We start from the raw sequence: 459,807 nt of genomic DNA, 5'->3' as shown, positions 1-459,807 counted from the left end.
GTGCGGGAGGACTCCCTCACGCTGTACGGGTTCCCCTCCGCCGACGAGCTGGCCGTCTTCGAACTCCTGGTCGGCGTCACCGGCGTCGGACCCAAATCGGCCCTCGGCGTACTCGCTGTCCTCAGCCCCAACCAGATCGCGCAGGCCGTGTCCGCCGAAGACGACTCGGTCTTCCGCAAGGTGAGCGGGATCGGCCCCAAGACCGCCAAGCTCATCGTGCTGTCCCTGGCCGGCAAGCTCGTCGTCACCGCCGCATCCCCCGCGCCCGGCCGCCCGAGTGCCACGGCCGCTGTGGGCACGAGCGTGCAGACCGCCCTGATCGGCCTCGGCTGGTCCGAGAAAGTCGCCGCCCAGGCCGTCGAGGAGATCCTGGCCGGCAGCAGCGCCGAGTTCGACGCCGAAGAAGCCGGCGTCGCCGCCGTCCTGCGGCTGGCCCTTGCCCGCCTCGGTCCGGCCCAACACGCGGGAGCCGCAGACGGGAGCCACCGCTGATGACGACGGATCCCGGAGTCGAACTGGCCAACCCGGCCCTCGCCGGCGATGCCGAACTCGCCTTCGAAGGCGCCCTGCGCCCGAAGAGCCTCACCGAATTCGTGGGCCAGCAGAAGGTACGCGGCCAGTTGCAGCTTCTGCTCACCGCAGCCTCCATGCAGCAGCGCACCCCCGACCACATTCTCCTGGCCGGTCCTCCAGGCCTCGGCAAGACCACCCTCGCCATGATCATCGCCTACGAGGGCAACCGCCCCTTGCGCATGTCGAGCGGCCCGGCCATCCAGCATGCCGGTGACCTCGCAGCGGTGCTCTCGTCGCTGGTTCCCGGTGAGGTGCTCTTCATCGACGAGATCCACCGCATGGCACGGTCCGCCGAGGAGATGCTCTACCTGGCGATGGAGGACTTCCGCATCGACATCATGGTCGGCAAGGGCGCCGGAGCCACCTCGGTGCCGCTCGACCTGGCCCCGTTCACTCTCGTGGGCGCCACCACCCGCTCGGGCATGCTGCCCAATCCGCTGCGCGACCGGTTCGGGTTCACCGCGCACCTGGAGTTCTACGCCGACGCCGAACTCGAACAGGTGCTCACCCGGGCAGCGAAACTGCTGGGCCTCGTCATCGACAGGGAAGCCATCGCCGAGATCGCCGGCCGCTGCCGCGGAACGCCCCGGATCGCGAACCGGCTGCTGCGGCGGGTGCGCGACTACGCCCTGGTACACGGCGGCGACGCCGACCTGGCCGCCGTTCACGCCGCGTTGGAGCTGTACGACGTCGATGAGATCGGCCTCGACAGGCTCGACCGGGAGGTCATGAACATCGTCCTGACCCGTTTTGGGGGTGGCCCGGTCGGCCTCAACACCCTCGCCGTCTCGGTGGGGGAGGAGCCGGACACCATCGAATCGGTCGTCGAGCCCTTCCTGGTGCGGATAGGCTTCCTCACGCGTACCCCGCGAGGGCGGGTTGCCACTCCCGCAGCGTGGCGGCACTTCGGACTGAGCGATCCTCAGGCTGCGCTCACCTTGGATGTTCTATAATTCAAGCTGGTCAGGCACGCCACGCGCGCGTTGAAAACTCTGCCCAACACAAACTCTGCACATCAAACAACTCTGCACACTTCACGACATGGCTCTGGCATGTCGTCCAGTGCGGGAAGGTCTCACAGTTCTATGGATCCGTTGACTCTTGTCATGCTCGCCGTTTTGGCGTTGCTCGTGTTCTTCATGTTTCGCAACGGCCGTAAGCGCCAGAAGGACACCTTGGCGCTGCAGTCGAAGATGGTGGCCGGCGCGGACGTCATGACCAACTTCGGTCTCTACGGCACCATCGTGTCCATCGACGAAGAAGAGAACAAGGTCGCTCTCGAGATCGCACCCGGCACCATCGTGCAGATCCACCGTCAGACCATCGCTCGTGTCGTCGAGCCCACCGTCGTGGGCGATGACGTCGTCCTCGACGACACCGTCGACGAGACCGCCGGCACGCCGGCCATCGTGGGCGAGCCGGAATACGGCCAGCGCACCGAGACGGAGCCGACCGATGACGCCGCTTCCGACAGCACGTCCGTAACCGACACAAACACCGAACCCAAAAAGGGCGACGCGTAACACATCCCTTCTCCGTGCCCACGCCCTCCGGCGTGGGCACGAGCAAAGAAAGCTGAGTTCAATAGGTGGCTAAGTCGTCTCCGACCAAGAAGGCCTGGCGCTCGCTGACCTGGCTTGGCGTGATCATCGTCGGTCTCATCGCTCTCAACGGGGCCGGAGTGCTCAGTGGTGGAGGGTCCTGGACCCCCAAACTGGCACTCGACCTCGAGGGCGGCACGCAGATCATCCTGGCCCCCAAGCTCGAGTCGGGCCAGACGGTCTCGTCCGAACAGCTCAACCAGGCTGTCTCGATCATCCGCCAGCGCATCGACTCCGCCGGTGTCTCCGAGTCGGAGATCAACACCCAGGGCGGGCAGAACATCGTCGTGTCGATCCCCGGCACACCCGACGACGCCACCCTGAACCGCATCGAATCCTCGGCCAAGCTCGAGTTCCGCCCGGTCCTCATCGCTTCTGCGCCGTCGGCCGACAGCGTCGGCACCGATGGCTCGACAGCCACCCCCGGCGCCACGGATGGCGCGACCGATGCTGCGACGGATGCGGCCACCCCCGCACCGGAGACGACACCGTCCGTTGCTCCGACCGACGCCAGCGACCTCAACAACATCACGCCTGCCCTGCAGGCGCAGTTCGACACCTTCCAGTGCGGCGACATCGACACCACCAACGTCGCGCCGGCGGATCAGCCCCTGATCACCTGTGAGACTGACGGTTCGGTCAAGTACATCCTCGGCCCGGTCGAGGTCAGTGGCGAGAACATCTCCGACGCCACCAACGGCCAGGTCACCACGCAGAGCGGCGCGACGACCGGCGAGTGGGCCGTGAACATCGTCTTCGACGGCACGGGGACCCAGGCCTTCGCCGACGTCACGACCCGCCTGAGCGGCCTGCAAGGCGCGCAGAACCAGTTCGCCATCGTCCTCGACGGCAAGGTCATCTCCGCTCCTCGCACCCTTGCGGTCATCACCGACGGCAAGCCGCAGATCACCGGGTCCTTCGATCAGGACACCTCGAAGGCCCTCGCCGACCAGCTCAAGTTCGGCGCCCTGCCGATCAGCTTCACGGTGCAGAGCCAGGACACCATCTCGGCGACCCTCGGATCCACCCAGCTCCAGAGCGGTCTGATCGCCGGCCTGATCGGCTTGATCCTGGTCGTGCTGTACTCCCTGGCGCAATACCGCCTGCTCGGCCTGGTCACCATCGCGTCCCTGGCCGTCGCCGCCGTGATCACCTACTTCCTCATCACGCTGCTGTCCTGGCGCGAGGGCTACCGGCTTTCGCTCGCCGGCGTCGCGGGCCTCATCGTCGCGATCGGTATCACCGCGGACTCCTTCATCGTCTACTTCGAGCGCGTGCGCGACGAGTTGCGCGACGGGAGGGGACTCGTGTCAGCGGTCGAGTCCGGCTGGCGCCGCGCCATCCGCACCATCATCGCGTCCGACACGGTCAACTTCCTCGCCGCAGCCGTGCTCTTCATCCTCGCCGTCGGCAACGTCCGCGGCTTCGCCCTCACCCTGGGGCTGACGACCCTCGTCGACCTGCTCGTCGTGGCCATGTTCACCCATCCCACGTTGCAGCTCCTGGCCCGCACCAAGTTCTTCGGCGAGGGCCACCGCTTCAGCGGGCTGGACCCCCGGGCGCTGGGCGCCGTGTATCGTGGCCGGGCGCAATTCGCTCCCGCCGCCGTGCCGGGAGCGTCGCGCAAGGGTGCTTCCGCCAGCAAGGAAGCCGTCAAACGTCAGACCATCGCCGAACGCAAGGCGGCTGAGCTCATCGGATCCGGCTCGAGTAAGCCGACCGACGGGAAGGATTCCTAATGGCCAGCTTCAGCCAGTTCGGCAACGACCTCCACACGGGCAAGCGCTCGTACAACATCGTCGGCCGTCGGAAGCTGTGGTACTCGATCGCCGCCGTGATGATCCTCGTCGCGATCCTGGGTCCGGTGCTGCGCGGTGGATTCACCTTCGGCATCGAGTTCACCGGTGGTTCCGAGTTCGTCCTCTCCGACACGAGCACGCTCGACCAGGGCCCGGCAGCCGCGGCCGTGGCCGACGTCGTGCCGGCTGCCGTACCCAAGATCTCTGCCGTCGGCAGCGATGGTATCCGGGTGCAGACCGACCAGCTCACCGACACCGAGAGCCGAGAGGTTCGTGCAGCTCTCGCCTCGGCGTACAGCATCGAACCTGCCCAGGTGACGTCGTCCTTCATCGGCCCGTCCTGGGGCCAGGACATCACCGGCTCCGCCATCCGCGCCCTGCTGACCTTCCTCGTCCTTGCCGGCGCCGTCATGGCCCTGTACTTCCGCACCTGGAAGATGGCGGTCGCGGCCATGGTGGCCCTGCTGCACGACCTCGTGATCACCGCCGGTTTCTACGGCATCACGGGCTTCGAGATCACCCCGGCGGCCGTGATCGGCTTCCTCACCATCCTGGGGTACTCGCTGTACGACACCGTGGTGGTGTTCGACAAGATCCGTGAGAACACCAGCGAGGACGGACCGGAGTCCCGGCGCACCTTTGCCGAGTCGGTCAACCTCGCGGTCAACCAGACCCTGGTCCGGTCGATCAACACCTCGATCGTGGCCGTGCTCCCGGTGGCTTCCATCCTCGTGATCGGCGCCTTCGTTCTCGGCGCGGGTACTTTGCGGGACATCTCGCTCGCCCTACTGATCGGCATGCTCGTGGGTACCTACTCCACGATCTTCATCGCGTCGCCGCTCTACGCCCAGCTGCGTGAGAACGAGCCGGAGATCCGCAAGCGCGACAAGAAGGCGCTCGCGCTCAAGGCCAAGGCCGCCGCAACGTCGACGAACGCCACGGTGTCGGGCGGGGCTGCCTCGAACACCCACGCGGACGCCTCCGCGTGAGCCGCGGCGAGGTGCGGGAATATCCGGTGTCGTTGCCCGGTTTACCGTTTATCCGCTAGTACAGGGATAATTGGCGCCAGGGAATGAGGTAACGAGATGACTGAGACAACAACGCCATCGCCTGCGTCCCTGCGCCGCCTGGTCCCGCGGATCTTCTCCCGGGCTCAGCCGGCAGGTGCCGTGGACACCCTGCTTCGGACGGTGCGCACGCACCACCCGAAGGTGGACCTGTCCATCATCGAACGCGCCTACACCGCCGCCGAGCGCGCGCACGAGGGCCAGAAACGACGCAGCGGCGAGCCGTACATCACCCATCCCGTCGCCGTCGCCCAGATCCTGGCGGACCTCGGCATCGGGCCCAAGACCGTGGCCGCTGCGCTGCTGCACGACACGGTCGAGGACACCGACTACACGCTCGACCAGTTGCGCGCCGACTTCGGCGACGAGATCACCATGCTCGTCGACGGGGTCACCAAGCTCGACAAGGTCAAGTACGGCGACAGCACCCAGGCCGAGACCGTGCGCAAGATGATCGTCGCGATGTCCAAAGACATCCGGGTGCTCATCATCAAGCTGGCCGACCGGCTGCACAACGCCCGCACCTGGGGCTTCGTCCCGGCCGAGTCGGCGATCCGCAAGGCCACCGAGACCCTCGAGATCTACGCTCCGCTCGCGCACCGGCTTGGTATCCAGACCATCAAATGGGAACTTGAAGACCTGTCCTTCGGTGTGCTCTACCCCAAGCTGTACGCCGAGATCGAAAGCCTCGTCAAACAGCGCACCCCGCAGCGCGAAGAGTTCGTGCAGTACGTCATCGACGCGATCAACGACGATCTCAAGGCCGCACGCATCCGCGGCAAGGTGGCTGGCCGCCCCAAGCAGTATTACTCGATCTATCAGAAGATGGTCGTACGCGGCCGGGAATTCGACGAGATCTACGACCTCGTCGGCATTCGAGTGCTGGTCAACTCGGTACGCGACTGTTACGCCGTGCTCGGCGCCATCCATGCCCGCTGGACGCCGCTGCCCGGCCGGTTCAAGGACTATATCGCCACCCCCAAGTTCAACCTCTACCAGTCGTTGCACACGACCGTGCTCGGCCCGAGCGGTCGCCCGGTCGAGATCCAGATCCGTACGCAGGAGATGCACGAACGCGCCGAATACGGTGTGGCCTCGCACTGGAAGTATAAGGAACAGGTCAACGGCAAGAGTTCCGGACCTGGTCCGCAGAGCGACACCGACATGGCCTGGCTCGCGCACATCTCCGACTGGCAGGCCGAAACCGCCGACCCGAACGAGTTCCTCGACTCCCTGCGTTACGAGATCGGCGCCAAGGAGGTCTACGTCTTCACCCCCAAGGGGCGCGTGATCGGGCTCCCGGCCGACGCCACCCCGGTGGACTTCGCGTACGCCGTGCACACCGAGGTCGGTCACCGCACCATGGGCGCCAAGGTCAACGGCCGTCTGGTGCCCCTGGAGAGTTCGCTCACCACGGGCGATGTCGTCGAGGTGTTCACCTCGAAGAACCCCGACTCCGGCCCAAGCCAGGACTGGCTCAACTTCGTCAAGAGCCCTCGAGCGCGCAACAAGATCCGGCAATGGTTCACCAAGGAACGCCGCGACGAGGCGATCGAACAGGGCCGTGACGCCATCGCCAGGGCCATGCGCAAGCAGAACCTGCCGCTGCAGAAGCTTATGAACCAGGACTCGTTCGCCGAGGTCGCCGCGGTCATGCGCTACGAAGACGTGTCCGCTCTCTACGCCGCCGTCGGCGAGGGGCACGTCTCCACGCAGTCCGTGCTGGAGAAGGTCGTCGCCACGCTGCAGAGCGTGGAGGAGAGTGACGCGACGGACCTGCCGTTCACCCCGAACGGGCGTACGCAGACCCTACGCAACAACGACTCCGGCATCCTGGTGCGCGGTGCGCCCGACATCCTGGTCAAGCTCGCCCGCTGCTGCACCCCGGTGCCGGGCGACAAGATTGTGGGCTTCATCACGCGCGGTTCCGGGGTCTCGGTGCACCAGTCCGACTGCCACAATGTGCAGGCGCTGCTCAAGGAACCCGAGCGGATGATCGAAGTGGATTGGGCGCCCACCTCCAAGAGCCTCTTCCTGGTGCAGATCCAGATCGAGGCCCTCGACCGGTCAGGGCTGCTGTCGGATGTGACCCGGGTGCTGTCCGAGCACCACGTGAACATCCTGTCCGCCACGGTCAACACCTCCAGTGATCGGCTGGCCATCAGCCGGTTCGTCTTCGAGATGGGTGACACCACCCACCTGGACCGGGTGCTGAACGCCGTGCGGCGTATCGACGCCGTCTACGACGTGTACCGCGTCAGCGACGGCTGAGACGCGTCTGAGGCGCGTCCGTCCGTCCGTCACCCGGTCATCCGGAGGCGCGCCCGGTCCAATTGAGCGGCGGCGACACGGCTGAACGAGATTCCCCGCCGAAAGGCGGGCAGTCCGTCGCCGGCGTCCCGCGCGTCGACGTCATAGGCCAGGAGCGCCGCCAGCAGTTCGGTGTCGGCCCGGACAGCGGGGGAGGAACCCCAGCGGGCCAGGTCCACCGCGGTGCGCCGGGGCACCGTGACAAGCATCCTGCCCACGACCCGGATATCGCCCGGCCTCAGCCGCACTTCGCGCAGCAGGGCGTTCGGCGTGTCGGGCTTCCGGGTGCGCGCCGTCACGTCCACGCAGAACTGGTGTTGTGCCGGCTCCGGGGCGAGACCGTAGATCCAGGCGGCGGTCATCCGCTCGGCGACGAGACGGTCGGAGGCCGGTCCAGCCGGTCCGGCCGGTCCAGACGATCCGGCAAGCCCAGCGAGTGCCGCCGCCCGCGTGGCCGGTTCGTCGAGGATGTCGACCGGGCACCACGATCCAGCGAGGGAGAAGAGCTCGCCGTCCAGGCGGGCAACAGAGAGTTCGGCGATCGGCAGGTCGGCGCCGGTCAAGGCGACGGGAACGAGGGGAGTCATCTCCTCAGGCTGCCGGTTCCGGGGCTGCAACAGGAAACGGGACCGGGAATCTGTGGACAGATCCCCGGCCCCGTGACCGATGTGCAGAGGTGTCGGCTACTGGCCGATGGCCTTCAGCCACGCCTTGCGGGTCTCGAGCGCCTCGGTGGCGTCCTTGATCTTGCGGGCGTCCTTGGTCTCCTGTGCGGCGGCCAGTTCGGCCTCGAGCTTGGCGATCGCGTCGTGCAGCTGACCGGCCAGGCCCTCGGCGCGGGCCTTGGTCTCGGGGTTGTTGCGCTTCCAGTGGTCGTCGTCGAGCTTGCGCACGGCGGCTTCGACCTTGCGCATGCGCTCTTCGACGGGCTTGACCTGGTCGCGGGGGACCTTGCCGGCTGCGTCCCAACGACGCTGGATGGAGCTGAGCAGCTCGCGGGCCTTGACCCGGTCCGTCTCGGTGAGGAGGGTCTCCGCCTCGGTGAGCAGTTCGAGCTTGACGACCAGGTTCGCGGAGAACTCCTCGTTGTCGGCGGCGTCGATCTCGCTCTTCACGGAGTAGAGCACGTCTCCGGCTGCCTTGAACTTCGCCCACATGGCGTCGTCCTGCTTCTTGCCGGAGCGACCGGCGGCCTTCCAGTCCTCGAGCAGGTTGCGGTAGGCGGGAATGCCGTCTGCGCCCTGAGGAGCAAGGGCCTCAGCCTTCTCGATGAGCTGCTGCTTGCGGTTGCGGACGTCCTTGTGGGCACTGTCCAGCTCGGCGAAGAAAGCCTTGCGGTTCTGCTCGATGGTCGTGCGCGCGGCACGGAACCGCTTCCACAGCTCATTGGCCTCGCCCTTGGGGATCCGCGGAGCATCGTGCTGGTGTGCCTGCCACTTGGCGAAGAGAGCGTCGAGGGCGGCGCTGGTCTGCTTCCACTGGGTCTTGGCGGGGTCCTCGGCGGCGAGGCGTTCGGCCTCCTCGACGATGGCGGCCCGCTCGGCCAGCGCTGCGGCACCGGCGGCCTTGGCCTCCACGCCCTGCTGTTCGGTGAGCTCACTGACGGTTCCGCCGAGGGCGCCGAGGCGCTCGGCGAGGGCCGCGAGGTTGCCGACGGCGTTGGCCGTGGCGACCGACTTCGACAGGTTCGCCACCGACTTGGCGATGTCCGCGGCGGGGGCGCCGCCCTTCGCACGCTGTTCGAGCAGGGTGACCTGCCCGTTCAACTCCACATACTTGCGCTCGAAGTAGGCGAGCGCCTCTTCCGGCGTCGCGTCGGGGTACTGCCCGACGGCACGCTCGCCGTCGGCTTCGCGCACGTAAACCGTGCCGGTTTCGTCTACGCGACCCCATGGTTGCTGATCTGTCGTAGTCAAGAGCCTCACCTTAATGATTTGGTTGATTCGCCGTGCAATGACGTACCCCAGTGGAGTACTGCAGCGGAAGAATCCCTGAACGAGCCAGTACGGGCTGAAGCCAATACGGGCACAAGCCTATTGCAAGGCTGCCCGTGGTTCAGCGGAATCGACCGAACTGTTATGACGGAAGGTGCGTACTACACCGATTATCAGTGCACCGCGAAGGTTGTTACTGCACCGTGAACGAGGTGATCGTGGTGGGCACCACTGGAGCACCATCGGTCGACCCGTCGGCCACGCCGGCGCCGGCGATCTGGCTGACGACCTGGTCGAGGCCACTGGTGACCGTGCCGATGACCGAGTAGCCGCCGGCTTCATTGGCCGGAATCGTCGTGTCGCCGTAGACGATGAAGAACTGGCTGCCCATGCTGTAGCCGTCAGTGGACCTGGCCATCGCAATAGTGCCGGCCGGGTAGACGTTGTCGGCGGGAGCGTTCTCGACGGGACCGTAGGTGTAGCCGGGGCCGCCCGTGCCGTCGCCGTTCGGGTCGCCGCACTGCAGCACGGAGAAGCCGTCACCCGTGGTGAGCCGGTGGCAGCTGAGCCCGTCATAGAAGCCGGAGTTCGCCAGGCTGATGGTGGAGGACACCGCCTGCGGGGCCAGCGCACCGTCCAGCTCGACCCCGAGGGGGATGCCGTTGAGCGTGAGGGTGCCGGTCCAGGTGCGTCCCTCGGCCAGGTCGCTGGAGGGGACGTCGCCGGAGTTGGCGCCCGGAGTCGCCGAGGCGGTGGGGGTGGGCTCTGCCGTGGACGAGGCCGAGGGCTCCGGAGTGCCTGGCCCTCCGCCGAAGTAGAACAGCTGGGCGCCCACGAGCACGGCCAGCACGACGACCAGGATGCTTCCGGCCAGGACGTTGTCGCGCACCCGGCGCTTGCCCTGCAGCGTGTGCACGGTCTGCCTGGCCTGATACGCGCGAACGCGGCCACGTGCTTCGCGGGCTTCGCGATCCTGTTTACTGCTCGGTGCCACGGGAATCCTCCAGGTGCCGCCTGCGGCGGAATCAAAGCGTGCGGGCGACGGGGCCCGGGTCACTGTGAACTCTACGCATCCCGTGGCGGCGGGAACAATTGAGCCGCTCAGCGCACGCTTACGGAGCGTGCAGCGGGGCCGTGGGCGCCATCCGGTGTCGGCGGCACAAACTACGCTGGGACCATGTCTTCCGTTCAACCTGGCCTGCGCACGGGCGCGACGCCGCTTGCCGTTCGGATGCGCCCGAAGAGCCTGGCCGAGGTCGCGGGGCAACGCCACCTGCTCACCCCGGGGTCGCCCCTGGTGAGCCTCGCCAACGACAAGACGGGGGAGCAGGGGTCGGTGTCGGTCATCCTCTGGGGCCCACCGGGAACCGGCAAGACCACGCTGGCCCAGACCATCGCACACAGCTCAGGCCGCCGGTTCGTCGAGCTGTCCGCTGTGTCAGCGGGTGTGCGCGATGTGCGCCAGGTGATGGAGGATGCCCGCACCAGCCGGGACCTGTACGGCCTGTCCACGGTGCTGTTCCTGGATGAGATCCACCGCTTCAGCAAGGCCCAGCAGGACGCCCTTCTGCCCGGCGTGGAGAACGGCATCATCATCCTCGTCGCGGCGACCACCGAGAACCCGTCGTTCTCGGTGATCTCACCGTTGCTGTCGCGGTCCCTCCTGCTGACGCTGGAGACCCTGAGCGACGACGACCTCGGCATCGTGGTGGACCGTGCCGTCACCGACCCCCGGGGACTCGCCGACAGGTTCGTGCTCGACCCGGAGGCCCGCGGCGCGATCATCCGCCTGGCCTCCGGCGACGCCCGGCGGGCACTGACCGCCCTGGAGGCGGCCTCGGTCTCGGCCGCGACGACCGAGACGGTAGACGGCGACAAGCCCGTCATCACCACCGAGATCGTCTCCCTCGCGGTGGACCGGGCTCTGCTGCGCTACGACCGGAACGGCGACGAGCACTACGACGTGATCAGCGCCTTCATCAAGTCCGTGCGCGGATCGGACGTCGACGCCTCCCTGCACTACCTCGCCCGCATGATCGAGGCCGGCGAGGACCCGAGGTTCATCTGCCGGCGCATCATCGTGCTCGCCTCGGAGGACATCGGCATGGCCGACCCGCAGTCGCTCGTGATCGCGATCGCGGCCGCCGACGCCGTGCAGTACATCGGCATGCCCGAGGGACGCATCCCGCTGGCCCAGGCCGTGGTGCACCTGGCCTGCGCCCCCAAGTCCAATGCCGCCTACACGGCCCTCGACGCGGCCATCGCCGACGTGCGGGCCGGCAACACCGGCCGGGTGCCCAAGCACCTGCGGGACGCCCACTACCCGGGCGCCAAACGGCTCGGCCACGGCAAGGGCTACAGGTACCCGCACGACGACGCGCTCGGCGTGCTCGCGCAGGACTACCTGCCCACCGAATTACGGCGTACGCAGTACTACCAGCCCACCGAACACGGCAACGAGCGGGATGTGTCGGCCCGGCTGGCCAAACTGCGCCGGATCATCCACGGCGAGTAGCGGCACCGGCCCCTGAATCAGCGCTGAATCGGAGCCCCGCTGTGCTAGCCTTGACCTCGCCTACAACTGGTTTCGTCATGCGGCTGCGTCGCGAAACGTGTGTTGGAGTGGATTCGCCCTGTAGCCGGGCGGCCCGTGGCACCCACCCCTCTGATCTCCCATGACGTGTTGCGCCTGCCCTCACCGGCCGGCCCCACGCCCTGGTATCCATTTTTCAGTTCCATCCGAAAGGACACTGTGTCTACCAAGTCACGTACCCGCAGTAAGACCCGCCTCTCGCGGGCCCTGGGCATCGCCCTGACCCCGAAGGCCGCCAAGTACCTCGAGAAGCGTCCCTACGCTCCGGGCGAGCACGGCCGCACCAAGCGCAAGACCGACTCGGACTACGCCGTGCGCCTCCGCGAAAAGCAGCGCTTACGCGCCCAGTACGGCATCCGCGAAGCCCAGCTCAAGATCGCCTTCGAAGAAGCGCGTCGCCGCCAGGGCCTGACCGGTGAGAACCTGGTCGAGATCCTCGAGACCCGTCTCGACGCCCTCCTCGTGCGTTCGGCCATCGCCCGCACCACCGCCCAGGCCCGTCAGATGGTTGTGCACCGTCACATCCTGGTCGACGGCCAGCTGGTCGACCGCCCCTCCTTCCGCGTGAAGCCGGGTCAGCTCATCCACGTCAAGGCGCGCAGCGAGGGCACCGAGCCCTTCCAGGTTGCCGCGGCCGGCGGTCACGTCGACCTGCTGCCCAAGCTCCCGCCGTACCTCGAGGTCGAACTCGACAAGCTGCAGGCCCGCCTCGTGCGCGCCCCGAAGCGCATCGAGATCCCCGTGACCTGTGAAGTCCAGCTCGTCGTGGAGTACTACGCAGCACGCTAGTCATCTCCCGCGCGACTCTCGCGTGCGGAACTGAACTACGCTGGAGGGCGGATCACCTAGGTGATCCGCCCTTTTCTCGTACCCGAGACCCGAATGGAAGTGTCGAATGACTGGTGGAGATATTGCCGGGCTGATTGCCGCCGGCGTGTTCGCCGTCCTGGTGGCGTTCCTCGCCATCCCGCTGATCAAGCTGGGCCGGGTGTTCGACGAGACCACCCACGCCATCCGAGATCTCAGCCAGAACGTCACTCCGCTGCTCGAGGAGACCACGAGCACGATCGCGCAGACCAACCACCAGTTGGCCACGATCGACACCATCACCACCAACGTGGCCGAGGTGACGGGCAATGTCTCCGCCCTCATCGCCCTCGTGGCCGCCACCGTGGGTGGTCCGCTCATCAAGATCGCCGGTTTCTCGGCGGGTGTGACCGCGGCCTTCCGCGCAGCCCGTCCCAGGCGCACCCGGAAGTAGTCCACTACGCTGGGAACCAGACTGTCCGCTTCTCGCGCACCGGTTTCCCCGCGCACACAGTTTCTCAACACACACCAGCTTCACCGAATTCAGGGAGCACATGCCATGAAGAACTTCATCTGGTTGGTCGTCGGAGTCGGCGTCGGCTTCGTCGTCGCCCACGAGGTCAACAAGACCCAGCAGGGCAAGCGTTTCTTCACCGATCTGGACGCGAAGACCCGTGAGTTCGGCGAGGCAATCTCGGAGGGCTACCGCAAGCGCGAAGCCGAGCTCCACGCCGCCCTCGGCGACGCTGAAGACACCATCGAAGAGCTCTCCAAGCCCTGAGCCTCGTTCCACCGCTCGCTCCGGCGGCGTCACGTTTGATCGCGTCGCCTCCCCCCACTCATTCCCTCCCACCGCATCCCCGATCGGACCTCGTCCGATCCCCAGCAACAGTACGGACCCCATGCAGACTGCCGACATCCGCGGGCGCTGGCTCGACTTCTTCGCCGACCGTGGACACACCGTTGTCCCGTCGGCGTCGCTCGTGAGCGATGACCCCACCCTCCTCTTCACCGTCGCCGGCATGGTGCCGTTCGTGCCGTACCTCACCGGTCTGGTACCCGCACCGTACCCGCGCGCCACGAGCGTGCAGAAGTGCATCCGCACCAACGACATCGAGGAAGTCGGCAAGACGCCGCGGCACGGCACCTTCTTCCAGATGAACGGCAACTTCTCCTTCGGCGACTACTTCAAGGAACAGGCGATCAGCTACGCCTGGGAGCTGCTCACCTCCAGCGAGGCCGACGGCGGCTACGGGTTCGCCGAGAAGGACCTCTGGGTCACGGTCTACGAGAACGACGACGAGGCCTTCGGCTACTGGCGCGCGCTCGGACTGCCCGAGCACCGCATCCAGCGCCTGGGCATGGACACGAACTACTGGTCAACCGGCCAGCCCGGCCCGGCCGGACCCTGCAGCGAGATCTTCTTCGACCGCGGTCCCGCCTACGGTATCGACGGTGGTCCGGCCACCGACGACGACCGCTACGTGGAGATCTGGAACCTGGTCTTCATGCAGTACCTCCGCGGCGAGGGCACCGGGAAGAACGACTTCCAGATCCTCGGTGACCTGCCCAAGAAGAACATCGACACCGGTATGGGCCTGGAGCGCGTCGCGTTCCTCAAGCAGGGCGTCGAGAACATGTACGAGATCGACCAGGTGCGCCCGGTCCTCGACCGTGCCGCGGCGCTCTCCGGCCGCCGATACGGCGCCGTGCACGACGACGACGTGCGGATGCGCATCGTCGCCGACCACGTGCGGTCCTCCCTCATGCTCATGAGCGACGGCGTGATGCCGTCCAACGAGGGCCGCGGCTACATCCTGCGCCGCCTGATGCGCCGGAGCGTGCGCGCGATGCGACTGCTCGGCGTCGACACCGCGTCGTTCACGGAGCTGTTCCCCGCCTCCCGCGACGCCATGAGCGCCGCCTACCCCGAGGTCGCCACCGACTTCGACCGGATCAGCCAGGCCGCGTACGCCGAGGAAGAGACCTTCCTGCGCACCCTCGCCAGCGGATCGAGCGTGCTCGACCTCGCCGTGGCGAAGACCAAGAGCGCACAGAAGGCGGAGCTGCCCGGAGACACCGCGTTCCTGCTGCACGACACCTACGGTTTCCCCATCGAGATCACCCTCGAGATGGCCGAAGAGGCCGGCCTCAGCGTCAACCGCGAAGCGTTCGACACCCTCATGGCCAAGCAGCGCGCCATGGCCAAGGCCGACGCCAAGGCGAAGAAGACCCACCTGGCGGACCTCTCGGTCTACAGCGCCTTCCGTGCTCACGGCGAGACCGTGTTCACCGGGTACGACATGCTGCAGACCGAGTCCAGCATCCTGGGCCTGATCGTCGACGGCGCCTCCGTCAACCGGGCTGTCGCCGGTGACATCGCCGAGGTCATCCTCGCCGAGACAGCGCTGTACGCCGAGTCTGGTGGCCAGGAGGCCGACGCCGGCCTCATCGTGGGCCCGGGCTACGAGCTCGAGGTGCTCGACGTGCAGAAGCCCGTCAAGGGACTGATCAGCCACAAGGTGCAGGTCACCAGCGGCGAGGTCGGCGTGGGCGACTCCGCCACGAGCGTCGTCGACCCCGATTGGCGCCGCGGCGCCCGGCAGGCGCACTCGGGCACGCACATCCTGCACGCGGCCCTGCGCCAGGTGCTCGGCCCGAACGCGCACCAGTCCGGTTCGTACAACAAGGCCGGCTTCTTCCGCCTCGACTTCTCCTGGAACCAGGCGCTGTCCCCGGCCACCCGCAGTGAGATCGAGGAGATCTCCAACAACGCCATCCGCGACAACCTGCAGGTCACCACCCGCGAGCTGCCGCTGGCCGAGGCCAAGGCTCTCGGGGCGATGGCACTGTTCGGCGAGAAGTACGGCGACCGGGTGCGTGTCGTCGACATCGGCGGCCCCTGGTCGCGTGAGCTCTGCGCCGGCACCCACGTGTCCACCAGCTCCGAGATCGGCATGATCAACCTGGTCAGCGAGGCGTCCGTCGGGTCCACCAACCGCCGGGTCGAGTCCCTGGTCGGGCTCGAGGCGTTCCGCGATCTGGCCGCCGAGCGCGCCATCGTGTCGCAGCTCACCAGCAACCTCAAGACCCCGCGCGAGCAGCTGCCGGCCAAGATCATGGACCTGATGCAGAGCCTCAAGGCGGCCGAGAAGAAGATCGCCGGCTTCGAAGCCCGCGCGCTCAGCGACCGGGTGCCCGCTCTCGTCGCAGCGGCGACCCGGATCGGCGACCTCACCGTGGTGGCCGAGGATCTGGGCGTGCTCCACTCGGCCGATGACGTGCGGATGCTCGTCACCGGCACCCGGGAACGCCTCGGCTCCGCGCCGGCTGTCGTGGCCCTGGCCGCCACCGTGGCGGACAAGCCCGTCGTGATCGTCGCAACCAATGCCGCGGCCCGCGACGCCGGTGCGAAGGCCGGCGCGCTGGCCAAGCAGCTGGCCGGCATCCTCGGTGGTGGCGGCGGCGGCAAGGACGACCTGGCGCAGGGCGGCGGAACGAACGTGGCCGCGATCCCCGAGGCGCTCAGCACGCTCCGCACGCTGGTGGCCCGCTAAGCCATGCGAACGGGTGTGCGGGTGGGAGTCGATGTCGGAACCGTGCGGATCGGCGTTGCCCGCAGCGACTTCCACGGCATGCTCGCCACCCCCGTCGAGACCGTGCCGCGGCAACGCGGCACGGCAGCGCCGGACGACCTCGCTCGCCTCACCGCGATCGTGACCGAGCTGGACGCCGTCGAAGTCATCGTGGGGCTGCCGCTGGGGCTGTCCGGGCGTCACACCGCCTCCACCGAGGACGCCGTCGCCTTTGCCGCTGCGCTGGCCGGGGCGCTGACGGTCCCCGTGCGCCTCGTCGACGAGCGACTGTCCACGGTGTCCGCCCAGGCCGCGCTCCGCACGAGCGGCCGCAGCACCCGCACCCAGCGTCCAGTCGTCGATCAGGTCGCCGCGACTATCATTTTGCAGCACGCTCTTGATACGGAACGGGCCTCGGGCAAACCAGCCGGCGCGCCTGTCGACACCACCGGAAGGCCGTAATCGTGGCAGTTAGTCCGCCGGAATCACCCGACAGCAATCTGTCGGGCGCCCAGGGCGACCGCCCGCCGACCAGCAGGCGCGCACTGCGTGAGGCTCAGGCGGCCCGGGACGCGCAGGCGGCCCGAGAGGCTCAGCCCGGTATGTCTGACGGCGCGGATGCCGCTTCAGCGGCCGGCGCGCAGGCGCCTGCAGACCCAGCGCCTGCAGACTCAGCGCCTGCAGACTCAGCGCCTGCAGACCCAGCGCCCGTCGCGCAGGCGCCTGAAGACCCAGCTCCTGCAGACCCAGCGCCTGCCGACACCTCATCCGCCGCGTGGGCGGCGGAGAACAACCCGTTCGCCGGTCTCGGCTTCGGCGTCCCGGCCGGCGCTGCTGACATGCCCCCCACCCCTGCATCCGGCACTGCCGCGGCGGGGCCTAGCACGGCTCCTCCCGCAGACCCGGCCGCCGGGCGGACCGGGCGCGAGAGCCGCGCGAACCGCCGGGCACAGCTGTCCGGCCTTCCCGCCGAGAAGAAGCCCCGGCGCAAGGGTGCCTGGGGCTGCCTGATCGTCCTCGTCGTGCTCCTCGCCCTGATGGGCGCGGCCGCCTTCGCCCTGCAGGGGCCCATCAGCCAGCTGATCGCGGCGACGCAGGGCCCGGAGGACTACGAGGGATCGGGTTCCGGTGAAGTGCTCGTCATGATCCACGACGGCGACACCGGCTCCGATATCGCCAACACCCTGGTGGACCAGGACGTCGTCAAGAGCTACGACGCCTTCTACAACCTTCTCCTCGCCCAGGCGACAGACCCGGTCTTCCAGCCCGGCGCCTACCAGCTCGCGTCGCAGATGAGCGCCCAGGCCGCACTCACGGCCCTGCAGGACCCGGAGTCCCGTCAGGAGCTCACTGTGGTCATCCCCGAGGGCACAGCGGCAGTTGATGTGCTCACCTCGATGTCCGAGGGCACCGATATTCCTCTGGCCGACCTGCAGGCGGCCGCGGCCGACCTGTCCGGGTTCGGACTCCCCGCCGAGGCCACGAGCCTGGAGGGATTCCTCTTCCCCGCCACGTACACGTTCCAGCCGGGAACGACCGCTCATGATGCGATCAAGACGCTCGTCGACCGCCAGTTCCAGGCCCTCGATACGGCCGGTGTCGCGCCGGCCGACCGGTGGAAGACCATCGTGATGGCGTCGCTGATCCAGCGTGAGGCGGGCCTGAAGGACGACTACTTCAAGGTGTCGCGGGTGTTCTACAACCGTCTCGACCCGGCCCAGTGGGAGAGCGGGCTGCTGCAGTCCGACGCCACCGTGGCCTACGGCACCGGGAACACCCACCTGGTCACCACGACGGATGCCGAACGCGCCGACGCCAACAACGCGTACAACACCTACGTGCACCCGGGCCCGCCGGTCGGGCCGATCAGCAACCCCGGCGACCTCGCCATCGATGCGGCCCTGCACCCCGCGGACGGAACCTGGCTATTCTTCGTGACGTGGAACCTGGACACCGGCGAGACCATCTTCTCCACCACCGTGGAAGAGCACGACGCCGGCGTCGCCAAGTGGCTGGCCTGGATGGATGAACACCCCGAATATGGCTGATCAGAGCGGAACCGACCCTGACACGACGAGGCCGAGCGGCCGGCGCCGGCTGGCCGTGCTCGGCTCGCCGATCGGTCATTCGCTCTCGCCGGCCCTGCACCAGGCGGCCTACCGGGCTCTCGGGCTGGACTGGGAGTACACCGCGATTGAGGTCGGTGCTTTGGAGGTCGGTGCCGCCGAGGTCGGTGCGCGCGAGCTCGACACATTCCTGGACGGCCTCGGCCCGGACTGGCTGGGCCTGTCCCTCACGATGCCGCTCAAGCACGAGATCCAGCACCGCCTCAGCGACCTCGACCGGGTCGCCGCCCTGACCGGAGCGGTCAACACCGTTCGTTTCAGTGACACGCCCGGGCAGGGCCGCACCCTGTCCGGGTACAACACGGATGTGCCCGGCCTCGTGCGTGCCCTGGCCGAGGCCGGAGTCGACCGGGCCAACCGGGTCACCCTGCTCGGAGCCGGCGCCACCGCGGCATCCGCTCTGGTCGCCGCCGCCGAGCTCGGCGCCGAATTCGTGGACGTGATCGCCCGTACCCCGGGCAAGGCCGAAACCCTGGAGACCCTGGGTCGTGGACTCGGACTCGTCGTGACGGTCACCGGCCTCGACGCCGTCGACGCGGCCGACCGGGAGAGCGACCTCGTGATCAGCACCCTGCCCGGCGGAACGGCGCTGCCCACCGAATTCCCCTCGCGCCTGCGGGCGGGCACCCCGTTGTTCGACGTGGGCTACGCCCCCTGGCCGAGCGCCCTGGCCTCCTCCTGGGCGGCGGCCGGCGGAACGGCGTACTCCGGACTGGCCATGCTGCTGCACCAGGCCCTGATCCAGGTGCGCATCTTCGTGGCAAACGACCCGTTCCAGCCGCTCCCCGACGAAGACAGCGTGCTGAGCGCCATGCGCGCGGCCCTGGCCGCCGCTTCGCCAGCCCCGGCTGTGGAAGGATAGTACCCATGCTTCGTTGGCTCACCGCCGGAGAGTCCCACGGCCCCGAACTCCTCGCCATTGTCGAGGGTTTGCCCGCTGGGATCCCGGTCACACTAGATGAGATCCGCCTCGACCTTGCGCGCCGCAAACTCGGCTACGGCCGGGGTGCCCGCATGAAGTTCGAGCAGGACGAACTGAACATTTCCGGCGGCGTGCGCCACGGACTCACCCTCGGCGGCCCTGTGGCCCTGCGGATCGGCAACACCGAATGGCCCAAGTGGGCCGACGTGATGAGCCCAGAGCCCGTTGACCCCGCCCTGCTCACCCGCGGCCGCGGCGCGCCCCTGGTGCGCCCGCGCCCCGGCCACGCCGACCTCGTCGGCATGCAGAAATACGACTTCGACGAGGCCCGGCCGGTCTTGGAGCGCGCGAGCGCCCGCGAAACCGCCGCCCGCGTCGCGCTCGGCGCCGTCGCCCGCGCCTTCCTGGCCGGTCTCGGCATCGAGCTGGTCAGCCACACCCTGTCGATCGGGCCCGTGCGCGTGCCAGAGGGCTCGCCACTGCCGCATCCGAGCGATGTCGACACCCTCGACGCCGACCCGCTGCGCTGCTTCGACCCCGCCACCAGCGCACTGATGGTGGCCGAGGTGGATGCCGCCCACAAGGACGGCGACACCCTCGGCGGCATCGTCGAGGTGCTCGCGTACAACCTCCCGCCCGGGCTCGGTTCGTTCGTGCACTGGGACCGGCGGCTGGACTCCCAGCTCGCCGCCGCCCTGATGGGCATCCAGGCGATCAAGGGCGTCGAGGTGGGCGACGGCTTCCTCACCACCACCCGTCGCGGCTCAGAGGCCCACGATGAGCTCGTGCAGGTGGACGACGAGATCGTGCGCGCCAGCGACAAGGCCGGCGGCACCGAGGGCGGCATGAGCACGGGAACGGTCCTGCGTGTGCGGGCCGGGATGAAGCCCATCGCGACGATTCCCCGCGCCCTGCGCACGGTCGACGTCACGACCAGCGAGGCCGCACCCGCACACCACCAGCGGTCCGATGTCTGTGCCGTTCCGGCGGCCGGCGTCGTCGCCGAAGCCATGGTCGCGCTCGTGCTCGCCAATTCGGTGCTGGAGAAGTTCGGTGGCGACTCGCTCACCGAGACCAAGCGCAACCTGGACTCCTACCTGGCCAGCATCCCGGCCAATCTGCGCACCGGGGCGTCCAGCGACGCGACCGTCTAGCGTGCTGTTCCTGAGCCCGGAGGCCTCCCGGCCGCCGGAGGGATGGCCGGCAGCGGTTCGGAGGGAGCCGGTTCGGAATGAGCCGGCAGAGGTGCCTCAAACGGCGCGGACGAGGCTGCCCGCCGGCAGTTCGTCCGAGGACGGTGCCCAGCACGGCGCCGCCTCTCCCGTGCGGGAGCCGGAGCGGGATTCGGACGCCCCCCTGTTTCCGCTCGTCTTCATCGGGCCGATGGCGTCGGGCAAGTCCAAGATCGGCCGCCGGGTCGCCCGACTGCTCCGCGTGCCGTTCATCGACACTGACAAGACCATCGTTGCCGCGCACGGGCCGATCACCGAGATCTTCGCCAGGCACGGCGAGCCGCACTTCCGGGCGCTCGAGCGCGACGCGGTGGCCGACGCCCTCGGGCGCGGGCGCGCCGTGGTGTCGCTCGGCGGGGGAGCCGTGCTCGACCCCGCCACCAGGGAACGCCTCCGCGGCACCACGGTGGTGTCGCTGAGCACCACAGCCGAGGCCGTGCGCTCGCGCACCAGGAACGCCAAACGGCCGCTGCTTGCGGCCGGCCCCGACGCCTGGCAGCGCATCTACGACGAGCGGCGCCCGCTCTACGACGCGCTGGCCAGCATCCACTTCGACACGTCGACCAGACCGGTCGACGCCATCGCCGACGACATCGTGAAATGGGTACGACGACACCATGACTGACCTGCATCCCGAAGACCCCACTGCCGAATCCGGCACCGAGAACGGGTCCACCACGACCATCACCGTGAGCGGGGTGGACAGCTACCCCGTCTACATCGGGCGCGGCATCGTTGCCGACGTCGCCGAGCAGCTGGGTGACACCGTCAAGAAGGTGCTCATCGTGCACACCTCGCACCTGGGCGCCCGTGCGGTGGCGCTGCGTGAGAGCCTGCTCGACCGCTATGAGGTCCTCATCGCCGAGGTGCCCGACGCCGAGCCCGCCAAACGCGTGGAGGTGGCCGCGTTCTGCTGGCAGGTGATGGGGCAGGCCGACTTCACCCGCACGGATGCCGTGATCGGCTTCGGCGGCGGCGCGGTGACGGATCTGGCCGGGTTCGTCGCCGCCACCTGGCTGCGCGGCGTGAAACTCGTGCAGATCCCCACCAGCGTGCTCGGGATGGTCGACGCGGCAGTTGGCGGCAAGAACGGCATCAACACCGCCGAGGGCAAGAACCTTGTCGGAACCTTCTACGCCCCGGCTGCCGTGGTCTGCGACCTGGACATCCTGGCCGACCTGCCCCGCAACGAGATCCTGGCGGGCTTCGCCGAGATCGTCAAGGCGGGCTTCATCCAGGTCCCCGAGATCCTCGACATCGTCGAAGCCGACGTCGCCGCGGTGACCGACCCGACCACCCCGCAGTTCCGCCGGGTGCTCGAGCTGGCGATCGCCATGAAGGCTCGCGTGGTGGGCGCCGACTTCAAGGAGGCGGGCCTGCGCGAGATCCTCAATTACGGGCACACGCTCGGCCACGCCGTCGAGCACGCCGAACGCTACGGCTGGCGCCACGGGGCCGCCGTGGCCGTTGGCATGATGTTCGCCGCCGAACTCGCCCGTCTCAGCGGTCGGCTCTCGGACGAGGCCGTCGACCGGCACCGCCGCATCCTGGAATCGCTCACGTTGCCGATCAGCTACCCGGTGGGCCGCTGGCCTACGCTGCTGGCGACCATGCAGCGCGATAAGAAGACCCGCAGCGGCATGCTGCGTTTCATCGTGCTCGACGACATCGGCAAGCCCACGGTTCTCGAAGCGCCCGATGCGTCCCTCCTGTTCGCCGCGTACCAGGAGATCGGGTCCTAAGCCGGTCGAACACCGACCAGCAGATCTCGTTCCGCAGCCGCTGATCGTCGAGCACAGGCCCGCGTGCCGAGCTCCACGCTTTCTCGCAGACTGTGCCTAGAATGAAGCACCCGACCGGCCGCTGGCGCAGGTCGCCTACGACCAGCGTTGATCGGAGGTGTTGTGAGCAGCCCGTGGACCGTGACGCCTGCCGTTTCAACCGTGCGCGCGTCGACTCTGCGCTCGTTCGCCGCGCAGGAGCGCCTGCACGAGGCCACCATCGGTGACCGAAGCAACCTCGGCGCGGACGCCATGCAGGGGGGAATGCGCGCGCTCGTGCGGGAGTCCTGGCAGCGCTCCATCTCGCTGAGGCTCGACCCGCTCACCGCCCAGGCGGACCCGACGCTGAGCAGCGACGAGGTGGCCCGCTTACGGGCCCGAAACCCTCTGGCCGGCGTGCTGCCGGTGATCAACACCCTGCTCGTGCGACATGCCACCGAGTTCGGTTTGATCGTGGCCGTCGCGGACGAGGCGGGGCGGCTGCTCTGGATCGACGGCGACAGCGCGGTTCGCACGAGCGCCGAGGAGATGCGCTTCGTGGTGGGTGCCGACTGGTCGGAGGCCCGGGTGGGCACGAGCGCCCCTGGCACGGCGTTGAAGCTCGATCACGGCATCCAGATCCAGCGCGCCGAGCATTTCAGCCAGCTTGCCCACCAGTTCAGTTGCACGGCCGTTCCCATTCACGACCCGGTCACCGGGGCCGTGCTCGGGGTCATCGATATCACCGGGGGAGACCAGGCGGTGGCCCCGCAGACATTGCCCCTGGTGGAGGCGGCGGTGGCGGCGCTCGAAGCCGAGCTGCGCATCCAGAGCCTCAGCGCGCCTCGACGGCCGGCCCCTCGGCCGTCCGGTTTCACCGCACCGGGGATGCTGCTCAGCGTGCTCGGCACCGAGAACGGCAGCCTGCGCGGCCACTCCGGCAGCGCCCCGCTCAGCCCGCGCCATGCCGAAATACTCCTGCTGCTCGCCTGGCACCGGCAGGGTCTGTCCGCCGAACGCCTCGCAGCGGCCCTGAGCGAGGACCAGCCGCACGCGGTGGAGAACCTGCGCGCGGAACTGGTGCGGTTGCGCAGGGTCCTGGCCGTCGACCATCCGCGGCTGCGCATCGGGTCACGCCCGTACCGGCTCGAGACCGACATCGACACGGATGCCGGGCGCCTTCTGGCGCTGCTGCGGCGCGGCGCGCACCGGATGGCCCTGGCCGCGTACCGAGGGCCGGTGCTCCCGGGCTCGGTGGCCCCTGGCGTCGTGGAAATCCGCACCGAGGTGACTCGCCGGCTGAGGGAGACCCTGCTCAGTGACGCATCCGTGGAGGTGCTGCTCGACTATGCAGCGACAGACGAGGCGGCCTGGGACAGCGAGGTCTGGCGTGCGTGCCGGGAGCTGCTGCCGGCCCGGTCACCGCAACGGGCCGCGGTGCTCGCCCGGCTCGTCCGTATCGAGCAGGAGGTCGGAACCGCTTCCGTGCGGTGAGCTGCGCTGTCAGCTCAGGATGCCGACGATCACGCCGATGTAGGCCAGGGTTCCCACCAGCCATACGCACACCACCACCGGGATCACCCGCGGCTCGAGGCGGCAGCGGAGGACCGCCGCCAGCAGGAAGACCACCGACAGCACGATCTCCAGCGACCAGTACACCGGGCTGGTGGTGTCGGCGACGGTGGTGAGCGCCCAGAGGCCCTCGCCCAGGAGGACTGCGCAGAGCGGAGTGACCGCGAGGGCCCGCCAGAGCGGTGGAGCATGGCGAACCAGGCCGGCGGTGGCACCGAGGAGCGGACCGCCGCCAGACCGGCCACGGTCCACACCGACGTGAACGGATCACCGTCGTCGAAGCCGCGCCACTCGCTCACAACACTGTAGGACTCGACCAGCAGCTGGAACACGAGCACGCCCAGAACCGCGGCGAAGACCGCGCGGGCACTACCCAGCCAGACGATCAGGAAGCAGAACATCGTCCAGCCGCCCACCGAGTTGCTCAGGGAATTCACCCACTCCGGGAGGTGCCCCTGGCCGAAACTGGTCAGACCGCCGATCAGTGCACCGCCGATCACCGCGATCAGGATGGCGTACAGCGATGACCTGAGGCTCTCGCGGTACCACCAGCCGGGCTCTCGTCTGTCCGCTGTGACGGTGCGGGAGGCTTCGAGGGTGACCATTCTCCCGACGTTAGACGGGGCATCCTCGGGTGTCGTCCTCCCTGCGGATGACGGGGTTGGGCCGGCCGGGTGACTTCCGCAACGTTTCGCAACCCTCACGTCCCTAGGCTCACAGCACGGTCCGCGCAGACGCGGACAGCCATCGACAGAGTCGTCGAACAAGGAGCGAAATGACCGTTTACGCCGCCCCCGGCACGCCGGGCGCCAAAGTCACCTTCAAGTCCCGCTACGAGAACTGGATCGGAGGCGAATGGGTGCCGCCGGTCAGGGGCCAGTATTTCGAAGACATCTCCCCGGTCAACGGCAAGCCCTTCACCGAAGTCGCCCGCAGCACGCACGAGGACATCGACCTCGCCCTCGACGCGGCGCACAAGGCCGCTCCGGCCTGGGGCAAGACGACGGCCACCCAGCGGGCCGCAGTGCTCAACAAGATGGCGGATGTCATCGACAAGAATCTCGAACTGCTGGCCGTGGCCGAGAGCTGGGACAACGGCAAGCCCATCCGGGAGCCGCTGAACGCCGACCTGCCGCTGGCTGCGGACCACTTCCGTTACTTCGCCGCCGCCATCCGCGCACAGGACGGCGACCACGCCGAACTCGACAACGACACCGTCTCGTATCAGTTCCACGAGCCGCTCGGCGTGGTCGGGCAGATCATCCCGTGGAACTTCCCGATCCTGATGGCAGTGTGGAAGCTGGCCCCGGCCCTCGCCGCCGGCAACGCGGTGGTGCTCAAGCCCGCCGAGCAGACCCCCGCGTCGATCCTGGTGCTCATCGAGCTGATCGGCGACATCCTGCCGCCCGGCGTGCTGAACATCGTCAACGGCTTCGGCATCGAGGCCGGCAAGCCGCTGGCGTCGTCGAACCGTATCCGCAAGATCGCGTTCACCGGGGAGACCACCACGGGCCGGCTGATCCTGCAGTACGCCAGCGCCAACATCATCCCCTCCACCGTGGAGCTGGGTGGCAAGAGCGCGAACATCTTCTTCGACGACGTGGCCCAGAAGGACGACAGCTACTACGACAAGGCCCAGGAGGGCTTCGTGCTGTTCGCCTTCAACCAGGGCGAGGTGTGCACCTGCCCGAGCCGGGCCCTCCTGCACAAGCCCATCTACGACAGCTTCCTCGGCGGCGCCATCGAGCGCACCAAGCTCGCGATCCAGGGCAACCCGCTGGACACCGACACGCAGGTGGGAGCGCAGGCCAGCAACGACCAGCTCGAGAAGATCCTCTCCTACATCGACATCGGCAAGAAGGAGGGCGCCAAGCTGCTGCTCGGTGGCGAACAGCTCGATCTGGGCGGTGACCTGGCCGGCGGCTACTACGTGCAGCCGACGATCTTCGAGGGCCAGAACAAGATGCGCATCTTCCAGGAGGAGATCTTCGGCCCGGTCGTGGCCGTGACCAGCTTCGAGGACTACGACGACGCCATCTCCATCGCCAACGACACCCTGTACGGTCTCGGTGCCGGCGTGTGGTCGCGCAACGGGAACATCGCCTACCGGGCCGGCCGCGACCTGCATGCCGGCCGGGTCTGGGTGAACAACTACCACAACTACCCGGCTGGAGCCGCTTTCGGCGGATACAAGAGCTCCGGTATCGGCCGAGAGAACAACAAGCTCGCCCTGGGGCACTACCAGCAGACGAAGAACCTGCTCGTGTCCTACTCCGAAGACGCCCTGGGCTTCTTCTAAGCCGTACCCCGGTGCCGGCCGGGACGGCCACCCGAAGGCCATCCCGGTCGGCACCACCACCCGCACACCCACCCGCAGCACACACCACCTCCGGAGGGACCCCTGATGACCGACCTCATCACGCCCGAACCCGATGCGCCGACCACGCCCGCCAGCGCCGTCGACGCCACCATCACCATCCCGGGGGAGACCCGGTCACGGGTGGCGCTCACCCAGGCCACGGTCGACCTGCTGCGCAGCCTCTGGGAGGAGCACGGACCGCTCATGTTCCACCAGTCCGGCGGATGTTGCGACGGGAGCTCACCCATGTGCTTCCCGGCGGGGGAGTTCATCACCTCAGATCAGGACGTCCTGCTCGGCCGGTTGGACATCGCACCGGCCGGTGACCCCGAGCAGGTCATCGACTTCTGGATCTCGGCCGAACAGTTCGAGTACTGGAGCCACACCGCTCTGCTGATCGACACCGTGCCCGGTCGCGGCGGGGGATTCTCGGCCGAGGCTCCGCGCGGGGTGCGTTTCATCATCCGTTCGGAGCTGATGGAGTCCTTCGCCGATTGACCCTGCAACAGGCCGGGCCGCACGCCGGGCCTAGGCTGGGTGCATGCGCACAGTCCTCGTCCTGAACGGTCCCAACCTCGGCCGCCTCGGCAGCCGTGAACCGGATGTCTACGGATCCGCCAACCTCGACGACCTGCGTGCGCTGCTCACCGCGGCCACCCCTGACGACGTCACCGTGGACCTCCGGCAGACCGACGACGAGGCCGAACTCATCCACTGGCTCTACGAGGCCGTGGACACCGGCACCCCCGTGGTGCTGAACCCCGCCGCGTTCACGCACTACAGCTACGCGCTGCGCGACGCCGCGGCCCTGGTCACCAAGGCGGGGATCCCGCTCGTCGAGGTGCACATCTCCAACCCGCACGCCCGCGAAACCTTCCGGCACACGAGCGTGGTCAGCGCCGTGGCCACCGGTGTCATCGCCGGCTTCGGCTTCGATTCCTACCGTCTGGCCGTGGACTACATCGTCCGGCTCGGCTGAGCCTGAAGCCACCGGCCGGTTTCGAATCGGCCATTCCCGGCGTGTCGGCTACACTCGTCTGAGGCCTTTGGCCATGCACCTTCCCAATTGAATCGAACGGAACACCTCTTCATGGCATCTACCGCCGACATTCGAAATGGCGTCGTCCTCAACATCGACAAGCAGCTGTGGGCCGTCATCGAGTTCCAGCACGTCAAGCCCGGCAAGGGTGGCGCCTTCGTGCGCACCAAGCTGAAGAACGTCGTCACCGGCAAGACGGTCGACCGTACCTTCAACGCCGGCGCGAAAATCGAGACCGAGAACGTCGACCGCCGCGACTTCCAGTACCTCTACGCGGATGGCGACTCCTACGTCTTCATGGACGTCGCGGACTACGACCAGCTCACCGTCTCCTCCACCGTGGTCGGCGACGCCGCCAACTTCATGCTGGAGAACCAGGCCGTGACTGTCGCGCTGCACGACGGCAACCCGCTCTACGTCGAGCTGCCTGCTTCCGTGACCCTCGAGATCACCTACACCGAGCCGGGCCTGCAGGGCGACCGCTCCACCGGCGGCACCAAGCCTGCCACCGTCGAAACCGGTTACCAGATCCAGGTGCCGCTGTTCCTCGAGCAGGGCACCAAGGTCAAGGTCGACACCCGCACCGGTGACTACCTCGGCCGCGTCAACTAGTGAGCGCCCGAACCAAAGCGCGCAAGCGCGCGATCGACATCCTGTACGCCGCGGACATCCGCCAGTCGACGATTCAGCAGTCGCTGGCGATGGAAGCCGAACGTGCCGCGAGCGAACCCGCCCGCATGGCGTCGTGGCTGTACGCCCGGGACATCGTGGACGGCGTGGTCGACCACCGCGACGAGATCGACGAACTGATCGAGACGTATTCGCAGGGCTGGACGCTCTCGCGGATGCCCACGATCGACCGGGCCATCCTGCGTATCGGCATCTGGGAGATCCTGTACAACGACGCCGTGCCGCACGCCGTCGCGATCGACGAAGCCGTCGAGGCTGCCAAGGTGCTCTCGACGGATGACTCCGCCGGGTTCGTCAACGGACTGCTCGGCCGGATCGCCCAGACGGCTCCGTCCGTTTAGAGCCGTCCGTTTAGAGCCGTCCGTTTAGAATTCTCGATCGCCCGTACCGGGCGTCGTGGATGCCGGGTGGGTGACGGCAGGTCACGTGAAGCGCACTGCCGGACCGGCCGCCATCGCGGCCGGTCCGGACATACGAGGGGGAGACCATGACCGAGCACACTGATCCTGAACAGATTGGCGTTGAACCGACTGGGGTTGAGCGCACTGCCCAGACAGGTACCGGAGCCGGGTACACCGGCGGCGCCAACCAACCGGTGACCTACCCCGGTGCCCCCCACGTGCCGGCCATCCCGCCCCGCACCAACACCCTCGCCATCGTCTCGCTGGTCACCGGGTTCTGCTGCTCTCTCGCTGCCGTGATCACCGGGCACATCGCCCTGGCGCAGGTGAAGCGCACGGGCGAGGCGGGCCGCAATCTGGCCATCGCCGGCCTGGTCCTCGGCTACATCGGAATCGGGATCACGACCCTGATCCTGGTCCTGGCCCTGACCTTCGCCGCAGCCTTCAGCACGCTGTTCGGGGTCCTCGGCGGGATCAACGGGAACAACGGCTCCTCGTCGAGCATCGTCGCCGGACAGGTCGGTGCCGCCTACCTCGATGACGGCTACCTCCTGGTGGGTACCGGCAACACCGTGGTGGACCTCTACATCGACCCGATGTGCCCCTACTGCGGCCAGTTCGACGCCGCGAACGGAGCCACCCTCGCCGCTCTCGTGGACAACGGCGCCATCACGCTGCGCCTGCACGCTCTCACCTTCCTCGACCAGGCATCCGCGGGCAGCGAGTACTCGTCGCGGGCGTCAGCCGCTCTCACGTGTGTGGCCGCGACCAACCCGGATTCGACGCTGGACTACCTCACCGCCCTGTTCGGCGACCAGCCCATCGAGGGAACCACCGGGCTCACCGACGACGAGCTGATCGCCCTGTCCGTGGGCGCGGACTCAATCAGCGATTGCGTCACGAGCGGGCGCTACCTGGCCTGGTCGCAGCAGAACACCGACAACGCCCTGAACGGCCCGATCCCCGGGTCCGACCTTCCCTCGCTGCAGGGCACGCCGACCGCCCTCGTCGACGGGCGTCAGTACCTGGGAGCCATCGACGACCCGCAGGCGTTCGCCGACTTCGTTCTCGGCGTCACGTCCTGACCAGGCCGGTCGGACATCAGGTGTCCAGGGTGATGCTGGGCACAAAGCCCGCGATGGATGCCCACAGCTTCACGTCATCGCCGGCCTGACGCACGTACGCGGCACCGGATCGATCCCGGCATTCGAACGAGATCTGCGCCTCCAGCGCCACGCCGATGGCGTAGGTGTGCCCACCCCGCAACTGCAGCGTGGTGCTGAGGTCGGTGAACGCGTGGCGCTGTGAGCTGATCGGGGACCCGCCCCGCCCGCTTTCGTCGAAAGCGAAGAGGGTGCGTGACCCGAACGGGCTGAGCAGGTCCCAGGCGCCCGTCACCGGATCGATCTCCCACCCGCCGATATAGGCCGTGCCCCGGTAGGAGAAGGCCGCGTAACCGATCGGTCCGGCCGGAAGGAACCACCACCGGCTTTCCGCCACCAACTCGACCGCAGCCGTGGCGGTGACCGACGACAGGCTCGCCCGCGGAACGAGCGTCACCCCGGTGCCGGCGAAGCCGATATAGCCGACGTCCATCGGCGAGGCGTTGACCCAGCTGAAGAGCTGGCCGGTCTTCTCGGATGCGTCACTGCCGTCGGGCGCGCCGTCCCGACCGTTCGCCCAGCGGTACCGATAGCGGTGGTCGTCGGGTGGCGGAGAGCTCCAATAGGAGCGATAGTCGGCCGCCGCGGGAATGTAGAGGTCTTCCGGCCAGGACACGACGAACGGGGCCCGGGGACGGAAGTAGTGGTCGAAGAGGGCCTGTCGATACTGTTTCACTCCGGTCAGGGTGCGGTCGAGGTCGCCGGAATCGACCTCGATCTCCCGGTGGATCGCCTCGATCTCCCGACGCCGCACAAAACTGATGGGCCCCGCGGGCGCGCTCACTTCCGACTCGACGGCGGATGGCCGGCGGGGCTCGGTCTGCCCGGTCGCGGCCGTCTCGGTGGGCTCCCGCCGGTTCTGCCGGTGGGTTCCCGCGGGTTCGCCTGGAGCGCTGCCTGGATTGGCTCGCTCTGGGTCCGGATCCACGACATCACCTTCCTCTGTCGCCCTCGCCCCTCTGTCGCCCTCATCGGAGCGGGAGGCGTTCGCCCAGCAGCGTAATCGGGCAGCCGCCATCGCGCGAGGTGCCCTCGGGCCGGCCCGGGCGAAGTGGCCGCTCTCGTCGGTCGACCTGCTCGTCGGTCGGGTCGTCGAGACCCGGTGACTCGTCCTGCGGAAGGTTCCCGCCTCGTCGGTCGAGCCTGTCGAGACCCGGTTAGCGGATCTCGAGGCACGTCACGAGGTCTCCTCAGGAAGCGCGGGTCGGGCGGAAGCGGGGGCAGTGTGGCGGGATGCTAGGGTCGTAGGGTACTAAGACCTACTTTAAGAGCCGTCCTGTGAGACGGGAAAGGAGGTTGGTTTGACGGAGCGCACTGTGCTCACCCAGGCTGACATCACCCGTGCGTTGACTCGGATCTCTCACGAGATCCTGGAGTCCAATCGAGGAGCGGAGAACCTGGTCATTCTGGGCATCCCCACCAGGGGAGTCGCCCTGGCCCGGCGCATCGCCGAAATCATCCAGCGCATCGAGCCCACCTCGGCCGCCGTGCGGGTCGGTTCGCTCGACGTGACGATGTACCGCGACGACCTCGCCCACACCCGCACCCGCACGCCCTCGCCCACGCAGGTTCCCGGCAGCATCGACGGCGCCACTGTGGTGCTCGTCGACGACGTGCTCTACTCCGGCCGCACCATCCGCGCCGCACTCGACGCCCTCGGCGACCACGGCCGGCCCAGTGTGGTGCGCCTCGCGGTGCTCGTCGACCGCGGCCACCGCGAACTTCCGATCCGCGCCGACTTCGTGGGCAAGAACCTGCCCAGCGCCAGCCACGAACGCATCAACGTGCACGTCACCGAGATCGACGGTGACGAGTTCGTGAGCATCGACGGCGGCAGCGACGACGGCGACGGTAGCCACGGCGACAGCGACAGCACCGACACCCGCGCAGCAACCGACGGGGGCACCCAGTGAAGCACCTGCTCTCCACCAAGGCCCTGAGCCGCGACGAGGCCGTCGGCCTGCTCGACATCGCCGAAGACATGGCGGATGTGGCCAACCGCGAGGTGAAAAAGCTCCCGACCCTGCGCGGCAAGACGGTGGTGAACCTGTTCTTCGAGGACTCCACCCGCACCCGTATCTCGTTCGAGGCCGCCGCCAAGCGTCTCAGCGCCGACGTGATCAACTTCAGCGCCAAGGGCTCCAGCGTCTCCAAAGGCGAAAGCCTCAAGGACACCGCGCAGACCCTGGCCGCGATGGGCGCCGACGGCGTCGTCATCCGCCACCCCGCCTCCGGCGCCCCGCAGGTGCTGGCCGGCAGCGGCTGGATCGACGCCGGCATCATCAACGCGGGCGACGGCACCCACGAGCACCCCACCCAGGCGCTGCTCGACGCCTTCACCATCCGCCGTCGCCTGCACGGCAGTGCGTCCCGCGGCCGTGGCCTCGACGGCGTCACCGTCACCATCGTCGGCGACATCCTGCACTCCCGTGTCGCCCGCTCCAACCTGTGGCTGCTCGACACCCTGGGCGCCCAGGTCACCTTCGTCGCCCCGCCCACGCTGGTGCCGGCCGACACATCCGCCTGGCCCGCCACCATCGGCTACGACCTGGACGCCGCCATCGACGCCGGCCCCGATGTCGTGATGATGCTGCGCATCCAGGCCGAACGGATGAACGCCGCGTTCTTCCCGAACAGCCGCGAATACTCCCGCCGCTGGGGCCTGGACGACGAGCGCTTCGCCCGGCTGTCGTCGCATAGCATTGTCATGCACCCCGGACCGATGAACCGCGGCCTGGAGATCTCCTCCGCCGCGGCAGACTCTGAACGGTCCACCGTGCGCGAACAGGTCGCAAACGGGGTCTCCGTGCGCATGGCGGCGTTGTACTTGCTGTTATCGGGCGACCGAGAGGATCACTGAATGTCGAGCGAACGAATGTCCAGCGAACGTTACCTCCTGCGCGGAGCCCAGCTCAGCGACGGAACCAGCACCGACCTGCTGCTGGCCGACGGTGTCATCACCGAAACCGGCCTGGGACTCTCGGATGTCGGTGCGACCGTGATCGACGCCGACGGCCTGATCGCCCTCCCCGGCCTGGTCGACCTGCACACCCACCTCCGTGAACCCGGTTACGAGCAGAGCGAAACCGTGCTCACCGGAAGCCACGCGGCGGCCATCGGCGGCTTCACGACGGTGTTCGCCATGGCCAACACCTCGCCGGTGCAGGACACCGCCGGCGTCGTCGAGCAGGTCCTCGCGCTCGGCGAGCGGGCCGGCTACGTCACCGTGCAGCCCATCGGAGCCGTCACCGTGGGTCTGGCCGGTGAACGACTCGCCGAACTCGGCGCCATGGCCGCCAGCCGCGCCCAGGTGCGCGTCTTCTCCGACGACGGCTTCTGCGTCTCCGACCCCCTGCTCATGCGCAGGGCCCTCGAGTACGTCAAGGCCTTCGACGGCGTCGTCGCCCAGCACTCCCAAGAACCGCGCCTCACCGTCGGCGCCCAGATGAACGAGGGCGCCCTGTCCGGCGAGCTCGGACTCACGGGCTGGCCGGCCGTGGCCGAGGAATCGATCATCGCCCGCGACGTGCTGCTGGCCGAACACGTCGGCTCGCGGCTGCACGTCTGCCACGTCTCCACGGCCGGCGCCGTCGACGTGGTGCGCTGGGCCAAGGCCCGGGGCATCAACGTCACCGCCGAGGTCACCCCGCACCACCTGCTGCTCACCGAGGAACTGGTCGCCGGTTACGACGCCCGGTACAAGGTCAACCCGCCGCTCCGCCGCCGGGAAGACGTGGACGCGCTGCGCCAGGGCCTGGCCGACGGCACCATCGACATCATCGCCACCGACCACGCACCCCACCCCACCGAGTCCAAGGACTGCGAATGGGATGCCGCCGCCAACGGGATGGTCGGCCTCGAATCCGCCCTCTCCGTGGCCCACGCCTCCGTGGTCGAGTCCGGCTACCTGAACTGGGCCGACCTGGTGCGGGTGTTCTCCACCACGCCGGCGCGCATCGGCCGCATCTCGGGTCACACCGGTCAGCTCACGGTCGGCTCCGCCGCCGAGATCACCCTGTACGACCCGAACGCCCGCCGGGTCTTCGGTCGCGAGAACCTCGTGGGCAAGGGCATCAACTCGCCCTACCTCGAGATGACCCTGCCCGGACAGGTCATGGCGACCTTCCACAACGGTTACGCCACCGTCCTGGACGGTGTGCTCCGCAGCCCGGCCGAGGTCCTCTCCGCACGGGGCACCGCAGCACGGAGCGCGCATGAGTAGCCGCACCGTCGCGACGCTCATCACCGCGCTGGTCCTGGTCGTCGTGCTGCTGCTGATGCTGCGCTCCTGGCGCCGCCGCAGCCGCCGGGATGCCGCTCTGCCCGCCGGCTACCCGCAGCCGGCCACCGGCAGCCACGAACTCGCCTCGGCCGCGGCCCTCTATGTGGCCACGACGCCCAGGGACCAACCGCTTGAGCGCCTCAACATCCCCGGGCTCGGCTTCCGCGCGCGCGGGGGAGTGTCCGTCACCGAACAGGGTGTGCTCCTCGAGCTCGCGGGCTCTGCGGCACTCTTCATCCCCGCGGATGCCGTCGAGCTCGTCACCCATGCCACCTGGGCCATCGACCGCGCCGTCGAACCCGGCGGGCTGCTGCTGCTCGGCTGGCGGTTGAACCGGACGGACGGCCAGGACGGTCCGGCCGGCACCGCAGACCCTGACGCCCCCGCGAGCGTCGACAGCTACTTCCGTTTCAGCGACCCCGCCGATCGCACAGCGATCAGCGAGGCCATCACCACTCTCACCGGGCGTGCCACTGGCACCCCCGGCAGTACAGCATTCGGCACCGAAGAAAGTGAGGTGTAGCCCGTGAGCTACCCAACAAACACACCGGCCCCGGCCGTGCTCGTCCTCGAAGACGGCAGCCGCTACGTGGGACGCGCCTACGGCAGCCGTGGCCAGACCCTCGGTGAGATCGTCTTCGCCACCGGCATGACCGGTTACCAGGAGACCCTCACCGACCCGTCCTACGCCGGCCAGATCGTCCTCATGACGGCCCCGCACATCGGCAACACCGGTGCGAACGACGAAGACATGGAATCATCCAGAATCTGGGTCTCCGGCTTCGTGGTGCGCGAGCCCGCCCGCACGCCCTCCAACTTCCGGTCCCAGCGCAGCCTCGACACCGACCTCGAGTCGAACGGCGTCGTGGGCATCAGCGGCATCGACACCCGCGCGATCACCCGGCACATCAGGTCGCTCGGCGCCATGCGCAGCGGCATCTTCTCGGGCGACCGCTACGACATCTCCGAGGGCGAACAGCTCGAACTCGTCCGCGGCGGCGCGAGCATGCGCGGCCGCAACCTCTCCGACGAGGTCTCCACCGTCGAGCCCTACTCCCTGCCCGCGCAGGGCGAGCGCATCGGCTCCGTCGCCGTGCTCGACCTCGGCGTGAAGACCTCCACCCTCAACTACCTCGCCGCTCAAGGCTTCGAGGTGTTCGTGCTGCCCCAGTCGGTCACCGCCGAGCACGTTCTCTCGCTCAACCCGTCCGCCCTGTTCTTCTCGAACGGACCCGGCGACCCCGCCGCCAGCGACGCCCACGTCACGCTCCTGCAGGAGGTGCTGCGCGCCGGGGTGCCGTACTTCGGCATCTGCTTCGGCAACCAGCTGCTCGGCCGGGCCCTCGGCTTCAGCACCTACAAGCTGCCCTTCGGCCACCGCGGCATCAACCAGCCGGTGCTCGACAAGGCCACCGGCCGGGTGGAGATCACCTCGCAGAACCACGGTTTCGCCGTGGACATGCCCATCGAGGGCATCAGCGAGTCCCGCACCGGCTTCGGCCGGGTGGAAGTGAGCCATTACAGCCTCAACGACCAGGTCGTCGAGGGCATCCGGTGCCTGGACATCCCGGCATTCTCGGTGCAGTACCACCCGGAGTCCGCGGCCGGCCCGCACGACGCCAACTATCTTTTCGACAGGTTCAGGGATGTGGTTGTCGCGCACGCGGCGGCCGGAGCAGGAGACGCCAAGTAATGCCCAAGCGCGACGATATCAACAGCGTCCTCGTCATCGGAAGCGGCCCGATCGTCATCGGTCAGGCCTGCGAGTTCGACTACTCGGGCACCCAGGCCTGCCGGGTCCTGCGCGAGGAAGGCGTCCGCGTCATCCTGGTCAACTCCAACCCCGCAACCATCATGACCGACCCCGACTTCGCCGACGCGACGTACATCGAGCCGATCACCCCGGAGATCCTCGAGACCATCATCGCCAAGGAACGCCCGGATGCGATCCTGCCGACACTGGGCGGCCAGACCGCCCTCAACGCGGCCATCGCCCTGCACGAGCGCGGCATCCTGGAGAAGTACAACGTCGAACTGATCGGCGCCAAGTTCGAGGCCATCCAGAAGGGTGAGGACCGCCAGATCTTCAAGCAGCTGGTCCTCGACGCCGGCGCGGATGTGGCCAAGTCCTACATCGCCCACACCGTGGAAGAGGCCGTCGGCTTCGCCGAAGACCTCGGCTACCCGCTTGTGGTGCGCCCGTCCTTCACCATGGGCGGCCTCGGCTCCGGCTTCGCGTACACCGAGGAGGAGCTCCGCCGCATCGTCGGCGACGGCCTGCACCAAAGCCCGACCACCGAGGTGCTCCTCGAGGAGTCCATCCTGGGCTGGAAGGAATACGAGCTCGAGATGATGCGCGACACCGCCGACAACACGGTGGTCGTCTGCTCGATCGAGAACGTCGACCCCGTCGGCGTGCACACCGGCGACTCGATCACCGTCGCCCCCGCGCTCACCCTCACCGACCGCGAGTACCAGAAGCTGCGCGACATCGGCATCGACATCATCCGCGCCGTCGGCGTCGACACCGGTGGCTGCAACATCCAGTTCGCCATCGACCCGGCCAACGGCCGCATCATCGTCATCGAGATGAACCCGCGGGTCTCCCGCTCGTCCGCCCTGGCCAGCAAGGCCACCGGCTTCCCGATCGCCAAGATCGCCGCGAAGCTGGCCCTCGGCTACCGGCTCGACGAGATCCCCAACGACATCACCGGCGTCACCCCGGCCAGCTTCGAGCCCACGCTCGACTACGTCGTCGTCAAGGTGCCCCGGTTCGCGTTCGAGAAGTTCCCCAAGGCGGACCCGCGCCTGACCACCACCATGAAGTCGGTCGGCGAGGCCATGGCCATCGGCCGCAACTACGCCTCCGCCCTGCAGAAGGCGCTCCGCTCGCTCGAGAAGCGCGGCTCCTCGTTCCACTGGGGCGTGGAGAACCGCTCGGTCGAGGAGCTCCTCGAGATCGCCGAGGTGCCCACCGACGGGCGCATCGTCACCGTGCAGCAGGCGCTCCGCAAGGGCGCCACCATCGAGCAGCTCTTCGAAGCCACCAAGATCGACCCGTGGTTCCTCGACCAGATCGTGCTCATCAACGAGATCGCCGACGCCGTCGCCTCCTCGGACACCCTCGACACCGAGATCCTGCGCACCGCCAAGGACCACGGTTTCTCCGACGCTCAGATCGGCGAACTCCGCGGTTTCGGCGAAGCGGATGTGCGCAAGGTCCGGCACATCCTCGGGGTGCGCCCGGTCTTCAAGACCGTGGACACCTGCGCGGGCGAATTCCCCGCCCTCACCCCGTACCACTACTCGAGCTACGACCAGGAGACCGAGGTGATCCCGAGCGACCGCCGCAAGGTGGTCATCCTCGGATCCGGACCGAACCGCATCGGCCAGGGCGTCGAATTCGACTACTCCTGCGTGCACGCGTCCTTCGCCCTCTCCGAGGCCGGCTACGAGACAATCATGATCAACTGCAACCCGGAGACGGTCTCGACCGACTACGACACCAGCGACAGGCTCTACTTCGAGCCGCTCACCCTGGAGGACGTGCTGGAGATCATCCACGCCGAGAGCCAGAGCGGCGAGCTCGTGGGCGTCGTCGTGCAGCTCGGCGGCCAGACCGCGCTGGGCCTGGCCAAGGGCCTCGAGGCCGAGGGCATCCCGATCCTGGGCACCTCGCCGACCGCGATCGACCTGGCGGAGGAGCGCGGCCTGTTCAGCGGCATCCTCGCCGACGCGGGCCTGCTCGCTCCCCGCAACGGCACCGCCACCGACTACTCGGGTGCCGTCGTGGTGGCCGAGGAGATCGGCTACCCGGTGCTCGTGCGCCCCAGCTACGTGCTCGGCGGCCGCGGCATGGAGATCATCTACGACAGCGCCAGCCTGGCCGACTACTTCACCCGCATGCAGGGCCAGGGCATCATCGGCCCGTCGCACCCGCTGCTGGTGGACCGCTTCCTCGACGACGCCATCGAGATCGATGTGGACGCCATCTACGACGGTCACGAGCTCTACATCGGCGGCGTGATGGAGCACATCGAAGAGGCCGGCGTGCACTCCGGTGACTCCAGCTGCACCCTGCCGCCCGTCACCCTCGGCCGCGCCGAGATCGACCGGGTCCGCGACGCGACCCTGGCCATCGCCCAGGGCATCGGGGTGCGCGGCCTGCTCAACGTGCAGTTCGCCATCGGCGCCGGTGTGCTCTACGTGCTCGAGGCCAACCCGCGTGCCTCCCGCACCGTGCCGTTCGTCGCCAAGGCGCTCGGCATCACGCTGGCCAAGGCCGCGTCGCTCATCATGGTGGGCACCACGATCGCCGAGCTCAAGGCCAGCGGCCAGCTGCCGTTGATCGACGGTTCCCGGGTGCCGATGGACTCACCCGTCGCCGTCAAGGAAGCCGTGCTCCCGTTCAACCGGTTCCGCACCCGCGAAGGCCTGATCGTCGACTCCGTGCTCGGCCCGGAGATGCGTTCGACGGGCGAGGTCATGGGCATCGACCGCGACTTCCCGCGGGCCTTCGCCAAGAGCCAGCTCGCCGCGTACGGCGGAATCCCGCTCACCGGCACCGTCTTCGTCTCGGTCTCCGACCGCGACAAGCGCGCCGTGATCCTGCCGATGCTGCGCCTGTCGCAGCTCGGCTACACGATCATGGCCACCGAGGGAACCGCCGAAGTTTTGCAGCGAAACGGAATCGGGGCCACAGTGGTGGCAAAGTTCAGCGAAAAGGCCGATGAGTCCGTGGACACCGTCGTCGACCTGATCCGGCGCGAGGAGGTGCAGATCGTGATCAACACACCCAACGGTCGCACCGCACGCGCCGACGGCTACGAGATCCGGGCGGCCGCCGTGGCCGGCGACCTGCCGCTGTTCACCACGATCGCCGAGCTGAGTGCCGCTGTCGCCTCGATCGATTCCATCCGCACGGGCTTCGAAGTCACCAGCCTGCAGGAGTACCACACGAAACGGATGGCTGCCCTGTGACCCCAGCCGACGCCGTGAGCCAGACCGAACCGGTCGTATCCGCCGGTTCCTTCGGCGAACGCCTGAACGGGGCGTTCGGCCGGTTCGGCAGGCTCTGCGTCGGGATCGACCCGCACTCCTGGTTGCTCACCGAGTGGGGCCTGCCCGACACCGCCGCCGGAGCCGAGCGCTTCGGCCGGCTGGTCGTTGAGGCATCCGCCGGCCTGGTGGGCATTGTCAAGCCACAGGTGGCGTTCTACGAGCGGTTCGGCTCCGCCGGCTACCTCGCCCTCGAACGAGTGCTCGGCGACGCACGCGCCGCCGGGCTGCTGGTCATCGCCGATGTCAAACGCGGCGATCTGGGCACCAGCGTCGAGGCCTACGGGCAGGCCTGGCTCAGCCCTGGCTCACCGCTCGAGGCCGACGCGATCACCCTCAACCCGTACATGGGTGTGGGGTCGCTCGCGAGCACCATCGCCCTGGCCGCGGATGCGAACAAGGGACTTTTCCTGCTCGCGGCGACCTCCAACCCGGAGGCCGCCGCCCTGCAGCAGGCGGTGCTCGCCGGGGGAGCGCAGGCCGGACGCACCGTGGCCGCCTCGGTGCTCGACCAGGTGCAGGACATCAACTCGGCCGCGACCGGCCACGCGGGAATGGGCTCCGTCGGTGTGGTGCTCGGCGCCACCGTCGCCCTGGCCGATTTCGGCATCGACATCCACGCCCCGTCCACCGCCGTCACCACTCCGGTGCTCGCTCCGGGCTTCGGCCATCAGGGGGCGAATTCCGCCGATGTGGCGAGTTTGTTTGGCGGATACGCTCAAGGCGTTATCGTGAGTGAATCGCGCAGCGTGTTATCGGCAGGTCCACACCATGTTGCCGACGAGATAACACGCCGAGTAACCGAAGCTGGAGCGACCCGTGGCTGACAATCGCCCTACCCCACCCGACGTCGATCGCGTCGCGGCCTCCCGCGCCGCCGTTGCCGCCCGACGAGCCCGAGCTTTCGTGAAGGCCCAGGTCGCAGCCGGTGAGCGCACCGCGCTCGACGTGCTCGCCGCCGCCGTCAAGGACCCCAACGGGGTCGAGGGCCGACTGCGCGTCACCGAGCTGCTCGTGAGCATCCCGGCCATCGGGGTGACCAAGATGCAGCGCATCATGACGCGGCTGGAGATCTCGCCGTCCAAGCGCCTGGGCGGCCTCGGCAAGCACCAGCGCGACCGGCTCCGCGACTTCCTCGCCGCCCGGCCCACCAACCGCCGCGGCGCCCCGGACTCCCACCTCATCGTCCTCGCCGGCCCCACTGCCGTCGGCAAGGGAACCGTCGCCGCGTACATCCGCGAACACCGCCCCGAGGTGCACCTCTCTGTCTCGGCCACCACCCGTGCGCCCCGCGCGGGCGAGGTGGAGGGCGTGAGCTACTTCTTCGTGTCGGATGCCGAATTCGACCGCATGATCGCCGCCGGCGAGCTGCTCGAGTACGCGACCGTGCACAACGCCTACCGGTACGGAACCCCCCGCGGCCCCGTCGAAGCGGCGATCAAGGACGGCAACAGCGTTTTGCTGGAGATCGACATCCAGGGCGCCCGTGCCGTGCGCCGGGCCATGCCGGAGGCCCGACTGGTCTTCCTGCTGCCGCCCAGCTGGGACGAGCTGGTGCGCCGTCTGATCGGCCGGGGCACCGAGGATTCGGCCGAACAGAGCCGCCGGCTCGAGACCGCGAAGCTTGAATTGGCCGCTCAGGGCGAGTTCGATTACCGTGTCGTGAACACCGACGTGGCCGAAGCAGCCGAAGAAGTCGTAGACTTGATGAAGATTCGCACGTCAGCGACGCCGTCGTAGCGCCCACTGCACGTGAATTTCCCGCGTCGACTCGGCGCATCATCGTGGCGAACGCAGGGATTTCCGGCCACGGAACATCCCGCGTGACACCGCGCAGCCCGTACATTTTGCTTGAACTGCATGAAGGAGTGTGACAGCGTGCCCAACAAGCCCACTGGCATCATTGACCCGCCCATCGACGACCTGCTGACCAAGGTCGATTCCAAGTACGCACTGGTGATCTTCGCGTCCAAGCGCGCCCGCCAGATCAACGACTACTACGCGGACCTGCACGAAGGCAGCCTGTTCGACAACGTCGGACCGCTCGTCGACTCCACCGTTGACGACAAGCCGCTGTCCGTGGCACTGCGCGAAATCAACGAGGACAAGCTCACCTCGAAGCCCATCGTCGAGTAACTCGACGCAGCCCTTCATAAGCGCGCAGGATGTCGACTGGTCGCAGGATCGTCGTCGGGATAACCGGCGGCATCGCTGCCTATAAGGCCGTCAACGTCGTGCGCGCTTTTGTGCTGCTCGGGGACGACGTGCACGTCGTCGCGACCGAGGCGGCGCTGCGCTTCGTCGGCAAGCCGACCCTCGAGGCCATCTCTCGCAACACCGTGCACACCGACCTCTACGAGGGGGTCGCCGAGGTGCGCCACGTGGCCATCGGACAGTCGGCCGACCTCATCGTGATCGCGCCGGCCACGGCCCACAGCATCGCCAAGATCGCGCTGGGCCTGGCCGACGACCTGCTCGGCAACACCATCCTGGCCAGCACCGCCCCGCTCGTGATCGCGCCGGCCATGCACACCGAGATGTGGAACAATCCCGCCACCGTAGCCAACGTGCAGACCCTGCGGGAACGCGGCGTCACCATCGTCGGTCCGGGCACCGGCCGGCTCACCGGCTCCGATTCCGGCCCCGGCCGGATGGAGGAACCAGACACCATCGTTGCCGCAGCCCTCGCCGCGCTCGAGGCCCGGACCTCGTCCCGGTCCACAGGGTCGGCGGTGGATCTCCCGGCGCAGGACCTCGCCGGCCGCCGCGTGCTGATCAGCGCCGGCGGCACTCGCGAACCGCTCGACCCGGTACGGTTCCTCGGCAACCGCTCCAGCGGCCGCCAGGGCATCGCCCTGGCGCAGGCCGCCCAGTCCCGCGGTGCCACCGTCACGCTGGTCGCCGCCCACCTCGAGGTCGTCGTGCCCGAGGGCATCCGGGTGCTCACCGTCAGCAGCACCCTCGACCTGCAGCGGACGATGCAGGAGGCCGCCGCCTCCGCCGACTTGATCGTGATGGCCGCCGCCGTGGCCGACTACCGGCCCGCCGAGGTGCGGGCCGACAAGATCAAGAAGGACACCACGGGGGAGCGTTTGTCACTGGACCTCGTGCGCAACCCCGATGTGCTCGCCGGCCTCGTCGCCGAACGCCGTCCGGGCCAGGTCATCGTGGGGTTCGCAGCCGAGACCGAACCTGACGACGCGCTGCGCCGGGAGCTCGGCCGCAGCAAGATCCAACGGAAGGGCGCGGATCTGCTCGTGCTCAACCGGGTGGGCTGGACCGAGGGTTTCGCCACGGAGGGTAACGCTATCGAGGTGCTCAACGGCGCCGGAGATATAGTGATGGAGGCCTCCGGGACGAAGTTGTCGGTGGCCCACCGTATCCTCGATAGCATCCTGCAGGCCCGCGGCGTCTGAGCCGCCGACCCGCAGGTCACGGCCTGTTTTCTTAGAACCGCAGCACCTTACTCACAGAATTGAGAATCACCCCGATGAGCGATCTTCGCCTCTTCACCTCGGAGTCGGTCACCGAAGGCCACCCGGACAAGATCTGCGACCAGATCTCCGACAGCATCCTCGACGCCCTGCTCACGGAGGACCCGCAGAGCCGGGTCGCCGTTGAGACCCTCGTCACCACGGGCCTCGTGCACGTCGCCGGTGAGGTCACCACGGCCGGATACGTCGAGATCCCGTCGATCGTGCGCAAGTGCATCACCGACATCGGATACGACTCGTCCGACGTCTGGTTCGACGGCCGCTCCTGCGGCGTGGAGATCTCCATCGGCGGACAGTCCCCGGACATCGCCCAGGGCGTCGACGACGCCTACGAGAGCCGCGAGCAGGACAGCCTCGACGACTACGACCGCCAGGGCGCCGGCGACCAGGGCATCATGTTCGGGTACGCCACTCGCGAGACCCCCGAGCTCATGCCCATCCCGATCTGGATCGCCCACCGCATGGCGGAGCGCCTTGCCGAGGTGCGGAAGTCCGGCGAACTGGACTACCTGCGCCCGGACGGCAAGACCCAGGTGACCATCGGCTACGACGGCATCGTTCCCCGCACTGTCGAAACCGTCGTGCTCTCCACCCAGCACTCGCCGGCCGTGACCACCGAGAAGCTGCGCGCGGACATCGCCGAGCTCGTCATCAAGCCGGTCCTCGAGCGCGTCGACCTGGATGCAGGGAGCCTGCGCACCCTGGTGAACCCCACCGGGCGGTTCGAGATCGGTGGCCCGCAGGGCGACGCCGGCCTCACCGGACGCAAGATCATCATTGACACGTACGGCGGATCCAGCCGGCACGGCGGTGGCGCCTTCAGCGGCAAGGACCCGTCCAAGGTCGACCGCTCAGCCGCCTACGCCATGCGCTGGGTGGCCAAGAACGCTGTGGCGGCCGGCCTGGCCGAACGCCTCGAGATCCAGGTGGCCTACGCAATCGGCACGGCGTCTCCCGTCGGCCTGTACGTCGAGTCGTTCGGCACCGGCGCCCTACCGGACAAGGAGATCACCGCGGCCATCCGCGAGGTCTTCGACCTCCGCCCGGCCGCCATCATCCACGACCTCGACCTGCTCCGCCCGATCTACGCCCAGACGGCAGCTTACGGCCACTTCGGGCGCGAACTGCCCGACTTCACCTGGGAGCGGCTCGACAGAGTCGACGACCTGAGAAGCGCAGCCGGACTCTGAACCGCAGAGTACGCACTAGCCGAGAACCGAACACGGGAGGCCGCAGATGACTCGCACCGGCCTCATTGCACGGGTGCTGATCGATTCGCCCCTCCCGCAGCTCGACCATCTGTTCGATTACGCGATCCCCGACGAACTCGCCCACCTCGCGCAGCCCGGCGTGCGGGTGCGGGTTCCGTTGCGCTCGGCGAACCGGGTGGCCGACGGGTATGTCATCGACCTGATCGACCCGCAGGCCGCGCCGCGGACGGCTCAGCCCGGGCCGGCCGCCTCTGCGTCCACCCTGGACGGCCTGGCGGCTGACGGGGGATACAGCGGCAAACTCAGCCCGGTCGAATCGATCGTGTCCGCGGTTCCGGTGCTCAGCATGCCGGTCTGGCAACTCGCTCGCCGGCTGGCCGACCGCGCCGCCGGCAATGCCAGTGACATCGTGCGGCTCGGCGTCCCGCCGCGTGCCGTGCGAGTGGAGAAGGCCTGGCTGGCGGCGCGTGCGAGCGAGGCGGGTGCCGGGTCATCCGGAGCGCCGGAAACCGCCGAGCTGGCCGAGCCCGGCTTCGCCGAATACCCGCCCGGAACGCTGGGCACCATCGTCGCCGAACGTTTGCGGGTGGCCATCGCCGCCGTCCCCAGCCTGGTGCGGCTGCCCGGTGCCGAGGCGGACGCCGCCGGGGCGGCGGACGTGGCGACAGTCGTGGCGACGGATGTGAAATCGAGCTCGAAGAAGGGCGCAGACTCCGGCAGCACCGTGGGCACCTGGGCCATCACCATGGCCGAACTGGCCGTGTCGGCTCTCCGGCAGGGCAAGAGCAGCATTCTCGTGACCCCGGACTTCCGCGACCAGGACCAGCTGCAGGCTGCCCTGGCGATGCTGGCGCCCGCGGCGGACGTCGTGCGGGTCGACGCCCGGCAGGCCAATCCCGACCGCTACCGGGGCTTCCTCAGCCTGCTCGAGGGCACTCCGCGCATCATCGTGGGCAACCGGTCGGCGGTGTACGCCCCCGCTCACGACCTCGGCCTGATCGTGATCTGGGACGACGGCGACCCGCTCTACGGCGAACAGCTCAGCCCGTACGTGCACGCGAGGGACGCGGCCCTGATCCGCCGGGAGGCGGCCGACTGCGCGCTGGTCTTCCTCGGGCACTCCCGCAGCGTGGAGACCGAGCGTCTGATCGAGATCGGCTGGTTGCGTGCCGTGCACCCCGCCAAGGACGTCCATCCCCGGGTGATCCCCACCACCTTCCAGTCCGAGCCCGACGCCCAGGCCAGGGCCGCGCGCATCCCCTCGGCCGCCTGGCTGGCCGCGAAGGAGGCCGTGCGCACCGGACCGGTACTGGTGCAGGTCGCGAGCCCCGGCTACGCGCCCATGCTGGCCTGCCGCTCCTGCGGGCAGTCCGCCCGGTGCACCCAGTGCCAGGGCCCGCTGGCGCAGTCCAGCGCCAACGCCACCCCGGCCTGCCGCTGGTGCGGTCACCTGGCCGCCGGCTGGCACTGCTCACACTGCGAGGGAACCCAACTGCGGGTGGTCACCGTGGGCACCGGCCGCACCGCCGAAGAACTCGGCCGGGCCTTCCCCGGCTCCCGGGTCATCGTCGCCGACGGCGAGCACACCGTGCAGACGATCGGGCCGGAGCCGGCCCTGGTGATCGCCACCCGCGGCGCAGAACCGATTCCCCGCAACGGCTACAGCGCGATCCTCATCCTCGACGGCGAACGGATGCTCGCGCGCGAGTCCCTGCGTGTGGGGGAGGACTGCCTGCGCTGGTGGGCCAACGCCGCCGCCCTGGCCGCCCCCGGCGCCTCGGTCATGCTGGCCGGGGTGGGCGGTTCTCTGGCCCGAGCCCTGAACACCTGGCAGCCCGGCCCGTACGCCGCCGCGGAACTGGCCGACCGCCGGCAGTTGCGTTTCCCGCCCGCCGTGCGGGTGGCCTCCGTCACCGGGACCAGCGCGGAGGTGGCGGCAGCCCTCGAATCCCTCGACGACCTGCCCGGACTGGACGTGCTCGGGCCGGTGGCGCACGAACCCGGAGGCACCGGCCCGAGCGGGAGCGGGCCCAATCGTGCCACCGGTGGGACACCTTCGGTGCGCGCGATCGTGCGTTTCGGCTACCCGCTGGGCGACGAGGTCGCCCGCACGCTCAAGGCCGCAATCGTGCGCAACGCCGCCAGCCGCCGCAAGCCCAAGGGCGCGGCCTTCCGCCCTGCGCCTACACTCAGAGTACGATTCGACGACCCGGAGCTGCTGTAAATGAAACTCGTCTTCGCCGGGACCCCGCAGGTCGCCGTGCCCAGCCTGACCCTCCTGGCCTCGTCAGGTCATGAGATCGCGGCCGTCGTGACCCGCACGGATGCCGCACTGGGCCGCAAGCGTGTGCTCACGCCATCCCCGGTCGCCGCCGCCGCCGACAACCTCGGCCTGCCCGTGATCAAGGCCAACCGGCTCGACGCTGCCGCCACGGACGCCATCACCGCGCTGGACGCCGACCTGGGCGTGATCGTGGCCTACGGCGGTCTCGTACGCGAACCACTGCTCTCGGCTCCCCGTCTGGGCTGGATCAACCTGCACTTCTCCCTGCTGCCGCGCTGGCGCGGCGCGGCGCCCGTGCAGCGCGCGATCATGGCCGGCGACGCCGAAACCGGTGCTGCCGTGTTCCAGCTCGTCGCCGAACTCGACGCCGGCGCCGTGTTCGCCGAGCTCACGACTCCGATCGGCCGGCACGCGACGGCGGGCACCCTGCTGGAGAGCCTGAGCCGCAGCGGCGCCGAGCTCCTCTGCGGCGTTGTCGACGGCCTCGCGGCAGGCACCATCCAGGCCGTCGAACAGGTGGGCGAGGTGACCCTCGCCCCCAAGCTCACCCTGGACGACGCCAGGATCGACTGGACCCTCGACTCCGACCGGATCCACGCGATCATCCGCGGGGTGACCCCTGAGCCCGGTGCCTTCACGGAGATCGGCGGCGCCCGCCTCAAACTCCACGATGTGGCCCCGGCGCACGGCCCGACCCGGCTCGTGCCCGGACACCTCAGCGAAATCGACAAACGAGTCCTCATCGGCACCGGCACGGATCCGCTTGAGCTCATCACCGTTCAACCGGCAGGAAAAACCCCAATGAAAGCAATCGACTGGTGGCGCGGAGTGGCAGCAACCGAGGTGGTCGCCTCATGAGCGCCCAGCGGGACAGCACCCGGCCCAACTTCGTCGTCCAGCCGGCCCGCCGGGTCGCGTACGAGGTCATCGCCGCCGTGCGCGAGGACGACGCCTATGCCAACCTGCTGTTGCCCACCCGCATCCAGCGCGCCGCCCTCAACACGGCGGATGCCGCCCTGGCCACCGAGCTCACCTACGGCACCCTGCGCATGCAGGGTTTCTACGACCGGGTCATCGCGGAAGCCGCCGGACGGCCCGTGAGCGCCATCGACCCCGCCATCCTCGATGTGCTCCGACTGGGCGCCCACCAGCTGCTGGCCACGCGCGTGGCCACCCACGCCGCCGTCAACGAGTCCGTCGAACTGGCCCGCCAGGTGGGCTCCCGCTCCGCCACCGGCTTCACCAACGGCGTGCTGCGCGCCATCGCCCGGGTCAGCGCCGACGAATGGCGGGAACGCATCCTCGCCGACGCCGGATCTGGCGACGACGCCCTGGCCACGCTGTACTCGCACCCGGTCTGGGTCGTACGCGCCTTCCGCCAGGCGCTCAAGCAGGAGGGTCGTGAGCAGGAACTCGAAGAGCTGCTGGCCGCCGACAACGCCGCCCCCCGGGTGAACATGGTGGCCCTGCCCGGACTCGCCGGAGCGACTGACGAACTCGGCGACGCCGACCTGTACTCGCCCACCGGCTTCGTACTGGCCGGGGGAGACCCCCACCACCTGATGAAGGAGAGCCAGGGGCGACTGCGGGTACAGGACGAGGGATCGCAGCTGGCCGCGCTCGCGCTCAGCCGGGCCCGCCCGATCGTGGCGGGGGAGCGCTGGCTCGACCTGTGCGCCGGCCCCGGCGGCAAGGCCGCCCTGCTGGCCGCCGAAGCCCTCAACGGCGGCGCCAGCCTCGTCGCCAACGAGGTCGTCCCAGCGCGCGCGCAGCTCGTGCGCGCCGCGCTGGCCGCCGTCCCCGCGGACGTCCCCGTCTGGGAGATGGACGGCACCTGGGTGGGCGAGGACCAGCCGGAGGTCTTCGACCGGATCCTGCTTGACGCCCCCTGCACGGGCCTCGGCGCCCTGCGGCGGCGCCCTGAGGCCCGGTGGCGGAAGCTCCCCAAGGACGTCGCCGAACTCTCCGACCTGCAGTCCGCCCTGCTCCACGCGGCCCTCGGCGCGCTCAAGCCCGGCGGCATCCTCGCCTACGTCACCTGCTCGCCGCACGTCGCCGAGACCCGCGGCATCGTGGCCACCGCACGGAAGGCCTGGGGCGACAAGATCGAGCCCCTCGACACCGCCGCGGTGCTGCAGAGCCTGTCCGAGCATCCGCTCGACCTCGCCGGCGACCCCGGCAGCGTGCAGCTCTGGCCGCACCGCCACGGCACGGACGCCATGTTCATCACCCTGCTGCAGCGCACCGAGGCGTAGGCCGGGCCGCTGCGGACGATTCGCTAGGGTGAGTGGATGGTTACCCGGATCAACCCCAGCATTCTGGCCGCAGACTTCGCGAATCTGGAGAGCGAGTTCGGCCGCATCAGCAGCGCGGACCTCGCCCATGTGGACGTGATGGACAACCATTTCGTGCCCAACCTGACCCTCGGGCTGCCCATCGTGGAACGCCTGCTGCAGGTGTCGGCGATCCCGTTGGACATCCACCTCATGATCGAGGACCCGGACCGCTGGGCTCCCGCCTACGCCGAAGCCGGCGCCTACTCGGTCACGTTCCACGCCGAAGCCGCGGCGGATGCCGTCGGCCTGGCCCGCCGGCTGCGTCAGATCGGTGCCAGGGCGGGCATCGCCCTCAAGCCGGGCACACCGGTCGAGCCGTACCTGGACCTGCTCGCCGAGTTCGACCAGGTGCTCGTCATGACCGTCGAACCCGGCTTCGGCGGGCAGAGTTTCCTGGCCTCCACCATGCCCAAGCTCAGCGTGCTTGCCGACGCCGTCAGGGCCAGCGGCCTCGACGTCTGGCTGCAGGTCGACGGCGGCATCACCGAGGACACCATCGTGCAGGCCGCAGAGGCCGGCGCAGACACCTTCGTGGCCGGCTCCAGCGTCTTCAACGGCAACCCCGCCGACCGCATCGCCGCCCTCCGCGCGGCCGCCGAGGCGCACCCGCACCGTCACGGCTGAACCGCGAGACGACCGGGCGCGCCCGGTCGCCCTGCGGGACCGGTAACCTGTACGAGTGAAAACATTCGACGCCCTGTTCGCTGAGTTGAGCCAGAAGGCCATCGACCGCCCTGAGGGCTCCGGCACCGTCCGCGAGCTCGACGCCGGCGTGCACGCCATCGGCAAGAAGATCGTCGAAGAGGCAGCCGAAGTGTGGATGGCCGCCGAGTACCAGAGCGACACCGAGACTGCCGAAGAGATTTCGCAGCTCATCTACCACCTGCAGGTGTTGATGGTGGCGAAGGGTCTTTCCCCCGAGGACGTCTACCGACATCTCTGATGTCGACGCCCTCACGGAAAACCACCCCCAGCGCGTGTACTCAGCGTGAGTACCGCCCACCATCAGAAAGATTGACATGTTGAGAATCGCCGTGCCCAATAAGGGCTCGCTCGCCGAGACCGCCGCCCAGATGCTGTCGGAGGCCGGGTACAACGGTCGCCGCGACCCGCGCGACCTCGTCGTCGCCGACCCGCGCAACGACGTGGAGTTCTTCTACCTGCGTCCCCGTGACATCGCCACCTACGTCGGCAGCGGCGCACTGGACGTGGGCATCACCGGCCGTGACCTGCTGCTGGACTCCGGTTCGAGCGCCGCGGAGATCGCCAGCCTCGACTTCGGCGGCTCCACCTTCCGCTTCGCCGGGCCCGCCGGCCGCTTCACCGACCTCGCCGACCTCGAGGGACTCCGCGTCGCCACGAGCTACCCCGGCCTCGTGGGCACCTTCCTGGCCGGCCACGGCGTCAACGTGCACCTGGTCACCCTCGACGGCGCCGTCGAGTCCGCCGTGCAGCTGGGCGTGGCGGATGCCGTCGCCGACGTGGTCTCCACCGGCTCCACGCTGCGGAAGGCCGGCCTGCAGATCTTCGGCCCGGTCATCCTCGAATCGACCGCTGTGCTGATCACCTCCGAAAACGTGAACCCGGGCATCAACACTCTGCTGCGCCGCCTGCAGGGCGTTCTCGTGGCCCGCCAGTACGTCCTGGTGGACTACGACGTGCACGTCGACAACCTCGACGCCGCCTGCCAGGCCGCGTCAGGCATCGAGTCGCCCACGATCTCCTCGCTCCGCGACCCGAACTGGGTCGCCGTGCGGGTGATGATCCCCCGGCTGGACACCAACAGCGTCATGGACCGGTTGTACGAACTCGGTGCCCGCGCCATCCTCGTCACGTCCATCCACAACGCCCGGTTGTAAACCAGGCCCTTGTCAACCAGGTCGTAGACCAGAAAGCGCACCCGCACCCATGAGCCTCGCCGTCAGAGTGATCCCGTGCCTCGACGTGGCCAACGGCCGCGTGGTGAAGGGCGTCAACTTCCAGAACCTGCGCGATGCCGGTGACCCCGTCGAACTCGCCAAGCGCTACTACGAGCAGGGCGCGGACGAGCTCACCTTCCTCGACGTCACCGCCACGGTCGACGACAGGTCCACCACCTACGACGTCGTGCGCGCCACGGCCGAGCAGGTCTTCATCCCGCTCACGGTGGGCGGCGGCATCCGCAGCGTCGACGACGTCTCCCGGTTGCAGGCCAGCGGCGCCGACAAGGTGGGCGTCAACAGCGCCGCGATCGCCCGGCCGGCGTTGATCTCCGAGATCGCCGACCGGTACGGCGCCCAGGTGCTCGTACTCTCGCTCGACGTCAAGCGCAGCGGGCGCACCGCATCCGGCTTCGTCGTCACCACCCACGGCGGCCGCACCGAGACGGACCTGGATGCGCTGGCGTGGGCCAGCCAGGCCATCGAGCTCGGCGCGGGCGAGCTTCTCGTCAACAGCATCGACGCCGACGGGACCAAGGCCGGCTTCGACCTCGAACTCATCACGATCATGCGCGAACTCAGCTCGGTGCCCGTGATCGCCTCCGGCGGCGCGGGCCTGGTCGAGCACTTCCCGCCCGCCATCGCGGCCGGCGCGGACGCCGTACTGGCCGCCTCCGTCTTCCACAGCGGAGACCTGACGATTGGCGACGTCAAGCGAGAGCTTGCCGCCGCCGGAATGGTGGTGCGCCGATGAACGTCGACGCCGCTCTGGACTCCGCTCTCTTCTCGCCCGAGGGGCTGCTGCCTGCCGTCATCCAGCAGTGGGACACCCGCGAGGTGCTCATGCTCGGCTGGATGGACCGGGAGGCCCTCCGCCGCACCCTCACCGAGGGACGCGTGACCTTCTGGTCGCGCAGCCGCCAGGAATACTGGCGCAAGGGCGACACCTCCGGCCACGCCCAGTTCGTGCGCTCCGCCGCCCTCGACTGCGACGCCGACACTCTCGTCGTGCAGGTCGAGCAGATCGGCGCGGCCTGCCACACCGGCACCCGCACCTGCTTCGACGGACGCGACATCGACGTGGCCGGCCTGATCCCGGAGGACGAACGATGAGCGCCGGCTCGACCACACACGAAGCATTCACCGAACTCCTCGGCGCCCACCGGGTGATCCCGGTCATCCGTGAGCTCTTCGCCGACGGCGAGACACCCGTCGGCATCTACCGCAAGCTCGCCCACGGCACCGCCGGCAGCTTCCTGCTGGAGTCCGCCGAACAGGGCGGAATCTGGTCACGCTTCTCCTTCGTCGGGGTCTCCTCGTTCGGCGTACTCACCCAGACCGGCGACGACACGGCCTGGCTCGACTACGGCATCTCCGCCGAGCGGGCCTTCGGCGGCGCCACCGACCTGGCCCCGCTGGCGGCGCTCGGCTACCTGTACGAGCGCTGGCAGACCCCGCGCCTGGCCGGGCATCCGCCGCTGACCGGCGGACTCGTCGGGTTCATCGGCTGGGAGGCCATCCGCCAGATCGAGCGTCTGCCGAACCGACCCCCGGCGGACTATGACGTGCCGGGCCAGGCGTTCAGCTTCGTGGCCGACCTCGTCGTGATCGACCACAAGTACGGCACCGTCCAGCTCATCGCCAACGTGCTCAACGACGGCGTCGACCCCACTGATGCGCTGTGGGGCGCCGCCCAGGCCCGCCTCGACGCCCTGCAGGCCCGGCTCACCCAGCCGGCGGAAGCCTTCGTCTCCGAGGTCGACCTCTCGACGCCGGCGGACCCGTTCTACCGCACCGAACGCGCCGACTTCCTCGCCGCCGTCGACACGTCCAAACAGCACATCGTCGACGGCGACATCTTCCAGGTCGTCATCTCCCAGCGTTTCGACCAGGAGTGCACCGCCGACCCGATCGACGTCTACCGGGTGCTCCGCAGCCTCAACCCGAGCCCCTACATGTACCTGCTCAGCCTCGAGTCCACGACGGCCGAGCCGTACTGGATCGTCGGCTCCTCACCGGAGGCGCTCGTGAAGGTCGCCGACACCCGGGTGTTCACGCACCCGATCGCCGGGTCGAAGCCGCGCGGCGCGACCCCCGAGGCGGATGCCGACTACGAGACCGAACTCGCGGGAGACCCCAAGGAACGCGCGGAGCATCTCATGCTCGTCGACCTCGCCCGCAACGATCTGCTCAAGGTCTGCCGCGCCGGTTCGGTCGAGGTGACCGAGTTCATGCGCATCGAGCGCTTCAGCCACATCATGCACCTGGTGTCCTCCGTCGAGGGGGACCTGCTGCCCGAGATGAGCCCCATCGACGTGTTCCGCGCCACGTTCCCGGCCGGAACGCTCTCCGGCGCCCCCAAGCCGCGCGCCCTCGAGATCATCGACTCCCTGGAGCCCGCCCAGCGCGGCGTGTACGGCGGAGTCGTGGGGTACTTCGGTTTTGCCGGCGACGCGGACCTCGCGATCGCCATCCGCACCGCGACGATCATGAACGGCGTCGCCCACGTTCAGGCCGGCGGCGGCCTGGTGGCCGACTCCGACCCGGCCTCTGAATACCAGGAATCCCAGAACAAGGCGGCCGCCCCGTTGCGGGCCGTCGCCGTGGCCAACGCCATGACCCGGGTGTCCTAGGTGTCCGCCGACCACGAGCCCGGCACGCCGGTGCCGCCCGCGCCGAAGCCGACCACCCGGCGGATCAAGCCGCTGCTGATCCTGGCCGTCATCGCCGCCAGCGGTCTGGCCCTGCTCGCCTGGACTCAGACCTGGGCCACCCTGCAGGTCACGCTGGACGGCGCGAGCGCCCAGGCCCTCGAGGTCACCGGTTCCATCGCCGCCCCCGGGCTCACCGCCCTGGCGCTGGCCGGCCTGGCCCTGGCGGGGGCGCTCACCATCGCCGGACCGGTGATCCGCATCATCCTGGGCCTCCTGGAGATGCTCCTCGGCGTCAGCGTGATCCTCTCCGCCGGGCTTGCCATCGGCGACCCGGTCGGAGCGGGCTCAGCAGCCGTCACGGCTGCCACCGGCATCGCCGGGTCCGAATCCACCCGGGCCGGAGTCAGTCAGGCGCAGCTCACCGGCTGGCCGTACCTCGCCCTGGCGGCGGGCGTCTTCATGCTGATCATCGGCCTGGCCGTCTGCGTCACCGCCCGGCGGTGGCCCGGCCCGACCAAGCGCTACGAGACCACCCGGTTCGCACCGGCCGACGGTGCGGGGGAGACCACTCCCGGTACGGCTGCCGGAACACCGGGCGCGCAGACCCGGCCGCGCGACGCCGTGGACGACTGGGACGGCCTGACCCGCGGGGACGACCCGACCGCGCCGGAACGCTAGAGCACCCCGGCAAGCCGGACCGCACCGGCAAGCTAGAATTGATCCGTACGCCCCTTGACCTTAGGAGAACCATGAGCTTCGAGTCGGCAGACCCCGGCCACGGCCACTCGACGGCGGCCTGGACCGCAGTCACCATCATGCTGATCGCTTTCAGCATCGGCACCGTCGCCTTCTTCTTCGAGGTCGCCTGGCTCGTCTGGGCCTCCGCCGCCCTGCTCCTGCTCGGCCTCGTCGCCGGCTGGGTCATGGCCAAGGCCGGCTATGGCGCTGCGTCGGTCGACGGAAGTCACTGACTACGTGAGCAGCGACCTCCTCGCAGAACTGCTCGCCGGCTCGCTGGCTGACGCCGAGACGCGCCGCATCGACAAGCCGTTCGCGGCTGTCGAGGCGGACGCCCTCGCCCAGGCTGCCGCCCTCGACGCGCTGCACGCGCTCGCACCGGCCGACCGGGTGAAGATCATCGCCGAGGTCAAGCGCGCCAGCCCGTCCCGCGGAGCCCTCGCCGAGATCAGCGACCCGGCCGCACTGGCCGTGTCCTACGAATTCGGCGGCGCCAGCGCCATCAGCGTGCTCACCGAGGGGCGCAAGTTCCTCGGTTCCCTGGACGACCTCGAGCAGGTCAAGTCCGCCGTGGCGCTCCCGGTGCTGCGCAAGGACTTCATCGGCAACCCGTACCAGGTGCTCGAGGCCCGGGCCGCCGGAGCGGACCTCGTGCTGCTCATCGTGGCCGCGCTCGACCAGGCCACCCTGACCTCGTTGCACACCCTCGTCCTCGAACTGGGCATGACCCCGCTCGTGGAGACGCACAGTGCCGACGAAGTGGACCGGGCGCTCGACGTTGGCGCCAACCTGGTGGGCGTGAACGCCCGGAACCTGAGCACCTTCGAGCTCGACCAGAACCTGTTCGCCAGCCTCGCCGACCGCATCCCGGCCGGCGTCATCCGGGTGGCGGAGTCTGCGGTGAAGACTGCCGCCGATGTCGCCCACTACCGCGCCGCAGGAGCCGACGTCGTCCTCGTCGGCGAAGCCCTTGTGACACGCGATCCGATCCTCACCCTCAGCGAATTCTTGGCGGTCTGAATGTCCCTCGAAACAGAATCCCTCCGCGCCCAGGCCGGCCCGTACTTCGGCGACTTCGGCGGCCGGTTCGTCCCGGAATCCCTGGTGGCCGCTCTCGACGAGCTCTCGGCCGAGTACGCCCTGGCCAAGGCCGACCCGGCCTTCGCCGCGGAACTCGCCGAACTGCACCGCAGCTACACCGGGCGCCCCTCCCTCATCACCGAGGTTCCCCGCTTCGCCGAGCACGGCGGTGGGGCCCGCATCATCCTCAAGCGCGAGGACCTCAACCACACCGGCTCGCACAAGCTCAACAACGTCCTCGGCCAGGTTCTGCTCACCAAGCGCATCGGCAAGAAGCGCGTCATCGCCGAGACCGGGGCCGGCCAGCACGGCGTTGCCACGGCCACGGCCGCCGCCCTGTTCGGCCTGGACTGCGTCGTGTACATGGGCGAGGTCGACACCGAACGCCAGGCGCTCAACGTCGCCCGGATGCGCCTGCTCGGGGCCGAAGTCGTCTCGGTGAAAACCGGCTCCCGCACGCTCAAGGACGCGATCAACGACGCCATGCGCGACTGGGTCACCAACGTGGAGACCACCAACTACGTGTTCGGGACCGTCGCCGGACCGCACCCGTTCCCGGCCATGGTGCGCGACTTCCAGAAGATCATCGGCGAGGAGGCCCGCCAGCAGGTCCTCGACCTCACGGGCCGGCTGCCCGACGCGGTCACCGCCTGCGTCGGCGGCGGTTCCAACGCAATGGGCATCTTCCACGCCTTCCTCGACGACCCCGGTGTGGCCCTCTACGGCTACGAAGCGGGAGGCGAGGGAATCTCCGGCCTGCGCCACGCCGCCACCCTCACCAAGGGCCGTCCGGGCATCCTGCACGGCGCCCGCAGCATGATGCTGCAGGACGAAGACGGCCAGACCGTCGAGTCCCACTCCATCTCGGCCGGACTGGACTATCCGGGGGTCGGACCCGAGCACGCGTGGTTGGCGAGCATCGGCCGGGCCACGTACCTGCCGGTGACGGACGCCGAAGCCATGGACTCGCTGCGCCTGCTCAGCCGCACCGAGGGCATCATCCCCGCCATCGAATCCGCGCACGCCCTCGCCGGAACACTCGAACTGGGCAAGCAGCTCGGACCCGACTCCATCATCCTGGTCAATCTCAGTGGCCGCGGCGACAAGGACATGGAAACCGCCGGTCGGTACTTCGACCTCCTCGACGCTGGAGCGCAGCAACTGTGACGACTTCTCCCATCCGAACCGGACGCACCGGCGCCGGCACGAGCACTGTCGAGGCGACAATCGCCGCGCGGCGCGCAGCCGGTGGCGGCGCCCTGGTCGGCTACCTCCCGGTCGGGTTCCCCACCCTCACGGACAGCATCGACGCTGCGGTCGCGATCGCCTCCAACGGCGTGGACGTCCTCGAGCTCGGCCTGCCGTACTCCGACCCGGTCATGGACGGCCCGGTCATCCAGGCCGCCACGCAACAGGCGCTGGCCAACGGCTTCCGCCTGCGGCACGGCTTCGAGGCCGTCGCCGCGATCACCGCGCAGGTGGACACCCCGGTGCTCATCATGACCTACTGGAACCCCGTGTTGCAGTACGGCGTGGACCGGTTCGCCGACGACCTGGCCGCCGCAGGGGGAGCCGGGCTGATCACGCCCGACCTCATCCCCGACGACGCGCAGGCCTGGCTCGACGCCAGCGAGCGGGCCGGCCTCGACCGGGTGTTCCTCGCCGCGCCGTCGTCCTCAGACGAACGCCTCGTGCAGGCCGTCACCCGCAGCCGCGGCTTCGTCTACGCCGTGTCCACCATGGGCATCACGGGCGCCCGCTCCGACGTGGACTCGGCCGCGCGCGTGCTCGTCTCCCGGCTGCGTGAGGCCGGCTCGACCAGCGCCTGCGTGGGCCTGGGCATTTCCACGCCCGCCCAGGTACGCGAGGTGCTGCAGTACGCGGACGGCGCCATCGTCGGCTCCGCCCTCGTCAAGGCGCTCTCCGACGGAGGAGTAGCCGCCGTCGCGACGCTCGCCGCCGAACTCGCCGCCGGCGCCCGCGACATCCGGGCCGCCGTCTAACCCGTCCCACCACTCTCCACTCTCCACCGCACGATGATCGCCTCACGATCATCCGCAGCGGCGTTCTAGGGTAAATTGTCCGAGGCGGTCATCCGACCGGCTCCCAGTGACCGATGGGTCACGATGAAAGGTTGTTGTCGTGTCTATGCCCCTGAGCATTCCGAGCCCCGAGTGGAGCTACTTCGACCTGGGGCCGCTCCGCATCCACGCCTATGCGATCTGCATCCTGATCGGCATCTTCGCGGCCACCGCGCTGACCAGCCGTCGACTGACGAAGCGCGGCGGCGAGCCGGGCGTCGTGCTCGACATCATCCTGTGGGCCGTTCCGCTCGGCATCGTGGGGGCTCGCATCTTCCACGTCCTCACGCACCCCAATGACTACTTCTACGACGGCGCGAACCTCTGGGACGTCTTCGCGGTCTGGAAGGGCGGCATCGCCATCTTCGGAGCCCTGCTCGGTGGAGCGGTCGGAGCCTACATCGGCTGCCGCCGCTCGGGCATCCGGTTCTGGTCCTTCGCCGACGCCCTGGCTCCGGGCATGCTGCTCGCCCAGGCCATGGGACGCCTCGGCAACTGGTTCAACCACGAGCTGTTCGGTTTGCCGACCACGCTGCCCTGGGGCCTCGAGATCGAGCCCACCAACGCCGCGTACCCGGTCGGCCTGCCCGCCGGCACCCTGTTCCACCCGACCTTCCTGTACGAGATCGTCTGGAACCTGGTCGGCGTCGCCGTCATCCTCATCCTCGAGCGTCGCTTCCGCCTGCGTTGGGGGAGCGCCTTCGGTGTCTACCTGATCTGGTATGGCGTCGGCCGCAGCGTCTTCGAGTCGATCCGGGTCGACCCCAGCGAGATCTTCTTCGGCCTCCGCACCAATGTGTGGGCCGCGCTGTTCGCCATCGTGATCGGCCTGGTCATCATCCTGGTGCAGAGCCGCCGGCACACCGGCATCGAACTCAGCCCCTACCGGCCCGGCCGCGAGTGGAAGCCGGTGAACCCTGAGGTAGAATCTGGTGAATCCGATTCCGACATCGAGGATCACGGCAATGAGGCTGCTGAACCCGTTGAATCACGCGAGGTCGACGCCACAAGCACCACCGACTCACGCCCCTAACCGCGGTCATCCCACCCGGTCCACGGTTTTTCGCCCCACATACCGGGCGGCCGGTATCTCCTCTTCCAGCGGGCCAACGGCGTCCCCACCTGCCAGTCATTTCGTGAGGACGGTCTAATGACGCAGCAACCTCTCTTCTCGCGGTTCAGTAGTGTTCCCCCAGCCCAGGGGCTCTACAACCCGCACGACGAACGCGACGCCTGTGGTCTCGCCATGGTCGCCACCCTCCGGGGTACGGCCGGGCACGACATCATCACGCGAGCCCTCGACGCGCTTCGCAACCTCGAGCACCGTGGTGCGGTCGGGTCCGACGCCGGTACCGGTGACGGCGCCGGAATCGTCACCCAGATTCCCGACGACTTCTTCCGCGCCGTGTCGACGTTCGCGCTGCCCGACGCGGGACAGTACGCCGTCGGGAACGTCTTCCTGCCCACCGAGCCCACCGCGCGGAGCGCCGTCAAGGGCGCCATCGAGGCCATCGCCCGCCAGGAGAGCCTGAGCATCCTCGGCTGGCGCGAGGTCCCAGTGCGTCCCGACGAGGTCGGCAACCTGGCCCGGGCGGCCATGCCCGCCATTCAGCAGCTTTATGTGGCCAGCACCCGCACCACCGAGGACGGCTCGCTGCGCTCCGGGATCGACCTCGACCGCCAGGCCGTGCGGCTGCGGAAGCGTGCCGAACGGGAACTCGAGACCTACTTCGCGTCGCTGTCCTGCCGCACCATCGTCTACAAGGGCATGGTCACGACGCTGCAGCTCGAACCGTTCTACCCGGACCTCTCCGACGAGCGCTTCACCTCGAAGCTCGCCCTGGTGCACTCCCGGTACTCCACCAACACGTTCCCGTCCTGGCCGCTGGCCCAGCCGTTCCGCATGATCGCGCACAACGGTGAGATCAACACGGTCCAGGGCAACCGCAACTGGATGCGCGCACGCCAGTCCCAGCTCGAATCCGAACTGCTCGGCGACCTCAACCCGCTCTTCCCGATCGTGACCCCGGGCGCCAGCGACTCGGCCTCCTTCGACGAGGTCGTTGAGCTGCTCAGCCTGTCCGGCCGGTCCCTGCCGCACGCCGTCATGATGATGGTCCCCGAGGCGTGGGAGAACCAGCCCGACCTCGACCGTGACCGTCGCGCCTTCTACGAGTACCACTCCATGCTCATGGAGCCGTGGGACGGCCCGGCCGCCATTGTCTTCACCGACGGCACGCTCGTCGGCGCCACCCTGGACCGCAACGGCCTGCGCCCGGGCCGGTACGTCATCACCGACGACGGCCTCGTCGTGCTCGCCAGCGAGATCGGCGTCCTCGACGTCGACCCCGCGCGCGTGGTGCGGAAGGGTCGGCTGCAGCCCGGCAAGATGTTCCTCGTCGACACCGAGGCAGGTCGCCTCATCGAAGACGAGGAGATCAAGGGCGAGCTCGCCGCGAGCGAGCCCTGGGGCTCCTGGCTCGACGCCGGCCGGATCAACCTCAAGGACCTGCCCGACCGGGAGCACATCGTGCACCCGCCGGCATCCGTCGTGCGCCGCCAGCGCACCTTCGGTTACACCGAAGAAGAGGTGCGCATCCTGCTCGCCCCGATGGCACGGACCGGTGCGGAGCCTCTCGGCGCCATGGGCAGCGACACGCCCATCGCCGTGCTCAGCGAGCGTCCCCGGCTGCTCTTCGACTACTTCACCCAGCAGTTCGCCCAGGTCACCAACCCGCCCCTGGACTCGATCCGCGAAGAGGTCGTCACGAGCCTGAAGCTCGGTCTCGGCCCGGAGCTCAACCTGCTCTCTGCCGGTCCTGAGCACGCCCGCCAGGTCGTGCTCGACTTCCCCGTGATCGACAACGACGAGCTGGCCAAGATCCAGCACATCGACACTTCACCGGGAAGTCGCACGACCACCACCATCCGCGGCCTCTACCGGTTCGACGACGGCCCCAGCGCCCTCTCCACCCGCATCGAGGAGATGTGCCACGAGGTCGACGCGGCCATCGAGGCCGGTGCGCTGTTCATCGTGCTGTCCGACCGGGACAGCACCAAGGACCTGGCGCCCATCCCGTCGCTCCTGATGATCGCGGCCGTGCACCACCACCTCATCCGCACCGAGAACCGCCTCAAGGTGGGCATCGTCGTCGAAGCCGGCGACGTGCGCGAGGTGCACCACGTGGCCCTGCTGATCGGGTACGGCGCCAGCGCCGTCAACCCGTACCTGGCGATGGAGACCTGCGAGGACCTCGTGCGCAGCGGCTTCATCACCACCGTCACGCCGGAGAAGGCCGTCAAGAACGTGATCAAGGCGCTCGGCAAGGGCGTGCTCAAGATCATGTCCAAGATGGGCATCTCCACGGTGTCGTCCTACGCCGGCGCGCAGACCTTCGAAGCCGTGGGCCTCAGCCAGGAGTTCATCGACCAGTACTTCACCGGCACCACGAGCAAACTCGGCGGGGTGGGCATCGACGTGATCGCCGCGGAAAACCTCGAACGGCACGTGGGCGCCTACCCGCAGGATGCGGCCGTCACGGTGCACGAGCGCCTCGCGACCGGCGGCGAGTACCAGTGGCGCCGCGACGGTTCGCCGCACCTGTTCAACCCGGAGACCATCTTCCGGTTGCAGCATTCGACGCGCACCCGCCGCTACGACATCTTCAAGGAGTACACCAAGCTCGTCGACGATCAGGCCGAGAGCCTGATGACGCTGCGCGGCATGTTCACCTTCAACGTGGGGCAGCGCAAGGCCGTACCCATCGACGAGGTCGAATCCGTGGCGTCGATCGTGAAGAAGTTCTCCACCGGCGCGATGAGCTATGGCTCCATCTCGCAGGAGGCGCACGAGACCCTGGCCATCGCCATGAACCGGCTGGGCGGCAAGTCCAACACCGGTGAGGGCGGCGAGGACCTCGACAGGCTGCTCGACCCCGAGCGTCGCAGCGCCGTCAAGCAGGTGGCTTCCGGCCGGTTCGGCGTGACAAGCATGTACCTCACCCACGCCGACGACATCCAGATCAAGCTCGCCCAGGGCGCCAAGCCGGGGGAGGGCGGCCAGCTGCCGCCCACCAAGGTCTACCCGTGGGTGGCCCGCACCCGGCACGCCACCGCCGGCGTCGGCCTGATCTCGCCGCCCCCGCACCACGACATCTACTCGATCGAAGACCTCAAGCAGCTCATCTTCGACCTCAAGCGGGCCAACCCGACCGCGCGCATCCACACCAAACTGGTCAGCCAGTCCGGTATCGGTGCCGTCGCGGCCGGCGTCGCCAAGGCGCTCTCCGACGTGATCCTGGTCTCCGGGCATGACGGCGGCACCGGCGCGAGCCCGCTCAACTCGCTCAAGCACGCGGGCACGCCCTGGGAACTCGGCCTGGCCGAGACCCAGCAGACCCTGATGCTCAACGGCATGCGCGACCGGGTCGTGCTGCAGGTCGACGGCCAGCTCAAGACCGGCCGGGACGTCGTCATCGGCGCCCTGCTCGGAGCCGAAGAGTTCGGTTTCGCCACCGCTCCGCTCATCGTGGAGGGCTGCATCATGATGCGGGTCTGCCACCTGGACACCTGCCCGGTCGGTGTCGCCACCCAGAACCCCGAGCTGCGCAAGCGGTTCAGCGGCAAGGCCGACTACGTGGTGAACTTCTTCGAGTTCATTGCGCAGGAGGTGCGCGAGTACCTGGCCGAGCTCGGCTTCCGCAGCCTCGAGGAGGCCACCGGGCGCAAGGAACTGCTCAACGTCAACGGCGCCCTGAACCACTGGAAGGCGTCCGGTCTCAACCTGGCGCCGATCCTCGTGGGTCCGGACTTCTCCGCCGGCGAGCCCCGGCAGTCCGGCCGCGCCCAGGAACACGAGCTCGACAAGCACTTCGACGTGGAACTCATCCGCCAGAGCGCCAGTGTGCTCGAACACGGCCGGGAGCACGGCGGAACTGTGAAGATCGCCCTGCCGATCCGCAACACCGAACGCGCCGTCGGCACGATGCTCGGTCACGAGGTCACCCTCCGGCACGGCGAGAACGGCCTGCCCGCAGGCTCGATCGACGTGACGCTGACCGGTTCGGCCGGACAGTCCTTCGGGGCCTTCCTGCCGAGCGGGATCACCCTGCGCCTCGAGGGAGACTCCAACGACTATGTCGGCAAGGGTCTCTCCGGCGGACAGATCATCGTGCGCCCCGACCGCGGCAGCGTCTTCGCCGCCGAGGACAACGTGATCGCCGGCAACGTCATCGGCTACGGCGCCACCCTGGGCAGCATGTTCATCCGCGGCATCGTCGGTGAACGCTTCCTGGTGCGCAACTCCGGCGCGACCGCCGTCGTGGAGGGCGTGGGCGACCACGCCCTGGAATACATGACCGGTGGACTCGCCGTGATCCTGGGCAACACCGGCCGGAACCTCGGCGCCGGCATGTCCGGCGGAACCGCGTACGTGTACGGCCTGCGCACCGAACAGGTCAACCGCGACTCGCTCGAATCCGGCGAACTGTCCCTGCTGCCCCTCGGCAGCGCCGACATCGAGATCGTCACCGACCTGCTCGAACAGCACCTCGCGCAGACCGACTCCGATCTGGCCGCACGGCTCCTCGCCGACCGCGCCACCACACTGAAGAACTTCGTCAAGGTACTGCCGCGGGACTACGCGGCCGTCCTGGCAACCAGGCAGAGCGCCGTCGCCGAGGGTCTCGACCCCGACGGCGACGTGGTCTGGAACCGCATCTTGGAGGTAACCAATGGCTGACCCGAAGGGATTCCTGAAGACCACGGATCGGGAACTTCCCGCCCGTCGTCCGGTATCCATCCGCTTGATGGACTGGAAAGAGGTCTATGAGGCCGGCGACTCGGCCGTGCTCAAGCGCCAGGCCGGCCGCTGCATGGACTGCGGCGTGCCGTTCTGTCACCAGGGCTGCCCGCTGGGCAACCTGATCCCCGAGTGGAACGACCTCACCTGGCGCGACGAGGGCCGGCAGGCCATCGAACGTCTGCACGCCACGAACAACTTCCCCGAGTTCACCGGCCGGCTCTGCCCCGCGCCCTGCGAATCCGCCTGCGTGCTGGGCATCAACCAGCCCGCGGTCACGATCAAGCAGGTCGAGGTGTCGATCATCGACCAGGCCTTCGCGGAGGGCTGGGTCGTCCCGCAGCCTCCCGGGCGCCTGACCGGCAAGACTGTCGCGGTCGTCGGCTCCGGCCCGGCCGGTCTCGCCGCCGCACAGCAGCTCACCCGGGCCGGTCACACCGTGGCCGTGTTCGAGCGTGACGACCGCATCGGCGGCCTGCTGCGCTACGGCATCCCCGACTTCAAGATGGAGAAGAAGCACCTCGACGGGCGCCTCGCGCAGATGACCGCCGAGGGCACCCGGTTCCGCGCCGGAGTCAACATCGGCGTGGACATCACCTGGGCCGACCTGCGCGCCCGCTATGACGCCGTGGTCGTCGCCACCGGTGCCATGGTGCCGCGCGACCTGCCGATCCCCGGGCGCGACCTGCCCGGCGTGCACTTCGCGATGGAATACCTCGTGCAGCAGAACAAAGTGGGCGCCGGCGACACCGTCGACAACCAGATCACCGCGGAGGGCAAGCACGTCGTCGTCCTCGGCGGCGGCGACACCGGTGCGGACTGCATCGGCACCGCGCACCGCCAGCTCGCGGCATCCGTCACCAACCTCGCCATCGGCAAGCAGCCCGGCGACAGCCGCCCGGAGCACCAGCCCTGGCCGATGTCACCCACCCTGTTCGAGGTCTCCAGTGCCCACGAAGAGGGCGGCACCCGCCAGTACCTCGCCTCCACCATCGAATTCCTGTCCAACGACGCCGGCGAAGTGCGGGCGATCCGGGTTGCCGAGACCGAATATCTCGATGGCCGCCGGGTTCCCAAAGCCGGTACGGAGCGCGAGATTCCGGCTGACTTGGTGCTGCTGGCGCTGGGCTTCACCGGCCCCGACAGCACCGAATTGACCCATGAGCTGCACTTACCGCTCGACGACCGGAGTAATGTCGTGCGTGATAGTGATTACCAGACCAGCCACGAGGGTGTTTTCGTTGCCGGAGATGCAGGCCGAGGTCAGTCGCTCATCGTATGGGCGATCGCCGAAGGGCGCGCTGCCGCGGCAGCCGTCGATCGGTTTCTCGAAGGCGAGACTCAACTGCCCGCCCCGGTGAAGCCGACGGATCATTCGTTTGCCATCTGAGCGAACGACGTGAATTCCGCTGCCCATTTCTCCACTCAACCGAACGCACCAATGCGCCAGACCGGCGCGGAAACCGGAGATCCACCAGAATGAGACGCGCGAAAATCGTCGCCACCCTCGGGCCGGCAGCATCCAGCTACGAACAGATCCGCGCCATTATCGACGCCGGCGTGGACGTCTGCCGCATGAACCTGAGCCACGGCGACTACACCGTGCACGAGGGCGTCTACGCCAATGTGCGTAAGGCAGCCAACGACTCCGGACGTGCCGTCGCCGTCATGGTCGACCTGCAGGGCCCGAAGATCCGCCTCGGCAAGTTCGAGGGCGGCCCGTACGACCTGGCCGTCGGAGACATCTTCAAGATCACCACCGAAGACATCCTCGGCACCAAGGAACTGTCCGGCACGACCTACAAGGGCCTGCCGAACGACGTCAAGCCGGGCGACTTCCTGCTCATCGACGACGGCAAGGTCAAGGTCGAGGTCGTCGAAACCGACGGCACCGTCGTGACCACCAAGGTCATCGTCGCCGGCCCGGTGTCGAACAACAAGGGCATCAACCTGCCCGGCGTTGCCGTCAACGTGCCCGCCCTGAGCGAAAAGGACGAGGCAGACCTGCGTTGGGGCCTGCGCCTCGGCACCGACCTCATCGCTTTGTCCTTCGTGCGGAACGCCGCCGACATCGACCGGGTGCACGAGATCATGGCAGAGGAGGGCCGCAAGGTTCCCGTCATCGCCAAGATCGAGAAGCCCCAGGCCGTCGAGGCCCTCGAGGGCATCGTCGACGCCTTCGACGCGATCATGGTCGCCCGTGGTGACCTCGGTGTCGAGCTTCCGCTCGAGGCCGTGCCGATCGTGCAGAAGCACGCCGTCGAGCTGGCCCGCCGCATGGCAAAGCCCGTCATCGTCGCGACACAGATGCTCGAATCGATGATCCACAGCCCCGTTCCGACGCGCGCGGAGACGTCCGACGTCGCCAACGCCGTTCTCGACGGTGCGGACGCGGTCATGCTCAGTGGCGAGACCAGTGTCGGCGAGTACCCCGTGGTCACCGTGCAGACGATGGCCCGGATCGTGTCCTCGACCGAGGAGCACGGCCTGGAGCGGATCGCTCCGCTCACCAACAAGCCGCGCACCCAGGGCGGCGCCATCACGCTGGCCGCCATCGAGGTCGCCGAGTTCGTGGAGGCCAAGTACCTCTGCATCTTCACCGAGTCCGGCGACTCGGCGCGCCGTATGTCGCGGCTGCGCTCGAGCATCCCGATGCTGGCCTTCACCCCGGACGCCGGCATCCGTCGCCGTCTGGCCCTGACCTGGGGCGTGCAGACGTACCTCGTCGAGCCGGTCACCCACACCGACTCGATGTTCGGTCAGGTCGACGACATCCTGCTCGGCCAGGGCCTGGCCGAGATCGGCGACAAGGTCGTTGTGATCTCCGGTTCCCCTCCCGGAATCGCGGGCTCCACGAACGACATCCGGGTCCACCGCATCGGTGACGCCCACAACGGTGTCGCGCCGGCGTACGCCCAGCAGTAACCAGCACCACAGATAGCCAGCAGAACGACAACAGCCCCGCGGAGGAATCCGCGGGGCTGTTGTCTTTCCCCCGGGACGATGGGCCGACTGACGACCCCTGAGCGGCCGTGCACGCCCGGTGGACGCCTGTGCAGGCCGCAGACGGACAGGGAGCGGGAGGGGCCTGACCTGACCCTCAGTCGGGCGCGCAGCGGCTCGGCGGGTTAAACACCGCATGCCCGCCGCCGGGGTTCAACCGGGGACGGGCATGCGGTGATGTGGTACCGGTGGTGGGACTCGAACCCACACGTCCTTTCGAACAAAGCATTTTGAGTGCTCCGCGTCTGCCATTCCGCCACACCGGCTCACAACACCTGCACCAGAATACCGTAGGCTTTTGCCTGTGACCGACCAAGAGACAACTCCAGTACCCCCCCGCCGCGTCGTCGTAGCGGAGGATGAATCCCTCATCAGGCTCGACATCGTCGAGATCCTCCGTGACAACGGATTCGAAGTCGTGGGTGAAGCCGGTGACGGCGAGACCGCCGTGGCCCTGGCCACCGAGTTGCGCCCAGACCTGGTGATCATGGACGTCAAGATGCCCCACCTCGACGGGATCTCGGCCGCGGAGCGCATCACCAAGGCCCACATCGCGCCCGTCGTGCTGCTCACCGCCTTCAGCCAGAAGGAGCTCGTGGAGCGCGCCAGCGAGGCCGGCGCCCTGGCGTACGTCGTCAAGCCGTTCACCCCCAACGACCTGTTGCCCGCGATCGAGATCGCCCTCTCGCGCTACAGCCAGATCATCACCCTCGAGGCCGAGGTCGCCGACCTGGTCGAGCGCTTCGAGACCCGCAAGCTCGTCGACCGCGCCAAGGGCCTGCTCAACGAGAAGATGGGCCTCACCGAACCCGAGGCGTTCCGCTGGATCCAGAAGGCATCCATGGACCGCCGGCTGACCATGCACGACGTGGCCCAGGCCATCATCGAACAGCTCAGCGCCAAGAAGTAACCCGGACCACGACGCACCAACCCCCGTCACGAAAAAAGCGGGTCCCTCGGTGAGGGACCCGCTTTTTCGTACCCGCCCGCGGTTCGCAGATCAGGTCAGGCCCCGGCGGGACGGTCCATGATCAGGTTGGTGATGCGGATGGTGGAGCAGCGGCGGCCGCGGTCGTCGGTGACCACGATCTCGTGCGTCGTGAGCGTGCGGCCGAGGTGGATGGGCGTGCACACAGCCGTGACCCACCCTGAGGTGGCGGAGCCGGTGTGGCTGGCGTTGATCTCGATACCCACCGCGATCTTGCCGGCCCCGGCGTGCAGATTCGCGGACATCGACCCGAGCGACTCGCCCATCACCACATACGCGCCGCCGTGCAGCAGCATGGCCGGTTGGGTGTTGCCCTCGACGGGCATCCGGGCCACCGCGCGGTCGATCGAGAACTCGGTGAACTCGATGCCCATCTTGTCGGCGAGGTCGCCGGCGCCGCGGGCCTTCGTCCAGGCGAGGTAGTCGGCGCCGCTGTCGGGCATGTCGTGTTCGGTCATAACCACCCTCTGAGTGCTGGCTCAGCCACGCCGGGATACGGCTTGTAGGCTGGGTCCGTGTCGGAATCCAAAAAGCCTACCCTGATGATCATCGACGGCCACTCGCTGGCCTACCGGGCATTTCATGCCCTCCCCGTCGACAGCTTCCAGACCAGGGACGGGCAGCACACGAATGCCATCCACGGCTTCCTGTCGATGCTGCTGAGCCTGCTGCGCAATGAGAAGCCCACCCATATCGCCGTGGCCTTCGACATCTCCCGCTTCTCATTCCGTACCAGGGACTACCCCGAATACAAGGGCACCAGGGCCATCACTCCCTCCGAGTTCAAGGGCCAGGTGCCGCTCCTGCAGGAGGCCCTCAAGGCCATGAACATCACCACGCTCACCAAGGACGACTACGAGGCCGACGACATCCTCGCAACCCTGTCGGTACGCGGAACGGCAGAGGGCTACGACGTGTACGTCGTGTCCGGAGACCGCGACACCATCCAGCTGGTCAACGAGAACGTGACCCTGCTCTACCCGGCGAGCCAGGGTGTCTCGGCTCTGACCCGGTACGACCCGGCGAAGGTGCGCGAGAAATACGGCATCGCCCCCGAGCAGTACCCCGACATCGCCGCACTGGTGGGGGAGACCAGCGACAACCTGATCGGCATCAGCAAGGTCGGTGAGAAGACCGCCGTGAAGTGGCTCGACCGATTCGGCAGTCTCGACGCGATCCTCGAGCACGCCGACGAGATCACCGGCGTTGTCGGCGCCAACCTGCGCGAGCAGAAGGACAACGCGATCCGCAACCGACGTCTCAACCGGCTCGTGACCGATCTGGACCTGCCCGTCGAGCTGGACGACCTGGCGCGCGGCCCCATCGACGAGGACGCCGTGCGCGACGTGTTCGGACGCCTTGAGTTCCGCACCCTGCTCGACCGGGTGATCAAGATCGAGGCCGGCAACGGCAACGGCGTCGACGCCACTCCGGCTGCCGCCGTTGCCGCCCCCGAGGCTCCCGCCGCGGCCCGCGCACCCGTTGAGCGCGAACTGCTGGACGAGGAACTGGCCACCTGGCTGGACCGGGTGACCCGCGCGGGCACCGCGATCTCCGTCACCGTCGACGTGCAGGACGGCCTGCCGATTGGATTCGGCCTGGCGACGGCCACCGAGATCGCGACGGTGGCCTGGCAGCCTCACCGTGCCGACTACCTTCCCCTCGAGGAATGGCTGGCCGGCCCGAGCCCCAAGGTCATGCACGATGCCAAACCGCAGGTGAAGGCGCTCACGCGAGCCGGCCTGCCGATGGACGGACTGGCCATCGACACCCTCGTGGCCGGCTGGCTGCTACGGCCCGGCGGCCCGGACAAGACCCTGGCCGACCTCGTCAAGCGTTACCTCGACGAGACCCTGCCCGTAGTCGACCCCAACCAGCTCGTGCCGGACGAGAGCGTCGCCGGCGGCATCGCCGTGGACTCCTGGTACACCGTGCGCCTCGCCGCGACCCTGGTCGCCCTGCTCGACGCGGGCTCCCGCTCGGTGCTGACCGACATCGAGATGCCCACCCTGATGACCCTGGCCGACATGGAACTGGCCGGTGTGGCCGTCTCCCACGACGAACTCGCTGCCCTGTCCACCCAGCTCGGCGACACGGCCGCGGCCCTCGCCGCCGGCGCCTACGCCCAGATCGGCCGGGAGGTGAACCTCGGCTCGCCCAAGCAGCTGCAGGAGGTCCTGTTCGACCAGCTCGGCATGCCGCGCACCCGGGCGAACAAGACCGGTTTCACCACGGACGCCGGCGCCCTGGCCGACCTGCAGGCCAGCAACCCGCATCCGTTCCTCGACCTGCTGCTCAAGCACCGTGACGCGACAAAGCTCCGCCAGATCGTGGAAACCCTCGACAAGGCCATCGACGACACCGGGCGCATCCACACCACCTACGTGCAGATCGGCACCGCCACCGGGCGCATCTCCTCGACGGACCCGAACCTGCAGAACATCCCTGTTCGTACGGAGGAGGGCCGCCGTATCCGCGCCGCGTTCCAGGCCGGGCCCGGCAGCGAGAGCCTGCTCACCGCCGACTACTCCCAGATCGAGATGCGGATCATGGCCCACCTCTCGGAGGACGCCGGTCTGATCGAGGCGTTCAACGCCGGGGAGGACCTGCACAGGTTCGTCGGCGCCCGGGTCTTCGGCGTCGCGCCGGAGGATGTGACGGGGGAGATGCGCAACAAGGTCAAGGCCATGTCGTACGGCCTCGCCTACGGGCTCAGCGCTTTCGGCCTGTCCCGCCAGCTGCGGATCGAATCCCGGGAGGCCAAGCAGCTCATCGCCGACTACTTCGCCCGGTTCGGCGCCGTGCGCGACTACCTCCGCCGCGTCGTGGAGCAGGCCAAGATCGACGGCCACACCACCACGATCTTCGGCCGGCGCAGGCCGTTCCCCGAGCTGAACAGCCCCAACCGGGTGCTGCGCGACAACGCCGAACGCGCCGCGCTCAACGCCCCGATCCAGGGTTCGGCGGCCGACCTGATGAAGATCGCGATGAACCGGATCGCCGCTGACCTGCGCGACCAGGATCTGGCCAGCCGCATGATGCTGCAGGTGCACGACGAGCTGATCTTCGAGGTCGCCCCGGGGGAGTGGGACGCCCTGCGCGCCGTTGTCACGCACCGGATGGAGACCGCCGCTGAGCTGCTGGTGCCGTTGGACGTGCAGGTCGGGCGCGGGGCCAACTGGGACGCCGCCGCACACTGACGGCGGCGTCACGGCCGTGTCCTGGGGTCGGTGCGTGTTCTAGGCTCTGTGCATGACTGTCAACGATTACCGGACTCCCACGCCCGTCGACCAGATCGCCGAGCAGTGGGTGGACACCCTCGTCGCCCTCGATCCGACCGTTGGCACCTACATCGGCCGGGCTGCGGACGGGTCGGGATTTGCGGACTACTCGCCCGACGGGCACGCCAGGTACGTGCAGGCGGCCACCGAGGTCATCGCGGCCCTGGACGCCGCGAACCCGGTCGACGCCGTCGACGACGTCACCCGCACGGACCTCGGCAGCACTCTCGCGCTCGACCTGGAGAGCTCCGCGGCCGGGCTGCACCTGCGCGACCTCAACGTGATCGCCTCCCCGGTGCAGGAGATCCGGGAGGTCTTCGACCTGATGCCCACCGGCACCGTGGCCGACTGGCAGAACATCTCCGCGCGGCTGCAGGCCGTGCCCGCGGCCATCGACGGCTACATCCAGACCCTGCGTCTGGGTATCGAACAGGGCATCACCCCGGCCAGGCGCCAGGTGGTCGAGGTGCTCGGGCAGGTACGGCGCACGGCCGCCAACGACGGGTTCTTCAATCATTTCGTCGCCGAGGCCGGCCTGGAGACCGGCTCGCTTCCGGCCACCCTGGCCACCGACCTTGGCGTACGGGCCAGTCGGGCGGCCTCGGCCTACGACAAGCTCGCGGCGTTCCTCGCCGACGACCTCGCGCCGCGGGCCACCGAGGTCGACGCCATCGGCCGCGACCTCTATGCGCTCAGTTCCCGCCGGTTCCTCGGCGCCACCGTCGACCTCGACGAGACCTACGAGTGGGGCATAGAGGAACTCGGTCGCATGGTGGCCGAGCAGGAGAGCGTGGCCAGGCAGATCAAACCGGGCGCCACGGTCCTGGAGGCCATCGAGTTCCTCGACACCGATCCGGCCCGCAAGCTGCACGGCACCGACGCCCTGCAGCGCTGGATGCAGGAGACCAGCGACCGTGCCGTCGCAGAGCTGGGCGAGACCCAGTTCGACATCCCGGAGGAGATCCGCCGTCTGGAGTGCATGATCGCACCCACCCAGGAGGGCGGGATCTACTACACAGGCCCGACCGACGACTTCTCCCGGCCCGGCCGGATGTGGTGGTCCGTGCCCGTCGGCGTGACCGAATTCGACACCTGGCGCGAACTCACCACGGTCTATCACGAGGGCATTCCCGGCCACCACCTGCAGATCGGCCAGGCGGTGTACAACCGGGCCAAGCTGAACACCTGGCGCCGGCAGCTCGCCGGCACCTCCGGCCACGCCGAGGGCTGGGCCCTGTACGCGGAACGCCTGATGGAGCAGCTGGGCTACCTCGACGACCCCGCCGACAGGCTCGGCATGCTGGACGGGCAGCGGATGCGCGCGGCGCGGGTGGTGCTGGACATCGGCGTGCACCTGGGCAAGACCGTTCCGGACGGCTCAGGGGTGTGGACGGCCGACTACGCCTTCGACTTCCTCGCCCGGAACGTCAACATGAACGAGGGATTCGTCAGGTTCGAGGTGAACCGCTACCTGGGCTGGCCGGGCCAGGCACCGTCGTACAAGATCGGCCAGCGGATCTGGGAACAGCTGCGCGACGAGGCCCAGGCCAGGGATGGTGCGGCGTTCAACATCAAGGAATTCCACCGCCGCGCGCTCGACCTCGGCGGCGTCGGCCTTGACACCCTCCGCTCCGCCCTGCAGCCCTGACCCGAGCCTGGCCGGCGGCCCCGCGGGACCGCCGGCCGACCCGCGGGTCGCGACCTCACGTTGGTCGAGCCCGTCGAGACCCCGCCGGCCGATCTGCGGGTCTGACGCATCCACGGACCGCGCACCGGGTCACCGGGTCTCGACAGGCTCGACCACCGGGATGGGGACGTCTCCGAGATCCCTCGCGACAGGCGACAGGGTCCGTCGCAGGACAACCTGCAGATCGCGACCACACGTTGGTCGAGCCTGTCGAGACCCCGCCGGCCAACCGGCGGGTCGCGACCACACGTTGGTCGAGCCTGTCGAGACCCCGCCGGCCAACCCGCGGATCTGAGGCCCACGGACCGCGGATCGCGGATCGGGTCACCGGGTCTCGACAGGCTCGACCAGCGGATGGGGAAGTTCCCGAGTTCTGTCGCGACGGGCGAGGAATCGAAAGGCCTGGCGCGCGTTCTCGAGTCGGGGGAGATACGTCGTTGGGCGGGTTGCCCGGGCCGCCCCGAAACAGCTAAGCTTTACTGTCACGCTTGTGACGAATTAGCCGCTGCCAGTCGCGGAAACATCATAGTAAATCGCACTAACCTCCCTTCTGGCCCGAATATGTCCATCCTGGAGCAACTACTACATGACAATCGCAACGACCGAACGGGCACCCAAGCAGGTCGCCATCAACGACATCGGATCTGCTGAAGACTTCCTTGCCGCGGTCGAAAAGACTCTGAAATTCTTCAACGACGGAGACCTCATCGAGGGCACCGTTGTGAAGATCGACCGCGACGAGGTCCTCCTCGACGTCGGCTACAAGACCGAGGGTGTCATCCCCTCCCGCGAACTTTCCATCAAGCACGACGTTGACCCTTCCGAGGTTGTCAAGGTCGGCGACCTGGTCGAGGCCCTCGTTCTTCAGAAGGAAGACAAAGAAGGCCGTCTCATCCTGTCGAAGAAGCGCGCTCAGTACGAGCGTGCATGGGGCGACGTCGAGAAGATCAAGGAATCCGACGGAGTTGTCACCGGATCGGTCATCGAGGTCGTCAAGGGCGGTCTCATCGTCGACATCGGCCTGCGTGGCTTCCTGCCCGCGTCGCTCATCGAGCTTCGCCGTGTCCGCGACCTGACCCCGTACCTGGGCCAGGAGATCGAGGCCAAGATCCTCGAACTCGACAAGAACCGCAACAACGTGGTCCTGTCGCGTCGCGCACTGCTCGAGCAGACCCAGTCCGAGAGCCGCACCACCTTCCTCAACAACCTCCAGAAGGGACAGGTCCGCAAGGGCGTCGTCTCGTCGATCGTCAACTTCGGTGCGTTCGTCGACCTGGGTGGCGTTGACGGTCTGGTTCACGTCTCCGAGCTCAGCTGGAAGCACATCGAGCACGCCAGCGAGGTCGTCGAGGTCGGTCAGGAAGTCACCGTCGAGATCCTCGAGGTCGACCTGGACCGCGAGCGCGTGTCCCTGTCGCTCAAGGCCACGCAGGAAGACCCGTGGCAGGTCTTCGCCCGCACCCACGCCATCGGCCAGGTTGCACCGGGTAAGGTCACCAAGCTCGTTCCCTTCGGTGCGTTCGTTCGCGTCGCAGAGGGCATCGAGGGCCTCGTGCACATCTCCGAGCTGTCCGGCAAGCACGTTGAGCTCGCCGAGCAGGTTGTCTCGGTCGGCGACGAGGTGTTCGTCAAGGTCATCGACATCGACCTGGAGCGTCGCCGCATCTCGCTGAGCCTCAAGCAGGCCAACGATGGTGTCGACCCCGAGGGCACAGAGTTCGACCCGGCACTCTACGGAATGCTCACCGAGTACGACGACCAGGGCAACTACAAGTACCCCGAGGGCTTCGACCCGGAGACCAACGAGTGGCGCGAAGGCTTCGAGACCCAGCGCGAGAAGTGGGAGCAGGACTACGCTGCAGCCCAGGCTCGCTGGGAAGCTCACAAGAAGCAGGTCGCATCCGCGAACGACGAGATCATCGCTCCCGGCGATGTCGCGTCCGCAGCTGGCAACTCGTTCTCCAGCGAGACCGCCGGAGCCGGCACCCTCGCCGACGACGAGGCGCTTGCCGCCCTGCGCGAGAAGCTCAGCAGCAACAACTAGCAGCATCCCTCCGGCTCTGGCCGGAGCCGCACAGGCCGGACCCTTCGGGGTCCGGCCTGTGCCGGTTAACCGTCGTGTCCGTTTCAGATTCCGGGCCCGCCGCTGTGCACGTTCACCCACTGCGGCGGGCCCCGGGGCTGACGTTCCGTGCGTTCGTTAGCATGGGGCCGTGTACTTGATTGGGTTGACCGGCGGGATCGCATCGGGGAAGAGCACCGTGGCCAAGCGCTTCGGCGAGCACGGCGCAGTGGTGATCGACGCCGACCAGCTGGCCAGAGCGGCCGTCGCACCGGGCACGGATGCGCTGGCGCACGTGATCGAGGTCTTCGGAGACGAGGTCGCCAACGCCGACGGCAGCCTCAACCGGGCGGCCCTCGGCGCCATCGTCTTCGGCAACCCGGCGGCGCTCAACCTGCTCAACCAGATCGTGCACCCCGCCGTAAGAGCCCTGTCCGCGCAGGCCATCGACGCGGCCGAGCGGGCCAACCCGCATGTCGTCGTGGTCTACGACGTGCCCCTGCTGGTCGAGGCCTCCGTCGGCCACCCCTTCGACCTCATCGTCGTCGTGCACGCCGATGCCGAAACCCGGGTGCGCCGCATGGTGGAGCTGCGCGGCATGAACGAAGCCGACGCGCGCAGCCGCATCGCCGCGCAGGCCGGGGACGACGAGCGCCTGGCCGTGGCCGACGCCGTCATCGACTCGACCGGGTCCCTCGACGCCACCCTCAGCCAGGTGGACAGGCTGTGGAAACGCAAGCTGCGTTCCCAACACGACGCCCACCCGGAGGCGACCGAGGCGGCCGCCGACCCGAGTGTCGGTGGGGCTCCTTAGACTGGAAGCATGGAAGCTACCCGTTCCGTTCACCCCTTCGAGGTCGTGAGCGAATACACCCCCAGTGGTGACCAGCCCGGTGCCATCGCCGAGCTGGCCGGCCGCATCAACGCCGGTGAGACCGACATCGTGCTGCTCGGCGCCACCGGCACCGGCAAGTCCGCGACCACGGCGTGGTTGATCGAGCAGGTGCAGCGTCCGACGCTGGTCCTTGCGCACAACAAGACCCTGGCCGCCCAACTCGTCAACGAATTCCGCGAGCTGATGCCCAACAACGCGGTCGAATACTTCGTCTCCTACTACGACTACTACCAGCCTGAGGCCTACGTTCCGCAGACGGACACCTTCATCGAGAAGGACTCCTCGATCAACGAAGAGGTGGAGCGGCTCCGGCACTCCACGACCAACTCACTGCTGAGCCGTCGCGACGTCATCGTCGTCTCCACGGTGTCGTGCATCTACGGCCTCGGCACCCCGGAGGGGTACCTCGAGGCCATGGTGGCCCTGCAGGTGGGCCAGAAGGTCGACCGGGACTGGCTGATCCGCAAGTTCGTGGCCATGCAGTACCAGCGCAACGACATCGACTTCTCCCGCGGTCACTTCAGGGTGCGCGGCGACACCATCGAGATCATCCCGATGTATGAAGAGCTCGCCATCCGAATCGAGATGTTCGGCGACGAGATCGAGGCGCTGTACAGCCTGCATCCGCTCACGGGCGATGTCGTCAAGAAACTCGATGCCGTCTCGGTCTTCCCCGGGTCGCACTATGTCGCCAGCACTGATGTCATGCAGCGGGCGATGGGCACCATCCAGGAGGAACTGGCCGAACGACTGGGTCAGCTGGAACGCGAGGGCAAGCTGCTGGAGGCTCAACGCCTGCGGATGCGCACCTCGTTCGACCTGGAGATGATGGAGCAGATCGGGTTCTGCTCCGGCATCGAGAACTACTCACGCCACATCGACGGGCGGAGCGCGGGGGAGCCCGGGCACTGCCTGCTGGATTACTTCCCCGACGACTTCCTCGTCGTCATCGACGAATCCCATGTCACCGTGCCGCAGATCGGCGCCATGTACGAGGGCGACTCGTCCCGGAAGCGCACTCTCGTCGAGCACGGCTTCCGCCTGCCCAGCGCGCTGGACAACCGGCCGCTCAAATGGAACGAGTTCAAGGACCGGGTCGGCCAGACCGTGTACCTCTCGGCTACGCCGGGCAAGTACGAGATGGGCATCGCCGACGGCATCGTCGAGCAGATCATCCGCCCGACCGGCCTCGTCGACCCGCAGATCATCGTCAAGCCCTCCGCCGGTCAGATCGACGACCTGCTCGAACAGATCCGGGTGCGCGTCGGGCTCAACGAGCGGGTGCTCGTCACCACGCTGACCAAGAAGATGGCCGAGGAACTCACCGACTTCCTCACCGAAGCCGGCGTGCGCGTGCGATACCTGCACTCCGACGTCGACACCCTGCGCCGGGTGGAGTTGCTCACCGAACTGCGCCAGGGCGTCTACGACGTGCTCGTAGGCATCAACCTGCTCCGCGAGGGCCTCGACCTGCCCGAGGTGTCCCTGGTGGCCATCCTCGACGCCGACAAGGAAGGCTTCCTGCGGTCGTCGACCTCACTGATCCAGACCATCGGCCGTGCCGCCCGGAACGTGTCCGGTGAGGTGCACATGTACGCCGACCGGATCACCGACTCGATGGCCAGGGCCATCGACGAGACCGACCGCAGGCGCGAGAAGCAGGTGGAGTACAACACCCTGCACGGGATCGACCCCACGCCGCTCCGCAAGCGCATCGCCGACATCACGGATGTCCTCGCCCGCGAGGAGGCCGACACCGCAGAGCTCCTGGCCGGTCGCGACGCCCGGCGTCGCAGCCCCACTCCCTCGATGCGTAAGGGCTTGGCCGCGAACGGCGCCAACGACCTCGAGTCGATCATCGCCGACCTCAACGCCCAGATGCTCGAGGCCGCCGGCGAACTCAAGTTCGAGTTGGCCGGACGACTTCGCGACGAGGTGTCCGAACTCAAGCGCGAACTCCGCCAGATGGAGAAGGCCGGGCACCTGGCCTGATCGGGCCCCACCCGGGCCGCCCGGGCCCTGCAGGAGCCCCGGCGGGGCCCGGCAGGAGCGCGGGTGGCACTGGAGTGTCGGTGGCACTGCATAGACTCGAATGGTGTCAATTTCAGAGGTAGAGCACGGCTCTCAACTCAGCGTCCGTGGTGCTCGCGTGCACAATCTGCACAACGTCAACCTGGACATCCCGCGCGATTCGCTCGTGGTGTTCACAGGTCTATCGGGGTCGGGCAAGTCTTCGCTCGCCTTCGATACAATTTTCGCGGAGGGGCAACGACGGTACGTCGAGTCGCTGTCGGCGTACGCCCGCCAGTTCCTCGGTCAGGTCGACCGGCCCGACGTCGACTTCATCGAGGGCCTCAGCCCCGCGGTGTCCATCGACCAGAAGTCCACCAACCGCAACCCGCGGTCCACGGTGGGCACCATCACCGAGATCTACGACTACATGCGTCTGCTCTGGGCGCGCATCGGCGTGCCGCACTGCGCCGTCTGCGGCGAGGTCATCCAGTCACAGACCGTGCAGCAGATCGCCGACCAGCTCATGGAGCTGGAGACCGGGGTGCGGTACCAGATCCTCAGTCCCGTCGTCTCGCAGAAGAAGGGCGAGTTCGTCGACCTGTTCAAGGAGCTCGCCGCCGGCGGGTACTCCCGCGCCATGGTCGACGGCACCCAGATCCAGCTCAACGAACCGCCGATCCTCAAGAAGCAGCTCAAGCACGACATCTCCGTCGTCGTCGACCGCCTGGTCGCCGGCCCCGACCTGCTCAGCCGGCTCACCGACTCGCTGGAGACGGCTCTCAAGCTCACCGACGGGCTCGTGCAGATCAACTTCGTCGACCTCACCGGCGACGAGGCCTGGCAGAGCTACTCCGAGAAGCTCTCCTGCCCGAACAACCACCCGGTGCAGCTGACCGAGATCGAACCTCGCACCTTCTCCTTCAACGCCCCGTTCGGCGCCTGCCCCGAGTGCTCCGGCCTGGGCACGCGCATGTCGGTCGACGAGGACCTGCTGCTGGGCGACCCCGATCTCAGCATCGCTGAGGGCGTCGTTCTGCCCTGGACCACCCAGGGCAAGGGCCTGTTCCAGTACTACGAGAAGCTTCTCGACGGCCTGGCCCGCGACCTCAAGTTCAAGCTCACCACCCCCTGGAAGAAGCTGAGCGACGAGGTGCGCACCGCCGTCATGCGCGGCGACAACTTCGAGGTCAAGGTCAAGTGGAAGAACCGCTACGGCCGGGAGATGAGCTACACCTCCGGCTTCGAGGGCGTCGTTCCTTACATCGAACGGCAGTTCCTCCAGGCCGAGACCGACTCCCAGCGCCAGCGGTGGGGCGAATACCTGCGCGAGGTCGCCTGCCCGGTCTGCGACGGAACCCGACTCAAGCCCGAGGTCCTCGCCGTGCTCGTGCACGACATGAGCATCGCCGACATCTGCAGCCTCAGCCTCAGCGAGGCCCGTGACTTCATGGACAAGCTCGAATTGACCGACCGTGAGAAGACCATCGCCGCGCAGGTGCTGCGCGAGATCAAGGTGCGCCTGGACTTCCTGCTCCGGGTGGGCCTGAACTACCTGAGCCTGGCCCGTGCCGCCGGAACGCTGTCCGGCGGCGAGGCGCAGCGGATCCGCCTCGCGACCCAGATCGGGTCGGGCCTCACAGGCGTGCTCTACGTGCTCGACGAGCCCAGCATCGGCCTGCACCAGCGTGACAACCGGCGTCTGATCGAGACGCTGGTGGCGCTGCGCGACCTCGGCAACACCCTCATCGTCGTCGAACACGACGAGGACACCATCAAGACGGCCGACTGGGTCGTGGACATCGGACCGGGCGCCGGCGTCAACGGCGGCCATGTGGTGCACTCCGGCTCGTATGCGGACCTGCTCACCAACACCAAGTCGCTCACCGCCGACTACCTGTCCGGCCGCAAGTCGATCGCCACGCCCGCGACCCGTCGCCCGCTCGACCCCGAGCGGGAGATCACGGTCGTCGGCGCCGAGGCGAACAACCTCCGCAAGGTCACCGTCAAATTCCCGCTGGGCGTCTTCACCGCCGTCACCGGCGTGAGCGGATCCGGCAAGTCCTCCCTGGTCAACGATGTGCTCTACCGGGTGCTCGCGAACCGGCTCAACGGTGCCCGCAAGCTGCCAGGGAAGCACAGCAAGGTGACCGGTCTCGACCAGCTCGACAAGGTCATCCACGTCGACCAGGCCCCGATCGGGCGCACGCCCCGCTCCAACCCCGCCACCTACACCGGGGTCTTCGACAAGATCCGCACACTCTTCGCCGAGACCATGGAGGCCAAGGCGCGCGGCTACCTGCCCGGCCGGTTCAGCTTCAACGTCAAGGGCGGCCGCTGCGAAGCGTGCTCCGGCGACGGCACCATCAAGATCGAGATGAACTTCCTGCCCGACGTGTACGTGGCCTGCGAGGTCTGCGGGGGAGCGCGCTACAACCGCGACACCCTCACCGTGCACTACAAGGGCAAGAACATCGCCGAGGTCCTGGACATGCCGATCAGCGAGGCGGCCGAGTTCTTCGAGCCGATCTCGGCGATCCACCGTTTCCTCAAGACCCTGGTCGAGGTCGGCCTGGGCTACGTGCGGCTGGGCCAGAGCGCCACGACCCTCTCGGGCGGCGAGGCCCAGCGGGTCAAGCTGGCCACCGAACTGCAGCGCCGCTCCAACGGTCGCAGCGTCTACGTTCTCGACGAGCCCACCACCGGCCTGCACTTCGAGGACGTGCGTAAGCTCTTGCTGGTGCTGAACAGCCTCGTCGACAAGGGCAACACCGTCATCGTGATCGAGCACAACCTCGACGTCATCAAGTCGGCGGACTGGGTCATCGACCTCGGTCCGGAGGGCGGCTCCGGCGGCGGCAAGGTGCTCGCGACCGGCACCCCCGAGCATGTCGCCTCGGTCAAGACGAGTCACACCGGAATGTTCCTGAAGGAGGTCCTCGCCGCACGGTAGGCAGAGGAACACAATGTCTGACGCACTGAGCTATCGCCCCAAGCCCGGGGAGATTCCCACCGAACCCGGTGTGTACAGGTTCCGCGACGCCTCCGGGCGGGTGCTCTACGTGGGCAAGGCCAAGAACCTCAGGGCCCGGCTGAGCAACTATTTCGCGCCGCTGAGCAGCCTGCACGAGCGCACCCGCCGGATGGTCACCACGGCGACCAGCGTCGAATGGACGACGGTCGGCACCGAGGTCGAGGCCCTGCAACTGGAGTGGACCTGGATCAACGAGTTCGATCCGCCGTTCAACGTGCAGTTCAAGGACGACAAGTCCTACCCGTACCTCGCGGTGACGCTGGCCGACGAGGCCCCACGGGCCCTGGTGACCCGCACCACGGGCATCAAGGGCGCACGGTATTTCGGTCCGTACCCCAAGGTCTGGGCCGTGCACGAGACGATCGACCTGATGCTCAAGGCGTTCCCGATCCGCACCTGCAACAACGCCAACTACAAACGCGCCATGCAGTCGGGCAAGCCCTGCTTCGCCGGTCAGATCGGTCGCTGCTTCGGCCCTTGCTCGGGCACGGTCAGCATCGAGGAGCACCGGACGATCGTCAACGGTTTCGTCAGCTTCATGGGCAGCCAGGACCGCAAACTCATCAACAGCCTGACGGCGCAGATGAAAGAGGCCTCGCTCGCCCAGGACTACGAGCTGGCCGCCCGGCGTCGCGATCAGGTCAAGGCGCTCGACGCCGTGCTCGAGAAGAGCGCCGTGGTGCTGCGCGACAACGTCGACATCGACCTGTTCGCGATCGAGCAGGACGAACTGGCCGCGGCCGTTCAGCTGTTCATCGTGCGCGGCGGACGCATCCGCGGTGTGCGCGGCTGGGTCGTCGACAAGGAACTCGACCTGAGCATGAGCGAGCTGATCGACTCGATCATGCAGACCGCCTACACGGGCGACGCCCGGCCGCCCCGGGAGATCGTGGTGCCGGAGCTGCCCGACGACGCCGACGCCCTCGAGGGTTGGCTGGGCGGCATCGCGAACCGCAAGGTGCGGCTCGTGGCCGCCCAGCGTGGCGAGAAGGCGGCGCTGCTCGCCACGGCGACCCAGAACGCCAAGCAGGCGCTGATGCTCTACAAGACCCGGCGCAGCTCGGACTTCGTGGCCAGGTCGAAGGCGCTCGAGGACCTGCAGGAGGCCCTCGGCATGGAGTCGGCGCCGTTGCGCATGGAGTGCTACGACGTCTCCCACCTCGGCGGCACGAATATCGTCGCGTCCATGGTGGTCTTCGAAGACGGCCTGCCGCGCAAGGACGAGTACCGCCGGTTCGGGGTGCCGGAGTCCACCGACGACACCGACTCGCTCTACCGGGTGCTCACCCGGCGGCTGGCCTACCTGGTGCCGGACGGCAGCACCCCGGAGGCGTTGCCGACGGGCGGGGTCATCACGGTCGACGGCGAGGCGGCCGGTCTCACCCCTCCCGCCGAAGCTCCGTCCCCGGACGAGGCCGAGGACGAGGCCGGCAACGGCGGCGCCGCGAAACGGAAGAAATTCCGTTACCAGCCGAACCTGCTCATCGTGGACGGCGGCCAGCCCCAGGTCGCCGCGGCCGCTCGCGCCCTGAGGGAATCCGGCGTCGAAGGCATCACCCTGTGCGGCATCGCCAAGAGGCTGGAGGAGATCTGGCTGCCGGACTCCGACTACCCGGTCATCCTGCCGCGCAACAGCGACGCCCTCTTCCTCATCCAGCGGATCCGGGACGAAGCACACCGGTTCGCGATCACCCACCAACGGGCCCGGCGCAAACGTGACATCAACACCATCCTGGGCGAAATCCCCGGCCTCGGCCCCACCCGCATCAAGGTCCTGCTCGCTCACTTCGGTTCGGTTGCCAAGCTCAGGGAGGCCTCGGTGGACTCCATCGCCGAGATCCGCGGCATCGGACCGGCCCTAGCGGAGGGTATCCACCGGCACCTGCGCGCCTGAGCAGGCCACCGGTCGATAAGCTGGACATTCACTCACTTCGACCGAAGGCGCAATCCAGCATGAGCACGGAGACCCAGAAGCAGGAGATGCTCATTGTCACGGGCATGTCAGGCGCCGGACGATCGACCGTGGCGAACGCGCTCGAGGACCTCGGCTGGTACGTCGTCGACAACCTGCCCCCGCAGATGCTCAGACCGCTCGTCGAGCTCGTCGGCCGAGCCGGCACCAACCTGCCCAAGATCGCCGCCGTCGTCGACATCCGCGGCCGGGACTTCTTCGGCGATTTCCAAGAACTCGTCCAGGCATTGCGCAGCGGCACCCAGGTCAGGGTGATCTTCCTCGAGGCTCGCGACGACGTGCTCGTGCGCCGGTTCGAGGCCGTGCGCCGGCCGCACCCGCTGCAGGGGGAGGGCACGATCCTCGACGGGATCTCCGCCGAACGCACCCGCCTGGCCGTCGTTCGCGAGTCCTGCGACATCGTCATCGACACCTCCGACCTCAATATCCACCAGCTGGCCACCACCATCACCGAACGCTTCGCCGCGGAGAACGCGGCCGGGCTGCACCTCACCGTGATGAGCTTCGGGTTCAAGTACGGCCTCCCCACCGACGTCGACATGGTCGCCGACGCCCGCTTCCTGCCCAATCCGTTCTGGATCCCCGAACTGCGCCCGCACACCGGGCTCGACCCCGAGGTCAGCGACTACGTGCTCGGCCAGGAAGGCGCGCGCGAATTCATCGACGCGTATGCCGCCGCCGTGCGCCCGGTGCTGGCCGGGTACCAGCGGGAGAACAAGCGTCATGCCACCATCGCCATCGGCTGCACGGGCGGCAAGCACCGCTCGGTGGCCATGGCACGGGAACTGGCCGGGCTGCTCCAAGAATTTCCCGGCGTCGCGGTGAGCCTCAAGCACCGCGACCTCGGACGAGAATAACGGCAGGCCCGCCGTCGACCACGACGGCAGGCCCGAACAACAGAATGGAAATGACGATTGGCACTCACCATCGACGTCAAAGATGAACTAGCACGCGTCGAGGTTTCGAAGACCACGGTCCGGGCGGCCGAACTGGCCACGATCCTGCGATTCTCCGGTGGTCTGCACATGATCTCCGGCCGCATCGCCATCGAGTCGGAACTCGACACCGCCCTGCTGGCCCGGAGGGTACGCAAGGACCTCGCCGAGCTCTACGGCGTCCGCAGCGACGTCTCCGTGATCACGGCCTCCGGCCTGCGCCGCACCAACCACTACCTCGTCCGGGTGCTCGAGGGCGGCGAGACCCTCGCGCGACAGACCGGCCTGCTCGATGCCCGACGCCGCCCGATCCGCGGCCTGCCCAACCGACTGACCACCGGGTCCAAGGACGAGATCGCGGCCGTCTGGCGCGGTGCGTTTCTCGCGGCCGGCTCACTGACCGATCCCGGCCGCTCGGCCGCGCTCGAGGTCGTCTGCCCGGGCAACGAGGCCGCCATGGCCATCGTGGGCGCGGCCGGACGCCTCGGCATCGTCGCGAAGGCGCGCGAGGTGCGCGGTGTGCACCGCGTCGTCATCCGTGACGGTGACGCCATCGGCGCCATGCTCGTGCAGATGGGCGCCCAGGAGACCGTGCTCAACTGGGAGGCCCTGCGGCAGCGCCGCGAGGTGCGCGCCACCGCGAACCGCCTGGTCAACTTCGACGACGCCAACCTCCGCCGCTCCGCGCAGGCCGCCGTCGCCGCCTGCGCCCGCGTGGATAGGGCCATGGAGATCCTCGGAGACGACATCCCCGAGCACCTGCGGTATGCGGGGGAGCTGCGGCTGTCGTTCCGCGACTCCAGCCTCGACGAGCTCGGTCACCACGCCGACCCGCCGATGACCAAGGACGCCGTCGCCGGGCGCATCCGCCGGCTGCTCGCGATGGCCGACAAGAAGGCCGTCGACCTCGGGATCCCCGGCACCGACGCGAACCTGCCCGCTGACCTCGACGACGTGTGAGGGACTAACGTCCCCTATCCACCTGAGTAGACTAAAAAGGTCACTTACAGTGCAGGTGGCGGGAGAAATCCTGCCGCCGCCACATAAATGAGGAGATATGAGCTATGGCCGAATACACCCTGCCTGAACTGGCTTACGACTACTCGGCTCTCGCGCCGAGCATCAGCGGCACCATCATGGAACTCCACCACAGCAAGCACCACCAGGCGTACGTCACCGGCGCCAACACGGCCCTGGCCCAGCTGGCGGAGGCCCGCGATTCCGGCAGCCTCGGCTACGTCAACAAGCTGGAAAAGGACCTCGCGTTCAACCTCGGCGGACACGTCAACCACTCGATCTTCTGGACCAACATGTCCCCGAACGGCGGCGACAAGCCCATCGGCGAACTCGCCAGCGCCATCGATGACTTCTTCGGCTCCTTCGACAAGTTCCAGGCGCACTTCGCGGCGACCGCGATGGGCGTACAGGGCTCCGGCTGGTCGGTGCTCGCGTGGGACTCGATCGGGCAGCGCCTGATCATCCAGCAGTTCTTCGACCAGCAGGCCAACTTCGCTGCCGGCACCGTTCCCGTGCTCATGCTCGACGTCTGGGAGCACGCGTACTACCTCGACTACCAGAACGTTCGTGCCGACTACGTGAAGGCATTTTGGAACATCGTCGACTGGGAAAACGTGCAGGCCCGCTTCCTCGCCGCCCAGGAGAAGACCAACGGCCTGCTGCTACTCTCGTAGCGCTCATCGGCCCACAGGCCGCCCCCACCACTTTCGCTTTTTTCATCCCCACCACCGGCGCCACACGCGCCATCAATAACAGGAGTCATTCGTGTCTGTAAAGATTGGCATTAACGGATTTGGCCGCATCGGCCGCAACTACCTGCGCGCCGCACTGGCCCAGGGCAGCGACATCGAGATCGTTGCAGTCAACGACCTCACCGACACCAAGACGCTGGCCCACCTCCTCAAATACGACTCCATCACGGGTCGTCTGGACGCCACCGTCTCCGTCGAGGGCGACTCGATCCTCGTCAACGGCAAGCCGATCAAGGTTCTCGCCGAGCGCGACCCGGCCAACCTGCCCTGGGGCGCCCTGGGCGTCGACATCGTGATCGAGTCCACCGGTCGCTTCACCAAGGCCGACGACGCACGCAAGCACATCACCGCCGGTGCCAAGAAGGTCATCGTCTCCGCTCCCGCCACCGGCGATGTTGCGACGATCGTCATGGGCGTCAACGAGGAGACGTACGACTCCGCGAAGTTCGACATCATCTCGAACGCCTCCTGCACCACCAACTGCCTCGCACCGCTGGCCAAGGTCTTCAACGACAACTTCGGCATCAAGAGCGGCCTGATGACCACCATCCACGCGTACACCGCAGACCAGAACCTGCAGGACGGCCCGCACAGCGACCTCCGTCGTGCCCGCGCCGCCGCCGTCAACATCATCCCGACGTCGACCGGTGCCGCCAAGGCCCTCGGCATCGTGCTCCCCGAGCTCGCCGGCAAGCTTGACGGCTTCGCCCTGCGCGTACCCGTGCCCACCGGTTCCATCACCGACCTCACCGTCGTCGCCGAGAAGCCGGTCACGGTCGAGGCCATCAAGGCCGCCTACAAGGCAGCAGCAGAGGGCCCCCTCAAGGGCATCCTGATGTACACCGAAGACGAGATCGTCTCCAGCGACATCGTCACCGACCCGCACTCCTCGATCTTCGACGCCGGCCTGCTGCGCGTCCTGGGCGACCAGGTCAAGCTGTCCTCCTGGTACGACAACGAGTGGGGCTACTCCAACCGCATGGTTGACCTCACCGAGTTCGTCGCCGAGCGTCTCTAACTAGGGGACTCGCAGTGACGCTTCGCACTATCGAATCGCTGGGATCGCTCCACGGCAAGCGCGTCATCGTTCGGTGTGATCTGAACGTTCCGTTGAAAGACGGCCAGATCACCGACGATGGCCGTGTGCGGGCGTCCCTGCCCACCCTCAAGGCCTTGGTCGAACAGGGCGCCCGTCTGGTGATCGTTTCTCACCTCGGGCGCCCCGACGGCCAGGTCAACCCCAAGTACAGCCTCGCGCCGGTAGCGGCACGCCTGGCTGAACTGATCGGTTCCCCCGTGGCATTCGCCACGGACACCGTCGGCGAATCCGCCCAGGCCGCCGTCGCGGCCCTGGCGGACGGCGACATCGTCGTTCTGGAGAACCTCCGCTTCAACGCGGGGGAGACCAGCAAGGTCGACGCAGAGCGGGTGGCGTTCGCCACCGAGCTCTCCGCCCTCGGCGATGCCCTCGTCTCCGACGGCTTCGGTGTCGTGCACCGCAAGCAGGCCAGCGTCTTCGACCTGGCCCAGATCCTGCCGAGCGCCGCCGGCCTGCTCATCGCAGCAGAGCTCGACGTGCTCGACCGCCTCACCGAGAAGCCGGAGGCGCCGTACACGGTGATCCTCGGCGGCTCGAAGGTTTCGGACAAGCTCGGCGTCATCGGACACCTGCTTCCGCGGGTGAACTCGCTGCTCATCGGCGGCGGCATGCTCTTCACCTTCCTCGCGGCCCAGGGCCACAAGGTCGGCGCGAGCCTGCTCGAGGTCGACCAGATCGAAACCGTGCGCGGTTACCTCGCCGAGGCCGAGCGCCTCGGCGTCAAGATCGTGCTGCCGACGGACGTCGTCGTCGCCTCCAAGTTCGGGGCAGACGCCGAGTACGTCACCACGCCGGCCGATCAGATCGAGGACACCCCGTTCGGCGCTGCCGGCCTGGGCCTGGACATCGGACCGGACACGGCCGCTGCGTTCGCAGCGATCATCCGTGAGTCGAAGACCGTCTTCTGGAACGGCCCCATGGGCGTGTTCGAGCTGGCACCCTTCGCCGACGGCACCCGCACGGTTGCCGCCGCTCTGACCGAGGTCAACGGACTCAGCGTCGTCGGTGGAGGAGACTCCGCCGCCGCAGTTCGCATCCTCGGTTTCAACGATGACCAGTTCGGTCATATTTCTACCGGCGGTGGCGCCAGCCTCGAGTTCCTCGAGGGCAAGCGACTGCCAGGACTGGAGGTCCTCGGATGGCAGTAAACACGCGTGTCCCACTGATCGCGGGCAACTGGAAGATGAACCTGGACCACCTCCAGGCCATCGCGTTCGTCCAGAAGCTCGCCTGGAGCCTCAAGGACGCCGGCCACGACTTCACCTCCACCGAGGTCGCCGTGTTCCCGCCCTTCACCGACCTCCGCAGCGTGCAGACGCTCGTGGCGGCCGACAAGCTGCCGCTGGCATACGGCGGACAGGACGTCTCCACCCAGGAGTCCGGCGCATACACGGGTGAGATCTCGGCGGCGTTCCTGGCCGCACTCGAGTGCCAGTACGTGCTCATCGGTCACTCCGAGCGACGCACCCTGCACAACGAGACCGACGAGGTCGTCGCCGCCAAGGTGACCGCAGCGTTGAAGCACAACCTGGTTCCGATCATCTGCGTCGGCGAAACCGCCGCGGACCTCGAGCTGCACGGCCCCAGCGCAGTTCCCGTCGCACAGTTGAAGGCAGCCCTCGCGGGTGTCGACAACGCCGCTGACATCGTTGTGGCGTACGAGCCGGTCTGGGCCATCGGCTCCGGCCAGGCCGCAACTCCCGACCAGGCCGAACAGGTCGCTGCAGCGCTCCGGACGACCCTCGCCGAGGTGCTCGGCCAGGACGTCGCGGACAAGACCCGGATCCTCTACGGTGGTTCGGTCAAGGGCGTCAACATCGCCGGTTTCATGAAGGAACCGAACGTCGACGGCGCCCTGGTCGGCGGTGCGAGCCTCGACATCACCGAGTTCTCGAGCATCGTCCGGTTCCAGAAGCACGTCGGACTGTAACGAACGCCCGCCACATCCCCCACTCGGGGGGTGCGGCGGGTTTCGTTTTGCCGTCAGGCTATAATTGCCAGTGGTCTTGGTGGAGCTCTAGCGCCCATCGTTTTGTGAAAGGTTTCGCGTGGAGATTCTCCAGGTTGTATTGCAGGTTCTGCTCGGTATCACGAGCCTCCTGCTCACTATGCTCATTTTGCTCCACAAGGGGCGCGGCGGCGGGCTGTCCGACATGTTCGGCGGCGGCGTCACCTCCAACCTTGGCGCCTCCGGCGTCGCCGAACGGAACCTCAACCGCATCACCATCATCCTGGCCGTGTTGTGGATCTCCTGCATCGTCGTGCTCGGCCTGATCACCAAATTCGATACCGGCGCGTAGCCTGACGGCTGCCGCCCGCCCGCTCACCAGCGGACCGGGCCGGCAACCAGGGCTACGGCACCAGCTCGCGACACCGTCGCATCCGGTCACCCACGGCGCGACCGGACCAGCAGCAGACAACCTGAACCAGCCGAACAGTTTTCAAGCGGAGGAACACAATGGCATCTGGCGGAAGCGCTATTCGCGGCTCGCGAGTCGGAGCGGGCCCCATGGGCGAGCAGGACCGTGGTTTCCACGCCGATCGCATCCGGGTCTCCTACTGGGACGCCCTCGGCAACGAGACGGTGCGTTACTTCGCCGCGAACCTGCCCGACGAGGAAATCCCCGACACCATCGACTGCCCGTCCTCGGGTCTGCCCGCTGGCCGGGACAAGGAGAACCCGCCGTCGGTGGTCAAGCTCGAGCCCTACAAGACCCACCTGGCCTACGTCAAGGAGCGTCGCACCGAGGAAGAGGCCGAGTCCCTCCTCGAGGAGGCCCTCCAGCAGCTCCGGGTGCGTCGCGGGAAGCTCAGCGCCACCAACTGACTGAGGTGGGCAACGGCCCATCGCACAGCGCGCAGGCAATACAGAAAGCGCATCGGTTCCTCGGAACCGATGCGCTTTTGTTCTGCCTGGAGTCGCCTACTGCGGCTGCTCGATCAGGTTCTCCGGGACCTCGGCGGCCGCCTCTCCGTCCACGAAGAAGTCCGTGTAGTGCCGGCCACGGATGCCCGCAACGGGCACCTCGTCACGGCTGGCGCCGGCCAGGGCGAGGCCGAGGGCCGATGCCTTGTCGGGACCGGAGACCACAAGCCAGATGCGCTCGGACGAGTTGATTACCCAGCGGGTGAGGCTCAGACGTTCGGGCGGCGGCTTGGGTGAGTTCAGCACCGCGATGACCGTGAGGTCGTTCTCCCGGATACCCTGCATGTGCGGGAACAGGGAAGCGATGTGACCGTCCGGACCGACGCCGAGGAACGTGACGTCGAACTGCGGCACCGTGGACTCCGGGGCGGCCATCGACTTGAGCTCGGCCGCATATCGATCAGCGGCCGCATCGATGTCCAGGCCCTCGTCGGACGCGGGGAACGCGTGCACGTTGCCGGCCGGAATATCGATGTGGTCGAGCAGGGCCGCGCGGGCCTGCCCCTCGTTGCGGTCGGCATGACCCCGGGGGACCCAACGCTCGTCGCCCCACCAGACGTCGATCTTGGACCAGTTCACGCTGTCACGGTCGGGGGAGGCGTTGATGGCCTCCAGCACACCGGTCCCGACGCTTCCGCCGGTGAGCACGACATGCGCGTGGCCCTGTTCGTGCAGGATGTCGGCCATCTTGGTGAGGAACCGCGTGGCGACGGACTCGATGAGCGCCGCCTTGTCGTCGTGTACGAGTACACGCCTGTCGTGTGTCATGAGTGACCTCCGGTCGGTGTGGTGGCGCCCGTGAGCTGCGGCAGGCCACGCGTGATGACCTCGCCGTACAGTTCGTCGGGGTCGAGGCGGCGGAGTTCGTCGCTCAGGCAATCCCGCAGGCTGCGGCGCTTGAGCGTCAGATCCTGCACCGGCTGGCCCGGCTGGGTCAGCGTGGCGATTCCGGGGACCTCGCGCTCCAGGGAGATGACACCGGATGCGCGGGTGAGGTGCACGCCGCGGATCCCGTTCGAGTTCTCACCCGAGGTGAGTTCGTAGTCCACGGGTACCTGCAGCTGCAGCTGCAGCCAGGCCGCGAGCAGGGTCGTGGAGGGGGAGTCGGCCGCCCCCGTCACGGACACGGCGGTGATGGACTCGTAGGGTGGCTGGTCGAGCACCGCGGCGAGCTGGGCCCGCCAGAGCGTCAGACGCGTCCAGGCGAAGTCGGTGTCGCCGGGGCGGTACGTCGAGCAGATCCGGGTGAGCGCGGCCTGCGGGTCGTCCTGCGCCGACGCATCCGTGATGCGACGGTACGCGATGCGGCCCAGGGGCGACTCGGCGGGCACCTCAGGCGCCTCACCGGGCCACCAGGCCACGACTGGGGCGTCGGGGAGCAGCAGGCCGGTGACCAGGCTCTCCGGGTCGCTGGCGGCGTCACCGTAGGCGCGCAGCACGATGACCTCGCTGGCGCCGGCGTCTCCGCCGACCCGGATCTCCGCGTCGACACGCGGGTCGCAGGCAGCGGCGCCGTCGGGCTGGGTCGACAGGACGATCACGCGCATGGGGTGTTCCCGGGAGGCGTCGTTGGCCGCTTCGATGGCCTCTTCCTCATGGCCGAGTTCGGCGGCGATGATGAGGGTGAGCACCCGGCCGAGTGCGACAGCGCCGCCCTCTTCCCGGATGCGCACGAGCGCCTTGGAAATCTTGGACGTGGTGGTGTCCGGCAGATCGACGATCATGGGCGTCTCCAGTTCCGGCCGTCTCGTGACAGCAGTTCGTCGGCTGATGCGGGCCCCCAGGTTCCGGGTCGGTACTGTTCCGGTTGACCCTGGGTTGCCCAGAATTCTTCGATGGGGTCGAGGATCTTCCACGATAGCTCGACCTCTTCGTGGCGGGGGAAGAGCGGCGGGTCGCCCAGCAGGACGTCCAGGATCAGGCGTTCGTACGCCTCGGGGCTGGCTTCGGTGAACGCGTGGCCGTAACCGAAGTCCATGGTCACGTCGCGCACCTGCATGCCGACACCGGGCACCTTGGATCCGAACCGGATGGTCACGCCCTCGTCGGGCTGCACCCGGATCACCAGGGCGTTCTCACCGAGAGCGGCCGTCTGGCTCTTCTCGAAGAGGTACTGGGGTGCTCGCTTGAACACCACAGCGATCTCCGTGACGCGGCGGCCCAGGCGCTTGCCGGCGCGCAGGTAGAACGGCACCCCGGACCAGCGTCGGGTATCGATCTCCAGGCGCAGGGCCGCGTACGTCTCCGTCAGCGACTCCGGGTTCATGCCGTCTTCTTCCAGGAAGCCGAGGATCTTCTCGCCACCCTGCCAGCCGCCGGCGTACTGTCCGCGGGCGGTGCCCGTGGCCAGGTCCTCCGGCAACCGTACGGAAGCGAGCACCTTCTCCTTCTCGGTGCGGAGGTCCGCGGCGTCGAAGGAGATCGGCTCCTCCATGGCGGTGAGCGCCAGGAGCTGCAGGAGGTGGTTCTGGATCACGTCGCGCGCCGCGCCGATGCCGTCGTAGTACCCGGCCCGGCCGCCGACGCCGATGTCCTCGGCCATGGTGATCTGCACGTGGTCGACGTAGTTGGCGTTCCAGATGGGTTCGTACAACTGGTTCGCGAAGCGCAGCGCGAGGATGTTCTGCACCGTCTCCTTACCCAGGTAGTGGTCGATGCGGAAGACGGAGTCGGCCGGGAAGACCGATTCGACGACGTCGTTGAGCTCGCGGGCGGTCTTCAGGTCGCTGCCGAAGGGCTTCTCGATGACGACGCGGCGCCACTGGCCGTTCTTCTGCTCGGCCAGACCGGAGCGACGCAGCTGCTCCGTGACCTGGGGGAACGCCTTGGGCGGGATCGACAGGTAGAACGCATGGTTGCCCATGGTTCCCCGCTCCCGGTCCAGTTCCTCGATGGTCTCCTTGAGGAGCTCGAAGGCCGCGTCGTCGTCGAAGGTTCCCGGGACGAACCGGATTCCCTCGGCCAGCTGCGCCCAGACATCTTCGTGGAACTCGGTGCGGGCGTACTCCTTGACGGAGTCGTGCACGACCTGCATGAAGTCCTGGTTGTCCCAGTCCCGGCGGGCGAACCCGACGAGAGCGAATCCAGGCGGCAAGAGGCCCCGGTTGGCGAGGTCGTAGACGGCGGGCATGAGTTTCTTCCGCGACAGGTCTCCGGTGACGCCGAAGATCACAAGGCTCGAGGGCCCCGCAATGCGATTCAGGCGGTAATCGGAGGGTGAACGCAACGGATTGAACTCCGGGGTGATTTCCACCGGGGACATGCAGCTCCTTAGAGGGTGACAGTGAACAGAAGCGGGGGCGTGACTTACCGGACTGCGGCGAACAGGGTACTGATGTTCGCAGCCGGGTCGGTCAACGTGAGGGTGAGGACCGGACGACCGTGCTCGGCGAGGACGCTGGCGTCGCCGGCGGCCTGGGCCTGGATGAGCTCACCGAAGGTGAACGGACGGCCCGGGATCTCAAGGTCTTCAGCGGGGGTGCTGAGGATCTGCAGGAACACGCCGGTGGGGGTGCCACCCTTGTGGAACTGGCCGGTGGAGTGCAGGAACCGGGGGCCCCAGCCGAAGGTGACCGGACGGCGCGACAGCGTCGCCAGGAGCGCGCGCAGTTCGGCGAGCTGGGGGAGTGCCACGCGGTCCGCGTACGCCTGGACAGCGACGTACCCGTCCGGGCCGAGTTCTTCGAGCAACGCGTCGACGGCGCCGGCCAGGTCGCTGGCCGCGCCGATGACGTGTGGCGTACCGCGGATCTCGATGCCGTCGGCAATGAACGCAGCGGGTTCGGGAGCCGGACGGGCATCGAGCAGCCCGCGGGTGGCGGTCTTGGCGGATTCGACGTCGGGCTGGTCGAACGGGTTGATCCCGAGCAGCCGGCCCGCGACGACGGTCGCGTACTCCCAGACCAGGAACTGTGCGCCAAGGGTTCCGCTGACGCGGATCTCGTCGGCACCGTCATGGTCCGTGCCGTCGAGGGGCACGAAGACCTCGTCGCCGGCATCCGCTACGACGCGCAGGATCTGCAGGTCGGGCAGTGAAGCCGTGAGCTCAGGCGCATCCGCGTCAAGCACCACGGGCAGGATGCCCGTGCCGCGCTTGCCCGTGGACTCGGCGATGAGCTGCTCGGCCCAATCGGCGAAACCCACGATGTGGGTGCCGTCGGAGACGATGGCGAGCTTGTCTCGTCGCGGAGCAGCCGCGGCGATCGCCGCTCCGAGGATGAGACCGGGGTTGTCCACGGAGTCGACGGCCAGGGTCAGGGAGACGGCGTCGGCTTCGTCGAGGAGTTGTCCGACGTCCACCCCGGCCAGGCCGGACGGCACGAGGCCGAACGCGGTCAGCGCCGAGAAGCGTCCGCCGACGGTCGGGTCGGCGGTGAACACCCGGTAGCCGGCTTCCCTGGCCGACGCCTCGAGCGGTGAGCCGGGGTCGGTGACCACGATGATGCGCTCGGCGGGGTCGATCCCGCGGTCCTGGAAGGCACGTTCGAAGACCCGACGCTGGCTGTCGGTCTCCACGGTGCCGCCCGACTTCGACGACACCACCAGGGCGGTGGACTCGATTCGGTCGGTCAGCGCCGCCCGCACCTGGCCGGGGTCGGTCGCGTCGAGCACCGTGAGGTGGACACCGCTGGTGAGCGTGATGACCTCGGGGGCGAGCGACGAACCGCCCATGCCGGCCAGGACGATGTGAGTGACGCCTCGCGTGTGGAGTTCCTCGCGCAGCGCGGAGATCTCGGCGACGAGGGGACGGGAGGTGGCCACGGACTCGGTCCAACCGAGCCGTGTGCCGGCCTCTTCCTCCGCCTCGGGTCCCCACAGGGCAGGGTCGAGCGACGTGATGCCTGAGGCGATCAGGTCGGCGACCAGTGTGGGAACCACGGTGCGGACGGCCTCTGCCGCCGCACCGCTCACCGAGATCCGGAAACTCACTTGGCGGACTCGAGCGCAGCCGTCACGGTGTCCAGGAGTTCGTTCCAGGAGATGATGAACTTCGAGACGCCCTCCTCTTCGAGCACGCGGGTGACGTCGTCGTAGGAGACGCCCTGCGCCGCGATGGCGTCGAGCACGGCATTCGCGGCGTCGTAGGAGCCCGTGACGGCACCTTCGACAATGACTCCGTGGTCGAAGGTGGCCTCGAGGGTCTTCTCCGGCATGGTGTTGACGACCTCGGGGGCGACTAGTTCGGTCACGTAGAGGGTGTCGGGCAGGTCGGCGGACTTGACCCCGGTGGAGGCCCAGAGCGGACGCTGCTTGTTGGCGCCGGCCGCGAGCAGCACGGACGCGCGCTCGGTCGTGAAGGACTGCTCGAAGACCTGGTAGGCGAGCTGCGCGTTGGCGACGCCGGCCTTGCTCTGCAGGGCGAGGGCTTCGTCGGTGCCGACCTCCGCGAGACGCTTGTCGATCTCGGTGTCGACACGCGACACGAAGAACGAGGCGACCGAGTGGATGGTCGACAGGTCGATGCCAGCGGCCTTGGCCTTCTCCAGGCCGCTCAGGTACGCGTTGATCACGGCGCGGTAGCGCTCGAGGCTGAAGATCAGGGTGACGTTGACGCTGATGCCCAGCGCGATGGTCTCGGTGATCGCCTCGAGGCCCTCGATGGTCGCGGGGATCTTGATCATCGCGTTGGGCCGGTTGACCTTGTTCCAGAGCTGCTGGGCCTGGGCGAGGGTCTTCTGGGCGTCGTGGGCGAAGCCGGGCTCGACCTCGATGGACACGCGGCCGTCGAAGCCCTTCGTGGCGTCGTAGATCGGGCGGAAGATGTCGCAGGCGGCGGCGACGTCGTCGGTGGTGATCTCGAAGACCGCATCGGTCACCGTGGTGCCGGCGGCGGCCAGCGTGGCCACCTGGGAGGCGTACGCCTCGCCCTTGCTGAGCGCACCGGCGAAGATCGTCGGGTTGGTGGTGACGCCGACGACGTTCTTCTCCTCGATGAGGGTCGTCAGTCCGCCGGACTGGATGCGCTGACGGGACAGGTCGTCGAGCCAGATGCTGACGCCCGCGGCGGACAGTGCGGCGGTGGGGGTTGTTTCAGTCATGAAAATCAAATCTCCTTGAATGCTGCGCTTGTAGGTGTCGCGCTTAGAGCGCGGCGAGGGATTCTTTGGCGGCGGCGACGACGGCCTCCGTGGTGATGCCGAATTCGCGGAACAGGGTCTTGTAGTCGGCCGATGCACCGAAGTGCTCGATCGAGACGCTGCGGCCGCGGTCGCCGACGTACTTAGTCCAGGTCAACGCGATTCCGGCCTCAACCGATACCCGAGCGGTGATCGCTCTCGGCAGAACTGCCTCACGGTATTCGGCGGACTGCTCTTCGAACCATTCGAGGCTCGGCACCGACACCACGCGAGCGTTGATGCCATCCGCCTTCAGTGCCTCGCGGGCGTTGACAGCCAGCTGGACTTCGGAGCCGGTGGCGATGAGGATCACGTCGGGCGTTCCGTTCGGGGCCTCGGCGAGGACATAGGCGCCCTTGGCGACGTTCTTGGCCGACGCGAAGGTCTCGCCGGTGGCGTCACCGTCGCCACGTTCGAAGACGGGGATGTTCTGGCGGGTCAGCACAATGCCGGCCGGGCCGTTGCGGCGCTCGAGGATCGTCTTCCAGGCCCAGGAGACCTCGTTGGCGTCGCCGGGGCGCACCACGTCGAGTCCGGGGATCGCGCGGAGCGTCGCGAGCTGCTCGATCGGCTGGTGGGTCGGTCCGTCTTCGCCGAGGGCCACGGAGTCGTGGGTCCAGACGAAGATCGACGGGGCCTTCATGAGGGCGGCGAGTCGCACGGCCGGACGCATGTAGTCGCTGAAGATCAGGAAGGTGCCGCCGAACGGGCGGGTGTTGCCGTGCAGGACGATGCCGTTCAGAATGGCGGCCATCGCGTGCTCGCGGATACCGAAGTGCAGCACCCGGCCGTAAGGGTTGCCGGTCCACTCGCCGGTGGAGTGCTCGCTCGGGATGAAGGAAGCGGAGTTGCTGATCGTGGTGTTGTTCGACTCGGCGAGATCGGCGGAGCCGCCCCACAGTTCGGGGATGACCGGGCCGAGAGCGTTGAGCACCTTGCCGGAGGAGGCACGGGTGGAGACCTCGGTGCCGGCGGGGAAGACCGGGAGGGCCTCCTCGACGCCGTCGGGCAGGTCGCCGGAGAGGATGCGGTCCAGCAGGACCTTGCGCTCGGGGTTGGCGGCGGCCCAGGCGTCGAAGCGCACGTTCCACTCGGCGTGCGCCTCAGCGCCGCGGTCCAGTGCCTTGCGGGTGTGTGCGATGACGTCGTCGGCGACCTCGAAGGTCTTCTCGGGGTCGAAACCGAGAATTTCCTTCACTCCGGCGAGTTCCTCGGCGCCGAGGGCGGAACCGTGGATCTTTCCGGTGTTCTGCTTCTTCGGGCTCGGCCAGCCGATGATGGTCTTCAGGATGATCAGCGACGGCTTGTCGGTGACGGCCTTGGCCGCCTCGATGGCGTCGTTGAGGGCGGCGATGTCCTCGACGTATTCGCCGGTCTTCTTCCAGTCGACAGTCTGCACGTGCCAGTGGTACGCGTCGTAGCGTGCCGCGACATCCTCGGTGAAGGCGATGTTGGTGTCGTCCTCGATCGAGATCTGGTTGGAGTCGTAGATCGCGATCAGGTTGCCGAGCTGCTGGTGTCCGGCGAGCGAGGAGGCCTCGGAGGTGATGCCCTCCTGCAGGTCGCCGTCTCCGGCGATGACGTAGACGAACTGGTCGAACGGGCTGGTGCCGGCTTCGGCCTCAGGGTCGAACAGGCCACGCTCGAAGCGTGAGGCGTAGGCGAAGCCCACGGCGGAGGCGAGGCCCTGGCCGAGCGGGCCGGTGGTGATCTCGACGCCGTCGGTGTGACCGTACTCGGGGTGGCCGGGGGTCTTGGAGCCCCAGGTGCGCAGGGCCTTGAGGTCGTCTAGCTCGAGGCCGTAGCCGCCGAGGTACAACTGCACGTACTGGGTGAGCGAGCTGTGGCCCACCGAGAGGATGAACCGGTCGCGGCCGATCCACTCGTTGTCAGCGGGATCGCGACGCATCACTTTCTGGAACAGCAGGTAAGCCGCGGGGGCGAGACTCATGGCCGTTCCCGGGTGGCCGTTGCCGACCTTTTCCACGGCGTCCGCCGCGAGGATGCGAGCGGTGTCTACCGCTCGGTTGTCGATGGAATCCCACTGCAATGCTGCCACGTGAACTGACCCTTCTGAATCCGTCAAAGGCGGCACGTCTTTATCCCGCGCCGCTGGAGAGTGTTTGCCCGCCGACATCGTTATCGGCATCGAGGTGCGCAAGAGAGTGCCCGTATCAGGTGGCTCACGGATGCATGCACCTTAGATTGGCGAGCCATTCCAGTATAGGGAACCCGAATTGCCGGTGTTGTTTCGGCGGCATTGCGCCAGGCTCGCACGGGCGGGCCGGGAGTGAGAGGTGACGGAATGATCTAGAATTGCGGCAATATGCGAAGCGCACGAGGAGTTATGGATACCGCCGAACAGACGCCCACCCTCAACCGGCCTGACCGATTCCAGCGGGCGGGCAACACCTTCCGCGCCTATCTGTCGCTCACGAAGCCGCGCGTGGTCGAATTGCTGCTTGTTGTCACGGCCCCGACGATGATCCTCGCCGAGCGCGGCATCCCCAGCCTGTGGCTGGTGCTGGCCACCCTGATCGGCGGCGCCTTCAGCGCCGGATCGGCCGGCGCGTTCAACTGCTACCTCGACCGCGACATCGACCGGTTGATGAACCGCACCCAGGGGCGCCCCCTGGTCACCGGGGAACTCTCGGACCGGCAGGCCCTGGTCTTCGCCTGGGTTCTGGGCGCCGTGTCCATCGCGTGGCTGTGGATCTTCACGAACTGGGTGGCCGCGCTCCTGTCCCTCGGCGCCATCCTGCTGTACGTGGTGTTCTACACGATGATCCTCAAGCGCCGCACGGCGCAGAACATCGTCTGGGGCGGCGTTGCCGGCTGCATGCCGGTGCTGATCGGCTGGGCCGCCGTGACCGGGGACCTGTCCTGGCCGCCGTTCATCCTGTTCCTGATCATCTTCCTGTGGACCCCGCCGCACTACTGGCCGTTGTCGATGAAGTACCGCGACGACTATCAGGCGGCCGGCGTCCCGATGCTCGCCGTGGTGCGCGGCCGCGCCCAGGTCGGGCTGCAGGTCATCCTCTACGCGTGGGCGACCGTGGCCTGCTCGCTGCTGCTCATCCCGATCGCCGACATGGGGCTGGTCTACAGCGTCGTGGCCATCGCATCCGGTGCCTGGTTCATCTACGAGACCCACCGCCTGTACAACCTCACCATCCGGCACGAGCACGTGTCGCCGATGCGCGTCTTCCACGGCTCGATCGCGTACCTCACGCTGGTGTTCGTGGCCGTCGGCGTCGACCCGCTGCTGCCCTTCTAACGAACTCACGTCGCCGGCCGGCCGCGGCCTCGTTCGCAGCCTGGACGATGGTGGAGCCTGCCGAAACCTGGTGAGGCACTGCGGGGGAGCCCCTCCCGTTTCCGTGTCGACTCACGAGGTCTCGACAAGCTCGACCAACGGGGTGGGTGCGATCCCGACGCCGGTGCGGCTCAGCGCCCGACCAACGGGGTGGGTGCGATCCCGACGCCGGTGCGGCTCAGCGCTCGACCAACGAGGTGGGTGCGACCCCCGACGCCGGTGCGGCTCAGTGCTCGACCAACGGGATGGGTGACCCCGGCGCGGGTCAGCGGGTCAGCGCGCGAGGGTCTCGGTGGTGGTGCGCTCGGCCGGGGGAGCGGCCTCGACGACGGGCTGCTTGAGGTTGAGGACCACGGCGGTCATGGCAGCGGCGAGCACGCAGGCGAGCACCATGTGGATGCCCACGAGCACCGCCGGCAGGCCGAGGTTGGCCTGGGTGAGCCCAACGACGGTCTGCACCAGCTCGACGGCCAGCAGCAGGAGCACCCAACGGCGCACGGGCAGCTGGAGCGACACGGCCCCGACCACCAGGACCAGCGTCAAGGCCAGGGTCACGTAGGCCGGCCAGCTGTGCACGTGCTGGAGGAACTCGGAGTCCAGACCATTGCGGGGAGCATCGGCGTCACCGGCGTGCGGCCCCGAGCCTGTCGTGAGGATACCCACGGCGATGGTCACGGCCACGGCGAAGGTGGTGAGGTGGGTGACGATGAGGAACCAGAGCGGAACCACACGCTCCCGGGGCCCGGGGACCGTGTACAGCCGGTAGAGGAAGGCGGTGCAGAGCCCGACCAGGATCACCGAGATCACGAAGTGCAGGCCCACGACGTAGGGGTTCAGCTGGGTGAGCACGCTGATGCCGCCGATCACGGCCTGAGCCGGGATACCCAGGCCGGCCAGCAGGGTGAGGCGGAAGAGGTCGGGGCGGCTGCGACGCATCCGCAGCACCGCCACGAAGGCGACGATGGCGACCAGTCCGAGCAGCACGCCGAGCAGGCGATTGCCGAATTCGATCACACCGTGGATGCCCATCTCGGGCGTGTTCACGAGCGAATCGGCGGTGCACTTGGGCCAGGTCGGGCAACCGAGACCCGAACTGGTGAGCCGGACGAGCCCTCCGGTGCCGACGAGGAAGATCTGTGCGGCCAGGTACACCCAGCCGAGCACGATGAGGCGTCGGTCCACGTTCGTGGGCAACCACTGGACTATCCGGTTCACGGGTTCTGCTCCCTGCTGGTGCGTGCGTATGTGAATACGCCGGGTCGCACTACTAATAACATCACTAGCCTGTAGAATTAGGTGTTTCACGGGCCCAGTGCCCGCCACGTGCATTCGCACAACGCGGCATGACCGGCCCGTGTTCATCTTAGGTACGCAACGTAGCCATCCACACAACTCACCCTCACCGGGCGCTGCACGTTCGACCAGTCGGTCGGACACGCACGCCTGGCGGGAATGACCGGACTGATATCCGGGTTGATGTGGGTAGGAGAAGAGGTAAAGATGTCTGACGTTCTACTGGACCGACCCGAGCTCGAGGGCCTGGGGGTCTATGAATTCGGCTGGTCCGATTCCGACGCCGCTGGGGCCTCCGCTCGCCGCGGAATCTCACCCGAGGTCGTCACCGACATCTCGAACCTGAAGAAGGAACCGGCCTGGATGCTGGAGCGCCGTCTGAAGGCGCTGGCGCTCTTCGAGCGCAAGCCCATGCCCACCTGGGGCGCCGATCTCTCCGAGATCGACTTCGACAACATCAAGTACTTCGTGCGCTCAACGGAGAAGCAGGCCCAGACCTGGGAAGACCTGCCCGACGACATCAAGAACACCTACGAGAAGCTGGGTATCCCCGAGGCAGAGCGTCAGCGCCTCGTCTCCGGCGTCGCCGCCCAGTACGAGTCCGAAGTGGTCTACCACCAGATCAACGAGGAACTCGAAGCCCAGGGCGTCATCTTCATGGACACCGACACGGCGCTCCGCGAGCACCCGGAGTTCTTCGAGGAGTACTTCGGCAGTGTCATCCCCTCCGGCGACAACAAGTTCGCCGCGCTGAACACCTCGGTCTGGTCCGGCGGCTCGTTCGTCTACGTGCCGCCCGGCGTGCACGTGGAGATCCCGCTGCAGGCCTACTTCCGGATCAACACCGAGAACATGGGCCAGTTCGAGCGCACGCTGATCATCGCCGACGAGGGCAGCTACGTGCACTACATCGAGGGCTGCACGGCCCCGATCTACAAGTCCGACTCGCTGCACTCCGCGGTCGTCGAGATCATCGTGAAGAAGAACGCCCGCGTTCGCTACACGACCATCCAGAACTGGTCGAACAACGTCTACAACCTGGTCACCAAGCGCGCCACGGCCGCCGAGGGCGCGACCATGGAGTGGATCGACGGCAACATCGGCTCCAAGGTCACCATGAAGTACCCGTCGATCTACCTGATGGGGGAGCACGCCAAGGGCGAGACCCTGTCCGTCGCGTTCGCCGGCCCCGGCCAGCACCAGGACGCCGGCGCCAAGATGATCCACATGGCCCCGTACACGCAGTCCTCGATCGTCTCCAAGTCGATCGCCCGCGGCGGCGGCCGCGCCGGGTACCGCGGTGAGGTGCGGGTGGACGCCACCGCGCACCACTCCGCCAACACCGTGCGCTGCGACGCCCTCCTTGTCGACACCCAGTCGCGCTCGGACACCTACCCGGCCATCGACATCCGCGTCGACGACGTGCAGCTCGGCCACGAGGCCACCGTCTCCCGGGTCAGCGAAGAGCAGCTCTTCTACCTGATGAGCCGCGGCATGCCCGAAGACGAGGCCATGGCCATGATCGTGCGCGGGTTCATCGAACCCATCGCCAGGGAGCTCCCGATGGAGTACGCCCTCGAACTCAACAAGCTCATTGAAATGGGCATGGAAGGATCCGTCGGCTAAATGTCCGCCGCCTCGACTTCAACAGCACCCACATCCGCATCATCGTCGGAGGCCCTGCCCACCGCCGAACAGCACGGCATCAAGGAGCACTCGGACGGACGCTTCGGCTTCGTCCCCGTGCAGACCCGGTCCGCCAGGTTCAAGAGCTTCGACGTCGCCGACTTCCCTGCCGTCACCGGCCGGGAAGCGGTGTGGAAGCTCTCGCCCGTCGCCAAGTTCACCGACCTCACCGCAGGCACCCTTGACGGTGCGGTCTACGAGATCGACTCGACGCCGCTCGACGACGTCGACGTGTCCTGGGTCGACCGCACGGATGCCCGCATCGGCACCGCGGGCGCCCCGGAGGAGCGCGCCGCCGCCAACGCCTGGAGCAGCTTCGACAAGGCCCTCGCCATCACCGTCAGCGGTGAGGAGGCCAAGGAGATCACCATCACCCGCTCGGGGCTTGGCTCCACCGCGCGCGCCGCGCACACCGTCATCGAGGCCCGGCCGTTCAGCCAGGCCGTCGTGATCCTGCAGAACACCGGCACCGCCCGGCTCTCGGAGAACGTCGAGATCATCGTCGGGGAATCCGCGAACCTCACCGTGGTGACCCTGCAGGAGTGGGACGAGGATGCCGTGCAGCTCGCCAACCACTTCGCCACCATCGGCCGCGACGCCCGCCTCAAGCACGTCGTCGTCTCCCTCGGGGGCAGCATCGTACGGGTCAACCCGTCGGTGCAGCTGGCCGGTCAGGGCAGCGACACCGAACTGTACGGGCTCTATTTCGCCGATGCCGGCCAGCACCTCGAGCAGCAGGTCTACGTCAACCACAACGCGGCCAACACCCGCAGCCGGGTCAACTACAAGGGCGCCCTGCAGGGCGCCGGCGCGCGCACCGTATGGATCGGTGACGTGCTCATCGGCCACGACGCCCCCGGGACCGACAGCTACGAGCAGAACCGCAACCTGGTCCTCACCGAAGGAACCCGCGCCGACTCGATCCCGAACCTCGAGATCGAGACCGGCGACATCCTCGGTGCCGGCCACGCCAGCGCCACCGGTCGCTTCGACGACGAGCAGCTGTTCTACCTGCAGTCGCGCGGCATCGGCGAGCTCGAGGCACGACGTCTCGTCGTACGCGGATTCCTCAGCGAAATCGTGCAACACATCGGATCGAAGCCGCTCGAAGAACGCCTGCAAGGCGCCATCGAAGACGAGCTCCGCGGAACAGAAGGCAACTGAACATGGCGTCCACCAAGATTTGCGCGCTCGACGACCTCGAACCCAACGAGGCCATCAAGGTTGAGATCGGCGGCGTGAACATCGCCGTCGTCCGCGACTCCCACGGAGCTGTCTTCGCCATCGGCGACACCTGCACCCACGGCGATATCTCGCTGTCGGAAGGTTTCGTCGAGGGAGACACCCTGGAATGCTGGGCGCACGGTTCCAAGTTCTCCCTGAAGACCGGCCGGCCGCTCACGCTGCCGGCCTACGAGCCCGTCCCCGTCTACCAGGTCGACCTGATCGACGGTGACGTGTTCATCGATCCTCTGGTCACCATCCCCGTCTGACGCGTCGCCTTCGGCACGTACGCACCAGCCGGCCCCACATACTGAACGCCCGCGACATCGCGGACAACGAAAGAGATACCGAATAATGTCTGTTCTTGAGATCAAAGACCTGCACGTCAGCGTCGAGACCGACCAGGGCACCAAGCAGATCCTGCGCGGCGTCGACCTCACCATCAACGAGGGTGAGATCCACGCCATCATGGGCCCCAACGGCTCCGGCAAGTCCACCCTGGCGTACACCATCGCCGGCCACCCGAAGTATCACGTCGACAGCGGCTCCATCCTTCTCGACGGTGCCGAGGTGCTCACCATGACCGTCGACGAGCGCGCGCGCGCCGGCCTCTTCCTGGCCATGCAGTACCCGGTAGAGATCCCCGGCGTCACGGTCACCAACTTCCTCCGCACCGCCAAGACCGCCATCGAGGGTGAGGCACCGCCCATCCGCACCTGGATCAAGGACGTTCGCGAGTCCATGACCAAGCTGCGCATGGACAAGAGCTTCGCCGAGCGCAACGTCAACGAGGGCTTCTCCGGCGGCGAGAAGAAGCGCAACGAGATCCTGCAGCTCGAACTGCTCAAGCCGAAGTTCGCCGTGCTCGACGAGACCGACTCCGGTCTCGACGTCGACGCCCTGAAGATCGTCTCGGAGGGTGTCAACCGTGCCAAGGAGAACACCGGACTCGGCCTGCTCCTGATCACGCACTACACGCGAATCCTCCGCTACATCAAGCCGGACTTCGTGCACGTGTTCGTCGACGGCCGCATCGCCGAGCAGGGTGGACCCGAACTCGCCGACCGTCTGGAAGACGAAGGCTACGATCGCTTCCTCGCCGAGACGCCCGTAGGCTAGAACCATGGTTTCGACACTCACTCCGGCGCGCTTCGACGAGATCGAAGAGGCGCTCAAGGACGTCATGGACCCCGAGCTCGGCATCAACGTCGTCGACCTCGGCCTCATCTACGACCTCGGCTGGGACGACGAGAACGATGCTCTCATCATCCACATGACGCTGACCAGTGCCGGCTGCCCCCTCACCGACGTCCTCGAAGAGCAGACCGCCGAGGCGCTGGACGGCGTTGTCGAGCAGTTCAGGATCAACTGGGTCTGGATGCCGCCGTGGGGCCCGGAGAAGATCACCGACGACGGTCGCGACATGATGCGGGCCCTGGGCTTCTCCATCTGACCGACCGCTCTGAACGACCGGCGCGCGCCGGCTCCGGATGCACACGCATCCGCAGCCGGCGCGGTCTGCGTTAACAGCCAGCCCGGCCCGATGTAAACCCCATCCATCGGTTGGACCGGTATTCTAAGCGGATGGATACGCCCCGTTCCCGCAGCCAGGCCCGCCGTGACGCCCACACCGCGGGCACCCGCGCCGAGATCATCGAGGCCGCGGCGGCGCTCATGCGCGAACGCGGCTATGTGGGCACCTCGATCGCCGCCATCGCCGACCACGGCGGCGTGGCCGTGCAGACGATCTACAACACCGTCGGGTCGAAGGCCGAGGTCCTGGCCGCGGTGCTCGCGGCCGCCGACCAGCGCTCGGGCCCGGGCCGGGCGGTACCCGAGCTCGTGTCACGGATCACCGAGGCCACCTCCGGTGCGACTGCGCTCGAGCTCCTCGCCGGCTGGCTGGCCGACGGCAACGAGCGCGCGGCCCCGATCCGGCGGGTACTCACTGAGGCCGCCGGGATCGACCCGGAGATCCGGGAACTGGAGCGCTCAGGGGCTGCGCGGAGCCTGCACGCGTGCAGCGAGGCCGTCGAGGCACTCCGGTCCCGATTCGGTCTGCGCGCCGGACTCAGCGACCACGAGGCTGCCGCGTCGATCTGGGCTCTGGCCCACCCCCAGGCATTCCAGACGCTGGTGGTCGACCTCGGCTGGTCGAGGGAGACCTACGCCGACTGGCTCGGGGCCGGCCTTGCCGGGGTGCTCTCCCCGGACCGCTTTCCAGCCCGCTAGAACCGGCCCGGCGGGGCCCATTCCGGCACTTCGGGTCGGAAATGCCGCGCGAGCAAATATACTGGTGAATTGGCCATGTTCGGCCGACCTCCCACGACTCCCTCGAATGGACTATTGCTGTGCTCAGTGTGCAAGATCTCGAAATCCGAGTTGGGGCGCGCGTGCTCATGGAGGACGTCAACTTCCGCGTGTCCGCCGGCGACAAGATCGGCCTGGTCGGCCGGAACGGTGCCGGCAAGACGACGCTGACGAAGACCCTGGCCAGGGAGACGCTGCCCACCAAGGGCAAGATCGAAAGCTCCGGCGAGATCGGCTACCTGCCGCAGGACCCGCGCTCCGGTGACCCGGACATGCTGGCCCGCACCCGCATCCTGGATGCCCGCGGCCTCGGCACCATCTCGCTCGGTCTCACCCAGGCCGGCATCGAGATGGGCAGCTCCGACAGCAAGATCAGCGAACGAGCCATGAAACGCTACGGCACCCTCACCGACGAGTTCAACGCGCTGGGCGGATACGCCGCCGAGGCCGAGGCCGCGTCGATCGCGAGCAACCTGAACCTGCCCGACCGGATCCTCGACCAGCCCCTGCGCACCCTCTCCGGTGGTCAGCGTCGCCGCATCGAGCTGGCCCGCATCCTGTTCTCCGCCGCCGAGACCATGATCCTCGACGAGCCCACCAACCACCTCGACGCCGATTCGGTCGTGTGGCTGCGCGAGTTCGTGAAGAACTACCGCGGCGGTTGCATCATCATCAGCCACGACATCGAGCTGGTCGGCGACACGGTCAACCGGGTGTTCTACCTGGATGCCAACCGGATGGTCATCGACATCTACAACATGAACTGGAAGAACTACCAGCGTCAGCGCGTCGCCGACGCCGACCGTCGCAAGAAGGAACGCGCGAACGCGGAGAAGAAGGCGTCGACCCTGCAGCTGCAGGCCGCCAAATTCGGCGCCAAGGCCAGCAAGGCCGCTGCCGCGCACCAGATGGTCGCGCGTGCCGAGAAGCTCCTGTCCGGCCTGGACGCCGTGCGTGTCGTCGACCGGGTCGCCAAGCTGCGCTTCCCCGAGCCCGCTCCGTGCGGCCGCACCCCGCTGATGGCCAGCGACCTGTCCAAGAGCTACGGCTCGCTCGAGATCTTCGCCGCCGTCGATCTCGCCATCGACCGCGGCTCCAAGGTCGTCATCCTGGGACTCAACGGTGCCGGTAAGACCACCCTGCTGCGGATGCTGGCCGGCGTCGACAAGCCGGACACCGGCGAGATCGTGGCCGGTCACGGCCTGCGGATCGGCTACTTCGCCCAGGAGCACGAGACGATCGACGTGAAGCGCAGCGTGCTGCAGAACATGATCTCCTCCTCGCCGAACATCACCGAGATGGAGGCCCGCCGGGTCCTCGGTTCATTCCTGTTCACCGGCGACGACTCGCACAAGCCCGCCGGGGTCCTCTCCGGCGGCGAGAAGACCCGTCTGGCCCTGGCCATGATCGTGGTCTCCGGAGCCAACGTACTGCTGCTCGACGAACCGACCAACAACCTCGACCCGGCCAGCCGTGAAGAGATCCTCGACGCCCTGGCTCACTTCACCGGCGCCGTGGTCCTGGTCAGCCACGATGAGGGCGCCGTCGAGGCGCTCAACCCCGAGCGGGTGCTCATCATGCCCGACGGCACCGAGGACCACTGGAACAAGGACTACCTGGACCTCATCACGCTGGCCTAGCCGTACCGGCCGGTACGCCCTGCCGGTACGCCCGGCCGGTGCGTGCCGGCGTTTCACGCCGGCCGGTGCCGGTCAGGAGTGCTGGTCGACCAGCTCGTCCTCGATGTCGGCGTCGCTGCGCGGTTTGGCCGCTTGGCGGCGGGCCCGGTCCGCGGCCCTGACGCGCTCGTCGGGGTCCTCAGCGTTGATGTTGCGGTACTCCTGGCGGGCCGCCCAGCCCAGGCCGATGAAGCCCATCAGGGCGAACACGAACCACTGGAACGCGTACGACAGGTGCGGTCCCTCGTCGCGGACCGGCCGGGTCACGGCCGTCGGACGCTCGGCTGTCGCCGGGTCCTCTGACTTCATCAGGCCGTAGGCGCCGGTGTAGGTGTCGGTGCCGAGCCGTTCGGCGATCTCGGTCAGGTTGATCGTGGCGATCTGGTTGCCGGTGGCACTGCGCCCGGCCAGTGACGGTTCGCCCTGCTTGAGCCGGGCGATCACGGTGACCTCCCCGGTGGGAGCGGCCGGAACGGAGTCCGGTGCGTTCTGGTCTTCACCGGTGGGAACCCAGCCGCGGTTCACGATGAACACATCGCCGTCGCTCAAGAGCAGGGGAGTGAGCACCTCGAAACCGGGGTTGATGTTCAACGGGCGGTTGCGCACCAGGATCTCCTCGTCCCTGAGGTAGGTTCCCGTGAGTTCGACCGGCAGCCACTTCTGCGACTCCTCGAAGGAATCGAGGTTCGGAAGGGCCTCGGTGACCGGCACGGCCTCTGCGTCGAAGTTCGTCTCCACCCGGCTGATCTCGGCCTGAGCCTCGGCGCGGCGGGCGAGCTGCCACACCCCCAGGCCGGAGCAGATGACGGCGAACACGATGGTGAGGGCCAGGTAGCCGGCCCACTGCCGGGAGATCAGGAAACGCCAGCCGCTCATGTGAGCTCCGTCCCGGTCAGCCCAGTCCCGGTACGCTCAGTCCCGGTGCGCTCAGTGGCCTCCAGGGGGCTCACGCGTAGCGGGAAGTCGCGGGTGGACAGGAAGTCCCGGAGGAAGTCGACGTGCTCGTCACAGGCCAGCCAGGTCTTCACCCGGTCCTCGGCGTGGATACGCGGATTCCGCCAGTCCAGGCGCCAGGACGCCAGTTCCCGGCATCCCGCTCGCGAGCAGTTGGTGGTCTCGGGGGCGGCACCGAACCCGATCACCGGGCGTCCTCGCCACCGGCCGCTGGAGCGGTCTCGTCGGGCGTGACGGTGTCAGGCCGTGCCGCCCTGTCGTCCGGCGCCTCCGCACGGGAGAGCACGATGGCGCCCGGCCGCAGGACCGGTGTCGTCCGTTGCTCACCGTGCACGTTCGCGGCGATGACGGCGAAGTACGGCAGCAGGATGGCGCCGAGGGCGCACACGAGCAGCCACCATCCGTGCACAAAGAGCATCAACACGATGCACACCATGCGGATGCCCATGGTGACCGTGTACTTGATCATGCGGCTGCGCCGCTCCTCGTCCGGTGACGGGGGGAGCGTCGTGATCGACTGCTGCTGCTTCATCGTGCCCATCGCTCAGGGATCCAAATACGCCTGTCCACGCTCTGAAACAAGCCTACGTCCCCTGCCCGCCCCGTGGGTCACATCCCGGAACGCTCTAAGCTGAATGAATCTGTGCCCGCGCTGAATGCGGGCATGCTCACCGAAAGGACCCCGCCATGGCGACCGCTCGAACAGTTCTGGTAACGGGAGGCAACCGCGGGATCGGCTACGCCATCGCCGAGGAATTCATCGCCCAGGGGCACCGGGTCGCCATCACGGCCCGCTCCGGTGAGGGCCCCGCCGGCAGCCTCACCGTGCGTGCCGACGTCACCGACTACGCCTCGATCGATGCGGCGTTCACCGAGATCGAAGCCGCCTACGGGCCCGTCGAGATCGTCGTGGCCAACGCCGGCATCACCAAGGACACTCTTCTGATGCGAATGAGCGAAGAGGACTTCACCTCCGTCATCGACACGAACCTCAGCGGAGCCTTCCGCGTGGTCAAGCGGGCCTCCAAGGGCATGCTCAAGGCCCGCTTCGGCCGCATCGTCCTGATCTCCAGCGTTGTCGGCCTCTACGGTTCGGCCGGCCAGGTCAACTACTCCTCCTCGAAGAGCGGACTCGTGGGCCTGGCCCGTTCGGTCACCCGCGAACTCGGCGCCCGGGGCATCACGGCGAACGTCGTCGCTCCCGGCTTCATCGAAACCGACATGACCGCCCAGCTCCCCGACGCGCAGCAGGCCGAGTACAAGCGGAACATCCCGGCCGGACGCTTCGCCTCCCCGGCCGAGGTCGCACGGGTGGTCACCTGGATCGCGGGCGACGACGCGTCCTACATCTCGGGCGCTGTCATCCCCGTCGACGGCGGACTGGGAATGGGCCACTAGGCAGCCCCACCGCACAGACGGAAGCCCGGCCGGACCAGTGGTCCCGCCGGGCTTCTTCGGTTCTTCTGTGCGTTCGCCGCACGCGCCCGGGGTCAGCCGCGCAGGCCCAGGAGGGGCAGTACCTGGCTGAGGTCGGTTGTGCCGATCACCAGGTCGGCCGAGCGGCGCACGATGGGCTTGGCATTGAACGCCACTCCGAGACCGGCAATGCGCATCATGGTGAGGTCGTTGGCCCCGTCACCCACCGCCACAGTGGAGCAGAGGTCAACGCCGTCCACCGCCGCCCATTCGGTCAGGGCGGCCGCTTTCGCCGACGCGTCGATGATCGGTCCGGACAGCCTGCCGGTGAGGTGGCCGTCCTCGACCTCGAGCCGGTTGGCCCGCCAGTGATCGAGGCCCAGGCTGGCGGCCAGCGGGTCGAGGAGCTCGTGGAAGCCGCCGGAGACGACGCCGATCCGGCTGCCGCCGGCGTGCAGACCAGTGATGAGGTCGTGCACGCCGGCGGTAGGACGAATCAGGGCGCCCACCTGGGCGAAGACGTCGGTGGACAACCCGGCCAGGGTGGCGACCCGTTGCCGGAGGCTCTCCGCGAAATCGAGTTCGCCGCGCATGGCGCGATCGGTCACCTCGGCCACGAGGGCGAGGGAACCGGCCGCCTCAGCGAGGAGCTCGATGACCTCGTTCTCGATCAGGGTGGAGTCGGCATCCAGGACGACGAGGAACCTAGCTGGGGCGTTCACGGGTGTACGTGCACGCCCTTGCCGACCACGGTGATCCCGGACTCGGTGACACTGAAACCCCGGGCGAGGTCACGGTCACGGTCGACGCCGATGTTGGCGCCCTCCGCGACGATGACGTCCTTGTCGAGGATGGCGCGGTGCACCACGGCGCCCGGCCGGATCTGCACCCGGTCGAAGACGATCGAGTCGACCACGTGGGCGCCAGAGTCGATGACGGCCCAGGGGCCGACGACACTGCGCTCGAGGTGGGCACCGGAAATCACGCACCCGAGCGAGACGATCGAATCGATCACGGTGCCCAGCGAACCCTTGGCGTCACGCACGAACTTAGCCGGCGGCGAGTTCAGCTGCTGGCTGAAGATCGGCCAGCTCTGGTTGTACAGGTTGAACACCGGCAGGGCGCTGATCAGGTCCTGGTGAGCCTCGAAGAACGAGTCGATGGTTCCCACATCGCGCCAGTAGTACCGGTCGCGGTCGGTGGACCCCGGCACCTCGTTGCGCTGCAGGTCGTAAACGCCGGCTTCGCCGCGGGAGACGAAGTCGGGGACGATGTCGCCGCCCATGTCGTGGCTGGAGTCGGTGCGTTCGCCGTCACGGCGAACGGCCTCGATCAGCGCGTCGGCGTTGAAGACGTAGTTGCCCATCGACGCGAACACCTCGTGCGGCGCGTCGGCCAGGCCGATGGCGTCCTTGGGCTTCTCCCGGAAGTCGCTGATCCGGTCCGGCGTTGCGGCATCCACTTCGATGACGCCGAACTGGTCCGCCAGTCCGATGGGCTGCCGGATGGCCGCCACGGTGGCCTGCGCACCGGAATCGATGTGCGCCTGGATCATCTGGCTGAAGTCCATGCGGTAGACGTGGTCGGCACCGACCACGACGACGATGTCGGGCTTCTCATCGTGGATGAGGTTGAGGCTCTGCAGGATGGCATCCGCCGACCCGCTGAACCAGCGCTTGCCGAGCCGCTGCTGCGCGGGCACGGAGGCGATGTAGGAGTTGAACAGCCCGCCGGACACGTGCCAGGTCTGGGACACGTGACGGTCGAGGCTGTGGGACTTGTACTGGGTCAGGACGACGATCTGGGTGACACCGGAGTTGATCAGATTCGACAATGCGAAGTCGATCAACCGGTAATGCCCTCCAAACGGCACCGCTGGTTTGGCGCGGTCTTCGGTCAACGGCATCAGCCGTTTTCCCTCGCCGCCTGCGAGAACGATTCCAAAGATCTTCTGGGCCTTCATAACTTTAGATTAGGGCCATCCGGTGCTTCCGACCAGCGTGCGGGGGTGTGTCCGCCCATCGCCCTGCGCTAGTTTTACTGCATGCGCGTCGATCTGCTCACCAAGGAATACCCGCCCGAGATCTATGGAGGGGCCGGCGTTCACGTCGCCGAGCTAGTGAAGGCCCTCCGCTCCGATATCGATGTCACGGTGCGGTGCTTCGGCGCCCCCCGGACGGAGGCCGACACGTTCGCGTACGGCGTGCCCGCCGAACTGGCCGAGGCCAATGCGACACTCACCACCCTCGGCGTCGACCTGCAGATGGCCCAGGACGTGCAGGGCGCCGATGTGGTGCACTCCCACACCTGGTACGCCAACGGGGCCGGGCACATCGCCAAGCTGCTGCACGGGGTGCCCCACGTGGTCACCGCACACAGCCTCGAGCCGTTGCGCCCGTGGAAGGCCGAGCAGCTGGGCGGCGGCTACCGCGTGTCGAGCTGGATCGAGAAGACCGCCTTCGAAGCCGCCGACGCCGTCATCGCCGTGAGCGGAGGCATGCGCGCCGACATCCTGCGCAGCTATCCCGCCCTGGACGAGTCCCGTGTGCACGTGGTGTACAACGGCATCGACCTCGACCGGTGGAAGCCCACGACCGACGCGGACGTGGTGCGCGCGCTCGGCATCGACCCCGACCGGCCGTCGGTGGTGTTCGTCGGCCGGATCACCCGGCAGAAGGGCCTCCCGTACCTCCTGCGCGCAGCCGCGATGCTCCCGCCTGAGGTGCAGCTGGTGCTCTGCGCCGGCGCCCCTGACACGCCCGGCATTCTCGCCGAGGTCACCGGCCTGGTCGAAGACCTGCAAAAAGAACGATCCGGTGTCGTCTGGATCGACCGGCTGCTGCCGCAGCACGAGCTCTCCGCCGTGCTCACGGCCGGCACGGTCTTCGTCTGCCCCTCGGTCTACGAGCCTCTCGGCATCGTCAACCTCGAAGCCATGGCGTGCGGCCTGCCCGTGGTAGGCACCGCCACCGGCGGCATCCCCGAGGTCGTTGCGGATGGCGTCACCGGCCGGCTGGTCCCCATCGACCAGCTCAGCGACGGGACGGGCACCCCGACCGACCCCGCGGTCTTCGTCGCCGATCTGGCCCGCACACTCACCGAGGTGCTCGCCGACCCCGATCTGGCCGCCCGGATGGGCCGCGCCGGCCGGGTCCGGGCCGAGGAGATGTTCAGCTGGGGCCAGATCGCCGCGAGCACGCGGGAGATTTACGCCGCACTGCTCTAGCGTGACCGAGGGGCCCAGCGCCGCCCGATAACATGGGTGCATGGTCAACGTTCTTCACTTCACCGGAGTCTCCGTCGTCCGGGGTGGCACAACCATCCTCGACTCAGTGGATTGGAGTGTAGACAGCGATCAGCGCTGGGTCATCCTCGGACCGAACGGTGCAGGGAAGACCACGACACTGCAGATCGCCGCCGCGCTCATGCACCCGTCCTCCGGTACCGCCGAGGTGCTCGAGGAGCCCATCGGCGGCAGCGACCTGTTCGAGCTGCGTCCGCGGATCGGCTTCGCCTCCACCGCCATGGCCCGCCGGGTGCCGGCCAACGAGACCGTGCTCAACGTCGTCATGACGGCGGCCTACTCGGTCACCGGCCGCTGGAACGAGGAGTACGAAGAGATCGACGAGCGCCGCGCACAGCGGGTGCTCACCGAATGGAAACTCGACCACCTGGCCGACCGCAAGTTCGGCAGCCTGAGCGACGGCGAACAGAAGCGCGTGCAGATCGCCCGGTCGATCATGACCGACCCCGAGATCCTGCTTCTCGACGAACCCGCCGCGAGCCTCGACCTCGGCGCCCGGGAAGAACTGCTCCGCCTGCTGAGCGGCTTCGCGAGCGAACCGAACTCCCCGGCCATCATCATGGTCACCCACCACGTGGAAGAGATCCCGCGCGGATTCACCCACGTGCTGCTGTTGTCCGGCGGCAGCGTCGTCAGCGCCGGCCCGCTGGCGGAGTCCCTCACCTCGGACACCCTGACCCGCGCGTTCGGCCTGCCCATCGAGCTGACCGAGACCGACGGACGCTTCTCCGCCCGGGCAATCTGAGCCCTCCAGGGCGTCGGCCACCCGAGGCCCTCAGATTCTGCTAAACTCCATAGCTGGTCCTTAAGACCGGAATACTTTTCTGCCGCAACCGGCGAGCCAGAACCCACCCATCGACACGCAACAAGGAAGTCTCCATGAAGTCTGACATTCACCCCACATACGCTCCCGTGGTCTTCCGCGACCTCGCGTCGGGTGCGACGTTCCTTACCCGTTCGACGGTCTCCAGCTCGAAGACCATCGAGTGGGAAGACGGCACCACGTACCCGGTCATCGACGTGGAAATCTCCTCCGAGTCGCACCCGTTCTACACGGGCAAGCAGCGCATCATGGACTCCGCTGGACGCGTCGAGAAGTTCAACTCGCGGTACAAGGGCTTCGGCAAGTAGTCCGACCCTTCCAACACGCTTCAGGGCGACCGGCTTCGGCTGGTCGCCCTGTGTTGTTTAACGCGTGCGGTCAGCGCGCGTGGTCTAGCGCGCGTGACGGCCGTCACCCGCAGTGCAGCCAGTAGAAGCTCTGCGCGCCGAGGGTCAGCGTGAGCACGCCGTTCTCATCGAACGAGGGGAACACCGCCCCGCCGAAGATGTCGTACAGCCGTGTGCCCGCCAGATCGGGCGCCTCGATCCGGAATGCCACCGGGTTGTGCGCGAAGCTGAACACGCACAGCAGGGTCTCCGGCTGGTCGCCGAAGCTCGACCCCGAGCCGGCATACTCGCGCACGAAAGCCAGAATCGACTCGTGGTCGGTTGCCAGCACCCGCATCGTGCCGAGCCCGAACGTGGGGTGACCCTTGCGCACATAGATCACGTTCCGGATCCAGTGCAGGAGAGACCCGGATTGGGCGAGGTGGGATTCCACGTTCGTCTGCGCGTAGTTGTACACCAGCGACTGCACGACCGGCAGGTACAGCTTCCCCGGATCAGCGGAGGAGAAGCCGCCGTTGCGGTCCGGGGTCCACTGCATGGGCGTGCGCGAACTGTCCCGGTCGGGCAGCCAGATGTTGTCGCCCATGCCGATCTCGTCGCCGTAGTAGAGGAACGGGCTGCCCGGCAGCGAGAACAGCAGCGCGTGGGCCAACTCGAGTTCGGACCGCGAGTTGTCCAGGAGCGGTGCGAGCCGGCGCCGGATACCGATATTCGCCCGCATCCGGGGATCGTAGGCGTACCAGCCGTACATGGCCTGCCGGTACTCCTCGCTGACCATCTCCAGGGTGAGCTCGTCGTGGTTGCGCAGGAACACCGCCCACCCGGCGCCCTCCGGGATGTCCGTGGTCTCCGAGAGCACGCGGGTCAGCTCGCCGGCCCGCTGGGAGCGCAGCGAATAGAAGATGCGGGGCATCACCGGAAAATCGAACGCCATGTGGCATTCCGGTTCCTCTTCGGTGCCGAAGAAGGCGGCGACCTCACGCGGCCACTGGTTGGCCTCGGCGAGCAGGATGCGTCCCGGATACTCGCGGTCGATCAGGGAGCGCAACCGTTTGATGAACTCGTGCGTGGGCGGTTCGCCCTCCCCATTGCCCTCGTCGGACTCGTAGAGGTAGGGGATCGCGTCCAGCCTGAATCCGTCCACCCCCATCTCCAGCCAGAACCGCATGACGTCCAGGATCGCCTCGTGCACCGCCGGGTTCTCGTAGTTGAGGTCGGGCTGATGCGAGAAGAACCGGTGGAAGTAGAACTGCCGCCGAACGGAATCGAACGCCCAGTTCGACTCCTCGGTGTCGGTGAAGATGATGCGGATGTCGGGGTATCTGTCATCGGTGTCGTTCCACACGTAGAAATCGCCGAACGGACCGTCGGGTTCCTTCCGCGACTGTTGGAACCACTGGTGCTGGTCGGAGGTGTGGTTCAACGGCAGGTCGATCACGATGCGCATATTGCGCTCGTGGGCCTTCGTCACCAGTTCCTTGAACTCGTCGAGCGTGCCGAATTCGGGCAGGATCGATCGGTAGTCGGCCACGTCGTAGCCGCCGTCCCGCAACGGTGACGTGAAGAACGGCGGGATCCACAGCGCGTCGATGCCCAGCCACTGCAGGTAGTCCAGCTTCGAGATGAGCCCGGACAGATCGCCGGCGCCGTCCGCGTTGCTGTCCACGAAGGAGCGGACCATGACCTCGTAGAACACCGCGCGCCGGTACCAGCGCGGATCCAGGGTCAACCCGGGGAGTTGGATCGGTGCGGTGAAGCTCACGGCGTTCCTTCCGGTCAGCGGCGGCTGTGGATGGTGCAGATGTGACCGAGTCTAAGTCGATCGGCACGGGTTCTGTCCAGCCTCGTGCACGTCGCCGCCCTAAACTGGGACGGATGATCGTTCCCTCGCCTTTCGCCGACCTGCTCAGCCAGATGGACGCCCGCGCCGCCACCGTCACGGTGCTCGGCAGCGACACCCGGTACTGGGAGTACGGCGACCCCGAATCCCCGACGACGGTCGTCTTGGTGCACGGCTTCCGGGGAGACCACCACGGCCTCGAAGCCGTGGTCGCGCAGCTGAACGGCCTGCGGATCGTCTCACCCGACCTGCCCGGTTTCGGCGAATCCTCGGCCTTCGCGGCCCTGCCGCACACGATCGAGAGCTACGCCGCCTGGCTGGCGGAGTTCCTGCGCGTCCTGGCGGTCCCCGGCCGGCTCGTGGTGCTCGGTCACTCGTTCGGATCGATCGTCGTCGCGGCCGCCGCGGCCGCTCCGGCAGGCCTGCCCGCCCAGGACCTGGTCCTGGTGAACCCGATCGCCGCACCGGCACTCTCCGGGCCGCGCGGCATCCTGACCCGGCTCGCCGTCTTCTACTACTGGCTGGCCGCCAAGTTGCCCGAGCGCCTCGGCTTCGGCCTGCTGCGGAACCGGGTGATCGTGCGGGTGATGAGCATCACCATGGCCAAGACCCGCAACCGCCAACGGCGACGCTGGATCCACAATCAGCACGACCGCTACTTCTCCGCCTTCGCCGACCGCACCGTGGTGCTCGAGGCGTTCCGGGCGTCGGTGAGCCACGATGTCAGCGAATACGCGTCCGCCATCCCCACCCGCACGCTGCTGATCGCTGCCGACAAGGATGACATCACCCCCGTGGCCGCCCAGGAGCGGCTGGTCACCCAGTTCGCCGACGCGCAGCTCGAGGTGCTGCCTGGCGTGGGCCACCTCATCCACTACGAGGTCCCGGAGGCCGCCGCGCGCGCGCTGCGCCGTTTCCTGGCGGTGACGCCGGCATGACCGCCGCACCCGAGCGTTCCCTGCGCATCGTCTTCGACTGCCGCTACACGCGGACCGACCGGCACGACGGCATCAGCCGCTACACGGCGGGCCTGGTCACCGAACTCGGCCGCCTGCACCCGGTCACCATGCTGATCAGCGACCACCGTCAGCTGGCCCTGCTGCCCGACCTGCCCTGGCAGCTCGTGCGTTCGCCCACGAGCGCGCTCGAGCCCCTCGTCGCCCTGACCGTGAACCGGCTGAAGCCCGACATCGTGTTCAGCCCCATGCAGACCATGGGATCGTGGGGCCGCCGGTACCGTCTGGTGCTCACGGTGCACGACCTGATCTACTACCGCAACCGCACACCTCCGCGGGAGTTCTCCGCCGCCATCCGCCTGCTCTGGCGGCTGTACCACCTGTCCTGGACGCCGCAACGCCTGCTCCTGAACCGGTCGGACGGCGTGGTGACGGTGTCGGAGACCACCGGGGAGCTGATCGCCAGGCACCGCCTCACCCGGCGGCCCGTTTCTGTTGTACCCAATGCGGCGGATGCCGTGACGCACCCCGACGGCCTGGCGGCCCGGACCGAACCCGCCGCGAAGCGGCTGATCTACATGGGTTCGTTCATGCCGTACAAGAACGTGGACACCCTGGTGCGCGCCGCGGCGGCCCTGCCCGGCTACGAGCTGCACCTGCTCAGCCGGGTGAGCGACGACGAACGGGCCCGCCTCAGCGCCCTCGCCCCGCAGGCGACCCTGGTGTTCCACAACGGGGTCAGCGACGACGAGTACGTGGCGTTGCTGGCCGGCGCGACCGCGCTGGTGAGCGCCTCCCTCGACGAAGGGTTCGGCATCCCGCTGGTGGAGGCCATGGGCCTCGGCATCCCCGTCGTGGTCAGCGACATCCCCATTTTCCGGGAGATCGGCGGCGACGCGGCGAGCTACGTGGCCCCACGCGACCCCGACGCCGTTGCGGCGGCGGTGCTCGCCCTCGAGCAGCCGGGGGAGTGGGCCCGTCGATCAGGGCTCTCGGTCCTGCAGGCCGCACGCTTCACCTGGGCCGGCTCGGCCGAGCGTCTCCTCCGGGTACTGCAGGGCACCAGGGCGGCGAACCGGCGCGACTGAGCGGGCCCGCCGCACCCGGCGGCAGGAGTCAGCGCACCGACACGAAGCGTTCGAGCACCAGCCGGCCGTCCTGCCAACGGAAATCGTGCACCGACCCGTTCGGGATCAGCTCACCGGCCGCCGGGCGTTCCCCGTTGGTCGCGTAGCGCACCAGCGTTCCGATGACCCCGCCGTGGCAGACCACGATCACCTCCTGGCCGGCGTAGGCCAGGGCGACGCGTTCAAGAGCGGGCAGCACACGGTCCAGCACGGCCTGCCGGCTCTCCAACCCTGGCACCCGGGAACCGTCCGGGAACCGGTGCTGGCGCTCGGCGAACGTGAGCCCCTCGATCTCCCCGTGGTGGCGTTCGGTCAGCTCGGGGACGACCACGGGGGCGGCGTGGTCCAGCTCACCGGCGATGATCCGGGCGGTCTCGTGCGCCCGGAGCAGCGGACTGGTGACGATGGCATCCCACCGTGCGGTGCTGAGCCGCAGGCCGGTCTCCGCGGCCTGCGCGCGGCCCGTGGAGTTCAGCGGGATGTCGGTGCTGCCCTGGATGCGGGTCTGCAGGTTCCAGTCGGTCTGGCCGTGCCGCACGATCGCGAGCCTGGTCATGACTCGATCAGCCTGGTCACCAGTCCCGCGAAGGTCTCCGACGTGCCCGCCTCCAGCTTGATCTGCGCACGGCCGTCGCCCTTGGTCACACCGCGGTTGATCACCACAATGGGCAGCTTGCGGCGCCTGGCCAGTTCGAGCAACCGGATCCCGGAGTTCACCGCCAGCGACGAACCGGCGATGATCAGGGCATCCGCCGCCCGCACCAGCGCCGACGCGGCCGTGAACTTGCCCGTCGGAACGAGCTCGCCGAAGAAGACCACATTGGGCTTGAGCAGGCCGCCGCACACCGAACAGTCCGGAACGACGAAGTCGTCGATGTCGACCACGATCGCGTCGCCGTCCGGGGCGATCTCCACCTGGTCGGGGTCGGCGAGAACCGGGTTGTGTGCCTCGAGCCGGGCGGCGATGCTGTCCCGGCCGAAGGCCTGTCCGCAGGAGAGGCAGACCACCAGGTCCATGGAGCCGTGCAGGTCCACGACGTGCCGGGACCCGGCCCTGGTGTGCAGGCCGTCGACGTTCTGGGTGACGACCCCGCTGACGAGTCCGGCGTCCTCCAGGGCCACGAGGGAGCGGTGGCCGAGGTTCGGCTCGGCCGCCCGGAAGCGGTGCCAGCCGAGGTGGCTGCCGGCCCAGTACCGTTTGCGGGCCCGCTCGTCGGCCAGGAAGGTCTGGAAGGTCATCGGCACCCGCACGGGTGCGCCCGCACCCCGGTAGTCCGGGATGCCCGAGTCCGTGCTCACGCCGGCGCCGGTCAGGACGGCGGTGCGGCGACCGCGCAGGATCGCGGCAATCGCGTCGAGGTCTTTCCCGGCTACCGCCGGTGTCGTCAGGACAGTCTCGGCCGTCATCGTGCTCCATCCTCATCACGTCGTCGCCACCGGCGCCCGGAGGGGCCCTGGCGCGGCAGAGATGTCCTCTGAGTCTAAACTGGTCAGTTTTCGGCTGTGTTACGGTTCGCGGAGGCGCGGCCCGCACAACGGCCCGATGAGAACCTCCCACACAGCAGAACATTCCCGGAAAGGCGGCCTCCGCCGTGCAGATCGTCCCGATTACCGACCTCGACCAGCCGGGACTCGCCGACTACTCCCGGCTGACCGATGTGGCCCTGCGCCGGGTGAGCGAACCGGCGAACGGCCTGTACATCGCCGAATCGGCCAAGGTGATCGGCCGCGCCCTCGACGCCGGCCACCGTCCGCGCTCGGTTCTCGTGCAGGAGCAGTGGCTGCCCGACGCCACCCGGCTCCTGAAGGACTGGCCCGACGTGCCCATCTACGTGGGGACCGCCGCCCTGCTCGAACAGCTCACCGGGTACAACCTGCACCGTGGCGCCCTCGCGGCCATGCACCGCCCCGACCTGCAGTCGGTGGCCGACATCATCCGGGGCGCCCGGCGCATCGTGATCCTCGAGGACATCGTCGACCACACCAACGTGGGGGCGATCTTCAGGTCAGTGGCCGGGCTGGGCGCCGACGCCGTGCTGATCACTCCCCGGTGCGCCGACCCGCTCTATCGCCGGAGCGTCCGCGTGAGCATGGGAACGGTACTGCAGGTGCCGTGGACACGGCTTCCGGAATGGTCCGAGGCGACGCCGGTGCTGCACGATAACGGCTTCCACCTGGCCGCCCTCGCCCTGGCCGACGACGCCGTCTCCCTCGACGTCTTCGCCCGGCAGCCGCCGGAACGGGTCGCCATCGTCCTCGGCACCGAGGGTGACGGGCTGAGCCGTCACGCCCTGTCCGCGGCGGACACCATCGTGACGATCCCGATGCTGCACGGCGTGGATTCGCTCAACGTGGCCTCCGCCAGCGCCGTCGCCCTGTACGCCCTGCGCGTGTAGGCCGCTTCGGGGCGCGCGGCCCCGCTGCGCCGCCCGGACACTTCTCGTCGTTAGAATCGACGGATGTCTCCCACCCGACGCCAGGTCTACCGCCGTCGGCGACTCGCTTTCTTCGGTGCTCTCGCCGTGGTGCTCGCGTCCGCCGTCTACCTCACCAGCACGGGCCTCGCGCCCGTGTCCGCACTGGACGCGAGCGTCAGCGAGCCCGCTGCACTCACGCAGGCGGCGGCGACACCCACCTGGCCGTCGCAGGGTGCCGGAGCGATCGGAGCCGTCGGCTTCGACGGCGTGCTGGGCAGCAGCGGAGACCAGTCCTCTGTGCCCATCGCCAGCATCACCAAGATGGTCACCGCGCTGGTCATCCTCGACGCCAAGCCTCTCACCGGCGACGAGGAAGGACCCGCCATCACCTTCACCGACACCGACGTCGACATCTACTACGACGCCGTCGCCGAGAACGGCTCAGTGGCCCCGGTTTCCGCCGGGATGGTGCTCACGCAACGTCAGGCCCTGGAGACAATGCTCATCCCGTCGGCGAACAACTACAGCGTCTCGCTGGCCGTGTGGGCATTCGGTTCCGTCGACGCCTACCTGGCCGCGGCCTCCGCCTACCTCAGCGAGCACGGCCTGACCGGCACCACCGTCGCCGACACCAGCGGCATCTCCGCCCAGAGCGTCAGCAGTCCCGCCGACCTGGTGGCCATCGGCAAGCTGGTCATGGCCGACCCCGTGCTGCCCTCGATCGTGGCCATGCCCTCCGCAGAGATCCCCACCGTGGGAACCGTCACGAACACGAACAAGCTGCTCGGCGTCGACGGAGTCGACGGCATCAAGACCGGAACCACCGACGAGGCCGGCGCCTGCCTGCTCTTCGCCGTCGAGGTCCCGGTCGGGGACACGACGGTCACCCTCGTCGGCGTCGTGCTCGGCGGGGACACGCACCCCGAGCTGAACAAGACCGTCCGCACCCTCATCGCCAGTGTGAGCCCCGGATTCCGTCAGGTGACCCTCGTGGAGGAGGGGACCGTCTACGGCAGCTACACGACGCCGTGGGGCCAGTCAGGGCAGGCCGTGGCCGAGAGCTCCCAGTCCGCCGTGCTGTGGTCCGACACCCCGGTGAACACCGACGTCGAGGTCGAGCCCCTCACCGTGGGCTCCGAGGGCGACACCGTCGGCAGCGTCGACGTGACCGTCGGCAGCGCCACCGTCTCGGTGCCGCTGGTCCTCGACACCACGATCACCGATCCCGGCCCGTTCTGGCGCTGGACCCACCCCGGCCAGGTCTGACCTCAGCCTGTCGCGTCCACCCTGGCGCGGGGTCTAACCGATCTTCCGCGCGGGTTCTTCCGGCTCGTCCAACCGGGTGACCGGTTCAACCGCCGGTCGCTTGGGCAGGATGTAGTCGCCGGAGGACTGGTGCCGCACCCGGCGCAACACCCACGGCACCAGGTACTCCCGCGCCCAGGCGAGGTCTTCGGTGCGGGCCTGGCGCCAGGTGATGCCCGGCATGGGCTCGGGCACCAGGGGCTCGAGCGGATTCGCGACGTTCAGCACGTCCAGCACCATCCGGGCCACGGTGTGATGCCCGAGCGGGTTGAGGTGCAGTCGGTCCGGCGCCCACATGCGGGCATCCTGGGTCTCGGTCAACGACCACATGTCGGCCACGATAGCGTCGTGCGCGGCCGCGACGGCCCGGATGTTCTCGTTGTAGATGGCCACCTTGCCACGCAGCCCCCGGAGCACGGGGGAGAAGCGCACGTCGACGCCGGTGAAGACCACAACCGTGGCTCCCTCCGAGCCGAGCAGGGTGACGGCCTCGTCGAACCGCGCCGCGATCGCATCCGGGTCGCTGCCGGGCCGGAGCACGTCATTGCCGCCGGCCGAGATGGTGATGAGGTCCGGGCGCAGGTCAAGGGCCGGGCGCACCTGCTCGGCGAGGATCTGGTTCATCAGCTTGCCGCGCACGGCGAGATTGCCGTAGGCGAAGTCGTCGGAGCCCAGGCTGAGCATCTCGGCGACCCGGTCGGCCCAGCCGCGGTTGCCGCCCGGGCTGGCCGGTTCGGGATCGCCGACCCCCTCCGTGAACGAGTCGCCGATCGCGACGTAGCGGGACCACGGGTGCTGCTGCTTCGTCATGCATTCATTCTGCCCCGTCGGGCGAATGTCGGCGCGAGTTGGTAAGTTCTTATGAAGTGACTACTCCACCTGATTTCGGATCCGCTTTCCGGGAACCCTCGCATCGGGAGACCACTGAACCCGGATTGTTCCTCCCGCCCTCCTCCGATCCCCAGTGGTCCGGCGGCGCCCCGGCCGGCAGTTTCCTGGCCGAGGTCGTCGACACGCCGCCCGTGTACGGGCCGGCCCGCGGCCCGGCCGGCACCAGCGCCGCCGAGCACCTCTCGCCGTCCTTCCCCGAACGAGCCGCCTGGGGTACCGCCAGCAAGCTGCGGGCCTGGCAGGCCGAGGCCCTCGAGGCGTACTTCCAACACCAGCCGCGCGACTTCCTCGCCGCCGCCACCCCCGGGGCAGGCAAGACCACCTTCGCCCTGCGCCTGGCCGCCGAGCTCCGGGCGCGCCGGGTGATCGACCGGATCACCGTCGTCGCCCCCACCGAGCACCTCAAGCGCCAGTGGGCGGATGCCGCCGCCCGCGCCGGCATCCGGCTCGACCCCGGCTTCAAGAACGCGCATGGCCGCTACGGCAGCCACTTCCACGGCATCGCCGTGACCTACGCCCAGGTCGCGACCCGCGCCGCGCTGCACCGCGAACTCACCCAGGCCAGCCGCACGCTCGTGATCCTCGACGAGGTGCATCACGGCGGCGACGCCCTGAGCTGGGGCGACGCGATCCGGGAAGCCTTCGATCCGGCCACCCGGCGCCTCTCGTTGACCGGAACCCCGTTCCGCTCGGACACCTCGCCCATCCCGTTCGTGACCTATCTGCCCGACAAGCACGGCATCCGCCTCTCCCAGAGCGACTACAACTACGGCTACGGTCGCGCCCTGGAGGACGGCGTGGTGCGCCCCGTCATGTTCATGGTCTACGCCGGTCATATGAAGTGGCGCACCCGGGCCGGCGACGAGATGGAAGCCAAGCTCGGCGAGGGCAACACCAAGGACATCACCTCGCAAGCCTGGCGAACGGCCCTCGAGCCCAGTGGGCAGTGGATCCCCGCCGTGTTGCGGGCCGCCGACAGCCGCCTCACCGAGGTGCGGCACGGCATCCCGGATGCCGGCGGCCTGGTGATCGCGACCGACCAGACCACGGCCCGCGCCTACGCCGCAATCCTCGAGGAGATCTCCGGAGAGCCGGCCACTGTGGTGCTCTCCGACGAGAAGGAGTCCAGCGACCGGATCGACGAGTTCTCGCACAACACCCGGCGTTGGATGGTCGCGGTGCGGATGGTGTCCGAAGGTGTGGACGTGCCGCGGCTTGCCGTGGGCGTCTACGCCACGAGCGCGTCGACCCCACTGTTCTTCGCGCAGGCCATCGGCCGTTTCGTGCGCGCCCGCCGTCGCGGTGAGACCGCGTCGATCTTCCTGCCCAATGTGCCCGGTCTGTTGAGCCTGGCCAACGCCATGGAGCTGGAGCGCGACCACGCGCTCGACCGCAGTAACCGGGACGACGGCGACGACGGCATGTACAACCCCGAGGACGCCATGGTGGCGGCCGCGAACAAGACCGAGAAGGCGTCCGACGAACTCGGCGAGGAATTCACCTGGCAGGCGCTGGACTCCCAGGCGACCTTCGACATGGTGATGTTCAACGGCGACGAGTACGGCGAGCTCGCCGAGCCCGGCACCGACGAGGAATTCGACTTCATCGGCATCCCCGGTTTGCTCGAACCCGAGCAGGTGTCCGAGCTCCTGCGCCAGCGTCAGCAGAAGCAGTCCAAGCGGGGCTCCGAGCGCCGCACCGCCGCCGCCGCGGTGGAAGGGGCACCTCCGGAGCCCATTCCGCTCTATCGCACGCTCAAGGAGCAGCGGACGCTGCTGGGCAGCCTCGTGGGAATGTGGTCGAAGCTCTCGGGGGAGCCGCACGCCATGGTGCACGCGGAGCTGCGCCGACTGTGCGGTGGTCCAGCCGTGGCCCAGGCCAGCGTCACCCAGATCCAGAAACGCATCGACCTGCTCCGGCAGCGCCTCGGTCGCAGCTGACCTGCCGGCCGGAGGGCCGGATCGCAGAAGGGGCGGCGAAATCCGACCGAAACCCAGTTGTGACGCAGTTGATGCAGGGGGAGCTGTTGACGTCGAAGAATGGTCGATAAACTGGCGCGCAACGAAAGAGAGCGTGTATGGATTCCAAGAAAGCCGACCTGGACCGGGTGGATCGGGCGCTGCTCCGCGCACTTTCGGTCAACGCCCGGGCATCGGGTGCCGCCCTGGCCGCCGAGATCGGCGTGGCCGAGTCGACGGTGTCGCTCCGGCTGCGGCGGCTGCAGCAGCTGGGCCACATCCGCGGATACCGGGCGAACATCGACCTGGCCGCCCTCGGGGCGTCGCTGCAGGCGCTCATCTCGGTGCGCCTGGCCAAGCACGCCCGCGAACAGATCGACGACTTCCGCAGTGCCGCTCCGCACTGGCCCGGCGTGATCGGCCTGTTCCACACCGCCGGCGCCGACGACTACCTGCTGCACGTAGCGGCTGCGGATGCCTCGGACCTGCGTGACTTCGTGCTCGAGCACCTGGCCGAGCATCCGGCGGTTGCCCACACGGAGACCAACCTGATCTTCGAGTACGTGGACGGCGACGGCTGGCAGGACCTGGTCAAGTAGTAACCCCACGGCGCCCGCACCCCGGCGAGAACCGCGCCCCCACGGTCCCCGTTCGGACACCTGCACCCGGCACACCGGGTGCAGATGCCCGCATGGGGACCAGGTGTGTTGCCGGGAGTTAAAAAATAACGCCCCCGCCGAAGCGGGGGCGTTATCGCAGCTTATGTTGAGCTGACGCGGCTCTATTTAGAGGGCGCGGATGTTCTCAGCCTGGGGACCCTTGGGGCCCTGGGTGACCTCGAATTCGACCTTCTGGTTCTCGTCGAGCGACTTGTAGCCGTTCGAAGCGATCGCAGAGTAGTGCGCGAAGACATCGGCGCTTCCGTCGTCGGGAGCGATGAATCCGAAGCCCTTTTCAGCGTTGAACCATTTCACGGTACCTGTTGCCATTATGAAACTCCTCCAGGAGTGTTAGAAAGGCCCCGACTTTCGAGGCCGTTCGTCGCGGTATTCGTCGTCCGCTTCCGAAAGGAATAAGCCCGTACCGACCGAAGTCCATACGTTTTTTAGACGTGCAAGCACTACAACTACTTCGTCCACACTAGCCCACATCGCTCGGTCCCCGTGGAGATCTGTGCCAAAAAAGGATCAAAGTGTTACGAATTCTGGCCGAAATGCCCAAATGTTACGGATGCGCCGGATCAATCGACGGTGACGAAATCAATGAGCTGCTCCACCCGGCCCAGCAGCGCCGGTTCGAGGTCGGCATAGGTGCGTACCTGGCCCAGGATCCGCTGCCACGCACGGGCGATATCGGCCTGGTCCTCGTGCGGCCAGCCCAGTGCCTGACAGATACCGTGCTTCCATTCGATGCTGCGGGGAATCTGCGGCCAGGCCGTCAGATTCAGCCGGGCGGGCTTGACCGACTGCCACACGTCCACGTACGGATGGCCGACCACGAGAACGTGTCGCCCGTGCGGCCCACGGGCGACGGCCTCGGCGATCCGGCTCTCCTTGGAACCCGGGACCAGGTGGTCGACGAGAACGCCCACCCGGCGTGTCGGGCCCGGCTTGAACTCGGCGAGCAGCTCGGCGAGGTTGTCCACGCCCTCGATGTACTCGACGACGACACCCTCGATGCGCAGGTCAGCGCCCCAGACCTTCTCCACGAGCTCGGCATCGTGCCGGCCCTCCACGAAGATCCGGCTGGCCCTGGCCACCCGAGCCGGGGCATCGGCCACCGCGAGGGACCCCGACGCGGTGCGCCCGCGGCCGGCCGGAGCGCTCGCGCGGGGCGCCACGAGGACCACGGGTTCACCGTCGAGCAGAAAACCGGCGCCGAGGGGGAAGAGGCGGAGCTTGCCGAACCTGTCCTCCAGGGTGACGACCTTCTTCTCCACCCGGATCACTGCGCCGCAGAACCCCGTGGCGACCTCCTCCACGACGAGGTCGCGCACGGCCTCCTGCTGCGGCACGACCCGGCGGCCGGCCTCCCGCCATCCGTCGGCGAGCACGTCATTCGAGTAGCGGTCATCAGTCACTGGATCGACGCTAGCGGAAGTCTCGCGACGACGTGTGGGCCGCCACGGTGAGCGTTTCGAACCGGTCGGCGATCAGGTTGACGACGCCCTCGGGGGAGCGCTCCAGGATTCCCCGGATCATCAGGGCCGGAGATTCCCGGGCGATGCGCCGGAAGTGGTTCCAGACTCCCACGCTGACCACGACGTTGACATTGCCGGTCTCGTCTTCGAGGTTGATGAAGGTGACCCCGTTGGCCGTCGCGGGCCGCTGGCGGTGCGTGACGATGCCGCCGACCTCGATCCGCCGGCCGTTCTCGGCGCGGGCCAGCCGGTCTGCGGGCACGGCGCCGCGGGCGTCGAGCGCGGCCCGGGCGTGGCGGATCGGATGGTCGTCCGTGGAGACCCCGGTGGCCCACAGGTCGTAGGCGACCTGTTCAACGGGGGTCATCAGGGCCAGGAGCGGCGGCTGCACCATCTCGACCGAACCGGCGAGGTGCGCGTCGGTGTCGTGAGCGGCCTCGCCGGCGCTCCACAACGCCTGCCGACGCTCGAGCCCCAGACCCTCGAACGCACCGGCCGTGGCCAGGGATTCGAGCTGCTCTGCGGACAGGCCGGCCCGCCGGGCCAGATCGTTCATCGACCGGTACGGGCCGAAACGTCCCCGCTCCGCCACGATCCGCTCGGCGACCTTCGTACCGATGGAGCGGACCTCGGCCAGGCCGAGCCGCACCGCCCAGCCGCCGTCCCGCCGGTGGGCCAGGTCCTCGACCGGTCGGCTCCGGTCGTACTCGGGAACCGATGGTTGCTCGGGGTCCAGGCACGCCTCCCGGCCGCCGCCTTGCCAGGGATCGGCCGCCCGCTCCAGGCCGGCGGACACACCCGAGAGCTGCACATCCGGCCGCAGCACCTGCACGCCGTGCCGGCGGGCATCCGCCACGAGCGATTGAGGCGAGTAGAAACCCATGGGTTGGGCGCGCAAGAGGGCGGCCAGGAACGCTCCGGGGTAGTGCAGTTTGAGCCAGGCGCTGGCGTAGACCAGCAGGGCGAAGCTGATGGAATGGCTCTCGGCGAAGCCGAAGTTGGCGAAGGCCTCGATCTTCTCGTAGATCTCGTCGGCCAGGTCGCCCGTGATGCCGTTTCCGGCCATGCCCTCGTACAGGGTGGCCCGCAGGGTGGAGATCTTCTCGACACCGCGCTTGGACCCCATGGCCCGGCGCAGCAGGTCGGCGTCCTCGCCGCTGCATCCGCCAACGGCCATGGCCATCTGCATGAGCTGTTCCTGGAACAGGGGCACCCCGAGCGTGCGCTCCAGAACGGGTTCGAGCTTGGGGTGCAGGTAGGTGACCGGTTCCTGGCCGAGCTTCCGCCGGATGTACGGATGCACCGCACCGCCCTGGATGGGGCCCGGCCGGATGAGGGCGATCTCGACGACCAGATCGTAGAACCGGCGCGGTTGCAGGCGGGGGAGAGTTCCCATCTGGGCCCGGCTCTCGACCTGGAACACGCCGATGGAGTCGGCGCGGCAGAGCATGTCGTACACACCCGCCTCTTCGCGGGGGATGCTGCCGAGCGTCCAGGTCTCGCCCAGGGACTCGGTGACGAGGTCGAAGGTGTACTGCAGGGCGGCGAGCATCCCCAGTCCGAGCAGGTCGAACTTCACCAGCCCCATCCAGGCGCAGTCGTCCTTGTCCCACTGCAGAACGGTGCGGTTCTCTTTGCGGGCGTGTTCGATCGGACAGACCTCGCCGACCGGGCGGTCGGTGAGCACCATGCCCCCGGAGTGGATGCCGAGGTGGCGGGGGAAGCCCAGCACCTGCCCGGCAAGGTCGGTGACCTGCTCCGGGATGTCGTGGTCGGCGCTGCTGACGGTGCCGCCCCAACGTTCCACCTGTTTGGACCAGGCGTCCTGTTGGCCGGTGCTGTAACCCAGCGCCTTGGCCATGTCGCGCACGGCGAATTTGGGCCGGTACGTGATGACGTTGGCGACCTGGGCGGCGTTCTGCCGTCCGTAGCGTTCGTACACGTACTGGATCACTTCTTCGCGCCGGTCGGAGTCGAAGTCGACGTCGATGTCGGGTTCTTCTTCGCGCAGGCTGGACAGGAACCTTTCGAAAGGGAGGCGGTAGAAGATCGAGTCGACGGCGGTGATCCCGATGACAAAACAGACCGCCGAGTTCGCGGCGGAGCCGCGCCCCTGGCAGAGGATGCCGCGCCCGCGGGCGAACTGGACGATGTCGTGCACGATGAGGAAGTAGCCGGGGAAGTCTTTGGCCTCGATCACGGCCAGCTCCTTTTCCAGTCGATCCCGCACGTTGGCGTTGTAGCCCGGATAGGCCCGCTCGGCGCCGGCCCAGACCAGTTCGCGCAGCCAACTCATCGGGGTGTGCCCGTCTGGGACGTGCTGCTGGGGTAGCCGGGGCCTGGCCCGGCGCAGGGAGAAGGCCAGTTCATCGGCCAGGGGAACTGTGCCCGCCACAGCATTCGGGTAGCGGCGGAACCGTTGGGCCATTTCGGAACCGCTCCGCAGGTGCCGGGTGGGTCCGGCGGGAAGCCAGCCGTCCATGTCGTCGAGGCTGCGTTGGGCGCGCACGGCCGACAGTGCCGAGAACAGCCGGAAATCCGATGGACGGGCGTAGCGCACGTTGTTGGTCGCCAGCACCGGCAACCCGGCGCGCTCGGCGAGGCCGGCCAGGATGTCGTTGGTCACGGTGTCCTGCGGCTGCCCGTGGTCGACCAGTTCCACCTGCACGCTGTCCCGTCCGAAGAGCGCGGCCAGGCGGTCGAGCTCCCGAGCCGCGGCGGTCTCCCCGTCGTGCGCGAGGGCTCGCCGCACCGCTCCCGACCGGGAGCCGGTGAGAATCGTCCAGTTCCCGGCCGACCGTGCCGCGAGGTCTTCCAGGTCGTAGCTGGGTCGTCCCTTTTCGCCGCCGGCCAGCTGGCCCTCGGTGAGGGCCGCCGCCAGCCGGTGGTAGCCCTCCTGGCCGCGGGCCAGCACCACGAGGTGGGTGCCCTCGGGCTCCGGAATTCCGTTCTGGCGCCGGGTGAGGTCGATCGAGAGTTCGGCACCGAAGACGGTCCGGATCTGGGGGTAGCTCTCGGCGGTCTCCGCCAGGCGCACCGCCCCGTAGAGGCCGTCGTGGTCGGTGAGCGCCAGGCCGCCAAGGCCCAGCCCTGCGGCCTCCTCGAGGAGCTGCTCCGGAGAGCTGCCGCCGTCGAGAAAACTGAAGTTGGAGTGTGCGTGCAGCTCCGCGTAGGGGACTACCGGCTCGCTGGACGGCACGGGCCCCACCGGAACGTAGGGCTGGCGATGCCGGGACCAGGCCGGGCTGTCGCCGCCGTCGGCGGCCGGCGGAGGACCGCCGGGGCGCCGGTCGGAGAGCTTGCGCTCCAGCTCAGACCAGGGAATGGGCGGATTGTCGAATCCCATGTCGGGTCTCCTTCACTGCGTCGGGTGCACTGCCGCAGATTTACTGCGTCGGATTGACTGCGTCGGGTTCACTGCCTCGGGTCGAGCGGGCGAGGCTAGTCATATCGGGCCTCCGCACGCCATCCGTCGTCATCGAGCGCCAGCAGCCAGGCGTCCCCGGTGTCCTCGACGATCTGCATCCGCTGCACCCGCCGGGAGCACCCGGCGTCCCACCAGCGCTCCTCGACAGGCCACGGCCCGGCCCAGGCGACCACCCGGCGCAGGTCGCCGCCGTCGGGCCGGTCGCTGAACCGGACCGGGACGTGGGCGACCGCCCCCCGCTCGTCCACTGCGACATCCTGCCCGTCGGCGGCAACCAGGCTGACGGGAACCCGCCGCGTGAACACCGTCGATGGAAGCAGCCCGCCGAGGCTTCCCGACCAGGGCCGGACGCCGGCGCCTCCGGGTGCGGGCGCCGGCGCGTCGTCGCCCCAGGGCACCCAGCGTTGCCGGTCGGTGAGCATCCGCCCGCCGCCGACCGAGGCCGTCACGACGCCCTCGTGCCCGACGAGCCCCTGCACCCGGGTGAGGGCATGGTGGATGCGTTCGTCGGGGCCGGTTCCCCACAGGCCGGCCTCGTGGTTGGCCACCGCGTCGAGCCGGTCGGGGGAGAACACCACTCGCACGACCCCGGCCGACAGGCCGGAGCTGGCGCGCCCCTCGCCCTGCAGCTGCCACCGCACTCGGTCGATGAGGTCGGTCACCGTGAACCACCGCGGATGCCGCCAGGTGCGTTCGGTGAGCAGGCCGTCGTCGGTGCCGACGAGGATGGTCACGACAGTGCAGACCAGGGTGTGTTCCCGCAGGATGCGCACGAAACGTTCCGCGGTCTCGCGCAGGGCGAAGGCGAGCTGGTCGATGCGGTCCAGCGCCGGCTCGAACTCCCTCGCCTGGTCGAACACCGGAGCGGGGGTGCGGGGCACGATCTCCTCGCGCTCCCGCCCACCGGCCCTGGCGTGGGCCTGGGCTGCGGCCGCTCCGAACCGCCGCTGCACATCCTGGGCCGGCAGGGCGGCGAACTGGCCGAGTGTGTGCACGCCGAGCCGGGCGAGCAGGGTACCGAGCACGGCATCGGCCACCGTGGAGACCGGGAGTGGGGCCAGGAACGCGGCCGCACCGCCGGGCGCGATGGCGTGGATCGGCTCGGCCGGCGCGCCGTGGCGGGCGGCCTGTTCGGCGGCGAAGGGACCGTCGGCGATGCCCGCCCGCGCGTCGGGGAAGCCGACGCCGTGCAGGTGGGCGAGTAGGGCCTGGACGGCGGCGTCCTCGCTGCCGTAATAGCGCACCGGCCCGCGGGCGCGGATGGCGCAGGTGCCCGGGCGCAGCACGGCGACACCCGGAGTGACGGCCTCGATGCCGTCGAGCACCGGGTCGAAGGCGCGGCGGTCGAGCACTGGGTCGTAGGGCTGCACGACGAGGTCCGGGCAGCGGAACTGCGCCTCCCGCACGGTCAGGCCGCGGCGCACGCCCTGGTGGCGGGCCGCCGCGGAGGCGGCGAAGACGAGACCGCCCTGAAGCAGGGCGAGGGGGCTGTCGATCCCCAGCGCCGCGGCGGACCTGGCCGCAACGACCGGCCAGTCCGGGATCCACAGCACGATGGTTCGTTCCCGGTTCATGGTCTCACCCCGCCACCGGATGCCGGGCCACCGGATGCGGTAGCGGGGCATCCGCGACGAGAACGGGTACGGCGACCGGCCCGCGGCGTGAGCCCCCGCGCTCCGGGGCGGCGTGGCCCTCCGGGAGGTGCAGGAGGGCCGGCGTCCGGCGACCGCTGCCGGCGCGGGCGGCCGTCTCCACGGTGAGGTCCCGACCGGAGAGGTAGCCGTGCCCGGCTCCCACCCCCTGCCAGCGGGTGCGGGTGACACGCAGGGATGCCTCAGCCTGCGGCCAGCTGCCGGCGACGAGGAGGGTGCACCCGGTCTGGCGCAGGCGTGCGCCGAGACGGCCCGCCTCGGCGTCACCCACCGGCCGGGCCGGCTGCACGATCACGAACGGGAGCACGTCTACCAGTGCGGCCGTCACGGCCAGCCACTGGTCACCGGGCGCGGGCACCAGCACGAGACGGGCGAGGTCGATCCCGAAGCCGGTGGCGGCCTCCGCCCCGAAGTCGGGCAGCCCCACCACGCCGGCCCAGCCCCCGTCGGCGGCGGCGGAACCGAGCAACGACATCAGCAGAGACGTGGAATTGTCGACCGTGTACACCGCTCCGGTGCGCAGGCTGCCCTGCGGCAGGAGCCTGGCGAGTCCCGCGCTGACGGGTCGGCCCGGGGCCTCCCAGCGGTCGCGCTGCATGCCCTGGATGCGCGCCTGCAGCTCGCTGACCCGCTCGCCCAGCCGGTCTCCGGGCCGGTCGGGCGCGGTCGACTCCTCGGGGGAGTGCGAAATCAACGGGATGGACATCCTCTAATTTTCGAACAGAGATTCGAAATAGTCAACCGGTGTGGATAACCGGCCGGTCCCGGCGCCGCCCTGTACCCTGAGGCTATGTGTGGGCGATTCATCATGACCGATTCGGCGCCTGACCTCGCCGCGATGTTCGACGTGGAGCACGAGGGCGAGAACCTGCCTGAGCCGTCCTGGAACGTCAAACCGACCGAGCAGATTCCCATCGTGCTCGAGTCGATGAAGACCGATCCGGCCGTGCGGCGCCTGGAGTCGGCGCGCTGGTCGCTCGTTCCCACCTTCTCTCCGGAGCTCAACGCGGCCTTCGCCACCTTCAACGCCCGGGCCGAGACCGTGGCGGAGAAGCCCACCTTCCGCACCGCGCTGGCGAAGACGCGCGCGATCATCCCGGCCACCGGCTATTACGAGTGGCACACCGTGGGCACCGCGAAAACGCCGTACTTCGTGCACTCCGACGACGGACTGCCGCTGGCCCTGGCCGGCCTGTACTCCTGGTGGCGCAACCCGGCCCTCGCCAACGACGATCCCGCCCGTTGGGTCCTCACGGCCACCGTCCTGACCGCGCCGGCGCAGGGCGCTCTGGCCGGCATCCACGACCGGATGCCCGTGGTGCTGCCCGAGGAGACCTGGGACCGGTGGCTGGACCCGCACGCCGACGGTGACCAGGCCCTCGTCGACGCGGCGGTCGCGGCATCCGCAGAGGCCGCCGCCGGACTGGCCTTCTACGAGGTCGCGCCGATCACCGGCGACGCCCCGGAGCTGATCGACGCCGTCGGGCCGGAGACCGAGGTCGGCTACAGCGCGTAGCCGAGGCGACACCGGCTGCGCGAGCTAGTACTCTCGAACCGAGCCCGGAACGCCTTCGCGGCACCCCCCTTGAGAGGACCCCGCCCATGCACATTCTTTCCTTCGTCATCGCGATGGCCGCCTTCGTCGTCGGCCTCTGGCTGTTCGGCCTCGCCTTCACGGTCACGGCATGGCAGGGCCCGATCTTCTTCGGCGGCATCCTGGCGGTCAGCGCCGCCATCGCCATTCCGGTGCACGTGCTGCGCGACTAGGCCACGATCATGCGCGCGGACCAGCTCACCGACCCGATCACCTTCCACGGCGAAGGACCGGTCTGGTCTCCGGCCTGGGAGGGACTCCGCCTGGTGGACTTGTTCGCCGGAGACGTCCTCACCCTGGCTGAGGACGGAACCGTCTCGCGTCGGCACGTCGACGCCATCGCCGCCGCGCTGCGTCCGCGCGCGGCCGGCGGTGCCGTGATCGCCACGGAGCGCGGGTTCACCCTGGAAGACGCGGACGGCACCCTGCGGGCGCTGCCCCCGGTCTGGCAGGACGAGTCCGTGCGGATGAACGACGGCGGCTGCGCTCCGGACGGATCGTTCTACTGCGGGTCCATGGGCTACGACCAGCGCACCGGCGCCGGGTCGCTGTACCGTCTGGCCGCCGATCTGTCGGTCACCGTCGCGCTGAGCGGGGTGACGATCTCCAATGGCCTCGAGTGGAGCCCCGACGGGTCGCTCGCCTATTACAACGACACGCCCACCGGACAGGTCGGCGTCTTCGATTGGTCCCCGGAAACCGGCCTGACGGGTCTCCGGCCTTTCGTCACCATCCCCGAGAAGACCGGATACCCCGACGGACTCACCGTCGACAGCGACGGCGGCGTGTGGGTCGCCCTGTACGCCGGGGGAGCCGTGCACCGGTACACCGCAGCCGGCGTCCTCGACACCGTCATCGAGGTCGACGCCGACCGGGTCACGGCCTGCACGTTCGGTGGTGAGTCCCTCGACCGGCTCTACATCACCACCTCCCGCGAGGGCGTCGCCGACGGTGAGGACATCCTTGCAGGCTCGATCTTCACGGCCGTCCCGGGCGTCACCGGCCGGCCGGTCACACCCTTCGCCGGCTGATCCTTCCCCCCGGGCCGTGTCCGGGCCGGCCTCAGAGACCCGCGACCAGGTTGATCAGGGTGGCCAGGATGATCGAGCCGAACAGGAACGACATCAGGGCGTGGCGGAGAGCCGCCGCGCGCATGACCGTGGTCGTGAGCGACGTGTCGGAGACCTGGAAGGTCATCCCCAGCGTGAACGACAGGTACGCGAAATCCGAATAGCGCGGCGGTTCGACCTGGTTGAAGTCCACCCCGCCGTCCTCCTCGGCGTAATAGAGCGAGGCATAACGCAGGGTGAAGAGCGTGTGCACAAGCACCCAGGACAGCCCGACGCTCACCACGGCGAGGGCGGCGAGCAGGGCCTGACCCGCCCCCTGGGCGCCGCGGGCCTGCAAGAGCACGATGAGGATGCTGCCCAGGCTGGCCAGGCTGGCCAGGATCAGCAGGAGGTCGGTGATGCCGCGCGACGGGTCTTCCCTGGTGGCGTGAGCCGCCGTCGTCGGCGCGTCCATCCCCGCCACGACAAGCCAGACCCAGCCGATGTAGAACACCGCCGCGGCGCACCAGCCGATAGCCGGGGCGAGGAGCCAGGCACCGGTCAATCCCGTCACGAGGCCGGCGGCTGAGCCGACAACGACCATGGCGATGAGCCGGGTGCTGGAGCGGCGCACCCGCGGAACGAGAGCTGAAGTCTTCACCCGCTGATCGTCGCACGGAATCCGCGTCAGGGCGGCTGCGCCCACCGTGTCGGCGAGATGCCAGAAACGCTGGCTAGGCTGAAGCAGAACCGTTTCACCCGATCCAGGCCGAAAGAGACCGTACGAATGTCAGAGAGTCCGGCTGCGGCCAGCCCGTACGAGGTGCTGGGCGTGACCCCGTCGGCGACCGACGAAGAACTCCGGCGCGCCTACCGGCGAAAACTGCGCCAATCCCACCCCGACGTCGGTGGCTCCGCGGCCTCCTTCCACGCCGTGCAGCTGGCCTGGGAACGCATCGGCAGCCCGGCGAGCCGGGCCGCGTACGACGGCGCCCGGTACCCCGGCGCCACGGATGCCGGGGGAGCCGGGCGAGCCGCCGGACCGGCCACCGCAAGATCGGCGTCGAGCGGCGTGAAGGCGCGCATGTACGGACACCCGGGCGGGCATTCCCGGCAACGCTATCTGGCGTTGCTTCGCGAGTGGGCCGGCCGCGGCACCACCATCGACGACCCGTACGCGAGTGACCTGATCCGGTCGGCTCCGCGGGAGATCCGGCACCGCCTCGCGAAGGCCCTCGCCGAGGAGGCCACCGCGCAGCTCATCGCGGGTCTCGGCATCGGCTACACGGCCTGGCACGATGTGGCCACACGGGACGACGTGGAGAAGATCGACCATGTCGTGCTCGGCCCGGCCGGGCTGTTCGCGATCCTCTCGGAGGATTGGGGGGCGCCCGTAGAGCTGCGCCGCGGCGAGCTCGTGGGCGACGCCCTCGAACCCGGCGAGGAACCGCTGGCCGACTTCGCGGCGGCCGCGCGTATCCTGGCCAAGTCCCTGAGGGTACGCTTCACGGCGCTCATCGTGGTCGCTCCCGACGAAGCCGTGACCGAGCCGTTCTCGCTGCCGAGCCGCGGCCGGCGGGCCATGGTCGTCGTCATCCCGCGGTCTCGCCTGGTGGGCGTGCTCCGGGACGGCATCGCGGGTATGGAGCGCGGCAGCTTCGAGAAGGTCTTCGAGCTGCGCAGCACCCTGCAGAACGGTATCCGGTTCGTCGAAGACTAGGCGGACGAGACTACAGGGACACCGGCTCGGCCAGGCCGAGCTTCTGCACCCAGTAGCCGAGGAAGGCCGCCCCCGCCTCGTCGTGGATGAGGTCGCCTTCCACGATCACGGGGTACCCGCGGTCGAGGATGCCGTCGGCGGGCCGCACATCCACGTGCGCGACATCGAAGCCGGCAGCGTACAGGTGGTCGGCCATCTTGTAGTCGCTGCGCGAGTCGCCCACCGAGCGCCACACCCGGGGGAGCGGACCGCCCTGGGCGAAGAACGCCACGGCCCGTTCGGCGGCGTGGTCCTTGTCGAGATCGACCGATTCGATATCGGTGGAGATGATGGTGGTGTCGATGCGGAACGGCACCGCGCCGGTCGCATCGGGTGAGACCAGATCCCCGAACCGCACGCCGAGGCCGTGCTCGACCAGGATCGTATAGGCCGCCGCCTCGAAGGACGCCTGGGCGACGTGGTAGCGGGACCGGTCCACATCCGTGCGCTGTTCGACGGAGATCATGGCGAGTTTGGTCTCGTCGAAGAACATGCTGTCGGCGTAGTCCGAGGCCACGAGCTCCCGGATGCGGCCGGCCACGACCTCGGGTAGCGCCACGCTGGCATCGACGACGATGTCGCCCATGCCCGCTGCGGTGATCGGGAACCAGACGGCGCCCTTCTCGCACACGCCGTACATGCGCATCTCCTGGGGAAGGCCGGCCGCGACCAGCGGCGTCACGACCTGTTCGCTGATGAACTGGGCCGAGCGCCCGGTGATGAAGCCGATCGGCACGTTGGCGCCGGCGAGGGTGATGAGGTCGGTGATGATGCTCGGGGTGCTGATGGTGCGGGTGTCCGGGCTGGCGATCGGACCGTCGACATCCAGGAGCAGGCCGAGGGGAGAAACGGTTTCAGGCATGGTTCATTGAACCAGTTCCTCCCTCGCTGTGCCGACTGCTGTGCCCGGTGACGGCGCCCAGCACCTATCGTTGAACCTGATGATTACCAGACGAGAAGCAGCGCTCCGCCTCGACATACCCCTCGAGATGGCGCAGCGCCACGACCTTCCCAGCCGCATGACCGAGGCCCAGCTCGCCGAGATCGAGGCGAACCCGCCGGCCTGGCTGGTGCAGTCACGATCCAACCGCACCGGCAAGAAGCCCGTCTGGGTCTCCCTGACCTGCAGCGTCTGCGGCTTCACCGAGGCGGTCCGGCCCAAGAAGTGGTGGCCGGAGTTCACCTACATGAGTTGCGACCACCATGGCTACGACGAACTCCCCGAGGTTGAGCCTGGTCTCAGCCGCCGCGAGGTCGATGGCATCGGCAGCCGGTTCATCGGCATCGTCGACGCCGCCGCGCAGACCGACTGAGCCGGCGCCCCACCTCTTTCCCGCGACCACGCCGATCGGCGACGGTTCCCCGACTTACCCCGCGAGAGTGCAGCATCCATGAGTTTGATCCGGCTGAACGACGTGACCGTGCGTTTCGAGAACACCCAGGTGCTTCGCGAGACCTTCTTCAGGCTCGAACCGGGGGACCGGGTCGGCATGATCGGCCGCAACGGCTCGGGTAAGACCACCCTGATCAAGCTGATCCTCGGCCAGGTGACGCCGGACACCGGCACGGTCACGGTCGACGACGGCGTGAAGATCGGCTACTTCTCCCAGTTCTCCGAGCTGAACGGCACGTCGTCGATCACCGAGGTGCTCGACGCCCTGTTCGTCGAGATCAAAGCCGTCGAGGCCGAGCTCGCCTCGATCGACGCGGCCATCGCCGCCGACTCCTCGGCCAGCGCGGAGCTGGACCGCCTGATCCACCGGCAGTCCGAGCTCTTCGAGGACATGGACCGGCTGGACGGCTGGGACTACCCGCGCCGCATCGACGCGGCCCTCACCATCCTGGGCTTCGACGAGGCCCACCGTACCTGCGCAATCGACGAGCTCTCCGGCGGCTGGCGCAACCGCGCCGCCCTGGCCAAGATCCTGCTCGAGGCACCGGACGTACTGCTGCTGGACGAACCGACCAACTACCTCGACGTCGCCGGCGTGGAATGGCTCGAGAGCTGGTTCCGCGATTTCAGGGGCGCCGCCGTCATCGTCTCCCACGACCGCACCTTCCTCGACGCCGTCGTGACCCGCATCATCGAGCTGGAGAATTTCCACCTGCACGAGTACCCGGGCAACTTCGGCGAGTACGTCGTGCAGAAGCAGTTCCGGCTCAAGACCCTCGAGGCGCAGTTCGTGCACGAGTCCGAGCTGCTCGCGTTCGAGTCCGAGGGCATCGCCGACCGGCGGGAGGCGCAGAAGGCCGCGAGCCGGAAGCTCGGCACCCAGCTGGCGACCATCAAGAAGTCCCGCACTCCGCGGCCGGTCGACAAGATCATCACCGAGATCTACGGCGGCCTGCACGTGAAGGATGTGCTCTGCCGGGTCGAGATGCTCAGCAAGGCCTATGGCGAGAAGGTGCTCTTCAACGACCTGAGCTTCGAGATCCGTCGCGGCAACCGCATCGTGGTGCTCGGCGCCAACGGCAGCGGCAAGACCACGCTGCTGCGCGTGCTCACCGGAGAGGAGTCCGCCGACCACGGCGAGGTCGACTGGGCCAAAGGCGCCGGCATGGTGTCGTACAACCAGGTGCTGGCCGAACTCGACGACACGGACACCGTCAGCCATGCCGTGAACGCGCTCGAGGGCAGCCTGGCTTTCACGGCCACCAAGAAGTCGGTCAACCGGTTCCTCACCATGTTCCAGTTCTCCGAGGCCGACCTCAAGCAGAAGATCGGCAATCTCTCCGGCGGCCAGAAGGCCCGGGTCGCCATGGCCCAGTGCCTGCTCTCCGGTGCCTCGGTGCTGCTGCTCGACGAACCCACCAACCACCTCGACATGTCGAGCACCCAGGTGATGGAGCGCGCGCTGCTGCACTTTCCCGGAGCCGTCGTCGTGGTCAGCCACGACAGGTTCTTCACCGACAAGATCGCCAACCGCCGCCTGATCTTCGGCAGTGCCGGTGCCGAACCGGGCGAGGTCGAGGTCGCCGTAGCCTGACCCGGCCGGGTTTCGACAAGCTCAACCAGCGGACGGGACGCGCCAGACTCGCCGAGGGCCGGGTCTTCCGACCCGGCCCTCGGCGTGCGCGACTGCTAGAGAGTGGCGTGCACCTGCACGGTGGCGCCGGCGGGGGCGTACGGCACGGTGCGACCCTCGATGGGGACTCCGTCGACCGTCAGGCTCGCGCGGGATCCCTCTCGGCCTGAGTTGGCCACCGTGATCACGTAGGTCGCGCCGCGCGCCTGGCGGGTGACGGCGAACTCGGTGACGTCGGGACCGATCTGCGGGTCGACGACGAGGCCGTCGTAGTCCGTGCGCACGCCCAGCAGGTACTGCGAGACGGTCACGAAGTTCCACGCCGCGGTGCCCGTGAGCCAGGAGTTCTTGGCCTCGCCGTGCCGGACGGCCTCCTTGCCCGCGATCATCTGCGCGTAGACGTACGGCTCGGTACGGTGCACCTCGGAGATCTCCTCCCGGTACGCCGGCGTGATCTTGCGGTAGTGATCGAACGCCTTGGCGCCGCGGCCCAGCACCGTCTCGCCGATGATCACCCAGGGGTTGTTGTGGCAGAAGATGCCACCGTTCTCCTTGTAGCCCGGGGGATAGGTCGACACCTCGCCGAGTTCGATGCGGTAGCTCCGGTAGGCGGGGTACTGCAGCACCAGGCCGTGTTCGGAGCCCAGCAGCCGGTCCACCGAATCGAGGGCCCTGAACGCCGGGCTGGTCTGCACCGGCGTGCCGTCCGCGTTGTGCTCCACACCGACGCCGGCCAGCACGGCGAAGCCCTGCGGTTCGATCCAGATCCGGCCCTCGGTGTCTTCGGCGGTGCCGACCTTGTTGCCGTAGAAGTCGTACGCGCGCAGGAACCAGTCACCGTCCCATCCGTCGGTCAGCAGCGCCTGGCTCATGTCGGCGGCGGCCTGACGGGCCTTGCCGGCCTGCACGGTGTCGCCGCCGCGTTCGGCGATGGTGGCGTACTGCCCGGCCGCCAGCACGAACTGGGCCGCGATGAAGGTCGACTCCGCCACCCCGCCGGCCTGGTTCTCGGTCGTCTGGAAGGACTCGCCGGGGGTGGTGGAGAAGCAGTTGAGGTTGAGGCAGTCGTTCCAGTCGGCCCGGCCGATCAGCGGCAGCCCGTGCGGGCCGAGGTTGTTCAGGGTGAACTCGAACGACCGGGTGAGGTGGGTGTACAGGGTCTCGGCCAGGGCGTCGTTGTTGTCGAACGGCACGATCTCGTCGAGGATCGTGTAGTCGCCGGTCTCCTTCAGGTAGGCATCCACGCCGATGATCAGCCAGGCCGGGTCGTCGTTGAAGCCCGAGCCGAGTTCGTTGTTGCCGCGCTTGGTCAGCGGCTGGTACTGGTGGTACGCCGATCCGTCCGGCAGCTGGGTGGCGGCGATGTCGAGGATGCGTTCGCGGGCGCGGTCCGGGATCAGGTGCACAAAGCCGAGCAGATCCTGGGTGGAGTCGCGGAACCCCATGCCCCGGCCGATGCCGGTCTCGAAGTACGAGGCCGAGCGGCTCATGTTGAACGTCACCATGCACTGGTACTGGTTCCAGATGTTGACCATGCGGTTGAGCTTGTCGTCGGGGGACGTGACGGTGTAGGCGCTCAACAGGTCGGTCCAGTACACGCCGAGCGCGTCGAAGGCGGCGTCGGCGGCCTCCGTCGTGGACAACCGGGCCAGCAGTTCCTGGGCGCGTGTCTTGTTGATGACCTGCTTGGCGTCGTCGGCCCACTTCTCCTGGCCGTTCTCCGGCGTGTTCTCGACATAGCCGAGCACGAAGACCAGGTCACGGCTCTCGCCGGGCTGCAGGGTGGAGTCGACCTGGTGGGATCCGATCGGGTACCAGCCGGAGGCCATCGAGTTCGCGGCTTTCCCGGCGTGCGGCACCTTCGCCTCGGCGAGGGTCTCGTAGAGGCCCACGAAGGTCTCTCGGTCGGTGTCGAACCCGGCGATCTCGGCGTTGACGCCGTAGACGGCGTAGTGGTCGCGACGTTCGCGGTACTCGGTCTTGTGGTAGATCGCACTGCCGTCCACCTCGACCTCTCCGATGGAGAGGTTGCGCTGGTAGTTGGTCTGGTCGTCCTGGGCGTTCCACAGGCAGAACTCGAGGTAGGAGAACAGCGAGAAGGTCTTGACCGTGTCGGAGGTGTTCGTGATCGTGACCTTCTGCACCTCCGCCGTCTCGCCCAGCGGAACGAAGTAGAGGGTGGAGACGCGCAGGCCGCCGCGCTCACCCGTGATGCGGGTGTAGCCCATGCCGTGCCGGGTCTCGAAGAAGTCGAGGTCCTTCTTCATCGGCAGCCAGCTGGACGTCCACACGTCGTCGCCGTCCTTGATGAAGAAGTAGCGTCCGCCCGAGTCGGTGGGGATGTCGTTGTAGCGGTAACGGGTGAGGCGCCGCATCTTGGCGTCCTTGTAGAAGGTATAACCACCCGCCGTGTGGGAGACCAGCGAGAAGAAGTCCTCGCTGCCGAGATAGTTGATCCACGGGTAGGGGGTCAACGGGGTCTCGATGACATATTCCCTGGCTTCGTCGTCGAAGTGGCCGAACTTCATGCGTGCACCTTTTCGGTATCCCGGACCGCCTGCAGCGCTGCACCACTATCGTGAATGCTCCGTCGCAGCCGGACCTAGTCTAAATGAGAGCGCTCTCACGACCGCTTGCGTCGACTCTAGCAGCAGGATGCCGGAGCCACCAAGCCTCCTGCTGCGGCTCACTCGACGCCGATGACGGCCACTCCCTGAGGGGCCAGCTTCAGCCCGAGCGCGGGCGCACCCGTGAGGGCGTCGGTGCCGTCGAGCAGGACTTCGGCCTCGTGGGCACCGTGGTTGATCACGAAGACATAGCCGCCTCGGCGCACGGTTTCCACCCGGTCACCGCGGGCCGCCGGGGCCGGCAGGTCGAGGCCCGCGTCCCGGACGATTCGTTCGGCCAGGCGGCGCAGGGCCCCGGGGTCGGGGAGGGTGGCGACGTACCAACCGGCTCCGGCGCCCGTTCCCCGCCGGGTCACGGCCGGCCAGCCGCTCAACGCCCCCTCGGCGAAGGTCGCGACGGTTTCGGCATCCTCGACCCGCACGTACTCGGCCCACACCCGGCCGGTCGCCGGGCCGCCGAAGACCTCGCCGTCGAGGACGAGCTCGGGAGGAGCCCCAGCGCCCAGATTGCTCAGGTCGGGGGAGGCCGGCGGGGCGAACTCCTCGATCCACACACCGAGGGCCCGCCGAAGCGGTTCGCCCAGGTAGCCGCCCAGCCGTACGTGCAGGTTCTCGTCCGTGATGGCGGTGCCGAACCCTACGACGAGGGTGCCCGTCTCGGCGACAGCGGCCAGGTTCCGCACCTGACTGTCGGTGGCGGTGAAATGCGCCGGGACGACGACCAGGCGGTAACCGGACAGATCGGCATCCGCCCGGACGAAGTCCACCGTGAGCCCCAACGAGGTCAGGGCGCTGTGCCAGGCGAACAGGGTCCGGACATAGGACACCTCGGTGGGGGAGGCCGGTTGTTCGATGGCCCACCAGCTGTCCCAGTCCAGGGCGATGGCCACGCTGGACGGCACCCGGGTCCCGACGATGGCCGCGTCTCCCGTGCGGCCGGACAACTCCGCCAGTTCCCGGCCCAGCTGTTCGACCTCACGCCACACGCGGGTGTCGGTTCCGCCGTGCGGCACGAGGCCGGAATGGAATTTCTCGGACCCGACCGCTGACTGCCTCCACTGGAAGAAGAGGATGCCGTCGGCGCCCCTGGCCACGCACTGGAAGGACCAGGCGCGCATCTGCCCGGGCGACTTGGCGGCGTTCCGTCGCCGCCAGTTGACGGCGCCCGGCGCCTGCTCCATCAGCAGCCACGGCGCCCCGTCGCCGAGGGACCGCATGAGGTCGCGGACCATGGCGGCGTAAGCCGGCGAATCGGGGTCGGCGGGGTCGGGGTAGGTGTCGTCGCTGACGATGTCCACCTCGCGCGCCCAGGCCCAGTAGTCCACGGCCTTGAAGAACCCCATGAAGTTCGTGGTGACGGGCACCGTCGAGCGGGCGCGGATGATCGCCACCTCCGACCGGTAGCAGGCGAGGAGCTCGTCGTTGGAGAACCTGTCGTAGTCGAGCAGTTGCGTGGGGTTGCGGAAGGTGGGCGCCGCGCGCGGCGGGGAGACCTCGTCGAACGAGTCGTACCGTTGCGACCAGAACGCCGTTCCCCAGACCCGGTTCAGTTCCTCGATCCGACCGTACTTCGCGCGCAGCCAGTCGCGGAACGCCGCGGCGGACACGTCGCAGTAGCAGTGGCTGATGTGGCAGCCGTACTCGTTGTTGACGTGCCACAACTCCAGGGCGGGGTGGTCGGCGTACCTCTCGACCAGGCGCCGCACGAGTTCTCGGGCTCGCTCCCGGTACACGGGCGAGCTCGGGCAGTACTGCTGCCGGCTGCCCACCGACATCCGCACGCCCTCCTCGGTCACCGGCAGGGTCTCGGGATGCCGCAGGGCAAGCCAGGGCGGCGGCGATGCCGTCGCGGTGGCCAGGTCGACCCGCACGCCGTGGGCGTGCAGGAGGTCCAGCACCCCGTCCAGCCAGGCGAAGTCGTACTTTCCCGGGCGGGGCTCGAGGCGGGCCCAGGAGAACACTCCCACCGTCGCGAGGGAGACGCCCGCCCGGTTCATCAGCCGCACGTCCTCGTCCCAGATATTCGTCGGCCACTGTTCGGGGTTGTAGTCCCCGCCATACCAAATTGTCATGATCAGCCTTTCACCCCGCCGCTGGCGAGTCCGGATTGCCAGTACCGCTGGAGGAACAGGAACGCGATGACCAGCGGGAGGATCGAGACGAACGACCCGGTGATCACGGTGGAGAACAACGCCTGGGACCCGCCGCCGGCCGAGGCCGCGGACTGCAACTGGGCCAGCCCCACGGTGATGGGGTACAAGCTGGAACTGTTCAGCATGATCAGCGGCAGGAAGTAGTTGTTCCAGGTCGCCACGAGGGAGAACAGGAACACCGTCACGAGGCCGGGCCCGAGCAGGCGCAGGCCCACCTGCCAGAAGATCCGGAACTCACCCGCGCCGTCCACCCGCGCAGCCTCGATCAGCCCGTCGGGGATCGCGTCGGCCGCGTAGACCCGCATGAGGTACACGCCGAACGGGCTCACCAGGGACGGAATGATGACCGCCCACGGGGTGTCCGTCAGCCCGGCCTGCGAGAACAGGAGGTAGGTCGGCAGGGCCAGAGCCGTCAACGGGATCATCACCGCGCCCAGGGTGGCGCTGAAGAGCACCTTCTTGCCCGGGAAATCGTATTTGGCGAACGAGTACCCCGCCATGGTGGCCAGGAGGGTGGCGCCGGCCGCCGACACGAACGCGTAGACGAAGGTGTTGAGCATCCAGCGCAGGAAGATCCCGTCCCGCACGGTGAAGAGGGTCTGCAGGTTGTCCCAGAGCGAGAAATCGCCGCCGAACCACATGCCGAAGGTCGAGAACAGGGCCGAGTTGTTCTTCGTGGAGGAGACGAAGAGCCACCACAGCGGCAGCACGAAGTAGAGCACGCACATCCAGAGCAGAACCGTGAGCAGGATGCTCCGGCGCTTTCCGGGCGCGTACCGGGACCTGCTGCGGCCCGGGGCGACCGCCTCGTCGCCGTCGCCGGGGGTCACGAGCGCCGGGCTGACCCGAGAAGTCATGACAGCTTCCTCTCTCGTCGTTCGCTGCGTTCCCCGCCGAGTTGGACGAAGTACGACACGATCGCGATCACGATCCCGAGCAGGAACGCGATGGCCGCGGCGAAGTTCAGCTCCTGGTTGATGAACGCGAGGTTGTACGCGTAGTAGTTCGGGGTGAACGAGTTCGTGATCGCGTCGGGGGCGATGGCGTTGAGCAGGCTCGGCTCGGCGAAGAGCTGGAAGGAGCCGATCACCGAGAAGATCAAGGTCAACATGAGCGCCGGCCTGATCGCCGGGATCTTGACGCTCCAGGCCAGCCGGAACTGACCGGCACCGTCGATCTCGGCGGCCTCATAGAGTTCACCGGGAATCGATCGGAGGGCCGCGTACATGATGATCATGTTGTAGCCGACGAATTCCCAGGTGACGATGTTCATCATCGAGCCGAGGATCGACTCCGGTGAGAGGAAGTCCGGGGTTCCCAGCCCGACCGCCCGGGAGATCTGCGCGATCGGACCGAAGTCCGGTCCGTACAGGTAGCCCCACATCAGGGTCGCGACGACCGCCGGTACGGCATACGGCATGTAGATCAGCAGCCGGATGCCCTTGGACCCGTGGGCGCGGGCGCTGTCCAGCGCCAGGGCGAAGAACAGGGCGAGGCCGAGCATGATGGGCACCTGGATGATGAAGAACAGGCCGACCCGGCCGAGGCCCTCCAGGAATGCGGGATCGGTGAGGGCGCGGGCATAGTTGGCCAGGCCCGCGAAGACCTCCCCGCCGATCAGTTTGCTCTCGAACAGGCTGAGGTAGCCCGCGTAGACGAGGGGCACGACAAGCATCGAGAGGAACACGACGAAGAACGGCAGCAGGAACAGGTACGCGGCACGGCGCTGCTTGCGCTTGGCGGGGCTGGTCGGACGTTTGGGCAGCGGCGGCCCGGCGGGGCGCTCGGCGGTGAGCGCGGGGGAGTGCGACATTGCGACTCCTTTTCTGTGAAAGGGGGAATCGGCCGACCGGCCGACGCGGTGCGGGAAGGACGGGCGCCCGCCGGCCGGCGGGCGCCCGATGGGTCACTTCACGGTGAAGCCCTGGTCCGTCGCGTAGGTCACCAGCTGGTCCTGCCAGGTGTCCAGCGCCGCGGCGATGTCACCCTTGGCGGCGATCACGGTGCCCATGGTCTCCTCGTAGGTGGAGTACACGTAGTCCATGTAGGGCAGCCACTGGAAGTCCGTGTCGACGGTCTGCGAGATCTCGGCGAACAGCTGGTTCACCTTCTGGCCGCCGTAGAACTCCGACTCCTGGTCCACGAACGCCGGGTTCTCCAGCACCGATACCTGCGGCGGGAACAGGAACTGTTCGGTCGCGAGCTTCATGGCCGAGGCCTCGTCGTTGTTGATGAACTTGGCGAGTTCGTACGCGGCGATCTTGTTCTTGCTGGATGCGAGCACCGCGTCGGACGAACCTCCCCAGTTGCCCGAGACGTTGTCGCCCTCATTCCACTGCGGCAGCGGAGCCGCGCGCCAGGCGCCCGACGTGCCCTCGGCCGTGCCCTGCAGGAAGATCGGACCCCACGCGGCGGTCAGCCAGCCCGCATACTTTCCGCTGGCCAGGCCCTGGTACCACTGGTCCTGGAAGTCGACGTCGGTGGAGATCAGGTCCTGCTGGATCAGGTTCGTCCAGTAGTCCGCCACCTTCTTGGCCTCGTCGCTGTTCACGTCGATGGTCACGGTCTCCTTGCCGTCGTACCCGAACGGTTTGACGCCGGCCTGCCAGAGGAAGCCGATCATCTGGCCCGCCTGGGTGGCGCCGAGGTTCGAGATGTAGCTGCCGGTCGAGTCCTTGACGGTCTTGGCGGCGGCCGCGTAGTCGTCCCAGGTCGCGGGAGGGTCGGTGATTCCGGCCTGGCTCAGGATGTCGTTGCGGTAGAGGTTGCCCATCGGTCCGACGTCCTGCGGGATCGCCCAGACCTCGGTGTCCGGTGACACCTGGTTCCACGCCCAGTCGACGTAGTCCCCGGAGAGGTCGTCGGCTCCATAGGCAGTCAGGTCCAGCAGCGAATCGTTCAGCACGAACGACGGGATGTACTGGTATTCGATCTGTGCGACATCCGGTGCGCCTTCGCCGGCCTCGATGGCGCTGCGCAGCTTCTGGTAGTGCGGGAGACCCTGGCCGACGTTCTCGACCGTGACGTCGATGTCGGGGTACTTCTCTTCGAAGAGCTTCACCTCGTTCTCGATGTCGGGCACCCACGTCCAGAACGTGAGCTTCGTGGGCGTGGTCATCGCCTTGTCGATGTCGTCCTGGCTGACCGTCTCCGGGGAGGCGTTGTCGCTGGAACTGGGCGTGCACCCGGTCAGGAGCATCCCGATCGACACGGCGCCGGTCACCAGCGCCACTGCTGTTCTCCGTGCCTTCTTGTTCATGATCACTCTTTCTGTGGTTGGGAAGGACTCTGGTTGGAAAGGATCAGACGATCCGGTTGTGCTCACCGGCTGAGGAAGGTCCGCGTCGACCAGGCGGCCAGTGAGACATCTGTGCCCGTCGCCAGCAGTTCCCCGGTGACGGTGTCGGCGACGGTGGTCGCGAGCGCGATCGCCTGCGGTTCCCATCCCCAGTTGAAGACGAACCAGGCCCGCCGACCGTCCGGGAGTGCCCCGGAGGAAACGGTCACGGGCAGCGCGGTGTCACCCGCGAGCTCCTGCGCGTGGCCCCGGGGCACGGCCCAGCGGACGATGCCGGCGGCAAGGCCCGGCGCGGGCACACACCCGACGACGGTCACCCGGCCCCCGCCCACCGCGCGGCTCGTGACGGCCGGGAAGTCGCGGAACCGCGGGTGGTCGTACCGGGCGAGGACCTCGGAGCCGTCCGCGATGAGGCCGTCGATCCACAGCCTCGCCGTGGCGTCGGCGCCCAGGGTCAGCGTGCCGGATGCCTGGACGACCGCGACGTCAGACTCGAGGTTGGAGTACTCCTCGTAGCGGGTTCCGGCCAGGTCCGCGAGCCGCGGCGGGGCGACCTCCACCCGGGCGCGCGCCTCATCGTCCGCGTACCCGGTGCGCGGGCCGAGGATCAGATGCCCGCCGGCGGCGACGTAGTCACGCAACAGCTGGAGGTCGCCATCCGTCGTGACATACACCCCCGCGGCGATGAGCACCGGAAACCGCGCGGCGAGGGCTGTCGCGCCGAGGGCGGCCGCCTGGGACAGGTGCAGCAGGCGGGTCTGGCGGCCGGCCTCGATCGAGCCCCGGTGGAACGCGTCGACGATCTTCTCGTACGACTCCGGGTCCATACGGCCGTCAACCTGCAGCGGCGGGCTGAATTGCAGCGCGTAGCGGCTCGGGTTCGACCAGAGGATCGCAACGTCGGCATCCGGCTCGTACCCGTCCAGCGCGGTGCCGATCGAGGTGAGTTCCCCGCCGATCTCGGCCACCTCCGCGTAGACCCGTCCGGGCACGAGGCTGTGCGGCAGTACCCCGCCCCAATAGGTCTCGATGCCGTAGGGCAGCGTGTGCCAGTGCCAGTACTCGATCATGGCCGCTCCCCGGGAGATGAACGTGTAGGCCGCCTGCTTGAGCTGTCCGGGGTAGGGCGGGAAGTTGGTCTCCGAGTGCCCGATCGACTGGGCGTTCGTCTCGGTCACCAGGTAGCGGCCCTGTTTCGAGGAGTACATGCGGTCGGCCTGCCGGAACAGCGCGGGGACCCCGGTCGTCGTCCAGGAGGTCAGCTGTGGCAGGTCCAGGGATGCGTCCAGGCGGTCCTGCATGCCGTAGTAGGGATTGCCCGCCACGATGTCGAGGTCCCGGTTCACCCTTTCGTCGTCGAGGGCGGGGCGGCCGTACTGCAGGCAGGTGGTCACGAACTGGCCGGGGTGGCTGTACTCGCGCACGATGCCCGCCTGCCAGGCGATGAATTCGGTCGTCAGGTCGCTCTGGAAGCGACGCCAGGCGAGGTCGTACTGCGGGAACGAGTTGCCGTCCGGCCGCCACAGCTGCGACCAGTCGTCCAGGCGGTGCGACCAGTAGGTGAGGCCCCACTCCCGGTTGAGGTTCTGCACGGTGCCGTGCCGCTCGCGCAACCGCCGCACGAACTCGGCGAAGACGTGGTCATTGTGGAAGAGCTCGAGCCCTGGTTCGTTGTCCACCTGGAAACCGACGACGGCAGGATGGCCGGCGTAGCGGCCGACGACCGCACGGATCACCCGCTCGGCGTAGCGGCGGAAATCGGGGTGGCTGAAGTCGACCTCCTGGCGGGCACCCCAGGGGATGCGCTCACCCGTGCGCCGTTCCGCCGCGATCTCGGGGTGGGAGATCTGCAACCAGGGCGGGACCGCGTATGTCGGCGTGCCGAGGATGACCCTGATGCCGCGCCGGTGGGCGCCGTCGAGAACCGGGGCGAGCCACTCAAGGTCGAATTCGCCGTCCCGGGGCTCCCAGGTCGACCACACCGATTCGCCGACGCGGATGACGTTGATCCCGGCCTGCTGCATCAGGTCGAGGTCGGTGTCGACCCGGTCGGTGAGGTGGTATTCCGGGTAGTACGCGACTCCGAAGAGGAAACCGCTGGGGGAGTGCACGGGCAACGCTGGATTCATATGAGGCTCACTTCGTTGTGGGGCTTCAGCTGAGGTTTGCTTATGTTTTCGACCACATTTGGCTGGAACTAGGATGTTGTCGATAACATCGTGTTGTCAAGTGCGATTTGTCTACAGAATGATCACAATGGCCGGCGCGGGCAGCCGTGCCCGACGAGAGCCGAGGAGAGGGCGACATGGGTGCCAGCGCAGATCCGCTCGGCGGCATCCGTGCCACGCCAGCGGTGAAAGCCGCGACCATTTACGACGTCGCCCAGGCCGCTGGCGTGTCCCACCAGACCGTGAGCCGGTTCCTCAAGGGCTTCGAAGGGATTCGCCCCGAGACCAGGAACCGGGTGGTGCAGGCGCTCGACGAACTCGGCTACCGGCCCAACCTCACCGCTCGCAGCCTCAAGTCGGGCCGCTCGCACCGCATCGGCGCGCTGACCCACGAGATCTCCCAGGTCGGCCCGAGCCGGATCGTCGAGGGCGCCAGCATTGCGGCCCGCGAGGCGGGGTACGTCCTGGACATCGTGTCGCTGGACACCCGCAATCCGAGCGCCGTGGATGAGGCGCTCGCGCTCATCACCCAGCACGACCTGGCCGGGGTCCTTGCGCTCGCGGTCACCGATGAGATGACGAAGGCCTTCGAGGCAACGGCGTTCCGCGTCCCCGCTTACGTCGCCAGCGAATCCGAGGGCGCCATGGACGATCCGCGCGGCGTGCTCTCGAGGGTCGGAATTCCCGCCCTCGTCGCGCACCTCGCCGGGCTCGGCCATCGCCGTCTGGTGCACGTGGCCGGTCCGAGCGTCTGGTCGGCCGCGCGTAACCGCATCCACGCGTATGAGGGCGCGGTCGAGGACCAGGGACTGCACTCGGCCGGCATCCTGCACGGCGACTGGTCGGCGGCATCCGGGTACCGGGCGATCATGGATCTCGCCGATCTGCCGGAGGCGACGGCCTATGTCGTCGCGAACGACCAGATGGCCCTGGGCGCGATGCTCGCCCTCAAGGAGCGCGGCCTCCGCATTCCGGAAGACGTCAGCATCGTGGGCGTGGACGACATCCCCGAGGCCGCGTACTTCGACCCGCCGCTCACCACCCTGCGGAACGATTTCGAGGGCCAGGGCCGGGCCGCCGTGTTCCAGTTGTTGGCGCGGATCGAGCGCACCGCCGTGTCACCCGCGGCTGTGCCGCCGCCGCTGCTTGTCGCGCGGCGCTCCTCGGGGCCGGTGCCACCGGGCGGCCGGTAACAACACGGTCGAATCGAGGCGGCAAAATCGAGGCGGCAGAATCGCTCGTTAAACGAGACAGGGCCGGATCCTGAGATCCGGCCCGTGAACTGTCTCAACCAGTTCTCGTTGATCGTTGCGCGAGCAACAATCTCCGTGTCCGAGGGGGGACTTGAACCCCCACGCCCTATACGGGCACTAGCACCTCAAGCTAGCGCGTCTGCCATTTCCGCCACCCGGACTGGATGTTTTGGCCGCAGTTATGTTTTGCTGCCGGGGAATAACTTAGCACGGATCCAAACCGCTTCCGGACACCACAGCGCTCCACTGCCCCTCCGACGAGCACGGAATGAGAGTCACACCGCGTGGCGGCAACCTGGTCGCACGGCCAACCTGGGCGAGGGCGGCCCCCGGCCCGGTAGCGTGAACTGCATGACAGCATCCGCCAGCACGCCCGGGTCGGCCGAATCGCTCGACCTGACCGCCGAGATCGCCCGCGACCTGATCCGGTTCGACACCACGAATTACGGCGAGGGCCGGTCGAACGGTGAAACGGATGCGGCGGAATACGTGGCCGAGAAGCTGCGGGACCTGGGCCTGACCCCTGAGCTGATCGACTCGGACCCCGGTCGCACGAGCGTTGTCGCCCGCGTGCCCGGGCGGGACCGGTCCAAGAGCGCCCTCGTGGTGCACGGCCACCTCGACGTGGTACCCGCCGACCCGGCGAACTGGTCGGTGGACCCGTTCGGCGGCGAGATCAGGGACGGCATGCTTTGGGGTCGTGGCGCCGTGGACATGAAGAACATGGACGCGATGATCCTGGCCTCACTGCAGGATGTGCTCGCTGACGGTGGTGCGCCGGAGCGCGACCTCGTCATCGCGTTCTTCGCCGATGAGGAGGCCGGCGGGGTGCTGGGCTCGCACCACCTCGTGGACACCCGCCCGGAGCTCTTCGCGGGAGCGACCGAAGCCATCAGCGAGGTCGGCGGGTATTCCATCACCCTCGGCGGCCAACGCGCCTACCTGCTGCAGACGGGTGAGAAAGCTCTCATCTGGATCAAGCTGATCGCGCATGGTCCGGCGGCGCACGGATCTCGCCTCATCCACGACAACGCCATCACGCGTCTGGCCGAAGCCGTGGCGAAGGTGGGCCGCCGGGACTGGCCGATCCGGTTGACCGACACGACCCGGCAGCTGCTCGGCGAGATCGCCCGCATCCTCGGCGTCGACCCGCAAACCACCGGGCCGGACCAACTCGCCCTGGCCACCGGGACCGCCTCCGGTTTCATCCAGGCGAGCCTGCGCACCACGACCAATCCCACGGTTCTTCAGGCCGGTTACAAGCACAATGTGATCCCCGACCGCGCGGAGGCGCTCATCGACATCCGCGCCCTGCCGGGGGAGGAGGACGCGGTTCTGGCCGAACTCGCGGACCTCGTCGGGCCCGACATCGAGATCGTCACCATCCACCGCGACGTGGGCCTCGAGACCGACTTCTCCGGCCCGCTCATCGACAAGATCGTGCAGACGCTCGGCACCCACGACCCCGGCGCCCCCGTGCTGCCGTATCTGCTGCCGGCGGGGACGGACAACAAGGCCCTGAGCATGTTGGGCATCAAAGGATACGGCTTCGCGCCGCTCAAGCTCCCGGCGGATTTGGATTTTCCGGCGATGTTCCACGGCGTTGATGAGCGCGTGCCGCTGGACGCATTAGTGTTTGGCAGAACGGTTTTGACCGATCTGCTGTCGACGTACTAGCCCACTGCCGCGCTACCGGCCAGCATCAGCACGAGCGAAAGAGTAATACGTGGACTTCATCAACGCTGTCATCCTCGGCTTGGTCCAGGGGCTGACCGAATTCCTGCCGGTCTCCTCCAGCGCGCACATCAGCATCGTGGGCCAGTTCCTCGGCACCGGCGAGGACCCCGGGGCACGCTTCACGGCCATCACCCAGATCGGCACAGAGGCGGCCGTGGTGATCTTCTTCTGGCGCGACATCGTGCGCATCATCGGCCAGTGGGCCAAGTCGCTGGTCGGCAAGGTCCCCAGGAGCGATGCGGATGCCCGGATGGGCTGGCTGATCATCCTCGGCACCCTGCCCATCGTCGTGCTCGGCCTGCTGTTCCAGGACCAGATCGAGACGAGCCTGCGCAACCTCTGGGTCACCGCGATCATGCTCATCGCCTTCGGTGTCCTGCTCGGCGTCGCCGACTACGTCGGCGCCAAGCGCCGCCGCCTCGGCGACCTCACCGTGGGCCACGGCATCATCTTCGGCTTCGCCCAGGCGCTGGCCCTGATCCCGGGCGTCTCCCGTTCGGGCGGCACCATCACCGCCGGCCTGTTCCTCGGCTACGAGCGCGCCGCCGCGGCCCGCTACGCCTTCCTGCTCGCGATCCCCGCGGTGCTCGGCAGCGGCTTCTACCAGGTCTACAAGTCGATCAAGGAGCCCTGCGTCACCGCGGCGGCCACCTGCACGCCCGAGCTGTTCGGCCCGTGGGAAACCCTCGTCGCCACCGTTGTGGCCTTCGTGGTGGCCCTGTTCGTCATCGGTTTCTTCATGAACTACATCTCCAAGCGCAGCTTCCTGCCGTTCGTGGTCTACCGCATCGCGCTGGGCATCGTCGTGATGATCCTGCTCGGCACGAACACCATCACCGCCTAGTTAGGCTGGTCATATGCGCGCCTGGTCACACCCCGTCGTCCCCACGATCCCGGGGCACTCCGACGCCCCGCGTCTGCACGACACAGCGTCGGACTCGATAGTGGAAGCCCGGCCCAGCGACGTGGCCCGGCTCTACGTCTGCGGCATCACACCGTACGACGCCACGCACCTGGGCCACGCGGCCACCTACTTGGCCTTCGACACCCTGCAGCGGGTCTGGCGGGACGGCGGGTACCGGGTGCACTACGCCCAGAACGTGACCGATGTGGACGACCCGCTGTTGGAACGCGCCACCGCGACCGGCGTGGACTGGCGCGAGCTCGCCGCCGAGCAGACCAACCTGTTCCGCGCCGACATGGAAGCCCTGGGCATCATTCCGCCCGACGACTTCGTGGCCGTCACCGACGTCATCGACGACATCTCCGCCGCCGTCCACTCGCTCCGTGAATCCGCGCTGGCCTACCGGGTGCCGACACCCGATGCGCTGCCCACGCCGGACGGGCCCGGAGCCGACCTGTACTTCGACATCCGTGCCGCCGAACGGCAGGCCCCCTGGACGCTCGGTGATGAGAGCAACCTCGACCGGGCGAGCATGCTCAACTTGTTCGCCCAGCGTGGCGGGGACCCCGACCGGGCCGGCAAGCGCGATCAGCTCGACCCCCTGCTCTGGCGCGCAGCGCGCGCCGGTGAACCGGCCTGGGACTCACCCGTCGGGGCCGGGCGGCCGGGCTGGCACATCGAGTGTTCGGTCATCGCCCTGGCCGAGCTCGGGACCGACTTCACCGTCCAGGGAGGCGGCAGCGACCTGATCTTCCCGCACCACGACATGAGCGCCGGGCACGCCGCGGCGCTGAGCGGCCACCCGCTGGCCCAGGTGTACAGCCACACCGGCATGGTCGCCTACCAGGGCGAGAAGATGAGCAAGTCGCTGGGCAACCTCGTGCTGGTCTCCAAGCTCCGCGCGGGCGGAAGCGACCCGCGTGCGATCCGGCTGGCCCTGCTGGCCCAGCACTACCGCACCGACTGGGAGTGGACCGCCGACCAGCTGGTAGCCGCCGAGGCGCGCTTGGCCGCCTGGACGCTCGCGTTCGGGCCGATCGCGGTGCCCGCAGCCGTGGCCGCTGAATCGGCGTCGGAGAGTGCCGTCGACGTCGTCGACCGGATGCGTGCCGCCCTGGTGAACGACCTCGACACCCGGGGCGCGCTGGAGGCCGTCGACGCGGCCATCGAGGCCGGCGTCGACGACCCCGCCCTGGTGGGCGCCGCGATCGACGCCCTCCTCGGCGTCAAGCTCTGACCCGGCCGACACGCTGAGCGAGCCTGTCGAGATCAGCGAGCCGACCCACACGACGCAGGCCGCACGCTGGTCGAGCTTGTCGAGACCCCACGAGCCGTCGCGTGCACGCCGTCACGACCACGAGCACGTCACCGGGTCTCGACAAGCTCGACCACCGAGGCGGGCACGACACACACGCATCCGCCGGAACCCGACTGCCGGACGCGAGCCGACTACCCGACGCGAGCCTGCTGGCCGACGCAGGCCACACGCTGGTCGAGCTTGTCGAGACCCCGCGAGACCCCACGAGCCGTCGCGAGCACGCCGGTCACGACCGCGAGAACGTCACCGGGTCTCGACAAGCTCGACCACCGAGGCGGGCACGACACACACGCATCCGCCGGAACCCGACTGCCGGACGCGAGCCGACTACCCGACGCGAGCCTGCTGGCCGACGCAGGCCACACGCTGGTCGAGCTTGTCGAGACCCCACGGGCCGTCGCGAGCACGCCGGTCACGACCGCGAGAACGTCACCGGGTCTCGACAAGCTCGACCACCGAGGCGGGCACGACACACGCCCATCCGCCGGCGAGACCGGCTAGGGCTGGCGAGGCTCCGGGCCGGGCCCCTGGCGCCCGTCGGCGCGGCCGTCCCGACCGTCGCCGCGCTTGCGCAGGTACTTCTCGAACTCCTGGGCGATGGCCTCGCCGCTCGCCTCCGGCGAGTCGACGGTGTCCCTGGCCTGCTCGAGCTGGCCGATGTACGCGGCCATCTCCTCGTCCTCCGCGGCGAGGGCGTCGATGCCGGTCTCCCACTCCGAGGCGTCCGTGACCAGGTCGCCGCGCGGAATGACCACATCGATGATCTCCTCGAGCTTGTCGATGAGCGCCAGCATGGCCTTGGGCGACGGGGCGTTGTGCACGTAGTGCGGCACGGACGCCCAGATGGACAGGCTCGGGATGCCGACCGTCTCCGCCGCGGCCGCGAGAACGCTGAGGATGCCCACCGGCCCCTCGTAGCTGCTGCGCTCCACCTGCAGTTCGGCGCGCACCTCGGGGCTGTCGCTGGACACGAAGATCGAGATCGGCCGGGTGTGCGGCACATCCGCCAGCATGGCGCCGAGGAACACGATGCCGCTGACATCGGCGGCGAGCACCGAATCCAGGATCTCGGCCGCGAAGCCCTTCCAACTGCGCGAGGGCTCGGTGCCGATCAACAGGTAGATGTTGCCCGCGTTGGTGCCGCTCACCCGCAGCTGGGCGTCTTCGGCCAGCGGAACGCCGCTGCTGCCCGGCACGGCCGGACCGTACATGACGGCACTGGGCCATTCGATGACCCGGCGGCCGTCCTCGTCGGTCGAGATGGTGGGGCGGTTGAACTGGTAGTCGAAGTAGATCTCGGGGTCGATGCTCGTGACCTCTTCGACGTCGAGGAGCTCTTTCAGCGTGCGCACGGCGCCCGTTGCGGCTTCGCCCGCATCGTTCCAACCTTCGAAGGCGACTACCAGGAGTCGCCCGCTGAGGAACCCATTGCCGTCTGTCACTCTGTGAAACCTCGTGTATTCCGGCCGCCGCGACCGGGCGACCTTCTTCAAGGATAGGCCGTGCCCCCTAAACTTGAACCCCGTGACATCGAACGCTACACACTCAGCCCCACCCGCAGCCGTGCTCTGGGATATGGACGGCACCCTGGTCGACACCGAACCGTACTGGATGCGGGCCGAACACGAACTCGTGGAGTCGTTCGGCGGGGTCTGGACCCACAGCGACGCGATGCTGCTCGTCGGCTCCGGACTGCTCGGCTCGGCGGCGATCCTGCAGAACCGCGGCGTGAACCTGAGCGCAGAGGCCATCGTCGATGTGCTCACCACCCGGGTGCAGGAGCAGCTGGCCTCGGCCGGCATCCCGTGGCGCCCCGGCGCGCATGAGCTGCTCTCCGACCTGCACGGTGCGGGCGTGCCGATGGCCCTGGTGACGATGTCCGAACAGCGGATGGCGCGCCAGATCGCCGGGATCGTCGGCTTTGACGCGTTCACCACCATCGTGTCGGGCGACATGGTGCAGCAGAGCAAGCCGCACCCAGAGGCGTACCTCACCGCGGCGGCCGTCCTGGGAGTTGACGCGGCCCACTGCGTCGCCATCGAAGACTCGATTCCCGGCGTCGCGTCCGCCGTCGCCTCCGGCGCCGTCGTCATCGGCGTGCCCCACATGGTCCCGCTCGAGCACAGCGAGCACTACACACTCTGGGAGACCCTGGCGGGAAGCTCCGTGACCTCGGTCACGGCTCTGTACCGGTCACGGCGCTCCACACTTCTTTCCGGCACCACCTACATCGAGGACGCGACACCCGCATGAGCGACAACCAGGTCATCCAGAACAGCGGACCGTTCCGCGCCGGCGACAGAGTGCAGCTGACCGGTCCAAAGGGCAAGCTGAACACCATCACGCTCGAACCGGGCAAGACCTTCCACACCCACCGGGGCATCCTCGAGCACAACGACATCATCGGCCGACCCGACGCCTCCGTGGTGACCAACAACGTCGGCGTCGAACACCTGGCGCTGCGCCCGCTGCTGATCGACTTCGTGATGAGCATGCCGCGCGGCGCGGCCATCATCTACCCCAAGGACGCCGCGCAGATCCTGGCGCAGGCGGACATCTTCCCCGGGGCGACCGTGGTCGAAGCCGGAGTCGGCTCGGGCGCGCTGTCGCTGTGGCTGCTGCGGGCCATCGGCCCGGCCGGCACGCTGGCCTCCTTCGAACGTCGCGAGGAGTTCTCCGACGTGGCCCGCGCCAACGTCGCGACCTTCCTCGGCCACGACCCGCAGAACTGGTCCATCACCCTGGGCGACCTGAGCGACACCCTGCCGGAGACCATGCCTGCGCAGTCCGTCGACCGCGTGGTCCTGGACATGCTCGCGCCGTGGGAGTGCATCGACGTCGTCTCCGACGCCCTCAAGCCCGGGGGAGTGCTGCTCTGCTACGTCGCCACGGTGACCCAGCTGTCCCGCGTGGCCGAGGCCATCCGCGCCACCGGCAATTACACCAACCCGGACTCGCACGAGACGATGGTGCGCGGCTGGCACGTCGAGGGCCTCGCCGTGCGCCCGGACCACCGGATGATCGGCCACACCGGCTTCCTCATCACCGCCCGCCGGCTCGCGCCGGACACGATCCTGCCCGAGCTCAAGCGCCGCCCGTCGAAGACCGACTTCAGCGACGCCGATGTCGAGCTGTGGACCCCCGGCGCCCTGGGCGAACGGTCCGTCAGCGCCAAGGTCATGCGCAAGCGCAACCGCACAGCCGAGAACGGCGCAGCGCTCTCCAAGGCTCGGGACCTCGACGCCGGTTAGGATAGGTTCGGCCCGCCGCCCGCACCAGCGGTTTCCGCCAGAACTTTCCCGCAAGTCATTCGTCAGCATTGCGCTGCCGCCTGTATCGAAATGAGGACCCGTGCGTAAAGTTCCCGCACTCATCGCAACCGCCGGCCTGGTGCTCGCGACCCTGACCGCCTGCAGCCCCGGGTCCGCCTCGGCCGACTGCACGGCGCCGGTGTCGTCGGGTGACGCGTCCAAGCTGGTCTCGGTGACGGGCGACTTCGGCTCAGCGCCCACGGTCGACTTCCCCACCCCGCTCAAGACCGACACCACCCAGCGCAGCGAGATCATCGAGGGCGACGGCGCACCGCTGGTCAAGGGGCAGAAGGTGCAGGTGGACCTGAGCGTCTTCAACGCCACCACGGGCGAGGCCATCGAACAGAGCAGCTACGACGGCACCAGCATGGCCAGCTTCGTCCTCAACGACCAGACCCTCCCGGGTCTCACGGACGGGCTGCTCTGCGCCGAGGTCGGCTCCCGCATCGCCGTGGTCGCGTCCGCGGCAGACACCTTCGGTCCCAACGGCGGTAACGCCGACATCGGCGTCGGCCCCGACGACTCGCTCGTGTTCGTCCTCGACGTGGTCAAGGGATACCTCACCCGCGCCGACGGCGCCGACCAGCTGCCGGTCGCCGGACTCCCCGCCGTGGTCCTGGCCGAGGACGGCACCCCCGGAATCACCATCCCGTCGGCCGAACCGCCCACCGACCTCAAGGTCGCCGTACTCAAGAAGGGCGACGGCGAAGAGGTCACCGACGGTTCCACCGTCACGGTCAACTACACCGGCGTGCTGTGGGACACCAAGGAGGTCTTCGACTCCAGCTGGGCGAAGGGTTCCCCGGCCGCGTTCGTCGCCGCAGACGGCTCCACCACCGAAGGCGGCGTGATTCCCGGATTCGCCAAGGCCCTCATCGGCCAGACCGTCGGGTCCCAGATCATCGCCGTGATCCCGCCCGACCAGGGCTACGGCGACCAGGCCTCCGGGTCCATCCCGGCCGGCTCCACGCTGGTCTTCGTCGTGGACATCCTCGGCGTCGACTGATCTCGCTGTCCGGAACCGGCCTGCCCCGCTCGACACGTCGAGCGGGGCAGGCCGTAACGCGCACCACCGATAGAATCGCGTACGTGTCGCCCACCCCAGAAAAGCAGCATCCCGTCACTGTCGAGGAACGCCTCTTCAGTCTGGTCCTTGCGCTCATCGCCACCCAGATCGGCCTGACCAAGGCCGAAATCCTCTCGACCGTGCAGGGATACCGGCAACGGTTCCAGGTCGGCGGCGACAATGCGAGCCTGGAGCGCCAGTTCGAGCGCGACAAGGACGACATCCGCGAACTGGGCATCCCGCTCGAGACCATCGAATCGCCGGACGACCCGGGCAGCAACCACCACCTGCGCTACCGCATCCCCAAGGGCCTCTACGACCTGCCCGCCGACATCTCCTTCTCACCCGACGAGATCATGCTGCTCAAGCTCGCCGCCACGGTCTGGCGCGAAGGGTCGCTCTCGGCCGAATCCCGCCGCGCGCTGACCAAGCTCAACTCCCTGGGGATCGATTCCACCGATCCCGTCATCGGCTATGCCCCTTCCCTGCGCGCCAGGGAGGCGTCGTTCGAGCCGCTCAGCAAGGCCATGGACCGCGGTCAGGTCGTGGCCTTCCAGTACCTCAAGCCCGGTGAGAGCGCTCCGCGCCGTCGGGTCATCGCGCCGCTGGCCGTGGTGCTGCACGAAGGCCGATGGCACCTGTACGGTGCCGACCAGGATGCGGGGGCGACTCGCACCTTCCTGCTGTCCCGGATCGTGGGACCCGTCGTCACGGTTCCCGGCACCATCGCGGGCCCTCCGGCGGCAGACGACCAGGGCCAGCGGGCCCTCGCCGAGCTTGACACCCTGTGGCGCGCCCAGGTTGCCCTGATCACGGTCGAACCGGGATCGGATGCGGCCGTGCGGTTGAGCAAACGCGGCACCCCCGGACCGGCAGCGGGCGATGTCGAGCTGCACTACACCGACCTGAACATCCTGGCCGACGAGCTGGCCGGCTACGGCCCCGAGGTTCTCGTGCTCAACCCGTCCGCCCTGCGCGACGCCGTGGTGTCGCGGCTGCGGCACGTGCGGGACGCTCACACGCCGGCACCGCAGGCCGAAGAGGATATGGACCGATGACAGCCAAGCCCGCCGCCTTCGGCGCCACCGACAAGCTCACCTTCCTGCTCTCCCTCGTCCCGTTCCTGATGGACCACGACCGGGTGAGCGTCGGCGCCGTGGCCGAGCATTTCGGTGTCTCGCCCCAGCGGGTGCGCGACGCGGTCAACCTCATCGCCATGTCCGGAGTACCGGGGGAGACCCGGCAGTACCTGCACGGCGACCTCTTCGACATCCAGTGGGACGAGTTCGAGAACAACGACAACATCGTTCTCACCCACCTCGTCGCGATCGACGACTCACCCCGCTTCTCGGCCCGCGAAGCCGCTGCGCTCATCGCCGGGCTGCAGTATCTCTCCGCCCTGCCCGAGAACGGCGACCGCGACGCCATAGCCACGCTGATGGCCAAGCTCACCCGGTCCTCGACCGGCGCTCCCAGCCAACTCGCGGTCTCCCGCACCGACTCGGATGTGGCCATCTCCGTCATCCAGGCCGCCGTGCGCGCGGGCACCCAGGTGGAGTTCGACTACCTCAATGCCCGCGGCACCGCCGAGCACCGCTGCGTCGACCCGCTGCGGATCGAATCCGTCGACAACGACTGGTACCTGCGCGGCTGGTGCCACCTCAGGGAGGCGATGCGCACTTTCCGGCTGGACCGGATGAGCCGGCTGCGCTCCACCGACGTGCCCGCCTTGCCGCACGACGAGTCCGTGCTGCTGCCCGACGCGCTCTTCCAGGGATCCGCGGACGACCTCACCGTCACGATCGAGCTGCCCGCCTCCGCGGTCGGCCTGCTGGCGGACTACGGCCCCGTGCCCACCGGCGCCGGACCCACCGGCGCGGCGGCGGCGGACGCCCTCAGCACGGTGCAGCTTCGGGTGTCGCATTACCACGGCCTCAAACGCCTGGCCGCGGGCCTGGCCGGCGTCGTCCGGGTGGTCGACCCTGGGGCCGCCCGGCAGACCGTGGCCGACTGGGCCGCCGCCGGCGTGGCCCGCTATGAGGCCGAGTCCTCGTCGGAGGTCCCGGTGACGGACGGGAGCCACGCGTGATCCCGGTGTGGGCGTGGATCCTCATCTGGACCGTTCTGGCGCTCGCCCTGCTCGGCATGCTCGCCTGGTTCGCCGTGCGCCTGTTCCGCAAGCTCATGGGAACCCTCGGCGCTCTCGAGGACCTCGGCGATCAGGTGGCCGCACTCGACCTGGATACGATGCCGCCGCGGGCGGCTTTCCATCCGGCCGTGTTCCAGGACCGCAGAGAACTCAGTCTGGCCCGCGAACAGGCCAGGATCGAGCGGGTCCTCCGCCGCGCCCAGCGGCGGGATCTCTCAGTCAGCCGGGGTAAACTACTGCAACACACTCCCTACAAGCCAGAGGATCGACCCCCATGTTGAGCAATCTGACCGGATGGCACTTCCTGATCATCCTCGTCGTCATCCTGCTGTTGTTCGGTGCGCCCAAACTCCCCGGCCTGGCACGCAGCCTGGGCCAGTCGATGAAGATCTTCAAGAACGAGATCAAGAGCGACACCGTCGACGAGCCCGCCGACCCGGCCGCCGCTCCGGCACGTCCCGAGTCCGTGGACGGCACGACACGGCCCGTCGGCCCGGGCGACCAGACGAAGCCGTAGTCCGGTGGCCGTACGCACCACGAAGCGTGCGAAGCGCGGCGGCACGATGTCGCTCGGGCAGCACCTGCTCGAGCTTCGCAAGCGCCTGTTCCGGGCCGCCGCGGGCATCGTCATCGGTGGTGTCATCGGGTGGATGCTCTCCGAGGGCGTCTGGGATGCCCTGCGCCAGCCGATCTACGCCATCATCGAGGCCCAGAACCGCAACGCGCAGATCAACTACCCCGACATCACGTCGGCGTTCGACCTGCGGTTGAAAATCGCCTTCTACGTCGGTCTCGTCGTCTCGAGCCCGATCTGGCTCTACCAGATCTTCGCGTTCCTGATGCCGGGTCTGACCCGGGGTGAGAAGAAGTACGTCTACGGTTTCGTGCTCACGGCCGTGCCCCTGTTCATCGCCGGCTGTGCGGCCGGCTGGTATGTCTTGCCCCAGATCGTCGGGCTCATGACGAGCTTCGCGCCCCCGGAGGATGCCGCGTTCATCAACGCCCAGAACTACCTGGACTTCACGCTCAAGCTCATGGTCGCGATCGGGATCGCGTTCGTCCTGCCGGTCTTCGTGGTGTTGCTGAACTTCGCCGGGGTGATCAGTGCGCAGTCGATCATCAAGTCCTGGCGGGTCGCGGTGCTCGTGATCATCCTCTTCACCGCCATCGCGACCCCGGCGGCCGACGTCATCTCGATGTTCATGCTCGCGGTTCCGATGATCGTGCTGTATTTCTCGGCATACGGCATCGCCGTCCTGCACGACCGGCGTGCCGACCGGCGCGCCCTGGCCCTCGAACGGGAGTTGGCGCGCTAGCGCACCACATGACAGACCTACAGTCACCGGCCGACCGGTACACCGCAGCCCGCCTCCGCGCCCAGACGCCCAAACTGGAAGCCTTCCGGCGGGGCCTGAGGTTCGACCTGGACTCGTTCCAACTCGCCGCCGGAGCATCGCTCGAAGCCGGAAACAGCGTGCTCGTGGCCGCTCCCACCGGGGCCGGCAAGACCGTCGTAGCCGAATTCGCGATCTTCCTGGCCATGCAGCAGCCGACCGCCAAGGTCTTCTACACCGCCCCGATGAAGGCGCTGAGCAACCAGAAGTTCCAGGAACTCGTCGCCGAGTACGGCGCAGACCAGGTGGGTCTGCTCACCGGGGACACCAATGTGAACGCCGGTGCCCGCATCGTGGTGATGACCACAGAGGTGCTCCGCAACATGCTGTACGCGGATTCCGACCTGCTCAGCAATCTGGCCTTCGTGATCATGGACGAGGTGCACTATCTCGCCGACCGTTTTCGCGGTGCGGTCTGGGAAGAGGTCATCATCCACTTGCCGCAGAGCGTACGGATGGTGTCGCTGAGCGCGACGGTGTCCAACGCCGAGGAATTCGGCGACTGGCTGCAGGCCGTGCGGGGTGACACCGACGTGATCGTCTCCGAGGAACGTCCGGTACCCCTCGACCAGCATGTGCTGGTCAAGAGCAAGATGCTCGACCTGTTCGACTCCTCCGGCCTGGCCGCCACCCACCGGGTGAACCCCGAGCTCGTGCGCCTGGCCCAGTCCGGCGGCCGGCCGGTTCTCGACCGCTCCGGCGGCCGCGGGCGTGGGCGCGGCTCGAGCCGGGACCGGTTCCACCACCAGCGCGCCGCGGCCGAGTCCGGCCGGATGGACCGTGCCGAGATCGTGCGACTGCTCGAGGGCAAGCACCTCCTGCCGGCGATCTTCTTCATCTTCTCCCGGGTGGGCTGCGATCAGGCGGTGCGCCAGGTCCTGCGGGCCGGGGTCCGGCTCACCGACACGGCCGAGCGTGACGAGATCCGGCAGCTCGTGGACGAACGCTGCCGTACCCTGCTGGACGAGGATCTCGCGGTGCTCGGCTATTGGGAGTGGTTGGACGGGCTTGAACGCGGCGTCGCCGCGCACCACGCGGGCATGCTGCCCGCGTTCAAGGAGGTCGTCGAAGAACTCTTCCAGAAGAAGCTGGTCAAGGCGGTCTTCGCCACCGAAACTCTGGCCCTTGGCATCAACATGCCGGCCCGCACCGTGGTCCTGGACAAGTTGGAGAAGTTCAACGGGGAGGCCCGTGTGCCCATCACCCCCGGCGAATACACCCAGCTCACCGGCCGCGCCGGGCGTCGCGGCATCGACGTGGAGGGCCACGCGGTCATCCAGTGGCAGCAGGGACTCGACCCGCAGGCCGTCGCGTCGTTGGCCTCACGGCGCACCTACCCGCTGAACTCCAGCTTCAAACCCACCTACAACATGGCCGTCAACCTGATCGACCAGTTCGGCCGGGAACACACCCGCGAGGTTCTCGAGTCCTCCTTCGCCCAGTTCCAGGCCGACCGCGCCGTCGTCGATCTGGCCCGACGGGTTCGCGCCCAGCAGAGCTCTCTCGACGGCTACGCAGCGTCGATGACCTGCCACCTCGGCGACTTCGCCGAGTACACGGGCATCCGCCGGCGGTTGTCCGACCTGGAGCGGGAGAATGCCGCCGCCGATTCCCACGCTCGCGGTCGGGACCGGCGCCAGAAAGAGCTGGCGGCCCTCCGCACCCGGATGCGTGCGCACCCGTGCCACAGCTGTCCCGACCGGGAGGCGCACGCCCGGTGGGCCCAGCGCTGGTGGAAGCTCACGCGGGAGACCGAGGCTCTGACAAGTCAGATCACCGCTCGTACCGGTGCCGTCGCCCGCATCTTCGACCGCGTCACCGACGTGCTGCTCGGCTTCGGCTACCTGGTGCCGGGGGAGGGCCGTGCGGTGACTCTCAGCGAGAGCGGCCGTATCCTGCGCCGGATCTACGCGGACCGCGACCTGCTCGTGGCCGAATCCCTGCGCCGCGGCCTGTGGAATTCCCTGGACGCGCCCAGCCTGGCCGCGATGGCCTGTGCCCTGGTCTTCGAACCGCGCCGCGAAGAGGGCATGACAGACGAACGTTTCCTGCCCAAGGGGCCGTTCCGGCCTGCCCTGGACGCGACGCAGATCCTGTGGAGCCAGCTGGACGACCTCGAACGTGACCACAAGCTCCCCGGCAGCAACCCGCTGGCCGCCGGCCTGAGCCTGGCCATGTGGAAGTGGGCCAGGGGAGACTCTCTCGGCCTGGTGCTGGAGGAAGCCGAGATGGCCGCGGGGGACTTCGTGCGCTGGACCAAGCAGACCATCGACCTCCTCGACCAGCTGTCCGTCGTCGCTGACGGACAGGTCGGCCGTACCGCGCGCGTGGCGATGGACTCCATCCGCCGTGGAATCGTCGCGTATTCGTCGGTCGCCTAGGCTGTTGAGGTGAAGACGGACATTCCCCGCGCCGCCGGCCTGCCGCTCTGGGCGGCCATCCTGCTCGCCGCCGGGGCCGGGGCGATTCTCGACGCCGGCTTCCCCGACCGGTCGTGGTGGATCCTGGCACCCGTGGGGGTGGCCCTGATGCTGCTGGCCCTGATCGGCCGCGGTCCGTGGACCGGTCTCCTGGTGGGACTGGTGGCCGGGCTGTCGTTCTGGCTCATCCACATCAGCTGGCTCACCCTCTACCTCGGACCGGTTCCGTGGCTGGCCCTGGCCGGACTCGAGTCGATCTTCTTCGCCGTCGGACTCGCTCTCACCGCCGTGGTCCTCACCGTCGGCCCCCGAGTCTGGCCGAGCCTCGCGGGCCGGATCGGCGTCATCCCGGTCATCGTGGCCGGCCTGTGGACCGCCAGGGAGGCAATCTCCGCGGTCTGGCCGTACGGAGGCTTCTCCTGGGGCCGTGTGGCCATGTCCCAATCGGAGAGCCCGTTCAACGTCCTCGTCGCCTGGGTGGGCATGTCCGGGCTGTCTTTCGTGATGGTCTGGCTCAGCGCCCTGGTTGTGCAGCTCTGCCGGGAGCCTGCCCTGCGTGTCGATGGCCGTGCCGCCATCGCGGTGGCCGCCGTCGCCCTGCTGCTCGTCTTCCCGGCCTGGCCCACGCTGCAGAGCGGCACCGCCCGGATCGCCGCCGTGCAGGGAGCGTCGGATGCCGGACTGTTCGCCCAGAACGCGCCGGGCCAGATCCTCTCCGACCACGTGTCCGCCACGTTGCCCCTCGTCGGCGAGCCGGTGGACTTCGTCGTGTGGCCGGAGAACGGCATCGACGTGGACCCGCTGCGCTCGACCGATTCGGCCCGGGTGGCCGATTACATCAGCCGGGCAATGGACGCGCCGCTCATCGCCGGAACCATCACCCTCCGCGACGGCAAATACTACAACACCTCGCTGCTCTGGAAGGCGGGGGAAGGCGCCGTGGACATGTACGACAAGGTGCACCCGGTCCCGTTCGCCGAATACATGCCGGACCGGGCCTTCTGGCGGCCGTTCGCGCCCGACCTGATCGACCTCGTCTCGCGTGACTACGAGATCGGCACGCGGGACAACGTTTTCGACGTCGACGGCATCCTGGCCGGCATCGCCATCTGCTTCGACATCGCCGACGATCAGCTCGTGCACGAGATGATCGACAACAAGGCCGAGGTCATCCTCGCCCAGACCAACAACGCCGACTTCGGCCGCACCGACGAGTCCGTGCAACAGCTCGCGATCGCCAGGCTCCGCGCCATCGAGGCCGGCCGGACCGTCGTGAACATCTCGACCGTGGGCACGAGCGCGATCATGACTCCCGACGGCAAGACCCTCGCCAGCCTGCCGACCTGGGAACCCGGTGCCATGGTGCAGACGGTTCCGCTGAGCACCACCAACACCCCGGCGATGTCGGCGGGCCGGCCGATCGAGTGGTTCGTCTCCGGGCTGGGCCTGGCGGGGCTGCTGTTCTGCCTGATCGCTGGCCGGTGGGCGTCGGCGCCCGAGGGCGAACGTGCGATGCCCGACCGCGCGCGGGTACGCAAACGGCGCCGGGGTTAACCGGCGCCGCAGGGCTGATGTGGAAATGTGCGCGGACCGTACGGCCCGCGCGTTGGGCTACGCGCCGACCTTCTGGCCCCGACGCTGACGGAGCACCGTCAGTCGTTCCTCGAGGAGCTCTTCGAGCTCCGCGCGGGTCCGACGCTCCAGGAGCATGTCCCAGTGGGTGCGGGCGATCTTCTCGTCGGAGTGGTCGACGATGACGGGCTTCGAATCGACCAGCCGGGTGGCGGTCTGGGAGCAGAAACGGCACTCCCATTCGTCGGGCGCTTCGGCCTCGGCGGAGAAAATCATCACCGTCTCGCGTCCGCACGTTGCACACAAATACGTGTGACTCACTCGTGGTGAAAAGGTCACGCCCTCTTCGCTCTGCAGGCTCTGTGAACCCAACCTCATGCCACGCAAACTACGATCTGCCATCGTGTGGTCTCCTCTCGCGATGCATTCCTAGTTGTAAACCATCAAGCTGGACGTTATCTTTCCGTTATAGCGCTCTTGGCGGTGATCTCTCAGAAACCGGCCCGCGGCCGAGGGAAGGGGCCGTGCGAATCCACGACCTGCGCGGCCAGGTCGCACCGGTCGGTGACCAGGCCGTCGACGCCCATTCGGAGCAGCACAGCCATCCGGCCCGGGTCGTTCACCGTCCACACGTGCACCTCCACGCCGATTGCATGCATTCTCTGGATGAGGCGCGGGGTGACGATGCGCAGCCGGCCGGCGCGCTCCGGTACCTGGATGGCATTCACGCCCCGCAACAACCAAGGCAGCACCCAGTGCTGACGCACGGCGAGCACGGCAACCACCGCGGCGACACCGGGGGCCGACGCCGAGGTCGCCGCGCCGGGAACGGCCCTGAGCGCCCGACGTCGCCGGGTTTCGGAAAACGAGGTGAGCAGCACGCGCCCGGCCGCCGCAGCCGTGCGGATGGCCCGGACCGTCGGGAGCACGGCATCGGCCGATTTGATGTCGATATTGAAGCGCGCCTCGGGGAAGGCGGCCAAAGCGTCGGCGAGGGAACAGTAGGCCTGCCCCTGGCCCAGGTCGATCCGGCCGAGTTCGGCCATGGTCAGGGTGTTCACCGCCGTGCCGTCCAGCGCGAGGGTGGGGTCGTGGCTGATCACCGCCACGCCGTCCTTGCTGGCATGCACATCGGCCTCGAGATGCGTGGCCCCGTGGCTCAACGCCTGGAGGAAGGCCAGGAGGGTGTTCTCCGGGGCGTCGGTGCTCAGCCCGCGGTGCGCGAGGATGCGCGGGCCGGGCGGCCCGAGGAAGGACCCGCGGTCAGCTCTCACGTCCGGCCACCGGCGCCTGGCCGGCCGACTGGCCGTCACCCGGCGCAGCGGATGTCGGGGCGCCGGGGTGCGACCCCGCCACGGGGTTCGGGCCGAACGCCCGCCCGATGCCCTTCATCGCCTCGGTCAGTTCGCTGGGCACGATCCAGAGCTTGTTGGAGGTGCCTTCGGCCAGCTTGGGCAGGGTCTGCAGGTACTGGTAGGCGAGAAGCTTCGGGTCGGGATCACCGTCGTGGATCGCCTTGAACACCGTGGTGATGGCCTCGGCCTCACCCTGGGCGCGAAGCACGGCGGCCTTGGCCTGCCCCTCGGCCTGCAGGATCGAGGCCTGCCGGGCACCCTCGGCGGTGAGGATCGCGGACTGCTTGGTGCCCTCGGCGGTGAGGATCAGCGCTCGGCGGTCTCGTTCGGCGCGCATCTGCTTCTCCATCGAGTCCTGGATGGAGATGGGCGGATCGATGGCCTTGAGCTCGACCCGCCCTACGCGGATGCCCCACTTGCCGGTCGCCTCGTCGAGCACGATCCGCAGCTGGCCGTTGATATTGTCCCGGCTGGTGAGGGCCTCTTCGAGGTTCAGGCCACCGACCACGTTGCGGAGCGTGGTGGTGGTGAGCTGCTCGACAGCGCCCAGGTAGTTGGCGATCTCATAGGTCGCGGCGCGGGCATCCGTCACCTGGAAGTAGACCACCGTGTCGATGGACACGACGAGGTTGTCCTCGGTGATCACGGGCTGCGGCGGAAAGGACACCACCTGTTCGCGCATATCGATGAGCGGTCGGACCCGGTCGATGAAGGGCACCAGGATGTTCAGCCCCGGCATCAGGGTCTTGTGGTACTTGCCCAGGCGTTCCACCACACCGGCGCTGGCCTGCGGGATGATCCGGATGGTGCGGACCAGGATCACGACCACGAACACCAGGACGACGACGATGAGCAGAAGAACGAATATCTGGACGATGATCTGGTCTGGGCTGGGCACGGGTTAGATCCTTTCGAGGGGTTCGACGAGCGCTGTGGAGCCTTCGATGGCCGACACCCGGACACGTTCGCCGGGGTCGAGTGTGAGTGGTGGGTGCCCGGGGGAGAGGTGCGCGGTCCAGGTCTCGCCGTTGTCCAGCTTGACCAGTCCGCCGAGGTCGCCGACGGTGGCAGCGACGCGCCCGCCCATGCCGATCAGAGCGGCCACGTTGCTCGGCGGTACGGCGGGGCTGTCCCTCGCGATCGCGCGGAGCAGGACCGGGCGGATGAGCAACAGCAGCAGCACCGATACGGCGGCGGCGAAGAGGATCTGCACCCACCAGTCCCAGCCGAGCAGGTTGGCGCCCAGTCCGGCGACGCTTCCGACGCCGATCATGAGGAAGGTGAAGTCGAGGGTGAGGAGCTCGATGATGACGCAGACCAGAATGAACGTCAGCCAGACAATCCACAGGTAATCGGTCAAATCCACCATGTCGCCACCCCTCGCGCGTCGGTATCTACGACGCTAGCACCTGCGGGTGTGAGGCATGTTGATAGTCTTTATCCCCGTGAGCACACCATCGATGAATCCCCTCCAGCCCGGTAGCCTGTCGGGAAAGCGCGTCCTCGTCACGGGTTCGTCCCGCGGGATCGGTGCCGACACCGTCGCCTACTTCGCCGAGGCGGGCGCCAAGGTCGTCATCAACTACCGCAACAAGGAAGCGCGGGCCAACAAGCTCGCCGCTGCTATCCGTGAGGCCGGCGGAACGGCCATCACCGTGGGCGCCGACCTCACCGACGCCGAGTCGGTGTCGGCGATGTTCGACACCATTCGTGCCGAATACGGCGGACTCGACATCCTCGTGATGAACGCCTCCGGCGGTATGGAGAGCGGCATGGCCGAGGACTACGCCATGCAGCTGAACCGGGACGCCCAGGTCAACCTTCTCAACGCCGCCGTGCCGCTGCTCAGCGACGGCTCCCGCGTGGTCTTCATCACCAGCCACCAGGCGCACTTCGTCGACACCGCGGCCAACGTGGACGTGTACGAGCCGGTCGCCCGCAGCAAGCGAGCCGGCGAGGACGCCCTCCGGGCCGTCATCCCCGAACTCGCCGAGGCCGGCATCGGTTTCGTCGTAGTGTCCGGCGACATGATCCAGGGCACCATCACGGCCGTCCTGCTCGAGCGCGCCAACCCCGGCGCGATCAGCGCCCGCCAGGAATCCGCCGGGAAGCTCTACAACGTGAGCGAATTCGCCGCGGAGATCGTGTCGGCCGCCGTCGAGCCGGTTCCGGCCGGCAACACGCGGTACGTGGGGGACACCTCCGACTTCACCAGCTGAGCGGCTCGAGCTGAGGGCCCCGCGCTGCGGGGCCCTACTCAGGCCAACGCGCCTCGACCGAAGGTGAAGGCGCGCACCAACTGGATGAGCCCGGAGAGGATGAGCATGACCCCGCCGATGGTCACCAGCACGCCGATGGTCTCGACCGGGGCGAACAGCACGATGATCCCGGCGAGGATGCCGACGAGGCCAAGGACGATCCCCGGCCACCGGCTGGTGTCCGTGGTGAACTCGACGAGGGCGGCGACGCCTTCCACGATCCAGACGATGCCCACCAGCAGGCCGAGCACTGCCAGGGAGCCCTCCGGGTTGCGGAGCGCCAGGATACCCAGGATCAGCACCAGCACGCCGAACACGATGTTGAGCACCCGCCCTCCGGTGCCGGCCCCGGTGGCTGCCACACCGCGCACGATGCGCACGACCCCGCTGATCACGAAGTAGAGCCCGAAGAGAACGGCGATCACGGTCAGGGTCGCCTCGGTCCAGACGAGCAGGACGGTGCCGATGGCGATGGCGAGCACCGCGCTGGCGGCGAAGGCCACCCGGATGCCGGTGATCTCCCGGGCGCTCAGGTGCCTGGGATCGATGGCGAGGGCGAAGACCGCTGTGCCGGTTCCGGTGCTGTTGGACATGAGGCTCCTTCGGAGATGAGCGGGCGGTTCTGGAGTCGAGTTCTGGGGTCGAGTTCAGACTCAGACAGGGGAGTGTTGGGCGGTTGCCGTCAACCTAATCCGAAGACGGCGGACCGGCTATCCCCGGTCAGCGCGGCAGTCGGTAACCGCACAGGGCTCGAGGCGGCCCCGGGGCCACCGCGGCGCGGACACACCCGACGTCGGACACAGCCTTTATTTTCTGCACGATAATAAATACGGTCCTTCTCATGACCAGTGAATGCGGCCAGAGAACCGAATCTGACGAACACTTCGCGACACATCGTCTCGGCACGAACCCGGCGCACCCGCATCCGCCTGGACAGCTTCGCGCTGATGCCGGCGATTCGCCCCACAGTCCCTGCCGGGAACGTTGGGCCCGGACCGAAACGTGAGAATCACCATCTCAACCAGCCGGCCCAGAACCCCACTTCTCTCGCCCGATAGATATGACCGATAATGCACATTATGTCAACAAGACGATTCTGGCCCCTCCTCGAGCGGCGGGTGGGCGTAGTGGGGTGACCGCGAGGCGTCAGCGCTCGGGAACCGTCGCCACAGCGTCGATCTCCACGAGGGCTCCCGGCCGTGCCGGTGTCATGGACAGCACCGTGACGGCCGTGCGCCGGTCGCCCCAGACCGTGCGCGTGGCGGCGTAGGCGGCTGTCGGGTCCACGCCGGCGGCGAGGTAGATCGTGAGCTTGACGACGTACTCCGGCCCGGAGCCGGCCGCGTCGAGCACGGTCAGCACGTTACGGAGGGCCTGTTCACTCTGCGGTCCCATACCGTCCAGCAGGGCACCGGAGCCGTCGATGCCATTCTGCCCGCCGACGAACAGCATCGGCCCGGCAGGAGCGATCATGCCCTGCGCGAACGCTGGGCTGGTCGGCATCCCGGCCGGGTCGACCGGTCGGGGCTCGGCGGTCACGGCGATTCTCCCCCGGCCCCGGATGTCCGCTCCTCGTCCGGGCGCTCGCGGATGACCATGCCGAACTCGTTGACCGGTTCGAAGGCGTCGCGGTCCCAGGCCCCGGGGTGCGGGACCGGGCAGTTCAGCACGGTGTCGTGGGCGGAGTGTTCGATGGTGTGTTCGGTCATCGGTCGGCCGCAGACCGGACAGCTGGACAACCCGGTCGTCTCAGCCGCGTCATAGGTGCCCACCGGCGGGGAGTCGAACGCGGGCCGGAGCCGGTCCTCCACCCAGTCGAAGAGTTGGCGAGGGCCGAGCCGGTGCGCCCTGGCCGAGGATTTCTCGTTCTGGACCATGCCGCCAGCGTACGCCTCCGCAGCGCCGGTGGACTAGGCCCGAGCGCGTCCGGATCCGCTCATTCCTCGCCGAAACCGGTCTCGATCAGGGCCGCCAGCGCCTCGACGGCCGCCCGCGAGCGTTCGTCAGGCCCGGAGATCTCGACGCTCATCCCCCGCGTCAGACCGAGCGACATGATGCCGAGGAGGCTGTGGGCGTCCTTGCCGTTGACACTCACCGGGGCGTCGAAGGTGCTGGCCAGCTTGACGAAGTCCGCCGCGGGGCGCGCGTGCAGACCGTCCCGGTTGCGCAACGTCACCGTCCGCACCACGGCTCCCCCGGAGCTCTCCCCGGATCGTTCTGCGTCGACGGGCGACGCCGGCTCGACGCTCGAGGACCCGCCGGCGGACTCGGCCGCCCGCAGCACGGAGTCGAGGTCACCGCCGATTTGAGCGGCAACCGCTGCGGCCACGCCACCCTCGACGAGCGGGGCATCCGCGATGCGCACGTGGGAGCGCACGTCGTCGTCGAGGAACTCGATCGCCGTCTCGGCGGTCAGGATGGCGGACCCCAGGTCACACAGGACGACGACACCGCCGCCGCCGTCGGCCCGGGCGAGGCCTGCGACGATCTTGTCGAAGCTGGTACCGATGCCGTCATCGTCCCGGCCGCCGGCGGCAACCAACGTCGCCTCAGGCGCCATCTGGCGAGCCAGTGTCACTAGACCGGAGGCGATCTCGGCGCTGTGCGAGACGAAAACGATGCCCACGCGAGGCGCCGGCTGAGCGGCGCCCGCCGCCACGGAGTCCGACATGGTCAGGACTGCGCGGCCGCGTCGGACGCGCAGCGCAGGATCAGCGCCGTGGACCGGGCACCGGGGTCCAGGTGACCGATCGAGCGCTCCCCCAGATAGCTGGCTCGGCCCTTGCGGGCGATCAAGGGAACCGTGGCTGCTGCGCCGGCGTCGGCCGCGTCCGCCGCCGCGGCCAGGATCCTCTCGGGGCTCTCGCCGGCGGCCTCGGCCGCCGTTGCGGCGTCCACCGCCGGGGTCCACGCGTCAACCATGGTCTTGTCACCGGACTCGGCCTTGCCGCGCAGGACGATGCCGTCCCGCCCTGCCGTGAGCAGAGCGACCACGGCGGGCCCGTCCAGGGCGGCGGCGCCGGCCACGGCCGCGGCGGCCTTGAGATAGGCCGTGCCGTAGAGCGGGCCGGCGGCCCCGCCCACGGTGGAGATGAGCGTCGCCGCGAGGGTCTTGAGCAGTTCCGCCGGAGTGCCGGCGTCGGTCGCGGCATCGAGCTTGGACAGCATGGCCTGGAAGCCCCTGTCCATGTTCTCGCCGTGGTCACCGTCGCCGATCTCCCGGTCCAAGGTGTTCAACTCGGCACGGTTCTCTGAGAGAACCCGTGCACTGTTCCTGATCCAGGCTTCTGCCCAAGCGACGTCTACGCTCATCCGGTCATCCCTACTTTCCCCACCGCAGTGCGGCTGTGTGCACCGGAGCGTCCCACAGGGCGGTCAACTCGTCATCGAGTTTGAGAACCGTGATCGACATGCCCTGCATCTCCAGTGATGTTGTGAAATTGCCGACGAGCGTGCGTGTCACCTCGATGCCTCGTTCGGCGAGAACTTCGGCGGCCCGTCGGAATACAATGTACAGCTCAACCTGAGGCGTCCCGCCCATTCCGTTCACGAACAACAGGACCCGGTCGCCCGATACGAAGGGGATGTCGTCCAGGATCGGGCCGAGAATCCGGTCCACGATGGCGTCGGCCGGTTCCAGTTTGATGCGTTCCCGGCCGGGCTCACCGTGGATGCCGATGCCGATCTCGATCTCGTCGTCGGCCAGGGTGAAGCTCGGCTCGCCGGCGTGCGGCACCACGCAGGGGGTCAGGGCGACTCCCATCGAGCGCACCTGCCCGATGACCTTCTCGGCCACGGTCGCCACCGCGGACAGATCGTCGCCCCGCTCGGCGGCAGCTCCGGCGATCTTCTCGACCAGGACCGTGCCGGCGACCCCCCGGCGCCCGGCGGTGTACAGCGAGTCCTTCACGGCGACGTCGTCGTTGACGATCACCGAACGCACCTCGATCTCATCCGCCGCGGCGAGGTCTGCAGCCGTCTCGAAGTTGAGCACGTCACCGGTGTAGTTCTTCACGATGTGGAGCACCCCGGCTCCCCCGTCGACGGCCTTGGTGGCCGCCAGGATCGGGTCGGGTGTCGGCGAGGTGAACACGGCCCCGGGGACCGCGGCGTCCAGCATTCCGAAGCCGACGAAACCGCCGTGCAGCGGCTCGTGCCCGCTGCCGCCCCCGCTGACGATCCCCACCTTGCCGGCGACCGGAGCGTCGGTCCGAACGATGAACACCGGATCAAGGGACACCCGCACGATATCGCCGTGCGCCGCACCGAAGCCGGCGACGGCCTCGACGACAACGTTCTTCGGGTCGTTGACAAGTTTTTTCATGACCATTCCTTCATTCGTCGGAATCGAGCGGCACGGATCTATCGTGCCGGGCACGCAGCCGTGCTCCCTGCACAACTTACGCGCTGTGGCTGTTCTCGGTAAGAGGCAGGTGATCCCGTCAATCCGGTCCATTTCGCTCCGGCTCCGGCCGCGCTATGGTAGCTGCAAAATCGCTCAGCGCGAAGGGATTGCTCCGGTTCGTCCGGCATCTCGCTCCTTACGAGAAAGGTCATCGTGGACAATATCGGTCTTGTATTTTTGTCGGAGGTGCTGGGCACTGGAATGCTCGTCCTCCTCGGTTGTGGTGTGGTGGCCAACGTGGCCCTGACCAAGAACAAGGGCTTCGGCGGCGGGTTCCTCATGGTGACCTTCGGCTGGGGTTTCGCGGTCTTCGCCGGTGTCACAGTCGCCTACAACTCGGGTGCCCACCTCAACCCGGCCGTCACCCTCGGCCTCGTCGCATCGGGCGCCACCGAATTCGGACTCGGCGTACCGGTGAATTTCCTGTCGGTCCTCGTCTATCTGGCTGGTGAATTCCTCGGAGCCTTCCTCGGCGCCGTGGTCGTCTGGCTGGCCTACAAGCAGCACTACGACGAAGAACCCGAGCCCGCCAACAAGCTCGGCACCTTCTCGACCGGCCCGGCCATCCGCTCGTACGGCTGGAACCTGGTCACCGAGATCATCGGTACCTTCGTGCTGGTGTTCGTGGTCATCGCGTTCGGCGGCGGTCGTCAGGGGGTCAGCGGCGGCCTCGGCGCCCTGGGCGCCCTGCCCGTGGCGATCCTCGTTGTGGTGATCGGCACCTCGCTCGGTGGCCCGACCGGGTACGCCATCAACCCGGCCCGTGACCTCAGTCCCCGCATCGCGCACTTCCTCCTGCCGATCCGCGGGAAGGGCTCGTCGGACTGGGCCTACTCCTGGGTTCCGGTCGTCGGTCCCGTGATCGGCGGACTCCTCGCCGGCTGGGCCTCGTTGATCTGGCTGCCGATCATGGCGTGACCGAAGCAGGCCGGCTCCCCCGGGAGCCGGCCTGCTTCGCGCGCCCGGACCGGCTCCCCCGCCGCCCACCCGGATTCAGCACACTCATTCAGCAGACGGATTTATAGTTCTGTCCAAGCCATCACACAACGTACAAGGAGGTACACCATGGCTCAGTATGTACTCGCCATCGATCAAGGCACCACAAGTTCACGCGCCATCATCTTCGACCACGCGGGCTCCATCGTCTCCACCGGTCAGCTCGAACACGAGCAGATCTTCCCCCGCGCCGGCTGGGTCGAGCACGACCCGATGGAGATCTGGGACAACACCCGCGAGGTCATCGGCCAGGCGCTGTCCAAGGCCAACCTCACCCGCCACGACATCGCCGCGGTCGGAATCACCAACCAACGCGAGACCGCGGTGGTCTGGGACCGGACCACGGGAAAGCCCGTCTACAACGCCATCGTCTGGCAGGACACCCGCACCCAGCCCATCGTCGACCGGTTCGCGGCTGACGGCGGCGTTGAGCGGTTCAAGCAGAAAGTAGGCCTGCCGCTGGCGACCTACTTCTCCGGCACCAAGATCGTCTGGATCCTGGAGAACGTCGAGGGAGCCCGCGAGAAGGCCGAGGCCGGCGACCTGATGTTCGGCACCACCGATTCCTGGGTGCTCTGGAACCTCACCGGTGGGCTCGAGGGCGGCGTGCACGCCACGGACGTCACCAACGCCAGCCGCACGCTGTTCATGGACCTGGAGACTCTGCAGTGGGATGACGAGATCCTCGGCATCTTCGGGGTTCCGCGCTCGATGATGCCCGAGATCCGCTCCTCCAGTGAGGTCTACGGCACCGTCAACGAGCACAGCCTGCTGCGCGAGGTGCCCATCGCCGGCATCCTCGGCGACCAGCAGGCCGCCACCTTCGGCCAGGCCGCGTTCGACCAGGGCGAGGCCAAGAACACCTACGGCACCGGTAACTTCCTGATCTTCAACACCGGCACCGAGATCATCCACTCCAAGAACGGCCTGCTCACCACGCTCGGCTACAAGCTCGGCGACGCCGAACCGCACTACGCGCTCGAGGGCTCCATCGCCGTCACCGGCGCGCTCGTGCAGTGGCTGCGTGACAACCTCGGCATGATCGGCTCCTCGGAGGAGATCGAGACCCTCGCGGCGTCCGTGGACGACAACGGCGGCGCGTACTTCGTGCCGGCGTTCAGCGGCCTGTTCGCGCCGTACTGGCGGTCGGATGCCCGTGGCGCGCTCGTGGGCCTGACCCGGTTCGTGAACAAGGGCCACATCGCCCGCGCGGCGCTGGAGGCCACCGCCTTCCAGACCCGCGAGGTCCTCGACGCGGTCAACGCCGACTCCGGGGTTCCGCTGACCGAGCTCAAGGTGGACGGCGGCATGATCAAGAACAACCTGCTGATGCAGTTCCAGGCCGACATCATCGGCGTGCCGGTGATCCGGCCGGTGGTCGCCGAGACCACGGCCCTCGGTGCCGCCTACGCGGCGGGCCTGGCGACGGGGTTCTGGAGCACCCTGGACGAACTGCGCTCGAACTGGCAGGAGGACAGCCGCTGGACCCCGCAGATGAGCGAGGAGGAGAGTGCCCGCCAGCTGCGCAACTGGAAGAAGGCCGTCACCAAGACCTTCGGCTGGGTCGACGACGACGTGCTGTAGCCCGCACGAGTCTCACCATCGGCGCCGCACCCGCCGCTCTTCTCGAGCCGGGTGCGGCGCCCTGGTCTGTCCGGGTCAGGCGTGACTGGCGTGCACCCACTGGGCCAGTTTCGCCGCTCCGGCCCCGGAGTCGATGGCGTCGGCCGCCACAACGAGCTTGGCCCGGAACCGGTCCAGGATGCTCACCTGAGACTGGGCCGGGTCGTGGGCGAGGTCGTAGGCCACGAGACCCGCCGCCGCGTTCAGCAACACGATGTCACGCACCGGGCCGGTCTCCCCCGCGAGTACCGCGTGCACCACGGAGGCGTTGTGGGCCGGCGACCCACCCACCAACTGGCTCATCGTGGCCCGCGGGATGCCCAGATCGCGCGGGTCGATGTCGTGCTCGGTGACCAGGCCCCGTGACACCTCCCACACGTGGCTGTGGCCGGTGGTGGTGAGTTCGTCCAGGCCGTCGTCACCGCGGAAGACCAGCGCGGTGGCGCCGCGGGTCTGGAACACGCCCACGAACAGGGGCACCCGGTCGAGCGCCGCCACGCCGACGGCGGAAGCCTCCGGCCGGGCCGGATTGACGAGGGGACCGAGGAAGTTGAAGACGGTGGGAATGCCCAGCTCGGCGCGCACGGCGGCGGCATGCCGGAACCCGGGGTGGAACGCGGCCGCGAACGCGAACGTGATGCCGGTGTCCTGCAGAACGGTGGCGACCACGTCCGCAGAGAGGCTGAGGTCGATGCCCAGTTCGGAGAGGACATCCGAGGAGCCGGAGGCCGAGCTGGCGGCCTTGTTGCCGTGCTTGATCACGGGAACACCCGCCGCCGCGCAGACGATGGACGCCATGGTGGACACATTGACCGTGCCGAACCTGTCGCCACCCGTGCCCACGATGTCCAGGCCCATGGAGTCCACCTTGAGCGGAACCGCGTGGTCGAGGATGGCATCCCGGAATCCGACGATCTCATCGACCGTCTCCCCCTTCGCTCGCAGGGCGATCAGGAAACCCGCGATCTGCGCCTGGCTAGCTTCTCCGAGCACGATGCGTTCCATGCACCAAGCGGCATCGGCGACACTGAGGTCGGCCCCGCTGAGGAGGGCGTCGAGAATGTTGGGCCAGGACTGGGATTCGAGCATTCTCCGATCTTAATCATCTACGCTCCCCGGACCCGCATTTCCGGTGCCATCAGGCACTAGTTAGGTTAACCTAACCTGCGATTAGGGCCGAATGGCACTTCAGGATGAGAAAAACCTGTGCGGTAATCGGCCATAATGGAATAGTGACGACGACCTCAATTACTCCCCGGGCGACCCTCCCCGTAGTGAACAGGCCCAACAGCGTGGCGGTTGGCACCATTGTCTGGCTGGGCAGCGAAGTCATGTTCTTCGCCGGCCTCTTCGCCATCTACTTCACGCTGCGCTCGACGTCGCCAGAGTTGTGGCAGTTCGAGACGGAGAAGCACAACTTCACCTTCGCCCTGGTGAACACGCTGATCCTGGTTTCGTCCTCGATCACCTGCCAGTTCGGCGTCTTCGCGGCCGAGCGTCTGCAGGCCCGATCCACCGGATGGAAGCCCAGCCAGTGGGGCATGGTGGAGTGGTTCTTCCTCACCTACGCCCTCGGCGCGATCTTCGTCTCCGGCCAGGTGCTCGAGTACGCCACCCTGGTCTCCGAAGGCGTCACGCTGGCGTCCAACGCCTACGGCTCCGCGTTCTACCTGACCACCGGTTTCCACGGCATCCACGTGACCGGTGGCCTCATCGCCTTCCTCCTCGTGATCGGTCGTGGCTTCGCGGTCAAGAACTTCGGTCACAAGGAAGCCACCAGCGCCATCGTGGTCTCGTACTACTGGCACTTCGTCGACGTCGTCTGGATCGGGCTCTTCCTGGTCATCTACGTTCTTAAATAACAAGCAGGAGCGGACACACTCAGTATGCCCAGGACTCAGAAACCTACCGCCGGACGGTCCCGTCGTTCCGGCCGTCGCAGCCCTCTCGCGAGCGTCGCCCTCATCGCCATCGGACTGCTCTTCACGGGCGGCGCGTACGCGATGTTCAGCACCGGCACCGCCAGCGCTGCCACGGACACCGCATCCCAGCAGACCGTCAGCGAGGGCGAAAAGCTCTTCGCCGCGAACTGCGCCACCTGCCACGGCCTCAGCGCCGAGGGCACCGGAGCCGGACCCAGCCTGATCGGCGTCGGAGCCGCCTCCGTCGACTTCCAGGTCGGCACCGGCCGGATGCCCATGCAGGCCAACGGCCCACAGGCGATCGTCAAGCCCGTCCAGTTCACCGAGGAACAGACCGCAGCCCTTGCGGCGTACGTCGCCTCCCTCGCCCCCGGACCGGCTATTCCGGCCCAGGAACTGCTGGACGCACAGGGTGACGCCTCCGCCGGCGCCGAACTGTTCCGCATCAACTGCGCCATGTGCCACAACGTGGCCGGTGCCGGCGGCGCCCTCACCGAGGGCAAGTACGCCCCGGCCCTGGAGGGTGTCACCCCGCAGCACATCTACGAGGCCATGGTCACCGGCCCGCAGAACATGCCGGTCTTCAACGACATGAACATCTCGCCGGAAGACAAGCGCGACATCATCACGTACCTCAAGTACGTGGAGAACAACCCGTCGCCGGGCGGATTCGCCCTTGGCTCCCTCGGTCCCGTCTCCGAAGGCCTCTTCCTCTGGATCTTCGGACTGGGAGCCATCGTGGCCCTGACCGTATGGATCACGGCGAAATCGAATTGATCGGCACCCTGCACATGACCACCCCGCACCTGACACAGCGAACACAGACAGCGCCCCTGAAGGAGAACAATGGCCAGCGATGAGACCAGCGGAAAGGACCTGACCGCTGCCGACTCTTCGGGCGTCGAGCACGGCACCGCCGCCGCGGGTACCGCCGTCGTGGCACGCGACGCCGTGGCCAACCCCGGCTTCCCGCCGCACCGGCCGCGCGTCACCGACCTGGATCCCCGCAAGGAGAAGCAGGCCGAGCGCGCCGTCTACACGCTCTTCTACCTGTCGATCGTGGGCAGCGTGTTCGCGATCGCCGCGTACATGATCTTCCCGATCGTCCCCGAAGACCCGGGTTCCGTCCGTCTGAACAACCTGTTCATCGGCATCGGACTGGCCCTGGCCCTGTTGGCGCTGGGAATCGGCGCTGTGCACTGGGGCAAGGCCCTGATGCACGACGAAGAAGGCATCGACGAGCGTCACCCGGTCCGCGGCACAGACGAGACCCGTGCGCGCGCCGTGGAGATCTTCCAGGAAGCGAACACCGAGTCCGGCTTCGGCCGCCGCACGCTGATCCGCAACAGCCTGATCGGCGCCCTGGTGGTCTTCCCCCTCCCCGCCGTCGTGCTGTTCCGCGGTCTCGCACCGCAGGACCAGGACCCGGTGGCCCTGCTCAAGCAGACCATGTGGGAGAAGGGCACCCGCCTGGCGCTCGACCCCTCCGGCGCCCCCATCAAGGCATCCGATGTCACCCTGGGTTCCTCGTTCGCCGTGATCCCCGAGGGCCTGATGGACCTCGAACACGGACGCCTCGAAGAAAAGGCCAAGTCGGTCGTGATCCTCGTGCGCATGAAGCCGCAGGACCTCATCGAGTCGCCGGAGCGCGCCAGCTGGTCGTACGACGGCATCGTCGCGTACTCCAAGATCTGCACCCACGTCGGTTGCCCCGTCGGCCTCTACGAACAGCAGACGCACCACCTCCTCTGCCCCTGCCACCAGTCACAGTTCAACGTGGCTGATGAGGCCAAGGTCATCTTCGGCCCGGCCAAGCGTCCGCTCCCCCAGCTCCCCATTGCGGTGGATGCCGAGGGATACTTGATCGCACAAAGCGATTTCCTTGAACCAGTCGGACCGAGCTTTTGGGAGCGACAGTGAGTACGACAACTGACATGAAACCCGCCGAGACGAAGAAGTCCGGCGGCTTCACCGGCGCCGCGGCCAACTACATCGACGAGCGCACGAGCATCTCCACCGCAGTCAAGGAACTGGGTCGCAAGATCTTCCCCGACCACTGGTCCTTCCTGCTGGGTGAGGTGGCGCTGTACAGCTTCGTCATCATCCTGCTCTCGGGGTCTTTCCTGACGTTCTTCTTCCAGGCGTCGATGGCGGAAGTGCACTACGACGGTTCCTACGTCCCGCTCAAGGGCGTGGAGATGTCGGTGGCCATGGCCTCATCGCTGGATATCTCCTTCGATGTGCGCGGCGGACTTCTGATGCGCCAGGTGCACCACTGGGCGGCCCTGCTGTTCGTGGCCTCCATCGGCCTGCACATGCTGCGCATCTACTTCACGGGTGCTTTCCGCAAGCCGCGTGAACTCAACTGGGTGATCGGCTTCGTGCTCTTCATCCTCGCCATGGCAGAGGGCTTCACCGGCTACTCGCTCCCCGACGACCTGCTCTCCGGAAACGGTCTCCGCATCATCGACGGCATGGTCAAGGGCATCCCCGTTGTGGGCACCTGGATCTCGTTCCTCCTCTTCGGCGGCGAGTTCCCGGGCACCGACATCGTGGGCCGGCTGTACTCCCTGCACATCCTGCTGCTGCCGGCGATCATCGTGGCGCTCATAGCCATGCACTTGCTCTTCGTGGTTGTGCACAAGCACACCCAGTACCCCGGAGCCGGTCGCACCAACAACAACGTCGTCGGCTACCCGGTGCTTCCGGTCTACGCCGCGAAGGCCGGTGGGTTCTTCTTCATCGTCTTCGGCGTCGTGATGCTGATGGCCTCGTTCTTCACCATCAACCCGATCTGGAACTACGGACCGTACGACCCGTCCCCGGTTTCCGCCGGCACGCAGCCGGACTGGTACATCGGCTTCGCCGACGGTGCCCTTCGACTGATTCCGCCGGGACTCGAGATGGTCTGGCTCGGACACACCTGGTCGTTCAACATCCTGATCCCCCTGGTGGGCCTGGGCCTGTTCATCGCCGTGGTGCTGTTCTACCCGTTCCTCGAGGCCTGGGTCACGGGCGACAAGCGCGAGCACCACATCCTGGACCGCCCGCGCAATGCTCCGACCCGCACGGCGATCGGCGCCGCCGGTGTCACGTTCTACGCGGGCCTCTGGGCCGCGGCGTCGTCGGACATCATCGCCACGCACTTCAAGCTGACGATGGAGGGCGTGATCCACACCCTGCAGGCCGTCGTCATCCTCGGCCCTTTCATCGCGTACTTCATCACCAAGCGCGTCTGCCTGGCCCTGCAGAAGAAGGACCGTGAGATCGTGCTGCACGGCTACGAGTCCGGCCGCATCGTCCGCCTCCCCGGCGGCGAGTACATCGAGGTGCACCAGCCCGTCGACGAGTACGAGCGCTGGAAGCTGGTGAGCTACAACGACTACAAGCCGTTGACGGTGAAGCCGAACGCCCAGGGGAAGATCTCCGCCGTGCAGAAGGTCCGTGCGGGTCTGTCCCGCTGGTTCTTCGAAGACCGGATCGCTCCGGTGGGCACCAAGGAAATCGAAGAGAGCCACGGCGATCACCACTAGCCACACGGGTGACCGCATTCGGGCACCGAAGCCACTCCAGACCCTGTCGGAGTGGCTTCGGTGCCCGAACTGTTTCCGTGACCTCTCCCCCCACAGCGACCGGGTGCTCGGCTGCACTGCAGGGCACCGCTTCGACGTCAATCGTCGCGGCTACGCCTCGCTGCTCAGCGGCTCAACCAAACTCATCGGCGACTCGGCGGCCATGCTGGACGCCCGGGAGGCCTTCCTGGAGAAAGGCTGGTACACGGAGCTCCGGGACGCCCTGAGCAGCCTGGTTGGAGCCGGCCATCCCCGCCGCGTAGTCGACATCGGCTGCGGCACCGGCTACTACCTCCGCGGCGTCCTGTCCGTTCTCGAAGCGTCCTCCGACGCCGGCGGACCGTCGGCCGACCTCCGCGCGCTGGCCGTCGACCTGTCCCCCGTGGCTGTCAGCCGCACCCTTCGCAGCGCCACACCCCCGGCAGATCCCGGCGGCCCAGAGCCCGCCACGGCGCACACGGCCGGTCTGGTGGCCGATGTGTGGTCGCCCCTGCCGATCCGCGATGCGGCGGCCGACGTGATCATCAACGTCTTTGCTCCCCGCAATGCGAGCGAATTCCACCGCATCCTCACCCCCGACGGCCTCCTGGCCGTGGTGGTGCCGCACCCGAGCCACCTGCAGGAGCTGCGCGCGGCCGGCCTCGCGCTCGACGTGCACGCCAACAAGACCGACGCCCTGGTCGAGAGCCTGGCCGGCGGCTTCCGGTTGGAGTCCACCCAGGACATCTCGACGGTGCTCTCCCTCTCGCCCTCCGACGTCGGCGCGCTCATCGGCATGGGACCGTCCTCCCACCACACCGGCTCCCCTGCGCCCTCGGCAGCGGCAGCGCCCACCGACGTCACGGTCGCGTTCCGGTTGCTCGGCTTCCGTCGTACCGGAGCCTGACGGCGCCCACGCTCCCGGATGGGGACACAAAAAGGCGCCAGTGACCGAGATGGTCACTGGCGCCTATTTCTGGCTATCAGCGGGCGAAGAGGCCCCGGTAGTACTCGTAGACCCAACCGACGAGGCTGATCACGCCGATACCGATCCCGATGTAGGCAATCCAGAACCCCGCCGCGAGACCGAGGAACAGCAGAGCCGCACTCGCCGCCAGCATGATGGGCCACCAGCTCCAGGGGCTGAAGAAGCCCATCTCGGGGTCACCGTCGTCGATGTTCGCGCTGAGGGTGTCCTCGGGCAGCTCGCCGCCCTGGGCCTGGTGCACCTTGGACAGGTAGAAGGCGACGAACGCCACCAGCACACCGCTCAGGGCGATGCCGAAGGTGCCGACCCACTCGATTCTGCCGTGCAGCGGATCAACGAGACTCCAGACCACGTAGACGGCCGTGAGGAGGGCGAAGAAGACAGCCAGGATCCAGTACAGCTTGATATTGGCATTCATCTACTTGACCTCTTCCGATGCGGCATCGTACGTCGGGGCGTCGGGGGCGTCTTTCGCCGGGCCGATACCGACGGGCATGCCGGCCTCGGGGTGGTTCAGGTCGAAGGCAGGACGCTCGGAGCGGATCCGCGGGATCGACGTGAAGTTGTGCCGCGGCGGCGGGCACGAGGTCGCCCATTCCAGGGAGGCGCCGAAGCCCCACGGGTCGTTCACGGTGACCTTCGGAGCCGAGCGGGCGGTGATGTACACGTTCAGGAAGAACGGGATCATCGAGACGGCCAGAATCATCGACCCCACCGTGGACAGCTGGTTCATCCAGGTGAAACCGTCTTCGGGCAGGTACGAAGCGTACCGACGGGGCATACCCACGACACCGAGCCAGTGCTGCACGAGGAAGGTGGTGTGGAAACCGATGAACAGCAGCCAGAAGTGCCACTTACCCAGGCGCTCGTTCAGCATCTTGCCGGTCCACTTGGGCCACCAGAAGTAGAAACCGCTGAACATGGCGAACACGACGGTGCCGAACACGACGTAGTGGAAGTGCGCGACGACGAAGTACGTGTCGGAGACGTGGAAGTCCAGCGGCGGCGACGCGAGGATCACACCGGTGAGCCCACCGAAGGTGAAGGTGATGAGGAAGCCGATGGCCCAGAGCATGGGGGTCTCGAAGGTGATCGAGCCCCGCCACATGGTGCCGATCCAGTTGAAGATCTTCACGCCGGTGGGAACCGCGATGAGCATCGTCATCAGCGAGAAGAACGGCAGCAGCACCGATCCGGTCACGTACATGTGGTGCGCCCACACCGTGACGGACAGCGCGGCGATGGAGATGGTCGCGTAGATCAGCGTCTTGTAGCCGAAGATGGGCTTCCGGCTGAAGACCGGGAAGACCTCGCTGACGATACCGAAGAACGGCAGCGCGATGATGTACACCTCGGGGTGACCGAAGAACCAGAACAGGTGCTGCCAGAGGATGGCTCCGCCGTTTGCCGGGTCGTAGATGTGCGAGAGGAAGATCCGGTCGCTGGCGGCGGCGAGCATGGCCGCGGCGAGGACCGGGAAAGCCATCAGGATCAGCAGTGACGTGACGAGGGTGTTCCAGGTGAAGATGGGCATCCGGAACATGGTCATGCCGGGGGCACGCATGGTGATGATCGTGGTGATGAAGTTCACGCCACCGAGGATGGTGCCGAACCCGGACAGGCCCAGGCCGACCATCCAGAGGTTGCCGCCGATTCCCGGCGAGAACGTGGTCGAGGCCAGCGGTTGATACGCGAACCACCCGAACGAGGCCGCACCCTGGGGGGTGAGGAAGCCGCCGACGGCGATCAGGCTGCCGAAGAAGAACAGCCAGAACGAGAACGCGTTCAGCCGCGGGAACGCGACGTCCGGGGCACCGATCTGGAGGGGCATGAGCGCGTTGGCGAACCCGAAGAACAACGGCGTCGCGAACATCAGCAGCATGATCGTGCCGTGCATGGTGAAGAGCTGGTTGTACTGTTCCTTCGTCTGCACGATCTGCAGGCCGGGCTCGAAGAGCTGGGCGCGCATGACGAGCGCCATCACCCCGCCCAGGCAGAAGTAGATGAACGAGGTGATCAGGTACATGTACCCGATGACCTTGTGGTCGGTGGAGGTGATCCACCGGACGACGATGTTGCCCTTGCGGTCGACGCCGGTGGGGCGAGGAGCCGGTGAGGCGACGGGTGCGCCGGCCGGAGCGGTTGCTGTGCTCATGGTCTAGTTGCCTTCCTCAGCCGTCGGGGCGCCGGTGCCCGGGAGATTCGAGTTGCGGTCGTACTCGTTGGAGACCTGGCCGTCATTGCCGGCCGCCCGCAGGGAGTCGACGTACGCTTCATAGTCGGCCTCGGAGACCACATCGACGTTGAAGAGCATCAGGGAGTGGTACTCACCGCAGAGCTCCGCGCACTTGCCGGCGTAGGTGCCGATGCGTTCGGGGATGACCGACATGTAGTTGGTCTTGCCGGGGATCATGTCCTTCTTGTAGAGGAAGTCGATGACCCAGAAGGAGTGGATGACGTCGCGGGCCTCGAGGGCGATCTCGATCTTCTTGCCCACCGGGAGGACGAGGGTCGGCAGCTCGGATTCGACGAGCGCACCCTTCTCACCCTCGAGGTCTGGCTGCCCCTGGATGCCCTGCGTGAAGACATCGTCGGTGACGTAGTTGAAGTCCCAGGCCCACTGCTTGCCGATGACCTCGATCTTCACGTCGGGCTCGTCGAAACGGGCCTCGATGGCGTTCTGGTCACGGGCGGTGAAGGCGAAGAAGCCCAGCACCAGGATGAGCGGCACGATCGTGTAGAAGATCTCGATCGGCATGTTGTAGCGCAGCTGCACCGGCAGGCCGGTCTGGCCCTTGCGACGGCGGTACACGACGACGGCCCAGATGGTCAGGCCCCACGTGATCAGGCCCACGATGAGCAGGACGATCCACGAGGTGGTCCACAGACCGGAGACGCGCTCGGTGTTGTTCGTTACCGGCGCCTCACCCTCGACGAAGCCGGGCAGGTACCCGTTGAGTTCGGCCTGACTGCATCCGGCGAGAACAAGAGCGAGCGTTGCTGCGACCGGAATGGCGGCCCATCGGAGACGGCGGTTTCTGAGCACCGGTGACCTTTCGGGAGACGTGAGGGCACTACACAGGAAGTGCATTTATCATCTCTAGCCTACTCCGGGTCGGTTGCCGCGGAGTGCAAGCGGGGCCCGTCAGCCGAAGTTTTCCTTACGATTGGGTACCGAGCGCAAGGGTCGAAGGGCCTGTTCCGGTCCCCATTCCGGGGGCTGATCGACAGAGCGGCGAGTCCGCCTGATAGGCCACAGGGAGACCATCCGATGGATGGTCTCCCTGGGTGTGCGACGTGGCGGGGCGGCTGTTAGTGGAACGAATCCCCACAGGCGCAGCTGCCGCCGGCGTTCGGGTTGTCGATGGTGAAACCCTGCTTCTGGATGGTGTCCTCGAAGTCGATCGAGGCACCTTCCAGGTAGGGCACGCTCATCTTGTCGACGACGACCTCGACACCGTCGTAGTCCCTGACCGCGTCACCCTCGAGGGTGCGCTCGTCGAAGTAGAGCTGGTAGATCAGGCCGGAGCATCCGCCGGGCTGCACGGCCACCCGCAGGCGCAGGTCTTCGCGACCCTCCTGGGTGAGCAGGCTGCGTACCTTCTGGGCAGCGACATCCGTGAGGCCGACCCCGTGGGCTTCGGTGCGGGTTTCGATCGTGTCGGTCATGGTTCTCCTCGGTATTATCCGGTTTTCGCATCCGGCGGCCTCCCTCGATGACGGGGAATCCGCACGGCGAATGCTATTCATCCTACCTGCCGTTACCCGGAAACGGCTGGACGGGCAGGGAGCGGGATTCAGTCGGTGGAACCCGTGCGCCCGTTGAGGCGGCCGAGCAGGAAGGCTTCACTGAGGATCGCCCGTTTGAACACCCCCAGGTGCAGGGACTCGTTCGGGCTGTGCGCCCGGGAATCCGGGTCCTCAACGCCGGTGACGAGAATCTGCGCCTCCGGGAACTCCCGGACCAGGTCGGCGATGAACGGAATCGAACCGCCGACACCGATATCCACAGGCTCCACTCCCCAGGCCGCTGTCATGGCCAGGCGCGTCTCGGCCACCGCCCAGCCATCGGTGTCCACCAGGAACGGTTCCCCGGTGTCGAGGTCGTCGATGTCGATGTGGGCGCCGAAGGGCGCGTGCTCACGCAGATGCGCCTCGATCAGTCCCGCGGCCTCGACGGCGGACTGTCCGGGAGCGATGCGCACGCTGATCTGCACGCTGACCGACGGCGTCAGGGTGTTGGAGGCGTTGGCGACGGTGGGCCCGTCGATGCCGGTGACCGTGAGGGCCGGCTGGGACCAGATGCGGCTGAGGATCGAGCCGTGCCCGATGGGAGACACCCCGGGCAGCAGGCCCGTCTCGTCCCGCAGGGCGTCCTCGGCGTATGGCGGGGTGGGCGCGTCGTGGCTGGTGAGCCCGGCGACGGCGACGGATCCGTCCTCCGCGTACAGGGTGCCGAGCAGTCGGATGGTTGCCAGCATGGCGTCGGGGACGGCGCCGCCGAACATACCGGAGTGCGAGGCGTGCGCCAGCGTGCTCACGGTGAGGCGGAAGGTCACGTTGCCACGGAGCCCGATGGTGATGGCGGGAGTGTCGACATCCCAGTTGTTGGAATCGGCCACGACGATGGCGTCGGCACGGAGGGCGTCCTTGTTCTCGCTGAGGAATGTGGCGAAGGAACGACTGCCGAACTCCTCCTCCCCCTCGATGAAGAGCGCCAGGCCCAGGTCGATGTCGCCGCCGGTCACGGCGACGAGGCCGCGCAGGGCGGCGATGTGGGCCATCACCCCGGCCTTGTCGTCCGCGGCACCGCGCCCGTACAGCCGGTCACCGCGAACTGTCGGCTCGAACGGCGGCGATTCCCAGTGCTCGTCCTGCCCGGGAGGCTGCACGTCGTGGTGGGCGTAGAGCAGCACAGTCGGCCGACCGTTCCTGGCCGCCCGGGTGGCGAGAATGGCCGGCTGGCCCAGTTCGTCAGATCCGGGGATCCCCGCCTGCGTCACGGTCACGGAGTCGAAAATCCCGATCTCGCTCACCAGGGCTGCGACGGCCTCGGCGCTGGTGCGCACGTGTTCGCGATCGAAGGCGGCCCAGGACACCGACGGGATGCGGACAAGCGCACACAGGTCGGCGAGCGTGCGCGGGAGCTCCTGCTCGACCGCGTTCCGCAACCCAGAATCGAGCGGCCCGTCGGCGTCCGGCTGAGTGATTCCTGCTGCTGTCTCCACGGTATCCATCATGCGAGTAATCTTAAGGCAACCTGACTGCAAGGAATTGATGTGGCTAAGCAACCTGTAAACCCCGACGCAGAACCGTCGATCGAGACCGTCGACCAGACGAAGGCTCGCCTCGCGGGCACGCCGACGGGCAAGGGCCAGCCGACCCCGAGTCGCCGTGTCCAGGAGGCCGCCAACAAGCGGCCGCTGGTTCCGGAGGACCGCAAGCTCGCCGCGAAGCAGGCCAGGGCCAAGTCCGCCGAGGCCCGCGAACGGGCCCGGCTCGGCATGGCCGCCGGCGAGGACAAGTACCTTCCGCTGCGTGAACGCGGCCCGCAGAAGCGCTTCGCGCGCGACTACATCGACGCCAGGTTCAACGTGGGCGAGTTCATGATCCCGGTCATGTTCCTGGTCATCCTGCTCACGTTCTTCCCCGACCCCTCGGTGCAGACCTACGGCATCCTCGCCCTGTGGGCGTTCTTCCTCGTCGCGATCGTGGACTGCATCATTCTGGGCTTCATCCTGACCAAGAAGATCGAGGCCAAGTTCGGCGCCGACCGGGCCGAGCGCGTGCGCTGGTACGCGGCCATGCGCGCCCTCCAGCTGCGGGTCATGCGTCTGCCCAAGCCCCAGGTCAAGCGCGGACAGTACCCCGCCTGATCCTCACGAGCCGTTCTCGTACGACCTGCCCCTCCACGCGACGCGTGTGAGGGGCTTCGTCGTTCACGCCGGTCAGCGCCGGTAGGCGCCCAGGCGGATCACCGGCACGCGAAGTTCCTCATCGGTGAGCGAACCATGCTGACCGACCATGTTCCGGGCCGACTGGTTCGGTTCCCGGGAGTCGTAGTAGGCGATGAGCTTGCGGGCGGCCACGATGACATCGCCGATCCGGCTGGCGGCGTCGGGCCGCACCATGCCGAAGAGGCCGGCGTCCATGGCTTCTGCCCGGGTGAACACCCAGGCCCGCTCCCCCTCGACCGACCGCCAGGCCTCGGCCAAGGCATCCGCGTCCACGCCCGGCTCGGTGTAGAGGTGCAGGCACCGTGGGTCGCCGCCGATGTGACGCACGCCGGCGACGAGCTCTGGCACCGTGTCGAAGAGCACCTGCTTGGCAGCGGGGACGTCCACAACACCGTGGTCCGCCGTGAGGATGAGCCCTTCGTCGGCGCGGAGGCCGGCCGCCGCGCGGGCCATCTCGGCATCGAGGCTCTCCAACTGGGTCAGCCACCGGCCGGACTCCCAGCCGTGCGCGTGTGCAGCGATGTCGAGCTCCGGAACGTACAGGTAGATGAGCGCACGGGGCTCGGCGTCGAGGATCTCCCGGGCGGCCCCGAACCGGGCCGCGATGGACTCGGCCGGGACATACCGTGCACCGCGGAGCACGGCCTGACTGAAGCCGGAGTCGGCGAACCGTTTCGGTCCGACCGCGAAACTCGGGATGCCGGCCGCGTCGGCCGCGTCGAAGACCGTGGGCTGCGGCTGCCAGCTGAGCGGCTCCATCCGGTCGTCCCACCCGGTGAGCTGGTTGACGACCCGGTCGTTCGCGGAGTCGAGGACCCGGTACCCCACCAACCCGTGCGCGCCGGGCGCCAGCCCGGTGGTCAACGAGGCGATCCCCGCTGCCGTCGTGGCCGGGAAGACGCCGTCCACGGCGTCGGCCTTGGCCAGATGCGCGGTGAGGAAGCGGGCATGCCCCGCCCTGGCCCGGAGGTTGGCGACCCCGAGTCCGTCGGCCAGGACCACGACGGCGCGGGCCGCAGACGGCAGGCCCAGCGGGTTCGGGGCGCTCTGCAGCGATGCCAGCGAACTTGTCAGGACATCGGCAAGGCGAACGGCACTGAAAGGCCGGACCGGTAGCATAGGGGACATCTGGCCCAGTCTGACATAGACGAGGCCGCACGTATTCTTCGCGCACGTCCGTGCGCATCAGCCTGGCGCAGCCGGTCCTGCCGGTGTGCCCCACCCAGCAGAATCTACGAATGAGCCGCTCAGACAACACCGTGCCCACCGCGTCCACCGAGCGCATCGAAGACGTCGACGTGTCGACGGAGATGCAGGGCTCCTTCCTGGAATACGCCTACTCGGTGATCTACTCGCGGGCCCTGCCCGACGCCAGGGACGGGTTGAAGCCGGTGCAACGCCGCATCCTGTACCAGATGAGCGAGATGGGCCTGCGCCCCGACCGCGGCCATGTCAAGTCGGCGCGCGTCGTCGGTGAGGTGATGGGCAAGCTGCACCCCCACGGCGACACCGCCATCTACGACGCCATGGTGCGTATGGCCCAGGCGTTCACCCTGCGGGTTCCACTCATCGACGGTCACGGCAACTTCGGCTCCCTCGACGACGGCCCGGCCGCACCGCGGTACACGGAAGCGCGTCTGGCCGCGCCGGCGCTGTCCATGACGGAGCACCTCGACGAGGACGTCGTGGACTTCGTGCCCAACTACGACAACCAGCTCACCCAGCCCGACGTGCTGCCGGCCGCGTACCCCAACCTCCTCGTCAACGGCGCCAGCGGCATCGCCGTGGGCATGGCGACCAACATGGCGCCGCACAACCTGATCGAGGTCATCGGAGCGGCCCGGCACCTGCTCGCCCACCCGCGCGCCACCCTGGACGAGTTGATGGAGTTCGTGCCGGGCCCCGACCTGCCCACCGGAGGCACCATCGTGGGCCTGGCCGGGATCAAAGACGCGTACCTCACCGGGCGCGGCAGCTTCAAGACCCGCGCCAAGGTGTCGGTCGAGGCGATCACGGCCCGTAAGGCCGGGCTGGTCGTCACCGAGCTGCCCTACCTCGTCGGCCCCGAACGTGTGATCGAGAAGATCAAGGACGGCGTCACCTCCAAGAAGCTCAGCGGGATCTCCGACGTCACCGACCTCACGGACCGCACCAAGGGCCTGCGCCTGGTGATCGGCATCAAGACCGGCTTCAGCCCCGAGGCGGTGCTGGAGCAGCTCTACCGGTACACCCCGCTCGAGGACTCCTTCAACATCAACGCCGTCGCCCTGGTCAACGGCGGGCCGCAGACCCTCGGTCTGGTGGAACTGCTGCAGGTCTACGTGGACCACCGCATCGAGGTCGTCACCCGGCGCTCCGCCTACAGGCTCGCGCGCCGGCGCGAGCGCCTGCACCTGGTGGAGGGACTGCTCATCGCGATCCTGGACATCGACGAGGTCATCCAGGTCATCCGCGCCAGCGACGACACCGACCAGGCCCGCACCCGGCTCATCGACGTGTTCGACCTCAGCCAGGTCCAGGCCGAGTACATCCTCGAACTGCGGCTGCGCCGCCTGACCCGGTTCTCCCGCATCGAGCTCGAGTCCGAGCGTGACCAGCTGCTCGCCGAGATCCGCGAACTGGAGACCCTGCTGGGCAGCAAGCAGGCCATCCGCACCCTGGTGTCCACCGAGCTCGCCGCCGTGTCGGACCGGTTCGGCACGCCGCGCCGCACCCTGCTCACCGAGGCGCGACCGAGCATCGCCGGCGCCTCCGCCAAGCGCGCGGCCGTGCTGGAGGTGACCGACACCCCCACCCGGGTGTACCTGAGCACCACGGGCCGCATCGCGAGGGTCGACCTGCCGCAGTCGGACGACGACCAGGCCGAACGCATCACGCCTGCGCACCGCCGCAGCAAGCACGACGCCGTACTGTCGGCCCTGGACACCACCAGCCGCACCGAGATCGGCGCCGTGACCAACCGCGGCCGGCTCATCAGGTTCTCCCCCGTCGACCTTCCCGTGGTGCCGCCCACTTCGATCCAGCTGGCCGCCGGCGTGCGCGTGCGGGACTACCTGTCGCTGGCCGGCGGCGGCGAGCATGTACTCGCCCTCGTTGCACTGACGGGCGACCGGTGCATCGCCATCGGCACCCGGTTGGGCGTGGTCAAACGGCTCACCGCGAACGACTGGGCCAACAAGCCCGATTTTGAGATCATCGCGCTCAAGCCCGGCGACGAGGTTGTCGGAGCCGTGCAGGGCACGGAGGAGGACGAACTCGTGTTCGTCGCCTCCGACGCCCAGCTGCTGCGCTTCCCGGCCGCGACCGTGCGGCCGCAAGGCCGGACGGCCGGCGGAATGGCGGGCATCAAACTGGCCACGGGAGTCAGCGTCGTGTTCTTCACCAGCCTGCCTGCCGACGCCGCCGACACCGCTGTTGTCGCCACCATCGCCTCGAGCAGCCTGACGCTCCCCGGCACCGATCCGGGTAGCGCGAAGGTCTCCGCGTTCTCCGAGTACCCGGCCAAGGGCCGGGCCACGGGAGGCGTGCGCTCCCACCGCTTCCTCAAGGGCGAGGACCTCATCAGCCTGGCCTGGGTGGGCGCGGCGCCGGCCCGAGCGCTCGGCATCGAGGGCTCACCCCGCACCTTGCCGGAGACCGGTGCACGACGGGATGCTTCGGGCGTCATGCTGGACGCCGTGGTCGGGTCGATCGGCGCCGGGATCGGCTGACCGGCGTCCCGGTCGGCCCGCCCGGTGCAGCCGGAGCTTCCCGCAGTAGGGTGGGGCATGGCTGATCTGAGCGGTTCCACCATCCTGGTTGTCGGCGCAACAGGCGGACTGGGGCGGGAAATCGCCCGCCAACTCTCCGAGGCCGGGGCGACCCTGGTGCTCAGCGCCCGGGACCCGGCGGCGATCGCCGCGCTCGGACTCGGCGGCGCCGTCGTCGCTGCCGACCTGACCGACCCGGCCGAGATCCGTCGTCTGGTGCAGGTGGCCGTGACGGTCACCGGCCAGCTCGACGGGATCGTCGTCGCGGCCGGCGTCGTCGCGTTCGGCCCGGCCGCCGAGTTGGCCCCGGGAACGGTCGAGCGGCTCTTCGCCGTGAACGCCGTCGCGCCCATGCTGCTGCTCCAGGCTGCGCACGCGGCGCTCGGCGCCTCGGCGGCGGCGGGGCGCTCCCCCGCCTTCGTCACACTCAGCGGGGTCGTGAGCGAGAGTCCCACGGCCAACCTCGCCGCCTATTCCGCGTCGAAGGCGGCACTGGCGGCCTTCGGCACCGCGGCCGGACGAGAGCTGCGCCGCTCGGGCATCCGGATCCTGGACGCGAGGCCGGGGCACACCGACACAGCCCTGTCCACGCATCCCATCGACGGCACAGCACCGGCACTCCCCCGGGGCCTGGACCCCGTCGCCGTCTGCGCGCGCATCGTGCGCGCCATCACCGACGGCGAACGTGACCTGCCGAGCACGGCGTTCACCGCCAGCTAGCCCGCAGCACCCAGGCGAAGAGGGGTCAGACGTCGATGCGGTCGCGGCTGAGCTTGTCGGCGCTGTCGACGATGAACTCCTTGCGCGGTGCGACATCGTTGCCCATGAGCAGTTCGAAGACCTTGCCCGCCATCTCGGCGTCGGCCACCTGCACCCGGCGCAGCGTGCGGTGCGAGCGTTCCATGGTCGTGGTGGCCAGCTGGTCGGCGTCCATCTCGCCCAGGCCCTTGTAGCGCTGGATCGGGTCCTGGTAGCGCTTACCGCTCTTCTTGAGCGCAGCGAGCACGCCCTGCAGTTCAGGCTCCGAGTAGGTGTAGATGGTCTCGTTGGGCTTGCTGCCCGGGTTCATCACGATCACCCGGTGCAGTGGAGGCACCGCGGCGAAGATCCGGCCGGCCTCGATCATGGGCCGCATGTACCGGAAGAACAGGGTGAGCAGCAGGGTGCGGATGTGCGCGCCGTCGACATCGGCGTCGCTCATGATGATGACCTTGCCGTAGCGCGCGGCGGAGAGGTCGAAGCTGCGCCCGGAGCCCGCACCGATGACCTGGATGATGGAGGCGCACTCGAGGTTGGAGAGCATGTCGGAGACCGACGCCTTCTGCACGTTGAGGATCTTGCCCCGGATCGGCAGCAGCGCCTGGTGTTCGCTGTCCCTGGCCAGCTTGGCCGTGCCCAGGGCGGAGTCGCCCTCGACGATGAACAGTTCGCTCAATGCCACGTCGTTGCTGCGGCAGTCCACGAGCTTTGCCGGCAACGAGGAGCTCTCCAGGGCGTTCTTCCGCCGCTGGGTCTCTTTGTGCGCCCGGGCGGAGATGCGCGACTTCATCTCGGCGACGATCTTGTCGAGCACCACGGCGGACTGCGTCTTGTCGTCGCGCTTGGCCGAGGTGAAGCGCTCGGTCATGGTCTTCTGGATCACAGCGGCCACGATCGCGCGCACGGCCGGGGTCCCGAGGACCTCCTTGGTCTGCCCCTCGAACTGCGGTTCGGGCAGCCGCACCGTGAGCACGGCCGTGAGGCCGGCCATGATGTCGTCCTTTTCGAGCTTGTCACTGCCCACCTTGAGCCGGCGGGCGTTCTGTTCGACCTGCGCCCGCAGGAACTTGAGCAGTCCGGCATCGAACCCGGCCTGGTGCGTGCCGCCCTTGGGCGTCGCGATGATGTTGACGAAGCTCTTGACGACGGTGTCGTAGCCGGTCCCCCAGCGCAGTGCGATGTCGACCTGGCAGTCCCTGACCAGTTCGGTCGGGATCATGGCTCCGGAATCGGTGAGCACGGGCACCGTCTCGGTGAAGCTTCCGGCGCCGGTGAGCCGCCAGGTGTCGGTGATCGGGGTGTCGACGGCGAGGTGGTCGACGAACTCGGAGATGCCGCCGGCGAAGGTGAAGGATTCCGCCAGGGGCGTCTCCCCCCGCCGGTCGTCGATGTTGATCGTGAGCCCGGGGATCAGGAAAGCGGTCTGGCGGGCCCGGCCCATCAGGTCGTCGGTCTGGAAGGACGCGCCCTTGGTGAAGATCTGCCGGTCGGCCCAGTAGCGGATGCGAGTGCCCGTCACACCCTTCTTGACCTTGCCCACCACGCGCAATTCGCTGGTCTTCTCGAACGGGGTGAACGGCGCATCCGGGCTCTTCTCGCCGGTGTCGGCGAAGACCCCCGGCTCGCCGCGGTGGAAGGACATCGCCCAGGTCTTGCCGTCCCGGTCGACCTCAACGTCGAGACGTTCGGACAGCGCGTTCACGACCGAGGCGCCGACGCCGTGCAGCCCGCCCGACGCGGCGTAGGAGCCGCTGCCGAACTTTCCGCCGGCGTGCAGCTTGGTGAACACCACTTCCACACCGGACAGGCCGGTCTTCGGTTCGATGTCCACCGGGATGCCGCGGGCGGTGTCGCTGACCTCGACGCTCTCGTCGGGGTGCAGGACAATGCCGATCGACGACCCATGCCCGCTCAACGCCTCGTCGACGGAGTTGTCGATGATCTCCCAGAGGCAGTGCATGAGCCCGCGGGAGTCGGTGGAACCGATGTACATGCCGGGGCGTTTGCGCACCGCGTCGAGGCCTTCGAGGACCGAGAGGTGGCGGGCGGAATAGTCAGAACTCACAACGGTTAAGAATAGTGACCCCGAGCCGTGCGGCTCCGCAGGACACCCGTGTGGAGCCGGATACGCCCGGTTCGCCGCGTGAATGCTACGCGGTGAGCGAAATGTCACCCAACTGTGGCCCAATCCGGGCCCGGCCGTGTTTACATGGTCAGTAAGGATTCAATTGGTATCACCTGGTATCAGTCTGGAGGAGGAGAATATGTCCCAGATCGCCACCGAAAATGGTGCCGTCGACCAACAGGGCGCCCCCCACCAGCTCACCGCGGCCGACCGCTGCGACGCTTGTGGCGCTCAGGCCTACATCCGTGTAGTCGTGAATAACAGCGAGTTGCTCTTCTGCGCCCACCATGGTCGCAAGCACCAGGAGAAGCTCGCCGCGATCGCCGAAAGCTGGCACGACGAGTCGAGCCGACTCTTCGAAGACCAGAAGTCCTAGAGTCGGGCTCGCTCCGGCGAGTCCTACTCTGAGGCGAGGCTGAGCCGCACTGCAACCTGGTTGCGTGCGGCTTTTGCCATGTCATCGACAGTCGCGGTGTGAGCGGATGCGTTCAGGGTGATCCCCCGGGCGGCGCACGCCGCGCCGAGCAACCGATCGGCCAGCACGGGGTTGCGCGCCAGGACCGGCCCGTGCAGGTGGGTGCCGATGAAGCTGCCTTCACGCGTTCCCTCCGTGCCGTCGCCGTTCCCGGTGCCCGAGAGCACCGACCCCAGTGCGGCCGCGGCATTCGCATACCCGCGCGCGTGATTCTCGAACCCGATCAGTCGCTCCGCGCCTGTGGCCACGACGAGGTCGTCGGTCACGCGAGTCGGCCGGACCGTCGCACGGCCCCGTACGAGGGCGAGACCGTCCACGGTGCCGCCGCCGGGCAGGTCCACTGCGTCGCTGAGCAGTTCCCAGCCGGTGCCGACGGCCAGAACCGGCACCCCGGCGGCCAACCAGCCGCGGAGAGCAGCCGAGAGCGGCCGCAGGGCATCCCTGACGCCGCCGAGGTCGGTGTCCGTTCCCGACCCGATCACCACGAGGTCCACAACGGGCGGAAGGTCGGCCGGGGTGTGGACGGGCACGACAGAAGCCTGCAGCCCGGCCCAGCGAGCCCGCTGGGCGAGCACCCGCGCGTTCGCGGCGTCGCCGTTGGTGTCGAGCAGGCGTGGGAGCAGCGTCACGATAGTGAGGGTGGCCGACTGGTCCACTGTCATGAGGGGTCCGCTTCGTTGGTGGCCAGACCCAGGTGCGCGCGCGTGCGGCGCATGGAGTCGGCCGAGAAAATAATGGTCTTCATCCCCGTGGCCGGTTCAGGCAACGCGAGGAAATCATCCAGTGCGCGGCCGAGATCGGGTTCCACCCGGTCGACCGTGACACCGTCGTAGACGAGCTGCAACGCGATGTCGTGGGCCTTGGACCCCGACGCGATGAGCACGTGGCCGAGACCCGAGGTGTCGGCCGGCCACAGGTAGGACGGGTCACGCACGTCGGAGCCGACGGCGACGAGGATCTGCTCGGTTCCGGGGGCCAGGCTGTCGACATTGAGCTGGAAGCTGGCCGGGTTCTGCACGAGAACGAATTCAACGCTCGTGCCGCGAACGGTGACAACTTCACCGCGACCGAAGACCGGCGCGATGCCGGAGATCGCGGCGGTGGCACGTGCGGCGTCGAAGCCCGTCCCGAGAGCAGCGCGGGCCGCGGCCAACGCCGTCAGCGCATCCACGGCGTAGTGCGTGCCGCGCGCGGGCAGCCGGACCGCCAGGTCCGTTCTGTCGACCCGCACGCGGGCGTCCCGGCCGTCGACCGCGGTCAACAGCATGCCGTCGTCGTCGTTCAGCCGGGTGGCGGCCGTGGCCGCGTAGCCGAGCCCGCGAGGGTTGGCGGCGAGGACGGCCTCGGTCACGCCGTAGCGCCCCACCGACACGGGCGGGCGGATGGCGTCACCGATGTCGACGAGGTACCGGTCGTCGGCGTTGATCACGACGGTGCCGGTGGCACGCGCGGCGATCTTGGCGAGCATCGCCGCGACCATGTCGGAATCGTGGAACCGGTCGATCTGGTCGACCATCACGTTGGTGAGCACTACGACGCGCGGCTGCAGCGAACCGGAGATGAGAGCACCATGGCCCTCGTCCATCTCCAGCACCGCGATGTCGCCGGCGATCCGGCCCGTCAGGCTGACCTGTTCGAGCAGGGCCGAGGTGAGACCCTGGCTGATGTTGGCCGTGGACGGGTTCGTGAAGACCTCGGAGCCGTGCGCCCGGAGAGCAGCGACGAGCATCTTGGTCGTGGTGGACTTGCCGCTGGACCCGGTCACGATGACCAGCCCCTGGGGGAAGGAATTCAGGGTGCGCGGCAGGAACCCCGGCGCGATCGTGTTGACGACCAGGCCGGGGACGGCGGAACCCCCACCGGGCTTCCGCCAGCGCGCGAGCGTCCGCGCGACCCTCCCGAGGAGGATCGCCGGCGCGTACCGCACAGGCAACTCCTACTCGAGGTAGTCGCGGAGGGACTGCGACCGGGACGGGTGGCGCAGCTTGGCCATGGTCTTCGATTCGATCTGGCGGATGCGTTCCCGGGTGACCCCGAACGTGTCGCCGATCTGGTCGAGGGTCTTGGGCATGCCGTCACCGAGACCGAAGCGCATACGGATCACGCCGGCCTCACGCTCGGACAGCGAGTCGAGCAGGCTCTCGAGCTGCTTCTGCAGCATGGTGAAGCCCACGGCGTCGGCCGGCACGACGGCTTCGGTGTCCTCGATGAGGTCACCGAATTCGCTGTCGCCGTCCTCGCCGAGCGGGGTGTGCAGGGAGATCGGCTCGCGACCGTACTTCTGCACCTCGACGACCTTCTCAGGGGTCATGTCGAGCTCGCGGCTCAGCTCCTCCGGCGTGGGCTCGCGGCCCAGGTCCTGGAGCATCTGGCGCTGCACGCGGGCGAGCTTGTTGATGACCTCGACCATGTGCACGGGGATACGGATGGTGCGGGCCTGGTCGGCCATGGCGCGGGTGATCGCCTGACGGATCCACCAGGTGGCGTACGTGGAGAACTTGAAGCCCTTGGTGTAGTCGAACTTCTCGACCGCACGGATCAGGCCCAGGTTGCCCTCCTGGATCAGGTCGAGGAACTGCATCCCTCGGCCCGTGTACCGCTTGGCCAGGGAGACCACGAGACGCAGGTTGGCGCCGAGCAGGTGGCTCTTGGCCCGGGCGCCGTCCTTGGCGACCCACTGCAGTTCGCGACCGAGGGCGCTCTTCTTCTCGGCATCCGTCATCTGCGCGAGCTTGTCCTCGGCGAAGAGACCGGCCTCGATACGCATCGCCAGCTCGACCTCTTCCGCGGCGTTGAGCAGCGCGACCTTACCGATCTGCTTGAGGTAGTCCTTGACGGGGTCGGCCGTGGCGCCGGTGATGGCACTGGAGTACACCGGCACCTCATCCTCGTCGTCCACGAGCGACAGCACGAGCGCACCGCTGGGGAGCGGCTCGGCGGGGGCAACGCGCTTGGCGGAACCGTCGCTGTTCTCGTCGTCGTCGGTGTCGTGCTCGTCCCCGGGAACCACGACCTCGTCGTCGCCGGCGTCGGAGTCGCCGTCCTTCTTCTTACCGGCGGCGGCCGCCTTGGTCTTCGTGCTGGCGGCACGCTTGCGCGGGGCGGCCTTCTCGGGCGTGTCGGTGCCGTCGGCGGCTGCGGCGGCCTTGGCCGCGCGAGTCGCGGCGGCCTTCTGGGCGGCCGTGCGGGGCGCGGCGTCGACGGCTGCTGCGTCGACCGGCGTGGTCTCTGTGGTCTTCAATTCGGGCTCTGTCTTCGTTGGGGTTGCCATGCGAACACCTCTCATGCCGTAGTTCGTGCGCGTGCGGCGCTGCCCCCGCTCACCCGGTCGCTCGGCGCGGACCGGGTACGCACCAGGCGGGGTGGTGGGCAGTACGTTTGTGGAAGTACGTTTTTGGGCAGTACTAGGACCCATGTCAAGTCCCCGGGAATGCAGCCAACGATCAGCCGGTGTGCCCAGGAACCAGAACGGGTCCTATTGACAATTATTGCACGGATTGTGTATAAACCGAGCCACGCGACATCACTGACCGCGCCCGCGCCGACGCATCCGTCGTGAAAGTTCAACCCAGAGCGGGGCCACTTCTATTCCCTCATCGCGCGAGAGCACCCGCCTGGTGCGCTTGCGGGTCGTGACAAGCATCACCACTCCGGCGCCGATCACCACGAACTGCACCGCGAAGGCGATCCGGAACGAGTTCAGCGCGTACAGGTCGCTGGTGCCGCCCTGGGCCAGCCGCCACCCGTCCTGAAGGTCGAGGAGCACGCCGATCAGGAACATCATCACGAAGCTGGCGAGAAAACCACCCACGTTCACAACCCCGTTGGCCGACCCCAGGCTGCGTTGGGGGTTGAAGGTGCGGGCGAAGTCGAATCCGATCAGGGAACCCGGACCGCCGATGCCCAGAACGATCAGCAGGAGCACTACGAGCGGGAAGGGCGGCTCGACGGGCCACAGGAGCACCAGCGCCCAGGCCGTGCCCATGGCCGACACGATGCCGAGCACGATGTTGCTGCGGCGCAGCGGATGGCGAGCCGTGAGCACCCCGAGCACCGGGCCGCAGACGATGCCCGCCGCCACCGGGATGGTCAGCATGGCCGCGGCCATCCCCGACTCGTAACCCAGTCCGTAGACCATGAAGGGGAAGCCCCAGAGCAGGGTGAAGACGGTTCCGGAGGACTGGGTGACGAAGTGCGACCAGAACCCGAGCTGGGTTCCCGGCCGGCTGAAACTGTGCCGAAGCTGCGTGAGAGCGCTGCCCCAGGTGCCGGGCCGGGCCTGGTCGGCGGACCCCGCCGGCCTGTCCCGGATGGCGACGACCACGACGATGAACGCCGTGAAGGCCACCAGGGTGGCAACGAGGAATGCCGGCGTCCATCCCCAGCTGTGCAGGATCCAGGCCAGCGGAACGGCCGAGAGCACCTGGCCGAGCTGGCCGATGTTGCCGAACCACTGCGACAGTTGCGGCACGATGCGGCCGCTGAACCAGGAGGTGATCAACCGGATCATGGAGATGAAGATGGTGGCGTCGCCCGCCCCCACCAGCATCCGTCCCACCACCGCGATGGTGATCGACGGCGCGAACGCCAGAGTCAGCTGGCCGGCGACCATGAGGATGGTTCCGGAAAGCATCAGCACGCGTGGGCCGAACCGGTCGATCAGAACCCCGACCGGGATCTGCGCCGCCGCGTAGACGATCAGCTGCACCACGGCGAGGCTGGACAGGACGGCGGCCGAGCCGCCGAATCGTTCGGTGGCCGACACTCCCGCGATGCCGAGCGACGTGCGCTGCATGACGGCGGAGAGGTAGACGAACGACCCGAAGGAAAAGATCAACCAGGATCGACGAGAGTTCACTCCCCCCAATCTAGCCGGGTGCCCGGGAGGTCCAGACCACCCCCGCGGGCGCGCCCCTGACGGCGGCGGCCCGCCGGGTCAGCCGGGTTGGCCGTCGTCGCGGCCGCGGCGGGTCGCGAGGAACTTCTCCAGCTCGGCCGCGATCTCGTCGGCCGTGGGCAGCGCCCCGTCTTCGTCGGTCAACGGGGACCGCAGGGTGTTCCCCTCCATGTAGGCGTCGTAACGCTCTTCGAGGGTCCCGACCAGCTTGGCCAGTTCGGGGTTGTCGCCGACCTGCTCGTCGATCCGGGCGACGAATTCACGGTTCTTCTCCCGGAGCGAGTCGGTCCGGAAGATCAGGCCAGTGGAGGCGCTGGTGCTCTCCAGAGCGGACAGTGCCGCCGAGGGGAACTCGGTGTCCGCGAGGTAGTGCGGGATGAGGAGGACGTAGCCGATCGCCCAGGCCCCCATCTCCTGGAGCCGGAACTCGACCAGGTGCAGGGCGTTCGCGGGCACCTGGGTGTGCGGGCGCCAGACCGACATGCTCTCGATGAGATCGGTGCGGTTGCCGCTCACCGTCACGCCGATCGGCCGGGTATGCGGCACGGGCATGGGAATCGCGTTCACCCAGGTCGTCGACGACACCGTGAACCGGCTGACCAGCTCGAGCACGGCGGCCGTGAACTGCTCCCAGCGGAAGTCGGGTTCGAAGCCGGCCAGCAGCAGGAACGGTTGACCGATCTCGTCCCGGGCCAGGTACAGCCGCAGCCGCGGCGGCCGGTAGTCGGTGAGGTGGTCCTGGTCGAAGTAGATGATCGGGCGGCGGGCCCGGTAGTCCAGGAGCAGATCGGCGTCGAACTCCGCGATGACCGTGTGCTCCAGGGTCGCGAGCAGGTACTCGGTGAACTGCGAAACCGCTCCGCCGGCGTCGGTGAAGCCGGTCAGGCCCGCGACAAGATGCAGCCCTTCGGGGACGCCGGCGGCGTCCGCAGTGAGCATGTAGATTTCATCGGGATCGCGCATTCGTTAACTCTATTCGGGGTTTTTGCCCGCTGTCCGAGAAACCCGGCGCTCCGCGTGGTGCCCAGAGCGAACACCGGGCCCCGTAGCATCGAGGCATGACCGTTCCCCGCATTTCAGTGTCCGCACAGCCCGCGATCGAATCCACCGCCGACGTCATCGTCGTCGGCGCCGTCCAGGGCAAGGACGGTCCCACCCTGTTCGCCGACCCGTCCTTCGCCCCCCTCGCCGACCAGTTCCAGGCCGTCGGCGTCTCCGGCGCCAAGGACCAGGTCATGCGTTTCGCCCCCGTCGTGGGCAGCGCACGCAGCATCGCGGTCGTCGGTCTCGGCTCTGCCGTCACGCCCGAGTCACTGCGGTACGCGGCCGGGTCCGCCGTGCGCCAGCTCACCGGCGCGGCCACCGTGGCGTTCGCCCTCCCGCTGACGGATGCCGAGCAGGCCGCTGCGGTCCTCGAGGGTGCGGCTCTCGGCGGGTACTCCTTCACGACCTACCGCAGGGCGTCCCTGGCCGGCACCAGCCTGCCCACCGGAGACATCACCGTGCACACCGACCAAGCCGCCGCCGGTGCCGCCGACCGGGCGGACATCGTCGCCGGGGCCGTGAGCCTCGTGAAGGACCTCGTCAACACTCCCCCGCTGGATCTCTACCCCGAATCCCTGACCGCCCTGGCCCAGGCCGCGGCCGAGGGCCTGCCCGTCACCCTGACGGTGTGGGACGAGGACCAGCTGGTGGCCGACGGCTTCGGCGGGATCGCCGGTGTCGGGCAGGGCTCGACCCGCCCGCCCCGCCTGGTCAAGGTCAGCTACGCCCCGGCCGGCGCGGCCAAGCACCTGGCCCTCGTCGGCAAGGGCATCACCTTCGACACCGGCGGACTCTCGCTCAAGCCGCCGGCATCCATGGTGGGCATGAAGTACGACATGACCGGCGCCGCCACGGTGCTGGCCGTCACACTCGCCGCTGCGCGCCTGAACCTCGACGTTCGCATCACGGCCTGGCTGTGCATCGCGGAGAACATGCCCTCAGGCTCCGCCATCCGTCCCAACGACGTGCTCAGCATCCGCGGTGGACGCACGGTCGAGGTGCTCAACACCGACGCTGAGGGCCGCCTGGTCCTGGCCGACGGTCTCGTCGCGGCCGGCGAGGAAGAGCCCGATGCGATCATCGACGTCGCCACGCTCACGGGTGCCGCCGTCGTGGCCCTCGGCACGCGGTACTCCGCCGTGCTCGGCGATGACGACCTCGTGGCGCAGGTCCTCGCCGCCAGCACCTCGGAGGGCGAACTGGCCTGGCCGATGCCGATGCCCGAGGAACTGCGGGCCCTGCTGAACTCCGACGTCGCCGACATCGCCAACGCCAAGATCGGCAACACGGGCGGCGGCATGCTCCTGGCCGCCGTGTTCCTGCGCGAATTCATCGGCTCTGTGGGCGAGGGCGACAACGCCCGGACCATTCCCTGGGCACACCTGGACATCGCCGGCAGCGCTCAGCTGGTCGGCGGCGGACTCGGCTTCACGGCCCCCGGGCCCACCGGAGTCACCGTTCGAACCCTGTTGCGACTGGCCGAGGACTTTTCACGCCCGTAGTACAGTCGTATAGGCAGGAAAATCCTTGCCGTTCAACGCCTGTCCGCGCAGCATAATTGCGCTGGCAGGCCGTGAAAGTGTATGTGATGCACGAGGGAGTATCTGGGTGTCTGAACAGAATTTTGACCTTGTAGTTCTCGGTGGCGGCAGCGGCGGCTACGCGGCCGCCTTGCGCGCCGTCCAGCTCGGCCTGACCGTGGGCCTGATCGAGAAAGACAAGCTCGGCGGTACCTGCCTGCACGTCGGTTGCATCCCGACCAAGGCCCTGCTGCACTCCGCCGAGGTCGCCGACGTCAGCCGCGAGTCGGCCAAGTACGGCGTCACGACGTCGTTCGAAGGCATCGACATGGCCGCCGTCACGGCGTTCCGTGAGGGCATCGTCGCCAGCAAGTTCCGCGGACTGCAGGGCCTGATCAAGGCCCGCGGCATCACCGTCATCTCGGGTGAGGGCCGTCTGGTCTCCCCCACGACCGTCCAGGTCGGCGAGGACACCATCGTCGGCAAGAACGTGGTCCTTGCGACCGGTTCCTACTCCCGTTCGCTGCCCGGGCTGGCCATCGAAGGCCGCGTCATCACGAGCGAGCAGGCCCTCGAGCTCACCTACGTGCCCAAGAAGGTCGCCGTGCTCGGTGGCGGCGTCATCGGCGTCGAGTTCGCCAGTGTCTGGAAGTCCTTCGGCGCCGACGTGACCATCATCGAGGCGCTGCCGCACCTGGCCCCGAACGAAGAGGAATCCGTCTCCAAGCAGCTCGAGCGGGCCTTCCGCAAGCGCGGCATCGAGTTCTCCCTCGGCGTACGGTTCCAGTCGGTCACCCAGGACGACTCCGGCGTCGTCGTCACCCTCGAGAACGGCACCACCATCGAAGCCGAGCTGCTGCTCGTCGCCGTCGGCCGTGGCCCGTCGACCGCAGGGCTCGGCTTCGAAGAGGCCGGCATCACCATGGACCGCGGTTTCGTCCTCACCGACGAGCGCCTCGCCACCAACATCCCCGGCGTCTACGCCGTCGGCGACATCGTCCCCGGCCTCCAGCTCGCGCACCGCGGCTTCCAGCAGGGCATCTTCGTCGCCGAGGAGATCGCGGGCCTGTCCCCGATCGTCGTGGACGACCTGAACATCCCCAAGGTCACCTACTGCGACCCTGAAATCGCATCCGTCGGCTACACCGAGGCCAAGGCCGTCGCCAAGTTCGGCGCCGACAAGGTCTCCAGCTACGAGTACAGCCTGGGCGGCAACGGCAAGAGCTCGATCCTGGGCACCACCGGTTCGATCAAGGTCGTCCGCGAAGTCGATGGCCCCATTATCGGCATCCACATGATCGGCGCCCGCGTCGGCGAACTGATCGGTGAAGGCCAGCTGATCGTGAACTGGGAAGCGTACCCGGAGGACCTCGCGCCGCTGCTGCACGCCCACCCCACCCAGAACGAAGCGCTCGGCGAGGCCTTCCTGGCCCTGGCCGGCAAGCCGCTGCACGCCATGTAGCCCGCTTCGGGCACAGAGAACGTCACTAACATTGGTCAGACATTAATGGTTTCAAAGGAGACAAACGCATGAGCGAATCCGTCAACCTCCCGGCACTCGGTGAGAGTGTCACAGAGGGTACGGTCACCCGCTGGCTCAAGAACGTGGGAGACCGCGTCGAAGTCGACGAACCGCTGCTCGAGGTATCGACCGACAAGGTCGACACCGAGATCCCATCCCCGATCGCCGGCGTCATCGAAGCCATCCTGGTTCAAGAAGACGAGACCGTCGAGGTCGGAACCCCCCTCGTGACCATCGGCGACGGATCCGCTGCTGCGGCACCGGCCGCCGAGGCGCCCCAGCAGGAGGCGCCCGCCGCTCCGCAGGCCGCCGCACCCCAGGCCGCGGCTCCCGCTGCAGCCCAGGGCGGCTACGAGTCCCCCGCCCCCGAGGCCGAAGCAGCGCCTGCCGCGGCAGAGGTCCCTTCCACGGAGGCCCCCGCCCCCACCGAGGCTGCCGCGGCAACCCCGCCGGCTCCGGCCGTCGTCGAGGCGCCGCCCGCAGCTCCCGCAGCACCTGCCCCCGTAGCAGCAGCCCCCGCAGCCCCCGCAGCCCCCGCAGCGCCTGCCGCACCGGAAGCACCCGCCGCCGAGCCCGCTCGCGGCGCCCACGCCGGCACCAGCGGCTACGTCACGCCCATCGTGCGCAAGCTCGCCAACGAAGCCGGCGTCGACCTGTCCACCATCACCGGCACCGGTGTCGGCGGACGCATCCGCAAGCAGGACATCGAGAACGCCGCGGCACCGGCCCAGGCGGCTCCCGCCGAGTCGGCCGTCGCCGTCGAGGTCTCGCCGCTGCGCGGCACCACCCAGCCGATGTCGCGTCTGCGCAAGGTCGTCGCCGAGCGGGCCGTTGCCTCGATGCAGCAGACCGCACAGCTCACGACCGTTGTCGAGGTGGACGTGACCCGGGTCGCGATGCTGCGCGACAAGGTCAAGGTCTCCTTCCACGAGAAGACCGGCAACAAGCTGTCCTTCCTCCCGTTCTTCGCCCTGGCCGCGGCCGAGGCGCTGAAGGCCAACCCGATCATCAACGCCACCGTTGACGGCACCTCGATCGTGTACCCGCCCCAGGAGAACATGAGCATCGCCGTGGACACCGAGCGTGGACTGCTGACGCCGGTCATCCGCGACGCCGGGGAACTAGACCTGGCCGGCTTCGCCGCCCAGATCGCCGATCTGGCCGCTCGCACCCGCGACAACAAGCTCAAGCCCGACGAACTGTCCGGTGGCACGTTCACGCTGACCAACACCGGTTCGCGCGGCGCGCTGTTCGACACCCCGGTGGTCTTCCTGCCGCAGAGTGCCATCCTCGGCACCGGCGTGGTCTACAAGAAGCCCATCGTCGTGACCGACAAGGGCCTGGACTCCATCGCGATCCGTTCGACGGTGTTCCTGGCGCTCTCCTACGACCACCGCATCATCGACGGAGCGGACGCCTCGCGCTTCCTCACCACGATGAAGGCACGTCTGGAAGCCGGAGCCTTCGAGGCGAACCTGGGCATCTAACACCCCACCCGAACGGTTCGAGTCACCAATCGAAGAGTTCGCGTAACCGCCAGCCGGCCTCGCCCTTGATCACCAGGGCCGAGGCCGGCTGTCTCGTTTCCACGACCTCGGAGCCGGCCGGATCCGACACCGGCGTGAGCAGCACGAGCGCCGAATTCCCTGTTCGCTCCTGCACGCTGGCGGTGAACGGCGCCGTCGAACCCCGCGGCGAACCCCATCCGGTCGGCGGTTCCGGCAGACCCTGCCGCACCGTGTAGACGTCCGCGGCGCTCGCGACGGAACCGGCCTGGTCGACGGAGTCGAGGCACAGCACCGAGGCGTCCGCCAGACACCGGTCCCGCAGCGCCAGCAGGGTCAGCGTCGCCGCGGCAGGATCGTCTGCCAGCAGGGAGTCTGTCGGCACCGCCGGCGCATCGGCGTCGTGGCCCGTCGCGTTGGCGGCTGCGTCCGAGGGCGCATCGGAGCGGGCCTGAGACGGTGGCTCGGGCTGCCCGCCGCCGCCGGGCGCGGCGTCGCCCTGGCCCAGCGCACCCAGTCCCCCGGCTCCGAGGACAACCGCAAGACCCACTCCGACCAGCACCGGTCGCCGCACTCTGCGGAGCCTCACCCGCCCGGCGCCGAGCGCCGCGACGATCGCGGGCACAAGCCTGGGCTCGGGGCCACGGGCGCCTGCCGGCCGGCCGGACCGCTCGGGCCCGCGGCGGACGACAACGGCGCTGGGCATCCCGGCGGCGCCCACCACAGCTCCGGTCAGCACAGCTCCGGCCGACACCGCTCCGGCCAACACAGCCCCGGTCACCACAGCCGCGGTCACCACAGCCCCGGTCTCCACGGCGCCGGCCTCGGCACCAGTCTCGGCGACCCGCCCGGTCCCCGTGCCGCGCACGGCGGCCGCGGGCGCCCAGTCGAACAAGGCCGCCTCGAGCCCGGTCAGGTCCGGTGGCAGCGGGCGGGCGGTCGCCGCGGATTCGAACCGGGCCAGCACCGCGGCGGCCCCGCCGGCATGCGGATCCCGGGGATCGAGATGGTCCAGGAGCCGGCGGAGGAACCCGGCCAGCCGCAGCAGGTCGTCCCGACGCCGTGCCGCCCCGCCGCCGCCGGCCGGGAGGTCGTCGAGGGCGCCCAGCCCCACCAGCACCGGGCGGCCGGAAGCGTCGAAACGTACACAGGCCGCGCCGATGGCGGGATGGCTGAACCCCGCAGCATGCAGCGCCCCCAGGGCCGCCGTGACCGTGGCCCCGATCGTCACGGCCTCTCCAGCCGTCAGCGCCGACTGGTCGGCCAGCGCACGGTCCAGCGTGGGTCCTGGCAGCCGCTCCAGCACAAGGCAGACCCGGCCGTCCGGCGTCGTCGCCACATCGATGAGTCGGCACAGGTGTCCGCCGGGAACGGTGAGCAGCGCCCGTACCTGCCGGTCAAGGACGGCACCGTCCTGGCCGGGGCGGAACACCTGCAGCGCCGCTGTCCGTGGTTCGCCGCCGGGGCCGGAGGTGACCCCCAGATATACCGACGAACGGCTGCCGGTTCCGATCCGGCGCACCAGGCGGTGCCCTGCGACGGTCCCGCTCACTCCGGCTGTGCTCGCTTCGTCCATCGTCTCACCCTGCTCGCCGGACGCCCGCCCTGAATGCTCCGGGGCAGGTCGGGGAGAATCTCGCCGTACCTCCCCGCTGGGGAGGAGCGGCCCCCTAGACTGGCCGCATGCTCGACTTTGTCGTCGCGGGGCTAAGCGCCAACTCCGTGCCGTATTTCGAGGGCCTTGAGCTCCAGCGCGCCGTCCATCGCACGGTGGTGTCCGGTCATCGACCGAACACCGTCCTGCTCCTCGAACATCCCGCCGTGTACACGGCCGGCAAACGCACCCAGCCGGAGGACCGTCCCACCGACGGCACCCCGGTCGTGGACGTCGACCGGGGCGGCCGGATCACCTGGCACGGCCCAGGGCAGCTGGTCGGCTATCCGATCCTGCGCCTGGCCGAACCGATCGACGTGGTCGGTTACGTGCGGCTGCTCGAGGCCATCCTCATCGACGCCCTCGCCGACTTCGGCATCGACGGCAGACGGGTGAACGGACGCAGCGGGGTCTGGGTCGGACCCGACGGGGCCGAAGACAAGATCGCCGCCATCGGCATCCGCGTCGCCGACGGGGTCACCATGCACGGCTTCGCCCTGAACTGCGACAACTCCCTGGAGCCGTACGACCGCATCGTCGCCTGCGGCATCGCGGACGCCGGCGTCACCACCATGACCCGGGTGCTCGGCCGGGTCGTCAGCACGGAGGACGCCGTCGCCTCCGTCACCGCCGCCTTCCGCAGCCACCTGTCGGTCCCCGCATGAGCGCCGCACCCGACGGGCGCCGGATGCTGCGGCTGGAGGTCCGCAACGCCGAGACGCCCATCGAAAAAAAGCCCTCCTGGATCAAGACCCGCGCGCGGATGGGCCCCGAGTACCGTCAACTGCAGAACCTGGTGACCAGCGAGAACCTGCACACCGTCTGTCAGGAAGCCGCCTGCCCGAACATCTACGAGTGCTGGGAGGATCGCGAGGCGACCTTCCTCATCGGCGGGTCGCAGTGCACCCGGCGCTGCGACTTCTGCCAGATCGACACGGGCAAACCCGCCGACTACGACACCGACGAGCCCCGACGGGTGGCCGAGTCCGTGCGGGCCATGGACCTTCGCTACGCCACCGTCACCGGGGTCGCCCGGGACGATCTGCCCGACGAGGGCGCCTGGCTCTACGCCGAGACGATCCGGCAGATCCACGCCCAGTGCCCCGGCACCGGCGTGGAAATCCTGGTGCCCGACTTCTCGGGAAACCGCGACCATCTCACCGAGGTGTTCTCCGCCCGCCCCGAGGTGTTCGCGCACAATGTCGAAACCGTCCCCCGGATCTTCAAGCGCATCCGCCCCGCCTTCCGCTACGACCGGTCGCTCGACGTGCTCAGCCAGGGGCGCGCCGCCGGGCTGATCACCAAGTCGAACCTGATCCTGGGTATGGGAGAGGAACGCGCCGAGGTGTCCGAGGCCCTGCGGGACCTGCACGAGGCGGGCACCGACATCCTCACTCTCACCCAGTACCTGCGCCCGAGTCCCCGGCACCTGCCGGTGGCGAGGTGGGTACGGCCTGAGGAGTTCGTCGAGCTCAAGGAAGAAGCCGAGGAAATCGGCTTCCTCGGGGTCCTCTCCGGCCCCCTGGTGCGGTCGTCCTACCGGGCCGGCCGCCTGTGGGCGCAGTCCATGGCGGCGACGGGACGCCCCGTTCCCGCCGGCCTGCAGCACCTCGCCGACGCCACCCGGGGGTTCAGCCAGGCCGTTTGACCCTAAATCCGTCACGCGCATATCGACCGACTGGGTAGTCTTAGAACCATGGCACGCAGCAAGGACAAGAGTCCCCGCACCCCCAAAGAACCTGGCCGCTTGAAGCAAATGTGGCAGGTCTTCCAGATGACCAGGCGCTACGACTCGAACATCGTTCTGTTCATGATCCTGGGCTTCCTGATCCCGGTCGCGGTGGGGCTGATCCTGGCCCTGCTCCTGACCCCGGACAGCGGGTTCACCATCGCCCTGTGGATCATCGCCGGAGTGCTCGGCGGTGTTCTCGCGATGCTCATCATCCTGGGTCGGCGCGCCGAGAAGGCCGCATACTCGCAGATCGAGGGCCAGCCCGGCGCCGTCGGCGCCGTGCTGCGCTCCTCGCTCAAGCGCGGCTGGGTCGGCAGCGAGATGCCGGTCGCCGTCAACGGCAAGACCCAGGATGCCGTGTACCGCGCCGTCGGCCGCGGCGGCGTCGTGTTGATCAGCGAGGGCCCCCGCACCCGCACGGCCCGCATGGTGGACGAAGAACGCCGCTCCGTGGCCAAGGTGGGCGGCAACGTCGCCGTCACGGTCATCTCGGTCGGACCCGACTCGGATGCCGTGCCGCTGCACAAGCTGGCGCGTCGTCTGACCAAGATCAAGCCGTCGCTGACCAAGGCCGAGGTTCTCGCGGTGAACAACCGCCTCAACTCCATCGCCAAGAAGCTCCCGATCCCCAAGGGTGTCGACCCGACCAAGGCCCGCCCGCAGCGCGGCAACTAGCCCGGCGCATCCGCGCACACGAACAGCGCAGACACAAGCAGGGCACAACACAGCAGGGCACGGGGTCGAACCCGTGCCCTGCTGTCGTTCCCGGACCCGCCGGCTACCGGCGGATCAGCACCGTGCCGGCGATCTTGTCGTGGAAGCCGCGCTGATCCGAATCCCAGACCAACGCCGGAACGGCCAGGCCGAGCAGCACGGAGCGCACGACGGGCCGCCAGACGCCCACCGGTCCGCCGCTGAGGCTGATCAGACGGAGGCCCAGCAACAGATGCCCGATGCTGGCACCGAGCGTCGCGAGCAGCACGGCCTGCAGGAGCACAAAGACGCCCAGCACGACGAAACCGTCGTAGTCGAGCAGGGTGTACCCCCAGATCAGGCAGGCCAGGCCGACCGCGATCGCCCAGTCGATGACCAGGGCCAGGATGCGCCGGCCGACCCGGCCCACCGAGTGCGGGCCGCTCCGGGGCAGGCCGAGCCGCTCCCCCGGCCAGGTGCTGGGCGGAAGCTGCCCGAAAGTCGTGGGGCCTGGAGGTGTCGCGTTCACCCGCCCAGTTTACCGAGCGACCTCCCCTGTAACATTGCGGAAACATAAGCGTCATTCTTAAGTAACCCGTCCGTAATAGTGTCGGGGAAGCCGCAGTGTGCGACATTGATAGTCACCCACGCCTACGTCGTTTGGAGTAAAACCGCATGTTCCGCGATTCGTCCGAAGTGCTCGCTTTCATCAAGGACACCGATGTCAAGTTCCTTGACCTCCGCTTTACCGACCTGCCGGGTGTGCAGCAGCACTTCAACATCCCCGCGTCGACCGTCGACGAGGAGTTCTTCACCGTCGGCCAGATGTTCGACGGCTCGTCGATCCGCGGTTTCGCGTCGATCCACGAATCAGACATGCAGCTGATCCCCGACGTCACGAGCGCCTTCGTCGACCCGTTCCGCGCCGAGCGCACGCTCATCATGCTGTTCGACATCTACAACCCGCGCAACGGCGAGATCTACTCCAAGGACCCGCGCCAGGTGGCCAAGAAGGCCGAGAAGTACCTCGCGTCCACAGGCATCGGCGACACCGCGTACTTCGGCTCCGAGGCCGAGTTCTACATCTTCGACGACGTGCGCTACGAGGTCAACCAGCACACCAGCTTCTACTCCGTCGACTCCGGCGAGGGCGCCTGGAACTCCGGCCGCAAGGAAGAGGGCGGCAACCTCGCCAACAAGACCCCCTACAAGGGCGGCTACTTCCCGGTCAGCCCCGTCGACCAGCACGCCGACATGCGCGACGACATCTGCCTCAAGCTCATCGACGCCGGCCTGGTGCTCGAGCGTAGCCACCACGAGGTCGGCACCGGCGGCCAGGGTGAGATCAACTACAAGTTCGACACCATGGTGCACGCGGCCGACGACCTGCTCAAGTTCAAGTACATCGTCAAGAACACGGCGCACGAGTGGGGCAAGACCGCCACGTTCATGCCCAAGCCGCTCTTCGGCGACAACGGTTCCGGCATGCACACCCACCAGTCCCTGTGGTCTGAGGGCAAGCCGCTGTTCTACGACGAGGCCGGCTACGGCGGACTCTCCGACGTGGCACGCTGGTACATCGGCGGCCTGCTCAAGCACGCCCCCGCCGTGCTCGCCTTCACCAACCCGACGGTCAACTCGTACCACCGCCTGGTGCCGGGCTTCGAAGCACCGGTCAACCTGGTCTACTCGGCCGGCAACCGTTCAGCGTCGATCCGCATCCCGATCACCGGCACCAACCCGAAGGCCAAGCGTCTCGAGTTCCGGGCGCCCGATGCCTCCGGAAACCCGTACCTCGCCTTCGCCGCCCAGCTGATGGCCGGCCTTGACGGCATCAAGAACCGCATCGAGCCGCACGAGCCTGTCGACAAGGACCTCTACGAGCTGCCGCCCGAAGAGGCCAAGAACATCCCCCAGGTTCCCGCTTCGCTCGAAGAGGCGCTGCAGGCGCTGGAGGCCGACCACGACTTCCTGCTCGCCGGCAACGTCTTCACCCCGGAGCTCATCGAGACCTGGATCGACTACAAGCGCGAGAAGGAGATCAAGCCCCTCGCGCAGCGTCCGCACCCGTTCGAATTCGAACTGTACTACGGCGTCTAAGCAGCACCACTCACTGAGCCGAAGGGCCGCGACCGCGAGGTCGCGGCCCTTCGGTCGTTAACCCGAGAAGGCCCCTGGTCGCTCCACGGGGCCGTAGAACCGACGCTCGAACACCGCGCGGGCGCGACGCGTGACCGCGAGGTAGTCCTCCTCCAGCTGGTTGGCCGACCCGGGCGGGTACTCCATCATGCGGGCCACACCGTCCAGCTGCATCCGGTCGGTCGGCAGCACGTCAGCGGTCTTGTTGGTCCACAGGGTGATGGCCGAGCGGCACCGGGACGCGAACAGCCACGCGGCCCGGAGCGTCGCCGCCTCCGGCGCGCTCACCAGCGAATGCCGGGTCGCTTCCTCCAGTGCCTCGAGAGTGGAGGTCGTGCGGAGCGCCGGAAGCGCGGCAGCATGCTGGAGCTGCAGCAGCTGCACGAACCATTCCACGTCGCTCAGCGAGCCACGGCCCAGCTTGAGGTGCCGGTTGGGGTCGGCGCCCTGCGGCAGGCGTTCGTTCTCCACCCGCGCCTTAATGCGCTTGATCTCGCGTACGTCCTGCTCGGAGATGGCCTCGGGGTACCGAACGGGGTCCATCACGGCGTGGAAGCTCTCCACGAGCGCCGGCTCCCCGGCGATGCCGCGGGCGCGCAACAGGGCCTGCGCCTCCCAGGTGAGCGACCAGCGGCGGTAGTAGGCCTGGTAGGAGTCGAGGGAGCGCACCACGGCCCCATTCTTGCCCTCAGGGCGCAGACCGATATCGAGGTCAAGCGGCAGCCTGTTGTCGTCGGTGAGCCGGTTCAGCTCGCGCACGATGAACGTCGCCCGGTCGTGCGCCGCGCCGCCCTCGAGCGTGCCGGGCCGGAAGACGAACATGACGTCGGCGTCGGAGCCGAAGCCCAGCTCCGCTCCCCCGAACCGGCCCATCGCAATGACCGCGAACTCGATGCCGTCCGGCGCCAGCGGACCGTCGTCGCCGGTGAGACCGGTGCCGCGGATGGCGCCGAGCACCCCCTGGATGATCACGGTGGCCACATCCGTGAGGCCCGCCGCCAGCTCGTCGATGCTGATGCGGCCGAGGATCGCCGACAGGGCCAGGCGCAGCATCTCCCGCCGCCGGCTGGTGCGCAGCACCGACGCGGCCGCGTCGGGGCTGCCGTGCCGGGCCAGGACAGCCCGTGCCTCGTCCTGCAGCACGCCGAGGGGCCTCGGGCGCAGCTCGTCATCGTGCTCCAGCCAGGCGACGGCCTCCGGGATGGTCTCGAAGAGCTCCCCGACGAACCGGGAGGCGGACAGCACCCTGGTCAGGCGTTCGGCGGCTCCGGACGAGTCGCGCAGCATCCGCAGGAACCAGTAGGTGGACCCCAGGCTGTCGCTCAGCCGGCGGAACGCGAGGAGACCGTAGTCCGGGTCGGCGCCGTCGGAGAGCCACTGGAGCAGAACCGGCAGCAGGTGTTGCTGGATGGTCGCGCGGCGGGACACCCCGCTCGTGAGCGCGGCGATGTGAGCCAGGGCTCCCGCGGTGTTGCGGAAACCGATGGCCGCCAGTCGTGCCTCAGCCTGGGCGCTCGTGAGGTTGAGCCCCTCGGCGGGCAGCGCCGCCACGGCCGACAGCAGCGGGCGGTAGAACAACCGTTCGTGCAGCCCGCGAACCCGGTGTTTGGTGGCCTCCCACCTGGCGCTCAGCCCGGCGGCGCTGGTGGCCAGGCCGGTGGCGCGCGCGAGCACGCGCAGACCGGCCTCGTCCCGGGGCAGCAGGTGCGTGCGACGCAGACGGTCCAGCTGCAGGCGGTGTTCCATGAGCCGGAGCATCCGGTAGTCCTGGGCGAACTCCGCCGCCTCCGCCCGGCCGACGTAGCCGGATTCGGCCAGGGCGGCCAGCGCCGGCAACGTGCCGGGCTGGCGCACGTCAGGGTCGGCCTGACCGTGCACAAGCTGCAGCAACTGCACCGTGAACTCGATGTCGCGCAGGCCGCCCGGGCCGAGTTTGAGCTGCACGGCGACCTCGTCGGCGGGGATGTTGCTGGTCACGCGTTCGCGCATCCGCTGCACCGATTCGACGAAGTTCTCCCGGCTCGCGCTGGTCCACACCTTCGGCGCGACCGCGGCGACGTACCGGGAACCGAGTTCGACGTCCCCGGCCAGGGGCCGGGCCTTGAGCAGCGCCTGGAACTCCCAGCTCTTGGCCCACCTGTCGTAGTAGGCGATGTGGGACTCGAGGGTGCGCACGAGCGCTCCCGACTTGCCTTCCGGCCGCAGGTTGGGGTCCACCTCCCACAGCTCGGGTTCGACTGTGGGCTGGTTGAGGCCGCGCATCATGAGGATAGCCAGCCGGGTGGCGATGTCCACGGCCCGGCCCGTGTCCAGGCCGGCGTCCTCGTCCCCTTCGGCGACGAAGATGACGTCGACATCGCTGACGTAGTTGAGCTCTCCCGCGCCGGCCTTGCCCATGCCGATCACGGCCAGCTTGGTCAGGCGCACCTGCTCGAGCGGGAACACGCCGGGCGCCGCGACGGCGCCGCCGGCCATCCCCCGGGCGACGGCCAGGGAGGCCTCCAGCGCGGCGGCGGCCAGGTGGGAGAGCTGCCGGGCGATCCTGTCGAGGCCGCCGACGGGGTCGGCCTGTTCGAGGTCGAACGCGGCCAGCTCGGCGAGCCGGCGGCGGTAGCGGACCCGCAGGGCCACCCAGCCGGCGTCGTCGACCAGCGCAGCGACACCGTCCGTCGCCTGTACCGCGTCGAGCAGGTCGCCGGTCAGTTCCGCCAGACCGGGCAGCGAGGCAGTCTTCTCGTGCAGCACCGCGAGTTCGTCGGGGTGCCGCAGGAAGAAATCGGTCAGGCCCGTCGACGCGCCGGCGACCGAAACCAGGCGCTGCACGGCACCGGGGTGCCGCCGGAGCACGGCGAACTCGGTCGGACACCGCCGGACGAACGAGAGCACGGCGAACAGAGCCGCATCCGGGTTCGCCGCGCGGCTGAGCAGCGGGAAGAGGTCGGACGGGTCGGGCCCGCCCAGCTCGCTGACCTCGTCGAGGCGTGCGCGGGCTTCGCCGAGATCGGCGAAGCCCACCCGAGCGAGGTCTGTCAGAGTCAGCTGTTCTCTCGCCATGTCGTGCGCCTGTCTGGGATTGCCCCTAGAGCATCTCGAGGTTCTTGTTGAGCTCGAACGGGGTGACCTGCGACCGGTACTCGCGCCATTCCTGGCGCTTGTTCAGCAGCACGTAGTTGAACACGTGCTCGCCGAGGGTCTCGGCGACCAGTTCGGACTCCTCCATGTACTGGATGGCGTGATCGAGGCTGGCGGGCAGCTGGTGGTACCCCAGGGCGCGGCGTTCGGTGTCGCTGAGACCCCAGACGTTGTCCTCAGCCTCCGGCGGCAGTTCGTAGCCCTCTTCGATGCCCTTGAGCCCGGCGGCCAGCATCAACGAGTAGGCGAGGTACGGGTTGGCCGCGGAGTCGATCGCGCGGTACTCGATGCGCGAGCTCTGCCCCTTGTTGGGCTTGTAGAGCGGAACCCGGATGAGTGCCGACCGGTTGTTGTGGCCCCAGCAGACGAAGCTGGGTGCCTCGTCGCCGCCCCAGAGCCGCTTGTACGAGTTCACGAACTGATTGGTCACGGCCGTGATCTCGGGCGCGTGGCGGAGCAATCCGGCGATGAACTGGCGGCCCGTGGTGGACAGCTGGTACTGGGCGCCGGCCTCGTAGAAGGCGTTGGTGTCCCCCTCGAAGAGCGACAGGTGGGTGTGCATGCCGGAGCCGGGCTGGTCGGAAAGCGGCTTGGGCATGAACGTCGCGTAGACGCCCTGCTCGATCGCCACTTCCTTGATCACGGTGCGGAACGTCATGATGTTGTCCGCCGTGGTCAGGGCATCCGCGTAACGCAGGTCGATCTCGTTCTGGCCGGGGCCGGCCTCGTGGTGGCTGAACTCCACCGAGATGCCGAGGTCTTCGAGCATCCGCACCGAACGGCGGCGGAAGTCGTGCGCTGTGCCGCCCGGGACGTTGTCGAAGTAGCCGGCGGAGTCGACCGGGACGGGCCCGTTCTTGCCGAACTTCGACGACTTGAGCAGGTAGAACTCGATCTCAGGGTGCGTGTAGAAGGTGAACCCGCGTTCGGCGGCCTTCGCCAGGGTGCGCTTGAGCACGTTCCGGGGGTCGGCGACGGCGGGCTGGCCGTCCGGCGTGGTGATGTCGCAGAACATCCGCGCCGTGGGGTCGACCTCGCCACGCCAGGGCAGAATCTGGAACGTGGTGGGGTCCGGGTGGGCCAGCACGTCGGCTTCGAAGGAGCGCGTGAGGCCCTCGATCGCGGAGCCGTCGAAGCCGAGTCCCTCGGCGAACGCCCCCTCGACCTCGGCCGGTGCGATCGCGACCGACTTCAGGGTGCCGACCACGTCGGTGAACCATAGTCGAATGAACTTGATGCCCCGTTCCTCGATGGTCCGAAGAACGAAGTCGCGCTGCTTGTCCATCCACGCCCTTTCTTGTTGCTCCTAGGCTACCGGCTGCCGCCGGTGCGTGCGCGAAAACCGGCTGATCGCGCGGACGAATCGGGCCGGGGCATCCGAATGCCGGATCGGGATGCCGAATCGGGCGCTGAGTACACTGGGCACATGCCTGAGCCAGTCACACCGGACGCCGCCAATGCCGTCGAGGTGCAGAATCCGTATGTCAGTGTCCCCTCCGGACCCAAGCGGGTGCGCACCAGGCATTTCCAGAACGCGAAACAGCAGGGCATCCCGATCACGGGCCTGACCAGCTATGACATGCTCACCGCGCAGATCTTCGACCAGGCCGGGATCGATTTCCTCCTCGTGGGCGATTCGGCCGGCAACAACGTCTTCGGCTACGAGACCACCCTCCCGGTCACGGTCGACGAGCTCATCCCCCTCACGCGCGCCGTCGCCCGCGCCGTGACCCGCGCCCTCGTGGTGGCGGACATGCCGTTCGGCACCTACGAGACCGGTCCGTCCGAGGCCCTGCACACCGCAGTGCGGTTCATGAAGGAGGCACAGGCCCACGCGGTCAAGCTCGAGGGTGGGGTGCGCAGCCGCAAGCAGATCTCCCGGATCGTCTCGGCCGGAATCCCTGTGATGGCCCACATCGGCTTCACCCCGCAGAGCGAGCACGGTCTGGGCGGCCACATCATTCAGGGCCGTGGTGCCGCCGCCGACCAGCTCATGGCCGACGCCCTCGCGGTGCAGGAGGCGGGCGCGTTCGCGGTGGTTCTGGAGATGGTGCCCTCTGCGGTGGCGGCCCTGGTCACCGAGAAGCTCGACATTCCCACCATCGGCGTGGGCGCCGGCCCGGATGTCGACGGCCAGCTCATGGTCTGGACCGACTTCGCGGGCATGACCGGCGGCCGGGTGCCCCGCTTCGTTCGGCAGTACGCCAATATGCGTTCGGCGCTCACGGACGCCGTGCACGCCTTCAAGGCCGACGTCGACTCCGGCGCCTATCCCGGCCCCGAGCACAGCTACGAGTAGCCCCGCGCAGGAGGACCTGCCGGCGGTCTACCTGTCGTCGGCGGCGTCGTCCTCGGCCCACTTCGCGCTGTTCGCGCGGAGTTTGTCCAGGGCGTGCGTCGCCTCGTCGAACGTCGCGAACGGACCCACGCGGTCCACCGACGGGGAGAGCAGACCCTTCTCGACGGCTCCCGTGCGCATGTTGTACCAGAACTGGTGCTCAGTATCTTCGGCCATAAGCTTGATCCTATGCCTAAGGATTCCATCGGTCACCTCATTCCGGGAGCCGTGTCCAGCCACCGCTCCGTTCCCTCCCAGATCCCCCGTCCGGAGTACGTCGGACGGACCGCACCGGCCCGGTTCACCGGCTCCGACGTGTACTCCCCCGACCGCATCGCCCTGATCCGCGAGTCGGGCCGGATCGCCGCCGAAGCCATCCAGGAGGTCGGCCGCGCCGTGCGCCCCGGCGTCACGACGGAGGAACTGGACCGGATCGGCCACGAGTACGTGATCGGCCAGGGCGCCTATCCCTCCACGCTGGGGTACCGGGGCTACCCGAAGTCGCTGTGCTCGTCGGTGAACGAGGTCATCTGCCACGGCATCCCCGACGACACCCTGCTGGAGAACGGCGACATCGTGAACATCGACATCACCGCGTTCAAGAACGGCGTGCACGGAGACTCCAACGTCACCTTCATCGTCGGGGAGGCCTCGGAGGAGGTCACCCTGCTCGTCGACCGCACCCGGGAGGCCCTGGCCCGCGGCATCAAGGCCGTTGCCCCCGGGCGTCAGGTCAATGTGATCGGCCGCACGATCGAGTCCTACGCGAAGCGGTTCGGCTACGGCGTCGTGCGGGACTTCACCGGCCACGGTGTGGGTGAGGCATTCCACTCCGGCCTGATCATCCCGCACTACGATTCGGCGCCGCAGTACGACACCGTCATGGAGGTCGGCATGGTCTTCACGATCGAACCCATGCTCACCCTGGGCACGAGCGAATGGGACATGTGGGCGGATGACTGGACCGTGTTGACGAAGGATCGCAGCATCACCGCCCAGTTCGAGCACACCCTCGTGGTCACCGAACGCGGCGCCGAAATCCTGACCCTCCCGTAGCCGGCTGCCGAAGCTGCCGCGCGTAGCCGGTAGATTGGCTGCATGAGTTCATCCACTGCCATCGGCATCGATATCGGCGGAACCGGCATCAAGGGGGCCGTGGTCGACCTGTCCACCGGCGCCCTGCTTTCCCCCCGTGTCAAACTGCCCACCCCCAAGGGCGGCCGCCCGCAGGACATCATCGAGACCACGCGGCAATTGCTCGCCACGGTCTCCAGCGGCACCAGCGACCTTCCGATCGGCGTCTGCTTCCCGGCCGTCGTCAAGCACGGGCACACCATGTCCGCAGCGAACGTGTCGGACAAGTGGATCGGCCTGGCCGCGGAGAGGCTCTTCGAGAAGGGTCTGGGCGTTCCCATCCATTTCGTCAACGACGCCGACGCGGCCGGCTACGCCGAGTCGCAGTTCGGCGCCGCCCGCGACGTGGACGGTGTGGTCCTGCTGACCACGCTGGGCACGGGCATCGGCACCGCGCTGATCAACGACGGTGAGCTGGTGCCCAACACCGAACTCGGCCACCTCGAGATCGACGGCGTGGACTACGAGACCCGCGCGGCGTTCTCGGCCAAGGAACGCGACAACCTCAGCTGGGAGAAGTGGGCGGCCCGGCTGCAGAAGTACTACAGCCGGTTGGAAGCCCTGTTCACCCCTGACCTGTTCATCGTCGGCGGCGGCGTGTCGAAGCACCACGAGGACTTCCTGCCGTTGTTGCACCTGGACACGCGCATCATTCCGGCCGTACACCGCAACAACGCGGGTATCCTCGGCGCAGCGGCTCTGGCCGTGAAGTACGCACCCGTCACGGCCTGATCCGGGCCGGCAGTGCTCTAGGTCGGCACCGCTCTAGGCCGCTTCGACTCCTGCACCTGAGGACCGAGCGCCCTGGCGGTCCCGGCGCGCCCGCCACCACTGCCGCACCCGGTGAGCGACCCGCCGCACCGACAGTGTGATCCGGTGCGCGGCGGGGAACTCGGTGCCCAGCACCGCCACCCCCACGAACACGATGAGCCAGCCCGGGCCGGGAAGCGGCACCAGGATCAGGCCGATGACGATCACCGCCAGCCCAGCGGCCCCCACCAGGAACCGGTACGGGGTGCGCAGGCGCGGGTGCCGGTGGATCCAGGCACGCGTCCGGGTCAGCAGCTGCCGAAGCCTCGCGCCCGGTCCAGGAGCGCCCGGCAGGCTGTCCGGTCCCGTGGCGGGGTGCGTACCGGGCGGGTATGACGAGGTGGTGGCCATGGGCCCAGCGTAGAAGCCCTTCCTGACCGCCGCCACCCCCGCCGGGATGGTCACGCGGGACTCCCAGGTTGGGGGGAATGGGCCGGCTGGTACGCCGGGTTCTGTCCCTGCTTGCGCTCTGGACGGCCATCTATCTCGGGACTACGTTGCCGCAGCCCTCTAGCGGTCTACCCGGGAACTCGGCGAGCAGCCTTGACGTTCCCTGTGTGACCTTGCTCCGGACGAGGTTTACCGAGCCAGCCAGGTCACCCTGGCCGCTGGTGGTCTCTTACACCACCGTTTCACCCTTACCCTGGGCCGAGGCCCGGGGCGGTCTATTTTCTGTGGCACTGTCTCGCGGGTTGCCCCGGGTGGGTGTTACCCACCGTCCTGCTCTGTGGAGCCCGGACGTTCCTCGGCATCGCGGACTCCGAAGAGCCCGGATGACGCGACCGTCTTGCCGACCCATTCCGTCGTCGAGCCTACAGGCCTCCGGCGCCGGCGCCGTACCGGAACGGGCACAGGCCGGGTCGATCAGATGCCGGATTCCTCCGTGCGGACCAGGATGGCGCCGCAGTCCGGGCAGAAGACGATGTCGTCGGCCGGAGCGGCCCGCACGTCTTCGAGGTCGTTGCCGGTCAGGGTCATGGTGCAGCCACTGCAGGTGCGGGCCCGGAGCAGCGATGCGGCATTGCCGCGGCCGGCCACCCGGCGCTTCTCGTAGAGCGCGGCGAGGTCGGCGCCGATGGCGGAGACGATGGCCTCCCGGTCGCGGGCCAGCTCGCCGAGCTGACGGTTCAGGTCCACCAGGAGCACGTCGCGGTCCGCCTCGATCTCGGCGACCCTGGTCGCCACGGCGGCACGTTCGGCCTCGGTCTCGGCGACGGCGGCTTCCTTCTCCTCCAGCCGTTCCATCACCGCGAGTTCGATCTCCTCGAGGGCGGACAGGCGGCCGGTCAGAGCGGCGAGTTCGGTCTCCAACGCCTGCACGTCTTTGATCGAGGAGGTGTGCTGGGCACGGTCGGTGTCCCGGGCGATCCGCTTCTCCACGACCTCCACGTCGGACTCGATCCGGCGCAGCTCGATCCGGGCATCCTCGACCTCGCCGGTGCGGCCCGTGAGGACTGTCTTGGACGCGTCGAGGGTGCGCGCGAGCGACGCGAGCTCGGCGTGCTGGGGAAGCGCCTTCGCCTGGTGTTCGACCTGCTGCAGACGGATGTCGAGGGCCTGGAGCCGCAGGAGTTCTTTCTGCTCTGGGGGGGATGCCTTCACAATGTCCTGACCTTCATGATTATGGAGTTTGAAATGAGCGGGGGTGAGCGGGGCTCACTGGGTGACGGCGAAGTCCCATGGGTCGGTGCGCAGTTCGCTGACCGTCACGCGGATTCCGGGCAGCGCCTGCCGGAGCGCGGCGGCCGCGACGTCCAGCCACAGCCATTCGCTGGCCCAGTGTGACACGTCGATGAGGGCAGGGCCAACCCCGGCGAGCACGGACTGTTCCCGGGACTCCGACGCCGGGTGGTGGCGCAGGTCGGAGGTGATGAAGGCATCCGCGCCGCGCACCAGCGGTTCGCGCAGAAGCGAGTCTCCGGCGCCGCCACAGAGGGCGATGGTCGACACGACGTCTCCGTAGCCGCCCGCGACGCGCACGCCGGATGCCGTCGGCGGGATCAGGTCGGCCAGTCGCCGGGCGAGGTGCCCCAGCGTGGTGGGTTCGGGGAGCCTCCCGACCCGGCCGATGCCGGTGCCCTGCGTGTCGCCCGCGGTGATCGGGCGCACGTCGACGAGGCCCAGTCGCTGGGCGAACACGTCGGACACGCCGTCGGCGACGATGTCGGCATTGGTGTGCGCGGCCAGGAGGGCGCAGTCGGCGCGGATGAGCCTGGCCAGCAGGGCGCCCTTGTAGCCGTCTTCGGCCACGGTCGTCACACCGCGCAGCAGCAGCGGATGGTGCGCAAGCAGCAGGTCGGCGCCGGACTCGACGGCCTCGGCGACAGTGTCCGCCACGGCGTCGACGGCCAGCAGGATGGAGTCCACCCGGTGCGCGGGGTCGCCGCTGATCAGGCCCGGCGCGTCCCAGTCCTCGGCCCCGGAGAGCGGCCACAGGTCATGGGAGACCCGGGCTACTTCAGCAAGCGAGAATGACACCCCATCAGCCTACTTGTCGGCGGGCGGGCACGGGGACGCGGACCGGCCGTTCACCAGCCGAGGGTTCCCGGTGCGCCCTTGAACGGACCGACGATGCGGTCGGTGATCCAGCCGCCGTAGAAGTCGCCCGGCTGGGCCCGCACGGTCTCCCCGTCCACGGTGCACTCGTCCAGACGGCCGGGGTACACGGCCACCCGGCCGGCCAGCGCCTCGAATCCGGCCAGCGGAGCCGGGTAGTACCAGGCCACGGCGTCCGCGTGGACGTCGCCCACGACGACGCTGAGGTAGGACGCCAGTCCCTTGTACTCGCACACGCTGTGCCCGTTCACGGGCACCAGCACTCCGGGCGCGAAAGCGGTTCGCGGCAGGTAGTAGGTCGGCGGATGGCTGGTCTCCAGCACCCGGACGCTGTCACGCGTGTCGGCGATCACCCGGCCGTTGAACCGGAGGACGACGTGCTCGGAGGTGGGCTCCACCCGCGGCGGCCGCGGGTAGTCCCAGACGGATTCCTGGCCGGGGCCGGGAGTCTCACGATTCCGATGGGTCCTGTCCATGGGACTACCGCGGGCGCAGACCGGCGCCGTACACGGCCGCCTGGGTGCGCCGGGCCATTCCGAGCTTGGCGAGCAGGCCGGACACGTAGTTCTTGACGGTCTTCTCGGCCAGGTCGAGCTGGTCGCCGATCTGTCGGTTCGTCAGTCCCTCGGCGATGAGCTCGAGCACCTGGCGCTCCCGCGTGGTCAGGTTGGACGCCGGGGAATCGGCGGCGGTGCCGGTGAGTTCGGTGACCACCTTGCGGGTCACGGCCTTCTGCACGAGCGATTCGCCGCGGGCGACCCGCCGGATGGATTCGACGAGGTGTTGGCCGCGGATGTCCTTGAGGACGTAGCCGGCGGCGCCGGCCAGGACCGCTGAGTAGCTGGCCTCGTCGTCGTCGTAGGCGGTGAGCATGAGGCACTGCACGCCGGGGTTGGCCGACCGGATGGTGCGGCACACGTCGATCCCGCTGCCGTCGGGCAGCCGGACGTCGAGGACGGCCACGTCGGGCACGGTGGCCGCGACCCTGGCCACCGCCTGACGGGCCGTTGAAGCCTCGCCGACCACCTCGAGGTCGGGTTCGGCGTTGATCATGTCCGCGATTCCGCGGCGCACGACCTCGTGGTCATCCACCAGGAAGACTCGGATCATGACGGTTCCTTTCGTACGGGTTCGGGTTCGATGCCGGCGGTCCAGCGTAGTCGGCTGCCGCCCCTGGCCCGGTTCTCGAGAACGACGTCACCGCCCCATTGTTCGGCGCGCGCCGCGAGGTTGGCCAGGCCGCTGCGCCGGTCGGATTCCGTGACGCCGACACCGTTGTCGACGACCTCGATGACGACGAGATCGTCGCCCACGCTGAGGTTGACGACGGTTTCGGTGGCCTCGGCGTGGCGGACCACGTTCATCAGGCCCTCACGGATGACCGCGGCGATATCGTCGGACATCGCCGGAGGGGTGAGCAGGTCGATCGGACCGGTGAAGACCAGCCGAGGTGTCTGCGGGAAGAGGGACGCCAGCTCGCTGAGCAGGTCGATGACGCGATGCCGGATGGAGCCGCGGTCCCGGCTGGTCTGCGCGGTCAGGGCGAAGATCGCGGTGCGGATCTCGACGATGGCCACGTCGAGGGCGACGACCTCCTCGATGATGCGTTCACGCACATCCGCATCGTCGACGGATCCGCTGATGGCCTGCAGGCCGATGCCCGCGGCGAAGACCCGCTGGATGACGTTGTCATGCAGGTCCCTGGCGATTCGGCTGCGGTCCTCGAGCAGGGCCAGCTTCTGCCCGGCGGTACGCCCGCGGGCGAGCTCGAGCGCCACGCTGGCCTGGCCGGCGAAGTCCGCCGCCATCTCCAGGTCGCTCGTCGTGAAGCGGGGCCGGCCGGTCGAACGGGAGACCGTCATGACGCCGTGGGTGCGGCCGGAGGCCAGCAGCGGGATGACCATGGTCGGGCCGAGCACGAGCTGGGCGTCCGGCTGGTCCAGGCTGGCTCCGCCGTCGGCGGTGAGGATGGGCTGGCCGCTGTCGAAGGCGCGCCCCACGGTGGTCCCGGTCGACGGGATGACGAGGCCCTTGACCCGCTTGGCCTGGGTGCCGCGGGCGGTGTCGACGATGAGGGTGCCCTCCCCCGCTGCCAGGACAACGCAGACCAGATCCGCGTCGGCGAGCGAGGCGAATCTGTCGGCAAGGAGTTCGAGCGAGGCATCCGCCCGGTCGGACAGCAGGGCCGCGCTGATCTCCGCTGACGCGGCCGACCAGCGCTGCCGCCGCCGGGTCTCGTCGAACAGCCGGGCGTTGTCGATCGCGATGCCCGCCGTGGCGGCGAGGGCCGTCAGGAGCTCCTCGTCCTCCTCGCTGAAGCCGCCGGAGATCTGATTAGACAGGTAGAGGTTGCCGTACACCTCGCCGCGCACCCGCACAGGGACACCGAGGAAGCTGTCCATCGGCGGGTGGTGTGCCGGGAAGCCCGAGGACCGCGGGTCGTCACCCAGGTGGGTGAGGCGGATGGCGTGCGGGTCGTCGATGAGCGCGCCCAGAAGGCCGTGCCCGGCCGGCAGGTGCCCGATGCGGGCGGCCAGCTCATCGGGGATCCCCACATGGATGAACTGCTCGAGGTTGCCGCTGGGCGCGATGACGCCGAGGGCGCCGTACTGGGCGCCGACGAGGTCGACGGCCACATCCACGATGCGCCGAAGGACCGCAGCGAGGTCGAGTTCCTCGACGACGGCCTGGCTGGCCTGCAGCAGGCTGCGCAGCCTCCCCTGGGTGGCGAGCACCTTCTGGGCGTTGAGGACGAGTTCGGACAGCGCCTGATCGAGGGCCGACCGCGGCCCGTCGGGAAACGAGAGCCTGGTCTCAGGAACGGTCACAGAATGCGTCCCCTTTCGGTTCGCGCTAGCCCAAAGTGTAACTGACTGGGACCTTCGGCCCTTTCGCAGTTTAGGGGATCTTGCCACCCTGGAGACATGGCATCTCCCGACGCACCACCGGGAAGAACTGGAGATCAACTCATGGTTGAGAGAGTGATCGTAGCCGTTGACGGGGGGCCGGCGAGCCGGGCCGCCCTGGACTGGGCGTTGGCCAGAGCCGCCACCGTGCCGATGAGGCTGGAGTTGACCACGGTCGTCGAACTGGGCTGGTCGCCGGTTGACGGGCTCGACGACGATTTTCAGCCGGTGTATGAGCGGGCCCTGGCCGAGGCCACCCGGTTCGTCGAGAAAAACCTCCCTGAGCTCAAGACCCTGAGCGTCGTCCGTCGCGGTTCCCCCGTGGACGAGCTGGTGCGCGCCGCGGCCGATGCCGACCTGATCGTGATCGGCACCAACAAGACCGGCGCGCTCGCCGGAGCCGTGCACGGAACCCTGCCGCTCAAGCTCGCCGACCATGCGCCCTGCGCCGTCGCGGTGGTCCCCGCCGGCTGGGTCTCCGGCGGCGACCGCGTCGTCGTGGGAGTCGAGGACGACGGTACCCAGGACGCCCCCCTCCGCGCGGCCGCGGCAGAGGCCGTCCGGCTCGGGCAACCCCTCGACGTCGTGCACGCCTGGTCCATCCCCGCCACGCTGGGCGTCGACTTCGGTGCCGCGGTCCCGTACGACGCTCTCATCGAAGCCCACACCGACATCGTGGACCGGGCCCTGCAGCAGGTCACCGCCGCCCACCCCGGCCTGGCCGCTTCAGCGGTCCTCATGCAGGGCGCGGCGGCGCCCGTGCTCGTCGAAGCGGCCGCGACGGCGACCGTCCTGGTGGTCGGCACCCACGGGCGTGGGGCCGTCGCCGGCCTGATTCTCGGGTCGGTGAGCCACGACGTGCTCCTGAACATGCCGTGCCCGGTCCTGGTTGTGCCCCCCGCCCGGGCGGACGCGGACACCAAGCGGTCGGGGGCGACCTCATGAGCGCCACGTATTACATCGGAGTGGACGGCTCGGGCCCCAGCCGCGCGGCCCTCCGGTGGGGCGTACGCCGGGCCTCCGAGCGCGGTGCAGCGGTGGTCCTGGTGAACACCGTCGACGACGAGTGGGGCCTGGTCGGACGGGACGCCGCCGCCGACGCCGAACGCCAGGCCAGGGAACTCCTCTCCGAGGAGTCCGCCCGGGTCGACGCCCTGCACACCGGGGTGAGCCTGACCACCCGGATCGTGCACGGTGGGACGGCGTGGGAACTGGCCAAACTGCCCAGCCCCGAAGACCTGCTCATCGTCGGTACCCACAAGACCGGGTTCCTCCGCGGCCGGGTACTCGGCTCCCGCAGCGTACAGATCGCGTCAGCGGCACGGTGCTCTGTCGCCATCGTCCCCGACACGACCCTCGAATCCCGCCACGACGTCGTCGTCGGCATCGACGGCACCGAGGGCTCCCTCCCCGCCGTGCAGATGGGCGCGCAGGAGGCGGACCGCCTCGACCAGGACCTGCTCCTGGTCTACGCTCCACCCACCCTGCAACGAGCGGAGTCGAACCGGGCCGAATCCCGCTCCGACTCCCCCGACGACCGAAGCCCGCAGACCGCCGGCCTGATGAGCCGCGCGGCGGCCGTGGCGGCGGCCACGTCCTCCCGCATCACGGTGCGGCGCCGGGTAGCCCACCGGGACCCCGCCGAGGCCCTGCTGGACGCGAGCTTCGACGCGGCACTGCTGATCCTGGGCGTGTCGGCACGGCACGGCGACAGCAGCCTGATCGGCTCGGTGACCCACGATGTGCTGATGAACATCAACGTTCCCGTGCTCATCGCCCGGGGCGCTGCGACGACGCACGAGTCGGCGTCACGCGTCTCGGCGGTCAGCGTCTGAACTGACCAGGCGCCTGCCTCAATAGTCGAATTCGTCGAACTGCGGCGACCCGACCACTGCGCCCGCCCACGCCGAAGACGAGGGGCGCCCGCGGCGGGTGACTTTCCGGTGCAACGCCTCCGTGGTGGCCGTCTCGGTCAGCTCGGCGAGAACGTCGGCACTGGTGACACTGACCAGCTGACTCGCCGAGCCGATGAGAAACTGGGCCCGGCCCGGGCTGCCGTCATCGGAGATGACCGGGATGTCCACGACATCCGTCTCTCGGCGGTTGCTCAAAGCCTCGGCGTACCGCATCACCGCGTCAGCGAGGTCGCTGCCGGTGACGATGGATCCCCCAGGATGGAAAATTCGTTTCATGGCGCACCCCTGCTGGTTCACGTGACAACTCGGTCGTGAAGCCGGGGTCTGGGGCTCTACGAGCGATTCTACGACGGTGACCGTCAGAGCGCGAGGTCGCCGCTCACGATTTGCGCGGCGACGTCGGCCAGCGGCACGCCGTTCGACCGCGCATGCGTGCGAATGAGGGTGAACGCCTCGTCCATACTGGCCCCGCGGGTGTAGGCCACAACGCCCTTCGCCTGCTCGATGACCACGCGGCTGCTCAGCGCGTACTGCAGCTGCTGGCGGGCGACATCGCTTTCCCGCAACGCCCGCTCCTGCAGGATCCCGATGGTGGCGACGTCGGCGAGGGCCTGCACCGTCGGCGAGTCCTCCTCGGGCAGCCCGCCGGTACGTTCCCAGAAAAGGTTGAGGGAGCCGATGGTCGTCGCGCGCAGGCGCATCGGCACGGAGAACATGGATCCGAAGCCCTGCTCGAGGGCGCCGTGCCGGAAACGGGGCCATTTGGGGCCGGATGCGTCGATGTCGGGCACGGAGACGGAGTGGCCGGTGATGACACTTTCCACGCACGGGCCGCTGCCGCTGCGCAGCTGCAGGATCTCGACCAGCCGGCTGCGTTCGTTGGTGGACGCGACGACTTCGAATTCCTCCTCGTCGGTGAGGATGATGCCGGCCGCGGAGGCTTCGAACAGCGGCACGCACTTGGAGACCAAGGAGTGCAGCAGATCAAGGAGGTCGTACCCGACGACGAGCGTGTCGGCCAGTGTCACGAAGGCCTCGACGAGCTGGCCTTCACGGGTCTTTGTTGCCATCACTCCATCATAATGAGTCGGACGAGGGCCCAGACGGGGATGCCCACTCATCGGCGAAATCCAATCGCCTGGCCACGATGTCGGCCGCGACCTCACGGACCGTACGGCCCCGCGCGAAAGCGTAGCCCGTGATGACCAGGTGTGCGTCGGCCGCGCTCACCCCGAGTTGGGCGAGGACCATTCCGGTGGCCTGGTGCACCTCCCGGCGGGAGAAGCCGTCGCCGTCGTCGTCAGGGCCCGGTTGGGGCTGGTCCGCCAGGCTGCGGCGGAGCACCTGCCGGGCGCAGATTGTCGCCAGGGTCGTGGCATCGCCCACCTGGACATCGGTCAGCGTGGCCGGCTGCCGGCTGTACAGGTCCACGGCGCCGATATTGAGGCTGCCCAGGGCCAGCGGGAACGCGAAAAGCGACCCCACCTCGGCGGCCCCGAGCGCTTCGGTGAACAGCGGCCAGCGGGTGTCGTCGGTGCGGAAATCCCCGCTGAGCACCGGACGGCGGTGGGTCAGCGCATCCCAGCATGGGCCCTCGCCGAGGTCGAACTGCAGTTCGTCGAGCCGGGCCGCTTGGGCGTCGCTGGCGCAGAGCGTCTCGGAGCCGAACGGCGGGCCGAGCGTGGAGATGGCGGCGCCGGTGACGGGCAGCACCCGCAGGAACGGGCGGCACAGACTGGTGCGGCGTTCGAAGGCGAGCGACAGCTCCTCGACGGCGGCCCCGAAGGCCAGGCGATCAGACATGAGCACCCTCGACCTGGGCGGCCGTCTCCTGCCGTGATGCCATGGTGACCTCGCAACCGCCGGGCCCACCGGGCCCGGGTGTGGAACAACGGTGTGGGAACTCTACAAAAAGTGTGGGCCCTACCGGGCTCGAACCGATGACATCCACGGTGTAAACGTGGCGCTCTACCAACTGAGCTAAAGGCCCCGACCGGAACGAACCGGGTCAGGATGGAACAAGCCTACGACACAACGTCAGCTGCCGGAAAACGACGGCGCCGGATGCAGTTCGTCCAGGGCCGCGCGGTAGGCCTCGAGCGAACGGGCCTGCCCCGGCGCGGTGATGAAGCTCGCCCGGATGATGCCGTTCGTGTCGATGAGGAACGTCGCCCGGTTGGCGAAGCCCTTGTCCTCGAGGAACACCCCGTACTCCTTCGCGACAGACCCGTGCGGCCAGAAGTCGGCGAGCAGCGTGAAACCGTAGCCCTGCTGCTCTCCCCACGCCCGCAGGGTGTGCCGCGAGTCGACCGAGATACCGATGAGCTCGACGCTGTTGTCGGCGAAGAGGCCCAGATTGTCCCGCAGCTCGCACAGCTCACCGCTGCAGATTCCGGAGAACGCGAGGGGGAAGAAGACCAGGGCGACCGACTTCTCGCCTCGGTAGCGGCTGAGTTGAATGGTCTCGCCGAATTGACTGACGAGTTCGAAATCCGGAGCCTGGGTGTCGTTCTCCAGTGCCATGGTGCGTGTCCTTCCCGGCCACCGGGAAACGATGGCTGAATACGGGGGGACAGCCTAGCTGCCGAACCCGGGCGCTCCAACCCGGACGATCCGCCCGGGGTGTCCCCGGTTCGTCGGTCGTGGACGTGCCACCGGCGAACACGCCCCGTCCCGTGCACGCTTCCCAGCAAGAATCACTAGGCTGACGTGGTGCCTTTCGGTCGTGACCCGGCCGGGCTGTGTCCGGCACGCCTAACCAGGCATGATCCTTCCCCCACACGATCTGCCCTACAGAAAGAGGTCGAGTGTGACTGTCAACGACCAAGACCCGTACTCCATGGATAACACGGACGCCGATCCCGAAGAGACGAGCGAATGGTCGCAATCTCTCGAAGCGCTTGTCGCGGCCAACGGTCCGGCCCGGGCCCGCGAGATCATGCTCAGCCTGCTCAAGCGCTCCAAGGAACTGCACCTCAACGTCCCGATGGTTCCGACCACGGACTACATCAACACCATCGCCTCGACGAACGAGCCCGATTTTCCCGGCGATGAAGACATCGAACGCCGCTACCGCGCCTGGATCCGCTGGAACGCCGCCGTGCTCGTGCACCGCGCCCAGCGCCCCGGCATCGCCGTCGGCGGCCACATCTCCACCTACGCGTCGTCCGCCGCGCTCTACGAGACCGGCTTCAACCACTTCTTCCGCGGCCAGGACCACCCGGGCGGCGGCGACCAGATCTTCATCCAGGGTCACGCCTCCCCCGGTACCTACGCCCGTGCCTTCCTCGAGGGCCGCCTGAGCGCCAACCAGCTGGACGGATTCCGCCAGGAGAAGTCGCACGCGCCCGACGGCATCTCGTCGTACCCGCACCCGCGCCTGATGCCGGAGTTCTGGCAGTTCCCCACGGTGTCGATGGGCCTGGGCCCGATCAACGCGATCTACCAGGCGCAGCTGAACCGCTACCTCACCAACCGCGGCATCAAGGACGCCAGCGACCAGCAGGTCTGGGCGTTCCTGGGCGACGGCGAGATGGACGAGGTCGAAAGCCGCGGCCAGCTCCAGGTCGCCGCGAACGAGGGTCTCGACAACCTCAACTTCATCGTCAACTGCAACCTGCAGCGCCTCGACGGCCCGGTGCGCGGCAACGGCAAGATCATCCAGGAGCTGGAGAGCTTCTTCCGCGGCGCCGGCTGGAACGTCATCAAGGTGGTCTGGGGCCGCGAGTGGGACGACCTGCTCTCCCGCGACACCGACGGCGCCCTGCTCAACCTCATGAACGTCACCACGGACGGTGACTACCAGACCTACAAGGCCGAAAGCGGCGCCTACGTGCGCGAGAACTTCTTCGGCCGCGACCCCCGCGCGCTGAAGCTCGTCGAGGGTTACACCGACGACCAGGTCTGGAACCTCAAGCGCGGCGGCCACGACTACCGCAAGGTCTACGCGGCGTTCAAGGCGGCATCCGAGCACAAGGGCCAGCCCACGGTCATCCTGGCGAAGACGGTCAAGGGCTACGGCCTTGGCCCGAGCTTCGAGGGCCGCAACGCGACCCACCAGATGAAGAAGATGACGCTGGACAACCTCAAGACGTTCCGCGACAGCATGCACGTGCCGATCACGGATGCCCAGCTCGAGGCCAACCCGTACCAGCCGCCGTACTACACCCCTGGCGAGAACGACGAGGCCATCCAGTACCTGCACGAGCGCCGTCGCGCGCTGGGCGGGTACCTGCCGGAGCGTCGGAGCAAGTACACCCAGGTGAACCTGCCGGACGACTCCACCTACGCCATCACCAAGAAGGGCTCCGGCACCCAGGAGATCGCCACCACCATGGCGTTCGTCCGGTTGCTCAAGGAGCTGCTGCGCTCGAAGGACTTCGGCCACCGCATCGTGCCGATCATCCCCGACGAAGCCCGCACCTTCGGCATCGACGCGTTCTTCCCGAACGCGAAGATCTACAACCCCAACGGCCAGCACTACACCTCCGTTGACCACGCCCAGCTGCTCGCCTACAAGGAGAGCCCGCAGGGCCAGATCATCCACGTGGGCATCAACGAGGCCGGCGCCCTCGCCGCGTTCACCAACGTCGGAACGTCGTACGCCACCCAGGGTGAGCCGCTCATCCCGGTCTACGTCTTCTACTCGATGTTCGGCTTCCAGCGCACCGGCGACGCCATGTGGGCCGCCGGCGACCAGATGACCCGCGGTTTCATGATCGGCGCCACCGCCGGCCGCACCACCCTCACGGGTGAGGGCCTGCAGCACGCCGACGGCCACTCGCCCCTGCTCGCCTCGACCAACCCGGCCGTCGTGTCCTACGACCCGGCGTTCGGCTACGAGATCGGGCACATCGTGCGGTCCGGCCTGGAGCGGATGTACGGCGGAACCCACACCGACCCGAACGTCATGTACTACATCACGGTGTACAACGAACCGCAGGTACAGCCGGTCGAACCCGCCGATGTGGACGTGGACGGAATCATCCGCGGCATCCACCGGGTGTCGGAGTCCACCGTCGCCGGGCCGAAGGCTCAGCTGCTGGCCTCCGGCGTCGCGGTGCCGTGGGCACTCGAAGCGCAGACCCTGCTCGCCGAGGACTGGGGGGTGTCCGCCGATGTCTGGTCGGTGACCTCCTGGGCCGAGCTGCGCCGGGACGGCCTCGCGGCTGAGGAGCACAACTTCCTCTACCCGAACGAGGAGCCGCGCACGGCCTACGTGACCGACAAGCTGGCCGACACGGCCGGCCCGTTCGTCGCGGTGAGCGACTTCATGCACGCCGTGCCCGACCAGATCCGCCAGTTCATCCCCGGCGACTTCGCGACGCTGGGAGCGGACGACTTCGGTTTCTCCGACACCCGCCCCGCCGCCCGCCGGTTCTTCAAGATCGACGGCCCGTCGATGGTGGTGCGCACCCTGCAGCAGCTGGCCAACAGCGGCGAACTGGACCGCAGCGTCATCCAGCAGGCCATCGACAAGTACAGCCTGCACGACGTCTCCGCCGGCACGACCGGCTCGGCCGGTGGCGAGAGCTAACTGACCCGTGGCACCGGCGCCGAAGACAAAGGAACAGACCCTCACCTGGTTGCGCACGATTTCAGGTGAGTTGTCCACGGCGACGCTGAAACGACTCGAGGACACGCTGCCCTGGTATGGCGATATGCCACCAGGGCGGCGGTCCGCCGTCGGCCTGGTGGCCCAGGCCGGCATCACCTCCTTCATCTCCTGGTACGACGATCCCCGGTCCACCCCGTGGATCGCCGCGGACGTCTTCGGCGCAGCACCCCGGGAGCTGCTCCGCTCGGTGAGCCTGCAGCAGACCCTGCAGCTGATCCGGGTCACCGTCGAGGTCGTCGAGGAGCGCGTCAAGGACGGCTCCGAAACGCTGCGCGAAGCGATCCTGCTGTACTCCCGCGAGATCGCCTTCGGCGCGGCGGATGTCTACGCCCGCGCCGCCGAGGCACGCGGGCTCTGGGACGCCAGGCTCGAGGCCCTCGTGGTGGACTCGATCCTGTCCGGCGAGTACGACGACGAGCTGCCCAGCCGCATCGCGGCCCTGGGCTGGCACGGTCACGGCGAGGTCTGCGTGCTCGTCGGCACCACCCCCAAGATGCTCGACGTCGACCAGTTACGCCGGTCAGCCCGGCACATGACCGCCGACGTGCTCATCGGGGTGCAGGGCAACCGGCTGGTCCTGGTCATCGGCCGGGCCCACCCCACCGTGCAGGACTCCGACGAGGCGACCGGCCCGCCGGCACTGACCTTCCTGGACATCGCCCTGCAACTCGAGCCCAGCTTCGGGCCCGGCCATCTCGTGCTCGGACACGAGGTGCCCAACCTCGTCGACGCCTCCAAGAGCGCCAAGGCCGCCCTGGCCGGTTTCGCCGTCGCCCGGTCCTGGCGGAACGCGCCCCGGCCCGTGCAGGCCGACGACCTGCTTCCCGAACGCGCCCTCGCCGGCGACCCGCTGGCCCGGGCGACCCTCATCCATCGCATCTACCGCCCCCTGCAGGCGCACTCCACGGAGCTGCTCACCACCCTGTGGTGCTACCTCGACAACGGCCGGTCGCTCGAGGCCACGGCGCGGGAACTGTTCGTGCATCCCAACACCGTCCGCTACCGGCTCAAACGGGTCTCCGAAGTCATCGGCTACGACGCCACGGGAGCCAGGGAAGCCCTGATCCTGCAGGCAGCGCTCATCATCGGGTCGATCAGCGACCACGACGGATCGACCCGGCGACGCTGAGGCGACAGAGCCGGGGCGACAGAGCCGGGGCGACAGAGCCGGGGCGACAGTGCCGCCGTTTGCGTTTCCGGACAAACGTCTGGCGGATACTCGGTAGATTATCCACACCCCCCGTCTGTTCCGAGTTGGGAGACTTAGGAAATGATTGTTGTCGTCTGCCCCGGTCAAGGCTCACAAACGCCCGGATTCCTCGAGCCGTGGTTGCAGAACCCTGACTTCGCCGACCGTCTCGCGGCCATGTCCGCCCCGTCCGGCACCGACCTCGTCACCGCGGGGACCGTCAGCGACGCGGACACCATCCGCGACACGGCGATCGCCCAGCCCCTCATCGTGGCGGCCGGCCTGCTGGCCCTGGACGCCCTCTTCGCCGACGGCCGCCGGGAGGGCATCGGCGGCATCGCGGGCCACTCGGTCGGCGAGATCACCGCGGCCGTCGGAGCCGGAGTGCTCGGCAGTACCGACGCGCTCACCTTCGTCGGCGAGCGTGGCCGGGCCATGAAGGCCGCCGCCGCCCTCACGCCGACCGGTATGAGCGCGGTCCTCGGCGGTGACGAGGCCGAACTGCTCGCCCGCCTCGCCGAGCTCGACCTCGAACCGGCCAACTTCAACGGGGGCGGCCAGATCGTCGTCGCCGGATCCCTCGACGCTCTCGCGGCCCTCGCCGCCGAACCCCCGGCCAAGGCCAGGGTCATTCCCCTGCAGGTCGCCGGCGCGTTCCACACCCGCCACATGCTGCCCGCCGTGCAGCACCTGGACGCGGTGTCGCGCACCCTCTCACCGCAGAATCCGACCCTTCCGCTCTGGACCAACCGGGACGGCACGTCGGTCGCCAACGGCGCGCGCTTCGTCGAACTTCTCGTCGGCCAGGTCTCGTCGCCGGTACGGTGGGACCTGTGCATGCAGGCGTTCACCGACGCCGGCGTCACCGGAATCATCGAGGTCGCCCCCGCCGGCGCCCTCGTCGGACTGGCCAAACGCGCCCTGCGGGGCATCCCGAGCGTGGCCATCAAGACCCCGGACGATCTGCCTGCCGCATACGAACTGATCGACCACCAGGCCTGAATCAGCCCAGTCGCCACCGGAAGAGACGAATGACCCAGCCACAACTCCTGCAGTCGCAGGGCGCCCAGTACACCCGCATCCTCTCTGTGGGCGCCGCCCGCGGCGACCTCGTCGTCCCCAACGACGACCTGGTCGGCCCGATCGACTCCTCCGACGAGTGGATCCAGCAGCGCACCGGAATCATCACCCGCACCCGGGCCAGCCAGGACGTGCTCGCGGTCGATCTCGCCACGACGGCGGCCCTGGAGGCCGTCGAGAAGAGCGGCATCCGCGCCGACCAGATCGATGCGATCATCATCGCCACCATCAGCAACGGTCGTCAGACCCCGTCGATGGCCGCCGTGGTCGCCGACCGCATCGGCGCCGTCCCGGCCGCCGCCTTCGACCTCAACGCCGCCTGCGCCGGCTACGCCTACGGCGTCGCCCAGGCCGATGCCCTGATCCGGTCCGGCGCGGCTCACTACGCGCTGGTCATCGGCGCCGAGAAGCTCTCCGACATGGTCGACCCCACCGATCGCAGCATCTCGTTCCTTCTCGGCGACGGCGCCGGCGCCGTGGTCATCGGCCCGAGCGAGTACCCGGGCATCTCCGCCTCGGTCTGGGGTTCGGACGGACGCGCAGACGCCGTGGGCATGAACGCCACACTGCAGGAGTACCGCCGCGGCGAGCAGGAGTGGCCCACGCTCCGCCAGGAAGGCCAGACCGTCTTCCGCTGGGCCGTCTGGGATATGGCCAAGATCGCCAAGCAGACCCTCGAGGCCGCCGGCATCACGGCCGACCAGCTGGCCGCCTTCATCCCGCATCAGGCCAACATGCGAATCGTCGACGAGTTCGCCAAGCAGCTCAAGCTGCCGGAGTCCGTCGTGATCGCCCGCGACATCGCCACGACGGGGAACACCTCCGCCGCGTCGATCCCCCTTGCCACCCACCGCCTGCTCGAGGAACACCCCGAGCTCAGCGGTGGTCTTGCCCTCCAGATCGGCTTCGGAGCCGGCCTGGTTTACGGCGCGCAGGTGGTTGTGCTGCCGTAGCTGTCCTCTGTCCATCTAAACTGAATCTCGGTCAAACGAGACACCCTCAAGGAGAAAACACCATGGCATTGTCCACCGAAGAAGTTCTTGCCGGCCTGGCCGAGCTCATCAACGACGAGACGGGCATCGCAACCGACACGGTTGAGCTGGACAAGTCGTTCACCGACGACCTGGACATCGATTCCATCTCGATGATGACCATCGTCGTCAACGCTGAAGAAAAGTTCGACGTCAAGATCCCCGACGAAGAGGTCAAGAACCTCAAGACCGTCGGCGACGCCGTCGAGTTCATCGTCAAGGCCCAGGACTAGGTCCACGCCCGAACGGGCCGGCTGGCAACTGCCGGCCGGCCCGTTTTCCAGGGACGCTCCATCCGGGGTCGTTGCCTCGTTTCGCGTACGTTCTCACTCGCGCTCGTTTTGACGGAGAGTCGTTGTTATGACCAAGAAAATCGTTGTCACCGGTCTCGGTGCCACCTCCCCCCTCGGCGGGACCGCCACAGATTCCTGGAACGCCCTCCTCGCCGGCGAGTCCGGCGCATCCACCCTCGACTATGAGTGGGTCGAGCGCACCGCGCTCCCCATCACCTTCGCCGCCCAGGCCCGGGTCAAGCCCATCGACGTCCTCGCACGCCACGAGACCAAGCGCCTCGACCCGTCCAGCCAGTTCGCCCTCATCGCCGGCCGTGAGGCCTGGGCCGATGCCGGCATGCCCGCGGTCGAGCCCGAACGGCTCGCCGTGGACTGGGCCACCGGCATCGGCGGGGTCTGGACCCTGCTGGACGCCTGGGACACCCTCCGCGAACGTGGCCCCCGCCGCGTCCTGCCGATGACGGTTCCCATGCTCATGCCCAATGGCCCCGGAGCGGCCATCGGCATGGACCTGCACGCGCGCGCCGGCATCACCACCGTGGTGTCCGCCTGCGCCTCGAGCACCGAGTCCCTCGTGAATGCCTACAACCGCCTGCAGGCCGGTCTCGCCGACGTCGTCATCGCCGGCGGTTCGGAGGCGGCCATCCACCCGCTGCCCATCGCATCCTTCGCCGCCATGCAGGCGCTGTCCAAGCGCAACGACGACCCGGCAACGGCCTCCCGCCCCTACGACGTCACCCGGGACGGATTCGTGCTCGGTGAGGGCGCCGCTGCGCTGGTCGTGGAGACCGAGGAGCACGCCCTGGCCCGCGGCGCACACATCTACGCGGAACTGCTCGGCGGCTCGATCACGAGTGACGCGTACCACATCACCGCGCCGGACCCCGAGGGCTCCGCTGCGGCACGCGCCATGATCCAGACCATCCAGAACGCCGGCGCCGACCTGGCCGACGTGATGCACATCAACGCGCACGCCACCAGCACGCCCGTGGGCGACATCGCCGAGTACAACGCGCTGCGCCGCGTCTTCGGCGACCTGCTCGAGGGCATCCCCGTGTCGGCCACCAAGGCCTCCACCGGGCACCTGCTCGGCGGCGCCGGCGCGATCGAGGCGCTGTTCACGGTCAAGGCCCTGGCCGAGCGGATACTTCCGCCGACCATCAACCTCACCGAGCAGGATGCCGCCATTCCCCTGGACGTCGTCACCTCGCCCCGGGCACTGGGTGCCGGAGACCTGCTGGCGATCAGCAACTCGTTCGGGTTCGGCGGCCACAACGCCGTCGTCGCGTTCCGGTCGGTCTAACCCGCCCGCACGTCGCTGAAGCCGGCGCCCGACCACGGTCGGGTGGCCGGCTTCTGTCGTAGTCGCCCGGCCCCAGCACGCGCTGTCTCAGCCCGCACTGTCTCAGCCCGCGCGGTGCAGCCAGACCACGCTCGAGAAGTCACCGGCGTGCCGGAACGCCTCCAACTCGTCGTCCCAGGCCTGCCCGAGCACCCGGTGCAGCTCGTGCTGCAGCGCGGTCGGGTCCGTTCCCGCGGTGGACATGGCCGCCCGCAGCCGGTTCTCGGGCAGCACGACGTTGCCCGCCGTGTCGGTCTGGGCGAAGTGGATGCCCAGGGCCGGGGTGTGCACCCAGCGGCCGCCGTCGCGGCCCGGGCCGGGATCCTCGGTCACCTCGAACCTCAGGTGCTCCCAGCCCAGCAGCTCGGAGGCGATGGCCGCTCCGCTTCCCGGCGCCCCCTCCCAGTAGAACTCGGCACGTTGGGCGCCGGGAAGCACGGGCTGCGCGCTCCACTCGAAACTGACCGCCTCGTCGAGCGCTCGGCTGGCTGCCCACTCCACGTGCGGGCACAGGGCGCGCGGTGCCGAATGCACATACAAAACTCCCCGCGCAGTCGGTGACTGACGAGCATGGGGTGCCGTCATCGTGTTCTCCGTTCCCTGGTTGTTGTTCGAGGTGCGTCTTCCCCAACGAACTCGACTGCAACAACTGTGGAACCGGGACCAGACCGACGGATGCGGGCTATGGGCGGTGCTATTAGCTGAATTATGCCCCACCCACCCGGGAAATCACAACGAAGCGACCGTGCGTTATGTATATTCGGTATAGCTTTAGTGGATTTCGGAGGCACGGTGTCGGTACGCAACTCGCTCCTGGCCGTGCTGACCATGGGCCCCGCCTACGGCTTCCAGCTGCACGGCGAACTCGCCCGTCGCACCGGCGGACGCCGCTCGGTGAACGTGGGCCAGATCTACGGCACCCTGGAGCGCCTGATGACCCAGGGCGCCGTCGAATCCGCCGGGACGACGGCGGACGGCCTGCCCCTGTACGGGCTCACCGACACGGGCCGCACCGAGGCCGTCGCCTGGCTGCACGACACCCGCAGCAGCTCCGGCGACGAGTGGAACGACATGCTCGAGCGCGTCATGATCGCCTCGTCGCTCCCCCACATCGACCTCACGGTCGTGCTGGCCGGCTACCGGTCGGCGTGGCAGTCCCGGCTCGCGGCGCAGGCGACGGAACCGGACTCCGGTCAGGACCTGCTGGCCGACGCCGCGGACGCCGCCCAGGGCCGTGCGGCGCTGGCGTGGCTCACCGCGGTCGCCGGCCTGGCCGGGGAGCAGGGCGACGGCCCGCCATTGCACCGTGAACTCAGCGTTCTGCGCCCGAGGCGAGGCCGGCGACCCTCTCCTGCAGCGGCTTCAGGTCCGCCGCGCTGAGTCCCGACAGCTGAGTTCCCGACAGCTGAGTCCGCTACTTCGCGTCGGCGTAGCTGTCCACCACAACACAGGTCAAGGGGAAATCGACCGGGAAGTCGCCGAAGAGCAACCGCCCCGCCGTCGCCGCAGCCTCGCCCACGATGCGCGCGACATCGTCGGCCAGGGCCGCCGGGGTGTGCACGATGACCTCGTCGTGCAGGAAGAAGACCAGGTGCGGTACGGAGGCGAAGGGGCCGGGCGCTGAGCGCGCCGCCCCGGACTCCGGGGCCGCCGCTGAGGAGAGCGCCCACAGGCCCTTCCGGATCTCGGCCATCCAGCACAACGCCCACTCCGCTGCGGTGCCCTGAACGATGAAGTTGCGGGTGAACCGTCCCCAGTCCCCGGCCTGACTGCGTGCCCGCCGCTGCGCCGCGGAGCCGGCGCCGTCCTCGCTCCCCCTGGCCTGCTCGTCCTGCCAGTCCGGGCCGGGGCGGGGTGAGGACCGCCCCAGCCGGGTGCTGACGATGTCGCCGCGCTCCCCGGCCCGTGCCGCGGATTCCGTGAGCGCCAGCGCCCGCGGGTACGCCCGGGCCAGCCTGGGCAGCAGGCGCCCGCTCTCCCCCGAGGTGGCGCCGTACATGGCGCCGAGCATGGCGACCTTCGCGTGGGCGCGTGTCTCCACCACACCGCTGGCCACGATGCCCGCGTAGAGGTCGGTTCCTCGGCCTGCCGAGGCCATGGCCGTGTCCGCCGACAGGGCAGCCAGGATGCGAGGTTCCAACTGGGCGGCGTCGGCCACGACGAAACGCCATCCGGGGTCGGCCACCACGGCTCCCCGGATCTGCCGGGGCAGCTGCAGCGCCCCGCCACCGCGGGTGGCCCAGCGACCGGTCACCACGCCGCCCGGCAGGTACTCGGGGTGGAACCTGTCGTCGACGATCCAGGTCTCCATCCAGTACCACCCGTTGGCGCTCTGCAGCCTGGCGAGTTTCTTGTAGCGCAACAGCGGTTCGATCACCGGGTGCGACAGCTTCTCCAGCTCCCAGGCCCGGGTCGTCGTCACTTGCACCCCGGCACGGTTGAGCGCGCGGAGCAGCTCGGGGGGTGAGTCCGGGTTGACCGTCTGGTCGCCGAGTTCGTTGCGGATGCGGACCGCGAGCGCCTCCAGGCGGGCCGGGCGTTGGCCGGTCGCCGCTCTGGGGCCCAGTTCAGCGGTCAGCAGGGTGTCATGGATGGCACTGCGCCACGGCAGCCCGGCGAACTGCATCTCAGCCGCGATCAGGGCGCCGACCGACTCAGCGGCCAGGAGCAGCCGCAGCCGGCCGGGTTCGGCGCTGGCAGCGACGGCGGCCAGTTGCGCCAGGAACTCCGTGCGGGCGTCCTCGTCCTGCGTCTCGCCGCCGGCCTCCGCCGCGCCGCCCAGATCCATGTCGAAGAGGGTGGAACCCGCCGTCTCCGGGCGGGGAACGGCGGCCGGCGCATCCCACCGGCCTGCCGGAGCGTTCGCCAGCGCGCTCGCGCCGGTCAGGGCGGAGTTCCGCAGGATGGCGTGGCAGAGGCGGAGGTCGTGGCAGCGTTGCACGCGCAGACGGGCGCGCAACAACAGCGGATAGATCTCCGCGGTGTCCTCCCACACCCAGCGGACACCACCGTCCTCCCTGGCGCGGGCGTGGACCGCGAAAGCCGCGTCGGAGAGCGTCACGTCGGTACCGGTGCCGGCCGGTCCCGTGGGGGCGCCGTCGGCGTCGAGTTCCCTGAGCCGCACCCGGTCCGGGCGCGTTCGGGTCACCAGAATGTACACACTCCATTGTCCCGCACCGGGACCGGTCCCGCAGCGGAACCGGTCCCGCAGCTGGGTCAGGCCCGGGGGAAGATGGCGACCGGCACGGGAACGTGCACGATCTGCTTGGTGTATCCGCCGGCGCCCGCGGAGGACTCGGCCGAGATCGTCATCGCGAAGTCGAGCATGACGCCATAGGTGTCCGCGCTCAGGGTGCCGATCTGGTTGGACTCCAGTTGGAAGCCGCCCTTGGGCGAGGTGATGAGCAACCCGTCCGCCGAGCGGAGCGCCTCGGGGTCGAGGGTGACCAGGAGGGGGTCGGTGTCCAGGACGAACGGCGACACGGACGCACCGCTGGTCGTCGAGGTCGTGGCGGTCACGGAGATGTTGGACATGTAGACCAGGCGCTTCGCCGCGAACGGCGCGTCGGCGGGGACGGACCGGTCGAAGACGTTGATGACGAAGGAGAACAGCTTCTCGCTGTCCGTGTACCACTCGTGGGTCTTCTGCTCCGTCCACATGTCCAGTTGCAACTCGAGGTCGTCGCCGATCATGAGGGTGGGGTGCACAGACCCCATGTCGGTGAAGACGGAGTCGAAGACGAGGTCCGGTGTCGCGGACGGCGTCGGCGTCGTGGCGGCGGCGACGTTCTGGAGCGGTTGCGCGCCGATCAGTGGGGTGAAGCTACTGCAGCCCGTGAGACCGAGGGCCAGCATTGTGAGGCCGCCGGCGAGGACGGTGCGGGAGGTGCGGGTACGAGGGAGGAACCGTCCGGGCATGGTTGGTACTTTCGGGAGGAGGCTGAAGGCAATTCCTCATATAGTGGCACAGATCTTCGCCTGTCCCGGCCATGCAGGGGGGGGCGGCTGCCTCGGTAGGGTGGACGGGACTTGAACCCGTGACCGTGCGGTTATGAGCCGCGTGCTCTAACCAGCTGAGCTACCACCCCGTGTGTGACGTCTATCGTACCGTCCGGGCACAGCGCCCGGCGTCAGTCGTGGGCGGGCGTGCCGTCCAGCACCTGTCGTGAGGACGCTGCCTCGGCGGCGGTTCCGGCGGGGGTGTCGATCCGTTCGCCGCGGTAGAGACGCTCGAAGGTCGTCAGGGTGCGCTTGATGTCGTGCGCCTCGATGAGCTTGAGCGACTCGTTCTTGAGCGCATCGAGTTCGTCGGGTGACGCCGTGAGCACCACGGTCAGCTTGTCCGCGAGGTCCTGGGCGCTGCCCGGCTCGAAGAGGTAGCCGTTCTGCCCGTCGTGCACGAGGTGCGGCAGGGCCATGGCGTTGGCCGCTACGACAGGAAGGCCCGAAGCCATGGCTTCCATGGTCGCGATGCTCTGCAGCTCGGCGATCGAGGGCATCGCGAAGACCGTGGCCCGCGAGTACGCCTGGCGCAGTTCCTCGTCGGTGACGTAGCCCGTGAAGGTGAAGCGCGAGCTGAGGCCGAGGCTCTCGACGAGGAGTTCCAGATTGCGGCGCTGGTCGCCGCCGCCGACGATCTCGACCTGGGCATCCAGGCTCGCGTCGAGCAGGGCGACGGCCTGCACCAGCACGTCGATCTGCTTCTCACCGGTGACCCGGCCCACGAAGAGGATCCGGTTCTCGGTGCGCGGCGCGAAACTGGGCGAATAGTTGTCGGCGTCGATCCCGCAGGAGATGGCGTGCACTCCGGTGAGTCCCGTGTACTTCTCCAGGAACTCGGCGGCCCGCCGGGTGGGGGTGGTGACGGATTCGGCGCGCTTGAAGGTGTGCTCGGCGGCCTTCCAGAGCGCCTTGACCACCTGGTGCTGGAAGCCCTTGGGCACGAGGGAGAACTGCAGCATGTTCTCCGGCATGAAGTGGTTGGTGCCCACGATGCGGATGCCGCGCTTCTGGGCCTCGATGGCCACACCGCGTCCCACGACGATGTGGGACTGAAAGTGCACGACATCGGGTTGGAAAGAATCGAGGATGGCGCGGCTGTGCCGGCGCACGATCCAGGGCAGTGCGAAGCGCAGCCAGTCATGCGGGTACCAGCGCCAGCTGTGCAGACGGTGCACCGTCATGGACTCGCCCTCGTGCACCTCCGTCCAGGTGCCGTGCTTGCGCGTGGCGGCCGGGGCCATGATGGCGACGACGTGGCCGCGGGCGACCAGGCCCGCCGCGAGTCGTTCAGCGAACCGGGCGGCACCGTTCACGTCCGGCGCGAACGTGTCCGCGGCGATGAGGACGCGGATGGGCCTCGTCGCCGGGGTCACCCGGTCGGACGATTGTTCCGGTAAATCTGATGAAGCGCACAAGTGGCGTAGTCCCTACGTAGGTGGGCCGGGGATGAGCGTCCGGCACGAAGTCTGGGTCTCGACGGAACACGCCGTCGAGGTGTGTTAGCACCCTATTCTAAACCGGCTCGGCCATGGCAGTCCCCCAGACGCGGCGAGTTCATGAAAACCACAGGTCAGCTTGCGGATTGCGGGTGGTATTTTGCCAGCCTGAAGACACCCCAGATGGCGACGGCGCCGGCGAGGGCGAACAGCACGCCGGCCCAGGCGGGAGCCTGCGAGGCCTCCCCCAAGACGATGATCCCGATTCCGACGGCGATCATCGGGTCGATCACCGTGAGCCCGGCGATGACCAGGTCCGGCGGGCCGGAGGAATAGGCGTTCTGCACGAAGTACGCCCCTGCGCCCGCGGCGAGCAGCAGTCCGGCGACGCAGACGAGGGTGAGCCACTCGAAGTTGCCGTTCTGGATGCGGTTGATGATCACCTTGGCGAGCGTGGCGACGAAGCCGTACAGCACGCCGGCGCCGATGATGTAGAAGATCGCCTGGAACCGGGTGCGCAGCATCGCGAAGGCCGCGGCGAAGGCGCAGAGCACCACCGCGAGCACGATGAGGATCGTGATGAGGTTGGCGTCGGTCACGGGCTTGTCCACGGCCGTGAAGGCCGCGACCGTGACGAACAGGCCCACACCGCCCACGCACATGGCGATGGCGATGATCGACGCCCGGTTGAGTTTGAGCCGGCTGACCCTGGCGTTGAGGATCGCGGTGATCACCAGCGCGACCGCGCCGAGCGGCTGGACGACGATGAGCGGCGCGAAGGCGAGGCTGGTGAGCTGGAAGGCGATGGCCATGCCGAGCATGAGGGTGCCGAACACCCAGGACGGGCGGGACAGCAGGAGAACGAGCTGACGGGTGCTCAGGCCACCGGTGACCTCGACGGTGGATGCCTCGACCTTGGTCACCCCGCGGTGCTGGAATTGTGCGCCCAACGAGAGGAACACCGCCCCGATCAACGCGAGCGGGATTCCAATTGCCTGACGAGGATCGATGGCGATCTCCCCAGCCAGGTCTGTCAGGTCGGGAGTCACTCAACGAGACTATCGAGATCCATGCCGATATCCTTGCTGAATGGCCGTACGACCGATAGTAATTTCAGGCGAACCCGTCCTGCACTCCCCCGCAGCCCCCGTCGTCGTTTTCGACGACGCGTTACGCGAGCTGGTGCAGGACATGTTCGAGACCATGGACGCCGCGCCCGGCGTCGGTCTCGCCGGACCCCAGGTGGGCGTGGGGCTGCGGCTCTTCACGTTCAGCTACCTGGATGACGACGAGGTCGAGACCCGCGGGGTCGCCATCAACCCGGAGCTGTGGATCACCCCGGTGCCGGCCTCAGAGGCGGACGAGGACGAGGACGTCGAGGGATGCCTGTCGTTCCCGGGCGAGCGGTTCCCGCTGCGCCGCGCGGAATCGGCGATCCTGCGCGCCGTCGACCTCGAGCAGAACCCGTTCGAGATCCGCGCAGACGGGTGGCTGGCCAGGATCTTCCAGCACGAGTTCGACCACCTCGACGGCACCCTGTACGTGGACCGGCTCGAGCACCACTACGCCAAGATCGCCGCCAAGGTGAGCCGCAAGCGCGGGTGGGGTGTTCCCGGCGTGAGCTGGCTGCCCGGGGTCGACGATCTCGAGAGCTGAGCGCCAGAAGAACTGAGCCTCAACGGGAGAGGTTCACTCCGTGCACGCCGTTGTGGAATCGCAGGGACGGGAACACCGCGGAGACGGAGAACCCGACGCCCGGAACCGTGCCGGCGTTGAAGATGCCACCGAAGAGCTGGGCCCGCTCGCGCATCTGCGTGATGTCCGCGCCGGAGATGCTCTCGCTGAGCGCCTTGAGGTCGTCGTCGATTGTATAGGTCGTGCGGGCCGCGAAGTCGGACGCTGACGCGCTCTCCCGGCGGGCGGCGGCACGGATACCGTCATCGTCGATGAGCAGCTGCAGGCCGTCCTGCGTCCAGGTGAAGGACACCCGCGCCTCGGTCCCGGCGCCGCCATGCTTGAGCGCGTTGGCCAGCGCGCTCTGCAGGATCCGGTAGATGGCCAACTCAGCGCCGGGCTTGAGCGGGAACCGGTCGCCCGATTCGGTGAAGCCGACGGCCAGACCGGCATCCCGCATCACCCCGAAGAGGTTGTGGGCCGATTGCAGCCCCGGCTGCCTCGCCTGGATGGACTCGCCCTCGCGCGCGACGGTGAGGACGCGGCGGAGGTCGGCCAGGGTGACCCTGCCGTCGTCAACGAGCGCCGTCGCCGCCCGTACGGCCGTGGACGGGTCGCTCTCGGCCGCGTAGCGGGCGCCCTCGGCCCGTGTGATCAGGCGCGCAAGCGAGAGCACCGCGATGTCCTGCAGCTCGCGGATGATCGCCAGCCGGCCGTGCTGTTCGGCGAGCGAGAGTTCGAGGTCGATCCGCACGCGTTCGGCGGCCGACCGGTCGAACCGGCTGCCGCGCTGCCGCACGGCCGAGCGTAGCCAGAGTACGAGGAAGACCACGGTCAGCCCCGCGAGGACGGCGCTCAGACTCTGCCAGACAGACACATCGGCCACCTTTCGGTACATTCGGGATCAGACTAGCGGCCAGCACCCGCGTAGGCACCCGCCTGGGCACTAAAAAAGGCCACCGGGGGTGGAGCCCCTAGTGACCTTTTCGCTCCCCGACTTGGACTCGAACCAAGAACCTGCGCATTAACAGTGCGCTGCTCTGCCAATTGAGCTATCGAGGAATGTGTGCTCGGCGAGAGTTTCCCTCGCCTTGAACAGCGTAGCTACTTTACCAAAAGATCGCCGTCTGCCAAATCGAGGGTGCCGTTCAGTAGCCCGACTCGGTGTCGACAACCCCGACGAACGGCCCGTTTCCTAGGAAAGCGGCCACATTCAGGCGAATTCGTTCGGCCAACAGTGGTGCGGTCATCTCGGGCGTGTCGGCCATATGCGGGGTGATCAGGCACCGGGCCTCGGTCCAGAGCGCATGCCCCTGTGGAAGCGGTTCGGGATCGGTGACGTCCAGCGCCGCGCCGGCGATGGTGCCGGAGCGCAGGGCCTCGACCAGGGCGTCGGTGTCGACGAGCGGACCCCTGGCGATGTTGACCAGGTGTGCCGTCTTCTTCATCAGGCCGAGTTCGGCCGCTCCGAGCAGGTGGCGGGTGTCGCCGGTGAGGGCGGCGGCGACCACGACGACATCCGCCAGGGGCAGCTCGTTCCGCAGAGCCTGCGTGGTGACGGTGCGGGTGGCGCCCGGCACCGGGTCGGTGCTGCGCCGCACCACCACGGTCTCGCTGGCGAACGGGCCGAGCAGCCGGATGAGCTCGCGGGCGATGCCGCCGGCCCCGATGATCAGCACGGTCCGGCCGTACAGCGACTCGCCGGCGGGCACCGCGTTCCAGGATCGTGCCCTGGCGCGCTCGGGGAGCACCCTCAGCGACGCCAGGGCCAGGGCGAGGGCGTGTTCGGCGACGGGTTGGGCGAACGCCCCCTTCGCACTGGTGACGAGCAGGTCGTCCCGCCGGTGGGCGGTGAGCACGTCGCTGAAGGCGTCGATGCCCGCCCACGGCAGCTGCACCCAGGCCAGCTGCGGATGAGCGGCCAGGACGTCGCCCAGCTCAGCGGCCCTGGCGTAGGAGAGCCAGATGAGGCCCCGGGTGTGCTCGGACAGCTCGGCGACCTGGCCGCCGGCCTCGGCCACGGCGTCGGCGAACACCGCGGAGTCCTCCGGGAGGATCGCGATGGGGCCTGAGCGGACGCCAGGCGGCCGCACGGTGGCGGTTTCGGGGGCCAGGACGGCGCGATGTTGGGCCACGGCTCAGTCCAGTGTCTCGACGTCGGCTGCGGGCCGGGCATCCGGTTCGATCGGGCCGGCCGGCTCCCCCTCGCCCGGGTCGGAGCTGCCGAGGGTCAGCGCCGCCGCGAGTTCGACCACGTAGGGGTGCCAGGGGTTGTCGAACACCTCGTCGATGGGCCCGAGCCCCACCAGCACCCCCTGGTGCATCACCCCGATCCGGTCCGCGACCCGCCGGAGCACCCCGAGGTCGTTGCTGATCAGGATCGCGGAGAATGCCCGCTCGCGCTGGAGCTCGCCGATGAGGTCGATGACATCGTCGCGCACGAGCGCGTCGACGCCGGCGGTCGGCTCGTCGGCGATGAGCAGGGCGGGCCCGAAGACCAGCGCCCGGGCCAGGGCCACCCGTTGGCGTTGCCCACTGCTGAGTTCATAGGGGTACTTGCCGAGGAGCGAGAGGGGCAACCGCACGGCGTCGACCATGGTGGCCACCAGCGTCGCCAGCTCGGCCTTGTCGAACTTGCGGTCGCGTTCGAGCACCGGCTCTCCCACGATGTCGGCCACGGTCAGGCTGGCGGGGAGTGTGGTCGCGGCGTCCTGCGCGAGCATCCCCACCCCGAAGGTGAGCTTGCTGAGTTTCCGCCGGCCGATTCGGCGCAACGGGTAGCCGAGCACCGTGGCCTCACCGCCGGTGATCTGCGCGCGCACCTCACCGTGCCCGGCCGCCGCCTCCGCCCCCGACAGCACCCGGGCCAGGGTGCTCTTCCCGGAGCCGCTCTCGCCGAGCAGGCCGAGGACCTCACCGCGGCCCAGGGTCAGGGTGAAGCCGTGCACCGCGACGAAGGACGAACTCGCTCCGTGCGCCGGATATTCGACCGTGAGGTCACTGGCTACGATCGGATTCGGATCTGCTTCGGCGCGTCTCATGGGTTCTATCCTGCCGCACGCAACCTCGCGAGTTCTTCCCGCCGCAGCGCCTGCGCGGCCGGATCGGGCACAGGGAGGGACGCCAGCAGCCGTCGGGTGTACGGGTCGCTCGGGGCGCCGAGCACCTCAGCGCCCGTCCCCTCCTCGACGAGACGGCCGTGGTAGAGCACGGCAATGCGGTCGGCCAGGATGTCGACCACGGCGAGGTCGTGGCTGATGAACAGGGCGGCGAAGCCGAACTCGCGCTGCAGTTCGGCGAAGAGTTCGAGCACCCGCGCCTGCACCGACACGTCCAGAGCCGAGGTCGGTTCGTCTGCGATGAGCAGGGTGGGTTCGAGCGCCAGGGCCCGTGCCAGGCTCGCCCGCTGGCGCTGGCCGCCGCTGAGCTCGTGCGGGTACCGGTCACCGAAGGCGCGCGGCAACTGCACGGCCTCGAGGAGTTCGTCGACCCTGGCCCGCGCGGCACGCGGGCTGGACGCCCGGCCGTGCACGACGAGAGGCTCGGCGACGCAGTCGGCGATGGTCAGCAGCGGATTGAAGCTGGACGCCGGGTCCTGGAACACGAATCCGATGTCGCTGCGGAGGTGCTTGAACCGCCGTTCCTTGAATCCGTTCATCTCGTGCCCGAGCACGCTCAGTGACCCGTCGGTGACCCTGGTGAGGCCGGCGATGGCGCGGCCGATCGTGGTCTTGCCCGAGCCGCTCTCCCCCACCAGGCCCAGGACTTCGCCGGGGCGGATCGAGAAGCTGACCCCGTCGACGGCCACGAAGCCGGCCCGGCCGAGCCGGCCGGGGTACTGGATGCGCAGGTTGTCTGCGACGACGACGGGCGCCTGCTCGGCCCACTCCGGCGTGCGGGCCGCCGCGCGTTCCGCCGCCCTGACCACACCCTGTCCCACGTAGGGGACCGCGGCGAGCAGCCGCTGGGTGTAGGGATCCTTCGGCGCAGTGAACAGGGTGACGGCGTCGGCCTCCTCCACCACCTTGCCCTGGTACATCACCGCAACCCGGTCGGCGAGGTCGGCTACGACGCCCATGTTGTGGGTGATCAGCACGATCGCGGTGCCGAATTCGTCGCGGCAGCGTCGCAGCAGGTCGAGGATCTCGGCCTGCACGGTCACGTCGAGGGCCGTGGTGGGTTCGTCGGCGACGATCAGGCCGGGCTCGAGGACCAGGGCCATGGCGATGACCACGCGTTGTTTCTGGCCGCCGGAGAACTGGTGCGGGTAGTAGTTGACGCGTACCTCTGGGTCGGGGATGCCCACCCGGCCGAGGATCTCGATGGCCTTGGCCTTGGCGTCGGAGCGGCTGACCGAGCCGTGCGCCCTGATGCCCTCCATGATCTGCCAGCCGACGGTGTACACCGGGTTCAGCGCCGTGGACGGCTCCTGGAACACCATCGACACGTCGGTCCCGCGCACCTGGCGCAGCCGCTGCTTGCTCAGGGCGATGACGTTGTTCTCGCTGCCCCCGTCACGGCTGCTGAGGATGACGGCGCCCTCGGACACGGCGGTCTCGGGCAGCAGCCCGAGGATGGTCTTGGCGGTGACTGTCTTGCCGCTGCCGCTTTCCCCGACGATGGCGAGGACCTCGCCGCGGCGGACGCTGAGGGAGACCCCGTCGACGGCGCGCACGGAACCGGCATCCGTGGAGAAGGCGACACCGAGGTCGTCGATCCGCAGCACAGTCGGTTGCTCGGTCGCCGGGGCGGCCCCGGCGGGCGTGAGGATGTCGCTCATCGGGTGGCCTCGCTGTCGTCAAGGGGAAGGGTGTTGGTCAGAGGGGCGCCGGTGGACGACGCCGAGCCGGTCTCGAGCCCGGCCAGGCCGCCGGGGCCGGCATCCAGGGTGCCTCCGGGCACCACGGAGGTCTCGGCGACGAGACCCGAGGACGAGGCGACCCGGCGGCGCCCGCGCAGGCGCGGGTCGGCCAGGTCGTTCAGGCTCTCGCCGACCAGGGTGATGCCCATCACGACGAGCACGATGGCCAGTCCGGGGAACAGCGAGGTCCACCAGATGCCGCTGGTGACGTCGGAGAGGGACTTGTTGAGGTCGTACCCCCACTCGGAGGCCGCCGTGGGTTCGATGCCGAAGCCGAGGAAGCCCAGCCCCGCCAGGGTGAGGATCGCCTCGGAGGAGTTCAGCGTGAAGATCAGCGGCAGGGTGCGGGTGGCGTTGCGCAGCACGTGACGGAACATGATCCGGGTGTTTCCGGCGCCGAGCACCCGCGCCGACTCCACGAAGGCCTCCGACTTGATCCGCACGGTCTCTGCCCTGATCACCCGGAAGTACTGCGGGATGAACACGACCGTGATCGAGATGGCTGCGGCGAACACACCGCCCACGAGGTTGGACTTGCCACCGGAGATGACGATGGACATGACGATGGCCAGCAGCAGCGACGGGAAGGCGTAGACGGCGTCGCAGACGACGACGAGGACCCTGTCGAGCCAGCCACCGAAGTAGCCGGACACGAGGCCGAGGAACACGCCGGCGAAGATCGACAGCAGCACGGCGACGACGATCACGAACAGGGCGGTCTGGGCACCCCAGAGCACCCGGGAGAGCACGTCATAGCCTCCGACGGTGGTGCCGAACAGGTGCGAGCCGCCCGGGGGCTGCTGGGCGCCGAAGACGCCGTCCGCGTCCCGCAGCTGACTGTAGCCGTAGGGCGCGATCACGGGAGCGAGGATCGCGGTGAGGATGAACGCCGCGGTGATCACCAGGCCGGCCACGAGCATGCCGCGCTGGAGCCCGACGCTCTGGTGCAGCTGGTGGACGATGGGCAGACGGGAGAGCCTGTTCGGTTTGCGTGTCATGGCTAGTACCGCACTCTCGGGTCGATCAGCGCGGCGATGATGTCCACGATGAAGTTGGACAGGGCCACGATCACCGCGAGGAGGGCGACGATGCCCTGCACGGCCACGAAGTCGCGGGCCTTGAGGAACTCGGAGAGCATGAAGCCGAGGCCCTTCCATTCGAAGGTGGTCTCGGTGAGCACCGCTCCACCGAGGAGCAGGGCGATCTGCAGACCGATCACGGTGATGATCGGGATCAGCGCCGGACGGTAGGCGTGCTTGCGCACCAGCCGGAATTCGCTGACGCCGCGGGACCTGGCGGCGTCGACGTAGTCGGTGCCGAGGGTGCCGATCACGTTGGTGCGCACGAGGCGGAGGAACACTCCGGCGGTGAGCAGCCCCAGCGCGAGGGCCGGCAGCACGGCGTGCGAGAGCACGTCGGCGAGCACGGCCGGGTTGCCGGTCTGGATGGCGTCGATCGTGTAGAACCCGGTCTTGTCGGGCAGGAGCTGCATCTGCAGCTCCGATCCCGTCGAGGCACGCCCGGCGACGGGGAGCACCTTGAGCCAGACCGCGAAGATGAGCTTGAACAGCAGGCCGGAGAAGAACACCGGGGTGGCGTAGCAGAGGATCGCGAAGATCCGCAGCGACGCATCCGGCGACTTGTCGCGCCAGTAGGCGGCGACCATACCCAGCGGGATGCCGACGATGAAGGCGACGAGGAGGGCGTAGAAGGCGAGTTCGGCCGTGGCGGCGCCGTAGGTGAGCAGCACCTCGGAGACCGGGCGGTTGGTGCTGATGGTGGTGCCGAAGTTGCCCGTGAAGATCTGACCGAGGTACTCGACGTACTGCACCAGGATGGGCCTGTCGTAACCGGCGGCCGCGACGCGTTCGGCGAGCTGGTCGGCGCTGAGCCGGCCGCCGAGGGCTGCCGTGATCGGGTCGCCCGTGGTGCGCATGAGCCAGAACACCATGGAGACCAGGATGAAGATGGTGGGGAAGATCAGCAGGAAGCGCACCACGATGTAGCGCACGATGCCGCCCCCGGCGCGTTTCCTGGTCGCCTTCGGGGGTGTGGGTTCCGGCCCGGCCGCCGGGGCCTGGGGGGTGGTCACTACAGTCGTCATTCCTACCTCACTCGTGCAAAACGAAAGACGGGAGCGTTCGGCGATGTGCCGCACGAACGCCCCCGTCGTCTAGCCAGGTGTGACCGGGGTCCTAGCCCTTGGCGAGGGCAGCGTAGCGGAACTTGAACGACGCGTCGAGCGTGTCGCTGGTTCCGGTCACGGTGGTGCCGGTGACGGCGACCTGGGCGCCCTGGAGCAGGGGCACGGTCGACAGCTGGGCCGCGACCTTGTCCTGGATCTCCTCGATGAGCTTGGTGCGCTCGGCGGGGTCGACGGTCACGGCCTGCTGCAGGATCAGGTCGTTGACCTCCTGGTCGGCGTAGTGGTTCTTCAGGAAGTTCTCCGTGAGGAAGAACGGCGTCAGGTAGTTGTCAGCGTCGGAGTAGTCCGGGAACCAGCCCAGCTGGTAGGCCGGGTAGACATCGCTGGAGCGGTCCTTGGAGTACTGGACCCACTCGGTCGTCTGCAGGTTGACGGTGAACAGGCCCGAGGATTCCAGCTGGTCCTTGATGAGCGCGTACTCGTCGCCCGACGAGGGGCCGTAGTGGTCGTTGCTGTACTGCAGGTTCAGTTCCACGGGCGCGGTGATGCCGGCCGCGGTCAGCGTGGCCTTGGCCTTGTCGGCATCCGGGGCGCCGGAGCCGTCGCCGTAGAGGCCCTTGAGGGACTCGGTGGCGCCGGTCAGACCGGCAGGAACGTAGGAGAACAGCGGGGTGTAGGTGCCCTTGTAGACCTGGTCGGCGATCTCTTCACGGTCGACGAGGTCGGCGACGGCCTGACGCACGGCGAGGGCCTTGGTGGCGTCAGCGTCCGCGGTGGTCGCGCCGAACGGCTGGGTGTCGAAGTTGAACGTGATGTAGCGGATCTCGCCACCGGGGCCGTCGATGACCTGGACCTTGTCGTTGCCGCGGAGGTCCTCGACGTCGGTCGCGGAGAGGCTGCGGAAGGCGACGTCGATAGCCCCCTCCTGCACGTCCAGCTTGAGGTTGGAGGAGTCGGCGTAGTACTTCACATTGACGACGTCGGTCTTCGCCGGGCCGAGCAGGCCGGCGTAGTCCGGGTTGGCCTTGTAGCCGATGAGGGAGTTGAAGTTGTAGCTGGTGATGACGTACTGGCCGGCGAACGCGTTGGCCTTGACGATGTCGTCGTCGCTGGTGAGCTCGGTGGCCGAGAAGGATTCCTCGTCGACGATCGGGCCGGCCGGGCTGGACAGGATCTGCGGGAAGATCTGGTCATCGGGTGCCTTGAGGGTGAAGACCACGGTGGTGTCGTCCGGTGCGGCGACGCTCTCGAGGTTGTAGAGCAACGAGGAGGGGCCGTTGTCGGCTGCGATGGCCAGCTGGCGGTCGAAGCTGAACTTGACGTCGGAGGAGGTCAGGTCGTTGCCGTTGGCCCAGACCAGGTCGGGCTTGAGGGTGACGGTGTACTCCGTCGGTGCGGTGAACTCGGCGGAGACCGCGATGTCGGGCTGGACGTCGGGGCTGCCGTAGGGGGTGTTCATGAGGAACGGGAAGACCTGGTTCTGCACGGCGAACGAACCGTTGTCGTACGAGCCGGCCGGGTCGAGCGTGGTGACCTTGTCGGTGGTGCCGATGGTCAGCGGTGCCGATGAGCCGGAATCCTCGGCCGGGCTGCTCGAGCAGCCGGCGAGAACGAGTGCTGCGGCGGCGAGACCGGCGGTGACGCCGATGGCGCGGCCACGCCTGGTGGGTGCAAAAGCCATAGTCGAATGCCTCTTCCTCAAGGTGAATGTGTCGTGGTGACGTTCGCACTTCTGCAGACAGGCGCAGAAATGCGTTGCTGTAAACCAAGAATTAGCACACAATGCGCCATTGGCGGCCACTCAGCGGAGCATCTTAATAGACCCGCAATATTCGGCGCACCCGCACACCGGTCACTCGCCGCGGAGATTGCGCCGTTCGGCTTCGACCCGCACGAGCTCGCGCTGGATGGCGACGTAGACCTCGCGGTCGGTGGAATCCGCGCGCTGCAGCCGGCCCAGGAGCTCAGCCTTCTGGCGCAGCAGGTCCTTTTCGATCAACACGATGGTGATGTCGCGGACGTACCGGGTGACTTCGCGTTCGGTGCGCTCAGGCAGCGGCGCCATGGCCAGCTCGGTCACCAGGTTCGCCATCGGGGCCGGGGTCTCCCCCACCACGCGGTCGAGCCAGTCCGGTGCGGCGGCGTGCGGGAGCGCGGCGGCCAGGGCGTCGCGCACGACCGCCAGGGTGGAGTTGGTCATGCCGGTCAGAACGGCCCGCTGCACCAGCTCGAGGCCCACCTGGGTGGGATGCTGCAGCATCGCCATGAGGGCGTCGCGCTCGATGCGGGTGACCGGGTCTGCGGGGAGGTCGGCGAGGGAGAACAGGCGCTCGCGCGGGGCGGGGGCCGGCTCGCCGGAGCGCCGGGGCGCCTCGGGCGGAGCGGTGCGGGAGCGGGACTGGGCCTGGCCGACGGCGCGGGACACCTCACCGAGATCCATGCCGAGCATCCGGGACAGTTCGTGGGTGTAACCGGGGCGCAGGGAGGGATCGCGGATGTCGCTGACGATGGGGGCGGCCGCCCGCAGCGCCGAAACCCGGCCCTCGACGGTGTCGAGGTTGTACTGGCCGAGCAGCTGCCGGATCATGAATTCGAACATCGGCTTCTTCGCGTCGATGAGCCGGCGCACGGCGTCGTCACCGCGGTGCAGGCGGAGGTCGCAGGGGTCGAGCCCTTCCGGGGCGACGGCGACGAAGGTCTGGGCGGAGAAGCGTTGCTCCTCGGCGAAGGCCCGCATGGCGGCCTTCTGGCCGGCGGCATCCGGATCGAACGTGAAGACGACCTCGCCGACGCCGCTGTCGTCGCCGAGCACGCGGCGCAGCACCTTGATGTGGTCGACACCGAAGGAGGTGCCGCAGGTGGCCACGGCCGTGGTCACGCCGGCCAGGTGACAGGCCATGACGTCGGTGTAGCCCTCGACGACGACGACCTGGTGGCCGCGGGAGATGTCTCGCTTGGCCAGGTCCAGCCCGTAGAGCACCTGGGCCTTGTGGTAGATCGGGGTCTCGGGGGTGTTGAGGTACTTGGGGCCCTTGTCGTCGTCGAGCAGCTTGCGCGCCCCGAAGCCGATCGTCTGCCCGGTGATGTCGCGGATCGGCCAGACCAGCCGGCCGCGGAACCTGTCGTAGACGCCGGAGGATCCCTCCCGGCTCGAGACGAGGCCGGCGAGCGTGAGTTCTTCGGTGGAGAAGCCCCGGCCGCGGAGGTGGTTGGTCAGTTCGTCCCAGCTCTGCGGGGCGAACCCGATGCCGAACCGGGCGGCGGCCTGGGCGTCGAAGCCGCGCTCGCCGAGGAAGGTGCGGCCGACCTGGGCGCCCGGGCTGCCCAGCCTGTCGACGAAGAAGTCGGCGGCCGCCTGGTTGGCCGCGTACAGGCGCGCCCGGTTGGTGTGGTCGGGGGCCCCGCCCTCGCCGCCCTCGTAGTGCAGTTCGATGCCCACCCGTGCGGCCAGGCGTTCGACGGCCTCGCTGAAGCTGACGTGGTCCATCTTCTGCAGGAACGAGTAGACGTCGCCGCTCTCGCCGCAGCCGAAGCAGTGGTAGAAACCCACCTGCGGGCGCACGTGGAAGCTCGGGCTGCGCTCGTCGTGGAACGGGCAGAGCCCCTTCATCGACCCGACGCCGGCGGACTTGAGGGTGACGTAATCGCCTACGATGTCGGCGATGTTGGTGCGCGCCTTGACCTCTTCGATGTCGCCCTGACGGATCAGCCCTGCCATGCGTCACCGCTCGTTCGTGCCGGTTCCCGGGTGAGCTGCAGCCGGCGGTGCAGGGCGATGGCGCTCTGATCGGTGAGGCTGGCGACCTGGTCGACGACGACGCGCTTGCGGGCGGAGTCGTCGGACGCCGCCGCCCAGTCCTCGCGGAAGCCAGGGTCGAGGTGCTCGTCGCCCGTGGCGAACAGGGTGTCGGCGAGGTAGACCAGCGTCTCGCGCTGTTCAACGTAGATCGGTTGGCGCACATGGGTGGACATCACGAAGGCGGCGACGATGCCCTTGAGCACGCCGATCTCGGCCTGCACGTCGCGCGGGACGACCACGTGGGCGTTGAAGCGGATCAGGTGCCGGTCGGGGTAGCTGGCTTTGGTGGCCGCGACCGCCGCGCCGCTGAACCGGCCGATGAGCTGGCTGGTGAGGTTCTTCAGTCGCCCCTGGTCCCGGCGTCCTGCGCTGTAGCTGTGCAGCCACACGTCGAGGGCGTCGAGCCTGTCGAAGGCGGCACGCAGTTCGTCGTGGCTGAATTGGCCGCCGGTCCACTCGTACATGGAGGTGACCAGGGCGTCGTGGTCGCCGCGGTTGCCCAGCAGTTCGACGTCGAGGTAGCCGCTGACCACGGCATCCTCGAAGTCGTGCACCGAGTAGGCGATGTCGTCGGAGAGGTCCATGACCTGCGCCTCGACGCAGAGCTGCCGGTCGGGGGCGTCCTGGCGCAACCACTCGAACGCGGCCCGGTCGTCCTCGTAGAAGCCGAATTTGGCGCGGCCGCTGGGGTCGGCGACCGAGGAATCGGCGGCCCAGGGGTACTTGCAGCTGGCGTCCAGGCTGGCCCGGGTGAGGTTGAGCCCGTAGCTCTCGCCCCGGTCGCCGAACACCTTGGGTTCGAGGCGGCTGAGCAGGCGCAGGGTCTGCGCGTTGCCCTCGAACCCGCCGATGTCGGACGCCCAGGTGTTGAGGGCCTTCTCGCCGTTGTGGCCGAAGGGCGGATGCCCGATGTCGTGCGCGAGGCAGGCGGTGTCGACGATGTCGGGATCCAACGCCAGGCGCAGCGCGATCTCCCGGCCGATCTGGGCGACCTCGAGCGAGTGGGTCAGCCGGTTGCGCGCGAAGTCCAGTCCCGCGGCGGGGCTGAGCACCTGAGTTTTGGCGGCCAGGCGGCGCAGGGCGCTGGAGTGCAGCAGCCTGGCGCGGTCGCGGGCGAAGTCGCTCCGGCTGGAGTCGTGCTCCTCCGGCCGGAACCTGGCTTCGTCGTGGACGCTGTATCCGGTCTGGTTAACCACCGCTGGTGTCCCCCTCGCCCTCGGTGAGGTTGCTGCGCTCGGCGCCCGCGATCTCGCGCGAGTCGAGCCAGCGCTCGGGCAGGGAGGTCTTCTTGGGGCTTCCCGCGCGGCCGCGCTGGCCTTCGGCCCCGATGCCGGGGTACGGCTGGTCGGGGTCCATGGTGGCCAGCAGCTCGTCGAGCTGCTCGAGCGACACCACGGAGGCGAGGCTGGCGCGCAGGTCGCCGCCGACCGGGTAGCCCTTGAAGTACCAGGCCACATGCTTGCGGATGTCGCGGCAGGCGCGTTCCTCGCTCTCGAAGAACTCGGTGAGCAGTTCGGCGTGCCGGCGGAAGGCATCCGCCACCTGGCCGAGGGTCGGTTCGGCCTTGAGGACGTCGCCGCGGAAGGCCGCGGCCAGGTCGCCGAATAGCCAGGGGCGGCCGAGGCAGCCACGACCGACGACGACGCCGTCGCAGCCGGTTTCGTCGACCATGCGCAGCGCGTCTGCGGCGGACCAGATATCGCCGTTGCCGAGCACGGGGACGCTCGTGATGGTGTTCTTGAGGGTCTCGATGGCCGCCCAGTCGGCGTGGCCGGAGTAGTAGTCCGCTGCGGTGCGGGCGTGCAGCGCGATGGCCGCGACGCCGGCTCCCTCGGCGACCCGGCCGGCCTCGAGGTAGGTGAGGTGGTCGGAGTCGATGCCCTTGCGCATCTTGACGGTGAGCGGGATCGTGCCGGCGGCCGAGACGGCGGCCTCGACGATCTCACGGAACAGGGTGATCTTCCACGGCAGCGCCGCTCCCCCGCCCTTGCGGGTGACCTTGGGGACCGGGCAGCCGAAGTTCAGGTCGATGTGGTCGGCACGGTCCTCGGCGACGAGCATCGTGACGGCCTCTGAGACGGTCTTCGGGTCCACGCCGTAGAGCTGGATGGAGCGGGTCTTCTCGGTCTCGTGGTGGGTGATCAGGCGCATCGACTCGGTGGTGCGCTCCACGAGCGCCCGTGAGGTGATCATCTCGCTGACGTAGAGACCGGCTCCGTATTCGCGGCAGAGCCGGCGGAATGCGGTGTTGGTGATGCCGGCCATGGGTGCGAGGACCACGGGCACGTCGAGTTCGATGTCACCGATTCGAAGCGGTGCCATCAGATTCTGCGTGGGAGTCGAAGTGTTCATCGTGTCCAATTCTCCCAGACCCTGCTGTGTTCGTTCGCCACGCCCGGCCGACGTTGGAAAGAGAGGCGGCTAGAGGGCGCAGGAACCGTCGCCGCAGCATCCGCCGGCCGTGTCGTCCTGCTCGAGCAGCTGGATGATGGGGCGGAGTGTTGCGGGTGCTTCGGTGACCGTGCTGGTGTCGGTTCCGGTGGTGTTGTCACTCATGCGTGGGTCTCCTCGGTGGCTGTGGTGGTGGCGGAGTCGGCTTTCTCGCCCTGCACCTGGCGCAGTGCCTGGGCGAAGGTGGACGGGTCCTGCGCGCCGGAGATGCCGTACTTGCCGTCGATCACGAAGAACGGCACCCCGTTGATGCCGTATTCGGCGGCCTGGGCGACATCGGCCTTGACGGCGGCGAGGTGCTCGTTCGAGGTCAGGGAGCGCACGACGTCGGCCTTGTCCAGGCCCACCGTGGCGGCCAGGTCGGCGAGGTCCTCGATGCGGCCGACATGGCCGCCGTCGACGAAGTAGGCCTTGAGCAGTGCTTCCTTCATCTCCAGCTGCACGCCGTGTGCCTTGGCGTAGTGCAGGAGTTCGTGGGCCTTGACGGTGTTGGTCTGGTGCACGGAGTCGTAGTCGTAGTGCAGCCCGACGCTCTCGGCGATGCCGGTGACCCGTTCGAGCATCTCGAGGACCTGCGGCACGGGGATGCCCTTGCGCTCGCTGAGGTAGTCCACCGGGCTGCCGGCGAAGTCCACCGGGGTGTCCGGCGCAAGTTCGAAGGAGTGGTACTCCACCTCGACCTTGGTGCCGGAGGCGGCCACGCCGGCCTCGAACTTGCGTTTGCCGATGTAGCACCAGGGGCACTGCACGTCGGACCAGATGTCTACTTTGATGGTTTCGCTCACAGGAGGGCTAACCCGAGCGGCCCCTCCAGATATTCCCGGGTGGTGTTCTCGGTCAGGCCGTGGGCGTGTCGACGGCTCCGCCGTAGCGCCGATTGCGGGAGGCGTAGAGCTCGATGGCGTGCCAGAGGTCGACCCGGGAGAAGTCCGGCCAGAGGGTGTCGAGGAACACCATCTCGGCGTAGGCGCTCTGCCAGAGCATGAAGTTGCTGGTGCGCTGCTCACCGGAGCTGCGCACGAAGAGGTCGACGTCGGGCAGCGCGGCCGTGTAGAGGTGGCGCTGGATGGATTTCTCGGTGATGCCGGACGGCTTGAGCCGGCCGGCAGCGACGTCTTCGGCCAGCGCGCGCACGGCATCCGCGATCTCGGTGCGGCCGCCGTAGTTGACGCACATGGTGAGGGTGAGCACGTCGTTGCCCGCGGTGAGCTTCTCGGCGTACTGGAGTTCGTTGATCACGGACGCCCACAGCTTCGGCTTCCGCCCTGCCCAGCGCACCCGGACGCCCCAGTCGTTGAGCTGGTCCCTCCGGCGGTGCAACACGTCGCGGTTGAACCCCATCAGGAACCGCACCTCGTCCGGGGAGCGCTTCCAGTTCTCGGTGGAGAACGCGTAGACGCTGAGGTGCTTGACCCCGATCTGGATGGCGCCGGCGACGACGTCGAGCAGGGCGGCCTCGCCTGCCTTGTGGCCCTCGACCCTGGACAGCCCGCGGGCGTTGGCCCACCGGCCGTTGCCGTCCATGACCACGGCGACGTGCTCCGGCACGACCTTGGCGGGCAGGGCCGGAGGGTAGAGCCCCGTCCAGTCCACGGGCTTGAACGGCACGGCGTCCTTGTGCGTGTACGGCGTGGCCGATGCGGGACGGAAGGGGTTCGGCGTCATGGGCGCACGTGCTCCAGAGATCGAAGGCCCCGGCCGAGGTGCCACTGCGTGTACGCGGCGACGACCCCGGTGGCCCGGGCCTGGGTGGATGGTTCGGCGGCGGCCGTGTGGGCCCAGTCGCCGGTGAGCAGGGCTGCGAGCAGGGCGATCGTGTCCGGGTCCAACCTGGGTGACCCCGGTGCGGCGCAGGAGTCGCAGACGACGCCGCCCACCTGCACGACGAAGGCCGAGTGCGGACCCGGCCTGCCGCAGCGGGCACAGTCCTGGAAGCTCGGCGCCCAGCCGGCCATGGAGAGGGACCGCAGCAGGTAGGAGTCCAGGGTGGCGCCGGAGCCGTGTTCGCGACGGGACAGCGACCGGAGTGCGCCGACCAGCAGCAGGTATTGCTGCAGGGACCCCTCCGATTCGGTGAGCTTGTCGGCGGTCTCGACCATGGCGCTCGCGGCCGTGTAGCTGCCGTAGTCGGACGTGATGGCCGCGCCGTAGGAGCCGATCGACTCCGCCTGGTTGACGATGTCGAGACTGCGGCCTTCGTAGAGCTGAACATCCACGACCATGAACGGCTCGAGCCTGGCCCCGAACTTGGAGGCGGTGCGGCGCACCCCCTTGGCGACGGCGCGCACCTTGCCGTGCTGCCGGGTGAGCATGGTGATGATGCGGTCGGCCTCACCCAGTTTGTGGGTGCGCAGCACGACGGCTTCATCACGATAAACGGGCACGGTCAATTCTCCCACCCTCCGGGGCGGATGCCGACGCGAAGCGCCGGGACACCCGCCGTGGTAGACATTGACGGTGCCCACTCCGCTCTTCGCCATCCCGCTCTGGATCGACCTCGTGGCGGTGGCCATCGGCGCCATCCAGGGCGCTATGTTCGCCGGGCGGTTCACCGACCGCCGGATGGACCTGCTGGGCATCTCGATCATCGGCATCACCGTGGGGCTCGGCGGCGGTCTGCTGCGCGACATCCTGCTCGGCGGGGTTCCGGCGGCGCTCCTGAGCAACTGGTACCTGCCCGTCGCGGCGGCCTTCGCCCTGCTGGGCATGGCGCTGCAGAGCGTGTTCAACCGGCTCGGACCGCTCATCATCACCCTCGACGCCGTGACCATCGGCCTGTTCGGCGTGATCGGCACCACCAAGGCTCTCGCCGCGGGCCTGCCGGAGATCCCCGCGCTGTTCGTGGGCGTGGTGTCGGCCGTGGGTGGGTCGGTGCTGCGGGACATGATGCTCAACGTGCCGATCGCCGTGATGCACGTCGGCTCGCTCTACGCCGTCGCGGCCCTGGTGGGCTGCGGCCTGCTGGTGGGGCTGGTCGTGCTGCAGGTGCAGATCACGGTGGCCGCGCTGATTTGCGTCGTGGCCACGACCGTGATCCGGGTGCTCGCCGCCCGGTTCGGCTGGAGCCTGCCGCAGCAGCGGGCCATCGGTAGCTGGCCGCACTGGCGCCGCCGCGGCTCGATACCGCCCTTCCGCGCCTGGCCGCGCCGGCGACGCGTGACGGCGACGACGAGCCCGGCAGAGACGACCCCGGTCACCGACCCTGCCGGGCCCTGACCGGCCGGCTCCGAGAGCCGCCTCACCCTTTCCTGAGGATTTATCACCCTCACGTGTTTAAGCCTCGCCTTTCCCCGCATCTGGGGTCAGTATTGAGGCACAACCACGTCGCAGGGAGGTACTCCATGAAACGATTCGAGGGCACTGTGCCCGACCTGTTGCCCGTCCTGTCCCGGGGCAAACACAAGTCCCCCCGTAGCGGAGCGTGCTTCATGGAGTTCGCCTCGCACCTGTCCGGCGAAGCGTGGAGCGACCATCCGGCCTGCACGCACCCGGTTCTGGCGTCATTGGCCCGGATGGTCAACGACTGCACGTCGGACGAGGCCAGGTCCCGCCTGATGACTCTGATCCCGTCGGTGATCGGACTGCGCGGGGACGACCCCCGTGTGCGCCTCGTCGTGGCCCTGCGGGCCGCGACGGCCGGTCTGCCGGTGGTCAGTGCCGACCACCAGCGGGCTTTGGCCGTGGGGATCCTCAATTGCCAACGCCACCTGGCCCGGCTCAGTGAGGGCGACTCCGACGCCGTCTCAGACCAGGTGCGGGAGGCCTTCGAACGGGCACCGCAGACCGAGCGCTGGGCGCGCGAGTTCATGGGGTCGGTGGGATCGTGGTCGCGTACCCGGTTCACCGACCGCACCGCGGAGTCGATCATCCGCATCACCGTGCAGGGCATCGCCGAGGCGTGCATCCCCGACACGGACGAGCGGCTGTACACCCTGCTCTCGCAGGCGATCGACGACACCACGCGAGTTCTGGGCAAGCCGGAGGGCGAACCCGTGGTGATGCCGCAGCCGTTGAGCCCGGAGGCCGCACGGCGCGCCTTGCGGGTGTGAGGAGAACAGGTCAGAAAAGCCCGGCTCCGACGGATGTCGGAGCCGGGCTTTTTCTGTGCTCGATGTTCTAGACGGCCGCCAACTCGCGGTCACCCGTCTCGGCGCGGATGCCCCGGTTGACCGCGGACACCACGGCCTTGAGCGAGGCTGTGGAGATGTCGGGATCGATGCCGACGCCCCAGAACCGCTTGCCGTTCACGTCGAGCTCGACGTAGGACGCGGCCGTGGCGTCGCCGCCGGCGGACATGGCGTGCTCGACATAGTCGTAGAGCGTGATGGCGATGCCACGTTCGGCCATGATGCCCAGGAACGCCGCGATCGGGCCGTTGCCCGTTGCCGTGGCGCTGGCCACGGCGTCCGAGTCACGCAGGTCCACCGTGAGGTCGACCGCTCCGGCCAGGTCGCTCGAGGTGCGGGTCGAGAACAGCTCGAACCGGCCCCACTTGGCGTCCGGGTTGGTGTGGGTGGCCGGCAGGTATTCGTCGTTGAAGATGTCCCAGATCTGTTCGCTGGTGACCTCTCCGCCGTCGGCGTCGGTCTTGGCCTGCACCACGCCGGAGAACTCGATCTGCAGCTTGCGGGGCAGGTCGAGGTGGTGATCGGTCTTGAGCAGGTAGGCCACGCCGCCCTTGCCCGACTGTGAGTTGACCCGGATGACGGCCTCGTAGCTGCGGCCCAGGTCCTTGGGGTCGATCGGCAGGTAGGGCACGGCCCAGACCAGGTCGTCGACGCTCCGGCCGGTCTCCGCGGCCTCGACGGCCATGGCCTCGAAGCCCTTCTTGATGGCGTCCTGGTGTGATCCGCTGAATGCCGTGAAAACCAGGTCGCCGGCCCAGGGGCTGCGCTCCGGAACCGGCAGCTGGTTGCAGTACTCCGCGGTGCGCTTGACCTCGTCGATGTTGCCGAAGTCGATCTGCGGGTCGATGCCCTGGGTGAACAGGTTGATCCCCAGTGCGACCAGGTCGACGTTGCCGGTGCGCTCGCCGTTACCGAACAGGCAGCCCTCGATACGGTCGGCGCCGGCCAGGTAGCCCAATTCGGCAGCCGCGATAGCGGTGCCGCGGTCGTTGTGCGGGTGCAGCGAGAGGATGACGTTCTCCCGGTGTGCCAGGTGCCGGCTCATCCACTCGATCGAGTCGGCGTAGACGTTGGGCGTGGCCATCTCGACCGTGGCGGGCAGGTTCACGATGACCTTGCGCTCCGACGTGGGCTCGAAGACCTCGATCACCTGGTTGGTGATGTCGACGGCGAATTCGAGCTCGGTGCCGGTGAAGCTCTCCGGGGAGTACTCGTAGTACACGGTCGTGCCGGGCACGGTCGCCTCGAGCGCGCGGCAGGTGCGGGCACCGAACAGGGCCAGGTCGATGATGCCCTGCTTGTCCTCACGGAACACCACCTCGCGCTGCAGCACGCTGGTGGAGTTGTACAGGTGCACGATGGCCTGCTTCGCACCGAGGATGGACTCGTAGGTGCGGCGGATCAGGTGCTCACGCGCCTGGGTCAGCACCTGGATGGTGACGTCGTCAGGGATCGCGCCGTCCTCGATCAGGCTGCGGACGAAGTCGAAGTCGGTCTGGCTCGCCGACGGGAAGCCGACCTCGATCTCCTTGTAGCCCATCCGCACCAACAGGTCGAACATGATGCGCTTGCGTTCGGGGCTCATCGGGTCGATGAGAGCCTGGTTGCCGTCGCGCAGGTCGACGGCGCACCAGCGCGGGGCCGTGGTGATGCGGTTGGCCGGCCAGGTGCGGTCGGGCAGGTCGACACGGAACGTGTCCTGGTACGGGCGGTACTTGTGCACCGGCATCGTGGATGCGGCTTGATTGTTCTTCATGGTCTGGTGTCTCCTCGCGAGTGGTGGTCAGCCGACGACGAACTCCGCGACGAGTGAGGCCTCAGATTAGGACTCGTCGCGGCAGCTAAGGAGGAGCAGACCGAACAGCACACAAAGAGGGTAACACCGTTTTGCCGCGCGGTCACCTGGCTCACGCGGCAGCCAGTGCCGTCACCGGGGCCACCGACACGGCGCGACGGGCCGGCACGAGCGTGGCGGCGACGGCGAGCAGCACGGTGCCGACCACACAGCCCACGACCAGAAGCCACGGCACCGCTGGGGCGGTCAGGCCGCCCATGGTGACCGCACCGAAGAGCGACTGCGCGGCGGCCCAGCCGTAGAACACGCCGAGGACCAGACCAAAGGCGACGGCCGCTGCGGCCATCTGCAGGCTCTCGGCCAGGATCATCCAGCGCACCTGGGTTGCCGTGAAGCCCAGCGCACGCAGGAGCCCGATCTCACGCGAGCGCTGCAGCACGCTCTGCGCCAGATTGTTGACCATGCCCACGGCCGCGATGAGGGCGCTGAAGCCGACCAGCACCGAGATCACCGCCAGAGACGTCGCCACGGTCTCGCTGATGGCCGCCTGGAGAACCGGATCCTCCATGGTCCGCTGCATCATGACCTCGAAGGTGGACCCGGCCACCGCGAACATCGTGATGAGGGTCACCCCGATCACCAGGCCGATGGTGGCCCTCGCGCTGCGCTCGGGGTGCCGCTGTGCGTTGGCCGCGGCGAGGCGTGCCGGCGCGCTGCCGCCCAAGACCCGGCCTGCGAGGGCCAGGATCGGCGGCATGATCAGGTGCGAACCGAGCACGAGTCCGCTGAACGAGAGGATGCCGCCGAGCAGGCCGAGCAGAACCCCCTCCGGCGCGACCTGTCCCACGACCACCCCTCCGGCGAGGAGGAGTATCCCCACGCCCATGAGGAGGACGGCGATGACGGTGCGCGCTGGGCGCCGGACGGTCTCCTCACGGGAGCGTTCCTCGGCCGCACCGACGGCCTGCATCGGGCTGACGCCGAGCACCCGCCGAGACCCCACCCACGCGGCGGCCCAGGTGGAGAGCACGACCACGGCCACTGGAAGGGCCAGGAGAGGTTCGATGAGGGTGTAATCGAGGTCGGGCAGCACAGCTGTGGCGACGAGGATGCGCAGTCCCGCAAAACTGAGCAGGGTGCCGATCACGGCGCCGGCGACCGCGCCGATCGCGCCCACGGTGAGTCCGTCGGTGGCCACGACCCGGCGCTGCGCTCGGGCGCTGGACCCGATCAGACGCATCAGCGCGATGGTGCGGGTGCGGCCGGCGATGATGGTCGCCACGGTGTTGGTGGTCACGATCGCGGACACGTAGACGGCGATCGCGATGAACAGGAAGGCGACCAGGTCGAGCGCGGTGCGCACCGCGCCGACGTCTGTCATCCCCGAGGCGCTGACGATGGTGCCGATCATGCTGGTGACCTGCAGGAGGACAACGCCGAAGGCGGATGCCAAGCCGGCTACGAGCACGCTCGCGCCCCGGCCTGCATGGTCGTTCCGGCGCGTGCGAGTGGCGGCGCTCATGCGCGCTGCTCCATGCCCAGCATGATGCGGGAGATCTCTTCGGCCGCGGACTTGTCCCGGTCTTCGACGAGCCGGCCGTCGGCCAGGAACAGGATGCGGTCGGCGTAGCTGGCCGCCACCGGGTCGTGGGTGACCATGGCGATGCTCTGACCGTACCCGGTGCTCGCTGCCTTGAGCAGGGTGAGCACCTCCCGGCCGGTGCGGGAGTCCAGGTTGCCGGTGGGCTCGTCGGCGAAGACCAGCTCCGGGCGGGTGGCGAGGGCCCGGGCGATTGCGACGCGCTGCTGTTGGCCGCCGGAGAGCTCGTGCGGCCGGTGCGTGAGCCGGTCGCCCAGACCGAGCGACTCGGTCAGCTGGGCGATCCAGTCGGACTCGGCGTTTGTGGGCTTCCGGCCGTCCAGGCTGAAGGGCAGCAGGATGTTGCCGCGCACGTCGAGCGTGGGAACGAGGTTGAACGCCTGGAAGATGAATCCGATCCGGCGCCGGCGCAGGACGGTGAGCGCTGCGTCGGCCAAACCGCTGATCTCGGTGTCACCGAGCCAGGCCTGTCCGGATGTGGCGATGTCCAACCCAGCCATGATGTGCATGAGCGTCGATTTTCCCGAGCCGCTCGGGCCCATGATGGCCGTGAACTGGCCCCGACGGATGCCGATCGACACGTCGTCGAGCGCGGTCACCGCCGTGGTGGACGAGCCGTAGGTCTTGCCGAGGTGGGTCACTCTGGCCGCGAGGCCCAGGTCTGAGGGTGTGGTTTCCATGCTTTCAGGCTAGGAATCCGCACGGTCCGGCCGCGTCGGGCTGGGGAGGTATCGAAGCCGCCGCGCGGATGATCCCCGGCCGCGCGGGGTCATCCTCTGGGCGTGCCCCGCCGTTAGGAGGTGAGGCGGTGCTGGAAGGCGAAGACCACGAGCTGCACCCGGTCGCGCAGGGACAGCTTGCCGAGGATCCGGCTGATGTGGGTCTTGACGGTGGCTTCGCTGAGGAACTCCCCCGCCGCGATCTCGGCGTTGCTCAGGCCCAGTGCGGCGAGGGCGAAGATATCGCGTTCCCGGCTGGTGAGGGTGCGGAACGCCTCCGGCTCTTCGCGCTCGGGCTCCGGCGCATCGAAGTGGGCGAAGAGTTCGCGGGTGGCCGAGGCGGCGATGACGGCGCTGCCGGCGTGCACGGTGCGGATGGCGGCCAGCAGGAACTCGGGATCGGCGTCCTTGAGGAGGAACCCGCTGGCTCCGCCCCGGATGGCGCGACCCGCGCTCTCGTCGAGCTCGAAGGTGGTGAGCACCACAATGCGGGGCGGCGTGGTTCCGGCCGACTCGGCCGCCGCGAGGATCGCCGTGGTGGCGTCGATGCCGTCCATCACGGGCATCCGGATGTCCATCAGGATCACGTCGGGGTTGACGGCCGCGGCCATGGTGACGCCCGCGGCGCCGTTGCCGGCCTCGCCGACGAACTCCAGGTCGGCTTGCGAGGACACCAGCATGCGAATCCCCGCCCGGAAGAGCGCCTGGTCATCGACCAGGGCCACCCGGATACGCGCGGCGTCGGCCTCTGCCACCTCGCTCACTGGACGGCTCCGGGCATGGTCGCGTCCGCGGGCTGGTCTGCCAGGAGCGTGGCCGCGGGCTTCATCAGGGCGTTGGTGGTGATGGCCGGGAGGCGGGCTGCCACGATGAAGCGGCCGCCGATGGACTCCGCGGCGAGGGACCCCCCGGCCAAGAGCGCACGCTCGCGCATGCCGGGAAGGCCGTGGCCGATCTCGCCGGCACGCCCGGCCGCATCCGTCACGCCCACCGCATTGTCAATCGTCACCGCGACCCATCCGTCCGTCCACGCGAGGCTCAAATATACCGCCCGGCCAGCATCTCCGTGTCGGAGCGCATTGGTGAGGGCCTCCTGCACGATGCGGTACACCGCCAGTTGCGCGCCGGACCCGAGCGTGGTGGGGGTGCCGGTCGTCGTCCACTCGATGTCGAGCCCGGTGCTCCGCATCTGCGCGACCAGGCGGTCGAGATCGGCCAGCACGGGCTGCGGTCCGGCCGCGTCGTCCTGGCGCAGCCGGGTGAGCAGGATGCGGACGTCGCCCAGGGCCTCCCTGGCCGTGGTCGAGATGGTGCTGAGCGCCTCGTCGACGGCTTCCGGGTTCTGCGCCCGGGCGTACCGGGCGCCGTCGGCCTGTGCGATCACGACGGCCAGGGAATGGGCGACCACGTCGTGCATGTCCCTGGCGATGCGGTTGCGTTCCTGTTCGACGACGACGCTGCGCTGGGCCACGCGCTGCTCCTCGACGGCGCGGTGCTGCGTGACCCGGCTCTCCCTGGCGGTCTGCCAGGTGCGCATCAGCAGACCGAGGGTCCAGGACAGGCCGAGCACGGCCAGGCTGGCGACGAAGACGGCCACGGCCGACCAGATCAGGCCGCCCCAATCGCCCTGTGTCTTCGCCTCGGTGACGGTGTTCAAGCCCCGCTGGAGGATGCTGAGATACACGGCGGCGAGCACGGCGCCGATGCCCACTGAGACCAGGCCGGCCCAGCGCACGGCCCGCTCGGCGTAAGCGGCTGTGACGTAGAGCACGGCCAGCACGGCCACGTCGCTCGTGAGGACCTCCAGGCCGCCCGCCATCTGCGTGAGAGCGGTGATCCAGGCGATGCCGAGTGCGAGTGCGGGCGAGAGGCGGCGCACAACCAGTGCGGCGGCGAACCCGGCAAGCACAACGAGGGACAGGACGTTCGAGCGGGGGTCGGTCAGGAGGCCGAAGAGCACGAAGGCACCGGCCACGCCGGCATCAATGACCAGCGTGCGCCGGGAGACCGGGCGGAACCCCTGGCGTCCGAAGACCAGCGCGGGCCCCGTCAGCCACTCGGTGGGCACCGGCAGCATCACCCAGGTCTCGGCCCAGTGGGCGGACGGTGGACCGTTCGGGGCGGCGAGCTGGCCGGCGCGACGGTCGGCGCGGTTGCGCAGGACCAGAGCGAGAACCCACCCTCCGGTCAGTACCGCGGTGGCCAGGAACCCCTCGGTGAGACGGAAACCGAGTTCGAGAACGAAGCGCAGCACGCCGTCGATGCCCCGCTGGCCGGCCGTCAGGACGCCCATGGCGAGCAACCCGGTGAGCACGGCTCCCACCAGCAGGCCGACCCCCAGGGCGATGTAGCGCAAGGTGGGTTGGCCGTACAGGCACGCTCCCCAGGTGACGATGCATCCGCTGACCAACAGCAGGGCTAGCCACGCCGGGTCGTCGAGTGTACCGCCGATTCCGGCGAGTGTGGCTGCCGCTCCCGTGATCAACGCGGCCGCCGGGAGCAAGCGCGAGATGGCGACGGCGGTCGCGAAGAGCAGGATGCTCACCAGTGAGTCGAACCCGCCGGTGAACAGGCTCAGTGCGCCCCAGACCAGGAGGATGCCCAGGCCCAGGGACGGCTCCAGTGCCCACCGGTAGCGCCCCGTGCGCGTGAGGAGCTCCAGATCCGACATCCTCCCAGCGTACGGCGCGGGTCGTGTCCCGGCGCCTCTTGCCGGGCAGTTCATCCCCGAGCGTGCCCAGGATCATCCGAGCGATGTACTCGGGCGGGCCGGGTCAGCCGAGGCTGCGGACGAAGGCCGCGGCCTCCCGCAGGGTGAGGGTGGGCAGGTAGGCGCGGGCGAGGGCGACGCCGATGGCCGGCAGCGCCACCGGGTCGGGGTAGGCCATGAAGAGCGGGTGGAACTCGGGCTGGAACTTGCGCTTGAACGCGAACAGCGACCGGAACCCGTACACGGGCTCCAGTGTGCGACCGAGGAAGTCGAGCATCCGCGCGGCCAGGCTGCCGGTCTCGTCGTCGGGTCGGGCCGCACCTGTGGTCGCAAGCGGTGCCGCGGACAGGCTGAGGAATTCAACCTCCTGGCGGTCCTTGAGCAGCGACGCCGTCTCGCTGATCAAGAACTCCATGACGCCGTTCATGGTGTCCGAACCCCGCCGCATGAAGTCGAGGGTCCAGCCGATCACCTCGCCGCCCCGGTAGGTGGGCAGCCAGCTCGTGACGGCCAGGATGCGGTCGTCCGAGTCGATGGCGAGCATCAGCCGCACGTCGGGGTCGCGCAGTTCGTCGAGTCCGCCGAGTGTGAACCCGAGTTCGGGCAGGCCCTTCTCCTGCACCCACTGTTCGGAGATTTCCGCGATCTGCGCGGCCTGCCGCAGGGGCAGGGACCGGTACGTGGTCCAGACCGCGCGCACCCCGAGCTTCTGGGCCCGGTTGACGGAGGAACGGATGTCCTGCCACTTCTTGCCTGTCGTGGCCCAGTTGTGCGGGCGCAGTACGGTCTCCTCCCCCACCTCCATGGCCTGCCAGCCCATCTCGTCGAACACCGGGCGCCAGCGGTCGCGCAGGGAGTAGAACACCGGCACCCAGCCGTGGTCGTCGCACATGCGGGCGAAGGCGGCCACCACCGCCGACGCGCGCGGCAGGTCATCGGCGGGGTCCACGCCGATGGGTTCGGCGACCGTGATGGCCACACCGTTCACAACCCGGTAGGCGATGGCCACGGGCGCGGCCGGGGCCGGCTCCGCCGCGGCGAACCACAGGGAGGACCCCTCCCAGGTGGCCATGTGGGCGAGCGAACCGCCGCCGCCGGCATGCAGCAGAGCGCGCAGGCGCAATTGGTCCTCTGGCGGGGCGCCGACCGCACCCGTGCGGAGGGCGAGGATGGCGCCGCCGATGACGAGCAACCAGAAAATCGGGCCGACCCAGTCGTAGAGCACCGAGGACAGGGGGTCCCCCGGCAGGAAGGACAGGCGCTCCAGTCGCAGGAACCCGACCGGGATGAAGCGTTCGGGCAGGTCGGCGACGAGGTCGGCCAGGGTGACGGCCGGCCGGAAGTGATCGCGCAGAACCCAGCCCAGGCTCACGTACACGACGGAGAGGGCCAGCAACCCGCCCGTCGTGATCACAGCGAACCGCCGCAGGTAGCCGGGGCGGGTGCGCACCGGGAAATGCCTCAAGGACAGGGCGATCCATACCGCGGTGGCCGCGGGCACCAGCACCGACACAATCAGCACCAGCGCGACCTCCCAGTACTGGCCGGACCGCCACTGGAACGAATAGGGCTCGCCGGAAACCGGGAGGAGACCGTAGTACCAGGCGCCGAGCGCGGCCATCCCCACATTGACGACGATGGCCAGCCCCGCGGCGAACCGGCGGCCCCGGGTGAGACCGTACGCTGCTATCAGGAGGACGATGAGCGGCAGCAGGCTCACGAGCACCGGGCCGACGCCGCCGATCCGCTCCAGGGTCAGCTCGTGCACACACTGCCGGGTGATGTTCCCGAGCAGGCAGCGGTCGACCACGTCCCCGGCCGAGGGCACCTCCTGGGTGAGCAGCAGCCCGAGCGGCGCGAGGATCCCGAACCGGCCGCCGGACACCACCGTGACCACGGGACCGACGGCGAGCACGGCCACGATGGCACCGAACAGTGTGCGCGTCTCGTGGTCGGAGCTGCGCCGCCAGGCCGCCTCGCGCCGCACCGGCCGTAGCGCGATGCCCAGCACCAGCCCGGTGAGCACGGCCAGCAGCCGGTACAGGTCGCTCGGTTGCCCGGAGTAGAGCAGCAGGACGAGCGCCGCAGCGAGGGTGAGCACGCGGATACGCCGGCGCCAGAGCGCCCCGGCGAATCCGCTCGCGGCCATGATGGTGCCCAGGATCGGGGTGAACGGGTCGAGTGCCCACAGCTCGCGCACACCGCGGGACCACATCTCGCCGCCGGCGACGCCGAAGTCCTGCAACACCAGCCCGAGGCCGGTGCCGATCACCGCGGTGGCCAGGAACGCCAGGATGGTGCGGCCGGTGCCGAGCAGGCGCTCGGCCGCTCCGAGCACGAGAATCGCGCCGAGGATCGCCAGGATGAGTTCGGCGATGTTGTCCACGAGGAACACCGAGGTGATCGGAGTCCACCAGTGCCCCAGCCCGATCGCGGAGTGATATCCGGTGCCGAGCAGCAGTCGCAGGGCATACGACGGGCCCCTGAGCAGCCCCGTCGCCAGCGCGGTGACGAGGAGCACGGTAGCAACGCTGAGGGAGAACGGCGTGCGCGCGGCCCGGGCGGCGAGGCGGCGCATCCGCTGTCTCAGAGCCGAGGGCGGGGAGACCGGCGGCGGCGTGACCGGCGCCTGTGCGGCGGGCAGGGTGGGAGTGCTCACGACAGGCCGGTCAATCCGGTGCTCTCGGCGAGCACCGGCAGGGCCTGCGTCCAGGCGTACTGCACGGTGTGCCAGTCGTGTGCGGTACCCGGCGACACGATGAGGTGGGTGTGCGCACCGGCCGTGCCCGCTGCATCGACCACAGTCTGGGACCAGGGCAGGTAACGGGTGTCGTCACCGCCAACGGCAATGATCACCGTGAGGTTTTCGTAGGGTGCGTGCGCGCCCAGCACGGCGACGGGAGCCGCTGCCGCGTAGGCGGCGGCGTCACCGGCGAAGCCGGAGGCGATGGTCTGGTCGACGCTGCCCTTCTGCGGGGCCAGTTCCCCTGAGATGTCGAGAATGGTTCCGTAGAGCTCCGGATGCGCGGCGCCCAGTTGCATGGAGCAGGTTCCGCCCTGGGAGAATCCGGCGATGGCCCACCCTGCGGGGCCGGCGGCGACGTGGAGGTGGGCCCGGATCCAGTCGGGAACATCCTTGGTGAGGTAGGAGGCCGAGTTGCCGAGGGCGGAGTCGACGCACATGGGGTTCTGGTCGGGGGCGCCGAGTTGGTCGGGCACGACCACGATGGGCGCCACCCCACCGTGCTCAGCCGCGTAGCCGTTGAGGATGGTGGCGAGGTGGCCCGCCGTGAAGACATCGGCGGGACTGCCGGGCTGGCCCGAGAGCATTTCCACGACCGGGAGGGCCGGCGGGTTGGCCACGCGCGCGGCCGGGGGCAGGTAGACCAGGGCCGACCGGGCGGCGAACCCCGAGCTGGTGGCCGGAATGGTCACGGTGCCGACCACGCCGGTCGCGTTCGACGACCCGGCTGTGGCCACGGCGAGCGAGTCGTAGGTGGGCAGGCCGAGTGCCGTGCGCACCGTGGTGAACTGCCCGAAGTCGGCGTTGACGCCCGCTGCGGTGGAGAGCAGCAGCAGCGGGATCGCGACGATGGCGACCACGCGACGCCATCGCCTCGAGGTGACGAGGGCGAACCCGATCAGCGCGAGAGCGGCGAAGAACCCGGTCGCCCAGAATCGCGTGGTCGTGCTCAGGGACACTCCGAAGAGGTCCCAGACGTCGCTCACCAGCCAGCTGAGCGTCCAGCCTGCCGCGGCACCGCCGATGACCAGTCCGAGGCCGATCAGCGCGAGGCGGGTCGGCAGACGACGGGAAACCAGCACGATCAGGCTTGCAGCCGCCACCCCATACAGGGTGAAAAGAAGCGGGCCACCGACGATGCTGGTGTTCAGGAATGTGCTCACGAATGTCCTCCGGATCAACTGTGCACCCGCCGTACGCGGTCAGAGGCCGGGAGCCGTCGTTCTGAACGAGGTTTCAGAGCACCCGATGAATATCGTCGGCCGACTCACGGGGCACGATCAGGAGAGACTCAGGCAGCCGCCCCGTGTGACCCCAGATCGTCGAGGAGTTCCTGCACCCGCGGAGCGGGGACATCGTGATGGCGGGCGCGGCGCAGAAGGGCGCCACCGATGGCGTCGAGTTCGGTCTCTGCCCCGGCATCCAGGTCGTTCTGCAACGAGGACCGCATGCCCGCAGGGAGCGCGTGGATCGCCCGAGCGAGCTGAGCGGGGTCCGAGGGCACACCATCCCGGGTGGCAATCTGGGCGACCTCGGCCAGCACCGCGGTGGTAAGGGCAGCGTCGCGTTCCCGGGCGGCGCCGATGGGTAGGCGCCAGTAAGACGTGAGGAGTGCCATAGGAGCCAGGAATCGCAGCTTGCTCCAGAGCACCTCCGCCTCGGTTCCGCCCACGGTGACGTCGAGTCCGGCACGGTTCCAGGCCGCGATGACTCCGGTGCTCTCCGCCGCGGCCGGAACGGTGAGGCGCAGGAACGGGCTGCGGTGGTCGATGACCGTGGGGCTCAGTCGAGTGCTCTCGACGGCGATCGTGGCGCCTGCGACACGGGCATCGGGGGCGGCCCGCCGCAGAACGTCCATGTGCTCGATACCGTTGAGCAGGGATACGACCTCTGCGGGCTGCGCTCGCCGGAGGGCGTCGACGATACCGGGGAGGGCATAGGCCTTGGTGGCCACGATCACGCGGGCGCCGTCGGGAATCTCGGTCACCGCCGTGAGCCGGCCGAGCTGGTCGCCGAAATGGGGGCTGTGCAGGGTGAGGCCGTCGGAGTTGATCTGCCGGGCCGTCTCCGGACGAGCGACGGCGACGACCTCGGTCCCGCTGCGGTGCAGGAGGATGCCAATGAGCCCTCCCACGGCTCCGGCACCCACCACAGCGATGACCGGCTCAGACATTCGACACCTGTGACATAGGGACCCTCCATCGTGTCGGCGACGTCTGCCGCCCGTTCCATTGTGGAGCAGATACAGTGTGGAAATGTCCTCTCCCACCACGCTGGCCGGCCTCGGCGACGAACGCTTCGTGTCCCTCACCACGTTCCGCCGATCGGGGGAGCCGGTCTCGACCCCGGTCTGGATCGCCAGGGATGGGGACGACCTGATCGTGACCACCCCGAAGCAGAGCGGCAAGGTGAAGCGGCTTCGCCACACCTCCCGAGTACAGCTGGTCCCCTGCTCCCGCACCGGAGCGGTGGCGGCCGGCGCGCTGCCGCTGGAGGCACTGGCCGTCATCGAGGATGACGACCAGAGCCGGGCCCTGTTGACGGGCGTCTTCGCCGCGAAGTACCGACTCGAGTACCGGATCTTCCTCTTCATCGAACGACTCGGCAAGTCCGGCGCGAAGACCCGCGTGCTGCTGCGGATCAGCGCCCCGGCCTCCCCCGCAGCCTAGAAACCGATCGCCGCTCACGACCACATCGTGTCGCCATCCGAGGGTCGAGCAGCCTGAGCCCCGCTGATCAAGCAGGCCGAGACCCGGTGATCATGTGTCCCGGGCGCCGGTGGTCGAGCTTGTCGAGACCCGGTGAGTCATTCCGTGTTCGGTGGCTGACCCGTTTCCGATTTGTGGGTGTTCGGGTCGTGGGCGCGGTGCTGGTTGGGCCGTCGCCATGTTCCGGTCGGGTCGATCCAGTGCGGTGCTTTCACCTGCGGCATCCCGTTGACCATACGGATCTTCCACCCGGAGGTGTTGATGGTGTGGTGGTGGTACCAGCAGAGCAGCACTCCGTTGTCGATGTCGGTGCGGCCGCCTTGTTCCCAGGGGATCACGTGGTGGATTTCGGTCCATTGGGGTGGGCAGGTGCAGCCGGGGGTGATGCAGCCGCCGTCTCTGGCGGTGATGGCGCGGCGTTGCAGGGGGCTGAAGCAGCGGGCTTTGTTGCCCAGGGCGAGGACGGCGCCGTTGCCGCCGAAGAACACGGGTCGGATCCCACCGTTGTCGACCATCTGGTTGATCGTTTTCATCGACAGGGGTGCGTCGACGCCGTCGATCCAGCCGACGCCGATGCCGGCGAGGAGGTCAGCGGCGCTGACGTGCACCATCACCGTTGGCGGCATCCCGCCCAGGGTGGGGGTGCGGGGGTCTTGGGCGACTTGGGTGAGGATGCCGCGGAGGATGTCGGCTCGTTTCTCGCCGCCGCTGCGTTCGTCGAGGATCTCCCCGGGCACGAGTTCGCCGGCTTCGATGCGTTCCTGTTCCTCGGCGGAGGGGAACCGGGGTGCGGTGCGGGCGGACTGATAGGTGTTGAAGAGGGTTTGGATGATGCCTTTGAGCTCCGGCGTCACGCCGCCGCGGAGGGGGTAGAGGCCGTTGCGGATCCCGCCGAAGGAGAACGTCGACTTCGCCTCGAGGACCTCCTCGTTGGGGGCGAGACCGTCCGGGTTCAGGGCCGCCTGCCACTGCAGCGCCATGTCGCGAAGCGCGTCAGCGGGGTAGGCGAACCCGTCCGAGTCACCCAACGGGGCGATCGGGCCCGTCATCGCCGCCTCACCAACGTCGTCGGCGTCGCCGGCAGCCCGGGTTCAGCCATAGACGGAGCCGGTGGCCGATTCGACCAGGCCCGCCTCGGCCGCCTCAACATCGGCCGGGTTCGCGTCGAAGCGACCGTGGACCTTGTAATCGGCCAGGCCCTTCACGATCTCCTCCGCCGCGTCCAGACCGAGGTCCCCGGCGGCCAGGGCCGCGGCGACGGTCGGGAACACGGGGTCCAGGACGGTGCCGCCCATCATGCGTGGAGCGATCTTCTCGCCCAACCGCACCCGCCGTTTCATCTCCTGCCCCGACGCCCCGGTCAACCGGGTCAACAAATCCGTGTGGTGCGACGCGCCGAGCTTCCACGCCAACGAGTCCCGGCCCAACCCCGTCCGAGCCCGGTAATCCACCACCGTCGCCGTGGTCACCCGGGCCAGATCGGCCGGCCGGCCGATCTTCTCGGTCATCTGCGTCAAGGCGACCAGTTCCGCGTCGTTGAGCCCGTCGACGTCGATCGAGCCCATCACTTCCTGCACCACCGCGGCGGCTTCGGACAGGAGCTGCAGTTTCTCCCCGAGCTCACCGGTGTGAGCACGCTGGACCGCGGGGAGGTCTGCGGGGTCCCGCCATGTGGGTTGCGGGGCACCGCGTCGACCCGGGCGAGGCGGCGCGGGTTCCGACTGGTCGCTGTGCATGCCGTCCGCGCCTGCGGACCCACCGCCACCGCTAACAGCGGCGGCGGCAGCACGCTTGGTTGCAGGTCCGGCACTTCGGTCGACAGTTCTGTCGGTGGCTGAGGACGCACCATCGGGCGTGTCGGTGGCTGCGTTTACGCTCGAGTCAGCGGCGACGTCGAAGGAGACAGGGACCGGTGCCGGACCGGCCAGGGCGGTGTTCCAGTCCTGCGGATTACCACCGGTAGGAGTGCCTCCCAGCGGTGCGGTGGAGCCGTTTACGAGCTCTTCGTCCATACCCCTGTTCTCCCACGAATCAGAGAATATTGTGAGGAAATGTCAAGTTACTCACAAGGGAATCTCGAGAATATGTGCGCCGGAGTCATTGCAGGTTCATAGGGGTTCTAAGGGGATCTCGACAGGCTCGATCAACGATGGGCACGGCGGACAGCAGGGCGCGGGATCTCGACAGGCTCGATCAACGACGTGGGCGCGGCGGACAGCAGGGCGCGGGATCTCGACAGGCTCGATCAGCGATCGGGGCACGGTGGACAGCAGGTCGCGGGATCTCGACAGGCTTGATCGACGACGTGGGCGCGGCGGACAGCAGGGCGCGGGATCTCGACAGGCTCGATCGACGATCGGGGCACGGTGGACAGCAGGGCGCGGGATCTCGACAGGCTCGATCGGCGATCGGGGGCGCTGGAGAGCAGGGCGCGGGATCTCGACAGGCTCGATCAACGATCGGGGCACGGTGGACAGCAGGTCGCGGGATCTCGACAGGCTCGATCGGCGATCGGGCGCGGTGGACAGCGGCTTGCGGGATCTCGACAAGCTCGATCAACGAGGCGGGCGCGGCGGTCAGACGCTGGCGGGATCTCGATGAGGTTGATGGGCGAACGCAGAAGGGTCCGGCCGGCGCATGCCGACTGGACCCATCACTGTCGTGCGTCGTGTTTAGAAGCCCAGGCGGCCCAGCTGCTTCGGGTCGCGCTGCCATTCCTTGGCGACCTTCACGCGCAAGGACAGGAAGACCCGCTTGCCCACGAGAGGTTCGATCTGCTTGCGCGCCCGCATGCCCACATCCTTGAGCCGGCCGCCGGACTTGCCGATGATGATGCCCTTCTGGCTGTCACGCTCGACGAACAGGTTGGCGTAGATCTCCACGAGCTCCTGGTCGTCGCGCTCGATGATGTCGTCGATCGTGACGGCGATCGAGTGCGGCAGTTCGTCGGTCACGCCCTCGAGGGCGGCCTCGCGGATGTACTCGGAGATCCGGGACTCCAGGCTCTCGTCGGTCACGGCATCCGCGGGGTACAGCGGTGCATCGCTGAGCGGCAGCAACCGCAGCAGTTCGCTGCTCAGCACATCGAGCTGGATGCGGCTGGTCGCCGAGATCGGCACGATGGCCTCCCAGTCGCGCAGCTGCGAAACGGCGAGGAGCTGGTTGGCGACGCTGGTCTTGGAGGACATGTCGATCTTGGTGACGATGGCCACCTTCTTCGCGCGCGGGAAGTTGTCCAACTGCTCATTGATGAACTTGTCACCAGGGCCGATGGGCTCGTTGGCCGGGATGCACAGGCCGACCACGTCGACACCACTGAGCGTGGACTGCACCAGGCTGTTCAACCGCTCGCCGAGCAGCGTGCGCGGGCGGTGGATACCGGGGGTGTCGACCAGGATCAGCTGGCCGTCCTTCTGGTGCACGATGCCGCGGATGGCGCGACGGGTGGTCTGCGGCTTCGACGACGTGATCGCCACCTTCTCCCCCACCAGCGCGTTGGTCAGGGTGGACTTGCCCACGTTGGGGCGCCCGACGAAGGAGACGAACCCCGCTCTGAAGTCAGGTTCTCTTGTCATTGCCGTGTGCTCCTTCTGTGTCCGGCATTCCCAGGAATGCGGACTGTGCGTCTCTCAACGCCTTGTCTGGTTCAACCAGCACTGTGCTGATTCGTTTGCGGCGGCCTTCTGTGCGTTCCGCCGTGAGGATGAGGCCGCTGGTTCTCGCTTCGGACCCGGCGACGGGCAGCCGCCCGAGCGCCTTGGCGAGCAGGCCGCCGACGGAGTCGACCTCGTCGTCGTCGAGGTCGAGGTCGAACAGCTCGCCGAGTTCGTCGACGGGCAGTCGGGCGCTCACCCTGAAGCGCCCTGATCCCAGGTCTTCGATCTCCACGACGTCGCGGTCGTACTCGTCGGAGATGTCGCCCACGAGTTCCTCGATGAGGTCCTCGAGGGTCACCAGGCCGGCGATTCCGCCGTACTCGTCGACGACCATGGCGAGGTGGTTGGATTCGAGCTGCATCTGGCGGAGCAGAGCGTCGGCCTTCTTGGACTCGGGCACGAACTGGGCGGCCTTGGCCAGTTCCCGCACCGTGAGGCTCTCGAGGTTGCGCGGACGCTCGTAGACGAGACGGGAGACATCCCGCAGGTAGAGCACGCCGATGACGTCGTCCACCTCGCCGTCCACGACGGGCACCCGGGAGTAGCCCTTGCTGAGGAAGAGTCCCATGGCGGCACCCACGGTGGCGTCGGCGTCGATGGTGACCATGTCGGTGCGCGGGATCATGACCTCGCGCACGACGGTCTCACTGAATTCGAAGATCGAGTGGATGAGTTCGCGGTCGTCTTCCTCGATCACGTCCAGCTCGGTGGCCTCATCGACCATGCTGAGCAGCTGGTCCTCCGAGGTGAAGGTGGCGAGCCGGCTGCGTCCCGGGGTGACCCGGTTGCCGAGGGCGACGAGGGCGTTGGCCACCGGGCCGAGCAGCACGCGCAAGAAATGCACGAGAACGGCCGTGAGCACGAGCAAGTTCTTCGGATGCGCCCGGCCCACGCTGCGCGGGCTGGCTCCGACGAGCACGAACGACACGGCCGTCATCAGCAGGGCCGACAGCAGCAGGGCCAACCAGATCTGGTCGATGGTGGTGGCGAACACGAGGGTCACGAGCACCGCCGCGGTCGTCTCCGCGATGATCCGCACGAAGTTGATGGCGTTCAGGTGCGCGCCGGTGTCGGCGGCGATGGCACGCAGGGACCGCTTGGAGCGTGCGGTGACGGCGAGTTCGGCGATGTCGGCCCGGGACTGGGACGTGACCGCAGCGTCGACAGCGGCCATCAGCCCGCCGAACGCGACGAGCAGGATGGCGGCCGTGAGGAACCACCCGACGATCATCGGGGCCGGCGTCGTTCCTGCATGGAGAAGCCGATCAGGATGTCGCGCTGGATGCCGAACATCTCCTTCTCCTCCTCGGGTTCCGCGTGATCGAAGCCGAGCAGGTGCAGGATGCCGTGCGCCGTGAGCAGGAACAGTTCGTCGAGGGTGCTGTGACCGGCGGTCTCCGCCTGGCCCTGGGCCACCTGCGGGCAGAGCACGATGTCGCCGAGTAGGCCAGGCGGCGTGATGGCGTCTTCGGTGCCTGGGCGCAGTTCGTCCATCGGGAAGCTGAGGACGTCGGTGGGACCCGGTTCATCCATCCACTGCACGTGGAGCTGCTCCATGGCGCCCTCGTCGACGAGCACGATCGCCAGTTCGGCGTCGGCGTGCACGTGCATGGTGTCCAGCGCGAAGGCGGCGAGCCTCAGGATGGCGGCCTCATCGACCGGGATGGCCGACTCGTTGTTGATTTCGATGCTCAACTGGATCTCCGTTTCGGGGTGCGATCGCGCGGATTCCCCTGGTGCGGAGCGCGGGATGCGAAGTCGCGGGCCTGTTCGCTTTCGTAGCGTTGGGCCTGCTTCTGCGCGTCGTATTCGGTGTAGGCGTCGACGATGCGGCCGACAAGGCTGTGCCGCACCACGTCGGCGCTGGTCAAGCGCACGAAGGCGATGTCGTCGATCCCGTCGAGCACCTTGGTGACCAGACGGAGTCCGCTGGCGCCGGCGGGCAGGTCCACCTGGGTGATGTCACCGGTGACCACCATCTGGGAACCGAAGCCGAGTCGGGTGAGGAACATCTTCATCTGCTCGGGCGTCGTGTTCTGGGCCTCGTCGAGCACGATGAACGCCGAGTTCAGCGTGCGTCCGCGCATATACGCCAGCGGGGCCACCTCGATGGTGCCGGCGGCCAGCAGCTTGGGCACCAGCTCCGGGTCCATCATCTCGAAGAGGGCGTCATAGAGCGGCCTCAGGTACGGGTCGATCTTGTCGGTGAGGCTGCCGGGCAGGAACCCGAGCCGCTCCCCCGCCTCGACGGCCGGCCGGGTCAGGATGATGCGGTCGACCTCCTTGCGCTGCAGCGCCTGCACGGCCTTGGCCATGGCGAGGTAGGTCTTGCCGGTTCCGGCTGGTCCGATGCCGAAGACGATGGCGTTCTCGTCGATCGCGTTGACGTAGCTGCTCTGGCCAAGGGTCTTGGGGCGAACCGTGAGACCGCGCGACGTGAGGATGGCCTGGCCGAGCACCGTCGAGGGGCTCGAGGTGCTGTCGGCGCCGAGCATGCGCGCGGAGGTGGTGACCTCGGTCTCGCCGAGGTCAGCTCCGGTGCGCAACAACAGTTGGAGCTCCTCGATCAGGCGCACCACGGCATCCGTGGATGCGGCCGGACCGGTGAGGGTGACCTCGTTGCCGCGGACGTGCACGGTGACGTCCGGGTATTCCTTCTCGATGGTGCTGAGGAACCGGTCTTGAGGGCCGAGCAGGCGCACCATGGCGACGCCGTCGACGAGGAGTGTGCGCACCGCTGGCAGTGCGCCGGTTCCGGGAGTCTCCGGGTCAGAGGGCTGCAAGCGTGCCCTCCTCGAGAGTGCCGCCGAGCACATGGGCGTGCACGTGGAAGACGGTCTGCCCGGCCGAGGCGCCGGTGTTAAAGATCAAGCGGTACTCCCCCGCGCAGTGCTCCTCGGCCACCCGGCCTGCCACGGCGATGAGTTCGGCGAGGAGGGCCGGGTCGCCCGCCGCGAGTTCGCCGACGTTCCGGTACTGCTGGGTCTTGGTGGTCACGACCACGTGCACGGGCGCCTGCGGGGCGATGTCGTTGAACGCGATGATGTGGTCGGTTTCCGCGACGATGGTCGCCGGAATCTCGCGCGCGGCAATGCGGCTGAAGATGGAGGGTTCTGCACCGGAGGAGGCCATACGTCTATCTTAAGCGGAACTACCAGCGACCGAGGGTTGCGTTCAGGATGGCGACGGCGGCGGGGCCCGCCGTGGACGTGCGCAGCACGGTGTCGCCCAGGCGCACCCGGCTGGCGCCGGCCGCCTCGAGGATCTCCAGTTCCGATGCGGCGATCCCGCCCTCCGGGCCCACGACGAGAACGATGTCGCGGTCGTCGGTCGGCGGCGCGATCGCGGTCAGCCGGGTCTCGGCGGTGGGCTCGAGCAGCAGCATCCGGCTGGTGGCGGCGAGCTGGGCCAGCTGCTTGGTGCTGGTCAACGCCGACACCTCGGGCAGCCAGGGCCGGATCGACTGCTTGCTGGCCTCACGCACGATGGCGGCCCAGCGGGCCTGCCCCTTCTGCACCTTGACGCCCTCCCAGCGCACCACGGACCGCGAGGCCGCCCAGGGGATGACCCCGTCGATGCCGAGTTCGGTGGCCGCCTGCACCGCGAGTTCGTCGCGGTCGCCCTTGGCCAGCGCCTGCACGAGTAGGATACGCGGCGTGGCCGGCGGGCTGTGCCGCACGGAGTCCACGCGCAGCACGAGCTCGGCCGGAGCCGCGGTCATCACGGTGACCCCCAGCATCAGCCCGGCGCCGTCGCCCAGCAGCAGGGTCTCGCCCGGGCGAACCCGGCTGACCGTGACGGCGTGCTTGGCCTCGGCGCCGGTGAGGCTCACGGTGGCCCCCACCTGCGTGGCGGAGGGGGCCTGGGCGAGAGTCTCGGAGAGGAAGAAATGCGCCATCGCTAGCGGGCGCCCCTACCCGAGGAACCGGTCGCGGAGCTTCGCGAACAGGCCCTGCTGGAAGTGGCTGAGGGCCGGAGCGGCCACCTTGTGCCTGGCGGCGAAGGCCTCGATGAGTTCGCGTTCCTTGTGGTCGAGCTTGGTGGGGGTGAGCACCTGCACGCCGACCCGCAGGTCGCCGCGGCCGTTGCCGCGCAGGCGGGTGATACCGCGGTCCTTGACCGTGAGGATCTCGCCGGCCTGGACGCCCGGGCGGAGTTCGACCTCGATGTCACCGTCGAGGGCCTTGACCGTGGCGGTCGCACCCAGGATGGCGTCGGTCATGGGCACCTCGAGGGTGCAGAGCAGGTCGTCGCCGTCGCGGCTGAAGACGTCGTGGTGCCGCACCTTCATCTCCAGATAGAGATCGCCGTTGGGGCCTCCGGCCGGTCCGGCCTCTCCGCTGCCGGGCATCTGCAGGCGCAGACCCGTGTCGACGCCGGCGGGGATGTCCACCGGAACGGTGCGGCGGGCGCGCACGCGGCCCTGGCCCTGGCAGGTGACGCAGGGGGTGGCGATGATGGTGCCGTAGCCGCGGCAGGAGCCGCAGGGGCTGGAGGTCATCACGTTGCCGAGCAGGGAGCGCACGGCGCGCTGGATGCTTCCGGTGCCGTGGCAGATGTCGCAGGTCACCGGGGAGGTGCCGGGCTGGCAGCAGCTGCCGTTGCAGGTGGCGCAGACGATCGCGGTGTCCACCTCGATGTCGCGGTGGGTGCCGAAGACGACCTCGTCGAGGTCGAGCTCGACCCGGATGAGGGCGTCCTGTCCTCGTTCGCGACGCGACCGGGGGCCGCGGCTGCCGCCGCCTCCCCCGCCGAAGAAGGTCTCGAAGATGTCGCCGAAGTTGCCGGCGTCGAATCCGCCGCCCTGGCTGGAGTTGCCCGAGCCGCCACGGTCGTAGTTCTGGCGCTGCTTGGGGTCCGAGAGCACGTCGTAGGCGTGGGTGATGGTCTTGAACCGCTCGGATGCCTCGGCGCCCGGGTTCACATCGGGGTGCAGCTGGCGGGCGAGGCGCCGGTACGCCTTCTTGATCTCGTCGGTGGTGGCATCGCGCGCGACGCCGAGTGCTTCGTAATGGTCAGCCAAAGCTGGCTCTCCTCGGGTTCTGGGGGTGAAAAGTGTCGGTGGGAAGGTGTGGGGGCGGCTAGTTCTCGCCGAGCAGGCGCGAGAGGTACCGGGCGACGGCGCGCACCGCCGCCATGTTGTTGGAATAGTCCATCCGGGTCGGACCGAGCACGCCCAGCCGGGCGGCATCGCCGTGGGAGGTGTAGCCGCTCGTGAGCACGGACGTCTCACCCAGGCCGAACGGCGCGTTCTCGCGGCCGATGCTCACCGAGACGCCGTGCTGGTCGGTGGCCATCTCGCCGAACAGGCGCAACAGCACCACCTGCTCTTCGATGGCCTCGAGCACGGGGTAGATGCTGCCGCTGAAGTCGTCCTCAGTGCGCACCAGGTTCGCAGCACCGGCCATGACCAGGCGGTCCTGCCGGTTGGCGCCCACCTGGTCCCGCAGGGTGCCGGTGATGAGGTCGATCAGGTCCTGCAGTTCGGGCGGGCCCAGCCCGGTCGGCCCGGTCAGGGCGGCGGCCGCCTCGCTCATGCTCAGGCCACCGACCACGGCGTTGAGCCGGGTGCGGAGTTCGGCCAGGGCAGTCTCGTCCAGGGTGCGGGTCAACTCCACCACACGCTGTTCGACGCGGCCCGAGTCGGTGATCAGGACCGACAGCACCCGGGTGTCGCTGAGCGGCACGAGTTCGATGTGGCGCACGGTGGCGCGCGACAACGACGGGTACTGCACGAGGGCCACCTGATGGGTCAGCTGCGAGAGCAGCCGCACGCTCCGCGCGAGCACCTCGTCCAGGTCGGCGGACTGGCCGAGGAAGACCTCGATGGCCTGCCGCTGGGCGACCGTGAGCGGGCGCAGGTCGGCCAGGTGGTCGACGAAGAGGCGGTAGCCCTTGTCGGTGGGGATACGCCCGGACGAGGTGTGGGGAGCAATGATGAGCTCCTCCTCCTCGAGCAGGGCCATGTCGTTGCGGATGGTGGCCGCCGACACGCCGAAGGCGTGCCTGTCGACGATGGACTTGGAGCCGACGGGTTCACGGGAGGCCACGTAGTCCTGCACGATGACGCGGAGCACCTCGAGACTACGATCCGACACCATTCCGATCGCCTCCCTCATGCCCGCTCGCGCCGCCAGCTGGCTGGCACTCTCATTGTTTGACTGCTAATCATATCGCGGGTGGGCCGGATACCCATTGCTCCCCGACGATTTTGCGCAGTAGCGTGGGCTCAAGCACGTCCACGCACCGCTCACCGAAGGACACCGTCATGAGTTATCCCACCGGTCAGGGACCATCGAACGGGCCGTCATCAGGGCCTCCGCTCTCCCAGGAGCAGGACAGGCAGTGGGCGTCACTGGCCCATCTGGGCGGCATCCTCTCGTTCCCGCCCTCCCTGATCATCTGGCTGGTCTTCAAGGACCGCGGCCCGTTCACCAATGAACAGGGCAAGGAGGCACTGAACTTCCAGATCACCCTGCTGATCGGCTATGTGGCCCTGAACGTGATCTCCACGGTTCTCAGCCTGGTCACGTTCGGCCTGCTGTCCGGGCTCTTCTCGCTCGGCTGGGTGTTGTGGCTGGTCGGATCGATCTTTTCGGTGCTCGGTTACCTGAGCGCCCGCGACGGCCGCCCGTACCGCTACCCCTTCTCTATCCGTCTGATCAGCTAGTTTGCAGACTCCCGGTTGGGGTGAGCGGCGCTATTCTGGTGTGAGCGGCGCCCGACGCCGCCCCGCACCGCCGGGAGTCACGAAGGAGATCCCATGTCAGAGGCCACGCCTCCCCCCGCAGCCCCGTACCAGGCACAGAGTCAGCTGAGCCCGGCCGACGAGAAGCTCTGGGCGACCCTGATCCACATCGGCGGGATCCTGTTCAGCTTCCTGCCGGCCCTGATCGGCTACATCGTGCTCAAGGACCGCGGCCCGTTCATCCGGGCGCACACCGCAACGGCGCTGAACTTCCAGATCACCCTGGCCATCGCCGGGTTCGTCGGAGGCATTCTCACCGTCATCGGCATCGGCTTCCTGATCCTGGCCGCGGTGTGGATCCTCAACATCGTCTTCAGCATCATTGCCGCCATCGCCGCCAACAAGGGCGAGTGGTACTCCTACCCGCTCACCATCAAGTTCCTCAACTAACCCCTGTCCCGCTCGCGAGCTGTGCGGTAAGCACCCACAACGCGCGCGTTCCGGGGCTCGACGCACGGTTCGCGGGTGGGGGCCTGGGTTCAGTCGGTGAGGAGTCGGCGCACCACGGCGTCGGCCAGGAGCCGCCCGCGCAGGGTCAGCTCGATGGTGCCGCCGATCGCTGCCCTCGCATCGATGAGTTCATCTGCGATCAGGCCGGCCACCTCTCGGCGCCCCGCCGTCGTCAACGTCGCCACGGGGATGCCCTCGCGGATGCGGGTGAGCAACAGCACCCGCTCCAGCTCGCGGGTGTCATCGTCGAGGGTCTCGCGTCCGGCCGCCGGGGAGTGCCCGGCGAGGATCCGGTCGGCGTACGCCGCCGGGTGCTTGACGTTCCACCAGCGCACCCCGCCGATGTGGCTGTGCGCTCCGGGGCCCACGCCCCACCAGTCGGCGCTCCTCCAGTAGGAGAGGTTGTGCCGGGAGCGGTGCTCAGTGCCCCGTGACCAGTTGCTGACCTCGTACCATTCGTAGCCGGCCTCGGCCAGGAGCCGGTCGGCCAATTCGTAGAAGTCGGCCTGCAGGTCCTCGTCGGGCTGCACGAGCTCGCCGCGGCGGATCTGCCTGGCCAGCTTGGTGCCGTCTTCGACGATGAGCGAGTAGGCGCTGATGTGGTCGGGGTTCTGTCCGATCGCATGCTCGAGGCTGGCCCGCCAGTTCTCGATGGTCTCCCCCGGGGTGCCGTAGATGAGGTCGAGGCTCACGTCCAGGCCGGCGTCCCTGGCCCACTGCACGACGAGCGGAACCCGCTCGGGGTCGTGCGTGCGCTCGAGGGTGGCGAGCACGCTCGGCACGGCCGACTGCATACCGAAGGACACCCGGGTGAAACCGGCGGCCTTGAGCTGTAGCAAGTAGGCGAGGTCGACGGAGTCCGGGTTCGCCTCGGTGGTGATCTCGGCGCCGGGCACCATGCCGAAGGTGTCCCGAACGGCGTGCAGCATCCGCACCAGGTGGTCCGCGGGAAGCAGGGTGGGTGTGCCGCCGCCGAAGAAGACCGTGGCGGCCGGCCGGGCCGCGACGCCGGACGCGGCCAGGATGCGGGCGGCGGACTCGACCTCGAGCACGGCCTGGCTGGCGTAGTCGCTCTGCTTCACCCCGCGCAGTTCGGTGGCGGTGTAGGTGTTGAAGTCGCAATAGCCGCAGCGCACTTTGCAGAACGGCACGTGCAGGTAGACCCCGAAGTCGCGTTCGTCAGCACCGACCCCGGCCGAGGCCGGCAGCAGTCCGTCGAGTGGTGCGGGATCGCCGACCGGATGCGGTCCAGCCATCCGGTCAGGCCATCCCGACGGGGTGCAGGGCGCGGAGGTAGCGGCGTGTGTAGCGTTCCTGCTGGAAGCGCAGGACCGGCCAGGCCAGGCGGTAGTACCAGGTGCTGGGCCGGGAGAACGAGCGGATCGTGAGCCAGACGGAGTCGTCAGGGCGGCGGTCGACGATGAACGCTTCCTCGCCGTTCTGCGGGTGGCCGCGCATGGTTCCGTAGGCGAAGCCGATCTTGTCGGCCTCGTCGATGACGTAGACCACGCGCACCGGTGCGGCGACCGTGAACGGGCCGTTCGGGATCTTGAGCACGCCGGTCATGCCGTTGCTGATGAAGGGGGTGCCGTCTTCGGCGAAGGTGGCCTCGTTCACCGGGTGCTCCTGGTTGGGAGCCGGGGTGCCGTCGTCGGTGAAGACGATGCCGGTGTACTGCACGCCTGTTCCGGCGTCGAGGTCGGTGACCTCGATGCCGCTGCCCCGCTGGATGCCCCAGGTCATCAGGGACGTGGTCGCTGCGCGGAAGCGTTCCTCGCCGCTGCCCAGGCGCACGGTGCGCTCGAGCGGCCGGTGCCCCTTGGGTGGGTAGCGCATGAGGTCGGACGCGAGGGTGCCGCCGATGGCGGCGTAGGTCACGGCGGCGTCGGTGAAGGTCGAGCGTCGCATGACGGTTACTTCTTTTCCTTCTTGGGCGGTTCGTCGCCGGAGAGCGCAGCGATGAACGCCTCCTGCGGGACCTCGACCCGGCCGACCATCTTCATGCGCTTCTTGCCTTCTTTCTGCTTTTCGAGCAGCTTGCGCTTGCGGGAGATGTCACCGCCGTAGCACTTGGCCAGCACGTCCTTGCGGATGGCGCTGATCGATTCGCGAGCGATGATGCGGGCGCCGATGGCGGCCTGGATGGGCACGTCGAACTGCTGGCGCGGAATGAGCTTGCGGAGGCGCCCGGTCATGAGGACGCCGTAGTCGTAGGCCTTGTCGCGGTGCACGATGGCGCTGAACGCGTCGACCTGTTCGCCCTGGAGCAGGATGTCGACCTTGACCAGGTCGGCCTCCTGCGAGCCGATGGGCTCGTAGTCCAACGACGCGTAGCCGGCGGTCTTGCTCTTGAGCTGGTCGAAGAAGTCGAACACGATCTCGCCCAGCGGCATCGTGTAACGGATCTCGACCCGGTCCTCACCGAGGTACTCCATGCCGAGCAGGGTGCCGCGGCGGCCCTGGCAGAGTTCCATGATCACGCCGACGTAGTCCTTGGGCGCGAGGATCGCGGCCTTGACGATGGGCTCCTCGACGACGGCGATCTTGCCGTTCGGGAACTCGCTCGGGTTGGTGACCGTGACGGTCTTCTTGTCGTCGGTGGTGACCTCGTAGATCACGCTCGGCGCGGTGGTGATCAGGTCGAGGTTGAACTCCCGGTCGATGCGCTCGGTGATGATCTCGAGGTGCAGCAGGCCCAGGAAGCCGCAACGGAAGCCGAAGCCGAGCGCGACGGAGGTCTCCGGTTCGTAGACCAGCGACGCATCCGAGAGCTTGAGCTTGTCGAGCGCTTCGCGCAGCGCCGGGTAGTCGCTGCCGTCGATCGGGTACAGGCCGGAGAACACCATGGGCTTGGGCTCGGTGTAGCCGGGCAGCGCCTCGGTGGCCGGCTTGGCCGCCGTCGTGACGGTGTCGCCGACCTTGGACTGGCGCACGTCCTTCACGCCCGTGATCAGGTAGCCCACCTCGCCGACGCCCAGGCCCTTGCTCGGCGTGGGTTCGGGGCTGGTGACGCCGATCTCGAGGATGTCGTGGGTGGCGCGCGTCGACATCATCTGGATCTTCTCGCGCGGGCTGAGGTGCCCGTCGATCATGCGCACATAGGTGACGACGCCGCGGTAGCTGTCGTAGACCGAGTCGAAGATCATCGCGCGGGCCGGGGCGTTCGCATCGCCGACCGGGGCCGGGATCAGCGAGGTGGCGCGGTCGAGAAGCTCGGACACGCCCACGCCGGTCTTGCCGGAGACCCGCAGCACGTCGTCGGGGCTGCCGCCGATGAGGCTGGCGAGCTCCTTGGCGTACTTGTCGGGGTCGGCGGCCGGCAGGTCGATCTTGTTGAGCACCGGGATGATGGTGAGGTCGTTCTCCAGTGCCAGGTACAGGTTGGCCAGTGTCTGGGCTTCGATGCCCTGTGCGGCGTCGACGAGCAGGATGGCGCCCTCGCAGGCGGCCAGGCTGCGGGAGACCTCGTAGGTGAAGTCGACGTGGCCCGGGGTGTCGATCATGTTCAGCGCGTAGGTCTGGCCGTCCATCTCCCACGGCATGCGCACAGCCTGGCTCTTGATGGTGATGCCGCGTTCGCGTTCGATGTCCATGCGGTCCAGGTACTGGGCGCGCATGGAGCGGTCGTCGACGACGCCGGTGATCTGCAGCATCCGGTCGGCCAGCGTGGACTTGCCGTGGTCGATGTGCGCGATGATGCAGAAGTTACGGATGAACGCGGGGGCGGTTGCGGCCGGTTCCAGCGCCTTGAGAGCTCTCGGTGACATGATGGCCCAATTGTCCCATGCCCCGCAGCATCGGGGTGACCTGCCACGGCCTGGCTCGCTCATCCATTCGACGGATGCCGGCCGCGCACGGCCTGATTATGCTGGCATCACCATGTCCAGCCTCGCCGTGCGCGCCACCCCGATCCCGCGGGATCCCACCCCGCCAACCAGCATCGGCGACGGCCTGCCGCATTCCGCCCTGACCCCGGTCTTCTCGGGGCTGCGGATCGGCCTGCACCTGCTGATCGTGGCGTTGACGGGGCTGGTGATCGTGCTCACCCTGTGGGACGCGGCCCCGAATGCGGCTCTTATCGTGGCGTTGGCCCTGCTGTTCCTCGCCAGCTACGCGGGCGGTGGCCGCCTGGCCAGGACCCGACCGCGCGGCTGGGTCGTGCCGGTCTGGATGGCCTTGCTGCTGGTCGAGTGGCTCGCGCTGACCCTGTTGACCGAGGATGCCGCGTTCATCGTCTTCCCCCTCTTCTTCCTCCAGTTGCACGTGCTGCCCCTGCGGGCGGGCGTTCCGCTGGTGCTGCTGAGCGTTCTCCTCACGATCTGGTCGATGAGCCTGCACGTGGGACTGAGCCTGGGAGCGACCCTGGGGCCGCTCGTGGCCGCGGGAGTGGCCGTCGCGGTCGGGCTGGGCTACCGGGCGCTGCTGCGGGAGGCCGGCGAACGGCAGACGCTCATCGACGACCTGCTGGCCACCCGTGCCGAGCTCGCCGCCACCGCCCGGGATGCGGGCACCCTCGCCGAACGCCAGCGCCTGGCCCGGGAGATCCACGACACCGTCGCGCAGGGGCTCTCGAGCATCCAACTGTTGTTGCACGCGGCCGAGCGCACCGTCACCGACCCGGCCGCCCTCGACCATCTGCGACTGGCCAGGGACACGGCCGCGGCGAACCTGCAGGAGACCCGCCGGTTCATCCGCGAACTCACCCCGCCGGCCCTGGACACCCAGACCCTGCCCGGCGCCCTGGCCAGGCTCGCGGCCTCGATGGAGCGCCCGGCGCCCACCGATGGGCGGGCCACCCGGGTGAGCCTGCACGTCACCGGGGACGCCGTGGCCCTGCCGATGTCGTTGGAAACCACCCTGCTGCGCATCGCCCAGGGGTCGCTGGCCAACGTCGCCCAGCACGCCGATGCCGGTCGCGCCGAGATCACGCTGAGCTACATGACCGATGAGGTCACCCTGGACATCGTCGACGACGGCCGGGGCTTCACTCTCACCGATGCGGCCGCCCAGAGCCCTGACTCGTTCGGGCTGGTCGCCATCAGGCAACGGGTGGAGCAACTCGGCGGCAGCTTCGTGCTCGAGTCCGCGCCGGGTCAGGGCACGGCCGTGGCCGTCACCTTCCCGACCGGGCAGGTGGCGGCATGATCCGGGTCCTGCTCGCCGACGACCACCCCGTGGTGCGGGCCGGCCTGCGGGCCCTGCTCGGCGCGGAACCCGACCTGGTCGTGGAGCTCGAGGCCGGCACGGCCGAGGAGGCGGTGACGCTGGCGGCGTCCGGACGGGTCGATGTCGTGCTCATGGACCTGCAGTTCGGCGGGGCAGCGCCCGGCGCCCCGAGGCAGACGGGAACCATGCAGGGGGCCGAGGCCACCCGGCGGGTGCGCGCGATTCCCGGCGCCCCGCACGTGTTGATCCTGACGAATTACGACACGGATGCCGACATCCTCGGTGCCATCGAGGCCGGCGCCAGCGGCTATCTGCTCAAGGACGCCCCGCCGGCCGAGCTCATCACGGCCGTGCGCGCTGCCGCGGCCGGCCAGAGCGCCCTCGCACCGGCCATCGTGACCCGCCTGGCCGACCGCTCCAGGGTTCCGGAGAGCCGGCTCTCCCCGCGCGAGGTCGAGGTGCTCGGTCTCGTCGCCGCCGGCCGGTCCAACCGGCAGATCGGGCAGGACCTGTTCCTCAGCGAGGCGACCGTGAAGTCCCATCTGGTGCACATCTTCGGCAAGCTCGGGGTGGGGTCGCGCACCTCGGCGGTGGCCAGCGCCCGAGCGTCCGGAACCATCAGGGGAGCCTGACATGCCGGTCCCGGTCGTCTTGGTGCACGGCATCCGCACGTCGGCCAGCATGTGGCGGCACCAGCGCGAGGTGCTGGCCGCGGCCGGTCACCCGGTGCTCGCCATCGACCTGCCCGGGCACGGGTCGAGGCTGGGCGAGGAGTTCACCGTGGCCGGTGCCCTCGCTGCCATCGATGCCGGCGTCGACGCCCTCGGCGGCCGGGTCGTGCTCGTGGGCCTCTCGCTCGGCGGGTACTACGCCATCGCCTACGCCGCCCGGCACCCGGACCGGGTGCTCGCCCTCGTGGCCGTGGGGTCGGCGTTCGAACCCGGCGGGCCCGGCTTGGCCGGCTACAGGCTGCTCGCCCGGCTGATCCACCGGCTGCCCGACCGCGGACTCCGGTTGCACACGTTCCTGGTGCGGCGGATGCTCCCGCCGGCCGGCGCCGCCGATGTCCTCGCCGGAGGCGTGGCCCTGGAGGTCATGGACGCGGGGTTGCGGGAGACGGGGACCCTGACACCGCTGACCGATCTGGCGGCCTACCCGGGCCGGGTCTGGCTGGTCAACGGGGCGTGGGACCATTTCAGGCTGCACCAGAAACGCTTCCTGCGCGCGAGTCGGCACGGCACCCTCGTGACGGTTCCCGGCGCCGGTCATCTGGTGAGCCTGCACCGTCCGCACCGGTTCGATAGAGTGCTCGGGCAGATCCTCGCCGAGGTGGAGGCCCGCCCAGGACGAGATCAGCCCGATTCGGTGCATGGTCGGGCCGGATAGCTGGTATCGTTGCCTGTTGGCTTGCGTGTTGGGTCCCACCCCACACGATTTTCGCCGCACGGTGCCCTCTATCACCGGGCGGCCCATCCGAACAAGAACCTAACGAAAGCGTAAAAAACGTGGCAAATATCAAGTCGCAGATCAAGCGGATCCTCACGAACAAGAAGTCGCAGGAGCGCAACAAGGCGGTCAAGAGCGAGTTCAAGACGGCCATCCGGGCTACCCGCCTCGCCGTCGCCGCCGGTGACAAGGACAAGGCTGTCGCCAGCCTCGCCGTTGCTTCCAAGAAGCTCGACAAGGCCGTCAGCAAGGGCGTCATCCACCAGAACCAGGCAGCGAACAAGAAGTCCGCTATCGCCAAGTCGGTCAACGCGCTCTAGTTCGGCCGTCGGCGTTCTCTGACGAGGCGCCACACAGACAGACCCCCGCCCCTGGCGGGGGTTTTCTGCGTGTGCGGCCGTACCGTGCGCCCCTTTCCGGCGCGGCCCGCCGACGCTATGGTGTCGACGTGACGAGCGAGCAGGCCACCGGGGCCACGAGTTCTCCCGGACAGACCAGCGGGGGTCAGCCGAGCGCGGCCCAGCCCAGTTCCGGTGAGCCAGGCAGCGTGGAGCCCAGTATCGGTGACCCCGGCAACGGTGAGCCCGGCGCCGGCGGCCCGGCATCGGCCGCGACACCGGCCGCCCCCGGGTCCTCGCCCTGGCGTCACCAAGCCGGACTGCTCGGCGCCGCGTTCGCCGTTGCCGCTGCCGTGATCGCGGCCGGGCTCCGATTCGCACCACAGGTCTCCGCGTACGCCGGGCTGAACCCCTGGGTCTTCGCCGGCCTCCTGGGCTTCGTGCTCGTGCTGGCCGGGGCCTGCGTTCTCTTCGCGGCCTCGCTTCCGACCTCGCCCTCCTCCGGGCACGCCCACGACGAGAACCGGATGCCGGCCGGCCGCGGCCTCACCATCCTCGGCGCTGTGCTCGGGCTGGTCGGCCTGGGCCTGGCCGCCCTGGCGGTTCTTCTCGCCGTGGTGCTGCCCGCGCCCACCCAGCGGATCATGGTGCAGTTCACCGATCTGTACGGCCGCGTGCAACTCGAGTACTGCCCGACCCTGCCCGGATCGTTCGAGGCGACGGCGTCACAGGCCGATCTGGTCGGCTCGTCCACGATCCTTCCGGTCAAGGTCAGCGGTGAGACCTGCGGCGACCCGGAGTACACGGACGGTGTCTGGATCTACCTGAACCGTGACTCGGTCACGGTGTCCGACCGTCCCTAGTCCCCGCGTTTGGCGATTACCGTCACGAGGCGTTCGAGCGCGAAGACCGGGTCGCGCCCGGCGCCCTTGACCGCGGCATCCGTCTCGGCGAGCATCACGATGCACCGGGCCAGACCCTCGTCCGACCAGCCGCGGAGGTCGCGCTGGGCGCGCTCCACCTGCCACGGAGCCAGGCTCAGGCTGGCCGCCAGCTGAGCGGATCCCCCGCGGGCGCCGAAGACCTTGGCCATGGTGCGGATCTTGCTCGCGAACGCGGCGACGATCGGAACCGGGTCCGCCCCGGACGACAGCGCGTGCCTCAGGGTCACGAGCGCCTCCCCCAGCCGGCCGGCGATCGCGGAATCGGCCACCTTGAAGGCGTTGGTCTCGACCCGGCCGCCGTAGTAGCGGTCCACCGTGGTCTCGGTCACCTCGGCGCCGGTGTCCGCGATGAGCTGCTGGCAGGCGGCCGACAGTTCGGCGAGGTCGTCGGAGAAGGCGGCCACGAGGGAACGCAGGGCGCTCGGTGTGACGCGCTTCCCGGCGGCCCGGAACTCCGCTGTCGCGAAGTCGTGCTTGTCGGAATCCTTCTTCAGTTCGGCGCAGACCACCTCGACGGCGCCGCCCACTCCGCTGCGGATGGTGTCGAGCAGCTTCTTGCCGCGGACTCCCCCGCCGTGGCGTAGCACGACATAGGTGTCATCGGCCGGGTTCTGCAGGTAGTCGATGGCTTCGGTGAGGAAGGTGTCGCTGCATTTCTCCACCGAGCTGACCCGGATCATCCGCGGTTCGCCAAAGAGCGACGGGCTGGCCAGGGTGAGCAGCTCGCCGGGGGCGTAGCTGTCGGCCTGGATGTCGCTGACCTCGAGGCTGGGATCCTCCAGCTTGAGGAAGTCCCGCAAGGAGCGGATGGCGCGGTCGGCGAGGAACGTCTCGGTGCCGGACACCAGTACCACGGGTGCCGGTCGCACCTGGTGCCAGGCGAGCTGGGGAATCTTCGCTGCACTCGCCTTCGCGGCCGGCTTGCCGGTTCGTGCCTGTGCGGTTGTTCGTGCGGCCACGCGGCTCCCTTCGCTACCGCTCCAGCCTAACCGGAGCCCCCGACGCTCCCGACCCTGGTGGTGCCCACCCGGGTGCCGCCGACCCGTTCGGTCCAGACCCGGAGCGCCGCACCGGCCGCCCCGGGCGGCGCCGCCTCGTCCACGCTGGTCTGGCCGACGGCGGGCGCCCGCGCGGTGGGGGCGAGAACGGCCATCCCGTCCTGGTCGGTGCGCACAACGGCCGTGCCCGTCGAGGCGAGCACGTCAAGCAGCGATGTGGTCGGATGCCCGTAGCCGTTGTCGGCGCCGACCGAGACCAGCCCCACCGACGCCCGCAACTGGGCGTACAGCGCGGCGCTCTGGTCGCGGGAACCGTGGTGGGCCACCTTCACCACGTCGACCTGCCCGATCGGCCCGGCGGCGAGGAGGGCGTTCTGGGCCTCCTCGTTGAGGTCGCCCAGGAACACCGACCGGATGCCGGCTCCGTCGAAGAGGATCGTGACGCTTCCCGGGTTGCCTGTCTGCATGAGCGGGGAGCCCCGGATCGGCCAGAGGATCTGCCAGGCGAGGCCGCCGAGGATGCCGCTGTCTCCCCGCGCCGCCTCCCGTACCTCGGCCCCACCCTCGACCAGCCGGGAGTGCAGCAAGGCGTCGTCGGCGTTCTCCGGCACCCCCACCAGGGCGGTTCCCACCCGGCCGATCACCGCATCCAGTCCGCCGACATGGTCCAGGTCGTAGTGTGTGAGCACGAGCAGGTCAACGGTGTCGATCCCCAGGGTGTCCAGGCAGTGTGTCAGCAGCGCCGGGTCCGGACCGACGTCGACCAACGCCACCCGTTCGCCGTCGCGCACCAGGACCGCGTCACCCTGGCCGATGTCGCAGGCCGCGATCTGCCAGTCGGCGGGGAACGCCGCGGCCCGCCCGAGGCCCGTGCCCACCAGGGTGCCCAGAGTGCACCCCACGGTCACGCAGACCAGGCCGGCGCTCAGGATGCGCAGCACGAGCGGGGTCCGGCGGAGCGCAAGGCCGAGCACCGCCGCTGTACAGGCCACCGTGAGCAGCACCCCTGCGGGTCCGCCCAGCCAGGGCAGGCTGCTGCCGGGCAGAACGGCGCTCGTGCGGGCGACCGCTGCTATCCAGGTGGCCGGTAGCCAGGCCAGCCAGATCAGCCAGGTGGCGAGCCCGGGCAGGAACGAAAGCAGGAGGCATCCGGCCAGGCCCACGATGGTGGCCAGGGGTGCAGCGGGGCCCGCGAGCAGGTTCGCCGGCACACCGTAAGCCGGCAAGGTGGGGCTGAGCAGCACCAGGACGGGCTGGCAGGCCAGCTGGGCGGCGAGCGGGATCGCCAGGACCGTGGCCAGCGGTCGGGGCAGCCAGCGCGCCAGGCGGCGGCTGAGTGGCGCCGCGAGCAGCAGCAGGCCGAGCGTCGCGAGCACCGAGAGGGCGAAGCCGTAGCTGCGCGACAACCAGGGATCCGCGATGACCAGGCAGAGCGTGGCGATGGCCAGGGCGGACAGGCCCCGGCCCGGCCGGCCCATCGAGCCGGATACGAGCACCGCGGTGGCCATGGCCGCGGCGCGCACCACGCTGGGTTCCGGGGTCACCAGGACCACGAAGCCGGCCAGGACCGCCAGACCGACGCCGATCCGCCACAGCCGGCCCAGGCCGAGCGCGGCGGCGACCAGCAGGGCAAGAGCCAGCACGATCGCGCAGTTCGCGCCGGAGACCGCCGTGAGGTGGCTGAGGGAGCTGAGTTTCATCGCGCTGTCGAGGTCGTCGCTCACCGCCGACGTGTCGCCGATGGCGAGCCCGGGCAGCAACGCGGCCCCGTCTCTTGGCAGCGTGCCCGACGCGGCGGCGAAGCCCGCACGCAGGGTGTTGGCCCAGGCCAACCACCACGGGGCCGGGCTCAGCACCTCGGCTGCGTCCCTGGCGAACAGCAGGGCCGCCGCGGCGTCACCGGGATCGGTGGCCACGAGGGTCCCGGCCACCCTCACCTCCTCCCCGATCCGCGGAGGGGACTCGGACACCCGCGCGAAGACCACGACGGGCACGACCAATCCGGTGCGGCCGGAACGGCCCGCCGCCGCGGGCGCGGGCTCCGACCGGTGTGCCGGTGCCCCCTCCAATGTCGTGAGCGTGGCCCGGAAACGTACCTGCGCCGACCCGCCGAAGGCTGCGCGCGGACCGGGAACGGCGCTGGAGGCTACGGTGAGCCTCGCGGTGACCTCCTCGTGTGCCGCGATGGCGGCGCGCACGCCCTCTGGGTACCGGTCCGGTGCCTGCACCGCCACGGCGAGACCGGCCAGCGCGGCCGCCGCACAGCACACCATTACGGTGCCCAGCAGCCGGGCGGGCCACGACGGACCATCGGTGTGCGGACGCCCGGCGGCGCGACTGCTCCCGCCCGCCCAGACCAGGGCGCCCGCCGCCACCGCGCCCAGAACGATCACCACATAGGCAGCCTCCCCTGGCGCGGCCACCAGGAGTCCGGCCGACGTCCAGCAGGCCGCGGCGGGGAGCACCAGCCGGAGGTCGACGCGGCCGAGCGCCAGACGGGATCGGGACACCGTGCCGCTCATGCCGGCCTGCTCAGACCGTGATCAGGTCCTGGAGTGCGGCGAAGGTCTTGTCGCCGATCCCGGTCACGTTGCGGAGGTCGTCGATACTGCCGAACCGGCCTTGCGCGTCGCGGTAGTCCAGGATGCGCTGGGCCATCGTCGGTCCGATCCGCGGCAGTGTGTCCAACTCGGCCAGCGTGGCCGTGTTGAGGTTCACCCTGACGGCCGCGGCCCCGCTGCCGGTGACTCCCCCACCACTGCCGCTCCCTCCCCCGCCGGCGGCCACGGGCGGCGCGCCGGCCACGACTTCGCCCTGGGCCGGCACGTAGAGCTGCTCGCCGTCGGAGACCAGGCGGGCCAGATTCACGCCGGACTGGTCGGCCGTGGCCAGGAGGCCGCCGGCGGCCGCCACGGCGTCGACCACCCGGGCGCCGTCATGCACCTCGAAGAGACCGGGGTGCGCCACGGCCCCCAGCACGTGCACGAAGATCGCCGGCGCCGCGGCGGTACCCTCACCCGTCGCGCCGTCCCCGTCCGGTTCCTCCCCCGCGGCGGTCGCTCCGGACGAGCCCTGCGCGCCGACGACGCCCGCGGTCCCGTGGGGGCCGTCAGGGCCGGGGGTGGCTGCCCCTGAGGCAGCCGGGCCGGCCGCGCCCCGGTTCGCGGCGACCTCGACGCTGTGGCCCACCTGGCCCACGGCGGTCACGGCGACGGCGATCCCCAGGGCTGCGAGCAGCAGCACGACGGCCGCGCCCACGCCGATACGCATCCGCGCCCGGCCGGGTTCACGCAGGCGGGCACGCCAGCCGGCGGCCCCGGGTCGAGATACGGGCGCCAGGCTGTCGAACGGGTCGAGGTCCATACCGGCAGGCTAGGAACCGGTACGGGGTGCGGGAAGCGTGGACGCCCGCCCTGGGGAGAACACGACGCCGGCCCCGCCTGTGGAGGCGGGGCCGGCGTCGAGGGCGCTACGCCCGGGGCCGGACGCGGCCGAGCGAGTGGGCTACGGCTTGGTGACGATGCTCACCATGCGCGGTGCCCGGACGATCACCTTGACGATCTCGCGATCGCCGATCGACCGGATCGCGGCGGCGGACGCCCGAGCGAGAGCTTCCAGGTCGTCGGTGGAGATCTTCGGGGACACCTCGAGGCGGTCGCGCACCTTGCCGTCGACCTGCACCACGGCGGTGACCGACTCGGCCACGAGCAGGCTGCGGTCGGGCTTCCGCCACTGGGCCAGAGCGACACAGGGCTCGTAGCCCAGGCGTTCCCACATGTCCTCCGCGGTGTACGGCGCGAAGAGGTTCAGGGCCATGGCGGTCACCTCGGCCGCCTCACGCACGGCGGCGTCGCCGGCGCCCGCGCCGGTGTCGATGACCTTGCGGGTGGCGTTGACGAGCTCCATCATGCGGGCGACGACGACATTGAACTTGAACGCCTCGATGAGCGACGGGGCGTCGGCGAGGAAGCGGTGGGTGACGCGACGCAGCGCCACGTCCCCGGTCTTCCACTCCACCTCGGGGGCGCTCGTGACGTCGCGGGCGACACGCCAGGCGCGGGCCAGGAACTTCGCCGAGCCGACCGGGGACACGTCCGCCCAGTCGATGTCGTCTTCGGGCGGCCCGGCGAACGCCATGGTCAGGCGCACGGCGTCGACACCGAACTTGTCGACCTCTTCCGTGAAGTAGACCAGGTTGCCCTTGCTCTTGCTCATCTTGGCGCCGTCGAGGATGACCATGCCCTGGTTGAGCAGCGCAGTGAACGGCTCGGTGAAGGTGACGTAGCCCAGGTCGAAGAGCACCTTGGTGATGAAGCGCGCGTAGAGCAGGTGCAGGATGGCGTGTTCGACACCACCGACGTACTGGTCGACGGGCGCCCACTTGTCGGCTTCCTTGGGGTCGAAGGCCTTGGTGTCGTCGGTGGGGTTGAGGAACCGCAGGAAGTACCAGGAACTGTCCACGAAGGTGTCCATGGTGTCGGCGTCGCGCTTGGCCGGTGTGCCGTCGATCGGGTTCGTCACGTTCACCCAGTCGGTGGCACCGCCGAGCGGCGAGGTTCCCTTGGGCTTGAGGTCGAGGCCCTCCGTCGGCGGCAGCAGCACGGGCAGCTGGTCCTCCGGGACCGGGATCTCGGTGCCGTCTGCGCCGTGGATGATGGGGATGGGGGTGCCCCAGTAACGCTGGCGGGAGATCAACCAGTCGCGCAGGCGGTAGTTCTTGGTCGCGCGCCCGGTTCCGTCGGCCACGAGAGTGTCGATCATCCGCTTGATGGCGTTGGCCTTGGTGAGACCGTTGAGCGCGCCGGAGTTGACCAGGCGGCCTTCCCCGGTCAGGGCGGTGCCGGACTGGGCCGGGTCGAGGGCGTCGGAGTCCAGCGCCGGCAGCTCCTCGGAGCCGTCCAGCATCCCGGGGGTGATGACCGGGATGACCCCGGTGACGGGGGCGGTGGTGTCGACGACGACCCGAACCGGCAGGTCGAAGCGCAGGGCGAAGTCGAGGTCGCGCTGGTCGTGCGCCGGCACGGCCATGACCGCGCCGTGGCCGTAGTCGGCCAGCACGTAGTCGGCGGCCCAGATGGGCAGGCGCTCGCCGTTGGCCGGGTTGATGGCGTACCGCTCGAGGAAGACGCCGGTCTTCTCCCGGTCGGTGGCCTGGCGTTCGATCTCGGTGCTGTTCTGCACCTGCACCAGGTAGGCGGCGAAACGCTCGCGCACCTCGGGCGAGGAGTCGGCGACGAGCTCGGCGGCCAGGTCGGCATCCGGGGCGACGACCATGAAGGTGGCGCCGAAGAGGGTGTCCGGGCGGGTCGTGAACACGCTGACCGGGGCGTCGCGGCCCTCGATGGCGAAGTCGACATCGGCGCCGATGGAGCGGCCGATCCAGTTGCGCTGCATGTTGAGCACCTTGGCCGGCCAGGTGCCCTCGAGCTGGTTGAGGTCGTCGAGCAGACGGTCCGCGTAGTCGGTGATCTTGAAGTACCACTGGGTGAGCTTCTTCTTCACCACGACGGCGCCGCTGCGATCGCTGGTGCCGTCGGCGAGGACCTGCTCGTTGGCGAGCACGGTCTGGTCGATCGGGTCCCAGTTGACCCAGCTGTCCTTGCGGTAGGCCAGGCCCTTCTTGTAGAGCTGCAGGAACAGCCACTGGTTCCACTTGTAGTACTCGGGGTCGCTCGTGTGCAGTTCCCGCGACCAGTCGAACGAGGCCGCGTAGAGCTTCATGCTCTTCTTCTGCTGCGCGATGTTGTCGTAGGTCCAGCCGCGCGGGTCGATGCCGCGCTTGATAGCGGCGTTCTCGGCGGGCAGGCCGAAGGAGTCCCACCCGATGGGGTGCAGCACGTTGAAGCCCTGCTGGCGCCAGTACCGCGCCACGACGTCACCGAGCGCGTACACCTCGGCGTGGCCCATGTGCAGGTCGCCCGAGGGATACGGGAACATGTCCAGCACGTACTTGCGCGGGCGTTTGTCATCGGGGTCGCTCGTCCGGAACGGTTCGAGTTCATCCCAGATGGGAGCCCACTTCGCCTGGATGGCGGCAAAGTCGTAGCCGTCTTCCTCTTCCGGACCGTTGGACTGGGTGTCGTGCTCGTGTGCCACGTGGCTCTCATTCATTGTGGTGAGGTGACGTTCTGCGCAGCGAATTCGGGCCGCTGGCGACGCCCAAGCTCCTAGGTTACTAAACCCTGGCCATCCGCCGCTTCAGCCGCCGGCGAGGACGCCAGGATGGCCGTGATCAGGGCCCTGGCCTTGATGTGGGTCTCCTCGATTTCCTCAGCGGGGACGGAGAGGGCGGTGATGCCGCCGCCGGTGCCGATCGAGGCTCCGGACGGGCCGAGGACGATGCTGCGGATGACCATGGCGAGGTCGACGGCGCCGTCCACCCCGAGGTAGCCGAATGCCCCGGCGTAGACGCCCCGGTCGCCGCCCTCGAGTGTGGCCAGGATCCGCATGGCGCTGGCCTTGGGAGCCCCGGTCATCGATCCGGCGGGGAAGCAGGCCTCGATGGCGTCGACGGCGCAGAGGCCGGGGGCCAGGCGGGCCTCGACGGTGCTCACCAGCTGGTGCACGTGCGGGTAGCTCTCGACCTGCAGCAGCGACGTCACCGCCACCGAGCCGAGCGCGGCGACACGGCCCAGGTCGTTGCGCATCAGGTCGACGATCATGAGGTTCTCGGCGCGCTCCTTGTCGCTGGCGAGCAGGTCGCCCTGCAGCTGGCGGTCTTCGGCGGGGTCGGCCGAACGCGGCCGGGTGCCCTTGATCGGCCGGGTCCGCAGCCGCCCGGCCGGGCTGACCGACAGGAATTCCTCCGGTGAGGCGCTGAGCAGGGCGAACGGGCCGAACCTGAGCATGCCGCCGTGGTGACTGGGGCTTCCGGTGCGCAGCCGCCGGTAGACCTCCAGGGGGTCGAAACGACCGGCCACGGTGACCTCGTTGGTGAGGCAGAGCTGGTAGGCGTCGCCGGCGACGATGTGTTCCTGGCAGGCCTCGATCAGGCGCACGTACTCGACGGCGTCGTGCCGCCAGCGCACCTCACGGGGGACGTCGGATGCGGCCGGTTGGTCCGGTCGCGCAGCCGGGGCCTGCGTGTCGTGCGGCTCGGTGTCGGGTGTCCGATGGTCCAGGGTGCGGGCGGTGTCGAGCACCCAGGCGTCGAGGTCGGCCGCGGTGACGCCCGGCCCGGTGATCGCGAGCAGGGTGACCGTTCGGGCCGCATGGTCGAAGGCGATGGCACGGTCGACGAAGAGCAGTGCGGCATCGGGAGTGTCCCCTCTCGAACGGTCCCCGGAGCCGTCATGCGCCGCGGGTGCGGCGAGGCCATAGCCGAACCAGCCGACCCAGCCGAGCCGGAACCCGTCGCCCGTGGGGCCGGTTGCGGGCACCCAAGCGGCCCCGGGGGGCACCAGGTCCGCCCGGAGGAAGTCGAAGATGCCGGCGCTGGTGGTACGCGGCGCATCCGTGGCGTCGAGGGGCCGGGAACAGGTCACCGTGCCGGCCCCGGCCGATGCTGTGACGAACCGTGAGCCGGCGTGGGCCGCTGCGAGATAGCTCACTCCGGCCGTCGCGCCGGCCCCGGCGTCCAGCCACACGGCATGGCTGGACCGGCCGTACAGCAGGTCGAAGGCCACGGCCGGGTCGATCCAGTGCGGGAGCCGGCTGGAGTACACGGATTCAGCGTGCGGGGCGAAGCCCCGATCGGGCTGAGGGGGTATCGACTGCACCCGCCCAGCCTAGGGGCGGCGACCGGGTGGATGGGCCCGCCGTGGGACGCGATCGGCGCACACCACCCGCGCAGGCACACACCCTAGGCTGGCGAGGTGAACGACGTACTCAACTGGATCCTGGACGCCGTCGGGGCCGTCGACCCGATCGTACGCACCCTCCTGGCCGGGGTGGGAATGCTCCTGGAGACCTCGGTGCTGATCGGGCTGGTCGTTCCCGGTGACACCATCGTGATCGTCGCCAGCACGGCTGTGGACGGGCCGGTCGAATACGTCGCACTGGTCGTCGCCGTGATCCTGGGCGCCCTCGCCGGGGAGAGCATCGGCTTCTACCTCGGCCGCCGGTTCGGCCCGTGGATCCGGGCGAGCTGGCTGGGCCGGCGCATCGGCGAGAAGAACTGGGCGGGCGCCGAGCGGTACCTGGCCCGGCGGGGCGGCATCGCGGTGTTCCTGTCGCGCTTCCTGCCGGTGCTGCACTCGGTCATCCCGCTCACCGTCGGCATGAGCACCATGCGCTATCGCACCTTCCTGAGCTGGACGGTGCCCGCCTGTGTCATCTGGACCCTCGCCTACGTGTCGGTCGGCGCCGCCGCCGCTGAGGGCTACCGGAGCATCTCTGACCAGTTGCATTTCGCCGGGTACCTGTTCGTCGCGGTCATCGCCGTGTTCGTCCTCGTCGTGGCTCTGGTCAAGCACTGGGTCAAGCGCCGGGAGGCCCGGTTCATGGAACACGAGCTCCCCCCGGAGTGACCCCTAGAGCAGGGAGACCTGCCGCCCGGCTGGGGCAGTGAGCGTCACCGTGCGGGTGATCAGATCGGCCGGCACCGGCGTGTGCGAGATCAGGAGCACGGCGCGTCCGCCGTCCGCCGCTGCGGACAGGATGTCCCGCACCAGCCGGTCGCCCAGGCCCGTGTCGACGTTGGCCGTCGGTTCGTCCACGATGAGCACCGGGAAGTCGGCGAGCAGGGCCCTGGCCAGAGCGATGCGCTGGGCCTGCCCACCCGACACCAGGGCGCCGCGTTCGCCGACCCGGGCATCCAGGCCGCCACGCCGGCTCACCCATTCGGACAGACCGACCCGGTCGAGAACCGTCAGCAGCTCGTCGTCATCGGCCGACTCCCGGGCGAAGAGCAGGTTCTGCCGGATGGTGTCGTCGAACAGCCATGGCCGCTGCTCGCACAGGCCGACGATCCGCCGCACGTCGGATGGGGTCAGGTCACGGGCTTCGACGCCGTTGACCCGGTACGACCCGGTGTAATCGAGGAAGCGCACCAGGGTCTGCGCCAGAGTCGTCTTGCCTGCCCCGCTGGCGCCGGCCAGGTGCACCCGATCACCCGCGTCCAGGCGCAGGGAGAGTCCGGCCACGGCAGGCGCGAGCGCACCCGGCCAGCTGGCGTCGAGGCCCGTGAGTTCCAGAAGCGGGCTGCCAGGCGCTCCCGACGCACCGTTGAGCGGCGCCGTCGACGTCGCGGAATCCAGTGCCGCCTCGGCGGGGATCTCGGCGGGAACGTGTTCCGGCACCGCCGTCGCCACGCGTTCGGCGCTGGAGCGCACCTGTCGCCAGGCGCTCAGAGCGGGCGGGATCATCGCGAAGACCTCGAAGACCGCCATCGGCACGAGCACCACCACGGCCAGGGCCGGTCCGGAGAATCCACCGGTGCCCAGCGCCGGAATCGCCGCAATGAGGGCGAGGACCGTGGCAGCTCCGGCTCCGAGCGAGATCACCGCGGCCTGCACTCCGGCCCCGGTCGATCGCCGCAGCGCCGCGCGCCGCAACCGGTCCTCAACGACCCTGAGGTCGTCCAGGCGCGCCTCGAGCGCCCCGAAGGCCGTGAGCACATCCAGGTTCTCCACGACCTCGAGCACCTCGTCGGCCAGGGCACCACGCAACGGGGCGAGGGCGCGCTCGGAGCGAGCGGCCAGCGCCGCGGAGGCGACGGTGCCCACGATGCCTGCGACGACGAGGCACAGGGCGAGGGTGAGCCCGGCCGCCGGCAGGACCGTCCAGACACCGATCACGCTGAGCAGGGCCACCAGGCCCGAGGTTGCGAGGGGTTGTACAACTCGCAAGGGGAAGTCCTGCAGGTCGTCGACATCGCGCACCAGGCGCGTGAGCAGGTCGCCCCGGCGCGTTTCCGACAGCCCGGCCGGGGCCAGCGGCAGGAGCCGGGCGAAGATGCCCAGCCGGAGCGCGCCGAGCTGGCGGAAGGCCGCGTCGTGGCTGGTCAGGCGTTCCACATAGCGGAAGGCCGCGCGGGACAGCGCGAAGGCGCGTACGCCGACCACGGCCATGCCGAGGAACATGATGGGCGGCATCTCGGCGGCGCGGGTGATGAGCCAGGCAGAGCAGGCGAGGAGCGCGACGGCGCTGGCCGCGCTGACCACGCCCGCGGCGAGGCCGGGGAGGCTGCGCCGCGCGCGCGGCTGCGCCAGTCGGAGGACCGATCGGGCTGCCGGTGAGGGCAGCCAGGTGGAGCGATTCGCCCTGGGCTCAGACATGCGCGACCTCACTCAGGCGGACGACGTGCTCGGCCGCGTCCACGAAGGCGCCGCGGTGGCTCACGACGATGACGATGCGACCCTGGGCGGCCAGGTCCCGCAGGCCTGCGATCAGGGCGGCCTCGGCCGCCTCGTCGAGCGCAGAGCTCGGCTCGTCGAGCACCAGCACAGCGCACTCCCGGGCAAGGCACCGGTAGATGGCCCGGGCCGCTGCGACCCGCTGGGCCTGGCCGCCGGAGAGTCCGGCACCGTTGACACCGAGGTGCAACGCCGGGTCGAGGTCTGCGGCCCCGGCCCGCCGGAGCGAGGTGAGCACGAGCTCGTCGTCCACGACGGTCTCCCCCAGCGCCACATTGCCGGCGATGGTGCCGGCGAACAGGCCGGGCTTCTGGCCGGCCCAGGCCAGCCACTCGCGGCGGTCGTCGGGGGTGACACGCTCTGTCCCGAGCCAGACGGCACCGTCGAAGGGGACGAATCCTTGCAGGGCGCCGATCAGGGTGGACTTACCGACCCCGCTCGGGCCGCTGATGACGCTCAGCCGACCGGCCGGGAAGTCGGCGCTGAACCCGGCGATGGTGCTGGTGTCGCCGCGGCGAACGCTCACCCCGTCGAAGCGGAGGGCGGCGGGGCGGGCAGGCGCTGTCGTGCGCTCGGCTCCGGCGGGCCGCGGTGCCTGCTGCTCTCCGGCGTCGCCGTCCAGGATCGAGAAGACCTCCTCGGCGGCGGCCAGGCCGTCGGCGGCGGCGTGGAACTGCGCGCCCACCTGGCGCAGCGGCAGGAATGCCTCAGGGGCCAGCAGCAGCACGAACAGGCCGACGCCCAGCAGCAGCGAGCCATCCACCAGGCGCAGCCCGATCGAGACGGCGATGAGCGCCACCGACAGGCTGCCGGCCAGCTCGAGCACGAAGCCGCTGAGGAAGGACACCCGCAGGACCGTCATGGTGCGTCCACGGTATTCGTCGGTGAGGCCGGTCAGCCGCGCCGCCTGGCGGCGGTCCCGACCGAAGATCTTGAGGGTGGCCAGGCCACCGACCACGTCGAGGAAGCCCGAGGACAGCCGCTGCAGGGCATCCCACTGCTGGCGTTGCACGGTCTGGGTGGCCTGCCCGATCAGGATCATGAAGATCGGGATGAACGGCAGCACGATGATCACGGTGATGCCGCTCGCCGGGTCCTGCCAGAGCATGACCACAATGAGGATGGGTGTGGCGATCGCGGTGAGCAGCAGTTGCGGCAGGTAGCGGGCGAAGTAGTTGTCGAGGGCGTCGAGACCGCTGGTGACCACCGTGGCGATCCGCGCATCCTGCTGCCCGGCCAGCCAGTCCGGCCCGCGTTCGGCGAGACGGTCGAGCACCGCGGTGCGCAGCTGGCTCTTGACGGCCGCCGCACCCCGGTTGGCCGCCACCTCGAGCAGCCAGACGATCACGGCCCGAACGACCACCACCCCGGCCAGGGCCGCGACGGTGCTGCGCAGGAAATCGAACGATTCACCATCGACGGCCAGCGTGATGCTCTGGCTGAGCAGCCACGCGAAGGCCACGATCGTGAGGGTCTGGGCCAGGCCCAGGAGCGCTCCGACCAGGAGGAACCACCACGCGGCTGAGGCGTGTTTGAGAAGCCGGGGATCGAGGGGGCGCATGCCGATCTAGTGTACGGCGGCTTCGATGTGCGTCCGCGTGATCCGCTTGCGGAAGACCCAGTAGGTCCAGCCCTGGTAGGCCAGGATCACGGGGGCCGCGATCAGGGCGGTCCAGCTCATCACCTGCAGCGTGTATGGGGTCGACGAGGCGTTCTCGATGGTCAGGCTGTTGGCCACGTCGTTGCTGGCCGGCATCACGTCGGGGAACAGCGACGCGAACAGGGTCAGCACGGCGAAGCCGATGGTCACGGCCATGAGTCCGAAGGCGGTGCGCTCGTTGCCGCGCAGGTTGGCCAGGTACGCCGCGATCAGCGCCACCGCGGCGACCGCGGCGAGGATCCCGGAGGCGAGGGTTCCGTACGCCAGGGTGGTCCAGACCAGGAAGCTCGCCGCGACGACGATGGTCACGACGCCGGACCGGATGGCCAGCGCCCTGGCTCGCACCCGGATGTCGCCCTCGGTCTTGGTGGAGACGAAGATCACGCCGTGCGTGAAGAACAACAGCAGGGTGGTCAGGCCGGCCAGCAGCGAGTACGGGTTGAGCAGGTCGAAGAACGTGCCGATGTAGTTGAAGTTCGCATCGAGCGGCACGCCGCGCACGACGTTGCCGAAGGCCACGCCCCAGAGCAGGGCAGGCACAGCCGAGCCCACCACGATCATGGTGTCGAAGGATTTCTTCCACTTGAGCTCTGGACGTTGGTGACGGTACTCGAAGGAGACCCCCCTGGCGATCAACGCGAGCAGTATGAGGAGCAGGGCCAGGTAGAAGCCGCTGAACATCGTCGCGTACCACTCCGGGAACGCCGCGAACAGGGACGCCCCGGCCACGATCACCCAGGTCTCGTTGAGGTCCCAGACCGGGCCGATGGTGTTGATGAGCACCCGGCGGTCGGTGTCGTCCTTACCGAGGAAGGGCAGGGACATGCCGACGCCGAAGTCGAACCCGTCGAGGACGAAGTACCCGATGAACATCGCGGCGATGATCCAGAACCACAGGATATTGAGTTCCATGGTGAGCTCCTAGTAGACCGTGGTCGTTTGCTTGATTTCGCCGGACACAGCGTCGGGTACCGGCGCGTCGTCCGGGCCCTTCTGCACGGCCTTGAGAATGAGCCTGAATTCCACGACGGCGAGAGCGCCATACAGGAGAGTGAAGGCGATCAGGGAGATCAGGATCTCCAGCCCGCTCACGTTCGGCGAGACGCCATCCGCTGTCTTGAGCAGACCGAACACCAGCCAGGGCTGGCGACCCATCTCGGTGAAGACCCAGCCGACGCTCATGGCCAGCAGCGACAGCGGGAAGGACCAGATCGCGACCTTCCAGATCCAGGTCTTGGGGTTGCGCCCCTTGCGGGTGACCCAGAGGCCGCCGACGGCGACGAGGATGTGGGCGATGCCCAGACCGATCATCCAGCGGAAGGACCAGTAGGTCACCCAGATGATCGGCGAGTAGTCGCCCGGCCCGTAGAGCTGGACGTACTGCTCCTGGAGGTTGTTGATGCCCTCCACGGTGCCGTCGAAGGTGTGGGTCGACAGGAACGACAGCAGGTACGGGATGCGGATGGAGAAGAGTTCGCTGACACCGTCCGGAGTGCCGAGGGTGAAGACCGAGAAGGAGGCGTTGGCTCCGGTGGCGGTGTGATACATCGCCTCGGCCGCGGCCATCTTCATGGGCTGGGCCTGGACCATGGCCAGGCTCAGCTGGTCGCCCATCAGGGTGGTCAGGGCGCCGGCGATGACCATCATCCAGAGGCCGAACTTGAGTGCGGGCCGCATGGTTTCGAGGTGCTGGTTGCGCGACAGGTGCCAGGCGGCCACCGAGATGATCAGTCCGGCGGAGACCATGAAACAGGCGAAGATCGTGTGCGGGAACGCGGCGAGGGCGATCGGGTTGGTGAGCAGCTCCCCGATGCTGGTGAGCTCGGCCCGGCCCTTGACCTCGTTGATCTGGTAGGCGACCGGGTTCTGCATGAAAGCGTTCGCGGCGATGATGAAGTACGCCGACGCGATGCTCCCCACGGTGGTGAGCCAGATGGTGGCCAGGTGCAGCCCCTTCGGCAGCTTGTCCCAGCCGAAGATCCACAGACCGATGAAGGTGGCCTCGAGGAAGAACGCCGTGATGCCCTCGAAGGCCAACGGGGCCCCGAACACGTCGCCGACGAAACGGGAGTAGTCCGACCAGTTCATGCCGAACTGGAACTCCTGCACGATTCCCGTGACGACGCCCATGGCGAAGTTGATCAGGAAGATCTTGCCGAAGAAGTGGGTGAGCTGCAGGTACTTGGCCTTGTTCGTGCGGTACCAGGCGGTCTGGAAGATCGCGACGGTCGTCACGAGACCGATGGTGAGGGGTACGAAAAGGAAGTGGTACACCGTCGTGAGGCCGAACTGCCACCTCGACAGGAGTAACGGATCAAGCCACTCGTTCATGTGCCCTCCCGGACCTGAAATTTCTACGTGTTGTAGAACACTACTATTCTACGAGCCGTAGAAACACCCGTTTCGCTTGATAAAGTAGTCCACATGGGAAGTTTGGGTGTGCTCGAGAGACTGTTGATGGACCTGTTGTGGTCTGCCGACCGGCCGTTGTCGGCCAACGAGTTGCGGGACGCCCTGCTGGATCCCGCCGCCACGGGTGCGAAGCCGCTGGCCACGACGACGGTGCTCACGGTGTTGTCCCGCCTGGAGAACAAGGGTTTCGTGACCAGGGACCGCGGCAGCCGTCCGCACGGGTACACGGCCGTGAGCTCCAGGGCCCAGCACACCGCCGAGCTCATGCACGAGGTTCTGGGCTCGACGAGCGACCGCACGGCGACGCTGGCGCGGTTCATCGGCGACGTCAGCCCGCAGGAAGCCCGGATGCTCCGCGAGCTTCTCGAGAGCGTCGGTTCGCCATCAGCGGACTAGGCACGGTGCACGCGGCGTGCTGACCTGCGCGCTGGCCCTGATGGTCCTGGCCGTGATCCTGGCGTGGCCGCTTCCCATCGTGCTGGCGGCGGCGGCGTGGCCGGCGACCGCGCCCGGACTCGCGCTGGCCCTCTGGCAGTCCATCGCCCTGGCCGGCGGCGTGTCGATGATCGGGTCGCTCCTGGTCTTCGGCCTGATCCCGTTCGGGCCGACTCCCCTGCTGGCCCTCGGCGCTCTGGCCGGCCATGTGGCGGCCGGCACCCTGCCGGCCGGCGCCACCCTGACCGGCGTCATGGCGCTCTGCCTGGCACTCATCCTCGCCGCGCACCTGCTGCTGAACCTGGGCGCCACGTTCGTCAGGGCCGAACGGCAGCGGCGCCGGCACCATACCCTGATCGCCCTGCTCAGCGAGCCGATGCCGTTCGACGAGACCGGCACCCGGGTGATCGACCACGCGGCGCCGGTGGCCTACTGCCTGCCCGGCGCCACCCGGTCGGCCACGGTGCTGTCGCGGGGGCTGCTGCGCCTGCTGGATGCCGACCAGCTGCGCGGTGTAGTGGCCCACGAACGCGCGCACCTCCGGCAACAGCACCACCTGGTGCTGCTGGCCTTCAAGTCCTGGCACAGTGCCCTGCCGTGGTTCCCGATCGCGAACCGTGCCGAGACCGCCGTGGCCCTGCTCGTGGAGATGCTCGCCGACGATCAGGCCAGGCAGGTGGTCGACGACCGCACCCTGGCCACGGCCATAGCGCTGGTCGGAACGGCGCCCATCGACGGCGCTGGCGCCTCGTCGACGCGGGCCGGCGGCTCGGCTCCCGGTTACGGCGACGGGATCAGCACGGGCGGCGCCCCGAGCGGAGCCGCCGCAACCGGGCACGCCCTCGGCGGGTTCGGCGTGGACGGCCTGGGCGACCGGCGGCGCATCGAGTCCCCCGCCGATTGGTCCGCCGAGCTGGTGGCGCCCCGGGTGCGTCGTCTGCTCGGGCAGGGCCGGGTTCTCCCGCCGCTGGGCCGCGGCGCCGTGGTCGTGGCCACGGCCGGGCTGATCCTGCTGCCCGCCGTGCTGCTCGTCAGCGCCTAGGGCAACAGCACGAACGGCCCCGTGGAATCACGGGGCCGTTCGCGGTGGAGCAGGGTACGGAGCAGCGGACTGCGCCGCTGGACCGTGATAAGCCGAGCCGCTAGATCAGGCCTTCCTTGGTCAGCCAGTCGGTCGCGATGGTGTCGGCCGCGGCCTGGTCGTTGACGCTCTGGGCGTTCAGCGACACGAGGACATCCGCGCTCAGCTTGGCGCTGACGGCATTGATGATCTCGGTGGCGCCGTCGTCGACCTTGTCGGAGACCACGGGAACGACGTTGTCGGGGAAGAACAGTCCGTCGGGGTCATCGAGGGCGACGAGGTCGTTGGAGACGATGTTCGGGTCGGCCGTGTAGATGTTGGCCAGTTGGATCGTGTTGTCGACCAGAGCCTTGACCGTCAGCGGTCCGCCGTTGTCCTCCACCGGGGTGAAGCCGGCGATGTCGATGCCGTACTTCTCCTTGAGGGCGGTCGGTCCGTACGGGCGGGTTTCCAGTTCGGAGTTGCCCCCGACGGTGATCGGTTCGGTCACCTGGGTGAGCGAGGCGATGTCGGTGAGGTTGTAGGTGTCGGCGAAGGCCTTCGTCACCGTCCAGGAGTTCTGGTCGGTCGCATCCGCCATGTCGAGCACCGCGAGCCCGTCGGGGAGCGCGTCCTGCAGCTCCGCGTAGGTCTCGTCGGCGGTGCCGCCGGCGGCGTCGGGCTCGAGGGCCTGCAGCAGGCTGCCGGTGTATTCGGGGAAGACGTCGATCGCGCCGGATTCGATTTCGGGCAGGTACGCCTCGCGCTGGCCGATGCGGAACTGGCGGTCGACGGTGTAGCCGCCGTTCTCCAGGGCCTGGGCGTAGATCTCGGCGATGATTTCGTTGGAGTAGTAGTCCTGCGAGCCGACCACGATGGTGTCCGGTGCGCTGGAGCTGTTATTTCCCTCATCCAGCGGATCGCCGGATGCACACCCTGCAAGGGCTACGACAGCCCCAACCGCGACCGCGCTGACAAGCGCGAGCCGGCCTCGTGTGATTGTGAACATGCTGTTGTCCTTCCTCAGGTACCGATGGTTCGGTAGTTGTGTCACCGGAGAGCTGTGCGGCGGTCCGTGCGAAGTGTGCTGGTGCTGGTAGTGGCCGTGGTGCTGCCGGGCCTGCCGGTGCGCAGACGCCCCGAAACACCCCGTGGTACGACAAACCGTTGGATCAGCGCAAAGATTCCCTCGAGCACCAGGGCGAGCATGATCACCAGGATCGAGCCGCCCAGCATCTCGGCGTAGTCGCGATTCTTCAGGCCGGCGAACAGGTACCGGCCCAGTCCGATGTCGGCGACATAGGCCGCAAGCGTCGCCGTGGCGATGACCTGGAGAGTAGCCGAGCGCAGGCCCCCGATCAAGAGCGGCAGGCCGAGGGGAACCTCGACCTTCCGCACGATCTGCAGCTCCGACATGCCGACCGCGCGGGCGGCATCCACCGTGCGCCGGTCGATGGCCTCGAACCCGGTGTAGGCGCCGGCCAGGATCGGCGGGATCGCCAGAACCGTCAGGGCCACGTAGGGAGCGACGACGCCGATTCCCACCCAGAGGGCGACGAGGGTGAGCAGGCCGAGGGTCGGGATGGCGCGCAGGCCGCCGGATGTGGTGACCGCGAGTCCGCGGCCCCGTCCGGTGTGGCCGATCAGGTAGCCCAACGGAATCGCGATCGCGGAGGCGATCACGAGGGTGATGAGGGTGAAGACCAGGTGCTGGCCGAGGCGCAGCGGGATGGCGTTCAGACCCGTCCAGTTGGCCGGGTCGAGGATCCAGTCGATGGCGTCGACGAAGAGATTCACGCGGCGCTCACCTCCGCCGGGGCGGGCGCACGGACGGCCGCCACCTTCCGGGTCCACGGCATCAGCACGCGTCCGGCGAGCACCAGTGCCCCGTCGAAGATCAGCGCGAGGGCCACGGTGGCCACGAGTCCGGCGATGATCTCGGCCTGGATGCCGCGCTGGAAGCCGTCGGTGAACAGGCTGCCGAGGCTCTGCACGCCGATCACGGCGCCCACCGTGACCAGGCTCACGGTGCTCACCGCGACGACCCGCATCCCGGCCAGGAGCACCGGGCCGGCCAGCGGCAGTTCGACCTGCCAGAACCGCGACCACGCCGAGTAGCCCACGGCCGAGGCCGATTGGCGCACATCGGCGTCCACGGACTCCAGTCCGTCGGCGACGACCCGCACCATGAGGGCGACGCCGTAGAGGGTCAGGGCGATGATCACGTTGAGCGGGGAGCGCAGGCCGGTGCCGATCACGGCGGGCAGAACGAAGAACAGGGGCAGCGACGGGACCGCGTAGAGCAATCCGGCGCCGGTGAGGATGATGCCGCGGCTCACCCGGTAGCGCCGGGCCAGCCAGCCCAACGGCACGGCGATCACGAAGCACAGCACGATCGGGGGCAGGCTCAACACGACATGGTCGAGAGTGCGCGCCCAGATCAACCCGAGGTTCGCCAGCACCCAGGTCATCGGGCGCCTTCGGTGCCGGCGACCGTGGGGCTCGCCGCGGGGTCGTTGAGCACCCCGGCGAGCCGGCCGTCGCTGTCCACCAGGACGTCCTCTTCGCCGTGGCGCTCCAGGTGCAGCACCCGGCGGCCGCGGTCGGCACCGACGAAGCTGGCCACGAAGTCGTCGGCCGGGTGGGCGAGGATGTCCGCGGGGGTGCCGACCTGGGCGATGTGACCACCCTCACGGAGGATGACGATCTGGTCGCCGAGCAGGAACGCCTCTTCGATGTCGTGGGTGACGAAGACCACGGTCTTGTCGAGGTCCTTCTGCAACCGAACGAGCTCCTGCTGCAACTCGGCCCGCACGATGGGGTCGACCGCGCCGAAGGGTTCGTCCATGAGCAGGATGTTCGGGTTCACGGCCAGGCCCCTGGCCACGCCGACACGCTGCTGCTGGCCGCCGGACAGCTGGCTGGGGTACCGGTCGGCGAGGGAGCGGTCGAGACCGACGGTATCGAGCATGGCGAGGGCATCCGCTCTGGCCTGGCGCTTGGGGGTGCCGCGCAGCAGCGGAACGGTGGCGACGTTGTCGACGACGGTGCGGTGCGGCAGCAGTCCGGAGTTCTGCATGACATAGCCGATGCCGCGGCGGAGTTTCACCGGAGCGAGCGTGGCGATGTCCTCGCCGTCGATCTCGATCGAGCCGCTGGTCGGGTCGACCATGCGGTTGATCATCCTCAGGAGGGTGGTCTTGCCCGAGCCGGACGAGCCCACGAGCACCGTGGTCTGGTGCGAGGGCAGGACGAGGCTGAAGTCCTCCACGGCCAGGGTGCCGTCCGGGAATCTCTTGCTGACGGAATGAAACTCGATCATGGCTGGCTCGGTCCTCCAAGCGGCTTGACGCTCGACGTCACTCCCCGGGTACGGAGGGAACGGAAGCGGGCAAGTACGGAAAGACTAGCCAACCATTGTTCGGAGCCAGATCCAAAGCGGATTGCCGGTGAATGCGCCGATCACGCCAGAGGCGAACGTCCCGGTCGGGACTCGACCGATCGGGACTGCCCCGATCGGGACTGCGCCGATCAGGACTCGGTGCCGTAGAACCCGACGAGGTAGTCGTGCATGATGCGCCGGCACTCGGCGATGAAGCGTTCGTCGCCCTGGCTGTTCCAGGTGAACGCACGCGACAGCAGGGAGTCGGCCATTTCCACGGCCACCTCGAGGCGGAAGATCAGCTCGGGGCCGCCGGAGAGGCCGAACTGCTCGGACAAGACGCCCGCGATCTGGTTGGCGAAGAATCCCGAGTCCAGCTCGTCGGGAACGCTGGCCTGGGCGCGCTCGCGGTCGGCGAAGTGCAGGATCCGGAAACCGGGTTCGGCCCGGTACAGGTCGACGAAGGCGGAGATTCCGCAGTCCACGGCTTCCCACCACGTGCTCGGTTGGGTCTCCTTGAGCAGGTCGGAGACCCGCTGGCGGTAGCGCATCACCGCGCGCTCGCGCAGACCCTCGAGCACGGCGACGCGGTCGGGGTAATAGCGGTAGACGGTGCCGATGGAGGCTCCGGCGCGTTCGGCGACCATGGCGGTGGTGATCCGGTCGAAACCGACTTCGTCCACGACCTCGGCAGCCGCGTCGAGCAGGGCGGTCAGACGGGCCGCACTGCGCTGCTGGATAGGTTCGGTACGAACCTGCCGGCCCTGTGCGAGCGAGTCTTCACCGAAAAGGTCGATCAGCGCCACGTGTCCTCCTTGAATATACGTCACAATCCTAGGGGTCCACGCTGACGGCTGAGCACTATACCTGCCCCCCAAACGGGCAGAAACCCGATCACCGGGCGCGTCGCGCATCCGGCCGGTCGGCGGCACGTACCGCGCCGCTCGTCCCGGACAGCCGCGCCGCCCATGAGAGACTGAACTGTGTCAAAGTTCCCCGCCACGGCCTCCGCCCCGCTGAACCCTGCACGCATGATGCACCGCGCGGCGCGAATCGAGGATTGGCTGCACGACAAGCGGGAGAAGTTCGCCCGACGGCGCGGACACAAGCCCATCGTCATTCCGTACACCGGATACGGCACCCCCGAGCGGGTGCGGGTGCTCTGCCGGGTGCTCCTGGCCAAGCCGGCCACGGCCGCTGCGGTCGCCCGCAAACGGCGCCGGAACGACGGCCGTGACGCGAGCATCAGAGGCTGGCGGAGCTTCCTGAGCGTTCCCGTGAACGACGTCACGGTCACCATCGACATCGGCGGGCATGCGCACCGCGTGCAGGCCGACCGCGGCGGAGTGGTCGACACGGTCATGGACGTGGCCCTGGAACCCGGCTGGCACACCGCCATGCTGCACACCGAGGCATCCACCCCCGTCGAAGCACCGGTCTTCGTCGTGGCACCCGACGTCCGCCGCGGAATCATCTCCGACGTGGACGACACCGTCATGGTCACCACCCTGCCGCGCCCGCTGCTTGCGGCCTGGAACACCTTCGTGCTCGACGAACACGCCAGGGTTCCCACGCCGGGCATGGCGGTGCTGCTCGACAGGCTCGCGGATGCGACACCCGGCGCCCCCGTCATCTACCTCTCCACCGGAGCGTGGAACGTCGCGCCGACGCTGAGCCGCTTCCTCTCCCGCAACCTCTACCCGGCCGGGGCGCTCCTACTCACCGACTGGGGCCCCACCCACGACAGGCTGTTCCGCAGCGGCCGGGAGCACAAGCGGGAGAACCTGCGCCGGTTGGCCCAGGAATTCCCCGAAATGCAGTGGATTCTCATCGGCGACGACGGCCAGCACGACGAGGCCATCTACAGCGAGTTCCAGCAGGACTTCCCGCAGAGCGTCGCGGCCGTGGCCATCCGGCGCCTCTCCCCCAGCGAGGCCGTGCTGGCCGGACGCCGGGCCAAGGATGCCGTGGAGGCCAAGCCGGACCCGCTCTGGGTCTACGGCCCGGACGGCGCGAGCCTGGCGACGCAGCTGGCCGATCTCGGCCTGATCGTCGACCCCGGTCTGCCCGGTCCGACCGAATAGCCTCCGGCGCGAGAAACGCCGTGGCCGATCAGCGCCCGGCGAGCAGCCGGTCGAGTCCGCGGTTGATCTGACGGGCCCAGAGCGGACCCAGGTAGAGGAACCCCGTGTAGCCCTGCACGAGAGTGGCGCCGGCGGTGAGACGTTCGGCGACCTGCTCGGCCGTCTCCACCCCGCCCACCGAGATGACGCACAGGTCGGCCGGGACGGTGGCGCGGATGAGCCGCAGCACGGCCAGGGACCTGGCGTGCAGCGGCGCGCCGGAGAGCCCGCCGGCGCTGGCCGCGGCCACGACGGCGGCATCCGTCGAGAGGTTGTCGCGGCTGATGGTGGTGTTGGTGGCGATGATACCGTCCAGGCCGAGTTCGACCGTGAGGCCCGCGATACGGGTGACCTCGTCATCGGTGAGGTCCGGCGCGATCTTCACCAGGAGCGGGGTGCCGCCGGCCTCGTCTCGCACGGCGCTCAACAGCGGGGCGAGCTGGTCGAGTTCCTGGAGTCCGCGCAGCCCGGGGGTGTTGGGGGAACTCACGTTCACCACGAGGTAGTCGGCAATGGGCGCCAGCAGGCGCGTGCTGACCAGGTAGTCGGCCGTGGCGTCCTCGACCGCGGTGACCCGGCTCTTGCCGATGTTGATGCCGAGGACCGGGCGGTTCCGGCTGGCGCGCACCCGTGTCAGCCGCTCAACGGCCGCGGCGGCGCCGCCGTTGTTGAATCCCATCCGGTTGATCACTGCGCGGTCGGGAATCAGGCGGAACAGGCGCGGTTTGGGGTTGCCCGGCTGCGCGACGGCGGTGAGGGTGCCCACCTCCACGTGGCCGAAGCCCAGCCGGCCGAGCCCGATGACGGCCTGGCCGTCCTTGTCGAACCCGGCGGCGACGCCGAACGGCGAGTCGAAGTGCAGTCCGAGGGCGGTCACGCCGATGTCGGTGCGCGGGCGGGTGACCCTGTGCACGAGCGGGCCGAGGCCCAGGCGGGGAATCCACCGGATGACCTCGAAGGCCAGGTGGTGGGCCTGTTCGGGATCGATGCGGGTGAGGACGTGTGTGAAGAGGGTGCGGTACACGGTCAGCTCTCGGCCCGGGCACCGGGGTCCAGGCCCTCGGCCTGGGCATCCGCCTCGGCGTGTTCGGTGCGCAGCTGGCCGATCGCGGTCTCGAAATCCTCGAGGGAATCGAACGCCTGGTAGACGCTGGCGAAGCGCAGGTACGCGACCTCATCGAGCTCGCGGAGCGGGGCCAGGATGGCCAGGCCGATGTCGTTGGCCTCGATCTGGGACGCGCCGGTCTGCCGGATGGTCTCTTCGACCTTCTGGGCCAGCATCGCCAGGTCGGAATCGGTGACCGGGCGGCCCTGGCAGGCCTTGCGCACGCCGGAGACGATCTTCTCTCGGCTGAACGGCTCCACGACGCCGCTGCGCTTGATGATGTTCAGGCTGGCGGTCTCGGTGGTGCTGAACCGGCGGCCGCACTCCGGGCACTGCCGACGACGGCGGATCGAGAGCCCGTCGTCGCTGGTGCGCGAGTCGATGACACGGGAATCAGGGTGGCGACAGAACGGGCAATACATGGTGGGAAAAGCCTACCGCGCCGCATCCCCCGCGAAGCGCGCCGTCACGGCGTCGCCGTGCGCCGGCAGCGCCTCGGCCGACGACAGCGCCAGGATGTGGTCGGCCACGCCGGCCAGACCCTCACGGCTGTACCGCACCACCTGCTGCGGGCGCAGGAACGTGTAGGCGCCGAGGGCCGAGGAGAATCGTGCCTGTCCCCCAGTAGGCAGCACGTGGTTGGAGCCCGCGGCGTAGTCGCCGAGGCTGACCGGCGCGTACGGGCCGAGGAAGATGGCTCCGGCGTTGTCGATCTGGCTCAGGACGGCGTCGGGGTCGACGGTCTGGATCTCGAGGTGCTCCGGTCCGAAGGCGTTGCTGAAGGCGGCGGCCTGGTCGAGATCGTCGACGAGGACGATCGCCGACTGTGTGCCGCTCAGCGACGCCGTGACCCGCTCGGCGTGGGTGGTCGTTGCGGCCAGCTCCTCGAGCAGGTCCTCGACGGCGCCGGCAAGCTCGGCGGAGTCGGTGACGAGAACGGCCGCCGCGAGCTCGTCGTGCTCGGCCTGGCTGACCAGGTCGGCGGCGACGAACGCGGGGTCGGCGGCGGCATCCGCGATCACCAGGATGTCGGTCGGGCCGGCTTCGGAGTCGATGCCCGTCACACCGCGCACCAGGCGCTTGGCGGCCGCGACGTAGACGTTGCCCGGCCCGGTGACCAGCTGCACGGGGTCGAGCCCCAGCCCCGGAACCCCGTAGGCGAAGGCCCCGACGGCCCCGGCCCCGCCCATGGCGTAGATCTCGTCGACACCGAGCAGGCCGGCGACGGCCAGGATCGTGGGGTGCACACGGCCGCCGAAGTGGCTCTGCGGCGGAGACGCGAGCGCGATGGAGCCGACGCCGGCGACCTGGGCCGGCACCACGTTCATCACCACGCTGGACGGATAGACGGCCTTGCCGCCGGGGACATAGAGCCCGACGCGCTGCACGGGCCGCCAGCGCTGCACGATCTCGGCGCCGTCGGCGATGGTTGTCGTGACCTGCGGCGGCACCTGGGCCAGGCTGGCCAGGCGCACCCGGCGGATGGTCTCTTCGATGGCTGTGCGCACCGCGGGGTCGAGGGCCGCGAGGGCCTCCTCGACGTGGGCGGCGGGCACCCGCACGAACTCGGGGCGCACCCGGTCGAGGCGCTCGGCCTGGTCGAGCAGGGCGATTTCGCCGCGTGCGCGCACGTCGTCGATCAGCTCCGCGGCGACGTCGCTGGCGACCGTGACGCTCGTCAGAGCCCGGGGTACAGCGGCCAGCAGATCGGCCGGAGCAGGCCGCGTTCCTCGGAGGTCAATCGTCTGAATCATGTCGACCCAGCTTATCCAACAACCGTCAGGGCACGGGAATAGGCTGGCAGGTGAAACGATTGGCACCAGTATGAACGAAGGCACCATCCGGTCGACCGCGCTGCCCCAGGCGACCGCTCTCGACACCGATCCCCACGCCCCCGGCGACCTGGCCGCGTTCAAGAACGCGTTCCGTCGGCATGCCGCCGGGGTGTCGGTGGTGACCGCCCTGGACGCCGAGGGCTCCCCCGTCGGTTTCACCGCGACATCGCTCGCGTCGCTGTCGGCGGTGCCGCCCCTGGCCACCTTCAACATGGCCAGGTCCGCGAGCTCTTGGCCGGCCATCTCCGAGACGGAGCGCGTGGTCATCCATTTGCTCGGGCTGCGCAATCGCACGCTGGCCGAACGCCTCGCCGGACCTAACACCGAGCGTTTCCTCGGCGACCACTGGCGCGTGGGCCCGCACGGCCTCCCGGTGCTCAACAACGTGACGTCCTGGATGGTCGGCCGGATCGTCGAGCGGGTCTCCGTGCACAACGCGGCAGTGATCGTGGTGCAGATCGAGGGCGGCGGGCTCGGCGACGACGACGAGGCGCTGGTCTACCACGAGCGCCGCTACCGCGCGTTGGGCGAAACGCTCTAGGCGCGTCAGCCGGCGCCGCCCGTCAGAGCACGCCCGTCAGAGTGCGGCCTGGGCCTCGCGTGCCGCGGCCTTTCGGCGCTGGCGTTCTGCTTCCGTCGCGGCAGCTTCGGCCGGCGTCGGGGCGGTGCCGCCCAGGTGGGCGGGCTGCCACCACCGCCCGGAGCCGGGCTCAGGGTACCGGGCCTGGGCTCCGTCGACCAGGGTCTGCAGTGTGGCGTGCAGCCTGTCGGTGACCTGCTGCGGGTCCTCGTCGGCGCCCACGTGCATGGGTGCGCCGATGGCGAAGCTCACCGGGGTGCGGTAGGCCTCCCCGAGCGAGGGCTTGTGGTTCTTGGTGATCAGCCGGTGGCCGCCCCAGACGGCCACAGGGATGATGGGCACCCTGGCTTCCTGGGCCATGCGTGCGGCTCCGGTCTTGAGGTCCCGCACGGTGAACGACGCGTTCACGCCGCCCTCGGGGAACACCCCGACCAGCTCACCGGCGCTCAACGCGCGCACCGCGTCGGCATAGGCCTGCGCGCCGGCGGTCATGTCGACGTTGATGTGCCGCATGCCCCGGAGCAGCCAGCCCACAACGGGCTTGTCGAACGCGCCCTTCTTCGCCATGAAGCGGATGTGCCGGCCGTTCTTGCGCCAGGTCATCCACTCGACGAGGGCGAAATCGGCATAGCCGAAGTGGGTGATGGCCATCACCGCTCCGCCTGCATCCGGCAGATGGGTGAGGCCGGTGACGGAGGGCCGCAGCCGGAAGACTCCGAAGATGCCTCGGCCGGCCGCAATGGCCGTGCTGTAGATCGGTTCCCTGGTGCGCGTTCTCATGCACTCAGCGTAGGACCTGAGGCTGTCAACATCCTGGTGTCCGCGCCGTGATCGCCCGGGTCGTCGGGAGCGCGCGCGGACGGCCTCCTCCCAGCCCGCGTACCGCCCGCGCTATCGTGTGCGCATGACTGAGCCGGTGACCACCGGATGGACCGATTTCGCCGTGGCGACGGCCGGGGCCGCGGCCGCCCTCGCGGGGCTCGTGATGGTGGCGATCTCGGTCAATATCCGCCAGATCCTGGGCCTGGCCGGGGTGTCAGCGCGGGCAGCGGCGGCCATCGGGTCGCTCGTCCTGGTGGTCGTGTCGAGCGCGCTGATCCTCATTCCCGGCCAGCCGGGCTCCGCGCTCGGGGCGGAACTGTTCGCCGCCGCGGCCGCAGCCGTGCTCCTGCACGGGGTATCCCTGAGCCAGAGCATGAGGCAGGCGACCCGGCCACGGGCCGCGCGCCTGCTGTCGCTTCCGATCGCGGCCGCCCAGCTGGTGCCGCTCATCGTCGGCGCACTGCTCCTGGTGTTCGGCAACGACGGGTCCCTGGCCGGCGCCGCCCTGTACTGGGTGGCCGCCGGCCTGATCCTCACCGTGATCGGTTCCATGCTCGACGCCTGGGTCCTCATGGTCGAGATCCTGCGCTGACCCTTCACGTCCCGCGAACTGTGAGTGAAGCCCCAGAAACGCGCCCGTCCCGGCCCGGCTCACAGTTCGCGGGTCTAGGTGAGGCAGTAGGGGCCGAGGAGGCTCTTGAGCTCGCCGAACAGGTCGGCCGTGACGGTGACCCGGGTGGGCAGCTCGAAGACTCGCGCCACATCGCCCTTGATGAGCTTGAGGCGCACCTCGGAGGTACCGCTGTGGCGCTTGAGCACCTCGCCGAGCTGGGTCACGGTGTCCGTGGTCGCCCGCGCTTCGAACAGAGTGATCGACAGGGTGCCGTGATCCGAGGCCTGACCGAGCTCGGGGGCGAAGATGCTGTACGCGTGCAGGTTCATGCCGTCGTCGCGCATGCTGACCCGGCCCCGCACGACCACGACCGAGTCGCTGATGAGGTCGAGGGAGAACTCCTGGTACGCCTTGCCCATGAACATGACGTCGATCTCACCGCCGAAGTCCTCGACCGAGATGATGCCGTACTGGTTGCCGGACTTCTTGGCGATGCGGTGTTGAACATTGGTGATGAGCCCGGCCACCGTGACGGTGTCGGCATCCTGGGTGTGATCTGAGGTGATCAGATCCGTGATGGTGGTGCTCGCGTGCTTGGCCAGCGGAATCTCGAGGCCGGCCAACGGGTGGTCGGAGACGTAGAGTCCGAGCATGTCGCGCTCGAGCGCCAGCTTCTCCTTCTTCGTCCACTCCGGTCGCTCCGGCACCTGCTCGGTTTCCTGCGGGTCGTCGAAGAGACTGTCGAAGTCGAATCCGACCATGCCGTGCGACTCGTCGCGCTTGATCTTGACCGCGGAGTCGACCGCGCCCTCGTGGATCTCGAACATCGCCCGGCGGGTGGCGCCGAGGGAGTCGAACGCGCCCGACTTGATCAGGGACTCCACGGTGCGCTTGTTCGTGACCTGCAGGGGAACCTTGCGGAGGAAGTCGTGGAACGACTCGAAGGCGCCCTTCTCGGTGCGGGCGGCACGGATCGCCTCGACGACGTTGAAGCCCACGTTGCGCACGGCGCCGAGACCGAAACGGATGTCGGTGCCGACGGCGGCGAAGAAGCCGATCGACTCGTTGACATCCGGCGGCAGCACCTGGATGCCCATGCGGCGGCACTCGTTGAGGTACAGCGCGAGCTTGTCGCGCGCGTCCCCGACGCTGGTGAGCAGGGCCGCCATGTACTCGGCCGGGTAGTGCGCCTTGAGGTAGGCGGTCCAGTAACTCAGAACGCCGTAGGCGGCCGAGTGGGCCTTGTTGAAGGCGTAGTCGGAGAACGGTAGAAGGATGTTCCACACGGTGGTAACGGCTTCCATCGAGTAGCCGTTGGCCATCATTCCGCCGGAGAAGCCCTCGAACTGCTTGTCCAGTTCGGACTTCTTCTTCTTGCCCATCGCGCGGCGCAGCAGGTCGGCCTGGCCCAGCGAGAAGCCCGCCAGCTTCTGCGCGATCGACATCACCTGCTCCTGGTAGACGATGAGTCCGTAGGTTCCGCCGATGATGTCCTTGAGGGGCTCCTCGAGCTCCTTGTGGATGGGGATGATCTCCTGCTGGCCGGTCTTGCGCAGGGCGTAGTTGGTGTGCGAGTTGGCACCCATGGGGCCGGGCCGGTACAACGCGATGACGGCCGAGATGTCCTCGAAGTTGTCGGGCTTCATGCTGCGCAGGAGCGCCCGCATGGGGCCGCCGTCGAGCTGGAACACGCCGAGAGTGTCGCCCCGGGCGAGCAGCTCGTAGGCGAGCGGGTCGTCGAGGCCGAGGTCCTCGAGCACGGGCCGGTGGCCGCGGTTGGCCTCGATGTTGTCGAGGGTGTCGTCGATGATGGTGAGGTTGCGCAACCCCAGGAAGTCCATCTTGATCAGCCCGAGGCTCTCGCAGGCCGGGTAGTCGAACTGGGTGACGATCTGGCCATCCGCTTCACGGCGCATGATCGGGATGATGTCGATCAGCGGGTCGCTGGACATGATGACACCCGCGGCGTGCACGCCCCACTGGCGCTTGAGGTTCTCGATGCCCAGAGCCGTGTCGAAGACCGTGCGGGCCTCTGCGTCGGTTTCGATGACCGCGCGGAAGTCGCCGGCCTCGCGGTAGCGCGGGTGGTCCTTGTCGAACATGCCGGTGAGCGGCATGTCCTTGCCCATGATGGGCTGCGGCATGGCCTTGGTGAGCTTGTCGCCCATGCCGAACGGGAAGCCGAGAACGCGGCTGGAGTCCTTGAGGGCCTGCTTGGCCTTGATGGTGCCGTAGGTGACGATCTGGGCGACGCGCTCCGCGCCGTACTTCTCGGTGACGTAGTGGATGACCTCGCCGCGGCGACGATCGTCGAAGTCGACGTCGAAGTCGGGCATGGAGACACGGTCGGGGTTGAGGAAGCGCTCGAAGATCAGACCGTGCACGAGCGGGTCGAGGTCGGTGATGCCCATGGCGTAGGCGACCATGGAGCCGGCGCCAGAACCACGTCCGGGGCCGACCCGGATGCCGTTGTCCTTTGACCAGTTGATGAAGTCGGCGACGACGAGGAAGTAGCCGGGGAAGCCCATCTGGGTGATGACACCGACCTCGTAGTCGGCCTGCTTGCGGACGGCGTCCGAGATGCCGTTCGGGTAGCGGCGCTGCAGACCGAGTTCGGTCTCCTTGATGAACCAGCTCTCCTCGTTCTCCCCCTCCGGGGTGGGGAACCGGGGCATGTAGTTGGCCTGGGTGTTGAACTTGACCTCGCACCGCTCGGCGATGAGCAGCGTGTTGTCGCAGGCCTCCGGGTTGTCCCGGAACAGGTGGCGCATCTCGGCGGCCGTCTTGAGGTAGAACTCGTTCGAGTCGAACTTGAACCGGTTCGGGTCGTCCAGCGTCGAGGCCGACTGCACGCAGAGCAGGGCCGCGTGCGCCGTGGCGTCATGGGCGTGCGTGTAGTGCAGATCGTTGGTGGCAACCAGCGGCAGGTCGAGTTCCTTGGCGAGCTTCAGCAGGTCGGTCATGGTACGGCGCTCGATGTCGATGCCGTGGTCCATGATCTCGCAGAAGAAGTTGTCCTTGCCGAAGATGTCGCGCAGCTCCCCCGCGGCCTGCCTGGCCTCGTCGTACTGGCCGAGCCTGAGCCGGGTCTGCACCTCGCCACCGACGCACCCGGTCGTGCCGATCAGGCCCTTGGAGTAGGTGCTGAGCAGCTCGCGGTCCATCCGGGGCTTGAAGTAGTAGCCCTCGAGCGACGCGAGAGAGGAGAGCCTGAACAGGTTGTGCATGCCCTCGGTGTTCTCCGAGAGCAGGGTCATGTGCGTGTACGCGCCGCTACCGCCGACGTCGTCGCGGTTCTGCGCGTTGGTGCCCCACTTCACCCGCGTCTTGTCCCGGCGGTCGGTGCCCGGGGTGATGTACGCCTCGGTGCCGATGATGGGCTTGATGCCCGCGTCGGTGGCGGTCTTCCAGAAGTCGAAGGCGCCGAAGACGTTGCCGTGGTCGGTCACCGCGATGGCGGGCATACCCTGCTCTGCGGCGGCCGCGATCAGGGGTTTCACCCGGGCGGCACCGTCGAGCATGGAGTACTCGCTGTGCACGTGAAGGTGGACGAACGAATCATTCTGCGGTGACACGACTGCTCCAGCTGCTCTGGGGTTGTACTGATGGAGAAGGAGGGTGGTATTCCAGCCTAATCGCCGCGCAGGATGCGCAGGGCGTTTGCCAGGTCGTCCGGGTACTCCGCGTCGAAGGTCACCCATTCACGGCTGGACGGGTGCTCGAAGGAGAGCTGTTTGGCCACCAGCCACTGCCGGGTGAGGCCGAGTCTGGCCGAGATCTTCGCGTCGGCGCCGTACATGGCGTCACCGACACACGGATGCCGCTGGGCGGCCATGTGCACGCGGATCTGGTGGGTGCGCCCGGTTTCCAGATGCACCTCGAGCAGCGACGCGGACGGGAAGGCCTCGAGCGTCTCGTAGTGGGTGACGGAGTCCTTACCGCCGGCGATCACGGCGAACTTCCAGTCCGAACGCGGGTGGCGCCCGATGGGAGCGTCGATGGTGCCGCTGGACGGGTCGGGGTGGCCCTGCACGACGGCATGGTAGATCTTGTCGACCTCGCGGTCGTGGAAGGCGCGCTTGAGGTGCGTGTAGGCGGCCTCGGACTTGGCCACGACCATCAGGCCGCTCGTGCCGACGTCGAGGCGGTGCACGATGCCGGCCCGTTCGGAAGCGCCGGACGTGGCGATCCGGTACCCGGCGGCGGCGAGGGCGCCGAGCACGGTGGGGCCGGTCCAGCCGACGCTGGGGTGTGCGGCGACGCCTGAGGGCTTGTTGATCACGACGATGTCGTCGTCGTCGTGCACGATCGTGAGATCCGGCACAGCGATGGGAACGATCACCAGGTCCTGCTTGGGTGCCCAGCTCACATCCAGCCATGCCCCGGCGCGCAGCTTGTCGGACTTGCCGACCACGACTCCGTCGAGGGTGACTCCGTCGGACTCGGCGATCTCGGCCGCGAAGCTGCGGGAGAAGCCGAAGAGCTTGGCGATGCCCGCATCGACGCGCACACCGTCCAGGCCGTCGGGAAGGGGAAGGGCTCGGTTTTCCATGATGCCGTTCAGTTGGGGGTGACGAGGGGGGCCGGGGCTGCCGGCGACTCGTCGGCGGCCGATGCTGCTGCATCCGCCGAGGTGGTGCGGCGGCCGTCGAGGCCGATGCCGCGAATCGTCAGCAGCATGAAGAGCACCATGCTCACGACGATGCAGGAGTCGGCGATGTTGTAGATCGCCGGCATCATCCAGGGGGTGGAGATGAAGTCGACCACGTGGCCGAGGCCGAAACTGGGCTCACGGAACAGGCGGTCGGTGAGATTGCCGAGCACGCCGCCGAGCAGGAGCCCGAAGACCGTGGCCCACCGAAGCGAGTGGATGCGGCGGGCGAACCACACGATGAACACAACGACACCGGCCGCAATGAGTGAGAACACCCAGGTGAGGCCGGTGGCGAAGGAGAAGGCCGCACCGGGGTTCCGGATGAAGTGCAGTTGAAGCACATCACCCAGAACCCGGGCGGTCTCGCCCTCGGTCATCGATGAAACGACGAGGGCTTTGCTGATCTGATCGAACGCATACCCGCCCACGGCCACGAGGGCCAGGACGAGAAGGGCGCGGTAACTGACCTTCGTGGGAGTGTTACGCGCCAAAGCCCTGGAAGCTCGCCTTCGGCGAGTTGCCCGAGTCCTTGCCCGCACCGGCGCCGACAGGCGAGGTGGAGTCGAGGTCGCGAAGCTGACCCTCGATGTAGCTCTTCAGCTTCTGGCGGTACTCGCGCTCGAAGGTGCGCAGTTCCTCGATCTTGTTCTCGAGGACCGAACGCTCCTTGTCGAGGATGTTGATCTGCGCGCGCTGCTTGGCTTCGGACTCCGCGATGACGCGGGCCGCCGTGGCGTGGCCCTCCGCGATCAGGGCGTCGCGCTTCTCGGCGCCTTCCTTGACGTGCTCCTCGTGCAGGCGGCGGGCCAGCTGCAGCAGGTTGGTCGTGCCGGCGGTCTCGTCGACCTCGGCTGCGGGCGCCGGGGCGGCGGCGACGGGCGCGGGAACCACTGCGGCGACCGGCTCTGCGACGGGCTCCGGGGTGTTCACGGGCTCGGCGGCCTTGGCCGGGGCTGCGCTGACGGGGGCAGCCGTCTCGCCGCCGGAGAGACGGGCCTTGAGGTCCTCGTTCTCCTGGGTCAGACGACGCAGCTCGACAACGACCTCGTCGAGGAAGTCGTCAACCTCGTCCTGGTCATATCCCTCACGGAACTTGGTCGACTGGAACCGCTTGTTGACTACATCTTCCGGAGTTAGCGCCATGGCTTTCCACCTCAAAACTTATTTGCGAACAGTTGTGCGAACACGTGCTTAGGCGCAATCCGCACCCGGTGGGTACCGGGGCGGTTGGCCGCCATCGATCCAGAATACATGCCGGGGCCGTGGTCGGGCTCCGGGTCAGAACAGAATCGCCGTAATCCACATGCCGATGATCACGCAGAGCATCGTCAGGCTCCAGCCGAAGTCGAAGGCAATCGGGCCTAAGCGCAGCGGCGGGAAGATACGGCGGAAGAAATTGACCGGCGGATCCGTCACGGTGTACACGAACTCGATGAGCACGAGAATCAGGCCGTGCGGGCGCCAGGACCGATTGACACCGCGAACCAGGTCGACGATGAACCGACCCCACATCACGAAGAAGTAGAGCAGGAGCGCGTAATAGAGCAACGCGCCGATCAGGGAGACTACAGACACGTTGCGTTAGGACTGGGCGAAGAAGGAGGAATCGGCGTCCCCCTCCTCTGCGGCGTTGTCACCGGAGATGACCACGTGCGACGGGGACAGCAGGAAGACCTTGGCGGTGACACGCTCGATCTTGCCGTACAGCCCCTGGGACAGGCCGCTGGCGAAGTCGATCAGACGGCGCGCATCCGCATCGCTCATCTGGGAGAGGTTGATGATGACCGGGATGCCCTCACGGAAGGACTCGGCGATCACCTGCGCGTCGCGGTACTGACGCGGGTGGACGGTGAGGATCTCGTTCATTTCAGACACGACAACATTCTTGGGGGTGGAGGTCTTGTGCAGGGGCGTGACCGGTGCGCGGCCGGACGAGTGCGAGGCATTCGCCGTGCTGGCGTGGGTCGGCGCCGCGTGCGCGGACTGGGTGGGGAGCGTGGAGACGGGAGCCTTGGCGGGTTCCTCATATTCCAGCTCTTCGTCTGCCAGACCCAGGTAGACCATGGTTTTCTTGAGCGGGTTGGACATCTCTACCTCCGTGTTGGTATTACGACGTTTTCAGATTAACCGGTGCCGGGCGATTCCCGGTGATTGCGGTGCCAATTCGCAGGTGTGTCGCGCCCTCGGCGATGGCGGCTGCGTAGTCCTGGGACATGCCCATGGACAGGTATCGGGCGTCGGGGGCTATCTGGCGCATCTGCGCCCCCAGCTCACTGACCAGGGCGAAGGAGCGCCTCGGTTCGGCGCCGAGCGGCGCAACGGCCATCAGCCCGAGCAGGGTGAGTCCGTCGGATTCGAGCACCCGTTCGACCAGCGGTGCGAGGTTGGCGATGGAGACCCCGCCCCTGGCGGGATCGTCGGTCAGGTTGACCTGCACGAAACAGTCGACGTTCACGCCGTCGTCGGCGTTCGTGCCCCCTGCAGTGCCGACGGGGCCACCCAGCGCGGTCACCAGGGACTCCCGGTCGACCGAGTGGATGACGGACGAGTAGGCCCGCACCTGGCGAGCCTTCTTTCCCTGCAGCTGTCCCACGAAGTGCCACCGGATGCCCGAGCCGGCCAGGTCGGCGGCCTTGGCCTGGGCCTCCTGGTGACGGCTCTCGCCGAAGTCCCGCACCCCGAGCTCGAAGAGCTCGCGAACGAGGCTCACCGGCTGGAATTTGGTCACCACGACGGTGGTGATCTCCTCGACCGGACGGCCGGCACTGCGGGCGGCGTCGGCGATACCGTCGCGCACCCCGGCCAACCGCTCGACCAGCCCGGGGTCCGTCATGACGGAACCCGGACCAGCGAGCGCGACCGCGGCATCACTTGAGGAAGTCGGGGATGTCCAGGTCGTCTGAATCGTCCTCGAAGGCGGGGTCGGCGACGGGAGTGCTCGCGGCGGCGTCGGTCGACCAGACCGAACCGGTGGGCTCGGCGGCCGTGACACCGTCGGATGCGGCTGCGGCGCCGGCGATGGCGCCGGCGGCTCCACCGGAGACTCCGGCGGCCACTCCGGCGGCGACCAGGTCGGAGCGGCGGACCTCTGCGACCTTGGCGCCGGGCTCACCGCCGTCGAAGCCGGCCGCGATCACGGTGACCCGAACCTCGTCACCCAGCGTGTCGTCGATGACGGCACCGAAGATGATGTTGGCCTCGGGGTGAACGGCTTCCTGCACCAGGCGGGCCGCGTCGTTGATCTCGAAGATACCGAGGTTGGAGCCGCCCTGGATGGACAGCAGCACCCCGTGGGCACCGTCGATCGACGCCTCGAGGAGCGGCGAGGCCACGGCGAGTTCCGCCGCCTTGATGGCCCGGTCGGCTCCGCGGGAGGAACCGATGCCCATGAGGGCGGAACCGGCGCCCTGCATGACCGACTTGACGTCGGCGAAGTCGAGGTTGATCAGGCCCGGCGTGGTAATCAGGTCGGTGATGCCCTGCACACCGGCGAGGAGCACCTGGTCGGCGGTGGCGAAGGCCTCGAGCATGCTGATGCCGCGGTCGCTGATTTCCAGCAGCCGGTCGTTCGGCACGACGATGAGCGTGTCGACCTCGTTCTTGAGCGAGGCGACGCCGGTCTCGGCCTGGGCCTGGCGGCGCTTGCCCTCGAAGCCGAACGGCTTGGTGACCACACCGATGGTGAGGGCGCCGATGGACTTGGCGATGCGTGCGACGACGGGCGCGCCACCGGTACCGGTGCCACCGCCCTCTCCGGCGGTGACGAAGACCATGTCGGCTCCGGCCAGCGCCTCTTCGATTTCCTCGGCGTGGTCCTCGGCGGCACGACGGCCGACCTCGGGGTCCGCTCCGGCGCCGAGACCCCGGGTGAGGTCGCGGCCGACGTCGAGCTTGACGTCGGCATCGCTCATCAGGAGTGCCTGGGCATCCGTATTGATGGCGATGAATTCGACCCCGCGGAGGCCGAGCTCGATCATGCGGTTGACGGCGTTGACGCCGCCTCCGCCGATTCCAACAACCTTGATGACTGCTAGGTAGTTCTGATTAGTTGACACGTCCGGCCTCCGGTGGAACCCTAAACCTCTACTCGAGGCTTAAAGTTATGCTGAGTATGCAATTCCTAAATTCGAAATTAGGGGCCAGGCGGGGCGCCATGGGGAGGCGCGCCCGCGTGTCGCGAATACTCAGCGCGATCCCAGCAGAACCGGACTCCGGGGAGCCGATTCGGCGGCCGGTCCCGCCTCAGCGGACGACGGCGCTGTCGGGTGAGGAGACGTCGTACTCGGTGACACTGCCGACCGGATGGCTCACGATGAGGGCGCTGAGCACGACGGCCTTGTACTCGGACCGTTCGGCGTTGCCCCAGACCACCCGCGCTCCCCCGGTGAGGGTGAGGGTGACGTCGTCCTTGGTGGCGGCCGCGACGCTGTCGAGCTGGCTGCGGATGCCCTCCGGGAGCGCCCAGACCACGGCGACGGCGGCCTGGAAGCCGGCACCGCTGGCTCCCCCGGTGGCCGTGATGATGGGGTACCCCGCCGGCCGGTCCGCGCCGGACTGGATGACGACCCCGGCCGCGTCGACGAGGTCGAAGCCGGTCGCCGAGGCGATCGCTCCCACGGGTTCACGTTCGATGATGCGCACGACGAGGGTGTCCGGCGGGCGGCTCTCCGTGACGTAGCTGCGGATCAGGGTGAACTCGCTGAGCTCACGTTTGACCTCGGCGAGGTCGACGAGCGGCAGCGGTGTGCCGAGCTGGCCGTCGAGGGCCTGAACGACGTCGGCCGCGGGGATGCGGTTGGTGCCGGTGACCTCGATGGTGCGCAGCGCCATGAGCGGGGAGAACACTCCCACCAGCACGAACGCGACGAGGGCGGCGACCGTGCCGGCCGCGGCGATCCAGAGATTGCGGCGGCGGCGGGACCTGGAGGTGAACCGGCGCACCTCGCTGCGTTCGTACTGTTTGCGGGCGCGCCGGGCCGCGCGGAGGCGCGCTCGGGCGCTCCGGGGGGTGAGCGGGGGCTCGGCTGGCGGATCCGCGCCGGCATCCGTGGCAGCGACGGAATCGGAGCTCGGGCCGGACGGTCCGGCAGCGCGGGAACCGGTCAACCGGGCCCAGGCGGACGGTGCCGTTGGGGCATCGGAGGGAGTGCTTCCGGTCGCGGAGCCGGACTGCGTCCCGGCCGGGGCCAGCGGGGGCAGAGCGATCGGTTCGGTCGTCGCGTCGGGCTCCGCCCGCGATCGGCCCGTCCCGCCGGGCGCTGCCGTCCGGGTTGCGGCCGTGGGGGATGCCGGCTGGCGCCGCGATGCGGCGGCTCGAGGCTTCCGGGTCGATGCCGGCTCAGGCTCCGGCGGTCCCCCGGCGCCCGGACGGCCCGCCGGGGTGATCCCTGGGGGACGTTTCATGCGCGCGAGATTCGTGCGGGCATGATCAGCGTGCCCCGGCAGCGGTGTCGACGCTGAGCGACGCGAGCAGCTGGGGAACGATGCGGTAGACGTCTCCGCAGCCGAGGGTCACGACGAAGTCACCCTCCTGGGCGATGCTGCCCAGGTAATCGGCGGCATCCTGCCACTCGGGAATGTAGGCGACGTGGGTCGGGTCCTGGAAACGTTCGGAGACGAGTGCGCCCGTGACCCCGGGCTCCGGGTCCTCGCGCGCGCCGTAGACGGCCAGAACGATGGTCTCGTCGGCGTACTTCTCCAGGGTGTCGGCGAATTCCTGCGCGAACAGCCGTGTGCGGCTGTACAGGTGCGGCTGGTGCACGGCGATGATGCGCCCGGTGCCCACGACGGTCCGGGCGGCCGACAGTGCGGCGGCGACCTCGGTGGGGTGGTGCGCGTAGTCGTCGTAGACGCTCACACCGCGCACGGTGCCGTGCAGCTCGAAGCGGCGCTCGGTCCCGCCGAAGGCCGCGATGGCCGCCAGCGACGCGGCCGGGTCGAAGCCGAGGCCGACGAGAACCGCGAAGGCGCCCGCGGCGTTGATGGCGTTGTGGCGGCCGGGGATGCGCAGGGTCGCTGAGTAGTCGGTGCCCGCCCAGCTCACCGTGAAGCCCACCGGGCCGTTGGTGTCGATCGAGTGCACCCGCACGGTGGCGTCCTCGGCCTCGCCGAAGGTGATGATGCGCTTGCCCTCGAGCCGGCCGGTTACGTGCACGGCACCCGGGTCGTCGGAGGAGACCACCACGAGCTCGCCGGCGTTCTGGGCGAACTGCACGAACGCCGCCTCGAAGGCCTCGAGCGAGCCGTAGTGGTCGAGGTGGTCGGGGTCCACATTGGTGATCAGCGCGATCCCGGTGTTGTAAAGCAGGAACGACCCGTCGGATTCATCGGCCTCGACGACGAAGAGGTCGTCGGCGCCGCTGCCCGCGCTCACCCCGAGGGATTCGATGACACCGCCGTTGACGAAGCTGGGGTCCTGGCCGAGCCCGAGCAGCCCGGTGACGATCATGCCCGTCGACGTGGTCTTGCCGTGCGCACCGGCGACGGAGACGAGCCGGTGGGAGCGGATCAGCCAGGCGAGGGCCTGGGAGCGGTGCAGCACGGGCAGGCCGCGTTCGAGTGCGAGGACGTACTCCGGGTTGTCCTGCCAGAGGGCCCCGGTGACCACGAGGCTGTCGGCGTCACCGACATTGGCGGCGTCGTGCCCGATCGCGATGGTCGCGCCCAGGGCGCGGAGCGCCTGGATGTTGTCGGAATCACGCACGTCGGAGCCCGTCACGGTGTGCCCGGCGGCCAGGAACAGGCGGGCGATGCCGCTCATCCCGGAGCCGCCGATGCCCACGAAGTGCACGGTTCCGAGGTCTGCGGGAACGATGAGGGTGAGGTCTGGCTTGATCACGTGACGGTCTTTCTGGCTGGCGGAGCTGGGGAGGCGCAGGTCTGGTTCCACGTTACGCGGCGCTCGACGTGAGGTCGAACGCGGTCTCGCTGTCAGTGTCGCTGTAGTCGGGCGCTGTGCGGCGGTGCCGGGGTGGCACCGGGAAGGTGTGGGAGCCGGTCAGCGGGGCTTCGGCCGTCGCGCGGCCTGGTCGATGAGCTCCACCGTGCGCCGGGTGCCATCGAGCACGCCAACGGAGCGGGCGGCGACACTCATCTCCTGGATGGACCCCGGCTTCCGCAGCAGGGGCAGCAGGGTGGATTCGATCCAGGCGGGCAGGAACCGGGCATCGTCGATGAGGATGCCGCCTCCAGCCGCCACGACGTCGGCCGCGTTGAAGCGCTGTTCTCCGTTCCCGACCGGGTACGGCACATACGCGGCGGGAATGCCCAGCGCGCTCAGTTCGCTCACGGTGGCGGCTCCCGCTCGCGAGACCGCGAAGTCGGCCACCGACAGCGCGAGGTCCATCCGGTCGCAGTAGGCGACCATCCGGTAGCCGTCCAGTCCGGGGTCGGTGACCTCTGCCTTGCTTCCGGTGATGTGCAGCACCTGCCAGCCCGCGGCCACGAGTGCGGGGGCGGCGTCCACGACGGTGCGGTTGATGCGGCGGGCGCCGAGCGACCCGCCGGTCACGAGCAGTGTGGGCAGGTCGGCGGCCAGGCCGAAGAAGGCGAGGCCCTCCGGGCGGGATCCGGCCCGGTCGAGGACCTCGATCTCGCGCCGAAGCGGCATGCCGACGACCTGGGCGTGCCGGAGCCGGGTCCCGGCGAAGGCGACGCCAACGGAGTGTGTGAAGGCCGAGCCGAGCCGGTTGGCCAGGCCGGGCTTGGCGTTGGCCTCGTGGATGGCGATGGGGATTCCGGCGCGCCGGGCGGCGAGGTACGCCGGTGTGGCCACGTAGCCGCCGAAGCCCACCACGACGTCCACCTGGCGACGGCGCAGGGTGGCGGCGACCTCGTTGATCGCCCGGTTGAACCGTGGCAGGAAACGCAGGGCGGCGCGGTTGGGCCGACGTGGGAACGGGAGGCGGGGCACGATGAGCAGTTCGTAGCCGCGCTCGGGAACCAGCCGGGACTCCAGGCCCTCGCTCGTTCCGAGCACGAGCACCGTGGCGTCGGGGTCGCGCGCGCGGAGCGCGTCAGCCACAGCGAGCAGCGGATTCACGTGGCCGGCGGTTCCGCCGCCGGCGAGCAGATAGGTGGTCATCGAACCGTTCCTCGTTTCGGTGCCGTGCGCACGGGCCCGGCGGCGACGGGAGCCGCGACCGGGCGGGCCTGGGCATCCTGCTGCAGGTTGTGGTCGCTGCGTGCGAAGGAGAGCACGACGCCGATGGCGGCGAGGGTGGTGAGCAGCGCCGTGCCACCGGCGGAGATCAGGGGCAGCGGCACCCCGAGCACGGGGAGCACCCCGAGCACGACGCCGATGTTCACCATCGCCTGGCCGATGATCCAGACCATGACGGCCGCCGTGGTCACCCTGATCTGCAGGTTGGTGGTGCCGTGCATGATGCGGATGAAGGCGAACGCGAGCAGGATGAACATCAGGAGCACGACGATGGCGCCGATGAGACCGAGCTCCTCGCCGATGATGGCGAAGATGTAGTCGTTGTCGGCGGCGGGCAGCCAGGACCACTTGGCCTTGGAGTTGCCGAGCCCCACGCCGAACACTCCCCCGTTGGCCAGCGCCCAGGTGCCGTGCAGCGGTTGCCAGCAGGCGGCCGAGATCGTGCCGTTGAGTTCGTGGCAGGTGTCGACGGCGAAGCTGAGGATGCGGGTCATCCGGTTCTCGCTCGTGACGGCCAGCAGACCGCCGACGACGATTCCGGCCCCCAATGGGGCGGCGAGCATGCGCAGCCGCACACCGGCGAAGAACAGCGCGCCGAAGAGGATGCCCGCCATGATGATGACGGTTCCGAGGTCACCACCGATCATGACGAGCATGATCGACCCGCCGCCGACGCCGAAGACGGGGATGTACACGTGTCGCCAGTCGTCGAGCTTGTCCTTCTTCTGCGCCAGGAGCACGCCCAACCAGACCACCAGGGCCACCTTGATGGCCTCTGAGGGCTGGAACTGCACGCTCCCGATCGCGAGCCAGTTGGTGTTGCCCGCCACGGTGATGCCCAGCGGGGTGAAGACCACGAGGCACTGGAAGAAGCAGGAGACCAGGAGGGCCGGCCAGGCGACCCGTTGCCAGAACGGCACGGGCAGCCGGCTGATCACGAGCATCAGCGGGATGCCGAGGACGGCGAAGATGCCCTGCCGGAAGAGGCCGCCGTAGAAGCCCGCGTCCTCGAGGTAGGAGTCGACCGACGAGGAGGACAGCACCATGACCAGGCCGAAGAGCACCAGGAACAGCGTGGTACCCAAAAGCAGAAGGTAGTTGGTGGATTCGGCCCGGAAGACCCGGCCGAGATTGATGCGGGTCAGCGAGCTGCGTACCTGTCCGAGCGGTGCGGGGGTGTTACCGCCGGCCTCAGGCACCCGGGTACGAGGACGAGTCTTCATGCGACCCACCTCCCAAATAATCGTGAACGGCCTGGGCGAACTTCGCCCCGCGTTCCGCGTAGCTCGCGAACTGGTCCATGGACGCCGCTGCCGGAGCCAGCAGGACGACGTCTCCGGCCTCGGCCAGCGAGCCGGCCAGGCCGACCGCTGACGGCATGACCTCACCAGTGTCATCTGAGTCGATCTCGAATACCCGCAGGGCGGGGGCGTGTCGCCGGAATGCCGCGAGGACTTCGTCCCGTTCGACTCCGATGATCACCGCTCCGCGCAACCGGCCGACGTGCCGGGCCACCAGATCACCGATGTCGACCCCCTTGAGCAGCCCGCCGACCAGCCAGACGACGGAGTCGAAGGCCGCCAGCGAGGCGTCGGCGGCGTGCGGGTTGGTCGCCTTGGAGTCGTCGACCCAGCTGATGCCGTCCTGCACCGCGACGACCTCGATGCGGTGCGCGTCGAGCCTGAAGGTCTCCAGGGCGGCGCGGATGGCCGCGGGGTCGACATCGAACGAGCGCGCAAGCGCCGCGGCGGCCAGGATGTTGGCCACCACGTGGGGCGCGGCCAGGCCGGCCGCGGCGAGGTCGCTGACTGTGGTGAGCTCGATGGCGCTGTCGAACCGGTCCTCGAGGAAGGCCCGGTCGCAGACGATGCCGTCGACGATGCCCAGGTCGCTGGGGCCGGGCACGCCCAGCCCGAAGCCGATGGCCCGGGCGCCGTCGCCCACCTCGGCGTCTTCGACCATGCGCATGGTCGCGAGGTCGGCCTTGTTGTACACGCAGGCCACAGTGGTGTTCGCGTAGACCTTGGCCTTCGCATCCCGGTAGGCGTCGGCCGAGCCGTGCCAGTCGAGGTGGTCGTCGGCCACGTTGAGGCAGACGCTCGACCAGGGCACCAGCGCGCCTGGGCCGGTGAGGGGCAGGTGGTGCAGTTGGTAGCTGGAGAGCTCGACGACGAGCACGTCCCAGCCCTGCGGATCGCGCACGGCGTCCAGCACGGGCACGCCGATGTTGCCGCAGGGCGCCACCCGGTGGCCGCCTGCCGCGAGCATGGTCGCCGCGAGCTGCACCGTGGTGGTCTTGCCGTTGGTGCCGGTGACGAGGATCCACGGCGCGGGCGGGCCCACCTTGTCGCGCAGCCGCCAGGCCAGTTCGATGTCGCCCCAGACCGGGATCGACTCGGAGCGGGCCCAGAGCAGCACGGGGTGGTCGGGGTGGAACCCCGGTGACACGATGATGAGTTCTGGGGCGTGTGCCGCGAGGCCGACCGGCACGGAGTCCAGGTCGGCGGTCAGCAACGGGATGCCGAGGACCTCGAGCAGGCGGGCCCGGTCGTCCGGGGCGGTGCCGGCCACGACGAGCACGTCCGCGCCGAGCTCGCCGAGGGTGTCTGCCGCGGCGAAACCGGTCATGCCCAGGCCCAGGACGGCCACGCGCAGCCCGGTCCAGTCCGAGTGCCAGCTCGTCAGACGCTCCAGGCGCTCGTCGGACGGGGTGTCTGCGGAATGGGTTACCACAGTCGGGCCAGCCATTCGAGGTAGAAGGTGCCGACGCCGGCGGCGACGAGCAGCCCGCCGATGATCCAGAAGCGCACCACCACAGTGACCTCGGCCCAGCCCTTGAGTTCGAAGTGGTGATGGATCGGGCTCATCAGGAAGATCCGTTTGCCCCGGGTGACCTTGAAGTAGGCACGCTGGACGATCACGGAGCCGGCTTCGATGACGAAGAGGCCGCCGATGAGGACCAGGAGCAGTTCGGTGCGGCTGAGGATGGCCAGCGCGGCCAGCGCGCCGCCCAGGCCGAGCGAGCCGGTGTCGCCGAGGAAGATCTTCGCCGGGCTGGTGTTCCACCAGAGGAAGCCGATCAGTCCGCCGACGATCGCGGCGGCCACGATGGCGAGGTCGAAGGAGTCTGGTCCGGGGTAACACTTGTACATGTCGGCGATGTCCGATCCGCCGGGGTTGCAGGACTGGTTCGACTGCCAGAAGCCGATGATGATGTAGGACCCGATCGCGAAGACCAGCGAGCCCGTGGCGAGACCGTCGAGCCCGTCGGTGACGTTGACGCCGTTGGAGGTCGCCGCCACGATCAGGCAGATCCAGACGATGAACGCGGCGATCCCGATGAAGGTGCCGAGCTTCATGAAGTCCAGCGGCAGGTCCCGGATGAAGGAGATGTGCGTGGAAGCCGGTGTCTCGCCATTCTTGTCGGGGAACTGCAGCGCCATCCAGCCGAAGGCGCCGGCGACGACGACCTGTCCGGCGATCTTCTGCCAACCGCCGAGGCCCAGGCTGCGCTGATTGCGGGTCTTCAGGAAGTCGTCGAGGAAGCCGACCAGTCCGAGACCGACCATCATGAACAGCACGAGCAGCGGGGATGCCGTCAGCGGACGATGTTCTATCCACATGGCGAGGAAGTAGCTGACCAGGACGCCGACGATGATGATGATGCCGCCCATGGTGGCGGTACCGCGTTTGGCGTGGTGGCTCTTGGGTCCGTCATCGCGGATGAACTGGCCCCAGCCGAGCTTGTGGAAGAGCCGGATGAACAGCGGGGTCAGGAGCAGCGTGAAGACGAGGGACATCGCTCCAGCCAGCAGGAGGGCTACCACGAGTACAACTTTCCCAGTCGGTCGCCGAGGAAACGGAGTCCGGCTGAATTCGATGATTTGACGAGCACGGTGTCGCCGGGCTTCACGGTGTCGCTCAGCAGGGCGAAGGCCTCGTCGGCGTTGTCGACGTAGGCCGACTCGCCGTCCCAGGAGCCTTCGTTGATGGTGCTGATGTGCATTCGCCGGGCGGCGGGGCCGACCACGACGAGTTGGGAGATGTTGAGGCGCACGGCGAGCAGGCCGATCCGGTCGTGCTCGTCGCCGGCCAGTTCGCCCAGTTCGCTCATCTCGCCGAGGACGGCGATGCTGCGCCCGTCGGGCTTGCGGATCTGGGCCAGGGTCTTGAGGGCCGCCGTCATCGAGTCGGGGCTGGCGTTGTAGGCGTCGTTGATGACGGTGATGTCGTCGCGTCCGCCCATGACCTCCATGCGCCACCGTTCGGCGACCGTGACGGATTCGAGGGCCGAGACGATGTCGTCGATGGGCACGCCGATGACGTCGGCGACCGCGGCCGCTGCCAGGGCGTTCATCACATGGTGTTCGCCGAGGACCCGGAAGGAGACCGGCCGACTCGCGCCGCCCGGCAGGTGCAGCGTGAAGCTCGTGCCGGTGCGGGTGCCGTGGATGGCGGAGGCGCGCACGGCGGCGTTCTCGCCCTCGCCGAACCACACCACGCGCGCTTTCGTGAGAGCGGCCATCCCGGCCACCCTGTCGTCGTCCACGTTGAGCACGGCCACATCGCTCGGCAGCAGGTCGGTGACCATCTCCGACTTGGTGCGCACGGTGGCGTCGATTCCGCCGAAGCCGCCCGCGTGGGCGAGGCCGACCTTGAGCACGACGCCGATATCGGGCCGGGCCATCCGCACCAGGCGCCGGATCTCGCCTTCGGCGCTCGCGCCCATCTCGGCGACGAGGAATTCGGTCTGCTCGGTGACCTCGAGCATGGTCAGCGGGGCGCCGACCTCGTTGTTGAAGGAGGCGCGTGCCGCCACCGTGGGGCCGACACGCTCGAGGATGGCCTTGAGCAGGTTCTTGGTGGTGGTCTTGCCGTTGGATCCGGTGATGCCGATGACCCGGAGGGGTCCGGTGGCGCGCACGCGGGCGATGACCGCGGTGGCCAGGTCGCCCAGGCCGGTCACGGCGTCCGGCACGAGCACCTGGGCGACGGGAAGGTCGAGCAGGCGTTCGACGATGATCAGGACGGCGCCGTTGGCGACGGCGGCCGGCGCGAAGAGGTGACCGTCGGTCTCCTCCCCCGGCTTGGCGACGAAGATGTCGCCGGAGGCGACCTCTCGGGAGTCGGTGTGGACCGCGCCGCTCACGAGAGAGTCGGCGGTCAGCGTGTCGGATGCGGCGGGCGCGGCAAGGTGAAGCTCACCGTTCATGGCCGCCGCGATCTCGGTCAGGCTCAGGGCGATCATCTACAGCCACCCGGCTTCCTGCAGAGCGAGGCGGGCATCGTCCCGGGCGGAATAGGGCAGTTTCACACCCGCCACCTCCTGGTAGTTCTCGTGGCCGGGGCCTGCGTAGAGCACGACATCGCCCTCTCCGGCCAGCGACAGGGCGCGGCGGAAGGCCGTCGCGGGGTCGGGGACCTCGTAGAGTTCGCCGTCCGGGACCGCGACGCGGGCCGCGTCGAGGAGGGTGGCCCGGATGCTCGCGGCGTCTTCGAAGCGCGGGTGGAAGTTGGTGATGACGACGGCGTCGGCGCCGCGGGCGGCGATGGCGCCCATGTCGGCGCGCTTGGTCTTGTCCCGGTCGCCGTCGGCCCCGAACACCATGATGATGCGGCCGGTGGTCGAGGCCCGGATCGCGGCCAGGGTGTTGAGGAAGGCGTCGGGGCTGTGCCCGTAGTCGATGTAGACGAGAGGCCCGCGGTCCCCGGAGATGAGCTCGGCCCGACCGGGGATGTAGGCGGTGATGCCGCCGTCCCGCTCCAGGGCGTGCTCGATGGCCGCGAGGTCGAAACCGGACTCAACGAGCATCACGATGGCCAGGGCCGCGTTGGCGGCCATGTACCAGCCCAGCAGCGGGACCTGGGTGTGCAGGCGTCGGCCATCCGGACCCTCGAGCGTGAACTCGGTGGAGCGTGCTCCGGTCGCGACGACGTGCATGTGCCAGTCGGCCTCGATATCCGAGGTGTCCATGGTGCCGATGTGGGGGTGGTTGGCGAGGGTGGTGACCGGGATGCGGCTCTCGGCGGCGATCCGACGGCCCCACTCGGAGTCGACCGTGACGACGCCGCGCCGGGACCGGTCGGGCTGGAAGAGCTCCAGTTTGGCCTGGAAGTACTCCTCCATGTCCCCGTAGTCGTCGAGGTGGTCGTGCGAGAGGTTGGTGAACCCGGTGAGGTCGAAGACCAGGCCGTCGACCCGGTGCCGGCTGACCGCCTGTGCCGAAACCTCGACACCCACGGCGCGAACCTCGGCTTCGCGCATCCGCGCCAGGAGGGCGTGCAGCTCGCTGGCCTCCGGGGTGGTGAGCGAGCTGGTGACCGCGACGTCGCCGATCCGGCGTTCGGCGGTGGAGGTGAGTCCGGCCACCACTCCGAGCTGGCTGAGGATCGCGAAGAGGAGGTAGACGACGCTGGTCTTGCCGTTGGTGCCGGTGACGGCGAACAGCGTGGCCGGGTTGTCGGCCGTGCGGTGGATCCAGGCGGACACCGCCCCGAGGGCCAACCGCACGTCCGCCGTGACGAGAATGGGGAGCCCGCAGTCGGCGGCCAGGAGCGCACCGGCTTCGTCGGTGAGCACAGCCACTGCGCCGGCCTCGCGGGCGGCGGCGGCGAAGGAGGCCCCGTGGATGAGGCGCCCGGGCATCCCCACGTAGAGGTCGCCGGGCTGTACGGTGCGGGAGCTCAGGCTCACGCCGGTCAGCTCCCGGGTACCCGCGTCGCCGCGGAGGTCAAGTTTGAATTCATCGACTAGTCCCGACAACGACCGCGGGACCGGATGCTGAGGACGGAGAGCCGAGGGTGCCAAATCGGTCACGAGGCTCACTTTCTTACCAGGTACCGGAGAGATCAGGCGCGGCGGCGCCCGAGGGAACTGCCCGGTACTTCTTCAGCACCTGACTCATGACTTCCTGGAAGACCGGAGCGGATGCTGCTGAAGAATTCATGTTAACAGGATCGGCCAGACTCACCGAAACGACGTACTGCGGATCGTCGGCCGGGGCGAAGCCCGACACCGACACAAGATAGCCCTTGGTGTACCCGCCGTTGCCGTCGGGCATCTGGGCCGTTCCGGTCTTGGCGGCCACGCGGTAGCCGGGGATCTTCCACTTCTCGGCGAGCCAGCCCTGCTGGTAGACCATCTCGAGCATGTCGGCGGTCTCGCGGGCCGCGGTGGGCGACACGACCTGGGTGCCCTCGGTGGAGGGAACCTCGGTCACGGTGCCGTCTGCGGCCTTGCAGCCGGACACCAGCTGCACGGGCATGCGCACCCCGTTGTTGGCGATGGTCTGGTAGATGCTCGACACCTGCAGGGCCGTCGTGGTCAGGCCCTGGCCGAACATGGTGGCGTAGGCGGTCTGGTTGTCCCAGTTCTCCGCGGCGTGCAGGATGCCGGAGTCCTCGGCGGGGAAGCCGCTCTCGGTGACGCTGCCGACACCGAACTTGGTCATGTAGTCGTAACGCTGCTGGTCGTTCAGGAGCTCGCCGAACTTGGACATGCCCGTGTTGGACGACTCGATGAGGACACCCGTCAGCGTCAGCCGCAGGTCGCCGTGCGCAGAGCTGTCGTTGATGTTGGCTCCGTTGGCGGGCAGGTAGCGGTACGGGGCGACGACCTGGGAGTTCGGGTCGGCGAGGCCTGCGTCGATGACGGATGCCGCGGTGAGGGCCTTGAAGGTCGAGCCGGGCTCGTACGAGGCGCTGAAGGCGCGGGAGCCGCGGTCGTCAGGGTTGGTCGTCGCGCTCACATTGTTGGGGTCGACGGCGGGATAGTCGGCAACGGCGACGAGCTTGCCGGTCTTGACCTCCTGCACGACGACGTTGCCCCAGGCGGCGCCGGTGGCCTGGGCCTGCTTGGCGAGCACCTGCTGGACGAACCACTGCAGGTCGGAGTCGATGGTGGTGACGACATCGCTGCCGTCCACGGCGGCCTTCGTGGTGACCGTGCTTTCGGGCAGGCGCACGCCGTCGGCGCCGCGCTCATAGGTCTCGATGCCGTTGTTGCTGGCCAGGCAGGAGTCCTGACCCAGCTCGAGGCCGGCCTGGGCCTCGCCCTCACCGGAGACGAAGCCGACGAGGTTGCCGGCGACGGCGCCGTTGGGGTAGACCCGGCTCGGGTTCTGGTAGAGGTACAGCCAGGGGATGTCGAGGGCGTCGAGGGCGCGGAAGGCATCGACATCGACCTGCTTGGTGATGTAGGCGAAATCGGACTTGGGGTTCTCGGTCAGGGAGTCCGTGACGATGCCCTGCACGGCCTCGGCGGTCTGGCCGGTGATGGCCCCGATCTCGGCCGCGGCCTGGGCCACCGGCACCGAGACATCCTTGCCGTTGACGGTGCGGGTGAAGGTGCTGGTGTTCTTGGGCGAGACGACGACGTCGTAGCGCATGACCGTTCCGGCCAGCACGACCCCGTTGGCGTCGAGGATCTCGCCGCGGGAGCCGTAGACCGTCTTCTCCACCGAGCGATTGCCGAGGGAGTCGGCGCTGAGGGAGTCGGCGCGCACCACCTGGATATCGACGAGGCGTACCACGAAGAGTCCGATGATCGCGACGAGGACGAGAATCGTCGCCGCCACCCTGCGCTTGCTGGACATGCTTCTTTTCGCCACGTGTGGTCCTCCTGTACCGGACTGTACCGGCGTTTAGCGAGTGGTCGGCGACGGCAGGCCGTCGGTCACGGCAACTGCCAGCGGAGCCGATCCGCCGATGGGCGCGGCGGCCGCGGACGCGACGCTGGCCCCCTGGCCGCCTGCGGGCAGCTGGGTCACCAGCGGCACCCCGGCCAGCAGCGCGTTGGGCACCAGGCTCGCGGCGCCGGCCTGGCTGCCGCTGGCCGAGCTCGGCGCACCGAGGACGGCGCCGTCGGAGAGACGGAGGTAGGCGGGGCTGGAGTTGCTGACCATGCCCAGGGCCTCGGCGTTGGCGGCCAGGCTCTGCGGCGAGGACACCCGGATGAGGTCCTCGCTCACGCTGCTGGCCGTGCGGCCGAGTTCGACCTGGCTCGCGCGCAGTGCCGAGATCTCGTAGGCCCCCTGGGAGATTCCGACGCTCAAGAGGAGCTGGGCGACGATGACCGCCCCGACGCAGGCCACGGCCGACAGCGCGTAGACCACGCGCGGCCGCTTGTGCGCGCTCGGGCTGACGATCTCGATGTGGCGGCGTTCTTCCGCCCCGGTGTGCGGCGCGCGATCCGGACGCAGCGGTGCCGATTCAAATGCCCGGGCCAGGTTGTCGCTCATTCGGCTCTCCTCAGTCGTTCAGCGGCACGCAGGCGAACCGACGTTGCACGGGGGTTGATGGCTTTCTCGTCCTCGGACGCCTGCTCGGCGCCGCGGATGAGCAGAGTGAACAGCGGCTTGTGCTCCGGCAGTTCGACGGGGAGTCCGGCGGGGGCGCTGGACGTGGAGGCGGCGGCGAACATCCGCTTGACGATGCGGTCTTCGAGCGACTGGTAGGCCATCGTCACGATGCGGCCGCCGACGGCGACAGCTTCCATCGCGGCGGGGATGGCGCGTTCGAGAACGGCCAGTTCCTGGTTGACCTCGATGCGGAGCGCCTGGAACACCCGCTTGGCGGGGTGCCCCATCCGCTGCACCGCGACGGGGGTGACCTTGGTGATGACCTCGACCAGCTGCGCCGACCGGACGAACGGCGCGGTCTCGCGGGCCTCGACGATCGCCTTGGCGTAGCGTCCGGCGAGTTTCTCCTCGCCGTACTCCTGGAAGATGCGACGCAGTTCGGCCTCGCTGTAGTCGGCGAGGATGCGTTCGGCGGTGAGCGGCGAGGTGCTGTCCATGCGCATGTCCAGCGGGGCGTCCTTGGAATAGGAGAAGCCGCGCTCGACCTGGTCGAGCTGCATGCTGGAGACGCCCAGGTCGAACAGGATGCCCTGGACCTCGCTGATGCCGAGACCGGCGAGGGCGTCGAGGATGCCGTCGTAGACCGTGTGGACCAGGTGGATGCGGTCGTGGAACGGCTTGAGGCGCTCCTCGGCGATGGCCAGCGCGTCGAGGTCGCGGTCCAACCCCACCAGGGTGAGTCCGGGGAAGCGGCTGAGCATGGCTTCGGCGTGGCCGCCCATGCCGAGGGTGGCGTCGACGAGGATCGCGCCGGGCTTGTCCAGAACGGGACCCAGGAGCTCGATGCTGCGCTCCAGCAGCACCGGGGTGTGGATCTCGCTCAGCTGGGGCCGGTCGCCCGGGCTCGCTGCGGTGGTGTCGGTGGTCATCTCGTCGTTCGGCTTGTTGTTCGTGTTGTCGTTGATGTTGGTGCCGTTGCTGTCGTTGTTCATAGCTACCCGGGCTGGATCCTGGGGCCGGATCCCCATCCGTTCCGCCTGGCACCGGGGAAGTGTGTCAGGAGGGCGACGGCTGGGAGTCGAGCACCAGGAGCTAGAAGAGTCCCGGAATCACCTCCTCCGTGATGTTGGCGAACGAGGTTTCCTGCTCGGCGAGGTAGGTGTCCCAGACCTCGGTGTCCCAGATCTCCACGCGGTTGCCCACGCCGATGACCGTAAGGTCGCGGTCGAGTCCCGCGTACGCCCTGAGGTTGGCCGGGATGGTGACGCGGTTCTGCTTGTCGGGGGTTTCGGCGCTGGCTCCCGACAGGAAGACGCGGAAGAAGTCCCGCCCCTCCTTGCTCGTGATGGGCGCCTGGCGGATCTTCTCGTGCACCTCGTCGAAGTCACGCGAGGTGAAGACGTAGAGGCAGCGTTCCTGACCGCGAGTCATCACGATGCCGGTCGAGAGCTCGTCGCGGAATTTGGCCGGCAGGATGACGCGTCCTTTGTCGTCGAGCTTGGGGGCATAGGTCCCGAGGAACATTCGTCACCCCTCTCTTCCGGCCAAGGTCAGGTGTTGCTCCACTTTACTCCACTATCAACCACTGCGTCTGGAAATCAGGGTGTTTTGCCGTTTATTCGCCGAATTATTCCCCGAATTCACAGGGAATCACCGGGTGGAGGGAAATCCCAGATTTTGGAGCACTTCTGCCCGATTTTGGGCATGAAAAAGGGCCGACCGTGTGGTCGGCCCGTGCGGGTTCCGGCTAGTGGGGCAAAAGGGAGGTTCGCGGGGAGAGCGGGATGCGGCTGCAAACGAAAACGCCCGCCATCCTGGGTGCGCCAGGGGCGGGCGTTTCTCGGGCAGACCGGATCGTTGAGCCGGCGGCTCTGCGTGATGGGCTCATGGAGCCCATCCGTAGGTTATTGCTGTCCGTCCTGGCGGCGGTCCCAGCGGTCGTTGAGCTTGTCCATGAAGCCCTGCTGGGTGCGCGCCTGCGCGGGGCGGCGGGTCTGGGAGGACGACGGCCTCGTCGCCCGGGCGGTGCGACCCGGCGTGATGGCCAGAAGCACCCCGCCGAACATGATGATGAATCCGATGATGCCCAGCCAGAGCTGCTGCACCGCAACGCCGGCCACAAGAGTCGCGATCCCCACGACGCCGGCGAGGACCCCGAGGACTATGGATCGGTAATTGGGGCGGAGGCGCGTGCCCCCGACGCTCGCCACGAATTCGGCATCGTTGTGATAGAGACTGCGCTCCATCTCTTCGAGGAGTCGCTGCTCTTGTTCTGAAAGCGGCATCTCATTCCTCCAATTGGGGATCGAGCGGATTAGACCCTAATTCTAGTCCCGCCGAGATGGCTAGGCTAGGCACGTGGCTCAAAGCACTCGACTGGTCGATCTGGTTCATTCTCGCATCGACGAATTCATCAATACGCGTGAATCAATTGTGACGACCATCAGCCCTGACCTCACTGTGCTGGTGGACTTCTCACGGCAGTTTCTCAGCGGCGGGAAGCGCTTCCGGGCCCAGTTCGCACACCTCGGCTGGCAGAGCGTTCCGGCGACCGCGCCGACGTCTTCCGACGAGGTCCCCGCGGGCCTGGCCGGGCTGGTGTCGGCGGCCAGCGCACTGGAGGTCTTCCATGCCGCGGCGCTCGTCCACGACGACATCATCGACAACTCGGACACCCGCAGGGGCGCCCCCTCGGCGCACCGGCGCTTCGAGAGCCTGCACGGCGCCAACGGATGGGCCGGAAGCCCCGCCGACTTCGGCCGCGCCTCGGCGATCCTGCTCGGCGACCTCCTGCTCGGCTGGAGCGACGAACTGCTCGACGAGGGCCTCGACGCCGCCGCCGACCGGGTCAGCGCACGGCGCGCCCGCACCGAGTTCAACCTCATGCGCACCGAGGTCACGGCCGGCCAGTACCTCGACATCCTGGAGGAGCGGGCCTGGCTCACCCAGCCGGAAGCGGAGCTGCTCGACCGCGCCGTGCGGGTCATCGTCTTCAAGTCGGCCAAGTACAGCGTGCAGGCACCGCTCGTGATCGGCGCGGCCCTCGCCGGCGCCGATGACGACCAGCTCGACATCCTGCGGGCATTCGGGCTGCCGCTCGGGATCGCCTACCAGTTGCGCGACGACCTGCTCGGCGTGTTCGGCGATGCAAGCGTCACTGGCAAGCCCAGTGGCGACGACCTGCGCGAGGGCAAGCGCACCGTTCTGATCGCGCTGGCCAGGGAACGCCTGGACACGGCATCCCGCGGTACCGTCGACAGACTGCTCGGGCGCCCCGACCTCACGCCGGAGCAGATCTCCGAGCTGCAGCAGATCATCGTCGACAGCGGCGCCGTCGACAGGGTCGAGACCCTGATCCAGGAGAACGTGACTCAGGCTCTCGCCGCCCTGGACGGTTCGCTCGTGGAACAGAGCGTGCTGGTCGCGCTCACCGACTTCGCCGGCACGGTGACCCGGCGGGTCTTCTAGGCGTTCGAGCGGCCGGGCCGGATCAGGCCAGGGCCTGCGCCACTCGGCGAACCTCGGCCTTGCGTCCGGCCAGGAGTGCGTCGATGGGGGGAACGCCGAGGCTGTCGTCCACCTCGAGCAGCCATTCCATGGCCTGCTCGTCGGTGAAGCCGTCATCGGAGAGCACGATCAGCGTGCCGCGAAGCTCACCCACCGGTGCTCCCTCACGAATGAAGGACGCCGGGACGCTGACCTTGCCGTCGCGACGGATCGCGAGAAGGTGCTTGTCTTCGATGAGCTGGCGCACCCGGCTGTGGCTGATCCCGAGGACCTCGACGAGGTCGGGGATGGAGTACCACTCGGGGGTGGAGGAAGGAACGGACTGCTGTGGAGCGGAAGACGAATCGGTCACCTTCCAAGCCTCCCACGATTCAGCACCGGCGACAAACCCCCTATCAGCCCCGGTCACGCGGGTGATCTGGGTCGTTGCCGCGTGGTTAATTGACTCGGCCTCGCTTCTGTGTGAGCGTTGAGGACACATCATCTATCGATAGGACGTGCAATGCCGGTCAGAGCCAGCAAAATCGAATCGGGGACGGTCACCGCCGACTCCCCCGGTGCTGACTCCCCCGTCGAGTCGGCGGTCGTGCGCCCCGCAGCACGACGCCGACCGGCGAAGACCGGTGCGCGGCGCTCCTGGGGAGCGGTGGCGAGCATCCCCCTGGTCCTCGTGAGCACCGTGGCCATCGTGTTCAACCTGGCGTCACCCGCCCAGGCGGCCACTGCCCTGAAGAAGCCGTTGAAGACCCGCACGACGCTGCCCCAGGCGGCGGTCAAGCCGGTCCAGACCGTGCGCCCGGCGACGTCGACCCCGGCTCCGAACCAGTACACGGTCGTCGACGGCGACACCATCAGCGCCATCGCGGGCAAGTTCGGTCTCTCGACGGCGTCCGTCCTCGCGCTCAACGGCCTGGGCTGGAGCGCGGTCATCTTCCCCGGCCAGGTCCTCACGCTCTCCACCTCCCCGGTGACGGCAGCGGCCGCCCCGGCGGCGGTCGCCAGCGAACTCACTCGCTACACGATCCGTTCCGGCGACACCCTCAGCGGGATCGCGGCCGCCAACGGCGTGAGCGCCGATGCCGTCTTCCGTGCCAACGGTCTGGGCCGCGACAGCATCATCTTCCCCGGCCAGGTCATCGTGCTCCCGGCGGCCGGATCGTCCGCCGTGGCCGGTGGACCCCAGGTCTCGCTCGCTTCCGCCACGTCGGCGTCGACCGGCAGCCACACCGTGGTCTCCGGCGACACCGTCGACAAGGTGGCCGGCGCCGCCGGCGTCTCGGTGCAGGCGGTCCTCGAGGCCAACGGCCTGGGCTGGTCGAGCGTCATCCACCCCGGCCAGGTCTTGAAGATCCCCGGTTCGGCGCCCGTGCTGGACGCCGCACCCGCCGTTGTCGTCACCCCGACCGCGACCGTCGCGCCTGCGGCCACGGCCGTGCGCGAAACCGTCACCCCCCTGACCTCGGAGATGGCCGCGAACGCGCGGCTGATCATCGCCGTCGGACGCCAGGCCGGAGCCAACGACGCCGCCCTGGTCGTCGCCCTGGCCGCGGCCGCCCAGGAGTCCGGCCTGCGCAACATCAACTACGGCGACCGCGACTCACTCGGACTCTTCCAGCAGCGGCCGAGCTCCGGCTGGGGAACCGCCGAGCAGGTCATGGATGCCGAGCGCGCCAGCCGTGCCTTCTTCGGCGGCCCGGTCAACCCCAACGCCGGTGTCACCCGCGGGCTGCTGGACATCCCGAATTGGCAGAGCATGACGGTCACCCAGGCGGCCCAGGCCGTGCAGATCTCCGCCTACCCCGACCTCTACGCCAATTGGGAGGCTTCTGCCAGGAGCTGGCTCGCCGAACTCGGCTGACCGGCCCCGACCGGCCGCACGCGGTCGACGCTGGAGACAGTGATCGAATCGTGTCCCGCCGCGCTGGTGGTCGATCCCGAGGAACGCGCGAGAATTCCGTAGACTCGACGGGTGACCGAAAGCCCCACTGACCCCATGATCGGCCGTCTCATCGACGGCCGCTATCAGGTGCGCTCCCGGATCGCCCGCGGCGGTATGGCCACCGTGTACCTCGCCACCGACCTGCGCCTCGAGCGCCGGGTGGCGATCAAGATCATGCACGGCCACCTGGCCGACGACAACGCGTTCCGCAGCCGCTTCATCCAGGAGGCCCGCTCGGCGGCGCGCCTGGCGCACCCGAACGTTGTGAACGTCTTCGACCAGGGCCAGGACGCCGACATCGCCTACCTGGTGATGGAGCACCTGCCCGGAATCACGCTGCGCGACCTGCTCAAGGACTACGGCCGGCTCACCCCCGAGCAGACCATGGACATCCTCGAGGCCGTGCTCTCCGGCCTCGCCGCCGCCCACAAGGCCGGCATCGTGCACCGCGACGTCAAGCCGGAGAACGTGCTGCTCGCCGATGACGGCCGCATCAAGATCGGCGACTTCGGGCTGGCCCGGGCGGTGAACAACAACACCGCCACCGGCCAGGCCCTGCTGGGCACTGTCGCGTACCTCTCCCCCGAACTCGTCACCCGCGGCATCGCGGATGCCCGGAGCGATATCTACGCCCTCGGCATCATGACCTACGAGATGCTCACCGGCGAGCAGCCCTATGTCGGTGAGGCGCCCATGCAGGTGGCCTACCAGCACGCCAACGACACCGTTCCGATGCCCAGCCTGGTTGCCCCCGGCGTGCCCCAGGAACTCGACGAGCTCGTGCTGTGGGCCACGGCCCGCGACCCCGAGGAACGCCCGCGAGACGCCCGGGTGATGCTCGACCAGCTCCTCGACGTGGAAAAACTGGTGCGCCCGAACGACCAGACCGCCATGCAGGCCACCATGGTGCTGCCCCGGAGCGTCGTGGCCACCTCGGCCGACGCCGAGACGCAGATCCTCGGCCGCGCTCCCCTGGCGGCCGCGGCGACCCTGATCGCCCCCGACCCCGAGACGGGCGAGGTGGACAGCACCGATCAGCTGGCCGGCACGACTCAGAAGCGTCGCCGCCGCGGCTACTGGCTCTTCACCCTGATCGTGCTGCTGGCGGCCCTCGCGGGCGGCGCCGGCTGGTACTTCGGGGTCGGCCCCGGCTCGGAGATCGCCGTGCCCAGCCTGACCTCGGCCTCTCCGGAGGAGGCCACCGCGCAGCTGGAGGCACTCGGCCTGGTCGCAGCCCCCGGCACGGCGTACAGCACCGAGATCCCCGCCGGGCTCGTTGTCGGCACCAACCCCGGCGACGGGACCCGTGTGGCCAAGGGCAGCACGGTGACCGTCAACGTGTCACAGGGGCCCGCCCCGATCGTGCTCCCGACCCTGGCAGGCCTGACCCCTGACGCCGCCGCGACGGCGATCAGCGACGCCTTGGCTGTGCCGGGAACTGTGGACGAGATCTTCTCCAACACCGTCAAGAAGGGCCTGGTCATCTCGGCCACCCGTGACAGCGACGGCGGCGACGTCTCGCAGGGCGGCGACTCGTTCGAGGGCGCCACGATCAACTACGCGGTCTCCCTCGGCGACGTCACCGACGTCACCGGCCAGACCCTCGAGGACGCCATCGACACCCTCGCCGACCAGGACCTCGAGGGCCGTTCAGGGCCTGAGACCTACAGTGAGACCGTGGCAAAGGGCAAGGTCATCTCGGCCGCGCCGGCCAGTGGCGGGCCGCTCCGGAAGGGCTCGGTCATCACGCTCACGGTCTCCCGCGGTCCCGAGCCCGTCGAGGTCCCCGATGTGGTCGGACAGGGCTGGTCCGAGGCCAAGAACACGCTGACCGACCTCGGCTTCAAGCTGAGCTACAACCCCGGCGCGGACGCCATCGCGGCCCTGCTGAGCGTCGCCTCGACCGACCCTGTCGCCGGAACCTCGCTGCCCAAGGGCAGCACAATCACGCTCAAGCCGACGAACCCGTTCGGCTAGCTCGCACCAGGGTCCCGCACCACAAGCCCGCACCACGGGCCACGTGATGGGGGCACCCGTTTGTATGCTCGCTCCGGCATGGACAGCAAACGCGGCCCCGGATGACCGGGGCCGCGTTCGGCCGTACTGCGGGTGTGCCCGCGGGCTGCTAGCGGGCAGCCAGCTCCTCGGCCACCAGGAACGCGAGTTCCAGGGACTGCATGTGGTTCAGGCGCGGGTCACAGAGCGACTCGTACCGGGTCGCCAGAGCGGCCTCGTCGATGTGCTCGGAGCCGCCGAGGCATTCGGTGACGTCGTCTCCCGTGAGTTCGACGTGGATGCCGCCCGGGTGGGTGCCCACCGCGCGGTGCGCCTCGAAGAAGCCCTTGACCTCGTCGACGACGTCGTCGAAGCGACGGGTCTTGTACCCGGTGGGCGTGGTGACGCCGTTGCCGTGCATGGGGTCGGTGACCCAGAGCGGTGTCGCGTCGCTGGCCTTGATGGCCTCGAGCAGCGGCGGCAGGGCGTCGCGGATCTTGCCGGCGCCCATCCGGGTGATGAAGGTCAGCCGGCCGGGTTCGCGGTCGGGGTCGAGCTTGTCGATCAGGCGCAGCATGTCGTCGATCGAGGTGCTCGGGCCGAGCTTGACGCCGATGGGGTTGCGCACGCGGGAGAGGAAGTCCACGTGGGCGCCGTCGATCTCGCGGGTGCGCTCCCCGATCCAGACGAAGTGCGCCGAGGTGTTGTACGGCGTGCCGGTGCGGGAGTCGATGCGCGTCATGGGGCGCTCGTAGTCCATCAGCAGACCCTCGTGGCTGGTGTAGAACTCCGTGCGGCGCATGGCCTCGAAGTCGGCGCCACAGGCGATCATGAACTTGATGGCGCGGTCGATGTCCTTGGCCAGGCCCTCGTAGCGCTGGTTGGCGGGGTTCTTCGCGAAGCCCTGGTTCCAGCTGTGCACCTGGCGGAGGTCGGCGAAGCCGCCCTGCGTGAACGCACGGATCAGATTGAGGGTGGAGGCGCTCGTGTGGTACGCCTTGACCAAGCGGTCGGGGTCGGCCTCGCGGGACTCCGGCGTGAAGTCGTAGCCGTTCACGATGTCGCCGCGGTAGGCGGGCAGGGTCACGTCGCCGCGGGTCTCGAAGTCGCTCGAGCGCGGCTTGGCGAACTGGCCGGCCATACGGCCCATCTTCACGACGGGCATGGAGGCGCCGTAGGTGAGGACGACGGCCATCTGCAGCACGGTCTTGACCCGGTTGCGGATCTGCTCTGCCGTGGCGCCGCTGAAGGTCTCGGCACAGTCGCCGCCCTGCAGCAGGAAGGCCTCGCCACGGGCAGCCTGGGCCAGGCGGTCGCGCAGGATGTCGACCTCGCCGGCGAAGACCAACGGCGGCTGGGTGGCCAGCTCGGCGGAGGCGGCGGCCACGGCGTCGGCATCCGGCCAGGCCGGCTGCTGCTTGATGGGAAGGGTGCGCCAATAGTCCAGCCCGTTGATTACAGATGTGTCTGCCATTACAACCGGTTCGGTGGGGTCTACCACGGGACTGAGCCTGTTTTCTCTTCTTCGGCCCGCTCGGTGCGGGCCTGGGGTGAACGTCACGGGCGCGGCAAGCGCACACGACCCGTGAGGGATATTCGAGCCTAGCGTGAAAGGCTGGCGCGCTTCTCCTTGACGCTGGTGGCATAGACGTCGACATATTCCTGCGTGCTGAGGCGGCGCAGTTCGTACATCAGCTCGTCCGTCACGGAGCGCAACACGAACCTGTCGCCCTCCATTCCCTCGAACCGGCTGAAGTCCAGCGGCTTGCCGATCACGATGCCGATGCGTCGCACCTTGGGGATCCGGGTGCCGGTGGGCATGGCCTTCTCGGTGTCGATCATGGCAACGGGCACGACGGGGACGCCCGCCTCGAGCACCATCCGGGCCACGCCCGTGCGGCCGCGGTACATGCGCGCGTCCGGGCTGCGAGTGCCCTCGGGGTAGATGCCGAGGGCTCCCCCGGCGTTCAGGACCGCGAGCCCGGTGTTGAGGGAGTCTTCGGAGGCCTTGCCGCCGGAGCGGTCGATGGGCAGCTGTCCGGTGGCTTTGAAGAACTGCCGGGTGGCCCATCCCTTGAGGCCCGTCCCCGTGAAGTACTCGCTCTTGGCCAGGAACACGACCCGGCGCGGCACGACGAGCGGCAGGAAGACCGAGTCGATGAAGGACAGATGATTGCTCGCGAGCACCACGCCGCCCTCTTTGGGGATGTTGTCGAGCCCGATCACCCAGGGCCGGAACAGGCCGAGCAGGAGCGGGCCCGCGACAATATTCTTCATGAACCAGTAGAACATCGGTGTCCTTACCTGACGGTGCTCAGCACTGCGCTGTCCTCGAGCACAGTCAGCCTACTCACCGGTGACGTGTCGGCGGGCGAGATCGGCGGCGCCGACGACGCCGGCATCGTTGACCAACTCGGCGATGGCGAATTCGGCCTCCGGGTGGTAGCCACGGGCCGGCAGGTTGTCGAGGTAGGCGCTGCGGATGGGCTCGAGCAGCAGCTCGCCGGCCGCGGCCACGCCGCCGCCGAAGACGAAGACCTGCGGGTCGAGGACCGCGGCCAGGCTCGCGCAGGCCTGCCCGAGCGAGGCGCCGAGCTGGCGGAGCGCCGCCAGGGCACCGGGATCGCCGTCCTGGATGAAGCGGCCGACATCCTTGCCGGTGAGCTTGCCGCGCTTGGCGCGCGACGCTGCCAGGCCCAGCCCGATGCCGCCGGCATCCGCGAATTCGTTGGCGATGCGCAGCAGGGCACGTCCGGAGCCGTACTGTTCGATGCAGCCGTGCGCGCCGCAGCCGCAGGGCAGTCCGTCGGGCACGACGCGCATGTGGCCCAGCTCGGCGCCCACACCGAAGCCGCCACGGAAGAGCTTGTCGCGAGAGACGATGGCCCCGCCGACGCCGGTGCCGATGGTGAGGGTCACCATGTCGCTGTAGAGCCGGCCGGCGCCGAAGCAGAACTCGGCCCAGCCGGCCGCGTTGGCGTCGTTCTCGATGATGATGGGAACCGACAGGCGGGACTCGAGCTTCTCGCGCAACGGCTCGTTGCGCCAGTTGATGTTGGGGGCGTAGTAGACCGTCGACTGAGCGGCGTCGATGAACCCGGCGGCGGCCACACCCGCGGCGACGACATCTTCACCCGCGGAGAGTCCTTCGATCATCTCGACGACGGCGTCCTCGATCTCACGCGGATCCGCGGCCTCGGTGGGGCGGCGGTCCGACTTGATGATGGTTCCGAATTCGTCGACGAGGGCACCGGCGATCTTGGTCCCGCCGATGTCAATCCCAATGGCGTGCACGACTGACACCTTTCGTTGGTGGAGCTTCAGGGAGGTTCTTCAGCCGGTTGCACACCGGCCTGGGCGCGAGAGCGACCTGAACGACCACGGAGGCACCCCCTAGAGTGTAGTAAACGAGTATGCCGCCGGGAGAATCGCGAGGCTCAAGTCGTTTCACGGCTAGGCTGGTCGCACTTACCCGTCCGGTGCCAAAGGAGTTACCGTGAAACAGTTCGATGAGCCCGCCGTCGTCCCCGCCGACCCGAACGCGAATGTCACCGACCTGCTGGTCGACCGCCTCGCCCTGACCCCGCACTCCGTGCTGTTCTCCCGCCCGGACCAGGGCGGATGGCTGCCGGTCACCACCATGGAGTTCCACGCCGAGGTCGTCGCCCTCGCCAAGGGCCTCGTCGCCTCCGGTGTCCAACCGGGCGACAAGATCGGCTTGACCTGCAAGACCCGGTACGAGTGGACGTTGATCGACTTCGCCGTCTGGTTCGCCGGCGCGATCCTGGTCCCGGTCTACGAGACCAGCTCACCCAGCCAGATCCAGTGGATCCTCAGCGACTCGGGAGCAACGGCGCTCATCGTGGAGACTGCGGACCACTTCGCCCGGTTCGACGAAGTGCACCCTGACCTGCCCGGCGTCGAGACGGTCTGGCAGATCGACCTCGGCGACCTCGACAAGCTCGCCTCCCGCGGCGTCGACGTTCCGGATGCCGAGATCGAACGCCGCCGCAGCCTGGCGGTCGGCTCGGACATGGCCACCCTCATCTACACCTCCGGTTCCACCGGGCGCCCCAAGGGCTGCGTGCTCAGCCACAGCAACTTCGTGGAGACCAGCCGCAACGCCGGGATCGCGCTCAAGCCGGTGCTCACCGACCCTGAGGGCGCATCCACGCTGCTGTTCATCACCACCGCCCACGTCTTCGCCCGCTTCATCTCGGTGCTCTGCGTGCACGGCGGCGTGCGGGTCGGCCACCAGCCGGACACCCGGCAGCTGCTGCCGTCGCTAGGGAGCTTCAAGCCCACCTTCCTGCTGGCCGTTCCGCGGGTGTTCGAGAAGGTCTACAACTCCGCCGAGCAGAAGGCCGAAGCCGGTGGCAAGGGCAAGATCTTCGAGGCCGCGTCGGAGGTCGCCGTCGAGCACTCCAAGCTCGTCGAGGCCGGCGAACGAATCCCGCTGGGCATGAAGATCAAGTTCGCCCTCTTCGACAGGCTCGTCTACAGCAAGCTCCGAGCCGCCATGGGCGGCAAGGTCAAGTACGCCGTGTCGGGGTCCGCGCCGCTCGGCGCGCACCTGGGCCATTTCTTCCACAGCCTGGGCATCGTCATCCTGGAGGGCTACGGCCTCACGGAGACCACGGCGCCTGCGACCGTGAACCTGGCCACCAAGTCGAAGATCGGCACCGTCGGACCGGCACTTCCGGGTGTGTCGGTGCGGGTCATGGATGACGGTGAGATCGAGGTGAAGGGCGTCAACGTCTTCACCGAGTACTGGCACAACCCCGAGGCCACGGCCGCCGCGTTCGACGACGGCTGGCTGAAGACCGGGGACATCGGCGCCCTCGACTCCGAGGGTTTCCTCTCGATCACCGGGCGAAAGAAAGAGATCATCGTGACCGCCGGCGGCAAGAACGTCGCCCCGGCCGCGCTGGAGGACCCCATCCGGTCCAACCCGCTGGTCGGTCAGGTCGTGGTAGTCGGCGACCAGAAGCCGTTCATCGCGGCCCTCGTCACGCTCGACCCCGAGATGCTGCCGGTCTGGCTGAAAAACAACCACGAAGACGCGGGCCTGTCGCTCATGGACGCGTCGGTGCACCCCAAGGTGCTGGCCGAGGTGCAGCGCGCCATCGACCACGCCAACGAGACGGTGTCGCGGGCCGAATCGATCCGGAAGTTCGTGGTGCTGCCCATCGAGCTCACCGAGGCCGCCGGGTACCTCACCCCCAAGATGAGCATCAAGCGCGACGTGATCCTGCGCGACTTCGCCGCCGAGATCCAGAACCTCTACGGGGCCAATCCGGTCACAGCGGCGGTGCCGGTGCGCACGAACGCCCAGGACTAGCTCAGGAGCTCAGGGTCGGGCGATGCCGGCCCTGGGCCGGGCCCGTCCGGCCCGCAGGCCTGGCCTAGAACCAGTCCGACTCGCGGACTTCCTTCATGGCCGCCCGCCGGCTCTCCTTGTCGAGCCTGTCGAGATAGAGCAGCCCGTCCAGGTGGTCGGTCTCGTGCTGCAGGGCCTGGGCCAGCAGGCCCTCACCGGCCAGCTCGACGGCGTTCCCGTCGAGGTCGATGCCGGTGACCCGGGCGAACGGGAACCGGCGCGTGGGGTACCACAGGCCGGGCACCGACAGGCAGCCCTCGTCGACCAGCTCCGGTTCGCCCGAAAGCTCCACGATGACCGGGTTGAGGATGTAGCCGATATCGCCGTCGATGTTGTAGCTGAACGCCCGCAGGTTGACGCCGATCTGCGACGCGGCGACGCCCGCGCGGCCCGGCAGCTTCACGCTGTCGACGAGGTCCTCCACCAGGCTCCGCACGCGCGCGTCGATCGTGCCGATCGGCTCTGAGCGGGTCTTGAGGACGGGATCGCCCAGCAGGCGGATCTGGCGTTCGGGCACGGGGTGACTCTCTTCGGGTTCAGCGGCGGCCGGTTCGGCGTCGGTCGCGGTACAGGTGGGCGAGGTGCGGGGTTGGCGGGTATGGGTGAGCGGGTACGGATCGGCGGGTACGGATTGGCAGGGTGCAGCGGAGGTGCCGGCGACGCTCAGGCGCGTCGCTCGGCGGGCAGACCTTCCACGACCAGGGCGGCCAGGGTGCGGGCGGCCAGCCGCGTGATCGGCTTGAGGTCCTTGTAGGACACGACACTGCCGGCGGCCAGCTGCGGGTCGTACGGGATCCGCACGATCTCGCGCACGCGGGACCTGAAGTGCGACTCGATCTCCTCGAGCTTGACCAGGTTGGTGCCCTGCGTGGCCGTGTTCAGGGCCACCACGGCGTTGCGCACCAGGTCGCCGTAGCCGTTGGCCTCCAGCCAGGTGAGGGTCTCCGACGCCAGTCGTGCCTCGTCGACGCTGCCGCCGGAGACGATGACGATGGAATCGGCCCGCTGCAGGGTGGCCCGCATGACGGAGTGCACGATGCCGGTGCCGCAGTCGGTGAGCACGATCGAATAGAACCGGGCCGCGAGGTCGGCGACGACGTTGTAGTCGTTCTCGTCGAACGCCTCGGAGAGCAGCGGGTCGGTGTCGCTGGCGAGGATGTCCAGCCGGGTCTCGTCCCGGGACACCAGAGCGGAGAAGTCGGTGAAGCCGCCGATGGACGCGGCCTTGGTGACGACGTCGCGCACGGTGGACCTGGTCTGCTTCGTCACTCGTTCGGAGAGCGTGCCGCGGTCGGGGTTGGCGTCGACGGCGATGATCCGGTCCTCGCGGGCGTCGGCGAGGGCCATGCCCATGAGCGCGGTGACCGTGGTCTTGCCCACGCCGCCCTTGCGGGTGAGGACCGGTACGAAGCGGGCGCCGCCCTCGAACTGCTTGCGGATACGTTCGTCCATGGCCTGGTGAGCGCGCACAGCGGCGGAGTCACCCAGGTTGATCAGGTGCAGGGAGGCGCTGTAGACGAACCGGTTCCAGCTGCCCTGGGGGGCGCGCCGGGTGCGCCGGTTGACCTCGAGCAACCGGTCAGAGGTGAGCATCGACGCGGACTCCGGGGCGACGGTGTCGGTGCGGGTGCGTTCGCGCCGGCTGCCGGTGGGCGCACCGGTCGGACCGGTGCCGAGCGAGAGCGCCGCGGCGGCGGTGCCGCTGGCTCCGACGGGAACGGCCAGCTCGCGCGCGGGCTGCGGGGTGACGATCTCGATGGTGTGTGTGCCGGGGTGGGCATGCGCCGACGGGTCACCGGCCGTCCGGGCCGTTCCGGCGGGCCGCCCGGATCCGCGGGTCAGCGCGGACGACGGCGCAGAGGAAGCCGCCGACACGGGCCGCGACCCGTCGCCGAGGGGCACCCCCAGGCTCTCGGGCAGGGCCGCCGCGAGGTTGTCGAAGGTGTGCGGCGGGAGTTCGCTGTGATACTCGTCGCCGGCCCGCACCGAGGTGCCGGCGGCGCCCGCGGCCCTGGCCGAAGCCGGAGCCGGGGTCAGCTCGCCGTCACCCTCGTCGTGCGGATAGGCATCGTCTGTCCGTTTATCTGTCACAGCAGACTCCTCGTTCCTCAGCGGGCCACGAATGGGGCCCAAATCAGGCCTCAGCCTAGCGTGGTCGCACCACCACGAGCAGGTCGCCGGCGTCAACCTGCTGGGTGGTGGGGATCGCCACGCGCTCCACTACGCCCGCGATGGGCGAGGTGATGGCCGCTTCCATCTTCATGGCTTCGATGGATGCCACGCTCTGGCCGGCCACGACGTGGTCACCGTCGGCGACCTGCAGGGTGACCACTCCGGAGAACGGGGCGGCGACCTGGCCGGGCTGGTTGGCATCCGCCTTCTCGGCGGCCTTGGTCACGACGGCGATGCTGCGGTCGCGCACGAACACCGGACGCAGCTGGCCGTTGAGGATGGTCATGACGGTGCGCATGCCCTTGTCGTCGGCCTCGCCGATCGCCTCGAGGCCGACGTATAGCCGCACGCCCTTGTCGATCTCGACCGAGTGCTCGGTGCCCTGGCGCAGGCCGTAGAGGTAGTCGACGGTGTCCACGACGGACAGGTCGCCGAACAGCTCACGGATCTGCTGGAAGTGCCGCGTGGGCGCGGGGAACAACAGCTGGTTGAGCATGCCGCGACGGGTGGCGCTGTCGCCGCCCAGGGCTTCTTTCTCGTCCGCGGTGAGCTCGGTGGTGCTCACCCGCACGTTGCGGCCCTCGAGGACCTTGCTGCGGAAGGGCTCCGGCCAACCGCCGGGCAGGTCGCCCAGCTCGCCGGCCATGAAGCCCACCACGGAGTCCGGCACGTCGTACTTGGACGGGTTGGCCTCGAAGTCGGCCGGGTCGGCGTTCACCGCGGCGAGGTAGAGGGCGAGGTCGCCGACCACCTTGGAGGACGGCGTCACCTTGGGCACCCGGCCCAGGATGGTGTTGGCTGCCGCGTACATGTCCTCGATGAGCTCGAAGTCGTCGGCGAGGCCCAGCGCCACGGCCTGCGTACGCAGGTTGGAGAGCTGTCCGCCGGGGATCTCGTGCTTGTAGACCCGGCCGGTGGGGGCGCGAAGACCGGATTCGAAGGGGTGGTAGACCCGGCGCACGTCCTCCCAGTAGGGCTCCAGGTCGCAGACGTTCTGCAGCGAGATACCCGTGTCGCGCTCGGTGTGCGCGAGGGCGGCGACGAGCGACGAGGCGGAGGGCTGGCTGGTGGTACCGCCCATGGGCGCGCTGGCCACATCGACGGCGTCGGCGCCGGCGCGGGAGGCCGCGAGCAGCGTGGCGAGCTGGCCACCAGGAGTGTCGTGCGTGTGCACGTGCACCGGCAGGTCGAACCGTTCGCGGAACGCCGCGACGAGCTTCTCCGCCGCGGCCGGACGCAGCAGGCCGGCCATGTCCTTGATGGCCAGGATGTGCGCGCCGGAGGCGACGATCTGGTCGGCCAGGCGCAGGTAGTAGTCCAGCGTGTAGAGGCTCTCGGCCGGGTCGAGCAGGTCGCCCGTGTAGCAGACCGCCACCTCGGCCACGCTGGTGCCGGTGTTCAGCACGGCATCGATGGCCGGGCGCATCTGGTTGACGTCGTTGAGGGCGTCGAAGATGCGGAAGATGTCGACGCCGGTGTCGCTGGCCTCGCGCACGAACGCATCCGTCACCTCGGTGGGGTACGGCGTGTAGCCGACCGTGTTGCGGCCGCGCAGGAGCATCTGGATGTTGATGTTGGGCAGCGCCTCCCGCAGGGCAGCGAGGCGCTCCCAGGGGTCTTCGCCGAGGAAGCGCAGAGCGACGTCGTAGGTGGCGCCGCCCCAGGCCTCGACCGAGAGCAGCTCCGGGGTGAGCCTGGCCACGTGCGGCGCGACCGCGACGAGGTCCTTGGTGCGCACCCGGGTGGCCAGCAGGGACTGGTGGGCGTCACGGAAGGTGGTGTCGGTGACGGCCAACGCGGTCTGGGCGCGCAGGGCGCTCGCGAAACCGACCGGGCCGAGCAGCTGCAGCTTCTGGCGGGAGCCCTCGGGCGCCGGCTGCGAGAGGTCGATCTTCGGGAGCTTCTCGGCCGGGTTCATCAGCGTGATCGGAACCCCGTTGGGCTGGTTGACAGTGACGTCGGCCAGCCAGTTGAGGATCTTCGTGCCGCGGTCCTTCGAGGCGCGGCCGCGCAGCAGCTGCGGGCGCTCGTCGATGAACGAGGTGCTCAGATCGCCGGCGGCGAAGTCGGGGTCCTCGAGCACGGCCTGCAGGAAGGCGATGTTGGTGGAGACGCCGCGGATGCGGAACTCCGCCAGCGCGCGCTTGGACCGGGTGACAGCGGAGGCGTAGTCGCGGCCGCGGCAGGTGAGCTTGGCCAGCATCGAGTCGAAGTGCGGGCTGATCTGCGCGCCCGGGTTGATGGTGCCGCCGTCCAGGCGGATACCGGCGCCGCCGGGTGAGCGGTACGTGGTGATCTTGCCGGTGTCGGGGCGGAAACCCGCGGTGGGGTCCTCCGTGGTGATGCGGCACTGCAGGGCGAAGCCGCGCAGCTTGATCGAGTCCTGGCTCAGGCCAAGGTCGGCGAGGGTCTCCCCCGCGGCGATCCGGATCTGCGACTGCACGAGGTCGACGTCGGTGACCTCTTCCGTGACGGTGTGCTCCACCTGGATGCGCGGGTTCATCTCGATGAACACGTGCTGGCCGGCGCGCTCGCCCACGGTGTCGAGCAGGAACTCGACGGTGCCGGCGTTGACGTAGCCGATCGAGCGGGCGAAGGCCACAGCGTCCTTGTGCAGACGCTGGCGGATCTCCTCCGGCAGGTTGGGCGCCGGTGCGATCTCGATGACCTTCTGGTGGCGGCGCTGCACGGAGCAGTCCCGCTCGAACAGGTGCACGGTCTCGCCCGTGGCATCCGCGAGGATCTGCACCTCGATGTGACGCGGACGGAGCACGGCCTGCTCGAGGAACATGGTGGGGTCGCCGAAGGCGCTGTTGGCCTCCCGCATGGCTTCTTCGAGTGAGCCGCGCAGGTCGGCCATGGTGGCGACCCGGCGCATGCCGCGTCCGCCGCCCCCGGCGACGGCCTTGGCGAAGATGGGGAAGCCGATGTCCTCGGCGGCCGCGATGAGTTCCTCGACGTCGCGCGACGGTGCGCTGGACTTGAGCACGGGAACACCGGCGGCGATGGCGTGTTCCTTCGCGGTGACCTTGTTGCCGGCCATTTCGAGCACGTGCGATCCCGGCCCGATGAAGGTGATGCCGGCGGCCTTGGCCGCTTCGGCCAGGTCGGGGTTCTCGGAGAGGAATCCGTAGCCGGGGTAAATGGCGTCTGCGCCACTTTCCTTGGCCACGCGGATGATCTCGGCCACGTCGAGGTAGGCGCGTACGGGGTGACCCGGCTCGCCGATCTCGTACGCCTCGTCGGCCTTGAGCCGGTGCAGCGAATTGCGGTCTTCGAACGGGAAGACGGCGACTGTCTTTGCTCCCAATTCATAGGCGGCGCGGAAGGCGCGGATTGCTATCTCTCCACGGTTGGCGACGAGGATTTTGGTGAACATAGAGACCTTTCGATCCGGGAGCGGCACACAGCTGACGGTTAGGTTCTCTAAGACTAGTGAAGGTAACGTATCTACTTGTGCACGTACTTAGCGTTAGCTCCCTCAAGGGAGGGGTAGGCAAGACCACGGTGACCCTTGGTCTGGCTTCTGCTGCCTTCGCCCGCGGTGTTCGGACCCTCGTGGTCGACCTCGATCCGCAATCAGATGTCTCTACCGGGCTCGACATCCAACTCGCCGGCCACCTCAATGTGGCCGATGTGCTGGCCTCGCCGAAGGAGAAAGTCGTGCGGGCCGCCATCGCGCCCAGCGGCTGGACCCGCGGCCGCCCCGGCACCATCGACGTCATGATCGGCAGCCCCTCCGCCATCAATTTCGACGGCCCGCACCCCAGCATCCGGGACATCTGGAAGCTCGAGGAGGCCCTCTCCACGGTGGAGAAGGACTACGACCTGGTGCTCATCGACTGCGCGCCGTCGCTGAACGCCCTCACCCGCACCGCGTGGGCCGCCAGCGACCGAGTCGCCGTGGTGACCGAGCCCGGCCTGTTCTCGGTGGCCGCCGCCGACCGCGCCCTGCGCGCGATCGAGGAGATCCGTCGTGGGCTCAGCCCCCGACTGCAGCCGCTGGGCATCATCGTGAACCGGGCCCGCACGGCCTCGCTCGAGCACCAGTTCCGCATCAAGGAGCTCCGCGACATGTTCGGCCCCCTCGTGCTGACCCCGCAGCTGCCGGAACGCACCAGCCTGCAGCAGGCCCAGGGCGCAGCGAAGCCGCTGCACACCTGGCCGGGAGACAGCGCCCAGGAGATGGCGCACTACTTCGACCAGCTGCTCGACCGGGTGCTGCGCACGGCGCGCATCGGCGAGTACGCCGAGGCGGCCGCCCGCTAATCCCGCCAGCTGTGAGAAAAGCCCCGAAAACGTCCAGTTTTCGGGGCTTTTCTCGCAGTTCGCGAGGGATCGTCGATCGAGCTTGTCGAGATCCTAGGAGACCTTGCGGGAGACACGACGGGCGGCGAGCTCGTCGGAGGGGTCGTTGGCCTGGGTGTCGAGTTCGACCAGGGTGGTCTCGACCTCGCGGAGGACCTTGCCAACGGCGATGCCGAAGACGCCCTGGCCGCGGCTGACGAGGTCGATGACCTCGTCGTTGGACGTGCAGAGGTAGACGCTGGCGCCGTCGCTCATGAGGGTGGTCTGGGCCAGGTCGTTCACGCCGGACTCGCGGAGCTGGTTGACCGCGGTGCGGATCTGCTGCAGCGAGATGCCGGTGTCGAGGAGGCGCTTGACGAGCTTGAGCACGAGGATGTCGCGGAAGCCGTAGAGGCGCTGGGAGCCGGAGCCGGCCGCGCCGCGCACGGTGGGTTCGACGAGTTCGGTGCGGGCCCAGTAGTCGAGCTGGCGGTAGCTGATGCCGGCGGCGCGGGCCGCGACGGCGCCGCGGTATCCGGAGTTCTCGTCGAGCTCGGGCATGCCGTCGGTGAAGAGCAGTCCCTGACCGTAGCGAGACGAATCGTCTCGGGGATTGAGCTCACTCATACGATCGCCTCTCGGGGGTGGATGCGAACCTTCAGGCCGCACTTCAACGTTAGCGAGGCCGACGGCCCCAACCCGTGACATCCGGTGCAAAGGCCCCGGCGTGTCTTGGGAACGGTGACGCGTGCACGGATTCTGCTCCGCGCGCACCCACCACATCCGTGCCACGAGGAGTCGAGCGCGCTGGAATGCGTTGAACTTGCAGTCTACGACTTATTTGGTCAGGCGACCCAGGGCGGAGCGGATGAGGCTGCCGCGGATCACTTCGAGCTGGCCGGCGATCTCCACGGCCATCTCAGCGGCCTTGGCCCGGCTGGAGGCGTCCTTGCGGCGCGCGAGCGGCACGAGGGCGCTCTCGATCAGGCCCAGCTCGCGTTCCGCCGCGCCGCGGAACCCGCGGAGGTGCCGGGGTTCGATGCCGCTCTTCTGCAGGTCGACGAGGGCACGGAGCACCTGCAGGGCGTCTTCGCCGTAGTGCTCGGCCGGCAGGATGATGGAGGACGAGACGGCGTCGTGCAGGAGGGCGGCGGGGGCGCCGGACTCGCGCAGCAGTTCGTCACGGCTGAAGCGGCGGGCCACGACGAGCATGCTCGGCCCTGGAGCCCCTCCGCCGGGCAGCGACGGCGACAGGCCGGCGTCGAGGTCGTCGAGGTAGGAGCGGATGACCTTCAGCGGCAGGTAGTGGTCGCGCTGCATCGACAGGATCAGGCGCAACCGGTCCAGGTCGCCGCCGTTGAACTTGCGGTAGCCCGACTCGGTGCGGGCCGGCGAGACCAGCCCCTGCTCCTCGAGGAAGCGCAGCTTCGACGGGGTGAGGTCGGGGAATTCCGGCGTGAGCCGGGCGAGGACCTGACCGATACTCAGTAGTGACGTCGCGCCCGGCAGCCTGGCCTGGGCGGAGGACGCCGGCACTAGTCGCTCGCCAGGTGTACGAGGTCGAGCCGCGAGGCGTAGAACGTCAGGCGGAATTTTCCGACCTGCACTTCGGACCCGTCGGTGAGGACGGCCAGGTCGATGCGTTCGCCATCGAAGTAGGTGCCGTTGAGCGATCCGAGGTCCTTGACCTGGAAGGTACGGCCTGAACGCAGGAACTCGGCGTGACGCCTGGAGACCGTGACGTCGTCGAGGAAGATGTCGGCATTGGGGTGCCGGCCGACCGTGGTGACATCGGCGTCCAGGAGGAAGCGCGCACCGGAGTTGGGACCGCGGCGCACCACCAGCAGGGCCGAGCCGGAGGGCAGCGCGGCGATGGCTTCCTGCTCCTCGACCGTGACGTTCGAGTCGAGGGCGGCCAACGATGCCGCGAACTCCTGGCTGAACGTCATCGTCGTGTCGACGTTCCCCCTGGCGTTCTCGGGCGCTACCGTCTTCCCCGGCGACACCGTCTGCTCGGGTTCTTTCTTATCGTCGGAATCGACCACCGTGCACCTCCTACCGGTAAATCGTATCGGATGGAACCGGCCAACATTTGCTATGGCAGCCGAATCACCCGAACCGTTTCAATCGCGTAGATGACTCCGGCCCACCAGTAGAGGTACGCGCCCCACAGCCCGAAGGCCCAGCCGACCGGCAGCGACCACCAGGACAGCTCGGGGAACGCCTGCCCGAGCATGATCATCGGAAGGGCGTAGAACAGGCAGAAGGTGGCGATCTTGCCCAGCTGATGCACCGGAAGCGGACCGAAACCGTGGTTGGCCAGCACAACACCGAGGCCGAGCAGGAAGACGTCCCGGCCGACGACGACGGCCACGATCCACCAGGGGACGAGGTCGCGCCAGGCCAGCCCGATCAGTGCGGCGAAGATGTAGAGCCTGTCGGCTGCCGGATCGAGCAGCTGGCCGAGCCGGGTGACCTGGTTGAACCGGCGGGCGATCCAGCCGTCCAGGAAGTCGGTGAGACTGGACACCGCCAGCACCAGCAGCGCCCACGCGTCGGCGCCGTTGACGAGCAGAGCGAGGAAGACCGGCACGAGCCCCAGGCGGAGGAAACTGAGCAGATTGGGCACGGTGATCACCCGGGAGCTCACCACACTCGACTCGGGCCCTGTCACGTGTCGAGTCTATCGACGCGCCTACGGTTCCGGTCAGGCTGTGTTCCGGTCAGGCTGTGTTTCGGTCAGGCTGTGTGCCGGTCAGCGGTGTTCTTCGCCGTGCTCTTCTTCTTCACCGCCGCCGCCTTCTTCTCGGCCGGCTTCTCGGCAGGCTTCGTGGTCGCCTTCCTGGCCGGTGACGCCTTCGCCTTCGACGGTGCCGGGGCAGGGTCCGCCGCCGCGGCCGTTCCCTTCCGGCTCCGGTCGACGCTCCGGCGCAATGCCTCCATGAGGTCGAGCACCTCTCCCCCGCCGCCCTCGTCCTCCGCGGCACCGAAGGTGGCCTCGGTGTCGATGGCGTCGCCCTTCTCGAGCTTTTCCTCGATCAGCCGGCGCAGCTGGGCCTGGTATTCGTCGGTATAGGCGCCCGGGCTGAAGTCGGCCGCGAAGGACTCAACCAGGGCGGCCGAGAGGTCCAGCTCCCGGTCGGAGATCGTCACCGTGTCGTCCAGGGCCGGGAAATCGGCGGTGCGCACCTCGTCGTTCCAGAGCAGGGTCTGCAGCATGAGCACGTCCCCCTGCACCCGGAGCGCCGCCAGCCGGGTCTTCTGCCGTAAGGAGAAGTGCACGATGGCGGTGCGATCGGATTGTTCGAGAGTGCGGCGCAACAGCACGTAGGCCTTGGGCGAGCTCCCGTCGGGCTCGAGGAAATAGCTCCGGTCGAACATGATCGGGTTGAGCTGGTCGCTGGGCACGAACTCCAGCACATCGATCTCCCGGCTGCGTTCCTCTGGGAGGGACTTGAGGTCGGTATCGGTGATGATGACGGTCTTGTCGCCGTCGGTGAACGCCTTGTCGATGTGGGCGTAGTCCACGATGTTGCCGCACACCTCGCAGCGGCGTTGGTAGCGGATGCGGCCGCCATCCGCGTCGTGCACCTGGTGCAGTTCGACGTCGTGGTCTTCGGTGGCGCTGTAGACCTTCACAGGCACGTTGACGAGGCCGAAGGTGATGGCGCCCTTCCAGATCGATCTCATCGCGCCTCCTGAACGCTCGCGGGACGGTTCACCCTTCCAGTAGACACCGTGTTGACCCGCTGCGGCTAGACCGGAAGCGCCGCCAGGAGCAAGCTGGCCTCATGGCACATGGCGCGGAGGTTGCGGGACACAACCCGGCGGACACCGCCGGGGCGCACCGCGAGGTCGTGACGGTGGGCGGCCGCCGGGTCACCCTCACCAATCTCGAGAAGGTGATGTATCCGGCCACCGGCACGACCAAGGCCGATGTCCTCGGCTATTACGCGGACGTGGCGGATGCGCTCATCCGGCACACGCGGGACCGGCCGGCCACGCGCAAGCGCTGGGTGCACGGTGTGGGCACCGCCGCCGAACCCGGCCAGGTGTTCTTCCAGAAGAATCTGGGCGACGGCACACCCGAGTGGGTGGAGCGCCGGGAGCTGGAGCACAAGGAGCGCAGCACCGTGTACCCGCTCGTGAACGACCTGGCCACCCTCACCTGGCTGGCGCAGATCGGCACCCTCGAGATCCATGTTCCGCAGTGGCGGTTCGATGCCCGGGGCGCGCAGAGCCCTCCGGACCGGTTGGTGCTCGACCTCGACCCCGGCGACGGGGTGGGTCTGGCGGAATGCGCCGAGGTGGCGCGCTGGGCTCGGGCGCTGCTGCTGGACATGGGCCTGGACGCCCGGCCCGTGACGAGCGGGAGCAAGGGCATCCACCTCTATGCGGCGTTGGACGGCCGGCACAGTTCGGAGCAGGTGAGCCAGGTGGCCAGGGAGCTGGCCCGGGCGCTGGAAGCCGACCATCCGGACGAGGTGCTCAGCGCGATGACCCGGTCGATGCGACCGGGCAAGGTCTTCGTGGACTGGAGCCAGAACAGCGCGGCCAAGACCACCATCGCGCCGTACAGCCTGCGCGGCCTGCTGCGGCCGTTCGTGGCGGCTCCGCGCACCTGGCGCGAGCTGGAGGCGCCGGGGCTGGAGCAGTTGGACTACCACCAGGTGCTCAAACGGCTCTCCCGGGCGCCGGACCCGCTGGCGGCCGTGGCCGACGCCGCCGACGCGCATGCCGGCGCCGCGGCGGGCCCGGTGCCGGCTTCCGGGGCCACCGCTGGGCCGGACGAGGACCGCCTGCACACCTACCGGAGCAAGCGGGACGCCCGGCGCACGCCCGAACCCATGCCGAAGAGCACGCCTGACGCCTCCCCGGCCGCCGGCGGAGCCGCCTTCGTGGTCCAGGAACACCATGCCAGGGCCCTGCACTTCGACCTGCGCCTGGAGCACGAGGGCGTGTTGGCCTCCTGGGCGCTGCCCAAGGGGGTGCCCACCGACCCCACCCACAACCACCTGGCCGTGCAGACCGAGGACCACCCGCTCGAGTACCTCGCGTTCGAGGGTGACATTCCGGCCGGGGAATACGGTGCAGGGACGATGTCGATCTGGGACCGGGGCGAATACAGCGCGGAGAAGTGGCGGGACGACGAGATCATCGTGACCCTGCACGGCAGTCCCGGCGGCCCGCTCGCGGCGGGTGGGGACGAGTCGGGGCGCACCTTCGCCCTCATCCGCACCGGGGGCGCCGGCTCCCGCAATTGGTTGATCCACCTCATGAAGTCCCGGCGCCCGCCGGCCGCGGAGACATCCGGCGCCGGCCAGGGCGGCTCTGCCCAGGAGGCCCGCGTCACCAGCGCCCCACTTCGCGCAGCGGCCTACTCCCCCATGCTCGCCCGGCCGGGCACCCTGCGCGACCTCTCGGCCGAGACCGACTGGGCGTACGAGATGAAATGGGACGGCATCCGCATGATCGCCACCGTCGGAGCGGGCGCCGACGGAGCCGTGCGTTTCCTCACCCGCAACGGCAACGACGTCACGGCCGCGTTCCCCGAACTCGTCGACGACCTGCGCGCGGCCCTGGCCGGCCGGGCCGCCGTGCTGGACGGCGAGGTGGTCGCGCTGGACCGTCACAACCGGCCCGACTTCTCCCTGTTGCAGACCCGGCTCGGGCTCACCGACCCGACCGACGTGCGCCGGGCCCGCCAGGGCGCACCGGTGCACTACTTCGTCTTCGACCTCCTCGAGCACGACTGGCGCCCCCTCGTCGAGCTGCCCTATGCCGAGCGCCGGCAGGCCCTTGAACGGTGGGTGCAGGGAACGGGCACCGTTCAGGTGCCGCCGGCGTTCGACGACCAGGATGCGGCCACGGTGCTGGCTACCAGCTCCCGGCTGGGCCTGGAGGGCATCATCGCCAAGGACACCCGCAGCGGTTACCTCGCCGGCCGCCGCGCCGACCGCTGGGTGAAGATCAAGCACGTGACCAGCCAGGAGGTCGTCATCGGCGGCTGGCGTCCCGGAGCCGGTCATCGCTCCTCGACCCTGGGCTCGCTCCTGGTGGGGATACCCGCGCCGGCCGGGCCCGAAACTGCCCCGGGCGCACCCCGGCGGCTGCTCTACGCGGGGCGCGTCGGCACGGGCTTCCGCGACCGGGACCTCACCGCTCTCCGACGGCGCCTCGACGAGCTTTCGACGGCGGACACCCCGTTCGAGGACGTGCCGGCGGCCGACGCGGCTGACGCCGTCTGGGTGCAGCCGGCCCTGGTCGGCGAGGTGGACTTCTCGGCCTGGACGCCGGCCGGCCGGCTGCGGCACCCCAGCTGGCGGGGGCTGCGGGCCGACAAGGACCCCGCCGATGTGGTGCGGGAAGAAGCCGTGCGGGAAGAAGCAGCGCTGGGGGCCGCCGTGGCCGAGGCGGGTGATTCCCGATGACCGAACCTGCCGCATCCGCCCTGCTCATCTGCCTGGTGATCGCGGGGCTGGCCGCGGCCGCCGCATGGCTGCTGTCGCTGGCCACCCGGGACTACTCCTGGGTCGACAGGGCCTGGTCCATCCTGCCGGCCGTCTATCTCTGGATCTTCGCCCTCGCCGCCGACCCGCCGGATGCGCGCCTGCTCGTCCTGGCGGCGCTGGGCACCCTGTGGGGCGTGCGGCTCACCCTGAACTTCGCGCGCAAAGGCGGCTACCGGCCCGGCGGCGAGGACTACCGTTGGGCCGAACTGCGCCGGCGGATGTCGCCGCGCCGCTTCGCCGTCGTCAACCTGGTCTTCATCTCGGTGACCCAGAACCTCCTACTGCTCATGATCGCCCTGCCCGGCTGGATCGTGCTGCAGCATCCGGGCCGGTTCGGCCTTCCTGAGCTCGCGGCGACGGCCCTGTTCCTGGCCTTCCTGGCCGGCGAGAGCGTGGCCGATCAGCAGCAGTGGCGGTTCCAGCAGGAGCGGCGCAGGCTCGCGGCCCAGGGCGCGGCGGATCCTGGCTTCCTGCGAAGCGGGCTGTTCCGCTTCTCCCGCCATCCGAACTACTTCTTCGAGATCGCCCAGTGGTGGACCGTCGCCGTTTTCGGCGCCCTCGCGGCGGGCACGCTCCTGCAGCCCGGCACGCTGGGGGCGGTGCTGCTGACCCTGCTCTTCGTCGGCTCGATCGCCCTCACCGAGAGCATCTCGGTGGCGCGGCATCCCGGCTATGCCGGCTACCGGCGCGAGGTGTGGCCCCTGGTGCCGTGGTTCCCCAGGCGCCCCGCAGACATCCGCGTGCCGGGGGCCGAGGACCCGTTCAGGCCAGACGCGCCCTGAGTGCGGGCCAGCTGGCGGCGAAGCCCGGATGCAGCGGCAGCAGGTCGACGTCGGCCGGCGGCACCCAGCGCAGCGCGATGCTCTCGGAGTCGCTGATGACCGCGTCGAAGGCCTCAAGGGCCTCCACCACCACTGTCGTGTAGGACCAGAATCCGAGGTCGACCACCGAGCTGAAGCTGAACCGGAGCAGGTGCGCCGGCACGCCGGCCTCTTCCCCGGCCTCCCGGATCGCGGCGTCGAGTGCGCTCTCGTTCTCGTGCCTGGCGCCTCCTGGGACACCCCAGGTATCACCGTGATGGCTCCACACGGCCCGGTGCTGCAGGAGTACTCCTCGCTCGGCGTGGTGCACGAGTAATCCGGCCGCGCCGTACCGACCCCAGAACCGGGAACCGTCCGGGCCGAAGACCCAGGCGTCCCCGCTGTGTGCACTCACGCTGCCGCTCATCGCTTAAGCATGCCGCACCGGCCGGGGCCCGTTCTGCCGGGCCGGGTAAGATCGAGCCCGGCGGCGACCTTCCCGCCCCTCCCAAAGGACTTGACGAGCATGACCTCTTCCACCCCCGCCAGCGCCCTCGACGCCGCAGCACTGGCCCGCTACATCGACCACACCCTGCTCAAGCCCGAAGCCACCCAGGCCGACGTGGCCGCCCTCATCGCCGAGGCCGTCGAGCTGGGCGTCTACTCCGTCTGCGTGTCGCCGTCGATGCTGCCGCTGACCCTGCCCGCGGATGCCGACCTCAAGGTCGCCGTGGTGTGCGGGTTCCCGAGCGGCAAGCACGCCAGCGCGATCAAGGCCGCGGAGGCCGCGCTGGCCGTGGCCCAGGGCACCGACGAGGTGGACATGGTCATCGACATCGGAGCCGCCAAGGCCGGCCGGTTCGACCTCGTCGAGGCCGACATCAGCGCCGTGCGCGCGGAGATCCCCGCACCCCTGGTGCTCAAGGTCATCATCGAGTCCGCCGCCCTCACCGACGATGAGATCGTGGGCGCCTGCCGGGCGGCCGTCGCCGCCGGCGCCGACTTCGTCAAGACTTCCACGGGCTTCCACCCTGCCGGCGGAGCGACCGTGCACGCCGTGCGCCTGATGGCGCACACCGTTGCCGGTGCCCTCGGCGTGAAGGCCTCCGGCGGGGTGCGCAGCAATGCCGACGCCCTCGCCATGATCGACGCCGGCGCCACGCGCCTGGGCGTCTCGGGCACGAGGGCCGTGCTCTCCGGCGCGGCTGTCGCCGCCCCGGCCAACCCCGCGGCCTACTAGGCGTCAGCCGAGCTGCCCCGGCGCGCCTTCCGCACCCGGCTAGAGCGAGATGATGGTGTGCACGGGCGTGTCGCCGATGCGGCTGCGGCCGTCGAGGTCCGCCAGCTCGAGCACCACGCCCACGCCCACCATGGTGTACCCGGCGCGCTCGATCAGGCGCGCCGTCGCCGCGACGGTGCCGCCCGTTGCGAGCACATCGTCCACGATGAGCACCCGGGAGCCGGCGGGCAGCTGGCCCACCTCGAGCTCGAGCCGGGCGGAGCCGTACTCCAGGTCGTACTCCTCGGCCAGGACCGTGCCGGGCAGCTTGCCGCCCTTGCGCACGGCGAGTACGGCGCATCCGGCGGCGTAGCCGATGCCGGCCGCGAGCAGGAAGCCGCGGGCCTCGATCCCGGCGACGGCGTCGAACTGGCCCCGGTAGCGCTCGGTCAGCTCGTCGATGATGGCCCGGAACGCCAGGGCATCCGCGAAGACCGGATTGAGGTCGCGGAACAGGATGCCGGGAAGCGGGAAGTCTGGGTAGGAGGCGAGGAGGGTGTGCACGTGCTGGGCTGCGGGAACAATCACGTCCTCCAGGGTACCGTCGCGGTCACGGCTGCCGCGGCGACTCCGGTGGGACGGAGGTCCCGGCCGCCGCCCTCTCGCCCTGCGGACGCTCAGGTGTGCGGTGCTCCCCCTCAGCGGTCTCGACCGCGCCCGCCTCGCCGTCTCTCGTCGGCTCCGTCTGCTCGGGCGGTTCATCCATGGCCCCGCTGAGCTCGTCGAGGAAACGCACCACCGCGTGCTGCTCCGACGGGCTGAGCTTCTCGGCGGCGGCCAGCATGCGCTGATGCGCCGAGCCGAGCGCCCGGCGCACCTCCTCGTGCGCGGCGCCGGTGGCGTGCAGCACCTGCGCCCGGCGGTCGCTGGGGTGCGGTTCCCGCCGCAACCGCCCGGCGGCCTCGAGCCTGGTGAGCAGTTTGGCCGTGGCGGCGGTGGAGATCCCCAGATGCCGGGTGAGATCCTTGGGCCCGATGGGTTCGCCGCGCTCCTCCGCCGCGATCAGGTGCCGCACGGCGACGAGGTCGGTGTCGTGCATGTCCATGCCCGACCGCACACGGTTGCGCATGGCGAGATCGGCGGCCCGGAACCGGCGGACGGCGCGCAGGACGTCCACGGCGCTCAAAGGAGCGCCGCCGGAGGCCGGGTACCAGAAGCCGCCCGAACGCTCGGCTTCAGATTGCCCGGCAGGTTGGGCGTCGGTGGGCATAGGCACCATGCTAGCCTCGAATATCGCTAACTCGGTTAGGTACTTTTTCAAGGTATCTTGGCTGCACGAGAGGGAGTCCCGTGATGCACACAGCAGAAAACACCATGGACCGGGTCGACGACTGGGTCGTTCTGCTCGACGAGGATGGCCTCGAGATCGGCACCGCGCCCAAGAGCAGCGTGCACGGCGCCGACACATCCCTGCATCTGGCATTCTCCTGCTACGTCTTCAACGAGCGCGGCGAGGTCCTCCTCACCCGCAGGGCGTTGGGCAAGAAGACCTGGCCCGGCGTCTGGACGAACTCCTTCTGCGGCCACCCGGCTCCGGCCGAGACTCTCACCGACGCCGTACACCGCCGCGCCGGATTCGAGCTCGGGCTGCAGATCGAGAACATCGAGCTCGCTCTCCCGCTGTTCCGCTACCGCGCCACCGACAGCAGCGGCATCGTCGAGAACGAGGTGTGCCCCGTGTACCTGGCCCGCGCCGTGGGCGACCCGACGGCCAACCCGGACGAGGTGATGGAGTTCACCTGGACCGACCCGGAGGTGCTGCGGCGCTCCGTCCTGGCCAGCCCCTTCGCGTTCAGCCCCTGGATGGTCCTGCAGATGCGTGAATTGGAGACCTTCGGTGCATGAGATCGCGACGCTGGGCGTCGAGACCGAGCTGCACCGTTTCTTCGCCGCTGCGCGGTTGCGCGCCAGCGACTACGGCGAGCACTACGTGGCGCTCTGGGATGCCCTCGACCTCGCCAGCCGCGGCGGCAAGCGGGTGCGCCCGGCACTGGTCCTGGCCGCCTACGACGGTTTCGGCGGCACCGACCACACCCTGTCCACCCCCGTGGCGGTCAGTTTCGAACTGCTGCACACCGCGTTCCTGATCCACGACGACGTGATCGACCGTGACCTCTCCCGCCGCGGCATGGCCAACATCGCCGGCCGGTTCACCGAACGCGCGATCGCGCACGGTGCGGGGACCGGCCAGGCCGAGGCCTGGGCCGCGACCGCCGCCATTCTGGCCGGCGACCTGGCCCTGAGCGAGGCCCACCGCGCCCTCGCCCTGCTCCCGGTGGAGACCACCATGCGCGCCCGCCTGCTCGACCTCCTCGATCGGGCCGTGTTCGTGTCGGCCGCGGGCGAGCTGGCGGATGTGACCAACACAGTCAGCCCGGTACCGCTCACGATCGAGCAGGTCATCGCCACCCTCGAGCACAAGACGGCGATCTACTCGTTCGAGGCCCCGTTGCAGGCCGGCGCCGTGCTGGCCGGCGCACCGGAGGAGGCCATCGACGCCCTGGGCCGGTTCGGCCGACTGATCGGCGTGGCCTTCCAGCTCACCGACGACCTGCTCGGTGTGTTCGGCGACGCGGACACCACCGGAAAGAGCGTGCTCGCCGACCTGCGGGAGGGCAAGCAGACCGCCCTGATCGCCCACGCCGGCGCCACCGACCGGTGGCCGCTGATCGCGCCGTTCCTGGGCAAGGACGATCTGACCGAACCCGAGGCCGAGTCCGTGCGCACGCATCTGCGCGAGTGCGGAGCCCTAGACACCGCGGATGCCCTGGCCCGCGAATACGCCGGCCGCGCCGTGGAGTCCCTCGCCGTGCCCCTCATGCCCGAAGACCTGCGCACCACCCTGACCCAGCTGGCGCGCAGCGCCGTGACCCGCCGCAAATGAGCCGCGACACCGCGGGGCCCCAAACCAGCGCCCTACCCACCACTCTCGGCACCTACAACGCCGCCGCCCTCGCCAGTTCCGCCACGGTGATCGGGCACTACTCGACGTCGTTCGGACTCGCCGCCCGCCTCCTGGCCCCCGGTGTGCGGGAGGATGTGCGCACCATCTACGCTCTCGTGCGGATCGCCGACGAGATCGTCGACGGCGCCGCAGCCGAGGCCGGCATCGACCTGGCCGGTCAGCGCGAGCTGCTGGACGACCTGGAGCAGGAGACCGAGCGGGCCATGACCCGGGGCTTCAGTACCAACCTGGTGGTGCATGCGTTCGCTCTCACCGCCCGCCGGGTGGGGATCGAGCCCGCGCTCACCCGCCCGTTCTTCGCGTCGATGCGCCGCGACCTCGACCCGGCGCCCTTCACAGCCGCGAGCGTCGCGGAATACATCTACGGCTCGGCTGAGGTCGTGGGGCTGATGTGCCTGCAGAGCTTCCTGCAGGACTCCCCCCGCACGCCCGCTGAGCGGGCCGAGCTGGTCCACGGTGCCCGCAGCCTCGGCGCGGCCTTCCAGAAGGTCAACTTCCTCCGCGACCTGGCCGCCGACCGCGACGCGCTCGGCCGGAACTACTTCCCCGGAATCGACCTGGCCCGGCTCACCGACCCGCAGAAAGACCTGCTGCTCGACGACATGGACGCCGACCTCGAGGCCGCCGAGCGGGTCCTGCCTTTGCTGCCGACCGGCAGCCGACGCGCCGTGACGGCCGCCCACCACCTGTTCGCCAGGCTGTCTGCGAGACTGCGGGAGACCCCCGCCCACGAATTGATGAGCACCCGCGTGCGTGTGCCGGATCCGGAGAAACTGATGATCGCCCTGTCGTCCTCGCTCGGCCCGCAGGCGTGGCGCCGATGAGCCGCCCCGCCGCACCCACCCGCACCGTCGTGATCGGCGGCGGCATCGCCGGGCTGGCCAGCGCCGCCCTGCTGGCCAGGGAGGGCCACGAGGTCACGCTGCTCGAGGCGCACGACACCCTCGGCGGCCGGGCCGGATTCTGGGAGGCCGACGGGTTCAGGTTCGAGACCGGGCCGTCCTGGTATCTCATGCCGCAGGTGTTCGAGCACTTCTACCGCCTGATGGGCACGAGCGCGGCCGAACAGCTCGAGCTCACCCGCCTCGACCCCGGCTACCGGGTCTACTTCGAGTCCGACGCAGATCCCGTGGACGTGCGCGCCGACCGTGCAGACAACATCCGGCTCTTCGAGAGCCTCGAGCCCGGCGCCGGAACCCGGCTGGAAAGATACCTCGCCTCGGCGCGGGAGACCTACGACATGGCGGTGGACAGGTTCCTGTACACCAGCTTCGCCTCATTCAAGCCCCTGCTGGTGCGCGACGTGCTCTCCCGGATGGGTCGGCTCGGCCGGCTGCTGCTGCAGCCCCTGGACAAGTTCGTGGCCGGCTACTTCCGCGACCCCAGGATCCGGCAGATCCTCGGCTACCCCGCCGTGTTCCTCGGCTCCTCGCCCGACCGCACCCCGTCGATGTACCACCTGATGAGCCACCTCGACCTGGCCGACGGCGTGCTGTACCCGCAGGGCGGTTTCACCCGCCTGATCGACAGCATCGCCGACCTCGCCCGCGCCCAGGGCGTCACGATCGAGACCGGCGCCCGGGTGCAGGCGATCCGTTCGGGCGCCACCCCGGCCGGCCGTTCTGCCAAGGCCGCCGTCGAGGGCGTGCGCTACACTACTGCGGCCGGAGCGACCGTGACGCTGGATGCCGACATCGTCGTCTCCGCCGCCGACCTGCACCACACCGAGACCGAACTCGTGGAGCCGGCCAAGCAGACCTACCCCGAGCGCTGGTGGCAGAAGCGCACCTCGGGCCCCGGCGCGGTGCTCGTGTTGCTCGGCGTGACGGGTGATCTGCCCAAGCTCACCCACCACACCCTGTTCTTCACGAAGGACTGGGCCGACAACTTCGACCGTATCTTCGGTGCAGTGACCTCGGTGCCGAACCCCGCCTCGTTCTACGCCTGCATGCCCAGCGCCACCGACCCCGGGGTCGCCCCGGACGGCGCCAGCAACCTGTTCCTGCTCATCCCCGTGCCCGCCGACACGGGCCTCGGCCACGGCGGTGTCAACGGCGCCGGCTCCGACACCGTGGAGGGCATCGCGGACGCCGCGATCGGCCAGCTCGCCGAGTGGGCCGGCATCCCCGACCTGGCCGAGCGCATCGTGGTGCGCCGCACGATCGGCCCGGCCGACTTCGCCGACGACCTCAACTCCTGGAAGGGCGGGGCACTGGGCCCGGCGCACACGCTCAAGCAGAGCGCGTTCTTCCGCGGCACCAATGTGTCCAAGCACATCGACGGCCTCTACTATGCCGGCGGCAGCACCATCCCGGGCATCGGCCTACCGATGTGCCTGATCAGCGCCGAGATCCTGCTCAAGCGCATCCGCGGTGACGTGAGCACAGGTCCGCTGCCCGAGCCCCTGCCGAGCGGTCCGGCCGGCGCCAGGGTGCGGTGACACCTCGATGCCGGGTGTGCTCTACCTGCTGGCCCTGCTCGTCTCACTGACCGGCATGGTCGTGCTCGACCGGAGGTTCGGGCTGTTCTTCTGGCGCGCGCCCGTTGTGGCGGCCGCCGTTCTGGCGATCGGGGTCGCCTTCTTCCTGGCCTGGGACCTCTGGGGCATCGGCGCCGGTATCTTCTACCGCGGCGAGACCGACTTCATGACCGGGCTGCAGCTGGCGCCCGAGCTGCCCGTCGAAGAGGTCTTCTTCCTGACCTTCCTCTGCTACCTGTTCATGAACGCGCTGCAGGGCGTGCGGATGCTGCTGGAAACGAGGCACACCCCGTGACCTACACCCTGCTCAATATCGTCTTCCTCGGCCTCGCCGTCGTCGTGGCCGCCGCGGCGTACCTGCGCCGGCCGGGGTACCGCCGAATGCTCCCGGCGGCGGGACTCGCCCTGGTGGCCGTGCTCCTGCTCACCGCGGTGTTCGATAACATCATGATCGGAGTGGGACTGGTCGACTACGACCCGGCCCTGATCTCCGGATTCTTCGTGGGGATCGCTCCCCTGGAGGACTTCGCCTATCCCGTGGCGGCGGCGCTCCTGCTGCCCGCGGCCTGGTCGCTGCTCGGCGGTGACACCCGGCGGAGCCCGAGGGGCCGGAGTTCGTCACGATCGGAAGGCAGACAATGACCGAATCGGTACCCCGGCCGCGACCGGCCACAGGCCTCGGCCACACCGTGCGCCAGGTGCTGCTCTCGTCGCGCCCGCTCAGCTGGATCAACACAGCGTTTCCCTTCGCGGCCGCCTACATCGTCAGCACCGGACGCGTCGACGCCCTGCTCGTGGTGGGCACCCTGTTCTTCCTCATTCCGTACAACCTGCTCATGTACGGCATCAACGACGTCTTCGACTACGAGTCCGACCTGCGCAACCCCCGGAAGGGCGGCGTGGAGGGGGCGATGCTCGACCGGAGCCTGCACCGTACGGTGTTGGTCTCCGGCGTCGCCACGGCCCTGCCGGTGCTGCTCGCCATGGTGCTGCTCGCCGGCGTGAACCCCTGGTCGTGGGTGGTGCTTGCGCTCAGCCTGTTCGCGGTGGTGGCCTACTCGGCCCCCGGCCTGCGGTTCAAGGAACGCCCGGTGCTGGACTCGGTGACCTCGAGCATCCACTTCGTGAGCCCGGCCGTGTACGGGCTCGCCGTGGCCGGGGCCCTGATCACCCCCGACCTCGTGGCGCTGCTCACGGCGTTCTTCTTCTGGGGTATCGCCAGCCACGCCTTCGGCGCCGTGCAGGATGTCGAACCCGACCGCCAGGGCGGCATCAGTTCGATCGCTACGGCCTTCGGCGCCGCCCAGACCGTGCGCCTGGCGATCGTCTTCTGGATGCTGGCGGGCCTGCTGATGCTCGTGACGGACTGGCCGGGTCCGCTCGCTGCACTGCTCGTGATTCCATACGTGCTCGCCGCCTGGCCGTACCGGTCGATCAGCGACGCCGATTCCGAACGGGCCAACAACGGCTGGAAGCGGTTCCTCCGGTTGAACTTCTTCACGGGGTTCCTGGTGACCATGCTGCTGATCGTCTGGGTCGTGGTGCGCTGAGCCGGCGTCATCGTCTGACCGCTGCCGCCGCGTAGAGTCGAGGCATGGAACTGCAGAGCGCCCGCGTCGACAGCTGGGCCTGGGCGGTGCGGATGCACAAGACCCGCTCCCAGGCCACCGCGGCCTGCCGGGCCGGGCACGTGCGGGTGAACGGCGAGCGGGCCAAGTCCGCTCAGGCGGTCAAACCGGGCGACGAGGTGCGCATCAGATCCAACGGGTTCGACCGGGTGCTCGTGGTGTCGCGGATCATCGTCAAGCGCGTGGGGCCGAGCGTGGCCGCGGAGTGCTTCGTGGACAACACCCCGCCTCCGCCGCCCCGCGAGGAGGTGGCCCTGGTGCCGATGCGCGACCGCGGCGCCGGCCGGCCCACCAAGCGCGAGCGCCGGGACATCGAGGAGCTGCGCGGCTACTGACCGCCAGCCTGCGGCGGCGGCGAGGCTGGGGGCGGAGCCTGGGGCGGCAGGGTCACCGGCGGCACCAGCACGCCGGCCTCCGTGCGCACCCACCACACGTGCCCGGCACGGCGCTCGGCCGGGGTGCTGAACCGGTAGCGGAACACCCGCGCCCGCACGAAGCGCGGCGGCCCGTCCGGGAACGGGTTGCCGGCCAGGAGGCGCAGGGTGGCCCGGTCTCCCTCCAGCAGCCGGGCCAGGAAGACCTCGAACCAGCGGGTGTCGCGCGCCCCCAAGGCCAGGAACCACATCAGCCAGTCCAAGCGCAGGTGGTACGGGGCGAACTGCCCGGGGATCCGGCCGACGGCGCCTGGCTTGCCGCGGAACTCGTAGGCCAGCCACCCGTCCTCGGTGCGGGGATCCTCGTCAGCGCTGCCCTCGACCACCACCTCGAAGCGTTCCTTGGTGACCGTGCCGAAGGCCCCGTAGGCGTTCACCAGGTGGAGGGGATTGAAGCTGGCGTTCATGAGCTGCCGCCGCCGGAGCAGGTTGCGGGCGGGCCAATAGCTGAGCACCAACAGCAGGGCCGTCACGGCCAGCACCACCACGACGAACCACACCGGCTGCTCTCCTGGCGCCTCCAGCGGTGCGGGGTCCCGCAGGGCCGGTGCGACCCATCCGCCGAGCCAGCGGAAGGACGCGTCGTCGACGGCGGATGCGGCCAGCACTATCGTGATCCAGTTCAGCCAGGCGAAATTGCCGGTGAGCACCAGCCAGAGCTGGCTGAGCACGATGATGCCCGCGGCGATAGACGCCACGGGCTGCGGGGCGAAGAGCAGGAACGGCAGCACCAGCTGAACGGCGTGGTTGCCCAGCACCTCCCCGCGGTGGAACCGCCGGGGCAGGTGGTGCACGAACCAGCTGATCGGATTGGGCATCGGCTGGGTCTCGTGGTGGTAGAACAGCGCGGTGAGGTCCCGCCACTCCCGGCCTCCGCGGATCTTGATCAGCCCGGCGCCGAACTCGAGCCGGAACACCAGCCAGCGCAGGAAGAGCAGGATCGGCAGCGGGGTGGCCACGGCGTCGGAGCCGAGGAACGCGACGATGAAGCCTGCTTCGACCAGGAGGCTCTCCCAGCCGAAGGCGTAGAACGTCTGCCCCACGTTGACGATGGACAGGTAGGCCCCGAAGAGCACCAGGAACACGAGCATCGGCAGCCAGGCCGGACCGGCCTGCGGCAGGCCGAGGAGCACCGACGCGGCCAGCAGGACGCACCCCCAGGCGACCAGGCGCAGCAACCTGTCCGAGTACCGCCACTGGAACAGGCTGGGCGCCCGGCGCATGCTCACCACCTGGGTGAACCGGCGCACGGGCAGGAGGCCGTTGTCGCCCAACAGGGCCGGGAACTGGGCGAGCGCAGAGACGAACGCGATCAGGAAGATCGCGGCGATCCCCCGCTGCAGCACCTCGCGGGCGATGTCGTAGTCGCCGGTCCCGAACCACTCCATGGTGCTGCCCACCCTAGGCGCACCCGTGCTGCCCAACAAGGAGACCCTTGACGCCACCGGCTAAACCGGTATAGGTTGACTCTAAACCGGTTCAGCACAGCATCCCCGCCGAACCGGGAACGCCATCAACGAGGAGGCCCCGCATGGATTCCCACCCGGATTCCAGCACACCCGACGCATCAGCGTCGAAGGACGCGGCCAAGGTGACCATCGCCGACGTCGCCCGTCAGGCCGGGGTCAGCAAGGGGCTGGTGTCGTTCGCCCTCAACGACCGACCGGGAGTCTCCGCCGAAACGCGGGCCCGGATCCTCTCCGTCGCCGGCCTGCTCGGCTGGACGCCGTCGCTCCGGGCCCGTTCGCTTTCCTCCCAGCGGTCGTTCGCCCTCGGCCTGGTCATCGCCAGGGACCCCGAGGTCCTCGGCTCCGACCCCTTCTTCACCTCGTTCATCGCCGGGGTCGAGACCATCCTCGCCCCCGAAGGACTGGCCCTGGTGCTCAGCGTCGTCCCCGACGAGAAGACCGAGCTGGCCACCTACCGCACCCTAGTCGCCGACGGCCGGGTTGACGGCGTCTTCCTCAGCGACCTCCGCCGGGACGATGCACGCATCCCCTGCCTGACCGAGCTGGGCCTGCCGACCGTGACTCTGGGCCGCCCGGACCAGCCGAGCCCGTTTCCCGCGGTCTCCATCGACGACACCCAGGGCATCGCCGAGTCGGTGCGGCACCTCAGCTCCCTCGGCCACCGTCGCATCGCCCATGTCGCCGGCAGCGCGGCCATGCTGCACGGGCGCCGGCGGCGGGATGCGTTCACCCAGGCCATGCAGGCCGCCGGGCTGGGCCAGGGCCAGGTCGTCGAAACCGACTTCTCGATCGCGGCCGGCGCGGATGCCACCCGGCGGCTGCTGCGCCAGGCCGAACCGCCCACCGCCATCGTCTTCGCCAACGACCCGATGGCCATTGCCGGAATCGGTGTGGCCCAGGAGCTCGGCGTGCGGGTCCCCGACGACCTGTCCATCACCGGCTTCGACGACATCGAGTTCGCCCGGTACGTCTACCCGGCCCTGACCACCGTCGGCGCCACCCCCATGGTCTGGGGCCGAGCCGCTGCGAGCACTCTGCTCGGCCTGATCCGGACCGGGAGCGCCGAGGATGTCGAGCTGCCCGCTGCCCGCCTGATCGTGCGGGGATCGGCATCCGCCCCACCGCCCTACTAGGGACGTGTCCCGCCGGACATGCCCCGCACTACCGTGCCGCAGCAGAGCCGCTGCGGATTCATGAATGGAGAATCACATGCATACCCGCACCCGCACCACCAGCACGAACCGCCAGACCAGGCGGCGCAACGCCAGGTTCCTCGCCGCGGCAGCCACCTCCGCCGCCATGATCGTCGCCCTGGGCGCCTGCTCGAGCGGAGGCGCCTCCTCCGGCGGCTCGGACTCCCGCGGAGACATCACCATCTGGTACTCCAACAACGAGACCGAGATCGCGTGGGGCAAGCAGATGGTCTCAGCCTGGAACGCCGACCACCCCGATGAGCAGGTCAAGGCCCAGGAGATCCCCGCCGGCAAGAGCAGCGAAGAGGTCATCGGAGCCGCCATCACGGCCGGCAACGCGCCCTGCCTGGTCTTCAACACCGCCCCCGTCGCGGTGCCGCAGTTCCAGAAGCAGGGCGGTCTGGTCGATCTCAGCAGCTTCGAGGACGGCGCCAGCTACATCGAGGAGCGCACCGGAGAGGCGTCGTCGCAGTACCAGGACGCCGACGGGGACTACTACCAGATGCCCTGGAAGTCGAACCCCGTCATGATCTTCTACAACAAGGACATGTTCGCCGCGGCCGGGCTCGACCCGGAGAACCCGCAGCTGTCCACCTACGATGACTTCCTCGCCACCTCGCGCACCCTGGTCGCCAGCGGCGCAGCTCCCAACGCCATCTACCCGGCCCCCACCAGCCAGTTCTTCCAGAGCTGGTTCGACTTCTACCCGCTCTACGCGGCCGAGACCGGCGGCACGCAGCTCGTCGAGGACGGCGAGGCCACCTTCAACGACGCCGACGGCGCCGCGGTCGCCGAGTTCTGGAAGACCCTGTACTCAGAGGGGCTCGCCGGCAAGGAGCAGTACCAGGGTGACTCGTTCGCCGACGGCCAGGCCGCCATGTCGATCGTCGGGCCGTGGGCGGTGTCGGTCTACAAGGACGCCGTGAACTGGGGCGCCGTTCCGGTTCCCACCAGTGCCGGCACGCCCGCCGAGGACACCTACACCTTCAGCGACGCCAAGAACGTGGGTATGTTCACCGCCTGCGAGAACCAGGCCACGGCTTGGGACGTGCTGAAGTTCGCCACCAGCGAGGAGCAGGACGGCCAGCTGCTCGAACTGACCGGCCAGATGCCGCTGCGGGCCGATCTGACCACGGTGTACCCGGACTACTTCGCGGCGAACCCCGCGTACCAGCAGTTCGGTGACCAGGCGTCCCGTACGGTCGAGGTGCCCAGCGTCGCCAACTCGGTCGCCGTGTGGCAGGCCTTCCGTGACGCGTACACCAAGTCGGTGATCACCGGAGACGGCGATGTGGCCGGCTCCCTGGATGACGCGGCCACCAAGGTCAACGACCTGATCGCGCAGCCGTAGGCATCATGTCCACCCTCACCCCGAAACGACCCCTCGCCGGGAGGCCCGCAACGCCTCCCGGCGGGGGCGCCCGCCCGCGCCGCAAGCGCCAGTGGCTGGGCAAGAACCCGTTCGGGCTCCTGCTCAGCGCACCGTACCTGATCTTCGTCCTCGCGGTCTTCGCCTATCCCCTGGTGTTCGCCTTCTGGATGTCGTTCCACGATTACTTCTTCGCCGCCCCCGGCGCCCAGGTCGACCGGCCCTTCGTGGGGCTGGCCAACTTCCAGGAGGTGCTCAGCGATCCCGCCGTCATCCGGTCATTCGGCAACGTGGGGATCTTCCTGCTGATCAACGTGCCGCTCACCGTGGTGCTCTCCCTGGTCCTCGCCAGCGCCCTGAACAAGGCGGTGCGTTTCCGCACCTTCCTGCGTGTGTCGTACTACGTGCCGTATGTCACCGCATCCGTCGCGGTCGTGGGCGTGTGGATCTTCCTGTTCAGCGGTAACGGGCTGGTCAACCAGATCCTGGGCCCGCTTGCCCCCGATCCGGCCTGGCTGATCAACGAGCAGTGGGCCATGCCCACCATCGCGATCTTCGTCACCTGGAAGGGCCTGGGGTTCTTCATCCTGCTCTACCTGGCCGCGCTGCAGAACGTGTCCGAGGAGCTCTACGAGGCAGCGGCGACGGATGGGGCGGGCAAGATCCGCAGCTTCTTCTCGGTCACCGTGCCCGGTGTGCGCCCGGCGACGGTGCTCGTGTTGCTGCTGTCGACCGTGACCGGTGCCAACCTCTTCACCGAGCCGTACCTGCTCACCGGCGGCGGCGGCCCGAACGGCGCGTCCACCTCCCCCGTGCTGATCATGTACCAGCGCGGTATCGAACAGGGCTCGCCGGACACGGCGGCCGCGATCGGAGTGATCCTCGTGATCGGTGTCCTCATCCTCGCGTTCATCCAGCGGAAGCTCGCCGGGGGTGATGAATCATGAGCCGCACACGCACCGAGCGGCCCAGGACCGCTGAGGCGCCCGACCGCACCCACCGGGCGGACGGCATGAGCCGTGGTCAGAACATCCTGCGCGGCGTCGTGCTGCTGGTGGGCGCGCTGGTGTTCCTGTTCCCGTTCTACTACATGGTCATCGGATCGCTCCAGACCAAGCCGGACCCGACCATCGCGGGTGCCTTCCCCAACCCGGCCAACTTGACGCTCGACAACTACGCCGACATCAACGGCCGGATCAACCTGCTGCAGGGGCTGCTGAACTCGGGCATCTTCACCGGCGGCGTGATCCTGTGCACGGTCGTGTTCGGTGTCCTGGTCGGGTACGCCCTCGCTCAGCTGCAGTGGCGCGGCCGCGGAGTGACCTTCGCGCTGGCGCTGCTGGTGCAGGTGGTTCCGTTCCAGCTCCTGATGATCCCGCTGTACGTGATGATCGCCAGGGACTACGGCCTCGCCGACAACTACCTGGGCATGATCCTGCCGTTCGCCATCAACTCGACAGCGGTGATCATCTTCCGGCAGTACTTCCTGCAGATCCCCAAGGAGCTCTTCGATGCGGCCCGCATCGACGGCGCCGGGGAGCTGCGGATCCTGCGCCGGATCGCGTTGCCGCTCGTGCGGCCGGCGCTGCTCACGGTGGTGCTGTTGACCTTCATCGGCCCGTGGAACGAATTCCTCTGGCCGTTCCTGATCACCAAGGAAGCCTCGCTGCAACCGCTCGCCGTCTCACTGGCGAACTACCTCAGCAATGTCGCCGCCACGGCGGCCAACCCCTTCGGAGCCATCCTGGCCGGCGCCTGTGTTCTGGCCGGCCCGGCAGTGCTCCTGTTCATCCTGTTCCAGCGTCACTTCGTCTCGAGCAATATCGGCTCGGGCGTGAAAGGTTAGCCATGCACACCGTCAGCACCGCATTCCCGTACACCCTCACCCGGATGGGCGTCATCATGACGCCGGAAGACGGCAATGAGCTCGAGGCCGAGGGCGTGCTCAACCCCGCGACCGGCCGCACCCCGGACGGCACCCTGTACTTGCTCCCCCGCCTGGTCGCCACCGGCAACGTCTCCAGGGTCGGCCTGGCGCGCCTGATCATCGAGGACGGTGTGCCCACCGGTGTCGAACGCGAGGGTGTCGTCCTCGCCCCCGACCGTGGCTGGGAACGCGGCGCCAACAATGCCGGCGTGGAGGATCCGCGGGTGACCTTCGTGCCGCTCCTCGGTCTGCACGTGATGACCTACGTGGCCTACGGTCCGCTCGGTCCGCGCACCGCGGTGGCCGTGTCGGAGGACCTCCGCGAGTGGCGGCGCCTGGGCCCGGCCCTCTTCGCCTACGACGACGCGCTCGACATGGACCTCAACCTCTTCCACAACAAGGACACGGTCTTCTTCCCGGAGCCGGTGACCGCCCCGGACGGCGTGGCCAGCTTCGCGGTGCTGCACCGGCCCATGTGGGACCTGGGCGAGACCCGCCCCGGTGAGGGCATCCGGGTGCCGGCCGGAGTGACCGACCAGCGCCAGAGCATCTGGATCAGCTACATCCCGGTGTCCGAGGTGCTGGCGGATGTCTCCGCCCTCACGATGTGGCGCGGGCACCGGTTCCTGGCCGGGCCGGAGTTCGCCTTCGAAGAACTGAAGATCGGCGGCGGCCCCGCTCCGCTGCGGGTGCCGGAGGGCTGGCTGCTGCTGCACCACGGTGTGACCGGGGTGATCAACAGCGCGTTCGACCAGCAGCAGAAGGTGAACTACGCCGCCGGAGCCATGATCCTGGACGCCGACGACCCCACGATCGTGCTCGCCCGCACCGAGGAACCGCTGCTGAAGGCCGAGACGCCCGATGAGACCAGCGGGATCGTGCCCAACGTGGTCTTCCCCACCGCGATCGAGGAGATCGAGGGTCAGCTCTACGTGTTCTACGGCATGGCCGACTCCAAGATCGGCGTGGCCCGGATGGACCGCCGCCCGCTCGACTGAGCCTTCCCCGCCCAGAACTGGTCCCGAAGCGGACACGTGCACCCCGTACTCCGGGGGTGCACCTGTCCGCTTCGGTGACAGTTGGGCCCGGGTCGTCGGGGCGGACGGTTACGGGGCGGGCGTCACCGGGGCGGGCGTGACCGGGGCGGGCAGGCCGAGGCTGGACCTGAGTTGGTCGGCGGCGGCCTCCTCGGACCGGCCGGCGGCCACGTTCGCCTCGAGGTTGGCCTCGGTGACGGCCGTGAGGATCTCGGCCCGCTGGATCGAGATACCGCGCGGGGCGTCCACCCCGATGCGGATGCTGTCGCCGCGGACGTCGAGCACTGTGATGACGATATCGTCACCGATGAGGATCTTTTCCCCCTGTTTGCGCGTGAGAACCAGCATCCGGTCAGCCTATCGCGAACGGGTCGTTCGGCCCCTCGGGGCCGTGCTGCGGGCGTGCGTCGGTGGGCGTGCCTGGCCGGTCCTGGACTGGCGTCCTGCCCCGCTGCTGCGTGCCGACACGGCCCGACGGAGATCCCTGGGCCGGGGCGATCCACCCGATCGGCAGGCCGAGCCGGCGCACCGTGCCCGGGGTTGCCGTGGACTCGGCGCCGACCACCGCGAGGGCGTCGATGGCCATGGTGGCCCGCGCGGCGCTCACCCACCGGGCGGTGTCGGCGGCCTTCCGTCCGGCGTGCACGACGGCCCAGGCCTGGTCTGCGCCCAGCGCCGCCAGGGCGGCAACGTCGGAGCCGGACGCTCCGGGCGCGTCACCGGGACCGGACAGCGCGAACGGGCCGGGTACCGGGCAGGCGACCAGGATGCTCCGGCCCTGCTCCACTCCCCTGGCCCGGGCGGCCAGCGCGCCGCGCCTGTCGACGATCCGGTCACTGGCGGCGCTGATCGGCGCGCCTGGACCCGTCGAGAGCAGTCGCACGACCTCGAGCACGTCGTCGGGCATCCCGACCAGCAGCACCAGGTCGCCCGGGCCGTCGAGCAGAGCAGGGGCCGCGACGCTGAGTTCGAGAGGGAGCTCCGGCGCCTCGGTGCCCGACGAGGCCGCGCCGGCACCGGTGCCCGGTGCGACCGTCGGGGCCGTCTGACCCGGCCCACCGCGGCCGGGCGCGGTGGCGAAGGTCAGGTCGTCCATCAGCCGGGCGAAGTCGGGCGTACCGGTCGACACCGTTTCCGGCCGCCTCTCACGCGCGGACGCGGCTCGGCGCGCTGCGGGCTGAGCGGGCTGAGCGGCAGGATCGACGTCCACGGGGCTCCCGGTCTCCCCCGGCTGTGCGGCACCGCCCGATACGGCGCCCGCCCAGCCGGCACCGGTCGCGCCGGCGCCTCCCGGGCCCACGCCGGTCGACCCCACTCCGGTCGAACCGCTGCCCGCCGGACCAGCGCCGGCCGGACCGTTGCCGGCAGGATCGGCACCACTCGTGCCAGCGCCCGCGGAACCGGCCCCGGTCGCCCCGGCGCCCGCCCGGTCGGGGCCCGCCCCGATGCCGATCAGCTCGGACTCGGCGGCGTCGGCATCGTCGAGCAGGGCTGCGATGCCGAGCCTGGTGGTGAGCTCATCCCTGCCGCGGCGACGGCCGGCGGGCTGCACCTCCACGAATACCTCGACGGGAACCTCAACTGTCACCTCCACGTGCCGCTTGGCGAAGTAGCCGCGGATGCCGCCGACGGTGATCTGTTCGGCCCGCACGATGCGGGCATCCCGCCCGTGTTCGGCGCGCACGCGTTCCCGCAGCTCCGGAAGCGACGCACCCTCAAGCCGGAATCGTCGCGGTTCCACGGACCACCCCCACGGTCTCGATGGCCACGCGGGCGGAGGTGACCTCTTCGTAGGACAGCACCGGCAGGCCGCCGGACTGCGCCGAGACCAGGCGCCGGATGGCGGGGCGCAAGGCCGGCGCGCAGACCAGCACCGCCGTGCGTCCGCTGGCCTCGACCGTGGCGATGGCGCTCTGCAGTGAGCCGAGGATGGCGTCGATCCGCACCGGGTCCAGGAGGATCTGGCTGCCCTGGTCGCTCGGCCGCATGCCCTCGAGCATGGACTGCTCGAGCCCCGGTTCGATCATGATCACCCGCAGCACCCCGCCGTCGACATACAGGGCGGTGAGCGCGGGGCCCAGCGCCTGCCGGGCCGCCTCGACCAGCCCCTCCTGGTCTACGGACACCTTGGCCCGCACCGACAGTGCCTCGTAGATGCGCGGCAGGTCGTTGATCGGGATCTGCTCGCCGAGCAGACCTTGCAGCACCCGCTGCACCTCGGCCAGGGAGAGCAGGGCGGGCACGAGGTCGTCGACGGCGGAGGGACTCACCTGGCGCACGCCATCCGTGAGCACCCGCACGTCTTCGCGGGTGAGCAGCCGTGCGGCGTTACCCGTGATGATCGAGGACAGGTGGGTGACGAGCACCGACACCCGGTCGATCACGGTGGCGCCGGCCATCTCGGCCCGGGGCCGCATCTCGCTGGACACCCATTTGCCGACCAGGCCGAAGACCGGTTCGACCGTCGCAGTGCCCGGCAGGGACTCCAGGTTGTCGCCGAGCGCGAGCACCTTGCCGGCCGGGGCGATCCCCCGCCCGGCCTCGACGCCCGAGATGCGGATGGAGTAGGTGGCCGGCGGCAGATCGACGTTGTCCCTCGTGCGCACCGGGGGCACCACCATGCCCAGGTCGAGGGCGACCTTGCGGCGGAGCGCCCGCACCCGGGCGAGCAGGTCGTCGGATGCGCCGGACACCAGGTCGACCAGGTCGGGGGCGAGCTGGATCTCCAGGGCGTGCACGCGCATCTGCTCGATGAGCTCCTCGGCGGTGTCTGACCGGGGCGCGCGGCTCTCGACGGCCACGGCAGCCGCCGCGCCGGCCTTGGCCCTGGCCTCGTTGCCCTTGATGCGTTGGGCGAGCACGATGAGGCCGGCGCCGACGACGACGAACGGGATGATCGGCATCCCGGGGATGAGGGCCATCAGGATGGCGGCGGCGCCGGCGATCATCAGGGCCATGCGGGACTGGGTGAGCTGGGCGGACGCTGTGGCGCCGATGTCGGATTCGGCGTTGGACCGGGTGACGATCATGCCGGTGGAGACGGCCATCAGCAGTGCGGGGATCTGGGTGACCAGGCCGTCGCCGATGGTGAGCAGGGCGTAGGTGTTCAGCGCGTCGCCGATCTCCATGCCCCGCTGCAGCATGCCGATCGCGATGCCGCCGATCAGGTTGATCACGATGATGATGATGCCGGCGATCGCGTCGCCCTTGACGAACTTGGAGGCGCCGTCCATCGCGCCGTAGAAGTCGGCCTCGGCCGAGACCTCTGCACGGCGGTCCTTGGCCTGCACGTCGGTGATCAGGCCGGCGTTCAGGTCGGCGTCGATGGCCATCTGCTTTCCCGGCATGGCGTCGAGGGTGAACCGCGCGCCCACCTCTGCGACCCGTTCTGCACCCTTGGTGACCACGACGAACTGGATGACGACGAGAATCAGGAAGATCACCGCGCCGATGATGATCGAGCCGCCGACGGCCACGTGCCCGAACGACGCGATCACCTGCCCGGCGTAGCCCTGGCCGAGCACGAGCCGGGTGGAGGCCACGTTGAGGCCCAACCGGAACAGCGTGGCCACGAGCAGCAGCGACGGGAACACCGAGAAGTCCAGCGGCTTCTTGACGAACATCGTGGTGAGCAGGGTCACCAGGGCCAGCAGGATGTTGACGATGATCAGCACGTCCAGGAGCACGGCCGGCACCGGGACCACAAGGAGCATGATGATGCCGACCACTCCGACCGGGACGGCGAATTTCGCGAGGGTGCTGTTCACTTAGGTGGCCTCCGTGGTGCGGATACGAGTGGGCAGGGGCGACGGGTGTCTGGTGGGAGCAGGTGGGGTGGGCGCGCCGCGGTGACGGGCCGGCGGTGGGGGCGCCGGCGGGGTGGTCATGGTGTGCACGCCTGACCGGGAGCCGCGGGTCTTGAGCGCCAGCACAAAGGCGAGCACCCGGGCGACCGCGTTGTACAGCTCCACCGGGATCTCGTCACCGAGCGCGCAGGCGCTGTGCAGCGCCCGGGTGAGCGGGATGTCCTTGACGATGGGCACGGCGTCGGTCTCCGCCTGCTCGCGGATGCGGGCGGCGATCACCCCGGCACCCGTGGCGACCACGCGGGGCGCCGACTTGCCCGGCTCATAGCGCAGGGCCACGGCGAAATGGGTGGGGTTGATCAGCACCACGTCGGCGGTGGCGACCGCGGCGATCATACGGTTGCGGCTCATCGCCAGTTGCCGGGCCCGGCGCTGGGAGCGGATCAACGGGTCGCCCTCCGAGCTCTTGTGCTCGTCGGTGACCTCCTTCTTGGTCATCCGGGTGCGCTTGCGGTTGCGCCGCAGCACCACGAACACGTCGGCGGCGGCCAGCACGAGACCGGCGATCACAGCCGACTGCACCAGCGCGGCAGTACCGTCGGTGGCGGCGCCGATCAGCACGGTCACGGGCAGTCCCCCGGCCGTCATGAGCACGGGCGTCAGGCCCTGGATCACGGTCGTCAGCACCACGCCGACGACGATGGTCTTCAGCAGCGCCTTCACCCCCTGCCACAGCGCCTGGCTGCCGAAGGTGCGGGCCAGCCCGGTGACCGGGTTGAACTGGTCGTACTTGCCGGCGAGCTTCTTGATGTGGATGCCGCCCTGGGCGATCGACCCCGCCAGAACCGCCACGCACACCACGACCAGCATCGGCGTGAGGATGCCGCCCATCGCGCCGAGCCCTTCACCGAGCAGGTCCAGCGCGCGTTGCGGGTCGGGGTTCTCGGCCACCGCACGGATGTCGAAGAGTTGCGTGCGCCCGGCGGCGGCGCCGGCCTCGATGGTGAGGGGCATCATCACCGCGGCCGCGCCGATGCCGACCCACGCCGTGAGGTCCTGGGAGCGGGAGAGCTGTCCCTTGGAGCGCACCTCGCGCATCCGCTTCTCGGTGGCTTGTTCGGTGCGTTCGCCCGAATCGCTCATCAGCGCACCCCCCACATGCTCGTGACCGCGTCGTCGGTGAGGGACGCCACGATGCCCGGGAGGGCCATGAAGCCGGCTGCGCCGAGGGTGAGGGTGATGAGGATCTTGAGCGGGAAGCCGAGGGCGAAGGCGTTCAGCGCGGGCGCCACCCGGGTGAGGAGGCCGAGGCCCGCGTCGGCGAGGAACAGCACAACGATGAGGGGGCCGGCGATCTGCACAGAGGCCAGGAGCATCTGGCCGACGGCCGTGGTGATGGCGTCGAGCGGCACGGCCAGGTCGATTCCGCCGCCGACCGGCAGGGCGGCGAACGACCGGGCGAGTCCGCCGAGGATGAGCTGGTAGCCACCGGAGGCGAACAGGAGCGCCAGCGCGGTCATCTGGTAGAGCCGGGTGAACTGGGCGCCGTTGACCATCGACTGCGGGTCGAAGCCCTGGGCCAGCTGGAAGCCGCCGAACAGGTCGATGAGGTTGCCGGCGGACTGGATGGCGGAGAAGACGACGAGCACCAGGAAGCCCAACACCCCGCCCACGAGGATCTCGAGCAGCAGCGCCAGGATGAACCCGCCCGTGTCCGGCGAAGCGTAGTCGGGCACCACGCGTGGGGCGACGGCCAGGGCCAGCCCCACGGCGAGCATGCCCTTGATGCGCAGCGGGAAGGCGTTGAACGAGAACGGGGGCGCGATCACGAGGAACGCGACCATGCGCACGCCCGCGAGCATCACGGCTTCGAGCCAGCCGAAGTCCAGGGTGATGTCCACCTAGCCACCGCCGATGAGACCGGGGATCTTGTCGAACAGATTGGTGGTGAACGAGACGATCTCCGAGATCATCCAGTGCCCGCAGATGAGCATGGCCACGCACACGGCGATGGCCTTGGGCACGAACGAGAGCGTCACCTCCTGGATCTGCGTGATCGACTGCACGAGGGAGATCGCGAAACCGACCACCAGGGCGGTGATCAGGATGGGCGCGGAGAGCTTGGCGGCCACGACGATGGCCTGCAGCCCGATGTCGAGAACGGCGTTGGAGTCCATCAGCCACCCCGGTAACTGTTGACCAGGGTCGTGATGATCAGGCCCCAGCCGTCGACGAGGATGAAGAGCAGGATCTTGAACGGCAGGGAGATCATCACGGGCGGCAGCATCATCATGCCCATCGACATCAGCGCCGCGGACACCACGAGGTCGATGACCAGGAACGGGATGAAGATCACGAAGCCGATGATGAACGCGGCCCGGAGTTCGGAGATCATGAACGCCGGGATGAGGGTGAGCAGCGATACCGCGGCGGTGTTGGCCGGGTTGGGTTGGTCGGAGGCGCGCACCATCAGGGCGAGGTCCTCCTGCCTGGTGTGCGCGAGCATGAAGGTGCGCAGTGGCTCCGACCCTGTCGTCACGGCGTCGTCGAAGGTCATGGTGCCGTTGAGGTAGGGCTGCAGCGCATCCGTGTTGATGTCGGTGAGCACGGGAGCCATGATGAACAACGACAGGAACAGGGCGAGACCGGCGAGCACCTGGTTCGGCGGGATCGACGGCAGCGCGAGGGCGTTGCGGGTCATGGCGAGCACCACGAAGATCTTGGTGAACGACGTCATCATCAGCAGCAGCGCCGGGGCCACCGACAGCAGCGTGATGCCGATCAGGGTCACGATGGCCGAGGAGGGGGCGCCGTCCGGACCGTTGATCTCCACCGTGAGTCCGGTGCCCGGGGTGGCCGTCGGCGTGGCCACGGGGGTGGGCGTGGCCGGGTCGGTTGGCGCGATCGGTTCGGCAGGTACCGCCAGGGCGTTGCTGTGGCCGGTCGTGTTTTCGGCAGCGTGTCCTGCCGAGGCGACCAGCATCATCAGGGCCGCCACGATGATGAGGATCAGGGCGGCGGCGACGCCGATGCGGGCCAGCCGGCCGCGCCGCTCACTGACCACTGCGCGCGGGCGTGACGGTCGAGGGACCGGCCCGAGTGCCAGCCCGCCAACCGCCCGTGGGACCAGTCCGGCGCGTGCCGGGCGCGGCAGGACGGAATTCACCGGCCGTGCCGGAGCAGGGCGGCGGTCTGTTGCCAGGTCGACGGGGACAGGATGGAGCCGCCCAGTCGCCCGGTGCTGCTGCGGTCGCGGCGCGGCCGGAAGGTGAGCGGCGGGTCGGCGGGCAGCCCGGCCGCGTCGGAGGCGAGGGTGTCCTCTGTCCGCAGCGGCACGAGCACCGGCGGCACGAGGGTGGGGCCGCCGGAGGCCGCGTGCAGCGACCGGGCGAAAGCGGCCGAGCGGTCATCCGAGGTCTGCTGCTCCGCCAGGTGGGCCTCGGGTTCGGCCTCACCGCCGTGGAGCACGTTGATGGACTGCTCGGTGACGCCGAGCACGAACCGGCGGCCGTCGACATCCACCACCACCACGGATGCCTTCTGGCCGAGGCCCTGACGGCCCACGACCGTGACGACATTGGCCGTGCGCTTGCCGGGGCCCCTGGACAGGCGTCGTTGCAGCACCCAGAGCAGCCCGAGCACGACGGCCAGGGACAGCACCACTCTGAGGGCGACGACGACGGTGTCCACCTAGCTCAGGCTCTCGGCGACGTCGAGGATCTCGGTGATGCGCACGGCGTAGTCCTGATCGACAACGACGATCTCGCCGTGGGCGATGAGCCGGCCGTTGAGGAGGATGTCCGCGGGCGAGCCGACCGAACGGTCCAGCTCCACGACGGCTCCGGGTTCGAGGGCCAATACGTCGCGGACCGTCATGCGGGTGCGGCCGATCTCCACGGTGAGGGCCATCTCCACGCTGTTGATCCGGCCCAGGTTCCCGACGGCGCTCTCGTTCCGCACGGCAGGGGTGCCGTTTTGGCGCAGGCGGATCGCGAACCAGCCCACCGTCTCGCCGTCGCCGACGAGGTCGAAGACCACGGTCTCCGGGTCGAGCAGCAGGGCGGAGGCGTCGTCGACGCGGGCGTCACCGAGCACGCCGAGCCCGAGGGCCCCTGCGGCGCGCTCGAGGGCCGGGCGCACGATGTCGTCACGCGACACCAGCCCGCCGTCGGCACCGGCCGCCGCGTCGAGCGAGGCCGGGTCGGCCAGCACGACGGCGAGGTCGGCCGAGGTGGCGCCCACGAAGGAGGCCACCACTGCCCCGCCGGCGAGGCCCGCAGCCGCTGCGGCGACGCCCGGCCGGGCGCTGAGCAGGGTGGCGGTGGGGAGCACCGTGAGAAGGGCGTCGACCGCGGCCTGCGCAGTGCCGTCGGTGAGGCCGGGGTGGGCGGGCCCGGTGGCCGGGGCGGCGGACGGCTGCTGCGCGGGGCTGTGAAGCGTCATGGCGTGGTGTCCTCGGTGTCGATGATGATGCAGGCCAGGCGAGACCCGGTGGATCCGACGGCGGCCCGAGCGAGTGGGCGGCCATCCACCACCAAGTCGAGCGGTCGGTGGGTGGGATGCGGGAGGGCCAGGACGTCGCCGACGGCCAGGGCCAGGATGGCGCTGGGCTTGACGCGGGCGTGGGTGAGACGCACAGACACGTCGACGGGCACCCAGCCGAGCTGGGCGCGGAGCAGTTCGGCAGCCGGGGTGGGTGGCAGCACCGGCCCGGGCTCGCCGAGCTGCGGAAGCAGGGCCTCGGCCGGCAGGGCGAGGGTGGCGGTGGTGGTGCTCTCGCCGACCCGGATGGTGAAGCTCGCCACGATCATGAGGTCGGCCGTTGCGGCGGCCTGGGCGAACTGGGAGTTGTACTGGATGGTCCCGACGGCGATGGGAAGGGTGAGCAGCGCGCCGAGCGAGTACCGCAGATCTTCGAGGGCATCGTCCATCAGACGCCGCACGAGCGCCTGCTCGATCTGGGTGAACGGGCGCTCTGAGGGGGCGGGCAGGCCGGTTCCCCCGAGCATGTGGGTGACCCAGGACAGTGCCGCGGCCGAGGGGAACTGGATGACAGCCTGGGCCTCGAGGCTGCCGACGCTGCAGAGCACCATGGTCGTCGTGGCGGGCAGCGACGCGGCGTACTCGTCGTAGCCGCGCATGAGCACCTGCTCGCAGGTGACCTGGGAGATCACGCGCACCTGCGCGGTCAGCTGGGTGCCCCACTGCCGGGCGAAGGTCTCGAAGGCCAGCTCCAGCACCCGGGCATGGTCGCGGGCCAGCGTCGTCGGACGGCTGAAGTCATAGACCTCCACCGTGCGCGCCGGTTTTCCGGGCACGCCCGTGCTGTTGTGTTCCTGGACCGTCACGACTGGCACTATCGGCCGTCCACGAACGGATGTTAGCGTCGTCGCCGGATCCACCCGGCAGGTTCCGGCGGGTGGTGTCGGGTGCTCAGTGCCCGGTGTCCTCCGCCGAGTCCCCCGGCGAGGTTCCTGCCGGGGCGGCCGGACCAGGTTCCACGGGCTCGTCCGGTACCGCCGTGCCGTCGAGGACCGAGGGGATCAGGGCGCGCACGCTGTCCGGCTGGTTCGACAGGAGCACGACGTCGACCCGCCGGTTACGGGCCATTGCGGCCAGGTCGTCGCCCATGTCGACCGGGCGGGCCGAGCCGTAGCCCACGGCGCCGATCCGCTCCTGGGCCACACCGGTGCGCTCCACCAGGTGCCGCAACACCTGGGTGGCGCGGGCGCTGGAGAGTTCCCAGTCGGTCGGATAGTTGATGGTCACGCCGTGCCGGTCGGCGTGCCCCTCCACCGATACCTGCCGTGCGGTGCCGGCCAGGATGGGTCCGATGGTGTCGAGGACCGAGACTGCCTGCACACTCAGGGTGGCCACATTGGGTTCGAAGAACGTCTCCGATCCCACCAGGCCCGCCGAGAGCCCGCGCTCGTCGATGGTGTATTCCACCAGGGTGTTCAGTCCGACAGCTGTGAGGGCGCTGTCCATGGCTTTCTCCACGGCAGTCAGGTCGTCGACTTCGGCGATGGCCAGTTCGAGGTCGGTGAGACCGACGTCTTGGTTCACGGCGGGGGTGTCGACCAGGTCGGGTGGCACCACGATGCCCTCGGCGGTGTCGACCTTGCCCACGTCGACGGACCCGAATCCGGTGGCCAGGGAGTTCTTCAGCTGCACGAATTTCGCCTGATCGACAGTCGACATGGCGAAGAGCACGATGAACATGCACATCAGCACGGTGACCATGTCCATATAGGAGGCCATCCAGCGTTCGTCGACGTGCTCTTCGTGTTCTTCTTCCAGGCCGCGGCGGCGCCCCCGGCCGTGACCGCTCACGCGGCCTTCTTGAGCGGCTTGGCCGCCCCGGACTGCTTGCCCTGTTTGCTGCCTTTGGCGGACTTCGCGGAGGCGAGGGGCACCATGGCCTGCAGCCGTTCGCCGAGAAGCCGGGGCTGGCTACCGGCCTGAACGGCGAGTGCACCCTCCATGAGCAGGGTCATCCGCTCGGCCTCGATGTCGGACAGGCGCTTGAGCCGGTTGCCGATCGGCAGCCAGAGGAAGTTCGCGCTGAGCAGGCCCCACAGGGTGGCCACGAATGCCGCGGCGATCATGGGGCCGAGGGTGGACGGCGTGTCCAGGTTCTCGAGCACGTGGGTGAGGGAGATCACGGTGCCGATGATTCCGACCGTCGGGGCGTAGCCGCCGAGCGTGGTGAAGAACTTGGCGGCGGTGCGGCTCGCCTTGGTGCGGGTGGCGATCTCGTCTTCGAGCAGGATGCGCAGCTCGTCACCGTCGGTGCCGTCGGCGATGTTCTGCAGTGCACCGCGGAGGAACGGGTCCGAGACCTTGTCGGCTTCCTGCTCGAGGGCGAGTAGACCCGAACTGCGCGCCTTCTCGGCCAGGCCGACGACCTGGTCGATGAGCTTCTGTGGCGGCGTGGTCTTGCCCAGAAAGGCGCCGGGCAGCGCCTTAACGGCCTGGATGGTGTCCCGCAGGGTTCCCCCGGCGATGCCGACGGCGATGGTGGCACCGAAGACCAGCACCATCGGCGCCGGGAGGAGGATCGCGGTGACGTGCGATCCCTCGATGGTGATCATCGCGAACAGGGCGCCGAACGCCAGGACGATACCGATCAGGGTTGCGGGATCCATCTACATTCTCCGGGGGCGCAGGGGGACAACGGCGTCCGGTCGAGTGTCGGGATCGGACGCGGTGTGGTCGCCGTCGCTGCCGTTTCCGGAGCTGTAGGCCAGGTTGATCACGTGCGCGCGATAGGCGGCGATCTTCTCGATCACCTCGGCCAGGCTCTCCGTGACGATGAACTTGGCGCCGTCGACCATCACGAGGGTGGTGTCCGGGTTCACATGGATGCGTTCGATGAGATCGGGATTGATCGCGAACTGACTATCGTTCAGCCTGGTTACAACGATCATGGACCCGTCCCTGGTTCCCGGACGGCTCCAGTAGCCGTCAGCGACCACTGTCGGCCGACGGGTGCATTAGGTTAGCTGCCGGCCGCCGTGAGGATGCTCGTGGGGCTCACGGGCATGGTGCCCGGACCGGTCAGAACGAGGTGTTGCCGCCGCCCTCGACCACGGTCACGCTGAACGGGGTGTCCACAGGCACGCTGCCGAGGGCATCCATCGCGGCTCGGCGCACGGATGAGCTCTCTCCCGTGATACTGACCACGATCGCTCCGGGCTGCGAGGTCGGGTCAGACCCCACCGAGAACAAGGCCTCTGGGAATGAGCCGTTCTTCGTCATGCTGTCGGTGACCCAGCGGCCCACGTCGCTCACCGCGGCCTCGTAGTCCGCTGCGGTGAAACCGAGGTCTTCGACGGTGGAGTACGGCAGGCCGGTGTCGTCGAGGACTGCGAGAGCACCGGCCGGAGCGGTGCCCGTGAACCCGATGGAGAACGTGCGCTCCGGCCCGAAGAAGGCGTACGAGTACTCCCCGGCGAACTGGCCCTCGATAATGCTCGCGGCATCACCCAATGGCTTCTGGTAGAGCGCCCATTCGCTCTCTTCGTCCGAGTACCCCAACTCGCCCAGGGTGTACCCGGGATAGATCTCACGTTGCATCAGGGAGTCATGGTCAGTCGGCAGGGAGGCACCGGGATGCTCGGTGACGTGCCAGGTGGGCGTGGGCGCCTCGGCACCGACAACCGCGGCCGTCGACCCGCCGAGCGGCACCGCGCACCCGCTCAGACCAAGGGTCAGCACCCCCAACGCAGCAGCGATTCGCATCCCTAGCACTGTCGCTTTTCTCATGTCCGCCCCCGACTCATAGATGTTCCGCTCTCCTGGGGAAAAACTAACGTTCACACCGAGCAGAGGCAAGAGTCTTTTTTACTGGTCACAGGCAAGATTCAGGATGCGGGACACGCTGTGTGGATTCCCGGAAAAACTTATCCACAAGTTGAGTTTTGCTCACACGAGGATGCGAGATCGGGCTAGATTCGGGGCATGGCAATCCAGTCGAGCATCGCAGACACGTTCACCGTCGGGAACCCTCCCGACGGTGCTTTTCGTGTCGGCGTTGGGGCTGCTGAAGGGGCTACCGAGAAGCCAGCTGACCGGGCGACCGATGCTGCTGGTTACGGTGGCGACGGCCTAGTGGTTGCGGCTACTCGCGTGGCTCGGTTGGGCGGTTCGAGTGCCGATTACGACGCCCTCTCGGATGCCGACGTGCTGGCCGGGCAACAGACCCTCGCCCGCGCGCAGCGTGAGCTCGACACCCGGAAGGCGTGGATGGCGAAGACTCTCGCGCAGCGGTCCCGGTGGGAGTTGGGCCAGGCGGGCCTGGCGAAGAAGCAGGGGTTCCTCTCCCCCGAAGCGTTGATCCAGGAGTTGACCGGCGCGAGCAAGGTCGAGTCCCGCAAACTCGTCGGCGTGGGCCAGATGCTCGCCGAGGCCGAAGCCGCCGAGATACAGGCCGCCGAGGCCGAGGCTGAGGCCGCCCGCCGGCTCGCGGACGAGGCGGTGACCGGCCCGCTTGATCCCGACACGGCCGACACAGCACTGGGCGGCGCTGCCCTGCTGCCGGCACCGTGGCACGCGCCGATCAGCCGCGCGGTCAACGCCGGCACCCTCTCCGTCGACGCCGCCCACGCGATCCGCACCGGCCTGGGCGACATCGACACCGTCGTCACCGGACCGGTCCTCGCCGACGCTCTGGAGGGGTTACTCGCCGACGCCGGGACGATGAACGTGGACCAACTCCTCAAACGCGCCCGGCAGACCCGGGACTCCCTGGACGAAGCCGGCATCCGGGTGCGAGAACAGAAAGCCTGGGACGACCGCTACCTCCGCATCTGGATCCTGAACACCGGCCAGGTCCGCGTCGACGGATTGTTCCCACCGGAACAGGGCGAATTCATCAAGGCAACCTTCGACAGCCTCACCAGCCCCCGCCGCGGCGGCGTGCGCTTCGTCGACACCGACCGCGCCGCCTGGGCCAAACGCGTCCAGGACGACCCGCGCAGCACCACCCAGATCACCTGCGACGGCTTCATCGACCTCCTCCAGGCCGGCACCACCATCAACCCCAACGAGATGCTCGGCGGCCGCCGCCCCACCGTGCAGATCCTCACCAGCGCCACCCCCGCAGCCCGGCCCGCCGCCACTCCGGCCCCGACCGACCGGCCCGAAGCGAGCGAACCCACCGCCGCTGCACCGCCCGCCTGGCCCACCGGGCCCTGCCCACCGGACAGCCCGTACCCGCCGGGGTTCCTCCGCGACGCCGACACCATCCTGGTCTGCGAACCCGGACAACCCGGCCACGGCTACCTCGAAGGCAACACCGCACCCCTCTCCCAAGAAACCATCGAACGCCTCATCTGCGACGCCGCCACCATCGAGATCACCATCGACGACCTGGGCCGGCCCCTCGACGTCGGCCACGAACAACGCCTGTTCAACCGCGCCCAACGCCGCGCCCTCGCCGCCCGCGACGGCGGCTGCCGCTGGCCCGGCTGCGACCGCCCACCCGCCTTCACCGAAGCCCACCACATCCAACACTGGAAACGCGACCACGGCCGCACCGACATCAACCAAGGCATCCTGCTCTGCCACGCCCACCACATGCTGCTCCACAACCAAGGCTGGCAAATCTTCGAAAACACCGGCCAGTACTGGCTCCGACCACCAGCCACCATCGACCCCGGCCAGACCCTCATCAACATGCCCAGCCACACCCCGCCCCACACCACCTGACCCACGCTGGGTCGCGACCACACGCTGAGCGAGCTTGTCGAGATCCCGGCCGCCGGTGCGCGTTCGCGAGCAGCGTCACCAGGTCTCGACAAGCTCGACCGACGAAGCGGGAACCCTCCGCAGGCACGTCACCAGGTCTACTTCGACAAGCTCAGCACGGCGTCGACAAGCTCGACCGACGAGGTGGGAACCGTCCGCAAGCACGTCACTAGGTCTCGACAAGCTCGACCAACGAGTGGGAACGAACCGCAGGCGGGCTCACCGGGTCTACTTCGACAGGCTCAGCACGACGCCGACACGCTCGACCGACGCTGGGTCGCGACCACACGCTGATCGAGCTTGTCGAGATCCCGGCCGCCGTGCACGTTCGCGAGCAACGTCACCCGGTCTCGACGAGCTCGACCGACGAAGCCGGAACCTTCCGCAGGAACGTCACGGGGCCTACTTCGACACGCTCAGCACGACGCCGACACGCTCGACCGACGCTGGGTCGCGACCAGACGCTGACCGAGCTTGTCGAGATCCTGGCCGCCGGTGCGAGTTCGCGAGCGGCGTCACCGGGTCTCGACAAGCTCGACCGACGAGGTGGGAACCTTCCGCAGGACCGTCGCCGTGTCTACGTCGACAAGCTCAGCGCGGCGTCGACGAGCGCGACCAGGGCTGGGGCACGACCATCCGTTGGTCGGGCTTGGTGGGAGCGCACGAGGCGGCACACGTACGCAGAACGCGGCCACCCCTCCTTATCCGGAGGGGTGGCCGCGTTCTTGAGGGTTAGCGCTTGAGGTTGGTGAGCTCCTGCAGGACCTCATCCGAGGTCGTGATGATGCGGGCGTTCGCCTGGAAGCCCCGCTGCGCGACGATGAGGTTGGTGAACTCCTGCGAGAGGTCCACGTTCGACATCTCCAGGGCCCCACCGGTGAGCGAGCCCAACCCGGTCGATCCGGGGGCGCCGAGTTCGGCCGTCCCGGAGTTGAAGGTGGCCCGGTAGCCGTTGGAACCGGTCTTCTCCAGCCCGCCCGGGTTCGTGAACGTGGCCAGCGCGATGCGGCCCAGGGCCTTCTGCTCACCATTGCTGAACAGGCCCACGAGGGTGCCATCCTTGCCGAACGAGTAGGACTCGAGCGCGCCGGGGGCACTGCCGTCCGGCGACGCCTTGACCGCGCTGATGCCAGCCATTCCTTTCAGGCCGGTGAGGTCCACAGTGACCCCGCCAGCGGCAAGGTCACCGATGACGAGCGTTCCTCCCGAGGTCACCGACTCTTTCGTGAAGACCAGCGAAGTCTTTACAGCGGCACCTCCGTCAACGCCGGAAACCTCCCATCCGCTACCCGCCGGGTCCTTTGTGAAGGTCAGGGAAAGCGTGCGGGCCGCGCCCGAGGCGTCGTAAACCTTGACGTCTCGGAGCACCTGCGTGCCGGGACCGGCGTCGGACGGCAGCGTGCCCGTCACCCCGACCTTGCTCGTTGCCGCGCCCGGGATGACGGCATTGACCGGCAGCGTCAGGTTCCCGACAGCACCGCCCTCGTTGACCACGCCGTTCACCGCGCCCCAGCCCTGCACGATCGCGCCGGACGGCGTGACCAGACGACCGGCCGAGTCGAAGTCGAAGGTGCCGGCCCGGCTGTACACCGTCTCGCCGCCCTGCTGGGTGACGAAGAAGCCATCGCCGGAGATGAGCATGTCGCCAGCCTTACCGGTGGACTGCGAGGAACCCTGGGTGAAGTTGGTGGAGATGCCGGCGACCTGGACTCCGAGGCCCACCTGGGCCGGGTTGGTGCCGCCGGTCTGGGCACCGGGTCCGCTGGCGCCCTGGGTCAGCTGGGACAGGGTGTCCTGGAACTGGGTTGCCGACGCCTTGAACGCCGTGGTGTTGACGTTGGCGATGTTGTTGCCGGTGACGTCGAGCATGGTCTGGTGAGCGCGGAGCCCGGAGATACCGGAGTAGAGAGAGCGAAGCATGGGTGCTTCCTTTCGAGAGGTCGTGCAGACGGATGATTGTGGGTGCGGTGGTGTCGGCCCTGCCGAGCGGCCGAGGGGTGGTGCCGGGTCACCCCGTCGGGGCGGTCACCCCCGAGATGGCATCGAGGGCCACGCTGGCCTTGCCGACGGTGACCTGAGGCACCCCGCCCGCAAAAGAGACCGCGGAGACGATTCCGGAGACGCTCAGTCCCGCGGCATCCGTGTATGTGACGTTCTGGCCGACGAGGGCCGCGGCCGACGTGCGCATCTGCAGCGAGAAGTTCTCGTCCGAGGTGGTGGACAGGGCGGTGATCTTCTCCATCATGGCCAGCTGGGTGGTCTGCGAGATCATCTGGTTCGTATCCATGGGCGAGCTCGGATCCTGGTTGCGCAGCTGGGTGACCAGGAGCGACATGAAGGCTTCGGAGTCCAGGGTCTGCTTGGGCGTGCGCACCGGCGTGGTGGCGTACATACCGGACTTTGTGGCCGAGCCGGTGGCGTTCGGGGTAGCTGCGGCCACGGTCCCTACGGCGTCGATGGTCATGAGATCTCGTTTCTCGGGGGCTGCGGGGATGAGGTGGGCGGGGAGGACTGCGGTGACAAGGGCATGGCCGGCGGTGCGACACCGTGCGGCGGATCAAGCGAGAACATCGACACGTCCCCTCTGCGAGTGGCCACCGGCATCACCGGCTGAGTCGCCGGACAGGTCTGCGGATGCCGGGACGGAAGATCGGAGCCAGGGATCTGGAACCGCGGTCTTCGGCCGGCCATGAGGCCCGCCGGCATCCGCGCCAGGGCCAGGGTTCCCCTGCCCGGCAGCGGCACGATCCTGCGGGCCGGACTGGCCCGGGTCTCCCGGCTGGTTTCGGCTGGACAGGTCAAGACTGGCTGGAAGTCCGCCGCCGGCGAGATCGCGTCGCAGGTCGGGCAGGATGAGGCGCAGCGCCTCGCGGGCTGCGTCGGTGGGAGCGAAGAGCTCCAGCCGCAAACCTCCGGCGCTGATCTGCGCCCGCACCAGCACCGGTCCCAGGTTGTCGGGGGTCACGCTGATCGACAGCGTGTGCTCCCCCGGACCCGCAGCCGCCAGGGTGAACAACGGCCGAGCGACCTGGGCGGCCAGGGGCACCGGCGCGCTGGCGGGCAGCGCACTTGTCGGAGGGGCCACAGCGGGTGCGGATGCCCCCAGGACGGTCCCCGGGACCGTGAAGCCCATGGGTATGGCCGAATCCGGGGCAGTGGGCCCGGCGGGCACGGCCCCCGCGGGTGCGTCGGGGACCGTCACTGGTACAGCTCCGATCCGGCCGTCCCGCGCTCCGGCCGCCGTAACCGGTGTGGCGGCAGCGGCAGTCGCGGCGGCCGTCGCGGTGACAGTGACAGTGCCGACGGCGGTCCCGGCAGCAGAGCCCGTCGCGGAGGCGGCGTCTACCGGGGAGGAATCACCCAACGTTGTGACCGTCTGGTTCACGGCCGCAGGAACGGAGCCGCTCTGAGCGCCACCCTGGTCAACACCGGCTGGGCCGGCACCGAGCGTGGCGGCACCAGACTGGGCAACACCAAGCTGGGCAACACCGAGCTGGGCAGCGACGACGTGGGCCGTGGCGCTCGGATTCGCACTGTTCATGCCTGCGGTGCCTGCGGCCGGCACTCCCTGGGCCGCACCCGTCAGGTCTGCACCACTCTGTTCGGCACCACCGAGGGGGGCACCACTCAGGTCGGCTCCATCAAGGTCGGCGCCACTCATGGCTCCACCGCTCGGGTCGGCTCCGGTCCCGAGGGCACCGGAGAGCTCCGCCCCGATGAGTGTGGCGACGCTCTGGCCGGCACCGCTCAGAACTGCGTCGTTGGGGACGGCGCCGCTCACATCAGCGCCCGAGGAAGGGGCACCGTTCGGAGCTGCGAGGGTGGGGACGGTCCCAGCGGTCGCCCCGCCATCAGAGGCGCTGCCCGGGGCGGCGGCGCCTGGGGCGCTGCTCGACGAGGCCCCGCCGGGCAGGACACCACCAGACTCCGTAAGGTCGTCAAGCTGCGTGAGACCGGCGGTCTGCGTGAGACCGACGGCCTGCAGGATGCCGGCATCGGTGGCACCGGTCTGGACGAGTCCTGACCCGGCTGTCCCGTCCATCGAGGCCGCCTCCGCCGAAGCCTGCGCCGACGGGACAGTGCCGACCTGTCCAGCACCGAGTTCCCCAGCGGTGGCTGGGGCTCCGCCGAAGTGAGCGGAGGCGGAATGGGCTGCGTCGTGGGGAACCGCTCCGGCACGGGTGGCCGCGGTCTCGGCGCCGCTCGACACGGTGGCACGTGCGTGGCCTGTGCCCGCTGCGGCTGCCACGGTTGCGGCGGTTGCCGCGGTTGCGGCGGCCTCTGCTGCTGAGCCGGTTGTCGCGCCTCCTGAGGAATGCCCCGCCGCAGCGTGGTGCTCGGTCCTTTTCGACGCTGCCGACGACCGCGTGACGGTGACGTCCGGACCGGGGCGGGTGGCGGCGTCTTTGAGCATGCCGGCAAAGGCGGCCGCGGCGCGCCGGGAGCCGTCTGCTGATCCTGTCGATGCGGCGGATAGTCGCCCAGCTGAAAGGCGGGTCGCTGCCGGTCCCGGGCTCAGAGGTGCGGCGCCCGAGGTCACGACGCCAGTCCAGACATGGACAGCGCCGACGTGGACTGCGCCGACTGGGTCGCCGTTCCCGAGAACAGTGAGGCGAATGCCGCCGTGAGCAGATCCGTCTGGCTCGAGCTCGATGCCGCACTCAGCGCCGTGCTCGACGCCGTGCCGGCTGCCGCGGCATCCGGAATCACCCGCCGGATGGTGTCGATGTCAGAATCGTCCATGTAAGCATCCACCTTGCAGACTGTGCGTCCCTCATACGGAGCGTGGATCACTTGGTTGTTACCGGCGTAGATCAGGATGTGCTCGCCACCGCCCGTCACGATGAGGTCACCGGGGCGCGCTTCGGCGAGGGAACCCACCTCGGTGCCGATGGTCATCTGCCCCGAGACCAGGCGCGGTACGTCTATGCCCAGGTCGGCATACACCCGCTGCACGAGCCCCGAGCAGTCCATCCCGCTGCCGTCCTCCCCGCCGAAGACGTACGGCACGCCCAGGTATTTCTCTGCGGAGGCAACCACGTCGGTACCCGTCGCTCCCCCGGCGTTGGCCACGGTGGACGTTGGGGTCGCCGCGGCCAGGGCGTCCGCGAAGCTCGTGGCCGACGCCGTCGCGGTGGCCGCGGCCGTCTTGCTCGTCGTCACGCCGGTGCCCCCGGCGACCAGGTCGTTGAGCTGCACCAGCCGGGCCTGGATCTCGCCGACCCGCAACGTGGCATCCACCATTGTCATGTTCTCTCCCCCGCTGCGTGTCCCGATGCTGTGTGTCCCGATGCTGTGTTTCCCAATGCTGTGTTCCCCAGTGCCGTGTTGCCTGACGCTGGCTTGCCCGACGCTGTGATTCCGGTCGCCGTGGTTCCGGCTTGCGCGCGCTGCTCACCCTGCCTGCGATGCCAGCCCGTGGAGGCGATCTCGTCGATGACCGTCTGCTGGGCGTGCAAATCCTCCGCCGCCGCCGAAGCCCCATGGCGCCCTTCGAGCTTTTCCAGGCTCGCCGAGGCGGCCTTCTTCGCCTCGAAGTCCGCTCGTGCGGCTGCCGCCGCCTGCTGGGCCACGCCGTCCAGCGCGGCCAGTTCGGCCAGCATGCTCCGAGAGGATGCCCGTGCCGCCGCGATCGCGTAGAGGGTGTCGGCCCCGGTGGGGTTCAGCGGCAGGTGCTCAAGCGCCGCCCGGGTTTCGTCGATGCGGGTGGCCGTCGCCCTGAGGCGCGCGTTCGCGTCGGCCAGGTCGCCGGCGGCCTGGTCCTGCTCGAGGTGGCGCAACCGCAGCAACCCGGCGAGGGAGAACGGGCGGCTCATTGGTCGCCGCCGAGCAGCGCGGCCAGTTCGGCGAGCCGGGTCCAGGCCTGGTCGGCCGGGGTGTGCTCGTCGATCCGCTGGCGCAGGAATGCCGTGATCGCCGCATCGTGCTCCACGGCCGCATCCACCAGCGGGTTGGTGCCGCGGCGGTAGGCGCCCACGTCGAGCAGGTCCTGCGCGGCGCGGCGGGCGGCCAGGACGGCGCGCAGCCGGCTGGCCGACTCGGCCTGCTGCGGCGTGGTCACCCGTGATGCCACCCGGGAGATCGAGGCGAGAGCGTCTACGGCGGGGAAGTGCCCGAGCACGGCCAGCGTGCGATCGAGCACGACGTGTCCGTCGAGGATGGACCGGGCGGCATCCGCGATGGGCTCGTTGTGATCGTCGCCGTCGACGAGCACCGTGTAGATGCCCGTGATCGAGCCGACCTGGTCGGTGCCGGCCCGTTCCAGCAGCCGGGCGAGCAGCGAGAACGTCGACGGCGGGTACCCCCGGGTGGCCGGTGGTTCCCCGGCGGACAGGCCGATCTCGCGCTGAGCCATGGCCACCCGGGTCAGCGAATCCATCATCAGCATGACGTCGGCACCCCGGTCACGGAACGACTCCGCGATGCGGGTGGCGACGAACGCGGCCCGCAGGCGCATCATGGCCGGTTCGTCCGAGGTGGACACCACCACGATCGACCGGGCCAGCCCGTCCTCGCCCAGGTCGTCCTCGAGGAACTCCCGCACCTCGCGGCCACGCTCCCCGACCAGGGCGATCACGGACACCTCGGCGTCGGTGCCGCGGGCGATCATCGACAACAACGACGACTTGCCCACACCCGACCCCGCGAACAGGCCCATCCGCTGACCCTTGCCCACGGTGGTGAGGGTGTCCAGCACCCGCACGCCCAGTTGGAGGGGCGAGTGGATGCGTGATCGTGCCATGGCCGACGGGCTGTCGTGATCGAGGGGCACCCGGCGCGGGTCGACGAGGGGCCCCTTGCCGTCAATGGGCCGGCCGAGGCCGTCGATCACCCGGCCGAGCAGCCCAGCCCCGGTGGGAACCAGGTAACCGGTACGGCTGGTACGAACGGGGTCGCCGACACGGATGCCGGTGAGCCGGGCCAACGGCATGCAGCGCATGCCGTCCGGGGTCGTGGCGACGACCTCGGCGTCGACTCCGGCCTCGCCGGCCGGTACGTCCGCGCCGGTCCCCGTGCCCTGCGCGGCTGTGGTGAACGACCCGCCGGTTGCCGCACCGGTTGCTCCGCCGATCGTGACCAGGTCGCCAATGGCACCGTTCAGGCCCCGCACGTCCACGCTCAGACCCACGATCGACGACACCACGCCCACCCGCTCGGGGCGGGCGGCCGCCACAGCCCGGGCGAGCCGCTCGGTCGTGTCCGGTCGGGTGAGACTCATGAGGCGCCTCCGAGCGCCGCCTTGGCCCGCTCGAGGGCGGTGCCGATGCGGGCATCCAGGTAGCCGTCGGGGAACTCGCTGACGGCGTCGCCGCGGGCGATGTGCGCATCCGCCACGAAGGCCACGCCGGTGGCGGCGGCGACCGCCGGGTCGAGGGCGGCGAGATCGTCGGGGTGCAGTCGCACGGTGTGGGCCGCCCCGAGCGCTCCCGGCGCGGCAAGGATGCCGCCGGAGCTCGCTCGTTCCCCGGAAGCACTGGCTCCGCCCGCGGCGCCGACGGCCCGTCCGAGGGCCGACCGGGCAGCCGCGGCCTCATCGGCCAGCGCATGCCCCACGATCGCCTCGGCCAGATCGAAGGCCGCGGCGAGTACGGTGTCTTCGGCATCTCGCAGCACCGGCACGGTGCGTGCATCGAGTGCGCGCGCGGCCGTGTGCAGCACCGCGAGCATCCGCTCGGCCCGCTCGCCGTCGACCCGGAGCCGGTGCGCGTGTTCGGTCTCCAGGCGGTGGATGCGCTCGGCTACCGCCTGCTCCGCCGCCCGCAGCCCCTCGGTGTACCCGGCCGCGTGGCCGCGGGCGCGCCACTGCTCGTCGAGGCGGGCCCGGTCGGCGTCCCGGGTGCGGCGCGCTCCGGCGGACTGCTCACCGAGCAGCGGGAACACCAGGGCGGAGAAGTCGTTCTCCGGCGCTGCGGACCGCCCGGCCGGCGGGCTCGCGGCGGGCGCGGCCGAACGCACGGCGCTGGGAAAAGCAGCGGGCACGACGACCGGTCCGGACGCCGGACCGGCAGCGGGAAACAGGGCGCTAGACAATGAAGTCGTCCTCGTCGGCACGTTGCACCGTGATGGCACCCTCGGCAGCCAACTCGCGGATCGCCCGGACGACGGTGGCGCGCGCCTCCTCGACCTGCGAGACCCGCACGGGCCCGAGCCCGGTCACCTCGTCGTTCAGGATGTCGCGGTTGCGTTCGGAGAGGTTGCGCTGGATGATGTCGACCACCAGCTCGCTGGAGCCCTTCATTGCCACGGCGAGCACCTGGGCGTCGATGCCGCGCAGCACCAGCTGCACGTCGCGGTTCTCCAGCTTGATGATGTCGGCGAAGGTCAGCATGCGCGAGCGCACCTCCTCGGCCAGCACCGGGTCGCGCTCGTCGAGCGCCTCCAGGAGCGCGCGCTCCGTGCCGATATCGGCCCGGTTGATGATCTCGACGAGCGGCTGGATGCCGCCCACCACCCCAGCGGAATCCTTGGACGCGGCGACGGCGCCGATCCTCTTCTTGAGGATCTCGGTCACGACCCGTACCGCCTCGGGGGTCGCGGTTCCCATGGAGGCTATGCACTGGGCCACATCGGTGCGCACCGGCCCCTCCAGACCCGAGAGGATCGCCGACGCGTGCTCGGGGCGCAGGTGCGCCAACACGAGCGCGATGGTCTGCGGCAGCTCCCCGTCGAGCAGGGCGAGGACCTGGGTGGCGTCGACAGGGTCGAGGAACTCGAAGGCCTTGCCGGCCATGGAGGTGGCGACCCGGCTCATCACCCCGGCGGCGCGCTCGGCGCCGAAGGACTTCTCCAACAGACCCACCGCCACGGCGTGGCCGCCGCGGGGGTTGCGCGCGCCGATCGTGGTCAGCTCGTGGAACTCGGCGACGGCGCTGTCCATCACCGCGGCATCCACCCGGCGCAACTGCACGATCTCGGCGATGATCTCGGCGGCCTCGGCCTCGGAGAACTGCTTCATCACCTCGGAGGCGCGCTGCTGGTCCATGGTCATCAGCACCACGGCCACCTTCTGCGTGCCGGTCAGGGGGGTCTTGGCATCGATCATGCGTGCTGCCGATCGTCCATCAGCCCGCGCAACATCTCGGCCGCCATCTGCGGGTCACGCAGTGCGAGAGCATCGATGTCGGCCACCCGCTGGTCGCCGTCGCCCGGCGTATACGCCTGGGTCGGCGTCGGATCGATGACGAGGGGCACAAGGTGCGGCTGCAGCGCGAACGGCACCGTCGGTGCATCCAGGGACGCGTGCGGCTGCACAAGCTCGGTCAGCTCGATGGCCTCGCGGCTCTGCCGGCGGGACCGGCGGGCGTAGAGGATCAGACCGAGCACGAAGGCGATCACCGTGCCGCCCACGATCAGGCCCACCTGGAGGATGCCCGCGGAGCGGTCGGCGGCCTCGGTTGCCTCGGCCTCGGCCAGGGCTGCCGCCGCGGCGTCGGCGCCGGCGGCGTTGAAGCTCACGACCTCCACGGTGACCGCGTCACCCCGCGCCGTGTCGATTCCGGCGGCGGAGGACACCAGGCTGGTCACGTCGGCGACATTGAGTTTGTCCGCGATCGCGGAGTTCACGGCCACCGAGACGGTCTGCCGGTTGATCGCGCCGGCTGGGATGGTGCGGGTCTCGGTGACCTTGTTCACGGCGTTGTTGCGGGTGGTGTCCTCCGAGGTGAAGGTGCCGTCGGTGGAGGCGTCACTCGGAACGGCGATGTTGTCGGGGCCGAGCACGCCGGCCGCCGTGCCGCCCGAGCCGGTGTACGACTCGGTCTTGACGGCCTCGTTCAGGGCGGGGGTGTCGGTGGGCGAGGTGAAAGACTCCTCGACCCGCTGGGCCGCCTCGGTGCTCATGTCGGCGGCTACCACCACGGTGGCGTTGCCCGGACCGACGACCTTGTCGAGCATCGCCTGCACGGAACCGCGCACGCGTTCCTCGTAGTCGTTGGCCTGCTGGCCGGCCGTTCCCGTGGCGCCCACACCCACCGCGGAGAGCACGACCCCGGAGGCGTCGATGACAGCGACATCCGTGGGCTTCATGCCGTCGATGGAGGCGCTGGTGAGGTGCACGATGGCCTGCACCTGGTCGGCGTTGAGGGTGACGCCGTTCCGGGTTCCCACGAAGACTGATGCGGTGGGGTCGTTGGCCTCGTCGGTGAAAACCGTGGCCTCGGGGATAGCCAGGCGCACCGAGGCGGTCTTGACGCCCTTCATGGCTTCGATCGTGGCGGCGAGTTCGCCCTCGAGGGCTCGTTTGTAGGTGACCGACTGCTGGAACTCCGACGCGGTGACCCCCATGGTGTCCAGGAGCGAGTAGCCCCCGGTGCTGGAGGACGGCAGGCCGGCCGCGGCCGACTTGAGCCGTTCGTCGTAGACGTCGGCCTCGGGCACCAGGATCGTCGCTCCCCCGTCACTCAACTGGTACGGCACCCCGTCCGTGCGGAGCTGCTCCACGATGGTGTTGGCGTCCGCACCGCTCAGGCCCGAATACAACGGCGTGTAGGCCGGCTGGCTGACCCACATGGTGAGCGCGGCGATGCCGAGCGCGAGAACCGCGACACCGATCAGCGCGACAGTGCGCTGGGCGACGGTGAATTCCCGCACCGCGTTGCCGAGGCGACGGAAGGCCGAGCTGATCTGAGCGGGCATCAGGCCTGCATTCTCATGATGTCGTTGAACGCCTCGACGCCCTTGTTCCGCACGGCGGCCACGAGTTCGAGGGTGACCTGGGCGCGGGAGGCCGCGAGGGTGGCGGTGTGGATGTCGTCGAGGTCGCCCGTGACGGCCTGGATGGCGTAGGTGTTGGAGGTGGACTGCAGCTGCTGCAGGTTGTCGACGGCGCCGGTGAGAGCGGTGGCGAAGCTACCCTCGGTTCCGCTGCTGCCGGTGGTCGCCGTCGTGGCGGGCAGGTAGGCCGTCGCGCTCACGGCGGGTACGGCGCCGATGGCGGGGATGGTCATCAGTTACGTCCGATCTGCAGGGCGGCTTCGTAGGAGGTCTTGGCTCGGTCGATGACGGCGGCGTTGGCCTGGTAGCCGCGCTGCGCCATGATCAGCTCGCCCATCTGCTCGGCAAGGTCGATGTCGGGTCGGCGCACGTTGCCGTCGGCATCCGCGAGGGCGTTGTCGGGGTCATAGGTGAGGATGCCCTCCGCGTCTCCGAGCGCGGCACCGGACACGTAGGCGCCCGTGGTGCCCGCACCCTCCTGGGCGACGATGTACCGAGCTTGGAAGGCATCCCCCGACGTGGCGGTGACCGTGTTCGCATTCGCGATGTTGTCGGCGACGGCGTCGAGCCACTTGCGGTGCAGCGTGAGGCCGGTGCCGGCGATGCCCAGGGCGTCGAGACCCATCAGCTGGTCCGCAGCGCGGCGCGCATCTTGGAGTCGGCACCGGCGGCGGCCTGCGCGGCGAACTGGTAGCGCAGCACGGTGTCGATGTTGGAGACGGTCTCGGTGTCGAGGTTGACGTTGTTGCCGTCCAGCCGGGTGGGCTCGAGGGAGCGCGCCGTGGACGCACTCGTGTGCCCGTCTCCGTCACGCACCGATGCGGCGAGGGCGGTTTCGAACGAGACCCGCTGGGCGTGATAGCCGGGGGTGTTGACGTTGGCGATGTTGTTGGCGATGGTGCGCTGGCGCAGCGCCAGCCCGTCGAGGGCGCTGGAGAGCGCTGCGCTGGTCACGGATTCGATCACGCGGATGCCCGTTTCGTCGTCAGGGTGCCGAACGGCCGATCCGTGGCCTGGGGTGAGCGATCCGTGCTCATCAGTAGCTATCGGCGTTCTATGACGCTTCGTTAGGGCTTGGCCGAAAATCGTTCCCGCTGGCCGGTCAGCCCGCGATGTCGAGGTAGACGGGGTGGTCGGACGGGTGTGTCGAGAGGATGGTGCGCACGGCCGCGAGGTGGGCGCCGGCCGAGCGCCGCGCATCCTCGATCTCGCGGATCAGCTCGAGCTGACCGGCCAGCAGCAGCCGGGCCCGTTCCTCGAGCTCGCGCGGGAGCTGCCCGAGGAGCTCCGGCGCCCGCCACTGCACACCGGTGACGAGCGTGCCGCCCTGGGCCGAGAGCACGGCGTCCCTGGCGCCGCTGCCGAGGCTGGCCTCCAGGTCGTCAAGCACCTTGATCCATTCGGACGGGCTGGTCTTGGGAATGGCGCGCTGGTCGGTACCGGCGGCGCTGCCGTGCGGCCGGGCGCTGCTGGAGTGGACGCTGTTGGCGGGCACGCCGGTCGACGGAGCGCCGCTCGGCGGGAGGTTAGGCGACTCCACGGTATCCCTCCCCGCTGGGCGCGGTCTGCGGTGCGGGCAGTGCGGCGGCGGCCTCGTGCCAGGCCTGACGCAGCGGCTCCAGCAGCACGATGCTCTCGCGGGTGCGGGTCACGTCGCGGTGGATGTTCGCACCGATCAGGGCATTGGACACGTAGGTGTAGACGGCGAGCAGGCCGTCGGCACCGTCCCACGCCGTGACGTTCAGCGAGGTGGTGAGCTCGTCGACGATGGCCTGGGCGTGCAGCAGGTTCTCGGAGGCCAGCGGCCAGTTCTCGCTCACCTGGGCCGCTTCGGTGCGGTCGAGGTCGAGCATCAGCCTGTCATAGAGCATCGTGAGCAGCCGCACGGGTGTGGCCGACAGCACGGCCTCCCGGTTGAGCTGGGCCCGGCGGGCCTGGGCCCCGGCCGTGGACGTGGGAAGCCCTGTGCTCACCGGGGTGAACAACGCTGGGAATTCTGTCGGTGTCATCATGACGACGAACCTCCTGTGTAGGCGGGCAGCAGCGAAGCAATTTGCGAAGTGAGCCAGGACGATTGGGACTTGAGCTCGCCCAGGCGGGATTCCATGGCGGTGTACGTGCGTTCCAACGAGCTGCGCTTGGCGGTCAGCCTGAGATCCCAATCGGTGATCTCCAATCCCATTGTTTTCACCTGGGATTCTTGGCTGGTGATGGTGGCCGTGAGGGTGCCGTCGTACTTGTCGGATGCGGCGGCGGCGGCAGTCGCGACCCGGCCGGCGATCTCCTGCACAGTCTTCATGGTGCCGGCGGGGTCCTTGGCCAGGGCCGCGGCGAACTTTCCCTGGTCGAACTCCAGCGTGCCTGATTTCGTGATGCTGATGCCGATCTCCGACGGGGAGTGCCCGTTGACCGGCATGGACGCCGCCGTGATCAGGTTCTGGTTGACCGTGCGGATCGTGCTGTCGCCGGCGAAGACCCCGGCGGAGGTGACGGGCTTGCCCGTGGAGTCGGTGGTGGTCGACACGGCGGACCGGTTGGTGATGACCGCGAAGATGTTGTTCAGGCCGGTCACCAGGCCACTGGCCATGGTGGTGATGGCGGTATCGTCTCGGGCAACCGTGAGCGTGACCGGCGTGGTGGAGACCACGCTGACGGTCACATCCAGGCCGGGCAGCAGGTTGGTGAAGGTGTTGCTGCTCGAGGTGATCGCCTGTTCGGCGCTGGTGCCGGCCCAGAGGGTCACCTGGGCGTCCTGGGCGGCCTTGACCTGGGTGGTCGGAACCGTGCCGCCGGTCACGGTGAAGCCATTGGCTGCGCCGGGGGCCGCACTGCTGAACTGCACGCGGAAGGCGCCGGCGCCCACGGCGACCTTGGTGGCGGTGATGCCGAGTCCGGCCGCGTTGACCGCGGTGACGACGTCGTCCAGGGAATCGGAGGCCGGCGTGATCACGGTCGCTTTTCCGGCAGCGTTGGTAAGCGTGAGGGTGGCGTCGGGCCAGGTCGAGACGGGCCCGGTGACCGTCACCTGGTTCTGGGCGAGCCGGCCCACGGTGACGTCGACGACGCCGGGCGCGGCCCCTGCGCTCGTGGTTGCGGTGACCTGGCTGGAACTGCTGGTGGCTTTGTAGAGGTCGTAGCTGGCGGGCTTGGCCGCCTTGGTTGCGGCGTCGGCGAGCGTGGCGACCTGGGTGTTCAACCCCTGAACGGCGGTGGTGTAGCTCTGGGCGGCGGTGACCTTGCCCTTGAGCAGGGTCTGCGGAATCGCCTCGACCGCGATGAGGTTGTTGATCAGGGTCGTGGTGTCCTGGCCGCTGATCAGACCATCGATGGAGAGTCCCATGGCGCCTTCCGTCCCCTCGTCAGTGTGTCTTCGGCTTGTGCTGCGATGCCTGGTCTTAATCGGGGCCGACGACGAGTGGCCGGCGGCGTGCTCATCCTGAGGTCCAGTTCAGGTTGTGCTCGCCACCGGCCGATTCTCGGTCAATCGGCCGCCCGGTTCACCCGGGCTGTCGTTGGTCCGTGATCTAGCGCAGCAGCGTCAGGACGCCCTGGTTGGACTGGTTCGCCTGCGCGAGCATGGCGGTACCGGCCTGCGACAGGATGCTGGAGCGGGTGTACTTGACCATTTCCTCGGCCATGTCGGTGTCGCGGATACGCGAGCCGGCAGCGGTGAGGTTTTCCTTGGAGACGGCCAGGTTGCGGATGACGCTCTCGAACCGGTTCTGTGCAGCACCCATGTCGGCGCGCGCAGTGGAAACGGCCGTGATCTGCGTGTCCACCGCAGTCAGAGCCGCTGCCGCCCCAGCGGCGGTCGAGAAGTCGAGTGCGCCTGCTGCACCGGCAGTGCTGAGGGTGAAGCCGGTACCGGCAGACGCGTGGGTTCCGGCCGTGGCGCCACCGACGACGATTCCGCCGGTGTTCGAGCTGACAACCAGTTTGTTGTCCGCGTCGACGGAGGCGGTCAGCTTGCTCTTGAAGGAGGTGTCCTTGTTGAGCGCATCAGCAACACTCTGGACGGTCTTCATGGAACCCGCTGCGCCGAGGCTCGCAGTCGTGACGGTACTGACTCCACCGGCGGCATCCGTGACCGAGAAGGATGCCGTACCGGTCACCAGGGTGGGGGTGTCCACTGCGCTGACGGCGCCGGCGGATCCGACGGTGAGTGCGGCGGCGATGCCCTTGACGTTGGCACCCGTGAGGCTCACCTGGATCTGGCTGCTGGAGTCGGCGTTGGCACCGACCTGGAAGCTCAGCGACGCCTTGGAACCGTCGAGGAGCTGTGTGCCGTTGAAGTTGGTCGACGCGCTGATCCGCGTGAGTTCCGTCGTCAGCTGCTTGACTTCAGTCGTGATGGCGTCGCGGGACTTGGCGTTGTTCGAGTCGTTACCGGCCTGGACGGCGAGGTCACGAACGCGCTGCAGAATGGTCTGCACCTCGCTCAGCGAACCTTCAGCGGTCTGGATGACCGAGATGCCGTCCTGGGCGTTGCGGCTGGCGACCGTGAGGCCACCGACCTGCGACTTCAGTCCCTCGGAGATGGCCAGGCCGGCCGCGTCATCCGCTGCGCGGTTGATGCGGAGGCCGCTGGAGAGGCGTTCGAGCGACTTGGCCATGTCGGTCTGGGTCGAGGCCAGGTTGCGGTAGGTGTTGTTGGCCGCGAGGTTGGTGTTGATCTGCATACCCATGATGTGTTCCTCCGTGATTGGGTCGTGTTCGCCGGCCCATCCATGGGCTGACACTGAGACCTATCGGCCTCGACCCCGCAGAGCGTTAGCCGTTGCTGGAGAAAAGTTCGCGGGTACCGAACGTGATTCCCTGGGCCCGGGCGATGTCGGTGACCCCGGCCAGCGCGTCGGTGGCGGAGATCGAGGCTTGCGCATCCGGCAGCCGGTCATGCGCCATGTGGGCCATGCCGAGCATCGCCTGGTCGGCCAGCCGCGAAAGGTAAGCGCTCCGTCTGGCCGGCGCCACGGTGGATTCCGGCGTGTACTCCCGCTCGGCGTCGTCCGCGTAATGCGTGCCCAGGCCGTCGCGAAGCAGCCGGATGGCCTCGGAGCGTTGCTGGGACACCGCCGAGTGGGTGATGCCCAGGTCGGCGGCGATGTCCTTGACGGACCGGTCCTCGAAGTACACCTGCTCCACGATCAGGCGCATGCGCTCGGGCAGTGCCACCACGGCGGCCCGGAGGTAGGCGAGACGCTCGGCGGAGAGCAGGGACTCCTCCGGCAGCACGGTGTCGGCAACGAGGAACTCTGCGGTGGTGTCGTCGAGGGCAGTGAGAGTGCGGTCGGAGTCGGCCAGCCCGGCCAGGGCGGTCTCCCGGTCGACACCCAGCGCGGCAGCGACCTCGTCGACCGTGGCGCTGCGGCCGAGGGCCGAGGCGAGGGTCTCCTGCACCTGGCGGGTCTCCTTGATCCGGCGGCGCGCCATCCGGGTGGCCCAGTCGTTCGAGCGCATCTCATCGGCGAAGGCACCGATGATCCGGCGCCGGGCGAAAGCTCCGAACGGCACGCCGAGCGAGGCGTCGAACGCATCCGCGGAGGTGATCAGGGCCAGCGCGCCCGCCGAGGCGAGGTCGTCACGGGAGAGGTGGCGGGCCTTGGCCCACACTTCGGAGACGAGGTAGCCGACGAGCGGCAGGTTCTCGACCACGAGGTTGTTGCGTTCGGAACGGTTCAACGACTTACCCTCCTGGCGGGTGCGCGCGTGCTTATGCGGCGATGGGACATGGACCTGAAACGGGGAAATGCAGCCGGGTAAGCAGGGTGGAGAGTCGTCTGACGTGAAGACGGAAATCCGCCCAGAGCAGGGATTCGGGTCCTTTTCCGGGGGCTTTCGCCTGCTATCACGCTAACGAACACGCCCGGCGATTCCACGCTCGAACTGCCCCCAGTCCGGGGCTGCGGCTGTCCTCATTTAGGAGGACACGGTAGCCCGCGAAGGCGACGAAAAGAGTCCTGCGGGCCTAACGACGGGCCGCACCCGGCCGATAGTGCTCTCGAACGGACAGGGAATCGTACGATAGAGCAACGAGCCAGCAGGCGGAAAGGCAGTGACGACGTGGGTGCCAATGAACTGTCCGCGCTGCTCTGGCGGGAACGCGAGCTTCTCGAGCTGCTGGTCTTCAAGCTCGACGAGGAACAACTCCTGCTGAGCGCAGGTCGCTCGCGCTGGGTGCAGCATGCGACCCGCGAGGTCGAACAGGTTCTCGAGCTCGTACGCGAGGCGGGGCTCGGCCGGTCGGTGGAGGTCGCCGCGGTCGCCCTGGAGTGGGGAACTCCGCAGGACGCCACCCTCCGGGAGCTCGTCGAGCAGGCTCCCCCTGGGCCCTGGTCCGACATCTTCAGCGCCCATCTGGCCGCCATGACCGACTTGATCGGCCAGATCCGCAACCTTCGCGACGTGAACGAGCAGTTCCTGCGCTCGGCCGCCCGGTACACCCAGGAATCGCTGGCCGGCACGGATGCGCAGGCCACGACCTATGACTCCCGCGGCGCCTCTGGCGCCCCGACCACCGGTGCCCGACTCTTCGACCAGAGCCTGTGAGACGTGAGATGAAGACAGTGACGACCTCGTGAGCACCTTCGGCGGACTCAACACCGCGTACTCCGGGCTGGTCGCCGCCCGCGCCGGCCTCGATGTCGTGGGGCAGAACATGGCCAACGTCAACACTGAGGGCTACACCCGCCAGCGGGTCACGACGTCGGCGACCAATGCCGCCGCCCGCGCCGGCCTGGTTGCCTGGGGCGCCACACCCGGAGCCGGTGTCTCGGTCGACGGAATCTCGCGCCTCGGCAACGCCACCCTCGATGCCAAGGTGCGGGCGACCGCAGCGACCGCCGGGTACACGGCAGTGCGCGCCAACGCCCTCGGTTCGGTGGAGAACTCGCTGCAGGAACCTGGCAAAGCCGGGCTGTCCACCCAGCTGCAGGAGTTCTGGGCGGCCTGGCACGAGCTGTCCAACGCCTCCGACCCGTCCGCGGCGGCCGGACTCCTGCTCGGCGAGGCCGGCCAGGTGACCACGCAGATCAACGCGGGCTATCGCGCCGTCACGGACGAATGGTCGGCGGTGCGCACGAGCGCGGATGCCCTCGTCACCGAGGTCAACGGCGCCGCGGCCCAGGTCGCCGCCCTGAACGGCATCATCCGCCAGACCATCGCCTCGGGCGGGTCCGCCAACGAACTCATCGACAAACGCGACGCTCTCACCACCACGATCGCCGCGATCACCGGCGCGAGCGTGCGAGCCCAGGCGAACGGCACGGTCGATGTGCTGATCGGCGGCAACATCCTGGTGTCCGGCTCCGACGTGCAGAAGCTCACCGTGACCGGCCCGGCATCGCTGGCGGCGGCCTCGGTGCCCGGTAGCAACCCGGTGACGTACACCCCGGTGCAGTTGGAGTGGGCGCACCATCCCGGCGTGCCCGTGGCGGTGGATGGCGGCGAACTCGCCGGCGCGCTCTCACTTCTCGGCCCGGCGAATGGCACGCACACCGGCGGGGCCCTGGCCGAGGTCGCGGCGTCGTACAACGACTTCGCCAAGAAGCTGGCCGACTCGGTCAATGACCTGCACCTGACCGGCGCCACAAGTACCGGCGAGACGGGTCTGGAGTTCTTCCACTACACGGAGGGCGCTGCCGCGCTGACGTTATTCGTCGTCCCCACGACCGTCAAAGGTGTCGCCGCAGGCACACCCGGGGACGGAGCCTTGAACGGCATTAACGCCGACAAGATCGCCCAACTGGGCACGTCCAACGCGGCGGACAAGAACGGCGCCCCGATCACCTCCCCCAACGCCATCTGGACGGCCTTCGTCACCAAGCTCGGCGTCGAGACGGGCATCGAACTCGCGCAGGCATCCGCCTCGAACTCCTCAGCCTCCGCCGCCGTCACCCTGCAGCTGTCCAACTCCTCGGTGGACATCGACGAGGAGAACGTCAACCTGCTGACCTTCCAGCACGCCTACCAGGGTGCTGCCCGGGTGATGACGGCCGTGGACGAGATGCTCGACACCCTGATCAACCGCACCGGACTGGTGGGAAGGTAACCGATGATCTCCCGAGTGACCAGCACCACCCAGATGCGCGCCGCGCAGGCCAATCTGCAGGCCAGCGCCCAGCGTCTCGCTCAATTGCAAGAGCAGTCCACGTCGCTGAAGACCATCAGCCGGGCATCCGACGACCCCGCGCGGGCGGCGAACGCCATGGCCGTGCGCGCCGAACAGCGTGCCACCGCCCAGTACACCCGCAACGCCGACAACGGCGCAGGCTGGCTCACCACGATCGACGGCGCGCTCGATGAGAGCACCAAGCTCCTCACCAAGGTGCGCGACCTCGCCGTGCAGGGAAGTAACGCCGGAACCATGACGCCGGCGGCCAAGGAGGCCATCGCCGTGCAGATCGACGGCCTCAAGAAAGACCTGCTCGGTCAGGCCAACGCCAGCTACCTGGGGCGGTCGGTCTTCGCCGGCAACTCGGATGCCCGTTCCGCGGTCGGCTCCGAGCCGCCGTACACCGTCAGCGCCGGCACCTCGGTGCCGGTGGATCGGCGGGTGGGAGCCGACACCACCGTGCGGGTGGACGCCGACGGCGCCGCCATATTCGGTACCGGCGCCGGTACCGGCATCGGCGACGGTTCGCTCTTCGCGTTGCTCGACCAGGTCTCGGCCGCGCTGCGAAGCACAGATCCTGCAGTGTCCGTGTCGGTGCACCTGGGCGACATCGACGCCCACCTCACGACCATCATCGGCGCCCGCGCCGAGGCCGGCGCCCGGCAGAGCCGCATCGAGACCGCGGCCGCCTCGCTCGTCACGCAGAAAGGCACCCTCGAGGCGCAGCGCGTGCAGCTCGAGGACGTCGACCTGGCCACCGTCATCATCGACCTCAAGCTCCAGGAGGTGGCCTACCAATCGGCCCTCTCCGTGACCGCCCGCGTGATCCAGCCGACCCTGATGGACTTCCTCCGATGACCGCCTCGCTCAGTTTTGTCTCACCGCCTCCCGGGCTGGCCCCGCTCACCGACTTCCGGCTGCGCGAGATCGCCGGTGCAGCCGGGCTGTTCGCCCTGCAGTCCGCCGAAGACGAGCACACCCGGCTTTTCGTGCTGGATGCGTCGATCTACCTGCCGCAGTACACCCCGGTCATCTCCGATGAGCACGCGCGCTCCCTCGACCTGGCGACCCCCGACCAGGCCCTGGTTCTCGTGGTCACCAACCCGGGCGAGACCGGCACGACGGTCAACCTGATGGCGCCCATCGTGGTGAACGCGAGCACCGGCCGATGCGCCCAGATCATCCTGGACGGCCAAGACTGGCCGCTGCGGGCAGAGCTGAACCCCCAGTCGAGCGCTGATGCGACCTCCCCGACGGATGCTCCGTTGCGCCACGAAGTCGAACCGGCCGGCGCCACCGTCTGAACCGGCGCCCACTGTGAACCGGCGCCGCGCGACCCTGCGGTCGGTCTGAGCGGAATGTCTGCCCGGCAACCCGCACGACGTCACTCCCCCGTACGCGGCACGGTGCCGTTCGCGCTGTAGGCTCGTCAGCGGTTCGAAAGCTGGGGGACGTGTGACATCGGGGAACGGCACGGCAGGGAACGACCCAAAAAACACCGGCGCCGCCCCAGGCCGGGATCCACGAACGAATCCGTCGCTGCCGGACCCCTCGCAGCCGGCTTCCCCGCCGACTCCCTCCAGGCCTGACTCTTCCCGACCAGGACCATCTCGGCCTGGCACGTCACGGCCGGGCCTGTCCCGACCCGGCACTCCGCTCAACCGCATCGTCACGACCACGGCTACCCCAGGGTCCACGGCCGGAGCAGGAGCAGGAGCCCACAAGTCCATTCCCCGCCCCCTGGACACTCATCCGGCGGCACCCGCCCCCTCGCCCGGCGCCAACTCGCCTGGCGCGACCCCGCCCCGCCCCGCTGCATCGCAGAAGAGGACGTCAGGCCGCCGTCGGGACATCCAGGGCCTGCGGGCCCTCGCGGTCATCGCCGTCATCCTGGATCACGTCATCGTCTGGCCGGGCGGCGGCTTCGCGGGCGTCGACATCTTCTTCGTCATCTCCGGCTTCCTCATCACCGGCGTCCTGCTGCGCGAACATGAGCGCACCGGGCGCATCTCCCTGCGCACCTTCTACGGCAACCGGCTCCGCCGCATCCTGCCGGCCGCGGCGGCTGTGCTGGCGGTCACGACCGCCCTCGGCTTCGTCCTGTTCAACCAGACCCGGGCGCTCTCCACCGCCTGGGATGCGCTCTCGGCCCTCTTCTTCGCCGCCAACTGGCGGTTCACGGCCGTCGGCACCGACTATTTCCACGCCACTGCGCCCGCATCGGTGCTGCAGCACTACTGGTCGCTGTCGGTGGAGGAGCAGTTCTACCTGCTCTGGCCGGTGCTGCTGATCGTGGCGCTCGGCGCGGCGAGCCGGCGCGGACGCGGGTCGGGGCGCGACCGTGCGCGCGGCCGCCGTCTGCTCGGCGCGGTCGCCGTCGTCGTCGTGGCGGCGTCGTTCGGCTACGCCGTGTGGGAGACCGCGACGAACCCCACCGTGGCCTACTTCTCCACGTTCTCCAGAGTCTGGGAACTCGGCGTCGGCGCCGCCCTGGCGATCGCGGCCCCTCTCTTCATGCGGATGCCGCTGGCCGCCCGGATCATCCTCGGCTGGGCCGGACTGGCAGGCATCGTCGCCTCCTTCGCCGTCGTCACCTCGAGCCTGCCCTTCCCTGGCCCGTGGGCCGCTCTGCCGGTGGGCGCCACCGTTCTCGTGATCGCGGCCGGCATCGGCGGCACGCAGCGCAACCTGTTCCCGCTCACGAACCCGGTCAGCGTGTACCTCGGCAACATCTCCTACTCGCTCTACCTGTGGCACTTCCCGGTCTTCGTCTTCCTCACGCTGGTGCTGCCCGAGGCCTCCACCACGACCACCCTGCTCGTTCTCGGCACCACCCTGGCCGTGTCGGTCGTGTCGTACTACCTCATCGAGCAGCCGCTGCACCGCTCGCCCTGGCTGCGCGGAACCGGGCCACGGGTCGACCGCCGGCTCGCTTGGCGGCGCTGGCGGGAACGCTACGGCACACAGTTCATCATGTCGTCCCTAGGCGCCTTCGTCATCGTGGTCGTCGTCGCCGTGTCCTTCGAGGTGCACGACCGCCCGTTGACTCCTATCGCCGCTCCCACTGCCGACGCGGCGGATGATGTGAACCCCGAGGTGGCGCTGCAAGCCGACCTTGCGGCCGCGGCGGCGGCCACGACCTGGCCGGACAACCTATCGCCGTCACTGGACCAGGCCATGGCCACGACCTCCACCAACAACCCCGCTCGCGCCTGCTTCGATGTGGGCGGCACACCCGACTTCGGCCGCTGCACCTGGGGCGACGACAACGCTCCCCAGCACATGTACCTCGTCGGCGACTCCGAGGCGCTCTCCTACGCACCGGCGTTCAAGGCCATCGCCGAAGCCAGCGACGGCCAGTGGCGCATCACCACCATCGGCCTCTACGGCTGCCGGTTCACCGAGGTGCTCGTCGCCAACGACGGTGCAGGGGTGATGGAGGCCTGCCCGCAGCGAAAACTCGACATCACCAACCACATCGTCGCCGACGCCCCCCAGCTCGTGGTGGTCGCCAACGCCTTCGCCGAGGGACAGGACGACTACCGCCGACCGCTCTCGGTTGCGAGCATGGTGGCCTCATCCATCGCCGAAACGGCGGGCTACAACGCCGCGGGAAAGATCGTCTACCTCGCGCCGCCGCCGCTCGGTGCCGAGCTCGGGCAGTGTTATTCGACGGTGTCGAGCCCCCAGGACTGCGCCGTCGGCGTCGGAGCGACCTGGCAACAGTTCGCCGCGGCGCTCTCGGCTCCCTCCGCCACCGGCGACCACTTCGTCAGCTCCCTCCCGTTCAGCTGCGCCGACGGGGTGTGCCCGGCCTTCGCCGGTACCATTCCCACGAAATACGACACCGTGCACATGACCCCCGCCTATGCCGAGCGTGTGGCGCCGGCCATCCGCTACGCCCTGCAGACGGCCGGAGTCATGTAGCTCCAGGTGGGGCGCAGGCCCACAATCACGGCCCCGGTATAGTCGGTGCTGGCGCCAGCGTTGGCGCAGAACTCGTCCGCGAAAGGCAACACGTGCCCCGGTTAGATCTCCCCCTGTCCGACCTCGAGACGTATCGGCCCGAGGTGGCCGAGCCGGCTGACTTCGACGCGTTCTGGCAACGCACCCTCGCCGAGGCCCGCCGCTTCGATGCCGCTCCCACGCTCACCCGGGTCGACTCACCGCTGAGCGAGGTGGAGGTCTACGACGTCACCTTCGCCGGATTCGCCGGCGACCCGATCAAGGCCTGGTTCCTGGTGCCGGCCGAACGGCCCGGTTCCGAGCAGACGCGGCTACCCACGGTCGTGGAGTACAACGGCTACGGCGGCGGTCGCGGCTTCCCGCACGAGCGTCTGGCCTGGGTGGCCAGCGGCTACGCCTACCTGTTCATGGACACCCGAGGACAGGGCAGCTCATGGGGCTCCGGCGGCCACACCCCCGACCCGCACGGCAGCGGCCCGGCCTCCCCCGGCTTCATGACCCGCGGCATCCAGTCGCCCGATGACTATTACTACCGCCGGGTGTTCACCGACGCCGTGCGCGCCATCGACGCTGTGCGCACCCTGGACCGCGTCGATCCCGAACGCGTGGCCGTCTGCGGCGGCAGCCAGGGCGGCGGCATCGCCCTCGCGGCAGCTGGCTTGGCACAGGGCCTCATCGGCGCGATGCCCGAGGTGCCGTTCCTCTGCCACTTCGAACGTGCCGTCGGCATGACCGACAACGACCCGTACCACGAGGTCGTGCGGTACCTCTCGGTGCACCGCGACCGCGTGGAGCAGACCTTCGCCACCCTGGCCTACTTCGACGGCGTCAACTTCGCCAAACGCGCCACCGCGCCGGCGATCTTCTCGGTGGCCCTGCTCGACCCGATCTGCCCGCCGTCCACAGTGTTCGCCGCGCGGAACCACTACGCCGCGGAGGCCGAGATCGAGGTGTACCCGTTCAACGAGCACGAGGGCGGTCAGGGCTACCACTTCGAGCGTCAGGCCGCCTGGCTCTCCCGCCGTTTGGCCGGCTGACTGTTGCCCGAACGGACTTCTGCCCCGGGCGTACCGGGCGCAGAAGTCCGCTTCGGGAACAGCCGGTGCGGCGCACGGTGGCGCAGCTGGCGGGTCAGCGGGCTGAGGGCGGCGGGATCTCACCGGAGCCGCGATGGATCAGCCGGGTGGGCAGCTCCACCTGACTGGTGAACGAGTCCGGATCGGCCAGGTGCGCCAGCGCGAGCCGGGCCGCCGTGCGTCCGAGTTCCATCGGGTCGTACGCCACGACCGAGATGCCCAGGGCATCCGCCAGCTCGAAGTCGTCGAAGCCGATGAACGCCACGGGCGTCTGCAGCGTGCGCAGCACCCGCACGGCGCCGGCGCTGCCACGGTTGTTGCCCGCCACGATAGCCGTGGGCGGGTCGGGCAGGTCCAGCAGGCTCTGCACGGCCAGCTCGGGCGAGATATCCGGGTCGTCGTCGAGCCGCTCCCACTGGGCGGTCTCGACGACCCCCACCTCCCGCAGGGCCTCTCGGTACCCGGCCAGGCGTTCCCGCTGGGTGTACATCGCGGACGGGTTGCTGATGAAGCCGATCTTGCGGTGCCCGATGGCGGTGAGGGAGCGCACCGCCTCGGCCATGCCCTGGCGGTTCGCCAGCACCACGGAGTCGGCCAGGAGATTGCGTGCCGGCCGGTCGACGCTGACGACGGGGGTGCCCAGCTGCCGCTCGCCCTCGAGGTAGGACTGGTCGTCGGCGATCGGGATGAGCAGGAGGGCGCGGACGCGCTGGGAGATCAGCGCGTCGACCACGCGTTCCTCGCTGTCCGGTGAGTCGTCGGTCGTGGCGAGCACCATGGTGAGCCCGCTGAGCGCGAGCTCCCGTTCGATCCCCGCCGCCACGTGAAAGTAGAACGGGTTCTTCAGGTCGCCGATCACGAACGCAACGGTGTTGGTCACTCCGCCGCGGCGTAGGTTCCTGGCCAGGTTGTTGGGCCGGAAGCGCAACCGCTTCGCCGCGATGAGCACCCGTTCCCGGGTGTCGACCGACACGTTCCCCGCGCCGGCGAACACTCGTGAGGCTGTCTTGGAGCTCACCCCGGCGAGCCGGGCCACATCGGCCAGCGTCGCGCGTGATTGCGTGGTCATCGGATCTCCTCGTGGACCGTGCCTCGTACCGAGGCCTGGGAACGGCCGGAATGCCGCTATGTCAACGTAGGACATTTTGCAGACATTGGCAATGAGAAAATGTGCATGAACGCGTCGAGTTGCCCGCTATTACAGGGATTTCCGGGCCTACATCGTGGAGGAGACAGGAACGGACAACGTTGACATTTGTGTTTGACGTGCCGTCGAATCCGGGCCTAGCATGAGGCCCAACAGCAACACCAGAGGTCCACGGGCGGGAAGTCGCGGTCGTGTCTCAACGGGTCAATGGTGATACCGATTAGGAGAAACAGATGGCAAAGAAGCTCATCCTTTCCGTGGCCGCCTTGGCGGCCACCGCACTACTCGCCGGATGCTCCGGGTCAGCCCCTGCGGACGACGGCGCCGTCACCGGCGAGATCACCGTCCTCACCCAGCGCACCGACATCGTCGACACCGTCTTCAAGGACTACGCCGCGCAATTCGAAAAGGCCTACCCGGGTACTTCCGTCAAGTTCGAGGCCATCAAGGACTACGAGACCGACGTCTCCACCCGGTTGTCCTCGGGTAGCTACGGCGACGTCCTGCTCATCCCCAACACCGTCACCAAGGTTCAGCTCGCGCAGTTCTTCGAGCCGCTCGGCTCCGTCGAGGAGCTCGGCAAGAGCTATCGCTTCGTGCAGGAGATGGCGTACGACGACCTGGCCTACGGCGTCGCGATCACCGGCAACGCCCAGGGCGTCATCTACAACAAGAACGTCTGGGCCGACGCCGGGATCACTGAGCTGCCCACAACGCCCGACGAGTTCCTCACCGACCTCAAGCTCATCAAGGACACCACCGACGCCACGCCGTACTACACCAACTACGCCGACGGCTGGCCGCTGAGCCAGTGGGAGGGCAACCGCGCCGCCACCGGCGACAAGGACGCCTCCATCACCCTCGTCGACACCGACTCGCCCTGGAAGAAGGGCGAGTACCACGAGATCGCCGACGGCCTGCTCTACGACATCGTCGCGCAGGGCCTGAGCGAAGACGACCCCACCACCACCGACTGGGAATCGTCCAAGGCCGGGCTCGGCAGCGGCAAGATCGCTTCCATGGTCCTCGGCTCCTGGGCCATCACCCAGATGCAGGACGCGGCGGTGACCGCCGGCGGCAGCGCCGACGACATCGGCTACATGGCGTTCCCCAGCGCGGTCGACGGCCAGACCTACTCCACCATCGGCGGCGACTACAAGAACGCCATCAGCATCAACTCGAAGAACAAGGCCACCGCCCGTGCCTGGATCGACTGGTTCGCCAACGAGTCCGGTTATGCGGCAGACCAGGGCGGGCTCTCCCCCGTCGTCGACGGTCCCGACCCCGACTCGCTGACCGACTTCACGGCCAGCGGCGTCGAGTACCTCGAGCTCACCCCGGTGCCGGCCGACAAGGCCACCTGGGAGAACGACATCCTGAGCGAGAGCGAGATCGACCTCTGGGGCCAGATCTACCGCCAGAAGATCGTCGACATCGCCCGCGGTGCCGCCGACGGCGACAAGGCCTCCCAGTTCGACGCGCTGAACAAAGCCTGGGCCGCGGCCAAGGCCTCCGTCGAGGGCTAGCCTCACCGCACCATTACGCAGTCCGGCTCGAAGCCGGCGGTCGGCCGGGTCCCACCCGGCCGACCGCCGGCACCCACAAGCAAGAGAAAGGACGCTCGGTGTCCCAGCAACTGGCCCCGGCGAAAATGCCCGACCTGTTCCGCAGGTTCTCGCAACGCTTCGTCCGCACGACCATCAGCGCCAACGGCACGCGCAAGGATTCCATCGTCATGCCGTGGCTGTTCCTGGCCATCCCGCTGGCCCTCCTGATCACGTTCACCTACATCCCGGTGGGCAACATGATCTGGTACAGCTTCACTTCCTGGGACGGCCTGGACAAGACCAAGGACGTCGTGGGGCTGAACAACTTCGTCAAGATCTTCACCGATCCCAAGTACTGGCAGGTCTTCGTGGTCAGCCTGTACTACTTCGGTGCGTCGTTCCTGCAGATGGCCCTGGCGCTGTACTTCGCCACCCTGCTGAGCTTCAAGACCCGCTTCCGCAACATGTTCAAGGGCATCCTGTTCTTTCCCTACCTGATCAACGCCGTCGCCATCGCGTTCATCTTCCTGTTCTTCTTCCGCCCTGGCGGAACCCTCGACGCCGTGCTCGGATTCGTGGGGCTCGGCGAGCTGTCCACCCAGTGGCTGGGCAACCCGGATGTGGTCAACTACTCCCTCGCCGGCGTCGCCATCTGGCGTTACATCGGCCTCAACTTCGTGCTCTTCCTCGGCGCCATCCAGTCCATCCCCGGCGAGCTCTACGAAGCCGCCGAGTTGGACGGCGCCAACAAGTGGCAGCAGTTCCGCTACATCATCGCCCCGGGCATCAAGCGCATCATCAGCCTGTCCTTCATCCTCGCCATCGCGGGCAGCCTCTCGGCGTTCGAGCTGCCGTACATCATCACGGGCGGCACCAACGGCAGCATGACCTTCGTCATCCAGACCATCCAGACCGCGTTCGTCTACCGCAAGGTGGGCCTGGCCTCGGCCATGGCCGTCATCCTGCTCATCATCGTGCTGCTGGTCACCTGGCTGCAGCGCAAGCTCGTGCCCGACGAGAAAGTGACCCTGGCCTCATGATGCGTTACCTCGGAACGACGGGAAAGTACGTCTCCCTGATCATCGGTTCCCTCGTCGCGCTCGTGCCCATCGTGGTCATCCTGTTCGCCTCGCTCAAGACCAATGTGGAGTACGCCGCCACCGGTCCCCTGATCCCGCCGTCGAACTGGTTCAATTTCGCCAACTTCGCCACCGCGTTCGTCGACGGCCGCATGATGCTCGGCTTCCTGAACACCACGATCATCGCGGTGGTCTCGGTCAGCGGCACCATCCTGATCGGCACCATGGCCGCCTATGTGCTCGACAGGTTCGAGTTCAGGTTCAAGAAGCTGGTCTTCGGCCTGTTCCTGATCGCCACCCTGGTGCCCGCCGTCACCACCCAGGTCGCGACCTACCAGGTCGTCAATTTCTTCCACCTGGTCAACACCCACGGCGCCGCGATCATCCTCTTCATGGGCACCGACATCGTCTCGATCTACATCTTCATCCAGTTCATGCAGTCGATCCCGCGCTCCCTCGACGAGGCAGCCATGCTCGACGGCGCGAGCCGACTCGGCGTCTACTGGCGCATCATCCTGCCTCTGCTCGGACCGGCCATCGCTACCGTCGTGATCATCAAGGGCATCGCCGTCTACAACGAGTTCTATATCCCCTACCTCTACATGCCCGCGCAGGACCTCGCCGTGATCAGCACCTCGCTGTTCCGTTTCCAGGGCCCATACGGCGCACAGTGGGAAATCATCGCGGCCGGCATCATGATCGTCATCGTGCCCACCCTGATCATCTTCCTGTTCCTGCAGCGCTTCATCTACAACGGCGTCACCTCCGGCGCCACCAAGTAACCACCGCTCCCCCTCCGCATCACTGACACACGACCACGCACTCACGCTATGTCTGGAAACACCATGCCGATCTCGTCACTGCCCACCCGCACCCCAGTCGTCCGACTGCTCGACACCGACTGGAGCCTCACGGCCCTGGCCGGGCCGGCGCCGGCGCACCTCCGCCGGCTCACAGTGCCGGCCACCGTGCCCGGCTCGGTGCACACCGACCTGCTGGCCGCCGAGCTCATCCCCGATCCCTACCTCGACGGCAACGAGCAGCTCCTCTCCTGGATCGGCCTGACCGACTGGCGCTACAGCACCACCTTCGTCTGGAACCCGGCCGGGGCCGACCGCTCTGAACTGGTCTTCGCCGGCCTGGACACCATCGCCGAGATCGAGCTCAACGGGGTCCTGCTCGGCACCACCCGCAATATGCACCGCAGCTACACCTTCGACGTGGGTTCCAGGCTCAAGGCCGGCCTCAACGAACTCGTGGTCGTGTTCCGCTCCCCCATCAAGGCCGCTGACGCCGCCAGCCTAGAACTCGGGTACCGCCCGCACGTCAACCACCACCCGTACAACGCCATCCGCAAGATGGCCTGCAGCTTCGGCTGGGACTGGGGCATCGACACCTCCACCTCCGGCCTGTGGAAGCCGGTGACCCTGGTGAGCTGGTCGACGGCCCGCCTGCACGCCGTGCGACCCATCGCCACCGTTCAGACCACCACAGTGCAGAGCACGGCCGGAGACACCTCTAGCCACAGCGCCGGAACCGTCGATGTGCACGTGGTCATTAGCCGGGCCACGGATGCGCCGGTGACCGTCACCGCCTCCGTCGCCGGGGTCAGCCGCACGCTCGAACTCGCAGCGGGCGCCACCAGCGCCACGGTGACCCTCGAGGTCCCCGAGGTCGACCTGTGGTGGCCGACCGGGTACGGCGAGCACCCGCTCTACGACGTCGTCGTCACCCTGCACGACGCCGACACGGCCCACGAACTCGACCGGTCCCACACCCGCGTGGGCTTTCGCACCGTGGAATTCGACACCATCCCCGACGACGCGGGCACCCCGTTCACCCTGGTGATCAACGGCCAGAGCGTCTTCGTGCGGGGCGCCAACTGGATCCCCGACGACGCCTTCCCGCACCGGATCGACCGGGCGCGCTATCAGCGGCGCCTCGAGCAGGCCCAGTTCGCCAATATCAACCTGATCCGGGTCTGGGGCGGCGGCATCTTCGAGAGCGACGACTTCTACGACCTCTGCGACGAGAAGGGCCTGCTCACCTGGCAGGACTTCCTGCTGGCCTGCGCCGCCTACGCCGAGGAGGCGCCGCTCGGCGACGAGATCGAGGCCGAGGCCCGGGAGAACGTCGCCCGGCTGGCCGCGCATCCGTCGCTCGTCGTGCTCAACGGCAACAACGAGAACCTCTGGGGGTTCGAGGAGTGGAACTGGAAGCTGCGCCTGGACGGCAAGACCTGGGGCGCAGGCTTCTACTACGACGTGTTCCCCGCGATCGTCGCCGAGCTCGCGCCGCACATCGGCTACACGCCCGGCAGCCCGTTCTCGCCCGTCGCCGGGAGCGTCCGGAACGACCTGCACCCTAACGACCCCGAGCACGGCACCATGCACATCTGGGACCTCTGGAACCAGCGCGACTACCCCGACTACCGCGATTACGCGCCCCGCTTCGTCGCCGAGTTCGGCTGGCAGGGACCGCCCACGTGGTCGACGCTCACCGAGTCGATCCACGACGATCCGCTCACCCCGGAGTCGCCCGGCATGCTCGTGCACCAGAAGGCCATGGAGGGCAACGTCAAGCTCACCGACGGCCTGCTGCCGCACCTGCCGCTGCCGAACGAGATCGGCGCCTGGCACTGGGCGATGTCGCTGAACCAGGCCACCGCGATCAGCACGGCCATCGAGCACTTCCGTTCCCTGGCCCCGCACTGCATGGGCAGCATCGTCTGGCAGCTCAACGACTGCTGGCCCGCCACCTCCTGGGCCGCAGTCGACGGCTACGGCCGGCCGAAGCCGCTGCTCTACGCGATCAAGCACGCCTACGCCGACCGGCTGATCACGGTGCAGCCCCGGGGCGACGGCCTGGCCGTCATCGCGGTCAACGACTCCGCCGAGCCCTGGAGCGGCGAGCTCCGGGTGCGGCGGTACACAGACGCGGGCGTTGTCCTGGCCGAGCACGCCGAGCAGGTCACTCTGCCGGCGCGGTCGAACGCGACCGTGCCGCTGCCCGCATCCGTGTCCGCGACAACGGATGCGGCAGCGGAGCTCCTCCGCGCCGAACTCGGCGGCGTCCGGGGGCACTGGTTCTTCGCCGAGGCCCGCGACAGCGCGCTTTCGGACTCCGCTCCGGACGTGCTGGCCGAGCGCACCACGACCGGGTACACCGTGCGGGTCACCGCGGCCTCCCTCACCCGTGACCTGGCCCTGCTGGTGGACACCGTCGACCCCGATGCGCTCGTGGACGACATGCTCGTCACCCTCCTACCCGGCGAGAGCGTGCTCTTCACGATCGACTCGGTACTCGACGTGGACCCCGCGGCCTTCGCCGCCCCGACCGTGCTGCGCAGCACCAACCAGCTGGTGCGGCCGTGACGGTCAGGTCCGCCGGCGCCTCCGCATCCGTCTTGGCCGGCGCCGCGTTGGCCCAGCCGGTCTGCGGCATGACCTGGGGCTGGACCGGCGTGCGCGGGGAATGGGCGACCGATGCGGCCGCCGACTCGATGCGGCGCATGGCCGACCTCGGCGTCAACTGGACAGCGGTGGCCTACGCGGCTCTCCAGGACACCGCCCAGTCGGAGGAGATCCCGTTCGGCGAGGCGCCCACAGTCACCGACGACGAGGTGCGCTGGGCCATCCGAGAGGCGAAGTCCCACGGGCTGCGGGTCTGCCTGAAGCCCGTGGTGAACTGTGCCGACGGCACCTGGCGCGCCTACATCGGCTTCTTCGACTGGGAGGTTCCCGGTGAGCCGGGCTGGACAGAATGGTTCCGGTCGTACACGGCGTTCATCCTGCACGCCGCCCGCCTGGCCGAGGAAGAGGGCGCCGAGATGCTCTGCATCGGCTGCGAGATGGTGCGCGCCGACGGCCAGGACGCCCGCTGGCGCGCCCTGATCGCACTGGTGCGCGAGGTGTACAGCGGCCTGGTGACCTACAACTGCGACAAGTTCCAGGAGGACCACGTCACCTGGTGGGACGCCGTGGACGTCATCACGTCCAGCGGCTACTACCCGATCGGAACCTGGGAGACGGAGCTGGACCGGATCGAGCGGGTGGTCACCGCCAGCGGCAAGCCGTTTTTCTTCATGGAGGCGGGGTGCCCGAGCCGCACCGGCTCCCCCGCCAAGCCGAACGACTGGTCCCTGCCCGGTGAACCGTCGGGCGCCGAGCAGCTGCGCTACTACGAGGACATGTTCGCCGCCACCGATCGGCGAGAATGGATGCGCGGCTTCATGCTCTGGGACTGGCCCGCCACCCTGTACCCGGCAGACACCGCGGCGCAGAATGACGACTACTGTATCTACGGCAAACCGGCCGCGGCGTTCCTGGCCCGGAAGTACCGGGCCCTCACACCACCCGCACCAGCTGTAAGAACGGACCACCCATGAGCGCCCCCGTCAGCTCCCTCACCATCGACGCCGGACAGACCGGTATCCGGGCCCGGCTGCACAGCGCAACCGGTGAGGCCGTCCAGTTCCAGTTCGGCGGCATCCGCACCGACAGCGCCCTGATCCCGCAGCTCGGCGACGTCGTCGCCCAGGTCGCCTCGACGACGGACGAACCGATCTTCACCGTCAGCGCGGGCATCTCGGGCTTCTCGAAGGCCGAGACCGACCCGGCCGAGCTGCGCGCAGCGGGCGCGAGCCACGGGGTTCACGAGGTGTTCCTCGCGCATGACTCCGTCACCAGCTACCTCGGCGCCCTCGGCGACGAGCTCGGAGTGGTGGTCGCCGCGGGCACCGGCGTCGTCACCCTGGCCGTGGGTTCGACGGAGGTGGCCAGGATCGACGGCTGGGGCAACCTGATCGGCGACGCCGGCAGCGGCTACTGGATCGGCCGGGCGGCTCTGGATGCCGTGATGCGCGCGTACGACGGGCGCGGGCCGGCCACGGCGTTGAGCGCCGTGATGCGGCACGACTTTCCCAACATCGAGATGGCTTACCTCGACCTGCAGGCCGATCCGCTGCGGGTCAGCCGCATCGCCGCCTACTCCCGCCGGGTCACCGAGCTGGCTTCGACGGATGCCGTTGCCGCGCGCATCTGCGACGACGCCGCTGCCGAGCTGGTGCTCTCCGCCGCCACCGGGCTGCGTCGGGTCGGCCAGGCCGACCGCCCCGCGCCCGTGGTGTGCGGGATCGGCGGGGTGCTGCGCACCCCGGAGATCGCGGTCCGGTTCGAACGGGGCCTGCGGAGCATCTGGCCGCAGGTGGACATCCGTCCGCCCGGCGCCAACGCGCTCGACGGTGCGGAGTACCTGCCGCGGCTGGCTCCCACCAGCGCCCTGCGCGACCGCCTGGCCACCTCGATCGCCTGACCGCCCGGTCCAGGGCACGGGCGGCTGAGGGGCGGTCGACCCGGAGGATGGGTGCTAGCGCAGCTGGAGCAGGGCGGCCTCGAATGCCACCCACGGCAGCATGGCGCACTTGACCCTGGCCGGGTACTTGGAGACCCCGGCGAAGGCCGCGGCGTCGCCCATGACCTCTTCGTCGGGTTCGATGGTGCCGCGCGAACGCAGCATCTCCCGGAAGAGGTCGAGCATGGCCTCGGCCTCGGCGACGCTGGTGTTCAGAACGGTGTCGTGCAGCACGGATGCCGAGGACATCGAGATCGAGCAGCCCGCTCCGCGCCAGGTGAAGCCGTCGATCCGGGCATCCGCACCGTTGCCAGACAGGGCGACGCGCACGGTCACCTCGTCGCCGCAGGTGGTGTTCACCTGGTGCGACTGGGCCAGGCGCACGCCGGTGCCGGATGCGCCGGTGGCCGCGTCGGCGTCGAGTGCCGGCAGCTCGGTGACGGAGCCGTGCGCCGACTTGGCGTGGTCGAGGATGATCTGCTGGTACAGCTGCTGCATGGCGGAGGAGGTCATCGGGTGACTCCGAAGAACGGGGCGACCTCGGCGAGCACGGCCAGGAACTGGTCGACCTCGTCGTCGGTCGTGTACAGGTAGGTGCTGGCCCGGGTGGACGCGGTGACGCCGAGCCGGCGGTGCAGCGGCTGGGCGCAGTGGTGGCCCACCCGCACGGCGATGCCGGCCTCGTCGAGGAACTGGCCCACGTCGTGCGCGTGGACGCCGGCGACGTCCACGGCGGCCAGGCCGATGCGCTCCACGCCGAGGCCGGGGCCGAGCAGGCGCACGCCGGGGATGGCCGTCACGCCCTCCACGAGCCGGCGGCCGAGCTCGGCCTCCCGGGTGCGGATCCGGTCCATCCCGGTGTGCGCGAGGTAGTCCACGGCCGCGGCCAGGGCGATGGCCTGGGAGATGCGCTGGGTGCCCGCCTCGAACCTCTGCGGCGGCGCGAGGAACTCGGCGGTCTGCAGGTCGACCGTGGTGATCATCGACCCACCGGTGAGGAACGGCGGCATCGCGGCCAGGAGTTCGGCCTTGCCGTAGAGCACGCCGATGCCGGTGGGGCCGAGCATCTTGTGCCCGGAGAACACGGCGAAGTCCACGTCGAGGGCGGCCAGGTCGATGGCCAGGTGCGGCACGGACTGGCAGGCGTCGAGGAACACCAGCGCGTCGACACCGTGGGCGAGGGCGACGAGGTCCTCGATCGGGTTGATGGTGCCCACCACGTTGGACGCGTGGGTGACGGCCAGCAGCCGGGTGCGGGGGTTGACGATCTCGGCGGCGGCGGCCAGGTCGAGGGTGCCGTCGTCCAGCACCGGGATGAACCGCAGGGTGGCGCCGGTGCGCAGCGCCAGCTGCTGCCACGGGATGAGGTTGGAGTGGTGTTCCATCTCGGTGACGACGATCTCGTCGCCGGCACCCAGCCGGAACCGGGCCGCGGCGGGGCCGCCCAGCCCGAGGGACGCGTTGGAGAAGGAGTAGGAGACCAGGTTGACGCCCTCGGTGGCGTTGGAGGTCCAGACGATCTCGTTCTCCCGGGCGCCCACGAACGCGGCGACGGTGGCGCGGGCGGCCTCGAACACCTCGGTGGCGGCGAACGCCAGGGTGTGCGCGCCGCGGTGCACGGCGGCGTTGCGTTGTTCGTAGTACTCCTGCTCGGCCTCCATCACGCTGATCGGGTTCTGCGAGGTGGCGCCGGAGTCGAGATAGTTGAGCGGATGCCCGTTGACCTGCTGGTTCAGCACCGGGAAGTCGTTGCGGATGCGCAGGACCTCGTCGGCGCTGAGGGTGTCGGCGACGAGTTTGGCGGCCCCGAGTTTGTCCGCGCCGGCCGTGCCGGTAGGGGGAGTCTGGTCACGCGAGGAAGCCGGGGGTGCAACGAACGTCATACTCCAGGGTACCGTTCCCCCGCTGCCGGGTGGCAGGGTGCGCGGCATCCGCTCAGGCGGCCGGGCCGTCGCCTGCGAGGCTTAGGCTGGAACCCAGCAGAAAGGCCCGCCATGCCGCACGCTCCCCTTGTTTCCCCGGGGCCGCCGCTCACCCCCGACCAGCGCCGGCGTTACGCCCGTCAGCTCTCCCTCGACCAGGTCGGCGACCTCGGCCAGCGGCGCCTCGCCGTCGCCCGGGTGCTCATGATCGGTGCGGGTGGTCTCGGCTCCCCCGTGCTCACGGCGCTGGCCGCGGCCGGGGTGGGCACGATCGGCATCGTCGACTCCGACAGCGTCGAGGTGTCCAATCTGCACCGCCAGACGATCTACTCCATGGCCGACCTCGCCCAGCCCAAGGCCGAGGCCGCCGCCGCCGCCCTGCGCGCACACAACCCGTTGATCGAGGTCGTGGCGCACCAGACCCGGCTCACGGCGGCCAATGTGCAGGAGCTCGTGGACGACTACGACATCGTGGTCGACGGCACCGACAACTTCGCCACCCGCCATCTCGCGCACGACGCGGCGGCCCGGCTGCACAAGCCCTATGTCTGGGGTTCGGTCCTGCGCTTCGACGGACTCGTCACTACCTTCTGGGTCGACGGCCCCCGGGGAGGCACCCGGTTGGAGGACCTCTTCCCCAGCACCCCCGGCCCCGACGAGGCCGAGACCTGCGCGATGGCCGGTGTGCTCGGCTCGGTGTGCGCGAGCATCGGCGCCATGATGGCCACCGAGACCCTCAAGCTCATCGTCGGCTTCGGCGAACCGCTGTTCGGTCGGCTGCTCGTGCACGACGGCCTGGATGCCTCCTGGCGCGAGGTGCCGTATTCGGGCTCAGTGCCGGCCGAAGCGGAAGCGGCCGCAGCGGCAGCGGTGCCGTCCTCCGACACCGCGCCCCGGGAAACCGCACCGGCGGAAGCCCTACCCCCGGAAACCGTTCCCGTTGAAGCCGTGACCAGGGACACCAGCCACAGCCAGGTTCCTACCCACGCCCACCCCGCCGCCGCCGCCGCCGAGCCCGGTCCGGGCTCAGGAACACCAGAAGAGATCGACTCGGAGGAGCTGGCCGCCCTGCTCGCCGATCGCGCGGCCGGTACCGCCGACTTCGTGCTCGTCGACATCCGTGAGCCGTGGGAGCGCGACATCGTCGCGATCGACGGGTCGGCGCTGGTGCCGATGGCGCAGCTGCTCACCGAGAGTGCCCGGCAGGTGCTCGACCCCGATTCGCGCGTCATCCTGTACTGCCACCACGGTACCCGCTCCGAGTACGCCCGCGGCGTACTGCTCGACAACGGCTGGTCGGATGTGACCCACCTCGCGGGCGGCATCGACGACTGGGTGCGCCGGATCGAACCCGGCAAGCCGCGGTACTGATCAGCGACGACTATCAGGCTCCCCGTGCGGCGCTGCTCGTCGGCCGGTCGATCAGTCCCCGAAGACGCGCTGGGCGACGTTCATCGCGGCCATGCCCTTGGGCCAGCCGGCGTAGAACGCCACGTGCGTGATGGCCTCGATGAGTTCATCCCTGGTGACCCCGTTCTTCACGGCGTGGTCGAGGTGGAACGCAAGCTGCTCGGTGTCGCCGCCGGCGGTGAGCACGGCGACCGTGATCAGACTGCGATCACGCGGGGACAGCTCCGGCCTATTCCAGACATCCGCGAAGAGGATGTCGTCGGTGAGTGCGGCCAGCTTGGGCGAGAAGGCACCCAAGGCTCGGCGTCCGCCGCCGACCTGCGTGCGGTGAGGGCTGGTACTGCTGTCTGTCATTGTGGTTCCTTCGGCTGTCGTGACTGCGTCGTGCGGCGTCGCGTGTGTTGCACGCGCCCAGCACCAGCACACCGCATCGCCGGCCGCTCAGGGAGACCCTGCTGGACGAGGTACTGACAGGGTGTTCCTCCTCGGCCCCGGTTGCCCTAGCGTCGACCTCGGCCGACCCGGGCAGACCCGACCGGGCGTCTTCGGCAGCGCCGGAACCACACGGGCACCATCGAGGAGAACCATCATGCAGATCGAACCCCGCACACCGACCGTCAAGAATCCGGCTGCTCAATTCGCCGGTGACGTGTGGCTGGACTTTGTCGCAACCCCGCACACGGACGACCAGCGGATGACCGTCGCGGTCGTGCGCTTCGCCCCCGGCGCACGCACGGCCTGGCATTCCCATGGGCGCGGCCAGTACCTCAGGGTCACTCAGGGCGTAGCCCGCTTCGGCACCCGCGACGGGAACATCATCGAGGTCTATCCCGGCCAGACGCTCTACACCCCGCCTGGCGAAGAACACTTCCACGCTGCCTCGCAGGACAGCTTCATGGAGCACATTGCCATGCTGGAATCCGCCGACGATCCCGTCACGACCACCGTCTGGCTCGAGCACATCACCGACGAGGACTACGCGGGGAGGTAACCGTCCGCGGCTGGTCGATCCATCCTCATCACGCCCACTGTGCCTGCGAGCCCATCCGGTTATGGTGTGCGCAGCGGGACTCGACCGAGCCCTGACCGCAGCGATGGAGGTGGTCATCATGGACGATGGCGGCACACGAGACGGCACGACGGGCAGCATCCCGGTTCATCCCGGCAGGGCACGCACGGCCGATGACGTGGCGTCGGACCGAGGGTTCCTCGGGAGCATCGACCCCCTGGTCATCCGCGCGGATGACGGACGCGTGGTCTGGGAGATGGACAGCCTGGCGTTCCTGGCCGGCGAGGGTTCGGAGAGCGTCAACGACAGCCTCTGGCGCCAGAGTGCCCTCACCGCCAAACACGGCCTCTACGAGGTGACAGAGGGCATCTACCAGGTGCGGGGATTCGACCTCTCGAATGTGACCTTCGTCGAGGGCGAGCGCGGGGTGATCGTGATCGACCCCCTCATCTCGGCCGAGACCGCCGCAGCAGCGCTCGACCTGTACCGCCAGCACCGCGGCGACCGTCCGGTCACCGCCATCGTCTACACCCACGCGCACGTCGACCACTTCGGCGGTGTGCTCGGAGTGGCCGAGCCGGACTCCGCGATCCCCGTGGTCGCCCCTGAGCACTTCCTCGACAACGCCGTGTCCGAGAACGTCTACGCCGGCACGGCCATGTTCCGCCGCGGCTACTACTACGACGGTCATCCGCTGGCCCGCAGCGCGTCGGGCCGGGTGGGCATCGGCCTGGGGCCCGGGGCCTCAACGGGCACCATCGGACTGTTGGTGCCCACCATCGAGATCACGCAGACCGGTCAGGAGGAGGTGCTCGACGGGGTGCGGATCGTCTTCCAGCTCACCCCAGGCACCGAGTGCCCGTCGGAGATGAACCTGTACTTCCCCGACCACCGCGCGCTCTGCATGGCCGAGAACGCCACCCACACCCTGCACAACCTGCTCACCCTGCGCGGCGCCCAGGTGCGTGACCCGCGCATGTGGTCGCGGTACATCGGCGAGGCCATCGAATTGTTCGGGCACCGGTCGGATGTCGAGTTCGCCTCGCACCACTGGCCGACCTGGGGCACCCGGGAGATCATCGACTTCCTCGGCGAACAGCGTGACCTGTACGCCTACCTGCACGATCAGACCGTGCGGCTGATGAACCAGGGGCTCACCGGAATCGAGATCGCCGAGGACTTCGAGTTGCCGCCCAGCCTCGCCACGCTCTGGCACACCCGGGGGTACTACGGTTCGGTGAACCACAACGTCAAGGCGATCTACCAGCGCTACCTCGGCTGGTACGACGGCAACCCGGCCCACCTGTGGCAGCATCCGCCTACCGCCGCCGCCAGCCGGTACGTCGAGGTGATGGGCGGTGTGGCGGCCACGCTCGAGCACGCCCGCCGGTATCTCGAGGCCGGCGACCTGCGCTTCGCCGTAGAGCTGGCCAGCCACGCCGTTTTCGCCGACCCCGGCGACGGCGCGGCCCGGGAACTCCTGGCGACCGGACTTGAGCGGTTGGGCCTCGGCGCGGAGAACGCCACCTGGCGGAATGTCTTCCTCACCGGCGCCAACGAGCTGCGTTACGGAGTCGGCCGGAACGACATCAGCGCGGGCGGGCTGCTCAGCGCCCTCACGGTGACCCAGCTCTTCGACACCCTGGCGATCCGGGTGGTCGGGCCACGAGCCTGGAACGAGAGCTTCGCCATCAATTGGGTGATCACCGACACCCGCGACCTCTATCGCCTTGAGCTGAGCCACGGTGCCCTGGTGCACTATCCGATGCAGAAACCCCGCGCCGCGGACCTCAACGTGCGCATCAGCCGCACCCGGCTTGCTCAGGCGGTGGCCAGCGGCTCGTTCAGCGGGGTCGACATGACGGGTGACACCGGGGTGCTGTCGCGGTTGTTCGCCCTGCTCGACGCCCCGGATCCCTCTTTCGCGGTCGTCACTCCGTAACAGGCCGGTCGGGGCGGGCCCGTCGGTGCGGGCGCGCCTCAGCCGCCGGCGAAGGGCGGTAGTACGTCCAGCCGGTCGCCGTCGTCGAGCACCCGGGCCCGGTCCGTGGTGGCCACGCCGTTCACGATGAAGGAACAGCGCGCGAACACCGCGGGAGAGGTGCTGCCCAGGTCGTCGAGGAAAGCGCCGATCGTGGCCCCGGCGGGCAGCCGGCGGGTTTCCTCGGCCACGCCCGTGGCCGCCTTGGCGGCGGCGTAGTATCGAACCTGCACCTGCATGCTGATGGACCCTTCGTCGTGGTCGGGTGGAGTGTCCCCGGCCTGTTCACTTCCGTAGCTCCAGCCTACGACGGGTCACCACTCCCGAGCGGGCCGCAGCAGGTAGACCAGCTCGACAAGGCCGGTGTCGAACACCTGGGCGCTCGTGAGATCGAGCACCGTTGGGTCGATGTCGGCTGGGAAGACCCCACGCCCGGAGCCGATCACGACGGGCATCACCACGAGCCTCACCTCGTCGACCTCGCCCGCGGCGAAGAAGGCCCGGCTGAGGGCGAGGCTCCCCCACAGCACGACACTGCCCGTGGTTTCGGCCTTGATCCGGCGGATGGCGTCGACCGCATCCCCGGATTCGAGGGTGGCGGCGGGCAGGTCGCCCCAGGGCGCGTGGCCGAGACTGCGGGAGAACACGTGGCGGCGGAGTGCGTTGAGCGGACCGGTGATGACCTCTCCCTCGGCCGCCGGCGTGGGCCAATAGGCGGCGAACATGCGATAGGTGGTGGCGCCGAGGACCATGGTCTCCACGCCGGCCAGCCACTCCGTCTGGCTGCGGTCGAATTCGGCGGTGCCGCCCTCGAGCAGCTCATAGGCCGTGAACTCGCCGGCGGAGTTCGCCGCGAACCCGTCGACGGTCACGAACTCCTGCACCACCAATCGCCCCATGCCCTGCCTGCCCTTCCCGGCTTGCCCTTCCTGGCTTGCCCTTCCCTGCGGGGCCGCCGGCACCTTCGGCCCGGCCGCCCAGCGCCACGCGTCCGAAGCAGAATACGCCGGGGGTCCAGGTCGCTTCAATGGGGCACGGCCACGGATGCCGTCATCCGCCCCGGGTGCGGCAGGATGGTGACATGAGCGCGCGCAGGATCGAGCAGCATCGCGAGGCCGTGGCGACGCTTCTCGCACCGCTGTTCCAGACCCGGTCCGTGGAGACCCTGACTCTCTCGAGCGAGCGGCTCGCCGCCGACCCCGACGGTTTTCGCGCCCGCACCCTCGCCGCCGCCGTGGCCTCGCCGGTGTCGCTGCCGCCCTTCGACAACTCGCAGATGGACGGCTACGCCGTTCGCTCCGGCGATCTCACGGCGGCCGCCACCGGCACCCCCGTGGCTCTCCGCGTCGCCGATCGCATCGCCGCCGGAGACACCGGCACCGCGCTGCAGGCCGGAACCGCCGCGCCCATCATGACGGGTGCGCCGATTCCGCCCGGCGCGGATGCGGTCGTGCCGATCGAACAGGCCGACCCGCCACGCTTCCTGCCTCCGACGACGACGACGGGCACGGTGTCGTTCGCTGCGCCCGTGACCCACGGCACCTTCGTGCGGCCCGCCGGGAGCGATGTGGCCGCCGGGGACCTGCTGCTGCCGGCCGGCAGCCACCTCGGGCCCGCGCAGCTCGGTGTTCTCGCGGGCACCGGGGTGACCGAGATCACCGTGCTCCAGCGCATCCGGGTGCTGCTCATCGCCACCGGCCACGAGATCCGTGCGGCCGGCGAGCCGCTCGCCGCCGGGCAGATCTACGATTCCAACAGCGTGATCCTGACCCAGGCCCTGCACGATGCCGGCTGCACAGTGGTCGCGCGGCCCTGCCCGTCGGACGATGCCGCCGACCTGCTCGCGCTCCTGACGGCGGCACCAAAGGTGGACCTGATCGTCACCGTGGGCGGTGTGAGCGCCGGTGCCCGCGAGGTGGTGCGCGATGCGCTCGGCCCGCTCGGCGTCGAGTTCCTGCACGTGGCAATGCAGCCCGGTGGCCCGCAGGGGCTCGGCGAGATCGCCCGCCCGAGTACTGCGGACGGCGATGCCGCCGCCCCGGTGCCCGTGGTCTCCTTCCCCGGCAACCCGGTGAGCGCCCTCATCTCGTTCGAGGTCTTCCTGCGCCCCCTGCTGCGCGCCCTGGCCGGCCTGCCCCGGCCCGAGCGGGCCCTGCTGCGCGCGCCGCTGGCGACCGCGGTGGAATCGCCGGCCGGCAAGCACCAGCTGCGCCGCGGCATCCTGCGGCCGGACGGAACGCTCGAGCTGGTGGGCGGTCCGAGTTCGCACCTCCTTCATTCCTACGCGGCAGCGACCGTGCTGGTGCACCTTCCCGTCGGGCTGGACACGGCCGCCGCGGGAGAGCCCGTGAACTATTGGAGTATCGATGACTGACAGCACGTCCCTCTCCGCCACCGGGGACAACACGGATGGCAACACCGACGGTGTCACCGGGACGAGCGAGGCCGCGAGCCCGGCCGGCGAGACACCGCCCCGGCTCAGCCATGTGCGCGCCGACGGCGCGGCCCTGATGGTGGATGTGACGGACAAGCCCGTCACCAAGCGGCGCGCCACGGCCACGGCCACCCTCATCACCCGGCCGGACGTGATCGACCTCGTGGTGGCGGGCACGCTCCCCAAGGGTGAGGCTCTCGCCGTGGCCCGGGTGGCGGGCATCATGGGCGCCAAGCAGACCTCGGCGCTGATCCCGTTGTGCCATCCGCTGCCGATCTCGGGCGCGACCATCGACTTCGAGCCGGGTCTGGACAGGGTCGTCATCACCGCGACGGTGAAGACCACCGGGGTCACCGGCGTGGAGATGGAAGCGCTGACCAGCGTGTCGGTGGCCGCCCTCACCCTCTACGACATGATCAAGGCCGTCGACAAGCACGCCGTCATCACCGACATCCGGGTGTTGGCCAAGTCCGGCGGCAAGAGCGGCGACTGGAGCCTCGAATGACCCCGGACACCACACCAGAGCCGGCCGGGAGTTCCGGCGGGAGCGCCATAGTGCGGCGGACCGCGCAGGTGGTCGTGGCGTCGACCCGGGCGGCCACGGGGGTGTACACCGATCGCACCGGCCCGGTCATCGACGCCTGGCTGCAGGACCGGGGCTGGCTGGTGCTCGAGCGCGCCGTCGTGGTGGACGGTGAGCCCGTTGGCGACGCCCTGGCCGCCGCCATCGAGGCCGGCCTCGACCTGGTCATCACAACGGGCGGCACCGGGGTGAGCCCCACCGACCGGACCCCCGAGCAGACACTGCCGCTGCTGGACCGGGAGCTGCCCGGGATCATGGAGGAACTGCGCCGCCGCGGTGCGGCGTCCACGCCACTGGCCCTGCTGTCCCGCGGTCACGCCGGCATCGCGCGCGGCCGTACCGTGGTGATCAACCTGCCCGGCTCAACGGGCGGGGTGCGCGACGGCCTGGGCGTGCTCGCCGACATTCTCGACCACCTGCTCGACCAGGTGGCCGGGCTGGACCACGACACCCGGATTATCGCCGGCGGTGCGCCGCCCGCAGCAACACCCGCAGCACCACTGACGAAGGACCCCCACCATGACCGCTGACACCCCAGACGCCCTGGCTCCGGGAACCGTGCTGTTCGCCCGCGTGGACGAGACCCCCATCACCGTGGAGGAGTGCACGGCGGCCGTGGCCGACAAGGCCGCCGGCGCCGTCGTCTCGTTCGCGGGCGTGGTGCGCAACCACGACGAGGACCGCGGCGTCACCTGGTTGCGTTACAGCGCGCATCCGAGCGCCGAGGCCGTGCTCGCCGAGGTCGTGCGGGACGTGGCCCTGGCCCACCCCGGCTGCCGGATCGCGGCCGCCCACCGGGTGGGCGACCTCGGCATCGGCGACATCGCGCTGGCTTGCGCGGTGGCCTCCGCTCACCGTGCAGCTGCCTTCGCCGCCTGCGCGGCCCTGGTCGACGAGATCAAGACCCGGGTGCCGATCTGGAAGGAACAGGGCTTCACCGACGGCAGCACCGAGTGGGTCGCCGCTCTCGGCTGACCCCGCCGTCCCGGGCCGGTCGCACCTGTTGCCGAAGCGGACAAGTGGTGCCGGCGCACCGGGGGTGCACTTGTCCGGCCGGGGCACAGTTCGGTGCCGATCACGCCGCAAAACTGGGCATTCGCTGGGCGGCACTGGCGCGGTTAACATTTCCGACACAAAGCTGCGCTTGACTAGGGGTGTCGGCACCCGAAACGGGAGCCGTACGGTGCTGCCCCGAGGCGATACCGAACACCGGATGCCCGCATCCCGCACAAACAAGCTCGCACCGACACGCTCTCACCGACCGGCTCCCCAGGGGCCGCTCGCAGAGAGCGGCTCGCGCAGGGCATCTCGCACAGAGGAGGCACCGATGGACCTGACCACCGTTGCGACCATCACTCCGGCCCGCACCCGGTCGGACCTGGCCATGCTGGGTCCGTCCGTCGTCCCGCTGGCGGGCGGCTCCGAACTCTTCGCCGACCCGCGCATCCACCTCACCGGCCTCGTCGACCTGCAGACCATGGGCTGGCCGCCCCTCACCGTCACGCACGAGGGTCTGGAGATCGCCGCCACCTGCACGCTCGCCGACCTCTCCCGCATGCCCGCCGAGCCCGGCTGGACCGCCCACCCGGTCTTCCACCAGGCCTGCACGGCCCTGTTCGGGTCGTTCAAGGTCTGGAACGTCGCCACCGTCGGCGGCAACCTCTGCACCTCGCTACCGGCCGGCCCGATGATCTGCCTCACCGCCGCGCTCGACGCCCAGGTGCTGATCTGGCGCGCCGACGGCAGCGACGAGTGGATGCCCGCCCTCGACTTCGTCACCGGCAACACCACCAACGTGCTCGCCCCCGGCGACGTGCTGCGCTCGATCCACGTGCCGACTGCGGCGCTGGCCGCCCGCACCGCCTACCGCAAGATCGCGCTGTCACCGCTCGGCCGCTCCGGGGCCGTGCTCATCGGCCGGCTCGACGCCGACGGTGCCTTCGTGCTCACCGTGACGGGCGGCACCGTGCGCCCGGTGCAGCTGCGCTACCCGCAACCACCCGACCCGGCCGTGCTCGCCGCGGACATCGCCGGCATCGACGCCTGGTTCACCGATGCCCACGGCGCCGCCGACTGGCGCCGCGCCGTGAGCGGGCTGCTCGGTGAGGAGATCCGGCAGGAACTGGCCGGTCCGGCCGACCGGCCCGCCCCGGCCACCGACACCGGCATCCGCACGGACGTCCCATTCGAGACCGACACAGACACAAACACCCCGGACGGGAGCCACGCATGAAGCTCAGCGTGAACGGCGTCCCGCTCGACGCCCCGGCCGCGGCCGGCCAGGTGCTGCGTACCTATCTGCGCGAGCAGGAGCACTTCGAGGTCAAGAAGGGCTGTGACACGGGCGACTGCGGCGCCTGCTCGGTGCTCGTCGACGGCACCCCGGTGCACTCCTGCATCTACCCGGCCTACCGGGCCGAGGGCCGGGAGGTCACCACTGCCACGGGCATCGGCGGCCCCGACGACCTCGCGCCGATCCAGCAGCGCTTCATCGACGCCGCCGGCTTCCAGTGCGGCTTCTGCACGCCGGGCATGGTCGTGACGGCCTCGACCATCCAGGACCACCAGCTGCACGACCTGCCGCGCCTGCTCAAGGGCAACCTCTGCCGTTGCACGGGCTATCGGGCCATCGACGACGCCATCCGCGACCGGCACACCCCGGCCGACGGCACCTGCGACCACGACCACGCGGCGGATGCGGCCCACCCCACGTCCGCGCCGGTCACCGGCCTCGGCCCGGTGCGAACCACCAAGCCCCGCACCCCCCGCACCTCCGCCACCGACGGCCAGGTCGGCGGGTCGTTGCGCGCGCCCGCCGCGGCCCGGGTGGTGAGCGGTCAGGAGCCGTACACCCTCGACGTGGCCGTGCCCGGCCTGCTGCACCTCAGCGTGTTGCGCAGCCCCCACGCCCACGCCCGCATCAGCTCCATCGATGACAGCGCCGCCTTGGCCCTGCCCGGCGTGCACGCCGTGCTCAGCCACGCCGACGACCCCGGCACCCTCTACTCCTCCGCCCGGCACGAGAGCCGGCTCGACGACCCCGACGACAGCCTGGTCTTCGACACCGTCATGCGGCACCGCGGTCAGCGCGTCGCCGCCGTGGTCGCCGACTCGGTGGCGATCGCCGAACACGCCTGCCGACTGCTCGTGGTGGAGTACGAGGAACTGCCGGCGGTCTTCGACCCGGCCAAGGCCCTCGCCCCCGGCGCCCCGCTCGTGCACGGCGACAAGGATGCCGCGACCAGCCGGGTCGCCGACCCCGGCCGCAACCTCGTGGCCGAGCTGCACGGCGAGTACGGTGACGTCGCCGCGGGCCTCGCCGCCGCCGACACCGTGGTCACCGGCACCTGGCAGACCCAGCGCGTGGCCCACACCCAGCTGGAAACCCACGCCACGATCGGTTGGCTGGAGGAGAACCGGCTCGTGCTGCGCACCAGCTCCCAGGTGCCGTTCCTCGTGCAGAAGGAGATCAGCCGCATCTTCGACCTCGACCTCGAGGCCGTGCGGGTCTTCACCGCCCGCGTCGGCGGCGGGTTCGGCGGCAAGCAGGAGATCCTCACCGAGGACGTCGTGACCCTCGCCGTGCTGAAGACCAACCGTCCGGTGCAGTACGAGTTCACCCGCACCGACGAACTCGCAGCCTCTCCCGCCCGCCACCCCATGCGGGTCGGCGTGACCCTCGGCGCCACCAGCGACGGCCGGCTCACGGCCCTGGCCATCGAGGTGCTCTCCGACACCGGCTCCTACGGCAACCATGCTCCCGGCGTCATGTTCCACGGCACCAGCGAGTCGGTCGCGCTGTACAACGTGCCCAACAAACGGGTGGATGCCCAGGCCGTCTACACGAACAACCCGCCGTCGGGCGCCTTCCGCGGGTACGGCCTCGGCCAGGTGATCTACGGTATCGAGAGCGCCCTCGACGAGCTCGCCCGCGAGCTGGACATCAACCCGTTCGACCTGCGCCGGATCAACTCGGTGCGCCCCGGCGACCCACTTGTGGTGACTCACGAGGAGGGTGACGACATCGGCTTCGCCAGCTACGGGCTCGACCAGTGCCTCGATCTGGCCCAGGCCGCCCTGGCTCGCGGCAATGGTGTGGCGGCGCCCACCGGCGCCTCCTGGCGGGTGGGCGAGGGCATGGCCTCCGCCATGATCGCGACGACTCCCCCGCGTGGGCACTACTCCCAGGCGGCCATCACGCTCGGTGCCGACGCGCGCTACGTCGTGCGGGTGGGCACAGCCGAGTTCGGCAACGGCACCACCACCGTGCACACCCAGATCGCCTCGACCGTGCTGAACACAGCTCCGGACCGGATAGAGATCCGGCAGTCCGACACGGATGCCGCCGGCTACGACACCGGGGCGTTCGGCTCGGCCGGCGTCGTCGTGGCCGGCAAGGCCGTGCACGGGGCAGCGACCACCCTGGCCGCCCGGCTGCGCGGCCTGGCCGCTGAACGCACCGGCGCCCCCGCCGACGCGTTCGTGCTCGAGGCCGAGGGCCTCCGCGCTGCAGACCTGTTCGTGCCCCTGACCGACCTGGCCGGGCCCGACGGCCTCACGGCCGTCGGCCGGGAGGACGGCGCCCACCGCTCGCTGGCGTTCAATGTGCACGCCTTCAGGGTGGCCGTGAACACGGACACCGGCGAGGTGCGGATGCTGCAGTCGATCCAGACGGCGGATGCCGGCTTCGTGATGAACCCGGAGCAGTGCCGCGGCCAGATCGAAGGCGGGGTGGCCCAGGCCGTCGGCACCGCGCTCTTCGAGGAACTCATCCTCGACGGCGCCGGCACCGTGACCACCCGGGTGCTGCGCAACTACCACGTGCCGCAGCTGGCCGATCTGCCCGTCACCGAGGTGTACTTCGCCGACACCGCCGACGACCTCGGGCCGTACGGCGCCAAGTCGATGAGCGAATCGCCCTACAACCCGGTGGCGCCGGCCCTGGCCAACGCCGTGCGCGACGCCCTCGGGATTCGTTCGTACGAACTCCCGATGTCGCGCGACAGGGTGTGGCGTCTGGTGAACCGCGCTGCCCTCCAAGCCCCGGCCCTGCAGGGGTAGGCCTGCACGGAGAGACCTGGAGGGAGAGGCCGGTGGGTCACTCCACGTCGGAGGTCGCGCGGCTGGGGCCCGCCGATACCGCCTTCATTTCCTTGCCGTGCACCGAGACCGCCCAGATCACCAGAACGTCGATGGCGATCATGGTGATCGACCAGAGCGGGTAGGCGCCGAGGAAGGCGATGTTCACCATGGCGCTGGCGAAGGCGAGGATGATCGCGACGACGCGCGCCCACATCTGCCCGGCCAACAAGGCCACGCCGGCGAGGATCACGACCGCTCCGAGGATGGTGTGCACCCACCCCCAGGTCGTGTAGTCGACCTGCACCACCAGCCCCTCGCTGCCGACGAGGTAGTAGGTGTCCTGGAACAGGGCCACGAGGCCCTGGATGACGTGGAACGCGCCCATCATCAGCATCATGACGCCGGCGAAGACGATCCAGCCGGTCCAACCCGACACCTCGGTGTCGGCGCTGTAGCTCTGGGCGGTGGCGGCCCCGGTGGTGGTACCGGTTGCCTGTCGTGTGTTGGTCATTTCGCTTCCTCCATTCAATGGACTCGACGATCACGCTAGTGCGCAGTCGAACCCGTTTCGTCCCCCGAATGGGGTGAGGGCTGGAACGAAACCGCTGGTCAGAGCGGTGGCGATGAGCGAGTCCAACAAATCGAGGCGTGTGGCCGCCAGAGGTCAGGAGGCCGAGTGGATCGGTCCACGCCGGTCGCGCAGGGGCAGCCCTGTGGCGCCCGATCGGGCGGCGAGGATCTCGGCGAGGATCGACACCGCGGTCTCCTCGGGGCTGCTGGCGCCCAGGTCGAGCCCGATGGGCGAGTGCAGTCGGGCCAGGTCGGTCTCGGCGACACCGGCCTCGCGCAGGCGCAACATCCGGCGGTCGTGGCTGCGCCGTGAACCCATGGCGCCCACATAGGCCACGTCCAGGCCCAGCGCCGTCTCGAGCAACGGCAGGTCGAACTTCTCGTCGTGGGTGAGCACGCAGACCACGGTGCGCGCGTCGGTGTCGGTGCGGGCGAGGTAGTCGCTGGGCCATTCGACCACGACCTCGGCCGCGGCCGGGAATCGCTCGGGGGTGGCGAAAACGGCGCGGGCGTCACAGACCGTGACCCGGTAACCCAGCAGGCTCGCGGCCGCGGACAGTGCGGCGGCGAAGTCCACCGCGCCGAAGATCAGGCAGCGCGGCGGAGTCGCCGCGACCAGGTAGAGCACCCGGCTCAGCGCGCCGTCGCAGTCCACGGTGCCGACGTGGGTCTCGCCGCGTGTGATGCGGGCGTCGAGCTCGGCACGGATGCGGCGCTCGGCGTCCGGGTCCAGGCTCGGCTCTCGGTCGTCGGGGCCGTCCGCCTCCAGGGCCGCCCCGGCGGCGTCAGGGCCGTCCGCCCCCACTCCGGCGTCCTCCGGGCCGGCGGCGGCGTCGTCCGTGGTGGTTCCGGCCGGTTCGTTCGGCACCAGGATGCGGCCCGCTCCCGCTCCCGCCACGACCAGGGCGAGGCCGGCGGCCCGGCCGGCCGCGGCCAGGGCGAGCTGGGCGCGTGCGGCGTCGGCGAGGGCGTTCCGCAGGCCCGCCGGGGCGAACTCGGTGAGGAACACCTCGACGGTGCCGCCGCAGCTCAGCCCCACGGCGAACGCGTCGTCGTCGGTGACGCCGAATTCGGTCAGGCGGCCACGGCCGTCGGCGAGCACCTCCTGGGCGCTCTCGAAGATGGCTCCCTCGACGCAGCCGCCCGAGATGCTTCCGATCACGGCGCCGTCGTCGGTCACGGCCATGGCCGTGCCCAGGGTGCGCGGCGCGCTGCCGAGCACCCGGGTGACCGTCGCGACGGCCACCCGGTGCCCCTGGGCCAGGGCCTCGAGCAGCTCGCCGGCGATCTCGAGCACGGCTAGTTGCCTGCGCTCTGGTCCATGCCCATCCGCCGCAGCACCAGGTTCTCGGCGAACTGCGCCACGCCGTAGAGCACCATCGACACGATGGTGATGACCACCACAGACGACCAGACCTCGAAGTTCTTCACCTGGGAGACCGCCACGACGATACCGTAGCCGAGGCCCTGGCCGGTGGCGAGCCACTCGGCCAGCAGGGCGCCCGTGATGGCGCCGGGGATCGAGATCTTGATGGCCGCGAAGAACGACGGCAGCGAGCTGGGCAGCGCCACCTTGCGGAGCGCGGTGAACGGGGTGCCGCCGTACACGGCGATGACATCGCTCACCTGCGGTGACGCCGAACGCAGGCCGAAGGCGATGTTCACCAGGGCCGGGAAGAGTACGACGATCGCTCCGGTGACCACGGCGATCGACGGGCCGCGACCGGTGATGAGGATCAGCACCGGGACGAAAGCCACGAGCGGCACGCTGCGCAGCAGCAGCGCGATGGGCATGAGAGCGTGCTCGATGCCCTTCGACAGGGTGAACAACGTCGCCAGGACCAGCGCCACCAGGATGCCGGCGACAAAGCCGAGGAAGGCGTCGGTGAGGGTGACCCCGAGGTTCGTGAGGATCAGCACCCGGTTCTCGGCCGCCGCTGGGACGGTGAACAGCCAGTTGAAGACATCCGCCGGGCCCTTGGCGATGAACGGGGAGATGCCCAGCAGCAGGATCAGGCCCTGCCAGGCGGCCAGGACGATCACGAGGGTGAGCACGCCGGTGCCGAGGGCGCGGCCGAGGTAGGCGCCGAGGCCGCGGGCCTGCGCGCCGGTGCTCTTGGTCAGCACGGCCGGCTGGCCGGTGACGAGGGTCTGGGCGCTCACGAGCTGCTCCGTCCGGTGGTCCAGGGGGTGGCGAAACGGGAGATCACGGCGAAGAGCAGGTAGCCGATGCCGGCCAGGAGGCCCGCGACCAGCGCCAGGCTCCAGACCCGCTCCACATTGGCGGCGTTGCCGGCCGCGAGCATGGCCAGGCCGAGTCCGCGTTCGGCGCCGCCGAGGTACTCGCCCAGGATCGCGCCGAGCAGGGCGGCCGGGGCCGCGATCTGCAGGGCGTTGAGCACGCTGGGGGTGCCGGCGATCAGCCTGACCTTGCGCAGCTGGGTGAACTTGGTGCCGCCGTACACGCTGACCAGGTCGAGGCTGGCCTGGTCGGCCGCCTTGAGCCCCACGAGGGAGCCGACCACGGTGGTGAAGAACACCGACAGGGCGGCCAGGAAGACGGCGGTGCCGGACGGGTCTCCCCGCGGCGGCCCGATGACGATGTAGGCGATGGGCCCGATCGCCACGATGGGCACGCAGTAGGTGATCACGGCGATCTGCAGGGCGATCTTCTCGATGCGCGGCACGATCAGCACCAGGCCGGCCAGGATCAACGCCAACCCGTTTCCCCAGAGGAAGCCGAGGGCGGCCTCGCTGAGGGTCATCGTGATGTGCGGCCAGTAGAAGCCCAGGCCGTCGTTGACGAACTGCGTCACGACATCCGCCGGGGTGGGAATGGCCCCGCCGGGCACGGAGCCGGCGTTCTGGAAGATCGTGAGAGCGCTGACCCACCAGAGGGCCACGACGACGACGATGCCGATCAGGCCGGTGGCCCAACCGGGCAGGCCACGGGTGACCGGCATCAGTGTGCTCCGGAGGCCGCGGCGGTGTCGGCGCCGAAGAGCAGTTCGGAGGCCCGGTCGTGCAGGGCGTGGAATTCCGGCGTGCGCATCATCTCGGGCAGGCGCGGGCGGGGCAGGTCGATCTCGATGACCTCTTTGACACGGCCGGGCCGGGGGCTCATGACGGCCACCTGGTCGGAGAGGAAGATGGCCTCGGAGATGCCGTGCGTGACCATCAGGGTCGTTGCGGGCTTCTCGGTCCAGATGCGCAGAAGCTCCACGTTGAGGCGCTGGCGGGTCATGTCGTCGAGGGCGCCGAAGGGCTCGTCGAGGAGCAACACCGAGGGCTTGAGCACCAGGGAGCGGGCGATCGAGACACGCTGGCGCATCCCACCGGAGAGCTGGGCGGGCTTGGCCTTCTCGAAGCCCGTGAGGCCCACGAGCTGGATGAGTTCGGTGACGTAATCCTCGTCGACCGGCATCCGGGCGACCTCGAAGGGAAGCTTGATGTTGCTGCGCACGCTTCGCCAGGGCAGCAGCGCGGAGTCCTGGAACGCGATGCCCAGCTCGTGGCCGCTGCGGAGCTCGGCGGGGCTCTTGCCGTCGACGCGCGTCGTGCCGCTGGTGGGATTCTCCAGGCCGGCCAGGATGCGCAGGATGGTGGACTTGCCACAGCCGGAGGGGCCGAGCAGGGACAGGAAGCTGCCCTTGTCGGTGTGCAGGTTGGCGTTGTCGAGCGCGACAACCTCCTTGCGGCCGACCGAGAAGGTCTTGTGGAGCTCCGAGATGTGCAGCCCGGTTCCCGAGGTGGTGGCCGAAGTGGGGGCCGCCGGGCCGGTGTCGATCGTACTCACGTCGTACATTCCTTACTGGGCGTCGTCGGGGACCGGATACCCAGTATCGCCGACGGCACCCGCCTCCAGGAGACGGGTGCCGCAATGATGCCGAGTGGTGGTGCGACTAGCGAGTTGGTGCTGGTTGCGTGCAGCGGGTGAGGTGCTGCGGTACTGATTGGTGCGGAGACTACTTGCTGTACTTGACGAGGTCGGGGTTCTCCTTGTAGACCTCGGCGAGCAGGCTCAGGTCGAACAGCGACTTGGCGTCGATGTCGATGCCCGCGGCCTTCAGCGTGTTGAGGGATTCCTGCTGCAGGGCGTCGCTGATCGTGAAGAGTCCGTTGGCCGCGGTGTCGTCGCTGACGACGAGGTCGGTGGCCTGGATCTCAGCCTGGCGGGTTTCCTTCTCCATGGTCAGGCCGAGGTCCTTGCCGTACGTGTCGACCGTGAGGGTCGCCGCGGCGGTGGGGTCGTTGATCGCGTCGGACCAGCCCTTGATCTCGGCGACCAGGAGGGCCTTGAGCTTCTCGCGGTCGTTGGCGATCGCGTCGTCGGAGGCCGTGAAGGTCTCGGCGACGAACGGCAGGCCGTTGTCGGCCAGCGGCAGGTTGACCGGGTCGAGGCCGGCAAGCTCGGCGTCGATCGACTCGTTGGTGAGGTAGGCGAACCATCCGTCGACCTCGCCGTTGAACAGCGGGGTCGGGTCGTACTCCACCGGCACCACGGTGATGGTGGACGGGTCGATCTCGTTCACCTTGAGGAACGCGTCCCACAGGCTCTGGTTGCTGGCCTGCACGCCGATGGTCTTGCCCTTGAGGTCGGCCAGGCTGGCGATGTTTCCGACGCCCTTGAGCGAGAGGATGGTGAAGGGGTTCTTCTGGTACGTCGCGCCGATGATCTTCAGCGGGGCGCCCTCCTCGGCGATGACGGTGCCGGTGGAGATGGCGTTGCCGATGCCCAGGTCGACGTTGCCGGAGATGACGCCGGCCTCGGCCGATGCCGGGCCGGGAACCAGGTCGACGGAGTCGAAGCCCGCGTCGGTGAAGTACCCGGCGTCGTCGGCGACGAACTCGCCCATGAACTCGGTGTTCTTGATCCAGGAGAGCTGGATGCTCGCGTCGCCGAACGAGGCGTCCTCGCCGGAAGCCGAGTCGGAGCCGGCGTCGCTTGCGCAGGAGGTGAGCAGCAGGGTGAGAGCGGCGGCGACGGCCACGCCCTGGCCGAGGCGCTTGACAGTGCGGCGGGTGAACGGGGAAAGCGGGGCTTGCGTCATGACGCGGTTCCTCTCGATGGTGCTCGGGGGGTTGCCGTGGAACTCAACGGCGTGCTGGGGGCGGGATGCCCGGGGTACTGATGTCGTGCTGTGGGTGGGTGTTGCTGTACTGCTGTGAGGCTGCTGGTGTGATTGCGGTGTTTCAGCACGTCGCATCCGCTGCAACAAATGTTCGGATGCCTCGAACACTAATTGCTGTGTGTGACGCGCCGAAGACCGAAACATTTCCGGCTCATTACGGCTGAAATGCCGGGATGAAACGCCGGAATTCCCCTCGGGCCGGGCAATACCCTGGCGTGATAGCGTCACGGAGTCCACCCCGAAAGGAACCCCAATGTCTTCCGCTATCGTACCGACCTCTGCGTTCGTCTCCGGCCTGCCCAAGGCGGAGCTGCACCTGCACCTCGAGGGCACCCTCGAGCCTGAGCTCAAGCTCGCGCTGGCCCGGCGCAACGGAGTGGATATCGGCCAGAGCACGGTGGAGCAGGTGCGGGCCACCTACGAGTTCGACTCGCTCGCGAGCTTCCTGGGCGTGTACTACCCGGCGATGGACGTCCTGGTCACCGAAGAGGACTTCTACGACCTCGCCACGGCCTACTTCCGCCGCGCCGCCGCCGACGGGGTGCGCCGGGTGGAGGCATTCTTCGACCCGCAGGCGCACACCTCCCGCGGTGTGCCGATCGAGACCGTGATCGTGGGTTACCACCGGGCCGCGCAGGATGCTGCCGCGGTCGGGATCTCCGCCGAGCTCATCCTCTGCTTCCTGCGCGACTTCTCCGCCGAGAGCGCGCTGGAGACGCTGACGGCCGCGCTGCCCTACAAGGACCGGTTCATCGGGGTGGGCCTCGACTCCGACGAGCGGGACAACCCGCCGGCGAAGTTCGCCGCCGTCTTCGCCCTCGCCCGGGAGAACGGACTCAAGCTGACCATGCACTGCGACATCGACCAGGTCGGCAGCATCGAGAACATCCGCCAGGTACTCGAAGACATCCAGGTGGACCGCATCGATCACGGCACCAACATCGTGGAGAACCCTGAGCTGGTCACCCTGGTGCGCGAGCGGGGACTCGGCCTCACCTGCTGCCCGGTGTCGAACAGCTTCGTCACCGCCGACATGAAGGCCGTGGAGATGGTGGCCCTGATGAACTTCGGCGTACTAGTCACGGTGAACTCCGATGACCCCGCCTACTTCGGTGCCTACGCGGCCGACAACTACCTGGCGCTGGCCGAGAAGGCCGGCCTCGACGCCGACGAGCTGGTGCTCCTGGCCAAGAATTCCTTCCAGGCGTCTTGGTTGCCCGAGGACGAGAAGGCGGCCTATCTGGCGTCCATCGACGACTACGTCGCAGGGTACCCGACGGCATAGGGCCGCGCATCCCGTCGGTGTTTCATCGACGCCGCATGTCGTGTGTCCGACAGGTTTCAGAACCCCGGAACGAGGCCTGAACGAGTTCACTAGGGTGACAGAAGTGGCCCCACACGAGGCCCGGAGACGCTCTCGAACCGAGAAGGAGAACCCGATGTACGACCTGGTCATCCGCTCGGATCGAGTGCTCACCGCGCAGGGTGTCGGTGCGGGTTCGGTGCCGCGTTCTGTACCGGGTTTCGTGCCCGCGGCCGTGGCGATCACCGGCGGTGTCATCCGCGCCATCGAGCCCGTGGATGCCACGCTCGAGACCGTGCGGGACGTCACCCTCCCGGCCGGCCAGGTGTTGCAGCCGGGCGTCGTCGACACGCACGTGCACGTCAACGAACCCGGCCGCACCGACTGGGAGGGCTTCGCGAGCGCCACCCTCGCGGCGGCCGCCGGCGGCGTGACCACCATCATCGACATGCCGCTGAACAGCATCCCGCCCACCACGACGGTGGCGGCGCTCGAGCTCAAGCGCCAGGCCGCGGCGCCCCAGTCCAGCGTCAACGTGGGCTTCTGGGGCGGCGCGATCCCCGGCAACCTCGGCTCGCTCGAGCCGCTGCACGACGCGGGCGTCTTCGGTTTCAAGGCCTTCCTCTCCCCCTCCGGCGTCGACGAGTTCCCGCACCTCTCCCCCGCCGAGCTCCTGGCGGCCGGCAGCGAGATCGCCGGCTTCGGCGGCCTGCTCGTGGTGCACGCCGAGGACCCCGCCGTGCTCGACGGCAGCCAGAACGCCGGCGGCACCGGCTACCTCGACTTCGTCGCCAGCCGGCCGGATGCGGCCGAGGATGCCGCGATCGCCCGGGTGATCGACGTCGTGCGGCGCACCGGCGTGCGCGCCCACATCCTGCACCTCTCCTCGGCGCTGGTGCTGCCGCGGCTCGCGGCAGCACGCGCCGAGGGCCTGCCGATCAGCGTGGAAACCTGCCCGCACTACCTGAGCTTCGCCGCCGAGACCATCGCCGACGGTGCCACCGCGTTCAAGTGCTGCCCACCCATTCGCGGCGCCGGCAACCGGGACCTGCTCTGGCAGGGCCTGGAGGACGGCGTCATCGACTTCATCGCCTCCGACCATTCGCCGGCCACCCGGGAACTCAAGCTCGGCCACGGCGGTGACTTCGGCCTGGCCTGGGGCGGCATCTCCGGGTTGCAGCTGAGCCTGCCCGCCGTGTGGACGGCGGCCCGGGAACGCGGCCTCGGCCTCGACCGGGTGCTGCACTGGATGACCGCGGCCACCGCCCGCTTCATCGGGCTGCCCGCCGGTGCGATCGAGGTCGGCGCGGCCGCCGACCTCGTGGCCTTCGCCCCCGACGACACGTTCACCGTCAACGTCGACACCCTGCGGCACAAGAACCGGGTGAGCGCCTTCGACGGTGCGAGCCTGTTCGGCCGGGTGCACACCACCTGGCTGGCCGGCGACGTGATCTACGCGTTCGACGACTCCGGCGCATCCCCCCAGACCCCGGCAGGCGCGCTGGTGCGCGCCCGCTGAGAGACCCGCACGACCCGCATCACCGCATCACGCACGACGCACGCATCGCGCATCACGCATCAGAAGGAGCCCTCATGTCGATCGTTCTCGGACCCAACCGCTACGGCAAAGCGGAGAACCGCATCGTGCGCATCTACCGCGACACGCCCCGCCACGAGATCCACGACATCAGCGTCTCCACGGCCCTGCACGGCGACTTCGCCGACGCGCACCTGGCCGGCGACCAGCTGCAGGTGCTGCCCACCGACACCCAGAAGCAGACCGCGTACTCCTTCGCCAAGGAGAAGGGGCTGCTCTCGATCGAGAGCTACGGACTCGACCTCGCCACGCATTTCGTCGACCACATCAGCTCGGTGGCAGGCTCCCGGGTGGAGATCGAGGAATTCGCCTGGGAACGCGTGGTCGTGGACGGCACCGAGCACGACCACACCTGGGTGCGCCGCGGCCAGGAGGTGCGCACGGCGGCGATCTCCGTGGAGGGCACGGGCGACGACCAGCAGATCTGGGTGGTCGGCGGCCTCAAGGACCTGATCCTGCTCAAGTCCACCGGGTCGGAGTTCTCCGGCTTCATGCAGGACCCGTACACGCTGCTGCAGCCCACCAACGACCGGGTGATGGCCACGTCGCTCACGGCCGGCTGGCGCTTCACCGACCACACCGACGTCGACTGGGAGGCCACCTACGCGGGCATCGCCGCGATCCTCAAGACCCAGTTCGCCGTGGTGCACTCCCTGGCCCTGCAGCAGACGCTCTACAAGATGGGCCAGGCGGTGCTCGAGGCCTACCCGAACATCGCCGAGATCCGGTTGTCCGCACCCAACAAGCACCACTTCCTCTACGACCTCTCGCCGTTCGGCGTGGAGAACAACAACGAGGTCTACCACGCCGCCGACCGGCCGTACGGGCTCATCCAGGCCGCAGTTCTGCACGACGACGCCACGGATGCCGGCCCCGCCTGGGACTCCTACACCGGGCTGGTCTAGCGTGAGCGCACAACCCGCCGGCTCCCTGGGCCACGTCTACCTCGGCCACGTCTTCCACATCGCCGGTTCCCCCACCCTCGCCGAGGCGCCCGCCCACCTGGTCTCGCTGCCGCAGGGCGCCCTGGTCACCGCCGGTGACGGCACCATCGCCTGGGTCGGCCGGGCCGCCGACCTGCCCGCCGGCTTCGAGGGCCTCCCGGTCACCGACACCCGCGGCGGCTTCATCCTGCCGGGCTTCGTCGACACCCACATCCACTTTCCGCAGACCTACTCCACGGATGCCTACGGCGGCGGGCAGCTGCTGGAGTGGCTGGACAACTGCGTGTTCCCGGCCGAGACCCGGCTGCAGGACGACGACTTCGCGGCCGCGATCGCCCGCGACTTCACCCGCCGGCGCACGGCGGCCGGCACCACGAGCGCCCTGGTGTTCGGCTCGGCCTTCCCGCACGCTCAGGACGCGCTCTTCGCCGAGTCCGAACGGGCCGGGCTACGCCTGGTCAGCGGTCGTGGCATCCAGACCGTCGGGCCGGAGTCGGCCAGCGCCCTGATCACCTCGGAGGCCCATGCCCTCGACCTGGTGAGCGATGAGATCTCCCGCTGGCACGCGCGCGACACCGGGGACTCCCGCACGGCGCTGTTGCAGGTGGCCGTCGTGCCCCGGTTCAGCCTCTCGGTCACGCCGCACACCCTCGCGGCACTCGGTGAGCTCTACGACGGGGTGCGCGGCGACGGGGTCTATTTCCACAGCCATCTCAACGAGAACAACCGCCCGGAGACCGGCGAGATCGACGTGGTCAAAGCCATCTACCAGGTGGAGAACTACCTGGACACCTACGACGGGAAGTTCCTGCCCGGCTCCGCGGTGGGCGGGTCGAGCCTGCTCGGGCGCCGCAGCATCCTGGCGCACGCCGTGCACTGCGAGGACGACGAGCTCTCCCGCCTGGCCGAGACCGGCTCGTCGATCGCGCACTGCCCCACCTCGCAGCAGTTCCTCGGCTCGGGCACCATGCCGTGGACCCGCACCACGGGCTTCGGTGTGAACGTGGCGCTGGGCTCGGACATCGGTGCCGGCGACGAGTGGCTCATGAGCCGGGTGCTCAACGACTGCTTCAAGGTGCACCTGTCCGAGCCGGGTGACGCCGGGCTGTCGATCAGCCCCGCCGAGCTGTTGTTCACCGCCACCCTGGCCGGCGCCCGGGCGCTCGACATGGAGGAGCGCTACGGCAACCTCGATGTGGGCAAGGATGCGGACTTCCTGCTCATCGAACCCGACAAGTGGGAGCCGCTCGCGGCGGTGCTGGCCAACGGCATCCGCGCCGACGACGAGGCCATGGCCACCGACCAGACCCTGTTCGCCCTGCTGATGGCCCTCCGCCAGCCGGCCATCACGGGCGTCTTCGTGCGCGGGCGCCGCGTCACCGCCCCCTGACCCGCCGCGACTGTTCCCCGTGCGGGAACAGTTACTCGCCGACGGTGCCGTCGATGGCCTGGCGGATCAGGTCGGCGTGGCCGCAGTGCCGGGCGGTCTCCTCGATGAGGTGCAGCAGGATCCAGCGCAGGCTCCACCGCTCGCCGTCCCGGCCGGGCGTCGCGACCAGCTCGTCGAGGCCGCGGCCCGCCGTCGCACGGCGGCTGCGCTCGCAGGCGGCCCGGTACAGCTCCCGCAGCTCCTCGGGGTCGTCCGCGGCGGCGCTGGTGAACTCCCAGTCCCGGTCCTCGTGCCAGGGCGCGCTCCCCCACGGCTCCAACTCGGCATCGGAGCGCCCGAGGAACCTGGACTGCACCCAGCGGTCCTCCACATAAGCCAGGTGCTTGAGCAGCCCGGCCAGGGTGAGCGACGATGGCGCCAAAGCGGTGTTGAGCTGCGCATGGTCCAGCCCCTCGGTCTTCATCAGCAGGGTGGCCCGTTGGTAGTCGAGGAAGGTGTCCAGCAGGGTGCGCTCGTCGGCGGAGTGAGGAGGGTCGGTGCGCGTCATGCCCCCAGCCTTCCACAGCCCATCCCCGGGATCGATCGAACCCGACTGTTTCCCGATCGGACACGTGCGCCCAGTGCGCTGGGACCATTCGTCCGTTCTGGGAACAGTTCTCGCCAGGTCTGCGGGAGTGGCACTGTCGATGGTGATCGGGCCGGTGCCGGTGCCGTTGCGGCGGGACCTTCCCGGGGCGCCGCCATACTGGGAGGCATGACCTCTCCCGCCGCCACTCCGCCTCCGGCGTCGGAGGTCTCACCCGATCTGGTTCCCGAGTTGCTGGTGACCGACCTGGCCACGAGCCTGCACTTCTGGGTCACGCTCTGCGGCTTCGAGGTGCTCTACGACCGCCCGCTCGAGGGCTTCGCCTACCTGCGCTCGGGTACCGCGCACCTGATGCTCGAGCAGGTCGGAGCGGGACGCAATTGGATCCCCGGCGCGCTGGAGCGGCCCCTCGGCCGCGGCATCAACTTCCAGATCATGGTGCCGGCCATCTCGGTGCTGGTGGACAGCCTGGCCGCCGCCGACTGGCCGCTGTTCATGGCGCCGGAAACCAAGTGGTACGACACCGGCGAGACCCAGGCCGGTGTCGCTCAGTTCCTGGTGCAGGATCCGGACGGCTACCTGGTGCGCTTCTCGTCCCGACTGAGCCCCGCGTCCTGACTCGGTCGGTGGGTCGCCGGAAGTGTCGGCCTCGTGACTCCACGGCGCCCACGGAGTACCCTCGCCCTCATGTGCGGACGATTTGCTATGAACGAAGACGTTGACGATCTGATCCGGGACTTCGTGGCCGCCGGCGGGCGCGCCGGCGACTGGCGGCCCAGCTACAGCATCGCCCCGACCGACCCGGCGCCCATCGTGCGCGAGTGGCAGCCGGAGGGAGCTGATGCACCCACCAGGGAGGTCACCCTCGCGACCTGGGATTGGCCGCAGCCGGCCGGCCAGCCTCGCCGCGGCCCGATCATCAACGCCCGGCTGGAGAAGCTCGACCAGCGATTCTGGGTGGGCGCGTTCTCCAACGCGCGGTGCATCGTGCCCATGCTCGGCTACTACGAGTGGACCGGGGAGAAGGGCGCGAAGCAGCCGCACTTCATCCACGGCGACGGCTTGCTGGCCGCGGCGGGCGTGAGCTGGGCGTCCAAGGACGCCGACGGGCAGTGGTCCCGGGTCTTCGCCGTCGTGACCCGCGAGGCGCGGGATGCCTCGGGCGAGGTGCACGACCGGATGCCGGCCTTCCTGGAGCCCGACACCTGGTCGACCTGGTTGAACCCGCAGTCGATCACCACCGCAGACCGAGCCGAATCGGCGGCCAAACGACAGGCCATGCTCGACCTGCTCGACCGCACATCGACCGCCGTGGCCGCCACCATGCATACCCGCCTCGTCGACCGCCGGGTGAACAGCGTGCGGGCCATCGACCCACAGGATGCGACCTTGATCGACCCGCTGACGACCTAGCCCGTCAGGGCGGATGCTGGCCACACCCTCTCCTCCACAACCACCTGAGAGATCGCCGTCCACTGACCCAGCTTCATCCAGCTCCTCACCCACCTCTGCGCCTTCCACCACCGCCTCAAACACCAAACCCTCTGGCAGGTCGAGCAAGAAACCCGGCGGCGTCCTCCGCTGGACCTCCCCCGACGGACTCACCCACCGCACCCACCCCGACATCTACCTCAGACCACCACCACCGCTACCACCGCCGGGAACGTCACCGGCAGCCGACCCAGAGTCCGGCCCGCCTTCATCGCCGGCGCCATCCGGGGCGAGCGATCCGCCCGAGGACCCGCCGCCGTTCTGAACTGTGACGTCGAACCGCCGCAGCCCCACTGGGGCTCGACGCCGCCTGTCTCGGGCACTAGGTTGGGCATACCAACAGGCATATCAGCCTGAGCTTTCCCGTATTGACCTGCACTTATCGCTCGCGCTGCCTACCCACGCCGCCCACCGCAAGCGTCGCTCGACAGATCGGACACCATGCCTGCGAACCTCTCAGCCCGCGCACTCCTGTGGATCGGCATCGGGCTGGTGGCGGCCAGCGTCCTCCTCCAGCTCGCCCGAGACCTCGTCTACCGCGTCACCGACCCGAACTCGCTGCAGTCCCTCGCCACCAGCTGGTGGTTCGAATCGTTCTCCGTCGCCCTGGTGCTGCTCGTGCCACTGGGCACCTGGACGGTCGCCGCCTCCTTCGTGGCACGGCTCATCGAGCGCGGAACGATCTCAC

Annotated in this window: 417 protein-coding genes, 5 tRNA genes, 1 other RNA gene and 1 pseudogene (2 of these 424 only partly in view); 205 read left to right on the top strand and 219 right to left on the bottom strand. The window is 68.8% G+C overall.

Annotation, left to right across the window (positions count from 1 at the left end):
• From ruvA to PA27867_RS09455, 6 genes are all read left to right on the top strand, one after another.
• On the top strand, positions 1-492 hold the 3' portion of the coding sequence (gene ruvA / locus PA27867_RS09480) for a Holliday junction branch migration protein RuvA (protein ID WP_066595723.1). Its footprint begins 153 nt before the window's first position; the window shows 492 of its 645 coding nt (coding positions 154-645); the start codon falls outside the window, past its left edge; the stop codon is at positions 490-492.
• Positions 492-1,526, top strand: a complete 1,035-nt coding sequence (gene ruvB / locus PA27867_RS09475; RefSeq protein WP_066595720.1) for a Holliday junction branch migration DNA helicase RuvB — start codon at positions 492-494, stop codon at positions 1,524-1,526. The genes ruvA and ruvB overlap by 1 nt, the downstream gene beginning before the upstream one ends.
• A gap of 153 nt (positions 1,527-1,679) precedes the next feature.
• Positions 1,680-2,096, top strand: coding sequence for a preprotein translocase subunit YajC (gene yajC, locus PA27867_RS09470; RefSeq protein WP_066595718.1), 417 nt, complete (start codon positions 1,680-1,682; stop codon positions 2,094-2,096).
• Between the two features lie 65 nt (positions 2,097-2,161).
• Positions 2,162-3,913, top strand: a complete 1,752-nt coding sequence (gene secD / locus PA27867_RS09465) for a protein translocase subunit SecD (RefSeq protein ID WP_066595716.1) — start codon at positions 2,162-2,164, stop codon at positions 3,911-3,913.
• Complete coding sequence (secF, locus tag PA27867_RS09460; RefSeq protein ID WP_066595715.1) at positions 3,913-4,962, top strand: protein translocase subunit SecF; 1,050 nt, start codon at positions 3,913-3,915, stop codon at positions 4,960-4,962. Before secD ends, secF begins: the two co-directional genes overlap by 1 nt.
• Before the next feature lie 96 nt (positions 4,963-5,058).
• The gene (locus tag PA27867_RS09455; protein WP_066595712.1) at positions 5,059-7,311 is read left to right on the top strand and encodes a RelA/SpoT family protein; all 2,253 of its coding nucleotides are present in this window, start codon (positions 5,059-5,061) and stop codon (positions 7,309-7,311) included.
• 29 nt (positions 7,312-7,340) lie between these two features.
• Here the strand turns inward: PA27867_RS09455 and PA27867_RS09450 are convergent, their stop codons facing one another.
• The 3 genes from PA27867_RS09450 to PA27867_RS09440 all read right to left on the bottom strand — a co-directional run bounded on the left by PA27867_RS09450 (position 7,341) and on the right by PA27867_RS09440 (position 10,278).
• Entirely contained in the window at positions 7,341-7,937 is a 597-nt protein-coding gene (locus PA27867_RS09450) for a hypothetical protein (protein ID WP_066595711.1), read from the bottom strand.
• 96 nt (positions 7,938-8,033) lie between these two features.
• Entirely contained in the window at positions 8,034-9,266 is a 1,233-nt protein-coding gene (locus PA27867_RS09445; RefSeq protein ID WP_066595709.1) for a DUF349 domain-containing protein, read from the bottom strand.
• 211 nt (positions 9,267-9,477) lie between these two features.
• Positions 9,478-10,278 (bottom strand): peptidylprolyl isomerase, encoded by an 801-nt coding sequence (locus PA27867_RS09440; protein ID WP_066595701.1) that lies wholly within the window; start codon positions 10,276-10,278, stop codon positions 9,478-9,480.
• Positions 10,279-10,461: 183 nt separating this feature from the next.
• Here PA27867_RS09440 and PA27867_RS09435 point away from each other — a divergent pair, with 183 nt between their 5' ends.
• The 12 genes from PA27867_RS09435 (at position 10,462) to PA27867_RS09380 (ending at position 23,793) form a co-directional block, all read left to right on the top strand.
• Positions 10,462-11,799, top strand: coding sequence for a replication-associated recombination protein A (locus PA27867_RS09435; RefSeq protein ID WP_084020928.1), 1,338 nt, complete (start codon positions 10,462-10,464; stop codon positions 11,797-11,799).
• A 237-nt stretch (positions 11,800-12,036) separates the two neighbouring features.
• A complete protein-coding gene (gene rpsD, locus PA27867_RS09430) occupies positions 12,037-12,666 on the top strand; it encodes a 30S ribosomal protein S4 (RefSeq protein WP_066595696.1) in 630 nt (209 codons plus the stop codon).
• 106 nt (positions 12,667-12,772) lie between these two features.
• Positions 12,773-13,138 carry a DUF948 domain-containing protein gene (locus PA27867_RS09425; RefSeq protein ID WP_066595693.1) on the top strand — a complete coding sequence of 122 codons (366 nt, stop codon included), beginning with the start codon at positions 12,773-12,775 and terminating at the stop codon, positions 13,136-13,138.
• Between the two features lie 105 nt (positions 13,139-13,243).
• Complete coding sequence (locus tag PA27867_RS09420; RefSeq protein WP_066595691.1) at positions 13,244-13,465, top strand: hypothetical protein; 222 nt, start codon at positions 13,244-13,246, stop codon at positions 13,463-13,465.
• Positions 13,466-13,586: 121 nt separating this feature from the next.
• Complete coding sequence (gene alaS / locus PA27867_RS09415; protein ID WP_066595689.1) at positions 13,587-16,241, top strand: alanine--tRNA ligase; 2,655 nt, start codon at positions 13,587-13,589, stop codon at positions 16,239-16,241.
• A gap of 3 nt (positions 16,242-16,244) precedes the next feature.
• Positions 16,245-16,721: a Holliday junction resolvase RuvX gene (ruvX, locus tag PA27867_RS09410; protein ID WP_208857246.1), complete on the top strand. Its 477-nt coding sequence runs from the start codon at positions 16,245-16,247 to the stop codon at positions 16,719-16,721.
• Between the two features lie 377 nt (positions 16,722-17,098).
• Positions 17,099-18,307, top strand: coding sequence for an endolytic transglycosylase MltG (gene mltG, locus PA27867_RS09405; protein ID WP_236900674.1), 1,209 nt, complete (start codon positions 17,099-17,101; stop codon positions 18,305-18,307).
• Positions 18,300-19,247, top strand: coding sequence for a shikimate dehydrogenase family protein (locus tag PA27867_RS09400; RefSeq protein ID WP_066595685.1), 948 nt, complete (start codon positions 18,300-18,302; stop codon positions 19,245-19,247). Before mltG ends, PA27867_RS09400 begins: the two co-directional genes overlap by 8 nt.
• A gap of 5 nt (positions 19,248-19,252) precedes the next feature.
• Positions 19,253-20,461 carry a chorismate synthase gene (aroC, locus tag PA27867_RS09395; RefSeq protein ID WP_066595684.1) on the top strand — a complete coding sequence of 403 codons (1,209 nt, stop codon included), beginning with the start codon at positions 19,253-19,255 and terminating at the stop codon, positions 20,459-20,461.
• Between the two features lie 91 nt (positions 20,462-20,552).
• On the top strand, positions 20,553-21,164 hold the full coding sequence (locus PA27867_RS09390; RefSeq protein WP_236900673.1) for a shikimate kinase: 612 nt from the start codon (positions 20,553-20,555) through the stop codon (positions 21,162-21,164).
• The gene (gene aroB, locus PA27867_RS09385) at positions 21,157-22,281 is read left to right on the top strand and encodes a 3-dehydroquinate synthase (protein ID WP_066595681.1); all 1,125 of its coding nucleotides are present in this window, start codon (positions 21,157-21,159) and stop codon (positions 22,279-22,281) included. Before PA27867_RS09390 ends, aroB begins: the two co-directional genes overlap by 8 nt.
• A 162-nt stretch (positions 22,282-22,443) precedes the next feature.
• The gene (locus tag PA27867_RS09380) at positions 22,444-23,793 is read left to right on the top strand and encodes a GAF domain-containing protein (protein WP_236900672.1); all 1,350 of its coding nucleotides are present in this window, start codon (positions 22,444-22,446) and stop codon (positions 23,791-23,793) included.
• 9 nt (positions 23,794-23,802) lie between these two features.
• Here the strand turns inward: PA27867_RS09380 and PA27867_RS21385 are convergent.
• Positions 23,803-24,476 (bottom strand): annotated as a pseudogene (locus tag PA27867_RS21385) (DUF6518 family protein).
• A gap of 170 nt (positions 24,477-24,646) precedes the next feature.
• On the opposite strand from PA27867_RS21385, the gene PA27867_RS09370 reads away from it, so the two are divergent.
• The 6 genes from PA27867_RS09370 (at position 24,647) to PA27867_RS09345 (ending at position 29,445) form a co-directional block, all read left to right on the top strand.
• Positions 24,647-26,170 carry an aldehyde dehydrogenase family protein gene (locus PA27867_RS09370; RefSeq protein ID WP_066595672.1) on the top strand — a complete coding sequence of 508 codons (1,524 nt, stop codon included), beginning with the start codon at positions 24,647-24,649 and terminating at the stop codon, positions 26,168-26,170.
• A 105-nt stretch (positions 26,171-26,275) separates the two neighbouring features.
• A complete protein-coding gene (locus PA27867_RS09365) occupies positions 26,276-26,728 on the top strand; it encodes a DUF779 domain-containing protein (protein ID WP_066595669.1) in 453 nt (150 codons plus the stop codon).
• Positions 26,729-26,771: 43 nt separating this feature from the next.
• The gene (gene aroQ / locus PA27867_RS09360; RefSeq protein ID WP_066595663.1) at positions 26,772-27,209 is read left to right on the top strand and encodes a type II 3-dehydroquinate dehydratase; all 438 of its coding nucleotides are present in this window, start codon (positions 26,772-26,774) and stop codon (positions 27,207-27,209) included.
• Positions 27,210-27,320: 111 nt separating this feature from the next.
• Positions 27,321-27,881 carry an elongation factor P gene (gene efp, locus PA27867_RS09355; RefSeq protein WP_066595661.1) on the top strand — a complete coding sequence of 187 codons (561 nt, stop codon included), beginning with the start codon at positions 27,321-27,323 and terminating at the stop codon, positions 27,879-27,881.
• A complete protein-coding gene (gene nusB, locus PA27867_RS09350; RefSeq protein ID WP_066595658.1) occupies positions 27,881-28,300 on the top strand; it encodes a transcription antitermination factor NusB in 420 nt (139 codons plus the stop codon). The genes efp and nusB overlap by 1 nt, the downstream gene beginning before the upstream one ends.
• Before the next feature lie 146 nt (positions 28,301-28,446).
• Positions 28,447-29,445 (top strand): DUF4190 domain-containing protein, encoded by a 999-nt coding sequence (locus tag PA27867_RS09345; protein ID WP_084020922.1) that lies wholly within the window; start codon positions 28,447-28,449, stop codon positions 29,443-29,445.
• Between the two features lie 16 nt (positions 29,446-29,461).
• Here PA27867_RS09345 and PA27867_RS09340 read toward each other — a convergent pair whose 3' ends face one another.
• On the bottom strand, positions 29,462-30,451 hold the full coding sequence (locus PA27867_RS09340) for a hypothetical protein (protein WP_157109167.1): 990 nt from the start codon (positions 30,449-30,451) through the stop codon (positions 29,462-29,464).
• Between the two features lie 373 nt (positions 30,452-30,824).
• Between PA27867_RS09340 and pyrR the strand changes: the two genes are divergently transcribed.
• The 29 genes from pyrR (at position 30,825) to pyk (ending at position 65,385) form a co-directional block, all read left to right on the top strand.
• Positions 30,825-31,436: a bifunctional pyr operon transcriptional regulator/uracil phosphoribosyltransferase PyrR gene (gene pyrR, locus PA27867_RS09335; RefSeq protein WP_066595646.1), complete on the top strand. Its 612-nt coding sequence runs from the start codon at positions 30,825-30,827 to the stop codon at positions 31,434-31,436.
• Complete coding sequence (locus PA27867_RS09330; RefSeq protein ID WP_066595638.1) at positions 31,433-32,383, top strand: aspartate carbamoyltransferase catalytic subunit; 951 nt, start codon at positions 31,433-31,435, stop codon at positions 32,381-32,383. Before pyrR ends, PA27867_RS09330 begins: the two co-directional genes overlap by 4 nt.
• On the top strand, positions 32,384-33,745 hold the full coding sequence (locus tag PA27867_RS09325; RefSeq protein WP_236900671.1) for a dihydroorotase: 1,362 nt from the start codon (positions 32,384-32,386) through the stop codon (positions 33,743-33,745).
• Positions 33,738-34,328: a hypothetical protein gene (locus tag PA27867_RS09320; RefSeq protein ID WP_066595635.1), complete on the top strand. Its 591-nt coding sequence runs from the start codon at positions 33,738-33,740 to the stop codon at positions 34,326-34,328. Before PA27867_RS09325 ends, PA27867_RS09320 begins: the two co-directional genes overlap by 8 nt.
• A gap of 3 nt (positions 34,329-34,331) precedes the next feature.
• Positions 34,332-35,498, top strand: coding sequence for a glutamine-hydrolyzing carbamoyl-phosphate synthase small subunit (carA, locus tag PA27867_RS09315; protein WP_236900670.1), 1,167 nt, complete (start codon positions 34,332-34,334; stop codon positions 35,496-35,498).
• Complete coding sequence (gene carB / locus PA27867_RS09310; protein ID WP_066595633.1) at positions 35,498-38,785, top strand: carbamoyl-phosphate synthase large subunit; 3,288 nt, start codon at positions 35,498-35,500, stop codon at positions 38,783-38,785. The genes carA and carB overlap by 1 nt, the downstream gene beginning before the upstream one ends.
• Positions 38,782-39,690 (top strand): orotidine-5'-phosphate decarboxylase, encoded by a 909-nt coding sequence (pyrF, locus tag PA27867_RS09305; protein WP_084020920.1) that lies wholly within the window; start codon positions 38,782-38,784, stop codon positions 39,688-39,690. Before carB ends, pyrF begins: the two co-directional genes overlap by 4 nt.
• Positions 39,683-40,603 (top strand): guanylate kinase, encoded by a 921-nt coding sequence (gene gmk, locus PA27867_RS09300; protein WP_066595631.1) that lies wholly within the window; start codon positions 39,683-39,685, stop codon positions 40,601-40,603. The genes pyrF and gmk overlap by 8 nt, the downstream gene beginning before the upstream one ends.
• 138 nt (positions 40,604-40,741) lie before the next feature.
• On the top strand, positions 40,742-40,999 hold the full coding sequence (gene rpoZ / locus PA27867_RS09295; RefSeq protein WP_066595628.1) for a DNA-directed RNA polymerase subunit omega: 258 nt from the start codon (positions 40,742-40,744) through the stop codon (positions 40,997-40,999).
• Positions 41,000-41,028: 29 nt separating this feature from the next.
• Entirely contained in the window at positions 41,029-42,279 is a 1,251-nt protein-coding gene (coaBC, locus tag PA27867_RS09290; RefSeq protein ID WP_066595617.1) for a bifunctional phosphopantothenoylcysteine decarboxylase/phosphopantothenate--cysteine ligase CoaBC, read from the top strand.
• Between the two features lie 74 nt (positions 42,280-42,353).
• On the top strand, positions 42,354-43,547 hold the full coding sequence (metK, locus tag PA27867_RS09285; RefSeq protein WP_066595615.1) for a methionine adenosyltransferase: 1,194 nt from the start codon (positions 42,354-42,356) through the stop codon (positions 43,545-43,547).
• Between the two features lie 46 nt (positions 43,548-43,593).
• A complete protein-coding gene (locus PA27867_RS09280) occupies positions 43,594-45,792 on the top strand; it encodes a hypothetical protein (RefSeq protein ID WP_066595612.1) in 2,199 nt (732 codons plus the stop codon).
• Entirely contained in the window at positions 45,793-46,710 is a 918-nt protein-coding gene (gene fmt, locus PA27867_RS09275) for a methionyl-tRNA formyltransferase (RefSeq protein ID WP_066595609.1), read from the top strand.
• Positions 46,707-48,107 carry an RsmB/NOP family class I SAM-dependent RNA methyltransferase gene (locus PA27867_RS09270; protein WP_066595607.1) on the top strand — a complete coding sequence of 467 codons (1,401 nt, stop codon included), beginning with the start codon at positions 46,707-46,709 and terminating at the stop codon, positions 48,105-48,107. Before fmt ends, PA27867_RS09270 begins: the two co-directional genes overlap by 4 nt.
• A 36-nt stretch (positions 48,108-48,143) precedes the next feature.
• Positions 48,144-48,812 (top strand): ribulose-phosphate 3-epimerase, encoded by a 669-nt coding sequence (gene rpe / locus PA27867_RS09265; RefSeq protein WP_066595603.1) that lies wholly within the window; start codon positions 48,144-48,146, stop codon positions 48,810-48,812.
• Between the two features lie 55 nt (positions 48,813-48,867).
• Positions 48,868-49,131, top strand: coding sequence for a phosphoribosyl-ATP diphosphatase (locus PA27867_RS09260; RefSeq protein ID WP_066595600.1), 264 nt, complete (start codon positions 48,868-48,870; stop codon positions 49,129-49,131).
• Positions 49,132-49,207: 76 nt separating this feature from the next.
• A complete protein-coding gene (gene hisG, locus PA27867_RS09255; RefSeq protein ID WP_066595598.1) occupies positions 49,208-50,047 on the top strand; it encodes an ATP phosphoribosyltransferase in 840 nt (279 codons plus the stop codon).
• Between the two features lie 49 nt (positions 50,048-50,096).
• Positions 50,097-50,861 carry an imidazole glycerol phosphate synthase subunit HisF gene (gene hisF, locus PA27867_RS09250; protein ID WP_066595596.1) on the top strand — a complete coding sequence of 255 codons (765 nt, stop codon included), beginning with the start codon at positions 50,097-50,099 and terminating at the stop codon, positions 50,859-50,861.
• Positions 50,858-51,220 (top strand): phosphoribosyl-AMP cyclohydrolase, encoded by a 363-nt coding sequence (gene hisI / locus PA27867_RS09245; RefSeq protein ID WP_066595593.1) that lies wholly within the window; start codon positions 50,858-50,860, stop codon positions 51,218-51,220. The genes hisF and hisI overlap by 4 nt, the downstream gene beginning before the upstream one ends.
• Positions 51,217-52,740, top strand: a complete 1,524-nt coding sequence (locus PA27867_RS09240; RefSeq protein ID WP_066595591.1) for an anthranilate synthase component I — start codon at positions 51,217-51,219, stop codon at positions 52,738-52,740. Before hisI ends, PA27867_RS09240 begins: the two co-directional genes overlap by 4 nt.
• Positions 52,741-53,439, top strand: coding sequence for a Trp biosynthesis-associated membrane protein (locus tag PA27867_RS09235; RefSeq protein WP_236900892.1), 699 nt, complete (start codon positions 52,741-52,743; stop codon positions 53,437-53,439).
• Between the two features lie 71 nt (positions 53,440-53,510).
• Positions 53,511-53,732 (top strand): DUF6704 family protein, encoded by a 222-nt coding sequence (locus tag PA27867_RS09230; RefSeq protein WP_066595582.1) that lies wholly within the window; start codon positions 53,511-53,513, stop codon positions 53,730-53,732.
• 4 nt (positions 53,733-53,736) lie between these two features.
• Positions 53,737-54,519 (top strand): indole-3-glycerol phosphate synthase TrpC, encoded by a 783-nt coding sequence (trpC, locus tag PA27867_RS09225; protein ID WP_236900891.1) that lies wholly within the window; start codon positions 53,737-53,739, stop codon positions 54,517-54,519.
• Positions 54,520-55,746 (top strand): tryptophan synthase subunit beta, encoded by a 1,227-nt coding sequence (trpB, locus tag PA27867_RS09220; RefSeq protein WP_066595574.1) that lies wholly within the window; start codon positions 54,520-54,522, stop codon positions 55,744-55,746.
• On the top strand, positions 55,743-56,582 hold the full coding sequence (gene trpA, locus PA27867_RS09215) for a tryptophan synthase subunit alpha (RefSeq protein ID WP_420480695.1): 840 nt from the start codon (positions 55,743-55,745) through the stop codon (positions 56,580-56,582). The genes trpB and trpA overlap by 4 nt, the downstream gene beginning before the upstream one ends.
• 145 nt (positions 56,583-56,727) lie before the next feature.
• The gene (gene lgt, locus PA27867_RS09210; protein ID WP_084020918.1) at positions 56,728-57,693 is read left to right on the top strand and encodes a prolipoprotein diacylglyceryl transferase; all 966 of its coding nucleotides are present in this window, start codon (positions 56,728-56,730) and stop codon (positions 57,691-57,693) included.
• A gap of 117 nt (positions 57,694-57,810) precedes the next feature.
• The gene (gltB, locus tag PA27867_RS09205; protein WP_066595571.1) at positions 57,811-62,400 is read left to right on the top strand and encodes a glutamate synthase large subunit; all 4,590 of its coding nucleotides are present in this window, start codon (positions 57,811-57,813) and stop codon (positions 62,398-62,400) included.
• Entirely contained in the window at positions 62,393-63,850 is a 1,458-nt protein-coding gene (locus tag PA27867_RS09200) for a glutamate synthase subunit beta (protein ID WP_066595568.1), read from the top strand. The genes gltB and PA27867_RS09200 overlap by 8 nt, the downstream gene beginning before the upstream one ends.
• An 89-nt stretch (positions 63,851-63,939) precedes the next feature.
• A complete protein-coding gene (gene pyk / locus PA27867_RS09195) occupies positions 63,940-65,385 on the top strand; it encodes a pyruvate kinase (protein ID WP_066595565.1) in 1,446 nt (481 codons plus the stop codon).
• A 258-nt stretch (positions 65,386-65,643) separates the two neighbouring features.
• Here the strand turns inward: pyk and PA27867_RS09190 are convergent.
• A tRNA-Leu gene (locus PA27867_RS09190) sits at positions 65,644-65,729 on the bottom strand.
• 38 nt (positions 65,730-65,767) lie between these two features.
• Here PA27867_RS09190 and PA27867_RS09185 point away from each other — a divergent pair.
• Positions 65,768-66,373, top strand: a complete 606-nt coding sequence (locus tag PA27867_RS09185; protein ID WP_066595563.1) for an ANTAR domain-containing response regulator — start codon at positions 65,768-65,770, stop codon at positions 66,371-66,373.
• A 95-nt stretch (positions 66,374-66,468) separates the two neighbouring features.
• Here PA27867_RS09185 and PA27867_RS09180 read toward each other — a convergent pair whose 3' ends face one another.
• Positions 66,469-66,909, bottom strand: a complete 441-nt coding sequence (locus tag PA27867_RS09180) for a hotdog fold thioesterase (RefSeq protein WP_066595561.1) — start codon at positions 66,907-66,909, stop codon at positions 66,469-66,471.
• 57 nt (positions 66,910-66,966) lie between these two features.
• On the opposite strand from PA27867_RS09180, the gene polA reads away from it, so the two are divergent.
• The 15 genes from polA (at position 66,967) to PA27867_RS09105 (ending at position 88,022) form a co-directional block, all read left to right on the top strand.
• Positions 66,967-69,651 (top strand): DNA polymerase I, encoded by a 2,685-nt coding sequence (polA, locus tag PA27867_RS09175; protein WP_066595560.1) that lies wholly within the window; start codon positions 66,967-66,969, stop codon positions 69,649-69,651.
• Positions 69,652-69,703: 52 nt separating this feature from the next.
• Positions 69,704-71,380 (top strand): DUF885 domain-containing protein, encoded by a 1,677-nt coding sequence (locus tag PA27867_RS09170; protein ID WP_066595557.1) that lies wholly within the window; start codon positions 69,704-69,706, stop codon positions 71,378-71,380.
• 625 nt (positions 71,381-72,005) lie between these two features.
• Positions 72,006-73,463, top strand: a complete 1,458-nt coding sequence (gene rpsA, locus PA27867_RS09165; protein ID WP_066595554.1) for a 30S ribosomal protein S1 — start codon at positions 72,006-72,008, stop codon at positions 73,461-73,463.
• A gap of 169 nt (positions 73,464-73,632) precedes the next feature.
• Positions 73,633-74,295, top strand: a complete 663-nt coding sequence (gene coaE / locus PA27867_RS09160; protein ID WP_066595545.1) for a dephospho-CoA kinase — start codon at positions 73,633-73,635, stop codon at positions 74,293-74,295.
• A 9-nt stretch (positions 74,296-74,304) separates the two neighbouring features.
• On the top strand, positions 74,305-76,368 hold the full coding sequence (gene uvrB / locus PA27867_RS09155; RefSeq protein ID WP_066595536.1) for an excinuclease ABC subunit UvrB: 2,064 nt from the start codon (positions 74,305-74,307) through the stop codon (positions 76,366-76,368).
• 100 nt (positions 76,369-76,468) lie between these two features.
• On the top strand, positions 76,469-79,339 hold the full coding sequence (gene uvrA, locus PA27867_RS09150; RefSeq protein WP_066595533.1) for an excinuclease ABC subunit UvrA: 2,871 nt from the start codon (positions 76,469-76,471) through the stop codon (positions 79,337-79,339).
• A 13-nt stretch (positions 79,340-79,352) separates the two neighbouring features.
• On the top strand, positions 79,353-81,314 hold the full coding sequence (gene uvrC, locus PA27867_RS09145; RefSeq protein ID WP_066595531.1) for an excinuclease ABC subunit UvrC: 1,962 nt from the start codon (positions 79,353-79,355) through the stop codon (positions 81,312-81,314).
• A 59-nt stretch (positions 81,315-81,373) separates the two neighbouring features.
• On the top strand, positions 81,374-82,249 hold the full coding sequence (gene rapZ / locus PA27867_RS09140) for an RNase adapter RapZ (protein WP_066595529.1): 876 nt from the start codon (positions 81,374-81,376) through the stop codon (positions 82,247-82,249).
• A 57-nt stretch (positions 82,250-82,306) separates the two neighbouring features.
• On the top strand, positions 82,307-83,287 hold the full coding sequence (gene whiA / locus PA27867_RS09135) for a DNA-binding protein WhiA (protein ID WP_066595520.1): 981 nt from the start codon (positions 82,307-82,309) through the stop codon (positions 83,285-83,287).
• A 104-nt stretch (positions 83,288-83,391) separates the two neighbouring features.
• The gene (locus tag PA27867_RS09130; RefSeq protein ID WP_066595513.1) at positions 83,392-84,018 is read left to right on the top strand and encodes a superoxide dismutase; all 627 of its coding nucleotides are present in this window, start codon (positions 83,392-83,394) and stop codon (positions 84,016-84,018) included.
• 91 nt (positions 84,019-84,109) lie between these two features.
• On the top strand, positions 84,110-85,114 hold the full coding sequence (gene gap, locus PA27867_RS09125) for a type I glyceraldehyde-3-phosphate dehydrogenase (protein WP_066595509.1): 1,005 nt from the start codon (positions 84,110-84,112) through the stop codon (positions 85,112-85,114).
• 14 nt (positions 85,115-85,128) lie between these two features.
• Entirely contained in the window at positions 85,129-86,343 is a 1,215-nt protein-coding gene (locus PA27867_RS09120) for a phosphoglycerate kinase (RefSeq protein WP_066595506.1), read from the top strand.
• The gene (tpiA, locus tag PA27867_RS09115; RefSeq protein ID WP_066595500.1) at positions 86,334-87,125 is read left to right on the top strand and encodes a triose-phosphate isomerase; all 792 of its coding nucleotides are present in this window, start codon (positions 86,334-86,336) and stop codon (positions 87,123-87,125) included. Before PA27867_RS09120 ends, tpiA begins: the two co-directional genes overlap by 10 nt.
• A 118-nt stretch (positions 87,126-87,243) precedes the next feature.
• Positions 87,244-87,495 carry a preprotein translocase subunit SecG gene (gene secG / locus PA27867_RS09110; RefSeq protein WP_066595498.1) on the top strand — a complete coding sequence of 84 codons (252 nt, stop codon included), beginning with the start codon at positions 87,244-87,246 and terminating at the stop codon, positions 87,493-87,495.
• Between the two features lie 158 nt (positions 87,496-87,653).
• Complete coding sequence (locus tag PA27867_RS09105; protein WP_066595496.1) at positions 87,654-88,022, top strand: RNA polymerase-binding protein RbpA; 369 nt, start codon at positions 87,654-87,656, stop codon at positions 88,020-88,022.
• Positions 88,023-88,118: 96 nt separating this feature from the next.
• Here PA27867_RS09105 and pgl read toward each other — a convergent pair whose 3' ends face one another.
• The 6 genes from pgl to tkt are packed head-to-tail and all read right to left on the bottom strand — an operon-like array spanning position 88,119 to position 96,296.
• On the bottom strand, positions 88,119-88,889 hold the full coding sequence (pgl, locus tag PA27867_RS09100; RefSeq protein ID WP_066595495.1) for a 6-phosphogluconolactonase: 771 nt from the start codon (positions 88,887-88,889) through the stop codon (positions 88,119-88,121).
• Positions 88,886-89,845, bottom strand: a complete 960-nt coding sequence (locus PA27867_RS09095; RefSeq protein ID WP_066595493.1) for a glucose-6-phosphate dehydrogenase assembly protein OpcA — start codon at positions 89,843-89,845, stop codon at positions 88,886-88,888. The genes pgl and PA27867_RS09095 overlap by 4 nt, the downstream gene beginning before the upstream one ends.
• On the bottom strand, positions 89,842-91,383 hold the full coding sequence (gene zwf / locus PA27867_RS09090) for a glucose-6-phosphate dehydrogenase (protein WP_066595491.1): 1,542 nt from the start codon (positions 91,381-91,383) through the stop codon (positions 89,842-89,844). The genes PA27867_RS09095 and zwf overlap by 4 nt, the downstream gene beginning before the upstream one ends.
• Before the next feature lie 44 nt (positions 91,384-91,427).
• Positions 91,428-93,050 (bottom strand): hypothetical protein, encoded by a 1,623-nt coding sequence (locus tag PA27867_RS09085; protein ID WP_066595489.1) that lies wholly within the window; start codon positions 93,048-93,050, stop codon positions 91,428-91,430.
• Positions 93,047-94,159: a transaldolase gene (gene tal, locus PA27867_RS09080; protein ID WP_066595483.1), complete on the bottom strand. Its 1,113-nt coding sequence runs from the start codon at positions 94,157-94,159 to the stop codon at positions 93,047-93,049. The genes PA27867_RS09085 and tal overlap by 4 nt, the downstream gene beginning before the upstream one ends.
• A 43-nt stretch (positions 94,160-94,202) precedes the next feature.
• A complete protein-coding gene (gene tkt / locus PA27867_RS09075; RefSeq protein WP_066595481.1) occupies positions 94,203-96,296 on the bottom strand; it encodes a transketolase in 2,094 nt (697 codons plus the stop codon).
• 288 nt (positions 96,297-96,584) lie between these two features.
• Here tkt and PA27867_RS09070 point away from each other — a divergent pair, with 288 nt between their 5' ends.
• The gene (locus PA27867_RS09070; protein WP_066595479.1) at positions 96,585-97,514 is read left to right on the top strand and encodes a heme o synthase; all 930 of its coding nucleotides are present in this window, start codon (positions 96,585-96,587) and stop codon (positions 97,512-97,514) included.
• A 312-nt stretch (positions 97,515-97,826) separates the two neighbouring features.
• Here PA27867_RS09070 and PA27867_RS09065 read toward each other — a convergent pair whose 3' ends face one another.
• Positions 97,827-98,768, bottom strand: coding sequence for a COX15/CtaA family protein (locus PA27867_RS09065; RefSeq protein ID WP_066595477.1), 942 nt, complete (start codon positions 98,766-98,768; stop codon positions 97,827-97,829).
• Between the two features lie 285 nt (positions 98,769-99,053).
• Here PA27867_RS09065 and sufB point away from each other — a divergent pair, with 285 nt between their 5' ends.
• The 7 genes from sufB (at position 99,054) to PA27867_RS09030 (ending at position 105,706) form a co-directional block, all read left to right on the top strand.
• Positions 99,054-100,472, top strand: coding sequence for a Fe-S cluster assembly protein SufB (gene sufB, locus PA27867_RS09060; protein ID WP_066595475.1), 1,419 nt, complete (start codon positions 99,054-99,056; stop codon positions 100,470-100,472).
• Positions 100,473-101,696, top strand: coding sequence for a Fe-S cluster assembly protein SufD (gene sufD / locus PA27867_RS09055; RefSeq protein WP_084020916.1), 1,224 nt, complete (start codon positions 100,473-100,475; stop codon positions 101,694-101,696). It begins immediately after the preceding gene.
• Between the two features lie 2 nt (positions 101,697-101,698).
• On the top strand, positions 101,699-102,025 hold the full coding sequence (locus tag PA27867_RS09050; protein ID WP_066595473.1) for a non-heme iron oxygenase ferredoxin subunit: 327 nt from the start codon (positions 101,699-101,701) through the stop codon (positions 102,023-102,025).
• An 85-nt stretch (positions 102,026-102,110) separates the two neighbouring features.
• Complete coding sequence (gene sufC, locus PA27867_RS09045) at positions 102,111-102,875, top strand: Fe-S cluster assembly ATPase SufC (protein WP_066595471.1); 765 nt, start codon at positions 102,111-102,113, stop codon at positions 102,873-102,875.
• Between the two features lie 4 nt (positions 102,876-102,879).
• Positions 102,880-103,209, top strand: coding sequence for a metal-sulfur cluster assembly factor (locus PA27867_RS09040; protein ID WP_066595469.1), 330 nt, complete (start codon positions 102,880-102,882; stop codon positions 103,207-103,209).
• A gap of 131 nt (positions 103,210-103,340) precedes the next feature.
• On the top strand, positions 103,341-103,988 hold the full coding sequence (locus PA27867_RS09035; protein WP_066595463.1) for a TetR/AcrR family transcriptional regulator: 648 nt from the start codon (positions 103,341-103,343) through the stop codon (positions 103,986-103,988).
• Between the two features lie 119 nt (positions 103,989-104,107).
• Positions 104,108-105,706, top strand: coding sequence for an ABC-F family ATP-binding cassette domain-containing protein (locus PA27867_RS09030; RefSeq protein WP_066595461.1), 1,599 nt, complete (start codon positions 104,108-104,110; stop codon positions 105,704-105,706).
• Positions 105,707-105,778: 72 nt separating this feature from the next.
• On the opposite strand, the gene PA27867_RS09025 is transcribed toward PA27867_RS09030, so the two are convergent.
• Genes PA27867_RS09025 through PA27867_RS09015 form a run of 3 tightly spaced genes read right to left on the bottom strand, consistent with a single transcriptional unit; the run spans position 105,779 to position 107,240 of the window.
• Positions 105,779-106,621, bottom strand: a complete 843-nt coding sequence (locus tag PA27867_RS09025) for an SURF1 family protein (protein ID WP_066595459.1) — start codon at positions 106,619-106,621, stop codon at positions 105,779-105,781.
• Positions 106,618-106,887, bottom strand: a complete 270-nt coding sequence (locus PA27867_RS09020) for a hypothetical protein (RefSeq protein ID WP_066595457.1) — start codon at positions 106,885-106,887, stop codon at positions 106,618-106,620. The genes PA27867_RS09025 and PA27867_RS09020 overlap by 4 nt, the downstream gene beginning before the upstream one ends.
• Positions 106,884-107,240, bottom strand: coding sequence for a DUF3099 domain-containing protein (locus tag PA27867_RS09015; RefSeq protein WP_236900890.1), 357 nt, complete (start codon positions 107,238-107,240; stop codon positions 106,884-106,886). The genes PA27867_RS09020 and PA27867_RS09015 overlap by 4 nt, the downstream gene beginning before the upstream one ends.
• Positions 107,241-107,386: 146 nt before the next feature.
• Here PA27867_RS09015 and fabG point away from each other — a divergent pair, with 146 nt between their 5' ends.
• Positions 107,387-108,097 carry a 3-oxoacyl-ACP reductase FabG gene (fabG, locus tag PA27867_RS09010; protein ID WP_066595455.1) on the top strand — a complete coding sequence of 237 codons (711 nt, stop codon included), beginning with the start codon at positions 107,387-107,389 and terminating at the stop codon, positions 108,095-108,097.
• Between the two features lie 92 nt (positions 108,098-108,189).
• On the opposite strand, the gene serB is transcribed toward fabG, so the two are convergent.
• On the bottom strand, positions 108,190-108,837 hold the full coding sequence (gene serB, locus PA27867_RS09005) for a phosphoserine phosphatase SerB (RefSeq protein ID WP_066595454.1): 648 nt from the start codon (positions 108,835-108,837) through the stop codon (positions 108,190-108,192).
• Complete coding sequence (gene glgC / locus PA27867_RS09000) at positions 108,834-110,078, bottom strand: glucose-1-phosphate adenylyltransferase (RefSeq protein ID WP_066595453.1); 1,245 nt, start codon at positions 110,076-110,078, stop codon at positions 108,834-108,836. Before glgC ends, serB begins: the two co-directional genes overlap by 4 nt.
• 81 nt (positions 110,079-110,159) lie before the next feature.
• Between glgC and glgA the strand changes: the two genes are divergently transcribed.
• From glgA to PA27867_RS08985, 3 genes are all read left to right on the top strand, one after another.
• Positions 110,160-111,341, top strand: a complete 1,182-nt coding sequence (glgA, locus tag PA27867_RS08995) for a glycogen synthase (protein WP_066595447.1) — start codon at positions 110,160-110,162, stop codon at positions 111,339-111,341.
• 40 nt (positions 111,342-111,381) lie between these two features.
• Positions 111,382-112,164, top strand: coding sequence for an ABC transporter ATP-binding protein (locus PA27867_RS08990; RefSeq protein WP_066595445.1), 783 nt, complete (start codon positions 111,382-111,384; stop codon positions 112,162-112,164).
• Positions 112,165-112,298: 134 nt separating this feature from the next.
• Entirely contained in the window at positions 112,299-112,550 is a 252-nt protein-coding gene (locus PA27867_RS08985; RefSeq protein ID WP_066595443.1) for a type B 50S ribosomal protein L31, read from the top strand.
• 103 nt (positions 112,551-112,653) lie between these two features.
• On the opposite strand, the gene treS is transcribed toward PA27867_RS08985, so the two are convergent.
• The gene (treS, locus tag PA27867_RS08980; protein WP_066595441.1) at positions 112,654-114,351 is read right to left on the bottom strand and encodes a maltose alpha-D-glucosyltransferase; all 1,698 of its coding nucleotides are present in this window, start codon (positions 114,349-114,351) and stop codon (positions 112,654-112,656) included.
• 113 nt (positions 114,352-114,464) lie between these two features.
• Here treS and PA27867_RS08975 point away from each other — a divergent pair, with 113 nt between their 5' ends.
• Positions 114,465-115,367, top strand: a complete 903-nt coding sequence (locus PA27867_RS08975) for an alpha/beta fold hydrolase (protein WP_066595431.1) — start codon at positions 114,465-114,467, stop codon at positions 115,365-115,367.
• 20 nt (positions 115,368-115,387) lie between these two features.
• Positions 115,388-116,473 (top strand): glycosyltransferase family 4 protein, encoded by a 1,086-nt coding sequence (locus PA27867_RS08970; RefSeq protein WP_066599504.1) that lies wholly within the window; start codon positions 115,388-115,390, stop codon positions 116,471-116,473.
• A gap of 28 nt (positions 116,474-116,501) precedes the next feature.
• Here the strand turns inward: PA27867_RS08970 and PA27867_RS08965 are convergent, their stop codons facing one another.
• Together PA27867_RS08965 and PA27867_RS08960 are read right to left on the bottom strand one after the other, a co-directional pair.
• Positions 116,502-117,068: a histidine phosphatase family protein gene (locus PA27867_RS08965; RefSeq protein WP_066595429.1), complete on the bottom strand. Its 567-nt coding sequence runs from the start codon at positions 117,066-117,068 to the stop codon at positions 116,502-116,504.
• Positions 117,065-117,919: a Sir2 family NAD-dependent protein deacetylase gene (locus PA27867_RS08960; protein ID WP_066595427.1), complete on the bottom strand. Its 855-nt coding sequence runs from the start codon at positions 117,917-117,919 to the stop codon at positions 117,065-117,067. Before PA27867_RS08960 ends, PA27867_RS08965 begins: the two co-directional genes overlap by 4 nt.
• 185 nt (positions 117,920-118,104) lie before the next feature.
• Here PA27867_RS08960 and PA27867_RS08955 point away from each other — a divergent pair, with 185 nt between their 5' ends.
• A complete protein-coding gene (locus PA27867_RS08955) occupies positions 118,105-118,908 on the top strand; it encodes a TrmH family RNA methyltransferase (RefSeq protein ID WP_066595425.1) in 804 nt (267 codons plus the stop codon).
• Positions 118,909-118,971: 63 nt separating this feature from the next.
• Positions 118,972-120,195, top strand: coding sequence for a D-alanyl-D-alanine carboxypeptidase family protein (locus PA27867_RS08950; RefSeq protein ID WP_066595423.1), 1,224 nt, complete (start codon positions 118,972-118,974; stop codon positions 120,193-120,195).
• 33 nt (positions 120,196-120,228) lie between these two features.
• On the opposite strand, the gene PA27867_RS08945 is transcribed toward PA27867_RS08950, so the two are convergent.
• Positions 120,229-121,044 (bottom strand): SGNH/GDSL hydrolase family protein, encoded by an 816-nt coding sequence (locus PA27867_RS08945; RefSeq protein WP_066595422.1) that lies wholly within the window; start codon positions 121,042-121,044, stop codon positions 120,229-120,231.
• Positions 121,045-121,256: 212 nt separating this feature from the next.
• Between PA27867_RS08945 and PA27867_RS08940 the strand changes: the two genes are divergently transcribed.
• Together PA27867_RS08940 and PA27867_RS08935 are read left to right on the top strand one after the other, a co-directional pair.
• On the top strand, positions 121,257-123,065 hold the full coding sequence (locus tag PA27867_RS08940; protein ID WP_066599501.1) for a DEAD/DEAH box helicase: 1,809 nt from the start codon (positions 121,257-121,259) through the stop codon (positions 123,063-123,065).
• Positions 123,066-123,202: 137 nt separating this feature from the next.
• Entirely contained in the window at positions 123,203-123,682 is a 480-nt protein-coding gene (locus tag PA27867_RS08935) for an Lrp/AsnC family transcriptional regulator (RefSeq protein WP_066595420.1), read from the top strand.
• 186 nt (positions 123,683-123,868) lie between these two features.
• On the opposite strand, the gene cspE is transcribed toward PA27867_RS08935, so the two are convergent.
• The 5 genes from cspE to PA27867_RS08910 all read right to left on the bottom strand — a co-directional run bounded on the left by cspE (position 123,869) and on the right by PA27867_RS08910 (position 131,008).
• A complete protein-coding gene (gene cspE, locus PA27867_RS08930; protein WP_035840308.1) occupies positions 123,869-124,072 on the bottom strand; it encodes a cold-shock protein in 204 nt (67 codons plus the stop codon).
• A 251-nt stretch (positions 124,073-124,323) separates the two neighbouring features.
• Positions 124,324-125,163, bottom strand: a complete 840-nt coding sequence (locus tag PA27867_RS08925; protein ID WP_066595418.1) for a DUF3097 domain-containing protein — start codon at positions 125,161-125,163, stop codon at positions 124,324-124,326.
• A gap of 10 nt (positions 125,164-125,173) precedes the next feature.
• The gene (locus PA27867_RS08920) at positions 125,174-128,569 is read right to left on the bottom strand and encodes an error-prone DNA polymerase (RefSeq protein ID WP_066595416.1); all 3,396 of its coding nucleotides are present in this window, start codon (positions 128,567-128,569) and stop codon (positions 125,174-125,176) included.
• A 95-nt stretch (positions 128,570-128,664) separates the two neighbouring features.
• Positions 128,665-130,224, bottom strand: coding sequence for a DNA polymerase Y family protein (locus tag PA27867_RS08915; RefSeq protein WP_066599499.1), 1,560 nt, complete (start codon positions 130,222-130,224; stop codon positions 128,665-128,667).
• A gap of 4 nt (positions 130,225-130,228) precedes the next feature.
• Positions 130,229-131,008: a hypothetical protein gene (locus tag PA27867_RS08910; RefSeq protein WP_208857313.1), complete on the bottom strand. Its 780-nt coding sequence runs from the start codon at positions 131,006-131,008 to the stop codon at positions 130,229-130,231.
• A gap of 84 nt (positions 131,009-131,092) precedes the next feature.
• On the opposite strand from PA27867_RS08910, the gene PA27867_RS08905 reads away from it, so the two are divergent.
• From PA27867_RS08905 to PA27867_RS08900, 3 genes are all read left to right on the top strand, one after another.
• Positions 131,093-131,818 carry an SOS response-associated peptidase gene (locus PA27867_RS08905; protein WP_066595412.1) on the top strand — a complete coding sequence of 242 codons (726 nt, stop codon included), beginning with the start codon at positions 131,093-131,095 and terminating at the stop codon, positions 131,816-131,818.
• Positions 131,819-131,904: 86 nt separating this feature from the next.
• Positions 131,905-132,069 (top strand): hypothetical protein, encoded by a 165-nt coding sequence (locus PA27867_RS20600; RefSeq protein WP_157109166.1) that lies wholly within the window; start codon positions 131,905-131,907, stop codon positions 132,067-132,069.
• A gap of 9 nt (positions 132,070-132,078) precedes the next feature.
• Positions 132,079-132,927: an SMP-30/gluconolactonase/LRE family protein gene (locus PA27867_RS08900; protein WP_066595411.1), complete on the top strand. Its 849-nt coding sequence runs from the start codon at positions 132,079-132,081 to the stop codon at positions 132,925-132,927.
• A 31-nt stretch (positions 132,928-132,958) separates the two neighbouring features.
• On the opposite strand, the gene PA27867_RS08895 is transcribed toward PA27867_RS08900, so the two are convergent.
• On the bottom strand, positions 132,959-133,606 hold the full coding sequence (locus tag PA27867_RS08895; protein ID WP_236900888.1) for a DUF1345 domain-containing protein: 648 nt from the start codon (positions 133,604-133,606) through the stop codon (positions 132,959-132,961).
• 126 nt (positions 133,607-133,732) lie between these two features.
• Here PA27867_RS08895 and PA27867_RS08890 point away from each other — a divergent pair, with 126 nt between their 5' ends.
• Positions 133,733-134,665, top strand: coding sequence for a J domain-containing protein (locus tag PA27867_RS08890; protein ID WP_066595410.1), 933 nt, complete (start codon positions 133,733-133,735; stop codon positions 134,663-134,665).
• A gap of 10 nt (positions 134,666-134,675) precedes the next feature.
• Here PA27867_RS08890 and PA27867_RS08885 read toward each other — a convergent pair whose 3' ends face one another.
• Entirely contained in the window at positions 134,676-135,566 is an 891-nt protein-coding gene (locus PA27867_RS08885) for a hypothetical protein (RefSeq protein ID WP_066595408.1), read from the bottom strand.
• 79 nt (positions 135,567-135,645) lie between these two features.
• Here PA27867_RS08885 and PA27867_RS08880 point away from each other — a divergent pair, with 79 nt between their 5' ends.
• Both PA27867_RS08880 and PA27867_RS08875 read left to right on the top strand, forming a co-directional pair.
• The gene (locus tag PA27867_RS08880) at positions 135,646-136,017 is read left to right on the top strand and encodes a hypothetical protein (RefSeq protein WP_066595406.1); all 372 of its coding nucleotides are present in this window, start codon (positions 135,646-135,648) and stop codon (positions 136,015-136,017) included.
• Between the two features lie 78 nt (positions 136,018-136,095).
• Entirely contained in the window at positions 136,096-137,691 is a 1,596-nt protein-coding gene (locus tag PA27867_RS08875; RefSeq protein ID WP_066595404.1) for an ABC-F family ATP-binding cassette domain-containing protein, read from the top strand.
• Positions 137,692-137,786: 95 nt separating this feature from the next.
• Here PA27867_RS08875 and PA27867_RS08870 read toward each other — a convergent pair whose 3' ends face one another.
• From PA27867_RS08870 to PA27867_RS08845, 6 genes are all read right to left on the bottom strand, one after another.
• A complete protein-coding gene (locus PA27867_RS08870; protein WP_066595403.1) occupies positions 137,787-140,258 on the bottom strand; it encodes a GH36-type glycosyl hydrolase domain-containing protein in 2,472 nt (823 codons plus the stop codon).
• Between the two features lie 158 nt (positions 140,259-140,416).
• On the bottom strand, positions 140,417-142,429 hold the full coding sequence (locus tag PA27867_RS08865; protein ID WP_066595402.1) for a beta-galactosidase: 2,013 nt from the start codon (positions 142,427-142,429) through the stop codon (positions 140,417-140,419).
• Positions 142,430-142,431: 2 nt separating this feature from the next.
• Positions 142,432-143,367, bottom strand: a complete 936-nt coding sequence (locus PA27867_RS08860) for a carbohydrate ABC transporter permease (RefSeq protein WP_066595401.1) — start codon at positions 143,365-143,367, stop codon at positions 142,432-142,434.
• Positions 143,364-144,323, bottom strand: coding sequence for a carbohydrate ABC transporter permease (locus tag PA27867_RS08855; protein WP_066595400.1), 960 nt, complete (start codon positions 144,321-144,323; stop codon positions 143,364-143,366). The genes PA27867_RS08860 and PA27867_RS08855 overlap by 4 nt, the downstream gene beginning before the upstream one ends.
• Before the next feature lie 93 nt (positions 144,324-144,416).
• Complete coding sequence (locus tag PA27867_RS08850) at positions 144,417-145,769, bottom strand: ABC transporter substrate-binding protein (protein ID WP_236900887.1); 1,353 nt, start codon at positions 145,767-145,769, stop codon at positions 144,417-144,419.
• A gap of 62 nt (positions 145,770-145,831) precedes the next feature.
• Entirely contained in the window at positions 145,832-147,937 is a 2,106-nt protein-coding gene (locus tag PA27867_RS08845) for a beta-galactosidase (RefSeq protein WP_066595393.1), read from the bottom strand.
• Between the two features lie 176 nt (positions 147,938-148,113).
• On the opposite strand from PA27867_RS08845, the gene PA27867_RS08840 reads away from it, so the two are divergent.
• The gene (locus tag PA27867_RS08840) at positions 148,114-149,169 is read left to right on the top strand and encodes a LacI family DNA-binding transcriptional regulator (RefSeq protein WP_084020913.1); all 1,056 of its coding nucleotides are present in this window, start codon (positions 148,114-148,116) and stop codon (positions 149,167-149,169) included.
• A gap of 136 nt (positions 149,170-149,305) precedes the next feature.
• Here PA27867_RS08840 and PA27867_RS08835 read toward each other — a convergent pair.
• A tRNA-Leu gene (locus PA27867_RS08835) sits at positions 149,306-149,390 on the bottom strand.
• 190 nt (positions 149,391-149,580) lie between these two features.
• Between PA27867_RS08835 and PA27867_RS08830 the strand changes: the two genes are divergently transcribed.
• Genes PA27867_RS08830 through mshC form a run of 3 tightly spaced genes read left to right on the top strand, consistent with a single transcriptional unit; the run spans position 149,581 to position 153,107 of the window.
• Positions 149,581-150,906 (top strand): M20/M25/M40 family metallo-hydrolase, encoded by a 1,326-nt coding sequence (locus PA27867_RS08830; RefSeq protein WP_066595392.1) that lies wholly within the window; start codon positions 149,581-149,583, stop codon positions 150,904-150,906.
• Positions 150,907-150,955: 49 nt separating this feature from the next.
• Complete coding sequence (locus PA27867_RS08825) at positions 150,956-151,810, top strand: undecaprenyl-diphosphate phosphatase (protein WP_066595390.1); 855 nt, start codon at positions 150,956-150,958, stop codon at positions 151,808-151,810.
• A gap of 13 nt (positions 151,811-151,823) precedes the next feature.
• Positions 151,824-153,107, top strand: a complete 1,284-nt coding sequence (gene mshC, locus PA27867_RS08820; RefSeq protein WP_066595384.1) for a cysteine--1-D-myo-inosityl 2-amino-2-deoxy-alpha-D-glucopyranoside ligase — start codon at positions 151,824-151,826, stop codon at positions 153,105-153,107.
• A gap of 578 nt (positions 153,108-153,685) precedes the next feature.
• Here mshC and PA27867_RS08815 read toward each other — a convergent pair.
• Positions 153,686-154,630, bottom strand: a complete 945-nt coding sequence (locus PA27867_RS08815; RefSeq protein ID WP_066595382.1) for a proteasome assembly chaperone family protein — start codon at positions 154,628-154,630, stop codon at positions 153,686-153,688.
• 82 nt (positions 154,631-154,712) lie between these two features.
• On the opposite strand from PA27867_RS08815, the gene PA27867_RS08810 reads away from it, so the two are divergent.
• From PA27867_RS08810 to lnt, 10 genes are all read left to right on the top strand, one after another.
• Complete coding sequence (locus PA27867_RS08810) at positions 154,713-155,441, top strand: HAD family hydrolase (protein ID WP_257784148.1); 729 nt, start codon at positions 154,713-154,715, stop codon at positions 155,439-155,441.
• A complete protein-coding gene (locus PA27867_RS08805) occupies positions 155,438-156,439 on the top strand; it encodes a tRNA (adenine-N1)-methyltransferase (RefSeq protein WP_066595378.1) in 1,002 nt (333 codons plus the stop codon). Before PA27867_RS08810 ends, PA27867_RS08805 begins: the two co-directional genes overlap by 4 nt.
• 100 nt (positions 156,440-156,539) lie before the next feature.
• The gene (locus PA27867_RS08800; protein WP_066595376.1) at positions 156,540-157,505 is read left to right on the top strand and encodes an FKBP-type peptidyl-prolyl cis-trans isomerase; all 966 of its coding nucleotides are present in this window, start codon (positions 156,540-156,542) and stop codon (positions 157,503-157,505) included.
• 83 nt (positions 157,506-157,588) lie between these two features.
• Positions 157,589-158,623: a helix-turn-helix transcriptional regulator gene (locus PA27867_RS08795; RefSeq protein WP_066595375.1), complete on the top strand. Its 1,035-nt coding sequence runs from the start codon at positions 157,589-157,591 to the stop codon at positions 158,621-158,623.
• Positions 158,620-159,654, top strand: a complete 1,035-nt coding sequence (locus PA27867_RS08790) for a helix-turn-helix transcriptional regulator (RefSeq protein ID WP_066595374.1) — start codon at positions 158,620-158,622, stop codon at positions 159,652-159,654. The genes PA27867_RS08795 and PA27867_RS08790 overlap by 4 nt, the downstream gene beginning before the upstream one ends.
• On the top strand, positions 159,651-159,995 hold the full coding sequence (locus tag PA27867_RS08785) for a hypothetical protein (RefSeq protein WP_066595373.1): 345 nt from the start codon (positions 159,651-159,653) through the stop codon (positions 159,993-159,995). Before PA27867_RS08790 ends, PA27867_RS08785 begins: the two co-directional genes overlap by 4 nt.
• Positions 159,989-160,231 (top strand): twin-arginine translocase TatA/TatE family subunit, encoded by a 243-nt coding sequence (gene tatA / locus PA27867_RS08780; RefSeq protein ID WP_066595366.1) that lies wholly within the window; start codon positions 159,989-159,991, stop codon positions 160,229-160,231. The genes PA27867_RS08785 and tatA overlap by 7 nt, the downstream gene beginning before the upstream one ends.
• Before the next feature lie 46 nt (positions 160,232-160,277).
• The gene (gene tatC, locus PA27867_RS08775; RefSeq protein ID WP_066599482.1) at positions 160,278-161,030 is read left to right on the top strand and encodes a twin-arginine translocase subunit TatC; all 753 of its coding nucleotides are present in this window, start codon (positions 160,278-160,280) and stop codon (positions 161,028-161,030) included.
• A gap of 8 nt (positions 161,031-161,038) precedes the next feature.
• A complete protein-coding gene (locus tag PA27867_RS08770; RefSeq protein ID WP_066595364.1) occupies positions 161,039-163,489 on the top strand; it encodes a DEAD/DEAH box helicase in 2,451 nt (816 codons plus the stop codon).
• A 9-nt stretch (positions 163,490-163,498) separates the two neighbouring features.
• Positions 163,499-165,082, top strand: coding sequence for an apolipoprotein N-acyltransferase (gene lnt, locus PA27867_RS08765; protein WP_084020911.1), 1,584 nt, complete (start codon positions 163,499-163,501; stop codon positions 165,080-165,082).
• Positions 165,083-165,139: 57 nt separating this feature from the next.
• On the opposite strand, the gene PA27867_RS08760 is transcribed toward lnt, so the two are convergent.
• The 4 genes from PA27867_RS08760 to PA27867_RS08745 all read right to left on the bottom strand — a co-directional run bounded on the left by PA27867_RS08760 (position 165,140) and on the right by PA27867_RS08745 (position 167,824).
• Positions 165,140-165,502 (bottom strand): RNA polymerase-binding protein RbpA, encoded by a 363-nt coding sequence (locus PA27867_RS08760; RefSeq protein WP_066595362.1) that lies wholly within the window; start codon positions 165,500-165,502, stop codon positions 165,140-165,142.
• Between the two features lie 89 nt (positions 165,503-165,591).
• A complete protein-coding gene (locus tag PA27867_RS08755; protein WP_066595360.1) occupies positions 165,592-166,374 on the bottom strand; it encodes a glycerophosphodiester phosphodiesterase family protein in 783 nt (260 codons plus the stop codon).
• On the bottom strand, positions 166,364-167,335 hold the full coding sequence (locus PA27867_RS08750) for an SPFH domain-containing protein (RefSeq protein ID WP_420480699.1): 972 nt from the start codon (positions 167,333-167,335) through the stop codon (positions 166,364-166,366). The genes PA27867_RS08755 and PA27867_RS08750 overlap by 11 nt, the downstream gene beginning before the upstream one ends.
• 21 nt (positions 167,336-167,356) lie before the next feature.
• The gene (locus tag PA27867_RS08745; RefSeq protein WP_066595357.1) at positions 167,357-167,824 is read right to left on the bottom strand and encodes an NfeD family protein; all 468 of its coding nucleotides are present in this window, start codon (positions 167,822-167,824) and stop codon (positions 167,357-167,359) included.
• A 91-nt stretch (positions 167,825-167,915) separates the two neighbouring features.
• Between PA27867_RS08745 and PA27867_RS08740 the strand changes: the two genes are divergently transcribed.
• A complete protein-coding gene (locus PA27867_RS08740) occupies positions 167,916-168,674 on the top strand; it encodes an SDR family oxidoreductase (RefSeq protein WP_066595356.1) in 759 nt (252 codons plus the stop codon).
• 38 nt (positions 168,675-168,712) lie between these two features.
• Here PA27867_RS08740 and PA27867_RS08735 read toward each other — a convergent pair whose 3' ends face one another.
• The 6 genes from PA27867_RS08735 to dhaK all read right to left on the bottom strand — a co-directional run bounded on the left by PA27867_RS08735 (position 168,713) and on the right by dhaK (position 173,037).
• Positions 168,713-169,306, bottom strand: coding sequence for an HdeD family acid-resistance protein (locus PA27867_RS08735; RefSeq protein WP_066595355.1), 594 nt, complete (start codon positions 169,304-169,306; stop codon positions 168,713-168,715).
• 553 nt (positions 169,307-169,859) lie between these two features.
• Entirely contained in the window at positions 169,860-170,252 is a 393-nt protein-coding gene (locus PA27867_RS08730) for a RidA family protein (protein WP_066595353.1), read from the bottom strand.
• Entirely contained in the window at positions 170,249-170,590 is a 342-nt protein-coding gene (locus tag PA27867_RS08725) for a hypothetical protein (protein WP_066595351.1), read from the bottom strand. Before PA27867_RS08725 ends, PA27867_RS08730 begins: the two co-directional genes overlap by 4 nt.
• A gap of 59 nt (positions 170,591-170,649) precedes the next feature.
• Complete coding sequence (gene dhaM, locus PA27867_RS08720) at positions 170,650-171,384, bottom strand: dihydroxyacetone kinase phosphoryl donor subunit DhaM (protein WP_066595349.1); 735 nt, start codon at positions 171,382-171,384, stop codon at positions 170,650-170,652.
• Between the two features lie 2 nt (positions 171,385-171,386).
• Positions 171,387-172,025 (bottom strand): dihydroxyacetone kinase subunit DhaL, encoded by a 639-nt coding sequence (dhaL, locus tag PA27867_RS08715; protein ID WP_066595348.1) that lies wholly within the window; start codon positions 172,023-172,025, stop codon positions 171,387-171,389.
• Positions 172,026-172,035: 10 nt separating this feature from the next.
• On the bottom strand, positions 172,036-173,037 hold the full coding sequence (gene dhaK / locus PA27867_RS08710; RefSeq protein WP_066599473.1) for a dihydroxyacetone kinase subunit DhaK: 1,002 nt from the start codon (positions 173,035-173,037) through the stop codon (positions 172,036-172,038).
• A gap of 282 nt (positions 173,038-173,319) precedes the next feature.
• Between dhaK and PA27867_RS08705 the strand changes: the two genes are divergently transcribed.
• The gene (locus PA27867_RS08705) at positions 173,320-174,036 is read left to right on the top strand and encodes an MIP/aquaporin family protein (protein ID WP_066595343.1); all 717 of its coding nucleotides are present in this window, start codon (positions 173,320-173,322) and stop codon (positions 174,034-174,036) included.
• 147 nt (positions 174,037-174,183) lie between these two features.
• Complete coding sequence (glpK, locus tag PA27867_RS08700) at positions 174,184-175,698, top strand: glycerol kinase GlpK (RefSeq protein WP_066595341.1); 1,515 nt, start codon at positions 174,184-174,186, stop codon at positions 175,696-175,698.
• A 75-nt stretch (positions 175,699-175,773) separates the two neighbouring features.
• Here glpK and trpD read toward each other — a convergent pair whose 3' ends face one another.
• Positions 175,774-176,826, bottom strand: coding sequence for an anthranilate phosphoribosyltransferase (gene trpD, locus PA27867_RS08695; protein ID WP_066595339.1), 1,053 nt, complete (start codon positions 176,824-176,826; stop codon positions 175,774-175,776).
• A gap of 104 nt (positions 176,827-176,930) precedes the next feature.
• On the opposite strand from trpD, the gene PA27867_RS08690 reads away from it, so the two are divergent.
• From PA27867_RS08690 to PA27867_RS08670, 5 genes are all read left to right on the top strand, one after another.
• On the top strand, positions 176,931-177,599 hold the full coding sequence (locus PA27867_RS08690; RefSeq protein ID WP_084020907.1) for a cytochrome c oxidase subunit 3: 669 nt from the start codon (positions 176,931-176,933) through the stop codon (positions 177,597-177,599).
• Positions 177,600-177,623: 24 nt separating this feature from the next.
• Positions 177,624-178,436 carry a cytochrome c gene (locus PA27867_RS08685; RefSeq protein ID WP_066595335.1) on the top strand — a complete coding sequence of 271 codons (813 nt, stop codon included), beginning with the start codon at positions 177,624-177,626 and terminating at the stop codon, positions 178,434-178,436.
• 69 nt (positions 178,437-178,505) lie between these two features.
• Positions 178,506-179,579 (top strand): ubiquinol-cytochrome c reductase iron-sulfur subunit, encoded by a 1,074-nt coding sequence (locus PA27867_RS08680; RefSeq protein WP_066595333.1) that lies wholly within the window; start codon positions 178,506-178,508, stop codon positions 179,577-179,579.
• Positions 179,580-179,593: 14 nt separating this feature from the next.
• A complete protein-coding gene (locus tag PA27867_RS08675) occupies positions 179,594-181,192 on the top strand; it encodes a cytochrome b (RefSeq protein WP_157109340.1) in 1,599 nt (532 codons plus the stop codon).
• Positions 181,193-181,295: 103 nt separating this feature from the next.
• Positions 181,296-182,117 (top strand): hypothetical protein, encoded by an 822-nt coding sequence (locus tag PA27867_RS08670; protein ID WP_236900886.1) that lies wholly within the window; start codon positions 181,296-181,298, stop codon positions 182,115-182,117.
• A 76-nt stretch (positions 182,118-182,193) separates the two neighbouring features.
• Here the strand turns inward: PA27867_RS08670 and PA27867_RS08665 are convergent, their stop codons facing one another.
• The 5 genes from PA27867_RS08665 to PA27867_RS08645 form a co-directional block, all read right to left on the bottom strand.
• Positions 182,194-182,616: a cytochrome c oxidase subunit 4 gene (locus PA27867_RS08665; RefSeq protein ID WP_066595329.1), complete on the bottom strand. Its 423-nt coding sequence runs from the start codon at positions 182,614-182,616 to the stop codon at positions 182,194-182,196.
• A complete protein-coding gene (gene ctaD / locus PA27867_RS08660) occupies positions 182,617-184,353 on the bottom strand; it encodes a cytochrome c oxidase subunit I (protein WP_066595327.1) in 1,737 nt (578 codons plus the stop codon).
• 3 nt (positions 184,354-184,356) lie between these two features.
• Positions 184,357-185,244, bottom strand: coding sequence for a cytochrome c oxidase subunit II (gene coxB, locus PA27867_RS08655; RefSeq protein WP_120336996.1), 888 nt, complete (start codon positions 185,242-185,244; stop codon positions 184,357-184,359).
• A gap of 266 nt (positions 185,245-185,510) precedes the next feature.
• A complete protein-coding gene (locus PA27867_RS08650) occupies positions 185,511-185,867 on the bottom strand; it encodes a HesB/IscA family protein (RefSeq protein ID WP_066595323.1) in 357 nt (118 codons plus the stop codon).
• 128 nt (positions 185,868-185,995) lie between these two features.
• Positions 185,996-187,438 (bottom strand): dipeptidase, encoded by a 1,443-nt coding sequence (locus tag PA27867_RS08645; RefSeq protein ID WP_420480694.1) that lies wholly within the window; start codon positions 187,436-187,438, stop codon positions 185,996-185,998.
• Between the two features lie 39 nt (positions 187,439-187,477).
• Here PA27867_RS08645 and PA27867_RS08640 point away from each other — a divergent pair, with 39 nt between their 5' ends.
• Positions 187,478-188,074 carry a DUF3043 domain-containing protein gene (locus PA27867_RS08640; protein WP_066595321.1) on the top strand — a complete coding sequence of 199 codons (597 nt, stop codon included), beginning with the start codon at positions 187,478-187,480 and terminating at the stop codon, positions 188,072-188,074.
• Positions 188,075-188,146: 72 nt separating this feature from the next.
• Here PA27867_RS08640 and PA27867_RS08635 read toward each other — a convergent pair whose 3' ends face one another.
• Positions 188,147-189,283, bottom strand: coding sequence for an alkaline phosphatase family protein (locus PA27867_RS08635; RefSeq protein WP_066595318.1), 1,137 nt, complete (start codon positions 189,281-189,283; stop codon positions 188,147-188,149).
• Positions 189,284-189,393: 110 nt separating this feature from the next.
• Between PA27867_RS08635 and PA27867_RS08630 the strand changes: the two genes are divergently transcribed.
• Positions 189,394-191,865 (top strand): DNA gyrase/topoisomerase IV subunit A, encoded by a 2,472-nt coding sequence (locus PA27867_RS08630; RefSeq protein WP_066595317.1) that lies wholly within the window; start codon positions 189,394-189,396, stop codon positions 191,863-191,865.
• A 57-nt stretch (positions 191,866-191,922) separates the two neighbouring features.
• The gene (locus PA27867_RS08625; protein WP_066595315.1) at positions 191,923-192,624 is read left to right on the top strand and encodes an SDR family NAD(P)-dependent oxidoreductase; all 702 of its coding nucleotides are present in this window, start codon (positions 191,923-191,925) and stop codon (positions 192,622-192,624) included.
• Between the two features lie 25 nt (positions 192,625-192,649).
• Here PA27867_RS08625 and PA27867_RS08620 read toward each other — a convergent pair whose 3' ends face one another.
• Entirely contained in the window at positions 192,650-194,728 is a 2,079-nt protein-coding gene (locus PA27867_RS08620) for a DNA gyrase/topoisomerase IV subunit B (protein WP_066595311.1), read from the bottom strand.
• 199 nt (positions 194,729-194,927) lie between these two features.
• On the opposite strand from PA27867_RS08620, the gene PA27867_RS08615 reads away from it, so the two are divergent.
• Complete coding sequence (locus PA27867_RS08615; RefSeq protein ID WP_066595309.1) at positions 194,928-195,164, top strand: DUF7455 domain-containing protein; 237 nt, start codon at positions 194,928-194,930, stop codon at positions 195,162-195,164.
• Between the two features lie 23 nt (positions 195,165-195,187).
• Here the strand turns inward: PA27867_RS08615 and PA27867_RS08610 are convergent, their stop codons facing one another.
• The 5 genes from PA27867_RS08610 to PA27867_RS08590 all read right to left on the bottom strand — a co-directional run bounded on the left by PA27867_RS08610 (position 195,188) and on the right by PA27867_RS08590 (position 201,123).
• Complete coding sequence (locus tag PA27867_RS08610; RefSeq protein WP_066595307.1) at positions 195,188-195,925, bottom strand: type 1 glutamine amidotransferase; 738 nt, start codon at positions 195,923-195,925, stop codon at positions 195,188-195,190.
• Positions 195,922-197,190, bottom strand: a complete 1,269-nt coding sequence (locus PA27867_RS08605; protein WP_066595305.1) for a MurT ligase domain-containing protein — start codon at positions 197,188-197,190, stop codon at positions 195,922-195,924. Before PA27867_RS08605 ends, PA27867_RS08610 begins: the two co-directional genes overlap by 4 nt.
• A 9-nt stretch (positions 197,191-197,199) precedes the next feature.
• Positions 197,200-198,534, bottom strand: coding sequence for an RNA polymerase sigma factor (locus tag PA27867_RS08600; RefSeq protein ID WP_066595303.1), 1,335 nt, complete (start codon positions 198,532-198,534; stop codon positions 197,200-197,202).
• A 252-nt stretch (positions 198,535-198,786) separates the two neighbouring features.
• Positions 198,787-200,121 carry an MFS transporter gene (locus tag PA27867_RS08595; protein ID WP_066595302.1) on the bottom strand — a complete coding sequence of 445 codons (1,335 nt, stop codon included), beginning with the start codon at positions 200,119-200,121 and terminating at the stop codon, positions 198,787-198,789.
• Positions 200,122-200,199: 78 nt separating this feature from the next.
• Complete coding sequence (locus PA27867_RS08590) at positions 200,200-201,123, bottom strand: proteasome assembly chaperone family protein (protein ID WP_066595301.1); 924 nt, start codon at positions 201,121-201,123, stop codon at positions 200,200-200,202.
• A gap of 95 nt (positions 201,124-201,218) precedes the next feature.
• Between PA27867_RS08590 and PA27867_RS08585 the strand changes: the two genes are divergently transcribed.
• The 3 genes from PA27867_RS08585 to sucB all read left to right on the top strand — a co-directional run bounded on the left by PA27867_RS08585 (position 201,219) and on the right by sucB (position 205,733).
• Complete coding sequence (locus PA27867_RS08585; RefSeq protein WP_066595297.1) at positions 201,219-202,706, top strand: leucyl aminopeptidase; 1,488 nt, start codon at positions 201,219-201,221, stop codon at positions 202,704-202,706.
• 106 nt (positions 202,707-202,812) lie between these two features.
• On the top strand, positions 202,813-204,186 hold the full coding sequence (gene lpdA, locus PA27867_RS08580; RefSeq protein WP_066595295.1) for a dihydrolipoyl dehydrogenase: 1,374 nt from the start codon (positions 202,813-202,815) through the stop codon (positions 204,184-204,186).
• 68 nt (positions 204,187-204,254) lie between these two features.
• On the top strand, positions 204,255-205,733 hold the full coding sequence (gene sucB / locus PA27867_RS08575; protein WP_066595294.1) for a 2-oxoglutarate dehydrogenase, E2 component, dihydrolipoamide succinyltransferase: 1,479 nt from the start codon (positions 204,255-204,257) through the stop codon (positions 205,731-205,733).
• A 22-nt stretch (positions 205,734-205,755) separates the two neighbouring features.
• Here the strand turns inward: sucB and PA27867_RS08570 are convergent, their stop codons facing one another.
• Positions 205,756-207,327 (bottom strand): hypothetical protein, encoded by a 1,572-nt coding sequence (locus tag PA27867_RS08570; RefSeq protein ID WP_066595293.1) that lies wholly within the window; start codon positions 207,325-207,327, stop codon positions 205,756-205,758.
• A 107-nt stretch (positions 207,328-207,434) separates the two neighbouring features.
• On the opposite strand from PA27867_RS08570, the gene lipB reads away from it, so the two are divergent.
• Genes lipB through PA27867_RS08555 form a run of 3 tightly spaced genes read left to right on the top strand, consistent with a single transcriptional unit; the run spans position 207,435 to position 209,812 of the window.
• Positions 207,435-208,070 carry a lipoyl(octanoyl) transferase LipB gene (lipB, locus tag PA27867_RS08565; RefSeq protein WP_066595291.1) on the top strand — a complete coding sequence of 212 codons (636 nt, stop codon included), beginning with the start codon at positions 207,435-207,437 and terminating at the stop codon, positions 208,068-208,070.
• Positions 208,067-209,053, top strand: coding sequence for a lipoyl synthase (gene lipA / locus PA27867_RS08560; RefSeq protein WP_084020905.1), 987 nt, complete (start codon positions 208,067-208,069; stop codon positions 209,051-209,053). The genes lipB and lipA overlap by 4 nt, the downstream gene beginning before the upstream one ends.
• Before the next feature lie 48 nt (positions 209,054-209,101).
• A complete protein-coding gene (locus PA27867_RS08555) occupies positions 209,102-209,812 on the top strand; it encodes a DUF4191 domain-containing protein (protein WP_066595289.1) in 711 nt (236 codons plus the stop codon).
• A gap of 103 nt (positions 209,813-209,915) precedes the next feature.
• Here PA27867_RS08555 and PA27867_RS08550 read toward each other — a convergent pair whose 3' ends face one another.
• Entirely contained in the window at positions 209,916-210,359 is a 444-nt protein-coding gene (locus PA27867_RS08550; protein ID WP_066595288.1) for an RDD family protein, read from the bottom strand.
• 146 nt (positions 210,360-210,505) lie between these two features.
• Between PA27867_RS08550 and glnA (PA27867_RS08545) the strand changes: the two genes are divergently transcribed.
• Positions 210,506-211,930 (top strand): type I glutamate--ammonia ligase, encoded by a 1,425-nt coding sequence (gene glnA / locus PA27867_RS08545; protein ID WP_066595286.1) that lies wholly within the window; start codon positions 210,506-210,508, stop codon positions 211,928-211,930.
• A 57-nt stretch (positions 211,931-211,987) separates the two neighbouring features.
• On the opposite strand, the gene PA27867_RS08540 is transcribed toward glnA (PA27867_RS08545), so the two are convergent.
• Both PA27867_RS08540 and glnA (PA27867_RS08535) read right to left on the bottom strand, forming a co-directional pair.
• Positions 211,988-215,023 carry a bifunctional [glutamine synthetase] adenylyltransferase/[glutamine synthetase]-adenylyl-L-tyrosine phosphorylase gene (locus PA27867_RS08540; protein ID WP_066595283.1) on the bottom strand — a complete coding sequence of 1,012 codons (3,036 nt, stop codon included), beginning with the start codon at positions 215,021-215,023 and terminating at the stop codon, positions 211,988-211,990.
• A gap of 25 nt (positions 215,024-215,048) precedes the next feature.
• Entirely contained in the window at positions 215,049-216,386 is a 1,338-nt protein-coding gene (gene glnA, locus PA27867_RS08535) for a type I glutamate--ammonia ligase (protein ID WP_066595282.1), read from the bottom strand.
• Positions 216,387-216,527: 141 nt separating this feature from the next.
• Between glnA (PA27867_RS08535) and panB the strand changes: the two genes are divergently transcribed.
• Entirely contained in the window at positions 216,528-217,400 is an 873-nt protein-coding gene (gene panB / locus PA27867_RS08530; RefSeq protein WP_084020903.1) for a 3-methyl-2-oxobutanoate hydroxymethyltransferase, read from the top strand.
• Positions 217,401-217,427: 27 nt separating this feature from the next.
• Here panB and PA27867_RS08525 read toward each other — a convergent pair whose 3' ends face one another.
• Positions 217,428-217,616: a hypothetical protein gene (locus PA27867_RS08525; RefSeq protein WP_066595281.1), complete on the bottom strand. Its 189-nt coding sequence runs from the start codon at positions 217,614-217,616 to the stop codon at positions 217,428-217,430.
• 12 nt (positions 217,617-217,628) lie between these two features.
• Here PA27867_RS08525 and map point away from each other — a divergent pair, with 12 nt between their 5' ends.
• Together map and ppgK are read left to right on the top strand one after the other, a co-directional pair.
• On the top strand, positions 217,629-218,495 hold the full coding sequence (gene map, locus PA27867_RS08520) for a type I methionyl aminopeptidase (protein WP_066595280.1): 867 nt from the start codon (positions 217,629-217,631) through the stop codon (positions 218,493-218,495).
• Positions 218,496-218,537: 42 nt separating this feature from the next.
• Positions 218,538-219,305: a polyphosphate--glucose phosphotransferase gene (ppgK, locus tag PA27867_RS08515; protein ID WP_066595279.1), complete on the top strand. Its 768-nt coding sequence runs from the start codon at positions 218,538-218,540 to the stop codon at positions 219,303-219,305.
• Between the two features lie 33 nt (positions 219,306-219,338).
• Here ppgK and PA27867_RS08510 read toward each other — a convergent pair whose 3' ends face one another.
• The 7 genes from PA27867_RS08510 to PA27867_RS08480 all read right to left on the bottom strand — a co-directional run bounded on the left by PA27867_RS08510 (position 219,339) and on the right by PA27867_RS08480 (position 224,767).
• Positions 219,339-219,788: a TIGR02611 family protein gene (locus PA27867_RS08510; RefSeq protein ID WP_236900885.1), complete on the bottom strand. Its 450-nt coding sequence runs from the start codon at positions 219,786-219,788 to the stop codon at positions 219,339-219,341.
• A gap of 20 nt (positions 219,789-219,808) precedes the next feature.
• Positions 219,809-220,181: RNase P RNA component class A (rnpB, locus tag PA27867_RS08505), an RNA gene on the bottom strand.
• A 66-nt stretch (positions 220,182-220,247) separates the two neighbouring features.
• Entirely contained in the window at positions 220,248-220,985 is a 738-nt protein-coding gene (locus PA27867_RS08500) for a zinc ribbon domain-containing protein (RefSeq protein WP_066595278.1), read from the bottom strand.
• A gap of 54 nt (positions 220,986-221,039) precedes the next feature.
• Complete coding sequence (locus PA27867_RS08495) at positions 221,040-221,861, bottom strand: Nif3-like dinuclear metal center hexameric protein (RefSeq protein WP_066595277.1); 822 nt, start codon at positions 221,859-221,861, stop codon at positions 221,040-221,042.
• 50 nt (positions 221,862-221,911) lie between these two features.
• Complete coding sequence (locus tag PA27867_RS08490) at positions 221,912-222,415, bottom strand: DUF427 domain-containing protein (protein ID WP_066595276.1); 504 nt, start codon at positions 222,413-222,415, stop codon at positions 221,912-221,914.
• Between the two features lie 4 nt (positions 222,416-222,419).
• Positions 222,420-223,049: a response regulator gene (locus PA27867_RS08485; protein WP_066595274.1), complete on the bottom strand. Its 630-nt coding sequence runs from the start codon at positions 223,047-223,049 to the stop codon at positions 222,420-222,422.
• Positions 223,046-224,767: a GAF domain-containing protein gene (locus PA27867_RS08480; RefSeq protein WP_066595273.1), complete on the bottom strand. Its 1,722-nt coding sequence runs from the start codon at positions 224,765-224,767 to the stop codon at positions 223,046-223,048. The genes PA27867_RS08485 and PA27867_RS08480 overlap by 4 nt, the downstream gene beginning before the upstream one ends.
• A gap of 141 nt (positions 224,768-224,908) precedes the next feature.
• On the opposite strand from PA27867_RS08480, the gene PA27867_RS08475 reads away from it, so the two are divergent.
• Both PA27867_RS08475 and PA27867_RS08470 read left to right on the top strand, forming a co-directional pair.
• Complete coding sequence (locus PA27867_RS08475; RefSeq protein ID WP_066595265.1) at positions 224,909-225,790, top strand: universal stress protein; 882 nt, start codon at positions 224,909-224,911, stop codon at positions 225,788-225,790.
• Positions 225,787-226,680 carry a universal stress protein gene (locus PA27867_RS08470; RefSeq protein ID WP_066595263.1) on the top strand — a complete coding sequence of 298 codons (894 nt, stop codon included), beginning with the start codon at positions 225,787-225,789 and terminating at the stop codon, positions 226,678-226,680. The genes PA27867_RS08475 and PA27867_RS08470 overlap by 4 nt, the downstream gene beginning before the upstream one ends.
• Positions 226,681-226,698: 18 nt before the next feature.
• On the opposite strand, the gene PA27867_RS08465 is transcribed toward PA27867_RS08470, so the two are convergent.
• The 5 genes from PA27867_RS08465 to PA27867_RS08445 form a co-directional block, all read right to left on the bottom strand.
• Positions 226,699-227,037, bottom strand: coding sequence for a hypothetical protein (locus PA27867_RS08465; protein WP_157109164.1), 339 nt, complete (start codon positions 227,035-227,037; stop codon positions 226,699-226,701).
• A gap of 83 nt (positions 227,038-227,120) precedes the next feature.
• Positions 227,121-227,831: a GAF and ANTAR domain-containing protein gene (locus tag PA27867_RS08460; protein ID WP_066595259.1), complete on the bottom strand. Its 711-nt coding sequence runs from the start codon at positions 227,829-227,831 to the stop codon at positions 227,121-227,123.
• A 7-nt stretch (positions 227,832-227,838) separates the two neighbouring features.
• Entirely contained in the window at positions 227,839-228,564 is a 726-nt protein-coding gene (locus tag PA27867_RS08455) for a GAF and ANTAR domain-containing protein (protein ID WP_084020897.1), read from the bottom strand.
• 114 nt (positions 228,565-228,678) lie between these two features.
• Positions 228,679-228,751, bottom strand: a tRNA-Val gene (locus PA27867_RS08450).
• Positions 228,752-228,798: 47 nt separating this feature from the next.
• A complete protein-coding gene (locus PA27867_RS08445) occupies positions 228,799-229,284 on the bottom strand; it encodes a peroxiredoxin (protein ID WP_066595257.1) in 486 nt (161 codons plus the stop codon).
• Positions 229,285-229,570: 286 nt separating this feature from the next.
• On the opposite strand from PA27867_RS08445, the gene aceE reads away from it, so the two are divergent.
• The 6 genes from aceE to PA27867_RS08415 all read left to right on the top strand — a co-directional run bounded on the left by aceE (position 229,571) and on the right by PA27867_RS08415 (position 237,274).
• On the top strand, positions 229,571-232,297 hold the full coding sequence (aceE, locus tag PA27867_RS08440) for a pyruvate dehydrogenase (acetyl-transferring), homodimeric type (RefSeq protein ID WP_066595255.1): 2,727 nt from the start codon (positions 229,571-229,573) through the stop codon (positions 232,295-232,297).
• 49 nt (positions 232,298-232,346) lie between these two features.
• Positions 232,347-233,507, top strand: coding sequence for a PucR family transcriptional regulator (locus PA27867_RS08435; RefSeq protein WP_208857311.1), 1,161 nt, complete (start codon positions 232,347-232,349; stop codon positions 233,505-233,507).
• Between the two features lie 141 nt (positions 233,508-233,648).
• A complete protein-coding gene (locus PA27867_RS08430) occupies positions 233,649-234,569 on the top strand; it encodes an ACP S-malonyltransferase (RefSeq protein ID WP_066595250.1) in 921 nt (306 codons plus the stop codon).
• A 29-nt stretch (positions 234,570-234,598) separates the two neighbouring features.
• On the top strand, positions 234,599-235,600 hold the full coding sequence (locus PA27867_RS08425; RefSeq protein ID WP_066595248.1) for a beta-ketoacyl-ACP synthase III: 1,002 nt from the start codon (positions 234,599-234,601) through the stop codon (positions 235,598-235,600).
• A gap of 62 nt (positions 235,601-235,662) precedes the next feature.
• Positions 235,663-235,911: an acyl carrier protein gene (locus PA27867_RS08420; protein WP_022883990.1), complete on the top strand. Its 249-nt coding sequence runs from the start codon at positions 235,663-235,665 to the stop codon at positions 235,909-235,911.
• Between the two features lie 127 nt (positions 235,912-236,038).
• Positions 236,039-237,274 carry a beta-ketoacyl-[acyl-carrier-protein] synthase family protein gene (locus PA27867_RS08415; RefSeq protein WP_066595247.1) on the top strand — a complete coding sequence of 412 codons (1,236 nt, stop codon included), beginning with the start codon at positions 236,039-236,041 and terminating at the stop codon, positions 237,272-237,274.
• 102 nt (positions 237,275-237,376) lie between these two features.
• Here PA27867_RS08415 and PA27867_RS08410 read toward each other — a convergent pair whose 3' ends face one another.
• The gene (locus PA27867_RS08410; protein WP_066595245.1) at positions 237,377-237,898 is read right to left on the bottom strand and encodes a DUF3145 domain-containing protein; all 522 of its coding nucleotides are present in this window, start codon (positions 237,896-237,898) and stop codon (positions 237,377-237,379) included.
• Between the two features lie 207 nt (positions 237,899-238,105).
• Between PA27867_RS08410 and PA27867_RS21060 the strand changes: the two genes are divergently transcribed.
• Positions 238,106-238,693 carry a PadR family transcriptional regulator gene (locus PA27867_RS21060; protein WP_066599458.1) on the top strand — a complete coding sequence of 196 codons (588 nt, stop codon included), beginning with the start codon at positions 238,106-238,108 and terminating at the stop codon, positions 238,691-238,693.
• Positions 238,694-238,727: 34 nt separating this feature from the next.
• Here PA27867_RS21060 and PA27867_RS08400 read toward each other — a convergent pair whose 3' ends face one another.
• From PA27867_RS08400 to PA27867_RS08380, 5 genes are all read right to left on the bottom strand, one after another.
• A complete protein-coding gene (locus tag PA27867_RS08400; RefSeq protein ID WP_066595241.1) occupies positions 238,728-240,473 on the bottom strand; it encodes a bifunctional 3'-5' exonuclease/DNA polymerase in 1,746 nt (581 codons plus the stop codon).
• Between the two features lie 56 nt (positions 240,474-240,529).
• Positions 240,530-241,231 carry a hypothetical protein gene (locus PA27867_RS08395; protein ID WP_066595240.1) on the bottom strand — a complete coding sequence of 234 codons (702 nt, stop codon included), beginning with the start codon at positions 241,229-241,231 and terminating at the stop codon, positions 240,530-240,532.
• Between the two features lie 96 nt (positions 241,232-241,327).
• A tRNA-Ile gene (locus tag PA27867_RS08390) sits at positions 241,328-241,401 on the bottom strand.
• A 42-nt stretch (positions 241,402-241,443) separates the two neighbouring features.
• Positions 241,444-242,688, bottom strand: coding sequence for a glycosyltransferase (locus PA27867_RS08385; RefSeq protein ID WP_066595239.1), 1,245 nt, complete (start codon positions 242,686-242,688; stop codon positions 241,444-241,446).
• A 197-nt stretch (positions 242,689-242,885) separates the two neighbouring features.
• Positions 242,886-243,800 carry a DMT family transporter gene (locus PA27867_RS08380; RefSeq protein WP_066595237.1) on the bottom strand — a complete coding sequence of 305 codons (915 nt, stop codon included), beginning with the start codon at positions 243,798-243,800 and terminating at the stop codon, positions 242,886-242,888.
• 40 nt (positions 243,801-243,840) lie between these two features.
• Here PA27867_RS08380 and def (PA27867_RS08375) point away from each other — a divergent pair, with 40 nt between their 5' ends.
• Entirely contained in the window at positions 243,841-244,407 is a 567-nt protein-coding gene (gene def, locus PA27867_RS08375) for a peptide deformylase (protein WP_066595235.1), read from the top strand.
• Between the two features lie 19 nt (positions 244,408-244,426).
• Here def (PA27867_RS08375) and PA27867_RS08370 read toward each other — a convergent pair whose 3' ends face one another.
• The 15 genes from PA27867_RS08370 to recO all read right to left on the bottom strand — a co-directional run bounded on the left by PA27867_RS08370 (position 244,427) and on the right by recO (position 260,066).
• Entirely contained in the window at positions 244,427-245,302 is an 876-nt protein-coding gene (locus PA27867_RS08370) for a sensor histidine kinase (protein WP_066599455.1), read from the bottom strand.
• A gap of 112 nt (positions 245,303-245,414) precedes the next feature.
• Positions 245,415-245,487 (bottom strand) — tRNA-Asn (locus PA27867_RS08365).
• Between the two features lie 86 nt (positions 245,488-245,573).
• Positions 245,574-246,560, bottom strand: a complete 987-nt coding sequence (locus PA27867_RS08360; protein ID WP_066595232.1) for an NAD(P)-dependent oxidoreductase — start codon at positions 246,558-246,560, stop codon at positions 245,574-245,576.
• 3 nt (positions 246,561-246,563) lie between these two features.
• The gene (locus tag PA27867_RS08355) at positions 246,564-247,466 is read right to left on the bottom strand and encodes an ATP-binding cassette domain-containing protein (protein WP_066595230.1); all 903 of its coding nucleotides are present in this window, start codon (positions 247,464-247,466) and stop codon (positions 246,564-246,566) included.
• 5 nt (positions 247,467-247,471) lie between these two features.
• A complete protein-coding gene (locus tag PA27867_RS08350) occupies positions 247,472-249,205 on the bottom strand; it encodes an ABC transporter ATP-binding protein (protein ID WP_066595228.1) in 1,734 nt (577 codons plus the stop codon).
• The gene (locus PA27867_RS08345; protein ID WP_066595226.1) at positions 249,202-250,284 is read right to left on the bottom strand and encodes an ABC transporter permease; all 1,083 of its coding nucleotides are present in this window, start codon (positions 250,282-250,284) and stop codon (positions 249,202-249,204) included. Before PA27867_RS08345 ends, PA27867_RS08350 begins: the two co-directional genes overlap by 4 nt.
• 2 nt (positions 250,285-250,286) lie before the next feature.
• Positions 250,287-251,390: an ABC transporter permease gene (locus PA27867_RS08340; RefSeq protein ID WP_066595224.1), complete on the bottom strand. Its 1,104-nt coding sequence runs from the start codon at positions 251,388-251,390 to the stop codon at positions 250,287-250,289.
• Between the two features lie 91 nt (positions 251,391-251,481).
• Positions 251,482-253,113, bottom strand: a complete 1,632-nt coding sequence (locus tag PA27867_RS08335) for an ABC transporter substrate-binding protein (protein WP_066595221.1) — start codon at positions 253,111-253,113, stop codon at positions 251,482-251,484.
• A gap of 171 nt (positions 253,114-253,284) precedes the next feature.
• The gene (gene dnaG, locus PA27867_RS08330; RefSeq protein ID WP_066595219.1) at positions 253,285-255,150 is read right to left on the bottom strand and encodes a DNA primase; all 1,866 of its coding nucleotides are present in this window, start codon (positions 255,148-255,150) and stop codon (positions 253,285-253,287) included.
• The gene (locus PA27867_RS08325) at positions 255,138-256,427 is read right to left on the bottom strand and encodes a deoxyguanosinetriphosphate triphosphohydrolase (RefSeq protein WP_066595217.1); all 1,290 of its coding nucleotides are present in this window, start codon (positions 256,425-256,427) and stop codon (positions 255,138-255,140) included. Before PA27867_RS08325 ends, dnaG begins: the two co-directional genes overlap by 13 nt.
• Positions 256,420-257,583, bottom strand: a complete 1,164-nt coding sequence (gene dusB, locus PA27867_RS08320) for a tRNA dihydrouridine synthase DusB (RefSeq protein WP_066595215.1) — start codon at positions 257,581-257,583, stop codon at positions 256,420-256,422. The genes PA27867_RS08325 and dusB overlap by 8 nt, the downstream gene beginning before the upstream one ends.
• A gap of 69 nt (positions 257,584-257,652) precedes the next feature.
• Entirely contained in the window at positions 257,653-257,787 is a 135-nt protein-coding gene (locus tag PA27867_RS21295) for a hypothetical protein (RefSeq protein ID WP_257784147.1), read from the bottom strand.
• Positions 257,784-258,467 (bottom strand): DsbA family oxidoreductase, encoded by a 684-nt coding sequence (locus PA27867_RS08315; protein ID WP_066595213.1) that lies wholly within the window; start codon positions 258,465-258,467, stop codon positions 257,784-257,786. The genes PA27867_RS21295 and PA27867_RS08315 overlap by 4 nt, the downstream gene beginning before the upstream one ends.
• Before the next feature lie 52 nt (positions 258,468-258,519).
• Positions 258,520-259,347, bottom strand: coding sequence for an isoprenyl transferase (locus PA27867_RS08310; RefSeq protein WP_066595212.1), 828 nt, complete (start codon positions 259,345-259,347; stop codon positions 258,520-258,522).
• Positions 259,344-260,066 carry a DNA repair protein RecO gene (gene recO, locus PA27867_RS08305; protein ID WP_066599450.1) on the bottom strand — a complete coding sequence of 241 codons (723 nt, stop codon included), beginning with the start codon at positions 260,064-260,066 and terminating at the stop codon, positions 259,344-259,346. Before recO ends, PA27867_RS08310 begins: the two co-directional genes overlap by 4 nt.
• A 73-nt stretch (positions 260,067-260,139) precedes the next feature.
• On the opposite strand from recO, the gene PA27867_RS08300 reads away from it, so the two are divergent.
• Complete coding sequence (locus tag PA27867_RS08300; RefSeq protein ID WP_066595211.1) at positions 260,140-260,898, top strand: trimeric intracellular cation channel family protein; 759 nt, start codon at positions 260,140-260,142, stop codon at positions 260,896-260,898.
• Positions 260,899-261,023: 125 nt separating this feature from the next.
• Positions 261,024-261,731 (top strand): hypothetical protein, encoded by a 708-nt coding sequence (locus PA27867_RS08295; protein ID WP_236900883.1) that lies wholly within the window; start codon positions 261,024-261,026, stop codon positions 261,729-261,731.
• Positions 261,732-261,798: 67 nt separating this feature from the next.
• On the opposite strand, the gene leuA is transcribed toward PA27867_RS08295, so the two are convergent.
• The 8 genes from leuA to PA27867_RS08255 all read right to left on the bottom strand — a co-directional run bounded on the left by leuA (position 261,799) and on the right by PA27867_RS08255 (position 273,549).
• Positions 261,799-263,565 (bottom strand): 2-isopropylmalate synthase, encoded by a 1,767-nt coding sequence (gene leuA, locus PA27867_RS08290; RefSeq protein WP_066595208.1) that lies wholly within the window; start codon positions 263,563-263,565, stop codon positions 261,799-261,801.
• A gap of 151 nt (positions 263,566-263,716) precedes the next feature.
• Positions 263,717-265,126 (bottom strand): ABC transporter permease, encoded by a 1,410-nt coding sequence (locus PA27867_RS08285; protein WP_066595204.1) that lies wholly within the window; start codon positions 265,124-265,126, stop codon positions 263,717-263,719.
• Complete coding sequence (locus PA27867_RS08280) at positions 265,123-265,884, bottom strand: ABC transporter ATP-binding protein (RefSeq protein WP_066595203.1); 762 nt, start codon at positions 265,882-265,884, stop codon at positions 265,123-265,125. Before PA27867_RS08280 ends, PA27867_RS08285 begins: the two co-directional genes overlap by 4 nt.
• 113 nt (positions 265,885-265,997) lie before the next feature.
• Positions 265,998-266,687, bottom strand: coding sequence for a response regulator (locus tag PA27867_RS08275; protein ID WP_257784146.1), 690 nt, complete (start codon positions 266,685-266,687; stop codon positions 265,998-266,000).
• Positions 266,684-268,594, bottom strand: a complete 1,911-nt coding sequence (locus tag PA27867_RS08270) for a sensor histidine kinase (protein WP_066595202.1) — start codon at positions 268,592-268,594, stop codon at positions 266,684-266,686. The genes PA27867_RS08275 and PA27867_RS08270 overlap by 4 nt, the downstream gene beginning before the upstream one ends.
• A gap of 103 nt (positions 268,595-268,697) precedes the next feature.
• A complete protein-coding gene (locus PA27867_RS08265) occupies positions 268,698-271,292 on the bottom strand; it encodes a bifunctional lysylphosphatidylglycerol flippase/synthetase MprF (protein WP_236900882.1) in 2,595 nt (864 codons plus the stop codon).
• Complete coding sequence (locus tag PA27867_RS08260) at positions 271,289-272,539, bottom strand: alpha/beta hydrolase (RefSeq protein ID WP_066595199.1); 1,251 nt, start codon at positions 272,537-272,539, stop codon at positions 271,289-271,291. The genes PA27867_RS08265 and PA27867_RS08260 overlap by 4 nt, the downstream gene beginning before the upstream one ends.
• Before the next feature lie 128 nt (positions 272,540-272,667).
• Positions 272,668-273,549 carry a ketopantoate reductase family protein gene (locus PA27867_RS08255; protein WP_066595195.1) on the bottom strand — a complete coding sequence of 294 codons (882 nt, stop codon included), beginning with the start codon at positions 273,547-273,549 and terminating at the stop codon, positions 272,668-272,670.
• An 82-nt stretch (positions 273,550-273,631) separates the two neighbouring features.
• Between PA27867_RS08255 and PA27867_RS08250 the strand changes: the two genes are divergently transcribed.
• A complete protein-coding gene (locus tag PA27867_RS08250) occupies positions 273,632-274,045 on the top strand; it encodes a PPOX class F420-dependent oxidoreductase (RefSeq protein WP_066595193.1) in 414 nt (137 codons plus the stop codon).
• A gap of 137 nt (positions 274,046-274,182) precedes the next feature.
• Here PA27867_RS08250 and PA27867_RS08245 read toward each other — a convergent pair whose 3' ends face one another.
• The 10 genes from PA27867_RS08245 to hrcA all read right to left on the bottom strand — a co-directional run bounded on the left by PA27867_RS08245 (position 274,183) and on the right by hrcA (position 283,841).
• Positions 274,183-275,133 (bottom strand): HNH endonuclease signature motif containing protein, encoded by a 951-nt coding sequence (locus tag PA27867_RS08245; protein ID WP_066595190.1) that lies wholly within the window; start codon positions 275,131-275,133, stop codon positions 274,183-274,185.
• Between the two features lie 42 nt (positions 275,134-275,175).
• Complete coding sequence (locus PA27867_RS08240) at positions 275,176-275,820, bottom strand: hypothetical protein (protein WP_066595188.1); 645 nt, start codon at positions 275,818-275,820, stop codon at positions 275,176-275,178.
• 936 nt (positions 275,821-276,756) lie between these two features.
• The gene (gene era / locus PA27867_RS08235; protein ID WP_066595187.1) at positions 276,757-277,659 is read right to left on the bottom strand and encodes a GTPase Era; all 903 of its coding nucleotides are present in this window, start codon (positions 277,657-277,659) and stop codon (positions 276,757-276,759) included.
• A complete protein-coding gene (locus PA27867_RS08230; protein ID WP_066595186.1) occupies positions 277,643-278,971 on the bottom strand; it encodes a hemolysin family protein in 1,329 nt (442 codons plus the stop codon). Before PA27867_RS08230 ends, era begins: the two co-directional genes overlap by 17 nt.
• A complete protein-coding gene (gene ybeY / locus PA27867_RS08225) occupies positions 278,968-279,435 on the bottom strand; it encodes an rRNA maturation RNase YbeY (RefSeq protein WP_066595185.1) in 468 nt (155 codons plus the stop codon). The genes PA27867_RS08230 and ybeY overlap by 4 nt, the downstream gene beginning before the upstream one ends.
• Positions 279,432-280,556 carry a PhoH family protein gene (locus tag PA27867_RS08220; protein ID WP_066595183.1) on the bottom strand — a complete coding sequence of 375 codons (1,125 nt, stop codon included), beginning with the start codon at positions 280,554-280,556 and terminating at the stop codon, positions 279,432-279,434. The genes ybeY and PA27867_RS08220 overlap by 4 nt, the downstream gene beginning before the upstream one ends.
• A complete protein-coding gene (locus PA27867_RS08215; RefSeq protein WP_066595181.1) occupies positions 280,510-280,872 on the bottom strand; it encodes an HIT domain-containing protein in 363 nt (120 codons plus the stop codon). The genes PA27867_RS08220 and PA27867_RS08215 overlap by 47 nt, the downstream gene beginning before the upstream one ends.
• 19 nt (positions 280,873-280,891) lie before the next feature.
• Entirely contained in the window at positions 280,892-281,638 is a 747-nt protein-coding gene (locus PA27867_RS08210) for a 16S rRNA (uracil(1498)-N(3))-methyltransferase (RefSeq protein ID WP_066595177.1), read from the bottom strand.
• A gap of 15 nt (positions 281,639-281,653) precedes the next feature.
• Positions 281,654-282,763 carry a molecular chaperone DnaJ gene (dnaJ, locus tag PA27867_RS08205; RefSeq protein ID WP_066595176.1) on the bottom strand — a complete coding sequence of 370 codons (1,110 nt, stop codon included), beginning with the start codon at positions 282,761-282,763 and terminating at the stop codon, positions 281,654-281,656.
• A 58-nt stretch (positions 282,764-282,821) separates the two neighbouring features.
• Positions 282,822-283,841: a heat-inducible transcriptional repressor HrcA gene (hrcA, locus tag PA27867_RS08200; RefSeq protein ID WP_066595174.1), complete on the bottom strand. Its 1,020-nt coding sequence runs from the start codon at positions 283,839-283,841 to the stop codon at positions 282,822-282,824.
• Positions 283,842-284,008: 167 nt separating this feature from the next.
• Here hrcA and PA27867_RS08195 point away from each other — a divergent pair, with 167 nt between their 5' ends.
• Entirely contained in the window at positions 284,009-284,410 is a 402-nt protein-coding gene (locus PA27867_RS08195; protein WP_066595172.1) for a DUF4870 domain-containing protein, read from the top strand.
• Positions 284,411-284,503: 93 nt separating this feature from the next.
• The gene (locus PA27867_RS08190) at positions 284,504-284,878 is read left to right on the top strand and encodes a DUF4870 domain-containing protein (protein ID WP_066595170.1); all 375 of its coding nucleotides are present in this window, start codon (positions 284,504-284,506) and stop codon (positions 284,876-284,878) included.
• An 89-nt stretch (positions 284,879-284,967) separates the two neighbouring features.
• Here the strand turns inward: PA27867_RS08190 and hemW are convergent, their stop codons facing one another.
• The 3 genes from hemW to lepA are packed head-to-tail and all read right to left on the bottom strand — an operon-like array spanning position 284,968 to position 288,705.
• Positions 284,968-286,194: a radical SAM family heme chaperone HemW gene (gene hemW / locus PA27867_RS08185; RefSeq protein WP_066595168.1), complete on the bottom strand. Its 1,227-nt coding sequence runs from the start codon at positions 286,192-286,194 to the stop codon at positions 284,968-284,970.
• 4 nt (positions 286,195-286,198) lie between these two features.
• Positions 286,199-286,846: a DUF1990 family protein gene (locus tag PA27867_RS08180; RefSeq protein ID WP_066595166.1), complete on the bottom strand. Its 648-nt coding sequence runs from the start codon at positions 286,844-286,846 to the stop codon at positions 286,199-286,201.
• Between the two features lie 5 nt (positions 286,847-286,851).
• Positions 286,852-288,705 (bottom strand): translation elongation factor 4, encoded by a 1,854-nt coding sequence (gene lepA / locus PA27867_RS08175; protein WP_066595163.1) that lies wholly within the window; start codon positions 288,703-288,705, stop codon positions 286,852-286,854.
• A gap of 112 nt (positions 288,706-288,817) precedes the next feature.
• On the opposite strand from lepA, the gene PA27867_RS08170 reads away from it, so the two are divergent.
• The 5 genes from PA27867_RS08170 (at position 288,818) to PA27867_RS08150 (ending at position 292,751) form a co-directional block, all read left to right on the top strand.
• Entirely contained in the window at positions 288,818-290,083 is a 1,266-nt protein-coding gene (locus PA27867_RS08170; RefSeq protein WP_084020891.1) for a sensor histidine kinase, read from the top strand.
• Positions 290,080-290,736: a response regulator gene (locus tag PA27867_RS08165; protein WP_066595161.1), complete on the top strand. Its 657-nt coding sequence runs from the start codon at positions 290,080-290,082 to the stop codon at positions 290,734-290,736. The genes PA27867_RS08170 and PA27867_RS08165 overlap by 4 nt, the downstream gene beginning before the upstream one ends.
• 1 nt (position 290,737) lies before the next feature.
• The gene (locus PA27867_RS08160; RefSeq protein ID WP_066595160.1) at positions 290,738-291,490 is read left to right on the top strand and encodes an alpha/beta fold hydrolase; all 753 of its coding nucleotides are present in this window, start codon (positions 290,738-290,740) and stop codon (positions 291,488-291,490) included.
• Between the two features lie 119 nt (positions 291,491-291,609).
• Positions 291,610-291,870 carry a 30S ribosomal protein S20 gene (gene rpsT, locus PA27867_RS08155; protein WP_066595159.1) on the top strand — a complete coding sequence of 87 codons (261 nt, stop codon included), beginning with the start codon at positions 291,610-291,612 and terminating at the stop codon, positions 291,868-291,870.
• 128 nt (positions 291,871-291,998) lie between these two features.
• Positions 291,999-292,751, top strand: coding sequence for a hypothetical protein (locus PA27867_RS08150; RefSeq protein WP_157109161.1), 753 nt, complete (start codon positions 291,999-292,001; stop codon positions 292,749-292,751).
• Here the strand turns inward: PA27867_RS08150 and holA are convergent.
• The 5 genes from holA to PA27867_RS08125 form a co-directional block, all read right to left on the bottom strand.
• Positions 292,748-293,791 carry a DNA polymerase III subunit delta gene (holA, locus tag PA27867_RS08145; protein ID WP_084020889.1) on the bottom strand — a complete coding sequence of 348 codons (1,044 nt, stop codon included), beginning with the start codon at positions 293,789-293,791 and terminating at the stop codon, positions 292,748-292,750. The two genes, PA27867_RS08150 and holA, sit on opposite strands and share 4 nt — an antisense overlap.
• A gap of 26 nt (positions 293,792-293,817) precedes the next feature.
• Positions 293,818-296,352: a ComEC/Rec2 family competence protein gene (locus PA27867_RS08140; protein WP_066595157.1), complete on the bottom strand. Its 2,535-nt coding sequence runs from the start codon at positions 296,350-296,352 to the stop codon at positions 293,818-293,820.
• Positions 296,353-296,362: 10 nt separating this feature from the next.
• Positions 296,363-297,193, bottom strand: coding sequence for a ComEA family DNA-binding protein (locus PA27867_RS08135; RefSeq protein WP_236900881.1), 831 nt, complete (start codon positions 297,191-297,193; stop codon positions 296,363-296,365).
• A gap of 141 nt (positions 297,194-297,334) precedes the next feature.
• Positions 297,335-299,941, bottom strand: a complete 2,607-nt coding sequence (gene leuS, locus PA27867_RS08130) for a leucine--tRNA ligase (protein WP_084020887.1) — start codon at positions 299,939-299,941, stop codon at positions 297,335-297,337.
• A 56-nt stretch (positions 299,942-299,997) separates the two neighbouring features.
• On the bottom strand, positions 299,998-301,548 hold the full coding sequence (locus PA27867_RS08125; RefSeq protein WP_236900880.1) for an anthranilate synthase component I family protein: 1,551 nt from the start codon (positions 301,546-301,548) through the stop codon (positions 299,998-300,000).
• A 96-nt stretch (positions 301,549-301,644) separates the two neighbouring features.
• Here PA27867_RS08125 and PA27867_RS08120 point away from each other — a divergent pair, with 96 nt between their 5' ends.
• Positions 301,645-302,298: a DedA family protein gene (locus tag PA27867_RS08120; RefSeq protein ID WP_066595154.1), complete on the top strand. Its 654-nt coding sequence runs from the start codon at positions 301,645-301,647 to the stop codon at positions 302,296-302,298.
• Between the two features lie 3 nt (positions 302,299-302,301).
• Here the strand turns inward: PA27867_RS08120 and cydC are convergent, their stop codons facing one another.
• The 4 genes from cydC to PA27867_RS08100 are packed head-to-tail and all read right to left on the bottom strand — an operon-like array spanning position 302,302 to position 308,116.
• A complete protein-coding gene (gene cydC, locus PA27867_RS08115; RefSeq protein ID WP_066595153.1) occupies positions 302,302-304,047 on the bottom strand; it encodes a thiol reductant ABC exporter subunit CydC in 1,746 nt (581 codons plus the stop codon).
• Positions 304,040-305,686: a thiol reductant ABC exporter subunit CydD gene (gene cydD, locus PA27867_RS08110; protein ID WP_066595152.1), complete on the bottom strand. Its 1,647-nt coding sequence runs from the start codon at positions 305,684-305,686 to the stop codon at positions 304,040-304,042. Before cydD ends, cydC begins: the two co-directional genes overlap by 8 nt.
• A 6-nt stretch (positions 305,687-305,692) precedes the next feature.
• A complete protein-coding gene (gene cydB, locus PA27867_RS08105) occupies positions 305,693-306,697 on the bottom strand; it encodes a cytochrome d ubiquinol oxidase subunit II (RefSeq protein WP_066595150.1) in 1,005 nt (334 codons plus the stop codon).
• A gap of 9 nt (positions 306,698-306,706) precedes the next feature.
• Positions 306,707-308,116, bottom strand: coding sequence for a cytochrome ubiquinol oxidase subunit I (locus tag PA27867_RS08100; protein ID WP_066595144.1), 1,410 nt, complete (start codon positions 308,114-308,116; stop codon positions 306,707-306,709).
• Positions 308,117-308,209: 93 nt separating this feature from the next.
• Here PA27867_RS08100 and PA27867_RS08095 point away from each other — a divergent pair, with 93 nt between their 5' ends.
• Both PA27867_RS08095 and PA27867_RS08090 read left to right on the top strand, forming a co-directional pair.
• Positions 308,210-308,593, top strand: a complete 384-nt coding sequence (locus PA27867_RS08095) for a BlaI/MecI/CopY family transcriptional regulator (protein WP_066595142.1) — start codon at positions 308,210-308,212, stop codon at positions 308,591-308,593.
• Between the two features lie 16 nt (positions 308,594-308,609).
• Positions 308,610-309,674 (top strand): M56 family metallopeptidase, encoded by a 1,065-nt coding sequence (locus PA27867_RS08090; RefSeq protein WP_236900879.1) that lies wholly within the window; start codon positions 308,610-308,612, stop codon positions 309,672-309,674.
• A gap of 100 nt (positions 309,675-309,774) precedes the next feature.
• Here PA27867_RS08090 and PA27867_RS08085 read toward each other — a convergent pair whose 3' ends face one another.
• The 5 genes from PA27867_RS08085 to PA27867_RS08065 form a co-directional block, all read right to left on the bottom strand.
• Positions 309,775-310,701: an ABC transporter substrate-binding protein gene (locus PA27867_RS08085; RefSeq protein ID WP_066595140.1), complete on the bottom strand. Its 927-nt coding sequence runs from the start codon at positions 310,699-310,701 to the stop codon at positions 309,775-309,777.
• Positions 310,702-310,742: 41 nt separating this feature from the next.
• A complete protein-coding gene (locus tag PA27867_RS08080; protein ID WP_066595138.1) occupies positions 310,743-311,489 on the bottom strand; it encodes an ABC transporter permease in 747 nt (248 codons plus the stop codon).
• Entirely contained in the window at positions 311,486-312,163 is a 678-nt protein-coding gene (locus tag PA27867_RS08075; RefSeq protein ID WP_066595137.1) for an ABC transporter permease, read from the bottom strand. The genes PA27867_RS08080 and PA27867_RS08075 overlap by 4 nt, the downstream gene beginning before the upstream one ends.
• The gene (locus tag PA27867_RS08070) at positions 312,160-313,014 is read right to left on the bottom strand and encodes an ABC transporter ATP-binding protein (protein WP_066595130.1); all 855 of its coding nucleotides are present in this window, start codon (positions 313,012-313,014) and stop codon (positions 312,160-312,162) included. Before PA27867_RS08070 ends, PA27867_RS08075 begins: the two co-directional genes overlap by 4 nt.
• Positions 313,015-313,223: 209 nt before the next feature.
• Complete coding sequence (locus tag PA27867_RS08065) at positions 313,224-313,880, bottom strand: TetR/AcrR family transcriptional regulator (RefSeq protein WP_066595128.1); 657 nt, start codon at positions 313,878-313,880, stop codon at positions 313,224-313,226.
• Positions 313,881-314,105: 225 nt separating this feature from the next.
• Between PA27867_RS08065 and PA27867_RS08060 the strand changes: the two genes are divergently transcribed.
• Entirely contained in the window at positions 314,106-315,158 is a 1,053-nt protein-coding gene (locus PA27867_RS08060; RefSeq protein WP_066595126.1) for an App1 family protein, read from the top strand.
• 28 nt (positions 315,159-315,186) lie between these two features.
• On the opposite strand, the gene PA27867_RS08055 is transcribed toward PA27867_RS08060, so the two are convergent.
• The 3 genes from PA27867_RS08055 to hisD are packed head-to-tail and all read right to left on the bottom strand — an operon-like array spanning position 315,187 to position 318,056.
• Positions 315,187-316,221 carry a quinone-dependent dihydroorotate dehydrogenase gene (locus PA27867_RS08055; protein WP_066595123.1) on the bottom strand — a complete coding sequence of 345 codons (1,035 nt, stop codon included), beginning with the start codon at positions 316,219-316,221 and terminating at the stop codon, positions 315,187-315,189.
• 2 nt (positions 316,222-316,223) lie between these two features.
• A complete protein-coding gene (gene nrdR, locus PA27867_RS08050) occupies positions 316,224-316,724 on the bottom strand; it encodes a transcriptional regulator NrdR (RefSeq protein ID WP_066595121.1) in 501 nt (166 codons plus the stop codon).
• 12 nt (positions 316,725-316,736) lie between these two features.
• Positions 316,737-318,056 carry a histidinol dehydrogenase gene (gene hisD, locus PA27867_RS08045; protein ID WP_066595119.1) on the bottom strand — a complete coding sequence of 440 codons (1,320 nt, stop codon included), beginning with the start codon at positions 318,054-318,056 and terminating at the stop codon, positions 316,737-316,739.
• 70 nt (positions 318,057-318,126) lie between these two features.
• Between hisD and PA27867_RS08040 the strand changes: the two genes are divergently transcribed.
• Positions 318,127-318,678: a flavin reductase family protein gene (locus PA27867_RS08040; protein ID WP_084020883.1), complete on the top strand. Its 552-nt coding sequence runs from the start codon at positions 318,127-318,129 to the stop codon at positions 318,676-318,678.
• Between the two features lie 36 nt (positions 318,679-318,714).
• Here the strand turns inward: PA27867_RS08040 and PA27867_RS08035 are convergent, their stop codons facing one another.
• Positions 318,715-319,497 carry a lysophospholipid acyltransferase family protein gene (locus tag PA27867_RS08035; RefSeq protein WP_066595118.1) on the bottom strand — a complete coding sequence of 261 codons (783 nt, stop codon included), beginning with the start codon at positions 319,495-319,497 and terminating at the stop codon, positions 318,715-318,717.
• Between the two features lie 124 nt (positions 319,498-319,621).
• Between PA27867_RS08035 and PA27867_RS08030 the strand changes: the two genes are divergently transcribed.
• Entirely contained in the window at positions 319,622-320,131 is a 510-nt protein-coding gene (locus tag PA27867_RS08030; protein WP_066595115.1) for a hypothetical protein, read from the top strand.
• Between the two features lie 74 nt (positions 320,132-320,205).
• Here the strand turns inward: PA27867_RS08030 and dnaE are convergent, their stop codons facing one another.
• From dnaE to PA27867_RS07925, 21 genes are all read right to left on the bottom strand, one after another.
• The gene (dnaE, locus tag PA27867_RS08025; RefSeq protein ID WP_066599427.1) at positions 320,206-323,673 is read right to left on the bottom strand and encodes a DNA polymerase III subunit alpha; all 3,468 of its coding nucleotides are present in this window, start codon (positions 323,671-323,673) and stop codon (positions 320,206-320,208) included.
• 110 nt (positions 323,674-323,783) lie between these two features.
• Entirely contained in the window at positions 323,784-324,704 is a 921-nt protein-coding gene (locus PA27867_RS08020; RefSeq protein ID WP_066595110.1) for an RluA family pseudouridine synthase, read from the bottom strand.
• An 8-nt stretch (positions 324,705-324,712) separates the two neighbouring features.
• Positions 324,713-325,297 (bottom strand): signal peptidase II, encoded by a 585-nt coding sequence (gene lspA, locus PA27867_RS08015; RefSeq protein WP_066595108.1) that lies wholly within the window; start codon positions 325,295-325,297, stop codon positions 324,713-324,715.
• Positions 325,287-325,949: a DivIVA domain-containing protein gene (locus PA27867_RS08010; RefSeq protein WP_066595105.1), complete on the bottom strand. Its 663-nt coding sequence runs from the start codon at positions 325,947-325,949 to the stop codon at positions 325,287-325,289. The genes lspA and PA27867_RS08010 overlap by 11 nt, the downstream gene beginning before the upstream one ends.
• 135 nt (positions 325,950-326,084) lie before the next feature.
• On the bottom strand, positions 326,085-326,381 hold the full coding sequence (locus PA27867_RS08005; RefSeq protein WP_066595104.1) for a YggT family protein: 297 nt from the start codon (positions 326,379-326,381) through the stop codon (positions 326,085-326,087).
• Positions 326,382-326,387: 6 nt separating this feature from the next.
• The gene (locus PA27867_RS08000; protein WP_066595102.1) at positions 326,388-326,894 is read right to left on the bottom strand and encodes a cell division protein SepF; all 507 of its coding nucleotides are present in this window, start codon (positions 326,892-326,894) and stop codon (positions 326,388-326,390) included.
• A 19-nt stretch (positions 326,895-326,913) separates the two neighbouring features.
• Positions 326,914-327,639: a YggS family pyridoxal phosphate-dependent enzyme gene (locus tag PA27867_RS07995; RefSeq protein WP_066595100.1), complete on the bottom strand. Its 726-nt coding sequence runs from the start codon at positions 327,637-327,639 to the stop codon at positions 326,914-326,916.
• A gap of 34 nt (positions 327,640-327,673) precedes the next feature.
• Entirely contained in the window at positions 327,674-328,861 is a 1,188-nt protein-coding gene (gene ftsZ / locus PA27867_RS07990; protein WP_066595098.1) for a cell division protein FtsZ, read from the bottom strand.
• A gap of 187 nt (positions 328,862-329,048) precedes the next feature.
• Positions 329,049-329,912 (bottom strand): FtsQ-type POTRA domain-containing protein, encoded by an 864-nt coding sequence (locus PA27867_RS07985; protein ID WP_167550831.1) that lies wholly within the window; start codon positions 329,910-329,912, stop codon positions 329,049-329,051.
• 322 nt (positions 329,913-330,234) lie between these two features.
• Entirely contained in the window at positions 330,235-331,644 is a 1,410-nt protein-coding gene (gene murC / locus PA27867_RS07980) for a UDP-N-acetylmuramate--L-alanine ligase (RefSeq protein WP_066595097.1), read from the bottom strand.
• Positions 331,645-331,803: 159 nt separating this feature from the next.
• Positions 331,804-332,889: a UDP-N-acetylglucosamine--N-acetylmuramyl-(pentapeptide) pyrophosphoryl-undecaprenol N-acetylglucosamine transferase gene (locus PA27867_RS07975; RefSeq protein WP_066595095.1), complete on the bottom strand. Its 1,086-nt coding sequence runs from the start codon at positions 332,887-332,889 to the stop codon at positions 331,804-331,806.
• Entirely contained in the window at positions 332,886-334,190 is a 1,305-nt protein-coding gene (ftsW, locus tag PA27867_RS07970; protein ID WP_066595093.1) for a putative lipid II flippase FtsW, read from the bottom strand. The genes PA27867_RS07975 and ftsW overlap by 4 nt, the downstream gene beginning before the upstream one ends.
• Entirely contained in the window at positions 334,159-335,700 is a 1,542-nt protein-coding gene (murD, locus tag PA27867_RS07965; protein WP_236900878.1) for a UDP-N-acetylmuramoyl-L-alanine--D-glutamate ligase, read from the bottom strand. The genes ftsW and murD overlap by 32 nt, the downstream gene beginning before the upstream one ends.
• Positions 335,694-336,794 carry a phospho-N-acetylmuramoyl-pentapeptide-transferase gene (mraY, locus tag PA27867_RS07960; RefSeq protein WP_066595088.1) on the bottom strand — a complete coding sequence of 367 codons (1,101 nt, stop codon included), beginning with the start codon at positions 336,792-336,794 and terminating at the stop codon, positions 335,694-335,696. The genes murD and mraY overlap by 7 nt, the downstream gene beginning before the upstream one ends.
• On the bottom strand, positions 336,788-338,215 hold the full coding sequence (locus PA27867_RS07955; protein ID WP_066595085.1) for a UDP-N-acetylmuramoyl-tripeptide--D-alanyl-D-alanine ligase: 1,428 nt from the start codon (positions 338,213-338,215) through the stop codon (positions 336,788-336,790). The genes mraY and PA27867_RS07955 overlap by 7 nt, the downstream gene beginning before the upstream one ends.
• The gene (locus tag PA27867_RS07950) at positions 338,216-339,784 is read right to left on the bottom strand and encodes a Mur ligase family protein (RefSeq protein WP_066595083.1); all 1,569 of its coding nucleotides are present in this window, start codon (positions 339,782-339,784) and stop codon (positions 338,216-338,218) included.
• Positions 339,785-339,797: 13 nt separating this feature from the next.
• Positions 339,798-341,561, bottom strand: a complete 1,764-nt coding sequence (locus PA27867_RS07945) for a peptidoglycan D,D-transpeptidase FtsI family protein (protein WP_066595081.1) — start codon at positions 341,559-341,561, stop codon at positions 339,798-339,800.
• Positions 341,562-341,609: 48 nt separating this feature from the next.
• A complete protein-coding gene (locus PA27867_RS07940) occupies positions 341,610-342,206 on the bottom strand; it encodes a hypothetical protein (RefSeq protein ID WP_066595078.1) in 597 nt (198 codons plus the stop codon).
• Positions 342,203-343,195 carry a 16S rRNA (cytosine(1402)-N(4))-methyltransferase RsmH gene (gene rsmH, locus PA27867_RS07935; protein ID WP_066599424.1) on the bottom strand — a complete coding sequence of 331 codons (993 nt, stop codon included), beginning with the start codon at positions 343,193-343,195 and terminating at the stop codon, positions 342,203-342,205. Before rsmH ends, PA27867_RS07940 begins: the two co-directional genes overlap by 4 nt.
• 163 nt (positions 343,196-343,358) lie before the next feature.
• On the bottom strand, positions 343,359-343,790 hold the full coding sequence (mraZ, locus tag PA27867_RS07930; protein WP_066595076.1) for a division/cell wall cluster transcriptional repressor MraZ: 432 nt from the start codon (positions 343,788-343,790) through the stop codon (positions 343,359-343,361).
• Positions 343,791-344,170: 380 nt separating this feature from the next.
• The gene (locus PA27867_RS07925) at positions 344,171-344,551 is read right to left on the bottom strand and encodes a DUF3040 domain-containing protein (RefSeq protein ID WP_066595074.1); all 381 of its coding nucleotides are present in this window, start codon (positions 344,549-344,551) and stop codon (positions 344,171-344,173) included.
• A gap of 73 nt (positions 344,552-344,624) precedes the next feature.
• On the opposite strand from PA27867_RS07925, the gene PA27867_RS07920 reads away from it, so the two are divergent.
• The gene (locus tag PA27867_RS07920; RefSeq protein ID WP_066595068.1) at positions 344,625-345,734 is read left to right on the top strand and encodes a polyprenyl synthetase family protein; all 1,110 of its coding nucleotides are present in this window, start codon (positions 344,625-344,627) and stop codon (positions 345,732-345,734) included.
• A gap of 22 nt (positions 345,735-345,756) precedes the next feature.
• Here PA27867_RS07920 and PA27867_RS07915 read toward each other — a convergent pair whose 3' ends face one another.
• The gene (locus tag PA27867_RS07915) at positions 345,757-346,125 is read right to left on the bottom strand and encodes an Rv2175c family DNA-binding protein (RefSeq protein ID WP_066595066.1); all 369 of its coding nucleotides are present in this window, start codon (positions 346,123-346,125) and stop codon (positions 345,757-345,759) included.
• 150 nt (positions 346,126-346,275) lie between these two features.
• On the opposite strand from PA27867_RS07915, the gene PA27867_RS07910 reads away from it, so the two are divergent.
• On the top strand, positions 346,276-347,631 hold the full coding sequence (locus PA27867_RS07910; protein ID WP_084020874.1) for a muramidase family protein: 1,356 nt from the start codon (positions 346,276-346,278) through the stop codon (positions 347,629-347,631).
• 111 nt (positions 347,632-347,742) lie between these two features.
• Entirely contained in the window at positions 347,743-349,689 is a 1,947-nt protein-coding gene (pknB, locus tag PA27867_RS07905; protein WP_066595064.1) for a Stk1 family PASTA domain-containing Ser/Thr kinase, read from the top strand.
• Positions 349,690-349,837: 148 nt separating this feature from the next.
• Here the strand turns inward: pknB and PA27867_RS07900 are convergent, their stop codons facing one another.
• From PA27867_RS07900 to PA27867_RS07890, 3 genes are all read right to left on the bottom strand, one after another.
• Positions 349,838-351,181 (bottom strand): class II 3-deoxy-7-phosphoheptulonate synthase, encoded by a 1,344-nt coding sequence (locus PA27867_RS07900; RefSeq protein ID WP_066595062.1) that lies wholly within the window; start codon positions 351,179-351,181, stop codon positions 349,838-349,840.
• Between the two features lie 128 nt (positions 351,182-351,309).
• Positions 351,310-351,999: a lysophospholipid acyltransferase family protein gene (locus PA27867_RS07895; protein WP_066595060.1), complete on the bottom strand. Its 690-nt coding sequence runs from the start codon at positions 351,997-351,999 to the stop codon at positions 351,310-351,312.
• A 54-nt stretch (positions 352,000-352,053) separates the two neighbouring features.
• Positions 352,054-353,001 (bottom strand): ROK family glucokinase, encoded by a 948-nt coding sequence (locus PA27867_RS07890; RefSeq protein WP_066595058.1) that lies wholly within the window; start codon positions 352,999-353,001, stop codon positions 352,054-352,056.
• 202 nt (positions 353,002-353,203) lie between these two features.
• Here PA27867_RS07890 and PA27867_RS07885 point away from each other — a divergent pair, with 202 nt between their 5' ends.
• A complete protein-coding gene (locus PA27867_RS07885; protein WP_066595056.1) occupies positions 353,204-355,048 on the top strand; it encodes an AMP-dependent synthetase/ligase in 1,845 nt (614 codons plus the stop codon).
• 64 nt (positions 355,049-355,112) lie between these two features.
• On the opposite strand, the gene def (PA27867_RS07880) is transcribed toward PA27867_RS07885, so the two are convergent.
• From def (PA27867_RS07880) to PA27867_RS07870, 3 genes are all read right to left on the bottom strand, one after another.
• Positions 355,113-355,604 (bottom strand): peptide deformylase, encoded by a 492-nt coding sequence (gene def / locus PA27867_RS07880; RefSeq protein WP_066595054.1) that lies wholly within the window; start codon positions 355,602-355,604, stop codon positions 355,113-355,115.
• Positions 355,605-355,750: 146 nt separating this feature from the next.
• Entirely contained in the window at positions 355,751-357,178 is a 1,428-nt protein-coding gene (locus PA27867_RS07875; protein ID WP_236900877.1) for a MinD/ParA family ATP-binding protein, read from the bottom strand.
• 55 nt (positions 357,179-357,233) lie between these two features.
• Positions 357,234-360,638 carry a pyruvate carboxylase gene (locus PA27867_RS07870; protein ID WP_066595051.1) on the bottom strand — a complete coding sequence of 1,135 codons (3,405 nt, stop codon included), beginning with the start codon at positions 360,636-360,638 and terminating at the stop codon, positions 357,234-357,236.
• Positions 360,639-360,715: 77 nt separating this feature from the next.
• Here PA27867_RS07870 and PA27867_RS07865 point away from each other — a divergent pair, with 77 nt between their 5' ends.
• Positions 360,716-361,528, top strand: a complete 813-nt coding sequence (locus PA27867_RS07865) for a ParA family protein (protein WP_066595050.1) — start codon at positions 360,716-360,718, stop codon at positions 361,526-361,528.
• A gap of 93 nt (positions 361,529-361,621) precedes the next feature.
• Here PA27867_RS07865 and PA27867_RS07860 read toward each other — a convergent pair whose 3' ends face one another.
• From PA27867_RS07860 to PA27867_RS07840, 5 genes are all read right to left on the bottom strand, one after another.
• Positions 361,622-362,173 (bottom strand): MerR family transcriptional regulator, encoded by a 552-nt coding sequence (locus PA27867_RS07860; RefSeq protein WP_066595049.1) that lies wholly within the window; start codon positions 362,171-362,173, stop codon positions 361,622-361,624.
• Positions 362,174-362,383: 210 nt separating this feature from the next.
• Positions 362,384-363,082: a MerR family transcriptional regulator gene (locus PA27867_RS07855; RefSeq protein ID WP_066595048.1), complete on the bottom strand. Its 699-nt coding sequence runs from the start codon at positions 363,080-363,082 to the stop codon at positions 362,384-362,386.
• Positions 363,082-363,495 carry an FHA domain-containing protein gene (locus PA27867_RS07850; protein WP_084021395.1) on the bottom strand — a complete coding sequence of 138 codons (414 nt, stop codon included), beginning with the start codon at positions 363,493-363,495 and terminating at the stop codon, positions 363,082-363,084. Before PA27867_RS07850 ends, PA27867_RS07855 begins: the two co-directional genes overlap by 1 nt.
• Positions 363,496-363,641: 146 nt before the next feature.
• On the bottom strand, positions 363,642-364,220 hold the full coding sequence (locus PA27867_RS07845; protein ID WP_236900876.1) for a CDP-alcohol phosphatidyltransferase family protein: 579 nt from the start codon (positions 364,218-364,220) through the stop codon (positions 363,642-363,644).
• A 65-nt stretch (positions 364,221-364,285) separates the two neighbouring features.
• The gene (locus PA27867_RS07840) at positions 364,286-365,236 is read right to left on the bottom strand and encodes a Ku protein (protein WP_066595047.1); all 951 of its coding nucleotides are present in this window, start codon (positions 365,234-365,236) and stop codon (positions 364,286-364,288) included.
• A gap of 101 nt (positions 365,237-365,337) precedes the next feature.
• On the opposite strand from PA27867_RS07840, the gene PA27867_RS07835 reads away from it, so the two are divergent.
• A complete protein-coding gene (locus PA27867_RS07835; protein ID WP_084020872.1) occupies positions 365,338-367,977 on the top strand; it encodes an ATP-dependent DNA ligase in 2,640 nt (879 codons plus the stop codon).
• Entirely contained in the window at positions 367,974-368,840 is an 867-nt protein-coding gene (locus PA27867_RS07830; protein ID WP_084020870.1) for a DUF1295 domain-containing protein, read from the top strand. Before PA27867_RS07835 ends, PA27867_RS07830 begins: the two co-directional genes overlap by 4 nt.
• On the opposite strand, the gene PA27867_RS07825 is transcribed toward PA27867_RS07830, so the two are convergent.
• Positions 368,821-369,273 (bottom strand): NUDIX hydrolase, encoded by a 453-nt coding sequence (locus tag PA27867_RS07825; protein WP_335582791.1) that lies wholly within the window; start codon positions 369,271-369,273, stop codon positions 368,821-368,823. The two genes, PA27867_RS07830 and PA27867_RS07825, sit on opposite strands and share 20 nt — an antisense overlap.
• A gap of 111 nt (positions 369,274-369,384) precedes the next feature.
• Here PA27867_RS07825 and deoC point away from each other — a divergent pair, with 111 nt between their 5' ends.
• Complete coding sequence (gene deoC / locus PA27867_RS07820; RefSeq protein ID WP_066595043.1) at positions 369,385-370,098, top strand: deoxyribose-phosphate aldolase; 714 nt, start codon at positions 369,385-369,387, stop codon at positions 370,096-370,098.
• Positions 370,099-370,137: 39 nt separating this feature from the next.
• Here the strand turns inward: deoC and PA27867_RS07815 are convergent, their stop codons facing one another.
• Both PA27867_RS07815 and PA27867_RS21180 read right to left on the bottom strand, forming a co-directional pair.
• The gene (locus tag PA27867_RS07815) at positions 370,138-370,665 is read right to left on the bottom strand and encodes an adenine phosphoribosyltransferase (RefSeq protein ID WP_236900875.1); all 528 of its coding nucleotides are present in this window, start codon (positions 370,663-370,665) and stop codon (positions 370,138-370,140) included.
• A gap of 22 nt (positions 370,666-370,687) precedes the next feature.
• The gene (locus tag PA27867_RS21180) at positions 370,688-371,347 is read right to left on the bottom strand and encodes a MarR family winged helix-turn-helix transcriptional regulator (RefSeq protein ID WP_066595041.1); all 660 of its coding nucleotides are present in this window, start codon (positions 371,345-371,347) and stop codon (positions 370,688-370,690) included.
• An 83-nt stretch (positions 371,348-371,430) separates the two neighbouring features.
• On the opposite strand from PA27867_RS21180, the gene idi reads away from it, so the two are divergent.
• Genes idi through PA27867_RS07770 form a run of 8 tightly spaced genes read left to right on the top strand, consistent with a single transcriptional unit; the run spans position 371,431 to position 377,544 of the window.
• Entirely contained in the window at positions 371,431-371,982 is a 552-nt protein-coding gene (gene idi / locus PA27867_RS07805) for an isopentenyl-diphosphate Delta-isomerase (protein WP_420480693.1), read from the top strand.
• Positions 371,975-373,021 (top strand): polyprenyl synthetase family protein, encoded by a 1,047-nt coding sequence (locus PA27867_RS07800; RefSeq protein WP_167550829.1) that lies wholly within the window; start codon positions 371,975-371,977, stop codon positions 373,019-373,021. Before idi ends, PA27867_RS07800 begins: the two co-directional genes overlap by 8 nt.
• A complete protein-coding gene (locus PA27867_RS07795) occupies positions 373,018-373,926 on the top strand; it encodes a phytoene/squalene synthase family protein (protein WP_066595036.1) in 909 nt (302 codons plus the stop codon). Before PA27867_RS07800 ends, PA27867_RS07795 begins: the two co-directional genes overlap by 4 nt.
• The gene (crtI, locus tag PA27867_RS07790) at positions 373,923-375,542 is read left to right on the top strand and encodes a phytoene desaturase family protein (protein ID WP_066595035.1); all 1,620 of its coding nucleotides are present in this window, start codon (positions 373,923-373,925) and stop codon (positions 375,540-375,542) included. Before PA27867_RS07795 ends, crtI begins: the two co-directional genes overlap by 4 nt.
• 7 nt (positions 375,543-375,549) lie before the next feature.
• Positions 375,550-375,876, top strand: coding sequence for a lycopene cyclase domain-containing protein (locus tag PA27867_RS07785; RefSeq protein WP_066595034.1), 327 nt, complete (start codon positions 375,550-375,552; stop codon positions 375,874-375,876).
• Positions 375,873-376,223, top strand: coding sequence for a lycopene cyclase domain-containing protein (locus PA27867_RS07780; RefSeq protein WP_066595032.1), 351 nt, complete (start codon positions 375,873-375,875; stop codon positions 376,221-376,223). The genes PA27867_RS07785 and PA27867_RS07780 overlap by 4 nt, the downstream gene beginning before the upstream one ends.
• A complete protein-coding gene (locus PA27867_RS07775) occupies positions 376,220-377,131 on the top strand; it encodes a prenyltransferase (RefSeq protein ID WP_066595030.1) in 912 nt (303 codons plus the stop codon). The genes PA27867_RS07780 and PA27867_RS07775 overlap by 4 nt, the downstream gene beginning before the upstream one ends.
• 44 nt (positions 377,132-377,175) lie before the next feature.
• The gene (locus PA27867_RS07770; RefSeq protein ID WP_066595028.1) at positions 377,176-377,544 is read left to right on the top strand and encodes an RNA-binding S4 domain-containing protein; all 369 of its coding nucleotides are present in this window, start codon (positions 377,176-377,178) and stop codon (positions 377,542-377,544) included.
• Here PA27867_RS07770 and PA27867_RS07765 read toward each other — a convergent pair.
• Positions 377,538-379,031, bottom strand: coding sequence for a lipase maturation factor family protein (locus tag PA27867_RS07765; protein WP_066595026.1), 1,494 nt, complete (start codon positions 379,029-379,031; stop codon positions 377,538-377,540). The genes PA27867_RS07770 and PA27867_RS07765 overlap by 7 nt on opposite strands.
• A gap of 143 nt (positions 379,032-379,174) precedes the next feature.
• Here PA27867_RS07765 and PA27867_RS07760 point away from each other — a divergent pair, with 143 nt between their 5' ends.
• From PA27867_RS07760 to PA27867_RS07740, 5 genes are all read left to right on the top strand, one after another.
• Positions 379,175-380,245, top strand: a complete 1,071-nt coding sequence (locus PA27867_RS07760) for a LacI family DNA-binding transcriptional regulator (RefSeq protein ID WP_066595024.1) — start codon at positions 379,175-379,177, stop codon at positions 380,243-380,245.
• A gap of 76 nt (positions 380,246-380,321) precedes the next feature.
• Positions 380,322-381,656 carry an extracellular solute-binding protein gene (locus PA27867_RS07755; RefSeq protein WP_084021393.1) on the top strand — a complete coding sequence of 445 codons (1,335 nt, stop codon included), beginning with the start codon at positions 380,322-380,324 and terminating at the stop codon, positions 381,654-381,656.
• A 5-nt stretch (positions 381,657-381,661) separates the two neighbouring features.
• The gene (locus PA27867_RS07750) at positions 381,662-382,621 is read left to right on the top strand and encodes a carbohydrate ABC transporter permease (protein ID WP_066595023.1); all 960 of its coding nucleotides are present in this window, start codon (positions 381,662-381,664) and stop codon (positions 382,619-382,621) included.
• A 65-nt stretch (positions 382,622-382,686) separates the two neighbouring features.
• Positions 382,687-383,520 carry a carbohydrate ABC transporter permease gene (locus PA27867_RS07745; protein WP_066599395.1) on the top strand — a complete coding sequence of 278 codons (834 nt, stop codon included), beginning with the start codon at positions 382,687-382,689 and terminating at the stop codon, positions 383,518-383,520.
• 2 nt (positions 383,521-383,522) lie between these two features.
• Complete coding sequence (locus PA27867_RS07740; RefSeq protein ID WP_066595021.1) at positions 383,523-384,599, top strand: glycosidase; 1,077 nt, start codon at positions 383,523-383,525, stop codon at positions 384,597-384,599.
• A 108-nt stretch (positions 384,600-384,707) separates the two neighbouring features.
• Here PA27867_RS07740 and csrA read toward each other — a convergent pair whose 3' ends face one another.
• The 14 genes from csrA to PA27867_RS07670 all read right to left on the bottom strand — a co-directional run bounded on the left by csrA (position 384,708) and on the right by PA27867_RS07670 (position 396,688).
• Entirely contained in the window at positions 384,708-384,986 is a 279-nt protein-coding gene (gene csrA / locus PA27867_RS07735; protein ID WP_066595019.1) for a carbon storage regulator CsrA, read from the bottom strand.
• 4 nt (positions 384,987-384,990) lie between these two features.
• Entirely contained in the window at positions 384,991-386,379 is a 1,389-nt protein-coding gene (locus PA27867_RS20595; protein ID WP_157109160.1) for a hypothetical protein, read from the bottom strand.
• A complete protein-coding gene (locus tag PA27867_RS07725; protein WP_066599393.1) occupies positions 386,354-388,351 on the bottom strand; it encodes a flagellar biosynthesis protein FlhA in 1,998 nt (665 codons plus the stop codon). Before PA27867_RS07725 ends, PA27867_RS20595 begins: the two co-directional genes overlap by 26 nt.
• A gap of 54 nt (positions 388,352-388,405) precedes the next feature.
• Positions 388,406-389,587 (bottom strand): EscU/YscU/HrcU family type III secretion system export apparatus switch protein, encoded by a 1,182-nt coding sequence (locus PA27867_RS07720; RefSeq protein ID WP_066595014.1) that lies wholly within the window; start codon positions 389,585-389,587, stop codon positions 388,406-388,408.
• Positions 389,587-390,345, bottom strand: coding sequence for a flagellar biosynthetic protein FliR (locus tag PA27867_RS07715; protein WP_066595011.1), 759 nt, complete (start codon positions 390,343-390,345; stop codon positions 389,587-389,589). Before PA27867_RS07715 ends, PA27867_RS07720 begins: the two co-directional genes overlap by 1 nt.
• On the bottom strand, positions 390,346-390,621 hold the full coding sequence (fliQ, locus tag PA27867_RS07710; RefSeq protein ID WP_066595006.1) for a flagellar biosynthesis protein FliQ: 276 nt from the start codon (positions 390,619-390,621) through the stop codon (positions 390,346-390,348). It abuts the gene before it with no gap.
• Positions 390,621-391,508 (bottom strand): flagellar type III secretion system pore protein FliP, encoded by an 888-nt coding sequence (fliP, locus tag PA27867_RS07705; RefSeq protein ID WP_066595005.1) that lies wholly within the window; start codon positions 391,506-391,508, stop codon positions 390,621-390,623. Before fliP ends, fliQ begins: the two co-directional genes overlap by 1 nt.
• Positions 391,509-391,606: 98 nt before the next feature.
• Complete coding sequence (fliO, locus tag PA27867_RS07700) at positions 391,607-392,134, bottom strand: flagellar biosynthetic protein FliO (protein ID WP_066595004.1); 528 nt, start codon at positions 392,132-392,134, stop codon at positions 391,607-391,609.
• Complete coding sequence (gene fliN / locus PA27867_RS07695; protein ID WP_084020860.1) at positions 392,135-392,887, bottom strand: flagellar motor switch protein FliN; 753 nt, start codon at positions 392,885-392,887, stop codon at positions 392,135-392,137.
• Positions 392,884-393,792 carry a flagellar motor switch protein FliM gene (locus PA27867_RS07690; protein WP_236900874.1) on the bottom strand — a complete coding sequence of 303 codons (909 nt, stop codon included), beginning with the start codon at positions 393,790-393,792 and terminating at the stop codon, positions 392,884-392,886. The genes fliN and PA27867_RS07690 overlap by 4 nt, the downstream gene beginning before the upstream one ends.
• A gap of 85 nt (positions 393,793-393,877) precedes the next feature.
• Positions 393,878-394,777, bottom strand: a complete 900-nt coding sequence (locus tag PA27867_RS07685; RefSeq protein ID WP_066595003.1) for an OmpA/MotB family protein — start codon at positions 394,775-394,777, stop codon at positions 393,878-393,880.
• A complete protein-coding gene (locus tag PA27867_RS07680; RefSeq protein ID WP_066595000.1) occupies positions 394,774-395,592 on the bottom strand; it encodes a motility protein A in 819 nt (272 codons plus the stop codon). The genes PA27867_RS07685 and PA27867_RS07680 overlap by 4 nt, the downstream gene beginning before the upstream one ends.
• On the bottom strand, positions 395,593-395,874 hold the full coding sequence (locus PA27867_RS07675) for a flagellar FlbD family protein (protein ID WP_066594998.1): 282 nt from the start codon (positions 395,872-395,874) through the stop codon (positions 395,593-395,595). It abuts the gene before it with no gap.
• Between the two features lie 130 nt (positions 395,875-396,004).
• Complete coding sequence (locus tag PA27867_RS07670) at positions 396,005-396,688, bottom strand: hypothetical protein (protein WP_066594996.1); 684 nt, start codon at positions 396,686-396,688, stop codon at positions 396,005-396,007.
• A 396-nt stretch (positions 396,689-397,084) separates the two neighbouring features.
• Here PA27867_RS07670 and PA27867_RS07665 point away from each other — a divergent pair, with 396 nt between their 5' ends.
• Positions 397,085-398,656 carry an HNH endonuclease signature motif containing protein gene (locus PA27867_RS07665; RefSeq protein WP_066594994.1) on the top strand — a complete coding sequence of 524 codons (1,572 nt, stop codon included), beginning with the start codon at positions 397,085-397,087 and terminating at the stop codon, positions 398,654-398,656.
• 771 nt (positions 398,657-399,427) lie between these two features.
• Here PA27867_RS07665 and PA27867_RS07660 read toward each other — a convergent pair.
• From PA27867_RS07660 to PA27867_RS07580, 17 genes are all read right to left on the bottom strand, one after another.
• On the bottom strand, positions 399,428-400,615 hold the full coding sequence (locus PA27867_RS07660) for a flagellar hook protein FlgE (protein ID WP_066594992.1): 1,188 nt from the start codon (positions 400,613-400,615) through the stop codon (positions 399,428-399,430).
• Positions 400,616-400,703: 88 nt separating this feature from the next.
• Positions 400,704-401,159 (bottom strand): flagellar hook assembly protein FlgD, encoded by a 456-nt coding sequence (locus PA27867_RS07655; RefSeq protein ID WP_066594991.1) that lies wholly within the window; start codon positions 401,157-401,159, stop codon positions 400,704-400,706.
• A 93-nt stretch (positions 401,160-401,252) separates the two neighbouring features.
• A complete protein-coding gene (locus PA27867_RS07650) occupies positions 401,253-402,737 on the bottom strand; it encodes a flagellar hook-length control protein FliK (RefSeq protein ID WP_066594990.1) in 1,485 nt (494 codons plus the stop codon).
• Between the two features lie 494 nt (positions 402,738-403,231).
• On the bottom strand, positions 403,232-403,945 hold the full coding sequence (locus PA27867_RS07645) for a C40 family peptidase (protein ID WP_066594989.1): 714 nt from the start codon (positions 403,943-403,945) through the stop codon (positions 403,232-403,234).
• Positions 403,942-404,511, bottom strand: a complete 570-nt coding sequence (locus PA27867_RS20590; RefSeq protein WP_066594983.1) for a hypothetical protein — start codon at positions 404,509-404,511, stop codon at positions 403,942-403,944. The genes PA27867_RS07645 and PA27867_RS20590 overlap by 4 nt, the downstream gene beginning before the upstream one ends.
• Entirely contained in the window at positions 404,508-405,914 is a 1,407-nt protein-coding gene (locus tag PA27867_RS07635; RefSeq protein WP_066594981.1) for a FliI/YscN family ATPase, read from the bottom strand. The genes PA27867_RS20590 and PA27867_RS07635 overlap by 4 nt, the downstream gene beginning before the upstream one ends.
• Positions 405,911-406,726 carry a hypothetical protein gene (locus PA27867_RS07630; protein WP_157109159.1) on the bottom strand — a complete coding sequence of 272 codons (816 nt, stop codon included), beginning with the start codon at positions 406,724-406,726 and terminating at the stop codon, positions 405,911-405,913. Before PA27867_RS07630 ends, PA27867_RS07635 begins: the two co-directional genes overlap by 4 nt.
• Positions 406,719-407,738 (bottom strand): flagellar motor switch protein FliG, encoded by a 1,020-nt coding sequence (gene fliG, locus PA27867_RS07625; RefSeq protein WP_066594979.1) that lies wholly within the window; start codon positions 407,736-407,738, stop codon positions 406,719-406,721. Before fliG ends, PA27867_RS07630 begins: the two co-directional genes overlap by 8 nt.
• The gene (fliF, locus tag PA27867_RS07620; protein ID WP_066594978.1) at positions 407,735-409,330 is read right to left on the bottom strand and encodes a flagellar basal-body MS-ring/collar protein FliF; all 1,596 of its coding nucleotides are present in this window, start codon (positions 409,328-409,330) and stop codon (positions 407,735-407,737) included. Before fliF ends, fliG begins: the two co-directional genes overlap by 4 nt.
• Positions 409,330-409,641, bottom strand: a complete 312-nt coding sequence (gene fliE / locus PA27867_RS07615) for a flagellar hook-basal body complex protein FliE (RefSeq protein WP_066594976.1) — start codon at positions 409,639-409,641, stop codon at positions 409,330-409,332. The genes fliF and fliE overlap by 1 nt, the downstream gene beginning before the upstream one ends.
• Positions 409,641-410,033, bottom strand: coding sequence for a flagellar basal body rod protein FlgC (locus PA27867_RS07610; RefSeq protein ID WP_066594975.1), 393 nt, complete (start codon positions 410,031-410,033; stop codon positions 409,641-409,643). The genes fliE and PA27867_RS07610 overlap by 1 nt, the downstream gene beginning before the upstream one ends.
• Entirely contained in the window at positions 410,033-410,374 is a 342-nt protein-coding gene (gene flgB, locus PA27867_RS07605) for a flagellar basal body rod protein FlgB (protein WP_066594973.1), read from the bottom strand. Before flgB ends, PA27867_RS07610 begins: the two co-directional genes overlap by 1 nt.
• A gap of 136 nt (positions 410,375-410,510) precedes the next feature.
• Complete coding sequence (locus tag PA27867_RS07600; RefSeq protein ID WP_084020852.1) at positions 410,511-410,948, bottom strand: hypothetical protein; 438 nt, start codon at positions 410,946-410,948, stop codon at positions 410,511-410,513.
• Positions 410,935-411,420 carry a flagellar export chaperone FliS gene (gene fliS / locus PA27867_RS07595; protein ID WP_335582788.1) on the bottom strand — a complete coding sequence of 162 codons (486 nt, stop codon included), beginning with the start codon at positions 411,418-411,420 and terminating at the stop codon, positions 410,935-410,937. The genes PA27867_RS07600 and fliS overlap by 14 nt, the downstream gene beginning before the upstream one ends.
• A complete protein-coding gene (gene fliD / locus PA27867_RS07590) occupies positions 411,417-412,748 on the bottom strand; it encodes a flagellar filament capping protein FliD (RefSeq protein WP_066594971.1) in 1,332 nt (443 codons plus the stop codon). Before fliD ends, fliS begins: the two co-directional genes overlap by 4 nt.
• A 184-nt stretch (positions 412,749-412,932) precedes the next feature.
• Positions 412,933-414,093, bottom strand: a complete 1,161-nt coding sequence (locus PA27867_RS07585; RefSeq protein WP_066594967.1) for a flagellin — start codon at positions 414,091-414,093, stop codon at positions 412,933-412,935.
• Between the two features lie 85 nt (positions 414,094-414,178).
• Positions 414,179-415,087 carry a sigma-70 family RNA polymerase sigma factor gene (locus PA27867_RS07580; protein ID WP_066594966.1) on the bottom strand — a complete coding sequence of 303 codons (909 nt, stop codon included), beginning with the start codon at positions 415,085-415,087 and terminating at the stop codon, positions 414,179-414,181.
• A 381-nt stretch (positions 415,088-415,468) separates the two neighbouring features.
• Between PA27867_RS07580 and PA27867_RS07575 the strand changes: the two genes are divergently transcribed.
• The 6 genes from PA27867_RS07575 (at position 415,469) to PA27867_RS07550 (ending at position 422,521) form a co-directional block, all read left to right on the top strand.
• Positions 415,469-415,954 (top strand): flagellar protein FlgN, encoded by a 486-nt coding sequence (locus PA27867_RS07575; protein ID WP_066594965.1) that lies wholly within the window; start codon positions 415,469-415,471, stop codon positions 415,952-415,954.
• A 28-nt stretch (positions 415,955-415,982) separates the two neighbouring features.
• Positions 415,983-417,455 carry a flagellar hook-associated protein FlgK gene (gene flgK, locus PA27867_RS07570; RefSeq protein WP_066594960.1) on the top strand — a complete coding sequence of 491 codons (1,473 nt, stop codon included), beginning with the start codon at positions 415,983-415,985 and terminating at the stop codon, positions 417,453-417,455.
• Between the two features lie 15 nt (positions 417,456-417,470).
• A complete protein-coding gene (locus PA27867_RS07565) occupies positions 417,471-418,376 on the top strand; it encodes a flagellin (RefSeq protein ID WP_236900873.1) in 906 nt (301 codons plus the stop codon).
• A complete protein-coding gene (locus tag PA27867_RS07560; RefSeq protein ID WP_066594949.1) occupies positions 418,373-418,822 on the top strand; it encodes a flagellar assembly protein FliW in 450 nt (149 codons plus the stop codon). The genes PA27867_RS07565 and PA27867_RS07560 overlap by 4 nt, the downstream gene beginning before the upstream one ends.
• A 151-nt stretch (positions 418,823-418,973) precedes the next feature.
• A complete protein-coding gene (locus tag PA27867_RS07555; protein ID WP_236900872.1) occupies positions 418,974-421,445 on the top strand; it encodes an acyltransferase family protein in 2,472 nt (823 codons plus the stop codon).
• 92 nt (positions 421,446-421,537) lie between these two features.
• Complete coding sequence (locus tag PA27867_RS07550) at positions 421,538-422,521, top strand: acetylxylan esterase (protein WP_066594947.1); 984 nt, start codon at positions 421,538-421,540, stop codon at positions 422,519-422,521.
• 94 nt (positions 422,522-422,615) lie between these two features.
• Here the strand turns inward: PA27867_RS07550 and PA27867_RS07545 are convergent, their stop codons facing one another.
• Entirely contained in the window at positions 422,616-423,629 is a 1,014-nt protein-coding gene (locus PA27867_RS07545; RefSeq protein ID WP_066594945.1) for a LacI family DNA-binding transcriptional regulator, read from the bottom strand.
• Positions 423,630-423,940: 311 nt separating this feature from the next.
• Between PA27867_RS07545 and PA27867_RS07540 the strand changes: the two genes are divergently transcribed.
• The 6 genes from PA27867_RS07540 to PA27867_RS07515 all read left to right on the top strand — a co-directional run bounded on the left by PA27867_RS07540 (position 423,941) and on the right by PA27867_RS07515 (position 431,646).
• Complete coding sequence (locus PA27867_RS07540) at positions 423,941-425,233, top strand: ABC transporter substrate-binding protein (protein ID WP_066594944.1); 1,293 nt, start codon at positions 423,941-423,943, stop codon at positions 425,231-425,233.
• 98 nt (positions 425,234-425,331) lie between these two features.
• The gene (locus PA27867_RS07535) at positions 425,332-426,294 is read left to right on the top strand and encodes a carbohydrate ABC transporter permease (RefSeq protein WP_236900871.1); all 963 of its coding nucleotides are present in this window, start codon (positions 425,332-425,334) and stop codon (positions 426,292-426,294) included.
• The gene (locus PA27867_RS07530) at positions 426,291-427,115 is read left to right on the top strand and encodes a carbohydrate ABC transporter permease (protein WP_066594938.1); all 825 of its coding nucleotides are present in this window, start codon (positions 426,291-426,293) and stop codon (positions 427,113-427,115) included. The genes PA27867_RS07535 and PA27867_RS07530 overlap by 4 nt, the downstream gene beginning before the upstream one ends.
• A 48-nt stretch (positions 427,116-427,163) precedes the next feature.
• On the top strand, positions 427,164-429,707 hold the full coding sequence (locus PA27867_RS07525; RefSeq protein WP_084020848.1) for a glycoside hydrolase family 2 protein: 2,544 nt from the start codon (positions 427,164-427,166) through the stop codon (positions 429,705-429,707).
• The gene (locus PA27867_RS07520; RefSeq protein WP_420480692.1) at positions 429,704-430,720 is read left to right on the top strand and encodes a glycoside hydrolase family 113; all 1,017 of its coding nucleotides are present in this window, start codon (positions 429,704-429,706) and stop codon (positions 430,718-430,720) included. The genes PA27867_RS07525 and PA27867_RS07520 overlap by 4 nt, the downstream gene beginning before the upstream one ends.
• A complete protein-coding gene (locus tag PA27867_RS07515) occupies positions 430,717-431,646 on the top strand; it encodes an N-acetylglucosamine kinase (RefSeq protein ID WP_066594935.1) in 930 nt (309 codons plus the stop codon). Before PA27867_RS07520 ends, PA27867_RS07515 begins: the two co-directional genes overlap by 4 nt.
• Before the next feature lie 54 nt (positions 431,647-431,700).
• On the opposite strand, the gene sufU is transcribed toward PA27867_RS07515, so the two are convergent.
• Positions 431,701-432,198, bottom strand: a complete 498-nt coding sequence (gene sufU / locus PA27867_RS07510; protein ID WP_066594934.1) for a Fe-S cluster assembly sulfur transfer protein SufU — start codon at positions 432,196-432,198, stop codon at positions 431,701-431,703.
• A complete protein-coding gene (locus tag PA27867_RS07505; RefSeq protein ID WP_084020846.1) occupies positions 432,195-433,568 on the bottom strand; it encodes an aminotransferase class V-fold PLP-dependent enzyme in 1,374 nt (457 codons plus the stop codon). The genes sufU and PA27867_RS07505 overlap by 4 nt, the downstream gene beginning before the upstream one ends.
• Positions 433,569-433,679: 111 nt before the next feature.
• On the opposite strand from PA27867_RS07505, the gene PA27867_RS07500 reads away from it, so the two are divergent.
• Positions 433,680-434,978, top strand: coding sequence for a ThiF family adenylyltransferase (locus tag PA27867_RS07500; protein ID WP_066594933.1), 1,299 nt, complete (start codon positions 433,680-433,682; stop codon positions 434,976-434,978).
• Between the two features lie 51 nt (positions 434,979-435,029).
• Here the strand turns inward: PA27867_RS07500 and PA27867_RS07495 are convergent, their stop codons facing one another.
• Positions 435,030-435,371, bottom strand: coding sequence for a carboxymuconolactone decarboxylase family protein (locus PA27867_RS07495; protein ID WP_066594931.1), 342 nt, complete (start codon positions 435,369-435,371; stop codon positions 435,030-435,032).
• Positions 435,372-435,606: 235 nt separating this feature from the next.
• Here PA27867_RS07495 and PA27867_RS07490 point away from each other — a divergent pair, with 235 nt between their 5' ends.
• Both PA27867_RS07490 and PA27867_RS07485 read left to right on the top strand, forming a co-directional pair.
• Positions 435,607-436,008 (top strand): cupin domain-containing protein, encoded by a 402-nt coding sequence (locus PA27867_RS07490; protein WP_066594929.1) that lies wholly within the window; start codon positions 435,607-435,609, stop codon positions 436,006-436,008.
• A gap of 118 nt (positions 436,009-436,126) precedes the next feature.
• Positions 436,127-437,968 (top strand): alkyl/aryl-sulfatase, encoded by a 1,842-nt coding sequence (locus PA27867_RS07485; RefSeq protein WP_084021390.1) that lies wholly within the window; start codon positions 436,127-436,129, stop codon positions 437,966-437,968.
• A 38-nt stretch (positions 437,969-438,006) separates the two neighbouring features.
• On the opposite strand, the gene PA27867_RS07480 is transcribed toward PA27867_RS07485, so the two are convergent.
• Entirely contained in the window at positions 438,007-438,246 is a 240-nt protein-coding gene (locus PA27867_RS07480; protein WP_066594927.1) for a MoaD/ThiS family protein, read from the bottom strand.
• Positions 438,247-438,321: 75 nt separating this feature from the next.
• On the bottom strand, positions 438,322-438,906 hold the full coding sequence (locus tag PA27867_RS07475; protein ID WP_066594925.1) for a dihydrofolate reductase family protein: 585 nt from the start codon (positions 438,904-438,906) through the stop codon (positions 438,322-438,324).
• A gap of 182 nt (positions 438,907-439,088) precedes the next feature.
• On the opposite strand from PA27867_RS07475, the gene glp reads away from it, so the two are divergent.
• The 6 genes from glp (at position 439,089) to PA27867_RS07445 (ending at position 446,085) form a co-directional block, all read left to right on the top strand.
• On the top strand, positions 439,089-440,381 hold the full coding sequence (gene glp, locus PA27867_RS07470; RefSeq protein WP_066594923.1) for a gephyrin-like molybdotransferase Glp: 1,293 nt from the start codon (positions 439,089-439,091) through the stop codon (positions 440,379-440,381).
• A 136-nt stretch (positions 440,382-440,517) separates the two neighbouring features.
• Positions 440,518-440,946 (top strand): cyclic pyranopterin monophosphate synthase MoaC, encoded by a 429-nt coding sequence (gene moaC / locus PA27867_RS07465; protein ID WP_236900905.1) that lies wholly within the window; start codon positions 440,518-440,520, stop codon positions 440,944-440,946.
• Positions 440,943-441,554 (top strand): MogA/MoaB family molybdenum cofactor biosynthesis protein, encoded by a 612-nt coding sequence (locus tag PA27867_RS07460; protein WP_066594922.1) that lies wholly within the window; start codon positions 440,943-440,945, stop codon positions 441,552-441,554. The genes moaC and PA27867_RS07460 overlap by 4 nt, the downstream gene beginning before the upstream one ends.
• Positions 441,544-441,999, top strand: a complete 456-nt coding sequence (locus PA27867_RS07455) for a molybdenum cofactor biosynthesis protein MoaE (RefSeq protein WP_208857310.1) — start codon at positions 441,544-441,546, stop codon at positions 441,997-441,999. The genes PA27867_RS07460 and PA27867_RS07455 overlap by 11 nt, the downstream gene beginning before the upstream one ends.
• A 352-nt stretch (positions 442,000-442,351) precedes the next feature.
• Complete coding sequence (locus tag PA27867_RS07450; protein ID WP_066594919.1) at positions 442,352-443,257, top strand: FAD binding domain-containing protein; 906 nt, start codon at positions 442,352-442,354, stop codon at positions 443,255-443,257.
• Positions 443,254-446,085 carry a molybdopterin-dependent oxidoreductase gene (locus PA27867_RS07445; protein WP_066594913.1) on the top strand — a complete coding sequence of 944 codons (2,832 nt, stop codon included), beginning with the start codon at positions 443,254-443,256 and terminating at the stop codon, positions 446,083-446,085. The genes PA27867_RS07450 and PA27867_RS07445 overlap by 4 nt, the downstream gene beginning before the upstream one ends.
• A gap of 37 nt (positions 446,086-446,122) precedes the next feature.
• On the opposite strand, the gene PA27867_RS07440 is transcribed toward PA27867_RS07445, so the two are convergent.
• From PA27867_RS07440 to PA27867_RS07415, 6 genes are all read right to left on the bottom strand, one after another.
• A complete protein-coding gene (locus PA27867_RS07440; RefSeq protein ID WP_066594907.1) occupies positions 446,123-446,617 on the bottom strand; it encodes a DUF7144 family membrane protein in 495 nt (164 codons plus the stop codon).
• 153 nt (positions 446,618-446,770) lie between these two features.
• Complete coding sequence (locus PA27867_RS07435; protein ID WP_066594905.1) at positions 446,771-447,973, bottom strand: XdhC family protein; 1,203 nt, start codon at positions 447,971-447,973, stop codon at positions 446,771-446,773.
• Between the two features lie 2 nt (positions 447,974-447,975).
• Positions 447,976-448,839: an ABC transporter permease gene (locus PA27867_RS07430; protein WP_236900870.1), complete on the bottom strand. Its 864-nt coding sequence runs from the start codon at positions 448,837-448,839 to the stop codon at positions 447,976-447,978.
• Positions 448,836-449,639, bottom strand: a complete 804-nt coding sequence (locus tag PA27867_RS07425) for an ABC transporter permease (protein WP_066594904.1) — start codon at positions 449,637-449,639, stop codon at positions 448,836-448,838. The genes PA27867_RS07430 and PA27867_RS07425 overlap by 4 nt, the downstream gene beginning before the upstream one ends.
• Positions 449,639-450,481 carry an ABC transporter ATP-binding protein gene (locus PA27867_RS07420; RefSeq protein ID WP_066594903.1) on the bottom strand — a complete coding sequence of 281 codons (843 nt, stop codon included), beginning with the start codon at positions 450,479-450,481 and terminating at the stop codon, positions 449,639-449,641. The genes PA27867_RS07425 and PA27867_RS07420 overlap by 1 nt, the downstream gene beginning before the upstream one ends.
• A 160-nt stretch (positions 450,482-450,641) precedes the next feature.
• Positions 450,642-451,727 carry an ABC transporter substrate-binding protein gene (locus PA27867_RS07415; RefSeq protein ID WP_066594901.1) on the bottom strand — a complete coding sequence of 362 codons (1,086 nt, stop codon included), beginning with the start codon at positions 451,725-451,727 and terminating at the stop codon, positions 450,642-450,644.
• Positions 451,728-452,061: 334 nt separating this feature from the next.
• On the opposite strand from PA27867_RS07415, the gene add reads away from it, so the two are divergent.
• The 4 genes from add to PA27867_RS07395 all read left to right on the top strand — a co-directional run bounded on the left by add (position 452,062) and on the right by PA27867_RS07395 (position 457,042).
• The gene (gene add / locus PA27867_RS07410) at positions 452,062-453,093 is read left to right on the top strand and encodes an adenosine deaminase (RefSeq protein WP_066594900.1); all 1,032 of its coding nucleotides are present in this window, start codon (positions 452,062-452,064) and stop codon (positions 453,091-453,093) included.
• A gap of 154 nt (positions 453,094-453,247) precedes the next feature.
• Entirely contained in the window at positions 453,248-454,630 is a 1,383-nt protein-coding gene (gene allB / locus PA27867_RS07405; protein WP_066594899.1) for an allantoinase AllB, read from the top strand.
• Positions 454,631-454,704: 74 nt separating this feature from the next.
• Entirely contained in the window at positions 454,705-455,613 is a 909-nt protein-coding gene (gene pucL / locus PA27867_RS07400; RefSeq protein ID WP_066594898.1) for a factor-independent urate hydroxylase, read from the top strand.
• A 1-nt stretch (position 455,614) separates the two neighbouring features.
• Positions 455,615-457,042, top strand: a complete 1,428-nt coding sequence (locus tag PA27867_RS07395; protein WP_236900868.1) for an amidohydrolase family protein — start codon at positions 455,615-455,617, stop codon at positions 457,040-457,042.
• A gap of 31 nt (positions 457,043-457,073) precedes the next feature.
• Here PA27867_RS07395 and PA27867_RS07390 read toward each other — a convergent pair whose 3' ends face one another.
• Positions 457,074-457,589, bottom strand: a complete 516-nt coding sequence (locus PA27867_RS07390) for a DinB family protein (RefSeq protein ID WP_066594894.1) — start codon at positions 457,587-457,589, stop codon at positions 457,074-457,076.
• 207 nt (positions 457,590-457,796) lie between these two features.
• Between PA27867_RS07390 and PA27867_RS07385 the strand changes: the two genes are divergently transcribed.
• The 3 genes from PA27867_RS07385 to PA27867_RS07375 form a co-directional block, all read left to right on the top strand.
• On the top strand, positions 457,797-458,246 hold the full coding sequence (locus PA27867_RS07385) for a bleomycin resistance protein (protein WP_066594892.1): 450 nt from the start codon (positions 457,797-457,799) through the stop codon (positions 458,244-458,246).
• Between the two features lie 69 nt (positions 458,247-458,315).
• Positions 458,316-459,041 carry an SOS response-associated peptidase gene (locus tag PA27867_RS07380; protein ID WP_066594890.1) on the top strand — a complete coding sequence of 242 codons (726 nt, stop codon included), beginning with the start codon at positions 458,316-458,318 and terminating at the stop codon, positions 459,039-459,041.
• A gap of 519 nt (positions 459,042-459,560) precedes the next feature.
• Positions 459,561-459,807, top strand: partial view of a hypothetical protein gene (locus PA27867_RS07375; RefSeq protein WP_066594888.1) — the 5' portion only. It continues 284 nt past the right edge of the window; 247 of the gene's 531 nt are visible here — the first part of the coding sequence; its start codon is at positions 459,561-459,563; its stop codon lies beyond the right edge, outside the window.

Origin of the sequence: Cryobacterium arcticum (assembly GCF_001679725.1) — a bacterium.
GTDB classification, from domain to species: domain Bacteria; phylum Actinomycetota; class Actinomycetes; order Actinomycetales; family Microbacteriaceae; genus Cryobacterium; species Cryobacterium arcticum_A.
The sequence above is the reverse complement of the archived record's forward strand: the minus strand, read 5'-3'. Positions and strand labels throughout refer to the sequence as shown.

What these genes read in the sequence shown, in the direction of transcription:
- cydD (WP_066595152.1), bottom strand. Translation starts at nt 305,686, where the DNA reads ATGCGCCCCCTCGATCCCCGGCTTCTCAAACACGCCTCAGCCGCGTGG.
- sufB (WP_066595475.1), top strand. Translation starts at nt 99,054, where the DNA reads ATGTCTGACGTTCTACTGGACCGACCCGAGCTCGAGGGCCTGGGGGTC.
- PA27867_RS08020 (WP_066595110.1), bottom strand. Translation starts at nt 324,704, where the DNA reads ATGGAAAACCGAGCCCTTCCCCTTCCCGACGGCCTGGACGGTGTGCGC.
- PA27867_RS09450 (WP_066595711.1), bottom strand. Translation starts at nt 7,937, where the DNA reads ATGACTCCCCTCGTTCCCGTCGCCTTGACCGGCGCCGACCTGCCGATC.
- mshC (WP_066595384.1), top strand. Translation starts at nt 151,824, where the DNA reads ATGCGCGCCTGGTCACACCCCGTCGTCCCCACGATCCCGGGGCACTCC.
- glnA (WP_066595282.1), bottom strand. Translation starts at nt 216,386, where the DNA reads ATGGACAAGCAGCGCGACTTCGTTCTTCGGACCATCGAGGAACGGGGC.
- mraZ (WP_066595076.1), bottom strand. Translation starts at nt 343,790, where the DNA reads ATGTTCCTCGGGACCTATGCCCCCAAGCTCGACGACAAAGGACGCGTC.
- PA27867_RS08095 (WP_066595142.1), top strand. Translation starts at nt 308,210, where the DNA reads ATGGGAAGTTTGGGTGTGCTCGAGAGACTGTTGATGGACCTGTTGTGG.
- PA27867_RS08485 (WP_066595274.1), bottom strand. Translation starts at nt 223,049, where the DNA reads ATGATCCGAGTCTTCCTGGTGGATGACCACGAGGTCGTGCGCCGCGGA.
- dhaM (WP_066595349.1), bottom strand. Translation starts at nt 171,384, where the DNA reads ATGTCGGACTCCGTGGCGGCGGGCGCCGCTCAGCCGGCGCCTCGCGTG.
- PA27867_RS08420 (WP_022883990.1), top strand. Translation starts at nt 235,663, where the DNA reads ATGGCATTGTCCACCGAAGAAGTTCTTGCCGGCCTGGCCGAGCTCATC.
- PA27867_RS07385 (WP_066594892.1), top strand. Translation starts at nt 457,797, where the DNA reads ATGACCTCTCCCGCCGCCACTCCGCCTCCGGCGTCGGAGGTCTCACCC.
- PA27867_RS08475 (WP_066595265.1), top strand. Translation starts at nt 224,909, where the DNA reads ATGGTTGAGAGAGTGATCGTAGCCGTTGACGGGGGGCCGGCGAGCCGG.
- uvrC (WP_066595531.1), top strand. Translation starts at nt 79,353, where the DNA reads ATGTCTGACGCACTGAGCTATCGCCCCAAGCCCGGGGAGATTCCCACC.
- csrA (WP_066595019.1), bottom strand. Translation starts at nt 384,986, where the DNA reads ATGCTGGTTCTCACGCGCAAACAGGGGGAAAAGATCCTCATCGGTGAC.
- rpsA (WP_066595554.1), top strand. Translation starts at nt 72,006, where the DNA reads ATGACAATCGCAACGACCGAACGGGCACCCAAGCAGGTCGCCATCAAC.
- fliF (WP_066594978.1), bottom strand. Translation starts at nt 409,330, where the DNA reads ATGCCCGCTCAGATCAGCTCGGCCTTCCGTCGCCTCGGCAACGCGGTG.
- PA27867_RS09400 (WP_066595685.1), top strand. Translation starts at nt 18,300, where the DNA reads ATGGCTGATCAGAGCGGAACCGACCCTGACACGACGAGGCCGAGCGGC.
- metK (WP_066595615.1), top strand. Translation starts at nt 42,354, where the DNA reads ATGAGCGATCTTCGCCTCTTCACCTCGGAGTCGGTCACCGAAGGCCAC.
- PA27867_RS08985 (WP_066595443.1), top strand. Translation starts at nt 112,299, where the DNA reads ATGAAGTCTGACATTCACCCCACATACGCTCCCGTGGTCTTCCGCGAC.
- PA27867_RS08915 (WP_066599499.1), bottom strand. Translation starts at nt 130,224, where the DNA reads ATGAACCGGGAACGAACCATCGTGCTGTGGATCCCGGACTGGCCGGTC.
- PA27867_RS08470 (WP_066595263.1), top strand. Translation starts at nt 225,787, where the DNA reads ATGAGCGCCACGTATTACATCGGAGTGGACGGCTCGGGCCCCAGCCGC.
- PA27867_RS08855 (WP_066595400.1), bottom strand. Translation starts at nt 144,323, where the DNA reads ATGTCGCACTCCCCCGCGCTCACCGCCGAGCGCCCCGCCGGGCCGCCG.
- PA27867_RS08610 (WP_066595307.1), bottom strand. Translation starts at nt 195,925, where the DNA reads ATGACAGTGGACCAGTCGGCCACCCTCACTATCGTGACGCTGCTCCCA.
- PA27867_RS09180 (WP_066595561.1), bottom strand. Translation starts at nt 66,909, where the DNA reads ATGACCGAACACGACATGCCCGACAGCGGCGCCGACTACCTCGCCTGG.
- PA27867_RS07745 (WP_066599395.1), top strand. Translation starts at nt 382,687, where the DNA reads ATGAGCCGTGGTCAGAACATCCTGCGCGGCGTCGTGCTGCTGGTGGGC.
- fliE (WP_066594976.1), bottom strand. Translation starts at nt 409,641, where the DNA reads ATGACCATCCCCGCCATCGGCGCCGTACCCGCCGTGAGCGCGACGGCC.
- PA27867_RS09200 (WP_066595568.1), top strand. Translation starts at nt 62,393, where the DNA reads ATGGCTGACCCGAAGGGATTCCTGAAGACCACGGATCGGGAACTTCCC.
- cydC (WP_066595153.1), bottom strand. Translation starts at nt 304,047, where the DNA reads ATGTCTGAGCCCAGGGCGAATCGCTCCACCTGGCTGCCCTCACCGGCA.
- PA27867_RS08680 (WP_066595333.1), top strand. Translation starts at nt 178,506, where the DNA reads ATGGCCAGCGATGAGACCAGCGGAAAGGACCTGACCGCTGCCGACTCT.
- PA27867_RS07425 (WP_066594904.1), bottom strand. Translation starts at nt 449,639, where the DNA reads ATGCCGGTCACCCGTGGCCTGCCCGGTTGGGCCACCGGCCTGATCGGC.
- PA27867_RS08880 (WP_066595406.1), top strand. Translation starts at nt 135,646, where the DNA reads ATGATTACCAGACGAGAAGCAGCGCTCCGCCTCGACATACCCCTCGAG.
- PA27867_RS07390 (WP_066594894.1), bottom strand. Translation starts at nt 457,589, where the DNA reads ATGACGCGCACCGACCCTCCTCACTCCGCCGACGAGCGCACCCTGCTG.
- PA27867_RS07750 (WP_066595023.1), top strand. Translation starts at nt 381,662, where the DNA reads ATGTCCACCCTCACCCCGAAACGACCCCTCGCCGGGAGGCCCGCAACG.
- fliG (WP_066594979.1), bottom strand. Translation starts at nt 407,738, where the DNA reads ATGATCGATGCCAAGACCCCCCTGACCGGCACGCAGAAGGTGGCCGTG.
- secF (WP_066595715.1), top strand. Translation starts at nt 3,913, where the DNA reads ATGGCCAGCTTCAGCCAGTTCGGCAACGACCTCCACACGGGCAAGCGC.
- uvrA (WP_066595533.1), top strand. Translation starts at nt 76,469, where the DNA reads ATGGTGTCAATTTCAGAGGTAGAGCACGGCTCTCAACTCAGCGTCCGT.
- PA27867_RS08250 (WP_066595193.1), top strand. Translation starts at nt 273,632, where the DNA reads ATGTCCTCTCCCACCACGCTGGCCGGCCTCGGCGACGAACGCTTCGTG.
- lgt (WP_084020918.1), top strand. Translation starts at nt 56,728, where the DNA reads ATGCCCCTGAGCATTCCGAGCCCCGAGTGGAGCTACTTCGACCTGGGG.
- PA27867_RS08965 (WP_066595429.1), bottom strand. Translation starts at nt 117,068, where the DNA reads ATGACCAGGCTCGCGATCGTGCGGCACGGCCAGACCGACTGGAACCTG.
- PA27867_RS08255 (WP_066595195.1), bottom strand. Translation starts at nt 273,549, where the DNA reads ATGTCTGAGCCGGTCATCGCTGTGGTGGGTGCCGGAGCCGTGGGAGGG.
- PA27867_RS07475 (WP_066594925.1), bottom strand. Translation starts at nt 438,906, where the DNA reads ATGGGGCGATTGGTGGTGCAGGAGTTCGTGACCGTCGACGGGTTCGCG.
- leuA (WP_066595208.1), bottom strand. Translation starts at nt 263,565, where the DNA reads ATGAAGAACAATCAAGCCGCATCCACGATGCCGGTGCACAAGTACCGC.
- PA27867_RS08230 (WP_066595186.1), bottom strand. Translation starts at nt 278,971, where the DNA reads ATGATCGTCGGGTGGTTCCTCACGGCCGCCATCCTGCTCGTCGCGTTC.
- PA27867_RS07680 (WP_066595000.1), bottom strand. Translation starts at nt 395,592, where the DNA reads ATGGATCCCGCAACCCTGATCGGTATCGTCCTGGCGTTCGGCGCCCTG.
- PA27867_RS07450 (WP_066594919.1), top strand. Translation starts at nt 442,352, where the DNA reads ATGGACCTGACCACCGTTGCGACCATCACTCCGGCCCGCACCCGGTCG.
- PA27867_RS09105 (WP_066595496.1), top strand. Translation starts at nt 87,654, where the DNA reads ATGGCATCTGGCGGAAGCGCTATTCGCGGCTCGCGAGTCGGAGCGGGC.
- cspE (WP_035840308.1), bottom strand. Translation starts at nt 124,072, where the DNA reads ATGGCAACAGGTACCGTGAAATGGTTCAACGCTGAAAAGGGCTTCGGA.
- PA27867_RS07835 (WP_084020872.1), top strand. Translation starts at nt 365,338, where the DNA reads ATGGCACATGGCGCGGAGGTTGCGGGACACAACCCGGCGGACACCGCC.
- glp (WP_066594923.1), top strand. Translation starts at nt 439,089, where the DNA reads ATGAGCGCGCGCAGGATCGAGCAGCATCGCGAGGCCGTGGCGACGCTT.
- PA27867_RS08570 (WP_066595293.1), bottom strand. Translation starts at nt 207,327, where the DNA reads ATGGACGAAGCGAGCACAGCCGGAGTGAGCGGGACCGTCGCAGGGCAC.
- fliN (WP_084020860.1), bottom strand. Translation starts at nt 392,887, where the DNA reads ATGACGCTTCACAGCCCCGCGCAGCAGCCGTCCGCCGCCCCGGCCACC.
- PA27867_RS09240 (WP_066595591.1), top strand. Translation starts at nt 51,217, where the DNA reads ATGAGCGCCGGCTCGACCACACACGAAGCATTCACCGAACTCCTCGGC.
- PA27867_RS07635 (WP_066594981.1), bottom strand. Translation starts at nt 405,914, where the DNA reads ATGAGTCTCACCCGACCGGACACGACCGAGCGGCTCGCCCGGGCTGTG.
- PA27867_RS08295 (WP_236900883.1), top strand. Translation starts at nt 261,024, where the DNA reads ATGAAACGATTCGAGGGCACTGTGCCCGACCTGTTGCCCGTCCTGTCC.
- PA27867_RS08870 (WP_066595403.1), bottom strand. Translation starts at nt 140,258, where the DNA reads ATGAAGTTCGGCCACTTCGACGACGAAGCCAGGGAATATGTCATCGAG.
- PA27867_RS07975 (WP_066595095.1), bottom strand. Translation starts at nt 332,889, where the DNA reads ATGACCACCTATCTGCTCGCCGGCGGCGGAACCGCCGGCCACGTGAAT.
- pucL (WP_066594898.1), top strand. Translation starts at nt 454,705, where the DNA reads ATGTCGATCGTTCTCGGACCCAACCGCTACGGCAAAGCGGAGAACCGC.
- tatC (WP_066599482.1), top strand. Translation starts at nt 160,278, where the DNA reads ATGTCGCTCGGGCAGCACCTGCTCGAGCTTCGCAAGCGCCTGTTCCGG.
- PA27867_RS08340 (WP_066595224.1), bottom strand. Translation starts at nt 251,390, where the DNA reads ATGACGACTGTAGTGACCACCCCCCAGGCCCCGGCGGCCGGGCCGGAA.
- PA27867_RS07910 (WP_084020874.1), top strand. Translation starts at nt 346,276, where the DNA reads ATGCCGGTCAGAGCCAGCAAAATCGAATCGGGGACGGTCACCGCCGAC.
- PA27867_RS21180 (WP_066595041.1), bottom strand. Translation starts at nt 371,347, where the DNA reads ATGCCCACCGACGCCCAACCTGCCGGGCAATCTGAAGCCGAGCGTTCG.
- PA27867_RS07675 (WP_066594998.1), bottom strand. Translation starts at nt 395,874, where the DNA reads ATGATCGTTGTAACCAGGCTGAACGATAGTCAGTTCGCGATCAATCCC.
- PA27867_RS08040 (WP_084020883.1), top strand. Translation starts at nt 318,127, where the DNA reads ATGAACGAAGGCACCATCCGGTCGACCGCGCTGCCCCAGGCGACCGCT.
- PA27867_RS07455 (WP_208857310.1), top strand. Translation starts at nt 441,544, where the DNA reads ATGACCGCTGACACCCCAGACGCCCTGGCTCCGGGAACCGTGCTGTTC.
- sufD (WP_084020916.1), top strand. Translation starts at nt 100,473, where the DNA reads ATGTCCGCCGCCTCGACTTCAACAGCACCCACATCCGCATCATCGTCG.
- PA27867_RS08770 (WP_066595364.1), top strand. Translation starts at nt 161,039, where the DNA reads ATGACAGACCTACAGTCACCGGCCGACCGGTACACCGCAGCCCGCCTC.
- pyk (WP_066595565.1), top strand. Translation starts at nt 63,940, where the DNA reads ATGAGACGCGCGAAAATCGTCGCCACCCTCGGGCCGGCAGCATCCAGC.
- PA27867_RS08285 (WP_066595204.1), bottom strand. Translation starts at nt 265,126, where the DNA reads ATGAGCGCCGCCACTCGCACGCGCCGGAACGACCATGCAGGCCGGGGC.
- PA27867_RS09365 (WP_066595669.1), top strand. Translation starts at nt 26,276, where the DNA reads ATGACCGACCTCATCACGCCCGAACCCGATGCGCCGACCACGCCCGCC.
- PA27867_RS09455 (WP_066595712.1), top strand. Translation starts at nt 5,059, where the DNA reads ATGACTGAGACAACAACGCCATCGCCTGCGTCCCTGCGCCGCCTGGTC.
- PA27867_RS08540 (WP_066595283.1), bottom strand. Translation starts at nt 215,023, where the DNA reads ATGGCGAGAGAACAGCTGACTCTGACAGACCTCGCTCGGGTGGGCTTC.
- PA27867_RS08830 (WP_066595392.1), top strand. Translation starts at nt 149,581, where the DNA reads ATGACAGCATCCGCCAGCACGCCCGGGTCGGCCGAATCGCTCGACCTG.
- PA27867_RS08960 (WP_066595427.1), bottom strand. Translation starts at nt 117,919, where the DNA reads ATGACGGCCGAGACTGTCCTGACGACACCGGCGGTAGCCGGGAAAGAC.
- PA27867_RS08875 (WP_066595404.1), top strand. Translation starts at nt 136,096, where the DNA reads ATGAGTTTGATCCGGCTGAACGACGTGACCGTGCGTTTCGAGAACACC.
- allB (WP_066594899.1), top strand. Translation starts at nt 453,248, where the DNA reads ATGTACGACCTGGTCATCCGCTCGGATCGAGTGCTCACCGCGCAGGGT.
- tatA (WP_066595366.1), top strand. Translation starts at nt 159,989, where the DNA reads ATGTTGAGCAATCTGACCGGATGGCACTTCCTGATCATCCTCGTCGTC.
- PA27867_RS07945 (WP_066595081.1), bottom strand. Translation starts at nt 341,561, where the DNA reads ATGTCCAGCAAGCGCAGGGTGGCGGCGACGATTCTCGTCCTCGTCGCG.
- PA27867_RS07415 (WP_066594901.1), bottom strand. Translation starts at nt 451,727, where the DNA reads ATGACGCAAGCCCCGCTTTCCCCGTTCACCCGCCGCACTGTCAAGCGC.
- glgC (WP_066595453.1), bottom strand. Translation starts at nt 110,078, where the DNA reads ATGAAGGCCCAGAAGATCTTTGGAATCGTTCTCGCAGGCGGCGAGGGA.
- PA27867_RS08840 (WP_084020913.1), top strand. Translation starts at nt 148,114, where the DNA reads ATGGGTGCCAGCGCAGATCCGCTCGGCGGCATCCGTGCCACGCCAGCG.
- PA27867_RS08135 (WP_236900881.1), bottom strand. Translation starts at nt 297,193, where the DNA reads ATGGACCTCGACCCGTTCGACAGCCTGGCGCCCGTATCTCGACCCGGG.
- PA27867_RS07670 (WP_066594996.1), bottom strand. Translation starts at nt 396,688, where the DNA reads ATGCGAATCGCTGCTGCGTTGGGGGTGCTGACCCTTGGTCTGAGCGGG.
- PA27867_RS07460 (WP_066594922.1), top strand. Translation starts at nt 440,943, where the DNA reads ATGACCCCGGACACCACACCAGAGCCGGCCGGGAGTTCCGGCGGGAGC.
- PA27867_RS07540 (WP_066594944.1), top strand. Translation starts at nt 423,941, where the DNA reads ATGGCAAAGAAGCTCATCCTTTCCGTGGCCGCCTTGGCGGCCACCGCA.
- tpiA (WP_066595500.1), top strand. Translation starts at nt 86,334, where the DNA reads ATGGCAGTAAACACGCGTGTCCCACTGATCGCGGGCAACTGGAAGATG.
- PA27867_RS07660 (WP_066594992.1), bottom strand. Translation starts at nt 400,615, where the DNA reads ATGCTTCGCTCTCTCTACTCCGGTATCTCCGGGCTCCGCGCTCACCAG.
- PA27867_RS07725 (WP_066599393.1), bottom strand. Translation starts at nt 388,351, where the DNA reads ATGCTCCTTGTGGTCCCGGTGCCGGCCGTGCTCCTGGACGTGCTGATC.
- PA27867_RS07850 (WP_084021395.1), bottom strand. Translation starts at nt 363,495, where the DNA reads ATGACGTTCAGCCAGGAGTTCGCGGCATCGTTGGCCGCCCTCGACTCG.
- PA27867_RS07445 (WP_066594913.1), top strand. Translation starts at nt 443,254, where the DNA reads ATGAAGCTCAGCGTGAACGGCGTCCCGCTCGACGCCCCGGCCGCGGCC.
- PA27867_RS08280 (WP_066595203.1), bottom strand. Translation starts at nt 265,884, where the DNA reads ATGGAAACCACACCCTCAGACCTGGGCCTCGCGGCCAGAGTGACCCAC.
- PA27867_RS07895 (WP_066595060.1), bottom strand. Translation starts at nt 351,999, where the DNA reads ATGTTCTACTGGTTCATGAAGAATATTGTCGCGGGCCCGCTCCTGCTC.
- PA27867_RS07860 (WP_066595049.1), bottom strand. Translation starts at nt 362,173, where the DNA reads ATGAGTGAGCTCAATCCCCGAGACGATTCGTCTCGCTACGGTCAGGGA.
- PA27867_RS08335 (WP_066595221.1), bottom strand. Translation starts at nt 253,113, where the DNA reads ATGGCTTTTGCACCCACCAGGCGTGGCCGCGCCATCGGCGTCACCGCC.
- PA27867_RS08035 (WP_066595118.1), bottom strand. Translation starts at nt 319,497, where the DNA reads ATGAGAACGCGCACCAGGGAACCGATCTACAGCACGGCCATTGCGGCC.
- hrcA (WP_066595174.1), bottom strand. Translation starts at nt 283,841, where the DNA reads ATGGTGTCGGATCGTAGTCTCGAGGTGCTCCGCGTCATCGTGCAGGAC.
- PA27867_RS08160 (WP_066595160.1), top strand. Translation starts at nt 290,738, where the DNA reads ATGCCGGTCCCGGTCGTCTTGGTGCACGGCATCCGCACGTCGGCCAGC.
- PA27867_RS08030 (WP_066595115.1), top strand. Translation starts at nt 319,622, where the DNA reads ATGACTGAGCCGGTGACCACCGGATGGACCGATTTCGCCGTGGCGACG.
- PA27867_RS08850 (WP_236900887.1), bottom strand. Translation starts at nt 145,769, where the DNA reads ATGAACAAGAAGGCACGGAGAACAGCAGTGGCGCTGGTGACCGGCGCC.
- PA27867_RS08245 (WP_066595190.1), bottom strand. Translation starts at nt 275,133, where the DNA reads ATGACGGGCCCGATCGCCCCGTTGGGTGACTCGGACGGGTTCGCCTAC.
- glnA (WP_066595286.1), top strand. Translation starts at nt 210,506, where the DNA reads ATGTTCCGCGATTCGTCCGAAGTGCTCGCTTTCATCAAGGACACCGAT.
- ftsW (WP_066595093.1), bottom strand. Translation starts at nt 334,190, where the DNA reads ATGAAGACTCGTCCTCGTACCCGGGTGCCTGAGGCCGGCGGTAACACC.
- PA27867_RS08910 (WP_208857313.1), bottom strand. Translation starts at nt 131,008, where the DNA reads ATGTCCATCCCGTTGATTTCGCACTCCCCCGAGGAGTCGACCGCGCCC.
- PA27867_RS08215 (WP_066595181.1), bottom strand. Translation starts at nt 280,872, where the DNA reads ATGGCCTCCTCCGGTGCAGAACCCTCCATCTTCAGCCGCATTGCCGCG.
- lipB (WP_066595291.1), top strand. Translation starts at nt 207,435, where the DNA reads ATGCTCGACTTTGTCGTCGCGGGGCTAAGCGCCAACTCCGTGCCGTAT.
- crtI (WP_066595035.1), top strand. Translation starts at nt 373,923, where the DNA reads ATGAGCCGCCCCGCCGCACCCACCCGCACCGTCGTGATCGGCGGCGGC.
- PA27867_RS07770 (WP_066595028.1), top strand. Translation starts at nt 377,176, where the DNA reads ATGGAACTGCAGAGCGCCCGCGTCGACAGCTGGGCCTGGGCGGTGCGG.
- PA27867_RS20600 (WP_157109166.1), top strand. Translation starts at nt 131,905, where the DNA reads ATGCACATTCTTTCCTTCGTCATCGCGATGGCCGCCTTCGTCGTCGGC.
- PA27867_RS08525 (WP_066595281.1), bottom strand. Translation starts at nt 217,616, where the DNA reads ATGGCCGAAGATACTGAGCACCAGTTCTGGTACAACATGCGCACGGGA.
- PA27867_RS08240 (WP_066595188.1), bottom strand. Translation starts at nt 275,820, where the DNA reads ATGCACAGCGACCAGTCGGAACCCGCGCCGCCTCGCCCGGGTCGACGC.
- PA27867_RS08000 (WP_066595102.1), bottom strand. Translation starts at nt 326,894, where the DNA reads ATGTCCAACCCGCTCAAGAAAACCATGGTCTACCTGGGTCTGGCAGAC.
- PA27867_RS08935 (WP_066595420.1), top strand. Translation starts at nt 123,203, where the DNA reads ATGGATTCCAAGAAAGCCGACCTGGACCGGGTGGATCGGGCGCTGCTC.
- PA27867_RS09270 (WP_066595607.1), top strand. Translation starts at nt 46,707, where the DNA reads ATGAGCGCCCAGCGGGACAGCACCCGGCCCAACTTCGTCGTCCAGCCG.
- PA27867_RS08885 (WP_066595408.1), bottom strand. Translation starts at nt 135,566, where the DNA reads ATGCCTGAAACCGTTTCTCCCCTCGGCCTGCTCCTGGATGTCGACGGT.
- PA27867_RS08665 (WP_066595329.1), bottom strand. Translation starts at nt 182,616, where the DNA reads ATGAATGCCAATATCAAGCTGTACTGGATCCTGGCTGTCTTCTTCGCC.
- add (WP_066594900.1), top strand. Translation starts at nt 452,062, where the DNA reads ATGTCTTCCGCTATCGTACCGACCTCTGCGTTCGTCTCCGGCCTGCCC.
- PA27867_RS07610 (WP_066594975.1), bottom strand. Translation starts at nt 410,033, where the DNA reads ATGGGTCTCGACGCCCTGGGCATCGCCGGCACCGGCCTCACGCTGCAC.
- PA27867_RS07760 (WP_066595024.1), top strand. Translation starts at nt 379,175, where the DNA reads ATGGATTCCCACCCGGATTCCAGCACACCCGACGCATCAGCGTCGAAG.
- PA27867_RS07955 (WP_066595085.1), bottom strand. Translation starts at nt 338,215, where the DNA reads ATGATCGCCCTGAGCCTGACCGAGATCGCGGCGGCCATGAACGGTGAG.
- PA27867_RS08805 (WP_066595378.1), top strand. Translation starts at nt 155,438, where the DNA reads ATGAGCGACAACCAGGTCATCCAGAACAGCGGACCGTTCCGCGCCGGC.
- zwf (WP_066595491.1), bottom strand. Translation starts at nt 91,383, where the DNA reads ATGTCCCCGGTGGAAATCACCCCGGAGTTCAATCCGTTGCGTTCACCC.
- PA27867_RS07495 (WP_066594931.1), bottom strand. Translation starts at nt 435,371, where the DNA reads ATGACAGACAGCAGTACCAGCCCTCACCGCACGCAGGTCGGCGGCGGA.
- PA27867_RS08650 (WP_066595323.1), bottom strand. Translation starts at nt 185,867, where the DNA reads ATGACCGACACGATCGAAACCCGCACCGAAGCCCACGGGGTCGGCCTC.
- PA27867_RS07480 (WP_066594927.1), bottom strand. Translation starts at nt 438,246, where the DNA reads ATGCAGGTGCAGGTTCGATACTACGCCGCCGCCAAGGCGGCCACGGGC.
- PA27867_RS07720 (WP_066595014.1), bottom strand. Translation starts at nt 389,587, where the DNA reads ATGAGCGATTCGGGCGAACGCACCGAACAAGCCACCGAGAAGCGGATG.
- PA27867_RS07870 (WP_066595051.1), bottom strand. Translation starts at nt 360,638, where the DNA reads ATGTTCACCAAAATCCTCGTCGCCAACCGTGGAGAGATAGCAATCCGC.
- PA27867_RS08920 (WP_066595416.1), bottom strand. Translation starts at nt 128,569, where the DNA reads ATGGGATTCGACAATCCGCCCATTCCCTGGTCTGAGCTGGAGCGCAAG.
- fmt (WP_066595609.1), top strand. Translation starts at nt 45,793, where the DNA reads ATGAAACTCGTCTTCGCCGGGACCCCGCAGGTCGCCGTGCCCAGCCTG.
- rsmH (WP_066599424.1), bottom strand. Translation starts at nt 343,195, where the DNA reads ATGACCACCGACACCACCGCAGCGAGCCCGGGCGACCGGCCCCAGCTG.
- trpB (WP_066595574.1), top strand. Translation starts at nt 54,520, where the DNA reads ATGTCCCTCGAAACAGAATCCCTCCGCGCCCAGGCCGGCCCGTACTTC.
- PA27867_RS08600 (WP_066595303.1), bottom strand. Translation starts at nt 198,534, where the DNA reads ATGGCAACCCCAACGAAGACAGAGCCCGAATTGAAGACCACAGAGACC.
- PA27867_RS08845 (WP_066595393.1), bottom strand. Translation starts at nt 147,937, where the DNA reads ATGAATCCAGCGTTGCCCGTGCACTCCCCCAGCGGTTTCCTCTTCGGA.
- PA27867_RS08685 (WP_066595335.1), top strand. Translation starts at nt 177,624, where the DNA reads ATGCCCAGGACTCAGAAACCTACCGCCGGACGGTCCCGTCGTTCCGGC.
- PA27867_RS08975 (WP_066595431.1), top strand. Translation starts at nt 114,465, where the DNA reads ATGATCGTTCCCTCGCCTTTCGCCGACCTGCTCAGCCAGATGGACGCC.
- lepA (WP_066595163.1), bottom strand. Translation starts at nt 288,705, where the DNA reads ATGTCACCGAGAGCTCTCAAGGCGCTGGAACCGGCCGCAACCGCCCCC.
- PA27867_RS09170 (WP_066595557.1), top strand. Translation starts at nt 69,704, where the DNA reads ATGACTGTCAACGATTACCGGACTCCCACGCCCGTCGACCAGATCGCC.
- yajC (WP_066595718.1), top strand. Translation starts at nt 1,680, where the DNA reads ATGCTCGCCGTTTTGGCGTTGCTCGTGTTCTTCATGTTTCGCAACGGC.
- PA27867_RS07765 (WP_066595026.1), bottom strand. Translation starts at nt 379,031, where the DNA reads ATGGAGTGGTTCGGGACCGGCGACTACGACATCGCCCGCGAGGTGCTG.
- PA27867_RS08555 (WP_066595289.1), top strand. Translation starts at nt 209,102, where the DNA reads ATGGCACGCAGCAAGGACAAGAGTCCCCGCACCCCCAAAGAACCTGGC.
- gltB (WP_066595571.1), top strand. Translation starts at nt 57,811, where the DNA reads ATGACGCAGCAACCTCTCTTCTCGCGGTTCAGTAGTGTTCCCCCAGCC.
- PA27867_RS08010 (WP_066595105.1), bottom strand. Translation starts at nt 325,949, where the DNA reads ATGGCGCTAACTCCGGAAGATGTAGTCAACAAGCGGTTCCAGTCGACC.
- dhaL (WP_066595348.1), bottom strand. Translation starts at nt 172,025, where the DNA reads ATGAGCGTAGACGTCGCTTGGGCAGAAGCCTGGATCAGGAACAGTGCA.
- PA27867_RS07485 (WP_084021390.1), top strand. Translation starts at nt 436,127, where the DNA reads ATGGACGATGGCGGCACACGAGACGGCACGACGGGCAGCATCCCGGTT.
- PA27867_RS08195 (WP_066595172.1), top strand. Translation starts at nt 284,009, where the DNA reads ATGAGTTATCCCACCGGTCAGGGACCATCGAACGGGCCGTCATCAGGG.
- PA27867_RS08490 (WP_066595276.1), bottom strand. Translation starts at nt 222,415, where the DNA reads ATGGACAGGACCCATCGGAATCGTGAGACTCCCGGCCCCGGCCAGGAA.
- PA27867_RS20590 (WP_066594983.1), bottom strand. Translation starts at nt 404,511, where the DNA reads ATGAGCCGCCCGTTCTCCCTCGCCGGGTTGCTGCGGTTGCGCCACCTC.
- PA27867_RS08395 (WP_066595240.1), bottom strand. Translation starts at nt 241,231, where the DNA reads ATGCCCGGACGGTTCCTCCCTCGTACCCGCACCTCCCGCACCGTCCTC.
- PA27867_RS08735 (WP_066595355.1), bottom strand. Translation starts at nt 169,306, where the DNA reads ATGTCCAACAGCACCGGAACCGGCACAGCGGTCTTCGCCCTCGCCATC.
- PA27867_RS09070 (WP_066595479.1), top strand. Translation starts at nt 96,585, where the DNA reads ATGGATACCGCCGAACAGACGCCCACCCTCAACCGGCCTGACCGATTC.
- PA27867_RS08100 (WP_066595144.1), bottom strand. Translation starts at nt 308,116, where the DNA reads ATGAACGAGTGGCTTGATCCGTTACTCCTGTCGAGGTGGCAGTTCGGC.
- PA27867_RS07515 (WP_066594935.1), top strand. Translation starts at nt 430,717, where the DNA reads ATGAGCGCCCCCGTCAGCTCCCTCACCATCGACGCCGGACAGACCGGT.
- PA27867_RS07775 (WP_066595030.1), top strand. Translation starts at nt 376,220, where the DNA reads ATGACCGAATCGGTACCCCGGCCGCGACCGGCCACAGGCCTCGGCCAC.
- aroB (WP_066595681.1), top strand. Translation starts at nt 21,157, where the DNA reads ATGACTGACCTGCATCCCGAAGACCCCACTGCCGAATCCGGCACCGAG.
- PA27867_RS07420 (WP_066594903.1), bottom strand. Translation starts at nt 450,481, where the DNA reads ATGTACGACGTGAGTACGATCGACACCGGCCCGGCGGCCCCCACTTCG.
- PA27867_RS07940 (WP_066595078.1), bottom strand. Translation starts at nt 342,206, where the DNA reads ATGAGCGACAACCTGGCCCGGGCATTTGAATCGGCACCGCTGCGTCCG.
- hisF (WP_066595596.1), top strand. Translation starts at nt 50,097, where the DNA reads ATGAGCCTCGCCGTCAGAGTGATCCCGTGCCTCGACGTGGCCAACGGC.
- tal (WP_066595483.1), bottom strand. Translation starts at nt 94,159, where the DNA reads ATGACTGAAACAACCCCCACCGCCGCACTGTCCGCCGCGGGCGTCAGC.
- moaC (WP_236900905.1), top strand. Translation starts at nt 440,518, where the DNA reads ATGGTGGATGTGACGGACAAGCCCGTCACCAAGCGGCGCGCCACGGCC.
- PA27867_RS07545 (WP_066594945.1), bottom strand. Translation starts at nt 423,629, where the DNA reads ATGACCACGCAATCACGCGCGACGCTGGCCGATGTGGCCCGGCTCGCC.
- PA27867_RS07795 (WP_066595036.1), top strand. Translation starts at nt 373,018, where the DNA reads ATGAGCCGCGACACCGCGGGGCCCCAAACCAGCGCCCTACCCACCACT.
- leuS (WP_084020887.1), bottom strand. Translation starts at nt 299,941, where the DNA reads ATGAATGAGAGCCACGTGGCACACGAGCACGACACCCAGTCCAACGGT.
- hisD (WP_066595119.1), bottom strand. Translation starts at nt 318,056, where the DNA reads ATGATTCAGACGATTGACCTCCGAGGAACGCGGCCTGCTCCGGCCGAT.
- PA27867_RS08270 (WP_066595202.1), bottom strand. Translation starts at nt 268,594, where the DNA reads ATGTCGGATCTGGAGCTCCTCACGCGCACGGGGCGCTACCGGTGGGCA.
- PA27867_RS07900 (WP_066595062.1), bottom strand. Translation starts at nt 351,181, where the DNA reads ATGGCAGACACATCTGTAATCAACGGGCTGGACTATTGGCGCACCCTT.
- PA27867_RS07525 (WP_084020848.1), top strand. Translation starts at nt 427,164, where the DNA reads ATGTCTGGAAACACCATGCCGATCTCGTCACTGCCCACCCGCACCCCA.
- carB (WP_066595633.1), top strand. Translation starts at nt 35,498, where the DNA reads ATGCCCAAGCGCGACGATATCAACAGCGTCCTCGTCATCGGAAGCGGC.
- PA27867_RS08415 (WP_066595247.1), top strand. Translation starts at nt 236,039, where the DNA reads ATGACCAAGAAAATCGTTGTCACCGGTCTCGGTGCCACCTCCCCCCTC.
- aroC (WP_066595684.1), top strand. Translation starts at nt 19,253, where the DNA reads ATGCTTCGTTGGCTCACCGCCGGAGAGTCCCACGGCCCCGAACTCCTC.
- rapZ (WP_066595529.1), top strand. Translation starts at nt 81,374, where the DNA reads ATGAGCACGGAGACCCAGAAGCAGGAGATGCTCATTGTCACGGGCATG.
- PA27867_RS08140 (WP_066595157.1), bottom strand. Translation starts at nt 296,352, where the DNA reads ATGAGCGGCACGGTGTCCCGATCCCGTCTGGCGCTCGGCCGCGTCGAC.
- hisI (WP_066595593.1), top strand. Translation starts at nt 50,858, where the DNA reads ATGAACGTCGACGCCGCTCTGGACTCCGCTCTCTTCTCGCCCGAGGGG.
- uvrB (WP_066595536.1), top strand. Translation starts at nt 74,305, where the DNA reads ATGGAAGCTACCCGTTCCGTTCACCCCTTCGAGGTCGTGAGCGAATAC.
- PA27867_RS09325 (WP_236900671.1), top strand. Translation starts at nt 32,384, where the DNA reads ATGTCGAGCGAACGAATGTCCAGCGAACGTTACCTCCTGCGCGGAGCC.
- PA27867_RS07645 (WP_066594989.1), bottom strand. Translation starts at nt 403,945, where the DNA reads ATGACAATGGTGGATGCCACGTTGCGGGTCGGCGAGATCCAGGCCCGG.
- PA27867_RS08705 (WP_066595343.1), top strand. Translation starts at nt 173,320, where the DNA reads ATGCTCGTCCTCCTCGGTTGTGGTGTGGTGGCCAACGTGGCCCTGACC.
- PA27867_RS08625 (WP_066595315.1), top strand. Translation starts at nt 191,923, where the DNA reads ATGGCTGATCTGAGCGGTTCCACCATCCTGGTTGTCGGCGCAACAGGC.
- idi (WP_420480693.1), top strand. Translation starts at nt 371,431, where the DNA reads ATGCACACAGCAGAAAACACCATGGACCGGGTCGACGACTGGGTCGTT.
- PA27867_RS08630 (WP_066595317.1), top strand. Translation starts at nt 189,394, where the DNA reads ATGAGCCGCTCAGACAACACCGTGCCCACCGCGTCCACCGAGCGCATC.
- PA27867_RS08725 (WP_066595351.1), bottom strand. Translation starts at nt 170,590, where the DNA reads ATGGTCCAGAACGAGAAATCCTCGGCCAGGGCGCACCGGCTCGGCCCT.
- ruvB (WP_066595720.1), top strand. Translation starts at nt 492, where the DNA reads ATGACGACGGATCCCGGAGTCGAACTGGCCAACCCGGCCCTCGCCGGC.
- PA27867_RS08950 (WP_066595423.1), top strand. Translation starts at nt 118,972, where the DNA reads ATGTCTCCCACCCGACGCCAGGTCTACCGCCGTCGGCGACTCGCTTTC.
- PA27867_RS09035 (WP_066595463.1), top strand. Translation starts at nt 103,341, where the DNA reads ATGGATACGCCCCGTTCCCGCAGCCAGGCCCGCCGTGACGCCCACACC.
- aroQ (WP_066595663.1), top strand. Translation starts at nt 26,772, where the DNA reads ATGCGCACAGTCCTCGTCCTGAACGGTCCCAACCTCGGCCGCCTCGGC.
- fliD (WP_066594971.1), bottom strand. Translation starts at nt 412,748, where the DNA reads ATGGGACTCTCCATCGATGGTCTGATCAGCGGCCAGGACACCACGACC.
- PA27867_RS08070 (WP_066595130.1), bottom strand. Translation starts at nt 313,014, where the DNA reads ATGATCGAGTTTCATTCCGTCAGCAAGAGATTCCCGGACGGCACCCTG.
- PA27867_RS08165 (WP_066595161.1), top strand. Translation starts at nt 290,080, where the DNA reads ATGATCCGGGTCCTGCTCGCCGACGACCACCCCGTGGTGCGGGCCGGC.
- PA27867_RS07740 (WP_066595021.1), top strand. Translation starts at nt 383,523, where the DNA reads ATGCACACCGTCAGCACCGCATTCCCGTACACCCTCACCCGGATGGGC.
- dusB (WP_066595215.1), bottom strand. Translation starts at nt 257,583, where the DNA reads ATGAACACTTCGACTCCCACGCAGAATCTGATGGCACCGCTTCGAATC.
- PA27867_RS08900 (WP_066595411.1), top strand. Translation starts at nt 132,079, where the DNA reads ATGCGCGCGGACCAGCTCACCGACCCGATCACCTTCCACGGCGAAGGA.
- PA27867_RS07755 (WP_084021393.1), top strand. Translation starts at nt 380,322, where the DNA reads ATGCATACCCGCACCCGCACCACCAGCACGAACCGCCAGACCAGGCGG.
- fliQ (WP_066595006.1), bottom strand. Translation starts at nt 390,621, where the DNA reads ATGGACTCCAACGCCGTTCTCGACATCGGGCTGCAGGCCATCGTCGTG.
- PA27867_RS09230 (WP_066595582.1), top strand. Translation starts at nt 53,511, where the DNA reads ATGAGCTTCGAGTCGGCAGACCCCGGCCACGGCCACTCGACGGCGGCC.
- PA27867_RS08945 (WP_066595422.1), bottom strand. Translation starts at nt 121,044, where the DNA reads ATGACGAAGCAGCAGCACCCGTGGTCCCGCTACGTCGCGATCGGCGAC.
- PA27867_RS07840 (WP_066595047.1), bottom strand. Translation starts at nt 365,236, where the DNA reads ATGAGATCGATCTGGAAGGGCGCCATCACCTTCGGCCTCGTCAACGTG.
- cydB (WP_066595150.1), bottom strand. Translation starts at nt 306,697, where the DNA reads ATGGAACTCAATATCCTGTGGTTCTGGATCATCGCCGCGATGTTCATC.
- PA27867_RS09130 (WP_066595513.1), top strand. Translation starts at nt 83,392, where the DNA reads ATGGCCGAATACACCCTGCCTGAACTGGCTTACGACTACTCGGCTCTC.
- def (WP_066595235.1), top strand. Translation starts at nt 243,841, where the DNA reads ATGGCCGTACGACCGATAGTAATTTCAGGCGAACCCGTCCTGCACTCC.
- PA27867_RS08790 (WP_066595374.1), top strand. Translation starts at nt 158,620, where the DNA reads ATGACAGCCAAGCCCGCCGCCTTCGGCGCCACCGACAAGCTCACCTTC.
- PA27867_RS08690 (WP_084020907.1), top strand. Translation starts at nt 176,931, where the DNA reads ATGAGAAAAACCTGTGCGGTAATCGGCCATAATGGAATAGTGACGACG.
- glpK (WP_066595341.1), top strand. Translation starts at nt 174,184, where the DNA reads ATGGCTCAGTATGTACTCGCCATCGATCAAGGCACCACAAGTTCACGC.
- PA27867_RS09095 (WP_066595493.1), bottom strand. Translation starts at nt 89,845, where the DNA reads ATGATCGTCGATCTGCCGGACACCACCACGTCCAAGATTTCCAAGGCG.
- PA27867_RS09050 (WP_066595473.1), top strand. Translation starts at nt 101,699, where the DNA reads ATGGCGTCCACCAAGATTTGCGCGCTCGACGACCTCGAACCCAACGAG.
- PA27867_RS09370 (WP_066595672.1), top strand. Translation starts at nt 24,647, where the DNA reads ATGACCGTTTACGCCGCCCCCGGCACGCCGGGCGCCAAAGTCACCTTC.
- PA27867_RS08740 (WP_066595356.1), top strand. Translation starts at nt 167,916, where the DNA reads ATGAATCCCCTCCAGCCCGGTAGCCTGTCGGGAAAGCGCGTCCTCGTC.
- glgA (WP_066595447.1), top strand. Translation starts at nt 110,160, where the DNA reads ATGCGCGTCGATCTGCTCACCAAGGAATACCCGCCCGAGATCTATGGA.
- PA27867_RS08190 (WP_066595170.1), top strand. Translation starts at nt 284,504, where the DNA reads ATGTCAGAGGCCACGCCTCCCCCCGCAGCCCCGTACCAGGCACAGAGT.
- PA27867_RS08455 (WP_084020897.1), bottom strand. Translation starts at nt 228,564, where the DNA reads ATGTCTGATCGCCTGGCCTTCGGGGCCGCCGTCGAGGAGCTGTCGCTC.
- PA27867_RS08585 (WP_066595297.1), top strand. Translation starts at nt 201,219, where the DNA reads ATGACCGTTCCCCGCATTTCAGTGTCCGCACAGCCCGCGATCGAATCC.
- panB (WP_084020903.1), top strand. Translation starts at nt 216,528, where the DNA reads ATGCCTGAGCCAGTCACACCGGACGCCGCCAATGCCGTCGAGGTGCAG.
- PA27867_RS09420 (WP_066595691.1), top strand. Translation starts at nt 13,244, where the DNA reads ATGAAGAACTTCATCTGGTTGGTCGTCGGAGTCGGCGTCGGCTTCGTC.
- trpD (WP_066595339.1), bottom strand. Translation starts at nt 176,826, where the DNA reads ATGCTCGAATCCCAGTCCTGGCCCAACATTCTCGACGCCCTCCTCAGC.
- PA27867_RS08170 (WP_084020891.1), top strand. Translation starts at nt 288,818, where the DNA reads ATGTCCAGCCTCGCCGTGCGCGCCACCCCGATCCCGCGGGATCCCACC.
- PA27867_RS08615 (WP_066595309.1), top strand. Translation starts at nt 194,928, where the DNA reads ATGTCCCAGATCGCCACCGAAAATGGTGCCGTCGACCAACAGGGCGCC.
- PA27867_RS08220 (WP_066595183.1), bottom strand. Translation starts at nt 280,556, where the DNA reads ATGTGCTCGGCGGCACTCTCGAGGAGGGCACGCTTGCAGCCCTCTGAC.
- PA27867_RS08760 (WP_066595362.1), bottom strand. Translation starts at nt 165,502, where the DNA reads ATGGCAGATCGTAGTTTGCGTGGCATGAGGTTGGGTTCACAGAGCCTG.
- PA27867_RS08060 (WP_066595126.1), top strand. Translation starts at nt 314,106, where the DNA reads ATGATGCACCGCGCGGCGCGAATCGAGGATTGGCTGCACGACAAGCGG.
- PA27867_RS08180 (WP_066595166.1), bottom strand. Translation starts at nt 286,846, where the DNA reads ATGCGACGCTCGACCTTCACCGACGCCGCCGTGACCTACGCCGCCATC.
- PA27867_RS08210 (WP_066595177.1), bottom strand. Translation starts at nt 281,638, where the DNA reads ATGGCGCATTTCTTCCTCTCCGAGACTCTCGCCCAGGCCCCCTCCGCC.
- ppgK (WP_066595279.1), top strand. Translation starts at nt 218,538, where the DNA reads ATGAGTTCATCCACTGCCATCGGCATCGATATCGGCGGAACCGGCATC.
- PA27867_RS07830 (WP_084020870.1), top strand. Translation starts at nt 367,974, where the DNA reads ATGACCGAACCTGCCGCATCCGCCCTGCTCATCTGCCTGGTGATCGCG.
- PA27867_RS07530 (WP_066594938.1), top strand. Translation starts at nt 426,291, where the DNA reads ATGATGCGTTACCTCGGAACGACGGGAAAGTACGTCTCCCTGATCATC.
- PA27867_RS09425 (WP_066595693.1), top strand. Translation starts at nt 12,773, where the DNA reads ATGACTGGTGGAGATATTGCCGGGCTGATTGCCGCCGGCGTGTTCGCC.
- PA27867_RS08310 (WP_066595212.1), bottom strand. Translation starts at nt 259,347, where the DNA reads ATGACGCCGAACCCCTTCCGTCCCGCATCGGCCACGCCGTACACGCAC.
- lipA (WP_084020905.1), top strand. Translation starts at nt 208,067, where the DNA reads ATGAGCGCCGCACCCGACGGGCGCCGGATGCTGCGGCTGGAGGTCCGC.
- PA27867_RS07560 (WP_066594949.1), top strand. Translation starts at nt 418,373, where the DNA reads ATGACCGCCTCGCTCAGTTTTGTCTCACCGCCTCCCGGGCTGGCCCCG.
- dhaK (WP_066599473.1), bottom strand. Translation starts at nt 173,037, where the DNA reads ATGAAAAAACTTGTCAACGACCCGAAGAACGTTGTCGTCGAGGCCGTC.
- pgl (WP_066595495.1), bottom strand. Translation starts at nt 88,889, where the DNA reads ATGACACACGACAGGCGTGTACTCGTACACGACGACAAGGCGGCGCTC.
- PA27867_RS08675 (WP_157109340.1), top strand. Translation starts at nt 179,594, where the DNA reads ATGAAACCCGCCGAGACGAAGAAGTCCGGCGGCTTCACCGGCGCCGCG.
- efp (WP_066595661.1), top strand. Translation starts at nt 27,321, where the DNA reads ATGGCATCTACCGCCGACATTCGAAATGGCGTCGTCCTCAACATCGAC.
- PA27867_RS07585 (WP_066594967.1), bottom strand. Translation starts at nt 414,093, where the DNA reads ATGGGTATGCAGATCAACACCAACCTCGCGGCCAACAACACCTACCGC.
- PA27867_RS08355 (WP_066595230.1), bottom strand. Translation starts at nt 247,466, where the DNA reads ATGAGACGCGCCGAAGCAGATCCGAATCCGATCGTAGCCAGTGACCTC.
- PA27867_RS08465 (WP_157109164.1), bottom strand. Translation starts at nt 227,037, where the DNA reads ATGAAACGAATTTTCCATCCTGGGGGATCCATCGTCACCGGCAGCGAC.
- PA27867_RS08590 (WP_066595301.1), bottom strand. Translation starts at nt 201,123, where the DNA reads ATGCGCGATCCCGATGAAATCTACATGCTCACTGCGGACGCCGCCGGC.
- PA27867_RS08865 (WP_066595402.1), bottom strand. Translation starts at nt 142,429, where the DNA reads ATGACAATTTGGTATGGCGGGGACTACAACCCCGAACAGTGGCCGACG.
- fliS (WP_335582788.1), bottom strand. Translation starts at nt 411,420, where the DNA reads ATGATGACACCGACAGAATTCCCAGCGTTGTTCACCCCGGTGAGCACA.
- PA27867_RS08425 (WP_066595248.1), top strand. Translation starts at nt 234,599, where the DNA reads ATGACCCAGCCACAACTCCTGCAGTCGCAGGGCGCCCAGTACACCCGC.
- PA27867_RS08635 (WP_066595318.1), bottom strand. Translation starts at nt 189,283, where the DNA reads ATGTCCCCTATGCTACCGGTCCGGCCTTTCAGTGCCGTTCGCCTTGCC.
- PA27867_RS09345 (WP_084020922.1), top strand. Translation starts at nt 28,447, where the DNA reads ATGACCGAGCACACTGATCCTGAACAGATTGGCGTTGAACCGACTGGG.
- sufU (WP_066594934.1), bottom strand. Translation starts at nt 432,198, where the DNA reads ATGACCTCCTCCGCCATGCAGCAGCTGTACCAGCAGATCATCCTCGAC.
- PA27867_RS08905 (WP_066595412.1), top strand. Translation starts at nt 131,093, where the DNA reads ATGTGTGGGCGATTCATCATGACCGATTCGGCGCCTGACCTCGCCGCG.
- PA27867_RS08645 (WP_420480694.1), bottom strand. Translation starts at nt 187,438, where the DNA reads ATGATGGATACCGTGGAGACAGCAGCAGGAATCACTCAGCCGGACGCC.
- PA27867_RS08085 (WP_066595140.1), bottom strand. Translation starts at nt 310,701, where the DNA reads ATGTTCACAATCACACGAGGCCGGCTCGCGCTTGTCAGCGCGGTCGCG.
- PA27867_RS08745 (WP_066595357.1), bottom strand. Translation starts at nt 167,824, where the DNA reads ATGGTGGATTTGACCGATTACCTGTGGATTGTCTGGCTGACGTTCATT.
- PA27867_RS09320 (WP_066595635.1), top strand. Translation starts at nt 33,738, where the DNA reads ATGAGTAGCCGCACCGTCGCGACGCTCATCACCGCGCTGGTCCTGGTC.
- nrdR (WP_066595121.1), bottom strand. Translation starts at nt 316,724, where the DNA reads ATGTATTGCCCGTTCTGTCGCCACCCTGATTCCCGTGTCATCGACTCG.
- deoC (WP_066595043.1), top strand. Translation starts at nt 369,385, where the DNA reads ATGACCTCTTCCACCCCCGCCAGCGCCCTCGACGCCGCAGCACTGGCC.
- PA27867_RS07505 (WP_084020846.1), bottom strand. Translation starts at nt 433,568, where the DNA reads ATGACGTTCGTTGCACCCCCGGCTTCCTCGCGTGACCAGACTCCCCCT.
- PA27867_RS09015 (WP_236900890.1), bottom strand. Translation starts at nt 107,240, where the DNA reads ATGGGCACGATGAAGCAGCAGCAGTCGATCACGACGCTCCCCCCGTCA.
- ctaD (WP_066595327.1), bottom strand. Translation starts at nt 184,353, where the DNA reads ATGAGCACAGCAACCGCTCCGGCCGGCGCACCCGTCGCCTCACCGGCT.
- PA27867_RS07785 (WP_066595034.1), top strand. Translation starts at nt 375,550, where the DNA reads ATGCCGGGTGTGCTCTACCTGCTGGCCCTGCTCGTCTCACTGACCGGC.
- alaS (WP_066595689.1), top strand. Translation starts at nt 13,587, where the DNA reads ATGCAGACTGCCGACATCCGCGGGCGCTGGCTCGACTTCTTCGCCGAC.
- map (WP_066595280.1), top strand. Translation starts at nt 217,629, where the DNA reads ATGCCTAAGGATTCCATCGGTCACCTCATTCCGGGAGCCGTGTCCAGC.
- PA27867_RS07925 (WP_066595074.1), bottom strand. Translation starts at nt 344,551, where the DNA reads ATGCCGCTTTCAGAACAAGAGCAGCGACTCCTCGAAGAGATGGAGCGC.
- era (WP_066595187.1), bottom strand. Translation starts at nt 277,659, where the DNA reads ATGACAAGAGAACCTGACTTCAGAGCGGGGTTCGTCTCCTTCGTCGGG.
- rpe (WP_066595603.1), top strand. Translation starts at nt 48,144, where the DNA reads ATGGTTACCCGGATCAACCCCAGCATTCTGGCCGCAGACTTCGCGAAT.
- sufC (WP_066595471.1), top strand. Translation starts at nt 102,111, where the DNA reads ATGTCTGTTCTTGAGATCAAAGACCTGCACGTCAGCGTCGAGACCGAC.
- PA27867_RS07500 (WP_066594933.1), top strand. Translation starts at nt 433,680, where the DNA reads ATGCCGCACGCTCCCCTTGTTTCCCCGGGGCCGCCGCTCACCCCCGAC.
- PA27867_RS07650 (WP_066594990.1), bottom strand. Translation starts at nt 402,737, where the DNA reads ATGGACGGGACAGCCGGGTCAGGACTCGTCCAGACCGGTGCCACCGAT.
- PA27867_RS08345 (WP_066595226.1), bottom strand. Translation starts at nt 250,284, where the DNA reads ATGACACGCAAACCGAACAGGCTCTCCCGTCTGCCCATCGTCCACCAG.
- PA27867_RS08460 (WP_066595259.1), bottom strand. Translation starts at nt 227,831, where the DNA reads ATGGCAACAAAGACCCGTGAAGGCCAGCTCGTCGAGGCCTTCGTGACA.
- fabG (WP_066595455.1), top strand. Translation starts at nt 107,387, where the DNA reads ATGGCGACCGCTCGAACAGTTCTGGTAACGGGAGGCAACCGCGGGATC.
- PA27867_RS08445 (WP_066595257.1), bottom strand. Translation starts at nt 229,284, where the DNA reads ATGGCACTGGAGAACGACACCCAGGCTCCGGATTTCGAACTCGTCAGT.
- PA27867_RS07655 (WP_066594991.1), bottom strand. Translation starts at nt 401,159, where the DNA reads ATGACCATCGACGCCGTAGGGACCGTGGCCGCAGCTACCCCGAACGCC.
- sucB (WP_066595294.1), top strand. Translation starts at nt 204,255, where the DNA reads ATGAGCGAATCCGTCAACCTCCCGGCACTCGGTGAGAGTGTCACAGAG.
- PA27867_RS08075 (WP_066595137.1), bottom strand. Translation starts at nt 312,163, where the DNA reads ATGACCTGGGTGCTGGCGAACCTCGGGTTGATCTGGGCGCGCACTCTC.
- PA27867_RS08860 (WP_066595401.1), bottom strand. Translation starts at nt 143,367, where the DNA reads ATGACTTCTCGGGTCAGCCCGGCGCTCGTGACCCCCGGCGACGGCGAC.
- PA27867_RS07380 (WP_066594890.1), top strand. Translation starts at nt 458,316, where the DNA reads ATGTGCGGACGATTTGCTATGAACGAAGACGTTGACGATCTGATCCGG.
- PA27867_RS09025 (WP_066595459.1), bottom strand. Translation starts at nt 106,621, where the DNA reads ATGAGCGGCTGGCGTTTCCTGATCTCCCGGCAGTGGGCCGGCTACCTG.
- PA27867_RS08430 (WP_066595250.1), top strand. Translation starts at nt 233,649, where the DNA reads ATGATTGTTGTCGTCTGCCCCGGTCAAGGCTCACAAACGCCCGGATTC.
- PA27867_RS09040 (WP_066595469.1), top strand. Translation starts at nt 102,880, where the DNA reads ATGGTTTCGACACTCACTCCGGCGCGCTTCGACGAGATCGAAGAGGCG.
- PA27867_RS09280 (WP_066595612.1), top strand. Translation starts at nt 43,594, where the DNA reads ATGACTCGCACCGGCCTCATTGCACGGGTGCTGATCGATTCGCCCCTC.
- PA27867_RS09435 (WP_084020928.1), top strand. Translation starts at nt 10,462, where the DNA reads ATGTCTTCCGTTCAACCTGGCCTGCGCACGGGCGCGACGCCGCTTGCC.
- PA27867_RS08990 (WP_066595445.1), top strand. Translation starts at nt 111,382, where the DNA reads ATGGTCAACGTTCTTCACTTCACCGGAGTCTCCGTCGTCCGGGGTGGC.
- PA27867_RS21295 (WP_257784147.1), bottom strand. Translation starts at nt 257,787, where the DNA reads ATGAGTGACAACACCACCGGAACCGACACCAGCACGGTCACCGAAGCA.
- PA27867_RS08350 (WP_066595228.1), bottom strand. Translation starts at nt 249,205, where the DNA reads ATGAGCGACATCCTCACGCCCGCCGGGGCCGCCCCGGCGACCGAGCAA.
- PA27867_RS07995 (WP_066595100.1), bottom strand. Translation starts at nt 327,639, where the DNA reads ATGACGGACCCCGGGCTGGTCGAGCGGTTGGCCGGGGTGCGCGACGGT.
- mltG (WP_236900674.1), top strand. Translation starts at nt 17,099, where the DNA reads ATGCCCCCCACCCCTGCATCCGGCACTGCCGCGGCGGGGCCTAGCACG.
- ruvX (WP_208857246.1), top strand. Translation starts at nt 16,245, where the DNA reads ATGCGAACGGGTGTGCGGGTGGGAGTCGATGTCGGAACCGTGCGGATC.
- dnaE (WP_066599427.1), bottom strand. Translation starts at nt 323,673, where the DNA reads ATGCTCGACGGTGCCGCCCGGGTGAAACCCCTGATCGCGGCCGCCGCA.
- dnaG (WP_066595219.1), bottom strand. Translation starts at nt 255,150, where the DNA reads ATGGCAGGGCTGATCCGTCAGGGCGACATCGAAGAGGTCAAGGCGCGC.
- coaBC (WP_066595617.1), top strand. Translation starts at nt 41,029, where the DNA reads ATGTCGACTGGTCGCAGGATCGTCGTCGGGATAACCGGCGGCATCGCT.
- hemW (WP_066595168.1), bottom strand. Translation starts at nt 286,194, where the DNA reads ATGGCTGGACCGCATCCGGTCGGCGATCCCGCACCACTCGACGGACTG.
- PA27867_RS07440 (WP_066594907.1), bottom strand. Translation starts at nt 446,617, where the DNA reads ATGACCAACACACGACAGGCAACCGGTACCACCACCGGGGCCGCCACC.
- PA27867_RS08410 (WP_066595245.1), bottom strand. Translation starts at nt 237,898, where the DNA reads ATGACGGCACCCCATGCTCGTCAGTCACCGACTGCGCGGGGAGTTTTG.
- PA27867_RS08890 (WP_066595410.1), top strand. Translation starts at nt 133,733, where the DNA reads ATGTCAGAGAGTCCGGCTGCGGCCAGCCCGTACGAGGTGCTGGGCGTG.
- PA27867_RS07490 (WP_066594929.1), top strand. Translation starts at nt 435,607, where the DNA reads ATGCAGATCGAACCCCGCACACCGACCGTCAAGAATCCGGCTGCTCAA.
- hisG (WP_066595598.1), top strand. Translation starts at nt 49,208, where the DNA reads ATGTTGAGAATCGCCGTGCCCAATAAGGGCTCGCTCGCCGAGACCGCC.